General features: G+C 64.4%; 447 protein-coding genes, 7 tRNA genes and 5 pseudogenes (2 of these 459 only partly in view). 168 read left to right on the top strand and 291 right to left on the bottom strand.

The features are described from left to right. From bamA to WHZ77_RS15615, 13 genes and pseudogenes are all read right to left on the bottom strand, one after another. Window positions 1-731: pseudogene (gene bamA, locus WHZ77_RS15675) on the bottom strand (outer membrane protein assembly factor BamA) (it extends 1,809 nt beyond the left edge of the window). A 174-nt stretch (window positions 732-905) separates the two neighbouring features. Beyond that, window positions 906-2,057 carry an RIP metalloprotease RseP gene (gene rseP, locus WHZ77_RS15670; RefSeq protein WP_375314431.1) on the bottom strand — a complete coding sequence of 384 codons (1,152 nt, stop codon included), beginning with the start codon at window positions 2,055-2,057 and terminating at the stop codon, window positions 906-908. Between the two features lie 44 nt (window positions 2,058-2,101). Beyond that, on the bottom strand, window positions 2,102-3,325 hold the full coding sequence (gene dxr / locus WHZ77_RS15665) for a 1-deoxy-D-xylulose-5-phosphate reductoisomerase (protein WP_375314430.1): 1,224 nt from the start codon (window positions 3,323-3,325) through the stop codon (window positions 2,102-2,104). A gap of 4 nt (window positions 3,326-3,329) precedes the next feature. Continuing rightward, a complete protein-coding gene (locus WHZ77_RS15660; RefSeq protein ID WP_015685827.1) occupies window positions 3,330-4,172 on the bottom strand; it encodes a phosphatidate cytidylyltransferase in 843 nt (280 codons plus the stop codon). Further along, a complete protein-coding gene (locus tag WHZ77_RS15655) occupies window positions 4,169-4,927 on the bottom strand; it encodes an isoprenyl transferase (RefSeq protein ID WP_375314429.1) in 759 nt (252 codons plus the stop codon). Before WHZ77_RS15655 ends, WHZ77_RS15660 begins: the two co-directional genes overlap by 4 nt. Window positions 4,928-4,937: 10 nt before the next feature. After that, the gene (gene frr, locus WHZ77_RS15650; RefSeq protein WP_375314428.1) at window positions 4,938-5,501 is read right to left on the bottom strand and encodes a ribosome recycling factor; all 564 of its coding nucleotides are present in this window, start codon (window positions 5,499-5,501) and stop codon (window positions 4,938-4,940) included. Between the two features lie 69 nt (window positions 5,502-5,570). Next, window positions 5,571-6,287, bottom strand: coding sequence for a UMP kinase (pyrH, locus tag WHZ77_RS15645; RefSeq protein ID WP_151649973.1), 717 nt, complete (start codon window positions 6,285-6,287; stop codon window positions 5,571-5,573). A 60-nt stretch (window positions 6,288-6,347) separates the two neighbouring features. Beyond that, complete coding sequence (gene tsf, locus WHZ77_RS15640; protein WP_015685823.1) at window positions 6,348-7,271, bottom strand: translation elongation factor Ts; 924 nt, start codon at window positions 7,269-7,271, stop codon at window positions 6,348-6,350. Between the two features lie 133 nt (window positions 7,272-7,404). Further along, the gene (locus WHZ77_RS15635) at window positions 7,405-8,400 is read right to left on the bottom strand and encodes a 30S ribosomal protein S2 (RefSeq protein WP_375314427.1); all 996 of its coding nucleotides are present in this window, start codon (window positions 8,398-8,400) and stop codon (window positions 7,405-7,407) included. Window positions 8,401-8,607: 207 nt separating this feature from the next. Beyond that, window positions 8,608-11,121, bottom strand: coding sequence for a caspase family protein (locus WHZ77_RS15630; protein ID WP_375314426.1), 2,514 nt, complete (start codon window positions 11,119-11,121; stop codon window positions 8,608-8,610). A gap of 222 nt (window positions 11,122-11,343) precedes the next feature. Next, window positions 11,344-12,084, bottom strand: coding sequence for a carbonic anhydrase (locus WHZ77_RS15625; protein WP_375314425.1), 741 nt, complete (start codon window positions 12,082-12,084; stop codon window positions 11,344-11,346). Window positions 12,085-12,211: 127 nt separating this feature from the next. Beyond that, window positions 12,212-15,715 (bottom strand): DNA polymerase III subunit alpha, encoded by a 3,504-nt coding sequence (gene dnaE, locus WHZ77_RS15620; RefSeq protein WP_375314424.1) that lies wholly within the window; start codon window positions 15,713-15,715, stop codon window positions 12,212-12,214. A gap of 499 nt (window positions 15,716-16,214) precedes the next feature. Further along, window positions 16,215-16,934 (bottom strand): outer membrane protein, encoded by a 720-nt coding sequence (locus tag WHZ77_RS15615; RefSeq protein ID WP_375314423.1) that lies wholly within the window; start codon window positions 16,932-16,934, stop codon window positions 16,215-16,217. 254 nt (window positions 16,935-17,188) lie between these two features. Between WHZ77_RS15615 and WHZ77_RS15610 the strand changes: the two genes are divergently transcribed. After that, a complete protein-coding gene (locus WHZ77_RS15610) occupies window positions 17,189-17,509 on the top strand; it encodes a DUF3551 domain-containing protein (RefSeq protein ID WP_375314731.1) in 321 nt (106 codons plus the stop codon). A gap of 156 nt (window positions 17,510-17,665) precedes the next feature. Beyond that, window positions 17,666-19,006, top strand: a complete 1,341-nt coding sequence (locus WHZ77_RS15605; protein WP_375314422.1) for an MFS transporter — start codon at window positions 17,666-17,668, stop codon at window positions 19,004-19,006. 12 nt (window positions 19,007-19,018) lie between these two features. On the opposite strand, the gene WHZ77_RS15600 is transcribed toward WHZ77_RS15605, so the two are convergent. Then, entirely contained in the window at window positions 19,019-19,657 is a 639-nt protein-coding gene (locus tag WHZ77_RS15600) for an HD domain-containing protein (RefSeq protein ID WP_375314421.1), read from the bottom strand. Between the two features lie 42 nt (window positions 19,658-19,699). Then, window positions 19,700-20,161 carry a carboxymuconolactone decarboxylase family protein gene (locus WHZ77_RS15595; protein WP_375314420.1) on the bottom strand — a complete coding sequence of 154 codons (462 nt, stop codon included), beginning with the start codon at window positions 20,159-20,161 and terminating at the stop codon, window positions 19,700-19,702. Window positions 20,162-20,255: 94 nt separating this feature from the next. On the opposite strand from WHZ77_RS15595, the gene WHZ77_RS15590 reads away from it, so the two are divergent. Together WHZ77_RS15590 and WHZ77_RS15585 are read left to right on the top strand one after the other, a co-directional pair. Further along, window positions 20,256-21,662 carry a PLP-dependent aminotransferase family protein gene (locus WHZ77_RS15590; protein WP_375314419.1) on the top strand — a complete coding sequence of 469 codons (1,407 nt, stop codon included), beginning with the start codon at window positions 20,256-20,258 and terminating at the stop codon, window positions 21,660-21,662. A 151-nt stretch (window positions 21,663-21,813) separates the two neighbouring features. Continuing rightward, the gene (locus WHZ77_RS15585; RefSeq protein WP_375314418.1) at window positions 21,814-22,218 is read left to right on the top strand and encodes a DUF2177 family protein; all 405 of its coding nucleotides are present in this window, start codon (window positions 21,814-21,816) and stop codon (window positions 22,216-22,218) included. A gap of 4 nt (window positions 22,219-22,222) precedes the next feature. On the opposite strand, the gene WHZ77_RS15580 is transcribed toward WHZ77_RS15585, so the two are convergent. Together WHZ77_RS15580 and WHZ77_RS15575 are read right to left on the bottom strand one after the other, a co-directional pair. Next, window positions 22,223-23,257, bottom strand: a complete 1,035-nt coding sequence (locus tag WHZ77_RS15580; RefSeq protein WP_375314417.1) for an SAM-dependent methyltransferase — start codon at window positions 23,255-23,257, stop codon at window positions 22,223-22,225. A 1-nt stretch (window position 23,258) separates the two neighbouring features. Beyond that, a complete protein-coding gene (locus WHZ77_RS15575; RefSeq protein ID WP_375314416.1) occupies window positions 23,259-24,071 on the bottom strand; it encodes a DUF1295 domain-containing protein in 813 nt (270 codons plus the stop codon). A 194-nt stretch (window positions 24,072-24,265) separates the two neighbouring features. Here WHZ77_RS15575 and WHZ77_RS15570 point away from each other — a divergent pair, with 194 nt between their 5' ends. Genes WHZ77_RS15570 through WHZ77_RS15560 form a run of 3 tightly spaced genes read left to right on the top strand, consistent with a single transcriptional unit; the run spans window position 24,266 to window position 27,641 of the window. Continuing rightward, on the top strand, window positions 24,266-25,609 hold the full coding sequence (locus WHZ77_RS15570; protein WP_375314415.1) for an NAD(P)/FAD-dependent oxidoreductase: 1,344 nt from the start codon (window positions 24,266-24,268) through the stop codon (window positions 25,607-25,609). Further along, the gene (locus tag WHZ77_RS15565) at window positions 25,606-26,433 is read left to right on the top strand and encodes a DUF1365 domain-containing protein (protein ID WP_375314414.1); all 828 of its coding nucleotides are present in this window, start codon (window positions 25,606-25,608) and stop codon (window positions 26,431-26,433) included. The genes WHZ77_RS15570 and WHZ77_RS15565 overlap by 4 nt, the downstream gene beginning before the upstream one ends. Continuing rightward, a complete protein-coding gene (locus WHZ77_RS15560) occupies window positions 26,328-27,641 on the top strand; it encodes a class I SAM-dependent methyltransferase (protein ID WP_375314413.1) in 1,314 nt (437 codons plus the stop codon). The genes WHZ77_RS15565 and WHZ77_RS15560 overlap by 106 nt, the downstream gene beginning before the upstream one ends. Before the next feature lie 147 nt (window positions 27,642-27,788). Here the strand turns inward: WHZ77_RS15560 and WHZ77_RS15555 are convergent, their stop codons facing one another. Beyond that, window positions 27,789-28,604 (bottom strand): outer membrane protein, encoded by an 816-nt coding sequence (locus WHZ77_RS15555; protein WP_375314412.1) that lies wholly within the window; start codon window positions 28,602-28,604, stop codon window positions 27,789-27,791. A 277-nt stretch (window positions 28,605-28,881) separates the two neighbouring features. On the opposite strand from WHZ77_RS15555, the gene WHZ77_RS15550 reads away from it, so the two are divergent. Continuing rightward, complete coding sequence (locus WHZ77_RS15550) at window positions 28,882-29,397, top strand: GNAT family N-acetyltransferase (protein ID WP_375314411.1); 516 nt, start codon at window positions 28,882-28,884, stop codon at window positions 29,395-29,397. A gap of 55 nt (window positions 29,398-29,452) precedes the next feature. Here the strand turns inward: WHZ77_RS15550 and WHZ77_RS15545 are convergent, their stop codons facing one another. Next, entirely contained in the window at window positions 29,453-30,226 is a 774-nt protein-coding gene (locus tag WHZ77_RS15545; RefSeq protein ID WP_375314410.1) for a helix-turn-helix transcriptional regulator, read from the bottom strand. A 107-nt stretch (window positions 30,227-30,333) separates the two neighbouring features. On the opposite strand from WHZ77_RS15545, the gene WHZ77_RS15540 reads away from it, so the two are divergent. Next, window positions 30,334-31,413 (top strand): alcohol dehydrogenase catalytic domain-containing protein, encoded by a 1,080-nt coding sequence (locus tag WHZ77_RS15540; protein ID WP_375314409.1) that lies wholly within the window; start codon window positions 30,334-30,336, stop codon window positions 31,411-31,413. A gap of 130 nt (window positions 31,414-31,543) precedes the next feature. Here the strand turns inward: WHZ77_RS15540 and WHZ77_RS15535 are convergent, their stop codons facing one another. From WHZ77_RS15535 to WHZ77_RS15485, 11 genes are all read right to left on the bottom strand, one after another. Next, complete coding sequence (locus WHZ77_RS15535) at window positions 31,544-32,248, bottom strand: ABC transporter ATP-binding protein (protein ID WP_041748277.1); 705 nt, start codon at window positions 32,246-32,248, stop codon at window positions 31,544-31,546. 7 nt (window positions 32,249-32,255) lie between these two features. Next, window positions 32,256-33,536: a lipoprotein-releasing ABC transporter permease subunit gene (locus tag WHZ77_RS15530; RefSeq protein ID WP_015685803.1), complete on the bottom strand. Its 1,281-nt coding sequence runs from the start codon at window positions 33,534-33,536 to the stop codon at window positions 32,256-32,258. Between the two features lie 72 nt (window positions 33,537-33,608). Then, window positions 33,609-34,928, bottom strand: coding sequence for a proline--tRNA ligase (gene proS, locus WHZ77_RS15525; RefSeq protein ID WP_375314408.1), 1,320 nt, complete (start codon window positions 34,926-34,928; stop codon window positions 33,609-33,611). 151 nt (window positions 34,929-35,079) lie between these two features. Next, window positions 35,080-36,642 carry a copper resistance CopC/CopD family protein gene (locus WHZ77_RS15520; protein WP_375314407.1) on the bottom strand — a complete coding sequence of 521 codons (1,563 nt, stop codon included), beginning with the start codon at window positions 36,640-36,642 and terminating at the stop codon, window positions 35,080-35,082. After that, entirely contained in the window at window positions 36,642-37,160 is a 519-nt protein-coding gene (locus WHZ77_RS15515; RefSeq protein ID WP_375314406.1) for a YcnI family protein, read from the bottom strand. The genes WHZ77_RS15520 and WHZ77_RS15515 overlap by 1 nt, the downstream gene beginning before the upstream one ends. A gap of 20 nt (window positions 37,161-37,180) precedes the next feature. Then, window positions 37,181-37,615, bottom strand: coding sequence for a hypothetical protein (locus WHZ77_RS15510; protein ID WP_375314405.1), 435 nt, complete (start codon window positions 37,613-37,615; stop codon window positions 37,181-37,183). Beyond that, on the bottom strand, window positions 37,615-38,136 hold the full coding sequence (locus WHZ77_RS15505; protein ID WP_375314404.1) for a copper chaperone PCu(A)C: 522 nt from the start codon (window positions 38,134-38,136) through the stop codon (window positions 37,615-37,617). The genes WHZ77_RS15510 and WHZ77_RS15505 overlap by 1 nt, the downstream gene beginning before the upstream one ends. A gap of 28 nt (window positions 38,137-38,164) precedes the next feature. Next, window positions 38,165-38,662, bottom strand: coding sequence for a TlpA disulfide reductase family protein (locus WHZ77_RS15500; protein ID WP_375314403.1), 498 nt, complete (start codon window positions 38,660-38,662; stop codon window positions 38,165-38,167). Beyond that, a complete protein-coding gene (locus WHZ77_RS15495; protein ID WP_375314402.1) occupies window positions 38,659-39,870 on the bottom strand; it encodes a sialidase family protein in 1,212 nt (403 codons plus the stop codon). Before WHZ77_RS15495 ends, WHZ77_RS15500 begins: the two co-directional genes overlap by 4 nt. Window positions 39,871-39,896: 26 nt before the next feature. Beyond that, on the bottom strand, window positions 39,897-42,296 hold the full coding sequence (locus tag WHZ77_RS15490) for a TonB-dependent receptor family protein (protein WP_375314401.1): 2,400 nt from the start codon (window positions 42,294-42,296) through the stop codon (window positions 39,897-39,899). 95 nt (window positions 42,297-42,391) lie between these two features. Beyond that, window positions 42,392-42,766 carry a DUF2946 domain-containing protein gene (locus tag WHZ77_RS15485; RefSeq protein ID WP_375314400.1) on the bottom strand — a complete coding sequence of 125 codons (375 nt, stop codon included), beginning with the start codon at window positions 42,764-42,766 and terminating at the stop codon, window positions 42,392-42,394. Between the two features lie 481 nt (window positions 42,767-43,247). Between WHZ77_RS15485 and WHZ77_RS15480 the strand changes: the two genes are divergently transcribed. From WHZ77_RS15480 to WHZ77_RS15465, 4 genes are all read left to right on the top strand, one after another. After that, complete coding sequence (locus tag WHZ77_RS15480; RefSeq protein ID WP_375314399.1) at window positions 43,248-43,652, top strand: globin domain-containing protein; 405 nt, start codon at window positions 43,248-43,250, stop codon at window positions 43,650-43,652. 138 nt (window positions 43,653-43,790) lie between these two features. Continuing rightward, window positions 43,791-44,813, top strand: coding sequence for a sugar ABC transporter substrate-binding protein (locus WHZ77_RS15475; RefSeq protein ID WP_375314398.1), 1,023 nt, complete (start codon window positions 43,791-43,793; stop codon window positions 44,811-44,813). A gap of 21 nt (window positions 44,814-44,834) precedes the next feature. Continuing rightward, complete coding sequence (locus tag WHZ77_RS15470; RefSeq protein WP_375314397.1) at window positions 44,835-46,337, top strand: sugar ABC transporter ATP-binding protein; 1,503 nt, start codon at window positions 44,835-44,837, stop codon at window positions 46,335-46,337. A gap of 12 nt (window positions 46,338-46,349) precedes the next feature. Then, window positions 46,350-47,378 (top strand): ABC transporter permease, encoded by a 1,029-nt coding sequence (locus WHZ77_RS15465; protein ID WP_375314396.1) that lies wholly within the window; start codon window positions 46,350-46,352, stop codon window positions 47,376-47,378. Window positions 47,379-47,707: 329 nt separating this feature from the next. On the opposite strand, the gene WHZ77_RS15460 is transcribed toward WHZ77_RS15465, so the two are convergent. After that, the gene (locus tag WHZ77_RS15460) at window positions 47,708-48,394 is read right to left on the bottom strand and encodes an L-2-amino-thiazoline-4-carboxylic acid hydrolase (protein WP_375314395.1); all 687 of its coding nucleotides are present in this window, start codon (window positions 48,392-48,394) and stop codon (window positions 47,708-47,710) included. A 47-nt stretch (window positions 48,395-48,441) separates the two neighbouring features. Beyond that, window positions 48,442-48,834 (bottom strand): RidA family protein, encoded by a 393-nt coding sequence (locus tag WHZ77_RS15455; RefSeq protein WP_375314394.1) that lies wholly within the window; start codon window positions 48,832-48,834, stop codon window positions 48,442-48,444. 129 nt (window positions 48,835-48,963) lie between these two features. Here WHZ77_RS15455 and WHZ77_RS15450 point away from each other — a divergent pair, with 129 nt between their 5' ends. The 5 genes from WHZ77_RS15450 (at window position 48,964) to WHZ77_RS15430 (ending at window position 51,467) form a co-directional block, all read left to right on the top strand. Then, window positions 48,964-49,590, top strand: a complete 627-nt coding sequence (locus WHZ77_RS15450) for a LysR family transcriptional regulator (RefSeq protein WP_375314393.1) — start codon at window positions 48,964-48,966, stop codon at window positions 49,588-49,590. Between the two features lie 354 nt (window positions 49,591-49,944). Then, entirely contained in the window at window positions 49,945-50,148 is a 204-nt protein-coding gene (locus WHZ77_RS15445) for a hypothetical protein (protein ID WP_375314392.1), read from the top strand. A gap of 140 nt (window positions 50,149-50,288) precedes the next feature. After that, the gene (locus WHZ77_RS15440) at window positions 50,289-50,516 is read left to right on the top strand and encodes a hypothetical protein (RefSeq protein ID WP_375314391.1); all 228 of its coding nucleotides are present in this window, start codon (window positions 50,289-50,291) and stop codon (window positions 50,514-50,516) included. Continuing rightward, window positions 50,513-50,851, top strand: coding sequence for a hypothetical protein (locus WHZ77_RS15435; protein ID WP_375314390.1), 339 nt, complete (start codon window positions 50,513-50,515; stop codon window positions 50,849-50,851). Before WHZ77_RS15440 ends, WHZ77_RS15435 begins: the two co-directional genes overlap by 4 nt. A 43-nt stretch (window positions 50,852-50,894) precedes the next feature. Beyond that, window positions 50,895-51,467 carry a hypothetical protein gene (locus WHZ77_RS15430; protein WP_375314389.1) on the top strand — a complete coding sequence of 191 codons (573 nt, stop codon included), beginning with the start codon at window positions 50,895-50,897 and terminating at the stop codon, window positions 51,465-51,467. Here WHZ77_RS15430 and WHZ77_RS15425 read toward each other — a convergent pair whose 3' ends face one another. The 29 genes from WHZ77_RS15425 to WHZ77_RS15285 form a co-directional block, all read right to left on the bottom strand. Further along, on the bottom strand, window positions 51,468-52,487 hold the full coding sequence (locus tag WHZ77_RS15425) for an ABC transporter ATP-binding protein (RefSeq protein WP_375314388.1): 1,020 nt from the start codon (window positions 52,485-52,487) through the stop codon (window positions 51,468-51,470). After that, a complete protein-coding gene (locus WHZ77_RS15420; RefSeq protein ID WP_375314387.1) occupies window positions 52,480-53,460 on the bottom strand; it encodes an ABC transporter ATP-binding protein in 981 nt (326 codons plus the stop codon). Before WHZ77_RS15420 ends, WHZ77_RS15425 begins: the two co-directional genes overlap by 8 nt. After that, window positions 53,457-54,278, bottom strand: coding sequence for an ABC transporter permease (locus WHZ77_RS15415; protein ID WP_211386046.1), 822 nt, complete (start codon window positions 54,276-54,278; stop codon window positions 53,457-53,459). The genes WHZ77_RS15420 and WHZ77_RS15415 overlap by 4 nt, the downstream gene beginning before the upstream one ends. Further along, window positions 54,275-55,198: an ABC transporter permease gene (locus WHZ77_RS15410; RefSeq protein ID WP_375314730.1), complete on the bottom strand. Its 924-nt coding sequence runs from the start codon at window positions 55,196-55,198 to the stop codon at window positions 54,275-54,277. Before WHZ77_RS15410 ends, WHZ77_RS15415 begins: the two co-directional genes overlap by 4 nt. Before the next feature lie 60 nt (window positions 55,199-55,258). Further along, window positions 55,259-56,848, bottom strand: coding sequence for an ABC transporter substrate-binding protein (locus tag WHZ77_RS15405; protein WP_375314386.1), 1,590 nt, complete (start codon window positions 56,846-56,848; stop codon window positions 55,259-55,261). Between the two features lie 132 nt (window positions 56,849-56,980). Then, window positions 56,981-58,273, bottom strand: coding sequence for an S-methyl-5-thioribose kinase (mtnK, locus tag WHZ77_RS15400; protein ID WP_375314385.1), 1,293 nt, complete (start codon window positions 58,271-58,273; stop codon window positions 56,981-56,983). Between the two features lie 33 nt (window positions 58,274-58,306). Further along, complete coding sequence (locus WHZ77_RS15395; RefSeq protein ID WP_375314384.1) at window positions 58,307-58,654, bottom strand: hypothetical protein; 348 nt, start codon at window positions 58,652-58,654, stop codon at window positions 58,307-58,309. Window positions 58,655-58,691: 37 nt separating this feature from the next. Then, window positions 58,692-58,967 (bottom strand): DUF1467 family protein, encoded by a 276-nt coding sequence (locus tag WHZ77_RS15390; RefSeq protein ID WP_375314383.1) that lies wholly within the window; start codon window positions 58,965-58,967, stop codon window positions 58,692-58,694. 9 nt (window positions 58,968-58,976) lie between these two features. Next, a complete protein-coding gene (gene mce, locus WHZ77_RS15385; protein ID WP_375314382.1) occupies window positions 58,977-59,381 on the bottom strand; it encodes a methylmalonyl-CoA epimerase in 405 nt (134 codons plus the stop codon). A 70-nt stretch (window positions 59,382-59,451) separates the two neighbouring features. Next, on the bottom strand, window positions 59,452-61,122 hold the full coding sequence (locus tag WHZ77_RS15380) for a ribonuclease J (protein WP_375314381.1): 1,671 nt from the start codon (window positions 61,120-61,122) through the stop codon (window positions 59,452-59,454). Then, window positions 61,122-61,928 carry a biotin--[acetyl-CoA-carboxylase] ligase gene (locus tag WHZ77_RS15375; RefSeq protein WP_375314380.1) on the bottom strand — a complete coding sequence of 269 codons (807 nt, stop codon included), beginning with the start codon at window positions 61,926-61,928 and terminating at the stop codon, window positions 61,122-61,124. Before WHZ77_RS15375 ends, WHZ77_RS15380 begins: the two co-directional genes overlap by 1 nt. A gap of 1 nt (window position 61,929) precedes the next feature. Beyond that, window positions 61,930-63,366 carry an NADH-quinone oxidoreductase subunit NuoN gene (gene nuoN / locus WHZ77_RS15370; RefSeq protein WP_375314379.1) on the bottom strand — a complete coding sequence of 479 codons (1,437 nt, stop codon included), beginning with the start codon at window positions 63,364-63,366 and terminating at the stop codon, window positions 61,930-61,932. Between the two features lie 22 nt (window positions 63,367-63,388). Then, window positions 63,389-64,897, bottom strand: coding sequence for an NADH-quinone oxidoreductase subunit M (locus tag WHZ77_RS15365; protein WP_375314378.1), 1,509 nt, complete (start codon window positions 64,895-64,897; stop codon window positions 63,389-63,391). Beyond that, the gene (gene nuoL, locus WHZ77_RS15360; RefSeq protein WP_375314377.1) at window positions 64,898-66,988 is read right to left on the bottom strand and encodes an NADH-quinone oxidoreductase subunit L; all 2,091 of its coding nucleotides are present in this window, start codon (window positions 66,986-66,988) and stop codon (window positions 64,898-64,900) included. An 8-nt stretch (window positions 66,989-66,996) separates the two neighbouring features. Continuing rightward, entirely contained in the window at window positions 66,997-67,305 is a 309-nt protein-coding gene (gene nuoK / locus WHZ77_RS15355; protein ID WP_015685769.1) for an NADH-quinone oxidoreductase subunit NuoK, read from the bottom strand. Further along, window positions 67,302-67,940, bottom strand: coding sequence for an NADH-quinone oxidoreductase subunit J (locus tag WHZ77_RS15350; protein ID WP_015685768.1), 639 nt, complete (start codon window positions 67,938-67,940; stop codon window positions 67,302-67,304). Before WHZ77_RS15350 ends, nuoK begins: the two co-directional genes overlap by 4 nt. Window positions 67,941-67,949: 9 nt before the next feature. Continuing rightward, a complete protein-coding gene (gene nuoI / locus WHZ77_RS15345) occupies window positions 67,950-68,438 on the bottom strand; it encodes an NADH-quinone oxidoreductase subunit NuoI (protein ID WP_026232873.1) in 489 nt (162 codons plus the stop codon). Between the two features lie 14 nt (window positions 68,439-68,452). Next, a complete protein-coding gene (gene nuoH, locus WHZ77_RS15340) occupies window positions 68,453-69,520 on the bottom strand; it encodes an NADH-quinone oxidoreductase subunit NuoH (protein ID WP_211376693.1) in 1,068 nt (355 codons plus the stop codon). 6 nt (window positions 69,521-69,526) lie between these two features. Further along, window positions 69,527-71,602, bottom strand: coding sequence for an NADH-quinone oxidoreductase subunit NuoG (nuoG, locus tag WHZ77_RS15335; protein ID WP_375314376.1), 2,076 nt, complete (start codon window positions 71,600-71,602; stop codon window positions 69,527-69,529). Between the two features lie 5 nt (window positions 71,603-71,607). Beyond that, window positions 71,608-72,933, bottom strand: coding sequence for an NADH-quinone oxidoreductase subunit NuoF (nuoF, locus tag WHZ77_RS15330; protein WP_015685765.1), 1,326 nt, complete (start codon window positions 72,931-72,933; stop codon window positions 71,608-71,610). 15 nt (window positions 72,934-72,948) lie between these two features. Continuing rightward, window positions 72,949-73,149, bottom strand: a complete 201-nt coding sequence (locus WHZ77_RS15325) for a hypothetical protein (protein ID WP_375314375.1) — start codon at window positions 73,147-73,149, stop codon at window positions 72,949-72,951. Continuing rightward, complete coding sequence (nuoE, locus tag WHZ77_RS15320; RefSeq protein WP_375314374.1) at window positions 73,149-73,760, bottom strand: NADH-quinone oxidoreductase subunit NuoE; 612 nt, start codon at window positions 73,758-73,760, stop codon at window positions 73,149-73,151. The genes WHZ77_RS15325 and nuoE overlap by 1 nt, the downstream gene beginning before the upstream one ends. A gap of 11 nt (window positions 73,761-73,771) precedes the next feature. After that, the gene (locus WHZ77_RS15315; protein ID WP_375314373.1) at window positions 73,772-74,737 is read right to left on the bottom strand and encodes an FkbM family methyltransferase; all 966 of its coding nucleotides are present in this window, start codon (window positions 74,735-74,737) and stop codon (window positions 73,772-73,774) included. Further along, window positions 74,737-75,933 (bottom strand): NADH-quinone oxidoreductase subunit D, encoded by a 1,197-nt coding sequence (locus WHZ77_RS15310; RefSeq protein ID WP_375314372.1) that lies wholly within the window; start codon window positions 75,931-75,933, stop codon window positions 74,737-74,739. The genes WHZ77_RS15315 and WHZ77_RS15310 overlap by 1 nt, the downstream gene beginning before the upstream one ends. A 2-nt stretch (window positions 75,934-75,935) precedes the next feature. Then, a complete protein-coding gene (locus WHZ77_RS15305) occupies window positions 75,936-76,550 on the bottom strand; it encodes an NADH-quinone oxidoreductase subunit C (RefSeq protein ID WP_375314371.1) in 615 nt (204 codons plus the stop codon). A gap of 11 nt (window positions 76,551-76,561) precedes the next feature. Beyond that, complete coding sequence (locus tag WHZ77_RS15300) at window positions 76,562-77,143, bottom strand: NADH-quinone oxidoreductase subunit B family protein (RefSeq protein ID WP_371090238.1); 582 nt, start codon at window positions 77,141-77,143, stop codon at window positions 76,562-76,564. Beyond that, complete coding sequence (locus WHZ77_RS15295; RefSeq protein ID WP_375314370.1) at window positions 77,140-77,505, bottom strand: NADH-quinone oxidoreductase subunit A; 366 nt, start codon at window positions 77,503-77,505, stop codon at window positions 77,140-77,142. The genes WHZ77_RS15300 and WHZ77_RS15295 overlap by 4 nt, the downstream gene beginning before the upstream one ends. 706 nt (window positions 77,506-78,211) lie before the next feature. Further along, entirely contained in the window at window positions 78,212-80,464 is a 2,253-nt protein-coding gene (locus WHZ77_RS15290) for a TonB-dependent siderophore receptor (RefSeq protein ID WP_375314369.1), read from the bottom strand. A 199-nt stretch (window positions 80,465-80,663) separates the two neighbouring features. Beyond that, entirely contained in the window at window positions 80,664-81,179 is a 516-nt protein-coding gene (locus WHZ77_RS15285) for a MarR family winged helix-turn-helix transcriptional regulator (RefSeq protein WP_375314368.1), read from the bottom strand. Window positions 81,180-81,360: 181 nt separating this feature from the next. On the opposite strand from WHZ77_RS15285, the gene WHZ77_RS15280 reads away from it, so the two are divergent. The 4 genes from WHZ77_RS15280 to WHZ77_RS15265 all read left to right on the top strand — a co-directional run bounded on the left by WHZ77_RS15280 (window position 81,361) and on the right by WHZ77_RS15265 (window position 84,490). After that, the gene (locus WHZ77_RS15280; RefSeq protein WP_375314367.1) at window positions 81,361-82,551 is read left to right on the top strand and encodes a Rieske 2Fe-2S domain-containing protein; all 1,191 of its coding nucleotides are present in this window, start codon (window positions 81,361-81,363) and stop codon (window positions 82,549-82,551) included. Between the two features lie 60 nt (window positions 82,552-82,611). Then, the gene (locus tag WHZ77_RS15275; RefSeq protein ID WP_375314366.1) at window positions 82,612-83,907 is read left to right on the top strand and encodes a spinster family MFS transporter; all 1,296 of its coding nucleotides are present in this window, start codon (window positions 82,612-82,614) and stop codon (window positions 83,905-83,907) included. Between the two features lie 142 nt (window positions 83,908-84,049). Then, window positions 84,050-84,253, top strand: coding sequence for a hypothetical protein (locus tag WHZ77_RS15270; RefSeq protein WP_375314365.1), 204 nt, complete (start codon window positions 84,050-84,052; stop codon window positions 84,251-84,253). 160 nt (window positions 84,254-84,413) lie between these two features. Next, a tRNA-Asp gene (locus tag WHZ77_RS15265) sits at window positions 84,414-84,490 on the top strand. A gap of 149 nt (window positions 84,491-84,639) precedes the next feature. Here the strand turns inward: WHZ77_RS15265 and WHZ77_RS15260 are convergent. Further along, complete coding sequence (locus WHZ77_RS15260) at window positions 84,640-86,076, bottom strand: hypothetical protein (protein ID WP_375314364.1); 1,437 nt, start codon at window positions 86,074-86,076, stop codon at window positions 84,640-84,642. A gap of 365 nt (window positions 86,077-86,441) precedes the next feature. Here WHZ77_RS15260 and WHZ77_RS15255 point away from each other — a divergent pair, with 365 nt between their 5' ends. The 7 genes from WHZ77_RS15255 (at window position 86,442) to WHZ77_RS15225 (ending at window position 95,207) form a co-directional block, all read left to right on the top strand. Continuing rightward, window positions 86,442-86,771, top strand: a complete 330-nt coding sequence (locus tag WHZ77_RS15255; RefSeq protein ID WP_375314363.1) for an HU family DNA-binding protein — start codon at window positions 86,442-86,444, stop codon at window positions 86,769-86,771. A gap of 119 nt (window positions 86,772-86,890) precedes the next feature. Continuing rightward, window positions 86,891-88,141 carry a peptidase T gene (gene pepT, locus WHZ77_RS15250; RefSeq protein ID WP_375314362.1) on the top strand — a complete coding sequence of 417 codons (1,251 nt, stop codon included), beginning with the start codon at window positions 86,891-86,893 and terminating at the stop codon, window positions 88,139-88,141. A 232-nt stretch (window positions 88,142-88,373) separates the two neighbouring features. Beyond that, window positions 88,374-88,739: a hypothetical protein gene (locus WHZ77_RS15245; RefSeq protein ID WP_375314361.1), complete on the top strand. Its 366-nt coding sequence runs from the start codon at window positions 88,374-88,376 to the stop codon at window positions 88,737-88,739. 55 nt (window positions 88,740-88,794) lie between these two features. Then, on the top strand, window positions 88,795-90,069 hold the full coding sequence (gene ihpA, locus WHZ77_RS15240) for a divalent metal ion exporter subunit IhpA (protein ID WP_375314360.1): 1,275 nt from the start codon (window positions 88,795-88,797) through the stop codon (window positions 90,067-90,069). Next, complete coding sequence (gene ihpB / locus WHZ77_RS15235; protein WP_375314359.1) at window positions 90,066-91,043, top strand: divalent metal ion exporter adaptor subunit IhpB; 978 nt, start codon at window positions 90,066-90,068, stop codon at window positions 91,041-91,043. Before ihpA ends, ihpB begins: the two co-directional genes overlap by 4 nt. Further along, window positions 91,036-94,245, top strand: coding sequence for an efflux RND transporter permease subunit (locus tag WHZ77_RS15230; protein ID WP_375314358.1), 3,210 nt, complete (start codon window positions 91,036-91,038; stop codon window positions 94,243-94,245). Before ihpB ends, WHZ77_RS15230 begins: the two co-directional genes overlap by 8 nt. Window positions 94,246-94,247: 2 nt before the next feature. Continuing rightward, on the top strand, window positions 94,248-95,207 hold the full coding sequence (locus WHZ77_RS15225) for a cation diffusion facilitator family transporter (protein WP_375314357.1): 960 nt from the start codon (window positions 94,248-94,250) through the stop codon (window positions 95,205-95,207). 182 nt (window positions 95,208-95,389) lie between these two features. Here WHZ77_RS15225 and WHZ77_RS15220 read toward each other — a convergent pair whose 3' ends face one another. Beyond that, window positions 95,390-96,250, bottom strand: coding sequence for a class I SAM-dependent methyltransferase (locus WHZ77_RS15220; RefSeq protein WP_375314356.1), 861 nt, complete (start codon window positions 96,248-96,250; stop codon window positions 95,390-95,392). 128 nt (window positions 96,251-96,378) lie between these two features. On the opposite strand from WHZ77_RS15220, the gene WHZ77_RS15215 reads away from it, so the two are divergent. Then, window positions 96,379-96,455, top strand: a tRNA-Val gene (locus tag WHZ77_RS15215). Window positions 96,456-96,472: 17 nt separating this feature from the next. Here the strand turns inward: WHZ77_RS15215 and WHZ77_RS15210 are convergent. The 5 genes from WHZ77_RS15210 to tig form a co-directional block, all read right to left on the bottom strand. Continuing rightward, entirely contained in the window at window positions 96,473-96,877 is a 405-nt protein-coding gene (locus WHZ77_RS15210) for a GFA family protein (RefSeq protein ID WP_375314355.1), read from the bottom strand. 69 nt (window positions 96,878-96,946) lie between these two features. Next, on the bottom strand, window positions 96,947-99,370 hold the full coding sequence (lon, locus tag WHZ77_RS15205) for an endopeptidase La (protein ID WP_375314354.1): 2,424 nt from the start codon (window positions 99,368-99,370) through the stop codon (window positions 96,947-96,949). Between the two features lie 324 nt (window positions 99,371-99,694). Further along, entirely contained in the window at window positions 99,695-100,966 is a 1,272-nt protein-coding gene (gene clpX, locus WHZ77_RS15200; protein ID WP_015685740.1) for an ATP-dependent Clp protease ATP-binding subunit ClpX, read from the bottom strand. Between the two features lie 443 nt (window positions 100,967-101,409). Next, window positions 101,410-102,045, bottom strand: coding sequence for an ATP-dependent Clp protease proteolytic subunit (locus WHZ77_RS15195; protein ID WP_375314353.1), 636 nt, complete (start codon window positions 102,043-102,045; stop codon window positions 101,410-101,412). Window positions 102,046-102,350: 305 nt separating this feature from the next. Continuing rightward, window positions 102,351-103,712, bottom strand: coding sequence for a trigger factor (gene tig / locus WHZ77_RS15190; protein ID WP_375314352.1), 1,362 nt, complete (start codon window positions 103,710-103,712; stop codon window positions 102,351-102,353). Between the two features lie 291 nt (window positions 103,713-104,003). Between tig and WHZ77_RS15185 the strand changes: the two genes are divergently transcribed. Further along, the gene (locus tag WHZ77_RS15185; RefSeq protein WP_375314351.1) at window positions 104,004-105,377 is read left to right on the top strand and encodes a DUF6538 domain-containing protein; all 1,374 of its coding nucleotides are present in this window, start codon (window positions 104,004-104,006) and stop codon (window positions 105,375-105,377) included. Here the strand turns inward: WHZ77_RS15185 and WHZ77_RS15180 are convergent. Further along, window positions 105,355-105,726 (bottom strand): very short patch repair endonuclease, encoded by a 372-nt coding sequence (locus WHZ77_RS15180; RefSeq protein WP_375314729.1) that lies wholly within the window; start codon window positions 105,724-105,726, stop codon window positions 105,355-105,357. The two genes, WHZ77_RS15185 and WHZ77_RS15180, sit on opposite strands and share 23 nt — an antisense overlap. A 193-nt stretch (window positions 105,727-105,919) precedes the next feature. On the opposite strand from WHZ77_RS15180, the gene WHZ77_RS15175 reads away from it, so the two are divergent. Beyond that, window positions 105,920-106,519: a hypothetical protein gene (locus WHZ77_RS15175; protein WP_375314350.1), complete on the top strand. Its 600-nt coding sequence runs from the start codon at window positions 105,920-105,922 to the stop codon at window positions 106,517-106,519. On the opposite strand, the gene WHZ77_RS15170 is transcribed toward WHZ77_RS15175, so the two are convergent. Continuing rightward, window positions 106,499-108,529 carry a BsuBI/PstI family type II restriction endonuclease gene (locus tag WHZ77_RS15170; RefSeq protein WP_375314349.1) on the bottom strand — a complete coding sequence of 677 codons (2,031 nt, stop codon included), beginning with the start codon at window positions 108,527-108,529 and terminating at the stop codon, window positions 106,499-106,501. The two genes, WHZ77_RS15175 and WHZ77_RS15170, sit on opposite strands and share 21 nt — an antisense overlap. A 258-nt stretch (window positions 108,530-108,787) precedes the next feature. Between WHZ77_RS15170 and WHZ77_RS15165 the strand changes: the two genes are divergently transcribed. Further along, window positions 108,788-109,330: a recombinase family protein gene (locus WHZ77_RS15165; RefSeq protein ID WP_375314348.1), complete on the top strand. Its 543-nt coding sequence runs from the start codon at window positions 108,788-108,790 to the stop codon at window positions 109,328-109,330. Between the two features lie 743 nt (window positions 109,331-110,073). Here WHZ77_RS15165 and WHZ77_RS15160 read toward each other — a convergent pair. Together WHZ77_RS15160 and WHZ77_RS15155 are read right to left on the bottom strand one after the other, a co-directional pair. Then, window positions 110,074-111,492, bottom strand: a complete 1,419-nt coding sequence (locus WHZ77_RS15160) for a hypothetical protein (protein ID WP_375314347.1) — start codon at window positions 111,490-111,492, stop codon at window positions 110,074-110,076. A 96-nt stretch (window positions 111,493-111,588) separates the two neighbouring features. Then, window positions 111,589-111,673: transfer RNA gene (locus tag WHZ77_RS15155), tRNA-Leu, on the bottom strand. Window positions 111,674-111,825: 152 nt separating this feature from the next. Between WHZ77_RS15155 and WHZ77_RS15150 the strand changes: the two genes are divergently transcribed. After that, on the top strand, window positions 111,826-113,142 hold the full coding sequence (locus WHZ77_RS15150; RefSeq protein ID WP_375314346.1) for a multicopper oxidase family protein: 1,317 nt from the start codon (window positions 111,826-111,828) through the stop codon (window positions 113,140-113,142). Window position 113,143: 1 nt separating this feature from the next. Here the strand turns inward: WHZ77_RS15150 and WHZ77_RS15145 are convergent, their stop codons facing one another. Both WHZ77_RS15145 and WHZ77_RS15140 read right to left on the bottom strand, forming a co-directional pair. After that, window positions 113,144-113,587, bottom strand: a complete 444-nt coding sequence (locus WHZ77_RS15145) for a GNAT family N-acetyltransferase (protein ID WP_375314345.1) — start codon at window positions 113,585-113,587, stop codon at window positions 113,144-113,146. Next, window positions 113,588-115,087 (bottom strand): NAD(P)H-hydrate dehydratase, encoded by a 1,500-nt coding sequence (locus tag WHZ77_RS15140; RefSeq protein ID WP_375314344.1) that lies wholly within the window; start codon window positions 115,085-115,087, stop codon window positions 113,588-113,590. Window positions 115,088-115,467: 380 nt separating this feature from the next. Here WHZ77_RS15140 and WHZ77_RS15135 point away from each other — a divergent pair, with 380 nt between their 5' ends. Beyond that, a complete protein-coding gene (locus WHZ77_RS15135; RefSeq protein WP_007603495.1) occupies window positions 115,468-115,806 on the top strand; it encodes a P-II family nitrogen regulator in 339 nt (112 codons plus the stop codon). Window positions 115,807-115,959: 153 nt separating this feature from the next. Then, a complete protein-coding gene (glnA, locus tag WHZ77_RS15130) occupies window positions 115,960-117,369 on the top strand; it encodes a type I glutamate--ammonia ligase (RefSeq protein WP_375314343.1) in 1,410 nt (469 codons plus the stop codon). 66 nt (window positions 117,370-117,435) lie between these two features. Here the strand turns inward: glnA and WHZ77_RS15125 are convergent, their stop codons facing one another. The 4 genes from WHZ77_RS15125 to WHZ77_RS15110 form a co-directional block, all read right to left on the bottom strand. Beyond that, window positions 117,436-117,870, bottom strand: coding sequence for a hypothetical protein (locus tag WHZ77_RS15125; RefSeq protein WP_375314342.1), 435 nt, complete (start codon window positions 117,868-117,870; stop codon window positions 117,436-117,438). A gap of 79 nt (window positions 117,871-117,949) precedes the next feature. Next, the gene (locus WHZ77_RS15120; RefSeq protein ID WP_375314341.1) at window positions 117,950-118,327 is read right to left on the bottom strand and encodes a type II toxin-antitoxin system HigA family antitoxin; all 378 of its coding nucleotides are present in this window, start codon (window positions 118,325-118,327) and stop codon (window positions 117,950-117,952) included. A 9-nt stretch (window positions 118,328-118,336) separates the two neighbouring features. Beyond that, window positions 118,337-118,702, bottom strand: a complete 366-nt coding sequence (locus WHZ77_RS15115; RefSeq protein ID WP_375314340.1) for a type II toxin-antitoxin system HigB family toxin — start codon at window positions 118,700-118,702, stop codon at window positions 118,337-118,339. 59 nt (window positions 118,703-118,761) lie between these two features. Then, entirely contained in the window at window positions 118,762-119,019 is a 258-nt protein-coding gene (locus WHZ77_RS15110; RefSeq protein ID WP_375314339.1) for a 4-oxalocrotonate tautomerase family protein, read from the bottom strand. Between the two features lie 149 nt (window positions 119,020-119,168). Between WHZ77_RS15110 and WHZ77_RS15105 the strand changes: the two genes are divergently transcribed. Next, window positions 119,169-120,146 carry a GlxA family transcriptional regulator gene (locus WHZ77_RS15105; RefSeq protein WP_375314338.1) on the top strand — a complete coding sequence of 326 codons (978 nt, stop codon included), beginning with the start codon at window positions 119,169-119,171 and terminating at the stop codon, window positions 120,144-120,146. 12 nt (window positions 120,147-120,158) lie between these two features. Here WHZ77_RS15105 and WHZ77_RS15100 read toward each other — a convergent pair whose 3' ends face one another. The 3 genes from WHZ77_RS15100 to WHZ77_RS15090 all read right to left on the bottom strand — a co-directional run bounded on the left by WHZ77_RS15100 (window position 120,159) and on the right by WHZ77_RS15090 (window position 121,911). Then, window positions 120,159-120,338, bottom strand: a complete 180-nt coding sequence (locus tag WHZ77_RS15100; RefSeq protein WP_375314337.1) for a hypothetical protein — start codon at window positions 120,336-120,338, stop codon at window positions 120,159-120,161. A 5-nt stretch (window positions 120,339-120,343) separates the two neighbouring features. Then, window positions 120,344-121,117 carry a gamma-glutamyl-gamma-aminobutyrate hydrolase family protein gene (locus tag WHZ77_RS15095; protein WP_015685731.1) on the bottom strand — a complete coding sequence of 258 codons (774 nt, stop codon included), beginning with the start codon at window positions 121,115-121,117 and terminating at the stop codon, window positions 120,344-120,346. 89 nt (window positions 121,118-121,206) lie between these two features. After that, window positions 121,207-121,911 carry a hypothetical protein gene (locus WHZ77_RS15090; RefSeq protein ID WP_375314336.1) on the bottom strand — a complete coding sequence of 235 codons (705 nt, stop codon included), beginning with the start codon at window positions 121,909-121,911 and terminating at the stop codon, window positions 121,207-121,209. A 137-nt stretch (window positions 121,912-122,048) separates the two neighbouring features. On the opposite strand from WHZ77_RS15090, the gene WHZ77_RS15085 reads away from it, so the two are divergent. Then, complete coding sequence (locus WHZ77_RS15085) at window positions 122,049-123,185, top strand: AI-2E family transporter (RefSeq protein ID WP_375314335.1); 1,137 nt, start codon at window positions 122,049-122,051, stop codon at window positions 123,183-123,185. Between the two features lie 16 nt (window positions 123,186-123,201). Here the strand turns inward: WHZ77_RS15085 and WHZ77_RS15080 are convergent, their stop codons facing one another. From WHZ77_RS15080 to WHZ77_RS15055, 6 genes are all read right to left on the bottom strand, one after another. Further along, a complete protein-coding gene (locus WHZ77_RS15080; RefSeq protein ID WP_375314334.1) occupies window positions 123,202-123,498 on the bottom strand; it encodes an antibiotic biosynthesis monooxygenase family protein in 297 nt (98 codons plus the stop codon). A 102-nt stretch (window positions 123,499-123,600) separates the two neighbouring features. Further along, on the bottom strand, window positions 123,601-123,837 hold the full coding sequence (locus WHZ77_RS15075; protein ID WP_375314333.1) for a hypothetical protein: 237 nt from the start codon (window positions 123,835-123,837) through the stop codon (window positions 123,601-123,603). A gap of 58 nt (window positions 123,838-123,895) precedes the next feature. Next, window positions 123,896-125,116: a diguanylate cyclase gene (locus WHZ77_RS15070; protein ID WP_375314332.1), complete on the bottom strand. Its 1,221-nt coding sequence runs from the start codon at window positions 125,114-125,116 to the stop codon at window positions 123,896-123,898. Between the two features lie 229 nt (window positions 125,117-125,345). Continuing rightward, complete coding sequence (gene rpsI, locus WHZ77_RS15065; protein WP_375314331.1) at window positions 125,346-125,822, bottom strand: 30S ribosomal protein S9; 477 nt, start codon at window positions 125,820-125,822, stop codon at window positions 125,346-125,348. Window positions 125,823-125,824: 2 nt separating this feature from the next. Then, the gene (gene rplM, locus WHZ77_RS15060) at window positions 125,825-126,289 is read right to left on the bottom strand and encodes a 50S ribosomal protein L13 (protein WP_375314330.1); all 465 of its coding nucleotides are present in this window, start codon (window positions 126,287-126,289) and stop codon (window positions 125,825-125,827) included. 158 nt (window positions 126,290-126,447) lie between these two features. Then, a complete protein-coding gene (locus WHZ77_RS15055) occupies window positions 126,448-126,876 on the bottom strand; it encodes a PaaI family thioesterase (protein WP_375314329.1) in 429 nt (142 codons plus the stop codon). 87 nt (window positions 126,877-126,963) lie between these two features. On the opposite strand from WHZ77_RS15055, the gene WHZ77_RS15050 reads away from it, so the two are divergent. From WHZ77_RS15050 to WHZ77_RS15035, 4 genes are all read left to right on the top strand, one after another. Beyond that, window positions 126,964-127,788, top strand: coding sequence for an enoyl-CoA hydratase (locus tag WHZ77_RS15050; RefSeq protein WP_375314328.1), 825 nt, complete (start codon window positions 126,964-126,966; stop codon window positions 127,786-127,788). Between the two features lie 25 nt (window positions 127,789-127,813). Beyond that, entirely contained in the window at window positions 127,814-128,398 is a 585-nt protein-coding gene (locus WHZ77_RS15045) for a CoA-binding protein (protein WP_375314327.1), read from the top strand. A 138-nt stretch (window positions 128,399-128,536) separates the two neighbouring features. Then, window positions 128,537-129,817, top strand: coding sequence for an O-acetylhomoserine aminocarboxypropyltransferase (locus WHZ77_RS15040; RefSeq protein ID WP_375314326.1), 1,281 nt, complete (start codon window positions 128,537-128,539; stop codon window positions 129,815-129,817). 162 nt (window positions 129,818-129,979) lie between these two features. Then, window positions 129,980-130,324 (top strand): hypothetical protein, encoded by a 345-nt coding sequence (locus WHZ77_RS15035; protein ID WP_375314325.1) that lies wholly within the window; start codon window positions 129,980-129,982, stop codon window positions 130,322-130,324. Window positions 130,325-130,329: 5 nt separating this feature from the next. Here the strand turns inward: WHZ77_RS15035 and WHZ77_RS15030 are convergent, their stop codons facing one another. Then, window positions 130,330-131,412 carry a COX15/CtaA family protein gene (locus tag WHZ77_RS15030; protein WP_375314324.1) on the bottom strand — a complete coding sequence of 361 codons (1,083 nt, stop codon included), beginning with the start codon at window positions 131,410-131,412 and terminating at the stop codon, window positions 130,330-130,332. A 103-nt stretch (window positions 131,413-131,515) separates the two neighbouring features. On the opposite strand from WHZ77_RS15030, the gene WHZ77_RS15025 reads away from it, so the two are divergent. Continuing rightward, a complete protein-coding gene (locus WHZ77_RS15025; protein ID WP_015685717.1) occupies window positions 131,516-131,737 on the top strand; it encodes a DUF2842 domain-containing protein in 222 nt (73 codons plus the stop codon). On the opposite strand, the gene WHZ77_RS15020 is transcribed toward WHZ77_RS15025, so the two are convergent. After that, on the bottom strand, window positions 131,727-132,770 hold the full coding sequence (locus WHZ77_RS15020) for a polysaccharide deacetylase (RefSeq protein WP_375314728.1): 1,044 nt from the start codon (window positions 132,768-132,770) through the stop codon (window positions 131,727-131,729). The two genes, WHZ77_RS15025 and WHZ77_RS15020, sit on opposite strands and share 11 nt — an antisense overlap. Before the next feature lie 128 nt (window positions 132,771-132,898). Between WHZ77_RS15020 and WHZ77_RS15015 the strand changes: the two genes are divergently transcribed. After that, window positions 132,899-134,080 carry a GNAT family N-acetyltransferase gene (locus WHZ77_RS15015; protein WP_375314323.1) on the top strand — a complete coding sequence of 394 codons (1,182 nt, stop codon included), beginning with the start codon at window positions 132,899-132,901 and terminating at the stop codon, window positions 134,078-134,080. Between the two features lie 102 nt (window positions 134,081-134,182). Here WHZ77_RS15015 and WHZ77_RS15010 read toward each other — a convergent pair. Continuing rightward, window positions 134,183-135,125 (bottom strand): IS630 family transposase gene (locus WHZ77_RS15010; protein ID WP_375309090.1). Its coding sequence is split into 2 segments (ribosomal slippage): window positions 134,183-134,788 and window positions 134,790-135,125, totalling 942 coding nucleotides; the frame shifts between segments, so codons are not numbered across the junction. Window positions 135,126-135,309: 184 nt separating this feature from the next. After that, window positions 135,310-137,574, bottom strand: a complete 2,265-nt coding sequence (locus WHZ77_RS15005; protein WP_375314322.1) for a GumC family protein — start codon at window positions 137,572-137,574, stop codon at window positions 135,310-135,312. Window positions 137,575-137,775: 201 nt separating this feature from the next. Between WHZ77_RS15005 and WHZ77_RS15000 the strand changes: the two genes are divergently transcribed. The 3 genes from WHZ77_RS15000 to WHZ77_RS14990 all read left to right on the top strand — a co-directional run bounded on the left by WHZ77_RS15000 (window position 137,776) and on the right by WHZ77_RS14990 (window position 141,930). Beyond that, window positions 137,776-138,909: a glycosyltransferase family 4 protein gene (locus WHZ77_RS15000; RefSeq protein ID WP_375314321.1), complete on the top strand. Its 1,134-nt coding sequence runs from the start codon at window positions 137,776-137,778 to the stop codon at window positions 138,907-138,909. Between the two features lie 118 nt (window positions 138,910-139,027). Continuing rightward, window positions 139,028-140,575, top strand: coding sequence for an undecaprenyl-phosphate glucose phosphotransferase (locus WHZ77_RS14995; RefSeq protein WP_375314320.1), 1,548 nt, complete (start codon window positions 139,028-139,030; stop codon window positions 140,573-140,575). 95 nt (window positions 140,576-140,670) lie between these two features. Further along, the gene (locus WHZ77_RS14990) at window positions 140,671-141,930 is read left to right on the top strand and encodes an O-antigen ligase family protein (protein ID WP_375314319.1); all 1,260 of its coding nucleotides are present in this window, start codon (window positions 140,671-140,673) and stop codon (window positions 141,928-141,930) included. A 104-nt stretch (window positions 141,931-142,034) separates the two neighbouring features. Here WHZ77_RS14990 and WHZ77_RS14985 read toward each other — a convergent pair whose 3' ends face one another. From WHZ77_RS14985 to WHZ77_RS14975, 3 genes are read right to left on the bottom strand one after another with little or no spacing between them, the layout of a single operon-like run. Next, window positions 142,035-143,213, bottom strand: a complete 1,179-nt coding sequence (locus tag WHZ77_RS14985; protein WP_375314318.1) for a saccharopine dehydrogenase family protein — start codon at window positions 143,211-143,213, stop codon at window positions 142,035-142,037. Window positions 143,214-143,222: 9 nt separating this feature from the next. Then, window positions 143,223-144,005, bottom strand: a complete 783-nt coding sequence (locus WHZ77_RS14980; RefSeq protein ID WP_375314317.1) for a DUF169 domain-containing protein — start codon at window positions 144,003-144,005, stop codon at window positions 143,223-143,225. 60 nt (window positions 144,006-144,065) lie between these two features. Then, window positions 144,066-144,833, bottom strand: a complete 768-nt coding sequence (locus tag WHZ77_RS14975; protein ID WP_375314316.1) for a YdcF family protein — start codon at window positions 144,831-144,833, stop codon at window positions 144,066-144,068. Between the two features lie 181 nt (window positions 144,834-145,014). Here WHZ77_RS14975 and WHZ77_RS14970 point away from each other — a divergent pair, with 181 nt between their 5' ends. From WHZ77_RS14970 to WHZ77_RS14960, 3 genes are all read left to right on the top strand, one after another. Further along, complete coding sequence (locus WHZ77_RS14970; protein ID WP_375314315.1) at window positions 145,015-145,956, top strand: acetamidase/formamidase family protein; 942 nt, start codon at window positions 145,015-145,017, stop codon at window positions 145,954-145,956. Window positions 145,957-146,156: 200 nt separating this feature from the next. Then, window positions 146,157-146,354 (top strand): hypothetical protein, encoded by a 198-nt coding sequence (locus tag WHZ77_RS14965; RefSeq protein ID WP_007603456.1) that lies wholly within the window; start codon window positions 146,157-146,159, stop codon window positions 146,352-146,354. Window positions 146,355-146,426: 72 nt separating this feature from the next. Next, on the top strand, window positions 146,427-146,906 hold the full coding sequence (locus WHZ77_RS14960; RefSeq protein ID WP_375314314.1) for a GcrA family cell cycle regulator: 480 nt from the start codon (window positions 146,427-146,429) through the stop codon (window positions 146,904-146,906). Window positions 146,907-147,174: 268 nt separating this feature from the next. On the opposite strand, the gene WHZ77_RS14955 is transcribed toward WHZ77_RS14960, so the two are convergent. Beyond that, a complete protein-coding gene (locus tag WHZ77_RS14955; protein WP_375314313.1) occupies window positions 147,175-148,731 on the bottom strand; it encodes a porin in 1,557 nt (518 codons plus the stop codon). Window positions 148,732-149,137: 406 nt separating this feature from the next. Here WHZ77_RS14955 and WHZ77_RS14950 point away from each other — a divergent pair, with 406 nt between their 5' ends. Beyond that, window positions 149,138-149,644: a MarR family winged helix-turn-helix transcriptional regulator gene (locus WHZ77_RS14950; protein WP_041748263.1), complete on the top strand. Its 507-nt coding sequence runs from the start codon at window positions 149,138-149,140 to the stop codon at window positions 149,642-149,644. 14 nt (window positions 149,645-149,658) lie between these two features. On the opposite strand, the gene WHZ77_RS14945 is transcribed toward WHZ77_RS14950, so the two are convergent. From WHZ77_RS14945 to WHZ77_RS14935, 3 genes are all read right to left on the bottom strand, one after another. Beyond that, on the bottom strand, window positions 149,659-150,777 hold the full coding sequence (locus WHZ77_RS14945) for an alpha/beta hydrolase family protein (RefSeq protein ID WP_375314312.1): 1,119 nt from the start codon (window positions 150,775-150,777) through the stop codon (window positions 149,659-149,661). A gap of 274 nt (window positions 150,778-151,051) precedes the next feature. Continuing rightward, complete coding sequence (locus WHZ77_RS14940; protein ID WP_375314311.1) at window positions 151,052-152,023, bottom strand: SDR family NAD(P)-dependent oxidoreductase; 972 nt, start codon at window positions 152,021-152,023, stop codon at window positions 151,052-151,054. Window positions 152,024-152,168: 145 nt separating this feature from the next. Then, a complete protein-coding gene (locus WHZ77_RS14935) occupies window positions 152,169-153,077 on the bottom strand; it encodes a dihydrodipicolinate synthase family protein (RefSeq protein ID WP_375314310.1) in 909 nt (302 codons plus the stop codon). Between the two features lie 340 nt (window positions 153,078-153,417). On the opposite strand from WHZ77_RS14935, the gene WHZ77_RS14930 reads away from it, so the two are divergent. The 3 genes from WHZ77_RS14930 to WHZ77_RS14920 all read left to right on the top strand — a co-directional run bounded on the left by WHZ77_RS14930 (window position 153,418) and on the right by WHZ77_RS14920 (window position 155,825). After that, a complete protein-coding gene (locus WHZ77_RS14930) occupies window positions 153,418-153,657 on the top strand; it encodes a hypothetical protein (RefSeq protein WP_015685698.1) in 240 nt (79 codons plus the stop codon). 466 nt (window positions 153,658-154,123) lie between these two features. After that, the gene (locus WHZ77_RS14925) at window positions 154,124-155,191 is read left to right on the top strand and encodes a P-loop NTPase fold protein (protein ID WP_375314309.1); all 1,068 of its coding nucleotides are present in this window, start codon (window positions 154,124-154,126) and stop codon (window positions 155,189-155,191) included. Beyond that, window positions 155,169-155,825, top strand: a complete 657-nt coding sequence (locus WHZ77_RS14920) for a hypothetical protein (protein WP_375314308.1) — start codon at window positions 155,169-155,171, stop codon at window positions 155,823-155,825. The genes WHZ77_RS14925 and WHZ77_RS14920 overlap by 23 nt, the downstream gene beginning before the upstream one ends. A 415-nt stretch (window positions 155,826-156,240) precedes the next feature. On the opposite strand, the gene WHZ77_RS14915 is transcribed toward WHZ77_RS14920, so the two are convergent. The 7 genes from WHZ77_RS14915 to WHZ77_RS14885 all read right to left on the bottom strand — a co-directional run bounded on the left by WHZ77_RS14915 (window position 156,241) and on the right by WHZ77_RS14885 (window position 160,981). Continuing rightward, a tRNA-Pro gene (locus tag WHZ77_RS14915) sits at window positions 156,241-156,318 on the bottom strand. A gap of 110 nt (window positions 156,319-156,428) precedes the next feature. Beyond that, the gene (locus tag WHZ77_RS14910; protein ID WP_375314307.1) at window positions 156,429-157,007 is read right to left on the bottom strand and encodes a MerR family transcriptional regulator; all 579 of its coding nucleotides are present in this window, start codon (window positions 157,005-157,007) and stop codon (window positions 156,429-156,431) included. A gap of 26 nt (window positions 157,008-157,033) precedes the next feature. After that, the gene (locus tag WHZ77_RS14905) at window positions 157,034-157,375 is read right to left on the bottom strand and encodes an integration host factor subunit alpha (protein WP_375314306.1); all 342 of its coding nucleotides are present in this window, start codon (window positions 157,373-157,375) and stop codon (window positions 157,034-157,036) included. A 134-nt stretch (window positions 157,376-157,509) separates the two neighbouring features. After that, window positions 157,510-158,490 carry a beta-ketoacyl-ACP synthase III gene (locus tag WHZ77_RS14900; RefSeq protein WP_375314305.1) on the bottom strand — a complete coding sequence of 327 codons (981 nt, stop codon included), beginning with the start codon at window positions 158,488-158,490 and terminating at the stop codon, window positions 157,510-157,512. Continuing rightward, window positions 158,487-159,548, bottom strand: coding sequence for a phosphate acyltransferase PlsX (gene plsX / locus WHZ77_RS14895; RefSeq protein WP_375314304.1), 1,062 nt, complete (start codon window positions 159,546-159,548; stop codon window positions 158,487-158,489). Before plsX ends, WHZ77_RS14900 begins: the two co-directional genes overlap by 4 nt. A gap of 300 nt (window positions 159,549-159,848) precedes the next feature. Next, window positions 159,849-160,418: a DUF177 domain-containing protein gene (locus tag WHZ77_RS14890; RefSeq protein WP_375314303.1), complete on the bottom strand. Its 570-nt coding sequence runs from the start codon at window positions 160,416-160,418 to the stop codon at window positions 159,849-159,851. Then, window positions 160,415-160,981 carry a ubiquinol-cytochrome C chaperone family protein gene (locus tag WHZ77_RS14885; protein WP_375314302.1) on the bottom strand — a complete coding sequence of 189 codons (567 nt, stop codon included), beginning with the start codon at window positions 160,979-160,981 and terminating at the stop codon, window positions 160,415-160,417. Before WHZ77_RS14885 ends, WHZ77_RS14890 begins: the two co-directional genes overlap by 4 nt. Before the next feature lie 98 nt (window positions 160,982-161,079). Between WHZ77_RS14885 and WHZ77_RS14880 the strand changes: the two genes are divergently transcribed. Continuing rightward, complete coding sequence (locus tag WHZ77_RS14880; RefSeq protein ID WP_375314301.1) at window positions 161,080-161,565, top strand: outer membrane protein assembly factor BamE; 486 nt, start codon at window positions 161,080-161,082, stop codon at window positions 161,563-161,565. A 117-nt stretch (window positions 161,566-161,682) separates the two neighbouring features. After that, window positions 161,683-162,708: a Bug family tripartite tricarboxylate transporter substrate binding protein gene (locus WHZ77_RS14875; protein ID WP_375314300.1), complete on the top strand. Its 1,026-nt coding sequence runs from the start codon at window positions 161,683-161,685 to the stop codon at window positions 162,706-162,708. 212 nt (window positions 162,709-162,920) lie between these two features. Here WHZ77_RS14875 and WHZ77_RS14870 read toward each other — a convergent pair whose 3' ends face one another. The 12 genes from WHZ77_RS14870 to WHZ77_RS14815 form a co-directional block, all read right to left on the bottom strand. Beyond that, window positions 162,921-165,041 carry a sodium-translocating pyrophosphatase gene (locus tag WHZ77_RS14870; protein ID WP_375314299.1) on the bottom strand — a complete coding sequence of 707 codons (2,121 nt, stop codon included), beginning with the start codon at window positions 165,039-165,041 and terminating at the stop codon, window positions 162,921-162,923. 272 nt (window positions 165,042-165,313) lie between these two features. Further along, on the bottom strand, window positions 165,314-165,922 hold the full coding sequence (locus WHZ77_RS14865) for a hypothetical protein (protein WP_375314298.1): 609 nt from the start codon (window positions 165,920-165,922) through the stop codon (window positions 165,314-165,316). 126 nt (window positions 165,923-166,048) lie between these two features. Next, entirely contained in the window at window positions 166,049-167,038 is a 990-nt protein-coding gene (thiL, locus tag WHZ77_RS14860) for a thiamine-phosphate kinase (protein WP_375314297.1), read from the bottom strand. A 155-nt stretch (window positions 167,039-167,193) separates the two neighbouring features. Then, on the bottom strand, window positions 167,194-167,691 hold the full coding sequence (gene nusB, locus WHZ77_RS14855; protein ID WP_015685684.1) for a transcription antitermination factor NusB: 498 nt from the start codon (window positions 167,689-167,691) through the stop codon (window positions 167,194-167,196). Between the two features lie 2 nt (window positions 167,692-167,693). Continuing rightward, window positions 167,694-168,185: a 6,7-dimethyl-8-ribityllumazine synthase gene (gene ribH, locus WHZ77_RS14850; protein ID WP_375314296.1), complete on the bottom strand. Its 492-nt coding sequence runs from the start codon at window positions 168,183-168,185 to the stop codon at window positions 167,694-167,696. 111 nt (window positions 168,186-168,296) lie between these two features. Next, entirely contained in the window at window positions 168,297-168,905 is a 609-nt protein-coding gene (locus WHZ77_RS14845; protein WP_375314727.1) for a riboflavin synthase, read from the bottom strand. A 1-nt stretch (window position 168,906) separates the two neighbouring features. Further along, complete coding sequence (gene ribD / locus WHZ77_RS14840; protein ID WP_375314295.1) at window positions 168,907-170,055, bottom strand: bifunctional diaminohydroxyphosphoribosylaminopyrimidine deaminase/5-amino-6-(5-phosphoribosylamino)uracil reductase RibD; 1,149 nt, start codon at window positions 170,053-170,055, stop codon at window positions 168,907-168,909. Then, window positions 170,052-170,534: a transcriptional regulator NrdR gene (gene nrdR, locus WHZ77_RS14835; RefSeq protein WP_007603426.1), complete on the bottom strand. Its 483-nt coding sequence runs from the start codon at window positions 170,532-170,534 to the stop codon at window positions 170,052-170,054. The genes ribD and nrdR overlap by 4 nt, the downstream gene beginning before the upstream one ends. A gap of 29 nt (window positions 170,535-170,563) precedes the next feature. Then, window positions 170,564-171,862, bottom strand: coding sequence for a serine hydroxymethyltransferase (glyA, locus tag WHZ77_RS14830; protein ID WP_375314294.1), 1,299 nt, complete (start codon window positions 171,860-171,862; stop codon window positions 170,564-170,566). Between the two features lie 251 nt (window positions 171,863-172,113). Beyond that, window positions 172,114-172,335: a hypothetical protein gene (locus WHZ77_RS14825; protein WP_375314293.1), complete on the bottom strand. Its 222-nt coding sequence runs from the start codon at window positions 172,333-172,335 to the stop codon at window positions 172,114-172,116. Between the two features lie 37 nt (window positions 172,336-172,372). Next, window positions 172,373-172,609, bottom strand: coding sequence for a hypothetical protein (locus WHZ77_RS14820; protein WP_375314292.1), 237 nt, complete (start codon window positions 172,607-172,609; stop codon window positions 172,373-172,375). 103 nt (window positions 172,610-172,712) lie between these two features. Then, window positions 172,713-175,262 (bottom strand): autotransporter domain-containing protein, encoded by a 2,550-nt coding sequence (locus tag WHZ77_RS14815; RefSeq protein WP_375314291.1) that lies wholly within the window; start codon window positions 175,260-175,262, stop codon window positions 172,713-172,715. Between the two features lie 210 nt (window positions 175,263-175,472). Between WHZ77_RS14815 and WHZ77_RS14810 the strand changes: the two genes are divergently transcribed. Then, on the top strand, window positions 175,473-176,480 hold the full coding sequence (locus WHZ77_RS14810; RefSeq protein ID WP_375314290.1) for a helix-turn-helix domain-containing protein: 1,008 nt from the start codon (window positions 175,473-175,475) through the stop codon (window positions 176,478-176,480). Window positions 176,481-176,651: 171 nt separating this feature from the next. On the opposite strand, the gene ldtR is transcribed toward WHZ77_RS14810, so the two are convergent. Together ldtR and WHZ77_RS14800 are read right to left on the bottom strand one after the other, a co-directional pair. Continuing rightward, the gene (gene ldtR, locus WHZ77_RS14805; RefSeq protein WP_007603420.1) at window positions 176,652-177,170 is read right to left on the bottom strand and encodes a transcriptional regulator LdtR; all 519 of its coding nucleotides are present in this window, start codon (window positions 177,168-177,170) and stop codon (window positions 176,652-176,654) included. Window positions 177,171-177,637: 467 nt separating this feature from the next. Continuing rightward, window positions 177,638-178,141, bottom strand: coding sequence for a DUF6163 family protein (locus WHZ77_RS14800; RefSeq protein ID WP_375314289.1), 504 nt, complete (start codon window positions 178,139-178,141; stop codon window positions 177,638-177,640). Window positions 178,142-178,263: 122 nt separating this feature from the next. Between WHZ77_RS14800 and hemB the strand changes: the two genes are divergently transcribed. The 3 genes from hemB to WHZ77_RS14785 all read left to right on the top strand — a co-directional run bounded on the left by hemB (window position 178,264) and on the right by WHZ77_RS14785 (window position 180,910). Beyond that, window positions 178,264-179,325 carry a porphobilinogen synthase gene (hemB, locus tag WHZ77_RS14795; RefSeq protein ID WP_375314288.1) on the top strand — a complete coding sequence of 354 codons (1,062 nt, stop codon included), beginning with the start codon at window positions 178,264-178,266 and terminating at the stop codon, window positions 179,323-179,325. A 129-nt stretch (window positions 179,326-179,454) separates the two neighbouring features. Then, window positions 179,455-180,003: an RDD family protein gene (locus WHZ77_RS14790; RefSeq protein ID WP_375314287.1), complete on the top strand. Its 549-nt coding sequence runs from the start codon at window positions 179,455-179,457 to the stop codon at window positions 180,001-180,003. 130 nt (window positions 180,004-180,133) lie between these two features. Further along, window positions 180,134-180,910 (top strand): arginyltransferase, encoded by a 777-nt coding sequence (locus tag WHZ77_RS14785; protein WP_375314286.1) that lies wholly within the window; start codon window positions 180,134-180,136, stop codon window positions 180,908-180,910. 5 nt (window positions 180,911-180,915) lie between these two features. Here the strand turns inward: WHZ77_RS14785 and WHZ77_RS14780 are convergent, their stop codons facing one another. Continuing rightward, window positions 180,916-182,280 (bottom strand): Nramp family divalent metal transporter, encoded by a 1,365-nt coding sequence (locus WHZ77_RS14780; protein ID WP_375314285.1) that lies wholly within the window; start codon window positions 182,278-182,280, stop codon window positions 180,916-180,918. 165 nt (window positions 182,281-182,445) lie between these two features. Here WHZ77_RS14780 and WHZ77_RS14775 point away from each other — a divergent pair, with 165 nt between their 5' ends. Next, window positions 182,446-183,690 carry an MFS transporter gene (locus tag WHZ77_RS14775; protein WP_375314284.1) on the top strand — a complete coding sequence of 415 codons (1,245 nt, stop codon included), beginning with the start codon at window positions 182,446-182,448 and terminating at the stop codon, window positions 183,688-183,690. A gap of 26 nt (window positions 183,691-183,716) precedes the next feature. Here WHZ77_RS14775 and WHZ77_RS14770 read toward each other — a convergent pair whose 3' ends face one another. Beyond that, window positions 183,717-184,976, bottom strand: a complete 1,260-nt coding sequence (locus tag WHZ77_RS14770; protein ID WP_375314283.1) for an adenylate/guanylate cyclase domain-containing protein — start codon at window positions 184,974-184,976, stop codon at window positions 183,717-183,719. A gap of 169 nt (window positions 184,977-185,145) precedes the next feature. On the opposite strand from WHZ77_RS14770, the gene WHZ77_RS14765 reads away from it, so the two are divergent. Both WHZ77_RS14765 and WHZ77_RS14760 read left to right on the top strand, forming a co-directional pair. Beyond that, window positions 185,146-186,303, top strand: a complete 1,158-nt coding sequence (locus tag WHZ77_RS14765) for an MFS transporter (RefSeq protein ID WP_375314726.1) — start codon at window positions 185,146-185,148, stop codon at window positions 186,301-186,303. A 31-nt stretch (window positions 186,304-186,334) separates the two neighbouring features. Continuing rightward, complete coding sequence (locus WHZ77_RS14760; protein ID WP_211385917.1) at window positions 186,335-186,526, top strand: hypothetical protein; 192 nt, start codon at window positions 186,335-186,337, stop codon at window positions 186,524-186,526. 51 nt (window positions 186,527-186,577) lie between these two features. On the opposite strand, the gene dmeF is transcribed toward WHZ77_RS14760, so the two are convergent. Further along, entirely contained in the window at window positions 186,578-187,561 is a 984-nt protein-coding gene (gene dmeF, locus WHZ77_RS14755; protein WP_375314282.1) for a CDF family Co(II)/Ni(II) efflux transporter DmeF, read from the bottom strand. A 199-nt stretch (window positions 187,562-187,760) separates the two neighbouring features. Between dmeF and WHZ77_RS14750 the strand changes: the two genes are divergently transcribed. From WHZ77_RS14750 to WHZ77_RS14740, 3 genes are all read left to right on the top strand, one after another. After that, window positions 187,761-188,579 carry a chromate resistance protein ChrB domain-containing protein gene (locus WHZ77_RS14750; RefSeq protein WP_375314281.1) on the top strand — a complete coding sequence of 273 codons (819 nt, stop codon included), beginning with the start codon at window positions 187,761-187,763 and terminating at the stop codon, window positions 188,577-188,579. Beyond that, window positions 188,579-189,964 (top strand): chromate efflux transporter, encoded by a 1,386-nt coding sequence (gene chrA, locus WHZ77_RS14745; protein ID WP_375314280.1) that lies wholly within the window; start codon window positions 188,579-188,581, stop codon window positions 189,962-189,964. The genes WHZ77_RS14750 and chrA overlap by 1 nt, the downstream gene beginning before the upstream one ends. Window positions 189,965-190,417: 453 nt before the next feature. Then, window positions 190,418-194,296, top strand: a complete 3,879-nt coding sequence (locus tag WHZ77_RS14740; protein ID WP_375314279.1) for a putative Ig domain-containing protein — start codon at window positions 190,418-190,420, stop codon at window positions 194,294-194,296. 982 nt (window positions 194,297-195,278) lie between these two features. Here the strand turns inward: WHZ77_RS14740 and WHZ77_RS14735 are convergent. The 5 genes from WHZ77_RS14735 to recO all read right to left on the bottom strand — a co-directional run bounded on the left by WHZ77_RS14735 (window position 195,279) and on the right by recO (window position 202,163). Next, window positions 195,279-196,823: a GMC family oxidoreductase gene (locus tag WHZ77_RS14735; RefSeq protein WP_375314278.1), complete on the bottom strand. Its 1,545-nt coding sequence runs from the start codon at window positions 196,821-196,823 to the stop codon at window positions 195,279-195,281. Window positions 196,824-196,827: 4 nt separating this feature from the next. Beyond that, complete coding sequence (locus WHZ77_RS14730) at window positions 196,828-198,378, bottom strand: ABC transporter substrate-binding protein (protein WP_375314277.1); 1,551 nt, start codon at window positions 198,376-198,378, stop codon at window positions 196,828-196,830. A gap of 334 nt (window positions 198,379-198,712) precedes the next feature. Then, window positions 198,713-200,971 (bottom strand): DNA topoisomerase IV subunit A, encoded by a 2,259-nt coding sequence (parC, locus tag WHZ77_RS14725; RefSeq protein WP_375314276.1) that lies wholly within the window; start codon window positions 200,969-200,971, stop codon window positions 198,713-198,715. Window positions 200,972-201,031: 60 nt separating this feature from the next. Then, window positions 201,032-201,310 (bottom strand): hypothetical protein, encoded by a 279-nt coding sequence (locus WHZ77_RS14720; protein WP_375314275.1) that lies wholly within the window; start codon window positions 201,308-201,310, stop codon window positions 201,032-201,034. Window positions 201,311-201,410: 100 nt separating this feature from the next. Further along, window positions 201,411-202,163, bottom strand: coding sequence for a DNA repair protein RecO (recO, locus tag WHZ77_RS14715; RefSeq protein WP_375314274.1), 753 nt, complete (start codon window positions 202,161-202,163; stop codon window positions 201,411-201,413). A gap of 58 nt (window positions 202,164-202,221) precedes the next feature. On the opposite strand from recO, the gene WHZ77_RS14710 reads away from it, so the two are divergent. Further along, window positions 202,222-202,536, top strand: a complete 315-nt coding sequence (locus WHZ77_RS14710) for a hypothetical protein (protein ID WP_375314273.1) — start codon at window positions 202,222-202,224, stop codon at window positions 202,534-202,536. A 10-nt stretch (window positions 202,537-202,546) separates the two neighbouring features. Here WHZ77_RS14710 and WHZ77_RS14705 read toward each other — a convergent pair whose 3' ends face one another. From WHZ77_RS14705 to rpoZ, 8 genes are all read right to left on the bottom strand, one after another. Then, window positions 202,547-202,927, bottom strand: a complete 381-nt coding sequence (locus WHZ77_RS14705) for a hypothetical protein (protein WP_375314272.1) — start codon at window positions 202,925-202,927, stop codon at window positions 202,547-202,549. A gap of 21 nt (window positions 202,928-202,948) precedes the next feature. Further along, window positions 202,949-203,875 (bottom strand): GTPase Era, encoded by a 927-nt coding sequence (era, locus tag WHZ77_RS14700; protein WP_015685656.1) that lies wholly within the window; start codon window positions 203,873-203,875, stop codon window positions 202,949-202,951. Then, on the bottom strand, window positions 203,865-204,686 hold the full coding sequence (rnc, locus tag WHZ77_RS14695) for a ribonuclease III (protein ID WP_143845757.1): 822 nt from the start codon (window positions 204,684-204,686) through the stop codon (window positions 203,865-203,867). Before rnc ends, era begins: the two co-directional genes overlap by 11 nt. After that, complete coding sequence (lepB, locus tag WHZ77_RS14690; protein ID WP_015685654.1) at window positions 204,683-205,447, bottom strand: signal peptidase I; 765 nt, start codon at window positions 205,445-205,447, stop codon at window positions 204,683-204,685. The genes rnc and lepB overlap by 4 nt, the downstream gene beginning before the upstream one ends. 249 nt (window positions 205,448-205,696) lie before the next feature. After that, on the bottom strand, window positions 205,697-206,116 hold the full coding sequence (gene acpS, locus WHZ77_RS14685; RefSeq protein WP_375314271.1) for a holo-ACP synthase: 420 nt from the start codon (window positions 206,114-206,116) through the stop codon (window positions 205,697-205,699). After that, window positions 206,113-206,865 carry a pyridoxine 5'-phosphate synthase gene (locus tag WHZ77_RS14680; protein WP_375314270.1) on the bottom strand — a complete coding sequence of 251 codons (753 nt, stop codon included), beginning with the start codon at window positions 206,863-206,865 and terminating at the stop codon, window positions 206,113-206,115. The genes acpS and WHZ77_RS14680 overlap by 4 nt, the downstream gene beginning before the upstream one ends. Window positions 206,866-206,910: 45 nt before the next feature. Beyond that, window positions 206,911-209,196, bottom strand: a complete 2,286-nt coding sequence (locus tag WHZ77_RS14675; RefSeq protein WP_375314269.1) for a RelA/SpoT family protein — start codon at window positions 209,194-209,196, stop codon at window positions 206,911-206,913. A gap of 208 nt (window positions 209,197-209,404) precedes the next feature. Further along, entirely contained in the window at window positions 209,405-209,797 is a 393-nt protein-coding gene (gene rpoZ, locus WHZ77_RS14670) for a DNA-directed RNA polymerase subunit omega (protein ID WP_008133017.1), read from the bottom strand. Window positions 209,798-210,124: 327 nt separating this feature from the next. Between rpoZ and WHZ77_RS14665 the strand changes: the two genes are divergently transcribed. Together WHZ77_RS14665 and WHZ77_RS14660 are read left to right on the top strand one after the other, a co-directional pair. Beyond that, window positions 210,125-210,769 carry an NYN domain-containing protein gene (locus WHZ77_RS14665; RefSeq protein WP_151649824.1) on the top strand — a complete coding sequence of 215 codons (645 nt, stop codon included), beginning with the start codon at window positions 210,125-210,127 and terminating at the stop codon, window positions 210,767-210,769. Beyond that, on the top strand, window positions 210,750-211,427 hold the full coding sequence (locus WHZ77_RS14660; protein WP_375314268.1) for a uracil-DNA glycosylase: 678 nt from the start codon (window positions 210,750-210,752) through the stop codon (window positions 211,425-211,427). Before WHZ77_RS14665 ends, WHZ77_RS14660 begins: the two co-directional genes overlap by 20 nt. Here the strand turns inward: WHZ77_RS14660 and WHZ77_RS14655 are convergent. The 4 genes from WHZ77_RS14655 to dapA form a co-directional block, all read right to left on the bottom strand. Further along, window positions 211,424-212,017: a peroxiredoxin gene (locus WHZ77_RS14655; protein ID WP_375314267.1), complete on the bottom strand. Its 594-nt coding sequence runs from the start codon at window positions 212,015-212,017 to the stop codon at window positions 211,424-211,426. The two genes, WHZ77_RS14660 and WHZ77_RS14655, sit on opposite strands and share 4 nt — an antisense overlap. Window positions 212,018-212,021: 4 nt before the next feature. After that, entirely contained in the window at window positions 212,022-212,495 is a 474-nt protein-coding gene (gene smpB / locus WHZ77_RS14650; protein ID WP_015685647.1) for an SsrA-binding protein SmpB, read from the bottom strand. Window positions 212,496-212,569: 74 nt separating this feature from the next. After that, window positions 212,570-212,986, bottom strand: a complete 417-nt coding sequence (mscL, locus tag WHZ77_RS14645) for a large conductance mechanosensitive channel protein MscL (RefSeq protein WP_375314725.1) — start codon at window positions 212,984-212,986, stop codon at window positions 212,570-212,572. Window positions 212,987-213,041: 55 nt separating this feature from the next. Beyond that, window positions 213,042-213,932, bottom strand: a complete 891-nt coding sequence (dapA, locus tag WHZ77_RS14640) for a 4-hydroxy-tetrahydrodipicolinate synthase (RefSeq protein WP_015685645.1) — start codon at window positions 213,930-213,932, stop codon at window positions 213,042-213,044. A 295-nt stretch (window positions 213,933-214,227) separates the two neighbouring features. Between dapA and WHZ77_RS14635 the strand changes: the two genes are divergently transcribed. After that, complete coding sequence (locus tag WHZ77_RS14635; RefSeq protein WP_375314266.1) at window positions 214,228-216,630, top strand: lytic transglycosylase domain-containing protein; 2,403 nt, start codon at window positions 214,228-214,230, stop codon at window positions 216,628-216,630. 473 nt (window positions 216,631-217,103) lie between these two features. Here WHZ77_RS14635 and WHZ77_RS14630 read toward each other — a convergent pair whose 3' ends face one another. Further along, a complete protein-coding gene (locus tag WHZ77_RS14630; protein WP_375314265.1) occupies window positions 217,104-218,675 on the bottom strand; it encodes a porin in 1,572 nt (523 codons plus the stop codon). Window positions 218,676-219,360: 685 nt separating this feature from the next. On the opposite strand from WHZ77_RS14630, the gene WHZ77_RS14625 reads away from it, so the two are divergent. Then, window positions 219,361-219,453: transfer RNA gene (locus WHZ77_RS14625), tRNA-Ser, on the top strand. A 258-nt stretch (window positions 219,454-219,711) separates the two neighbouring features. Here WHZ77_RS14625 and WHZ77_RS14620 read toward each other — a convergent pair. Next, window positions 219,712-219,978 (bottom strand): hypothetical protein, encoded by a 267-nt coding sequence (locus WHZ77_RS14620; RefSeq protein WP_375314264.1) that lies wholly within the window; start codon window positions 219,976-219,978, stop codon window positions 219,712-219,714. 1,507 nt (window positions 219,979-221,485) lie between these two features. Beyond that, window positions 221,486-222,970, bottom strand: coding sequence for an Asp-tRNA(Asn)/Glu-tRNA(Gln) amidotransferase subunit GatB (gatB, locus tag WHZ77_RS14615; RefSeq protein ID WP_375314263.1), 1,485 nt, complete (start codon window positions 222,968-222,970; stop codon window positions 221,486-221,488). A gap of 210 nt (window positions 222,971-223,180) precedes the next feature. Between gatB and WHZ77_RS14610 the strand changes: the two genes are divergently transcribed. Further along, window positions 223,181-223,885, top strand: coding sequence for a hypothetical protein (locus tag WHZ77_RS14610; RefSeq protein WP_375314262.1), 705 nt, complete (start codon window positions 223,181-223,183; stop codon window positions 223,883-223,885). Here WHZ77_RS14610 and WHZ77_RS14605 read toward each other — a convergent pair. The 6 genes from WHZ77_RS14605 to WHZ77_RS14580 form a co-directional block, all read right to left on the bottom strand. Then, the gene (locus tag WHZ77_RS14605; protein WP_375314261.1) at window positions 223,874-224,170 is read right to left on the bottom strand and encodes a hypothetical protein; all 297 of its coding nucleotides are present in this window, start codon (window positions 224,168-224,170) and stop codon (window positions 223,874-223,876) included. The genes WHZ77_RS14610 and WHZ77_RS14605 overlap by 12 nt on opposite strands. Beyond that, window positions 224,161-225,636: an Asp-tRNA(Asn)/Glu-tRNA(Gln) amidotransferase subunit GatA gene (gene gatA / locus WHZ77_RS14600; RefSeq protein WP_375314260.1), complete on the bottom strand. Its 1,476-nt coding sequence runs from the start codon at window positions 225,634-225,636 to the stop codon at window positions 224,161-224,163. Before gatA ends, WHZ77_RS14605 begins: the two co-directional genes overlap by 10 nt. Continuing rightward, window positions 225,633-225,848, bottom strand: a complete 216-nt coding sequence (locus WHZ77_RS14595) for a hypothetical protein (protein ID WP_375314259.1) — start codon at window positions 225,846-225,848, stop codon at window positions 225,633-225,635. The genes gatA and WHZ77_RS14595 overlap by 4 nt, the downstream gene beginning before the upstream one ends. Window positions 225,849-225,930: 82 nt before the next feature. Then, on the bottom strand, window positions 225,931-226,218 hold the full coding sequence (gatC, locus tag WHZ77_RS14590) for an Asp-tRNA(Asn)/Glu-tRNA(Gln) amidotransferase subunit GatC (RefSeq protein ID WP_375314258.1): 288 nt from the start codon (window positions 226,216-226,218) through the stop codon (window positions 225,931-225,933). Window positions 226,219-226,294: 76 nt separating this feature from the next. Further along, window positions 226,295-227,371, bottom strand: a complete 1,077-nt coding sequence (locus WHZ77_RS14585) for an NAD(P)H-dependent flavin oxidoreductase (RefSeq protein WP_375314257.1) — start codon at window positions 227,369-227,371, stop codon at window positions 226,295-226,297. A 17-nt stretch (window positions 227,372-227,388) separates the two neighbouring features. Then, complete coding sequence (locus WHZ77_RS14580; protein ID WP_375314256.1) at window positions 227,389-228,366, bottom strand: NAD(P)H-dependent flavin oxidoreductase; 978 nt, start codon at window positions 228,364-228,366, stop codon at window positions 227,389-227,391. A 96-nt stretch (window positions 228,367-228,462) separates the two neighbouring features. Here WHZ77_RS14580 and WHZ77_RS14575 point away from each other — a divergent pair, with 96 nt between their 5' ends. Then, the gene (locus tag WHZ77_RS14575; RefSeq protein WP_375314255.1) at window positions 228,463-229,353 is read left to right on the top strand and encodes a LysR substrate-binding domain-containing protein; all 891 of its coding nucleotides are present in this window, start codon (window positions 228,463-228,465) and stop codon (window positions 229,351-229,353) included. On the opposite strand, the gene WHZ77_RS14570 is transcribed toward WHZ77_RS14575, so the two are convergent. Beyond that, the gene (locus WHZ77_RS14570; protein ID WP_143846306.1) at window positions 229,340-229,555 is read right to left on the bottom strand and encodes a hypothetical protein; all 216 of its coding nucleotides are present in this window, start codon (window positions 229,553-229,555) and stop codon (window positions 229,340-229,342) included. The genes WHZ77_RS14575 and WHZ77_RS14570 overlap by 14 nt on opposite strands. 47 nt (window positions 229,556-229,602) lie before the next feature. On the opposite strand from WHZ77_RS14570, the gene ruvX reads away from it, so the two are divergent. Together ruvX and WHZ77_RS14560 are read left to right on the top strand one after the other, a co-directional pair. Then, window positions 229,603-230,094 (top strand): Holliday junction resolvase RuvX, encoded by a 492-nt coding sequence (gene ruvX / locus WHZ77_RS14565; protein WP_375314254.1) that lies wholly within the window; start codon window positions 229,603-229,605, stop codon window positions 230,092-230,094. A gap of 3 nt (window positions 230,095-230,097) precedes the next feature. Further along, entirely contained in the window at window positions 230,098-231,027 is a 930-nt protein-coding gene (locus tag WHZ77_RS14560) for an AEC family transporter (protein WP_375314253.1), read from the top strand. A 10-nt stretch (window positions 231,028-231,037) separates the two neighbouring features. Here the strand turns inward: WHZ77_RS14560 and WHZ77_RS14555 are convergent, their stop codons facing one another. From WHZ77_RS14555 to WHZ77_RS14545, 3 genes are read right to left on the bottom strand one after another with little or no spacing between them, the layout of a single operon-like run. Continuing rightward, window positions 231,038-231,802, bottom strand: coding sequence for a lysostaphin resistance A-like protein (locus WHZ77_RS14555; RefSeq protein WP_375314724.1), 765 nt, complete (start codon window positions 231,800-231,802; stop codon window positions 231,038-231,040). Between the two features lie 23 nt (window positions 231,803-231,825). Beyond that, a complete protein-coding gene (locus WHZ77_RS14550; protein ID WP_375314252.1) occupies window positions 231,826-233,469 on the bottom strand; it encodes an acyl-CoA dehydrogenase family protein in 1,644 nt (547 codons plus the stop codon). A gap of 19 nt (window positions 233,470-233,488) precedes the next feature. Then, window positions 233,489-234,238: a M15 family metallopeptidase gene (locus WHZ77_RS14545; protein WP_375314251.1), complete on the bottom strand. Its 750-nt coding sequence runs from the start codon at window positions 234,236-234,238 to the stop codon at window positions 233,489-233,491. Window positions 234,239-234,444: 206 nt separating this feature from the next. Here WHZ77_RS14545 and WHZ77_RS14540 point away from each other — a divergent pair, with 206 nt between their 5' ends. From WHZ77_RS14540 to WHZ77_RS14525, 4 genes are all read left to right on the top strand, one after another. Continuing rightward, entirely contained in the window at window positions 234,445-235,392 is a 948-nt protein-coding gene (locus WHZ77_RS14540; RefSeq protein WP_015685626.1) for an aspartate carbamoyltransferase catalytic subunit, read from the top strand. Next, a complete protein-coding gene (locus WHZ77_RS14535; RefSeq protein ID WP_375314250.1) occupies window positions 235,392-236,699 on the top strand; it encodes a dihydroorotase in 1,308 nt (435 codons plus the stop codon). The genes WHZ77_RS14540 and WHZ77_RS14535 overlap by 1 nt, the downstream gene beginning before the upstream one ends. A gap of 32 nt (window positions 236,700-236,731) precedes the next feature. After that, complete coding sequence (gene plsY, locus WHZ77_RS14530; protein ID WP_375314249.1) at window positions 236,732-237,328, top strand: glycerol-3-phosphate 1-O-acyltransferase PlsY; 597 nt, start codon at window positions 236,732-236,734, stop codon at window positions 237,326-237,328. A 149-nt stretch (window positions 237,329-237,477) separates the two neighbouring features. Then, the gene (locus WHZ77_RS14525; protein ID WP_375314248.1) at window positions 237,478-238,677 is read left to right on the top strand and encodes a patatin-like phospholipase family protein; all 1,200 of its coding nucleotides are present in this window, start codon (window positions 237,478-237,480) and stop codon (window positions 238,675-238,677) included. Here the strand turns inward: WHZ77_RS14525 and WHZ77_RS14520 are convergent. After that, window positions 238,669-239,913, bottom strand: coding sequence for an amidase (locus tag WHZ77_RS14520; protein ID WP_375314247.1), 1,245 nt, complete (start codon window positions 239,911-239,913; stop codon window positions 238,669-238,671). The two genes, WHZ77_RS14525 and WHZ77_RS14520, sit on opposite strands and share 9 nt — an antisense overlap. Window positions 239,914-240,003: 90 nt before the next feature. Here WHZ77_RS14520 and dprA point away from each other — a divergent pair, with 90 nt between their 5' ends. Next, window positions 240,004-241,146 (top strand): DNA-processing protein DprA, encoded by a 1,143-nt coding sequence (dprA, locus tag WHZ77_RS14515; protein WP_375314723.1) that lies wholly within the window; start codon window positions 240,004-240,006, stop codon window positions 241,144-241,146. Here the strand turns inward: dprA and WHZ77_RS14510 are convergent. Further along, window positions 241,143-241,556, bottom strand: a complete 414-nt coding sequence (locus WHZ77_RS14510) for a winged helix-turn-helix transcriptional regulator (protein WP_375314246.1) — start codon at window positions 241,554-241,556, stop codon at window positions 241,143-241,145. The genes dprA and WHZ77_RS14510 overlap by 4 nt on opposite strands. 83 nt (window positions 241,557-241,639) lie before the next feature. Between WHZ77_RS14510 and WHZ77_RS14505 the strand changes: the two genes are divergently transcribed. Next, the gene (locus WHZ77_RS14505) at window positions 241,640-242,248 is read left to right on the top strand and encodes an FMN-dependent NADH-azoreductase (RefSeq protein WP_375314245.1); all 609 of its coding nucleotides are present in this window, start codon (window positions 241,640-241,642) and stop codon (window positions 242,246-242,248) included. Between the two features lie 54 nt (window positions 242,249-242,302). On the opposite strand, the gene WHZ77_RS14500 is transcribed toward WHZ77_RS14505, so the two are convergent. Together WHZ77_RS14500 and WHZ77_RS14495 are read right to left on the bottom strand one after the other, a co-directional pair. After that, window positions 242,303-242,485: a hypothetical protein gene (locus tag WHZ77_RS14500; protein WP_375314244.1), complete on the bottom strand. Its 183-nt coding sequence runs from the start codon at window positions 242,483-242,485 to the stop codon at window positions 242,303-242,305. A gap of 176 nt (window positions 242,486-242,661) precedes the next feature. Further along, window positions 242,662-243,435: an SDR family oxidoreductase gene (locus WHZ77_RS14495; RefSeq protein WP_375314243.1), complete on the bottom strand. Its 774-nt coding sequence runs from the start codon at window positions 243,433-243,435 to the stop codon at window positions 242,662-242,664. Between the two features lie 121 nt (window positions 243,436-243,556). Between WHZ77_RS14495 and WHZ77_RS14490 the strand changes: the two genes are divergently transcribed. Beyond that, window positions 243,557-244,024: a winged helix-turn-helix transcriptional regulator gene (locus tag WHZ77_RS14490; protein ID WP_375314242.1), complete on the top strand. Its 468-nt coding sequence runs from the start codon at window positions 243,557-243,559 to the stop codon at window positions 244,022-244,024. Between the two features lie 46 nt (window positions 244,025-244,070). On the opposite strand, the gene WHZ77_RS14485 is transcribed toward WHZ77_RS14490, so the two are convergent. Next, window positions 244,071-244,214 carry a hypothetical protein gene (locus tag WHZ77_RS14485; protein WP_240536176.1) on the bottom strand — a complete coding sequence of 48 codons (144 nt, stop codon included), beginning with the start codon at window positions 244,212-244,214 and terminating at the stop codon, window positions 244,071-244,073. Between the two features lie 323 nt (window positions 244,215-244,537). Here WHZ77_RS14485 and topA point away from each other — a divergent pair, with 323 nt between their 5' ends. The 12 genes from topA (at window position 244,538) to arsA (ending at window position 258,364) form a co-directional block, all read left to right on the top strand. After that, window positions 244,538-247,285: a type I DNA topoisomerase gene (gene topA, locus WHZ77_RS14480; RefSeq protein WP_375314241.1), complete on the top strand. Its 2,748-nt coding sequence runs from the start codon at window positions 244,538-244,540 to the stop codon at window positions 247,283-247,285. An 8-nt stretch (window positions 247,286-247,293) separates the two neighbouring features. Next, window positions 247,294-249,651, top strand: a complete 2,358-nt coding sequence (gene rnr / locus WHZ77_RS14475) for a ribonuclease R (protein WP_375314240.1) — start codon at window positions 247,294-247,296, stop codon at window positions 249,649-249,651. Further along, window positions 249,645-250,085 carry a DUF983 domain-containing protein gene (locus WHZ77_RS14470; RefSeq protein WP_015685611.1) on the top strand — a complete coding sequence of 147 codons (441 nt, stop codon included), beginning with the start codon at window positions 249,645-249,647 and terminating at the stop codon, window positions 250,083-250,085. The genes rnr and WHZ77_RS14470 overlap by 7 nt, the downstream gene beginning before the upstream one ends. A 33-nt stretch (window positions 250,086-250,118) precedes the next feature. After that, window positions 250,119-250,868, top strand: a complete 750-nt coding sequence (locus WHZ77_RS14465; RefSeq protein WP_375314239.1) for an NUDIX hydrolase — start codon at window positions 250,119-250,121, stop codon at window positions 250,866-250,868. A 247-nt stretch (window positions 250,869-251,115) separates the two neighbouring features. After that, entirely contained in the window at window positions 251,116-252,441 is a 1,326-nt protein-coding gene (locus tag WHZ77_RS14460; protein WP_375314238.1) for an LLM class flavin-dependent oxidoreductase, read from the top strand. A 124-nt stretch (window positions 252,442-252,565) separates the two neighbouring features. Then, window positions 252,566-252,733: a 50S ribosomal protein L33 gene (gene rpmG, locus WHZ77_RS14455; protein WP_008139339.1), complete on the top strand. Its 168-nt coding sequence runs from the start codon at window positions 252,566-252,568 to the stop codon at window positions 252,731-252,733. 1,108 nt (window positions 252,734-253,841) lie between these two features. Further along, the gene (locus WHZ77_RS14450; RefSeq protein ID WP_375314237.1) at window positions 253,842-254,735 is read left to right on the top strand and encodes an acyltransferase family protein; all 894 of its coding nucleotides are present in this window, start codon (window positions 253,842-253,844) and stop codon (window positions 254,733-254,735) included. After that, the gene (locus WHZ77_RS14445; protein WP_375314236.1) at window positions 254,683-255,063 is read left to right on the top strand and encodes a hypothetical protein; all 381 of its coding nucleotides are present in this window, start codon (window positions 254,683-254,685) and stop codon (window positions 255,061-255,063) included. Before WHZ77_RS14450 ends, WHZ77_RS14445 begins: the two co-directional genes overlap by 53 nt. Window positions 255,064-255,186: 123 nt before the next feature. Beyond that, entirely contained in the window at window positions 255,187-255,609 is a 423-nt protein-coding gene (locus tag WHZ77_RS14440) for a RidA family protein (RefSeq protein ID WP_375314235.1), read from the top strand. Between the two features lie 255 nt (window positions 255,610-255,864). Beyond that, on the top strand, window positions 255,865-256,035 hold the full coding sequence (locus WHZ77_RS14435) for a DUF6064 family protein (RefSeq protein ID WP_375314722.1): 171 nt from the start codon (window positions 255,865-255,867) through the stop codon (window positions 256,033-256,035). Window positions 256,036-256,101: 66 nt separating this feature from the next. Beyond that, window positions 256,102-256,554: a DUF6789 family protein gene (locus WHZ77_RS14430; protein WP_375314234.1), complete on the top strand. Its 453-nt coding sequence runs from the start codon at window positions 256,102-256,104 to the stop codon at window positions 256,552-256,554. Window positions 256,555-256,609: 55 nt separating this feature from the next. Next, window positions 256,610-258,364, top strand: a complete 1,755-nt coding sequence (gene arsA, locus WHZ77_RS14425; RefSeq protein ID WP_375314233.1) for an arsenical pump-driving ATPase — start codon at window positions 256,610-256,612, stop codon at window positions 258,362-258,364. A 47-nt stretch (window positions 258,365-258,411) separates the two neighbouring features. Here the strand turns inward: arsA and WHZ77_RS14420 are convergent, their stop codons facing one another. Continuing rightward, a complete protein-coding gene (locus tag WHZ77_RS14420) occupies window positions 258,412-259,644 on the bottom strand; it encodes an MFS transporter (protein WP_375314232.1) in 1,233 nt (410 codons plus the stop codon). A 129-nt stretch (window positions 259,645-259,773) separates the two neighbouring features. On the opposite strand from WHZ77_RS14420, the gene WHZ77_RS14415 reads away from it, so the two are divergent. Then, entirely contained in the window at window positions 259,774-260,373 is a 600-nt protein-coding gene (locus WHZ77_RS14415) for a TetR/AcrR family transcriptional regulator (protein WP_375314231.1), read from the top strand. 327 nt (window positions 260,374-260,700) lie between these two features. Here the strand turns inward: WHZ77_RS14415 and WHZ77_RS14410 are convergent, their stop codons facing one another. Both WHZ77_RS14410 and WHZ77_RS14405 read right to left on the bottom strand, forming a co-directional pair. Next, complete coding sequence (locus WHZ77_RS14410; RefSeq protein ID WP_375314230.1) at window positions 260,701-262,074, bottom strand: PleD family two-component system response regulator; 1,374 nt, start codon at window positions 262,072-262,074, stop codon at window positions 260,701-260,703. Between the two features lie 14 nt (window positions 262,075-262,088). Continuing rightward, the gene (locus WHZ77_RS14405) at window positions 262,089-262,454 is read right to left on the bottom strand and encodes a response regulator (RefSeq protein WP_027547216.1); all 366 of its coding nucleotides are present in this window, start codon (window positions 262,452-262,454) and stop codon (window positions 262,089-262,091) included. 229 nt (window positions 262,455-262,683) lie between these two features. Here WHZ77_RS14405 and WHZ77_RS14400 point away from each other — a divergent pair, with 229 nt between their 5' ends. Next, window positions 262,684-262,995, top strand: a complete 312-nt coding sequence (locus tag WHZ77_RS14400; RefSeq protein ID WP_375314229.1) for a DUF3572 domain-containing protein — start codon at window positions 262,684-262,686, stop codon at window positions 262,993-262,995. Beyond that, a complete protein-coding gene (locus tag WHZ77_RS14395) occupies window positions 262,992-264,281 on the top strand; it encodes a DNA polymerase IV (protein ID WP_375314228.1) in 1,290 nt (429 codons plus the stop codon). Before WHZ77_RS14400 ends, WHZ77_RS14395 begins: the two co-directional genes overlap by 4 nt. 12 nt (window positions 264,282-264,293) lie before the next feature. Here WHZ77_RS14395 and WHZ77_RS14390 read toward each other — a convergent pair whose 3' ends face one another. Together WHZ77_RS14390 and WHZ77_RS14385 are read right to left on the bottom strand one after the other, a co-directional pair. Continuing rightward, the gene (locus WHZ77_RS14390; protein WP_375314227.1) at window positions 264,294-264,695 is read right to left on the bottom strand and encodes a RidA family protein; all 402 of its coding nucleotides are present in this window, start codon (window positions 264,693-264,695) and stop codon (window positions 264,294-264,296) included. A gap of 74 nt (window positions 264,696-264,769) precedes the next feature. Beyond that, window positions 264,770-265,615 (bottom strand): cell envelope integrity EipB family protein, encoded by an 846-nt coding sequence (locus tag WHZ77_RS14385; protein WP_375314226.1) that lies wholly within the window; start codon window positions 265,613-265,615, stop codon window positions 264,770-264,772. Window positions 265,616-265,863: 248 nt separating this feature from the next. On the opposite strand from WHZ77_RS14385, the gene WHZ77_RS14380 reads away from it, so the two are divergent. The 4 genes from WHZ77_RS14380 to WHZ77_RS14365 are packed head-to-tail and all read left to right on the top strand — an operon-like array spanning window position 265,864 to window position 268,860. Beyond that, window positions 265,864-266,331 (top strand): RidA family protein, encoded by a 468-nt coding sequence (locus WHZ77_RS14380; protein ID WP_015685590.1) that lies wholly within the window; start codon window positions 265,864-265,866, stop codon window positions 266,329-266,331. Between the two features lie 5 nt (window positions 266,332-266,336). Beyond that, window positions 266,337-267,083, top strand: a complete 747-nt coding sequence (locus WHZ77_RS14375; RefSeq protein WP_375314225.1) for a glycerophosphodiester phosphodiesterase — start codon at window positions 266,337-266,339, stop codon at window positions 267,081-267,083. A 56-nt stretch (window positions 267,084-267,139) separates the two neighbouring features. Further along, window positions 267,140-268,381 (top strand): GNAT family N-acetyltransferase, encoded by a 1,242-nt coding sequence (locus tag WHZ77_RS14370; protein WP_375314224.1) that lies wholly within the window; start codon window positions 267,140-267,142, stop codon window positions 268,379-268,381. Between the two features lie 53 nt (window positions 268,382-268,434). Continuing rightward, window positions 268,435-268,860, top strand: coding sequence for an HIT domain-containing protein (locus WHZ77_RS14365; protein ID WP_375314223.1), 426 nt, complete (start codon window positions 268,435-268,437; stop codon window positions 268,858-268,860). 129 nt (window positions 268,861-268,989) lie between these two features. Here WHZ77_RS14365 and tsaA read toward each other — a convergent pair whose 3' ends face one another. The 4 genes from tsaA to WHZ77_RS14345 all read right to left on the bottom strand — a co-directional run bounded on the left by tsaA (window position 268,990) and on the right by WHZ77_RS14345 (window position 271,718). Beyond that, entirely contained in the window at window positions 268,990-269,481 is a 492-nt protein-coding gene (gene tsaA / locus WHZ77_RS14360) for a tRNA (N6-threonylcarbamoyladenosine(37)-N6)-methyltransferase TrmO (protein WP_375314222.1), read from the bottom strand. Between the two features lie 32 nt (window positions 269,482-269,513). Beyond that, on the bottom strand, window positions 269,514-269,864 hold the full coding sequence (locus tag WHZ77_RS14355) for an AzlD domain-containing protein (protein WP_375314221.1): 351 nt from the start codon (window positions 269,862-269,864) through the stop codon (window positions 269,514-269,516). Then, on the bottom strand, window positions 269,861-270,601 hold the full coding sequence (locus WHZ77_RS14350) for an AzlC family ABC transporter permease (RefSeq protein ID WP_375314220.1): 741 nt from the start codon (window positions 270,599-270,601) through the stop codon (window positions 269,861-269,863). The genes WHZ77_RS14355 and WHZ77_RS14350 overlap by 4 nt, the downstream gene beginning before the upstream one ends. Window positions 270,602-270,698: 97 nt before the next feature. After that, window positions 270,699-271,718, bottom strand: a complete 1,020-nt coding sequence (locus tag WHZ77_RS14345; RefSeq protein WP_375314219.1) for a transglycosylase SLT domain-containing protein — start codon at window positions 271,716-271,718, stop codon at window positions 270,699-270,701. 39 nt (window positions 271,719-271,757) lie between these two features. Here WHZ77_RS14345 and WHZ77_RS14340 point away from each other — a divergent pair, with 39 nt between their 5' ends. Further along, window positions 271,758-272,774 (top strand): TRAP transporter substrate-binding protein, encoded by a 1,017-nt coding sequence (locus WHZ77_RS14340; protein WP_375314218.1) that lies wholly within the window; start codon window positions 271,758-271,760, stop codon window positions 272,772-272,774. Window positions 272,775-272,833: 59 nt separating this feature from the next. On the opposite strand, the gene WHZ77_RS14335 is transcribed toward WHZ77_RS14340, so the two are convergent. From WHZ77_RS14335 to WHZ77_RS14310, 6 genes are read right to left on the bottom strand one after another with little or no spacing between them, the layout of a single operon-like run. Continuing rightward, window positions 272,834-273,028, bottom strand: a complete 195-nt coding sequence (locus WHZ77_RS14335; protein ID WP_375314217.1) for a hypothetical protein — start codon at window positions 273,026-273,028, stop codon at window positions 272,834-272,836. 42 nt (window positions 273,029-273,070) lie between these two features. Further along, window positions 273,071-273,313, bottom strand: a complete 243-nt coding sequence (locus WHZ77_RS14330) for a hypothetical protein (protein WP_375314216.1) — start codon at window positions 273,311-273,313, stop codon at window positions 273,071-273,073. A 51-nt stretch (window positions 273,314-273,364) separates the two neighbouring features. Further along, window positions 273,365-274,666, bottom strand: a complete 1,302-nt coding sequence (locus WHZ77_RS14325; protein WP_375314215.1) for a glycoside hydrolase family 130 protein — start codon at window positions 274,664-274,666, stop codon at window positions 273,365-273,367. Between the two features lie 34 nt (window positions 274,667-274,700). Further along, entirely contained in the window at window positions 274,701-276,986 is a 2,286-nt protein-coding gene (locus WHZ77_RS14320) for a glycosyltransferase family 4 protein (RefSeq protein ID WP_375314214.1), read from the bottom strand. 44 nt (window positions 276,987-277,030) lie between these two features. Then, window positions 277,031-277,279, bottom strand: coding sequence for a hypothetical protein (locus WHZ77_RS14315; protein ID WP_375314213.1), 249 nt, complete (start codon window positions 277,277-277,279; stop codon window positions 277,031-277,033). A 56-nt stretch (window positions 277,280-277,335) separates the two neighbouring features. Continuing rightward, window positions 277,336-277,530 carry a hypothetical protein gene (locus WHZ77_RS14310; protein ID WP_015685575.1) on the bottom strand — a complete coding sequence of 65 codons (195 nt, stop codon included), beginning with the start codon at window positions 277,528-277,530 and terminating at the stop codon, window positions 277,336-277,338. A gap of 326 nt (window positions 277,531-277,856) precedes the next feature. Here WHZ77_RS14310 and WHZ77_RS14305 point away from each other — a divergent pair, with 326 nt between their 5' ends. Beyond that, window positions 277,857-278,495, top strand: a complete 639-nt coding sequence (locus WHZ77_RS14305; protein WP_375314212.1) for an HAD family hydrolase — start codon at window positions 277,857-277,859, stop codon at window positions 278,493-278,495. A gap of 1 nt (window position 278,496) precedes the next feature. Here the strand turns inward: WHZ77_RS14305 and WHZ77_RS14300 are convergent, their stop codons facing one another. Continuing rightward, entirely contained in the window at window positions 278,497-279,540 is a 1,044-nt protein-coding gene (locus WHZ77_RS14300; protein WP_375314211.1) for a phenylacetaldoxime dehydratase family protein, read from the bottom strand. 28 nt (window positions 279,541-279,568) lie between these two features. Then, window positions 279,569-280,585 carry a carbon-nitrogen hydrolase family protein gene (locus WHZ77_RS14295; RefSeq protein ID WP_143845809.1) on the bottom strand — a complete coding sequence of 339 codons (1,017 nt, stop codon included), beginning with the start codon at window positions 280,583-280,585 and terminating at the stop codon, window positions 279,569-279,571. A 196-nt stretch (window positions 280,586-280,781) separates the two neighbouring features. Here WHZ77_RS14295 and WHZ77_RS14290 point away from each other — a divergent pair, with 196 nt between their 5' ends. From WHZ77_RS14290 to WHZ77_RS14265, 6 genes are all read left to right on the top strand, one after another. Beyond that, a complete protein-coding gene (locus WHZ77_RS14290) occupies window positions 280,782-281,735 on the top strand; it encodes a helix-turn-helix domain-containing protein (protein ID WP_375314210.1) in 954 nt (317 codons plus the stop codon). A gap of 149 nt (window positions 281,736-281,884) precedes the next feature. Beyond that, the gene (locus WHZ77_RS14285; RefSeq protein ID WP_375314209.1) at window positions 281,885-282,910 is read left to right on the top strand and encodes an aldo/keto reductase; all 1,026 of its coding nucleotides are present in this window, start codon (window positions 281,885-281,887) and stop codon (window positions 282,908-282,910) included. A gap of 121 nt (window positions 282,911-283,031) precedes the next feature. Beyond that, the gene (locus WHZ77_RS14280; protein WP_375314208.1) at window positions 283,032-283,193 is read left to right on the top strand and encodes a hypothetical protein; all 162 of its coding nucleotides are present in this window, start codon (window positions 283,032-283,034) and stop codon (window positions 283,191-283,193) included. A 1-nt stretch (window position 283,194) separates the two neighbouring features. Continuing rightward, window positions 283,195-283,524 (top strand): c-type cytochrome, encoded by a 330-nt coding sequence (locus WHZ77_RS14275; protein ID WP_375314207.1) that lies wholly within the window; start codon window positions 283,195-283,197, stop codon window positions 283,522-283,524. A gap of 160 nt (window positions 283,525-283,684) precedes the next feature. Beyond that, window positions 283,685-285,106, top strand: a complete 1,422-nt coding sequence (locus WHZ77_RS14270; protein ID WP_375314206.1) for an MFS transporter — start codon at window positions 283,685-283,687, stop codon at window positions 285,104-285,106. Between the two features lie 123 nt (window positions 285,107-285,229). Continuing rightward, on the top strand, window positions 285,230-285,688 hold the full coding sequence (locus WHZ77_RS14265; protein WP_375314205.1) for a PEGA domain-containing protein: 459 nt from the start codon (window positions 285,230-285,232) through the stop codon (window positions 285,686-285,688). Between the two features lie 17 nt (window positions 285,689-285,705). Here the strand turns inward: WHZ77_RS14265 and WHZ77_RS14260 are convergent. From WHZ77_RS14260 to WHZ77_RS14245, 4 genes are all read right to left on the bottom strand, one after another. Further along, window positions 285,706-286,648, bottom strand: a protein-coding gene (locus WHZ77_RS14260) for an IS630 family transposase (RefSeq protein ID WP_375309090.1) whose coding sequence is annotated in 2 segments (ribosomal slippage) — window positions 285,706-286,311 and window positions 286,313-286,648 — 942 coding nt in all. Because the reading frame shifts where the segments join, the coding sequence is not laid out codon by codon here. A 161-nt stretch (window positions 286,649-286,809) separates the two neighbouring features. Next, the gene (clpA, locus tag WHZ77_RS14255) at window positions 286,810-289,209 is read right to left on the bottom strand and encodes an ATP-dependent Clp protease ATP-binding subunit ClpA (protein WP_375314204.1); all 2,400 of its coding nucleotides are present in this window, start codon (window positions 289,207-289,209) and stop codon (window positions 286,810-286,812) included. Between the two features lie 293 nt (window positions 289,210-289,502). Further along, the gene (gene clpS / locus WHZ77_RS14250; protein WP_015685564.1) at window positions 289,503-289,835 is read right to left on the bottom strand and encodes an ATP-dependent Clp protease adapter ClpS; all 333 of its coding nucleotides are present in this window, start codon (window positions 289,833-289,835) and stop codon (window positions 289,503-289,505) included. A gap of 431 nt (window positions 289,836-290,266) precedes the next feature. Next, a complete protein-coding gene (locus tag WHZ77_RS14245) occupies window positions 290,267-290,605 on the bottom strand; it encodes a phasin family protein (RefSeq protein ID WP_015685562.1) in 339 nt (112 codons plus the stop codon). A 391-nt stretch (window positions 290,606-290,996) separates the two neighbouring features. Between WHZ77_RS14245 and WHZ77_RS14240 the strand changes: the two genes are divergently transcribed. After that, window positions 290,997-292,835, top strand: coding sequence for a serine hydrolase (locus WHZ77_RS14240; RefSeq protein ID WP_375314203.1), 1,839 nt, complete (start codon window positions 290,997-290,999; stop codon window positions 292,833-292,835). Window positions 292,836-293,052: 217 nt separating this feature from the next. On the opposite strand, the gene WHZ77_RS14235 is transcribed toward WHZ77_RS14240, so the two are convergent. Beyond that, window positions 293,053-293,778 carry a DnaJ domain-containing protein gene (locus tag WHZ77_RS14235; RefSeq protein ID WP_375314202.1) on the bottom strand — a complete coding sequence of 242 codons (726 nt, stop codon included), beginning with the start codon at window positions 293,776-293,778 and terminating at the stop codon, window positions 293,053-293,055. Between the two features lie 145 nt (window positions 293,779-293,923). Between WHZ77_RS14235 and tehA the strand changes: the two genes are divergently transcribed. Then, window positions 293,924-294,919 carry a dicarboxylate transporter/tellurite-resistance protein TehA gene (gene tehA, locus WHZ77_RS14230; RefSeq protein WP_375314201.1) on the top strand — a complete coding sequence of 332 codons (996 nt, stop codon included), beginning with the start codon at window positions 293,924-293,926 and terminating at the stop codon, window positions 294,917-294,919. A 4-nt stretch (window positions 294,920-294,923) separates the two neighbouring features. Here the strand turns inward: tehA and WHZ77_RS14225 are convergent. From WHZ77_RS14225 to WHZ77_RS14215, 3 genes and pseudogenes are all read right to left on the bottom strand, one after another. Then, window positions 294,924-295,672: pseudogene (locus WHZ77_RS14225) on the bottom strand (VWA domain-containing protein). A gap of 124 nt (window positions 295,673-295,796) precedes the next feature. After that, window positions 295,797-296,657 carry an alpha/beta fold hydrolase gene (locus WHZ77_RS14220; RefSeq protein WP_375314200.1) on the bottom strand — a complete coding sequence of 287 codons (861 nt, stop codon included), beginning with the start codon at window positions 296,655-296,657 and terminating at the stop codon, window positions 295,797-295,799. A 342-nt stretch (window positions 296,658-296,999) separates the two neighbouring features. Beyond that, window positions 297,000-297,923 (bottom strand): division plane positioning ATPase MipZ, encoded by a 924-nt coding sequence (locus WHZ77_RS14215; protein WP_375314199.1) that lies wholly within the window; start codon window positions 297,921-297,923, stop codon window positions 297,000-297,002. 284 nt (window positions 297,924-298,207) lie between these two features. On the opposite strand from WHZ77_RS14215, the gene panC reads away from it, so the two are divergent. Next, window positions 298,208-299,059 carry a pantoate--beta-alanine ligase gene (panC, locus tag WHZ77_RS14210; RefSeq protein WP_375314198.1) on the top strand — a complete coding sequence of 284 codons (852 nt, stop codon included), beginning with the start codon at window positions 298,208-298,210 and terminating at the stop codon, window positions 299,057-299,059. 57 nt (window positions 299,060-299,116) lie between these two features. Here the strand turns inward: panC and WHZ77_RS14205 are convergent, their stop codons facing one another. The 4 genes from WHZ77_RS14205 to WHZ77_RS14190 all read right to left on the bottom strand — a co-directional run bounded on the left by WHZ77_RS14205 (window position 299,117) and on the right by WHZ77_RS14190 (window position 301,872). Next, the gene (locus WHZ77_RS14205; protein ID WP_151649763.1) at window positions 299,117-299,557 is read right to left on the bottom strand and encodes a DUF1489 family protein; all 441 of its coding nucleotides are present in this window, start codon (window positions 299,555-299,557) and stop codon (window positions 299,117-299,119) included. 42 nt (window positions 299,558-299,599) lie between these two features. Next, window positions 299,600-300,577, bottom strand: coding sequence for a hypothetical protein (locus WHZ77_RS14200; RefSeq protein WP_375314197.1), 978 nt, complete (start codon window positions 300,575-300,577; stop codon window positions 299,600-299,602). A gap of 154 nt (window positions 300,578-300,731) precedes the next feature. Further along, complete coding sequence (locus tag WHZ77_RS14195) at window positions 300,732-300,923, bottom strand: hypothetical protein (protein WP_014494643.1); 192 nt, start codon at window positions 300,921-300,923, stop codon at window positions 300,732-300,734. 286 nt (window positions 300,924-301,209) lie between these two features. After that, window positions 301,210-301,872, bottom strand: coding sequence for a glutathione S-transferase family protein (locus tag WHZ77_RS14190; protein WP_375314196.1), 663 nt, complete (start codon window positions 301,870-301,872; stop codon window positions 301,210-301,212). A 122-nt stretch (window positions 301,873-301,994) separates the two neighbouring features. Here WHZ77_RS14190 and WHZ77_RS14185 point away from each other — a divergent pair, with 122 nt between their 5' ends. Next, entirely contained in the window at window positions 301,995-302,720 is a 726-nt protein-coding gene (locus WHZ77_RS14185; protein ID WP_375314195.1) for a DUF599 domain-containing protein, read from the top strand. A 600-nt stretch (window positions 302,721-303,320) separates the two neighbouring features. After that, window positions 303,321-304,269 (top strand): IS630 family transposase gene (locus WHZ77_RS14180; protein ID WP_375314194.1). Its coding sequence is split into 2 segments (ribosomal slippage): window positions 303,321-303,656 and window positions 303,658-304,269, totalling 948 coding nucleotides; the frame shifts between segments, so codons are not numbered across the junction. A gap of 209 nt (window positions 304,270-304,478) precedes the next feature. Here the strand turns inward: WHZ77_RS14180 and WHZ77_RS14175 are convergent. The 4 genes from WHZ77_RS14175 to mgtE form a co-directional block, all read right to left on the bottom strand. Then, window positions 304,479-305,495 (bottom strand): hypothetical protein, encoded by a 1,017-nt coding sequence (locus WHZ77_RS14175; RefSeq protein ID WP_375314193.1) that lies wholly within the window; start codon window positions 305,493-305,495, stop codon window positions 304,479-304,481. A gap of 49 nt (window positions 305,496-305,544) precedes the next feature. After that, a complete protein-coding gene (locus tag WHZ77_RS14170; RefSeq protein WP_375314192.1) occupies window positions 305,545-306,363 on the bottom strand; it encodes an aldo/keto reductase in 819 nt (272 codons plus the stop codon). 156 nt (window positions 306,364-306,519) lie between these two features. Beyond that, entirely contained in the window at window positions 306,520-306,822 is a 303-nt protein-coding gene (locus WHZ77_RS14165) for a helix-turn-helix domain-containing protein (RefSeq protein WP_375314191.1), read from the bottom strand. A gap of 116 nt (window positions 306,823-306,938) precedes the next feature. Further along, a complete protein-coding gene (gene mgtE / locus WHZ77_RS14160; RefSeq protein ID WP_375314190.1) occupies window positions 306,939-308,360 on the bottom strand; it encodes a magnesium transporter in 1,422 nt (473 codons plus the stop codon). A gap of 83 nt (window positions 308,361-308,443) precedes the next feature. On the opposite strand from mgtE, the gene WHZ77_RS14155 reads away from it, so the two are divergent. Beyond that, window positions 308,444-309,250 carry a polysaccharide deacetylase family protein gene (locus WHZ77_RS14155; protein ID WP_375314189.1) on the top strand — a complete coding sequence of 269 codons (807 nt, stop codon included), beginning with the start codon at window positions 308,444-308,446 and terminating at the stop codon, window positions 309,248-309,250. A 162-nt stretch (window positions 309,251-309,412) separates the two neighbouring features. Beyond that, window positions 309,413-310,660 carry a polysaccharide deacetylase family protein gene (locus WHZ77_RS14150; protein WP_375314188.1) on the top strand — a complete coding sequence of 416 codons (1,248 nt, stop codon included), beginning with the start codon at window positions 309,413-309,415 and terminating at the stop codon, window positions 310,658-310,660. Window positions 310,661-310,663: 3 nt separating this feature from the next. Here the strand turns inward: WHZ77_RS14150 and WHZ77_RS14145 are convergent, their stop codons facing one another. Beyond that, the gene (locus WHZ77_RS14145; protein ID WP_375314187.1) at window positions 310,664-311,038 is read right to left on the bottom strand and encodes a hypothetical protein; all 375 of its coding nucleotides are present in this window, start codon (window positions 311,036-311,038) and stop codon (window positions 310,664-310,666) included. 283 nt (window positions 311,039-311,321) lie between these two features. Between WHZ77_RS14145 and WHZ77_RS14140 the strand changes: the two genes are divergently transcribed. Next, entirely contained in the window at window positions 311,322-311,579 is a 258-nt protein-coding gene (locus WHZ77_RS14140; protein WP_375314186.1) for a hypothetical protein, read from the top strand. A gap of 33 nt (window positions 311,580-311,612) precedes the next feature. Here the strand turns inward: WHZ77_RS14140 and WHZ77_RS14135 are convergent. Next, window positions 311,613-312,880 (bottom strand): annotated as a pseudogene (locus tag WHZ77_RS14135) (ABC transporter substrate-binding protein). A gap of 85 nt (window positions 312,881-312,965) precedes the next feature. Continuing rightward, entirely contained in the window at window positions 312,966-313,652 is a 687-nt protein-coding gene (locus tag WHZ77_RS14130) for a DJ-1/PfpI family protein (protein WP_375314185.1), read from the bottom strand. A gap of 92 nt (window positions 313,653-313,744) precedes the next feature. Between WHZ77_RS14130 and WHZ77_RS14125 the strand changes: the two genes are divergently transcribed. Further along, window positions 313,745-314,683: a GlxA family transcriptional regulator gene (locus WHZ77_RS14125; RefSeq protein ID WP_375314184.1), complete on the top strand. Its 939-nt coding sequence runs from the start codon at window positions 313,745-313,747 to the stop codon at window positions 314,681-314,683. A 182-nt stretch (window positions 314,684-314,865) separates the two neighbouring features. On the opposite strand, the gene WHZ77_RS14120 is transcribed toward WHZ77_RS14125, so the two are convergent. Continuing rightward, a tRNA-Leu gene (locus WHZ77_RS14120) sits at window positions 314,866-314,950 on the bottom strand. A gap of 192 nt (window positions 314,951-315,142) precedes the next feature. Beyond that, the gene (locus WHZ77_RS14115) at window positions 315,143-315,385 is read right to left on the bottom strand and encodes a FliM/FliN family flagellar motor switch protein (protein WP_375314721.1); all 243 of its coding nucleotides are present in this window, start codon (window positions 315,383-315,385) and stop codon (window positions 315,143-315,145) included. A 67-nt stretch (window positions 315,386-315,452) separates the two neighbouring features. Between WHZ77_RS14115 and lipB the strand changes: the two genes are divergently transcribed. Beyond that, window positions 315,453-316,190 (top strand): lipoyl(octanoyl) transferase LipB, encoded by a 738-nt coding sequence (lipB, locus tag WHZ77_RS14110; protein ID WP_375314183.1) that lies wholly within the window; start codon window positions 315,453-315,455, stop codon window positions 316,188-316,190. 200 nt (window positions 316,191-316,390) lie between these two features. Beyond that, window positions 316,391-317,104 (top strand): DNA helicase, encoded by a 714-nt coding sequence (locus tag WHZ77_RS14105; RefSeq protein ID WP_375314182.1) that lies wholly within the window; start codon window positions 316,391-316,393, stop codon window positions 317,102-317,104. Window positions 317,105-317,148: 44 nt separating this feature from the next. On the opposite strand, the gene WHZ77_RS14100 is transcribed toward WHZ77_RS14105, so the two are convergent. Then, window positions 317,149-317,571, bottom strand: a complete 423-nt coding sequence (locus WHZ77_RS14100; RefSeq protein ID WP_375314181.1) for a 4-oxalocrotonate tautomerase family protein — start codon at window positions 317,569-317,571, stop codon at window positions 317,149-317,151. A 113-nt stretch (window positions 317,572-317,684) separates the two neighbouring features. On the opposite strand from WHZ77_RS14100, the gene WHZ77_RS14095 reads away from it, so the two are divergent. Next, window positions 317,685-318,536 (top strand): LysR family transcriptional regulator, encoded by an 852-nt coding sequence (locus WHZ77_RS14095; RefSeq protein ID WP_375314180.1) that lies wholly within the window; start codon window positions 317,685-317,687, stop codon window positions 318,534-318,536. A 141-nt stretch (window positions 318,537-318,677) separates the two neighbouring features. Further along, on the top strand, window positions 318,678-320,198 hold the full coding sequence (locus WHZ77_RS14090; RefSeq protein ID WP_375314179.1) for an ATP-binding protein: 1,521 nt from the start codon (window positions 318,678-318,680) through the stop codon (window positions 320,196-320,198). A gap of 68 nt (window positions 320,199-320,266) precedes the next feature. Here WHZ77_RS14090 and WHZ77_RS14085 read toward each other — a convergent pair whose 3' ends face one another. From WHZ77_RS14085 to WHZ77_RS14070, 4 genes are all read right to left on the bottom strand, one after another. After that, window positions 320,267-320,566 (bottom strand): acylphosphatase, encoded by a 300-nt coding sequence (locus tag WHZ77_RS14085; RefSeq protein WP_375314178.1) that lies wholly within the window; start codon window positions 320,564-320,566, stop codon window positions 320,267-320,269. Then, window positions 320,563-321,429, bottom strand: a complete 867-nt coding sequence (locus WHZ77_RS14080) for an oxaloacetate decarboxylase (protein ID WP_375314177.1) — start codon at window positions 321,427-321,429, stop codon at window positions 320,563-320,565. Before WHZ77_RS14080 ends, WHZ77_RS14085 begins: the two co-directional genes overlap by 4 nt. A 149-nt stretch (window positions 321,430-321,578) precedes the next feature. Continuing rightward, window positions 321,579-323,594: an acetyl-CoA carboxylase biotin carboxylase subunit gene (locus WHZ77_RS14075; RefSeq protein ID WP_375314176.1), complete on the bottom strand. Its 2,016-nt coding sequence runs from the start codon at window positions 323,592-323,594 to the stop codon at window positions 321,579-321,581. Between the two features lie 173 nt (window positions 323,595-323,767). Further along, on the bottom strand, window positions 323,768-324,874 hold the full coding sequence (locus tag WHZ77_RS14070) for a putative zinc-binding metallopeptidase (RefSeq protein WP_375314175.1): 1,107 nt from the start codon (window positions 324,872-324,874) through the stop codon (window positions 323,768-323,770). A gap of 221 nt (window positions 324,875-325,095) precedes the next feature. Between WHZ77_RS14070 and WHZ77_RS14065 the strand changes: the two genes are divergently transcribed. The 5 genes and pseudogenes from WHZ77_RS14065 (at window position 325,096) to WHZ77_RS14045 (ending at window position 330,179) form a co-directional block, all read left to right on the top strand. Then, window positions 325,096-327,573 (top strand): PAS domain S-box protein, encoded by a 2,478-nt coding sequence (locus tag WHZ77_RS14065; RefSeq protein ID WP_375314174.1) that lies wholly within the window; start codon window positions 325,096-325,098, stop codon window positions 327,571-327,573. A 195-nt stretch (window positions 327,574-327,768) separates the two neighbouring features. Next, window positions 327,769-328,209, top strand: coding sequence for an EamA family transporter (locus WHZ77_RS14060; RefSeq protein ID WP_375314173.1), 441 nt, complete (start codon window positions 327,769-327,771; stop codon window positions 328,207-328,209). A gap of 81 nt (window positions 328,210-328,290) precedes the next feature. Continuing rightward, window positions 328,291-328,572: pseudogene (locus tag WHZ77_RS14055) on the top strand (MFS transporter); the annotation flags it as partial. A gap of 22 nt (window positions 328,573-328,594) precedes the next feature. Continuing rightward, window positions 328,595-329,845, top strand: coding sequence for an arsenic transporter (locus WHZ77_RS14050; protein ID WP_375314172.1), 1,251 nt, complete (start codon window positions 328,595-328,597; stop codon window positions 329,843-329,845). A gap of 97 nt (window positions 329,846-329,942) precedes the next feature. Further along, window positions 329,943-330,179, top strand: a complete 237-nt coding sequence (locus WHZ77_RS14045) for a hypothetical protein (protein WP_375314171.1) — start codon at window positions 329,943-329,945, stop codon at window positions 330,177-330,179. 51 nt (window positions 330,180-330,230) lie between these two features. Here the strand turns inward: WHZ77_RS14045 and WHZ77_RS14040 are convergent, their stop codons facing one another. Both WHZ77_RS14040 and WHZ77_RS14035 read right to left on the bottom strand, forming a co-directional pair. Then, complete coding sequence (locus WHZ77_RS14040; protein WP_375314170.1) at window positions 330,231-331,595, bottom strand: MFS transporter; 1,365 nt, start codon at window positions 331,593-331,595, stop codon at window positions 330,231-330,233. Between the two features lie 27 nt (window positions 331,596-331,622). Next, complete coding sequence (locus WHZ77_RS14035) at window positions 331,623-332,390, bottom strand: GntR family transcriptional regulator (RefSeq protein WP_375314169.1); 768 nt, start codon at window positions 332,388-332,390, stop codon at window positions 331,623-331,625. A gap of 177 nt (window positions 332,391-332,567) precedes the next feature. Between WHZ77_RS14035 and WHZ77_RS14030 the strand changes: the two genes are divergently transcribed. Genes WHZ77_RS14030 through WHZ77_RS14020 form a run of 3 tightly spaced genes read left to right on the top strand, consistent with a single transcriptional unit; the run spans window position 332,568 to window position 335,605 of the window. Further along, entirely contained in the window at window positions 332,568-333,767 is a 1,200-nt protein-coding gene (locus tag WHZ77_RS14030) for a mandelate racemase/muconate lactonizing enzyme family protein (RefSeq protein ID WP_375314168.1), read from the top strand. Window positions 333,768-333,779: 12 nt separating this feature from the next. Beyond that, window positions 333,780-334,547, top strand: a complete 768-nt coding sequence (locus WHZ77_RS14025) for an SDR family oxidoreductase (RefSeq protein WP_375314167.1) — start codon at window positions 333,780-333,782, stop codon at window positions 334,545-334,547. A 26-nt stretch (window positions 334,548-334,573) separates the two neighbouring features. After that, window positions 334,574-335,605, top strand: coding sequence for an L-idonate 5-dehydrogenase (locus WHZ77_RS14020; RefSeq protein ID WP_375314166.1), 1,032 nt, complete (start codon window positions 334,574-334,576; stop codon window positions 335,603-335,605). Between the two features lie 12 nt (window positions 335,606-335,617). Here the strand turns inward: WHZ77_RS14020 and WHZ77_RS14015 are convergent, their stop codons facing one another. After that, window positions 335,618-336,493: a DUF2380 domain-containing protein gene (locus WHZ77_RS14015; protein WP_375314165.1), complete on the bottom strand. Its 876-nt coding sequence runs from the start codon at window positions 336,491-336,493 to the stop codon at window positions 335,618-335,620. 192 nt (window positions 336,494-336,685) lie between these two features. On the opposite strand from WHZ77_RS14015, the gene WHZ77_RS14010 reads away from it, so the two are divergent. Both WHZ77_RS14010 and WHZ77_RS14005 read left to right on the top strand, forming a co-directional pair. After that, window positions 336,686-338,071: a histidine kinase gene (locus tag WHZ77_RS14010; RefSeq protein WP_375314164.1), complete on the top strand. Its 1,386-nt coding sequence runs from the start codon at window positions 336,686-336,688 to the stop codon at window positions 338,069-338,071. Continuing rightward, window positions 338,068-338,730, top strand: a complete 663-nt coding sequence (locus tag WHZ77_RS14005; RefSeq protein ID WP_015685512.1) for a response regulator transcription factor — start codon at window positions 338,068-338,070, stop codon at window positions 338,728-338,730. The genes WHZ77_RS14010 and WHZ77_RS14005 overlap by 4 nt, the downstream gene beginning before the upstream one ends. Window positions 338,731-338,748: 18 nt before the next feature. Here WHZ77_RS14005 and WHZ77_RS14000 read toward each other — a convergent pair whose 3' ends face one another. Then, a complete protein-coding gene (locus WHZ77_RS14000) occupies window positions 338,749-339,732 on the bottom strand; it encodes a VOC family protein (RefSeq protein ID WP_375314163.1) in 984 nt (327 codons plus the stop codon). 158 nt (window positions 339,733-339,890) lie between these two features. Between WHZ77_RS14000 and WHZ77_RS13995 the strand changes: the two genes are divergently transcribed. From WHZ77_RS13995 to WHZ77_RS13980, 4 genes are all read left to right on the top strand, one after another. Next, complete coding sequence (locus WHZ77_RS13995) at window positions 339,891-340,682, top strand: DNA-binding transcriptional regulator (protein ID WP_375314162.1); 792 nt, start codon at window positions 339,891-339,893, stop codon at window positions 340,680-340,682. Window positions 340,683-340,756: 74 nt separating this feature from the next. Then, a complete protein-coding gene (locus WHZ77_RS13990) occupies window positions 340,757-342,268 on the top strand; it encodes a bifunctional 3-(3-hydroxy-phenyl)propionate/3-hydroxycinnamic acid hydroxylase (RefSeq protein WP_375314161.1) in 1,512 nt (503 codons plus the stop codon). Between the two features lie 19 nt (window positions 342,269-342,287). Beyond that, window positions 342,288-343,139, top strand: coding sequence for a fumarylacetoacetate hydrolase family protein (locus WHZ77_RS13985; protein WP_375314160.1), 852 nt, complete (start codon window positions 342,288-342,290; stop codon window positions 343,137-343,139). 46 nt (window positions 343,140-343,185) lie between these two features. Beyond that, entirely contained in the window at window positions 343,186-344,397 is a 1,212-nt protein-coding gene (locus tag WHZ77_RS13980; RefSeq protein WP_375314159.1) for an ABC transporter substrate-binding protein, read from the top strand. A 63-nt stretch (window positions 344,398-344,460) separates the two neighbouring features. Here the strand turns inward: WHZ77_RS13980 and WHZ77_RS13975 are convergent, their stop codons facing one another. Then, window positions 344,461-345,303 carry a hypothetical protein gene (locus WHZ77_RS13975; protein ID WP_375314158.1) on the bottom strand — a complete coding sequence of 281 codons (843 nt, stop codon included), beginning with the start codon at window positions 345,301-345,303 and terminating at the stop codon, window positions 344,461-344,463. Window positions 345,304-345,513: 210 nt separating this feature from the next. Between WHZ77_RS13975 and WHZ77_RS13970 the strand changes: the two genes are divergently transcribed. Genes WHZ77_RS13970 through WHZ77_RS13955 form a run of 4 tightly spaced genes read left to right on the top strand, consistent with a single transcriptional unit; the run spans window position 345,514 to window position 349,870 of the window. Continuing rightward, the gene (locus WHZ77_RS13970; protein WP_375314157.1) at window positions 345,514-346,386 is read left to right on the top strand and encodes an IclR family transcriptional regulator; all 873 of its coding nucleotides are present in this window, start codon (window positions 345,514-345,516) and stop codon (window positions 346,384-346,386) included. A gap of 17 nt (window positions 346,387-346,403) precedes the next feature. Further along, window positions 346,404-347,600 (top strand): CaiB/BaiF CoA transferase family protein, encoded by a 1,197-nt coding sequence (locus WHZ77_RS13965; protein ID WP_375314156.1) that lies wholly within the window; start codon window positions 346,404-346,406, stop codon window positions 347,598-347,600. Between the two features lie 40 nt (window positions 347,601-347,640). Further along, a complete protein-coding gene (locus WHZ77_RS13960; RefSeq protein WP_375314155.1) occupies window positions 347,641-348,627 on the top strand; it encodes a Bug family tripartite tricarboxylate transporter substrate binding protein in 987 nt (328 codons plus the stop codon). 22 nt (window positions 348,628-348,649) lie between these two features. Beyond that, a complete protein-coding gene (locus tag WHZ77_RS13955; protein ID WP_375314154.1) occupies window positions 348,650-349,870 on the top strand; it encodes an ABC transporter substrate-binding protein in 1,221 nt (406 codons plus the stop codon). 68 nt (window positions 349,871-349,938) lie between these two features. Here the strand turns inward: WHZ77_RS13955 and WHZ77_RS13950 are convergent, their stop codons facing one another. The 4 genes from WHZ77_RS13950 to WHZ77_RS13935 form a co-directional block, all read right to left on the bottom strand. After that, window positions 349,939-350,430 (bottom strand): SRPBCC family protein, encoded by a 492-nt coding sequence (locus tag WHZ77_RS13950; protein WP_375314153.1) that lies wholly within the window; start codon window positions 350,428-350,430, stop codon window positions 349,939-349,941. Next, the gene (locus WHZ77_RS13945) at window positions 350,430-350,813 is read right to left on the bottom strand and encodes an ArsR/SmtB family transcription factor (protein WP_375314152.1); all 384 of its coding nucleotides are present in this window, start codon (window positions 350,811-350,813) and stop codon (window positions 350,430-350,432) included. The genes WHZ77_RS13950 and WHZ77_RS13945 overlap by 1 nt, the downstream gene beginning before the upstream one ends. Window positions 350,814-350,960: 147 nt before the next feature. Then, on the bottom strand, window positions 350,961-351,788 hold the full coding sequence (locus WHZ77_RS13940) for an outer membrane protein (protein WP_375314151.1): 828 nt from the start codon (window positions 351,786-351,788) through the stop codon (window positions 350,961-350,963). A 271-nt stretch (window positions 351,789-352,059) separates the two neighbouring features. After that, window positions 352,060-352,764 carry an SDR family oxidoreductase gene (locus WHZ77_RS13935; RefSeq protein ID WP_375314150.1) on the bottom strand — a complete coding sequence of 235 codons (705 nt, stop codon included), beginning with the start codon at window positions 352,762-352,764 and terminating at the stop codon, window positions 352,060-352,062. 100 nt (window positions 352,765-352,864) lie between these two features. On the opposite strand from WHZ77_RS13935, the gene WHZ77_RS13930 reads away from it, so the two are divergent. Further along, complete coding sequence (locus WHZ77_RS13930; RefSeq protein ID WP_375314149.1) at window positions 352,865-353,704, top strand: GNAT family N-acetyltransferase; 840 nt, start codon at window positions 352,865-352,867, stop codon at window positions 353,702-353,704. Window positions 353,705-353,710: 6 nt separating this feature from the next. Here the strand turns inward: WHZ77_RS13930 and WHZ77_RS13925 are convergent, their stop codons facing one another. From WHZ77_RS13925 to WHZ77_RS13895, 7 genes are all read right to left on the bottom strand, one after another. Beyond that, window positions 353,711-354,163: a hypothetical protein gene (locus WHZ77_RS13925; protein ID WP_375314148.1), complete on the bottom strand. Its 453-nt coding sequence runs from the start codon at window positions 354,161-354,163 to the stop codon at window positions 353,711-353,713. Window positions 354,164-354,423: 260 nt separating this feature from the next. Then, on the bottom strand, window positions 354,424-354,714 hold the full coding sequence (locus WHZ77_RS13920) for a hypothetical protein (RefSeq protein ID WP_375314147.1): 291 nt from the start codon (window positions 354,712-354,714) through the stop codon (window positions 354,424-354,426). Between the two features lie 26 nt (window positions 354,715-354,740). Beyond that, window positions 354,741-355,169 carry a curlin gene (locus tag WHZ77_RS13915; protein WP_375314146.1) on the bottom strand — a complete coding sequence of 143 codons (429 nt, stop codon included), beginning with the start codon at window positions 355,167-355,169 and terminating at the stop codon, window positions 354,741-354,743. A gap of 65 nt (window positions 355,170-355,234) precedes the next feature. Then, a complete protein-coding gene (locus WHZ77_RS13910; RefSeq protein ID WP_375314145.1) occupies window positions 355,235-355,594 on the bottom strand; it encodes a curlin in 360 nt (119 codons plus the stop codon). Window positions 355,595-355,693: 99 nt separating this feature from the next. Then, complete coding sequence (locus WHZ77_RS13905) at window positions 355,694-356,092, bottom strand: curlin (protein WP_375314144.1); 399 nt, start codon at window positions 356,090-356,092, stop codon at window positions 355,694-355,696. A gap of 121 nt (window positions 356,093-356,213) precedes the next feature. Continuing rightward, a complete protein-coding gene (locus WHZ77_RS13900; RefSeq protein ID WP_015685488.1) occupies window positions 356,214-356,612 on the bottom strand; it encodes a hypothetical protein in 399 nt (132 codons plus the stop codon). 166 nt (window positions 356,613-356,778) lie between these two features. Beyond that, a complete protein-coding gene (locus WHZ77_RS13895; protein WP_375314143.1) occupies window positions 356,779-357,438 on the bottom strand; it encodes a response regulator transcription factor in 660 nt (219 codons plus the stop codon). 593 nt (window positions 357,439-358,031) lie between these two features. Here WHZ77_RS13895 and WHZ77_RS13890 point away from each other — a divergent pair. The 5 genes from WHZ77_RS13890 (at window position 358,032) to WHZ77_RS13870 (ending at window position 364,593) form a co-directional block, all read left to right on the top strand. After that, window positions 358,032-359,462 carry an efflux RND transporter periplasmic adaptor subunit gene (locus tag WHZ77_RS13890; protein ID WP_375314142.1) on the top strand — a complete coding sequence of 477 codons (1,431 nt, stop codon included), beginning with the start codon at window positions 358,032-358,034 and terminating at the stop codon, window positions 359,460-359,462. Next, entirely contained in the window at window positions 359,459-360,181 is a 723-nt protein-coding gene (locus WHZ77_RS13885; protein ID WP_375314141.1) for an ABC transporter ATP-binding protein, read from the top strand. Before WHZ77_RS13890 ends, WHZ77_RS13885 begins: the two co-directional genes overlap by 4 nt. Then, complete coding sequence (locus WHZ77_RS13880) at window positions 360,178-361,401, top strand: ABC transporter permease (protein WP_375314140.1); 1,224 nt, start codon at window positions 360,178-360,180, stop codon at window positions 361,399-361,401. Before WHZ77_RS13885 ends, WHZ77_RS13880 begins: the two co-directional genes overlap by 4 nt. A 49-nt stretch (window positions 361,402-361,450) precedes the next feature. Continuing rightward, window positions 361,451-361,768 carry a response regulator transcription factor gene (locus WHZ77_RS13875; protein WP_375314139.1) on the top strand — a complete coding sequence of 106 codons (318 nt, stop codon included), beginning with the start codon at window positions 361,451-361,453 and terminating at the stop codon, window positions 361,766-361,768. Between the two features lie 965 nt (window positions 361,769-362,733). Next, window positions 362,734-364,593: an alkaline phosphatase family protein gene (locus tag WHZ77_RS13870; protein WP_375314138.1), complete on the top strand. Its 1,860-nt coding sequence runs from the start codon at window positions 362,734-362,736 to the stop codon at window positions 364,591-364,593. Between the two features lie 42 nt (window positions 364,594-364,635). On the opposite strand, the gene WHZ77_RS13865 is transcribed toward WHZ77_RS13870, so the two are convergent. Further along, window positions 364,636-365,208, bottom strand: a complete 573-nt coding sequence (locus tag WHZ77_RS13865; protein ID WP_015685481.1) for a hypothetical protein — start codon at window positions 365,206-365,208, stop codon at window positions 364,636-364,638. 393 nt (window positions 365,209-365,601) lie between these two features. Between WHZ77_RS13865 and WHZ77_RS13860 the strand changes: the two genes are divergently transcribed. The 3 genes from WHZ77_RS13860 (at window position 365,602) to WHZ77_RS13850 (ending at window position 368,212) form a co-directional block, all read left to right on the top strand. Beyond that, window positions 365,602-366,261 carry a peroxiredoxin gene (locus tag WHZ77_RS13860; protein ID WP_375314137.1) on the top strand — a complete coding sequence of 220 codons (660 nt, stop codon included), beginning with the start codon at window positions 365,602-365,604 and terminating at the stop codon, window positions 366,259-366,261. Window positions 366,262-366,394: 133 nt separating this feature from the next. Then, window positions 366,395-367,834 (top strand): cryptochrome/photolyase family protein, encoded by a 1,440-nt coding sequence (locus WHZ77_RS13855; RefSeq protein WP_375314136.1) that lies wholly within the window; start codon window positions 366,395-366,397, stop codon window positions 367,832-367,834. 66 nt (window positions 367,835-367,900) lie between these two features. Next, complete coding sequence (locus tag WHZ77_RS13850) at window positions 367,901-368,212, top strand: histone (RefSeq protein WP_375314135.1); 312 nt, start codon at window positions 367,901-367,903, stop codon at window positions 368,210-368,212. A 58-nt stretch (window positions 368,213-368,270) separates the two neighbouring features. Here the strand turns inward: WHZ77_RS13850 and WHZ77_RS13845 are convergent, their stop codons facing one another. The 3 genes from WHZ77_RS13845 to WHZ77_RS13835 all read right to left on the bottom strand — a co-directional run bounded on the left by WHZ77_RS13845 (window position 368,271) and on the right by WHZ77_RS13835 (window position 370,539). Beyond that, window positions 368,271-369,017, bottom strand: a complete 747-nt coding sequence (locus WHZ77_RS13845) for a hypothetical protein (RefSeq protein ID WP_375314134.1) — start codon at window positions 369,015-369,017, stop codon at window positions 368,271-368,273. A 98-nt stretch (window positions 369,018-369,115) separates the two neighbouring features. Beyond that, on the bottom strand, window positions 369,116-369,988 hold the full coding sequence (locus tag WHZ77_RS13840; protein WP_375314133.1) for a DMT family transporter: 873 nt from the start codon (window positions 369,986-369,988) through the stop codon (window positions 369,116-369,118). Window positions 369,989-370,092: 104 nt separating this feature from the next. Beyond that, window positions 370,093-370,539, bottom strand: a complete 447-nt coding sequence (locus WHZ77_RS13835) for a hypothetical protein (protein ID WP_015685474.1) — start codon at window positions 370,537-370,539, stop codon at window positions 370,093-370,095. Between the two features lie 292 nt (window positions 370,540-370,831). Here WHZ77_RS13835 and WHZ77_RS13830 point away from each other — a divergent pair, with 292 nt between their 5' ends. Beyond that, entirely contained in the window at window positions 370,832-371,092 is a 261-nt protein-coding gene (locus tag WHZ77_RS13830) for a hypothetical protein (RefSeq protein WP_375314132.1), read from the top strand. A 30-nt stretch (window positions 371,093-371,122) separates the two neighbouring features. Here WHZ77_RS13830 and WHZ77_RS13825 read toward each other — a convergent pair whose 3' ends face one another. Beyond that, window positions 371,123-371,584, bottom strand: coding sequence for a host attachment protein (locus tag WHZ77_RS13825; RefSeq protein ID WP_375314131.1), 462 nt, complete (start codon window positions 371,582-371,584; stop codon window positions 371,123-371,125). A 308-nt stretch (window positions 371,585-371,892) separates the two neighbouring features. Here WHZ77_RS13825 and WHZ77_RS13820 point away from each other — a divergent pair, with 308 nt between their 5' ends. From WHZ77_RS13820 to WHZ77_RS13810, 3 genes are all read left to right on the top strand, one after another. Then, window positions 371,893-372,189, top strand: a complete 297-nt coding sequence (locus tag WHZ77_RS13820) for a hypothetical protein (protein WP_375314130.1) — start codon at window positions 371,893-371,895, stop codon at window positions 372,187-372,189. 449 nt (window positions 372,190-372,638) lie between these two features. Further along, window positions 372,639-373,604, top strand: a complete 966-nt coding sequence (locus WHZ77_RS13815) for a helix-turn-helix domain-containing protein (protein WP_375314129.1) — start codon at window positions 372,639-372,641, stop codon at window positions 373,602-373,604. A 144-nt stretch (window positions 373,605-373,748) separates the two neighbouring features. Continuing rightward, window positions 373,749-373,901 carry a hypothetical protein gene (locus WHZ77_RS13810; protein WP_015685469.1) on the top strand — a complete coding sequence of 51 codons (153 nt, stop codon included), beginning with the start codon at window positions 373,749-373,751 and terminating at the stop codon, window positions 373,899-373,901. 67 nt (window positions 373,902-373,968) lie between these two features. On the opposite strand, the gene WHZ77_RS13805 is transcribed toward WHZ77_RS13810, so the two are convergent. From WHZ77_RS13805 to WHZ77_RS13795, 3 genes are all read right to left on the bottom strand, one after another. Next, window positions 373,969-374,045 (bottom strand) — tRNA-Arg (locus WHZ77_RS13805). Between the two features lie 151 nt (window positions 374,046-374,196). Next, on the bottom strand, window positions 374,197-374,706 hold the full coding sequence (locus WHZ77_RS13800) for a hypothetical protein (RefSeq protein ID WP_375314128.1): 510 nt from the start codon (window positions 374,704-374,706) through the stop codon (window positions 374,197-374,199). Window positions 374,707-374,867: 161 nt separating this feature from the next. Continuing rightward, window positions 374,868-375,434, bottom strand: a complete 567-nt coding sequence (locus WHZ77_RS13795) for a hypothetical protein (protein ID WP_375314127.1) — start codon at window positions 375,432-375,434, stop codon at window positions 374,868-374,870. A gap of 176 nt (window positions 375,435-375,610) precedes the next feature. Between WHZ77_RS13795 and WHZ77_RS13790 the strand changes: the two genes are divergently transcribed. Further along, complete coding sequence (locus tag WHZ77_RS13790) at window positions 375,611-375,997, top strand: VOC family protein (protein ID WP_375314126.1); 387 nt, start codon at window positions 375,611-375,613, stop codon at window positions 375,995-375,997. A 49-nt stretch (window positions 375,998-376,046) separates the two neighbouring features. Here the strand turns inward: WHZ77_RS13790 and WHZ77_RS13785 are convergent, their stop codons facing one another. Next, on the bottom strand, window positions 376,047-376,544 hold the full coding sequence (locus WHZ77_RS13785) for a hypothetical protein (RefSeq protein WP_375314125.1): 498 nt from the start codon (window positions 376,542-376,544) through the stop codon (window positions 376,047-376,049). Window positions 376,545-376,806: 262 nt separating this feature from the next. On the opposite strand from WHZ77_RS13785, the gene WHZ77_RS13780 reads away from it, so the two are divergent. After that, the gene (locus tag WHZ77_RS13780) at window positions 376,807-377,157 is read left to right on the top strand and encodes a GrlR family regulatory protein (RefSeq protein ID WP_015685460.1); all 351 of its coding nucleotides are present in this window, start codon (window positions 376,807-376,809) and stop codon (window positions 377,155-377,157) included. An 8-nt stretch (window positions 377,158-377,165) separates the two neighbouring features. Here WHZ77_RS13780 and WHZ77_RS13775 read toward each other — a convergent pair whose 3' ends face one another. The 9 genes from WHZ77_RS13775 to WHZ77_RS13735 form a co-directional block, all read right to left on the bottom strand. Then, window positions 377,166-379,853 carry a PAS domain S-box protein gene (locus tag WHZ77_RS13775; RefSeq protein ID WP_375314124.1) on the bottom strand — a complete coding sequence of 896 codons (2,688 nt, stop codon included), beginning with the start codon at window positions 379,851-379,853 and terminating at the stop codon, window positions 377,166-377,168. Between the two features lie 117 nt (window positions 379,854-379,970). Continuing rightward, window positions 379,971-380,885 (bottom strand): DMT family transporter, encoded by a 915-nt coding sequence (locus WHZ77_RS13770; RefSeq protein ID WP_375314720.1) that lies wholly within the window; start codon window positions 380,883-380,885, stop codon window positions 379,971-379,973. 80 nt (window positions 380,886-380,965) lie between these two features. After that, window positions 380,966-381,760, bottom strand: a complete 795-nt coding sequence (locus tag WHZ77_RS13765) for an NUDIX hydrolase (protein WP_375314123.1) — start codon at window positions 381,758-381,760, stop codon at window positions 380,966-380,968. A gap of 4 nt (window positions 381,761-381,764) precedes the next feature. Further along, a complete protein-coding gene (locus WHZ77_RS13760) occupies window positions 381,765-382,718 on the bottom strand; it encodes a dihydrodipicolinate synthase family protein (protein ID WP_375314122.1) in 954 nt (317 codons plus the stop codon). Window positions 382,719-382,841: 123 nt separating this feature from the next. Continuing rightward, window positions 382,842-383,720, bottom strand: coding sequence for an SDR family oxidoreductase (locus WHZ77_RS13755; RefSeq protein WP_375314121.1), 879 nt, complete (start codon window positions 383,718-383,720; stop codon window positions 382,842-382,844). Between the two features lie 168 nt (window positions 383,721-383,888). Further along, entirely contained in the window at window positions 383,889-384,749 is an 861-nt protein-coding gene (locus tag WHZ77_RS13750) for a MaoC/PaaZ C-terminal domain-containing protein (RefSeq protein WP_375314120.1), read from the bottom strand. Between the two features lie 147 nt (window positions 384,750-384,896). After that, complete coding sequence (locus tag WHZ77_RS13745; protein ID WP_015685453.1) at window positions 384,897-385,286, bottom strand: Zn-ribbon domain-containing OB-fold protein; 390 nt, start codon at window positions 385,284-385,286, stop codon at window positions 384,897-384,899. After that, window positions 385,286-386,443 (bottom strand): thiolase domain-containing protein, encoded by a 1,158-nt coding sequence (locus WHZ77_RS13740; RefSeq protein WP_015685452.1) that lies wholly within the window; start codon window positions 386,441-386,443, stop codon window positions 385,286-385,288. The genes WHZ77_RS13745 and WHZ77_RS13740 overlap by 1 nt, the downstream gene beginning before the upstream one ends. A gap of 963 nt (window positions 386,444-387,406) precedes the next feature. Continuing rightward, a complete protein-coding gene (locus WHZ77_RS13735; RefSeq protein WP_375314119.1) occupies window positions 387,407-390,898 on the bottom strand; it encodes an indolepyruvate ferredoxin oxidoreductase family protein in 3,492 nt (1,163 codons plus the stop codon). A 280-nt stretch (window positions 390,899-391,178) separates the two neighbouring features. Between WHZ77_RS13735 and WHZ77_RS13730 the strand changes: the two genes are divergently transcribed. Then, on the top strand, window positions 391,179-392,387 hold the full coding sequence (locus WHZ77_RS13730) for a c-type cytochrome (protein ID WP_375314118.1): 1,209 nt from the start codon (window positions 391,179-391,181) through the stop codon (window positions 392,385-392,387). 35 nt (window positions 392,388-392,422) lie between these two features. Here the strand turns inward: WHZ77_RS13730 and WHZ77_RS13725 are convergent, their stop codons facing one another. Then, window positions 392,423-393,067, bottom strand: coding sequence for a trimeric intracellular cation channel family protein (locus tag WHZ77_RS13725; RefSeq protein WP_375314117.1), 645 nt, complete (start codon window positions 393,065-393,067; stop codon window positions 392,423-392,425). 144 nt (window positions 393,068-393,211) lie between these two features. Here WHZ77_RS13725 and WHZ77_RS13720 point away from each other — a divergent pair, with 144 nt between their 5' ends. Next, complete coding sequence (locus tag WHZ77_RS13720) at window positions 393,212-393,607, top strand: hypothetical protein (RefSeq protein WP_375314116.1); 396 nt, start codon at window positions 393,212-393,214, stop codon at window positions 393,605-393,607. Window positions 393,608-393,700: 93 nt separating this feature from the next. Here the strand turns inward: WHZ77_RS13720 and WHZ77_RS13715 are convergent, their stop codons facing one another. Genes WHZ77_RS13715 through WHZ77_RS13705 form a run of 3 tightly spaced genes read right to left on the bottom strand, consistent with a single transcriptional unit; the run spans window position 393,701 to window position 395,252 of the window. After that, the gene (locus WHZ77_RS13715) at window positions 393,701-394,510 is read right to left on the bottom strand and encodes an oxaloacetate decarboxylase (RefSeq protein WP_375314115.1); all 810 of its coding nucleotides are present in this window, start codon (window positions 394,508-394,510) and stop codon (window positions 393,701-393,703) included. Between the two features lie 54 nt (window positions 394,511-394,564). Then, entirely contained in the window at window positions 394,565-394,915 is a 351-nt protein-coding gene (locus WHZ77_RS13710) for an antibiotic biosynthesis monooxygenase family protein (RefSeq protein ID WP_375314114.1), read from the bottom strand. A gap of 28 nt (window positions 394,916-394,943) precedes the next feature. Continuing rightward, window positions 394,944-395,252 carry an NIPSNAP family protein gene (locus WHZ77_RS13705; RefSeq protein ID WP_375314113.1) on the bottom strand — a complete coding sequence of 103 codons (309 nt, stop codon included), beginning with the start codon at window positions 395,250-395,252 and terminating at the stop codon, window positions 394,944-394,946. A gap of 212 nt (window positions 395,253-395,464) precedes the next feature. Between WHZ77_RS13705 and WHZ77_RS13700 the strand changes: the two genes are divergently transcribed. From WHZ77_RS13700 to WHZ77_RS13690, 3 genes are all read left to right on the top strand, one after another. Then, window positions 395,465-396,163, top strand: a complete 699-nt coding sequence (locus WHZ77_RS13700; RefSeq protein WP_375314112.1) for a metalloregulator ArsR/SmtB family transcription factor — start codon at window positions 395,465-395,467, stop codon at window positions 396,161-396,163. Between the two features lie 160 nt (window positions 396,164-396,323). After that, window positions 396,324-397,331, top strand: a complete 1,008-nt coding sequence (locus tag WHZ77_RS13695; protein WP_375314111.1) for an alpha/beta fold hydrolase — start codon at window positions 396,324-396,326, stop codon at window positions 397,329-397,331. Between the two features lie 191 nt (window positions 397,332-397,522). Continuing rightward, on the top strand, window positions 397,523-397,765 hold the full coding sequence (locus tag WHZ77_RS13690) for a GCG_CRPN prefix-to-repeats domain-containing protein (RefSeq protein WP_015685441.1): 243 nt from the start codon (window positions 397,523-397,525) through the stop codon (window positions 397,763-397,765). A 155-nt stretch (window positions 397,766-397,920) separates the two neighbouring features. Here WHZ77_RS13690 and WHZ77_RS13685 read toward each other — a convergent pair whose 3' ends face one another. Together WHZ77_RS13685 and WHZ77_RS13680 are read right to left on the bottom strand one after the other, a co-directional pair. Further along, entirely contained in the window at window positions 397,921-398,205 is a 285-nt protein-coding gene (locus WHZ77_RS13685; RefSeq protein ID WP_375314110.1) for a twin-arginine translocation signal domain-containing protein, read from the bottom strand. A gap of 107 nt (window positions 398,206-398,312) precedes the next feature. Continuing rightward, the gene (locus WHZ77_RS13680; RefSeq protein WP_375314109.1) at window positions 398,313-398,627 is read right to left on the bottom strand and encodes a hypothetical protein; all 315 of its coding nucleotides are present in this window, start codon (window positions 398,625-398,627) and stop codon (window positions 398,313-398,315) included. 145 nt (window positions 398,628-398,772) lie between these two features. Here WHZ77_RS13680 and WHZ77_RS13675 point away from each other — a divergent pair, with 145 nt between their 5' ends. Both WHZ77_RS13675 and WHZ77_RS13670 read left to right on the top strand, forming a co-directional pair. Continuing rightward, on the top strand, window positions 398,773-399,423 hold the full coding sequence (locus tag WHZ77_RS13675) for a glutathione S-transferase family protein (protein WP_375314108.1): 651 nt from the start codon (window positions 398,773-398,775) through the stop codon (window positions 399,421-399,423). 104 nt (window positions 399,424-399,527) lie between these two features. Continuing rightward, window positions 399,528-399,680 (top strand): hypothetical protein, encoded by a 153-nt coding sequence (locus WHZ77_RS13670; protein WP_325988252.1) that lies wholly within the window; start codon window positions 399,528-399,530, stop codon window positions 399,678-399,680. A gap of 28 nt (window positions 399,681-399,708) precedes the next feature. On the opposite strand, the gene WHZ77_RS13665 is transcribed toward WHZ77_RS13670, so the two are convergent. From WHZ77_RS13665 to WHZ77_RS13655, 3 genes are all read right to left on the bottom strand, one after another. After that, window positions 399,709-400,056: a hypothetical protein gene (locus tag WHZ77_RS13665; RefSeq protein WP_375314107.1), complete on the bottom strand. Its 348-nt coding sequence runs from the start codon at window positions 400,054-400,056 to the stop codon at window positions 399,709-399,711. Further along, complete coding sequence (locus tag WHZ77_RS13660) at window positions 400,053-400,367, bottom strand: hypothetical protein (protein WP_375314106.1); 315 nt, start codon at window positions 400,365-400,367, stop codon at window positions 400,053-400,055. Before WHZ77_RS13660 ends, WHZ77_RS13665 begins: the two co-directional genes overlap by 4 nt. Before the next feature lie 133 nt (window positions 400,368-400,500). After that, window positions 400,501-402,033 (bottom strand): acyl-CoA carboxylase subunit beta, encoded by a 1,533-nt coding sequence (locus WHZ77_RS13655; RefSeq protein ID WP_375314105.1) that lies wholly within the window; start codon window positions 402,031-402,033, stop codon window positions 400,501-400,503. A gap of 150 nt (window positions 402,034-402,183) precedes the next feature. Between WHZ77_RS13655 and WHZ77_RS13650 the strand changes: the two genes are divergently transcribed. After that, window positions 402,184-402,600: a DUF4260 domain-containing protein gene (locus WHZ77_RS13650; RefSeq protein WP_375314104.1), complete on the top strand. Its 417-nt coding sequence runs from the start codon at window positions 402,184-402,186 to the stop codon at window positions 402,598-402,600. 162 nt (window positions 402,601-402,762) lie between these two features. Then, window positions 402,763-403,359: a hypothetical protein gene (locus WHZ77_RS13645; RefSeq protein WP_375314103.1), complete on the top strand. Its 597-nt coding sequence runs from the start codon at window positions 402,763-402,765 to the stop codon at window positions 403,357-403,359. A 139-nt stretch (window positions 403,360-403,498) separates the two neighbouring features. On the opposite strand, the gene WHZ77_RS13640 is transcribed toward WHZ77_RS13645, so the two are convergent. The 5 genes from WHZ77_RS13640 to WHZ77_RS13620 all read right to left on the bottom strand — a co-directional run bounded on the left by WHZ77_RS13640 (window position 403,499) and on the right by WHZ77_RS13620 (window position 407,844). Then, on the bottom strand, window positions 403,499-404,155 hold the full coding sequence (locus WHZ77_RS13640; protein WP_375314102.1) for a carboxymuconolactone decarboxylase family protein: 657 nt from the start codon (window positions 404,153-404,155) through the stop codon (window positions 403,499-403,501). A gap of 77 nt (window positions 404,156-404,232) precedes the next feature. After that, on the bottom strand, window positions 404,233-405,051 hold the full coding sequence (locus tag WHZ77_RS13635) for a penicillin-binding transpeptidase domain-containing protein (RefSeq protein ID WP_375314101.1): 819 nt from the start codon (window positions 405,049-405,051) through the stop codon (window positions 404,233-404,235). A 74-nt stretch (window positions 405,052-405,125) separates the two neighbouring features. Further along, window positions 405,126-405,389, bottom strand: coding sequence for an EscU/YscU/HrcU family type III secretion system export apparatus switch protein (locus WHZ77_RS13630; RefSeq protein ID WP_375314100.1), 264 nt, complete (start codon window positions 405,387-405,389; stop codon window positions 405,126-405,128). Further along, window positions 405,386-406,990, bottom strand: a complete 1,605-nt coding sequence (locus WHZ77_RS13625; RefSeq protein ID WP_375314099.1) for a flagellar hook-length control protein FliK — start codon at window positions 406,988-406,990, stop codon at window positions 405,386-405,388. The genes WHZ77_RS13630 and WHZ77_RS13625 overlap by 4 nt, the downstream gene beginning before the upstream one ends. A 59-nt stretch (window positions 406,991-407,049) precedes the next feature. Next, window positions 407,050-407,844 carry an ATP12 family chaperone protein gene (locus tag WHZ77_RS13620; RefSeq protein WP_375314098.1) on the bottom strand — a complete coding sequence of 265 codons (795 nt, stop codon included), beginning with the start codon at window positions 407,842-407,844 and terminating at the stop codon, window positions 407,050-407,052. Between the two features lie 108 nt (window positions 407,845-407,952). Between WHZ77_RS13620 and WHZ77_RS13615 the strand changes: the two genes are divergently transcribed. Continuing rightward, complete coding sequence (locus tag WHZ77_RS13615; protein ID WP_375314097.1) at window positions 407,953-408,399, top strand: hypothetical protein; 447 nt, start codon at window positions 407,953-407,955, stop codon at window positions 408,397-408,399. A gap of 47 nt (window positions 408,400-408,446) precedes the next feature. Here WHZ77_RS13615 and WHZ77_RS13610 read toward each other — a convergent pair whose 3' ends face one another. The 4 genes from WHZ77_RS13610 to WHZ77_RS13595 all read right to left on the bottom strand — a co-directional run bounded on the left by WHZ77_RS13610 (window position 408,447) and on the right by WHZ77_RS13595 (window position 412,797). Beyond that, complete coding sequence (locus WHZ77_RS13610) at window positions 408,447-409,667, bottom strand: RluA family pseudouridine synthase (RefSeq protein WP_375314096.1); 1,221 nt, start codon at window positions 409,665-409,667, stop codon at window positions 408,447-408,449. Next, a complete protein-coding gene (locus tag WHZ77_RS13605) occupies window positions 409,664-409,981 on the bottom strand; it encodes a HigA family addiction module antitoxin (protein WP_143845913.1) in 318 nt (105 codons plus the stop codon). The genes WHZ77_RS13610 and WHZ77_RS13605 overlap by 4 nt, the downstream gene beginning before the upstream one ends. A gap of 78 nt (window positions 409,982-410,059) precedes the next feature. Next, window positions 410,060-411,394 carry a replication-associated recombination protein A gene (locus tag WHZ77_RS13600; RefSeq protein WP_375314095.1) on the bottom strand — a complete coding sequence of 445 codons (1,335 nt, stop codon included), beginning with the start codon at window positions 411,392-411,394 and terminating at the stop codon, window positions 410,060-410,062. After that, window positions 411,391-412,797 carry a DegQ family serine endoprotease gene (locus WHZ77_RS13595; protein ID WP_375314094.1) on the bottom strand — a complete coding sequence of 469 codons (1,407 nt, stop codon included), beginning with the start codon at window positions 412,795-412,797 and terminating at the stop codon, window positions 411,391-411,393. Before WHZ77_RS13595 ends, WHZ77_RS13600 begins: the two co-directional genes overlap by 4 nt. Window positions 412,798-413,110: 313 nt before the next feature. On the opposite strand from WHZ77_RS13595, the gene WHZ77_RS13590 reads away from it, so the two are divergent. Next, the gene (locus WHZ77_RS13590) at window positions 413,111-414,724 is read left to right on the top strand and encodes an OprO/OprP family phosphate-selective porin (RefSeq protein ID WP_375314093.1); all 1,614 of its coding nucleotides are present in this window, start codon (window positions 413,111-413,113) and stop codon (window positions 414,722-414,724) included. A 65-nt stretch (window positions 414,725-414,789) separates the two neighbouring features. Here the strand turns inward: WHZ77_RS13590 and WHZ77_RS13585 are convergent, their stop codons facing one another. Further along, entirely contained in the window at window positions 414,790-415,167 is a 378-nt protein-coding gene (locus WHZ77_RS13585) for a winged helix-turn-helix transcriptional regulator (RefSeq protein ID WP_375314092.1), read from the bottom strand. A 134-nt stretch (window positions 415,168-415,301) separates the two neighbouring features. Between WHZ77_RS13585 and WHZ77_RS13580 the strand changes: the two genes are divergently transcribed. Then, the gene (locus WHZ77_RS13580) at window positions 415,302-416,315 is read left to right on the top strand and encodes a zinc-binding alcohol dehydrogenase family protein (protein ID WP_375314091.1); all 1,014 of its coding nucleotides are present in this window, start codon (window positions 415,302-415,304) and stop codon (window positions 416,313-416,315) included. A gap of 114 nt (window positions 416,316-416,429) precedes the next feature. On the opposite strand, the gene WHZ77_RS13575 is transcribed toward WHZ77_RS13580, so the two are convergent. The 34 genes from WHZ77_RS13575 to WHZ77_RS13410 all read right to left on the bottom strand — a co-directional run bounded on the left by WHZ77_RS13575 (window position 416,430) and on the right by WHZ77_RS13410 (window position 437,742). Then, window positions 416,430-417,218 carry an SDR family NAD(P)-dependent oxidoreductase gene (locus WHZ77_RS13575; RefSeq protein ID WP_375314090.1) on the bottom strand — a complete coding sequence of 263 codons (789 nt, stop codon included), beginning with the start codon at window positions 417,216-417,218 and terminating at the stop codon, window positions 416,430-416,432. Between the two features lie 172 nt (window positions 417,219-417,390). Continuing rightward, complete coding sequence (locus WHZ77_RS13570; protein WP_375314089.1) at window positions 417,391-417,627, bottom strand: hypothetical protein; 237 nt, start codon at window positions 417,625-417,627, stop codon at window positions 417,391-417,393. A gap of 74 nt (window positions 417,628-417,701) precedes the next feature. Continuing rightward, window positions 417,702-418,118: a 50S ribosomal protein L17 gene (gene rplQ, locus WHZ77_RS13565; protein ID WP_212345931.1), complete on the bottom strand. Its 417-nt coding sequence runs from the start codon at window positions 418,116-418,118 to the stop codon at window positions 417,702-417,704. A 120-nt stretch (window positions 418,119-418,238) separates the two neighbouring features. Beyond that, the gene (locus WHZ77_RS13560) at window positions 418,239-419,270 is read right to left on the bottom strand and encodes a DNA-directed RNA polymerase subunit alpha (protein WP_375314088.1); all 1,032 of its coding nucleotides are present in this window, start codon (window positions 419,268-419,270) and stop codon (window positions 418,239-418,241) included. Between the two features lie 111 nt (window positions 419,271-419,381). After that, complete coding sequence (gene rpsK, locus WHZ77_RS13555) at window positions 419,382-419,771, bottom strand: 30S ribosomal protein S11 (protein ID WP_007603045.1); 390 nt, start codon at window positions 419,769-419,771, stop codon at window positions 419,382-419,384. A gap of 123 nt (window positions 419,772-419,894) precedes the next feature. Next, window positions 419,895-420,263 (bottom strand): 30S ribosomal protein S13, encoded by a 369-nt coding sequence (gene rpsM / locus WHZ77_RS13550; RefSeq protein WP_014494511.1) that lies wholly within the window; start codon window positions 420,261-420,263, stop codon window positions 419,895-419,897. Between the two features lie 187 nt (window positions 420,264-420,450). Continuing rightward, window positions 420,451-421,332 carry an adenylate kinase gene (locus WHZ77_RS13545; protein WP_375314719.1) on the bottom strand — a complete coding sequence of 294 codons (882 nt, stop codon included), beginning with the start codon at window positions 421,330-421,332 and terminating at the stop codon, window positions 420,451-420,453. A 277-nt stretch (window positions 421,333-421,609) separates the two neighbouring features. Beyond that, window positions 421,610-422,941 (bottom strand): preprotein translocase subunit SecY, encoded by a 1,332-nt coding sequence (gene secY / locus WHZ77_RS13540; RefSeq protein WP_015685412.1) that lies wholly within the window; start codon window positions 422,939-422,941, stop codon window positions 421,610-421,612. Between the two features lie 148 nt (window positions 422,942-423,089). Further along, entirely contained in the window at window positions 423,090-423,575 is a 486-nt protein-coding gene (gene rplO, locus WHZ77_RS13535; RefSeq protein WP_151649655.1) for a 50S ribosomal protein L15, read from the bottom strand. A gap of 75 nt (window positions 423,576-423,650) precedes the next feature. Further along, entirely contained in the window at window positions 423,651-423,845 is a 195-nt protein-coding gene (gene rpmD / locus WHZ77_RS13530; RefSeq protein WP_011088137.1) for a 50S ribosomal protein L30, read from the bottom strand. Between the two features lie 24 nt (window positions 423,846-423,869). Next, window positions 423,870-424,460, bottom strand: coding sequence for a 30S ribosomal protein S5 (gene rpsE / locus WHZ77_RS13525; protein ID WP_015685409.1), 591 nt, complete (start codon window positions 424,458-424,460; stop codon window positions 423,870-423,872). 44 nt (window positions 424,461-424,504) lie between these two features. Next, window positions 424,505-424,867 carry a 50S ribosomal protein L18 gene (gene rplR / locus WHZ77_RS13520; RefSeq protein WP_007603036.1) on the bottom strand — a complete coding sequence of 121 codons (363 nt, stop codon included), beginning with the start codon at window positions 424,865-424,867 and terminating at the stop codon, window positions 424,505-424,507. A gap of 11 nt (window positions 424,868-424,878) precedes the next feature. Continuing rightward, window positions 424,879-425,412 carry a 50S ribosomal protein L6 gene (gene rplF, locus WHZ77_RS13515; protein WP_015685408.1) on the bottom strand — a complete coding sequence of 178 codons (534 nt, stop codon included), beginning with the start codon at window positions 425,410-425,412 and terminating at the stop codon, window positions 424,879-424,881. 16 nt (window positions 425,413-425,428) lie between these two features. Beyond that, the gene (gene rpsH, locus WHZ77_RS13510) at window positions 425,429-425,827 is read right to left on the bottom strand and encodes a 30S ribosomal protein S8 (RefSeq protein ID WP_015685407.1); all 399 of its coding nucleotides are present in this window, start codon (window positions 425,825-425,827) and stop codon (window positions 425,429-425,431) included. A 14-nt stretch (window positions 425,828-425,841) separates the two neighbouring features. Next, window positions 425,842-426,147: a 30S ribosomal protein S14 gene (rpsN, locus tag WHZ77_RS13505; protein WP_015685406.1), complete on the bottom strand. Its 306-nt coding sequence runs from the start codon at window positions 426,145-426,147 to the stop codon at window positions 425,842-425,844. A gap of 46 nt (window positions 426,148-426,193) precedes the next feature. Then, complete coding sequence (rplE, locus tag WHZ77_RS13500) at window positions 426,194-426,751, bottom strand: 50S ribosomal protein L5 (protein WP_375314087.1); 558 nt, start codon at window positions 426,749-426,751, stop codon at window positions 426,194-426,196. Next, window positions 426,744-427,058 (bottom strand): 50S ribosomal protein L24, encoded by a 315-nt coding sequence (gene rplX, locus WHZ77_RS13495; RefSeq protein ID WP_008549245.1) that lies wholly within the window; start codon window positions 427,056-427,058, stop codon window positions 426,744-426,746. The genes rplE and rplX overlap by 8 nt, the downstream gene beginning before the upstream one ends. Beyond that, complete coding sequence (rplN, locus tag WHZ77_RS13490; RefSeq protein WP_007603030.1) at window positions 427,058-427,426, bottom strand: 50S ribosomal protein L14; 369 nt, start codon at window positions 427,424-427,426, stop codon at window positions 427,058-427,060. Before rplN ends, rplX begins: the two co-directional genes overlap by 1 nt. 84 nt (window positions 427,427-427,510) lie before the next feature. Next, window positions 427,511-427,759: a 30S ribosomal protein S17 gene (gene rpsQ, locus WHZ77_RS13485; RefSeq protein WP_007603028.1), complete on the bottom strand. Its 249-nt coding sequence runs from the start codon at window positions 427,757-427,759 to the stop codon at window positions 427,511-427,513. 13 nt (window positions 427,760-427,772) lie between these two features. After that, window positions 427,773-427,979: a 50S ribosomal protein L29 gene (rpmC, locus tag WHZ77_RS13480; RefSeq protein WP_151649652.1), complete on the bottom strand. Its 207-nt coding sequence runs from the start codon at window positions 427,977-427,979 to the stop codon at window positions 427,773-427,775. Window positions 427,980-427,984: 5 nt separating this feature from the next. Further along, complete coding sequence (gene rplP / locus WHZ77_RS13475; RefSeq protein ID WP_008136349.1) at window positions 427,985-428,398, bottom strand: 50S ribosomal protein L16; 414 nt, start codon at window positions 428,396-428,398, stop codon at window positions 427,985-427,987. A 30-nt stretch (window positions 428,399-428,428) separates the two neighbouring features. Beyond that, the gene (rpsC, locus tag WHZ77_RS13470; protein ID WP_151649651.1) at window positions 428,429-429,154 is read right to left on the bottom strand and encodes a 30S ribosomal protein S3; all 726 of its coding nucleotides are present in this window, start codon (window positions 429,152-429,154) and stop codon (window positions 428,429-428,431) included. Window positions 429,155-429,172: 18 nt separating this feature from the next. Next, window positions 429,173-429,559, bottom strand: a complete 387-nt coding sequence (gene rplV / locus WHZ77_RS13465; RefSeq protein ID WP_008136353.1) for a 50S ribosomal protein L22 — start codon at window positions 429,557-429,559, stop codon at window positions 429,173-429,175. Window positions 429,560-429,569: 10 nt separating this feature from the next. Next, window positions 429,570-429,848, bottom strand: a complete 279-nt coding sequence (rpsS, locus tag WHZ77_RS13460) for a 30S ribosomal protein S19 (protein WP_008136357.1) — start codon at window positions 429,846-429,848, stop codon at window positions 429,570-429,572. A 12-nt stretch (window positions 429,849-429,860) separates the two neighbouring features. Beyond that, window positions 429,861-430,694 carry a 50S ribosomal protein L2 gene (gene rplB, locus WHZ77_RS13455; protein ID WP_007611609.1) on the bottom strand — a complete coding sequence of 278 codons (834 nt, stop codon included), beginning with the start codon at window positions 430,692-430,694 and terminating at the stop codon, window positions 429,861-429,863. 12 nt (window positions 430,695-430,706) lie between these two features. Beyond that, window positions 430,707-431,009, bottom strand: coding sequence for a 50S ribosomal protein L23 (locus WHZ77_RS13450; protein WP_011088149.1), 303 nt, complete (start codon window positions 431,007-431,009; stop codon window positions 430,707-430,709). Continuing rightward, window positions 431,006-431,626 carry a 50S ribosomal protein L4 gene (gene rplD / locus WHZ77_RS13445; RefSeq protein ID WP_375314086.1) on the bottom strand — a complete coding sequence of 207 codons (621 nt, stop codon included), beginning with the start codon at window positions 431,624-431,626 and terminating at the stop codon, window positions 431,006-431,008. The genes WHZ77_RS13450 and rplD overlap by 4 nt, the downstream gene beginning before the upstream one ends. 1 nt (window position 431,627) lies before the next feature. After that, window positions 431,628-432,341 (bottom strand): 50S ribosomal protein L3, encoded by a 714-nt coding sequence (rplC, locus tag WHZ77_RS13440; protein WP_015685401.1) that lies wholly within the window; start codon window positions 432,339-432,341, stop codon window positions 431,628-431,630. A gap of 53 nt (window positions 432,342-432,394) precedes the next feature. Next, window positions 432,395-432,703 carry a 30S ribosomal protein S10 gene (gene rpsJ, locus WHZ77_RS13435; protein ID WP_002712302.1) on the bottom strand — a complete coding sequence of 103 codons (309 nt, stop codon included), beginning with the start codon at window positions 432,701-432,703 and terminating at the stop codon, window positions 432,395-432,397. An 84-nt stretch (window positions 432,704-432,787) separates the two neighbouring features. Next, window positions 432,788-433,978 carry an elongation factor Tu gene (gene tuf / locus WHZ77_RS13430; protein ID WP_008136415.1) on the bottom strand — a complete coding sequence of 397 codons (1,191 nt, stop codon included), beginning with the start codon at window positions 433,976-433,978 and terminating at the stop codon, window positions 432,788-432,790. A 40-nt stretch (window positions 433,979-434,018) separates the two neighbouring features. Further along, on the bottom strand, window positions 434,019-436,091 hold the full coding sequence (fusA, locus tag WHZ77_RS13425) for an elongation factor G (protein WP_375314085.1): 2,073 nt from the start codon (window positions 436,089-436,091) through the stop codon (window positions 434,019-434,021). A 33-nt stretch (window positions 436,092-436,124) separates the two neighbouring features. Beyond that, on the bottom strand, window positions 436,125-436,595 hold the full coding sequence (gene rpsG / locus WHZ77_RS13420; protein ID WP_041748231.1) for a 30S ribosomal protein S7: 471 nt from the start codon (window positions 436,593-436,595) through the stop codon (window positions 436,125-436,127). Between the two features lie 15 nt (window positions 436,596-436,610). Next, window positions 436,611-436,982: a 30S ribosomal protein S12 gene (rpsL, locus tag WHZ77_RS13415; protein WP_007603006.1), complete on the bottom strand. Its 372-nt coding sequence runs from the start codon at window positions 436,980-436,982 to the stop codon at window positions 436,611-436,613. Window positions 436,983-437,544: 562 nt separating this feature from the next. Continuing rightward, on the bottom strand, window positions 437,545-437,742 hold the full coding sequence (locus tag WHZ77_RS13410) for a hypothetical protein (protein WP_375314893.1): 198 nt from the start codon (window positions 437,740-437,742) through the stop codon (window positions 437,545-437,547). Between WHZ77_RS13410 and WHZ77_RS13405 the strand changes: the two are divergent. After that, window positions 437,698-438,569 (top strand): annotated as a pseudogene (locus WHZ77_RS13405) (hypothetical protein). The gene WHZ77_RS13410 and the pseudogene WHZ77_RS13405 sit on opposite strands and share 45 nt — an antisense overlap. On the opposite strand, the gene WHZ77_RS13400 reads toward WHZ77_RS13405, so the two are convergent. From WHZ77_RS13400 to rpoB, 4 genes are all read right to left on the bottom strand, one after another. Then, the gene (locus tag WHZ77_RS13400; RefSeq protein WP_375314084.1) at window positions 438,488-440,506 is read right to left on the bottom strand and encodes an ABC transporter ATP-binding protein; all 2,019 of its coding nucleotides are present in this window, start codon (window positions 440,504-440,506) and stop codon (window positions 438,488-438,490) included. The pseudogene WHZ77_RS13405 and the gene WHZ77_RS13400 sit on opposite strands and share 82 nt — an antisense overlap. A 133-nt stretch (window positions 440,507-440,639) precedes the next feature. Continuing rightward, a complete protein-coding gene (locus tag WHZ77_RS13395; RefSeq protein ID WP_375314083.1) occupies window positions 440,640-442,700 on the bottom strand; it encodes an FAD-dependent oxidoreductase in 2,061 nt (686 codons plus the stop codon). 193 nt (window positions 442,701-442,893) lie between these two features. Beyond that, on the bottom strand, window positions 442,894-447,090 hold the full coding sequence (gene rpoC / locus WHZ77_RS13390) for a DNA-directed RNA polymerase subunit beta' (protein ID WP_375314082.1): 4,197 nt from the start codon (window positions 447,088-447,090) through the stop codon (window positions 442,894-442,896). A gap of 129 nt (window positions 447,091-447,219) precedes the next feature. After that, window positions 447,220-449,997: the 3' portion of a DNA-directed RNA polymerase subunit beta gene (gene rpoB, locus WHZ77_RS13385; protein WP_375314081.1), read on the bottom strand. It continues 1,347 nt past the right edge of the window; only the last 2,778 of its 4,125 coding nucleotides appear in the window; its start codon lies beyond the right edge, outside the window; it ends in the stop codon at window positions 447,220-447,222.

Below are 449,997 nucleotides of genomic sequence, written 5' to 3'. Positions count from 1 at the left end.
TTGAGATAGAAGCGGCGAATCAGGTCGCGGTCGGATTCGACGCGATCCGGATCATAGATGTCGTTGCTGGCGAGGAAGCTCAGCAGGTTCGATTCGTGGGTCCTGATGACGTCGCGCAGGCGGTAGGACGAGAACGCGTTGTTGCCGACGAACTCGATCGACTTGACGCCGGTCTTGGCGCCCTCCTCGACCGTGAAGATCAGGTCGACGCGGTTATTCGGCTGCTCGATGATTTCGGGCGTGACGCGCACGTCGTAGCGGCCGGACCGGCGATAGATCTCGGCGATTCGCAGCGTGTCGGACTGCACCATGGCGCGGGAGAAGGTGCCGCGCGCCTTGGACTGGACCTCGGTGGTGAGCTGCTCGTCCTTGATCTTCTTGTTGCCCTCGAAGGCAACGCGCCCGATCACCGGGTTTTCCACCACGGAGACGATGATCTGGCCACCAGCGCCACGGTTGATTCGCACGTCCTGGAACAGGCCGGTCTCGATCAACGCCTTCAGGCCGTCATCGATGGCGCCCTGATCCAGGCGGCCACCGGGGCCCGGCTTGAAATAGGAGCGGATCGTCTCCACCTCGACACGGCGATTTCCTTCGACGGAAATCGACTGGACGGTCTGAGCGAGCGCAGACGAAGACACAAAAACAGCCCCAACCGGGGCAACCACCGGCGCGCCGAGCATGATCAGGGTTGCGAGCAAGCCACCCCGGAGTCGCAGTCCAAACTTCATTGCGCAACGCGCCCTTATCAGTACCAGACCCAACCCCAACGCTGGTCCGGGAGATTCCCCAAGTTCGAAGCCGCTTGTAGCCAATTTCCTCGGTGCCGCAAACGGCAGCAGACACCGTAATTTCAATTTCATTCCAAGACGTTGCTGATCAGCAACGCCACAAAAAAGCCCCTATCAGGACGCCGCCATCCGCAGGATGTCATTGTAGGTGGCGAACACCATCAGCATCAGCACCAGACCGAGCCCGATCCGGAATCCCATCTCCTGGGTCCGCTCGGACAAGGGGCGGCCGCGGACCAGCTCGGCCGCATAGAACATAAGGTGACCGCCGTCGAGCAGCGGAATCGGGAACAGGTTCAGCAGGCCGATCGACACCGACAGCACCGCGCACAGATTGATCACAAACTGGAACCCGGCGCTGGCCGCCTGCCCCGACATCTTGGCGATGCCGAGCACGCCGCTGACCTCGTTGGGATTGCCCTGTCCGACGAACAGCGAGCCCAGGAACTTGAAAGTGCTGGTGATGATGAACCAGACCTGCTCGACCCCGATCTTGAGCGCCTCGCCGACGCCGACCGGCGTGGTCGAGGCCTCGCCGGCCTGAGCCTTGTGCTCGACGCCGAGCACGCCGAGACGGTGGCTGTTGCCGAAGGGATCCTTGCGTTCGAGCAGCGCCGGCGTCGCGGTCAGCGCCACGATGGCGCCGTCCCGCTTGACCTGGAAGGTAAGCGCCGAACCGGCATTCATCGCAACGATTCGCTGCATGTCGGCAAAGCTCTCGATCGGCTTGCCGTCGATCTGCACCACGACGTCGCCGATCTTGAAGCCGGCCGCAGCCGCCGCGCCGTCGGCCACGACACCATCGACGCGCGCGATCGTGCTCGGCTTGCCATAGTACAGCGCCATGCCGGCGAAGATCAGGGCGCCCAGGATGAAATTGGCGATCGGTCCAGCGGCGACGATGGCGGCACGCGGGCCGACCTTCTTGTGGTGGAAGCTGCCGGCGCGCTCCTCGGCCGTCATGGCCGCGAGCGTCTGGGACGACGGCGTCGAGGCCTCGCTCTCGTCCCCGAAGAACTTGACGTAGCCGCCGAGCGGGATCGCCGAGATCTTCCAGCGGGTGCCATGGCGGTCGTTGAAACCGACCAGCTCAGGTCCGAAACCAAGCGAAAAGGTTAAGACACGAACGCCCGCCCAGCGCGCGACCAGGAAATGGCCGAGCTCATGGAAGAACACGACGATCGTCAGGACGAACAGGAAGGGAACCGCGTAGCCGAGGAGCCCATGGCTCAACGTATTGAAACTATGGACGAAAAAGTCGATCATCGAATTCCCTCATCCAGCGCCGCAAGGCCCTGGCCCCGAACCACCTAGGATGCCTTTAAGGCAATTTGAGGCAATAGGGCGGCAGCTCTATTTCGCGCAACATGGTCAACAGAGATTGCATCGTCGGCTGACGTCAGCGGGGTCTGGTTCCCGCCCCGGATCCAGTCGTCCAGCGTCGCCTCGACCAGCCGCGCGATCGCGCCGAACCGGATCTTGCCGGCAATGAAGGCTGCGACCGCGACCTCGTTGGCGGCGTTGTAGACGGTGGTCGCCCCCTTCCCGGTCCGGAGCGAATCATAGGCGAGGCGCAGTCCGGGGAAGCGCTCGAAATCCGGCGCCTCGAAGGTCAGCTGGCCGATCTTGGCGAGATCCAGCTTAGCGGCGGGTCCCTTGATCCGGTCCGGCCAGCCCAGGCAATGCGCGATCGGTGTCCGCATGTCAGGCGCACCGAGCTGGGCCACGACCGAACAGTCCGAGAATTCGACCATGCCGTGAACGATCGACTGCGGATGAACCAGCACGTCGATCTCGTCCGGGCTCAGCGCGAACAGGTAGGACGCCTCGATCACTTCGAGGCCCTTGTTCATCATCGAGGCGGAATCGATCGTGATCTTCTGGCCCATGCTCCAGTTCGGATGCTTCAGCGCCTGGGCCAGCGTGGCCTGCTCGATGTCGGCAGGCTTCCAGGTGCGGAACGGGCCGCCCGAGGCCGTGATGATGACGCGAACGAGTTCGTCACGATTGCCCGAGGCGAGCGCCTGGAACAGCGCATTGTGCTCGGAATCGGCCGGCAGGATGCAGGCGCCCGCTTTCGCTGCGCGCTGCATGAAGAAATCGCCGGCGCAAACGAGGCATTCCTTGTTGGCCAGCGCGACATGCGCCCCGCGATCGACCGCAGCCAATGCGGGCTTCAGTCCGGCAGCGCCGCTGACGGCCGCCATCACCCAGTCGGCCGGCCGCGCGCCGGCTTCGATCACCGCGCTTTCACCGGCGCCGCATTCGGTGCTCGTGCCAGCCAATGCAGCCTTCAGCTCGGCAAGCTTGGAGGTGTCGGCGATCGCGACGAAACGCGCGGAAAATTCCCTGGCGAGCTTTGCCAGCGCCTCGACATTGCTGTTCGCCGTCAGGGCTTCGACCCGGTAGCGCTCGGGAGAGGCGCGCAGCAGATCCATCGTGCTGTCGCCGATCGAGCCGGTGGCGCCGAGAACCGTGACGCTGCGGACGGCAGACGCCGCAGCCTTGTTGTTACGCAATGGGACCGCGCTCATATCCTCACCAAACCATAAGACCGCTTCCGGCGCTATGCACACCATGGCGGAGGAAGCCGATAATCCATGCCATCAGGATGGCGGCGACAAAACCGTCCAGACGGTCCATTAGACCGCCATGGCCGGGAATCAAGTGACTGGAATCCTTGACATCGAAGCGCCGCTTCACCGCGGATTCGAACAGGTCGCCCAAGGCCGAGACCACCGACAGGATGGCGCTGACGAGCAGCAGTGGAACCGCCTTCCCGAGCCCGCAGGCCGCAAAGCCGCCCGCCACCGCAAGGCTCGCCACGAAGCCGCCGAGCGCGCCGGCCCAGGTCTTCTTCGGGCTCACGCGCGGCCATAGTTTCGGTCCGCCAATGCTGCGGCCGGCGAAATAGCCGCCGATGTCGGTCGCCCACACCACGAGCAGGACGAACATCAGCGCTGAGAAGCCGTTGACGAGGTCCTTCCGCACCAGGATCGAAGCCAGCAGCGCCGCCGCGGCATAGGCAAACCCCGTCGCGGCCCAGACAAACTTGCCGCGCGCGATCAGCGTCACGATCGCGCCGCCTACGCAGCCAACGATGATCGCGGTCTTGAGCGCGCCGAAGGCGACGCAGGCCCCCATCATGGCAATGGTGATCGTCCCTGCCCCGGTCAGCGCGGCTGAGCCGGCGCCCACCACCATCAGCCATTCCGCGAACAGCCCGATCGACACCAGGGTGACGAGCAGCGCCCAGAGCCATCCACCGACGTACGCGACCGCAATGGTCAGCGGCGCCAGCACCAGGGCTGCGAGGACCCGCATCACGAGATTGCTCGGGGCCGGCTGCGAGCCCGCCGGTGCCGCGTCGTGTTCGCTCACGAGGCGGTTTTCGCGACGAGACCGCCGAAACGGCGCTCGCGCCTGGCGAATTCAGCGATCGCGCCTTCCAGCGCCGCCTTGTCGAAATCGGGCCAGTGGATCGGCACGAAGACGAGCTCGCTATAAGCGGCCTGCCACATCAGAAAGTTGGACAGGCGCTGCTCGCCGCTGGTGCGGATGATGAGATCGGGATCTGGAATGTCGGGCGCATCGAGATGGGCCCCAAGAGTCTCTGCGTCGATCGTGGCAGGATCGCGCTTGCCCTCGGCGACTTCGCGCGCGAGCTTCTGCGCCGCTTTCGCGATCTCGTGCCGCGAGCCGTAGTTGAAAGCGACGACGAGCGTGAGACGCGTGTTGTCGCGCGTCAGTTCCTCGGCCTCGTTGAGGAGCGCGCAGATGTCGCCCTCCAGCCCATCGCGCTCGCCGATGATGCGGACCTTGACGCCGTCGCGATGCAGGCTCGCCAGATCGTTGCGGATGAACCGCCGCAGCAGGCCGAAGAGATCGCCGATCTCGCTCGCCGGGCGCGACCAGTTCTCCGACGAGAAGGAGAATATGGTGAGGTAGCGGATGCCGAGCTCATGCGAGGCCCGCACCACGCGGCGCAACGCCTCGACGCCGCGGCGATGCCCCTCCGCACGGGGCAAACCGCGCGCAGCCGCCCAACGCCCGTTGCCATCCATGATGATGGCGACATGCGCAGGCGCGTCGGACCGGTCGGGTCCTTCGGTGGCAGGCGCGGCGGCGTTGGACATGGAGGCAGCCTTAGACGGTGAGAATTTCTTTTTCCTTGGCGGCCAGCAACTGGTCGATCTCGGTGATGGTGCCGTCGGTCACCTTCTGCACCTCGTCGGCTTGACGCTTCTGGTCGTCCTCGGACATCTCGTGGTTCTTCTCGAGCTTCTTCAGAACGTCGAGGCCGTCGCGGCGGACGTGACGCGCGGCGACCTTGGCGGCTTCCGCGTATTTGTGTGCGACCTTGACGAGTTCCTTGCGACGCTCCTCGTTGAGTTCGGGAATGCGCAGGCGCAGCACCTGGCCTTCGGTCGCCGGCGACAGGCCGAGATTGGAATCGACGATCGCCTTCTCCACCGCCTTGACCATCGACTTGTCCCAGACCTGCACCGAGATCATGCGCGGCTCCGGCACGCTGACGGTGGCGAGCTGGTTGAGCGGCATGTGGCTGCCGTAAGCCTCGACCTGCACGGGGTCGAGCATCGAGCCGGACGCGCGCCCCGTGCGCAGTCCGCCGAGCTCGTGCTTGAGCGACTGAACGGCGCCCTGCATGCGGCGCTTCACTTCGTTGAGGTCGAAATTAGCCGTAGCCATCACGTTTCTCCTTCAAAATCCCGGCGACCTCTCCCGCGCCCCTCCCTTTGGGGAGCGTCAGATGAGCCGTCAGCCGGCGACGATGGTTCCGTGGCCGCCGCCACGCAGAATCGCGCCGATCGAACCCGGCTCCGCGATCGAGAACACGATGATAGGCAGCGACGTCTCGCGGGCAAGTGCGAAGGCGGTCGCATCCATCACCTTGTAGCCGCCCTCGATCGCCTGCGAATGCGTCAGCCGGTCGAACCGCGTCGCGGTCGGATCCTTCTTCGGGTCGGCCGAGTAGACGCCGTCGACATTGGTCGCCTTCAGCACCGCCTGGGCGCCGATCTCGGCGGCGCGCAGCACCGCGGTCGTATCGGTGGTGAAGAACGGATTGCCGGTTCCGCCACCGAGAAGCACGATCCGGCCCTCGGCGAGGTATTTGTGCGCCGCGGTGCGGGTGAACAGCTCGGAAATCTCGGGCATGACGAAGGCCGACAGCGTGCGCGCCGGAGTGCCCTTGCGCTCGATCGCCGATTCCAGCGCGAGGCAGTTCATCATGGTGGCGAGCATGCCCATGGTGTCGCCGGTCGGACGCGACACGCCGCGGGCCGATACCTCGACACCGCGCACGATATTGCCGCCGCCGATCACCACCGCAACCTCGGTGCCGAGATGGCGGGCGGCGATCAGGTCGTCCGCAACCCGGTCCACGGTCGGCTGATCGATGCCGAACCCCTGCTGTCCCGCGAGATATTCGCCGGACAGCTTGATCACCACGCGACGGTAAGCCGGATCAGTCATGAGCACTTTCCTCGTCCGGGCGCCGCTTCCGGCGGCACGCCGGAAGGAACGTTCCGGCGCTTACTTCTTGCCGCTGGCCGCCGCGACCTCGGCTGCGAAGTCGCTTTCCTGCTTCTCGATTCCCTCGCCGAGAGCATAGCGCACAAAGCCCGCGATCTTGATGGCGCCGCCGACCTTGCCTTCGGCTTCCTTCACCGCCTGCGCCACCGACTTGCCGGTGTCGTGGATGAAGGCCTGCTCGAGCAGGCAGACTTCCTTGTAGTAGGTCTTGAGGCCGGACTCGACGATCTTCTCGATCACGTTCTCCGGCTTGCCCTGCTGGCGATATTTGTCGGCGAGCACGTCCTTCTCGCGCTTCACGACCGCCGGATCGAGGCCGGTCGGATCGAGCGCGAGCGGGTTGGTGGCGGCGATATGCATCGCGATCTGGCGGCCGAGCGTAGCGAGCTCGTCGGCCTTGCCGGGCGATTCCAGCGCGACGATCACGCCCATCTTGCCGGCGCCCTCGACGACCGCGCCGTGGACGTAGCTCGACACCACGCCCTGGCTCACTTCGAGGGCAGCTGCGCGGCGCAGCGACATGTTCTCGCCGATGGTGGCGATCGCATCGTTGATCGCGGCTTCCACCGTGACGTCGCCGACTTTGGCGGCCTTGATCTTCTCGACATCGGCGCCGACGTCGAAGGCGACCTGGGCGATCATCTTGACGAGGCCCTGGAACTGACCGTTGCGCGCGACGAAGTCGGTCTCGGAGTTGACCTCGACCACGACGCCCTTGTTGCCCTTGGTGAGCGCGCCGATCAGGCCCTCGGCCGCGACGCGGCCCGACTTCTTGGCAGCCTTGGACAGGCCCTTCTTGCGGAGCCAGTCCTGCGCCGCTTCCATGTCGCCAGCGGTCTCGGTGAGCGCGGCCTTGCAGTCCATCATCCCCGCGCCGGTCGACTCGCGCAGGTCCTTGACCATCGCAGCTGTGATCGTTGCCATCGTTGAAAATCCTTTTTGCCTGCCGGTTTGCCGCGGCGTGGCATCAAATTGCCCCGCCGCGGTCCATCTCAGGAATTCGCGTCAACTGAAATGGTGGCCGGAGCTTATCCGGCCAACCCATCGCTCTTTTTGACTATTCCGCTTCCGCGGTCAGCGCCTTGGCTTTGGCGACCCAGGCGTCCGCGCGGCTCGGCAGACCGACTTCTTCGCCGATCTTGTGCGCGGTATCGTGGTCGAGCTCGGCGAGCTGCCAGAAGTGGAAGATACCGAGGTCGTTGAACTTCTTCTCGATCGCGCCCGAGACGCCCGGGAGCTTCTTCAGGTCGTCGGCGGTTCCGCGGGGACCCGCAAGGCCCTGGAAGCCGCTCGAGGAAGCGGCCGGCAGCTCTTCGGCGAGCGGACGGGTCGAGGCACCGATGTCGATGCCCGAATCACCCTGGGCGCGCGAGATGCCGTCGATCGCCGCACGGGCGATCAGGTCGCAATACAGCGAGATGGCGCGGCCGGCGTCGTCATTGCCCGGCACCACATAGGTGATGCCCTTCGGATCCGAATTGGTGTCGACGATCGCGGCGACCGGGATGTTGAGCCGCTGGGCTTCCTGGATCGCGATGTCTTCCTTGTTGGTGTCGATCACGAAGATCAGGTCGGGCAGACCGCCCATGTCCTTGATGCCGCCGAGCGAGCGGTCGAGCTTGTCGCGCTCGCGCTGAAGCGTCAGGCGCTCCTTCTTCGTGTAGGAATTGGCTTCGCCGCCCGCCAGCACCTCGTCGAGGTGACGCAGGCGCTTGATCGAGGCCGAGATCGTCTTCCAGTTGGTCAGCGTGCCGCCGAGCCAGCGCGAATTGACGAAATACTGCGCGCAGCGCTTGGCAGCGTCCGCGACGCCGTCCTGCGCCTGGCGCTTGGTGCCGACGAACAGGATGCGGCCGCCCTTGGCGACGGTGTCGCTCACCGCCTGCAAGGCGGTGTGCAGCAGCGGCACGGTCTGCGCGAGGTCGACGATGTGGATATTGTTGCGAGCGCCGAAAATGAACGGAGCCATTTTCGGATTCCAGCGGTGAGACTGGTGACCAAAGTGCACGCCAGCTTCGAGCAGCTGACGCATAGTGAAATCGGGTAGTGCCATCGTTCTAATTCTCCGGTTGGTTCCTCCGGAAACGTGTGAGCAAAACGGAGCGTTCTCGCCCCGGCTGCCACCGGACGGCCTTGTGAGCCATGTTTCCGTGTGAGATGGCGCGCTGTATAGCGCCATTCCGGCCAGAAGCAAGGAAATAAGGGCCTTCAGGGGCGGTTTTCGCCCGCCGAAGGCCCATTCCACGATTGCCGCCCTCCGCTAGCACCTCGGCTGGTTCGGCGGGCATTTCTTTGCAGCCGGCGGCGGCGCCGCGGGACGCGGCGGAGGTGGCGCCGGGCGCGGCGGGGGCGCAACAGCCATCCGGGGCGGCGGTGGCGGTGCCGGCCGGGCGACCGGCGGCGGCGGCGGTGCGGGCCGGGCCATTGGTGGCGGGGGCGCGGGCCGCGCCATCGGTGGCGGCGCAGGCCGTGCGACCGCCACGGGCGGAGCCGCCCGGACCGGCGGAGGCGACGCCACATGCGGCGGCGGTGCCGGCCGGGTCATCTGCGGCGGCGGAGCGGTCGGCCTCGCCACGGCCTGAGGCCGCGATGGTGGCGGTGGGGATGGCCGGGACGCCTGAGCTGGAGCTGCCGACGGCAGATTTTGTGGCCTGACTGGCTCGCGCGCTGCCGAGGGCGGCGGGGTGACCGGCCGTCCCGCGATGCCGCTGGGCGGCGCGCCCGCAGCGGGCACTGGCGGCTTCGGCAGCTGGCCCGGTGCAACGGCCGGGTTTGTCGCGGTGGGCGCAGCCGTCGCCGGAGCGGCAGCCGTTGGCACACCGGGGCGGCCGGGCGGTGTCGTGCCGGGCGCTGCAGTGGTGGGTGCACCCGGATGCGGCGGCCCGCCGGGTAAATTCGCCGTCGGCGCGGGCCGACCGCCAGGCAGAGGCCCTGCCCCCGCTGGCGGCGCCGGCGGGCCGCCATGGGTCCCGGGAACCGGCAGCGTGTTGGCCTGGGGCAGCCTGGTCTGCGGCGCAGCGGTCGGCGCCGCGCTAGGGACAGCATTCGGGACGGCACCCGGTCCCGCCCCCGGTCCTGCATTTGGTGCGACATTGGCCGGCGTCACCGGCGGTGCCCCGGGCCTTGCCGTCGGCTGCATCATCGCGCTCGGCGGCATCGGCGCCTTGCCCTGCTGGATCAGCGCCGCGCGCTGCGCGACCGCCTGCGGCACGGCTGGACCGACCGTGTTGGCGCGGCCGGCAACCGCCGGCGCGAGATTGCCAGGTCCCGCTCCGGGTCCGGGTCCTGCCGGTCCTGGCCCCACGCCCGGCGGCGGCGGCAGCGGCGGCCGGTTGATCACGGTGTTGATGACCGTGGTGTTGTGGATGTTCTGGTAGATGATGTTGTTCGGCGGCGGCGCAACATAGAGCGGCGGCCTGACGAACACGGGAATCGGCACGAACATCGGCTGGGGCAGCACGAACAGGCCGACCACCGGCAGCGGCGGCTCGAGCACGACGAAATCCGGCGGCGGCGGCGGCAGATAATAGACCGGCGGAGGCGGTGGTGGCGCGAAGCCGAACACGGGATCGCCGAACAGCAGCACCGGACGGTCGACATAGACGATCTCCTCCGGCGGCGGAGGCGGCACGTCATAGTCGATCATCGCAAAGCTCGGCGGCGGCTCGACGGGCGCGGTCAGGATCGCGAGGCGCCGGCGCGCATCGCCTGCATGGGGCCCACGCGGATAGCGGCGCAGATAGGACCAATAGGCCTCCGGCGTGTCGGTACGATAGGTCCGCCGCCAGGTGATCGCCTCGCGGCGCGCCGCGACGATCGCCATCACACGCTTCGACATCGGGTCATTCGGATAGGCCGCGAGAAACTCCTCATAGGCCGGCAGCGTGTCACGCTCGAGCACGGCCGCGTAGGCATCCTGCGCACCGAGATCGCGAATAGGCTTGTTACGGGTCGCCGCGACCTGGTCCGGCGCGGTCTGCGGCGGCGGGGCGTCGGGTCCACGCTCGAAGAACGAGAATGGCGCGGATATCTTCTGCTCGTTCCACGGCACCTGCGCGCCCTTGCTGGCCTCGTTGACGCGCAGGCGCAGGCGATCGAACACCTCGGGCAGCGGCAGGCCGCCGGTGCGGATCATCTCCGCGAGCGACTGCGCATAGATGCCGTAAGGCCCGGGCTCCTCCGGCGCCACGGTGCCCGGCGCAGCATTGAAGGCGATCAGCATGTTCGGATCAGGCTCGACCAGCGCCAGCCCGCTCGCAATCTGCTGGCCGCCCTCGATGAAGGGTTGCGCCCGCGCGGCGTCGAGCACGACGATGTTGGCCTTGAGCGGAATGGCAGCGAGCTGACGCAGATAGTCGCTGACGCGCAGGCCTTCGGTCGGAACATCGGTGTCGCGGGTGATGTTGGAATCGACCGGGATGAAATAGTTCTCGCCGGCAAGCTGTACGCCGTATCCGGCCAGATAGACCATCGCGACCGTGCCGGGTCCCGAGGCCTGCGCCTTCTGGATGAAATCGCGAAAACTCTTGCGCATCGTGTCGCCGTCGAGATCGCGTGCGCCGACGACGTCGAACCCGGCCGCCTGCAATGTCTGTGCGATCAGGCCGGCATCGTTCGCGGTCGTCGCCAGCGGCGACTTGGCATAGGCGCCGTTTCCGACCACGAGCGCGATGCGCTTTTCCTGTTGCTGCGCGCGTGCCTGATCCGGCGCGCCCGCGGCAAGGGCGACGATCGGCAGGAGAAGGCAGATGAAAACTGTGAGCGTCCCACGCATGGCTTGCTTGCCCGCTTCCGTTGTTGAGGTGCCACCGCGCATCAGACGCCCGGCCAGCTGAACGGCGCTTGAACGAAAGGCTGGGATTGAGGCGGCGGGATGGCGCGCTCGACACGAGCACGCCCCGGCAGATTCAGGACGATCGCATTTGAAAACAGCCGGATGACCGGCCTCCGTGGGAAAGAGGCCAGATCACGTGGCCCGGTGCTCCGGACGCCGGGCTCAGGCCTGGGCAAGCAGCTCGACGGTTCCTGTCCTCAATCGATAGATGCCGCCGAGCACCTTGAGCTTGCCCTGCTCGACCGCCGCATTGAGGATGGGAGCGGCTGATTTGAGCTTGGCGACGTTGTCGATGACATTCTGACGGATGGCGTTGTCCAGCGCATTTCCGCTTTGCTGGGCAGCCGCCTTCACCGCAGGCGCGATCGCGGAAACGAGCGAGGGGATGTGCCCCGGCAGCGGCTTGTCGTCCTTCAGCGACTTGATGGTCGCGTCGACGGCGCCACAACTGTCATGGCCAAGCACCATGATCAAAGGCGTGCCGAGCACCGCGACGGTGTATTCCATGCTCGCGACGGTTTCCTCCCCGGCAAAGTTTCCGGCGACTCGGCAGACGAAGAGATCGCCGCGACCGGTGTCGAAGGCATATTCCGGCGCGATGCGGGAATCGGCGCAGCTCAAAACGGCAGCATACGGATTTTGCCCGCCGACCAGAGCCTCGCGCTCATGCGTGAAGTCGTGGCGGCGCGAAACGCCCGACACGTAGCGCGCATTGCCCTCCATCAGCCGCTTGAGCGCGGCATCGGGCGACAGCACGTTCTGCGGCTTGGGCGGTGCCTTCGCCTCTTTTGCCAACGCGGTCCCGCCAAGCGCCAGCCCGAGCGCCGAGGTGGCAAAAAACATCACGGAGCGCCGCGAAGGAGCAACAGGTTGATGCAGATTTTCGGAGCATTTGTCGCACATGGTTGTTATCTCCTTGGCTTCCGCCGAACCGGATATCAGGAAGACAACTCATAGCTGCGCTCGACAGACTTCGAAACCAGCCATGAGCTTGATAGTTAAGCTTTCGTTTGCGGCGGTGCAGGCAACGTCAGAGCTGCTGCACGTCCACGACGCCCGCGACCGCCTTGATCGCACCCGCGATCTGCGGCGAGACCTTGAAGCGGCCGGGCAGCTTCATCTCCACCTCGGTCTCGAGGTCGAGCATCATCACCAGCGAGACCTCGCCATCGCCGTTGGAGCGCGGCGCGAGACCGGGACTGGCGGTCTTTGGCGCGGCGCCGTTTGAGGCCGCGATGTCGGGTCCGGCCAATCGCTCGGCGATGGAGTCCAGCGGCTTGGTATCGCGCACGAAGATGCGCAGGCCCTTCTGCGTCTTGGCGGCGGCGTCATCCAGCGGCTCGGCGTGCAGCACGCGGGCTCGGACGTCCTCACCCTGAAGCTCGGCACCGAGCTGGAGCAGCACGGCGGCGCCGGGCTCCAGCACGTCGCGATATTGCGCGAGGCCTTCGGAGAACAGCACCGCCTCGAAATGGCCGGTCGGATCGGACAGGCCCATGATGCCCATCTTGTTGCCGGTCTTGGTGCGCCGCTCCATGCGCGACACCACGGTGGCGGCGACCTTGCCGGCGGTCGCGCCGGTCTTCACCGCCCGCGAGAATTCGGCCCAGCTCTGCACCCGCAGCCGCTTCAGCACGGTGGCGTAATCGTCGAGCGGGTGGCCGGAGAGGAAGAAGCCGACAGCGTCGTATTCGCGGCGAAGTTTCTCGGCCGGCAGCCACGGCTCGACCTGCGGCAGCATGATCGTCGGCGCGTCGGCGGCGCCGCCGAACATGTCGTTCTGCCCGACGGTCGCCGCTTCATGGGAGCGCTGACAGGCGGCGAGCACGGCGTCCGCACCGGCGAACACGCGGGCGCGATTCGGCTCCAGCGTGTCGAAGGCGCCGGCGGCCGCGAGACTCTCGATGATGCGCTTGTTGATCGCACGCGGATTGACCCGCGCGGCGAAGTCGGCGAGCGAGGTGAACAGTCCCCGCCTGGTCCGCTCCTCGATGATCTGGTCGATGGCCTGGATGCCGACGCCCTTCAGTGCGGCGAGCGCATAGTAGATGGTCTTGTCGCCGACCTCGAAGGTCGCGCCCGACCGGTTGATGTTCGGCGGCTCGACCTTGATGCCGAGGCGCTGCGCCTCGGCACGAAATTCGGAGAGCTTGTCGGTATTGTTCAGATCCAGCGTCATCGACGCCGCGATGAACTCGACCGGATAATGCGCCTTCATGTAGGCGGTGTGGTAGGACACCAGCGCATAGGCCGCCGCGTGGCTCTTGTTGAAGCCGTAGTCGGCGAATTTGGCGAGCAACTCGAAGATGGTCTCGGCCTGCGCCTTTGGCACGCCGTTCTTCACCGCGCCCGCGACGAAGATGTCGCGCTGCTTGTCCATCTCGGCGCGGATCTTCTTGCCCATGGCGCGGCGCAACAGGTCGGCGTCGCCGAGCGAATAGCCCGACATTACCTGCGCGATCTGCATCACCTGTTCCTGGTAGATGATTACGCCGAAGGTCTCCTTGAGAATCTGCTCCAGCACGGGGTGGAGATATTCCGGCTCCTCGTCGCCGTGCTTGCGCGCGCAATAGGTCGGGATGTTCGCCATCGGGCCCGGGCGATACAGCGCGACCAGCGCGATGATGTCCTCGAAACGGTCGGGGCGCATGTCGATCAGCGCGCGCCGCATGCCCTGGCTTTCAACCTGGAACACGCCGACCACGTCGCCGCGCGCCAGCATCTGGTAGCTCTCGGCATCGTCGATCGGCAGCGTGGCGAGATCGACGTGGATGTCGCGCGGCTTGAGCAGCTTGATCGCGACGTCGAGCACGGTCAGCGTCTTCAGGCCGAGGAAGTCGAACTTCACGAGGCCCGCCGGCTCGACCCATTTCATGTTGAACTGGGTCACCGGCATATCCGACTTGGGATCGCGGTACATCGGCACGAGTTCGCTCAAGGGGCGATCGCCGATCACGATGCCGGCCGCGTGCGTCGAGGCATGGCGGGTCAGGCCTTCGAGGCGCTGCGCGATGTCGAAGGCACGCGCAACTACCGGATCTTCGTCGCGAAACGCCTGAAGCTTCGGCTCGCTCTCGATCGCGGCCGCCAGCGTCACCGGTGCGGCGGGATTCTGCGGCACCAGCTTGGTCAGCTTGTCGACCTGGCCGTAGGGCATTTGCAGCACGCGACCGACGTCGCGCAGCACGCCACGCGCCTGCAGCGTTCCGAAGGTGATGATCTGCGCGACCTGATCGCGGCCGTAGCGCTCCTGCACGTACTTGATCACCTCGCCGCGGCGGTCCTGGCAGAAGTCGATGTCGAAGTCCGGCATCGAGACGCGTTCCGGATTGAGGAAGCGCTCGAATAGCAGGCCGAACTTGATCGGATCGAGATCGGTGATGGTCAGCGCCCAGGCCACCAGCGAGCCTGCGCCGGAGCCGCGGCCCGGCCCGACCGGAATGCCCTGGCCCTTCGCCCATTTGATGAAGTCCGACACGATCAGGAAGTAGCCCGCGTACTTCATGCGCATGATGACGTCGAGCTCAAACGCCAGGCGCTTGCTGTAGTCCTCGTCCGTCGTCCCCTGCGACAGGCCGTGCACGCGCAGGCGGTTGGCAAGCCCCTCCTCCGCCTGCCGCTTCAATTCGGCCGCCTCGACCGATGCGGCATCCGAGCTTGCGGCGGCGCCGACAGTGAAGAACGGCAGGATCGGCTTGCGCGTCATCGGTCGGAACGAGCAGCGCTCGGCGATCTCCACCGTCGAGGCCAGCGCCTCCGGAATGTCGGCGAACAGTACCGCCATCTCGGCGCGGGTCTTGAAGCGGTGATCGGGCGTGAGCTGCACGCGATCGGTCTCGGCGATCAGCCGCCCGCCGGCGATACACAGCAGCGCGTCATGCGCCTCGTAATCGTCGGTCGCGGCGAAATACGGCTCGTTGGTGGCAACCAGCGGCAGGCCTTTGGCGTAGGCGATGTCGATCAGGCCGCTTTCGACGCGCCGCTCCCTGTCGATGTTGTGGCGCTGCAATTCGACGTAGAGGCGATCGCCGAACAGATTTGCCAGGCGCTCGCAGCGCACGGCGGCAAGCTCGGCGTGTCCCGCCGACAGCGCCAGCGAGATCGGCCCGTCAGGGCCGCCCGTCAGCACGATCAGGCCTTCGGTCTCGCCTTCCATCCAATCGAATTTGATGAACGGAGCGTGGCTGTCTGGCGATTCGAGGAACGCCCGCGAGTTCAACCGCATCAGGCTGCGATAGCCGCGCTCCTGCGCCGCCAGCAGCACCACGCGGGAGGGCGGAAGCGCGTTACGCGCGCTGGGATCCTGGTCGCCGAAATCGATCGCGAGCTCGCAGCCGACGATCGGCTGGATGCCGGAGCCCGCCATCTTGTCGGAGAACTCCAGCGCGCCGAACATGTTGTCGGTATCGGTCAGCGCCAGGGCCGGCTGATGATCCTTCTTTGCAAGCTCAGCGAGCTTGCCGATCTTGATCGAGCCCTTGAGCAGCGAATAGGCCGAGTGAACGTGAAGGTGGACAAATCCGGCGCTCGGCATGGTCGCGTGACGGCCTCTTGCAGATGAGATGGAGCGGTCGCCGGCTCCAGGGGATCCTGAGAGCATTCTGCACCCGCCCGGCCGACTCGCCTGCCAATGGTGGGGCGTCACTGCTTCAGAGTCCACGCCCGAGCGGCCGATCGGCCACGTCGTCCCGCTTTTCCCCAGGCCCGCGCCGTGAAGGGCCTGAGTCGGGGTCCAGGGCGCCGGCTTATAGGATTGCCGCCCTAGAGCTGCGGAATCACCTGCGCCCAGATTGCGATCATCCCGACGAACAACGAGATCGAGGCGAGTGCGGCGGCTTCTTCCACGAAAATCTTGAACATGGCTTACTCCATCACCAGAACGGATGCAGAACATTGTTCTCATTTCGTTCTCGGGAGTCAAGCCGTCTCCACCATCTCAAAATGAAATGGTTAACTTGCTGAATTCACATAATAAAAAAGCCCCGGCGCAAGGCCGGGGCTTTCGACAATCGCTTCTTGCGAAGCGGCGTGTCTTAGTAGCGGGCGACGAGCGGGCCACCGAACTTGTAGTTCAGGCGGACGAGGCCCATGTCGACGTCCTGACGGATGCGCTCCGTGCCGGCGAAGCCAGCAAAGGTCACGTCCTTGTCGGACAGGAAGATGTGATTGTACTCGACGCCAACCGACCAGTTCGGGGCGAAGCCGTACTCGAGGCCGGCACCGACCGTGCCACCCCAACGGGTATCGCTGGTCGAAGCGAGCAGCGCACCGGCCGTGCTGGAGATCTCGTACTTGTCGCTGACCACGGCGGCACCGCCCTTGACGTAGATCAGGACGTTGTTCCAGGCGTAGCCGACCTGGCCGGTGATCAGACCGAAAGCATCGATCTTGGTGCGGTTACGGGTGGCGAACAGCGCGCTGGTGTTGTCGCCCGAGAAGTCGGCCCAGTTGCCCTGGCCTTCGACGCCGAACACCCACTGGCCCGACTGCCAGCGATAGCCGACCTGGCCACCGACCGTGCCGCCCGTTGCGTCGTGCGAACCTTCACGGCCGACGCCAACGAAATCCCAGGTCGCGTGCGACGAACCGCCGCCGCCGTTGATGCCGATGTAGAAGCCGCTCCAGTCATAGATCGTGGCGACCATCGCCGGCGCCTTGGTGTAAGGCCGCGCAGCGAGGTCAGCCGCCAGCGCCGGCGCAGTCGCGCTGAGCGCAACGAGGCTGACAGCGGCAAGCAACAAATTCTTGTTCATTTGAATCCCGTTCCAGTTTCTTCAGTAGGCCCCCGGGCCGTGGCGTGGTCATAACAGTGATTGACGGAATTGCTGTAACCGCGACGCAACAGTCCCAGCCAAAGGCCGACGCTGCGTTAATGGATGTTTAGCAGCGCGCGCAGGAAACCCTTCGAAACAAGAGTCTTCATGAGTTCCATCGTCGACTACACGAATTAAACTGCATGCGCGCGTACACACTGACGCACGCACAATTCCGTGATTGGAGAATCGAAATGCGTGGACGAATTGCTCTCCCCATTGTCGCCACATTTTCGCTCGCAATCGCCACATTTGGATTCGCGGTGAGTGAGAGCACGCCGGCACGCGCCTTCGGAACGCATCACGCATTCTGCCTCACCGGCGATGAATGGCCGGGGCTGAGCAACTGCACATTCGACACGTATGCGCAGTGTCAGGCGAGCTCCTCGGGCCGCGCGCTCACCTGCATCGCGAATCCCTATTTCGCCGGCCAGAGCGATGATCCCTACGCCTATCAGAATCGTCCGCGCGCACAGGTGCCGGGCTTTTCACCGGGCTACTACCTGCCGCGCTGAGATGCGCTGCGCTCGGGACGCTGATATGCAGCCTGCCTCGCAAGGGTGCTCCGGTGTTGACGCCGGCTGATCCCGCTTTAAGCACGACGGAGAAAGCTTGCAGGGGTGGCGACGTTCGCTGGGCTGGTTCCAGTTGACGCCACCAATGCAGGACACATGACGACCTCGCCTCAAGCGACCTCACCTCAAGTGACCTCACCTCAAGTGAGCTGGCCCCGCGCAAGCGCGCCATCGGCTCCCCCTCACCTCGCCATCGTGCTGTTCTCGCTCGCGATGGGCGGCTTTGCGATCGGAACCACCGAATTCGCATCGATGAGCCTGCTGCCGTTTTTCGCAGCCGACCTCGGAATCGACGAGCCGACCGCGGGACACGCGATCAGTGCCTACGCGCTCGGCGTGGTGCTGGGCGCGCCGCTGATCGCCGTGCTCGGTGCGCGCTTTGCCCGCCGGACGCAATTGCTGGTCCTGATGATCGTGTTCGCGCTCGGCAACGCGCTCACCGCGCTTGCGCCCGGGTTCGGCTGGATGATCGCGGCCCGCTTCCTCTCGGGGCTGCCGCACGGCGCCTATTTCGGCATCGCGGCTTTGGTCGCAGCCTCGCTCGTTCCCTTTGACCGGCGCTCGCGGGCGATCGGCCAGGTCATGCTCGGCTTGACCGGCGCCACCATCATCGGCGTGCCCCTGGCCAATCTGATCGGTCAGGCGGTCGGCTGGCGCGCGAGCTTCGGCCTCGTCTCGGTGCTGGCGTTGCTCACGGTGATGCTTTGCGCGCTGTTCGCGCCGCGCGACCGGGCCGGCAGGTCGGATCCGCTGCGTGAGCTCGGCGCGCTCCGAAGCGGCCGCGTCTGGCTCACGCTCGGCATCGGCGCCATCGGCTTCGGCGGCATGTTCGCGGTCTACACTTATCTGGCGACGACACTGATCGAGGTCACCAGGGTCAGCGCCGCGGTGATTCCGTTCTTTCTCGCCATCTTCGGCGTCGGCGCCACGCTCGGCAATCTGTTCGTGCCGCGCTTTGCGGACCGCGCCTTGATGCCGACGGCGGGCGCCATCCTGCTGTTTGCCGCGGTCGCTCTGCTGGTGTTTCCGCTGGCGGCCCATAATCCGTGGCTGCTGGCGGCCGACATCTTTGCCATCGGCGCCAGCGTCTCGCTCGGCGCCATCCTGCAGACCCGGCTGATGGACGTCGCCGGCGATGCGCAGGCGCTCGCAGCGGCGCTGAACCATTCAGCCTTCAACACCGCCAATGCGCTCGGCCCGTTCCTGGGCGGCCTCGCCATTCGCGAGGGGCTGGGCTGGACCTCCACCGGTCCGGTCGGCGCCGGGCTGGCGCTGCTCGGCTTCCTGATCTGGATCGTCGCCTGGCGCGACAGCGGATCGGCTTCGGCCAAGGCGGCCCATGCTGCTCCACTGAAGAGCGCGCCCGCAAGACCGGCGCCGCCGCTGGCGCCAGCGGACCAAAACCGTTCGGACGCCGCCAGGCATCCGGTGGCCTGACGGCTCGACGGCTCAGCTGTGCCAGGGTGTATTGCGGATGCGCGTGCACGCGTTCGGCTTGCGGAAGCCGGGATCGCGATCTTCGATGTAATCGAAATTGACCGTCCCGAACGTCGTCTGGGGCTTCTTCAGCGCTGAGCAGGTCTGCACCTTCAAGAACTCGTTCTTGAAATCACCGCGCGGAAACGCCGTGATCACCTGGTCGCGCTGCTCCGGCGTGTAGTCGTCGTATCCGACGCCGACGACATCCACGAGAACGCCCGCATTGGTGAGCGCGATCTCCGGCCGCATATATTGCGGGATGCCAGGCGTCGTGTGGAGCGCGATCGCTTCCCACACCAGATCGGCTTGCGGATCGGCGATGCCATGTGCCCGGAGAAAGTCGCGCGCTGCGTCCGCGCCGTCGACCTCGAACCGCCTTGTCTGCGAATGGTAGTGATCGACGAGACCGAGATCGTGAAACAGCGCCGCGACATAGAGCAGCTCGGAATCGAATTTCAGCTTTTGCCGCAGCCCCTTCATCGCGCCGAACACGTAGACGCGAACCGAGTGGTTGAACAGCATCTCGTCTTCGTAACCGTGTACCAGCTCGGTTGCCTCTCCCGCCAGCTTGCTGTCGGGGATTTTGACGCCCGATATCACGCTCATCATTTTCAGGCTCCTGCTCTCTGTTGCAGCCCATGCCGGTCGCAATCAGGCCGCCTTCTCGATGGCGGCTTGCGGCGTTTTACGGAAGCTGATCGCCATGCGATTGTAGGTGTTCATCAGGCCGATCGCGATGGTGAGATCGACGAGTTCGCGCTCATCGAAGACCGCGCGGGCAGCCTCGTAGGCCTGCTCCGGCACGCCGGTATCGGCGACGCGGGTCACTGTCTCGGCCCATGCGAGCGCGGCGCGCTCGCGGGCATCGAACAGATTGCCGGCCTCCGCCCAGGCCTGCAGCAGCGCGAGCTTCTCGACCTTCACTCCACTCCTGATCAGATCGCGCATGTGCATGTCGAGGCAATAGGCGCAGTTGTTGATCTGCGAGACGCGCAGATAAACGAGGTTGAGCAGAGTCGCGGAAAGGCTGCTCTGCATGATGTAGCCGTAGACTCCGCCTAACGCTTTTACGCCTGCCGGTGCGATGTGGTCGTAGTCGAGACGCCTGGTCATTGTCCTGCTCCTTGATGGTCAGTGCCCCTTAGGTGCCCCCGCCATGGTTCACAAAAAAGGACCAAGAACGCACGAAAATCGTGTACCATGCCTTATGGCCAAGCCGCTGGGATTGAAGCTCGATCGATCTGCAAAGACGCCGCTGACCGAACAGATCCACAGGGGCATCAGGGCCGCCATCGAGAGCGGCGTGCTCACCCCGGGCGCACGGCTGCCATCCTGGCAGGATCTGGCGGCCCAGCTCGGCGTCGCGCGCGGGACCGTGCGCGCTGCCTATGAAAAGCTCTCCTCCGCCCAGCTGATCGTCGCCGCGCGCGCGGCCGGAACGCATGTCGCGGACCGGCCGTCGTTCCCTGTCCGGCGGGACAATGCCCCGCCCCCCGGCTCGTTCATGGAGATGTACCAGGAGCTCACGGCGGGGCCGGCGATCTTCCAGATGGGCGTTCCGGCACAGGAGACCTTTCCCGCCAAATTGCTCGCGCGAATCCGCGCGCAGGCGGTCCGCGTCGAAACCAGCGCGCCCGCGATTTACCCCGACCCGCGCGGCGAGTCGGCGTTGCGACGCGAGATCGCCGCCTACCTTGCGCTGGCACGCGGGATCGAATGCGCGCCGTCGCAGATCATCATCACCAGCGGATTCAGCGGCGGCCTCGGCCTGGCACTCCGTGTTCTCCGCCTCGAGCAGAAGAAGGCGTGGGTAGAGGATCCCGGCTTTCCCTTCACCCGTCACGGCCTCCAGCTTGCGGGATTGTCGATCGCGCCAATCCCAGTCGACGTGGACGGCATCGATGTCGATTACGGCTTGAAACATACGCCCGACGCGGCGCTGGTCGTCGTCACGCCAGGACAGCAGGCGCCCCTGGGATCGACGTTGTCGTTGGCAAGACGCGTACGCCTGATCGACTGGGCTGCCCAAAGCAAGACCTGGGTGATCGAAGATGATTATCTGAGCGAGCTTCAAATCAAGGGTCGGGCCACGCCGGCTCTAGCCTCGCTCGATCGCGCCGGCTGCGTCATTCACATCGGCTCCTTTAGCAAAACGGTAACGCCTGCCCTGCGGCTCGGCTTCGTCGTTGCACCCGCCGCTCTGGCGGCGCGATTTGCCGAAGCCGCCGCATGCCTCGCGCCGGCGCCCGGACCTGCGGTGCAGCTCGCGACCGCCGATTTCATGCGCGACGGCCATTACCTGCGGCATCTCCGTCGGACCAAGCGGGTCTATGCGGCGCAAGGCGATGCGCTGCTGAAACAACTTCGCGCCCGTACCGCGAATGTTGCGCTGTCCGGATTGGCGGCAGTCCTGCGCCTGGCGGGCGGAGCGCCCGATCTCGCCATCGCGCGGGAGGCTGCATCGTTCGGACTGGCGCCCACTCCTCTCTCGCTCTGGTATGCATCGAAAGCTTCGGCGCAGTCGGGACTGTTGCTGGGCGTCGCGACATCCCCGCAAAAGAAGATCGAGGCGTCCTGCGACAGACTCTTTCAGATCATCAGCCGCCATACCTGAAGGTTTTTTTCGCGAGCAACGGCCAACCCCGGCGCAAATCCGGCCTTCGCGGCCGCCATAGGTCCGGCCAGCGATACCACCGCGCCGGCAACAATGATCCACCGGCCGCCGACAGCCGTATACGCTATAGAAAGCAGTCCCGGAGCGCCTGATGCCCTATTTGATCGGTTACATCGCCGTGCTGATACCTTTTGCCGCGGTCGACGCCATCTGGCTCAGCTTGATGGGGCCTCGCCTCTACAAGCCGACGCTTGGAGACATTCTGCTGACCGATCTCCGCATTGGCCCGGCGATAGCGTTCTATCTGATCTATCCGGTGGGACTGCTCGCCTTCGCCGTCCTGCCCGGATTGAAATCCGGCTCTCCTGCCACGGTCATCGGATCTGGCGCGCTTTTCGGCGCCATCGCCTACGCCACCTACGACCTGACCAATTACGCAACTCTGCGCAATTGGACGCTCCAGCTCACCGTGCTCGACATCGTCTATGGCGCAGCGGCTTCCGCTCTTGCTGCCTTCGTCGGTCTTCTCGTGGTTCGCGCCATTTCGAACGCCTGACGCCTCAAGCGGAAGGTGATGGCGACAGCAGGTAGTGGCTGACACCCCACTCCTCGCCGCCGGCGTGACCGAACAGGCCGGCCGTGGCGAGAAAGAACAGCCGCCATCGCCGCTGCCAGAGGCGCGCGTCCTTGCCGTAGACCTGTCTCAGCACGTCGAAGATCTCCGTGCGATTTCGGTCGAAATTGGCAAGCCAGTCCCTCGCTGTCTTCTCATAGTGCCGGCCGTTCCACTGCCACTCCTCATCGACGCCGAAGATATCGCCAAACTGCCGGATCAGCCCTTGGCTCGGCATGATGCCGCCGGTGAAGAAATGCTGCGCGATCCAGTCCGCCCGGTTCTCAGGCGAGAACCGGTACGAGCCGGACTTGTGGGTGAAGATGTGCAGGAATAGCTGGCCCTCGGGGCGCAACGCGGCGCGCATGCGCGTCAGCAGCGGCCGCCAATTGACCATGTGCTCGAACATCTCCACGGAGACCACCCGATCGAAACGCCCCTCCGGCACGAATTCGTTCATGTCGGCGGTGATGACGGAGAGATTGCGCAGGTTCGCCGCATCGGCCCGGCGAAGGATGAAGTCGCGCTGCGACGCCGAATTCGAGACCGACGTGATGCGTGAGCGCGGATAGCGCCGCGCCATCCACAACGACAACGAACCCCAGCCGCATCCCAGTTCGAGAATATCCTGCCCGTCCGCCAGTCTCGCGTGCCCGGCGGTGAGCTCCAGCGCGCGCTCTTCGGCCAGCGCCAGCGTATCGCGATCGTCGGCATAGAAGCAGCAGGAGTATTTGCGCTGCGGACCGAGGATCATCTCGAAGAACCGCGCCGGGATCTCGTAATGCTGGGTGTTGGCCTCGGCGGTGTTGATCGCAATCGGCAACGCTGCGATCGCACGTGCGAAGCCGGCATCCGAACCGCTGCGGGATTGCGCCAGGCTGCGCCGGGTGCGCTCGACCAGGCGGCCGATTACCGCCGCGCTGACACGATCGGGCCAGGGGAGCGTTTCGCCCAAATGGATCGCCGTCTCGGTGAGCGTCAAGCTAGCCTCCCGCGGTTATCTTTGGCGGCCATGGAAAGAAGACGTTCGTGCTCATCTGGTATCTCCGGAACGCATCGCCGCGAGCCGCCAGCATGTGCTCCTCCAGCGGCGGAATGCCTGAGACATAGACCAGCAACCAGTACATGCAGAGCGGCGCCGCTAGCGCGACGTAGCCCCAGGGGGCGTGCCCGCCGAGGTCGATGGCGAGGACAGGATAGGCAAGCCAGCCGAGCCATTCGAAGAAGTAGTTGGGATGACGCGACCACCTCCATAGCCCGACGTCGCAAATCCTCCCCTTGCGCGCCGCGTCATGGCGAAACCGGCGGAGTTGCTCGTCGGCGATCCCTTCGCCTCCGACGGCCACGACGAAAATCAGGATCGCGATCGCGGTTTGCGCCGGAGGCACCGGCCCCGGCGCATTTGCGGCCAGCCACATCGACAGCGCGAGGGGAATGCTGACGATCGCCTGCTTCTGCAACAGCCGGAACATGTTCGATGATGCGTCCACACCCCAGTCGCGAATGAGCCTGGCATAGCGCGGATCGTCGGTGATGCCCCGGGTGCGGCGCGCGATGTGGGATCCGAGCCGAAGCGCCCAGATCGCCGCCATCGCCGCGACGAGGACGCTGTGAAAATGCATCGGCCTGGCCGTGAAGGCGCCGGCAAAGCCGACGAAGCCAAGCCCGAACGTCCAGATGGTATCGACCCACCCGGAATTTCGCGACGCGCACCAGACCAGCCAGGCAAAGGCCATGACGACGGAGAGTGCGGCCGATACGGAGGCGAGACCGAGTATAAATGTGGAAGCCGTCATTGAGGCCCCTTGGCTCGTGGTGATCGGGGCCCGGCCCTGCCCGCTACACTGGTGGTTTGCATACAACTTGATACGCATGCAGACCGGCTTTGGATCATCGCGGATCGACCTGATCCAAAGCCGCTTCTCATCCGTATCTGTCTCTGGACGTAAAGATCGGCGATCGGACGCAGGTAACCACGAGGACGGGGCAGATGCAGGGTGAAATCGGACCGCGGAAGCGGATCGCGGTCGTTGGAACCGGTATCTCCGGAATGTCCGTGGCGTGGCTCCTGAGCCAGAAGCATGACGTGACGGTCTATGAACAAGACGGCCGGCTCGGCGGTCATTCCAACACCGTCGAGGTCAGCACGCCTGATGGAACGGTCGCGGTCGATACCGGGTTCATTGTCTACAACGAGAAGACCTATCCCAATCTCACGGCGCTGTTCGCCCATCTCGATGTGCCGACGCATCCTTCCGAGATGTCGTTCGCCGTCTCCCTCGAAGAGGGCGAACTGGAATATTCGGGAAGCAGCCTGAACGGGCTGTTCGCGCAACGCAGCAATGTGTTCCGCCCGCGGTTCTGGTCGATGCTTGGCGATCTCTGGCGCTTCTATCGCGAAGCGCCGCGGGATCTGTCGTCCCTCGACGACCTGTCCTCCCTGGAGCAGTATCTCGATGCCGGCACTTACGGCGAGGTCTTCCGCAGCGACCATCTGTTGCCGATGGCGGCCGCGATCTGGTCGTCGTCGCCGAGCCTGATGCTGCAATATCCTGCCGCTTCCTTCATTCGCTTTCACGACAATCATGGCCTGCTGCGCCTGCGCAACCGGCCGCAATGGCGGACGGTCGTCGGCGGCAGCCGGACTTACGTCGATGCGTTGACGCATCGCTTCAGGGACCGCATCCGTCTTGCCCGGGGCGTCACGGCGATCCGCAGGCGCCCGGATGGCGTCGAGGTCAGGGATTGCGGCGGCCATGTGGACCATTTCGACGAGGTGGTGATCGCGGCGCATGCCGACCAGGCGCTTGCGCTGCTGGACGAGCCCACCGCAGAGGAGCGGAGCCTGCTCGGGGCATTCCGCTACAGCCAGAACCGCGCCGTCCTCCATAGCGATCCGGTGCTGATGCCGCAGCGCAAGGCGGCCTGGGCGAGCTGGAACTACATCGGGGGCCGAGGCACCGCGGACAGTCCAACCGTGACCTACTGGATGAACGCGCTGCAGCACCTGCCGACCGCGCAGAATTTGTTCGTGACGCTCAATCCCCTGGTCGAGCCCAGGCAGGTCTTGCACGAGGAATGCTACGAGCACCCGATTTTCGATGCCGAGGCAATGAGCGCACAGCGCCGCTTGTGGTCCCTGCAAGGCCGGGATCGCCTGTGGTTCTGCGGCTCCTATTTCGGCGCCGGCTTCCACGAGGACGGGCTCCAGTCCGGGCTCGCCGTTGCCGAAACACTCGGCGGCGTCAGGCGACCATGGCGTGTTGAAAACGAGTCCGGCCGCATCTACATTGACGATGCGAGCTGTCATCAGAGCGGGCGACTTGCCGCATGACGTCTTCTTCGTGCCTATATACTGGCCAGGTTGTTCACCGCCGCTTTCTGCCCCGGGCGCATCGTCTGCGCTACCGGGTGTTCTGGATTCTGCTCGATCTGAGCGAAGTCGAAAGCCTCTCGAAAAAGCTGACCTTCTTTTCCCGGAACCGGTTCAATCTCACCAGCTTCCACGATTCAGACCATGGCGATGGCAGTGACCTGCCGCTTCTGAAGCAGGCCAGGGCCCTCCTGCGGCAGGCCGGATGCCAGGCTGACCAGCTCGTCATCAAGCTGCTCTGCATGCCCCGCATCCTCGGCTATGGCTTCAACCCGCTGAGCGTCTATTTTTGCAGCAGGCAGGACGGCTCGCTCGAAGCGATCATCTACGAGGTCCACAATACCTTCGGCGAGCGGCACAGCTATGTGATGCCGGTCCAAAAAAGGACGGTCCAAGGAGCCGTTCAAGACCCGGTACAAGGCGCCGCGTCGGATATCGTCGAGCAGCATTGCGCCAAGGGGTTCTACGTCTCGCCGTTTCTCGGCATGGACATGTCCTACGGATTTCGTGTCCGGCCCCCGGCCGCGCAGGTGGAGATTTCCATCCACGGCAAGGAGAACGACAAGACCATCATCGCCGCATCGCTTTCCGGAGCCCGTCACGAATTGACCGACGGTTTCCTCCTGAAGGCTTTTGCCAGCCACCCGTTGCTGACCATGAAAGTCATCGCGGGCATTCATTGGCATGCGTTGCGGATGGTGCTGAAGGGCTTTCGCTTCCATGCACGTCAGCAGGCCGCGCACGGCGCGGCAGAAGTCGTCAACAGTCGAGGTATACAACCTTGAGGTCCGATTCCTCCTTGATGTCCTCCGAAGCCGCCTCCGGGCCCTCACGGCTCGCCACCTGGATGTTTGAACGGCTGCTCCCACGGGTTCAGTCGGGCCATTTGCGGCTTACTCTGCCGAATGGCCAGCATCTCGATTTGGGCAGGCGGGATTTGGGTACCGACGTCACCATCACGGTGCATCGCTGGCGCGCCCTGCGGCGCATCGGGCTAACCGGCGAGGCCGGCTTCTCCGATGGCTATATTGCGGGCGACTGGTCGACCAACAACCTTGTCAGCGTGCTGGACTTCCTCATTCGAAACGAGACGGCCTTTGCCGGCGTCGCGAGCTCTCGCCCGGCTCGCTTGCTTGATTGGCTTCGGCACCGCGCCAACGAAAACACCCGGACCGGCAGCAAGAAGAACATCGCGGCCCACTATGACCTTGGCAACGAGTTCTACCGCCATTGGCTCGATCAGGGCATGAACTATTCCTCCGCGATCTATGACTCGGAGCTTTCGCTGGAAGCCGCACAGCGAAACAAGCTCGAGCGGGTTTCCCGCTACCTCGGTCTCAAAGGCGGAGAGCGGGTTCTCGAGATCGGCTGCGGCTGGGGATCTCTCGCCGAGCACATCATTCGCGGCTACGATGCCGCGGTCACCGGCGTCACCCTCTCGAGGTCGCAGCTGGACTACGCGCGCAAGCGCCTGGCGGCGGAAATCGAGGCCGGCAAGGCCGCCTTTCTCTTCCAGGACTATCGCGACATCGTCGGACGTTTCGATCGAATCGTCTCGATCGAGATGTTCGAGGCTGTCGGCGAACGCTACTGGCCGCTCTATTTCGAAAAGCTGCGGTCGAGCCTCGTCAAAGGCGGGGTTGCCGTGCTCCAGATCATCACGATCGCACCGTCGCGCTTCGATGCCTATCGCGCGTGTCCGGACTTCATTCAACGCCACATCTTCCCGGGCGGCATGCTGCCGACCGCCGAGATCGTGGAGGAACATGCCGCCAACGCCATGCTCACGGTGACGGATCGAGAGTCCTTCGGTCTGAGCTACGCCCGCACACTTCGCGACTGGCGCGATCGTTTCCTGGGAGCCTGGCCTGAGATCGAGTCCCTCGGCTTCGACACGAGGTTTCGCCGAATGTGGGAATACTATCTGGCATATTGCGAAACCGGGTTTCGACACAGCGCCATCGACGTCAGCATCTTCAAGCTGACGCGGTGATCAGTCTCAGACGCTCTTCGCCTCCTCCGGCACCGGCGGGCGATTCCGCATAGGTTCACATGAGTTCGCCGCGGCCGGACTTGGCCGGGACAATCCCGGCCATGACGCTGTGGAAACCTGAGAGCGCCTTGCTGTAGCCGCGCGACCCTATCGGAATTGATAGCTCAGCCCGATGCGCGCGGTATTGAGACTGATGCGGCCGAAGGCTGCATTGAAGGACGAGGGCAAGGCGCCCGCGGTATCCCCGAGCACGGTCTCGGTCGTCGAGCCGCCGGCCAGGCTCACGTGAAGGTATTCGGCCCTCAGCGTCCAGTCGGGCAGAACAGCATATTCCAGGCCCGCGCCGGCGGTCCAACCCGTGGCGACCCTGCTCGACGATCCGGCCAAGCACGACGGATTTCCACCAAAGCAATTGACGTCATAGGCGCCTCCGCCAAAGGCGAACGGCGTATTCGTGTCCCAGCTTCCGCTTTGAACGACGCGACCGTAGGCAAGTCCTGCGGTGCCGTAGACCAGAAGATTGTTCGTCGGCAGATAGCCCAACCGCGCTCTCAGCGTGCCGAACCAGTCGAGCCGTTGCTGGACCGGCGCGTTGAATGGAGCCGTGTAGTAAGGTGCAAAGACCCCGCTGGTCGAGCCGGAGCCGCTCACGCCAGAGCCATCAAAATCCGCCTCGACTCCGATGAGCCAGGCGCTGCTCAACTGGTGATTATAACCAACCTGAACACCGCCCAGGACGCCCGAAAAGTCGAACGCGGCAGGGGGTGGCTTGCCACCTGCGCCAAATAGATTGACGGCCTGTGGATCGTTCGGCGCATAGCCGACGCTATTGCTGCCCCACCCACCACCGATGTTTGCACCGACGTAGACACCATTCCAGTTGCGGACCGGCGCCTCTCCCGCATAGGCCGGCGCCGCGGCGAGCGCAGCGGCGACGACAACACATTTCATCAGCTTCTTCACGACATCCCCTGGAAAGCCGCATGACCAATGGCGCGCGAATCTCCCTTCATTGATGCGCCGGTGACGACGGCGGTGTCTTGGACAATGGCGACCGGACCAGGACGATAGCGCACTGCGGAGCACACCGTGTTGCGTCATGACGATGCCTCGCGAGGGGACGCGCCCTGTCGGCCAAGGGTGCGTCTACGGGACAGCTCGCCAATTGCTTTCCGGCCGCGACTTCTCTATTTTTCAGATGGCTGTTTCTGAAGCGCCCACCGATCGTAGGGGCTGCCCGATGGCCATCACCGTTCGACCGATGACTCTGCAGGAAACTGCGCTGATCATTGAGTATTTCCACACAGCGACGCCGGAGCATCTGGAAACGCTCGGGGTCGACCCGACACGACTGCCACCGGCATCACAATGGCAGAGACTTTACGAGCAAATGTTCGACCGGCCTGTCGAGCAAAGAGGCGGTTTTCTGGTAAGCTGGCTCTCCGACGACAAGTTCCTGGGGTTTTCGACCGCCGACAAGATCCGCATTGGCCAACACGCAAATATGCATCTACACATCACGGATGCCTCGCTACGCAAGCAGGGGATCGGCGTGGAGTGTGTCCGAAGGACCGTCGAACTCTACTTCCAGATTCTGGAGTTGAAGCAACTCTTCTGTGAGCCCAATGCGTTCAATGTGGCTCCGAACCGCACCCTTCAAAAGGCGGGTTTCACCTACGTCAAGACTCACATGACCGTGCCGGGCCCTCTCAACTTCCACCAGGCGGTCAACCGCTGGATGATCGATCGAGGTTGACGGCAGTAACTCGCCGCCTGGCTGAATTCGCGAGTACGCGTCCTGCTCCCTCTCCTCACACCGGCGTATAGATCACCAGCTTCAGCGCGGGATCGTCATTGGCCTGAAAGCTCGTGTGCTCGAAATGCAGCACGCCGAGCGTCGGATGCGACATCGTCTTCAGGCCCGAGGCGGTCGAGCGGATCTCGTGGGCTTCCCACCATTTGACGAATTCCGGGCTGCCCTGCCGCAGCCGCGTCAGCAATTCCGCAAACGCGGGATCGCCGGCCCAGACGTCGTGGGTGGCGCGGAACATCGCGACCATGCGCTTGGCGACCTCCGCCCAGCCGGCGCCGTAGGCCTTGCGGGTCTGCTTGTTGGTCATCATCAGCAGCATCGTGTTGCGATCTCCCTCCGGCAATCGCCCAAACGCGAACACCTGCTCGGCAGCTTCGTTCCAGGCCAGCACATCCCAGCGCCGCCCGGTGATGTAGGCCGGATGCGGCAGGCTCTCGACCAGCCGCTGGATCGGCGGCGGCACGACCTCGCGCGTGAACGCGCGCTTGTCGCCGTCGCGCGCCAGCGCCTTCAGATGGGCGTGCTCGGTCTTGCTGAGGCGCAATGCACGGGCCAGCGCGTCGACGGTGGTGACGGACGGGCTGACGGTGCGGCCCTGCTCGAGCCGGATGTACCAGTCGACGCCGATGCCGGCGAGCTGCGCGACCTCCTCGCGGCGGAGCCCCGTGGTGCGGCGCCGGCTGCCCGCGGGCAGACCGACCGTCTTGGGCGTCAGCTTTTCGCGGCGGGACCGCAGGAAGTCGCCGAATTCGACGCGGCGTGGGTCGGCCATGGCGTGCTCCTGTGATGGAGGGCTTTAGGAATACTAGGATAATACCAGGCCTTCTTGTCCTGTCAAAGCCGGCGCATATGGGCTTCACCCGACTAGAGGTGAACATCATGAAAGCTGCCGTACTCAAATCCTTCGGATCCCCATTAGCGATCGAGGACGTGCCCGCCCCGGTGCTCGGCACCGGCGAGGTGATCGTCGATATCGTTGCCACCCGCGTCGTGTCGTATACCAACGAGGTGTTGAGCGGGGAGCGCAAATACGCGCTGGATCTCCCCGTCGTGCCCGGCGCGGGCGGGGTCGGCCGCGTGCGCGCGACCGGTCCGGACGCGACGAAACTTGCCGTCGGTGACTGGGTGCTGTGCGGACCGACGGTACGCGCGCGCGACGATGCGATCGCTCCAGACATTCACCTGCAGGGCGTGAGCGCCCGCGGCGAAGGCGGCATGCGGCTGCAGAAATATTTTCACGACGGCTCGTTCGCCGAGCAGATGAGGCTGCCGACGGAGAACGTGACGCGGCTCGGCCAGATCAGCGCGACGGAGGCCGGCCAATGGTGCGCGCTGGGCAACATGCTGGTGCCGTATGGCGGTTTCCTCGCCGCCAAACTCCAGCCTGGCGAGACCGTGCTGGTGAGCGGCGCGACCGGCAATTTCGGCAGCGCCGCCGTGGCGGTGGCGCTGGCGATGGGCGCAGCCTGCGTCGTGGCGCCGGGACGCAACGAGACGATGCTGGCCGAACTCGTGCGCCGTTACGGCGAGCGCGTCAGGCCGGTGAAGCTGACGGGCAACGAGGCCGAAGACTGCGCGCGCATGAAGCGCGCCGCACCTGGCCCGATCGATTGCGTGCTCGATATCATGCCGCCTTCGGTCTCGACGACGGTGGCGCGCGCCGCGATCATGACGGTGCGTCCTTACGGCCGCGTGGTGCTGATGGGCGGCGTCAACATGCAGGGCGGCGCGGGCCTCGAGCTGCCCTATAATTGGATCATGCGCGAATGCATCACCATCCACGGCGTCTGGATGTATCCACCGGATGCGGCCGTCCGCCTGATCGCGCTGGTGCGCGCAGGGCTGCTGTGCCTCGATCACTACGAGACGACAGCCTTCGATCTCGACCACGCCAACGAGGCCGTGGCCTATGCGGCCGCTAACGCCGGCCCGTTCGGCATGACGGTGATCCGGCCGTGACTGACCTGCCCGCCCCGGCGATGCGCCGTCGCGGCGGGTTTGCCTGCCATGTCAAAGGACTGGACAGCGTCACCCCGCTCAAAGCCGGTCAAGGCCGGCTACTGTGCATGGGGTTGTTTTCGCGTTTTTGTTATTCGAGCTCGACGACCTGGCCGTTCGACAGCGACACGCGGCGGTCCATACGGCCGGCGAGTTCCATGTTGTGGGTCGCGATCAGCATCGAGACCTGGGTCGCCTTGACGAGCTGCATCAGCGCCTGGAACACGTGGTCCGCGGTGTGTGGGTCGAGGTTGCCGGTCGGCTCGTCCGCGAACAGCACCCGCGGCGCGTTCGCAACCGCCCTGGCGATCGCGACGCGCTGCTGCTCACCGCCCGACAGCTCGGCCGGGCGATGGGTGATGCGGTCGCCGAGGCCGAGATAGCCAAGGATCTCCTTGGCGCGCTTGACGCTCTCGGACTTCTTCAGGCCGCGGATCATCTGTGGCATCATGACGTTCTCCAGCGCCGAGAACTCCGGCAGCAGCCGGTGCGACTGGTAGACGAAGCCGATGTCGGTGCGGCGAAGCTGGGTGCGCTCGATGTCGGGCAGTTGCGAGGTCGGCGCGCCATTGACGTAGACCTCGCCGGAATCGGGGGCTTCGAGCAGCCCCGCGATGTGCAGCAGCGTCGACTTGCCCGAGCCCGACGGCGCCACCAGCGCGACCGACTGGCCGGCCCACAGCGCGAGCTTGGCGCCGTCGAGGATCGTCAGCGGCACCTCGCCCTGCAAGTACTGCCGCTTTATCTCGTGGAGATAGATGACCGGTACATCTTCCGCCCCCTGCTGCTGCTCCATCAGCCCCTCACTCATACCGCAGCGCTTCGACGGGATCGAGGCGCGCGGCGCGCCACGACGGGTAGAGCGTCGCAAGGAACGACAGCGTCAGCGCCATGATGACGACGGCCGTGGTCTCGCCGACGTCGATCTCGGCAGGCAGTTTCGACAGAAAATAAAGCTCCGGCGAGAACAGCTCAGTGCTGGTCAGCCAGGACAGGAACTGCCGGATCGATTCGATGTTCAGGCAGATCAGGAGGCCGACGACGAAGCCGACCAGCGTACCGACCACGCCGATCGATGCGCCCGTGATCAGGAAGATGCGCATGATCGAGCCCTGCGAGGCCCCCATGGTGCGAAGGATCGCGATGTCGCTCCCCTTGTCCTTCACCAGCATGATCAGGCCGGAGACGATGTTGAGCGCCGCGACCAGCACGATCATGGTCAGGATCAGGAACATCACGTTGCGCTCGACCTGGAGCGCGTTGAAGAAGGTCGAGTTGCGCTGCCGCCAGTCGACCAGGAAAACCGGCCGGCCCGCGGCCTCCGTCACCGCCTTGCGGAAGGCGACGATCTGATCGGGATTAGTGGTGAACACCTCGATCGAGGTGACATCATTGCTGCGGTTGAAATAGGCCTGCGCCTCCGCAAGCGGCATGAACACGAAGCCGAGGTCATATTCGGACATGCCGATCTCGAACACCGCGACGATCTTGTAGGGCTTGATGCGCGGCGTCGTGCCCATCGGCGTGACTGCGCCCTTCGGCGCCACCAGCGTGATGCTGTCGCCCGCATGCAGCGACAGCTGGTCGGCGAGGCGCCGGCCGATCGCGACCCCCTGCCCGTCGTCGAAGCCTTCCAGCGAGCCCTGCTTGATGTTCTTGGCGATCGAGGTGAGGTTGTTGAGGTCGTCGGAGCGAATGCCCCGCACCAGCACGCCCGAGGCGTTCCACGGCGAGGACGCCAGCGCCTGGCCGTCCACAACGGGAGCAGCCAGCCGGATGCCCTGAACCTGGCTGAGGCGGTCGGCGACGTCCTTCCAGTCGGTCAGCGGCGATTCCAGCGGCTGCACCAGGATGTGGCCGTTCAGCCCCAGGATCTTGTCGAGCAGCTCCTTGCGGAAGCCGTTCATGACCGCCATTACGATGATCAGCGTCGCGACGCCCAGCATGATGCCGAGGAAGGAGAACCCGGCGATGACCGAGATGAATCCCTCCTTGCGGCGTGCGCGCAGATAGCGCGCCGACAGCATCCACTCGAAGGGCGCAAAAGGCGCGGTTGGCTTGGTCTCGGTCATGGTTTCATCCATCGCTTGATAATCCCATGATTCGGGGTCAATTGTGGCCGGATTGCCGGCCCATTATCGCGCGATGAACACTATTCAGGCGACCAGCCGGGCAATCACGTCCGCAGGCGACAGATTCTCGCGTGTGCCGTCGGCGCGCCGCTTCAGCTCGATCTTGCCGTCGGCAAGTCCCTTCGGCCCGATCATGATCTGCCAGGGAATGCCGATCAGGTCGGCCGCAGCGAATTTGGCGCCGGCGCGCTGGTCGGTGTCGTCGTAGAGCACATCGACGCCCTTGGCGGTGAGTTCGGCGTAGAGCTTCTCGCAGGCTGCATCGACCGCGGCATCGCCCTGCTTGAGATTCAGCACCACGGCGCGGAACGGGGCGACCGCTTCGGGCCATTTGATGCCGGCATCGTCATGGCAGGCCTCGATGATGGCACCGAGCAGGCGCGAGACGCCGACGCCATAGGAGCCGCCATGGATCGGCACGTCGACGCCGTCAGGGCCGGCCACCAGCGCCTTCATCGCGTCGGAATATTTGGTGCCGAAATAGAATATCTGGCCGACCTCGATGCCGCGGGTGTTCAGCCGCTTGGCTTCCGGCACTTCCCGCTCGAACCGCGCGGCGTCGTGGACGTCCTCGGTGGCAGCGTAGACCGAGGTCCACTGCTTGATGATCGGCGTCAGATCGGCCTCGTAATCGACGTCCTCGCCCGGCACCGGCAGGTCCAGCACGTCGCGATTGATGAAGACGCCGGATTCGCCGGTCTCGGCCAGCACGATGAATTCGTGGCTGAGATCTCCGCCGATCGGGCCGGTCTCGGCGCGCATCGGGATCGCCTTCAGTCCCATCCGCGCGAAAGTGCGCAAATAGGCGACGAACATCTTGTTGTAGGCGACGCGCGCTGCAGCCTCGTTGAGGTCGAAGGAATAGGCGTCCTTCATCAGGAACTCACGGCCGCGCATCACGCCGAAACGCGGACGCTGCTCGTCGCGGAATTTCCATTGGATATGATAGAGATTGAGCGGCAGGCTCTTGTAGGACTTGACGTAGGCGCGGAAGATCTCGGTGATCATTTCCTCGTTGGTCGGCCCGTACAGCAGCTCGCGCTTGTGGCGGTCGGCGATGCGCAGCATCTCCGGACCATAGGCGTCGTAGCGCCCGCTCTCACGCCAGAGATCCGCGAGTTGGAGCGTCGGCATCAGCAGTTCCAGCGCACCGGCGCGGTCCTGCTCTTCGCGAACGATCTGCTCGATCTTCTTCAGCACCCGAAACCCGAGCGGCAGCCAGGCATAGATGCCAGCCGCTTCCTGGCGGATCATGCCGGCGCGGAGCATCAGGCGATGCGAGACAATCTCCGCCTCTTTCGGATTTTCCTTCAGAATGGGCAGAAAGAACCGCGACAACCGCATGGCAATACTCTGGGAATCAGTGATCGCCTGCAGTGAAACCGGATTGAGAGCGAAAACACAAGACCGGGAATGAGGAAAAGCCGCTAAGGCGACGGAATTCCTGTCATTTTTCCGTTGGCTTGAGGTTCAGCTTGAGCCGCAACGATACGCCTCAAGGCGGCGCAACGTCGAGTTCGTCCTCCAGCGTGATCTTCTCGAAATCGCTCACCAGCGCGTCGATCCGCACATGCCAGCGACCGCCAAAGGGCAGCTCGACCTTGCGCACATGCCAGTAGCCGTCCGGCCCCAGCGAGGCGTCCCGCTTCATCGGCTCGACGCCTCGTTCGGGCAGGCTCAGCGTCAGGGTCACCTCCCCGGCCTTGAGCAGCGCCCCCTCGCCGGTCATGAGCTGGAGCACGAAATCGTCGACGCCTGCCTTGCCCGGCGAGACCAGCACTTGGAACATCGCCTTGTCGCCATGGATGTGGATCGCCAGCGGCGTCTCCGGAATGATGGTTCGTGGCGGCGGCGTAAAGCGCCAGCCGGCGACGACAGCAAAGATCGTCAGCGCGATGGCGCATTCCAGCAGGATCGCGCGCCTGAGGATGGACGCAGCCTTTTCCCCCCGCGCCAGGGCCGGCGTCAGCCGGAACCGATTGAGTGCGGCAAGTCCCAGCAGCAGGATGACAAGCGCGAGCTTGACCGAGAGGATCTGGCCGTAGCGGGTCTCGACCAGCGCAGACGGCTTTTCGATCTGGACGAACGCCAGCGCAAGGCCGGTCACGGCCAGCACGCCGACCGCGAGCGCGGCAAGGCGGGAAAAGCGGTTCACGACAGAAAGCGTCGCGACCGTCGGCCTCGACACCAGCGTGGCCAGCGGCGCGAGAGCACCGATCCAGATGGTGACGCCGAGGCCATGAAGAAAGATCGCCGGCCGGGTCAGCGCCTCCGGCGGCGCCGTGGCCGCGTGCCCGGTCATGGCGAGCGACAGGCCGACGCCGACGAAGGCGACGATCGCAAGCGCACGCGCGTACCATGCGCCGCGCAGCGCCAGCAGAGCGCACAGCATCGCAGCCATGGCGACCAGCAATGCGGGACCGGCGCTAGTCGCGAATGCGACTTTCCAGGGCGCGGCCGTCGCGAGTGCCGCCAGCGGCAGGCCCAGGAGATCGAGGCCCAACACACCGAGAGAGGCAACGGCGCAGGGAAGTCCGACCACAAGCGCCACGCGCGGGACGGTCATGCCGGTCATCGCCCACGCGATCCATCTCGCAAAAAACACGCCGCCGACGCCGACGAACAGCCCGAGATAGAGACCGACCCGCGCCAGCCAGATCAGCACATTCAACCCGCCGTCGGCATTGGCCGGAGCCTGCGTCCCCGTCGGCATACCGATCGAGAAGAACACCGATCCGGCGATGGGATGGCCATCCTGCGAGATCACGCGATAGCTCAAGACCGCGGTGCCCTGCGGCAGGTCCGGCGGCATCGCAACCGAGATGGTTTCACCCGATGCGCTGACGCGGGCGTCGTCCCGCGCCCTGCCCGCGCCGTCGATCAGTCGGATCGCGCCTGAAGTCACCACCTCGTTGAAGCGCAGTTCCACCGCCTTCGGCGCGCTCGCAAGCATGCTGCCGCTCGCCGGCTCGACCGAGACAAGCGCCGCATGCGCCCACACCCCGGTTGCAAAGCCAACAACGAGGAGCAGCGTCGCAAGCGCGGCGAGCAGGCGCATCAGGGCTTTGGCAACAGCTTCAGGCCGGGCGCCGGCGAATTGCCTTCGTGCGAATGCTTTGCCCCCTCCACGGGGATCTCAATCCAGCGGCTGACTCCGGTCTCGCATTCCTGCACGATTGGGAAATACAGCGTCGTGTTCGGCTTCAGGCCGCCCGTGAGGAAGCTGCTGATGACGAACTCGTCGTAATTATGGTCCGGCAGCTTGCCGCCGGACCAGGCGACTTCCTTGACGCCGGAGGAAAGCTTGTTGCCGTGATAATCGTATTCAGCGGCATATTTGCCCTCGACCACATCGACGCTCCAGCCCGCCTTCGGCATCGGCTTCACCGCGATCACGCCTTCCGGAATCTGCACACGGATCTTCACAGTGGGCGAGCCCTTGCAACCGTGCGGGACGGCGAAGACAGCCTTGTAGTACGAGCCGACCGTCGCCTGCTTGGTCTCGAGGGTGATATGCGCCGCGGCGGGCGATGCGGTGAGCGCGGCGATCAGAAACAGGCAGGATCGCTTCGACATGGTCGTCCTCCTCAACGTGGTCATTTGATCAGGATCGGAGATTCGATGCTGACATGATCTGCCTCGGAGATCGAAATTCCGAGACCCAGCATCCAGCGTCCCGGCGTCAATGGCGCGACCTTCACGTGCCAGCTGTCCTCGCCGTCCCGCGAAGCCTCGACCGGCGCGAGCTTCCTGCCGGTCTGTGACTCCACGAGCGTCACCGACACGGCTTTGGCCGTGAGCGGCGCCTCGTCCGTCGTCTCGAGCTGGATGGCGATCTCGACCGGGCCGGCGCGGCCCGGCGAGACCGTGACATTGGCCATCGCCTTATCGGTGTGCAGATGGGTGAAGAAGCTGTCGTCGTCGGTCGCCGCCGCAAGCGGTGTCGCCGCAACCGACAGCAACGCGGCCGCTCCGAGCACGAGGCCCGTGATGGTTCGACGCGAGGTCATCGGAGCCTTGATCGGTTTCATCACATCTTCATTCCCGAATGATCCGGCATCTTCTTCATCATGTGCCCGCCGTCGCCGGGCACCTGCGCGCCGACGCCCTGCACATCGAGGGAGACGGCGACCTTGCCGGCCTTCTCGAACTGAAGCGTCACCGGGACCTTGTCGCCCTGCTTGAACGCGCCCTTCAGCTCCTGGAGCATCAGATGATAACCGCCGGGGGCGAGCTTCACCGTCTTGCCGGGATCAATGACGAGGCCCTTGTCGAGCGGACGCATCTTCATCACGCCATTGTCGATCGCCATCTCATGGACTTCGGCCTTCCCCGCGATATCGGCGGACACGCCGATCAGCCTGTCGGCCGCCGCACCCTTGTTCTCGATGGTGAGATAGCCACCGGCAACCTTGGCGCCGCCCGGCGTCGCCCGGCTCCACGCCTGCGAGATGACGAGATCACCCGCCTTGACGTCGTCGGCCGCGGCTGGTGCAGCGCAGAGCGCCAGTGCGAACGCCGCGAACATCACATCTTTCAAGATCGTCTTCATATCAGTCTTCCCGTTTGCAGATTGAATGTCAGTGTGTGGAGAGTTGTTGGGCCGACCATTTTTCGAGATCGACCATTTCAGCGGACCCTTCGATCGTCGTGACGGTCCCGTCCCGGGAGACCAGCAAGGTCCTGGGGATGTCGCCCTGCCAGGCGGGATCGATCTCGAACCTCAAACGCTCGACAAAACCGTCATTGAAGATGAAATTCTCGGTGGACGACAGCCCAGCCCTGTCGAGCATCGATTGCGTCGCCGCCGGCAGGTTCGGCACGAGATCGGCGCTGATCGTGACCACATCGATTCCCGGGTGGTCCTTCGCAAACTGCCCGAGCAGCGGCAGCTCGACCTTGCAGGGACCACAGGTCACGCCCCAGAAATGCACGAGCGTCGGACGGCCCGCATGCCCCCTGAGAACGCTCTGCCAGGTACCGCGCTCGAACGGTTTCAGGGCCGGCGCCGCCCCGAGCGCGGCCACCGATGCGATCAGGATACCCAGACCCAGAATGCCTGCAAATCGACGTGTCATGGTTGGTCCTCGATCGCTGTAAGGCGATAGCCGTCCGCCTTCGTCATCCATGACAGATAGGTCTGTCGGCCATTGGAAATCAGCAAGGGATGGTCGGAGGTGTCGGTCGTGCTCGATATCGTCTTCGGCGGCGACCACGTGTCGCCATCGTCGCGCGAAATCGTCATCTGAACCGAAGTCTTCTCGCCGTCGAACTCCTTCCACACCATCACCGTCCCAGCGGGACCTGCGAGCACAAAGGGACGCGTCGGATTGCGGCCCGGCTGCCCGATTCCCACGGGCGCAGAGAATGTGCGGCCTTCGTCGCGCGAGTGCGCGTAGAACAATCCCTTCCGCGCCTTCCCATTCGTATACCAGGCGACGTGATAGGTTCCGTTCGGTGCAACGGTGAGGCTCGGCCCGTGGTGCGGGCAGGCGTTGATCTGCCAATCGTCGTTGCTGACCCGATGGATTTCCCCCGGTGTCGAGACATCGGTGAATGTCATGACGGCATGATCACGCACGCCGCCGTCAAAAATGTTCCTGAAGATCACGGCCGGCCGCCCCGGCGCCGCGAACGCCAACCCCAATCGGCAACATTCGCAGGTGTTGTCGCGCGCGAGGCTGGCCGCTGCGTAGGTAGCGCCGCCATCGCGCGACGAGGCAAAGAACAGCCCTGCCCCCTCGTACTTCCGTCCCGACTCCTTTGCGGGGACACGATTGCGCTTGTCGAGCCAGGCCGCGAAGATCGTCCCGTCCTGATCGAGCGCCAGCGCCTCAAAACGCTGGCTCTCTGCGTTTGCGGTGATGGGCTTCAGCTCGGCAAAGCTCTTCCCACCATCGCCGGAGCGCGTGTAGAGCACTTGGCCGTTGAACGCCTCGTCCCTGAAGATCGAGAATGCCAGAGCAATGCCGCCCTTGCGATCGACCACGATCTTCGGCCGCGCGTCCGGCCCCCAGTCGAGATTCAGCCGCGTGGTGGTGACCTGGACGGGGGCCGAGAAACTGCGCCCCGCATCCCGCGAACTCGCGACCGATACCTGCCCTCCCGCCATCCAGGCAAGCCACAGCGTTCCGTCTGGACCGAATGTCGGCGTCGCCTTGGTTGCGCAGCGCAACGTCTGCTCGTCACACGCCGCTTCCGACGCGTGCTGACCGTGCATCTGCGCGAACGCCGCGCCATGCAGGAATGCCAGAGCGAAGATCCCGAGCAAGCCGCTTCGGAGCATGGGCCGACTCCCTTCGAGAGCCCGGATCATTTGAACGCCACCTTCATACCCGCAACGAACGTGCGCGGCGAGCCCGCATAGATCGATCCCGTCGTGTTTGCGAGCGTGCTCGCAGGATCTTGAACTCCGGTCGTCGAAACCGTGTTGGCGATATTGTTTGCCGACGCAACGTAGGTGCGGTCGAACACATTTCTGACCTCGAGGAACAGGTTCAGGGATCTAAAAGTGTCGGACACCAGATCGGTCTTGTAGTGGACGTTCAAATTGACCAGCTCATAATCTGGCGCCTTCAGCAGATTTGCATTGTCCATGTAGAATGAGTCCTTCCACTGGACCTCGACGAAGCCTCCGAGGCCCGCCAGCGGCCCGGCGGATTCGTCGTAGCCAACCCGGGCCGTGAGCTCGTTGGGAGAGACGCCGGGGATTTTGTTGCCTGCCCGGTTGAAACTGAACACAGCACCCTTGGTGATGTTCTCGACGTAGTCGGTGTAGACCTCGTCGAGATAGGTGTATGCCGCCATGAACCGCCAGCCTGGATAAAACTTCCAGTCGGCGGCTAGCTCGATGCCGCGGTGCTCCGATCGCGGTGCGTTGAACGAATAGGTCACACCAGTGGTCTGAGTTGCCTGGGTGACGATTTCGTTGCGGAAGAACTCGTAGAAGCCGGTGGCGCTGAGCTTAAGCATGTTATTCGGCGTCCAATCAAACCCGATGTCGTAGCCGAGATTTTTCTGGGCCTGGAGCTGGGTGTTGTTGCCCGATAATCCCGTCTGAACCACGAACAGATTCGAAACCTGCGGCGTGCCGTATCCCGTGGCGACGCGTCCTCGGAACAGCCACTCGTTGTTGAGATTGTAGAGCAGCGCCAGCTCCGGTGCGGTATTTTGAAACTGCCGGTCCGCGGTTGTGGGCGTTATCGTGGTGATGCCCGTGGGTCCGGCGTACGAATAGGCCGTGTTTATTCCTTTCAGAACGGTGGTTTCCCAGCCAACGCCCGCAACCGCCGTCAACGAGGTCGTCAGCTTGAGCTCATCCCGCGCGCGCACGCCATAATTGGTCGTTTCGCTATAGAGATTGCTGGACAGCCTGCCGAGCGTGCCATTCCCTCCCGGCATCACGTTTCGAGTGTCACTCGATGCCGTCAGCGTATTGTAGAAGGCGCCGAAGAACGCGGTCGACTCCAATCCAAGGATCTCGCCGCGCTTGGTGAGATCGCTCATGTAATTGTACGACGGAAAATCGCCGATCGCGCTGGTCGCGCCGGTCGGCTGACTGATGTTCCTGTCGTCGAAGACGAACTGGTTGCGCCAGGTCGTGGTGTTGTCGAAATCATGCTCCCACCGGCCGCCGACGATTGTGCGGCGGTCGTTGCGGCCGAGCCCGGCCTGCACGGCCGTCTCCTTGTCGGTTCCGGCGGTCGGGTTGAAGCCGTTGTTGTTCAGCGTGACCGTGCCGCATCCGGCCGCGGCCGTGACGCCGGTCGCGCATCCCTGCTGGAAGGGATTGGTGTAGTACTGGTTCAGCGACTGCCGGATGGGCAGCCGCGTGCTGAGGTCGTTGTTGATGATCTTGACCGTGAAGCGGTCGTCCGGCGTCGCCTTGAGCGTTCCGAGGAAGTTGACGGTCTGTGTATTGAACCAGCTGTTGCCGATATAGCCGTCGCCGCGCGTGTCGCTTGCGAACAGCGAGCCCTCGAAATTCCCGACCTTCTTGCCGGCCGCCAGATAGTTGTTGAAGTAGCCATAGCTTCCGCCGTCGACGCCATATTCAACGCCGTCGATCGTGCCGCCCGGCCGCGTCCGGAAATTGAGTGCGCCGCCGGTTGCGTAATTGCCGTAGAGCGCTGACGAAGGCCCGCGAACGACGTCGATGGCGCCATAGGCATGCGGATCGATCAGGTCGCTGCGCGACAGGCCGTCCGGCTGGGTTACCGGGAAGCCGTCCTCGAAGATGACGAGATTGCGGATGCCGAAGCCGTTCCGGGCATTGGATCCACGAATCGAGATGCCGAAATCGCGCGGGCCGTTGCCCTGCTTGATCGAAATGCCCGGACTGTCGCGCAGGACATCGCTCACCGAGAACGCCGGTCGGTTCTCGAACTGGCTGCGATCGATGGTCGTGGCGGTCTGGCCGGCAGGAGCCTGATTGAGACCATCTCGGGCTGCGCTGGCGGTCACGGCCCTGTTCTGGGTCGGTACGCTGACACTCGCGCTCGGCGTAACGGGCCTCGCCACACGACCGGCCGAAGCAGAGCGAGGCCTCGACGACCGCGTGACGGGTTTCGGACGGGCGGCCTGCGGCGCCTCGATCGTCACCGGGGGGAGCGCCTGCGGGGTAGCCTGGGCGAGCGCGTCGGAGCCGATCGAGGACAGCACCCCGCAAAGCACGGGCAAGCTCGCGCCGCCGATCGCACGAATGCGTAACATCACTTGAATTCCTGACATCCGGCACTTCGGCCGGTCCGTTGAGCACGCCACCGGCGCAGCCAGATCGCGCGCCAATGGTTCGGTTTGTCGCTAGGTCAGGAGAAGTGCGGAGGCGCGCGCGCCTGGGCGCTTGTGCCCCTATGGGCTACGATGGCGGACGCATCCGCCACATGCCACACCACGCGCTCTGCGTGGCGGAAGGGACTGGTGAGCGCCGTGTGCGGCGGCGAATCGAGCGAGGCGTTGGCCTGCGCCAGACAGCAGAGCGCGCACGCCGCGCCATGTGCGGTCGGCGCGCCACTCTGGTCGGTCGGGCTGCTCTGCTCGCCCGCGCTGTGGCAGATGACGGCGGCAGACAGCGGATCGGCCACGGCCTGGCCGGCCGCCAGACAGGCAGCGATCGGGGCCAGCACCTGCATCGCCAAGGCGAGCAGGACCAGGGGAAGGAATTTTTGCAGCCGTGCGCGCATCCGCCGAACCATTCGTTCGTGCGCTAACTAAACACTGCGCCGGGACCTGAGTCGAGGTCAGTTCCGCCGGCTTCTTGGCCGGGCGCAAATTTCTCGAAAATTGTGGTCCGGCCGCCTCATAAGCGAAGACGTCCGGCATTTGAGGCAGATGCACAAGCCTGGCTCCTCCACAGATTTCTTATATTTGTCATACGGTTACACCGTAGACAGCCCGATCATTTCGTCAGCTGCTCTAATTTTGAACAATCGTTGCCGAAAATGATGACAAGTGAGAAAAGTTGATCTAGCATCCCTCTTGCTCAGGCTAGCCGCGAGGTCAAAGTCTGGTGGTCCAAGTCTCGGGAGGAGCCCCTGGCGCGCAAAACGCAGCGTCGCCCCGTCAATCAAGAGCAAATCTTAGAATCGGGGATAATAGGGTCGACACAATTTTCGAGCGGGGCTAGGGCCCCGCTCTTTTTTTGTCTGTAGCGCTGAAGCGCCAATGAATGTTTCCCCTAATCCGATCGAAAACAGCTTCGAACTCGCGGCCTCGCACTGCGCGGATCTCACGCCGCTCGTCTACCAACGTCTGTTCACAGAGCATCCCGAAACGCAGGCGATGTTCCGCTCGCAAGGCAGCGCGCTCGTGAAGGGCTCGATGCTTGCGCTGACGATCGAGGCGATTCTCGATTTCGCCGGCGAGCGTCGCGGGCCGTTCCGGCTGATCGCCTGCGAGGTCGTCTCGCACGACGGCTACGGCACCCCGCGCGAGCTGTTCATCGCGTTCTTCGCCGTGATCAGGGATACCCTGCGCGAGTTGCTCGGCGATCAATGGTCGCCCGCGATGGCGCAGGCTTGGGACGCATTGCTCGCCGAGATCGACGCCTTCGCTGGCATCGCGGCGTAGCGCTTTGCGCTGCACCAAGGGATCCGGCGATCTCGCGGTTGATTGCAGATTGAGTGGCAACAACTCTTGTGAGAGACTTTCCGAGATCGGTCGCGCAATCAATGACGCGCCGACGACAAGATATTATGGGAGCGAACGATGTCCGGGACGAAAGATTTCTCGACGACGAGGCGCGATCTTCTTCAGGCGGCCGCGACCGCCGGCGCCGGGGCTGCCATCCTCGGCAGCCTGGGCATAAACCCCGCATTGGCAGCCGAAGTCGGACGATCCGAAAAGCCGCTGAAGGCGGCCTTCTCCAATGCAGGCCTCCAGGCCACCTGGTGCGCGCAGGGCAAGCAGGCCGCGGAATTCTGGGGCAAGCTGTTCAATGTCGAGGTCACCTGGTTCGACGGCCAGCTCGATGCGGTGAAGCAACGCGCGGCGATCGACAACATGGCCTCGCAGAAATGGGATTTCGTCGCGATCCAGGCTTTCGGCATCGGCACCCTCACCCAGCCGGTGCAGAAGATGATCGACGCCGGCACGCCCGTCATCGACATGGACACGCTGATTGCGCCGCTCGACCAGATCAACGTTCACTCCTTCCTCGCCCCCGACAACGAGTTCATGGGCGCTTCGGTGACGCAGGCGCTGTGCAACGCCATGGGAGGCAAGGGCAAGATCATCATGACGCAGGGAGCCCTTGGCCACACCGGCGCGCAGGGCCGCGCGAAAGGCTTCAACAATGTCGTCAAGCAATTCCCCGGCATCGAGGTGCTCGACACCCAGCCCGCCGACTGGGACGTCTCGAAGACCGCGCGGCTCTGGGAAACCTATCTGACCAAGTATCCGCAGATCGACGCGGCGTTCTTCCACAATGACGACATGGCGCTGGCCGCCGCCAACATCATGAAGGCGCGGGGCCGCACCAACATCCTGATCGGCGGCGTCGATGCCATGCCGCCGGCGATCCAGGCGGTGAGCGAAGGCCGCATGTTCGCGACCGTGCGCAACCCGTCCTGCCGCATCCACGGCGGCGCCATCATCGCAGGCGTCTCCGCCGTGGTCGGCGGCGAGAAGAGCGGACAGGGCATCCCCAAGAACGTCGTCACCGACGGCCCGGTCGTGACCAAGGCCAACGCTGCGGGCATGCAGTGGATGCAGGATCATTTCCTGATCTGAGCGACCAGGATCTGAGCTTCCATGCCCGAGATGCGTTCGCCCATCCTGGAACTACAGGGCATCACGAAGAGCTTCGGCGGCGTCGAAGCGCTTCGTGGTGTTGACTTCGCGCTCTCCCCCGGCGAGATCCATGGTCTCGTCGGCGAGAACGGCGCTGGCAAAAGCACGCTGATGAAGATCATAGCCGGCGTGCATACCGAATTCTCCGGCCGCTTCCTGATCGACGGAAAGGAAACGCATTTCCGCTCGGCGCGCGATGCGCGCGCGGCCGGCATCGCCATGGTGCATCAGGAGCTCTCGGTCGCGCCCGACCTCACGGTCGCCGAGAACGTGTTCCTCGGCAACCAGCCGACCAACGCCCTCGGCCTCGTGCAGTGGCGGCGGATGGCGCGAGAGGCCGGCGAACAGCTTGCCCGGCTTGGTCTCGACGTCGATCCGATGAGCCGGCTCGGCGACCTCTCGATCGGACTGCAGCAGCTGATCGAGATCGCGCGCGTGCTGTTCTCCGGCGCCCGCATCGTCATCCTGGACGAGCCGACCTCCGCCCTCTCCCCGCCCGAGGTCGAGCGGCTGTTCGCAACGCTGCGGCGGCTGCGCGAGGAAGGCACGGCCATCGTCTTCATCTCGCATTTCATCGAGGACATTCTTCGCGTGTCCGACACGGTGACCGTGTTCCGCAATGGCCGGAAGGTCGCCGAAACCGCGGCCTCGGCCACCAGCAAGGGCGCGCTGATCGAGGCCATGATCGGCCGCGGCGGCGAGGCCCTCGAGCACAGCTACAGCGACGACCTGATGCTGCCGCAGCCTGTCGACAGCTCGGTCGTCCTGAAGGTCGACCAGCTATCGCTGGCACGCAGCCTGAAGGACATCTCCTTCGAGGCGCGCGCCGGCGAGGTGCTCGGCATTTACGGCTTCATAGGCTGCGGCCAGCAGGAGCTGTCGCGCATCCTGTTCGGCAAGCTGAAGCCGGATGGCGGCACGCTCGCGGTCGAAGGCAAGCCGAGGAGCTTTGCCAGCACGGCGGCGGCGCGGCGCGCGGGCGTGGCGCTGGTGCCGGAGAGCCGGCGCGACATGCTGTTCCACCAGGAGCCGGTCTACAAGAACATCTCGATCAGCATTCTCGATCGCATCTCGTCCCTGCTGCTCAGGCCGGCGCAGGAGCGCGAGATCGCAAAACGCCAGGTCGAGCAACTGCAGATCCGGCCGCCGGTGGTCGGCCTCGACCTCGGCATGCTCTCGGGCGGCAACCAGCAGAAGGTCGCGCTGGCAAAATGGCTGACCTATCCGCCCAAGCTTCTGGTGCTGTGCGAACCGACCCGCGGCATGGATGTCGGCGCCAAGAACGACGTCATCAACATCGTCCGCGACCTCCGCGCCAGGGGGCTCGCCGTCATCGTGCTGTCGACCGAGCCGGAAACGGTGCTGTCGCTGGCCGACCGCATCCTCGTGCTCAAGCGCGGCACGTTGGTGCGGGAGTTCAAGAACGAGCCGGTCAGCAAGGACCGCCTGCTGGAAGCGGCGTGACGGAGAAGCACCATGGCGAGCAGTGAGACGGTTCCAGCGTTGGGTCGGAAAGCGCGGGGTCTCGCGCCCTTCCTGCGCTCGCAGATGCGCAACATCGCGCCGTTCCTGACCTTGATCTTCCTGTCCGGCTTCTTCGCCCTCGCGAGCCCCTCCTTCGCGACGCTGGACAATCTCGGCAACATCCTCACGCAAGTGTCGGTGACGGGCATCATCGCCGTCGGTCTCACCTTCGTGATCCTCTGCGCGGAGATCGACCTCTCCATCGCCAGCATCGCCAACGTCACCGGCATCGCGGTCGCCTACTTCACGCTGCAGGAATCCTACGTCAACATCGCCAACATCCCGCTGCCCGGCGCAGTCGCGATCGTGATGTCGATCCTGCTCTGCGCGCTGCTCGGCCTCGTCAACGCGCTGGGGCTGACCGTGATCGGCATCCCCTCCTTCATCATGACGCTGGCGATGATGCAGATCGCGGCCGGCGTGTCGGCCCTGCTGGTACGTGGCCAGATCGCCTACAAGGTGCCGGGCCTGATCACCACGCTCGGCTCTGGCTCGATCGGCGGCATCCCGTGGATCGTCATCGTCGCGGCCATCATGCTGCTCGGCGGCCATCTGGTGCTGACCTACACGCGCTTCGGCCGCTACGTCTACATGGTCGGCGGCAACCGTGAGGCGGCCGAATATTCCGGCCTCAACGTCAAGCTCATCCTGGGCAGCGTCATGGTGATCTCGGCGGTGTGCTCGGGCATTGGCGGCATGCTCGGCGTCGCCCATTTCGGCAGCGCGCAACAGAACGAGTTCGACACCTATCTGCTCGACTCCATTGCCGCCGTCGTCGTCGGCGGCACCAGCCTGTTCGGCGGCCGCGGCGGCATCGGCAACACCATCGTCGGGCTGTTCGTGCTCGGCGTCCTCAACAACGGCCTCGACCACGTCAACATCGACAGTTTTCTGAAGATCCTGATCCGCGGCCTGATCCTGCTGGCGGCGCTGGTCATCAACGTCTATGCGCAGCGGCTGCGGGAGAAAGCGGCGGAATAGACGGCCGTCAAAACAAAAATGCGAAAACAACCCCATGCACAGTAGCCGGGACCAGCGAAATCAACGGCTTGAGGGCGACGCCGCGCAATTGCTGATTTTTCGAATTCTATTTGACGCGTCGGGCAAAACAGGAGCATGATGGCATCATGGCGGCGGCTTCGACAAGCGGTACCTGCCCCGTCATTGCGAGCGCAGCGAAGCAATCCAGAGTCTTTCCGCTGGGGGATTCTGGATTGCTTCGCTGCGCTCGCAATGACGACTGCGCAGCAGCCGGGCCGTCGTCCTTCGAGGGCCGCTGAAGAAGCGGCCACCTCATCAGGATGACGGTTCTAATCCGGCGCCAACCGCGAGAAGCGGAAATTGCAGTGGCTGGCGCCACCCGCCAGCGTTTGTGTCCGCTCCAGGCGAATGCCTCGGGCGGCATAGGCGTCGAAATCCAGCCCGCAGATATTGGGCAGGATATCCTTGTCGCCGTGGCGCGCCGCCAGCTTGCAGAAGCCGCAGGCCTTGTAGTTGATGCCGAATTCAAAACTGTCTTGCGAACGCGGCTCGATGAAATCGTAGACGAAGTCTTCAGGAAACTCCTTCTGGTGACTCTCGGTAACGCTCTCTGCCGCCTGCTGGCGCAGCAAGGCCTGGTTCTCCGGCGACATGAATTGAATCCCCGCGGCGAGACGTTCCGCTTCAGGCGCGGTCAGCAATTGCGCCTTGTAGGTGTCTCGCTCGATCTCGCCGATCACGGGCGCCGGCACGCCGTGCCTCAGCAGCACGCGGCTGATCGCCATGAACCCCGTCAGGCGCATGAAGAAATCGCTCATGCGGCTTGCCGCGCCGCCGACATAAGGCATCTGGGTGAGCACGATCTCGAATTCGTCCATCACCTCCCGCCTGATCCCGTCGATATCCGACAGATGCGCGCGCTCGCGGAGCATCGCCTCGGCGAGGTCAAGACGTTCGCGCATGGCGGCCTCCATGGCGCTCCGATGCGTTTCGTAGAAGGGATGGACTTCAGTCATTGGACACCTGACATGACGAGATTGTTGCAACATCGGCGATGCCCGCTTCATTCCGCGGCGATCGCCTCGATCTCCAGCAGCCATTTGCTGTCGACGGGCTCGACGACCACGACCGTCAGGGCGGGCTGCTGCTCCCCGAGCATCGCGCTCCGGATGGCGCGATTGGCCACGAGCTGGCTGCGATCGGTCAGGAACGTGGTGACCTTGACCAGATGTGCGACGCCAAGGCCTGCGGCCGCGAGCACCTCCCTGACGTTTCGCCAGGCCTGCTCGCACTGCGCCTCGAAACCTTCGGGCACGGAGCCGTCCGTTCGTTCAGGGACCTGGCCGCTGACGAACAGCAGGCGGCGATGCTGCGTCAGCTCAAGTCCCATGCTGTAGCCGCCGGCGGGCGGGTGGACCGTTGCGGGATTGTGGCTGACGATGTGAGCTGGGGGCATGTGGCTTCTCCGGATTGCGGGCCAAACGTACCCGGCGGCATCGCCACGGCGCAAAGCATCATTCCTGCGGTTCAGGGCAAGAAAATCTATTGCAGGGATGGGGGCCATCGGTGTCAAACTTGCGGCGCGATGACTTACGCCCTTCCCCCGCTCAACGCGCTCCGCGCCTTCGAGGCCGCTGCCCGCCATCTCAGCTTCAAGCTCGCCGCGCACGAGTTGCACGTGACGCCCGCCGCCGTGGGGCAGCAGGTGAAAGCGCTGGAGGCCCGCCTCGGCGTGCAGCTGTTCGAGCGGCTGCACAAGCAGCTGATACTGACCCCAGCCGGTCAGGCCTATCTGCCCGGGATATCCGAAGGGTTCCGCCACATTGCGGACGCGACGGCGCAATTGAAACCAGCAGGTGCGGTGCTGCTACAGCTGGGCGTTCATGGCGGCTTCGACCTGCGCCGCCTGGATCTGGCGGCGTTTCGCAGCGCGCATGCGGAGATCGGCCTGCGGGTGCTGCAGCCGGCCGGCCTGCACGAATTGGTCGAGGGCAAGGTCGACCTCTTGATCGCCCGCGGCGTCAGCCACCATCCCGGCTATCGCTGCGACCGGATCCATCAGGGATCGGGCCTCGGTGATTGGCTGATTGCGTCTGAAGGCACCGCGGATTGCCCCGAGATCGTCAGTTTCCGCGCGTGGCTGCGTACCCTCCCGGCAGACAACCCGCTCGCAAACCGCCGCCCGCGTCTGGTCGGCGGCGTCGGAAGCTGAGGCGACAGCTTTCAGCTGGCCTTACGGACGGCGAACAAGCCCACGTCGTGCGCGTTTGCCGATCGCAATGCAGTGCCGAACATAAAAATATGCAGTGAGGAAGACGATAAACAAGCCAGCTATCCAATGACCGGCGGCAAATATTGCAATGCAAAGCAGGAAGACGAAAAACGTCACGATGGTCCAAACCAACGTGAACCCCAAATAGGTCCGCCCGGTCGGAATATTGCTTACGTAGCGGACCATGGGCTTCCGTTCAACCCGATGCCCATTACCTGTACATTCCAGGCTTGCGGAGCAATAGGCGATCGCAAAACGCACGGCCTGGTGCAGACTGCGACAGGTTAAGAGCCGATGATCAAAATGGTTAAAATCGCCGTGCAGATCGTATGGGCGGTTTCGATCATTTCCCTTTGTATGACCTTTGGCTTTGTCTATGGCTGGACACACCACGCATGGTTGGGTGCCTTCGCACTTGGGACCGTCGGACTTGTCGCAGGCGCGCTGCTGGCGGCGTCACCTCTCGCATTTCTCCAGATCCTGAGCGGCGGATTGTGACCGGTCTACGGACCCCAGTCTCGCCACTAGCGATTGCTGCCATGTTCCCTAAGGCTCGCGCGGGCCGTGGCTGTTTTACTGATCGGGCTAATCGTCTTTTAGGACATCCGAAGCACTATCCCCCACAACTGGGAAACGCAATGCTCTCTGCTTTCGCGCTGGCCTTCGCGGGCGCCGCCATGATCGAGGCTGCCGGTCATTTCTTCAAACTCAACCGAAGCCTGGTCGCAGGTGTCCGCACGTTGATCATCATGACCGGACTCTGGTTTGCCGTCGCGGCAAGCCGTCAAGAAGAGCCGCGCAAACAGCCTGTGCCGACAGCGTTGACTTTCGAGACAACGACATCTCAAGCCGGGAAGCGCACATGAGCGTGCTCGAACTCGCGGGCGTGATTGCAGTCGTCTGGATGGTTAGTTTCCTTTCTCTGCTGCTACCTGGCCGGTGGATCGGAATGTGGATCGACAAGTCCAGTCCCAACACCTTTTCGGGTATCCTCTTCAGCGTTGCAATCGCGAAACTCTTTGTGGTCTGCATTGCACTTGTTCTTGTGCTCGCCAGATTTTCCGACTTGCCCCACGTCAATGCCGACAAAGACTTCGCAATCATATTCGCGGGATTGTTCCTCTTTGTACCGGCATTCGTCGCGCTCTTCGTGGGTTTTCGCCGCAGCCGGGCGCAGCGGAAACACACAATGATGGTCTAGTGGAACAGCCACGGCGTAGCGTCGGCATGATTGAGGTCAATAAATGCGCAACGCAACAGTCGGCGCGCTCGCTTACGAATTCCTTTTCGAGGTCTATCGGAAGATGGATCACGACCGGAAGAGCGGGTTTATCCAATCCCTTCCCGATCAAAATGGCACGCAGCGCGAGGCATTCTATCACGAAGCTATGGGCCACTGGGAATGGATTGGCGGGGTACTGGGTCAAGTTGGCGTCCTGAAGGCCCTCCAGCAGCCACCCCCACCTCCATGGGCTCGACCAACTTCGATGCCAAGGAATGACTTCTCTTACCCTGTGATGACCTTGGCCGAATGCGGCGTTGCCGACTTTTCGAATTTCGAGACCTTCGACAATTACTGCGTCGCCATGTTCTCGTTCGAGTATCTGCATAGTCATTTCATGTCTGCCGGGGGGCTCGTCGACCTCGCCCTTCGATCGCCCAGCTTTCTGAATTCCGTTGCGTCCAGGGACGACATTTTTCGGATCGAAGGCACTGATCGTGTCCGATTTGACCAAGCGCGCTACGAAGAGAAAGTCATGACGCGTTGGAGAGGACGCCTCGACAATCGCAACATACGTCCCAAGAGCAGTGCGTAGCTATCTGCCCACGGTCGCCAATGCCACCTGCCCTGCAATCTCGTCAGCCCGCCAGCATCGCACCGCGTGCCCGTCCGCTCGCGTTTCAAGCATCGGCCCCGGCTCGCTCCGGCACACCGCCTCGGCATAACGGCATCGCGGGCTGAACGCGCATCCATTGGGCGGATCGAGCGGATTGGGAAGATCGCCGCCTGTCGTCGCCAGCGGCGCATGGCGCAGCGGATCGGGGATCGCGGCGATCAGGGCCTGCGTGTAGGGGTGCGCGGGACGTTCGAAGATTTCGCGCCAGTCGCCGTTCTCAACGATGCGGCCGAGATACATGACGGCGACCTTGTCGCTCATGTGCTCGACGACGCCGAGGTCGTGGCTGATCATGATGTAGGAGAGACCGAGCGTCTCCTTCAATTCCAGCAGCAGGTTGATGATCTGGGCGCGGATCGAGACGTCCAGCGCCGACACGGGTTCGTCGCAGATGACGATTTTGGGATTGAGGATCAGCGCGCGGGCGATGCCGATGCGCTGGCGCTGGCCGCCGGAGAATTCGTGCGGGTAGCGGTCGGCCTGTTCGGGCCGCAGGCCGACATGCCGCAGCATGTTGGCGACGCGGTCCTCGATCTCGCTCTTTGCGGTCACGCCGTGGACGCGCAGGGGATCCTCTAACGTGCGGCGAACAGTCTGGCGCGGGTTGAGGGAGGCGTAAGGGTCCTGGAACACGATCTGCACGATCCGCGCCAGCGACTTCCGATCGCCGGATTGCCGGTTCGCCACGACCTGCCCGTCCAGCACGACGCGGCCGCGCGTCGGCGTCAGCAGGCCGAGGATCGACAATGCCACCGTCGACTTGCCGGAGCCGGACTCGCCGACGAGGCCGAGGCATTCGCCGCGCTTCAGGGTGAGATTGACACCGTCCACGGCACGGAGCACCCGCTTGTTGCGGCCGAGCAGGCCGCCTCCAAGCGGAAAATGAACCGCGAGATCCTCGACGCTGAGAATGACGTCATCCGCCCTGCCCTCATGCATGGTGGTGACACCTGACCAGGCCGCCCGCCCCCAGAAAATCCGCGGCCGGCGCGACCGTCCGGCAAATCTCGGTCGCCTGCGTGCAGCGCGGATTGAACCGGCAGCCATCGGGGAAGTTGGTGATGGCCGGGACGACGCCCGCGATCTCCTGGAGCCTGGATCGGCCAAGCGCGGCGCGGCTGCCCAGCCGCGGCAGCGAAGCCACCAGGCCTTGCGTATAGGGATGCGAGGGGGTGCGGAAAATATCGGCCGAGCCCCGCTCTTCGACGATGCGACCGGCATACATCACGGCGACGCGCCGGCAGACATTGGCGACGAGGCCGAGATCATGGCTGATCATCAGGATCGCCGTTCCCCGCTCGGCGCACAGATTGCGCATCAGCTCGATGATTTCGGCCTGCACTGTCACGTCGAGCGCGGTGGTCGGCTCGTCGGCGATCAGCAGGTCCGGACCGCAGGCGAGCGCGATGGCGATCATGACGCGCTGGCGCATGCCGCCGGACAGCTGGTGCGGGTAATCGTGCACGCGCCGCTCCGGCGCGGGAACACGAACGTTCGCCAGCGCCTCGACCGCCAGCCGGTCGGCCTCCCGCCAGCTCTTGCCCTTGTGCAGCACGAACATCTCGGCGATTTGCCGGCCCACCGGCGAAACCGGATTGAGCGCCGTCATCGGCTCCTGGAAGATCATGGCGATGCGGTTGCCGCGCAGATCCCGCTGCCTGGCTGCCGAAAGATGCTGGATCTCCTTCCCCTCGAACCGGATGACGCCGTCGCCGATCGACAGCGGCGGCCGCAACAGGCCGATCAAGGCGAGCGCCGTGATGCTCTTTCCGCAGCCGGATTCGCCGACGAGACCGAACGTCTCGCCACGATCGATCCGGAATGAAACGCCCTCGGCCGCCGCAACGCGCCGCGATCCGTCGTGAAGGTCGATACGCAAATCCTCGACTTCGATCAGCGGCGCGCCGGTCATGTCCGCCGGCTCCGCGATTGGGGATCGAGAATGTCGCGCAGGCCGTCGCCGAGCAGATTGAGACCGAGCACCGTCAGGAAGATGGCGAGGCCCGGAAAGACCGAGAGCCACGGCGCCGTCGTGATCTGGTCGCGGGCGTCCGACAGCATGCTGCCCCAGCTCGGAAACGGTGGGCGGACGCCGAGGCCGAGGAACGATAACGCGGCCTCGGACAAGACCGCGCTGCCCATGCCGAGCGTGCCGATGACGACGATCGGCCCCAGCATGTTCGGCAGCAGCTGCGTGATCATGATGCGCAGATCGCCATAGCCGAGCACGGTCGCGGCCTGCACATAGCCCTGGCTTCGCAGCGACAGCGCCGAGGCCCGCGCGATCCGGCAGGTGAAGGACCAGTTGGTCAAGCCGAGCGCGATCAGCAGGCTGGTGAGGCCGGGGCCCAGCACCGCCATGATGGCGAGCGCGAAGATCAGCGAGGGGATCGCGAGCATGACGTTGGTCAGGCCATTGACGACATCGTCCCACCAGCCGCCCCAATAGCCGGCACTGAGGCCCAGCGCCACACCGATGACGCTGTTGATGAGCTGCGAGACGATGCCGACCGTCAGCGAGACGCGGGCACCGTAGACCACACGGGAATAGATATCGCGGCCCTGGTCGTCAGTGCCGAACCACCAGGTCCAGCTTGGCGGCTCCTCCGCGTTCATGAGGTTGGCGTCGAGGACAGGGTCGGTATGCGCCAGCCAGGGCGCGAGCAGGCCGACCAGGATCGCAAGCGCGAACAACGCGCCGCCGATGATGAGATTGGCGCGGAGCTTCATGCGTATCTGATCCTGGGATCGATCACTCCGTAGAGCACGTCGACCAGCAGATTGATCGCGAGAAAGGACAGCACCACGACGAGAATGGAGCCCTGGACGGCCGGAATGTCGCGCTGCAGGACGCTGTCCACGAGCAGCGAGCCGATCCCCGGCCACGAGAACAATTTCTCGACCACGACCGCCTGCCCCATCAACGCGCCGAATTGCAGGCCGACGGTAGTGAGAATGATGACGAGCGCGTTGCGCATCACATGCCATTTCACCACCCGCGTCTCGCTCATGCCCTTGGAGCGCGCGGTGCGGACGAAATCAGCGGTCATGATCTCGAGGACCGCGGCGCGTGTCGTCCGGGCGAACAACGCCATCGGCGAGACGCCAAGCGTCACGGCCGGCAGGATCAGATATTTCAATCCCCCGTCGCCATAGCCGAAACTCGGCAGCCAGCCGAGCTTCAACGCGAAGAAGTACATCAGCACCAGCCCGAGCCAGAATTTGGCGATCGAAAGGCCGGACACCGCCACGACCATCGCGAGCGTATCGACGATGCCGCCGGGCTTCAGCGCTGCGACGAAGCCGAGCGGCACGCCGATCACGACGGCAAACGCCATGGCCGCGACGATCAATTGCAGCGTCGGCCATATCCGTTTGGCGATCATGGTCGTGACCGGCTCCCGGGTCCGGAACGAGGTCCCGAAATCACCGGTGGCGAGCTTGGCGATGTAGACCCCAAAGCGCACATAGACGGGATCGTCGAGGCCGAGCTGCTTCTTCATGCGCAGCTCGACCTGTGGGTCGCTATCGTCGCTCATGGAAGAGACGATGCTGCCGGGAACGACGCTGAACAGCACGAACACCAGAGCCACGACGGCGAGCACGGTCGGAATGGTCTGCAGCAGGCGGCGGAACAGGAAGGAGAGCATCGGCACTTTTCTTCTCTCCCCCCATCGTCGGTCGCGATGGAGGGAGCGCGAGAGCGCGTGTCACTTCGCGGGCGAGGTCTCGTCGACCCAGAGGTCTTCGACGTTCTGGTGGGTCAGTTCGGTCGCGTTGAGCTGAATGCCCTTGAGCCATGGCTGCACGGCCATCACCGCCTTGTTGTAGTTGAAGAACCACACCGGAGCCTCGTCGTAGAGCAGCGCATTGGCCTTCTGCAACAGCTCGACGCGCTTCGCAGGGTCGTCCGCCTGCCCGGCGGCATCCACGATCTTGTCGAATTCGGCATTTTTGTAGTTCATGTAGTTGCAGGCCGATTGCGGCGTCGCCGAATGGAAGCATTTCAGGGCAGCCTGCGGGTCCGGACCGGTGGCCTGGGAATAGATGAAGGCCTGGTAGTCGCCGCTGCGAACCACCTCCGCCAGCACCGCGGTCTCGACCTGCTTGACCTTGACCTTGATGCCGACCTTGTCCAGCATCGGGATCACGGCCGAGACGATCGGCAGGCCCCAGCTCTCGTTCTGGCTGGTGGTCCATTCGAATTCGAAGCCGGAGGGATAGCCGGCGTCAGCGAGCAGCTGCCTGGCCTTGGCAGGATCGAAGGCGTAAGGCTTCATGGCCTTGTCGTAGGCGGGAGAGGTCAGCGGCAGCCAACTGGTGGCGCGATAGGCCTTGCCCTTGACCAGCTTGTTGATGATCAAATCGGTGTCGATGGCGTAGTTGATCGCCTGCCGGACGCGCTTGTCGGCGAACGGCTTGAACGAGGGATTCATCCCCATGTAACGCGTGAAGACCTCGGCGACCTCGACGACGGTGCCCTTGAGGTTGGCGTCGGTCTGATAGGCGACATATTGCGCCGGTCCCAGCACCGAGGTGTCGATCTCCTTGTTGCGGAAGGCGACATCGCGTGCCGCGGCCTCGGCCATGATCGACACGATCACCTTGTCGGCGTAGGGCTTGCCGGGCTTGTAGAACCGGTCCCAGCGCTCCAGCACGATGCGCGATCCCGGCACGTGCTCGACGAACTTGAACGGCCCGAGACCGATCGGCTTTTGGATGAAGCTCTCCTTGGCGCCCTCGTCGGCAGGATAGATCGAGGTCAGCGCGGTGAAGAAATAGAAACCGGGATCGACCTTCTCGGTCAGCTTCATCTCGACGGTGAAATCGTCGATCTTCTTCAGGCCGGAGATTTCCTTGGCCTGGCCCTTCTCGACCGCGGCCGCGCCCTCGATCATGCGGACGAAACGCGCGCCGGGATAGGCCTTGGTGCCGTCCATGATGCGGTTGTAGGACCAGATGACGTCGTCGGCCGTCATCTTGCGGCCATTGTGGAAATAGGCGTCGTCGCGCAGCTTGAAGGTGTGAACGAGCCCTCCACCCGAGACGACGTCCTCTTTGGCAAGCTCCAGAACCGGCTTTCCTTCCGCGGAATTCCAGATGTAGAGCGACCGGTGCAGCGCCTTGGCGTAGATCTCGTCCTGGGCGCGCTGCGTGGTGTGAATGTCGAGGCTGGTGAAGCTCGACCCATAGGGCGCGGTCATGCGGATGGTTCCGCCCTTGCGCGGCGTCTGGGCCTCCGCCGTGGCGGCGAGCGCCAGCCCCAAACCAGCAACGATCGCCACTACCCTGAACATCATGTTCCCTCCGACACTACAGACGTGCTCCGGTCAGCAAGTTGACCATTCGCAGCACGTCGAATGCAAGAGCCTTGAATGGGAGGGCACGTGCGAGCGTAGCGCCAGGGGCCGCCAATTTGCGAGGACGTGCCTCTACCCGGCCGCGAACTCCGGCTGCCAGTTGCGCAGTTTCCGCGCTGCACCCGTGACGTCGGCGATGGCGGGAAACGCCCCCGCCTCCACCATCATCGCGCGCGCCAGCCGCACCGCACGTGCCTCGCAGATCGCCCGCTGGCGCGGATCCTCGATCAATTCAAAGTCGATGTTGTGCGCGAGGCCGAAGATGCGGCGGATGATCTTCGCGGCGGCGAAGCCGACGGTGTCGGCGAACAGGCGTTGCATGTAGGCCTGCCGCTCGGCCTCGAGGCGCGCGGCGCCCTTCTCGCTGGCAAAGAGCGAGACCGGATAGGCGTCACCCATGGCGCCGGCGCGCCAGAGGTCGAGAAATTTCCGGGCGAACTCGTTCCAGCTCTTTTCAACCGTCTCGAGCACCCAGGCCTCGAATGCCTGCCGCTCGCCGGGCGAGCGCTCGTGACCGGCGGAAGCAAAATATGCCATCAGGAGGTTCGCCAGCACGGCACCGACGTCGAATCCCATCGGGGCGTAGAATGCGAATTCCGGATCGATCACCCGCGTCTGGCTGTCCGTCACCATGATCGATCCGGTGTGGAGGTCGCCATGGAGCAGCGCCTCGGGGCTGGCCATGAATTTCAGCTTGAGGCGGGAGACCGCGACATGCAGGTCCATGTCGTCGCGCAAGCCAGCGGCCAGAGCGTCGAGATACGGCGCGGTCCAGCGGTTCTGCTCGGCGACGCGATAGGGATCGGTGAAGATCAAATCCTCCGTGATCTTGCACAGCGCGTGGTTGCCGGCGAAGGCGGCGATAGCCTGCTTCTTGTCGGCCGCTGAGACCACGAGGTCGGAGGTGAAGTACAGGGTGCGCGCCATGAAGGTGGTGATGTCGTCCACGAAGCGCGGATATTGCGTTGCCGCGACCAGCCCCTTGCGCATGATGATGTGGGGCTCGAGCAGTTCCATCACCGTCAGCGCCAGCGTCTCGTTGTGATGCAGCAGCGCCGGCACCAGACCGGGCGCGAGCTCGGCCTGCCGGGACAAGGCCAGAAATTCGTAATGGGCCCGCGACAGCGGCAGCGGCCAGCTCTCGCCGACGAGGCGGACGTAAGGCAGCGCCTGCTTCACGGCGACGCCGCCGCGGTCGCCCTTGACGATGAAGACGAGATTGAGATTGCCGTCGCCGACCTCCGTGATCGACCAGGACACCGGTTCAGCACCGAGAAGCGCCACGAGGTCCGGCACGCCCGCGAGATAGTCCCGCAAGGCGGCGTCATGCAGAATGCGGTAGTCCCCTGCCCGATCTCCGGCCATGACGATCCCATCCCATGTATATGGGCCGGATCGTTACTCCCGCTCCAGGAAGCTCGAGCCGATCTCGGCCTTTCTTTTGATCGGATCGTAATCGCAATAGACGCCGTCCGCCACCAGCGTGTAGCTGGCGCTGACGTTGTATTTGTCCAGCTTGACCGAATTCAGCCCGATCACCGAGGTGCTCTTGCCCCCGTTCCATTTGAACGGCGTCGAGCTCTTGGCCTGCTCGCAGGCCAGCACGGCCTCGTTGAAGACGTAGCCCTCGACGAACGCCTTCAGCGTCCGCACCTGCACCGCCCTCTTCCATTCGAAATAACCGATGGCGCCAAGGCCGGCGACGATCAGCGCCAGAAGCGCGATGACGATCCTCTGAAAAGTCATTCGTTCCCCCCAAAAGCAACAAAACAATTTCAAGTATCTAGAACGGCATGCCCATCAATTTCGACAGGCGTTCGATCGAGAGATAGCCTGCATGATAGGCGGCGATGCCGATCCCGTAGATGACCGCCGAGATGATCGTGGTCCAGATCAGCTTGCTTCTCATCCGCGTCAGGATCGGCGCACCGGGATCGGTGCCGGGTGCGCCGGCACCGTCCTCGTGCTGGCTGCGCACACCGAACGGCAGCGTCAGGAACAGCGCGATCCACCAGATGACGAAGTAGATCGCAAGCGCAGTCGATATCTGGATGGCCATGGGGCGGCCTTACGCCTGCTCGATTTCGACCAGGGCGCCGGAAAAGTCCTTCGGGTGCAGGAACAGCACCGGCTTGCCGTGGGCGCCGATCTTCGGCACGCCGTCGCCGAGTACCCGTGCGCCCTCCTTCACCAGCGTGTCGCGCGAGGCGATGATGTCGACCACCTCGTAGCAGATGTGGTGGATGCCACCGTCGGGATTGCGTTCGACGAATTTTGCGATCGGCGAGGCCTCGCCGAGCGGCTCGATGAACTCGATCTTGGTGTTGGGCAGCGTCGCGAACACGGTGATGACGCCGTGCTCGGGCAGCGGCACGGCCTCCGAAATCTGGGCGCCGAACGCCGCACCGTAGATCCTGGCGGCCTTGATGGCGTCCTTGGTCGCGATCGCGACATGGTTGAGGCGACCCAGCATGTTTCTTCTCCCTCAGCGCATGATCCGAACAGGCGGCATGCCGCCCTCCCGGAAGACCATGCCGATATAGTTACACTGTCAGGACGTGTACCAGACAGGGGGGCTTTTTGCCCCAATGTTCGTTGATCACGGACCGGACAGCGCGTCGCACCGACTCGGCCAAGGCATCCGGATCGCGGCGACGGGCCTTCGGCAGGCCCTCGATGGTGGAGACCACGGCGTCGAACACGATGTCGTCGAAGGGCTCGCCCGCCCGGTTCTTGTCGGGGATGCCGACGAGATCGACCTCGGGATCGTCGACCAGCTCGCCCTGCGCGTTCATGGCGAAGGCGACGAAGGCACAGCCGGAAAACGCCATGCGGCGGCGCTCGACCACGGCACGGGACTTGGAGTCCTCCAGAATCGTGCCGTCCTTGTAGAGGCGGCCCGAAGGCACCTGCCCGACGACGCCGGGATCGCCGGGGCCGAGCTTGACCAGGTCGCCGTTGCGGATGACCAGCACGCGGGGCACGCCGGCGGCGCGCGCGAGCTTGGCATGCTCGTGCAGATGCAGGGCCTCGCCATGGACGGGGATCAGGAGCTGCGGCCTGACCCAGGCGATCATGTCGCGCAGCTCGTCGCGGCGCGGATGGCCGGAGACGTGGACCAGATGATCGCGATCGGTGATGACCTCGACGCCCTGAAGGATCAAATTGTTGATGATCGCGCCGACGGCCTTCTCGTTGCCGGGAATGGTGCGCGAGGAGAAGATCACACAGTCGCCGCGGTTCAGCGTGATCTCGGGGTGGTCGTCATTGGCGATGCGCGCCAGCGCGGCGCGGGCCTCGCCCTGGCTGCCGGTGCAGAGTGCCAGCACCTTGTCTTGCGGCAGATGCCCGTAGACGTCGGTCGAGCGGAAGCTCTGGACGCCGTCGAGATAGCCGGTCTCGCGCGCGACCTGCGACACGCGCTCCATGGCGCGGCCGACCACGACGACCTCGCGGTCGGCAGCCCGCGCCGCATCGGCGACGGCCTTGAGGCGCGCGACGTTGGAGGCAAAGGTCGTGACTGCGACACGGCCTTTGGCGGCCTTCACCAATTCGGTGATGGTCCTGGCGACCTCGGCTTCGGACGGCGAGCGGCCGTCGCGGACGGCGTTGGTGGAATCGCCGATCAAAGCGAGCACGCCTTCATCCCCCAGTTCGCGCAGCCGCTTTTCGTCGGTCGGGCGGCCGATGATCGGGGTCGGGTCGATCTTCCAGTCGCCGGTGTGCAGCACGATGCCGGCTGAGGTGTGGATCGCCAGCGCATGCGACTCGGGAATCGAATGCGCGACCGGAATGAACTCGACGTTGAACGGGCCGATATCGACGCGCCCGCCCGACGGCACCACCGTCACCGGGATCTTCGGCGCGTTGCGCTCGGCCGCAAGCTTGGCCTCGAACAGCGCCGCGCTGAACTGGGTCGCATAGATCGGGCATTTCAGCTTCGGCCAGAGATCGATGATGGCGCCGAAATGGTCCTCATGGGCGTGGGTCAGCACCAGGCCCATCAGGTTCTTGCGTTCCTTCTCCAGGAAGCTGATGTCGGGCATGATCAGGTCGATGCCCGGCAGGTGCTCCTCGTCGCCGAAGGAGACGCCGAGATCGATCGCGAGCCAGGACCGCTGCTGGCGGTTGCCGAGGCCGTAGATCGACAAATTCATGCCGATCTCGCCGACGCCGCCAAGCGGCGCAAATACCAGTTCGTCAGGCTTCGCCATCACGCAGCTCCCACGGAGGCGGCCGAGCCGAAGAACACCTCGCCGGCCGCCACCGGCAGGCGTTGGCCGTCAGCGGTGCGGACGATCAGGCACCCGGTGTCGTCGATGGTGTCGAAAATGCCTTCCAGCGTCATCGCTCCCGTGTTGATCGCGACCCGCTCGCCAAGGCCGGCCGCACGTTCCAGCCAGAGCTGGCGGATCTCGGCGAAGCCGCGGCCATTGTCCCAGATACCGCGAAATTCGACCCAGGCATCGGACAACGCCGAGAACAGCTCTTCCGCACTGATCTGGACACCGAGGGCGGCGAGCGACACGGCCGGCGTCGGCGTGCCCTCCGGCGCCGCCACGACGTTGGTGCCGATGCCGACAACGATGGCGAGGCGATCACCGATGGCTTCGGCCTCAAGGCCGATGCCGACGAGCTTCCTGCCGTTCGCGAGAACGTCGTTCGGCCATTTCAGGGCGTAATTGGGCCTGTCGGGACCGAGGCGCAACGCCGCCTCGAGGCTGACCTTCTCGAGCGCGGCCTCTTCCGCCAGCCCCGCCGCAAACCCAATGGTGGCGGCAACCGCAGGCGCGACGTCCAGCACCTCGAGGACGCTGGCGGCGAGATTGCCGCGCGGCGAGATCCAGGCGCGCTGGCGACGGCCCCGGCCGGCCGTTTGCTCCGTCGTCACGAACCACATCGGGCCGCGTTCGCCGGCCCGCGCACGCTCGATCGCATCGGTGTTGGTCGAGCCGGTCCGGTCGAAAGCTGCGAGCTTGTAGCCCGCCTGGAGTGCGCGAGGACCGAGCGCGAATCCCATCCTAAAACAGCGACTTTGCCGCGGCGGAGGCCACGGTCACGACCGGGCCCGCGAACAGCGCGAACAGGATGTTGAACAGGCCAAACACCGCCAGCACCGCCTTCACCTCGATGCGCACCGGATCGACCTGGCCGGCCGGCGCGTCGAAATACATCGTCTTGACGATGGAGAGGTAATAATAGGCGCCGACCACGCTGGTCAGCACGCCGATGACGGCGAGCGTGAACAGATTGGCCTTGATGGCGGCGACGAAGACGTACCACTTGCCGAAGAAGCCGGCGAGCGGCGGCACGCCCGCAAGCGAGAACAGCAGCATCGCGAACATGAAGGCGAGCAGCGGATTGGTCCGCGACAGGCCTGCGAAGTCGCTGATCTGCTCCACGGCCTGGCCGTTGCGCTTCATGGCGAGGATGATCGAGAACGAGCCCAGCGTCATCGCGACATAGATCACGATGTACATCACCACGCCCTGCGCGCCTTCCAGCGTGCCGGAGGCGAGCCCGACCAGGGCGAAGCCCATATGGCCGATCGAGGAATAGGCCATCAGGCGCTTGATGTTGGTCTGGCCGATCGCGGCGAAGGAGCCCAGCGCCATCGAGGCGATCGCGACGAACACCAGGATCTGCTGCCACTGCGAGACGATGCCCGGGAAAGCGGTCAGCGTGACGCGGGTGAAGACGGCGAGCGCGGCGACCTTCGGCGCGGACGCGAAGAAGGCGGTGACCGGCGTCGGCGCGCCCTCGTACACGTCCGGCGTCCACATGTGGAACGGCACGGCCGAAACCTTGAAGCAGAGGCCGGCGAGCAGGAAGACGAGGCCGAACACGAGTCCGACATTGGAGACGGTCGCGGACGCGGCGATACCGGTGAAGCTGACCGTGCCGGTGAAGCCGTAGATCAGCGAGGAGCCGTAGAGCAGCATGCCCGAGGACAGCGCGCCGAGCACGAAATACTTCAGGCCGGCTTCGGTCGACTTGGCGTTGTCGCGGTGCGAGGCCGCCACGACGTAGAGCGCGAGCGACATCAGCTCGAGGCCCAGATAGAGCGAGATCAGATCGCCGGCCGAGATCAGCACCATCATGCCGAGCGTCGAGAGCAGCACCAGGATGGCGTATTCGAAGATGCGGCGCGACGGGTCGGACAGGAACTCGGTCGACAGGATCAGCGTCACCGCCGAGCCGATCAGGGCCAGGATCTTCATGAAGCGGGCGAAATCGTCGACGATGAAGCTGCCGCCGAAGGTCACCTGCTTGCCCGGGGGCACCATGTATTCGAGCACGCCGACCACGACCAGGAGCAGGACCGCGAGCGTCGTGACCGCCTTGGTGGTCTCCTGCCCGCGATAGGCGCCCAGCATCAGCAGTGCCATGGCGCCGATCGCGAGCACGAGCTCGGGCAGCACCGGCGCCAGTTGATAACCTGCAGTCTCAAAGCTCATGGCGATATCCTGACCTGCCTGCTCACGGGAGCAGCGCGGCGGCCTTCACGGCCGTCACAGCGGTGTTGTAATTGTTGACGAGTTGCTGGACCGAGGCCGCCGACAAGTCGAGCACCGGCTTCGGCCAGACGCCGAACAGGATCGTCAGCGCGAGCAGCGGGAACAGCGTCACGCACTCACGGAAGGTGAGATCCTTCATGCTCATCAGCGACGGCTTCACCAGCGCCCCGAACACGACCTTGCGGTAGAGCCAAAGCGCGTAGCACGCCGAGAAGATCACGCCGAAGGTGGCGAAGAACGCGGTCGGGATAGAGACCTTGAAGGTGCCGAGCAACGTCATGAATTCGCCGACGAAGCCGGAGGTGCCGGGCAGACCGACGTTGGCCATGGTGAAGACCATGAAGGCCAGCGCGTAGAGCGGCATCCGGTTGACGAGGCCGCCATAGGCCGCGATCTCGCGGGTGTGCATGCGGTCGTAGACGACGCCGACGCAGAGGAACAGCGCGCCGGAGACGATGCCGTGCGAGATCATCTGGAACACACCGCCGGCGACGCCCTGCATGGTGCCGGCGAAGATGCCCATGGTGACGAAGCCCATATGCGCGACCGAGGAGTATGCGATCAGCTTCTTCATATCCTCCTGCATCAGCGCCACCAGCGAGGTGTAGATGATGGCGATCGCCGAAAGGGTGAACATCAGCGGCGCGAAGTCGTGCGAGGCCAGCGGGAACATCGGCAGCGAGAAGCGCAGGAAGCCGTAGCCGCCCATCTTCAGCATGATCGCGGCCAGGACCACCGAGCCGGCCGTCGGCGCCTCGACGTGCGCGTCGGGGAGCCAGGTGTGCACCGGCCACATCGGCATCTTCACCGCGAAGGAGGCGAAGAAGGCCAGCCACGCCCAGGTCTGCAAGCTGCGCGGCACGGCGGTGTGCATCAGGGTCGGGATGTCAGTGGTGCCGCCGTTCCAGTACAGCGCCATGATGGCGAGCAGCATCAGCACCGAGCCGAGGAACGTGTAGAGGAAGAACTTGAACGAGGCGTAGACCCGGCGCGGACCGCCCCAGATGCCGATGATCAGGAACATCGGGATCAGGCCGCCCTCGAAGAACAGGTAGAACAGCACGAGATCGAGCGCCGAGAAGGTGCCGATCATCAGCGTTTCCAGGATCAGGAACGCCATCATGTATTCGCGCACCCGGCTCGTGACCGACTTCCAGCTCGCGATGATGCAGAACGGCATGATCGCGGTGGTGAGGATCACCAGCGGCAACGAGATGCCGTCCACGCCCATGTGATAGGTGATGCCGGTGGCAAGCCAGTTCGCCTTCTCGACGAACTGGAAGTCCGGGTTGGACGGATCGAAGCGCAGCACCAGGAGCACCGACACCGCGAAGGTGATCAGCGTGGTCCAGAGCGCGATCCAGCACGAATTGCGCCTGCTAGCCTCGTCATCGCCGCGGCTGAGATAGACGATCAGCGCACCGACCAACGGCAGGAACGTCGTGACCGAAAGAATGGGCCAGGTCGTCATTTACTGGCCTCCAAAGCCGAACATGAACCAGGTGATCAGGCCGGCGGCACCGATCAGCATGGCAAAGGCGTAGTGATAGAGATAGCCGGTCTGGATCTTGACGACGTTGCGGGTGACGTCCAGCACGCGGGCGGAGACGCCATCGGGGCCGAGACCGTCGATGATGAAGCCGTCGCCCTTCTTCCAGAGCTGGTAGCCGATCCACTTCGCCGGACGGACGAAGATGAGGTCGTACAGCTCGTCGAAGTACCACTTGTTGAGCAGGAACTTGTACAGCATCGGCTGCGTGTTCGCGAGCTCGACCGGCAGATAAGGCCGGCGGATGTAGAACAGGTACGACACCAGGAAGCCCAGCACCATCATCACCGTCGGCAGGAAGGCGATGTGCTCGGGGATGTGGTGCATGTCCTCGATGATGTGCGGATTCATCTTCAGGGACTCACGGAAGAATTCCTCCACACCGTGATGTCCGGCGAAGACCTCCTTGAACGGGAAGCCGGCGAGAATCGAGCCGACCGCAAGCACGCCGATCGGGATCAGCATCCAGATCGGAGCCTCATGCGCGGCTTCATAGTGGTGCTCGTCATGCGGCTCGCCGTGGAAGGTCTTGAAGATCAGGCGCCAGGAGTAGAACGAGGTCAGGCCGGCGGCGATGATCGTCATCAGGAAGCCGTAGATCGCAAACGGATTGTGCGAAGCGTAGGCGGCTTCGATGATCGCGTCCTTGGAGAAGTAGCCGGCGGTCAGCGGGAACCCGGTCAGCGCCAGGGTGCCGACCACCATCACCGCATAGGTGTAGGGGATCTTCTTCCAGAGGCCGCCCATGTTGCGGATGTCCTGCTCGTGGTGCATCGCGTAGATCACCGAGCCGGAGCCCAAGAACAGCAGAGCCTTGAAGAAGGCGTGCGTGAACAGATGGAACATGCCGACCGAATAGGCCCCCGCTCCCATCGCCACGAACATGTAGCCGAGCTGCGAACAGGTCGAGTAGGCAACGATGCGCTTGATGTCGTTCTGGACGAGGCCGATGGTCGCCGCGAAGAACGCAGTGGTGGCGCCGAAGAACATCACGACGGCCTGCGCGTTCGGAGCGAGCTCGAACAGCGGCGACAGGCGCGCCACCATGAAGACGCCGGCGGTGACCATGGTCGCGGCGTGGATCAGCGCCGACACCGGCGTCGGGCCTTCCATCGCGTCCGGCAGCCAGGTGTGCAGCAGGAACTGCGCCGACTTGCCCATCGCGCCCATGAACAGGAACAGGCAGGTAAGTGTCAGCGCGTCGGCATGCCAGCCGAACAGATTGATGGTCTTGCCGGTGAGGCTCGGCGCCTGATGGAAGATGGTCTCGAAGTCCGTCGAGCTCGTCAGGTAGAAGATGGCGAAGATGCCGAGCGCAAAACCAAAGTCGCCGACGCGGTTGACCACGAAGGCCTTGATCGCCGCGGCGTTCGCCGAGGGCTTCTGGTACCAGAAGCCGATCAGCAGGTAGCTCGCCAGACCCACGCCTTCCCAGCCGAAGAACAGCTGCACGAGGTTGTCCGCGGTCACCAGCATCAGCATGGCGAAGGTGAACAGGCTGAGATAACCGAAGAAGCGCGGCCGGTTCGGGTCCTCGTCCATGTAGCCGATGGAATAGAGATGCACGAGCGAGGACACGGTGGTCACCACCACCAGCATCACGGCGGTGAGCGTGTCGACCCGCAGCGTCCACCAGACCTGGAGGTCGCCCGAGAAGATCCAGGGCAAAAGCTGGATCCTGACATCGTGGTGCATGAAGCCGACATCGACGAGCGTCATCCAGGACAGCGCGGCCGAGACGAACAGCAGCGCGGTGGTGATCAGCTCGGCGCCGCGCGAGCCCGCCGCCGGCGGCTCGGAGACGTGATGGTCGTCATGGCCGTGATCGTCGTGCCCGTGATCGTCGTGCCCGTGATCGTCATGAGCGGCTGCCGCATGGGTGTCGCCATGACCGTGGTCGTCGTGATGCTCGACCGTGTCGCCTGAGGGGTTGCGGGCATGCGCGCCGAACAGCGCGATCAGGCCAGCCAGAACGGCGCCCAGCAGAGGCAGAAAAACGATTGCCTGGACCATGACTGAGCTCAGCCCTTCATCAGATTGACGTCCTCAACCGCGATCGAGCCGCGGTTGCGGAAATAGACCACCAGGATGGCGAGACCGATCGCGGCTTCGGCAGCGGCAACGGTCAGGACCAGCAGCGCAAAGACCTGGCCGACGATGTCGCCGAGGAAGGTCGAGAACGCGACGAGGTTGATGTTGACCGCGAGCAGGATCAGCTCGATCGACATCAGGATGACGATGATGTTCTTGCGGTTCAGGAAGATGCCGAGGATCCCGAGCGTGAACAGGATCGCGCCGACCGCCAGGTAATGTCCGAGCCCGATCGTCATTTCACCCACTCCGCCGCGTCGCTGTCCTGGAGCCCCTGCCCCGGCGCCACCTTGCGCATCGCCATCGCCATTTCCGGCGTGCGCGCGTTCTGAACGTTGATGTCCTGCCGCTTCACGCTCGCCTTGTGCCGCAGCGTCAGCACGATGGCGCCGATCATGGCGACCAGCAGCACCATGCCCGAGAGCTGGAAGTAGTGGATGTACTTCGTATACAGCACGAGGCCGAGCGCTTCGGTGTTGCTGACATTGGTTGGGATCGCCGCCGTGATCGTCTTGGCGACGCCGGGGTTGATGACCCAGAAGCCGACGGTGAGCAGCAGCTCGAACAGGAAGATGCCGCCGATCACGAGGCCGACCGGCAGGTACTCGATGAAGCCCTCGCGCAGCTCGAGGAAGTCGACGTCGAGCATCATGATCACGAACAGGAACAGCACCGCGACGGCGCCGACATAGACGACGATCAGGATCATCGCGAGGAATTCGGCGCCCATCAGCACGAACAGGCCGGAGGCGTTGACGAAGGCCAGGATCAGGTACAGCACGGAGTGAACTGGATTGCGCGAGACAATCACCATCACCGCCGAGGCAACGCAGACGCCGGCAAAGAGATAGAAGAACAGCGCGGGAAGGATCATGCTCTCATCTCACCGGTACGGCGCGTCGAGCTCGATCGCTTTTGCGATCTCGCGTTCCCAGCGGTCGCCATTGGCGAGCAGCTTGGCCTTGTCATAGAACAGTTCCTCGCGGGTCTCGGTCGCGAACTCGAAGTTCGGACCTTCGACGATGGCATCGACCGGACAGGCCTCCTGGCAGAGGCCGCAATAGATGCACTTCACCATGTCGATGTCGTAGCGCACGGTGCGGCGGGTGCCGTCGTTGCGGCGCGGGCCGGCCTCGATGGTGATGGCCTGCGCCGGGCACACGGCTTCGCACAGCTTGCAGGCGATGCAGCGTTCCTCGCCGTTCGGATAGCGGCGCAGCGCGTGCTCGCCGCGGAAGCGCGGCGAGATCGGGCCCTTCTCGAACGGATAGTTCAGCGTCGGCTTCGGCTGGAAGAAATAGCGCATGGCGAGGAAGAACGCCGAGACGAATTCCGACAACAGAAGCGAGCGCGCAGTGGCGTTGATGTTGATACCCATGACGGCCCTCACTTCGGCGCGATGTCGGCGAAATGCAGCACGCCGGCTACCACGATCACCATCGCCAGCGACAGCGGCAGGAACACCTTCCAGCCGAGGCGCATCAGTTGATCGTAGCGGTAGCGCGGCACGATCGCCTTTGCCATCGCGAACAGGAAGAACATGAAGAAGACTTTGAGCGAGAACCAGATGATCCCCGGCACCCAGTTGAAGGGCGGCAAATCCACCGGCGGCAGCCAGCCTCCTAGGAACAGGATCGTGGCCATCGCGCACATCGTGACGATCGCGACATACTCGCCGAGCATGAACAGCAGGTATGGCGTCGAGCCGTATTCGACCATGAAGCCGGCGACGAGCTCGGATTCGGCTTCGACGAGGTCGAACGGCGGACGGTTGGTTTCTGCCAGCGCCGAGACGTAGAAGATCACGAACATCGGGAACAGCGGCCAGACATACCAGTTCAGGATGGTCAGCTGCGGCAGTCCGATCAGGCTGGCGAGACCGCGCGCATGCTGGGCCTCGACCACGGCCGACAGGTTCAGCGTGCCGGCGCAGAGCAGCACCGTGATGATGACGAAGCCGATCGAGACTTCATAGGACACCATCTGCGCCGCCGAGCGCAGCGCCGCCAGGAACGGGTATTTCGAGTTCGACGACCAGCCGGCCATGATGATGCCGTAGATCGACAGCGACGAGATCGCGAAGATGAAGAGGATGCCGACATTGATGTCGGAGATCACCCAGCCGAGATTGGTCGGGATCACCGCCCAGGCCGCGAGTGCGAGCACGCACGAGACCAGCGGCGCCAGCAGGAACACGCCCTTGTTGGCGCCGGCCGGGATGATCGGCTCCTTCAGCACGAACTTGAGCAGGTCGGCGAAGGATTGCAGCAGGCCCCATGGGCCGACCACGTTCGGGCCGCGACGGATCTGCACCGCCGCCCAGATCTTTCGGTCGGCGAGCAGGATGTAGGCGATCGCGATCAGCAGGACGACGAGCACGAGAACGCTCTCCGCGATCATGATGATCAGCGGCCAGAGGAACCCGGTCCAGAATGCGCTTGCGAAGAATTCCATTCTAGCTCACTCCGCTGCGGTCAGCATCTGCCCGGAGGCAAGCCGCGAACATTCCGCCATCACGGCGGACGCACGCGCGATTGGGTTGGTCAAATAGAAGTCCTCGATCACCGGCTTGAACGGCGCCTTCTCCGGCGAGCCGCCCTTCCCCGCCAGCTTCTTGATCTGGTCGGCGGAGCCGGCCTCGATCTGGTCGAGACGGATCAGATGTGGCACGGCCTTGAAGATCGCCTGGCGCAGCGCGGCAAGCGAGTCGTAGCCGAGCTTCTTGCCGAGCGCCTCCGACAGCGCGCGGACGACCGCCCAGTCCTCGCGGGCTTCGCCCGGCGGGAATGCGGCACGTCCCGTCATCTGCACGCGGCCTTCGGTGTTGACGTAGATCGCAGACTTCTCGGTGTAGGCGGCAGCCGGCAGGATCACGTCGGCGCGATGCGCGCCGCGATCACCATGGGTGCCGATATAGACGACGAACGTGCCGTCCGGCGCCTTGATCTCGTCGGCGCCGAGCAGGAACAAGAGGTCCAGCGTGCCGAACGTCGTCATTTGCGCTGCGTTCAGGCCGCCCGCGGTGGCGGAGAAGCCGATATCGAGCGCACCGACGCGCGAGGCGGTCTCGTGCAGCACGCCAAAGCCGTTCCAGCCGTCCTTGAGCGCGCCGACATCGAGCGCGAGCTTGGCGGCGGCGGCCAGAATGGCGGCACCGTCGTGACGCGAGGCCGCGCCCGCGCCAACCAGGATGATGGGGTTCTTGGCGTTCTTGAGCACGTCCATGAAGGAGTGCTTGCCGGCCGCGAGCTCGCCGAGCGTGTCGGTGCCCGCACCAAGATGGTCATAATCGTAGGTCAGGTCGACCTTGGCGCCGATCACGCCGACCTTGAAGCCGCCGGCGCGCCAACGCTTGCGGATGCGGGCGTTGAACACGGCCGCTTCCTTGCGCGGATTGGCGCCGACGATGAGCAGCGCGTCGGCCTGCTCGACGCCAACGAGCGTCGGATTGAAGATGTAGGAGCCGCGGCCGAGCGCGGGATCGAAGGCATCGCCGCCCTGCACCGCCAGATTGCCCGAGCCGTATTTGGACAGCAGGTCCTTCAGCGCGAACATCTCCTCGACACCGGCGAGGTCACCGGCGATCGCGCCGATGCGCTTGCCGTCGGTGCGCGCCGCTTTCGCAGCGATCGCGGCAAAGGCCTCGGACCAGCTCGCCGCGCGCAGCTTGCCGGCTTCGCGGATATAGGGCCGGTCGAGCCGCTGGGTGCGCAGGCCGTCAATGATGTGGCGGGTCTTGTCCGAGATCCACTCCTCGTTCACGGCCTCGTTGATGCGCGGCAGCACCCGCATCACCTCGCGGCCGCGGGTGTCGACGCGGATCGCAGATCCCACGCCGTCCATCACGTCGATCGACTGGGTCTTGCCGAGCTCCCACGGGCGCGCGGCAAACGCGTAAGGCTTTGAGGTCAGCGCACCGACCGGGCAGATGTCGACGAGGTTGCCCTGCAGTTCCGAGGTCAGCGCGTGCTCGAGATAAGTCGTGATCTCCATGTCCTCGCCGCGGCCGGTGGCGCCCATTTCAGGGGCGCCTGCGACTTCCGCCGAGAAGCGGACGCAGCGCGTGCACTGGATGCAGCGGTTCATCGAGGTCTTGACCAGCGCGCCGAGATACTTGTCCTCGACCGCACGCTTGTTCTCGGCGAAGCGGCTGGTGTCGACACCATAGCCCATCGCCTGGTCCTGCAAGTCGCACTCGCCGCCCTGGTCGCAGATCGGGCAGTCCAAGGGATGGTTGATGAGAAGGAATTCCATCACGCCTTCGCGTGCCTTCTTCACCATCGGCGAACGCGTCGAGATTTCCGGCGGCTCGCCCTTGGGGCCCGGACGGCAGTCGCGCACGCCCCAGGCACAGCTTGCGACCGGCTTCGGGCCGCCCTTCACCTCGACGAGGCACATCCGGCAATTGCCGGCGATCGACAGCCGCTCGTGATAGCAGAAGCGCGGAATCTCGGCGCCGGCCGCCTCGCACGCCTGGAGCAGCGTGTACTCGGCGGGGACATCGATCTCTTTGCCGTCGATGATGAGCTTGGTCATGTCTCTTACTCCGCCGCGACCATGTTCACGGGATCGCGGACGCCGATATCGTCGATGTCGGCCTTATGCGAATACTGGTCGATGCGCGCTTCGATCTCGTGACGGAAATGCGCGATCAGGCCCTGGATCGGCCAGGCCGCCGCGTCGCCGAGCGCGCAGATGGTGTGGCCTTCGACCTGTTTTGTCACTTCGAGCAGCATGTCGATCTCGCGCTTGTGGGCGCGGCCGTCGGCCATGCGGGTCAGGACGCGCCACATCCAGCCGGTGCCTTCGCGGCAGGGCGTGCACTGGCCGCAGCTCTCATGCTTGTAGAAATAGGAGATGCGGGCGATGGAGCGGATCAGATCGGTCGACTTGTCCATCACGATCACGGCCGCGGTACCGAGACCCGAGCGCAGCTTGCTCAAGCTGTCGAAATCCATCGGCGTGTCGATGATCTGCTCGGCCGGCACCATGCGCACCGACGAGCCGCCGGGGATCACGGCCTTCAGATTGTCCCAGCCGCCGCGGATGCCGCCGCAATGCTTCTCGATCAGCTCACGGAACGGAATGCCCATGGCTTCTTCGACGTTGCAGGGCCGCTCGACATGGCCGGAGATGCAGAACAGCTTGGTGCCGACATTGTTCGGACGGCCGATGCCGGCGAACCAGGCCGCGCCACGCCGGAGAATGTCCGGCGCGACCGCGATGGACTCGACGTTGTTGACGGTGGTCGGGCAGCCGTACAGGCCGACGTTCGCCGGGAACGGCGGCTTCAGCCGCGGCTGGCCCTTCTTGCCCTCGAGGCTTTCGAGCAGCGCTGTTTCCTCGCCGCAGATATAGGCGCCGGCGCCGTGCGCGACGTAGATGTCGAACGGCCAGCCATTGACGTTGTCCTTGCCGACCAGCTTGGCCTCATAGGCCTGGTCGATCGCGGCCTGGAGATGCTCGCGCTCGCGGATGAACTCGCCACGGACGTAGATGTAGCAGGCATGCGCATTCATGGCGCAACTCGCGATCAGGCAGCCCTCGATCAGCAGATGCGGATCGTGCCGCATGATCTCGCGATCCTTGCAGGTGCCGGGCTCGGATTCGTCGGCGTTGACGACGAGATAGCTCGGCCGGCCGTCGGTCGATTCCTTCGGCATGAACGACCATTTCAGGCCGGTCGGGAAGCCGGCGCCGCCACGGCCGCGCAGACCCGACGCCTTCATCTCGTTGATGATCCAGTCGCGGCCCTTGTCGATGATATTTTTCGTACCATCCCAGGCGCCGCGACGCCGCGCGCCCTCGAGCCCCCAATCGTGGAGGCCGTAGAGGTTCTTGAAGATGCGGTCCTTGTCCTCGAGCATATCAGTGCTTTCCGATCAACGAATGGACTGCTTGTAGGCAAGTCCGGCGGCGCAGACGGCGAAGATCAGCGCCCAGAGCAGACTGGTCTCCTGCGTCGCGTTCATGATGAAACGCTGCAGCAGGAACATGAAGGCGGCCGCGACCGCGGCGTGCATGGCGACGAAGCCCCATTTCTTCACGGCCTCGTTCCCTCCAATGGCGAGGAGATCACCCATCAGGTGCTCTCCTTCAGCGTGGTCGGTCCGCCCATCGGCGCCGAGAACTGGCGGCCGTTCTGCGGGCCGGGCTTCGGCGGATTGCCCGAAGCGAAGCCGTCGAGCACCTTGCCAAAGCTCTCCTTGGTCAGGTCCTCATAGGTGTCCTTGCCGATCAGCACCATCGGCGCGTTCACGCAGGCACCGAGGCACTCCACCTCTTCCCAGCTGAAATTGCCGTCCTTGGACAGATGGAAGGGCTCGTGATGGATGCGGTTCTCGCAGACGTGGATCAAATCCTCGGCGCCACGCAGACGGCACGGCGTGGTGCCGCAGACCTGGACGTGGGCTTTCTTGCCGACGGGAGCGAGCTGGAACATCGTGTAGAAGGTCGCGACTTCGAGCACGCGGATATAGGGCATGTCGAGCAGGTCGGCGACGGCGCGGATCGCGGCTTCCGACACCCAGCCTTCGTGCTGTTCCTGGACGCGCCAGAGGATCGCGATCACGGCGGAGGCCTGACGGCCGGCCGGATATTTCGCGATCTGCTGCTTGGCGAATGCGAGGTTCTCGTCCGTGAACGCAAAGCTCGCGGGCTGGACTTCCTTCGGTGCTAATCGGCGGACGGACATCTCTCAATCTCTCACTGCATGCGGCGCGCGGTTTTCGCATTCAGGGCATTGATCCTGTCCTGCCAGAATGCGCTTGCGGTGCCGAAAACGTTGTAGCCGACGTGGGTCGAGACCTTGATGCGATCGAGGATCGACAGCTCGGTCACGGTCTCCATCCGGTTGGTGCGCGGATCGAACACGATCAGCTTGAGCGGGGTCTGTTCGAGGATATAGCGCGACACCGCATGAGAGCGGTCGCTGCCGTGCTCCTCGCACATGATGACGCTGTCGGCCTGGAGCAGCCGGGCGCCGCCCTTGATCGCCTCGATCTCGACGCCTTCGACGTCGAGTTTGATCAGATATTTGCCGGTGGCTGCGACCTTGCCGTCGTCGATCAGATTGTCGAGCGCGATGACCGGCACGTCCTCGCCGCCCGCCGACGCGCCGCCGGCGATGCTGAAGGCCTCGTGCTTGGTGCCGGACAGCCGCGCGGTGCCGCGGGCCGCGCCGATCGCGCATTTCATCGTCTCGAAGCGGCTACCGTTGACGCGGGCGTTGTTGGCGAGCTTCGGATAGTTCTGCCCCGACGGCTCGATCGCGATCGCCTTGTGCGAGCCGAACGGCCTGCTCGAGACCAGCACCGACCAGTAGCCGTAATTGGCGCCGCAATCGAGCAGCGTGTAGTCGACGTCGATCGAGTTCGCGAACAGCAGCTCCAGCTCGTCCTCGTAATTATAAGAGCGGTTGAGCAGCTTGCTCCAGTAGCCGTCGCCATAGGGGAATTCGAACACGGCGTCGGGATTGAGCCTGATCGCGATGTTGCGCTCCGGCAGCGTCTTGCGCAGTAAATTGGCGCAGGCGATGTAGCCCATATGCGAGAAGTGCGACGAGATCTTCGATCCCGTCACCAGCGCCAAGGCAGCCGTCCGCTCCCACAGGTTGGCCCCTTCGAGGGCCCCCGAGGCACGGTCAAACTGGATTGGCGCCTGCTGGCCCATTACCGATCGACCTCTCCGAACACGATGTCGAGCGAGCCGAGGATCGCCGAGACGTCGGCGAGCAGATGGCCGCGGCAGATGTGGTCCATCGCCTGCAGATGGGCAAAGCCCGGCGCGCGGATCTTGCACTTGTACGGCTTGTTGGTGCCGTCGGCGACGAGATAGACGCCGAACTCGCCCTTGGGCGCCTCGACCGCGGCATAGACTTCGCCGGCCGGCACGTGAACACCTTCGGTGTAGAGCTTGAAGTGGTGGATCAGCGCTTCCATCGAGCGCTTCATCTCGCCGCGGCGCGGCGGCGCGACCTTGTTGTCCTCGACGACGACGGGGCCCTTGCCGTCGGGCGCGTTCAGCTTCTGGATGCACTGCTTCATGATGCGCACGGACTGGCGCATCTCTTCCATGCGGATCAGATAGCGGTCGTAGCAGTCGCCATTCTTGCCGATCGGAATGTCGAAATCCAGCTCGGCGTAGCACTCATAGGGCTGCGACTTGCGCAGGTCCCAGGCCGCGCCCGAGCCGCGCACCATCACGCCCGAGAAACCCCACTCCCAGGCTTCCTTCAGCGGAACCACGCCGATATCGACGTTGCGCTGCTTGAAGATGCGGTTGGCGGTGAGCAGGCGATCGAGGTCCTCGACCACTTTCAGGAACGGATCACACCAGGCCTCGATGTCGTCCACCAGCTTCTGCGGCAGGTCCTGATGCACGCCGCCGACGCGGAAGAAGGCTGCATGCATCCGGCTGCCCGAGGCACGCTCGTAGAACACCATCAGCTTCTCGCGCTCTTCGAAACCCCACAGCGGCGGGGTCAGCGCGCCGACGTCCATCGCCTGCGTGGTGACGTTGAGCAGGTGCGAGAGGATGCGGCCGATCTCGCAATAGAGCACGCGGATCAGTTGGCCCCGGCGCGGCACCTCGATGCCGAGCAGCTTTTCGGCCGCCAGACAGAAGGCGTGCTCCTGGTTCATCGGCGCGACGTAGTCGAGCCGGTCGAAATACGGGATCGCCTGCAGATAGGTCTTCTGCTCGATCAGCTTCTCGGTCCCGCGGTGAAGCAGGCCGATATGGGGATCGACGCGGGCGACGACCTCGCCATCCAGTTCAAGCACAAGACGAAGAACGCCATGCGCAGCCGGATGCTGCGGTCCGAAGTTGATCGTAAAGTTGCGAAGCTGTTCGGGTTGCTCGTTCATGATCAGACCTTCGGCCCTGCTTTTTCATCGCCCGGAAGGATCGGATAGTCGGCTCCCTCCCAAGGAGACAAAAAGTCGAACTTGCGGAATTCCTGGTTGAGCCTGACAGGCTCGTACACCACGCGCTTCTCCTGGTCGTCGTAGCGGACCTCGAGGAAGCCGGTGGTCGGGAAATCCTTGCGCAGCGGATGGCCCTCGAAACCGTAATCGGTGAGCAGGCGGCGCATGTCGGGATGGCCGACGAAGATCACGCCATAGAGGTCGTAGGCCTCGCGCTCGAACCAGTCGGCGCCGGGGAACACCTCGATCAGCGACGGCACCTGGGTGTTTTCGTCGGCATGGGCCCTGAGCCGGATCCGCGCGTTCAGCGTCGGGGACAGGAAGTGATAGATCACGTCGAAGCGCTTCTCGCGGTCCGGATAATCCACCGCCGTGATGTCGGTGAAGTTGATGAAGCGGCAGTTCGGGTCATCGCGGAGGTACTTGACCACCTCGACGATCTTCGCGGCCTCGACGTCGACCGTGAGCTGGTTGAAGGCGACCGCATGACCGATGGCGGCGCCGGGAAGCGCGCTCACGATCGTCTGCCCCAGGGCGTCGAGCTTGGCGTCGTCCATGACCTTAAACCTTAGCGTTCGATGGTGCCGGTACGCCGGATCTTCTTCTGCAGCAGCAGCACGCCGTAGAGCAGCGCTTCCGCCGTGGGCGGGCAGCCCGGCACATAAATATCGATCGGCACGATGCGGTCGCAGCCGCGCACGACCGAATAGGAATAGTGATAATAGCCACCGCCATTGGCACACGAGCCCATCGATATGACGTAGCGCGGCTCCGGCATCTGGTCGTAGACCTTGCGTAGCGCAGGCGCCATCTTGTTGGTCAGCGTGCCCGCGACGATCATCACGTCGGACTGGCGCGGCGAGGCCCGCGGTGCGAAGCCAAAGCGCTCGACGTCGTAGCGCGGCATCGACACCTGCATCATCTCGACCGCGCAGCAGGCGAGACCGAAGGTCATCCACATCAGCGAGCCGGTGCGCGCCCAGGTGATGAGGTCGTCGGTCGCGGCGACGAAGAAGCCCTTGTCGGACAGCTCCGAATTGACCTCGAGAAAGAACGGATCATTGGCTCCGACCGGCTTGCCGGTCGACGGATCCAGGATGCCCTTGGGGGCCGGCGCGAGGACCGGACCGGCCGATGGTGCTGGGTTCAATCCCATTCGAGTGCGCCTTTCTTCCATTCATAGGCGAACCCGACCGTCAGTACGCCGAGGAACACCACCATGGACCAAAAGCCGGTCGCGCCAAGCTTGCCGAACGCCACGGCCCAGGGAAACAGGAACGCCACCTCGAGATCGAAGATGATGAAGAGAATGGCGACCAGATAGAACCGGACGTCGAACTTCATGCGGGCATCATCGAAGGCGTTGAAACCGCACTCATACGCCGACAACTTTTCCGGATCGGGCTGCTGGAACGCCACGATGAAGGGTGCGATCAGCAGCACGAGGCCAATGATGCCCGCGACCGCTATGAAGACGACGAGTGGAAGATAGTTCTGCAGAATGCCGCTCATTGACGAGCCCTTTTTCCCGCAGCCTCGGGACAGCCACGGATTCGTCCAATTTGGAATTGTTCTGAGCCTTAGCGCAGTGCACCAATGGGCGCAAGACACGCTCTTTTTAGGCCCTTTGCCGCCCCCAGAACGGTGGAAACCCCGGAATCACCCGGCGCTGGTATGGAGCAGATCGTCCGACCCAGCAAGGGTCGCCACGGTTTTGCAGGGCAGCACTCCCGAGATCGCGGCGCATAGGCCGAGACAGCTCCTTGCTGCGTATCGTCCGCGGAAAATACCCGGTTCCTTGCGTGCGGCAGCGCACCCAAACGCCGACGATGACCCACACCGGGGCTCCAACTGTCACCCAGGCGACATACTGGCCGCCCCTCCCCCGGAGCAGCGCTGCTGAGAGACCGGTGACGGTCGCGGCCGCCAGCAGGATAGGTGCAGCGAAGACACGTATCCACAGGCACGAGCGCTCAGACGAGCCATGCACCAGGACGGGACCGGGGCTCGCCTGGCGAATGCGTCGTCCCGCCAGATATGTTTCAGCGTCCGGGTGGATCGACCGCGAGCGCGGCGGCTGCACCTTGGCTTCGGCGTCGCGCGCCGCGCTCGCATGAGCTTCGGGCCGGGGGGCATGGCCCGGGAGCTCATCGATCACGTGGTGGAAGACGAACGGTGGCCGGTCAGGTTCTCAAGCTGGCCTCCCCTCGCCTGCTCCCTACCATCTGTAGGAGACGCTGGCGGTGACGCGCCGGCGGTCGCCGTAGAAGCAGGAGGATTCCGAGGCGCAGCTCGCGACATAGATCTTGTCGGTCAGATTGATCACGTTGACGGCCGTGCGCCAGTTCTGCCATTCGTAGTGGACCGCAAGATCGCCGAGCACCACCGCGGGGACCTCGAGTGTGTTGACGGCATCGGCCCAGGAGGAGCCGACATAGCGGACGCCGCCGCCGAAACCGAAGCCTTCGAGCGGTCCGTCCCTGAAAGTGTAGTCCGCCCAGCCCGAGACCAGCAGCTCGGGCGTGTTGGTCGGTGCCTTGCCGATCACCGACGGATCGATATCCTTGCTGTTGAAGAGATGGTAGGCCGTGAACGCGCCGATCAGCTTCAGTTCCTTCGTGGCATTGGCCACCGCTTCAAGCTCGATACCGCGCGAGGTGACCTCGCCGGTCTGGTTCTGCAACGTAACGATGGCGCCCGGCGCGGCGGACGGCACGTTCTGGCGCTTGAGGTCGAACAGCGAGGCGGTGAAGTAGCCGTCGAATCCCTTGGGCGCGACCTTCACGCCGATTTCGGCCTGCTGGCCGGTCTCCGGCAGGAACAGCTGGTTCGCGGCGTTGAGGCCGATGATCGGATTGTAGCTGGTCGCATAGGAGATATAGGGCGCAATGCCGTTGTCGAAATTGTAGATCAGCCCTGCCCGCCCGCTGAACTTTCTGTCGTCGCGCTGGCCGACGGTGGCGCCGGTGTCACGGGCAGCCTGCGTGGTCTCGACCCAGTCGTTGCGGCCGCTCAGCACCAGCGTGAAATTGCCGAGCTTCATCTGGTCCTGGAGATAGGTGCCCGCCTGCTTCTGCGTGATCTGGAAGTTGCGGAACGGAGCGGTCGGCAATGGAGTCTCGGCCGCACCGTAGGCGGGATTGAGGACATTGATCGAGGGCACACCGAACCCGAAGGCCTGATAGTCGTCGATCTGGTAGCCCTTCAGGTCGACGCCGAACAGCATGGTGTGCTTCACCGGACCGGTGTTGAAGCGATACTCCAACTGGTTATCGAGATCGGCCTGGTTGGCGGTGTCCTTCGCATACCAATTGTAGCGAGCGAGCGTGGCCGTATTGGCGTTGTCCCAACCGCTGCCGACGTAACCGCGATAGGTCAGGTCGACATGCGCGAAGCGCGCATTCTGCCGAAACGTCACATCGTCGGTGAGATTGCGCTCGAACTGGTAGCCGAGCATCTCCTGCTCGCGCGTGAACTTGTCGACACCGGGATCGCCGGCGAAGAAGCTGGTCGGGATCTTGCCGAACGGCGCGCTGGTCACCGTGCCCTGATAAGGCAGGAAGTTGATGCCGCGGGTGTCGGTCTTCGACGCCGAGGCAAGGACCGTGAAGGTCGTATCGGCGTCCGGCTTCCAGGTGAACGACGGCGCGATGAAGTAATTGTTGTCAGGCGTGAAGTTGACCTGGGTGTCACCATTCCTGACCTCGCCGACGACGCGGTAGAACAGCTTGCCGTCCTGGGGCTGCGTGGCGACCGGGCCGCCGACGTCGAAGCCGACATAGGCGTTGCCGAAATTGTTGACGCCGGTCTCGATGGTGCGGACCGGTTCGGCCGGGGGCAGCTTGCTGATGACGTTGACGATGCCGCTCGGGCTCGAGCCGCCATAGAGCACGGCGGACGGACCGCGCACCACTTCGATCCGCTCCATGTTGGACGGCGGAAGCCGCCAGCTCGCATAGGCCGTGTAGAACAGCTGCATGCCGTCGAGGAACAATCCGATGTCGTCGGATTTGAAGCCGCGGATCAGCCACCAGTCGTTGCGCGTATCGGCGCCGAAGGTGCCGGCGCGCACGCCGGCGGTGTAGCGCAGGGCTTCGTCCAGCTTGGTCGGCTTCTGGTCGCGGATCTGCTCGGCGCCGATCACCGAGACGGACTGCGGCGTCTGCATGATCGGCGTATTGGTTTTGGTACCCGACGAGCTGCGGTTGGCGACGTAGCCGTGCACCGGACCGCGCGGCGTCTCGACGAAGCCGACATTGCGCTGCGGCTGCGGCTTGCTGTTGTTGGCGCTTTGCACCGTGCGCTGCGCACGGCGCGGCGCGCTCGAGGCTGCGCGGCGGCGCGCGTCCGGCGCGGTGACGGTGACCGACGGCAGATTCTGCGCGCCGCTCTGCGTCGACGATTGGGCCAGCGATGCCTGTGGCATCAATACGAAAGCGGACGCGGTCGCCAATACGGCTGACCGCAACATAGCAAGACTGTTCAACGCGCACCCCAAGATGTCTGTCTGCGTGCGTCATGCCGTCGTTCCCCCGACGGCAAGCGCTTGCGGCGACGCTTATGGGAGGGCGCGCAGATTCCCTAATTGAAAAGGTCTTAGAAGCAGTCTTGGAAAGATTCTTAGAAGAACTCTTGGAAGCGATCCAACATGTCCGGAGATTGCCGGCAGATCAGCGCGAATGCTTTTCGGATTCGAGCAGCTTCTCGGCGGTCGCCGTGAGACGGTCGATCTGCGCCAGCAGCGTCTCGAACTCGTGCGCGCTCAACTGTTCCAGCAATTGCCGATTGCGATCCTGCGCGCCTTCGACGATCACGTCATGCGCGGCGAGCCCTGCCGGGGTCAGCGAGACCAGCACCTCGCGGCTGTCCTTCGGGTTCGCCGATTTCGCGATCAGCTTGCGCGAGACGAGCTCAGCCAGCGCGCGGCTAATCTGTCCCTTGTCCTGGCCGACGGCTTCGGCAAGCCGTGCCACGCTCATCGGCGGCCGCCGGCCGAGCGAGGCGACGAGACCGAACTCGACCGAGGACAATCCGGCGAGGCGCTTGTAGCGCAGGATCGCGCCGCGCTTGAGCAGATTGGCGAGCACCATCAGCCGTGACGACAGCATCACGGTGATCGGCGCCGGCGAATGGCTTTCGTCCGCGTCGGGCGATGCGCGCCCGTCCCCGCTCGGTGTCTTGCTCATGATCCACCTCTGCCAAGAAAGCCCGGGCGTGCCAAGCCCGGTTGACCGGCGGAGGTGCGACTATCCAAATACAACTCAAAGATGTTTTGAAATTCGTTGACATTGTCATCGAATTATTTTTCATTGACTTAACAAACAAGACGATCGGGCCCGCCTCGCGGCCCGCGGCGGGAGGAGCAGTATGACGATTACCCAGCGGGATCGCGATCTCGGCACGGCCTATGAGATGAAGCCGGCGAACACGCGCACCGAGCTCACCTCGGTCGTGCGCGGCACGCCGATGGGCGAGCTGCTGCGCCGCTACTGGCATCCGGTCGGGCTCGTCAGCGACGCCAACGACACCCCGAAAAAGGTGCGTGCGCTCGGCGAGGATCTGATCCTGTTCCGCGACAAGCATGGCCGGGTCGGCCTGTTGCACGCCCGCTGCTGCCATCGCGGCACCACGCTCTACTATGGCAAGGTCGAGGCGGACGGCATCCGCTGCTGCTATCACGGCTGGAAGTTTGACACCGAGGGCCATTGCCTGGAGCAGCCCTGCGAGCCCGACGGCGGCGCGTTCAAGGACAAGGTGCGCCAGCCCTGGTATCCGGTCGAGGAGCGCTACGGGCTGATCTTCGCCTATATGGGCCCGGCCGAGAAACGCCCGGTGCTGCCACGCTACGAGTGCCTGGAAAACATGGACGACGGCGAGTTCGTCGAGGCCGACGATTCCTCGATCGGCGGCGGCGGCCCTGCGGTCATTCCCTGCAACTGGCTGCAGCACTTCGAGAACGTGGTCGATCCCTATCACGTACCGGTGCTACACGGCTCGTTCTCGGGGCCGCAGTTCACCAACATGATGGCCTCGATGCCGGAGGTGACGTTCGACAAGACGCCGCGCGGCATCGCCGTGCGCTCGATCCGCAAGCAGGACGACGGCAAGGTGTTTTACCGCGTCACCGAAGCGGCGCTGCCCACTCTGCGCGTCGTGCCCAATCCGCGCGTGGCGCAATTTGCCCGCGTCGAGTCGATCGGCTGGACGCTGCCGATCGACGACACGTCCTTCCGCATCTATGTCGCCGGCCGCGTCAAGACATCAGGCGACATCGGCCGGATGCGGTCGAAATTCAACGGCAAGTTCTGGTGGGACATGACGGAGGCCGAGCACCAGCAATTCCCCGGCGATTACGAGGCCCAGGTCGGCCAGGGCGCCGTGACCGTGCACTCCGAGGAGCATTTCGGCCAAAGCGACCGCGGCATCCTGATGATCCGGCGTATGCTGGGCGAGCAACTGGAAGCGATGGCCGAGCACCGCGACCCCATCGGCGTCTCGTTTGACGCAAGCGCGCCGCCGGTCGAATTCGAAGCGGGGAATTACATCCGCGAGGGCTGATCTGCCAGTTCGAATGAGAACTGGACCGACAACGACAGCAAAGACAAATTGGGGGATGCGATGGTCGATGTGACGTCACAAGTGTCGGTGCCAACGGCCGCCGCGGCAAAGCCCCCGGCGCGGCGCTATTACGTGCTGGGCCTGCTCACCATCATCTACGCGCTGAATTTTCTCGACCGCACGATCTTCAACGTCCTGATCGAGCCGATCAAGAAGGAGTTTCAGCTCAGCGACACCATGATGGGCCTGCTCGCGGGCTTCGGCTTCGCGCTGTTCTATTCCCTGCTCGGCATCCCCATCGCGCGCGTCGCCGACCGGCTCAACCGGCGCAACATCGTCGCCATGGCGTTTGCGTTCTGGAGCGCGATGACGGCGCTGTGCGGCGCGGCCTGGAGCGTGACCTCGCTGGCGCTGGCGCGCATCGGCGTCGGCATCGGCGAATCCGCGGGCTCGCCCGCCTCGCAGTCGATCGTGGCCGATCTCTTCACCAAGAACGAGCGTCCGCGCGCGCTCGGCATCTACGCCATCGGCACCTATCTCGGCGTCTTCCTCGGTTATTTCATCGGCGGCTACGTCAACCAGCACTATGGCTGGCGGATGGCCTTCTACGTCGCGGGCCTGCCCGGCATCCTGATCGCGTTGGTGCTGTGGCTTACGATCTCCGAGCCGAAGCGCGGCGCGATGCAGGAGAGCTTCGTGCCCGAGCCGCTCGGGCCGACGCTGCGCTTCCTGGCCTCGCAGCGCAGCTTCATCATCGTGCTGATCGGCTTCTGCCTCACCACCTACACCAATTACGCGACCGCGGCCTGGATCCCGCCCTTCCTCGCCCGCGTGCACCATCTGTCGAGCGCCGAGATCGGCACCTATGCCGGCACCTTCAAGGGGCTCGCCGGCATGGCCGGCACGCTGTTCGGCGGCTTCGTGGTGGCGCAAATCAGCCGCCGCGACGACCGCTGGAAGCTGTGGGCGCCCGCGATCACCTCAGGGCTCGCCGGCCCGGTGTTCGCGCTGTGCATGCTGACGCAGGATTTCGCGATGATGGTCGCCATGCTGGCGCTGACCTCATTCCTGGTCGGCTTCCATCTCGGCCCGATCTTCGCGATCGCGCAGACCGTGGCCAGGCCGAGCATGCGTGCGCTCGCCTCCGCCCTCATCGCGCTCACCGCCACCTGCTTCGGACAGGGCGTCGGCCCGCTCGCCGTGGGCGTGGTCAACGACGCCCTGAAGGGCAGTTATGGCGCGGACGCCGTGCGTTATTCGCTGCTTTCGGCCGCAGTCACGACCATTCTGGGCGCCCTTCTGTTCGTCTGGGCCGCCCGTACCATCCGGGACGATATCGGCCGGGCCGCCGCCTGAGGCCCACTCCGCCCGCAAGCCTGGCGAAACCAACCGGGCGTAGAAATGAAACCATTTTGCGGAACCCGCGAAACCATCCGGAAACAGATGGTCCTTAAGACATGAGCCCATAGACGGCGGCAAAGCCCGTCGGGAGGCTCAGATGAACCACTCCATTCACTCTGCTGATCGTGCGACCCACCTCAAGATCGTGGTGGTGGCGCTGGTTGCCGGCATCGCAGTGGCCGGTTTCGGGATTGCTGCCCGTACCAACGCCGATTACAGCCAGACCGCCCAGTCGACCCACATGATCAAGGCCGGCAAGCCGGTGGTGGTGACGAGCGCGGGCACGTCCGAGATTCGCTGAAACGCTCCATTTCCGGGCTGACCAATGGCCGCCTCCGGGCGGCCTTTTCGTTTTCCAAAGCAATACTTAGCCGGGGCGCGCCGGCAAAGCGCAACGTCCTTGACTTCACCAAGCCCCGCCTTTAAGTCCCCCCTCGTTCCGCGCGCTTTCAGCGAACCACGCGGGAGTAGCTCAGTTGGTTAGAGCGCCGGCCTGTCACGCCGGAGGTCGCGGGTTCGAGCCCCGTCTCTCGCGCCATTTCATGGCGGAATATCAATCGTTTAAATTGATCCGATCCGGGCCTTTCGACACCAAGGTGTCAGGAAAGCCGGCCCCTGACACTTTTTGTCCGGTTTCGTTCGCGCCTTCTCGTTCACACGCATACCTCGACTCATGACCGGGCCCCGCTAACGGGTATCCTTTGGAACGGAGACGATGATGTCTGCCTTGCGATAGTAAAGCGCCACGCAGGCCGTGTGCACCGTGATATCCACCCCGAACACGACGGACGGCCGGAATGCGTGACCTGCAACGGTGACGATGGGGGCGGAATCCACCGTAAAATAGCGGTCACGCGCGCGGCTCTCATCGAGGAACGGCACGAACGATGCCCATTCGCGGCGGATCATGGTTGCCGTTGCGCTGAACCAAATCGACACCACGATTATCAGCGCGAGAGCGATCGGGGCGAACGACGCGTTGGAGGCCAGTTGCGGGGGCAACATCGATCGCGATATGCTCACGGTGCAGGAGACGATCAGCGCCGCCGCGAAGGCAACCAGGATCAGCAGCTGGTTCTGCGCCCGTTCCACCAAGGGTGTGCCGGTCAGGAACACGTGCAGGGCATTCTCAAGATAGCCGCACAAAAAGCAAATGACAGCAATGCCGAGCGGAAGCACGGCATTGATTCGGACCTTCTCCTTGTCTGGTAAGAACGCCGTCACAGCACCGACCAGGATGAGCCAGCCGATGATAGACGGCGCCAGCAGAAGTTTGCCAAGAAAGCGGAAATAACCGTCAAAGCCAAGGCGGAGCGCCTGGCCGAGGTGCCATGCATCCGAGACCGTGGCCGCGCGAACGCTGTTGCCGGGGGCCGCGACGACAACCAGCCAGCCCACAACGGCGGCGACGACGATGACGGCGTGACGGCCGAGTTCAGGCGGCTGGCCAAAGGCGTACCTCCCGGCGAACGAGGACGCCAGGATCGCGATGATCCAGACTGATGTGAACTCATTGCACATGGCGGCGAAAAATACGCCCGCCGTGATCCATTTCGTCGCGGCAGCAGAGAACGCCCGGTCGCGCCACAACGCGTCGAAACACTCGCCGAGCACTACGATCGTCATGGCACCCGGAGGTCCATAACAAATGACGGCCGGCAGCCAGTAGAGCAGATCATGCACGCTTGGGGTTGCCCCCGCGATTGCGGCGGGCAGTGCCAGCATGAGCGCCAACAACTGAATGCCGCTCACGGAGCGCCAGGCGCGGGCCACCGCGAGCGCGCAGCCCGCGACAAGCAGCACCCCGAATGCGACCAACGTGAGCGAATAGGCCTGCAGGATGCTGATCCCGGTCGTCTTGGCGATCGCAGCGGGGAACTGCAGCACGAGCAGCGGCACCACGCGCCCTGACAGCCTCTGATAGTAGCCCGCAACCGTCTGCACGAAGCCATCACGGACGTAGAGGAACGCAGCGCAATAATCGTCATTCTCCGGTGAGGCATAGATTGCCAAGGTTCCCAGACAAACCAGGAAGGCAGCAGGCACAAGCGCCGCCAACATCCACGCACCGGTGTTTTGCAGCAACCGGCCGCGCTGGCCGGTGGCATTCGCGATCCGCAGCAATATTTTTCCCCAAAAGGTAGAGCTCATCTTGTAACACACTACAAGAGAGCGCAACCAAAGGATGTTCAAAGGAACGAGATACAATCTTATTGATGCGACGCGGGGGCGATCAAAGTGAGGCATGCCGTGACCGCATGTCATGGAGGTCACAGGTTCGAGCCCCTCTCTCGCGCCATTTAGCAATGCGTCCATAGTCTGGGCCTTCCCGGCGCCTGTCGCATTAGCGGCAGATTCTGGCGCACGTGCGCACCTTCGAACCCGCGGCATGGTCAGCCCGCGCCCGAATCGTCTACGCCTTCAAGGACGAGAGGGATCCCCGCGCTTTCCGGCTTTTCCGGGCTTCCCCGTCATTGAGGAGGCCAGACATGGCTAAGAAGGATTCGGCCAAGAAGGATTCGGCGAAGAAGGCAGCCGCACCCGCCACCATCACGCTCAAGCACCTCGCCGCCGACATTGCGGACAGCCAGGAGCTCTCGAAGAAGCGCGCCGAGGCCGTCCTGACCGACATGGTCGAGCTGATCACCAAGCACCTCAAGAAGGGCGACCGGGTCCGCATCGTGGGCCTCGGCATCCTCCAGGTCCGCAAGCGCGCGGCCCGCACCGGCCGCAATCCGGCCACTGGCGAAGCCATCCACATCAAGGCCAGCAAGAAGGTCACCTTCCGCCCGGTCAAGGAACTGAAAGAGGCGATCTGAGCGGTTACCTTTCGTTAAGCCTGATCCGCGCCGTTCCGGCCGCAACGCGGCCCGCTTTTCTGCTATACCGCCTGCTTCCCCAAGCCCTGCTTCCCCAAGACCCGGCGGTTTGACCAGACATGTCCTCCCTCAGCTTCACGCATACCGTGACCGAGCGCTTCCTGCGCTACGTCACCATCGACACCCAGTCCGATCCGGAATCCCCCAGCTCGCCCTCCACCGAGAAGCAGAAGGATCTCGGCCGCGTGCTCGTCACCGAGCTTAGGGACATCGGCGTCGCCGACGCCCATCTCGACGACTACGGCTACGTCTATGGAACGATCCCGGCCAACACCGACAAGAAGGTGCCGGTGATCTGCTTCTGCTCGCACATGGACACCTCGCCCGACGTCACCGGCAAGGACGTCAAGCCGCAGGTCGTGAAGAACTATCGCGGCGGCGACATCACGCTGCAGGGCGATACCAGCCAGGTGATCCGCTTCGCCGAGCATCCGGCGCTGAAGAACCAGATCGGCAACGACATCATCACCACCGACGGCACCACGCTGCTGGGCGCCGACAACAAGGCCGGCGTCGCCGAGATCATGGATGCCGCGCATTTCTTCATCAACAACCCCGATGTGAAGCACGGCACCATCAAGATCCTGTTCACGCCCGACGAAGAGATCGGCCGCGGCGTCGACAATGTCGACATCAAGAAGCTTGGCGCCGATTTCGGCTACACCATGGACGGCGAGAGCGCCGGCTCCGTCGAAGACGAAACCTTCTCGGCCGACGGCGCCACCATCATCATCAACGGCGTCAGCGCCCATCCCGGCTATGCCAAGGGCAAGATGGAGCACGCGATCAAGATCGCGGCCGCCATCGTCGAGCGGCTGCCGAAGGAAGGGTGTTCGCCCGAGACGACGTCGGGCAAGCAGGGCTTCCTGCATCCGATCGGCATCGACGGCGCGCTGGAGCAGGCGACGCTTTCCTTCATCGTGCGCGACTTCACCGAGGAAGGGCTGAAGGAGAAGGAAGTCCTGCTCGAGACCATCGTCAAGGACGTGATGAAGGACTATCCGCGCTCGACCTACAGATTCGAGGTGAAGGAGCAGTACCGCAACATGAAGCAGGTGATCGACCGTCACCCGCACATCCTCGAATACGCCATCGAGGCGATCCGCCGCGCCGGCCTGCGCCCGATGCGCACCGCGATCCGCGGCGGCACCGACGGCTCGCGCCTGTCCTTCATGGGCCTGCCCTGCCCCAACATCTTCGCCGGCGAGCACGCGTTCCACTCGCGTCTGGAATGGGTCAGCCGTCAGGACATGGAGAAGGCGGTGCAGACGATTGTGCACCTTGCGATGATTTGGGAGGAAAAGGCGTAGCGACGCAAAATAGTCGCGGGCCTCCCCGAACGATCCGGTGCGAGGCACGTTGCCGCTTCAAGTCCCAACCATCAAAATTGTGAGCACAAAAGGCCTCAGCCGGTCAGCCCCGGGCTGGGGCCTTTTCGCGTCTTGCCGTGCGACATCGAGTTCCCCACACGTAACACTATTGCGGGTCGACACTATTCCGGCCGCCATGCTACCGCAGGCGGATCAGGAACCCGAGACCGCAGTGATTTCGATCGGCCGCCGCACCAGCTTTTGGAACCTGCGCAACTGGCGCGGGCTCGTGGCTATGCTCGTCGCGGTGATGTATCTGCTGTCGGGCGTGCTTCACGGCGCACACGACATCGATGTCACCAGCCCCTCGGGCGGGTCGGAGATCGCCTCGATCCTAGACGATGGCGCCACCGGCCATGGCGATCACAAGGCGCCCGGCGGCCACCACTGCCATGGCTGCTTCTCGATTGCCGTCGCACAGCCGCTGCAGTCCGGAGCGGCGGCCGATATCGTCGCTGCACCGATCGCGCAGCGCGAGCCTGCCCTGATCGGCATTGCGCCCGACACCGACTTCCCGCCTCCCAAACATCTGACCTGAACTGATCAGCCGGGCGCCCGCGCGCCCCCGATGCTATTGTTCACAGGTCACCTTCATGTCTTGCAGACGGACTGCCGCGCGCCTCGCGTGCGCGATGGCGATTCTCGTTGGCCCCTGGCTGACACAGCCCACTCACGCCCAGACGCTGACGATGCGCGCCGCGCTGTCGCGCGCGCTGGCCGCCAGTCCGCGCCTGACGGCGGCGGAACGCGATGTCGGCATCGCGACGGGCCAGCGCATCCAGGCGGGCGCGCTCCTCAATCCGGAACTGTCCTATGAACAGGACAACTCCCTCGGCTCGGGCATCTATCGCGGCACCAGATCGGCCGAGACCACGCTCCAGATCAGCCAGGCCTTCGAGCTGTTCGGCAAGCGTGACGCGCGGATCGCCGCGGGCGCGGCCGGCATCGAGGTCGCCGCGATCCAGCGCAAGGCCGTCAGGCTGGAGGTGCTGTCGGAGACCGCGATCGCCTTCCTCAGCGTGCTCGGTGCGCAGCGCCGCATCCAGATCCTCGACGAGCAGATCACCGCAATCGACCGGCTGACGCCGCTGCTGCGCCGCCGCGTCGAGGCCGGAGCCTCCTCCCCGGCCGAGACCGGCCGCGCCGAGGTCGCCTCGGCCCTGGTGAAGGCCGACCGCGAACGCTTCAAGGCGACGCTGGCGAGCGCCCGGCGCGAGCTTGCGGTGCTGATGGGCGATCCCGCCGCAAAGTTCGGTGAGGTCTCCGGCCGGCTCGACACCATGGGACGGCCGCCGACGTTCCAGTCGGTCGTCGCCGCCATCGACGCCAATCCGCAGCTCGTGCGCTGGACCGCGGTGTATGCCCAGCGCAATGCCGAGCTGTTGATGGCGCGCCTCCGGCCCTATCCCGACGTCCGCATCGCCGCCGGCTGGCGCCATTTCAACGAGACCAATGACGATGCGGTGCGGCTCTCCGTCTCGGTGCCGATCCCCGTGTTCGACCAGAACCAGGGCAACATCCTCTCGGCGCAGGAGAGCCTCGCCAAGACCAGGGCGGAACGCGAGGCTAATCGCAACACGCTGATCGTCATCGCCGGCCGTGCCTACGACTCGCTGCAGGGCTCGCTGCGCGAGCTCGCGGTGCTGCGCGAGACCGCAATCCCCAAGGCGAGCGAAGCGGCCGAAGCGATCTCGCAAGGCTACGGCCAGGGCCGCTTCACCCTGCTCGAAGTGCTCGATGCCCAGGCCAGCGTGTCGCAAGCGCGGCTGCGCGAGCAGGAGGCGCTGCAGAACTTCCACGCCGGCGTTGCCACCATCGAAGGCCTCGTCGGCAATCCCTTCGCGCTGGCCCGGGAGAGCGCACGATGAAGATCTCCTCCACCATTCTCGTCGCCATCCTCGCCGCCGCGCTCGGCGCCTACGGCTATGCCCTGCTCGCCCCGGCCAAGGTCGCGCCGACCGAGCATGCCGCGGACAAGAAGCCGGAGAAGCCGAACGACCATGTCGAGCAGGACGAGCACGGCGCCGACCGCATCCGCATCTCCGACGTCAAGCTGGCCGCCGCCGGCGTAACGCTGGCCGAAGCCGCGAGTGCCACGCTGACGGACACGCTCGCCTTCAACGGCATCCTGCGCGCCAATCAGGAAGCGGTCGTTCAGGTCACACCCCGCTTTCCCGGAATTGCAAAGTCGCTTCCGAAGCGCATCGGCGACAGGGTCGGCAAGGATGATCTGCTCGCCACCATCGAGAGCAACCAGAGCCTCACCGTGTACGAGCTGAAGGCGCCGCTGGCGGGCACCGTCATCGAACGGCAGATCTCGCTCGGCGAATATGCCTCCGAGCAGAAGCCGGCCTTCGTCGTCGCCGACCTCACCAGCATCTGGGTCGACCTGTCGGTCTACCGGCAGGACCTCCGGCGCGTGCGCCTCAACGACGAGGTGCTGATCGATCCGGACGACGGGCGCGGCGAGATCAAGGGCACGATCTCCTACATGGCGCCGATCGGCAGTAGCGAGACCCAGACTGCGCTGGCCCGCGTGGTGCTGCCAAATCCCGATGGCCGCTTGCGTCCAGGCCTGTTCGTCACGGCGCGGCTGATCCTCGCCGCCCGCAATGTCGCGGTCGCCGTGCGCCGCAGCGCGATCCAGACGCTGGAGAACAGGACCATCGTGTTCGTCCGCGAGGACGGCGACAAGATCGAGGCGCGCCCGGTCGAGCTCGGGGATGCTGATCCAAAATTCGTGGAGATCCGCGCCGGTCTTGCCGCGGGCGAGCGCTATGTCGCCGAGAACAGCTTTGTCGTGAAGGCCGAGATGGGCAAGGGAGACGGCGACCATGATTGACGCCCTCCTCACCTTCTCGGTCCGCCAGCGCTGGCTGGTGGTGCTCCTCGCGCTCGCGGCCGGCGCCTTCGGCGCCTGGAATTTCACCCGCCTGCCGATCGACGCCGTGCCCGACGTCACCAACGTACAGGTCCAGATCAACACGCGGGCACCCGGCCTGTCGCCGCTGGAAGCCGAGCAACGCATCACCTTCCCGATCGAGACCGCGATGGGCGGCCTGCCCAAGCTCGACTACACCCGCTCGATCTCGCGCTACGGGCTGAGCCAGGTCACCGTCGTGTTCCAGGACGGCACCGACATCTACTTCGCGCGGCAGCTCGTGAACGAGCGCATCCAGCAGGCCAAGGATCAGCTTCCTGTTGGCACCGAGGTCGCGATGGGGCCGCTCTCGACCGGCCTCGGCGAGATCTACGTCTATTCGGTCGAGGCCAAGGCCGGCGCGAAGTCGCCGACCGGTGCCGAGTTCACGCCGACCGAGCTGCGCACCATCCAGGACTGGATCATCAAGCCGCAGCTGCGCACCGTTCCCGGCGTGATCGAGGTCAACTCGATCGGCGGCTATGAGCGGCAATTCCACGTGCTGCCGGTACCCGGCCGGCTGATGGCCTACAAGCTCGGCTTCCGCGACATCATGACGGCGCTCGCCGCCAACAACGCCAATGTCGGCGCCGGCTATATCGAGCGCAACGGCGAGCAATATCTGGTGCGCGCGCCCGGCCAGGTCGCCGACATCGCCGACATCCGCGACATCGTGATCGGCTCGCGCGGCGGCGTGCCGGTCCGGATCCGCGACGTCGCCGAGGTCAGCGAGGGCCACGACCTGCGCACCGGTGCGGCGACGACAAACGGCAGCGAGACCGTGCTCGGCACCGCCATGCTGCTGATCGGCGAGAACAGCCGCACGGTCGCCCAACGCGTGAAGGCCAGGCTCACGGAGATCGCGAAATCGCTCCCCGACGGCGTGATCGCACGCGCGGTCTACGACCGCACGCATCTGGTGGAAGCGACCATCCAGACCGTCGAGAAGAACCTCGTCGAGGGCGCCGCGCTGGTGATCGCGGTGCTGTTCCTGATCCTCGGTAACTTCCGCGCCGCGCTGATCACCGCCTGCGTCATCCCGCTATCGATGCTGTTCACGATCACGGGCATGGTCGAGAGCAAGGTCAGCGCCAACCTGATGAGCCTCGGCGCGATCGATTTCGGCATCATCGTCGACGGCGCGGTCATTATCGTCGAGAATTGCCTGCGACTGCTCGCCGTCGAACAGGACCGCCGCGGCCGGCTGCTGTCGCTGGAGGAGCGGCTTGAAACCATCCGTGCCGGGAGCAGCGAGGTGATCAAGCCGAGCCTGTTCGGCACCCTCATCATCGCCGTCGTGTATCTGCCCGTCCTCACCCTGACGGGGACCGAGGGCAAGATGTTCACGCCGATGGCGCTGACCGTGCTGATGGCCCTCGCGGGCGCAGCGCTGCTGTCGGTGACGTTCGTTCCGGCTGCGGTCGCGATTGTCGTCACCGGAAAGGTCTCGGAGCAGGAGAACATCTTCATGCGGGCGGCCAAGCGGGTCTATGTGCCGCTGCTCGACCGTGCCATCCGATATCGCCGCAGCGTGGCGTTCGCCGCCGTCCTCATCGTCGCCGGCAGCCTGTTTGCCGCAACGCGCATGGGCGGCGAATTCATCCCGAGCCTGGACGAAGGCGACATCACCATCGAGACCATCCGGATTCCCGGCACCAGCCTGACCCAGAGCGTCGACATGCAGCTTCGGCTGGAGAAGGCGATCAAGCAGGTGCCGGAAGTGGCGACCACTTTCTCGAAGATCGGCACCGCCGAGATCGCCAACGATCCGATGCCGCCGAACGTCGCCGACACCTATGTCACGCTGAAGCCGCGCGACGAATGGCCCGATCCCGCCAAGCCGAAGGACGAGGTGGTCGCCGAACTCGAACGCGCCGCCAACACCCTGCCCGGCACCGCCTATGGCATGACCCAGCCGATCCAGATGCGCTTCAACGAGCTCATCGCCGGCATCCGCAGCGACGTTGGCGTCAAGATCTTTGGCGACGATCTGGACGTGCTCGCGGGCATCGCCCAGCAGGTCAACGGCGTGGTCCGCGGCATCGAGGGCGCAGCCGACGTCAAGACCGAGCAAATCGCCGGCCTGCCGATCCTCACCGTCAAGCTCGACCGCCCGGCGCTGTCGCGCTACGGGCTCAGCATCGGTGAGGTGCAGAACCTCGTCGAGATCGCGATCGGCGGCAAGCCGGCTGGCAAGCTGTTCGAGGGCGATCGCCGCTTCGACATCGTGGTCCGCCTGCCCGACAGCCTGCGCGCCGATCCGGACGCGATCAAGTCGCTGCCGATCCCGCTGCCTCCGGGCGAGGATGTAGCGGCCGTCACGAAAACCGTATGGCCGGGCGCGAACGCGCCGCTGCGGTACGTGCCGCTGTCCTCTGTCGCCACGATCGAGGTCGCGCCGGGCCCGAACCAGATCAGCCGCGAGAACGGCAAGCGCCGCGTCGTGGTGATGGCCAATGTCAGGGGGCGCGATCTGCGCTCGTTCGTCGCCGAGACGCAAGCCGCCGTCGCCGAGAAGGTCAAGCTGCCGCCGGGCTACTGGATCGGCTGGGGCGGACAGTTCGAGCAGCTGGTCTCCGCGACCAAGCGGCTGACGATCGTCGTCCCGGTGGCGCTGCTGCTGGTGTTCCTGCTGCTGTTCATGGGCATGGGATCGATGGCCGATGCGGCGCTGGTATTCTCCGGCGTGCCGCTGGCGCTCACCGGCGGCGTCGCGGCGCTGCTGCTGCGCGGTATCCCGCTGTCGATCAGCGCCGGCGTCGGCTTCATCGCGCTGTCGGGCGTCGCCGTGCTCAACGGTCTCGTCATCATCGCCTTCATCGAGCGGCTGCGCAGCGAGGGGCGGCCGATCGCCGAGGCCGTGCGCGAAGGCGCGCTGACGCGGCTGCGGCCGGTGCTGATGACGGCCCTCGTCGCCTCCCTCGGCTTCGTGCCGATGGCGCTCGCGACCGGTGCCGGCGCCGAGGTGCAGCGGCCGCTGGCGACCGTCGTGATCGGCGGCATCATCTCCTCGACCGTGCTGACACTGCTGGTGCTGCCGGCGCTCTATTTGCTGTTCCGCCGTGACGTCACGCGCGAAACGCCTACAATGGCGCCTGATTTGGCCGCGTCCGGGGAGCGCTAGAAGTGGGCAGCCACGACCATCACGACCATGCCGGCCACGCGCATGATCACGGGCACGGTCACGACCACGGCCACGCGCATGTCCATGCGCCCGCCAGCTTCGGCAGGGCGTTCGCGATCGGCATCACCCTCAACACCGCGCTGGTCGTGGCCGAGGCGGTCTACGGCTATATCGGCAACTCCACCGCTCTGCTCGCCGACGCCGGCCATAATCTGTCCGACGTGCTCGGCCTGGTCGTGGCCTGGGGCGCATCGATCGCGGCGCGGCGCGCGCCTAGCGGCCGCTTCACCTACGGCTTTCGCGCCTCCACCATCCTCGCCGCGCTTGCCAACGCGGTATTCCTGCTGGTCGCGACCGGGGCGATCGGCTGGGAAGCGATCTTGCGGCTGCGCGAGCCGGAGCCGGTGTCAGGTGTGATCGTGATGGTGGTCGCCGGCATCGGCATCCTCATCAACGGTTTCACCGCGCTGCTGTTCGCGCGCGGGCGCAAGGACGACATCAACATCGAAGGCGCCTATCTGCACATGGCGGCCGACGCCGCGGTCTCGCTCGGCGTGGTGGTCTCGGCGGCGCTGATCATCTGGACCGGCTGGCTCTGGCTCGATCCCGTCACCAGCCTCGTGATCTGCGTCACGATCCTCTGGAGCACCACCAGCCTGCTACGCGGCTCGATCGACATGTCGATGGCGGCGGCGCCCAAGGGTACCGACCTCGCCGCGATCAGGGCATTTCTGCTGGAGCGGCCGGGCGTCTCCGCGATTCACGATCTCCACGTCTGGCCGATCTCCACCACCGAGATGGCGCTGACCTGCCATCTCGTGATGCCCGCGGGAGCCGCCGATGCATTCCTGATGGAGACCGCGCAGCTGCTGACGGCGTCGTTCCGCATCGGCCACACCACGCTTCAGGTCGAGACGCATCCTGACAATGGCTGCGCGCTGGCGCCGGATGATGTGGTGTGAGGGGCTGGTCGCCCCAATCTCCGGTGTCATCCCGGACAAGCGAAGCGCCGATCCGGGATCCATAACCACAGGAAGTGGTTTGGTGAAGACTCGGAGTTACCGGCTTCTCGCCGCAACTTCTCCCTGTGGTTATGGGTCCCCGCCTTCGCGGGGACGACACCGAGGGTGTGGCAGGCGTTGAGCTACTTCGCCTTCGCCGTCACGATCCAGATCGCGCCCTGCAACGCCACGCTCTGCCCCTTCTGGAACGGCGCGAGCGTGTCGCGGATCGAGGCTTTTGCCGCCGCATAGGTCTCCGGCGGATGGCCCTGCAGCGCGCGGCTGGCGGGGCCGATCTGGAGCGAGCCCTCGACCGCGGCATCGAGCCCGCCGCCGATGGCGATGTCCATCGCCAGGTTATGCGGCTCCATCGCCACGTCGACGAAACCTGCGCCCTTCAGGATACGCATCACGCGCTCCTCCGAGGCAAAGGCGAACGGGCCCGGCTCCTCCGGCCCGACTGGCGGCATCTTCGGGACGTGTTTGTAGACCGCCATCAGCGGCGCCATCATCCACGGATTTTCCTTCGGCTCGCGCCAGCAGGCGAAGGCCAGCCGCCCGGACGGCCTCAGCGCACGGCGGAGATTGGTGAAGGATGCAATCGGATCGGCGAAGAACATCACGCCGAAACGCGAGGCGAGCAGATCAAAACTCGCCGGCTCGAACGGATGCACCGTCGCGTCTGCCAGCACGAAATCGAGCGGCAGCCCTTTCGGCGCGAACGCGCGCGCCTGCGACAGCATCGGTTCGGAGACGTCGAGGCCGAGCGCAAATCCGTCAGGCGCCACCGCTTTGGCGAACGCGAACGTCGTCGCGCCGGAGCCGCAGCCCACATCGAGCACGCGCTCGCCGGGCTTCGGCCTGGCGCGATTGATCAGGACGTGGGCAATGGGTCCGAGCAGCGTTTCCTGTGCCGCATGGCGGTCGGCCCAGCGCTGCCCGCTCGGGCCGTTCCAATAGGCGATCTGATCGGCGTTTTGCTCGTGTCCGCTTGGCTGTTGCATTGGGGCCCCTTGTCGTTTTGCCGGTCGTGATACCACGCCGGAAGCCCATCAAGCGGTCAAATCAGCGCGGTTTGCGACGCGGCCACCTCTTGCTCCAGCACCCGCTGGAGCGCTAAAGAGGCGCCGTGGGGCGGTTAGCTCAGCTGGTTAGAGCATCTCGTTTACACCGAGAGGGTCCGCGGTTCGAATCCGTGACCGCCCACCACTCCTGACACCCGAACCTCAATCCCCCGGCTTCCCCGGCAGCAGCGGCACGGCGTCGATCCATACCGCCGCCGACTGGCACCAGATCTGGCGGCTGGGCCGCAATTGGTCGCGCTGGCGGATGCTGCCCCAACGGACGCCCCAGTCGTCGGCCTGGTCGCCCTCGCCGCTGGTGAACAGCGGGGAACCGCAGTCGCCGCAAAAGTGCTGAAAGCGCATCCGGCCATTGTCGCCGCGCTTGCCATAGACCTTCGGGGTGCCGCCGGTCAGCTTGACGTCTGCACCGGTACAGATCGCGGTCACCCGGAACGGCGATCCCGTCAGGGTCTGGCAGTCCCGGCAATGACAGACCGAGACCGCCTCCGGATCGATCTCGGCCTCGAAGGTGATCTGCCCGCAATGGCAGTGACCGTCGATCTGCATTGCGCGTCCCCCTGCCCCCAAAACAAAAACGGCGCCCGAAGGCGCCGTTTTATCATCTCTTGCTGAACTTTAGTGAGCGGTCAGTCCACCGGCGGCTTCGTCGCCGTCCGGCTTCACCGTCACCTTGGTGTCCTCTTCCCAGACGATCGGCACCGGCTTCTTCACCAGCGCCCTGGCGACGACGTCGTCGAGGCGCGAGACCGGGATGATCTCCATGCCGCCCTTGATCGCATCGGAAATCTCCGTGAGATCCTTGGCGTTGTCCTCGGGGATCAGCACCGTCTTGATGCCGCCGCGGGCAGCGGCGAGCAGCTTCTCCTTCAGGCCGCCGATCGGCAGCACGCGGCCGCGCAGCGTGATCTCGCCGGTCATCGCGACATCGTGGCGGACCGGAATGCCGGTCATGACCGAGATGATCGCAGTGGCCATCGCCACGCCGGCCGACGGACCGTCCTTCGGCGTCGCGCCTTCCGGCACGTGCACGTGGATGTCGCGGCGGTCGAACAGCGGCGGCTCGATGCCGTAGACGATCGCGCGCGAGCGGACGTAGGACGCAGCCGCCGAGATCGACTCTTTCATCACGTCGCGCAGATTGCCCGTGACCGTCATCTTGCCCTTGCCGGGCATCATGACGCCTTCGATGGTCAAGAGCTCGCCGCCGACATCGGTCCAGGCAAGGCCGGTGACGATACCGACCTGCGGCTCGCTCTCGATCTCGCCGTAGCGGTACTTCGGCACGCCCAGAAGCTCTTCGAGAATCTTCTCGGTGACCTTGACCGACTTCTTCTTGGAGATCATCAGCTCCTTCACCGCCTTGCGGGCGAGTGTGGAGAGCTCACGCTCCAGATTACGCACGCCCGCTTCGCGGGTGTAGCGGCGGATCAGCAGCAGCAGCGCGTCGTCGTCGATCGAGAACTCCTTGGAGTCGAGGCCGTGCTTGGACACCGCGTTCGGGATCAGGTGCTTGCGCGCGATCTCGACCTTCTCGTTCTCGGTGTAGCCGGCGATCCGGATGATCTCCATGCGGTCCATCAGTGGGCCGGGAATATTGAGCGTATTCGCGGTCGTGATGAACATGACGTTCGACAGATCGTAGTCGACCTCGAGATAGTGGTCGGCAAACGTCCCGTTCTGCTCGGGGTCGAGGACCTCGAGCAAGGCCGAGGACGGATCGCCGCGGAAATCGGCGCCCATCTTGTCGATCTCGTCCAGCAGGAACAGCGGATTGGACGACTTCGCCTTGCGCATCGACTGGATGATCTTGCCGGGCATCGAGCCGATATAGGTGCGGCGGTGACCGCGGATCTCGGCCTCGTCGCGCACGCCGCCGAGCGAGACGCGCACGAATTCGCGCCCCGTCGCCTTCGCGATCGACTTGCCGAGCGAGGTCTTGCCGACGCCGGGAGGTCCGACGAGGCACAGGATCGGGCCGGTCAGCTTGTTGGCGCGCGACTGCACCGCGAGATACTCGACGATGCGTTCCTTGACCTTCTCCAGCCCGTAGTGATCGGAGTCCAGAACGGCCTGCGCCGCTCCCAGATCCTTCTTCACCTTGGACTTCTTGTTCCACGGAATCGACAGCAGCCAGTCCAGATAGTTGCGCACGACGGTCGCTTCCGCGGACATCGGCGACATCTGGCGCAGCTTCTTCAATTCATGCTGCGCCTTCTCGCGCGCTTCCTTGGAGAGCTTGGTCTTGGAGATCTTCTCTTCGAGATCGGCCAGCTCGTCACGACCGTCGTCGTCACCGAGCTCCTTCTGGATCGCCTTCATCTGCTCGTTGAGATAATACTCGCGCTGGGTCTTCTCCATCTGGCGCTTGACGCGCGAGCGGATGCGCTTCTCGACCTGCAGCACCGAGATCTCGCTCTCCATCAGGCCCAGCACCTTCTCGAGGCGCGTGGTGACGGACAGCGTCTCCAGGATGCCCTGGCGGTCCGCGATCTTGACGGCGAGATGCGAGGCAACGGTGTCTGCGAGCTTGGCGAAATCGGTGATCGCCTGCACGACACCAACGACCTCGGCCGAGATCTTCTTGTTGAGCTTCACATAGCTCTCGAAGTCGGACACGACCGAACGCGACAGCGCTTCCGCCTCGACCGACTTTGCGTCGGTGTCGGCAAGCGCAATTGCGGTCGCTTCATAGTACTCGCTGCGATCGGTGTACTTCTGCACGCGCGCACGCTCGAGCCCTTCGACCAGCACCTTCACGGTGCCGTCGGGAAGCTTCAGGAGCTGGAGCACGCTGGCAAGCGTACCGGTCTCGTAAATGGCATCGGGCGCCGGATCATCGTCCGACGCGTTCTTCTGCGTCGCGAGCATGATCAGCGCGTCGTTCTTCATCACCTCTTCGAGCGCACGGATCGACTTCTCGCGGCCGACGAAGAGCGGAACGATCATGTGCGGGAAGACGACGATGTCGCGCAGCGGCAGCACGGGATAAGCGTGTGTTTCGCCATGGACAATGGTTGGCCGGGGTTTTGGATTCGTCATGGCCTTTTCCTTTTGCTTTGCCCCCTTGCACGCAGCCCGCCATGCTCATGCGCAACCGCCACAAGGTGCCGAGGTGATCCACAAAACCAGCCTGCCATTCACGGGGCGGACCGGGCTTGCCGGATCGGAACTGAGGCGAATCTTGAACAGAAGTTTCGCTCGCCGTCGATATTAGGTGGCTATCGAGCGGGGGGGTGTCAAGTCATTGAAAGACGCGCGCCATCAGGCGCTTACGCACGCGAATAAGCGACGCAATACCGGCTGCGGAGGAACTTTCCGCAGCCCTTACTTGATAAGACGATTGGAGCGTTCCAGCGCCGCAAATCAGGCGCTGGCGTTCTCGACGGCACGATCGGACCGATCGGCGTAGATGTAGAGCGGACGGGCCGTTCCTTCCACGACTTCGCGCGAAATCACGACTTCTTCCACACCTTCGAGGCCCGGCAGGTCGAACATGGTCTCGAGCAGGATCGCCTCGAGGATCGAACGCAGACCACGCGCGCCGGTCTTGCGCTCGATCGCCCTGCGGGCGACCGCGCCAAGCGCCTCGTCGGCGAAGGTCAGCTCGATGTTCTCCATCTCGAACAGCCGCTGGTACTGTTTCACCAGCGCGTTCTTCGGCTCGGTGAGGATCTTCTTCAGCGAGGCCTCGTCGAGGTCCTCGAGCGTCGCCACGACCGGCAGACGGCCGACGAACTCGGGAATGAGGCCGTACTTCAAGAGGTCCTCAGGCTCGACGTGACGGAAGATCTCGCCGGTCCGGCGATCCTCCGGCGCGAGCACCTGGGCGGCGAAGCCGATCGACGTCGACCGGCCGCGCGCCGAGATGATCTTCTCGAGGCCGGCGAACGCACCGCCGCAGATGAACAGGATGTTGGTGGTATCCACCTGCAGGAACTCCTGCTGCGGATGCTTGCGGCCGCCCTGCGGCGGGACCGAAGCCACCGTGCCCTCCATGATCTTCAGCAGCGCCTGCTGCACGCCCTCACCCGACACGTCGCGCGTGATCGAGGGATTGTCGGACTTGCGGCTGATCTTGTCGATTTCGTCGATGTAGACGATGCCGCGCTGGGCGCGCTCGACATTGTAGTCGGCGGCCTGAAGCAGCTTCAGGATGATGTTCTCGACGTCCTCACCGACATAGCCGGCTTCGGTCAGAGTCGTCGCGTCAGCCATGGTGAAGGGCACGTCCAGGATGCGGGCGAGCGTCTGCGCGAGCAGCGTCTTGCCCGAGCCGGTCGGACCGATCAGCAGGATGTTCGACTTCGCAAGCTCGACGTCGTTGTGCTTGGTCTGGTGATTGAGGCGCTTGTAGTGATTGTGCACCGCGACCGACAGGACCTTCTTGGCATGGCTCTGGCCGATCACGTAATCGTCCAGCACCTTGCAGATTTCCTTCGGCGTCGGAATGCCGTCGCGCGACTTGACCAGCGAGGATTTGTTTTCCTCGCGGATGATGTCCATGCACAACTCGACGCACTCGTCGCAGATGAAGACCGTGGGACCCGCGATCAGTTTGCGGACTTCGTGCTGGCTCTTGCCGCAGAACGAGCAATACAGCGTGTTCTTGGAGTCGCTCGTGCCGACCTTACTCATTCATGTCTCCGTCCGCGGTTCGATCTCGTCCGCTCGATCGCCCATTCCGACACAGTCGCCGGCATGAGACTCAAATAGAGCAAATTCCGTACCAAAAAAGACCCTACGCGTTACATCCCGTGCGAATCACGGTCACTCGACTCTCCGCGATCATAGCCGATCATTCGTAGCCAACCATGCTGTCACCCGACTATCAAGAATTCGCTAATCGGGGAGCCGCCGGCTACCCGTGACAATACCGTGATTTCACGTCTTGGCACGGGAGAACTGATCGAAATCGCGGTTGCGTGGCTGGATTGCCACGCAAAACAAGCACGAAAGCGGAACCTTCTGCCTGCCGCTGGGCGCAAAATTGCTTTTCCGCCCCTGCGGACGCGTTCTTAGCATGAACGGCGTCCTGACGATCCCCGCAATGCCGGGATCGCTGCTGCATCCCGGTAGTGCTACGGGGTCTTCACGCCCGCCGGCTCCTCGGCACGCTTGTCGATGACCTTGTCCACCAGACCGAACTCCTTGGCGTCGTTCGCGGTCAGGAACTTGTCGCGTTCCAGCGCATCCTCGATCGTCTTGTAGGTCTGGCCGGTGTGCTTCACGTAGATCTCGTTGAGCCGCTTCTTCAGGTTCAGGATTTCCTGGGCGTGCAGCATGATGTCGGTGGCCTGGCCCTGGAAGCCGCCGGAGGGCTGATGCACCATGATGCGCGCGTTCGGCAGCGAGAAGCGCATGTCCTTCTCGCCGGCGCAGAGCAGCAGCGAGCCCATCGAGGCCGCCTGGCCCGTGCACAGCGTCGAGACCGGCGGGCGGATGAACTGCATGGTGTCGTAGATCGCAAGACCCGACGTCACCACGCCGCCCGGCGAGTTGATGTACATCGAGATTTCCTTCTTCGGATTTTCCGCCTCGAGGAACAAGAGCTGCGCGACGATCAGCGTCGACATGCCATCCTCGACCGGTCCGGTCAGGAAGATGATGCGCTCCTTCAAAAGGCGCGAGAAAATGTCGTAGGCGCGCTCGCCACGGTTGGTCTGCTCGACCACCATGGGCACGAGGTTCATGTAGGTTTCAACCGGATCGCGCATGAGTCACCTGGGGTTTTAGGAGGACATCGCCAGTCTTGGCTGCCAGGCTTGCTGGACTTGCCGGAAGATCGATGGACATCCCGTGATGCAGGAAGTTGGTAGAAGTAGAACGCGTAGGTAAAGGGCGTACCGACAGATATAGCCCAATTCGCGCCAGACAAGTGCGGAGCGAATTAAGGCTTAATCCACCCGGCACTTGAAGCTGATTCTCGCAAAAAGGCCCAGCCAGCCACATGGCTAGCCGGGCCTGATCCTCGATCATCCTTAATAGAAGGCTTTCTTAGGGAAAGGATTGCTCAAAGCCTTCAGGCTGCGGTCTTTTCCGCCTCGTCGTCCTTGTAGAGGTCATCGCGCGAGACCTTCTTTTCGGTCACGTTGGCGAGCTCAAGGATGAAGTCGACGACCTTGTCCTCGTAAATCGGTGCACGAAGCTGGGCCAGCGCCTGGGCGTTGCTGCGGTAATAGTCCCAGACTTCCTTCTCGCGGCCGGGCATCGAGCGCGCCCGCTCGATCACGGCGCGGCCGACCTCGTCGTCGGTCACGGTGATCTTGTTCTTCTCGCCGATCTCCGAGAGCACGAGGCCAAGCCGCACGCGGCGGTCGGCGATCTTGCGGTACTCTTCCTTGGCGGCGTCTTCAGTGGTGTTCTCGTCGGCAAAGGTCTTGGCCGCGGAGTCCATCTCGGCCCTGACCGAGTTCCACATCAGATTGAACTCCTCGTCGACGAGCGAGGGCGGCGCCTCGAAGCGATGAGCCTCGTCGAGCTGGTCGAGCAGCGCACGCTTGACGCGCTGGCGCGTCGCGGTCGAGAACTCGGCGACCAGCCGCTCGCGCGCGGCTTCCTTCAGCTTGTCCAGCGATTCGAGGCCAAGCGTCTTGGCGAACTCGTCGTCGATCGTGATGTCCTGCGGCGCCTCGATCGTCGTTGCCGTGGTCTCGAACTCGGCCGGCTGGCCGGCGAGCTTCTCGCTCATGTAGTTCTTGGGGAACGTCACCTTCAGCGTGCGTGTCTCGCCCGCGCCGATGCCGATGAGCTGCTCCTCGAAGCCAGGAATGAAGGTGTTGGAGCCGATCACGACCTGGATGCCCTCGCCGGTGCCGCCCTCGAAGGCTTCGCCGTTGATGGTGCCCTTGAAGCTGATGGTGACGCGGTCGCCCGACTCAGCCTTGGCGCCGTCCGCCTTCGCGGCATAGCCGCGGTTGGAATCGGCGATGCGCTTGATCGCCTCGTCAACGTCGGCGTCGGTCACGTCGGCGACCGGCTTCTCGACCTGGAAGGACTTGAAGTCGGCGAGCGCGATCGCCGGCACCACCTCGATCGCGACCGTGTAGGTCAGATCGGTCTTGCCGCTCAGCAGCTCATCGACCTCGGCCTGCTCGCTCGGCATGGTGATCTTCGGCTCGGTCGCAAGGCGAAAGCCGCGCTCGGAGAAGAGCTGCGTGTTGGTGTCGCGGATGGTCTGATCGATGGTCTCGGCCATCACCGAGCGGCCATACACCTTCTTCAGGTGAGAGACCGGCACCTTGCCGGGGCGGAAGCCGTTGATGCGGACCTTGTCCTTGAGATCGACGAGCTTGGCGCCGGCCTTAGCGTCGAGATCAGACGCGGGAACGCTGATCTTGAACTCGTGCTTCAAACCTTCCGAGAGGGTTTCTGTGACCTGCATGGCGTCCAATCTTCTTCTCGTTCGGCCCCGGCACGCTATCGCGTCGGGACGCTGTCATTAATCGATCCGGCGCGAGGCGAACGCCTCAACGCCGGCGGTTGATCGGACCGCTTCCGCCGGAAACACTCCGTGTGGAAGCAGCCCTTTGGTAATCCGTGCAAACGCTGAAAGCGCTTGGTGCGGGCGGAGGGAGCCGCCCCGTTAGTCACAAGAACTCCCTAAATCCTTGCAATTCTTACACTTAACTCTATTTCCGGTGGGGTTCACCAGTGGGGTCAGATACCGATGAGCATGAGCCAGTATCTTGAGAAGCGACACAACACTTACTTCGCTGTGGTCGAGGTCCCGAAGCCCCTGCGCGCCCAATTGGGCAAGCGGCGCTTCATACGCTCTCTCAAGACTGACAGCCTCTCGGAGGCCAACCGCCTGAAGCTGCCGCTCGTAGCCGAATGGAAGCGCCAAATCAATCGTGCTGAGAAGGGGCAGCCCGACCGCTTCGCTGCCATCAGGGAGCGGCTGGTGGAGCTTCGCAGGGACATAGATGATGCCTCCGATGTTTGGCGGCAAGGCCCGCACGAGCACGAACACAACGACCGCGACACGGCTATTTCGGACGCCAAGGAGGCCCTGAAGGCTCTGGCTGACGACATGGGACTTGGCGAGGATGTAATGCGCCCTGCCCGCGCCTTTGTGTTGGAGGGGCAAACTCTCATCCGCGAGCTTCTGCCACTCTGGAAGCCAGAGATGGAGGGAACCGTCCAGACCCGCGACCAGCATGAGTTCGCCGTCCAAGAGTTCCTGAAGCACGCGGGCGAGGTCACCACCATCCAAGAGGTCAACCGCAAGAAGGCTGGCGAGTGGATTGGTAAGCTGATCGCGGGGGAGGAACTGAGCCGCCGCACCATCGAGCGCTACGCCTCAAGCATGAGCACCATGTGGAAGTGGATGCATCGGCGCGGCCATTGGGAGGGCGACCCGAACGCCAACCCGTGGCTTGGGCATGGCCTTGGCGCAGGCAAGAAGAAGCGCAAGCGCAAGCCCCTGCCCGAAGCAGCGGTCATCAAGCTCCTCTCGACCGCCTACGCGCCCTCCGGCCAGCGGCGCAACAAGCGTTACGAGAAGGTCATCCCCGACGTGCTCCGCCTCGCCCTGCTCACTGGAATGCGCCTTGGCGAGATATGCGAACTGGAGCGGACGGACGTTGAGAAGCGCGCGGACGGCTATTGGTTCAACCTTGGAGAAGGCAAGACCGAAGCCGCTGAGCGTTCCGTGCCGGTGCATCCGGTCGCTGTACCCATCGTGGAGCGCTATCTGGCGCTTGGGGACCGCTACTTCATCCCCGACTTGGTGCCGGGCGGTAGGGATAAGCGGCGAGGCCATCACGTCTCCAAGGCGTTCGGGCGCTTCAGGGGCTACGCGGAGGTCACTGAGAAGGGCCAGGTATTCCACGCCTTGCGCAACACGTTCATGGGCTACATGGAGGGCCACGGAGTGCCTGAAAGCACCACCAAGCTCCTTGTGGGCCACGCTCGTGAGAGCATGACGTATGGTCATTACTCGGACGGGCAGCGTGTGGACCTACGAGAGGCGATGAGCAAGCTCGACTACGGGCCTATCATCATGAAGCTAATCAATGACGGCCCTAATCCCTCAGAAATTGCCTGATCTTTCCCGCAACCTTCATTGTGTCTTTGAGTTCGCACTCCCAAATGATCAAGATGCGCCACCCTGCTGCCCGCAGCTTTCCACCGTTGGTCCGGTCGCGCTCTCTGTTGTAAGCGATTTTATTGACCCAATACTCTCGGTTTGTCTTTGGGGGATTGGCCACTGCTCGGCACCCGTGGCCGTGCCAATAGCAGCCATGAACAAAGATCAACTTCCGCTTTCGTGAGAAGGTCAGGTCAGGCTTGCCGGGAAGGTCAGCGCGATGCAGCCTGAACCTGAAGCCCAAGCCGTGTGTAAGACTGCGGACGGCAAGCTCTGGCTTGGTGTTCTTAGACCTGATCGCGCGCATGTTCGCGCTTCGCTGTTTTGGGGTTATCCTCTCTGCCATGATGCCCTCCCCTCACCCTGCTACCCCTTTCTTGTGGGCCGCTGCTGCTGCAATCAAGCAGTTTCGATCCCCCGTGTCGCGGCGGGGAACGCCCACAATCTCGGACGCAGAATTGCTGCGAAAAGTGCGATCAAACACGTTCGACGACACAGACTTGGTCGAGTTTCTCAAGCGGGAAGAAGCCTTTTGGTCACCGTTGAACAAGTTGGAGCATCGCTCTCGTCTGTATGAGCTTGTCGCCATTTCGAGAAAGATACTTGCCCCCACCCCTCTAAAGCCCGCTGAGCAGGTCCAAACGTGGCTACGGCTCATCCAACGCACCAGCGAGCTGCCTTGGCTCAAGGGGGCACAGCTTCGCACCGTTTGTCTGCGCATTGTGTGGCTGTTCTCGCCTGAAACCGTGGTGCGCTGGGACGACCAGCAATGCAGCGGATTGATGCGGTTTGGCCTCCCCTTGAAGGGTCGGGAGCGCTCGAAGGATCAAGCGAACAGCTTCGTCAACCTTGCGGCGCAAGCCGTGAGGGAGCACCACACTGTTTTGCAGTGGTCGGCGGAGGCTGGCGCTGCGCTCAACGGTGGAGAGGTTTATCCGTTCCCTGCTTTCATTTTTGATCGCCTCTTAGTCTTTGCGAGCTTCGACAAGTGGCGCAAAGCCGATGCTCTGTCGAAGCTTCTACAAGATGACCTAAGCCGTGACTGGTTCGTCAGCTCCTGCAAGAAGGCGGACGAAGTCTTATTCAGTGTACGGGCTTAGGTACTTATCTCCGTTGAAGTGGATCATGTGGTCGGGGTTATTTGCGATCCAAACCTCTGTTTCCCATCCGATTTGCTGCGAAAAACCAGCGAAGGTCTTCCTGTCAGGAAACGCAGTGATGAAAATGATGGGATGGTTCATGCCCTTGGAGTGGGCTCGCGTCCGCAATTCTTCCCTGCGGATATCGCTGATCGGCCCGAAGCTGGAAACGGCTTCGATGTAGAAAAGACAGTTCCGATCGTTGTCGAACGCCACCACGTCCGGCAAGGTGTCTCTCGACGGCTGAGGTAGCCGAAGTTCCTCTAAACGATCCTTGTGGACAAACAGCATCTTTTGGTTGGCATCGCCTAAGTAGAGAAGCTCAGCGCCCGGCGCGTGTCGCGGGAGCAGCTGCTCAACGATGGCCTTCTGAAGTTCGTTGTGAGCACCCGACGATAGGTTCAGGACCTGCCCGTCTGGCAATTTGACCGGGACAGCTTTCAGCTGCCGAGCGCGGCTTAGGCGATCAGCTATTTCACCCACTGCCGCGCGAAAAGTGATCAGTTTGTTTTCCCAATCCTCACTGCCATAGGCTCGCAAGAGAGGAACGGCGGGTTCACTTAGTGCATACCCCCTCGTACCATCGTTCGTGTCCGCGTGCGGATCAGCGGCGCTACTGGCGACCAACCCGTAGGCCACCAGGATTTTGAGGTCCTTCCTACGTACGTCGTCGTACGAGCTGTCTGCGACGGCTTCGCCATACTCGTCATTCCAAATCCGAATGATATCCCGCGTCTTCAGAGGCTTGAAGCCTTCCTGAAGGGACTTTGCTCCCGTCCAAGGGTCGCCGGGCCTGATGCCTGCGACCGCAAGCAGTGCTTTGGCGACCCGCTCTCTCCGGCGCGGGGTCTCCTCCCGGAGGGGCACGCCAACCTGCCGCAGAATGTTCTGAGCTTGTTCGACCTTTTCCTTGTAGTCGTCCGGCACGAAGAACTCCATCTGATCGAACATTGCCGATACCCGTTTCATCGGGCGGGCTTCCGAGCGCAACGCGCGCATTGCGGCGCGCCCAATGGCTAAGCTCATGAGGGGAGCAACCGAATTGCCAATTTGCTCGAACTGCTCGGCTTCTGTGCCCTCAAACTTGAACCACGAGGGGAAAGATTGAAGACGGGCGGCCTCTTCGAGATGAAGCATGCGTCGGCGGCCATCCGGCAACTTGACGCGCACCATGTCCGAAGTTGCCCCGAACAGGTTACGACAGGTGAGCGTCCGTGCGGGCTGATTTAGGTGCAAGTCTCTCGGGCGCACACAAGCGCTCTTTGCCTCGTACGCAGCGATGTACTTGTCCATGCTGGGCGTCAAAAACCGACTTTCCTCGCTGTGCTTCGTGGCGAGGTCACCCAGAGCCACCCCCACCGTAACCGGATGATTAGTCACGTGCTCAGGCCATTCCCAGCCGCACTTGCTGGCGACAATGACAACCCTTTGTCGCTTCTGCGGCACGCCGAAGTCCACCGTATTCAGCAATCTGGTGTCCACGGCATACCCGAAGCGCTCCAGTTCTCGAACGACTTGCTTCAGGTAGTCCTTATTGCGGAAAAGAAGCCCCCTCACATTTTCTATGATTGCCAAACGAGGTTCTGAGCGCCGCACTACATCGAGGAAGATAGGAAAGCCGTCTCGGTCGTCATGTCGCCCGCGTTGATACCCAATCTGGCTAAAGGGCTGACAAGGCGGGCCGCCAATAACTACGTCGAACTTCCCCAACTCGTCCCCAATGTCGAGTTGCCGTTCGTGGCAAGAGCCGACAAGGTTTGCGTTGTAGGTCCGAACCGGCGCGCTCGCCATTTCGTAGCCAACAGTCCGAAAGCCCGCTGCCTCAAAGCCGAGCGCCAGCCCCCCACAGCCCGCGAACAGGTCCAAAACGACTGGAGCATCCGCCGCCGGCTCAGGTTTGCGAAGCTGCTCGTCCAGCCATTGCACCCAAGCAGCAGTCGAAAGGAACTTGACCGGCAGCGATCCGTGCATCTGCCTAACTTACATTTGGAGGAGCGATTTGGTGGAAGAGGTAACACCTCGTACCTGACCGCAAAAGGCGCTTGGACTGAGCCGAACGGGTTGTCACCAGTTCCGCTTGGCGCGAATCGTCACCCTTTGCATCGATAGGGTACACGTCAGCGAGACGCTGCGGTGAGACACAAATTCCGTCTCGTTAGGGTTGACTTTGGAATTGTGAGACAGCATAGTCTCATGGTCTTAGAGCCTAACGAGACATTGGAGCTTGCAGTGACCACCATCGGATACGCCCGCGTCAGCACCACCGACCAGAACCTCGCCATTCAAGAAGACGCCTTGCGCGTGGCAGGCTGTGACCTGATCCGCTCGGAGAAGCGGAGCGGCACCACAACGGCAGGGCGTGAGGAGCTTCGCACCGTCCTCGATTTCCTGCGGGCGGGTGACACGCTCATGGTGACGCGCATCGACCGCCTCGCCCGCTCCGTTGGCGACCTTCAGGATATCGTTCGCACCGTGAAGGCGCGCGGCGCTTCCCTCAAGGCAACCGAACAACCGATTGATACGGGCACCGCAGCCGGGAAGTGTTTCTTGGACATGCTGTCTGTGTTCGCTGAGTTTGAGACCAACCTGCGACGCGAACGCCAGCTTGAAGGCATTGCCGACGCCAAGGCGCGAGGCGTCTACCGTGGCCGCAAGGCGTCCATTGATCCGGCCAAGGTGAAGGCGATGAAGGCAGAAGGCATGGGCGCATCGGCCATCGCCAAGGCCCTCAAGATCGGCCGCGCTTCGGTCTATCGCGCTCTTGAGGAGTGAGGAAGCGCGCCATGCTCGTTCAAGTCTCTACGGCCGCCTTCATCCTCTCCGCACTCACAGGCTCTCGCGGTCTCATCCTGCTCACGGTGACGGCGCTGGCTGTGTCCGTCTACATCGGCCACTGACGCGGTGCCGATTGTCGGGAGGGGCACGGCAGAATAGCCCGCCGCGCCTCTCGCTCTCTCTTGCCTCGCTGTCATCATCGACGCTTGCGGTGTGCGGTAAGCTCTCGACCGAGGACGAGGGCACAAGGGACGTTAGGGTCCTGGACCGTCCGGCCGATTGCCAAACTCTGTCCAAAATCGATTTCGAGTTCCTTGGGTTCAAGGTCGAGTTGTTGTTCGATCAGGGAGCCTCGCGAGAGCCTTGAAAGTCTCCGGGTCCTCCCGCCCCCCACCGATCCCAGAAGCGCTGTACGGGGCTCTAAAGCATCCTACGGGGCATTTGAAGCAGGAGGTCTAACGGTCTCCTGCACACCGCGCTCCGTGCAGCAACATTAACGTACACCAAACGAAATTAGCCCCTAAGGCGCTGATAGCGCATCACAAATCGCCAAGGCCGCGGTCGAGAAAACCCCTACCTCCCCTGTGCTTTGGGACCATTCGGCGGCACCATGGGGGCCAAAGCCAGACCTAAGTCTCTCCGCAGCACGCCTTACGTGGTTCTATGTATAGTGACAGAGGGCGGCACTCCCAAAGCTCATGGTGTAGATAGTTCTCATCATCATAGAGCTTACCGAGCCCTCAAGCCTCATCGGCTCTGGTGTTGATCATTGGTGCCTTGGGCGGCAGGCCGCTGAACTCCCTTCCAACAGCCGCCACAGCCTCTCTGATACCCGGTAGCCCGCTCTTGGTCTTGATCACCGGGCACACGCCCACTTTGTGGTAGAAGCTCTGGTAGAGCGCTCTCGCCCCTTCAGCAGCATCAGAGGCGGGCACGATCAGCGCATCATGCATTGGGAGTGCAGGTATCTCCATCTGCATCAGGTTCTCAATCGCCCACAGGATGATTTCGCTCTCGACAAACATGAGGTTTCCCCACTCCAGCCCCCAACTGCCGATATGCTTGAGCGCGGGAAAGGCTTCCTTTGCCTTGGTTTCAATATCGGGGGCAGTGCCAACCTTGCCGGGGCGAATCCCATCGTGCTCTTCGGCATAGCGCTTAGTAAATTCCTTCGGCCACCGCCCACACGCCTTTCCTGCGCCGAACGAGAACGTCATCCACGCCTTCACAAGGTCTCGGTCGGCCTGAACGCGCGCGTAGGGGTCTTCGTCCGGTGCCAGCAACAGCGGTTGACCTGCAAGAGCATGGAAGATGCACAGATAGGAACCGGCAATGTCGAGTTCGATTACTGGCTCACCATCGATGGTGATGTTTGAGCGTAGCTCTCGGTCCTCCTTCGGCTTGCTGGACATGCTCTGGTAGCTTGGCCGCTCCGTGCCGCTATCGCTGTAAAGCCTCCCGCCCCTGTCCCATCGATAGGTCGAGAGGTCATCACATTGGTTGAACAACCGATAGAACATGCGGTGATCGGCCCCGCCGATTGTGAACCCGTCTATGAACCTGTTGATGGCGACCACAAGCTCCTCCATCTGCTTTGTCAGCGGAGTGCGCTTGATAGGGACCTTTCGACCCTTCGACGTGCGAGCCTCAAGGGGCTGATGCTCTATCGCGAAATGCCGCTGTATTTGCGTCAGCTTGATCCCGTGCCGAGACGCCAGATCAATCAGGGCTGGTGTCGCCTCGAACTTGGCCGCTTCTCCCGGTCGGTGTTCTGTCTTCGTACGGTCATCGAAGCTCGGCCCATAGGCTGCATAGCCGGGTGTGTGGTGGACGTAGTCGAGCTTCTTCAATCCTTCGAGCGCGATGTTGACGTTCTCAAGCGTCACCACGTCCCGTAGGAAGCCTTTCTTGCTCAGTGATCTGCTGAAGCGTCCTGTGCCGTTGCTGGCCTTGGCGTGCAGCAGTTCGCCCACAAAGCGCTCTACGGTGACGTAGAACGTCTTCGCGTCATTCTCCCTGCGCTTTCGCCGCCGGGTCTCTGTGTTGAGGATGGCGTCGTAAACTTCATTCACAAGTGCCTTGGCCGCCACTGACCGCGCTCGAAACTCAAAGGCTCCGTAAACGTCGGTCAGGCGGGTGTCGCGAAACGGTTGGTCCATCAAGCCTATTTTGGTGGGGTTGACTGGTGGGGTTGGACGTTTTCGGCCCATCGGTAAGGACCTGAAAACATTCGAGAACCTCGTCGCTGGTGCTATTGGTGCGGGCGGAGGGACTCGAACCCCCACAACTTTCGTCACTGGAACCTAAATCCAGCGCGTCTACCAGTTCCGCCACGCCCGCGTAATTTGCATCAAGACCGGCCGCGATGCCGCGGGCGGCGGGCTTATAGCATGTGCCCGCCTGTTCGCAGCAAAAAAATGGTCCGATCGAGGCCTGCTTCAAGTAGTCAGGATGGCTGGACTTATCCAGCGCGGCATGGTCCGGATCGAGCCATGAAACTGCGGATCTTCGAACCGACCAGGCGCGAGATTCTGGCCGGACTTGGTGCCTCGCTCGGAGCCTCTGCGGCCGGGTTGATGTCCGGCGGCGCAGGCCCGCTGGTGACCGCCCAGGTCGCGCTCCAGGCCCGACTCGCGACCCTGGCTCTGCGGCCAGGTCAGCCGGCTACACCAATCTGGGAGCTGGCCGCCGTAAGCCACACCAGGGGCGTCCGTCTCAGGCGTGGCGACCGCTGCGAGGTGGTCTTCCGCAACGACCTGCCTGTGCCGCTTGCCCCAGTCTGGTACGGCCTGAATGGCCCCGCCGCGGTCGACCCGCTGCGGGGGCGCGCGCCGACAGCGCCGGACACGACCGAAACATCAATTATTTCAATAGCAAACGCCGGGACCCTGCTGGCCGACTTCCGCCTTTTCGAGGACGGCCTCAAGCAGCCCGCACGCCCGATTCCGATTATCGCTGACGAACCAATTCGGATCGCAGTCGATCGCGACGAGATCCTGCTGATCGAGGAATGGCGCCTGCGGCCGGACGGGACCGCGCTCCCCCCGGGGCACGACCCGAAGGACACGACACCGCTGTACACAATCAACGGGCAGACTTCATTCGAACTCTCAGCCAAGGCCGGTGAGCGGTTGCGGCTGCGCTTCATCAACGGCTCGCAACGGTCTGTCCTGGCGATCAAATTGGAGAATCACGACGTCCGCGTGGTGGCGCTGGATGGACAACCGGCCGAGCCGTTCCCGGCGCGGAGCGGCGCCCTGGTGCTCGCCCCCGGGGCACGTGCCGACGCCGTGGTGGATGCAGCCGCATCGGTCCCAATCCTGCTTCATGACGGCAGGGAGGCGCGGCCCATCGGGAAGCTCACGATATCGGGCGAACCGGAGCGGCGCGCGCCGCTGTTGCCGCCCGAGCGGCTCCCGCCGAACGACTTGCCCGAGAAACTCGACCTGAGAGGCGCCCTGCGGTTCGATGTCGCGCTCGGCGCGCCCGATGCCGGTTGGACGCGGCCGACAGGCTTCTCCGTCGCCTCCGCTCCCGCCTTCCGCGCCAAGCCCGGCCGCACCGTCGTGCTGACCCTCAAGAACCCCGCGCCGGTCACCAGCGTGTTCCACCTGCACGGCCATCACTTCCGTCTGCTCGACCGGCTCGACGACGGCTGGAAGCCCTACTGGCTCGACACGCTCGCCGTCGAGCCTAGCCAGACCCAGCGCATCGCATTCGCAGCGACCTCGCCCGGCCGCTGGCTGCTCGAATCCGTCGTCACCGACTGGGCCGCGCCGCGGCTGGTGCGCTGGTACGCGGTGGAGTGAGCTATCGGCCCGCACGCGTCCAGAGGTAGCGGACGTCGGGCTCCCGCTCCTCGTTCCGCGTTCCGTCGGTCTTTTCAACCAGCGTGAACCCGCGCGCTTCATAGAAGCGCCGCGCTCGCGCGTTCCGCTGGAAGGTCCAGAGCTCCAGCCGTTCGCAGGCGCCCTTGGCAATGTCGAGGAGTTCGGTGCCGACGCCGCGGCCGTGGGCAGCGGGAAGCACGTAGAGCTGCTCGATCCAGCCGTCATGGAAGGCGATGAGCCCGCTGAGCTCATCGCCGTCGAAGCGTCCCCACACGCGGCACATCGCGAAGACATGCTCGCGGTAGAACCAGTGGTCCTCGTCGGGCGTATATAGCCCGACGAGCCAAGGCATCGCATGGTCAAACCCAATCCGATGGAGCCGCGCTGCCGCGCGCGTATCGGTGAGCGCGAGCTCTCTGATCACTTAGTACTCCACCCCGAGCGCATTATAAATCCGCCGGTGCACCGCCGGCAGCGTCTCGGTGAGGTCTTCCGCGATCAGGCCCGGCCCGGCCTCGCTCCCCGCCTCGCCATGCATCCACACACCGATGCTGGCAGCTTCGAAGGCCGGCACGCCTTGCGCCAAAAGCCCGGCGATGATCCCTGCGAGCACGTCGCCTGCGCCGGCGGTGGCGAGCCATGGCGGTGCGTTGGCGGCGATGGTGGCGCGGCCGTCCGGCGCGGCGATCGTGGTGTCAGGCCCCTTCAAGAGCACGACCGCGCCGGAGCGCTCGGCAGCGGCGCGGACGCGTTCCAGCTTCGAGCGGCCCGGATATTTGTTGCTGAGGTCGGAGAACAGGCGCGGAAACTCGCCCTCGTGCGGCGTCAGCACCACCGCATTGTCCAGCGAGGATTTGATCGACTCGAACAGGCGCTCGGGGTTCGCGGCAAAGCTCGTCAACGCATCCGCATCGAGCACCAGATGCCGCTGCGCGCTGAGCGCCGTGTGGACGAGATCGCAGGTGCGCTCGCCGATGCCGGTGCCGGGACCGATCATGCAGGTGTTGTAGCGCTTGTCGCCGAGCAGCTCGCCGAATTCGATCGCGGTGTCGACGGGGCGAACCATCACCGCGGTCAGTGCGGCCGCATTGATCGCGAGCGCATCGCGCGGGGTCGCCAGCGTCACGAGACCCGCGCCGGCCCGCAGCGCCGCGCGCGCTGCCATCCGTGCCGCGCCGGTCGCCGCCGCATCGCCGGAGACCGCGAGCACATGGCCCCGCGCATATTTGTGGCCGTCGATGCGCGGCACCGGAAAGGCGGCGCTCCAGAAATCCGGATCGTTCTCGAAAATCTGCGGCGCGATCTCGTCCAGCACCTGTGCGTCGATCCCGATGTCGGCGACGCGCACGTGGCCGCAATGCATCCGGCCGGGCATCAGCAGGTGCGCCGGCTTCTTGCGGAAGAAGGTGACGGTCTCGGTGGCATTCACCGCCACGCCCATCACGGCGGCGCTGGTCCCGTTGATGCCGCTCGGCAGGTCGACCGCGAGTAAGGGGGCGCCGTTGGCGTTGATCGCCTCGATCATCGCGTGCGCCTCGCCGTCGACCGGACGACTGAGGCCTGCGCCGAACAGCGCATCGATGATCAGCGCGGGCCGTCCGATCGCCTGGGGATTGAACGGGAGCACCGGATGCTTCCAGCCGCGCGCGGCGGAGGCCGCATCGCCCTGGAGCTGGTCGCGCTCGCACATCAGGATCACCGAGACCTCCCGGCCCTGCGCGGCGAGCTCGGCGGCCGCGACGAAACCGTCGCCGCCGTTGTTGCCGGGGCCGGCCACGATCAGGATCGGCCCCTCCTCCACCAGTGCGCTGGCGGCTGCGGCGACGGCCTGGCCCGCGCTCAGCATCAGCTTGAACCCAGGCGTGCCGGCCGCGATCGAGAGCTGGTCGGCGCGCGCCATCTCAGCGTTGGTCAGAACTTCCATGCCACTTCCCTGTACAAACGCCTCTTCAACAGGCATCTTCCGTGCCGATCCGACCGACGGAACATTGATCTGCACACAGATTGAACCGTTTGCCTATTTCGTAGTCTTCGGTATTTTGGACCGGTCGGCTCCACCTATCAGAGTTGCTCGTTAAAAGGCTGATAACGTTCCAATAATCAGGGCATTTGCAACTTGGCATAGACCCTGCTTTCGAGGAAGCCGCTTCGGTTCGTCGTGCTCACTGGCATCTTTCAGGGTGTGGCCGGCCGTTGTTGCCGGACTGGTCAGGGAGCCCGGCATATCGAAGACACGATCGTGCGTGACAAAAGCGCATCCTGACGAACACGTTGCTATTTGATCGAAAGGCCGGGAGGCGCGCAGTGAAGAAAATCGAAGCCATCATCAAGCCATTCAAGCTCGACGAGGTGAAGGAAGCGCTTCAGGAAGTCGGCCTGCAAGGCATTACCGTCACCGAAGCCAAGGGCTTTGGCCGCCAAAAGGGGCACGCCGAGCTTTATCGCGGCGCGGAATACATCGTTGACTTCCTGCCCAAGGTGAAGATCGAGATCGTGATCGGCGACGATCTGGTCGAACGCGCCATCGACGCAATCCGACGCGCCGCGCAGACCGGACGCATCGGCGACGGCAAGATTTTCGTCTCCAACATCGAAGAGGCGATCCGCATCCGAACCGGCGAATCCGGGCTGGACGCTATCTGAGCCGGGTGCTATCCCGCAGCTTGCGACACTAAGAAAAGAAATAAGGCTGCTTCGGCGGCCTGATTTCGTTTGTGCGGTCGCGCGCGAACTCGCCAAAAGCGAGAATAATCTTGCTCACCTGGAAACCGACCCGCAGAGCCAAAAGGGGTATGCATGAAGACCGCCAAAGACGTCCTGAAATCGATCAAGGACAACGACGTTAAGTACGTCGACCTGCGCTTCACCGATCCGCGCGGCAAGTGGCAGCATGTGACGTTCGACGTCAGCATGATCGACGACGATATCTTCGCCGAAGGGACGATGTTCGACGGCTCCTCGATCGCCGGCTGGAAGGCCATCAACGAGTCCGACATGTGCCTGATGCCCGATCCGGTGACCGCGACGATCGATCCGTTCTTCGCCGAGACCACCATGGTCATCACCTGCGACGTGCTCGAGCCGACCACCGGCGAGCCCTACAACCGCGACCCCCGCGGCATCGCCAAGAAGGCGGAAGCCATGGTGAAGTCGATGGGCGTGGGCGACAGCGTGTTCGTCGGCCCCGAAGCCGAGTTCTTCGTGTTCGACGACGTGCGCTTCTCCAGCGGCCCCTACAACACCGGTTTCCGTCTCGACTCCTCGGAGCTGCCGACCAACTCCGACACCGAATATGAAGGCGGCAATCTCGGCCACCGCATCCGCACCAAGGGCGGCTACTTCCCGGTCCCGCCGCAGGACTCGGTGCAGGACATGCGCTCGGAAATGCTCGGCGCCATGGCCAAGATGGGCGTCAAGGTCGAGAAGCACCATCACGAGGTCGCTTCGGCCCAGCACGAGCTCGGCATGAAGTTCGACACGCTGACGCTGATGGCCGACCACATGCAGATCTACAAGTACTGCATCCACCAGGTCGCGCACATCTACGGCAAGACCGCCACCTTCATGCCGAAGCCGATCTACGGCGACAACGGCTCGGGCATGCACGTGCACCAGTCGATCTGGAAGGACGGCAAGCCGGTCTTCGCCGGCAACAAGTACGCCGACCTGTCGGAGACCTGCCTCCACTACATCGGCGGCATCATCAAGCACGCCAAGGCGATCAACGCCTTCACCAACCCGTCGACCAACTCCTACAAGCGTCTGGTCCCGGGCTATGAGGCTCCCGTGCTGCTCGCCTATTCCGCGCGCAACCGCTCGGCCTCCTGCCGCATCCCCTACACGGCGAATCCGAAGGCCAAGCGTGTCGAGGTGCGTTTCCCCGATCCGCTCGCCAATCCCTATCTCGGCTTCGCATCGATGCTGATGGCCGGCCTCGACGGCATCAAGAACAAGATCGATCCGGGTCCGGCGATGGACAAGGACCTCTACGACCTGCCGAAGGAAGAGCTGAAGCAGATCCCGACCGTCTGCGGCTCGCTCCGCGAGGCGCTGGAAAATCTCGACAAGGACCGCGGCTTCCTCAAGAACGGCGGCGTGTTCGACGACGACTTCATCGACGCTTACATCGAGCTGAAGATGACCGAAGTCGCCCGCTTCGAAATGACCCCGCACCCGGTCGAATTCGACATGTACTATTCGGGCTAGGCAGCCCGAACAGAATGCGACAAGCAAAAGGCGCTCCGCGAGGGGCGCCTTTTCGTTTGAGGGTGGTTATCTCTCTTGGCCCCTGGCGAAGATCGCCAATTCACCACCGCCGGTCGCTATGACCGTTAGGCCCGGAATACCAATTTGCCATCCCTCGTAGCCAGACGACATATTGAGAACCTCCATGACAACATTGTCAGAAAAGATAATTGATATGTCTCCAGTGTCCGCGCGAATTGAAATGCGCTCGACAGCCTGAGAGCCGAGAAGGGTGAGCGCGACTTTCTCGCAATCGAGGGGGGCCGTTAGACCAAATTGATGACCGTCATCGCTGCTCGCAAGCGCAATTCTGTTCGCTACAACAATGCGCCACGGACATTCCGCGCTCAGACCGGAAGAGGCAGAGTCCCCGAAGCTAAAATTCCAGTCATATTCCCGGCGCGTTACCGTTACGACATGGTGGCCGGCAAGATGCGCGGCTAAAGTCTTACCGACATCCATCCCTCGTCTCTCCATAGCGCCGGGGATTGCTGCCCGCAGATGGGTAATGGGATTCGCCGCGCTTTACACATCCCAAGTGCTAAGCGGCATTCAACCGATACGGCTTCACCAACAATTCGGCAGGCACCTTCCAAGCTTCGCTGATCCGGAAGATCATCTCCACGGTCAGCGCACGTCTCCTGTTCAATATCTCGGATGCGCGCGAGCGAGAGCCGAGCAGCTCTGCCAGCTCCGCTTGGGTATGCCCGCTTTCGTCGATCAGGTAATTCAGCATATCGATAGGGTCGAGACGCGACGTATCAATCGACCAATGCGCCGTCTCGTATTTTTCGACGAGCGTCGCCAGGATATCCAACTTGTCGCCGTCGTCGGTCCCGGGCTCCGCGCCCCAGAGCCGCTCGATCTCGGCGACAGCTGCATCGTAATCTGTCTCAGTCCGAATGGGACGGATTTCCATTGTGCCTCCTCAGTACATCGCCACGGTCAGCGCATCGATCTTGTCGTACTCGGCATGCGTCCCGACGAACTTGATGAACGCGATTTGATGCTTGAATGCGAACGCGACGATCAGGCGAAAATTGCCGCCGGCAATTTCAAATCTCGCACGCTCACCGTTCAGAACAGCCGAACCGGGGACTGTCATCTGGACCTCGTTCATCGAAGCCCATTTGGCCGCTCTGACCAGCTTGATCCACCGCGTGATCGCAGGCTTTGCCCTGGGATTAGCCGCAGCGAATTTGGCCAGCGTGGATTGCTTGATAATCCTCACGAAACACCATTCCCATATTGGGAACATTACGTCAAGGCCGCTCTGCGGCTGATGGCGCAGCACAGCAAGACGAAGCCCATCATTGCAGCCTCAAGACCTGGATGGGCTTCGTTTCCCTCTCGCTACGACTTCGCGACCCGCACCCCGTCCGCCCCGATCGCACCAAACGTGCCGGCGATGACCTCGCTGGTCGGCTGCAGGCCGCCGAGCGACCAGTGCGCCGGCTCCTGTTCCTCGATCCTGACCCAGACGTTGCGACGGAACTCCGGATTGCCCTGCCCTTCGACCTCGACCATCAGGTCGGTGACGCGTTCGAGCAGCGTCTTCTTCTGCGCGGCGTCGAGGATGCCGCGGACGGTGGAAATGGTGACGTAAGGCATGTCTTTCTCCAATGATGTGGTGTGGCGGAGCAACACTGGACCCCGCAGCGCCGGGACGGCAGTGGCGGATAAGACAGAGATCGGGCAATTTCAGCCAAGCAGCGCGCGCACCGATCGGCTAGGATCGCAGCGTCCTGCCTGGAGGTCCCGTGAAGCTCGCAATTCTGGCGCTGGAAGGCTGCATGCATTCGGCGATCGCGGGGATCGCCGACATCCTGTCGCTCGCCAATCACGTGATGCAGCAGAGCGGCGCCAAACCCCGTTTCACCTGGCAGACACTCTCGCTCGACGGCAAGGACGTGCGCGCCGGCGGCGGCCAGATGGTCGCGGTCGACGGCGCAATCGGCAAGCGCGCTCGCTTCGACGCGATCATCGTCCCCGGCAACCTCGTCGATCATGTCACGGCCGAGCGTCTGCAACCGCAATATGCCCGGGCCGGCGCCTGGCTGCGGCAACAACATGCCAACGGCCAGCTGATCGGCGCGTTTTGCAGCGGCGTTTTCCTGCTTGCCGGAGCCGGCTTGCTCGACAACCGCCGCGCCACCATCACCTGGTGGCTGCAGGGCGAGCTGCGGCAGCGCCATCCCGCCATCGACCTTGCCGCCGACGCCGTCATCACCATGGCGGATCGCATCGTCTGTGCGGCCGGACCGATGTCGTGGGTCGACCTCCTGCTCAAGCTGATCGAACTGGTCGAAGGCAAGGAGATCGCCAAACTCTGTGCGGACTACGTCGTCATCGACACCGCGCAGCGCACCCAATCGATCTTCATGCCCGTCGGCTATCTGCTGTCACAGGACCCGCTGCTGACCCGGGCCGATCTTCTGGTCCGGCGTACCGGCAAGAGGCCGATGACGGTCAAGCGTCTCGCGGGCGCGCTCGGCCTCAGCGAGCGCACACTGAACCGGAAGTTTCAGGAACTCACGCGCGAGCCGCCCCAGGCCTTCATCACGCGCCGTCGCGTCGAGCACGCCCGCACACTGCTCGAGACGACGACGCAGCCGGTCAAGACGATCGCACGCGCGGCCGGCTACGAGGACGAGAGCAGCTTTCGGAAGGCGTTCCGCAAGCTGACCTTGATGTCGCCGCAGGCCTATCGCACGCGTCGCCTGGACCCGGCGGCGTAAGACCGGCCCCCGTCACTTATCCGGAAAATTCACTCCGATCTCCGTCACCACCGGTGCAAACTTCGCCAGCGCCGCATTGTCGAAGGCCGCCTTGACGCCGTCGCCCGAGAGCGACTTCGGCGCGCCGGCGTTCTTGCCGAATCGGGGGTAGCGGTGATCGCGCTGAAATAGCGCCTTCGCCCCGGCGTGCAATCCGACTACGCCGCTGCGCGCTGCTTCGCCACCAGGGCTTCGCCGAACGCTTCGAACAGCTTGCGGTTGATCGGATTGCGCTGCGGGTCGTATTCGGCGTGCCATTGCACGCCGAGCGCGAAGGTCGGGGCTTCCGCGATGCGGATCGCCTCGATGGTGCCGTCCTCGGCAACGCCTTCGATCAGTACGCGCTTGCCGGGATCGAGAATGCCCTGGCCGTGCAGCGAATTGACGCGAATTTTCTCGCAGCCGAGCAGCTGCGCGAACGCGCCGCCCGGCGTGAGATCGACGTCGTGGCGGTCGGCGAACACCACGGTCGGATCGGGATGGATCTCGCCGTTCTCGAGCCTCGGCATCCGGTGGTTCATGCGGCCCGGGATTTCGCGGATCTCCGGATGCAGCGAGCCGCCGAAGGCGACGTTCATCTCCTGCAAGCCGCGGCAGATGCCGAACAGCGGAATGCCGCGGGCGACGCAGGCGAGCGAGAGCGCCAGCGCGACCTCGTCGCGGTGGATGTCATAGGGCTCGTGCGCCTCACAGGGATCGACATTGAAACGGGTCGGATGAACGTTGGCGCGGGCGCCGGTCAGCACGATGCCGTCGACGGTGTCGAGCAGCGCACTGATGTCGGTAATGTCGGGCGCGCCCGCGAACATCAACGGCAGGCCGCCGGAAACCTCGGCCACGGCGCGCAGATTGCGCTCGCCGACCATCTGGACCTGAAATCGATTTTCGACGCGATGGGCGTTCCCGATCACGCCGACGACCGGCTTTCTCATCTTCCGTTCCGACCTCCCAGTAAGAAGATTCTCCAAACATGCCCTTGGCATGGCACAAATTCAACATTGGGGCACGCGGGACGGCAATGCTATTTTCGCGCAAACGCCTCCCGGGCCTCGATCTCGCTCCCGGCGGGCAGGCCGGCGGCCTTCAGCGCGGTTGCCGCCAGTTCGCCCGGCGCGGTCAGCCAGGGCAGTTTCGCCTCGATTCCGCGGGTCACCGGCTCCCCGAGCACGCCACCGAAATCGATCGGCCAGAGCCCGTTGGGCACCACCTCGGCGGTGAGCCCGCGGATGGCGTAGCCGTCGCCCAGAACCGCATCGGCATGGTCGCCGGCGACAAGGCGCGCGGTCCTGGGGTCTGCGGGATCGCCAAAGCTCACGAGCACGGGGACAAGGTCCCCCTGCACCGGGACCATGCCGGTCTGCCGGTTGAGCTCGTTGAACGAGACGCGGTTGCCGCGCGCGACGCCATAGGCGCGGAGCGCGACATAGTTGATATCGTCGAGGTCGAGCTTGGCGTCCTGCCGGTGCGCCAGCAATGCCACCAGGTTCTTTCCATGGCCGAGGTCGACGAACACGGCCTCCCCACGCATCGTGGTGCGGCCGCCACGGCTGTAGCCGCGGTCGGGTACGACGGCCAGAATGCCGGCCCCGGTCCTGATCCCGCCCGGCGTCGTCACCTCGACCGTGAGGCGATATTTGTGGCCGGGCCGGTTGATCCGGATCTGGTCGCCGATCACGAGCACGGCGAGAAGCCCGAGCAGACCGGCCCACTTGCTGATGAAACTCAAGCCGCCCCCACCTGTTCTCTCCTCATCGCTCTGCACCGTTCGAACCGCAGCGTCAAACCAGCGCGTTGACGCGGTCTTGATCCGAAGCGCGTTTGTCGAGAGAGTGCGGCGGCTGCAGCCGCCGAAAAGGACCCGATGTGACGATTTCAAGAGATGAACGGCCCTCGACACGCAACGACCTGGCTTGGGCGATCTCGGTCGGCGGCATCGGTGTCGTGCTTTTCACCGCGCTGCTGGTGTTCACCTGGTATTTTGCCGCCACACTGCTGCTGATCTTCGCCGGTCTTCTGTTCGGCGTCGCCCTCAATGCACTGACCAACGCGCTCGGCCGCCGCGTGCACCTGCCGCATACGGCTCGGCTCGCGATCGTCTGCGTCGTGCTGGCCTTGATGCTGGCGGGTGTCGCCTATCTTGGCGGCGCCACCATCGCCGAACAGGCTTCGCTGCTCAGCAAGACCATCAAGTCGCAGATCACGAACGTGAAGTCCTTCCTCGACAGCCACGGCGTCGACACCAGCTTCTTCGATCTCGGCAGCGCCGCTCCCGCCTCGGACGCGACACCGACGGAGCCCAGCCCCTCGCCCGGCGCCCCGCCAAAGAACGGATTGTCCGGCGCAGGCGCCCTCGCCTCCAGCGGCGGGGCGATCGTGAGCCAGACCTTCAAGCTGCTGCTCGGCACCATCAGCGCCGTCGGCAATATCTTCATCGTGCTGTTTCTCGGGCTGGCCTTCGCCGCACAGCCCAGCATCTATCACGACGGGCTGCTGTTTCTCGTGCCGGCCAGGCATCGCACGCGCGCCACGCTGATCATCGACCGCATCAGCGAGACGCTCGAGCGCTGGTTGATCGCGCAGATCATCGTGATGATTGCGGTCGGCGCGGTGACCTGGATCGGGCTTGCCCTGATCGGAATCCCCGGCTCGTTCATCCTAGGGATCCAGGCCGGATTGCTCGCCTTCATCCCGACGGTCGGTGCCATCATCGCCGGCGTCATCGTCGTGCTGGCGAGCCTCGCCTCAGGCTGGGTCGCAGCGCTGTCGGCCTTCCTGCTGTTCCTCGGCGTCCACGCCATGGAAAGCTATGTGCTGACGCCGTTGCTCCAGCGCCAGGCACTGGACATCCCGCCGGCCACGCTGTTCGCGTTCCAGATCCTGCTCGGCGTCGTGTTCGGAATCTGGGGCCTTGCGCTGGCGCTGCCGCTGGTCGCCATCGCCAAGGTCATGATCGACCATTTCAAGACGTATGAGGCGCCGCCGCTCGCGGAGGCGGCGTAACGTCTCGTGAAATCGCTCAGGTCGTCAGCACGGTCTCGGTGTGCTCGACCTCCGGGGGCGAGGCAAAATACTGGCCGACGAGGCCGCGCCATTCGGTGAAATTCTCGGAGCCGCGGAAATCGACGGTGTGGTTTTCCAGCGTCTCCCACTTCACCATCAGCCGGTAGCGCTGCGGCTTCTCGATCGACTTGTGCAGCTCGAAGCCGTGAAACCCCATGGAGCGGCCGAAGGCGGCCTTGGCCTTGGCGACGGCGGCCTCGAAATCCTTCTCGCTGCCCGGCTTGACGTCGATTTGCGCGATCTCGGTGATCATCGGTTTCCACCCTCTTCTGTTTGATTGGCGTGTCTACCGCAGCCGGCGACAAAGAAAAAGGCGCCGAAACGGCGCCCTGATCGGCCAAAAATGCGGACGCTCTCAGGCAAACAGCAGAACGATTCCCGCCACGACCAGCGCGCAACCGCCAAACAGAGCGAACGGCCAATGGCTGCGGCCTTGCGTGTATCGCCCTTGGGCGCGGCGCTCCGTGATCAGCGCGCGCTCATATTCGTCCGCCGTGGAGAACAGACAAGCGAAACCGCCGCGTGCCAAGGTCGCTGCGGCTTCGAGCGACATCAGGGCAGCCTGCGGATTCTGTCGACGGATCGATTCCATGACCACAATGGTAGGGATCGATTGGTAAACAGTGGATTACCGCAAGGCCGTTTGGTCCTCAGGCCGTGACCTGGCGCGTCTGCGGCACACCTATCCGCGCGGCGCTCTGGCGGCGCCAGTTCTCCAGCGACAGCGGCAGCTCCTCGGCCGCCTCGACACGGTTACGGCCGCCACGCTTGGCCTGGTAGAGGGCGGTGTCGGCCGAGGCCAGCAGCACCTCGAGCTCGGTGCCGGCCGGACCGCCCGCGACGCCGATGCTGACGGTGGTGTCGACCGGGCCTTCATCGACCACGACGCCCGAGGTCTCGAACGCTTCGCGCACGCGTTCGGCGACCAGCACGCCCTCCTCCAGCGAACAGGGCAAGAGGGCTGCGAACTCCTCGCCGCCGATGCGACCCGACATGTCGGTGATGCGCAGGTTGCTGACCACGACGGTCGAGAACAGCTTCAGCATCTCGTCGCCGGCGGGGTGGCCGAAACGGTCGTTGATCGACTTGAAATGGTCGATGTCGAAGATCATCACGGTCACGGGACGACCTGCCTTGGCCTCGCGCTCGATCACACGGCCGCAGGCTTCCGAGAAGCCGCGGCGGTTGAGCATGCCGGTCAGGGGATCGGTCGATGCGGCGGTCCGGTGCGCCGTCACCGTGCGCTCCGACACCAGCATGAAGATCACGAACACGGTGCCGACGGCATAGAGTATCAATTCGACCGCGAACACGGTGACCCAGATGCTGCCGGAGAAGCCGGCATCGTTGGGACGCAGGAAGCTGCCGAGCAGGATCGGCAGCATCAAGACGCAGCCGTGCATCACCGGCACCACGAAGGCCGGCCAGCGCCGTTGCAGGCTCTTGCGCCGCTCGACCCAGAGCTCGCTCGCGGTCAGCGCCGCGTAGACCGAGACGATCCCGGCGCCGACAATCATGCGCAGCATCGAGGCCGCGGGATCGAGCAGCGTGACGGCGGCGGCCCAGGCCAGCGCGCCGACGAGGAGACCCGGCCAGTTCGGCTTGCGGCCGTGGAAGACGCGCGCCGCGTTCCACACCATGCCGCAGGCAACGAAGCCGACCGCGTTCAGCGCGAGATAGAGATGCGGGCCGAGCTTGTCGCCGGCCGCGGTCCATAGCGCGACCGAAGCCGCGCCCAGCAGATATGCGGTGCCCCACCATTTCAGCGCAGGACTGTTTTCCTGCCTGCCGAAAAACACCATCATGGCGCCGAGCAGTGCGGCAACCATGGTGGCAACCAAATAGAGCGTGATGCTATCGAGCGACATCATGTCGGCCCCCTCTTAGACATAGCAGTTACGCGATCGGCCCAGCCGACTTGCGCGCCCTTCCAGATGCGACGCTATGTCCCGCGAGTTCCATTCAGGTTTTCGCGCGTGCCCAAGTTTTCAAGAAACTCGCCATCAATTTGCGTACAAACGAACAGCAAAAAGGGCGCTGAAATCAGCGCCCTTTTGCATCTCATTGAAGCCGCTTTCGCGGCGAATGTGACCGAAGCGATTAACGCTTCGAGAACTGGAAGGACCGGCGGGCCTTGGCCTTGCCGTACTTCTTGCGCTCGACCACGCGCGAGTCGCGGGTGAGGAAGCCGCCCTTCTTGAGCACGCCACGCAGCTCCGGCTCGAAATAGGTCAGCGCCTTGGAGATGCCGTGACGGACTGCGCCGGCCTGGCCGGACAGGCCGCCGCCGGCGACGGTGCAGATCACGTCGTACTGGCCGGAACGCGAGGCCACGGAGAACGGCTGCTCGATCATCATGCGCAGCACGGGACGGGCGAAATAGACCTCGACCTCGCGCGAGTTGACCGTGACCTTGCCGGCGCCGGGCTTGATCCAGACGCGGGCGACCGCGTCCTTGCGCTTGCCGGTAGCGTAGGCGCGGTTGAACTTGTCGACCTTCTTCTCGTGCTTGGGCGCATCGGGCGCCGCCGTCTTGAGCTGCGAGAGCTGGTCGAGCGACTGAATGGATTCGGCCATGGTTATGCGGCCCTCGTGTTCTTGCGGTTCAACTTGGCGATGTCGATCTTCTCGGGCGTCTGCGCTTCGTGCGGATGCTCGGCACCGCCATAGACACGAAGGTTGCCCATCTGCACGCGGCCGAGCGGACCACGCGGGATCATGCGCTCGACGGCCTTCTCCAGCACGCGCTCGGGATGCTTGCCCTCGAGGATCTGGCGCGCGGTGCGCTCCTTGATGTGGCCAACATAGCCGGTGTGCTTGTAGTAGGTCTTCTGCTCGCGCTTGCGGCCGGTGAGGACCGCATGCTGCGCGTTGATGATGATGACGTTGTCGCCGCAATCAACGTGCGGGGTGTAGGTCGGGAGGTGCTTGCCGCGCAGGCGCATGGCGACGATGGTGGCGAGGCGGCCGACGACCAGACCCTTGGCGTCGATCAGCACCCACTTCTTCGTCACCTCAGCCGGCTTTGCCGAGAAGGTTTTCATATCGGAGTTTCCGTGGACGGGAGACATCGGCGCGAACACCGCGCCGGACTGCGCGGTTTTCTAGAGAAGAGAGGCACAACGGTCAATGCCCCACGGCGGAAATTAGATGTTAAAAATCAATATCTTACAAATACGGTGCTATAATACCCTCAAAAAGCTCAAACAGTTGGAATGGAATAGGTCGAGGTGACATGGGCGATCGGATCCGGCGAGGTGCCGGACAGGAGGTTCACCTCCCCGACCGCCAGCCGCTTGCCGAGCTTGAGCAACCGGGCCTCCGCGAGCACATCCTGCCCCGGCTGGCCCTTGCGCAGGAAGTTGATGTTCAAATTGGTGGTCACAGCGAGCCCGATCGGGCCGATCGCGGACAGGAGCACCACATACATCGCGAAATCGGCCAGCGCCATCAGCGTCGGCCCGGACACGGTTCCGCCCGGACGCAGCATCCTTTCGCTGTAGCGCTGGCGCAGGAGGCAGGTCTGGCCGTCCGCGCTCTCGATCGTGATGTCGTCGCCGCTGAAGGCCTGGGGAAACTCGTCGCGGAGAAATTGCCCGACCTCCGCCACGCTCATTTTCGCTAACGCCATGCTACGCCTCACCCTCGCTTCACGTTCCCTGTTACATTAAGTTGTCTGCGTCATCCAATTGCAATCATTCAAACGGAAATCGCGTCAATGCCCGTCCAGGCCGCCCGCGCCCCCTCCCCGCAACCGCCGATCCTGCTCCGCGAAACGGTCGGCAGCATCGCGGTCCTGACGCTGAACCGCCCGGCCGCGCGCAACAGCCTGTCGGCGGCAATGATTGCGACCCTGCATGCCGAGCTCGACGAGATCCGCGACGACAGAGCGGTCCGCGGCGTGGTGATCGCCGCCAACGGCCCCGCCTTCTCCGCCGGCCACGACATGAAGGAACTCACCGCCCACCGCGCCGACCCCGATCGCGGCCGCGCCTTCTTCGCCGAGATGATGACCGCCTGCAGCGCGATGATGCAGGCGATCGTGCGCCTCCCGAAGCCCGTCGTCGCTGCCGTCCAGGGCATCGCAACCGCGGCCGGCTGCCAGCTCGTGGCGAGCTGCGATCTCGCGATTGCCTCGGAAGCGGCGAGCTTCGCCACGCCCGGCGTCGACATCGGCCTGTTCTGCTCGACGCCGATGGTGGCGTTGTCGCGCAACGTGCCGCGCAAGCAGGCGATGGAGATGCTGCTCACGGGCGAGCCGGTCCCGGCCACGCGCGCCCGCGAGATCGGCCTCGTCAATCGCGTGGTCGCGGCGGGCACCGAGCGCGACGCCGCGATTGCGCTGGCAGAAAAGGTCGCACTGAAATCAGCCTACACCGTCAAGCTCGGCAAGGAAGCGTTCTATCGCCAGGCAGAGATGAACCTTGCGGACGCCTATCGCTACGCGGCAGAGGTGATGACCGAGAACATGATGGCGCGTGACGCCGAGGAAGGCATCGGCGCCTTCATCGAGAAGCGTACGCCGACATGGCGGGATGAGTGACACCGTCAACGAGAAAAGACGAGCAATGAACCACGACGCCTATCCCGACAATTACATCCGCGGCATCCTCAACGGCGTGAAGTCGATCGCGATGGTCGGCGCCTCGCCGGTCAATGTGCGGCCGAGCTATTTCGCATTCAAATATCTGGCGCAGCGCGGCTACGACATGATCCCGGTCAATCCCGGCCATGTCGGCAAGGGTCTGCTCGACAAACCCTTCGTCGCCTCGCTGTCCGACATCGGCCGGCCCATCGACATGATCGACATTTTCCGCAACTCCAGCCACATCATGCCTGTCATCGAAGAGGCGCTCACACTTGATCCGCTGCCGAAGGTGATCTGGATGCAGCTCGGTGCACGCGACGACGCGGCGGCGGCGAAAGCGGAATCGGTCGGGATCAAGGTCGTGATGAACCGCTGCCCCAAGATCGAATATGGCCGTTTGTCGTCCGAGATCTCCTGGATGGGCGTGAATTCGCGCACGCTGAGTTCCAAGCGCGCGCCGGCGCCGACGCAGGGCATGCGCTTATCCCTCAATCGGATGAGTGTCGGCGGCGGCGTTACCGCGGCATCGGATCGCGCCGCCAAGAACAAGAGCGAGCAAAGCTGACGCAGTTGCGAAGGATTCGTTTCGCGAACGCGGCAATGCGTAGCACGATTGCGCTGCTGTGAAGCGGCGCCTTGACGGCGGGCGCGGCGCCGATCAGCATGCCGCGCCATTTCAGACCACGAGAACAGGACGCCCCCAATGAGCGATCGCCTTCCGGGATTTTCCACCCTCGCCGTGCATGCCGGTGCACAGCCCGATCCCACCACCGGTGCGCGCGCGACTCCGATTTATCAAACGACGTCTTTCGTCTTCAACGACGCCGACCACGCCGCGTCGCTGTTCGGCCTGCAGGCGTTCGGCAACATCTATACCCGCATCGGCAATCCCACCAACGCGGTGCTGGAGGAGCGCGTTGCCGCGCTCGAAGGCGGCACCGCGGCGCTCGCGGTAGCCTCGGGCCATGCCGCACAGGTCGTGGTGCTGCAGCAACTGCTCCAGCCCGGCGACGAATTCATCGCCGCGCGCAAACTCTATGGCGGCTCGATCAACCAGTTCACGCACGCGTTCAAGAGCTTTGGCTGGAACGTGGTGTGGGCCGATACCGACGACATCGCGAGCTTCGAGCGCGCGGTGACGCCGCGCACCAAAGCCATTTTCATCGAGTCGATCGCCAATCCCGGCGGCAGCATCACCGACATCGAGGCCGTCTCGACGGTGGCGCGCAAGGCGGGCGTGCCGCTGATCGTCGACAACACGCTGGCATCGCCCTATCTGATCCGCCCGATCGACCACGGCGCCGACATCGTCGTGCACTCGCTGACGAAGTTTCTCGGCGGCCACGGCAATTCGATCGGCGGCATCATCGTCGATGCCGGCACGTTCGACTGGTCCACGGGCGGCAAATATCCGATGCTGTCCGAGCCGCGGCCGGAATATCACGGCATCAAGCTGCAGGAGACGTTCGGCAATTTCGCCTTCGCGATCGCCTGCCGCGTGCTGGGCCTGCGCGACCTCGGTCCCGCGCTGTCGCCCTTCAACGCCTTCATGATCCTCACCGGCATCGAGACGCTGCCGCTGCGCATGCAGAGGCACTGCGACAACGCCAAGGCCGTCGCGGAATTCCTCGCCGGCCATCCGGCGGTGGCCTCGGTCAGTTATGCGGGCCTCGCCAGCGACAAGTACAACCAGCTCGCGCGCAAATACGCGCCGAAGGGTGCGGGCGCGGTGTTCACCTTCAGCCTGAAGGGCGGCTACGATGCCGGCGTCAGCCTGGTGTCGAAACTGCAGTTGTTCTCGCACCTGGCCAATGTCGGCGACACCCGCTCGCTGGTGATTCATCCGGCCTCGACCACGCACAGCCAGCTCGACGACGCCGCAAAGATCAAGTCCGGCGCCGGCCCCGATGTGGTCCGGCTCTCGATCGGCATCGAGGACAAGGAAGATCTGATCGCGGATCTGGAACAGGCGCTGGGGACGTAGCGTCACCGTCATTCCGGGGCGCGCGTAGCGCGAACCCGGAACCTCGAGATTCCGGGGTCGGTGCTTCGCACCGCCCCCGGAATGACGACGTCAGTTAACAGTCATTAACCATATCGGCCGCATACTTCGTCTTTGGATTGCCCTTTTGATTCGGAGCCGACGATGCTGCGCTGGATGGTGCCTGCCCTGGCGGTGATGCTGACGGTCTCGAGCGCGCTCGCCGCCGATCTGCCGGCCACGCCGAAGCGCCGGGCCGCGGCTGCGCCGCAGGAGCCGCCAAAGGTCTATGTCGAGACCGATCCGGATGCGCTGATCTCGCCGGCCTATGGCATCGGCAGCTACATCCGCAATCTGCCGGGCACACCGCTCCTGCCCGGCGCGCACACGCTGCCGGGTTATTACGGCCGCCCCTGGGACTACGACTATCAGGGACCGTATTACGGCGGGCCGCAGGTCGGCTATTTTTGGCGGCTGCCCTACTCGTGCGGCATCTACGGCTACTGCTGATCTAATCAGCCGGCCTGCCCGACCGGCACCGCACGGGGCTGCGCCTCCGTGGACTGCCGCGACGCAAGCCGTTCCACCTGCATGACCGCGAGCGTCAGCACTGCGATCGCCACCGCCTGATGCGAAAGCGCGAGGTCAATCGGCACCTGGTTGAGCAGCGTGAGGATGCCGAGCACCACCTGCAGGCTAACCGCCGCGAACAGCCAGAGCGCGCCGCTGGCAGCCAGCCCCGCGCGCGAACGCACCGCGTCGATCGCGTGCAGTGCCGCCAGCGCGAACAGCGCATAGGCCGTCATGCGGTGCTCGAACTGCACCGTCAGCACATTGTCGAACATGTTGCGCCACCACGGCGACTCGAACCACAGCCGCTCGGGGGAGGGAATGAACGCGCCGTCAATCTGCGGCCAGGTATTGTAGGCGCGCCCGGCGCGCAGACCCGCGACCAGCGCGCCGAAATAGATTTGTACGAAGGTCACGACGAGAAGCAGCGCGCTGGTGAAGCGCAGCCGCGCGGGTGCGGCGATCTGCGGCCGCTCTTTGAGCCGCCGCACCGTCCAGACGATGCCGGCGAAAATCAGCAGCGCGAGCACCAGATGCGTCGCCAGCCGATATTGCGAAACCTCGACCCGTTCCGTCAGGCCCGAGGCCACCATCCACCAGCCGACCGCGCCCTGGAGGCCGCCGAGCGCGAACAGCAACCACAGCCGCCGTTTCAAGTCACCGGACAGGCCGCCGCGCCACAGGAAGAAAAGGAACGGCAGGAGATAGGCGACGCCGATGAAGCGGCCGAGCAGCCGGTGGCTCCATTCCCACCAGAAGATCTGCTTGAACTCGGGCAGGCTCATGCCCGCGTTGAGCTCGCGATATTGCGGGATCTTCTTGTAGGCTTCGAACGCTTCCGCCCACTGCGCCTCCGAGAGCGGAGGAACGCTGCCCGTGACCGGCTTCCACTCGACGATCGAGAGCCCGGATTCCGTCAGCCGCGTCGCGCCGCCGACCAGCACCATCAGCGCGATCAGCGCGGCGACGGAGATAAGCCACCAGCGCACGGCGCGACGCGGCTTGGAGAGAGCGGAACTCGTCGTCATTTCAGGGGCAAAACCAGGACTTGAAGGCTTGAACCGGACTGCGTGCCCCTTATAGTCCCCCGCTCCCGCAGCGCAAGTTACGCGAAAGCCGCAGCATTCCATCATGACGATCCGCACCCGCAAGTTCCTCGGCGCCATCCTGCTCCTGGTGCTCGCCACCGTCTGGGCCCTGCTCGGCATGGCGCTGGCGCAGATGCCATGGATCGCCGAGTCCGGCTGGCGGCAGGCGATCTATTACGTGGTGGTCGGCATGGGCTGGGTCTTGCCGGCGATGCCGATCGTGAGCTGGATGCAGCGGCCCGACCGTATCAAATCTAGCTCGTGAGACTGCCGGTCGGTTTCACCGGCGCAAAGGCAACACCCGATACCAGCACGCGCAGCATGCGCAGCGAGCGCACACGGCCGTCCCAGGGAATCCGGGGCAGCGCGCGCAGATTGGTGCGGCCCTCCGCGTCCACGATGCCTGGGATCGCCGACACCGCGCTGGCAAAGCCGGCCTCCTCCGCCATCACGACATGGCTGCGCCGGAACGAGGCGCGATCGCCGAACGGAAACGCCAGATGCCGGATCTCGCGGTGGAAGGCTGTTTCCGCCACTGCCTTGCCCATCGTCAGTTCGCGCAGCGCGGCTGTGTCCTTCATGTTGGCGAGGACGGGATAGTTCACGGTCGCGCTGCCGACGGTGACGAGCGGATCGGCCGCCAGCCTCGCCAGATCCTCCCAATCCATCGACGCCGCGCGCGAGAGCGCGGCAAGGTCGATCCGATAGCGCGTGCACAGATCGGCGATCGCCGCCGACACTTCCGCCGGCGTCAGCGTGCGCAGCCAGCTCTCGAGATGCGAAAACAGCGCCTGCTTCTCGGCTGTGCCGGTGACGACGAAGCGCTGCTCCTTCTCGCCCATCATCAGGCTGATGCGGCTCTCGCGCGCGATCACCTGCTCGAGCCCGAACCACCAGGCCTCTCCGACGCCATCGGGAAACGCGGTCGGCACATAGATCGTGAACGGCACGGCGTGGCGCTCCAGCACCCGATAGGCGAAGCTGACGAGATCCTTGTTCGCGCCGTCGAAGGTGAGCGCGACGAAGCGCCGCTTCTCCGGCAGTGTCACCGCGCGACGGCAGACCTCGTCCATGCCGAGAAACTCGTACTGCCATCGCTTCAGCGCGCGGATGGCGCGATCGAGGAATTGCGGCGTGATCTCGTTTTCGCGCAGCGGCTGAAACGCGCCGCGCCGCCGCGGCCGCACGTGCGAAAAGCGCAGGATGGCGCCGGCCCCCCGACTGCGCAACGCCGCCTGTCCGGTGAACCAGGCCAGTTCAAGCCGCAGCCGCTCCAGCCATCTGTCGTCGGATGCCACTATCCCACCTTCGCGTTCGCCGGCGGCCTGTCCGTCACGCATAGTCATTACCCTTTGTTGACATTTCTTTGCAAAGGTCGGCCACAGGCCGAATTGCGCAAATTTTCGTTTCTCGACAGGTTTCGTGAATGACCATGGCTGCGGCGATGCAAAGCCGGACGGCAGACAAGCCAGCGCGGTCAAAAGCGAGCCGGATCGCGCATGTCGATATCGTCGGCGACCTCGGCGAGGCCGAAGCCGTCTGGCGCGCCTTCGAGGAGAGCGGCAACCTCTTCACGCCCTATCAGCGCTTCGATCTGCTCGGCCCCTGGCAGCGGCTGGTCGGCGGCTGCGACGGCGCCCGTCCCTTCATCGTGATTGCCCGCGACGCCGATCGCCAGCCGCTCGTGCTGCTGCCGCTGTCGCTGCGCCAGAGCCACGGCGTGCGCACCGCCTGCTTCATCGGCGGCAAGCACACCACCTTCAACATGGGCCTGTGGAACGCCGGGTTCGCGGCAGACGCCGGCGCAGCCGATCTCGACGCGCTGCTTGCGCCGCTGCGCGAACATGCCGACGTGCTGTCGCTGACACAGCAGCCGCTGCGATGGAACGACCAGCAGAACCCGTTTGCGGCTCTTCCGCGCCAAAGCGCGATCAACGGCTGTCCGCTGCTGGTGATGGAGCCCGGCGCTCCGCCCGCGTCTCGCATCAGCAATTCCTTTCGCCGTCGCCTCAAGAGCAAGGAGAAGAAGCTCCAGGCACTTGCGGGCTATCGCTATCACCTCGCCACCACGGACGCGGACGTCATTCGCCTGCTCGACTGGTTCTTCCGTGTCAAGCCGGTGCGAATGGCCGAGCAGAAACTGCCCAACGTCTTCGCCGAGCCCGGCGTCGAGCAATTCATCCGAAGCACCTGCCTGTCGCCTCGTGGCGAAGGCCGCGTCATCGACATCCATGCGCTCGAATGCGACGACGAGGTGATCGCGATCTTCGCCGGCGTCGACGACGGCCAGCGCTTCTCGATGATGTTCAACACCTACACGATGTCCGAGCACGCCCGCTACAGCCCCGGGCTGATCCTGATGCGCTACATCATCGATCGCTACGCCGAGCGCGGCTACCGCTCGCTCGACCTCGGCATCGGCTCGGACGAGTACAAGCGGATGTTCTGCAAGGACGACGAAGACATTTTCGACAGCTTCGTTCCGCTGACCTCCCGCGGCAAGCTCGCGGCGATGGCGATGTCGTCATTGAGCCACGGCAAACGGCTGGTGAAGCAGAACCAGACGCTGTTCGACCTCGCGCAGCGGCTGCGGCGGGCGTTTGGGTAGATCTCTCCACTTGCACGGCCCCTTCCCTTCTCCCCTTGCGGGAGAAGGTGGCGCGAAGCGCCGGATGAGGGGTATCTATCCGCAGTCTAGAGCGTGCTGTTTTTATACGGAAACATAGCCTGAATTTTTGAGATAGTTGGCGCATTCCTGCGCGGAGAAGAGGTCGAGCAGTTCACCGACCTTGCGCCAGGTTGCCTCGACGTCACGCGGCTCTGCAGCTCGCATCAGATGTTTGAGCTTGGCGAAGACCTGTTCGATCGGATTGAGGTCGGGACTGTAGGGCGGCAGGAAGAGCAGATGCGCTCCGGCGGCGCGGATGGCATTGCGGGCGGACTTGCCTTTGTGACTGCCGAGATTATCGAGGATGACGACCTCGCCTTTTGCCAGCGTTGGCACCAGAACCTTCTCGACATAGAGGGTGAAGAGTTCCCCATTGATGGGGCCGTCGATGACCCAAGGTGCGCTGATCTGGTCGTGCCGCAGCGCTGCAATGAAAGTCATGGTCTTCCAATGACCGAAAGGCGCGGATGCCTGGAGCCGCTGTCCACTCGGACCCCAGCCGCGCAGTGGTGCCATGTTGGTCTTGATCCAGGTCTCATCGATAAAGATCAGGCGTGAAGCGTCAATCTTGCCTTGATGGGCCTTCCAGCGCGTCCGTTTACGAGCGATATCGGGGCGATCTTGTTCGGCCGGCAGGATCGTTTTTTTTGAAGCTCAGCCCTTCGGCATGCACAAACGTCCACACGGCCCGCACATCTGTCTTGATCCCGCGTGCTGCCAACTCCTGTGTCAGCTTCCGTAAGGTGAATGGCCCAGAGAGAACGCGCTTGCGTAGCCAGTCGGCATGGGCACCGGATAGAACCGGCTTCTTGTGACCACCAATCTTGCCAGGCGAAACGCCTCCAGTCTCCCGCCTCAGATTCTTCCACTTCGTTACACAGGACGGGCTGATCTCAAGCGCCTCTGCAATCGAGCGAACCGTCTCCCCTGCGTCAGCCCGCGCCAGAGCCCGTTCACGAAGGTCTTCCGAATAGGGTCGCGTCATCCATGCTGGCCTCCGTCCTCCAGCATGAACTTTGAATCAGAAATCGGCTCCCCTGGGAATCCCAATTCCGGTAAAAAACAACATGCTCTAAAAAGACAATGGAACTCGCAGAGAGATACCCCTCACCCGTCTCGCCCCTATCGCGGCGAGCCACCCTCTCCCGCAGGGGGAGAGGGCAAGAAGATCACGCCGCCACCACGCGGGGCGCTTCCACTGCATTCGACGGTTGCACCGGCTTGCGCAGCATCGTCACCTCGCTGAAGCCGACGGCGCTGAGTTGCTCACACATCAGCGTGCGCGCATCCGGCGTCATCGACGCATCGGGCACCACGACGGCGCGGGCATTCGCCGTCAGCAGTTCGGCCGGAAGGTCCGAGGCGCCGCCGGCGTCGAGCAGCACGTGGTCGTAGGCACGGAGCAGCGCATCGACCGCCAGCGTCACCCGCGGCGATTGCAGCAGGCTGCGGTCGAAGCCGGGACGGCCGGCCATGACCAGATGCAGCCGCGAGAGCTTGTCCCGCGTGATCACCTGCGCGAACGAAGCCTCGCCCTGCATCAGCTCGGCAAGGCCGGGCGCGGAGGCATCGACGGACACGGCCGCGATCGTCGGTGAGGACGCCGCGAGATCGACCACGACGACGCGGGCCTCCCGCGCCAGATGCCGGGCGAGCGTCAGTGTCGAGAGCGTGATGGCCTCGCCGGATGCGGTGCCGAGCACCGTGATTTTCCTGGCCGCCGGACCAGCGGCACGCACGCGCTCGGCCAATCGCTCGATCTCGTCGAATTCAGTGACGTCGGCATCGGCTGTCATCTCCGGCTGGAGCGGAGGAGGCTCTGCCATGACCGGATCGGCAATGGGCTCGACCACCGGCAGCACAGCCGGCTCCTGACGAACCGGTGCCGGCGCCGGTGCCTGCGCCTGCACCCGGGCGGACACCGCCACCGCACGCGGCGCGGTCTGGCGCAATAGCTCGCCGGTGACGACGACGCCGGACGAAAGCAGCAGCGTCGCGATCGTCACGATCAGCACGATCGGAAGCTTCTTCGGATAGGCCGGCGTGTTCGAGACGATGGCGCGCGAGATGATGCGGCCATCCGTCGGCGCGGTGTCGATGGTCTCGCGGGTATTGGCCTCGCGATATTTGGCAAGATAGGTCTCGAGCAGGTCGCGCTGCGACTTGGCCTCACGCTCGAGCGCACGGAGCTGCACATCCTGGCCGTTGGTCGACGTCGCCTGCTTCTTCAGCTGCTCCAGGCTCAACGTCAATTCCTGCACACGTCCGTTGGCAAAACGCGCGTCGTTTTCCAGCGAACGGGCGATCTTGGCGGCCTCATCGCGGATCTGGGTGTCGAGATCGGCGAGCTGCGCCTTCAACTCCTTGATGCGCGGATGATTGCCGAGCAGCGTCGACGATTGCTCGGCCAACTGGGCGCGCAAGGCCACCCGCTGCTGGGACGGCGTGCGCATCGATTCCGAGTTCAGCACTTCCGACGATTCGATCGGCTTGCCGCTCTGAAGCATCTCGCGGATCAGCCGCGCCTTGGATTCCGCATCCGCCTTCATCGAGCGCGCGTTGTTGAGCTGGGTGTTGACCTCGCCCATCTGCTGGTTCGACAGCGTGGTGTTGTTGGTGCCGACGAACAGGCTCGACTTCGAGCGGAAATCCTCCACCCGCGCCTCGGCCTCGGAGACCTTCTTGCGCAAGCTGTCGATCTCGCCGGAGAGCCATTGACTCGCGTTCCTGGCCTGATCCTGACGGACATTCTGCTGCAGCACCAGATAGCCGTCGGCGATCGAATTGGCGACGCGTGCGGCGAGATCGGGATCGGCGGACTGGAATTCGACGACGATCACGCGCGACTTGTCGACGGCATAGGCCTGGAGCCGATCGTAATAGGCATCGAGCACGCGCTCTTCGGGCGTCATCGAGAACGGGTCGCGGCCGATGCCAATCAGAGCCGCCAGCGACTTCAGCGGAGAAATCCCCTGGAGCACCGGGTCGAACTCGGGCCGTTCCGCAAGCTTGTTCTTCTTGATGATCTCGCGCGCGAGATCGCGCGACAGCACGAGCTGCACCTGGCTGGTGACGGCCTCGGGGTCGAGCGCCTGCCGCTCCTCGGTGCGGTCGCTGTTCGGACGCAGGAACACGTTCTCGCGGCCGTCGATCAGGATGCGGGATTCAGACTTGTAGCGCGGCGTGACGAGATTGACGACCGCGACGGACGCGACGAGCGCGAGCACCGTCGGCACGATGATCCAGCCGCGCTTGCGGCCCAGCGCCGCGCCGAGCGCGTGCAGGTCGATGTCGCCGGATTCGCCTTGCGCCTGGGTTGTCGCAACAGGCGCAGGCTTCGTTTCAACCTCGGGCGCGGTTTCGGCTTTGGGCTTCGAGACAGCCCGCTCGACCACCGCCTTGTCCTTGCCGGCACGCCAGAACGCTAAACGCATCGAACACTCCCGCAGGGCAACGCTGCGACTCTACCTCAACCGCGGCGAATACACTCCATTAAGGTTGCTGCTGGGTTAATCGCATCTCGCCGCGAGCGGCGCGCACGGCGCCGACACCGTTTGTTAACCACGAGGGCTGTTAATCCAGCTCGATATTTCGATAATTGTTCGCGCATTCGCCGCCGAGCGCTGGTTCTGATCATGCCCCCCTCTCCCGACCGGCCGCTCCGCATCCTGCACGCCGTGCGCGCTCCCGTGGGCGGCATCTTCCGGCACATCCTGGACCTTGCGAACGGTCAGGTCGATCGCGGCCATCACGTCGGAATTCTCGCCGACAGCCTCACCGGCGGCGAGCGCGCGGAAAAGGCACTGGCCGAGCTCGCGCCACGGCTGAAGCTCGGCGTGCACCGGCTGGCCATTCGCCGCGAACCGTCGCCTGATGATTTTCTGGTGTGGCTGCGGATGCGACGCCTGATCGGCGAGCTCAAGCCCGATGTCATGCACGGCCACGGCGCCAAGGCCGGCGCCTTCGTCCGCATGCGGCGGCGCTCGGACGACACCATCCGCATCTACACCCCGCATGGCGGCTCGCTGCACTACCCCCTCAACACACTCAAGGGCGAATTCTACGCGCGGCTCGAGCGCACGCTGATGGACGCGACCGACCTGTTCCTGTTCGAGAGCGCCTTTGCCCGCGACACCTATCAACGCATCGTCGGCACGCCCAAGGGTGTGGTGCATTGCGTCTTCAACGGCGTGACGCCGGGGGAATTCGAGCCTGTCGTCCTCGCCGACGACGCCACCGACCTCGCCTATGTTGGCGAGTTCAGGCACATCAAGGGCGCGGATCTGCTGGTCGATGCCGTGGCCCGACTGCACGAAGGCGGCAGGAAGGTCACGCTCACGCTCGGCGGCGACGGTGAGGAAATGGCGGCGCTCAAGGCGCAGGTCGAGAAGCTCGGCCTCTCAAGCGCCATCCGTTTCATCGGCCACGTCAAGGCGCGCTACGGCTTCTCCAAGGGGCGGCTGCTGGTCGTCCCCTCGCGCGGCGATTCCATGCCCTATGTCGTGATCGAGGCCGGAGCTGCCGGCATTCCCATGATCGCCGCCCGCGTCGGCGGCATCCCCGAAATCTTCGGACCGGAAAGCCCGGCCCTGTTCGCGGCGAGCAACGCCGAGGCCATGGCGGAAGCGATCGCGGCCGCACTCGACGATCCCAAAGGGACCGCACGGCGCGCCTCCTCCCTACGCGAGCGCATCTCCGCCCATTTCTCCCAGCAGGCCATGGTCGAGGGCGTGCTCGCGGGCTATCGCGATGCATTTGCCAATCATTAACCATTCTTAAGGCCGCTTTAGAGAATCTTCCGATTTGTCCGATAATCGACGGGCCTGGGGATGCTCGCCCGGGGCGCAAAGTCGCGGCCCGCGGGTTTTTGGAATGGACGGGACGCCCGTGGAACCGCTCAACGCACGCTCGATGCTGGATGCCGCGACCACCGCCGCAGCCAGACCGGCTGACCAACCCTTCGTCGAACGCCGCCGCCGGCTCTCGCCCGCAGCGCTCGAAATCGTCAACCAGAAGGTCGCCCGAGCCTATTCGCCGATCGTGATCACCGGCTTCGTGCGGGTGGCCGACTTCGCGCTGCTCAGCCTGGTCGGCATCGCACTCTATGCCGGCTATGTCATGCCGCTCGTCGGCTTCAGCTGGACTTATCCTGCGCAGATCGTCGCCGTTGCGGTCGCCGCCGTAATCTGCTTCCAGGCCGCCGACATCTATCAGGTGCAGCTGTTCCGCGGACAGCTCCGGCAGATGACCCGGATGATCTCGTCCTGGTCATTCGTCTTCCTGCTGTTCATCGGCATTTCCTTCTTTGCCAAGTTCGGCACCGAGGTCTCGCGGCTGTGGCTCGCCGCGTTCTACGTCCTTGGGCTCGCCGCACTCATCTGCGAACGCCTGATCCTGCGCTCGCTGGTGCGCGGCTGGGCACGTCAGGGCCGGCTCGACCGCCGCACCATCATCGTCGGCTCCGACAGCAACGGCGAGCAGCTGGTCGAGGCGCTGAAGGCGCAGGAAGATTCCGACATCCACGTGCTCGGCGTGTTCGACGACCGCAACGACAGTCGCGCGCTCGACACCTGCGCCGGCGCGCGCAAGCTCGGCAAGGTCGACGACATCGTCGAATTCGCACGCCGCACCCGTGTCGATCTCGTGCTGTTCGCACTGCCGATCTCCGCGGAGACGCGCATCCTGGAGATGCTGAAGAAGCTCTGGGTGCTGCCGGTGGACATCCGCCTGTCCGCGCACACCAACAAGCTGCGCTTCCGTCCCCGCTCCTATTCCTATCTCGGCGAGGTGCCGACGCTCGACGTGTTCGAGGCGCCGATCACCGACTGGGATCTGGTGATGAAATGGCTGTTTGACCGTATCGTCGGCGGCTTCGCGCTGCTCGCGGCCCTGCCGGTGATGGCACTGGTGGCGCTGGCGGTGAAGCTCGACAGTCCCGGCCCGGTGCTGTTCCGCCAGAAGCGCTTCGGCTTCAACAACGAGCGCATCGACGTCTACAAGTTCCGCTCGATGCACCACCATCAGGCCGACCCGACGGCTTCGAAGGTCGTGACCAGGAACGATCCGCGCGTCACCCGCGTCGGCCGTTTCATCCGCAAGACCAGCCTCGACGAGCTGCCGCAGCTCTTCAACGTGGTGTTTTCCGGCAATCTCTCCCTGGTCGGCCCGCGCCCGCATGCGGTGCAGGGCAAGCTGCAAAGCCGCCTGTTCGACGAAGCCGTCGACGGCTATTTCGCCCGCCACCGCGTCAAGCCCGGTATCACCGGCTGGGCCCAGATCAACGGCTGGCGCGGCGAGATCGACAATCAGGAGAAGATCCAGAAGCGCGTCGAGTTCGATCTCTATTATATCGAGAACTGGTCGGTGCTGTTCGACCTCGTCATTCTCCTGAAGACGCCGATCTCGCTGCTGACCAAGAACGAGAACGCGTATTGAGTTGGTGGTGCCCGAACCACACTGTCATCGCCGCCTACGCGGGGCATGACGACGGAAGTTGTGAGTGCGGGTAGCGTTAGGCTTGTGAGCGTGTAATGGCGTATGCGGCAACAGCCGGGGACATGAATGCAGCGGTTCGCGCTGCGCCCGGCGTGCTGGCCCTGCAGCGGGCGCTGGTGTGGCTGGTCGGCGCTTCCGGGGCGATCGTCTTCATCGAGCCGAGCCCCTACGAGATCGTGACGCTGCTCGCCACCGTCACTTTCTTCGCCACCGGCCTGCGCCTGCGGCTCGCGCTGATGCCGCTGGTGCTGATGCTGGTCCTGCTCAATGTCGGCTACACCATCAGCGCCATCCCCCTGTACGAAAAGTCCGAGGTGGTGACCTGGATCGCGACCTCCTGGTACATGGCGGTGACCGTGGTGTTCTTCGCCATGGTCACGTCCGAAGACACGACGGCCCGGCTCGACATGCTCCGCCGCGGTCTCGTGGTCGGCGCGATAGTCGCCTCGCTGTCGGCCGTCGCCGGCTATTTCCACCTCGTCCCCGGCGGCGACGATCTCCTCACGCTCTACGGACGCGCGCGCGGCACGTTCAAGGACCCGAACGTGCTCGGCGCCTTCCTGATCCTGCCGGCGCTGTTCGCGCTCCAGAGCGTGGTCTCAGACAATCTCGGCAAGGCGCTCCGCAACGTCGTCGCGTTCGGCATCATGTCGCTGGCAATCCTGCTCGCGTTTTCCCGCGCGGCCTGGGGCGGGCTGGTGTTGACCTCCCTATGCATGCTGGCGCTGATGGTATTGACCAGCCGTACCAACGCGCAGCGCTCGCGCATCATCATCATGGCGATCGTCGCCGCGGTGCTGGGCCTCGCACTGATCGCCGTGCTGATGTCGTTCGATTCCATCGCCGAGATGTTCAAGCAGCGCGCGAGCTTCGACCAGAGCTACGACGAAGGCCGCTTCGGGCGGTTCGGCCGGCACATCCTGGGTGCGGAGATGGCGCTCGACCTGCCGTTCGGCATCGGCCCGCTGCAATTCCACCGCTTCTTCCCCGAGGATACCCACAACTCCTACCTCAACGCCTTCATGTCCGGCGGCTGGATCTCCGGCGTCTGCTATCCCGCGCTGGTCTTCACCACCGTGATCATGGGGATCAGGCACATCTTCGTCCGTGTGCCCTGGCAGCGCGCCTATCTCGCCCTCTTCTCCGCCTTCATCGGCACCGTCGGCGAAAGCTTCGTGATCGACACCGACCACTGGCGGCATTTCTGGATGATGCTCGGCGCCATGTGGGGCATGATCGCGGCCGCGCAGGCTTACAAGGTCAGGGCTCGCGGCGAAATTTCTTCGGACTCGTAGGGTGGGCAAAGGCGCAAAGCGCCGTGCCCACCATGTCTCCGCGATCGCGATAGAAGTGGTGGGCACGCTTCGCTTTGCCCACCCGACCTAGCTACCTAGCTGGGCTAGCTTTCCAACTTGAACGTCAGCCCCGCATTCTCCACTAGCCGCTTGATCAGCTTGTGTTGCATCGCCGCGCCTGGTGTCCAGAAGCCGGCCGGAACGTCTGTCGCGTCGCGCAGCATGCACATCGCGCATTCGGAGATCATCTTCGAGGTCGAGCCGTAGCCGGGATCGCGGTCGCCGGTGACACCGGCGCGGACCATGCGGCCGTCGGGGGCGATCGCGACGTAGAGCAGATCGAAGCGACCGTTCTCGCGCTCTTCCTTCGAAGGCCCCTCGCCCGGCTTCGGTGCGTCCGGGCCGGTCTTGCCCGCATTGGCGGCCATCACGCGCTTGGCGTTGTCCTCGCCCTTCTCGCCGGGACCGGTCAGGACCATCTCGTCGTAGACGAACTCCTGGCCGTAGGGAAAGCCCATCAGCATGTTGGAGCGGTGGACGTTGCGGGTGTTGATCAACGCCATCATGAACGGCGCGGCCCAGGATTGCAGGTCCTCTTCGAAGAAAGGCTTGTTGCCCTTCGGCTGCTTCGGGCCTGTGAAGCCGGGCGTCAGCGCAAAGTGATCGTTGAGAATGGCGACGAGGCTGAGATCCTTGGCCACGGCATCGAAAGTCGCCTTCGCGCTCGCGGCGGTGCCGCCCGAGAGCGTGCCGCGCATGTCGCGCACGCGCCCCTTCACGCGCGCGGCCGGCGCGCCGAAGACCCGCTTGGCCTCTTCCTGCACGAAGAACGTGCCGAGCTCAAACGGCACGGAATCGTAGCCGCAGGAGAACACGATGCGCGCGCCGCTCTCCTTGGCTTCCGCCTCGTACTTGTCGATCATCTGCCGCATCCAGATCGGCTCGCCGCACAGATCGAAATAATCCGTGCCGGTGGTGACGCAGGCAGCCAGCAGTTCCTCGCCATAGAGCTGGTACGGGCCGACGGTGGTGATCACCGACATCGTCTGTTCCGCCATCGCCTTCAGCGAGGCCGCGTCCGACGCGTCCGCAACGATCAGCGGCGTATTGCCGGGCGCGCCGATCGCATCGCGGACCGATTTGAGCTTGCCGAGGCTGCGCCCTGCCATCGCCCATTTGAGCCCGTGGTCGCCCTTGTATTGCTGAGTGAGATATTCGGCGACGAGCTGGCCGGTGAAACCGGTTGCGCCGTAGACGACGATGTCGAATTTCGCAGAGCTCATGGTCGGCCTTTATTTCTTTGCGTAACTCACGCCCATGCCGGCACGGACGTCGCTTTGAATACCATAGGGCGGAATCGGATAGCGCAGGCCGTTTCTGGCCAGCGCCTTCATGCCTTCGATCGCCTTGGCGAGATGTTCCGGCTTCAGGGCCATCAGCATCTCCTCGTCCGGCACGCCGCCATAACGCCGTTCGGCATAGCATGGCAAGGACAGGCTGGGCTCGCCGGATTTGAGGGCCCGTCCCCAGGAATCCGCGCAGGCGGTCTCGCCGACCACGCCCCATTCGAACTTCTTGTAGCCGGTATATTGAAGCCCGTTGATCAGGATGATCATCTGCCCCGGCGTCGCATAGACGAGGCAGATGTCGGGCGGATCAAGCCGGCCGCTCGCGAGCGGACTGACCGCCAGCGCCTGATACTGCCCGAACGGAACCACATCGAGCGCCTCCTGGCGCTTGCGCGCGTCTTCCGCCGTGCCGTGCCAGACGCCGACATAGTTTTCGCCGGCGAGCCATTTTTCGTCCTGGGGGCTGAGGCCGATCACCGCGCGGCATTGCGCGCCGACGAGATCGTCGCCGGTGATGCCGACGGTCCAGCCGAGCCGCGAGGCCATGCTGACGATCTGGTCGGTGGTGTGAACCGCATTGGGCCGCCGGATTTTCGGGATCGCCTCCATCTCCGAGACGCGCGCGAACAGCTTCATGCCTGTTACCGTCGTCTTCAGCCGAAGAAGATTGTTGAGATCGGCGACGAGGCTGGCGAGATCAATCTTCTCTGCACTCTGCTGCTGCATGGCGTCCTCCCGGCCGGCGAGCATGTGCCGGTGCTGTGTTCTTGTTTTACCGTGTTCGTTCTAGTCCTTGCCCGGTCCCGGAAGCAACTCACCGGTTCGACCCATGAGACGGTATGCCAAAAGGCCGATCCATTCGCGCACCGCGACCTCGGTCCTGCCGAGCCCGTCCGCGGCGTTCCGGGTGAATTCGAAAAGCTCGTCGCGCCCGCCCATCCGCCAGTCGACGGGATAGGCCTCGACATCGAACCCGGCCTTGCGGAAGATTCCCATGGAGCGCGGCATGTGGAAGGCGGACGTGACCAAAAGCCAGCGCTCGTCCGGTTTCGGCGCGACCAGCTTCTTCGTGAAGATCGCATTCTCCCAGGTGTTGCGGGAGTCGCGCTCGAGGATCAGGCGCTCCTTGGGGATGCCGAGGCTCTCCAGGATCGGCGCGGAGTAGTCGGCTTCTTTCGCCTCCGTGGCGACCAGGTTCGCCGAGCCGCCGGTGAAGACGACGCGCGCATTCGGATAGCGGCGTGCAAGCTCGGCCGGTGCAAGCAAGCGATCGGCCGCATGCGAGACCACCGGCGTGCGGTGCGCCGCCGACAGATCGGTGTCGACGGAGCCGCCGAGCACGATGATGCCGTCGGGCGCCCCCCGCGACGGATCCCACGCGGGAAAGCGCGACTCCAGCGGGTACAGCAGAAGATTGCCAAGCGGCGAAAAGGCAGTCAGTGCCAGCAGCACCAGCGTGGTCACGGCGAACTTGCGGCCGAGCGCGGCGAAGCGCGTCGCCATCAGCAGCAGCGACAGGATGCCGAGTTCGACCAGCAGGTTGATCGGCAGCAACGCGGTACCGATTGTCTTGGACAGAACGAAATACAGGGGAGCCTCGCTGGACTGGTCGTGCCGGGCTTGACCGGCCCGTCCATCTTCAGAAATCTTCTTGAAAGAGGATCGATCGCCGGGTCAAGTCCGGGCATAACAGGTTCTCATGACGAGTTCTGATGAAACCGATTGGACGCGGCAAATGACCCACCACCACCTGCATTCCAGTCCCGAGACCTGTCATTGGGGCTTCTTCGAAGCCGCGCTCAAGCCTGTCCTCACCGTCAAGAGCGGTGACGAGGTCACGGTCGACACCATCAGCGGCGGCCCGGACATGCTGCCCGACCGCAACAGGTTTCACATTCCGCCGGAGATGCACGAGGTTCACGCCAAAAACGAGCGCATGCTGCCCGGCCACATCCTCACCGGCCCGATCGCGGTCGAGGGTGCCGAGCCCGGCGACGTGCTCGCGGTCGAGGTCCTCGACGTCCAGCTCCGGCAGGATTGGGGCTGGAACATGATCAAGCCGCTCTCGGGCACGCTGCCCGACGATTTCCACGAGACGCGCGTCCTCAACATCCCGCTCGACCGGACGCGCATGGTCGGCCGCATGCCGTGGGGTTTGGACCTGCCGCTCAAGCCGTTCTTCGGCGTGATGGGCGTGTCGCCGCCCCCTAGCTGGGGCCGCATCTCCTCGCTCGTTCCGCGCGCGATGGGCGGCAATCTCGACAACAAGGAGCTCGGCGCCGGTGCGACCCTGTACCTGCCGGTGTTCGTCCCGGGCGCGCTGTTCTCCTGCGGCGACGGCCACGGCGTGCAGGGCGACGGCGAGGTCTGCGTCACCGCGATCGAGACCGCGCTCCAGGGCCGCTTCCGCCTGACGCTGCGCAAGGACCTGCGCTTCGACTATCCCCGCGCCGAGACGGCGACGCACTACATGACCATGGCCATGGACCCCGACCTCGACCAATGCGCGGTGCGCGCGCTGCGCGACATGATCGTGCTGCTCGGCGAGAGGCGAAACCTGTCGCGCGAAGACGCCTACACGCTGTGCAGCCTCGCGGCCGATCTGCGGGTGACCCAGACCGTCAACGGCTCCAAGGGCATCCATTGCATGATCGAAAAGACGATCGTGCACGGCTGAACCAGCCCGCCTTCCCTGACCTGTAGACGCCACGTCGCCGCCCGGACTCCCGCGCGGCGCGCTACGCCATGTCTAATTTCATGCATGATTTCAACGGGATGAGCGACAAGCCCGGCTGGTATTTGACTTCCGCCCTCAAAACTAAATAGAGTCTTAATCGTTACTTTTATGTGTCCGAGTATGAGGCTAGCGTTCGGACCATGGCCACCGAAAAAGCCGAGACTGACCGCATTCCCGTAACCCTGGCGCTCTCGACCATCACCTACCTGGAGAAGCTGGTGAGACAGGGCACCCACGGCACCAGCGTTCCCGGCGTCGCACGTACCTTGATCGAAGAAGGCATCCGTCTCGCCATCAAGGACGGGCTTTTGTCGATTCGCGACAACGGCAGGACGTGAGCGCGCGCCGGACGTGAGGCGGACGGATCTCGCAAAGCGGATGGCCGACATCTGCAACCTGGGACCGCTACAATGCCTGTTCTCTCACCGACCTGGACCAACGAACGAATCGAGCTTCTCAAGCAGCACTTCGAGGCCGGCCTCTCCTGCCGCGAGATCGCCGCCGACATCGGCGTCAGCCGCAACGCCGTGATCGGCAAACTGTCGCGGCTGAACCTCACGCGCGGCCGGACCGTCGACGACCGGAAGGTCCAGGACAAGAGCTCTGCGCCGGCGCGCGCGATGCGCGCCGTGCCGCGGCTGCAATATCAGATGCTCGCCACCATCTACGGCGAGACCGATGCGACCGTGATCGCAGCTCCCATCGAGGAGGCCAATCGCTGCTCGCTGCTGGAGCTTGCTGAGAACCGCTGCCGCTGGCCGATCTCGACACCTGGCGCGGAGGATTTCTGCTTCTGCGGCAATAGCGCGCCCGACAGCCAGCCCTATTGCGCCGGCCACAGCCGCCTCGCCTACCGGCCGAACTCGCGCGCCCGCGTGATGCGCGGCTGAAGCGGTTCTCTCAACAGAAAAACCTCCGGCAGGGCACTACCGGAGGTTTCTGGAGGTCATAGCATCAAGCTAAGAGCCGCAACTTTCGTAATCGGCCGACAAATATATAGCTGATTAACTCAGCTAAGTAAATAAGTTTGCCGGCGATCGAATCGCATGGCTCGTCTTCGCCGCCTGCAACGCCTGCCGGATTTTCCGAACGCCGCATCTGAAAAAGGCCCCGGCGGTGTCCCGCCGGGGCCTGGTCAGATCCGAAAGAACCTTGGGCTTACCAGTTGCGCTGGGCGCGCAGCAGCAGGCTGTAGGTGTCCTGGTCCTTCAGCTCGTAGGTCGCCGCAGGCTTGGCGACGCCCGTCAGTGCACCGGTCGTGATCACGCCGGAATACTTCTGGTCGAGGTGGCTGTAGGTGAAGTCAGCCGAGAAGGTCAGGTTCTTCACCGGGGTCCAGCGGGTGATGACGCCCACCTGGCCGATGTTGAAGTCCGGGTTGCAGGTGCCGGTCAGGGTCGCGAACGCGGCGCTGCCGCAGATCATCGTCTTGGCCGTACCGCTGTAGTTGACCGCAGCCCATGCGCCATAGAGCGCCGTGTTCCAGTACGGGCTCCAGTTGTGGGTGTAGGCGCCACGGAAGCCGTAGGTCTTGGTCAGCTCGAGGCTGCCGCCGGGACCGAACACCGCGTCAGACACGCCGGCAAAGCCGATGCTCTGATACGCGCCGCTCGAGCTGCCGAACATCGAGTAGCTGGTCGCAGCCAGCTCCTGGAAGTTGTAGCGGCTCGCGCCCTCGGTGTAGACGCCCGAGAGGTTGATCACGTCGCCGGCACCGGTCGGGATGTTCTTGATCTGCAGAGCGAGCTGAACGGCCCAGCCCCACTTGTCTTCCGGATGCCCCGTGACTTCGGTCGCGCCGTAATAGGCGACATGGTTGTCATGCGCGGCAACCGACGCCTGGAACAGGCCCCAGGCCTGGTCGACGCGAACCGCACCGACGATGTCGGGCGCGCGCGTGCCGCCGAGATCGTTGGAGCCGTAGGCACCGCCGAGAACGCCGGTGGTGGACATGCCCGCGGTGTTCCAGATGTTGGTCTGGAACACCTGCGTCTGGTCCTGCGCCGAGATCGTCGCCGTCACGCCCTGACCGAAGTCAGCGGTGTAGGTGGCCTGGACGACGCCGTTGGTGGTGCCGCTGCCGCCGACCAGCTGGTCGAAGTTGTTGCCGGGATAGTTGATCCAGGGCGCGTCGAACTGCGACACGGCCTTACCCAGGGTGAAGCCGGCGAACTGGATGAAGGCGTAGTAGACGCCGAGCGAGCCGCCCGAGAGATTGCCGTCGGTGCCGTTGACGTTGCCGCCGCTGGACCCGGTGAGGCCGGTGCCGGCCGCGTTGAGGCCGATCGTGCCGCTGTACTGGGTCGCGCCGGTGCCCGAGCCGGTGCCGCCGTAGCTGCCGGTCGTCCAGGTGAAGACCGCATCGAAGTAGGTGCGGACGACGCCGTACTCGGTCGCGGTGCGCGTGTCGATGTTGAGATCTTCACGAGCGCGCATCGAGTAGTAATTCGTCAGGCGGTTGTTGGCCGCGAACACGCCGTTGTACTGGGCGCTGTAATTGCCGCCGGCATTGAGCGCGACTTCAGCGCGCAGATAGCCGCCCAGCTTGATGCAGGTGTCGCTGCCCGGGATGTAGTAGAAGCCCGCGCCATACAGCGTGCAGATCTTGACGTACTCGACCGCCTTGGCCTTGACCGGAAGATCGGCCGCCTGGGCTCCACCGACGGCGATCAGACCCGCCGCAGTGCCGAGCAAAAGGCTCTTCACCACTTTCATATAAAACCTCCAAGTTGCTCATTTTGCGGAGACTGGACCGTGAGGCCCCCCAGATCCCCGTCTCTTCAAATCCGCCCGGCCGCTTTGCGCTTTCGGACACACCCGCTTGAACGCGAGGGACGTGAGCGAACCACCTGCAACGGGACGATCGAGAACCCCCCACCGTCGCGAGCAATATGCCTGCGCCGTTCCGCTAATCAAAATAGTTTATTAGATCACCTTTGTGGTTTCACTAAACCTGTGCCCCGCGCGCAACACTGCGGGTCGGGGCAATATGCTGAGCTGATCATCTTTGTAGTTTTAGTGACAAAATTACCCTGCTCTGCACTTGCGTCAGGGCAGACTTGCGTGGACTATGACCTTGCACGACGCCGGCCGGAATGAATCTGTTGACGGGAGTGACGCTGTGTCAGCGACGAGGAAAGAAGGGGCGCGCCTCCGCTCCATCGGCAATCTGGATATCATCAGGCGTTTCACCTGGGAGATATCGTCGATCAACATGCATCTGGAGGAGCTGCGTCAGTTCTGGGCGAGGACGCTGGGCATCAGCGGTCCGCAATGGCTGATCCTGATGGCGATTTCCGACCTCGACAAGGACGACGGCGTGCCCGTCAACGTGGTCTCCAAATTGCTCCACGTCGACCCGTCCTTCGTCACCACCCAGTCCAAGCTGCTGGAGAAGAAGGCCCTGCTGCGCCGGCGGCCCTCGCCGACTGACGCCCGCGTGGTGCGCCTGTCGCTGGCCGACAAGACCCAGAAGCACATCGCGAGCCTCAACGAGCAGTACAAGTCGATTCGCGAATTCGTCTTCCAGGAGTTCGACGAGGAAGAGCTCGCGGAATTCACCACCAAGCTCGCGACGCTGAAGACGCGGCTCGAAAAAGCCTGCGTCAGGATATCCCTGGACTACTAAGCGGCAGGCGGCGCTCAGCTCCGCCGCCCCATGCCGCCCAGCTGCGATTCCAGCCAGTCGAAGATGTATTCATTGGCAAGGCTCGGATTGTCGGCGTGAGCTTGCGCCGCGCCGGTCTCTGCCGCGGTGAACACCTTCAGCACGATATCCGAGCTCCCGAGCCGCGACTTCTGGACGATCTGGCGCGCCCGGTCGGCCTTGAGCCAGCCGTCCTCGCCGAGCGTGATCAGCACGGGAAAGTCGACACTGGAAGCCATCAGCGGCGCCGAGGGCACCGGGACGATGCTGAGGTCGCTCATGGCAAAGCGGCTGGCGAAGAAGGATCGCTCATGCAGGTCCCAGAGGCCGCCGTCGCAGACGGCTGCAGCGAGCCGCGGCTCCTGCAACACCGCACGTGCGACGAACGATGAGCCCCACCCGTCCGCGACGATCGCGATGCGATTGAAATCGACGTCGTCGCGCGTTTCCAGGTAATCCATGACGCTGCCGATCGAGCTCTCGAGATCGCGGCGCTGCAAGAGCGTGTCGGTATAATCGTCGCGCTCGCTGCCGAGCAGGTCCAGCGCCAGCATCGACAAACCGCGCTCGCGCGCATGCGGCGCCAGCTTGAACAGGAATTCTTCCTTGCGATGCCCGGGCTCGCCGATGCAGATCACGGTCGGAGCCCGCTTGCTCGCCGCAGGCGCGGGCAGGAAATAGCCTTGCAGGGCGTGTCCGTCGTCGGACCAGGGAATCGTGACGATGTCGCCGGCCGGACCGCGCGCGGACAGGAAGCGGCGGGCGCATTCCTGCATCGCCAGAACCGCGACCCAGCGGCGCTCGTCGGCCTGGTCGAGCGGCATCGCGGCCGCGCCGTAGTAGTTCATCGCCCGCAGCCAGTTGCGCTGCGCGGTCGCCATATGGCCTTCCGCGAACGCCGCCTCGGCGCGCTGCCGGTTGGCGCGCGCCAGCTTCTTCCACTCGCGGTGCCAGGAATGCTCGTCGCCCCGCTTGAGCTGCCGCGCGATCATCAGGCATTCTGCGATCGTGGCGCCGCCCTCCTGGGCCGCGGTGAGGAGCCGCGTGAACTCAGCGGAGATATCCTCTCTCTCCGGGCAAAGGGTCCAGTCGTCGGAGAGGCATGCGGGTATCATCGGGACTACGCTCTATGATGGCGTTACCCGTGATTGACTAAACTATTTTAGTTCGCCAACCAAGCGACCGTGCGCCGAATGAGACCCGTTTGACATCACCATCGCTTGAACAATGCTGGAGCGCTGGTGATGTCGCATGCGTGACATTCCAATTCGTCATAAGGCCTTGAAGACTGGCAAGAGGTGGCACGTAAAAATGCCGCTCCGCCTCTTGCCATGATGATCGTCATACCTATGTCAGCGCACTGTCATTGACAGTCTCAGCCAAACCCGTTCAACCGAGTCGCCAGCCGACCTCCTGCGTAAAGCTTTCGTAGAAGGAACGTTCATAGGCCTGCTCCGGCGTAGCACGAACGCGCTCGTCGAGGCGCTTGGCGTCCTCGCCGACGAGAATGCGCCAACGCTCGGCCTTCACGCCGTCGAGGATGATCTTCGCGGCCTGCGCCGCGGTGGTCGGCGCATCCTCGAGGAAGCTGCGGGCGCGCTCGGCGAACACCGCCTGGATGTCCTCGTCCGACATCTTGTCGGCATCCGGCACGCCGGCCGCGACCATGCGCTTGCGGGTCAGCGCGACCTCGTCGGCGTTGAGGCGCTCCGATCCGTCGGCACTCTGCACCTTGCGCGAATTCGAGACGATCGAGGTGCCGATGTGCCCTGGCATCACCACCGAACATTTGACGTGCGGTGCGTGCAGGCGGAGGTCGTTGATCAGCGCCTCGGTAAATCCCTTCACCGCGAACTTGGCCGAGCTGTAGGCGGTGTGCGCCTGCCCCATGCCGATCGAGGCCCAGAAGCCGTTGACGCTGGCCGTGTTGACGATGTGAGCCTCGTCGGCCGCCACCAGCATCGGCAGGAAGGTGCGCACGCCGAGATAGACGCCGCCCCAGCAGATGTTGAAGGTGCGCTCCCACTGCTCGCGCGTGTTCGTGAACAGGCTGCCGCCGCCGCCGATGCCGGCATTGTTGAACAACAGATGGATCCTGTCGGTCTTCTGCTGCTCGGCAAGCTCGTCGCGGAAACGCTTGAGGTGATCCTCGATCGAGACGTCGGCGACATGGGTCGTGACGCGCAAGCCCTGCGGCAGCTTCTCGACCTCGCAGAGCCGCTTGGTCTCGGCCATCGCGGCCTCGGAGACGTCGCACATCGCGACGTTGCAGCCCTCGGCAACGAGCTGCCGTGCGAGCTCGCGCCCCATTCCCGTGCCGCCGCCGGTGATGACGGCGATCTTTCCTGCAAAATCCTTCATGGGACTTTCGGCCCCTCCCCTTGTCGGTATGTTTCTTCAGAGCTGGCGCGGCTGGCGCGAGCGCGCGCAAAATGTAGCAGCGCCGCATCCGCAGGTAAAAGCGGATCGGCGCTGCTGTTCGACATCGGTTATTTCGGCGGACGGACTATTCCGCCGCTTCGACGCGCTGTCCGCTCAAGGCGCCGAGCGCTTCAAGCGCCTTGCGGGTGGCGGCCTGCTGCGCGGGTGAAGCCTCCGGCATCGGCGCGCGCGGCCAGGTCTTCGGCAAGCCCTGGAGCGTCTGGGCGTAGCGCGTGCAGGCCGGCAGATTGTCGGCAATGATCGCGTTCCACAGCGTCAGCAGCTTCTTGTGCAGCTCGAGCGCGCGCGGATGATCGCCCGCCTTCACCGCATCCCACAGCGCGACGGACGCATGCGGCGCCGCGGTCAGGATCGCGGCGATCGAGCCATGGGCCCCGAGCGTATAGGACGGATACATCAGCGCATCGACGGCGCTGTAGATCAGCTTGTCCGGCGCCATCATCATCAGGTCGGCGAACAGCTTGAGATCGCCCGCGCTCTGCTTGACGCCGACCACCAGCGGCACCTCGGTCATGATCCGCGTCAACAGCGCCGGCGAAAGATACGACCACGGCACCACGTTGTAGATGATGATGGGCATGCCGGTCTCATCGGCCATGGCGCGGAAATGCGCCACCATCGCCTCGTCGTCCGGCTTGAACAGATAGTGCACCGGCGTGACCTGCAGCGCCGCCACGTTCATGTCGCGCACGAGCTTGCCGCGGCGGATCGCATCGCGCGTGGAGTCCACGATGATGCCGGCGATGACGGGGATGCGCCCGTTCACCGCCTCCACTGTCGCCGCCATCAGGTCGCGATATTCCGCGTGATCGAGCGTGTGGCCCTCGCCGGTCGAGCCGCCGGCGGCGACGCCATGGGCGCCCGCGCCGATCATCCAGTCGACCTGGGGCGCCACGAGCTTGTAATCAATCTCGCCGTCTTTCCGGAACGGCGTCGTCATCGGCGGGATCACGCCGGTCGGTCGTGCCTTCATGGTCTGCCCTCGCGTTTCCTTTGGTCCTGCGGCGATCCCGCTCTTTTGACGAGTATCCGCACGCCAGCGAGCGTATCGGCTGCGCAGGCGTTGTGAAGGGGCGGTTCGCGCGGCGCAGCCCCCACAATTGCTCATCTCTGCGCTCATTGCCCGTGATTTCCTGGGGGTTCCCCGTAGTTGCCCGGCTTCGGTTTAGGGGCAATTTTTTTACAATCCGAATCGTCAAATGGGGTTGGACGCCGGGTCGAGTCGGAGAGGACGGCGTGTTGTTCGCGTCACAGACTCTGGCACTCCGCTTGCATCTTCTTCGTGGTCAGAAACTACCGATGAGGTGACTGGAATGTTCGTGACCGTCGTTGCCGTGCTCTGCCGGCTAAGCGCAGCCAGCTCAGGCAGTTGCGTCGAGGAAATCGTGACCGACAGCAACATGACGCCCGAGATTTCGATGATGCAGTGTGCGGTCGGCGCACAGGCACCGCTTGCGAAATGGATGGGCGAGCACCCAATCTATCACGCCAACTGGCGCCTCGAGCGCTACAAATGCGTGCCGGGTCACTACGAGATCAAGGGCCACGCGTAAGCGGCCCGCAAAACTACTGACGAAGAGGAAACGCCCGGGGGCTGCCTTGTCCCTCCGGCTTGCAGCGCCAGCCCGTTTGAGGCAGGGCGCCCACAGTCACACCCTCCCTCAAGCAATCGCGCGCAGAATGATCGCACGCCCTCGCCGCCCCCCCGGCGTCGGCATCAGCGCATAATTGTGCGGCTGGTCACGGAGCAAATGCAGCGCCCGCGCGCTCCGCAAGGTCGATGATGTCGGGACAGAGCACAGCTGAAATCAAACAGAGATTCGGTCAGAAAAGACAGAGAAACACTGACGGACGAAACGACGACGATACGGCGGTGTGATGTTCGAGCTAGGTCCCAACCAAGGTTGGTTGCGCTGATCTATGGGCCATTGCCTCACGATTTTTTCGGCGCGGTGCTGACAAAAGAAGGTACTATTGAACTCAGCAAAAACTCTCCCGACTTGAACTCGCGGTTAGGCAATGACATCCACCGAAGCAGTAAAACGCGAGATCGAACGCTTCTTACGCTCTCCTGCGCCAGAAGTGCTGTGCATTACCGGATCGTGGGGCGTTGGAAAGACCTATACGTGGCAAACAATTTTAGATCGCGTTCGGAGCAAACGTGAAACGGGATTGTCGCGATACTCTTATGTTTCACTCTTTGGAATTGACTCCCTAGAGGGAATGAAGACGGCAATATTCGAGAACTTGGAATTTTTGCTACCGGAAGGCAGCACAAGCCTTGAACGATTTCTCTCAGGAGGGAATGCGGCTCTTAAAGGCGGAAAGAAGCTGGCGGGCGCACTCTCTGCCCTGCCCGTTCCTTATCTAGGTGGCGCATTGTCGAAGGCGCAGCCTTTTCTATTCTCCGCGATCCGCAATCAAATCGTTTGCATCGATGATCTGGAGAGGCGCGGCTCGATTTCGGTGAAAGATGTCTTTGGTCTAATTTCTTACCTGCGCGAGCAGCGAGCGTGCAAAGCTGTGTTTCTGCTCAATCGGGGGCAACTTGACGACGCCGGACAGAAGCAGTTCGATGATTACTTTGAGAAGGTCATTGATACGCAACTTTTGCTTGCCCCCACTAGTGAAGAGGCACTTGCTATCGCGATCACCGATAGTGACGATCTATCCAGCCTCATTCGGCAACACTGCGAGAGGCTAAAGATTTCGAATATTCGCGTTATAAAAAAAATTGAGCGTCTAATACGCATGCTAGACGAACAGATTCTCAGCCACTGCTCCCCGGACATTGCGCGTCAGATTGTTCACTCGATGGTCATGTTTGGGTGGCGCAAGCTTGATGCCGGAGCCGCACCGCCGCCCAGTTCTTACCTCAGGCGTGGGGAGTTCGAGCGGTACACGATAGGGCGCGCTGAATTCCAAGACGAAGAGCACGCTAGTGACGACCCAGAACGTGAGCGTTGGGACGTAATTCTCAACGATTACGGTTGGGGAATGATGGACGATCTTGATGATGCGCTCCTGAGTTTCGTTGAAACGAACCTCTTGGATGCGGACGATATTGTCGAAGGCGAAAGAAGTTGAAAATGGCTTAGGTCAGCGAAAACAGATGGAAGCATTTGAACGGTGCTGGCGTCCATTCCATGACAGCTTCAAGGATAACGAAGACGAAGTATGCGCGAGTATCGTTCAAGGGATCCGAGACAATTTCGCAGTAGTATCGCGCCCAAACCTCGATGCAGCTGTTTCAATACTTGAGGAAATTGGGCGCCATAACGACGCCGCCGACTTGATCGACTACGCATGGGCAAACGGAAACGCGGAGTTTTGGACATCCGACGACCCTTTCCATCGCGAGGTGAAGAACGAGCGCATCCTACAAATTATCCAAGAGCGGCGACGGGCAGCGCAGCCGACCCTCGATTTCGAGAATGACTTGCGCGCGGTGGAAAGCTTGAAGCGCGAGAAGCTGGCCTTGCTGGCGGCTGTACCCGTGGAACGATTTGAACAACTATTCAAAGACAGCTCTGGCGAAGAGCTGAGGAGCTACATTTATGCGCCTCTGGAATTGGGCAAGGTCGGAGGCATAAGTGACGATGCAAAGCGGATCGCAGTAAAGGTAGAAGAAGCTCTAAGGCGAATAGCGAATACGTCCAAGCTAAATGCAATCAGAGCGAGCAAATATGGCGTGCCAATAAACACCGACGAGCCAGACTAGTGCTGGGCGATCAATCGAATACCCGATGAAGCCTCGCCGCCTACCGCGCCGCGCCACTACTGACCAAGGATCATTTCGCGGTGGCGACCCAGTGGCGATTCGAGGATTCGATATACGAGTTCCGGCTAATCCTTCGATTTGATTCGTCGGAGCGAGGATCTGAAATCCTCCGACCCTTAGTCTCCCAGATTAATGCCTTATACGGCTGCGCCAAACTCCGGGACGTTTCGCTCAGCCCCCTGCGAAGCCCTCTAAATCGCTTCGAAGAACGTTATCCTAAAATGGCTTCGCTACTGTGCATGGGGTTGTTTTCGGTTTTGATCTGCCGCCCCAAAGCAGCCACCCGGGACGGGCCATCGCGAGCGGCAGGCTCCACGCCAACCGCCAATCGACCCGACAGATCATTTGAAAAAAATGGTCGGAGCGAGAGGATTTGAACCTCCGACCCCTAGTCTCCCAGACTAGTGCGCTAACCGGGCTGCGCCACGCTCCGAACGTCGTTCCATTAGCTAGGATCGCCGCTTAGCGCAAGGCGAGGTCACAGCATTTTGGCAATCACCTGAAAGGCTCCGGAACGGACCCCAAAGCAGAGGGAATGCGGCCCTAGCCGTCGTTCAGCGCCTGGTCCAGCATGGCCCGGCAGGCGACGAGGTCCGCGAGCGCCCGCGCCAGCCGCTCGCGGTCCAGCGCACTGGGGCCGGCCGGGGCGGCGGGGGCGCCGCCCTTGCGGAAGGTGGTGAGGATCTCCTCGTCGTCGGTCTCCGAGAAGCGGAAGTCGATGCCTTCCTCCTCCCCACCCTGGTAGTCGTCATCGTCGGTGTCGCGGGCACCGCGGAGGCCGGTCTCTTCCTCGGGCTCCATCAGGCTTGCCCCGATGGCATCCTCGATGGCGCCGAACGAGACCGCGGCCGAGCTGTCGGCGAGGCCCTGCACCGATTTGACGCCGTGCTCCTTGAGGATCCGCTGCACACCGCGGATGGTGTAGCCCTCCCCGTAGAGCAGACGGCGGATGCCCTTGAGCAGGTCGACGTCGTCGGGGCGGTAATAGCGGCGGCCGCCGCTGCGCTTCATCGGCTTGATCTGGGAGAATCGGGTCTCCCAGAACCGCAGCACGTGCTGCGGAATGTCGAGTTCCTGCGCTACTTCGCTGATGGTTCGGAACGCATCCGGCGCCTTGTCCAAATGCCTAATCCTTCGCGCGAGGCGGCTTACGCCTCGGGTTGCGCCTTGTTGGCGTCGCCATTGGCCCGATGCTGGCCATTGATCCGTTGCTTCAGGATCGCCGACGGCTTGAACACCATCACTCGCCGCGGCGAGATCGGCACTTCGGTGCCGGTCTTCGGGTTACGGCCGATGCGCTGACCCTTCTTGCGCACCATAAAGGAGCCGAACGAGGACAATTTCACCGTCTCGCCCTTCTCGAGGCAGTCGGTGATCTCCTTCAGCACGAGTTCCACGAACGCAGACGATTCCGTCCGCGACAGCCCCACCTTCTGGTAGACGGCCTCGCAGAGATCAACACGCGTTACGGTTTTACTTTGATCAGTCATCGCCCTGCCCCACATCACGGCGAACAATTGTTGTCTGAAATTATGAGGTTACGATACGGCGGTCAACAGCGCTCATCAATGCAGACGCATCGATAATGGGCACTGATTCCGGCAAAATTCTATCGATTGTGGCTCTACCAGCGCACCAGAGCCGAACCCCAGGTGAAGCCGCCGCCCATGGCCTCCATCAGGACCGCGTCGCCACGCTTGATGCGGCCGTCCCTGCGCGCCACCGACAGGGCCAGCGGGATCGAGGCGGCCGAGGTGTTGCCGTGACGGTCTACCGTCAGCACCACCTTCTCGGGCGCGATGTGCAGCTTGTGGGCGGAGGCGTCGATGATTCGCTTGTTGGCCTGGTGCGGCACGAACCAGTCGATGCTGTCGGCATTGAGCCCGGTCGCCTCGAAGGCGTCGACGATCACGTCGGTGATCATGCCGACCGCATGCTTGAAAACCTCGCGGCCCTCCATGCGCAGATGGCCGACGGTCTGGGTCGAGGACGGCCCGCCGTCGACGAACAGCTTTGCCTTGTGGCGGCCGTCGGAGCGCAAATGCGTGGTGACGACGCCGCGGTCGGTCGCCGCATTGCCGGGCTGCTCCTGCGCCTCCAGCACGACCGCGCCGGCGCCGTCGCCGAACAGCACGCAGGTGCCGCGATCGTTCCAGTCGAGGATGCGCGAGAAGGTTTCCGCGCCGATCACCAGCGCGCGCTTGAAGGCGCCGGTGCGCAGGAAATTGTCGGCCGTGGCGAGCGCGAACACGAAGCCCGAGCACACCGCCTGAAGGTCGAACGCCGCGCCATGGTTGATGCCGAGCGCGTGCTGCACGGCGACCGCGGTCGCGGGGAACGTGTTGTCGGGCGTCGAGGTCGCCAGCACGATCAGGTCGATCGACTGCGCGTCGAGGCCGGCATCGGTGAGCGCGGCCTGCGCCGCCTTGATCGCTAAGTGCGAGGTGAACTCGCCCTCGGCCGCGATATGCCGCTCGCGGATGCCGGTGCGCTGCACGATCCACTCGTCGGACGTGTCGATGCGCGCCGCCAATTGGGCGTTGGTCACCACCTGCTCCGGCAAATAAGAGCCGCAGCCCAGCACGACCGAACGAATTTGAGTCACGAAACATCCTCCGGCGCGGGCTGCACGGAATTGAGTGCACCACCCTCGCGGTTGAGCATCTGATTGATCTTGTTCAGGAGATCGTAGTGGGCCATCTCATAGCCAACATCGATCGCATAGGCAAAGCCTTCGGCGCTGGTTCCGCCATGGCTCTTCACCACCAGTCCGTTCAGCCCCAGGAACACGCCGCCGTTGGACTTGTTCGGGTCCATCTTGTTGCGCAGGGCCTGGAAGGCGCTGCGGGCAAAGAGATAGCCGAGCTTCGACAGCCAGCTCCGCTGCATCTCGCTGCGGAGCAGTTCCGCCATCTGCCGCGCGGTGCCCTCGGCCGCCTTCAGGGCAATATTGCCGCTGAAGCCTTCGGTGACGATGACGTCGGCGAGCCCCTTGCCGATGCCGTCGCCCTCCACGAAGCCGATATAGTCGAGCTCCGGCAGATTTCTGGCCCGCAGGATCTCTCCGGCCTCGCGGATCTCCTCGTGGCCCTTGATCTCCTCGGTCCCGATATTGAGCAGGCCGACCGTGGGCCGCTTCTTGTCGAACAGCACGCTGGCTGTCGCGGCGCCCATCAGTGCGAGCGACACCAGATGGTGCGCGTCGCCGCCGATGGTCGCGCCGAGGTCGAGCACGACGGATTCGCCGCGCCTGGTCGGCCATATCCCCGTAATTGCCGGACGGTCGATGCCTTTCAGCGTGCGCAGATGAAATCGCGACATCGCCATCAGCGCGCCGGTATTGCCGGCGGACACCGCGACATCCGCCTCGCCCTGCTTCACCGCGTCGATGGCGAGCCACATCGAGGAGGTCCTGCGGCCGCGCCGCAGCGCCTGGCTCGGCTTGTCCGAGCCGCTGACGGCAACATCGGTATGGATGATCTTCGAAGCGGCCTTGAGCTGGGGATAGCGAGCAAGTTCGGGCTCGATTTTGGCGCGGTCCCCGACCAGCAGGAACTCGGTGTCGCGATGCCTGCCAAGCGAGATGGCAGCGCCTGGAATAACCACGGCGGCGCCGGCGTCGCCCCCCATGGCGTCAAGCGCAATGCGAACCTTGCTTGGCATAAAAGTCCTGGAAAACCTGATCTGGTGCGGTCTTGAACGAGCGAGGCCGCAGGATGGGTGCGCCATGGACATGGCGACCGGTCAGGCGCCACGCCGCGCCCCGACCGGGGCGCGACAATAGCGTTTTGCTATCCCGAAACAACCTCTTGCCCCCAGCCTTTTGCATGCGGGGCGATCTGCGGGCGCGGGCGCGATTTCAAGAGAAACATATCGAAATCAGATAGATAAGCCGCCCTTTCAAACCAGCGCCGCAAACGCCTCAATCCCCGTAGCAAAGCGGGCTTGGCGGGGAATGCCCAGCTATTTGCCCTTCTTCCTGTCCTGAAGCGCCTTCAGCGCCGCGAACGGATGGTCCTCCGGATCGAGGGCCGTCACTTCGGCCTCGAACACGACCCCCTCCTTGCGCGGATAGGGATCGACCGCCAGGAACAGCGCATCGGTGGCGATCCGGCCAAGGTCGATGATTCCATTGCGGATCGCTTCCGGCGGATCGATCACCTCCGGAGGCTCCGCGTCGTCCTCGCCTTCCTCGATAAGGTCGGCCATCCTCCGAACCTCGGCTTCGGGAGCGAACACCAGGTCCACCTTCTCGTCGATCTCGCTCTCGATCGGATCGAGGGTGACCACGCAGGTCTGGCCGATCCGGGCGCGGACGTGGCCCGTGACCTCGAATCGGCCGCCGCTCCTGGGCACGATGTCGAAGGCGGCCTCGGCGGAGAGGACCTCCCGCAGGCCGCCTGCCTCGGCTATGGCCTGGAGCTCGGCCGCCGATGCCTTGAGCTTGCGATGCAGGCCGGTGTCGGGGATCTGCACGACGCTGACGGGAGACCGCCAGGGATCGGGTACGGATTCGGCGTTCGGTCGGCTCATCGCGTGATGTCCTCAGTCAGCGCTGGGGGAAACCTGAAGGATGCGCCCAGTAGGGCGGCTTCGTCGGTCCGGCCAAGATCGGCCTCGGTGGCCCGGGCGTAGGCCGCAAGCTGCCGCGCCTGGTCCAGGCCATCCCCGTTCAAGATATTCCTGCAAATGGCCGACGCCAGCGCCTCGCTGCCGCTTTGCGCCGCCTGGTCGTAGGCCTGCATGCGGCCGTAAAAGGCCTCGCCGAAGGCCCTCATCCTTTTCGGCACAGTCTGGTCGCCCACCCCCATCTCGCGCAGATTGTCGTCCATATCCTCGCAGAAGCGGTCGAACAGCGCCTGCGACAGCTCGGTGGCGCCGCCATGGGTGCCACCTTGGGCCGTGCGCAGGCGGCGCAGCAGCAGCCAGAGATGGAGCAGCAACAGGTCGAAACGCCCGTTAACCGTATCCGGCACCCCCAAGTCACGGTAAAATATGGGTTCTCGCGCCTGCGTCACGATCATGCCATAGATGGCTTCAATGGTGCCGCGCGGGGCTTGCCGGGGTTTCCTGAAGTGATTGAACGGCCAAACCATTGTGGGTTCCGCAAGCGGGCGTGCGCGTGTTGCAATTGCAGCCTCCGCCCGGTACTTCAGCGCCTCGCGCGACGCAAGGGGACGGAATCAGTTCCGCTATGACGATAACGAACCAGACCAGCCGGCGCGCGGACAAGCTGCGCGGCTTTCAAGCACGCTGGCGCGGCCTGCGCCTGTTCGCGGCCATGGTGGTCGTCGGCGTTGCGCTCGCGGGCTGCACCGGCGAGCAGTTCCAGAAGGGTTACATCCTGCCGCCCGGCGCGCTGGAGCAGATTCCGATCGGCGCGAGCCAGGATCAGGTGCTGATCGTGATGGGCACGCCCTCCACGGTCGCAACCCTCGACGGTGAGGTGTTCTACTATATCTCGCAGCGCTCGGAGCGCATGGTCGCCTTCATGAACCAGAAGGTGGTCGACCAGCGCGTCATCGCCGTCTATTTCGACAAGAACCGTCGCGTGCGCCGGCTTGCCAATTACGGCCTCCAGGATGGCAAGATCTTCGACTTCATCAGCCGGACCACCGCGACGTCGGGCCAGGAGATGAGCTACCTCGCGCCGCTGTTCAAGCTGCTCAGCTTTAACTGAGCATTCAGCCTGCGGCGTCGTGCCGCCTCCAGCGCGGCACTTGTCGTCGTGTACGACTTGCCGTTGACCGTCGGGTTCCATACGCTCCCTGCAAAGCAAGAAGCAGGGAGTGGATTCGTGCCCAACAAACTACCCAAGAAACTCGAGAAGAAATTTCTGTCCCGCCGCCAGGTGCTCACCGGCGCCGCGGGCCTCTCGGTCGCTGCGATTCTGCCGCGATCGAGCCTGGCGGACTGGAAGCCGACCGAAACGGTCCGCATCATCGTGCCGGCTGCGGCCGGCGGCTCCACCGACGTCATGGGCCGGCTTCTCGCCGCGCATCTGCAAACCGCCTGGGGCCAGTCGGCTGTCGTGGAAAACCGCTCCGGCGGCGGCGGCACGATCGGCACCGCCGAAGTGGTCCGCGCCAAGCCGGATGGCCAGACCATCCTGGTCGGCAATCCCGGTCCGAACGCGATCGCCTACAGCATCTTCAAGAACCTCACCTACAAGCCGGACCAGCTCCAGCCGGTCTCCAACATGATCCGGATCCCGAACATCGTCTCGGCGCATCCGAAGACCGGCATCAAATCCATCGCCGAGCTGATCGCGTATCTGAAGGCCAATCCGGACAAGCTCAGCTACGCCTCCTCCGGCGTCGGCCAGAGCCCTCACCTCACCGGCGCCTGGTTCCTCCAGCTCACCGGGTTGAAGATGACGCACATCCCGTTCCGCGGCGCCGGTCCCGCGCTCCAGGCCGCGCTCGCGGGCGACATCCAGATCCTGTTCGACAATCTCTATCCGAGCCTGCCGCAGGTGCAGAACGGCACCCTCACCGGCCTCTGCGTCACGACGCCCGAGCGCAGCGACCTCGCGAAGGATTTGCCGACCATGCGCGAGAGCGCGCCGGAGTTGGCCAATTTCGACGTGTCGTCCTGGTTCTCGGTGTTCCTGCCGAAGGGTGTGCAGCCAGCCGTGCTCGAGGCGCTCAACCTTCAGGTCAAGGCGATGCTGGAGCGCGACGACATCAAGAAGAATATCGCCGCCATGGGGGCCCGCGCCGACTACAGCACACCGGAGCAGTTCTCCGCCTTCGTGGACGCCGAGACGAAGAAGTTCGCCGGCATCATCCAGAAGGAAGGGCTGCAGATGGATGTGCAGTAGCCACCACTTCCGTCATTACGAGCGACTTGTCCGCCATAGCTCGAAGCGCGACGGCGGAAGCGAAGCAATCCAGAATCTCTCCACGGAAACACCCTGGATTGCTTCGTCACAAGAGCTTTTCGCAATGACGCGGTGAGAGACTTCCGCACCAAAACAAATCAAAAACCCCGCGGCTCACGCCGCGGGGTTTTGTCTTTGGTCGTCGGCGCCGCTCAATGCGCCAGGATCGCCAGCAGCAGCAGGGCCACGATGTTGGTGATCTTGATCATCGGGTTCACCGCAGGTCCCGCCGTGTCCTTGTAGGGATCGCCGACGGTGTCGCCGGTGACGGCGGATTTGTGGGCGTCACTGCCCTTGCCGCCGTAATGGCCGTCCTCGATGTACTTCTTGGCGTTGTCCCAGGCGCCGCCGCCCGACGTCATCGAGATCGCGACGAACAGGCCCGTCACGATCACGCCGAGCAGCATCGCGCCGACAGCGGAGAACGCCGCCGACTTGCCGGCCGCGCCGCCGCCCGCGATGACATAGATCAGGAAGTAGACGACGATCGGCGACAGCACCGGCAGCAGCGAGGGGATGATCATCTCCTTGATCGCTGCCTTGGTCAGCAGGTCGACCGCCCGGCCGTAGTCGGGCTTGTCGGTACCCTGCATGATGCCCGGCTTCTCGCGGAACTGCCGGCGCACCTCCTCGACGATCGCGCTCGCGGCGCGACCAACCGCTGTCATGCCCATCGCGCCGAACAGGTACGGCAGCAAGCCACCGAACAGCAGGCCCACGACCACGTAGGGATTGTTCAGCGAGAAGTCCGGATTCACGCCCTTGAAGTAGACGTGGTTTGCGGAGTCCGCGATGAAGAACTTCAGGTCCTGATTATAGGCGGCAAACAGCACGAGGGCACCGAGACCGGCCGAGCCGATCGCGTAACCCTTTGTCACCGCCTTGGTGGTGTTGCCGACCGCGTCGAGCGCGTCGGTCGATTTGCGCACCTCCTTCGGCAGGCCCGCCATCTCGGCAATGCCGCCGGCATTGTCGGTGACAGGGCCGAAGGCATCGAGCGCGACGATCATGCCGGCCAGCGCGAGCATGGTGGCGGTCGCGATCGCGATGCCGAACAGGCCGGCAAGGCTGTAGGTGACCAGGATGCCGGCGATGATGACGAGCGCGGGCAACGCGGTCGCCTCCATCGAGATGGCCAGACCCTGGATCACGTTGGTGCCGTGGCCGGTCACCGACGCCGCCGCGATCGACTTCACCGGCCGATAGTCGGTGCCGGTGTAGTACTCGGTGATCCAGATGATCAGCGCGGTGACGACGAGACCGACGATGCCGCACTCGAGCAGCGCCATGCCGGTATAGTCGACACCGTCGAGCTTGCCGAAACCGATCAGGGCGTAGATCACGCCGGCGATGCCGACCAGTGAGAGAACGCCGGTGGCAATCAGGCCCTTGTAGAGCGCACCCATGATCGACTGGCTCGGCCCCAGCTTGACGAAGAAGGTGCCGATGATCGAGGTGATGATGCAGATGCCGCCGATCGCAAGCGGCAGCGTCATCATGCTCATGAGGATCGGCGTCTTGGCGAAGAAGATCGCCGCGAGCACCATGGTGGCGACCGCGGTCACCGCATAGGTCTCGAACAGATCGGCGGCCATGCCAGCGCAGTCGCCGACATTGTCACCGACGTTGTCGGCGATGGTGGCCGGGTTGCGCGGATCGTCCTCCGGGATGCCGGCCTCGACCTTGCCGACGAGGTCGCCGCCGACATCCGCACCCTTGGTGAAGATGCCGCCGCCGAGACGGGCGAAGATCGAGATCAGCGAGGCGCCGAAGCCGAGCGCCACAAGGGCGTCGACCACGACACGGCTATCGGGCGCAAGCTTCAGCGAGTGCACCAGGAAGCCGAAATAGAGCGTCACGCCGAGCAGAGCGAGACCCGCCACCAGCATGCCGGTGATGGCGCCTGCCTTGAAGGCAAGCTCGAGGCCGCCGGCGAGCGAGGTGATCGCCGCCTGGGCGGTCCGCACATTGGCGCGGACCGAGACGTTCATGCCGATGAAGCCAGCCGCCCCCGACAGGATGGCGCCGATGGCAAAACCGATCGCGACATAAAGACCGAGGAAATAGGCGAGCAGCACGAAGATGACGATGCCGACGATACCGATCGTTGTGTACTGGCGCCGGAGATACGCCTGTGCGCCTTCGCGCACCGCTGCCGCGATCTCCTGCATGCGCGGCGACCCCGCGTCCGCACTCAACACCGAAGACGTCGCCCAGATCGCGTAGACGACGGAAAGCACTCCGCAGAGCACTATCAACCATAATGCTGTCATGTGATTTTCTGCCTCAGATCCTTGATGTGTCCCCGGCGCCTTTTGTTGTCCGTCTTGCGGTGCGGCGCCTTGATTTTGAACAACCCCGCCTCTTGCCCTAAAGAGGTGGCGTTAGTCGGCCACAAGCTTGCCAAAATCGCATTGAGGGTGCAACGCCGGAAGCGGCCGAAAAGGCGATCTCGGCAGGTATTTAGGTCGTAGACGCCCGCTCAGCGGAAATGTCTCCAGACGCCTCTCCGACGCACCGATGAGCGCCAGTCCCTGCCTCGGCCTCAGGCCGCGGACCTGACGGGATGACGGGAGGTCGATGCCATTTCCAGGGTCTGCCCCTCGGCTGTCGAGCGCCGGTTGAATATCTTGACGTCGTAGACGCCGCCACTGGGGCCGGTCTCCAGCGTTACCGAAATGACCTGCTCGGGTTTGAGGATCCCGATCGTCACATCCTGGTCGGGCAGAATGAGCGTCGCCTGCTCATTGACCAGCACCACCACAAGATGGCCCTTCATCATGTTGGTCTTGGCCAACCCGCGCAGCTGGCCGTGATAAGGCTCCCGGGTCCAGGCCGACGGCAGGCCGGGATCAACCACGACATGGATGTTATTGGTATCGGGGTGCAAGGTGAGCACCATCTTCGACTGCTCGGGCTTCCATTGCATCGACATCGACGGACTGGTCTTCCAGAGACAATTGAACGCCGCGCACTCGTTCGGCAGCTTGTCGTGGATCGTGCAGCCCCGGCCGGGCTTGCAATGCGAGCACCACTTGCCGGCGGCCTTGCCGAGCTCGACCACATTGTAGACCTTGCAACAGAGCGTGCAGCTTCCGCACTCCCTCCCGGGGGCAGCCTGTGCCTCGCTCGCACTCGAAATGGCCGCCGTCATCGAATCAAACCCATTGGCTGCTTGTGCATCGATGGCGCTGGTACATCGGCTTGCTTACGCCGGGGTTGCGACAACCGGCGATCGGGCAAGGCTGAAGGACGGATGGGATTCGAGGCGGACTTGAATTCAGAAGTGGCTGTAGGACAGGCGCGTCAGGGCCAGTTCATGGCCGTGCCCGTCGAGAAAGCGCGGCCGCTCATCGCCCGCGACGATCGTGCCGATCGCCGTGACGGCCACGCCTGCCGCCCGCCCTGCGGCAATCAGCGCATCGCTTTGCACCGGCGGCACCGCGCACAGCATCTCGTAATCGTCGCCCCCGGCAAGCAGCGTCTCAACGCAAACGACGTCGCGCGCGATCAGCCCGGCGGCCGCGGCTGACAGGGGCACGCTCGCCACGTCGACCGTGGCCGAGACACCGGACGCCGCACAGAGCTTGGTCAGATCGCCGGCGAGCCCGTCGGAGACATCCATCGCGGCCGAGGCATGCTCGCGTACGGCCTGCGTCAGAACGTTGCGGGGCTGCGGAACACGATAGCGCGAGACCAGTACCTCTCTTGCGGCGGGATCGGACGCGAGCGCCGCCGCCGCCGCGCCGCCGGTGAGCACGTCAAGACCAAGCGCCGCATCACCGATCGTTCCCGTAACCAGGATGCGGTCGCCGGGCCTCGCACCGGTGCGGCCGACCATCCGCCCCTTCGGGACGCGGCCGAAAGCCGTGATCGAGATCATTTGCGGTCCCGGCGTCGACACCGTGTCGCCGCCAAGCAGCGGACAGGCGAAGGTTCTGGTATCCTCGCCGAGGGCATCCGCGAACGGCCTGAGCCAGGCGTCTTCCTTGCTGCGCAGCGCCAGTGTCAGGACGAAGCCGGCGGGGACCGCGCCCTTGGCGGCGAGATCGGACAGGTTCACCCGCAGCGCCTTGCGCGCGATGGTGTCGGGCGGGTCGGTGGCAAGATAGTGCACGCCCTCGACGATGGCGTCGGTGGTGACCACGATGTCGTCGCCGGACGAAGACAGGACCGCGGCATCATCGACAAGCCCGAACGCGCCGGGATCGGTCGCCAGCGGCTTGAAATAGCGCGCGATGAGGGAGTCTTCGGCGGAGACCTGTGTCACGATAGTGGACCCGTCATCCTGAGGTGCGAGCTCTTGCGAGCCTCGAAGGATGCACGGCCGAGGTCCAACCTCGGCGGCACGCCGCCGCCCTTCGAGGCCTCCGCTTCGCTCCGGCACCTCAGGGTGACGGCTACGGCGGACGTTATCGTCTCAACTTACCCCCGCCCGAACTCGTCGCCGCGAAACTGGCGGCCGATCTGGTCGAGCACCGCATTGACCATGCCGGTCTCCTCGCGGTCGACGAAGGCGTTGGCGACATCGACATATTCGGAGACGACGACACGGCCCGGCACGTCCTTGCGGTGCTGCAGTTCATAGGCCCCTGCCCGCAGTACCGCGCGCAGGATCGCCTCGATCCGCTTCAGCGGCCAGCCCTGCGACAGCGCCTCGTCGATCAGGGGATCGAGCTTCTTCTGGTCGCGCACGACGCCAGAGACGACATCACGGAAGAAGGCGGCCTCCGCCGGCAGATAGGTGTCGCCCTCGACCTCATTGCCGAGCCAGTGGCTCTCGAACTCTGCGAAGATGTCGTTGATGCCGGCGCCGGCGATGTCCATCTGGTACAGCGCCTGGACGGCCGCGAGCCGCGCCGCACCGCGCCGGTTCGCTTTCTTCTCGGTGCCAGCCGGCGGCTTTTTGCTGTTATCGGCCATGATTAAGCCCGCGCCAGCCGGCGCTTGATGCGTAGCATCGCGATCGCCGCGCGCGCGGCATCGCCGCCCTTGTTGAGCTCGCTGGCGCGCGCCCGCGCCCAGGCCTGGTCTTCATTGTTGACGGTGAGGATGCCGTTGCCGAGCGGCAGCTTGCGCGAAACTGCAAGATCCATCAGCGCACGGGAGGACTCCTGCGAGACGATCTCGAAATGAATGGTGTCGCCGCGGATGACGCAGCCGAGTGCGATCGCCGCGTCATAGGGCTTGCCGTTGGCGGCAGCCGCATCGACGGCGATGGCGATCGCCGCCGGAATCTCCAGCGCACCGGGAACCGTGATGACGTCATGGGTCAGCCCGGCCGCCTTCAGCTCCGCCACCGCGCCGTCGAGCAGCGCGTCCTGGAGATCGTCGTAGAACCGCGCCTCGACAATCAGCGCGCGCGCGCCGGAAATGTCGGTCTGGTCCTTCAGGGGTGCGCGCCGCGCGTCTGCCATGGTCAACCTATTCTGTCATTGCCGGGCTTGACCCGGCAATCCATCGGGCAAGTACCTCTTAAGAGGATGGATGCGCGGGTCAAGCCCGCGCATGACGAACTTTAGCCGCCGTCACTTCATTTCCGTCAGGCGCGCCGCGTAGCGGGCCATCAAATCGACCTCGATATTGACCTCGGCTCCGGCCTTCCAGCCGCCGATCGTCGTGACCATCAGCGTGTGCGGGATGATCAGCACCGAAAACGTCGCGTCTTTCACCGTATTCACCGTGAGCGAGACGCCGTCGAGCGTGATCGAGCCCTTGATGGCGATGAACCGTGCCAGATCCCGCGTGGTCGAGAGCTCGAACCGCGCCATGTCAGGCAGGTCCTCGCGGCTGACGAGTGTGGCGATACCGTCGGCATGGCCGGCGACGATGTGGCCGCCGAGTTCATCACCGATCTTCAGCGCGCGCTCGAGATTGAGCTTCGTGCCGAGCTTCCAGTGCTTTGCCGTCGTCAGCGCCAGCGTCTCGGCCGCGGCATCGACGTCGAACCAGGTTCTGCCGCCCTCGACGCCGGAGGCAACCACCGTGAGGCAGACGCCGTTGCATGCGATCGAGGCGCCGTCGGCAATGGTGGTCTGATCATAGCGGCAGGCGATGCGCAGCCGGTGCAGCTGGCCTTGCGCCGTTGGCGTGAAGCCGATGATCTCGCCGATGTCGGTGACAATGCCGGTGAACATGTTAGGCGCGCTCATAGATGCTGAGAGTATCCTTGTCGAATGTCTCGCTAGCATGAACCTTGTAGGCCTGCGACTGCGTGATTTTCGACAGGGGCAATGCATCGAGCGCATCTATTCCGCCGGGCCCAACCGCTTCCGCTCCGCGGAACAGCCAGATTTCGTCGACGAGGTCGGCCGCTATGAACGATGCGGCAACCCGGCTGCCGCCCTCGACCATCAGCCGCGTGATTCCCTTCCCGGCGAGGGCATGCAGCACAGATGGAAGATCGAGCCCGGAATCGCTCCCGTGCGGTATGCGGATGATCTGCGCGCCGGCAGCGCCAAGGCGGGTCGCGGCGGCGGCTTCGGCGAGTTCGGAGCTGACGACCCAGAGCGGCGTCTCGCGCGCAGAACGGACCAGCTGGCTCGTGGCCGGGATGCGCAGATTCTGGTCGAGCACGATACGCACCGGAGAACGCGCTTCCATGCCCGGCAGGCGGCAGTTGAGCTGCGGATCATCCGCCAGCACCGTCCCGATGCCGACCAGGATGGCATCGCTCTGCGCACGGAGCAGATGCACGCGATCGCGCACCGCCTCGCCGGTGATCGCGAGCGGCTTGCCGCCGGCCGCGCCGATCTTGCCGTCGGGCGAGACCGCGAGCTTCAGGATCACATGCGGGCGGTGGTCGCGGATGCGACGAAAATGCCCGGAATGGTCGAAGGCCGCCTCCGCCGCGCACAGACCGACGTCCACATTGATGCCGGCGGCGCGCAAGCGCGCGTGGCCCTGGCCCGCCACTTCCGGATTGGGATCCTCGATCGCCGCGACCACGCGCTTGATGCCGGCTGCGATCACCGCATCGGCGCAGGGCGGCGACTTGCCGAAATGCGAACACGGCTCGAGCGTGACGTAGAGCGTGGCGCCGCGCGCCGCTTCGCCGGCCCGCTGCAAGGCTTCAGGCTCGCCATGCGGCCGCCCGCCCGGCTGGGTCCAGCCGCGGCCGACGATGATTCCGTCTTTCACGACGACCGCGCCGACGGCCGGATTGGGCCAGGTCCGCCCCTGCCCGCGCCGGCCGAGCGCAAGGGCCAGCTCCATGAAACGGCGATCGGCGTCCTTGGCCTCACGGGCCTTCTGCGCGAACTGATCCTCCAGGATGCGGAAGATCATTTGCGGATCGCAGCGAGCCGCGCTTCCTCCTCACCGGAGAGCTCGCCGAGCACGTCGGCGAAATCCTTGGCCTCGCGGAAATTGCGATAGACGGAGGCGAAGCGCACATAGGCGACGTCGTCCAGCGTGCGCAGATGCTCCATCACGGTCTCGCCGATCACCTCGGAGGAGATTTCGGCCTCGCCACCGGTCTCGAGCTCGCGCACGATGGTGGAGACCATTTTCTCCACCCGCTCCGGCTCGACCTGCCGCTTGCGCAGGGAGATCGACACCGAGCGCATCAGCTTGTCGCGGTCGAACGGCACGCGGCGGCCGTTACGCTTGATCACCGTGAGCTCGCGCAATTGCACGCGCTCGAAGGTGGTGAAGCGGAAATTGCAGGCGACGCACACGCGCCGCCTGCGGATGACGGAAGAGTCCTCGGTCGGACGCGAGTCCTTCACCTGCGTATCGAGACTGTTGCAGTTCGGGCAGCGCATCCCTTGTACCTTAACCGGTTTTCTTGGCCTTACTGATAGATCGGGAACCGGTCGGTGAGCGCCTTGACCCGTTCCTTGATCGCGGCCTCGACCAGCGGCGCCTTACCGTCGTCGGACTGTGCGATCGCGTTGAGGACCTCGGCGATCATGCCGCCGACCTGCTGGAATTCGGCGACGCCGAAACCGCGGGTTGTCGCCGCCGGCGTGCCGAGCCGAATACCGGAGGTGACGAACGGCGACTGGGGATCGAACGGAATGCCGTTCTTGTTGCAGGTGATGGCGGCGCGAACGAGCGCCTTCTCCGAGACGTTGCCCTTTAGCGCCTTCGGCCTGAGGTCAACCAGCATCAAATGGTTGTCGGTGCCGCCCGAGACAATATCGAAGCCGTGGCTCTTCAGCGTCTCGGCCAGCGCCTTGGCGTTCTCGACGACGTTCTTGGCATAGACCTTGAAGTCCGGACGCAGCGCCTCGCCGAAGGCGACCGCCTTCGCCGCGATCACATGCATCAGCGGGCCGCCCTGCAGGCCCGGGAAGATCGCCGAGTTGAACTTCTTGGTCAGCGCCTCGTCATTCCACAGCATCAGGCCGCCGCGCGGGCCGCGCAGCGATTTGTGCGTCGTCGTGGTGGTGATGTGGGCATGCGGCACCGGCGAAGCATGCACGCCGCCGGCGACGAGGCCCGCGAAATGCGCCATGTCGACCAGCAGGTAAGCGCCGACGCTGTCGGCGATCTCGCGAAAACGCTTGAAATCCCAGGGACGCGAATAGGCTGAGCCGCCGGCGACGATCAGCTTCGGCTTGACCTCTTCGGCCTGCTTGGCGACCGCGTCCATGTCGATGATCTGGTCCTCGCGGCGCACGGTGTAGTGCGCGGCCTTGAACCACTTGCCGCTCATATTGACGGGCGAGCCGTGGGTGAGATGGCCGCCGGCCGCAAGATCGAGGCCCATGAAGGTATCGCCGGGCTGGAGCAGCGCCAGGAATACCGCCTGGTTCATCTGGCTGCCGGAGTTCGGCTGCACGTTGGCGAAGCCGGCGCCGAACAGCTTCTTGGCGCGATCGATCGCGAGGTTCTCGGCGACGTCGACCCACTCACAACCGCCGTAATAGCGCGCGCCCGGATAACCCTCTGCGTATTTGTTGGTCATCACCGAACCCTGCGCTTCCAGCACGGCACGGCTGACGATGTTCTCGGAGGCGATCAGCTCGACCTCATGGCGCTGCCGGCCGAGTTCGCCCTTGATCGCGGCGGCGATTTCCGGGTCGGCCTGGTCGAGTGGGGCGGTGAAAAACGAGTCGGGCGCGGAGGCGGTTTTGGCGAGGGTCATCTTGCGAATATCTCCACCGCCGCAGCCTCTTGGCGGGCTACGACGGGTCTGGTGTGGCGATCGGAAGCGGCGAGCGCGATCTACCACATTGCCCGCAACAGGCCAAGTAGTTGCGGGTCGGGTCTGATATTTATGCAAGATATGGTGGGATGGAAGAACGGTTCTCTGAAACCGCCCCATTCCGAAGAGCCCAAAGGGTCCGGTTTAGACCCTAAGGGCCGTGCGCGCCGGGCCAGTAATGGCCGGGTGCCCTACAGCCCAGTGTACCCCGCCTTCACAGGATCGACGCTGCCGTCGAGCTGACGCAGATAGGTCAGGCCGCAGACCGTCAACCTGTGGGTGTCTTTTTCGCCCGCTTCAATCAAGGTATTGAGATAATTCGTCACCTTGGTTCGCGCCTCTGCGTTCGCCGCTGAGGTGCGGTTGGCGAGCAGGTCATAGGTCTGCATGATGCGGTCGATGGCAGCTTCCATGGCACCCTCTATTTCGCTGGAATTCTGGGAGTTTCGATCAGGCAACCGCGCGGGCCCCGGACTGGGCCTCGAACCGGGCAATCGCCTTGTTCGCGAGCCTGATCTTGTTGAGTTCGCCATGCTGGAGCAGCTTGACGATGATCTCGAGCAGCCGCTCATTGGTGACGAGCGTGTCGGGGATCGCGCCGGAGCGGCGGAGGTAATTCGCGGCAATGGCGTAGGAATCGCTCACGAGCTCGACGTTCATAGCCTGCAACCCGCGTTCGACCAGCATCGCATCCTCCGATCCGGAGAGATAACCGCGAGGCAGGGAACTGGTTCCGCCGTCGATCGACTTTTTCGCAGGCGCGAACCGCTGACGCGAACGCCGGTCGGCGCTACCAGCTCACGCGGGCGCCACCCTTGCCCGCATAGGTGCGCGACACATCGTTGGTGTAGGTCGCCTCGCCTTGCGCAAACAGCGTGACCGGACCCATTTGCCAGTCGACGCCCGCACTGCTGTAGACGCCGGCGACACTGCTGCGCTCGGACGTCGCCGCCACGAAGGTCTGGCCCAGCAGCACGACATTCGCCAGGCCCCCGGCGCTGCGCTGCTGCGCGAGGGCCCCGGCCGAGACGCGCGCGGTCACGCGGTCTCCCTTGGCAAGCAGCCTGGTGTTGGCGAGCGTCAGTTCGGCTCGCTCCTCCCAGGCCTGGAAGTCGCGGCCGGCAACGCTCACATTGGCGTCGCCCGCGCCGGTTTCCGTGTAGCCGCCGAAATGCGCAGCCACGTAGCGCAGCTTCACCGCCGGCGTGATGGTGAGGCCGCGCCCGTCGACGTCGAGCCGGCGCCCGAACATCAGCGCCGGATTGACGAACCAGCCGCCATAGGAGGCCGTGGCGGTCGCAGGGGCGAGACCCCCTCCGATATTGCGTACGCTGGTGTTGTCGAGATTGCCGCCGATCACGGAGAGATCGAGGAACGTGCCGCCCCAGCTCTTGCGGCCATAGGCGCCGCCGAACACGGTGTCGGTGCCGGTCGCGCCAGCGTTGAAATGAAGATTGGTCGTGTTGGTGCTGCCGCCCGCCAGCACGCCGAGCCTGAGGTCGGTCCCGACCAGCCGTTCGTAGCCGACCGCGCCGCCATAGCCGGTCGTGATTCCGCCGATCAGAGCCCCGCTATCGTCCTGCTGGCGCTGGCCGCCGAACGCCTTGGCCCAGACCGCATGTCCCTCGCCATAGGCTGCGCTCGCCGCCTTGAAGACAGGTGCCTGGGCATATCCTAATGCCTGGGACGGAAAACTGGCGAAGGCATCGAACGGAGACGAGGCCGCTTGGGTTGCGGCAAACGCATTGGCGGCGCCCGTGACAGGCGCGAAAACCGGCGCATCGGGCAGGACCGAGCCGATCCAGCCTGTGATGTCCATGATGGCGCGGTTCTGGGCGCCGAAGCTGGAGAGATCGGCGACGATGATCTGGTTCGGCGTCACCACGTAAGGGTTGCCGGCGGTGGTCACGGTCGAGAGGGTCTTGTCGAAATTGGCGGTGTTCAGGATCCAGTTGCCGGGGCCGAAAGTGACCTTGTCCGCGCCCCCCGTGAAGTCGACCACCCCGCCAAAGCGCGCGCCGGGCAGCACGGTGAGGCTGTCGGACTGCGCGGGGGTCGTCGCGCCGAACCGGATGGCGGTACCGCCTTCGCCGATGATCGTGCCGGAATTGACGACGGTGCCGTTCGCGCCCACGAAAATGCCGATGCCGGAAACCCCTGTCCCGACGATCGCGCCGGAATTGGTCACGCTGGCGCTGGCGTTGAAAGCGCGGATGCCCGCGCCGCTACCGGTGATGAATCCGGAGTTGGCCACGACGGCATCGCCGAATGCGGAGATTCCCGCGCCGTGATCGCCGACCATCGTCCCCGAATTCACCACCGTGGCGCTTTGGGATGCGATAACCGCCTCCCAATAGCCCCGCATCAATCCGGAATTGGTGACGGTGACCTTCGTGGCGCTGACCACCGCGCCATCAACGGCGATGATGGTCCCGGAATTCGTCACCTTCGCAACCGTGCCGGAAATGGCCGGGCCGAACCCATTGTCGAGGATGGCCCCTGAATTTGTCACGTCGATCGTGCCGCTGGAAGAAGGCCCCACCGACGTCGACGTGATGATCCCCGAATTGATCAGCGTCAGGGTCGTTTGCGCATAAATGACGCTGCCGAAAGTATCGGTCATCGCGATCGTGCCCGAATTGACCACCGTTGCGCTGCCGTTCGCCGCATAGATGGCGTCGTTCGCCGAACTGATCGAGCCGGAATTGATGACGCTGATGTCGGCAAGGGCATAGACGCCGTGCAGATTGCCGATGATGCTGCCCGAATTGATGACCGTGCTCGAGCCGGTGGCAAAGACGCCGTCGAAGCCCGCGCCCGTGATCGTCCCGGAATTCACGACGCTGATGTTGCGGCCGCTGACGCCATCGCTAAAGGTGCCGGAGATGGTCCCAAAATTCGTCACGACCCCGTCAAGGCCCACGTCGACTCCGACATAGCCGCTGATCGTGCCGAAATTGGTCACGTTCGCGCTGGTCGCGCCGAAGACACCGCGGTCGTTGATCCCCGTGATCGTGCCCGAGTTCACGACCGTCCCGGTGTTGAACCTGATGCCGTAGCTCGTCCCGGTCACGGACGCCCCCTGGACGACGGTGACCGCGAGATTATCGTTCGCGGCAGAGCCGTAACCGTTCGTGCCGTTCTGATCCGTCGTCACCCCGGTGCAGCTCGCCGAGACATTGCTGCCGGCAGCGGGAGTGCACGCCGCCTGAGCCGGCGTCGAGAGCAACGGCATGGCGCCAAAAGCCGCGGCAGCCATGACGAAGAAGCGGACCGGATACGGCGCGAAAGCGCGCAAGGGGAGACCGAAAACCGTTCGCGACAAATCGGACGTGGGCATTGCAAAGGCCTGAAGAGTCAAATCACTTGCGACCAATAGGTTGTCAGCACGTCATCTTACAATGGATTCGGCGTCTGCGAAGCGCGGCAGATTGAATTTGAATTCAGCGGTCAAGTGTCGCGGTCCCGGAAGTCAAAATTGTCTTCGGCAGGCCCACGGCGCCGTTCTACAATCGGCTTCGCAAGACGTTTGGGAATTTTCAGGCAGAGCATGTTCACCCCCATTCCGGTGCTGCATTTCGACACCGGCAATTTTCCCGAGGCCGACCGATTCGACATTTGGCGCTCCGGCATCGCCACGCATGAAGTGACCCGCCTAGAGGCCGGCGCACCGTTCGGAGCCGCCGTGGATGCCTGGACCCTCGGCGACATGGTCGTGACCCATTCCCGGATCGGTCCGGTCAGGATGGCGCGGACCGCCGAGATGGCCAGGGCCGACCGCCTCGACATGATCCAGGTGGTCTTCATCAAGGACGGCACGGTGACGTTCACCACCGACGACGAGCCCTCCCCGCGCACGATGCGGCAAGGCGAGCTGGCCGCCTTCGACACGCGCCGTGCGCTGTTGACCGACGGGACGGCGCTGGATTGCATCACCTGCACCATCGCGCGGCGCGCCTTCCAGCGTGCCGGATATGATCCATCCACCCATGGTCAGATCATCGACGGCGCATGGGCCCGCCTCGTCGCGGACTTTCTGTTGTCGTTTGTGCAGCAGCTCGAGGAAATGAGCGTCCGTGACGCGGCTAGCCTGTCGGCGGCCTTGGTCGGCCTGCTCACGACGACGCTGAGCGCCAGGCCGGCCAGCGGCGATACCGCGCCCGGCAGGTCGGTAACCACCCTCCGCGAGAGGGCAGAAATCTATATCGATCAACAACTCGGTTCGGACAAGCTCGACATCGTGTCCATGAGCCGGGATCTTGCGACCTCAAAGTCAAATCTCTACCGGGCCTTTGCCGGCGGGGGAGGCGTGACGACCTACATCCGGAGACGACGGTTGGAGACGATTCACGCCCGCTTGAACGCCGGCAAGTCGCTCTCGATCGGCGACGTTGCTCGCCAATACGGATTCACCAGCGCCGCGCATTTCAGTCGTGCATTCCGTAAGCAGTTCGGCTTCAGCCCGCGCCACACGCGTCTTGCCGGGATCGCTCGGCCCCCTGTCGAGGTCACCGACGAAGTCTCGATGTTCCGCCATTGGGAGGAGAAACTGCGCTGAAGGCGTAGGGCTGATGGAAGCAAGGACGCATCGCCGCAGGCCGTTTGTCCGAACGCAGGCAACGCACCGGTCCGGGCTATGCCGGGCCGGCGCGCTGGGGGAAGGTAGGCACGCTCGGGAGGGCTGCCGGTCTTGTTATGGGCCGGCTTGGCCTTGATCCCTTCGAAAAGCTCAGAGGCGATACAGGATCTGGTCGGTCCAGAACCGCTCGAGGCGGTGCAGCGACTTGTTGAGGGTCGAGAACTCCTCGCCGGAGATGCCGCCGACCTGTTCAACGGTCTTGACGTGCTTCTGGTAGAGCGAGTCGACGATACGGCGGACTTCCTGGCCCTGCGGTGTCAGGCGGATGCGCACCGAGCGGCGATCGACGCGCGAGCGCTGATGATCGAGGAAGCCGAGCTCGACGAGCTTCTTCAGATTGTAGGAGACGTTGGAGCCGAGATAGTAACCGCGCGTGCGCAGTTCACCCGCGGTCAGCTCCTTGTCGCCGATGTTATAGAGCAGGAGCGCCTGCACTGAATTGATGTCGGCGCGACCACGACGATCGAACTCGTCCTTGATGACGTCGAGGAGCCGGCGATGCAGCCGCTCCACCAGAGTCAAAGCTTCCAGATAGAGCGTCTGCACCGAGCCCTGCTGGCCGGAGACGCGTTCTGCGGTATCTGCCGCAGTTGCGACGGCTTTCATCATGACACTTCCCCTGTTGTCGTTTTTATCGACACTTATTCGACGAAACTTGTGTCCCGTCTGATAGGTGCAACTTAAGGGGGCCGTTTGAAGATCGGCTTAAATAAGAGAATAAAGAGATCATGAATTTAAGACAGTGAATTGCGGATTAAGCCTGTGCCACAAGGGCTTTTCGCAACCGTCTGTTGACCCTCGCAAGGTCCTGTTCACCCTCCGTCCGCCCCGGTTGTCGCATTCCAGAACAGCCCCGCCCCGTTTCGAAACGCGCGCGTAACAGCTGTGGCGGAACGGGCTGGTTAGCGAAAAGTTACGGCAAATTTTACGCAACCAACGGTCAACCAAGTCGCCACAACTCCACTCTCGTGTCCCGGACGAGCGCAGCGAAGAACCGGGACCCAGGGCCCAAAAACGAGATCACGCCGCAAACGCGGCGCGCTGCATTGCGTCCGGGGCACGAGAGAGTTTGCTTGCTATGGCGGCCGTTCGCGCGCGGCCATCCAGGCGAGCGCGAGATAGGCGGCGAGCATGAACGCTTCGACGCCGACCACGATCAGGCTGCCACCGTAGATGCCCGGGAACATCAGCTCGATCACCGCCATCGATACCACGGTCGTCAGCCACACCACCGCGCCCCAGGGCGTCGCCAGCCACAGGCCGACCGCGGCGACGAGCTCGATCACGGCGAAGTAGATGGTCGAGGCCTGCCAGGCCATCGACTGGTTCTCGAACGCCTCGTCCTCGCCGCCGACGAAGCCGGTCACCTGGGCCCAATGATAGAGGCCCTTCAGGATCGAGAGCAGCGCCATCACCCGCAGGAACAGCACCAGCCGGCGCGTCCAGACATTGTCGTCGGACTCCTGGCGCTCCGACGAGATCGCCGCCACCGACATGGCGTTTTCCCGGGCATTGTCTCTGGCGGCGTCCCTGGCATTGGCGCCGTCACGGGCCGCGTCGCGGGTGGAGATCTCGGACATGGCCCCTTCTGGCTGGTTCGCCCCGCAAAATCAATCGGCTGCCATCCCTTGCGGCAGGTCAAGCCGCGGTGACGGGAACCATGCGAGCTGGTATAAGAATAATTCCAGCCGGAGGAAGAGTGATGGCGATCAAATACGGACGTCCGATCGAATTGCGCGAGGTTTCGCGCGGGACCGGCGTGGGAGCCTCCCCTGCCCTCAATCTGACCGTCCGGCCGCGCCGCAACCGCAAGGCCGAATGGGCGCGGCGCATGGTGCGTGAGAACGTGCTCACCACCGACGATCTGATCTGGCCGCTGTTCCTGATCGACGGCAACAACAAGCGCGAGCAGATCGCCTCGATGCCGGGCGTCGACCGCCTCAGCGTCGACCAGGCCGTGCGCGAGGCCGAGCGCGCCATGAAGCTCACCATTCCCTGCATCGCGCTGTTTCCCTACACCGACCCGTCCCTGCGCGACGAGGAAGGCTCGGAAGCGACCAATCCGAACAATTTGGTTTGCCAGGCCGTGCGCGCGATCAAGAAGGAGTTTCCGGAGATCGGCGTCCTCTGCGACGTCGCGCTCGATCCCTTTACCAGCCATGGCCATGATGGCCTGATCACCGACGGCAAGATTTTGAACGACGAGACGGTCGCGGTGCTGGTGCGTCAGGCGCTGGTGCAGGCCGAGGCCGGTTGCGACATCATCGCGCCCTCCGACATGATGGACGGCCGCGTCGCCGCGATCCGCGAAGGCCTCGACAGCACCGGTCAGCTCGACGTGCAGATCATGGCCTATGCGGCCAAATACGCCTCCGCCTTCTACGGCCCGTTCCGCGACGCCATCGGCTCGGCCAAGACGCTCACCGGCGACAAGCGCACCTACCAGATGGACAGCGCCAATACCGACGAAGCCCTGCGCGAGGTCGAGCTCGACATTGCCGAGGGCGCCGACATGGTGATGGTGAAGCCGGGCATGCCCTATCTCGACGTGGTCCGCCGCGTGAAGGACACGTTTGCCATGCCGACCTTCGCCTACCAGGTGTCCGGCGAATACGCAATGATCGCGGCTGCCGCGGGCAACGGCTGGCTCGACGGCGAGCGCGCGATGATGGAAAGCCTGCTCGCCTTCAAGCGCGCCGGCGCCGACGGCGTGCTCAGCTATTTCGCGCCGAAGGCGGCGGAGAAGCTGCGGGCGCAGGGGTAAGGCCTGCGCGGTCTGCCACCGCCGCGGAATCGCCGGAATATTTCGGCTAGCTAACCCCGGCGCGCCCTTGGCACGGGGATGGCTTGTTCCCATGTCCTGCCACGGGAGTTTTCCCTGGGAGGACGGACCATGTCGTATTCGGACTCGGGCAATTCAGGCAATGCCTGGCGCAATGACGGCGGGGTGCAGCCGCACGCTTATGATCCCTATCTGCATCCGGAGCTGTTCCGCGGCGTCGCGACGCGGCGGGTGTTCGCCTTCCTGGTCGACATGGTCGTGATCTCCGTGCCGGTGATCCTCGGATACCTCTTCATCGCCCTGTTCGGGGTGGTCACACTCGGCATCGGCTGGGCGCTGTTCTGGCTGGCCTGGCCGGCGTCCGTGATCTGGGCCATCGTCTATTACGGCGCCTGCATCGGCGGTCCGTCGTCGGCGACGATCGGCATGCGCCTGATGGACCTCGAATTACGCACCTGGTACGGCGCTCCGGGCTATTTCGTGCTCGGCGCCACCCACGCCGTGCTGTTCTGGGTGACGGTCTCGTTCCTGTCGCCCTTCGTGGTGCTGGTCGGCCTGTTCAATGGTCGCCGGCGCCTGCTGCACGATTTCGTGCTGGGAACGGTCATCGTCAACAATTCGGTCCGGGCGCCCGTGTCTCAGGCGGCAAGGACCTATTGAGAAGCTGGTGATCAAGGACCTATCAACCAGGACCCGCTAAGCTGACTGATCTGATCTGCCGAGCGGACCAATTGACCAGGGGCTTTCGTAGCGCGATGCTGACACCCACTTCGGAGGCCCACGACGTCCCTTGACCCAGCACTCGCGCGATACCCCACAATTTTACCTTACGGCGCCATCGCCCTGCCCGTATTTGCCGGGCCGGCATGAGCGCAAGGTGTTTACGCACCTGGTGGGCGAGCGCGCGGGCGACCTCAACGACCTCCTGACCCATGGCGGCTTCCGCCGCAGCCAGTCGATCGCCTACCGGCCCGCTTGCGACCAGTGTCGCGCCTGCGTCTCGGTCCGGGTAGTCGCCAACGAATTCCGCGCGTCCCGCAGCTTCCGCAAGGTAATGGCGCGCAACGCCGACATCATCGGCGAGCAGCGCAGCGCTGTGCCGACCTCCGAGCAATATTCGGTGTTCCGCGCCTATCTCGACTCCCGTCACCGCCACGGCGGCATGGCCGACATGACCGTGCTCGACTACGCCATGATGGTCGAGGACAGCCATGTCGAGACCCGCATCATCGAGTATCGCAAGCGCGGCCCCGACAGCGGCGTCACCGGCCGCGGCGAGCAGCTGATCGCGGTGGCGCTGACCGACGTGCTCAGCGACGGCCTGTCGATGGTGTATTCTTTCTTCGAGCCGGGCCAGGTCAGCCGCTCGATGGGCACCTTCATGATCCTCGACCACATCGCCCGGGCGCGGCGTCAGGGCCTTCCTTACGTCTATCTCGGCTACTGGATCGAGGGCTCCAAGAAGATGGACTACAAGGCCCGCTTCCTGCCGCAACAGCGCCTCGCGCCCTCAGGCTGGCTGCGCATCGACGCGCAGGGCGATGCGTCGTCCGAGCCGCAGGATTAGATCGTTCACCCGAACAACGTATCCACCAGCAGCTTCAAATTCAGGACCACGATGATGCCCGCGACGATCCACGCGATCGCGGCGACCCACGTGGGAATCGCGAACTGGCCCATCTTGCGGCGGTCGGAGACGAAGCGCACCAGCGGGATGACGGCGAAGGGCAGCTGCATCGATAGCACGACCTGGCTGAACACGAGCAAATCGGCCGTGCCGCGCTCGCCATAGATCGCGGTGACGACGATCACCGGAATGATGGCGATGCCGCGCGTCAGCAGGCGGCGCGCCCAGCTCGGCAGGCGCAAATCGAGAAAGCCCTCCATCACGATCTGGCCGGCGAGCGTCGCCGTTACCGTCGAGTTGAGGCCGGAGGCGAGCAGCGCAATCGCAAAGAGCGTCGAGGCGATGCCGAGCCCGAGTAGCGGCGAGAGCAGCTCGAACGCCTGGCCGATCTCGGCGACGTCGGAATGCCCGCTCTTGTGGAAGGTGGCGGCGGCGACCACGAGGATCGCGGCGTTGATGAACAGCGCCAGCATCAAGGCGATGGTCGAGTCCGTCGTCGCCCATTTGATCGCCTCGCGCCGGCCGGTGTCGTTGCGCTCATAGGCACGCGTCTGCACGATCGAGGAGTGAAGATAGAGATTATGCGGCATCACGGTCGCGCCGATGATGCCAATCGCGATGTAGAGCATCTCCGGATTGGTGAAGATCTCGGTCTTCGGCATGAAGCCGCGCAGGACCTCAGCGACCGGCGGCGCCGCGGCCACGATCTGGACCGCGAAGCAGACCGCGATCACGGCGAGCAGCGCCATCACGAAGGCTTCGAGGAAACGAAAGCCACGGTTCATCAGGAGCAGCAGCAGGAAGGCATCCAGCGCGGCGATCAGCGCGCCCCCGATCAGGGGAATGCCGAATAGCAGTTTCAGCGCGATCGCGGTGCCGATGACTTCGGCGAGATCGCAGGCGATGATCGCCGCCTCGCAGGCGAGCCAGAGCAGGAAGTTCGTGGCCGGCGAATACGTCGCGCGGCAGGCCTGCGCGAGATCGCGGTCGGTGACGATGCCGAGCCGCGCCGCCAGCGACTGCAGCAGGATCGCCATCAAATTCGAGAGCAGGATGACCGAGAGCAGCGTGTAGCCGAACTTCGAGCCGCCGGCGAGGTCGGTCGCCCAGTTGCCGGGGTCCATGTAGCCGACCGACACCAGATAGCCCGGCCCAACGAAGGCGAGCAACCGGCGCCACCACACGCCCGCAATCGGAATTGCGACCGAGCCGTTCACCTCGGCAAGGCTCTTGGTGGTCGGCGCATCCGTGCGCCAGCCGGCCGCATCTCGGGGGAGGTTTTGGGTCAAATCGGGCGATCTAGCATCCATGAGGGAAGAATACCGAAGTCAAACTTTATTGCAACTCATTTGCAACTGCATCTAGCCGCGCAGGTTCCCCTCGCGATCGTTATTCGCCGCCTTGTCGGGAAGCGGGTGGGTTGCTGCGGTCCGTGGCGGATAATGGCGCCCATCCGACTTTGCAGGAAATGAGCCATGTCAAATCCCCCGCGCCTTCCCGACACATTCAGCCGCCTGGCCTGGTCCAATCTGGCGGCACAGTCGGCCGAGCAGATCGCGCTGGCTGCGGCTCCCATCGTCGCGGTGCTGACGCTTGGGGTCGCCGAAGGCCAGACCGGGCTACTCCAGACCGCGCTCACCCTGCCCTTCGTCCTGTTCGCGATCCCGGCCGGCCTGCTGGCCGACCGGATCTCGCGTCGCTCGCTGATGGCCGGCGCCGAGGCGCTCCGCGCGATGGCGCTGGCGGCCATCGTGTTGCTGCTCGCGCTCGGCGCGCTCAATCTGCCGCTGCTGGCGTTGCTCGGCTTTGCAGCCGTGTGCGGCACTGTCGTCTACAGCGTGGCTGCACCGGCGCTGGTGCCGTCGCTGGTGAGCGCGGACCTTCTGCCGGCCGCCAATGCGCGGATCGAGCTTGCACGCACCATCGCCTTCGCCAGTGGTCCTGCGCTCGGCGGTGCGCTGGTCGGCTGGTGGGGTGCGAGCCCGGCCTTCGGCTTTGCCGCCGCGCTCTCGGCCATCGCCGTGGTACTGCTCTCCGGCATCTACGAGCCCGCGCGGACGCCCTCGCCGAGGCGTCATCCATTCCAGGATATTCGCGAGGGCGCGGCCTTCGTGTTTCACCATCCGTTGCTGCGGCCGGTGTTCATCACCCAGTTCATCTTCAATACCGGTTGGTTCCTGCAGGTCGCGGTGTTCGTGCCCTACGCCGTGCGTCATCTCGGCCTGACCGCCGCCGGCGTCGGCACCGTGCTGACGATGTACGGCGTCGGCATGGTGATCGGCGCACTGTTCGCCACGCGCGTGATGACGCGCATCGCCTTCGGAACGGTGGTCGGCCTCGGCCCCGTCACGGGATTCGTCGCCGCATTGGTGATGGCGCTGACGGTGCAGGTCCCCTCGCCCTGGCTCGCGGCCTTAAGCTTCTTCCTGCTCGGGGTCGGACCGATCCTGTGGGTGATCTCGACCACCACGCTTCGCCAGTCCGTGACACCGCCGCGCCTGCTTGGGCGCGTCTCCGCCATCAACATCATGAGCTATGGCGCCCGCCCGCTCGGCTCGGCCCTCGGTGCCATCGTAGGCGGCGTCTGGAGCGCGGAAGCGTGCCTCTATCTCGCGGCGGCCGTATTCGGCGTGCAGGCGCTGGTGATCTGGCTGTCACCAGCGGTTGCGCTGGATCGGCAACCGGCCATGGTGGGCGATGAGGCCGTGGCGCGGTGTTAGCCAAGTCGTCATTGCGACAGTCGGGTCTAACTCGCCAGATAGCGCTCGTAGCTCCCCGTCACCGGCTCGCTTGCGTCGACCTCGGGATCGAGCGTGTAGAGATCCTGGGCGCGGCCGATGCCGCGCAGCGCGAAACGACCTGTGGAGACGAGATAGCGGCGGCCGGCGGCGTCGAGCCCCTTGTAGAACTCGGCCGAGGCCAGCAACTCGCGATCGACCGAGCGGCTCATCGAGGCGATGCGGCTCACTTCGTTGACGGTCGGCCCCACCACCGTGAAGTCGAGCCGGTCCTCGCTGCCGATATTGCCGTAGAAGACCTCGCCGACATGCAGGCCGATATAGGCCGACGTGGTGGGGCGGCCGTCGGCCTCCCGCCGCACGTTCAGCGTCGCAACGTTCTTGCGGAATAGATGCTCGGCCCGCAGCGCGGCGCGTCGGGCATCCGCCATGTCCGCAGCCGTGAACATCGCCAGCACGCCGTCGCCGATCAGCTTCAGCACGTCGCCGCCGGCATCGTGGATCGCGTCGATCACGGCCTGCGCATAGTCGTTGAGGAACGGGATGATCTCGTCCGGGCCGATGCTCTCGCTGATCCCGGTCGAGCCGCGCAAATCCGAATACCAGAGCACGGCGTTGATGCGCTCGGTGACGCCGCGCGAGATGCGCCCGCGCAAGACCTGTTCGGATGCATCGCGACCGAGATAGACGCGCCCGAGCGTGCGCGCGATGTCCATCTGCTGCGCCGACTTGATCGCGAGCCCCAACACCGGCACGAGATCGCGCAACGCGGCAAGCTCGCCCTCGCCGAAGCCTTCGGGGCGGCGCGTGGTCCAGCAGGAGTAGAGGCAGTCCATCAGGCCAAGCGCGCCGTTCTCGCCGAAGCGATGCACGAAGGCGAGATAGTGCGTGTGGCCTTTCTCGGCGAGTTCGCCGATCTGCGAAAAATCCATCGACGGCGCGTCGGCGAGATCGATCACCATCTCGTCGTGGCCGTGCTCGAGCATGTGGAAGAACACCGAACGGCGCCAGCTCTGCGCGGCGTCGCCTTCGGCGGTCGAGCCGTATTCGAACGCGTCGCTCTCGTTGCTGGGACGGTCGCTCCAGCGGAAACCGCGGCCCTCGTAGATCGGATGCAGCGTGTCGATGACGACGAGCCCGCGCGAGAGCTCCAGGCCTTCGGCGCAGCATCGCTCGCAAAAGCCGCGCAGCAGCTCGATTTCGGGCAGGCCCGTAAGGCCCTGGCCGGTCAGCCAGTTCATCAGCGCAAGGCGCGAGGTCAATTGCATGCGCGCTATTATGGCGTGCATTCGTGACGAACGAAAGGCCGCGCGCGAACCACGCGCAACCAAGGCTCCCGCCCGCAGCAGGTCGAATATGCCGCAGGTGCTGTTGACGCGCCGGCGCCGTAGGCTGCAAATGCTGGCCGATGACACCGCCGACCAGAAACACTGGCAAATGAGCCAGCGCCAGCTTCCGATCATCCTCGCGCTCGGCACCACGCAGACCCTGGCCTGGGCCTCCAGTTACTATCTGCCGGCTTTGCTCGCCGATCCCATGGCGCGTGACCTCGGCGTCTCCTCCAACTGGATCTTCGGCGCGTTCTCGGCCTCCCTCGTGATCTCCGCGATGCTCGGCCCGCGCATCGGGCGGCAGATCGATCTCGTCGGCGGACGGCAAGTGCTGTCGGCCTCGAACCTGATCATCGCAGCCGGCCTCGCGCTGCTCGGCCTCTCGCAGTCCGTGGTGGTGATGGCGATCGCCTGGCTCGTGCTCGGCATCGGCATGGCGATGGGGCTCTACGATGCCGCCTTCGCCGCGCTCGGGCGCATCTATGGCACCGAGGCACGCAGGTCCATCACCGGCATCACACTGATGGCGGGCTTTGCCTCCACGGTCGGCTGGCCGCTCACCGCATGGGGCCTGTCCCATATCGGCTGGCGCGACACCTGTTTCGCCTGGGCCGCCGCCAATATCCTGATCGGCCTGCCCCTGAACTTCTTCATGCTGCCGGCGATCAAGGGCGCGAAGCAGGCGGCAGCACTGGCCGACAAGCCGCATGTGCCGCTCGACCGCACCATGATCCTGCTCGCCTTCATCTTCGCCGCGGTCTGGACCGTTACCGGCGCGATGGCCGCGCATTTCCCGCGCATCCTGGAGACGACGGGCGCGACGCCGGTCGAGGCGATCGCCGCCGGCGCGCTGATCGGCCCGGCGCAGGTCGGCGCGCGCCTCCTCGAAGCCGGCTTCCTCAGCCGCTTCCATCCGCTGTGGTCGACGCGGCTCGCCTGCCTCACCCATCCGCTCGGCGCCGTGGTCGTGGCGATCTTCGGCGGCGCCGCGGCGAGCGCGTTTGCACTGTTCCATGGCTCCGGCAACGGCATCCTGACCATCGCGCGCGGCACGCTGCCGCTCTCGATCTTCGGCCCGAAGGATTTCGGCTATCGTCTCGGCGTCATCGGCGCACCGGCGCGAATGGCGCAGGCGGTGGCGCCGCTGGCCTTCGGCCTGCTGATCGACGTCATGGGCGCCAGGGTGCTGATGGTCTCGTCCGCGCTCAGCCTCTCAGCACTGGCCGCCCTGTTCCTGATCCGCACCGGGCCGCGGCCGGATTGACCGGCCTGCGGCTTTCGCGCACAAGCGAGCCATGACCGAAGACAACCGCCCGCCCCGCGACTTGAAAGGCCTCCTGCGCTGGGCGACCACGCCGCCGCAGGCCTGGGGCGTCTATCTCCTCGCCATCATCCTGGTCTGGCTGGTCTCGTTCTATGCCGGCTCGCTGAGGCCGAAGAAGGCTCCGGATGCGAGCCCGCCCGCGGTGACCGCGCCGAAAAGCTGACACCGGTTGGGCTTGCGGCCACGCCGCGGAATTCCGCTTCCGCCGATCACGTCAATGCGGACACGTCTCGACCTCGACCGTAACGTGGCTCAGCCCTTTCATGCCGGCGAGCCGCCGCTTGTAGACGGAGGGCTGCTTCGGCTTGTCCGACACCACCGAGACCAGCACGGCACAATGGCCGGGACCGACCTGCCACAGATGCAAGTCGGTGACGCGGTCGTCGCCGGCTTCCATCCGCGCCCGGATGGCGCGTTCCAGCTTCTCGTCGGCACGCACATCGAGCAGCACCGCGCCTGACGTCTTGACCAGGCCGAACGCCCAGCTCGCGATGACGGCGCTGCCGATCAGGCCGACGGCAGGGTCGGCCCAGACCCATCCCGAATACATCGCGACGGCGAGCGCTCCGATCGCCAGCACCGATGTCGCGGCATCCGCCATGACATGGACATAGGCCGCGCGAAGATTGTTGTCGTGATGGTGGTGGTGGTGGTGGTGGTGGTGGTGGTGGTGACCGTGATCATCGGGGCCATGATCGTCGTGGTCGTCATGGCCATGATCATGACCGTGGTGATGGTCTTGGCTGTCCCGCAGCAGCCACGCGCTGGCGAGGTTGACGCAGAGCCCGAGCACGGCCACCGCGATCGCCTCGCGATAGTCGATCGGCACCGGCGTGAACAGCCGCAGCACGCTCTCATAGGCGATCTCGACCGCGATCAGGCCGAGAATGATCGCGCTGGAGAAGGCCGCGAGATCGCCGAACTTGCCGGTGCCGAAGGTGAAATGCGAATTGCCGAGGTGCCGCCGCGCGAAGCGGTAGGCGAAGGCGGCGATGCCGAGCGCCGCCGCATGCGTGCCCATGTGCCAGCCGTCGGCCAGCAGCGCCATCGAGCCGAACAGCGAGCCGGCGACGATCTCGCCGACCATCATGACCAGCGTCAGGACGACCACGAGCCAAGTGCGCCGCTCGTTCTCGTCGTGCCTGTCGCCGAGGAAAGCGTGGTCATGGGTCCATCGCTCGATGGAATGGGAATGCATCAGGTCAGGCTCCGGGAACAGATTCCTCCACCCAATATAGGCCGCGGCAGCCGATCTTTCTAACGCTCATCGCCTTCGGAACCAGCAATTGACAGGCCCGCACGATTTCGCTGTAATGCTGCTCATGGGGATTTGAGCGATCTCCCCACGAGGCGACATGCCCAAGCATCGCGTCCCCCGGTTTATGTGAGGACGCATCATGTCAACATTCACGACCATATCATCCGACAAACTGACACGGCTGATCGGCACGGCGAACGCCCCTGTCCTGATCGACGTGCGCACGGACGAGGATTTTGCCGCCGACCCCAGGCTGATCCCCGGCTCCATCAAGCTGAGCCACGACAATGTCTCCGACTGGGGCGGCGAGCTTTCCGGCCGCTCCGCCATCGTCGCCTGCCTGCGCGGCGCAAAGCTCGCGCAGGGCACCGCGGCCTGGCTACGGCAACTCGGCATCCAGGCCGAGACGCTGGAGGGCGGCTTCGAAGGCTGGAAGGACGCCAGGCTGCCGCTGATCGACGCGTCAAAACTGCCGCCGCGCGATGCCAGGGGACGCACCGTCTGGGTGACGCGCGCAAGGCCGAAGGTCGACCGTATCGCCTGCCCATGGCTGATCCGCCGCTTCGTCGACCCCAACGCGGTGTTCCTGTATGTGGCGCCGTCCGAGGTGATCGCCGTCGGCGAGCGGTTCGGCGCGGCCCCCTTCGACATCGAGAACGTGTTCTGGAGCCACCGCGGCGAGCTCTGCACCTTCGACGTCATGATCGAGGAGTTCGGGATCGCCACTCCGGCCTTGCTCCGGCTGGCAACGCTGGTGCGCGGCGCCGACACCGCGCGGCCCGACCTTGCGCCGGAGGCGCCCGGCCTGCTCGCGGCCTCGCTCGGGCTGTCGCGGATGTACGATGACGACATCGAACAGCTCGAGGCCGGCATGCTGCTCTACGACGCCTTCTACCGCTGGTGCCGCGACGCCACTGGCGAGACCCACAACTGGCCGACCAACAAAGTGAAAGCGTGATGGATACCCGCGTCGATCAAACGGAAGCTGATGCCGGTCACGGCATCAGCTTCGGAGAGGCCTTTCGCGTCTGGCTCCGCGTCGCCTGCCTGAGCTTCGGCGGGCCCGCGGGCCAGATCGCGGTGATGCACCGCATCCTGGTCGAGGAGAAGAACTGGATCTCCGAAGCCCGTTTCCTGCATGCGCTGAACTATTGCATGCTGCTGCCCGGACCGGAGGCGCAGCAGCTCGCGACCTATATCGGCTGGCTAATGCACCGCACCGCCGGCGGGCTGGTGGCGGGCGGGCTGTTCATTTTGCCCGGCATCATCGCCATCATGGGGCTGAGCTACGTCTACGCCGCCTACGGCAACGTCAGCTTCGTCGAAGCCTTGTTCTTCGGCCTGAAGGCCGCCGTGCTCACCATCGTCGTCGAGGCCGTGGTGCGCGTCGGCAAGCGCGCGCTGAAGAACCGCATCATGATCGCGCTGGCCGCGATCGCCTTCGTCGCGATCTTCTTCTTCGCCGTCCCCTTCCCGGTCATCATCATCGCCGCCGGCCTGATCGGCTATGTCGGCGCAAGAAGCGGCCAGCCTGAATTTGCCGCCGCCGGTCACGACCCCGGCGGCAGCAGCGCCGTGATCGACAGCATGCTCGGCGATGCCGTGCCCGATCATGTCCGTCCCGACACCGGACGCACGATCCGGGTCGGCGCGCTGTGGCTGGCGCTCTGGCTGGTGCCGGTGATCGCGCTGATCCTGGCCCTCGGGCAGGCCAGCGTGTTCAGCCAGATCGCGCTGTTCTTCTCGAAGATGGCGCTGGTCACCTTCGGCGGCGCCTATGCGGTGCTGGCCTACGTCGCCCAGCAGGCGGTCGAGCATTATCATTGGCTGAAACCGCACGAGATGCTCGACGGTCTCGGCATGGCCGAGACCACGCCGGGCCCGCTCATCATGGTGCTCCAGTTCGTGGGCTTCATGGCGGCCTATCGCGATCCCGGCGGCCTCTCGCCGATGTTAGCCGCGACGCTCGGCGGCTTGCTCGCGACCTGGGTCACCTTCACGCCCTGCTTCCTCTGGATCTTCGTCGGCGCGCCCTATATCGAGCGCCTGCGCGGCAACAAGGGCCTCGCCGGCGCGCTCAGTGCGATCACCGCCGCCGTCGTCGGCGTGATCCTCAACCTCTCGATCTGGTTCGCGCTGCACACGCTGTTCCGCGTGACCGTGCCGGTGCACGCGTTCCCGCTGAACTTCGACAGGCCGGTGCTGACCAGCGTCGATGTGCCGGCGCTGCTGCTGTCGATCGCGGCCGCAACGGCGATCTTCCGGTTCAAGCTGGGGATGCTGACGGTGCTGGCGGGGAGCTGCGCCGCGGGCGTGGCGCTCAGGTTGGCGGGGGTGATCTAGGGCGTATCCTCGTCGGCTCCCCGCGTCCGGATTGTCATCGGGGCCAGCTCTTCGTCATCGATGATCCGAAAGACGTTCGCCTCCGTCTCTCGGATTCGTTGCGAACAAATTGAAGTACAATTTGTCGCACTTGATGGACCTCGCATCGTTGCACGGATGCAACTCGGAGAACGAATCCGGCAGCCTTGCGGTTTTTTCCCGCTTGAACGCATTGCGACAGCTTGCCATCCAGCAAACTGTCAGCTCATTACTCGTGCGAGTAACAATTTCTTGATTCTGATCAGCGGCGACACCGGCAAGTGGCGCACGGATTGCAATAACGAGCCAGCGCCCTTGTTTTTTGCATTGCTCCAACTTGGAATTGACGTCTTTCGCAAGATCGCAACCGCCGGCGGCCGTCGGCCGCTCAGGGCCGGGTCGTGTCACGATGCCATGGCCGTATGGACCGGCCGCATGCGCCAGTGGAGAGGCCTCGCCGCAACCGCTCTCCTCGCGCTTGCGGCAATGGTGGCTTCGGTCTCGTCCGCCCAGGCGGTCTGCGATCAGACCATCAATTCGACCAGCGGAGCCAATATCACCTTTACGTCGGTGAGCCAGGTCTACCGTTTATGTCTCACCGTCGTTGCCACGGCCAACACGGGAGACGACGCGGCCGTCTACGGCCTGTACTCCGTGTCCGGCACGAATGCGGCGGTCAACTTCCCGATTGCGGGCACCAGCGCGTCCTCCTTTACCAACTATAGTCCGACGACTGCCAAGGCCAGCTACACGATGGTTCCGAGCAGCGCAAACGACAACGGTCAGAATGCCAACACGGGCAATGCGCAGATCAACATCACGCTCAACAGCGTGAGCGGCAGCGGCCAGGAAACGATCACGCTGTATTATGCGTCTGATTGTAGCGACCGTCTCGCGGCCTGCTCCGGCGCCGGGTCTGCCACCACCCCCTGGGTCCTGACGATCAATCTGCCCGGCCCGACCGCGACGCAGTCAATCGCGTCAAAGGCGCTGACCGTCAACACCGCGGCCGCCTCGTTCACACCGGTCACCGGCTCCGGCGGCACTGCGCCGCTGACCTATGGCATTGCACCGACGCTTCCGGCCGGTCTGTCGTTCAATACGGCCACGGGCGCAATTACCGGCACGCCCACGGTCACCAGCGGCGCGACCACCTATACCGTCACCGTCACCGATGCCAACAGCGCCACCGCCAGCAATACATTCAGCCTTACGGTCAATTCGTCCGTCACGGCCACCCAGTCCGTCGCCTCGAAGACACTGACGCAAAATCAACCATCGGCCAATTTCACGCCGGTCACCGGCGGCGGCGGCACCCCGGCCTACACATACAGCGTGTCGCCGTCCCTCCCCTCCGGACTGACGCTCAATACATCGAGCGGCGCGATCACCGGCGCACCGACGGCCACGAGCGGATCAGCCACCTACACTGTGACCGTAACGGATGCGAACGGCGCGACCGCCTCGAACACGTTCACCCTGGCCGTCAACTCGGCCGTGACCGCGACCCAATCGGTCGCCTCGAAAACGCTCACGCGAAATGCGGCGGCGACCTCCTTCACGCCCGTTACTGGCGGCAACGGCACCCCGTCGCTGACCTACAGCGTCGCGCCGTCGCTGCCCGCCGGCCTCTCGCTCAACACCGTCACCGGCGCGATCACGGGCACACCGACCGTCAGCAGCGTCGCGACCACCTACACGGTCACCGTCACCGATTCCAATAGCGCCACCGCCAGCAATACATTCAGCCTGACGGTCAACACCGCCGTCACCGCAACCCAATCGGTGAGCTCGGCCACCGTCACCGTGAACACGGCCATCACCACATTCACTCCGGTCACGGGTGGCGGCGGTACGCCGTCTCTATCCTATGCGATCTCGCCGACATTGCCGACCGGCCTCAGCTTCAACACCGGCAATGGCCAGGTCAGCGGCACCCCGACCGTGACCAGCAGCACGACCACCTACACGGTCACGGTGACCGATTCCAACAACGGCACTGCGAGCAACACCTTCCAGCTGACAGTCAACGGTCCATTGAGCGCGACGCAGGCGATCGCCTCAAAGGTGCTGACCGTGAACACGCCGGTGACCTCCTTCACGCCCGTTACCGGCGCCGGCGGAACATCGCCGCTGAGCTACGGTGTCGCGCCGGCACTGCCCGCAGGTCTCGCCTTCAATACGTCGTCAGGCGCGATCACGGGCACGCCGACCGCGACCAGTGGCGCCACGACCTACACGGTCACCGTGACCGACGCCAACAATGCCACGGCGTCCAATACGTTCAGCCTGGCGGTCAACGGTGCCGTCACCGCGACGCAGGCGATTGCGTCGACGACGCTCACCGCGAACCACACAGTCACGCCATTCACGCCCGTCACGGGCGGCGGCGGCACGGCGCCGCTCAACTATTCCGTCTCGCCGACGCTCCCAGCCGGACTGTCCCTCAATGCAGCGAACGGCAGCATCTCGGGAACGCCGACGACGACCGCTGCGGCAACGACATTCACCGTGACCGTGACGGACGCCGCCAATGCAACGGCCACCAATACGTTCAGCCTGGCCGTCAATGCTGCGGTGACGGCGACCACGGCGGTCCCGTCCAGTGCATTGCCGATCAATCAGGCGGTGACGCCATTCACGCCGGTCACGGGCTCGGGCGGTACGGGCACCATGGTCTTTGCAGTCTCACCGACCCTGCCGACCGGCTTGAGCTTTAATACGAGCAATGGCCAGATCAGCGGTACGCCAACGGTAGCTTCGGCAATGACCACCTACGCGGTGACGGTGACCGACACCAACAATGCCTCCGCGAATGCCAACTTCAATCTGTCGGTAGGCCAGCTCGCCACGACGGTGGCGCTGACATCGTCGCAGAACCCCAGCCAGTTCGGCCAGCCCGTGACCTTCACCGCTACGGTGGGAGCCGGCAGCGGTACGCCGACGGGAACCGTGACATTCAATGACAATGGCGGCCCGATCGGGACCGGAACCGTCGCCGCAGGCGTCGCAACGCTCACGACGACGACGCTCACGGCCGGCAGCCACACCATCACGGCAAGCTACGGCGGCAGTGCGTTCTATGCGCCGAGCACCTCGGCCGGCCTCGCCCAGACCATCAACGTGCCGGTTGACAGCGTTCGGCTTCGCTCGCTTCAGCAAACGGTTAGCAAGCTGGTGGCTCAGAACTCCGGCCAGGCGATTTCAGGCGCCATCGACGATGCCATCGCCGACGGCTTCAGCGACGGCGGCACGTTCCTGACCCCAGGCAATGCGCGCATGCGCTTCAACTTCTCAGCCGATCCGCGCGACCAGGACGAGGGCTCGCCCGGCACCGACCGTGCCAGCGCTGGTGAGAGCAATGTCCATTCCTCGCTGCTGCCCGGCGCGACACAGCCGCGTGGAAGAGGCCGCGGGCGGGTCGACGATGCCTTCGCGGCAATCGACCGTGGCGAGAAGAAGAAGCAGACCCCGCCGAGATGGCACGAGCAAAAGGAGTGGCTGCTGTGGGCCGATGTGCGCGGCACCGGCGTCGACCGCTGGGGCGCGACCAATAGCGGCGGCGCCACCCCGGCCAACCAGGCCCCGCTGTATGGCCAGCAGCTGAACGCCACGATGGGCTTGACCTATCGGGCCACGCCGAGCTTCCTGGTCGGTGTGCTCGGCGGCTACGAGACGTTCAGCTATACCCAGCAGGAGATCAACGGAAAGCTGAAGGGCGAGGGTTGGACCACCGGCGCCTATCTCGGCTGGAAGATCGTGCCGACGCTGCGCTTCGATGCGGCCGTGGCCTATTCCGGCATCGGCTATGACGGCAGCGCAGGCACTGCGCAGGGCAACTTCACTGGCCAGCGCTTGATGGCCTCGACCGGTCTGACGGGCAACTACAAATGGGCCGGCATGGTGCTGGAGCCGTCCGCCAAGGTCTACGCGTTGTGGGAACACCAGAACGCTTACACCGACTCGCTCGGCACCGAGCAGGGGAGCTATGACTTCGCCAGCGGTCGCGCCTCGGGCGGTCTGCGCGCCGCCTACCCCGTCGCATGGCTCGACAGCGGCATCCTGCTGACGCCATTCCTCGGCATGTACGGCGACTACTACTTCACCAAGGAAGACGCCAACGCGCTCGCTGCCGGCGCGCTGGCCTCAACGCCGCTACTCCAGGGCTGGTCTGCGCGCGCCACCGGCGGCTTCGGCATGCAGACACAGGGCGGTGCCGCAGTCGGTCTCGGCGCCGAGCTTGGCGGCATCGGCAGCAACACCCGTGTCTGGACCTTCTCGGCCAAAGCGCGGGTACCATTCACGGCTCAGTAGAACATATTCTCGGCAGTATATCGCCTTCCGGTCAAAGCGGGCCATGGCGCCGCTATCCGACCTCGGCCAAGTCACCGCCCGAAAGGCGACATTCAGGCGCTTCAGATGAAGGGCAACTCCGGGGCCGATCAGCTTCAGGAAGGCCGCCGCCCGTCGGGCAAAACAGTCCGGTCAGTTTCACCTCGCCGCCTGTCAAGCCTCTCGTATAAAATATTCTGCTTTACCGAAATTCGGATTTGTCGTACACACTGACCACCCTGGCCCGAGACGAGGGGCGGATCGCGATCGTCACGAACCGCGGGCTGGGGTGCGATGGACGCGACGGCGTCGAGCGCGAATGGTCTTTGCAGGGCGGCTTTGGCCGTGAGCAATGGCCTTCGCGTGTACGACACGACGCTGACAGCGTCCTCGCATGGCCCTGGAGGCGAGCACACGCCACCTTCCGGGGCCCCAGCGAGGACGTGCGCGGACGGAGAAGTCGTGTGGTCCTGACGCCCGCAGGCTGGCGTCAAGTCTCGCGGTGATGCGGCGGCCGACCGGCTCGCGCATCGACCATACGCGAGGCGACGGGGGCAATAGTGCAACGCTCCCCGAGGAGAGCGCGAAGGATACCGTTAAAACCATTCGCGCAGGGAAGGCCGGGCGATCCGGCGAACCTGTGGTCCACTCCGTGTGCGTTTTTTCGGCGCACGGACTTGCGGGTGCCAGCCGGCGCCCGGCCTTCCCTGCGCCCTTGTCACGATGAGGGCGAGACGAGAGAGCAAAGCTCGGGCGGAAGATGCCGCGAGAATGCGAACGCTTGCTCGCTGTTTGAGACGTAACTGAGGGACGGCTAGTCTTGCCGCACTATCAGACCCTCATGGTGAGGAGCGCGAAGCGCGTCTCGAACCATGAAGGCCCGGATCTCGCCCGGGGCCATCCTTCGAGACGCGCGTTCCGCGCTCCTCAGGATGAGGAGACGAACGCGTCTGGCGCAGTAGAGCTACCGCATCATCATCTGCGCAATGGCCTCGCCAATCACCACCGTCGTGAAATGCGTGTTCGCCCGGCAGTCCGACGGCATGATCGAGGCGTCGGCGACGCGCAGGCCGGAGATTCCCTTCACGGTGCCGTCCGGATTGACCACGCCATCAGCGTCGCCAGCGCCGGTCATGCGGCAGCTGCCGGCCGCGTGCTGGATATCGCCTGTCTCGCGGCGCAGCAGCGCATCGAGCTCGTGATCCGGCAGCGCCGCGGCCTGCGGCAGCGTCAGATCGGTGTCGGTGAGCCGGATCCAGTCGGAGATTCCGGCCAGAGCCGGCTGCGAGGTGATCACGGCGAGCCGCTTCACCGCGTCCATCATGCGCAGCATGTCGCGGGGATCGGCCAGCATGTTCTCATCGACGATGGGATCGATCGAGGGGTCGGTCGATGACAATTTGAGCGTGCCGCGCGAATAGGCGTTGAACAGCCCTGCCCCGATCGCCCCGGATACGCCGATGCCGCGGTGGTTGAAGGCGATCAGGATCATGTCGCGCTTGCCGCCATTGGCGAGGCCCGAGGAATAGGTCACGCAGCAATTGGTGTGGCGGGTGTCGGGATCGGTCGGCCGCAAATTTTCGTGGAGCTGAATGGTCGCGCGAAACAGCGGGTGGTCGAAGAAGTGCTTGCCGACCGGCAAGTCACGCTCCACCGCAATCCCCATCGCTTTCAGCTCGTCGGCCGGGCCGACGCCGGAGCGCAGCAGGATCGCCGGACTGTGGATGGCACCGGCGCACAGCACGATCTGGCGCGCGCTGATGTCCTGGGTGCCCTGCCCCTCGATGTGGACGCGCAGGCCGGTCGCCCGTCCATCGCTGATCAGCACGCGATCGACCAGCGCATGCCCGCGAATTTCCAGATTGGATCGGCCGCGCGCCGGCTCGAGATAGCCCTCATTGGTGGTGATGCGGCGCAGATTGCGGCTGTTGATGGGATAGCAGGCGACGCCCTCGCCATCAGGACCGTTGACGTCGTCGCACCAGGGATAGCCGCTCGCCAGCGCCGCATCGCGCAGGCCACGATCGATCGGGCCCCATGTCTCGGGCGGAGCGCGATAGACCGGCAGCGGCCCGCCGCGTCCATGTCCCTCGGTGTCGCCGAGCTCCAGATCGTCCTCGATCACCGAGAACAGCGGCATCACCTCCCTGGCCGACCAGCCGGTGCAGCCATTGGCGGCCCATTCGTCGAACGCATCGGCGACGCCGCGGATGGCGATCTGGCCGTTCATCATCGACGAGCCGCCGAGGCCCTTGCCGCGCCAGTAAAAGCGCGGCTCCTGCTCCGCCACCCGGCGCGTCAGCAGATCAGGCCATTGCCATTTCTCCTGATACTCGCGCTTGTGGATGATCGGAATGGGGTTCGGCGTCCTGACTTCCCAGGGCGCCTCGTCGGCGCGCCAGTCCAGCCCCGCTTCGAGCAACAGGACACGCCGTGCGGGATCCTCGGAGAGCCGTGCCGCAACGGCGGCACCGGCGGAGCCGCCGCCGACAACAATGACATCGTACATCGCGTTACTTCTCAACGTTCCAGAACACCGGGATGGCGGACGGTATCAGACCGCGCAGAGTGGCGCGATAGGCCGCGGGCTGCGCGAACTGGCCCCACGGGATCGCGGGCGCCTGATCGTACATGATGGACTGGATTTCGCCGGCGATCTTCTTGCGATCCTCCTCGGCGGGCGCCTTCGCAAAAGCTTCCATCAGCGGTGTGATGCGCGCATCGCATTGCCACCCGGTGAAGTCGGCGCAGTTGAAGGCGACCACGACGTTGGTCAGCGGCGAGCCGAGGTCAAAACCGCCGGCGTGAACGCCATAGACGCTCCAGCCCTCCTTCTTGGCGCGGCGCGCCAGCACGCTCGCCCAGTCCATCACCTGAAGATCGACGTTGAAACCGGCCTGCTTCAGCCGCTCTGCCAGCACCTGCGCGGAGACGCGCGGGGCTTCGAGATCGTTGGCCTCCATCACGACGACGGGCTCGCCGGCATATTTCGTCGCCTTCAGCGCGGCCTTTGCCGCCTCGATCGACGGCTTGGCGGCCGCTTCCGTGCCGGCCTTGCTGTCATAGGTTGTGCCGCACGTAAAGAACGTCGCGCAGGGCGTGGCGTATTTGGCATCGAGCCCGAGCGCATCCAGCACCTCGCGCTGATCGACAAGCTTCCACAACACGCGCCGGATCGCAGGATCGTCGAACGGCTTCGATGCGGCGTTGAGACGATAGGCGCCCGCGAACATGTTGCCGCCGGTGAAGTTGACCAGCTTCACGCGGGCGTTCTTCTCCAATTGCGGCAACAGGTCGAACGGCGCGTATTGCATGAAGTCGACCTCGCCGGCCTGGAGCGCTGAGGCGGCGGTCGAACCGTCAGGAATGACGCGGATCTCGAGCGTGTCGACGTTGACGCGCTTGCCCCCGGCGAGGAAGTCGGCGGGCTCGGAGCGCGGCACATAGTCGGCGAACTTCTTCAGGATCATGCGATCGCCGGTACGGTGATCGGCCTTGCTGTAGACGAACGGGCCGGAGCCGATGATTTCGGTGATGCGCTGGTCGCCGGGCGTTTTCGCAATACGCTCCGGCATCATGAAGGCGACCGGGCTGACGGGATTGCCGAGCGCGTCGATGACGAGGCCCGAGGGCTCCTTCAACGTCAGCACGAACGTCTTCGCGTCGGTCGGCTCCAGCGACGCCGTGATCGCGAAGATGCGACGGCCGAGCGCGCTGCGGGTGCCCCAGCGGCGCAGCGAGGCCACGCAATCGGCCGCCGTGACCGGCTGGCCGTCATGCCACTTCAGGCCGTCGCGCAGCGTGAAGCTGTAGGTCAATCCGTCCGCCGAGACCTTCCAGTCCTGCACCATCTGCGGCTTGACGTCGCCCTTGGAATCCTTGGCGAACAGCGTGTCGAACACCATGTAGCCAAACGTGCGCGAAATATAGGCCGTGGAGAAATGCGGATCGAGCGTGACGATCTCCGCCTCCAGCACCGCAACGAGATTGCCCCCCGCATGCGCCGGCGCCGCGACAATCGCGAGCCCGAGCAGCGCCGGAATGAAAGTCTTCAATTTGAACATTGGTGCCTTTTTGGGGTTTGACGAGTCGTTTGCAGTCGCCAGGAAAAAGCAATGTTCGTGCCCATACGGCATAAGCACGTATGCGCTCACGACTATCTGCCACGCGTTTGCGCGCCATGAGATACGAGTTGGGGAGCGAGCCTGCTACCTCTCGTCATTACGAGCGCAGCGAAGCAATCCAGAGTCTTTCCGGAGAGGCAGTCTGGATTGCTTCGCTGCGCTCGCAATGACGATGTGGAGGCGCATGTGCGCTACACACTGCGCGCATCGTGGATCCCGGCTCTGCGCCGCAACGCCAAGAGCGTTGCAGCGCGTCCGGGGCACGAGAGCCACCCTACCCGATCACCTTGCCGAACTTGTTCGACTTCGGGAATCCCTTCGGCGGCAGGCGGCCGGCGTCGGCGCGGCTGCCTTTCCACTCGGCGAGTTCCTTCATGGTCGCGGAGAATTCGCGCCCCGCGGAGTCCTTCCAGGTCAAGCCCGCCTTGGCGTCGAACACCGCGATGTCGGACAGGCCGCCGTCCTTGTACTTCTGCAGGCGGACGCCGCGGCCGCGTGCCATCTCCGGCACCTGATCGAGCGGGAAGATCAGCATCTTGCGGTTCTCGCCGATGACCGCGACGGTGTCGCCGATCACCTCGGTGACCGTGCGCGCCTCGTTCGGCATGTCGACGTTGAGGACCTGCTTGCCCTTCTTGGTGGTGCCGACGCAGTCGTCCTCGTTGACGACGAAGCCCTGGCCCTCGTGGCTCGCGACCAGGAATTTGCGCCCGCCCTTGTTGACGAACAGCGCGACGGGCGCGGCCTCCTGCTCGAGGTCGATGAACAGCCGGATGGGCTCGCCGTGACCGCGGCCGCCCGGTAGCTTTGCGACATCGAGCGAGTAGAATTTTCCATTGGTGGCGAACAGCAGCAGCTTCGAGGTCGTTTCCGCGAAGAACGCGAAGCCGAGCTTGTCGTCCTGCTTGAAGGTCAGGCCGGAGAGATCCTCGACATGGCCCTTCATGGTGCGGATCCAGCCCTTGTCGGACACGACGACGGTGACCGGCTCGCGCTCGACGAGGGCTTCCTCCATCGCCGCGAGATCGTGCTCGGGCGCATCCGCAAAGGTGGAGCGGCGCTTGCCGAGCGGCGTCTTCGGCCCGAACATGTCGCGGACCTTGCCGACCTGCTCGCTGACTTTCTTCCACTGCTCCGGCTCGGACGCGAGCACCGCGTTGATGCCCTTGAGTTCGTTGCGGAGATTCTTGTCCTCGGTGCGGATCTCCATCTCCTCGAGCTTGCGCAACGAACGGAGCCGCATGTTGAGGATGGATTCAGCCTGCACTTCGGTGAGCTTGAACGCCTTGATCAGCGCCGGCTTCGGCTCATCCTCGGTGCGGATGATCCTGATCACCTCGTCGATGTTGAGATAGGCAATCAGAAGCCCGCCGAGGACTTCCAGCCGGTTCTCGATCTGCGTCTTGCGATAATTGGTCCGGCGGATGAGCACGTCGCGCAGATGGTCGAGCCATTCGCGCAGGCACTCTGCGAGGCCCACCACCTTGGGGACGCGGCCCTTCAGCAGCACGTTGAGGTTCAGCGGAATCTTGTTTTCGAGCTCGGTCAGCCGGAACAACGATTCCATCATCAGGGCAGGATCGACGTTCTTCGACTTCGGCTCGATGACGAGGCGGACGTCTTCGGCCGACTCGTCCCTGACATCGCCGACCAGAGGCAGCTTCTTCTGGTCCAGCAGCTCGGCAATCTTCTCGACGAGGCGGGACTTCTGCACCAGGAAGGGGATCTCGGTGACGACGACGACCCAGGTGCCGCGCGTGCCCTCTTCCTGCTCCCACCGGGCGCGAACGCGGAACGAGCCGCGGCCAGTCGTGTAGGCTTCCGCAATGGCCTGTTTGGAATCGACGATGATGCCGCCGGTCGGGAAGTCCGGGCCCTTCACCCACTTCAACAGTGCCTTCGACTTCGCGTCGGGCTTCTCGATCAGATGCAGCGCGGCGTCGCAAAGCTCGGCGGCGTTGTGCGGCGGGATCGAGGTCGCCATGCCGACCGCGATGCCCTGCGCGCCGTTTGCGAGCAGGTTCGGGAAGCCGCCCGGCAGAACCACCGGCTCCTTGGACTGGCCGTCGTAGTTGGGCCGGAATTCAACGCCGTCCTCGTCGATGCCGTCGAGCAGAAGCCGCGCGACATCGGTCATGCGCGCTTCGGTGTAGCGGTAGGCGGCAGGATTATCGCCGTCGATATTGCCGAAATTGCCCTGGCCGTCGACCAGCGGGTAGCGCGAGGAGAAGTCCTGCGCGAGGCGTACCATGGCGTCGTAGATCGCCTGGTCGCCATGCGGATGGAACGAGCCCATCACGTCGCCGACGATCTTGGCGGATTTCTTGAAGGCCGTGCCGGGGTCGAGCCTCAGCAGGCGCATGCCGTAGAGAATGCGCCGGTGCACCGGCTTCAGGCCGTCGCGCGCGTCCGGCAGCGCACGGTGCATGATGGTCGAGAGCGCGTACGCAAGATAGCGCTCTTCCAGCGCTTCACGCAGCGGCACGTCGTGAATTTCGGCCGGTTCTTCCGGCGGAACGATTCGTTTTCCCATGCCGCCCGGTTAAACCGTGGAAGCGAATCGGGCAAGGATCGATTGGTTCCCTGTGGGCTTCTATTGACCCGCCCAACCGGCTGTGAAGGTCTGCTGGGTCTTGGCCTGCGCGGTAACGGGCGCATTGGTCAGGCAACGCCGGGCCACCTCGATCTCGGCCTCCGTCGCACCCTTGGACCGCGCCCATGTCTCTGCGGCCGCGGCGGAATATTTCGCCACATAGTACCGCACGACGGTGCAGGATGCCCGGCGAAACACGCCGGATTGCGGTTCCGCGGCCATGGCATCCGGCGCGAACGCAAGCAGCGCCGCGGACAAGGCAAATCCCTTGATCAACATTTAGGCCGTCCCCGTGATGGAACCTGCCGGGCCAACTCGACCTGCCGGCTTTCGTTCCCGGTGGCGCCATGTTCCATGACAGGGCAGAGCCGCCGAGACGTCATGGCGCGGGAAGCGCCGCCTTGGCCTGCTGACGTGTCAGGGCGTTGATGAAGCCAGCCCGCGCGTCGGAATGGCCCTGCCCCCGCGGCTCCAGCACGTGGCGCAGCAGGAACAGGCCGGTGAGCCGGAAGCCGTCCTGCAGATCCTCATCGGTAAGTTCGCCCTGCACTTCGCCCTGGCGCAGGAACGGCGGCAGACGCAAGAGGCGGTCGCGCCACGGCTCGCCCGCACCGCGCGACACCGCGCCGCCGGATTTGGGCGAGACATAGATCAGGTCCGTGGTCTCCCCGGTCACGGCGCAATTGTCGAGCGCCAGCCCGAAGCCGAGTTCGGCGAGCATCGCCAGCTCGAAATGGATCACGTGAACGGCGGCGCTGCCGATATCGTCGAAATCATCGAGCGAATGTTCGAGCATCGCAAACATCTCTTCGTGCGGATCGCGTTCCGGCAGCAGCCGCGCAATCGAGGCCAGATGGGTGACGCCGTAAACGCCGTGGGAGGCCCCCAGCAGCGTCGCCGCGCGCAGCTTCAGGCCTTCAACGGCATAGGTGCCGAGATGCTCGTCGAGCCGCGCCCGCCACACCACGCTGACGCTGTTGCCGGGTTGCAGCAGCGGCCGCATCCGCGAGCCGGCGCCGCCGCGGACAAGGCCGAGATGCCGGCCATGCGCGCGAGTCAGTAGCTCGACGATGGCGCTGCTCTCGCCATGCCGCCGCACCCCCAGCACGATGCCTTCATCGGTCCATTCCATGTGCTAAGTATAGCGCTATATGCCCAGACGCAGAAGTTAAGACACGCCTTGGATCACAATGGACTTCATTTCCGGTTTGATCGGCCCCATTGTCGAGTTGGTGCTCTGGGTAGTCTGGTGGACGATCTTCGAAGCCTTGCCGGCCGTTTTCTATTTCACTGCGCTCGCTTTGTTATTCGCAGCCACGTTCGGCAAGATCAGGGTCGAGTTTCCGGAACGTCTGACCCGCATCGGCTGGACGGGCGCCTTGCAGATCAAGCGCCCCACCGAGGGCCAGGTGATCCTTTCCCCAGCACTCGGCGTCATCGCGGGATTCGTCATCTGGGCCGTGGTCGTAAGCGCGGCCATCATTGTCCGCGCCTACCAATCCTAACGGCATTACCTCACGCGTTGAACCAGCCCTTGGCATCCCCGCTGAAGGAGAAATACAGGCCCGCCGCCGTCAGCACACAGGAGACGATCTCGATGGCGCTGTCGAGTTCCAACCCCTTCTCCCCGATGATCTGGCCGAGCGAGATCACGGACAGCGCCAGGGCTGCCGCCAGCACCCAGCGCGGCCAGTTCTTGCGCCAATGCGCCGCCAGCCAGACGAAGTAGACCAGCAACAGGATCATGCAGCCGGCGAGCAAGGTGGCCGTCATGATCATCTGCTCGGTCATTTCGGTATTGGGCGTGCGGTCCTGCACCGCGACCGAAAGGGCATCCAGCATCAACGATGCGTAGAGCAGCGCTTCGAAGCGCCGGACGTTGCTGGGTACGCTCATCGGGGACCGATCTTTTCTTGGTTATTCCCTGGGAAATTCCAGGCCCATCTCGCGATAGCGATCGGGATCGTCGCCCCAGTTCTCGCGCACCTTCACGAACAGGAACAGATGCACCGGCACGCCCAGGATTTCGCCGATCTCCTTGCGCGAGTCCGCGCCGATCGACTTGATGGTCGCGCCGCCCGCGCCGAGCACGATCTTGCGCTGGCTCTCGCGCTCGACGAAGATCGTCTGCTCGATGCGCACCGACTTGTCCTTGCGCTCCTCCCACTTGTCGGTCTCGACCGTGGACTGGTAGGGCAGTTCCTGGTGCAGCTTGCGATAGATCTTCTCGCGGGTGATCTCGGCCGCCAGCTGCCGCATCGGCGCGTCCGACATCTGGTCCTCGGGATAGAGGAACGGGCCCGGCGGCACCATCTCGGCAAGCGTCTGCCTGAGATCGTCGACGCCGTCGCCCGAGATCGCCGCGATCATGAAGGTCTTGGCGAAGGCCATACGCTCGTTGGCGGCCTGCGCCAGCGCCAGCAGCTTCTCACGCTGGACCAGGTCGACCTTGTTAATCACCAGAATCTTCTCGTGATTGACACTCGCGACCTTGGTGAGGATCGCCTCGGCCTCCTCGTCGATGCCGGCCTTGGCGTCGATCAGCACACAGACGAGATCGGCGTCATGCGCCCCGCTCCAGGCGGTCGAGACCATGGCGCGGTCGAGCCTTCGCTTTGGCAGGAAGATGCCGGGCGTGTCGACCAGGATGATCTGCGCGTTGTTCTCGATCACGATGCCGCGGATCAGCGCGCGCGTGGTCTGCACCTTGCGCGAGACGATCGTGACCTTGGCCCCGACCAGCGCATTGACCAGCGTGGATTTGCCGACATTCGGCGCGCCAATGAGCGCGACGAAGCCGCAGCGCGTCGCGGCAGGCGCCTCGCCGCTTGCTTCAGCCGTCATTGCCGCCGCCAACACCTTCACGTTCGATCATCACCGAGGCCGCCACCTTCTCTGCCGCACGCTTGCTGCCGCCAATCCCTTCGGCCGGCGCCAATCCCGGCAAGTCCACCGCGACGCGGAACTGCGGATCGTGATGCGGGCCGGTGCGCTCGACCTCGCGATAGACCGGCGTCGGCAATCCCTTGCCCTGCGCCCATTCCTGCAGCACGGTCTTGGGATCGCGCAACGGACGCCGCGGCTTGTGCATGCGCTCGGTCCAGTTGCGCTTGACGAAGTCGGACGCCGCCGCGTGGCCGCCGTCGAGGAAGATGGCGCCGATCACGGCCTCGCAGATGTCGCCGAGGATGGACTTGCGCAGACGTCCGTCGGCGGCGGGGCCGACCGAACCGAGCTTGATGTCGTCGAGCAGACCGAGCGACTTGGCGACGTCGGCGCAGCTTTCCTTGCGCACGAGCTCGGCAAGTCGCTTGGACAGCTCGCCTTCGTCGGCGTTCGGGAAGGCGTGATAGAGCATGTCGGAGACGACGAGCCCGAGCACGTGGTCGCCGAGGAATTCGAGACGCTGGTAGCTGTCGCCGCGCTTGCGCCCGGACTTCAGCGCCGAGACATGCGTGATCGCCTGGATCAACTGGTTCGGATCCGCAAAGCTGTAACCAATGCGCGCCTCGAGCGCTGCATTCGCGTCAGTCGCCTTGACCTTGGCCTTGCGTACCCGCTTCTTCTTGGCAGGCGTCTTCGATGCAGCTTCGCCCTCAGGGACGGCTTGCGCCTCGATCGGTTGGCTCGCGATGTCCTTGGCTTCGTCTTTCATCGGACGATTTTGAAGAAGCGATTCCAGCGCACGGCCCACGGCCAGCGCCAGAACATCCAGGCGTGCTCGCCTTCGGCGATGGAGAAGAAGATCATCTGGGCACGGCCGATCAGGTTTTCCTGCGGCACGTAGCCGACCTGGCCGAGGAAGCGGCTGTCGGTGGAGTTGTCGCGGTTGTCACCCATCATGAAAAAATGGCCGGGCGGCACGTTGTAGACGTTGGTGTTGTCCATGTAGCCGTTGTCGGCGCAGTCCAGCGTCTCATAGGACACGCCGTTGGGCAGCGTCTCCTTCCAGCGTTTCACGCGGGAGATTCCGCCGCCTTCGGAGCCGCAGGGATCCTCGCCGACGAACTCGCTCATGCGCTGCCGCTCGACCGGGGTGTCGTTGATGTAGAGCAGCCCGTCCTTCATCTGGACGCGATCGCCGGGAAGGCCGATGACGCGCTTGATGTAGTCGGTGGAATCGTCCTTCGGCAGCCGGAACACCACGATGTCACCGCGGTTCGGATCGGAGCCCCAGATCCGCCCCGAAAACAGCGGCGGCGAGAACGGGATCGAGTAGTGGCTGTAGCCGTAGGAATATTTCGAGACGAACAGATAGTCGCCGACCAGCAGCGTCGCCTTCATCGAACCGGACGGAATGTTGAACGGCTGGAACAGGAACGTGCGGATCACCAGCGCGATCAGGAGAGCGTGGATCACGACCCGGATTGTCTCGCCGACGCCGCTCTCAGTTTTTGTTCCCGAAGTCACGCTCATTGCTCTCTCAATTCCGGCCGGCGGTCACAGAGCGCCCTCCTCCCCGCGAACAGCCCATCGCTCGCGGCCCAAGGAGATTGTCCTGATTCTGATAGTGAGGGCCAATTCCGGCGTAAAGCCGAATTCGCCCAGCCTGATTTGCGTCGGCGGACTTTTAGACGGTTGTCGGGGGCCACGCAATCAAGGATCGCGTCAAAACTTCGTAAGATATTGATCTCTAATACGAATTATAAAATGGACTATTGATTGTCAGGGCCTGGCCCGCGGCACGGCGGAAATGACGACGAACGCCTGTGCCAGCGGCCAGTCATCGGTGATCGACAGGTCGATCCTCGCCTCGAACCCCTCCGGCGTCAGGGCCTGGAGCCGGGCGAGCGCCCCGCCCGTCAATTGCATGGTCGGACGGCCCCCCGGCAGGTTGACCACGCCCATGTCGCGCCACCAGACACCGCGCCGGATGCCGGTGCCGAGCGCCTTGGAGCAGGCCTCCTTGGCCGCAAAGCGCTTGGCGTAGGTCGCCACCACCATCTTCTCGTTCTTGGCCCGGCGCTCCGCCTTGGCGCGCTCGGCCGCAGTGAAGATGCGGTCGAGGAAACGCTCGCCATGGCGCTCGATCACCTTGCCGACGCGGGTGATGTCGATCAGGTCGGAGCCGATGCCGATGATCATGCCCGGCTCCGGCCGCGCTCCATCGCCGCGCGCATGCTGCGGACGGTCTCGGCGAGGCCGACGAACAAGGCTTCGCCGATCATGTAGTAGCCGATGTTGAGCTCCATGATCTCAGGCAGCGCCGCGATGCTCTCCGCCGTCACGTAGTCGAGCCCGTGGCCGGCGTGCACTTCCAGCCCGGCGGCCTTCGCCAGTTTCACGCCCGCCACGATCCGCTTCCATTCCGCATCGGCCTTGCCGGTGTGGCCGTCGACCACGGCGTCGCACCAGGCGCCGGTGTGGATCTCGATCACGGGCGCGCGCAGCCGCGCCGCCATCTCGATCTGCGCAGGATCGGCGGCGATGAACAGCGAAACGCGGATGCCGGCATCGTTCAGCCGCGCGATATAGGGCGCGAGCGCATTGTGCTGGCCGACCACGTCGAGCCCGCCTTCCGTCGTCACCTCCTGCCGGCGCTCCGGCACCAGGCACACCGCATGCGGCCTGGTGGCGAGCGAGATTCGCATCATGTCGTCGGTCGCCGCCATCTCGAAATTGAGCGGCTTGGAGATCTCGGCCTTGAGCCGCGCCATATCCTCGTCGCGGATGTGCCGGCGATCCTCGCGCAAATGGGCGGTGATGCCGTCGGCGCCGGCCTCGATCGCAAGCAGCGCCGCGCGCACCGGATCGGGATTGCGGCCGCCGCGCGCATTACGCAGGGTCGCGACATGGTCGACATTGACGCCGAGGCGGAGCGGAGAAGCGGTCATTTCAGGACTCACGGAATCAGGGCAGCAGGCGCATGCGAGATGCGTCTATCCATTAACACGTTCGACGCGGGCGACGACCGCCTTCGCGCGCAGCTGGTTCAGGATCGCGCTCAAATGCTTGAGATCGTAGACTTCGAGATCGATCGTCGTCTCCGTGAAATCAGGCGAGCGGCGCTGCATGCTGATGTTGTCGATGTTGCCGTCATGCTCGGCGATCACGGTCGCGATCTGCGCCAGCGCGCCGGGCTCGTTGACGTTCTCGACCCTGATCCGGGCCGGGAAACGCTGCGGCACGGAGTCCTCGATGTCCCAGCGCACGTCGAGCCAGCGCTCCGGCTCTTCCTCGAAATCCTTCAGGGCCGGCGCCTGGATCGGATAGATCGTGATGCCCTCGCCCGGCGTGACGATGCCGACGATGCGGTCGCCGGGCACGGCGCCGCCGTTCGGCGCGAACTTCACCGGCAGGTCGGAATTGATGCCGCCGATCGGGATCGCGACCGGGCTGCGCGGAGGCTCCGAGGATTTTTCCTTGAGCTTGGCGGTCAGCCCCTTCTTGACGCCGTAGCGCGCGACCCGCTCCTCCTTGTAGTCGGGATACATCGCCCGAGCGACGTGGGAGGCCTTGATCTCGCCACGTCCGACCGCCGCCATGACGTCCTCGATCGAGGTGCGCGCGAGCCGCGGCAGCGCCCCCTTGAGCTTGTCGTCGGCGTATTCGATCTTGGCGCGCTCGAACAGGCGCTCCACGATGCGCCGGCCGAGGCCGACATATTGGTCGCGCACGGCGGTGCGCGTGGCGCGGCGGATCGCGGCCCGCGCCTTGCCGGTGACCGCGAGCGTCTCCCAGGCCGATGGCGGCGCCGCTTGCGCTTCAGAGGTCAGTACCTCGACCTCGTCGCCGTTCTGCAGCTCCGAGGACAGCGGCGCGAACTTGCCGTTGATCTTGCAGCCGACCGCGCTGTTGCCGACGTCGGTATGCACGGCATAGGCGAAGTCGATCACGTTGGCATGGCGCGGCAGCGCGATCAGCTTGCCCTTCGGCGTGAAGCAGAACACTTGGTCGTGGAACAGCTCGAGCTTGGTATGTTCGAGGAATTCCTCGGGGTTGGCGCTCTCGGAGAGGATGCCGATCGTATGGCGCAGCCAGGCAAACGCGTTGGACTCGCGCTTGAGGAATTCGGTCGGTGAGCCCGCGCCTTCCTTGTAGAACGCGTGCGCGGCAATGCCGCGCTCGGCAATCTGGTCCATCGCCTCGGTGCGGATCTGGAGCTCGACGCGCTGGTTGCCGGGACCGATCACGGTGGTGTGGATCGAGCGATAGTCGTTCTGCTTCGGCGTCGAGATGTAGTCCTTGAAGCGGCCCGGCACGACCGGCCAGGTGGTGTGGACGATGCCGAGCGCGCGATAGCAGGACTCGATGTCGTTGACGACGACGCGAAAGCCGAAGATGTCGGACAATTGCTCGAAGCCGATCGACTTGCGCTCCATCTTGGTCCAGATCGAGAATGGCTTCTTGCGCCGGCCGTAGACCCGCGCGCCGAGGCCGCGGTGGCGCAGATTGTTGGAGAGCTGGTCCTCGATCTCGCCGATCAGATTGCGGTTGCGCTCGGCAAGCGCGTCGAGGCGCTGCATCACCACCGCATAGGCTTCGGGATCGAGCGTGCGGAAGGACAGATCCTCCAGCTCCTCGCGCATTTCCTGCATGCCCATGCGCCCCGCCAGCGGCGCATAGATATCGAGCGTCTCCTCGGCGATGCGGCGGCGCGATTCCGTCGGCACGAAATCCAGCGTGCGCATGTTGTGCAGGCGGTCGGCAAGCTTGACCAGAAGCACGCGAACATCGTCGGCAATGGCCAGCAACAATTTGCGCAGGTTCTCAGCCTGCTTGGCCTCGCGCGACACCAGTTCCAGCCGCTTCAGCTTGGTCAGGCCCTCGACCAGCGCGCCGATCTCGGGGCCGAAGATCTGGTCGATCTCGGCCCTCGTCGCCTCGGTGTCCTCGATCGTGTCGTGCAACAGCGCAGCCACGATGGTGGCATCGTCGAGCTTCAGGTCGGTGAGAATCGCCGCCACTTCGAGCGGGTGCGAGAAATACGGATCGCCCGAGGCGCGGGTCTGCGAACCATGCGCCTTCATGGCGTAGACATAGGCCCGGTTCAGCAGGTCTTCGTTGGTATTCGGATTGTAGGACCTGACGCGCTCGACGAGGTCATATTGACGCATCATGCGCGCACGCGGCTTGGCCGGGCGGGCCACCGGCGCAGTCGGGGCCACGGCAACCGATTCGGTTGCGGCCATCATCTGCGTAAGTCCCCGGCGCCGATACACCATTCTGTCCTGCCTTCAAACGGACCATGAGACGGCCCGTTGCATACATCTTAGCTCCGATCGCGCGCGCGTCCGATCAATTCGGTGAAAGGTGCACGGCGCGAACCGGCAGCGCTATGGTAACCACGAAAACGCCAACAAAAGCAAAGGCCCGAACACGGGTTCGGGCCTTTGATAAGATCACAAGAAGTCGACGACTGCGATGGACGATTTACTCGTCCTCCTCGGGCTGCTCTTCCGGCGGCGCGAGGCCCTCGAGGCCCTTCAGGAGCTCCTCTTCGGTCATGCGCTCAACGGCAACTTCCGTATCGTCCGCATCGACGCTGGCGCCGGCGGAACCGATCAACGGCACCGTGTCGGGCTCGGGCTCGTCAACCTCGACGAACTTCTGGAGCGAGTGCACCAGCTCCTCGCGGAGGTCCTCCGGCGAAATGGTCGTGTCAGCAATTTCGCGCAAAGACACAACAGGGTTCTTGTCGTTATCGCGGTCAACCGTTAGTTGTGAACCGGAGGAGATCATGCGGGCACGGTGGGCGGCCAGCAGGACCAGGTCAAACCGGTTGTCGACCTTGTCGATACAATCTTCTACGGTGACGCGAGCCATGGACAGTCGCTCCGTTGTGGGTGGGACGAAATATGTGGATGATCGGGGCTAATTATAGGGGCCGGGGCGGTTTCGCAAGGCCAATTTGTAATTTGGCCTCGCCAAACGGCTCTGCTACCCCCACATTGGGGCTGGGATGGGTGGTTTCCCGGGCTGCCATTGAAGGCGGCGCGGGGTGTATGAAAGTCCGTCATAACTATACCTTGATTGCACCGGCTTCTCCGGATTTGCGATTTCGACGGGTTTCGGCGGCACTCTGAAGTGCGCGGCTTGCTGCCGCGCGCCAACAATAAACGATTAATCACGAACTCTACGCGAGCAAACTGAATGTCACCTTCCTCTACCGACAAGATCGCGCTCTTCATTGACGGAGCCAATCTCTACGCAACGGCGAAAACTCTGGGCTTCGACATCGACTACAAGCGCCTGCTGAAGGAATTTCAGAGCCGCGGGACGCTGTTGCGGGCGTTCTACTACACCGCGATCATCGAGGATCAGGAATACTCCTCGATCCGTCCGCTGATCGACTGGCTGGACTACAACGGCTACACCGTCGTCACCAAGGCGACCAAGGAGTTCATCGACGCCTCCGGCCGCCGCAAGGTCAAGGGCAACATGGACATCGAGCTCGCCGTGGACGCCATGGAGCTCGCCGAGCACATCGACCAGATGGTGCTGTTCTCGGGTGACGGCGACTTCCGCTCCCTGGTCGAGGCCGTCCAGCGCCGCGGCGTGCGGGTCACCGTGATCTCCACCATCGCGAGCCAGCCGCCGATGATCGCCGACGAGCTGCGCCGCCAGGCCGACGTCTTCACCGACCTCGTCGAGCTGCAATCCAAGCTCGGCCGCGACCCGTCTGAACGCCCCGCCCCGCGCGACCGCAGCGAGCGCGAAGCACGCCACCACGCCCCGCAATTCCTCCAGCGCGCGACCACGATGGCGCCGAGGGGCGATGACGACTTCGAGGAGTGAGGCGGCCCGGTTAAGCCACCAGGCCTCCCCCACCCTCGTCCCCGACCGTGACTGTCCGCTCTGTCCGCGCCTGGTCGCCTTTCGCGAGGCGAACCGCGCGCGGGAGCCGTTATGGCACAATGCGCCCGTCCCGCCCTTCGGCGACATCAAGGCGCGCCTTCTGATCGTCGGCCTTGCGCCGGGTATGCAGGGTGCCAACCGCACCGGCCGCCCTTTCACCGGCGACTATGCCGGCGACCTGCTCTACGCCACGCTGCTCGAATACGGCTTTGCCAAAGGCACGTATCAGGCGCGCCCGGACGACGGCCTGAAGCTGGTCGACTGCCGCATCGCCAATGCCGTGCATTGCGTGCCGCCGCAGAACAAGCCGCTGCCGGTCGAGATCAACACCTGCCGCCAGTTTCTCGTCGCGAATCTCGATACGATGCCGAAGCTGCGCGCGATCGTCGCGCTCGGGCGGATTGCGCACGACAGCGTGCTCAAGCCGCTGAAGTTGAAGGCCTCGCAGGCCCCCTTCGGCCATGGCGCGGTGCATCAGGCCGGCGCGTTCAAGCTCTACGACAGCTATCACTGCTCGCGCTACAACACGAACACGCGCGTGCTGACGACGGACATGTTCCGCAGCGTATTCGCCAGGATCAAGGCCGACCTCGACTAGGCCTTGGCGGAATCTTTGGCGGGATTGGCCTTCAGCCAGTCCAGCACATCGCCGGCATTCCGGTCGGGCGGAAACACCGGGTAGAACACATGCGTGATCCTGGCGTCGTCGATGATCAGCGCGAGGCGCTTGATCAAAGTCAGGCCCGCGACCTCCATCGTCGGCAGATTGAGCACGCGCGTCAGCGCCAGCTTCTCGTCCGACAGCACGGGGAACGGCAGATGCAGCCGCGAGGCCATCTCGGTCTGGTACGCATTGCTCTGGGTCGACAGACCGAACACGTGTGAGGCGCCGGCGGCCTTCAGCTCGGCGAACAGATCGCGAAACGCGCAAGTCTGCGGCGTACAACCGCGTGCGCCCGGGATCATGTCCCAATCGTCGACAAGCGCGATCTTGCCGGGCTCGCCGGTGCGCGGATAGGCGAACACCACGGTTCGGCCGCGCAGCGCCGACAGCGTCAGGGAGGTGTCGTCCGTGGCAAGCAGGCTGATCGCCGGCAGCGCCATGCCTTTGAGATGCGCCGCACCGCCGTCATCGGCGGGCGCGGGAATCTGGCTCCAATCGACCTCGAGCAGGTTCCGCTGATTCATCTCGTTATCCCCTCGCCCGCATCAGCCGGCCCTTCTCCCGGCTCCAGTCGCGCTTCTTCTCAGTCTCGCGCTTGTCGTGCAGCTTCTTGCCTTTTGCAACCGCAAGCTGCAATTTGGCACGACCTCTCTCGTTGAAATAGAGCTTGAGCGGAATCAGCGTCATGCCCTCGCGATCGACCGCCCCCATCAGCTTGTTGATCTGCCGGCGATGGAGCAGCAGCTTCCGCGGCCGCTTGGGCTCGTGATTGAAGCGGTTTCCTTGGAGATATTCGGGGATGGTGGCGTTGATCAGCCAGATCTCGCCGTTCTTGGAATCGGCATAGGATTCCGCGATCGTGCTCTTGCCGTTTCGGATCGACTTGACCTCTGTGCCGGTCAGCGCAATGCCCGCCTCGATCGTATCCTCGATGGCGTAGTTGAAGCGGGCCTTGCGGTTTTCCGCCATGACCTTGATCGGACGCTCGTTCTTCTCGGCCATAACTCGTCAAAACCTGGCAAACAAACCTGAGCAGGATGCGCGTGGACGCAAACAGCTCGGATGAAGCGAGCGCCTCAGGGCTTCCTGAGGAGATCGCGGATCTCGGTCAGCAACTCGACTTCGGCCGACGGCTTCGGCGGAGAGGAGGGCGCGGCCTCCTCCTTGCGCTTCAGCGTATTGATGCCGCGGATCACCAGGAACAGCACGAAGGCAATGATGACGAAGTTGATCGTCAGCGTGAGGAAGCTGCCCCAGGCAAGTACAGCGCCCTGCTTTTTCGCATCAGCTAAGTTGGTGGCGGTGACCGCCTTGGACAAGGGGGTGAAGTAGTTCGAGAAGTCGAGACCGCCGGTGATCGCACCAATCAACGGCATGATGACGTCGCCGACCAGCGACGTGACGATGGCGCCGAAGGCCGCGCCGATGATGACGCCGACCGCGAGGTCGACGACGTTGCCCTTCACGGCGAATTCGCGGAATTCCTTGAGCATCCGCGTGCCCTTTTCCTCGATTGCGCTCATGACAAACTCCCCGGCAGTTGGCGTATCAGTTGATCAGGCCAGCATGGACCATGGCGCTGCGCACGGCAACGCGCGTCGGCTCGGTGACCGGCACCATCGGCAGCCGCAGCGTCTCGTCCAGCTTGCCGAGCAACGACATCGCGTACTTGATCGGCGCCGGATTGCTCTCGATGAAGAGGTTGTTGTGCAGCGGCATCAGCTTGTCGTGAATCTTCAGCGCGGTGGCGTGATCGCCCTTCGCCCAGGCGGCCTGGAACTCCGAGCACAGCCGCGGCGCGACGTTCGAGGTCACCGAGATGCAGCCGTGGCCGCCATGCGCCATGTAGCCGATGATGGTGGCGTCCTCGCCGGACAGCTGGTTGAAATCCTCGCCCATGGCCGCGCGCTGCTGCGACACGCGGACCATGCTGGCGGTCGCGTCCTTGACGCCGGCGATGTTCTTCAGCTCCCACAGCCGCTTCATGGTGTCGACCGACATGTCGATCACCGAGCGCGGCGGGATGTTGTAGATGATGATCGGAATCCCGATCGCATCGTTGATCGCCTTGAAGTGCTGGTACATGCCTTCCTGGGTGGGCTTGTTGTAGTAGGGTGTCACGACCAGCACGGCGTCCGCCCCCGCCTTCTCGGCGTGCTGGGCGAGTTCGATCGCCTCCTTGGTGGAATTGGAGCCTGCCCCCGCAATCACGGGCACGCGGCCCTTGGCTTCAGCGATGCACCATTCGACGACCTTCTTGTGCTCGTCGTGGCTGAGCGTCGGGCTCTCGCCGGTGGTGCCGACCGGGACGAGGCCGTTGGTGCCCTCCGATATCTGCCAGTTGACCAGGGAACGGAAAGCCGCCTCGTCCAGCGAGCCGTTCTTGAACGGCGTGACCAAGGCGGTGAACGACCCCCGGAATTTCGTCTTGGCTGCCATGGACTTCCTCCGTACGCGGCAATCTTGTGAGCAAGCCCCATTCATACCGGGTCTAATCAGGCGGTAAAAGGGCCGCAGCCGTGTGACTCACCGTTTAGGCCGCGATTTTGCCGCGGTGCTGGTGCAAACCGACCCCAGGTAAGCGGCTGTTGGTATTTTGTCCGCATATTCAATCAAATACAGCCAGATCTTGTACAGATAGGCCTTGAGCCAATTGACTGATTCGGGGCGACGAAACGCCGTGACCTCTTTTCCTCGTGCCACGTGGCGATCCGCGGGTCTGGTTGTGAGCCTGATGGCAGGGCTGTCAGTCGGCTGCGCCGCCTGGGCCAAGTCCAACGAGACGACCGCGGAAGCAGCCAAGGAGACCGCAAAGCCAGCCGCCAAGGATGCGGCAAAGGGCTCCACCAAGGGAACCGGCAAGGAAACGGCGAAGGACGCAGCCAAGGGCGCGACCAAGGGTGCAAGCGCCCCAGCCAAGGACTCCGCGAAGAAACCCGCCAAGGATGCAAGCAAGAACGCTGGCAAAGAGCCCGCGAAGGACAAGCCCAAACCTGCTGCACCCAAGGCTGCCGCACCCAAGGCTGCCGCAGCGGCCCCTGCGCCAAAATCAACACCGGCCGCCAACAGTTCGTCGCCCAAAGCCGCGCCTGCGCCCGCCGCGACGGCCACCGTCAGACCGACCGCCCCTGCCCCCGCCAAACCGCTCGCCGCGCCCGTGCTTGCGCCTGCGACCCGCCAGCACGCCGCGCCGCGCAAACCGGTGACGCCGGCTGCTGTCGCTGCGACCTCGTCGACGTCGCAAGCCGACAAGGACACGCTGGAGAGCGTCATCGAGCTCGTGCGCAAGCGCAAGGCGGGTGACGCCACCAACGCCGCAGCCTCGATCTCGGATCCCGTCGCGCGAAAGCTCGCGGAATGGATCATCCTGCGCAGCGAGGACAATGGCGCGACCGTGGAGCGTTACCGCGCCTTCCTCTCCGCCAATCCGAGCTGGCCGTCGCAGACCTTCCTGCGCCGCCGCCTCGAAGCTGCGATGTGGGACGACAGGCGCGACGATCAGGTGGCGTGGTCGTGGTTCGAGAACGAATCCCCCGTGTCCGCCAAGGGCCGCTTCACGCTCGCCAAGGCGATGCTGGCGCGCGGCGACCGCGCCAATGCCGAGCGGCTGGTGCGCGAGGCCTGGCGCAGCGATCCGATGTCGGAGGATACCGAGAACAACGCGCTCGAGCAGTTCGGCGCGTTGCTGACGCCGGGCGACCAGAAGGCGCGGATGGACACGCTGCTCTACGGCAGCGAGCACGAGGCCGCGCTGCGCGCCGCAAAACGTCTCGGCGCCGGCTATGTCGCGCTCGCCAAGGCCCGCATCGCGTCCCTCAAGAAAGCGCCGAACGCGCGTGCGCTGCTGGAGGCCGTGCCGCGCGAGCTGCACAGCGATCCCGGCTTCATGTTCAGCAAGATCCAGCTCCTGCGCCGCGAGGAGAAGTTTGCCGAAGCCGCCCAGCTCATGCTGTCGGCGCCGAAGGATCCGAACCGGCTCTACAATCTCGACGAATGGTGGATCGAGCGGCGCCTGCTGGCGCGCAAGATGATCGACACCGAGGAATTCCGCAGCGCCTATCTGATCGCGCGCGATGCGGCCCTGCCCTCGCGCGACATCTACAAGACCGAGCAGGAATTCACCGCGGGCTGGATCGCGCTGCGCTTCCTCAACGATCCCGCTGCAGCCGCGCAGCATTTCGCCCGCATCGGCGTCGGCAGCGTCAACCCGACCGCGCTGGCGCGCGCCGGCTATTGGCAGGGCCGCGCGGCGGAAGCGGCGGGCCGCCAGCAGGAGGCCCGCAACGCCTATGCAAGGGCGGCGGAGCAATCCACCAGCTATTACGGCCAGCTCGCGCGCGCCAAACTCGGCCTGCCGCAGATCGAGCTCAACAGCCAGCCGCGCGGCCGCGGCGCCGAAAGGCTCGAAATCGTGCGCGCCGCGCAGCTGCTCTACGAGCTCGACGAGCGCGAGATGGCGGTGCCGATGCTTGCCGACATGGGCGAGAACGGCGATCCCGAAGCCCTCACCGGCCTTGGCGAGCTCACCCAGCGCTACAACGATGCGCGCGGCATGCTGCTGGTCGGCAAGGCCGCGCTCAACCGCGGCCTGCCGTTCGACTTCTACGCCTATCCCGTCAACGGCATTCCGCAGTTCACGCCGATCGGCCCCGAGGTCGAGCGCAGCATCGTCTACGCGATCGCCCGGCAGGAGAGCGCGTTCAACCCTTCGGTGGTCTCGCCGGCGCAGGCTTACGGCCTGATGCAGGTGACGCCGGATGCCGCGCGCTATGTCTGCAAGCGGCACGGCGCGACCTACGATCTGGGGCGGCTGAAGAACGATTCGGTCTACAACGCCACGCTCGGCTCGGCCGAGCTCGGCGGACTGCTCGAGGATTATCGCGGCTCCTACATCATGACGTTTGCCGCCTACAATGCCGGCCGCGGCAGCGTGAGGAAGTGGGTCGATCGCTACGGCGATCCGCGCGACCCCAAGGTCGATGCGGTCGACTGGGTCGAGCTCATTCCATTCTCCGAGACGCGCAACTACGTGCAGCGGATCATGGAGAACCTTCAAGTCTACCGCGCCCGCTTCGGCGGCGGCACGCGGCTTCAGATCGAGGCTGACCTGCGCCGCGGCGGGGGCAGCGTGGAATAGCGCGTCTCTTCACCGCTTCGGTTGCGAAGAGATCGGCGGCGCGCGCCGTACGGGCTGCCGTTTGTTCGGCGGCCCCCGGACTGATTTCAATCCGCTCTCAAGGCACGTTGAGAGCTGTCGGCGTCGCAGTCATGCCGACTGTTCACCACCAATCAGCCCTCGAAGACAACTGCCGATCACCCGACCACGCCCCCCGCTTCGTCGTATCGATCACGTCCCTTGCCCGCCGACGCGGGCCTGGTCGGTGATGCGGGGCACAGCTGATCGCTTCCGAGGTCAAGCCGCTCGCGGCAGCTGTCAGAGAGGCTCGCTTACGGGCTGCCGCTCCGGCAGACCGCACTGCTCTCTTGCCGAAGACGGGGAGCTGCCCGCCGGACCGGTGCAGCACGCCGGCATCGCCAGGAGCACGACCGGCAAAAAGAAAGCCCCGGCGGTTTCCCGCCGGGGCTCACTGTCAGGTCGTTAGACCGAGCTTACCAGTTGCGCTGAGCGCGGAGGAGCAGGGTGATGCTGTCCTGATCCTTCAGCTCGTACACGGCAGCCGGCTTGGCGGTCGCGCCGGATCCGGCGTAGCCGACAGTGCCGGCGTACTTCTGGTCGAGGTGCGTCCAGTTCAGGTCGGCCGAGAACGTCAGGTTCTTGACCGGGGTCCAGCGGGTGATCAGGCCGATCTGGCCGATGGCGAAGTCCGGGTTACACGAGGTAACGCCAGCCTGAGCCACACCCGTGACGAACACGCCGCCGACGCCGCAAAGTGCGTTCTTGGCGAGCGAGCCGTACTGAGCCTGAGCGTAGGCACCGTACAGCGCGGTGTTCCAGTAGGGATCCCAGTTGTGGGTGTAAGCACCGCGGAAGCCCCAGGTCTTGATGGTCTCCTGCGAGCTGCCCGTGATGTACACGGTGTCCGGAGCATTGGCGAAGCCGACGCTCTGGTAGGCAACGCCCGAGCTGCCGAACATCGAGTAGGAGCTGCCCGCCAGGTTCTGGAAGTTGTAGCGGGTCGCACCGTCGGTGTAGACGGCCGACATGTTGATCACGTCACCCGCACCGGTCGGGATGTTCTTGATCGACAGGGCCAGCTGAACCGCCCAACCCCACTTGTCGTCGGGGTGGCCAGTGGCTTCGTTCGCACCGTAGTAGGCAACGTGGTTGTCATGAGCGGCAACCGACGCCTGGAAGAGACCCCAAGCCTGGTCGACACGGACCATACCGACGAGGTTCGGCGAACGCGAACCGCCGATGGCGTTGGAACCGTATGCACCACCGATCATACCGGTCGCGGACGCGCCGGTGAGGTTCTGGTTGCCGGCCTGCATGTAAGCAGTCGGGTCTTCAGCCGAGAAGGCCGCCGTCACGCCCTGACCGAAGTCAGCGGTGTAGCTGAACTGGGTGATACCAGTGACCGTGCCGCTACCACCGACGAGACCGTCGAAGTTGTTGCCGGGATAGTTGGTCCAGGGCGCGTCGAACTGCGACACGGCCTTACCCATGGTGAAGCCAGCGAACTGGATGAAGGCGTAGTACACGCCGAGCGAACCGGCCGAGGTGTTGCCGTCGGTGCCGTTGATCGAAGAACCAACCAGCGCCGGGGTCGCACCCGAGGTGTTGAGGGCCAGCGTACCAGTGTAGGCGGTCGTGCCGGTAGCAGAGCCCGTGCCCTGATAGCCGCCGGTGGTCCAGGAGAACACGCCGTCGAAGAAGGTACGAACGACGCCGTATTCGGTCGCGGTGCGCGTGTCGATGTTGAGGTCTTCACGAGCGCGGATCGTATAATAGTTGCTCAGACGGTTGTGCGCACCGGCGGGAGAACCGTTGGCCGGACCGTAGGAGCTGTTGGTGCCCAGCGCGACTTCGGCGCGCAGGTAACCACCCAGCTTGATGCAGGTGTCAGTGCCCGGGATGTAGTAGAATCCAGCACCGTACAGCGAGCAGATCTTCACGTATTCGACCGCTTTGGCCTTCACGGGGAGATCGGCTGCCTGAGCTCCGCCAACGGCGATCAAACCCGCCGCTGAACCGAGCAAAAGGCTCTTAACCAACTTCATGTCAAACCTCCAAGTTTGCTCTATAGGGAAGGTTCCGGATCCGCTGGGTGAAGACACCCTAAGGTTGGTTCCCTTGTCCCTTAACTTCACCGCTTAGCCGCTTCGCGCTTTCGGACACACCCGCTAACGCGAGGGACTTAAGCGAACCACCTAAACCGGGACGACCTCGGGATGCCCCCCTCCGTCGCTCAGTGACAATTACCGAACGTCCTTGCACACACAACAAAAGAACGCTCCGAAACGGGCCAACCAAGCTCGTTTTCCAAAGGGTGTTGCACAAATAACACGCAGATGTGATCGGAGCGCCCTCATAACAAATTGTTTTTGTTGATGTTTTTCAGCGGTTCCATCTGCCGCTAAAGTTCCCGCCGGGAGACGCCCGGGGCGAGGCCTTGGCTTGAACGGGCTTTGGCGTGCTCGAATCGTGGAATCAGAAGAAGACTCAAGGAGAAGGCATCCGGCCGCTTCCGGGGCTCCCAATCTGACGCAAGCCCGGTCACGGGGATGGCCACCGCGCGCGGCGGGCACTCATTATGAAAGGCGCGAATTATCGGGATCGGGGCGGCTTTACGCTCTCGCCCGGAGAGCAAACTGCATGTTTTGGAAAATCGCTGGGAATATTCGAGCAAAAACACACGCTTCCAAATTGACCGGCCCAAGCAATTAGATGCATAAGGCTCGCACCGGAGAGGTGGCCGAGTGGCTGAAGGCAACGCTTTGCTAAAGCGTCATACGGTCTCAAGCTGTATCGAGGGTTCGAATCCCTCCCTCTCCGCCACCCAGCAGCAGAAGCAAGTCTGAGCGTTCTCTGAAAGGCGATGGGCGCGAAAGCCTGACGCAAGGATCTGCGCGGCTGAGTTCAGTCCGATTCGTCTATATATATGTGTGCGCTGAGATGGGGGTCGCCGTATCCGCCAATGCGAAGGCGATATCGACACCGCCTCCCCGGCCCAGGCCTTGACTCAAGATGCCGGAACTCCGCCGGCACGGAAACCGGCTTACCCGTGGAACCGCGGGTTCCGAAGCGCTTCTCCGTTCAGTGGGCGGAGATCCAGGCCCTCGCATCACGCTGCGCGGACGAGATCTCGGCGTCCGACATCTGCCCGGCGACTTCCTGGCGCAGCGTCACGGCGTCCTTGCGGCCCTTCAGGGCGGCGAGGTTGAACCATTTATGCGCGGCCACGAGATCGACGAGGCCGGAGCGGCCGCTCGCCCAATAGATCCCGCGCTCGAACAGCACGTCCGACAGCGCGCTGGCGTCGATCGGCGTCGCCGTCTCCAGATCGAAAGTACCCTGAAACATAACGCATCCCCTTTTTCTTATGCCGCCTCGTCCCCCGAGCGCGGCTCCCGTCCAGATAATCGTTCAACTCATCCCATGCCGTTTGCCGGCTTGTTGGAGGCGATCATGGCGGGCAAATTTGAATGGCAGTTTAAGTATCGCGATGAAGCAGACGTAAACGCAGCGACGCGCATCCTGCGCGGGAAATTCAAAAAGCCCCCGTTTTGCAGACACTTCTGCGATTCGTCAGATTCGGTTTACCCTGGGATTTTTGCAGAACGATAACCATCGCGCGTTGTGGCGCGGGCTTCTAGGATTTGGCGCCGCTCGTTGTCGTCACCCGCGCCCGGCCACGCCAGGGCTGCACCGGGCTTGCGATCCTGGAACGCCGAAGTTCAGCGAAGGCGGCAGTCGGGTGCCCCGCTCATCCAGAGACGACAATCATCTCACGGGACGCGGCGGCGTACTGGATCGCGCGGTCGGCGCGGGACGATGACATCGTGAACCGGGAAGCACCGCGCGAACGCCGAACGCGCCCGCCCGAGGCAGCGCGGCCACGTCGCGAGCAGATCAGCAATGTCGGGAAAGGAATGCCGGCAATACCCCGGCCTCAAGGAACGAGGGCGTCGGCGAACACGTCAGGACCAGATTCCACTTTGACCGCAAGGCTACTCGTGAAATTGCAGAACCGGCGAACCGACCCCGCACCGAACGAAGAAAACTTGTTTCTTCTGCCGGACCGCGAAGAAAGCGATCCGACCGTTGACCTGATGTCTCGCCGACACCCTCTATCGTCGACCAGAACCTGTTAGGCGGCGCTGATGACGTGCCGGCTCACGAGGAGCCGGCAACTTCAGAAGTCGAAGTTACTTCTTCTTCGCGACCTTGCGGGTCTTCTTCGCAGTCTTCTTCACTGCGCTCTTCGCCTTCTTCGCCTTCTTCGCCTTCTTAGCTTTCTTGGCCATGTTGCCCTCCGATGTGTGAGATGGCTTATTCGCTGCGTACACTCGCGGATCGAATGCACTCATCCGGAATACACCAACACGACGAAAAAAACAGCTTCCCGCTTAAAGAAGTGTTGACGCAGCAAGGCGCGTGCGCTTGGCGAGCGCGATGCAAGCGCACTGCATGACGTGTTCGCGCGATCGCGTAAGGCGGGCGCATCGTCGCTGTTCGCGAGAGTGGTGATTGCAGGAAAACACTATGCAGAAAGTATTTTCCTGCACTCACGCATCGCGCATGGTCAACACGATGACGCATCTCGCGACGCGCGCGATCACCTCGCAAAGGCGTTTCGCGGACTCTGAGTCGCGAGTTTTGGCAACGAAAATATTTTCATGATTAACGGCGCGAGCGCTCGTCGGAGCGTGTGCAAGTCGTCGTTTTGCGCGAATCGCGTCACGGCGATTCGGTCGTCGCATCGCCGTCGATCGGGATGAAGCGTGCCGCCGAGGGCGCGCGCGAGCATCGCATCGCAAACTGAAAACGAGGTGACGGAGCATCCGTCACCTCGTTCGAACGCGTGAGATCAGATGCCGAGCTTGGACTTGAGCAGGTCGTTGACGCTCTGCGGGTTGGCCTTGCCGCCGGACGCCTTCATCACCTGGCCGACGAACCAGCCTAGCGACTGCGGCTTGTCCTTGACCTGCGCGGCCTTGTCGGGATTGGCCGCGATGATGTCGTCGACCACCTTTTCGATCGCCGAAAGATCCGTCACCTGCTTCATGCCGCGGCTTTCCACCAGCGCGCGCGGATCGCCGCCCTCCTGCCAGACGATCTCGAACAGGTCCTTGGCGATCTTGCCCGAGATCGTCCCCTCGCCGATCAGGTCGATGATCGCGGCCAGTTGCTCGGCGTTGACGGGCGAGCCCGTAATATCCCGGCCTTCCTTGTTGAGACGGCCGAACAGCTCGTTGATCACCCAGTTCGCCGCCATCTTGCCGTCGCGGGCGCGGTTGCCGAGCTTGTCCAGCACGGTTTCGTAGAACACCGCGCTCTCGCGCTCGGCAACCAGGACGCTCGCGTCATAGGCCGACAGGCCGAAATCGGCGACGAAGCGCGACTTCTTCTGGTCCGGCAGCTCAGGCAGCTTCGCTTTCAGCTCGTCGACGAACCCTTGCGAAAATTCCAGCGGCAGCAGATCCGGATCGGGAAAGTAGCGATAGTCGTGCGCCTCTTCCTTCGAGCGCATCGAGCGCGTCTCGCCCTTGTTGGGGTCGTAGAGCCGCGTTTCCTGGTCGATGGCGCCGCCATCCTCCAGAATCTCGATCTGGCGACGTGCTTCGTACTCGATCGCCTGGCCGATGAAGGTGATCGAGTTCATGTTCTTGATCTCGCAGCGGGTGCCGAGCGGCGCGCCGGGCTTGCGCACGGAGACGTTGACGTCGGCGCGCAGGGATCCCTTCTCCATGTCGCCGTCGCAGGTGCCGAGATAGCGCAGGATCGAGCGCAGCTTGGTCACATAGGCCTTGGCCTGCTCGGCATCGCGGATGTCGGGCTTGGAGACGATCTCCATCAGCGCCACGCCGCAGCGGTTGAGATCGACATGGGACATGGCCGGCGACTGGTCGTGCAGCAACTTGCCGGCGTCCTGCTCCAGATGCAGCCGCTCGATGCCGATGGTCGCGGTCTTGCCGCCGTCCAGTTCGACAACGACCTCGCCCTCGCCGACGATCGGCGACTTGTACTGGCTGATCTGGTAGCCCTGCGGCGAGTCCGGATAGAAATAGTTCTTGCGGTCGAACACCGAGCGCAGATTGATCTGCGCGTTGAGGCCGAGCCCGGTGATGACAGCCTGCCTGACGCATTCCTCGTTGATGACGGGCAGCATGCCCGGCATCGCCGCGTCCACAAGCGACACGTGGCTGTTCGGCTCACCGCCGAACTCCGTGGATGCGCCCGAGAACAGCTTCGAGTTCGACGTCACCTGGGCGTGGATTTCCATGCCGATGACCATCTCCCAATCACCGGTGGCGCCTTTGAGAAGCTTGTGGGGTGCGGCGGGGGCGTTCATGAGTCTTGGTTTCCGGACGAATTGATATCTGGGATGGTTTGGGCTTCGCGCAATGGACCGCGCCAGTCAAGCCGGAGAACGCGACACTGGCGCGATCGGATTGCAACGCCCGCCCCAAGTCACGAGCGGCCCGCCCTCGGCGCTCGCCGCGCAATTCGGCACCGTCCTCCCCGGCATTGACGTCGGCGCCGCATGTACCGTAGAAGTTGCATGGAGGGGGCATGGATGTTTTTTCGTGTTTTGATGACGTTGGCTTTGGCCATCATTCTCGCCTCCTGTGCGACACCATATCAGCAATCAGGTTTGACCGGCGGCGCGGACGTCACGGAGCTGCGGCCTGACGTCTATCGGGTCACGTTCCAGGGCAACGGGTACACGACGCGCGAAACGGTCCAGGTTTATTGGCTCAACCGCTGCGCCGAACTCGCCGTCGAAAAGGGCTTTGCCGGATTTGAAATCCTATCGGACGTGCGTTTCGTGCGGCGCCAGCCACCGGAGGATCACATGGGTCCGCGGCTCGCAAGCACGATCCCATCGCTCAAGACGCGCATTCCTGTGTCGTGGGACGAAGCAGCTGCATTCTCGCTACGGCCAGACAACGCAGATCTTGCGAGCCAGCCGCTCGCACCGGTCAGATTGGCTCGCGGTGGCACGCTTTTCGTCTACACCAGCCCCGTCGCTGCAGGGCCGAAGCCCGGGATCGAAGCCGACGTCCACTTTCTGTCTGCCCCTATCGACGCGGCGCCGCCCAGGATCTTCAACGCCAGGACCCTGCTCGCGCAGCTCGAGCCAATCATCAAGGCCGAGAAGTGCGGTGTCGGCAATGTCTGTCCGCACGTGCACGATTATCTGCTGCCGAAGGACATGTTGAAGCCGCAACAGGGATTGCGTGGCGCTCCGCCCTCAGCTCGCTAGCAGCGCGGCGGCAATCCGCCCCCACTCCGCCTCCAATGAATCCTTTGCCACCGGCTGGCCGGCCTGGCGGTACCAATAGCCTGCATTGCCGAGATCGCCTTCGACGCGGTGCAGATAGGCGTGCACCCAGGCCGCGTCGCGGCCGTTGTCGTCCTGAACAATCCTGTGCGCCTGATCCCAGTCGCCCTTGCCGGCCCACCAGAGACCCGCGAGCGGCGCGTTCAGGTCCGGCGCCGGCGCCGCGCCGTCGAGACTCGCGATGAATGCTGCGACATTCACCACCACCTCGCGGGCGTGAAGCGGCCGGCGGCCTGCTCGATCACGTCACCGAGCGAGAACAACGCCTCCTCTTCGAACGGGCGGCCGATGAGTTGCAGGCCGAGCGGCAGGCCCTGCGCGTCCTTGCCGGCGGGCACCGCGATGCCTGGCAATCCCGCCATGTTCACGGTCACCGTGAAAATGTCGTTGAGATACATCTCGACGGGGTCAGCGCCCCCCTTCTCGCCAATGCCAAAGGCCGCCGAAGGCGTCGCCGGCGTCAGGATCGCGTTGACGCCCTTGGCGAAGCAATCCTCAAAGTCTTTCTTGATCAGCGTGCGCACCTTTTGGGCGCGCAAATAGTAAGCGTCATAATAGCCGGCCGAGAGCACATAGGTGCCGATCATGATGCGGCGGCGCACCTCCGCGCCAAAACCTTCGGCGCGGGTGTTCTCGTAGAGCTCATTGATGTTCCTGCCCTGCTCGCGCAGGCCGTAGCGGACGCCATCATAGCGCGCGAGGTTGGACGAGGCTTCTGCCGGCGCCACGATGTAATAGGCCGGCAGCGCGTACTTCGTGTGCGGCAGCGAAACCTCGACGAGCTCGGCGCCGGCGGCCTTCAGCCATGCCGCACCCTCGCTCCAGAGCTTCTCGATCTCAGCCGGCATGCCCTCGAGACGATATTCCTTGGGGATGCCGATCTTCATACCCTTCACGGACTTGCCGATTGCCGCCTCGTAATCCGGCACGGGGATATCGACCGAAGTCGTGTCCTTCGGGTCGTGCCCGGCCATCGAGCGCAGCAGCATCGCGCTATCGCGCACGCTGCGCGCGATAGGGCCGGCCTGGTCGAGCGAGGAGGCAAAGGCGACGATGCCCCAGCGCGAGCAGCGGCCGTAAGTCGGCTTGATGCCGACCGTCGCGGTGAACGCCGCCGGCTGGCGGATCGAGCCGCCGGTGTCGGTCGCGGTCGCACCCATGCACAGCAGAGCGGCGACGGCCGAGGCCGAGCCGCCGGACGAGCCGCCCGGCACCAGCGTCGTGTTGGAGCCATCGCGCCGCCAGGGATTGCCCACAGGGCCGAAGCACGAGGTCTCGTTCGCCGAGCCCATCGCGAACTCGTCATTGTTGAGCTTGCCGAGCATCACCGCACCGTCGCGCCAAAGCTGCGAAGTGACCGTCGACTCATAAGTCGGCACGAAATTGCCGAGGATCTTCGAGCACGCCGTGGTGCGCACGCCCTTGGTCGCGAACAAATCCTTGATGCCGAGCGGGATACCGGCGAGCGGGCCGCCCTCGCCCCTGGCGATCTTCTCGTCGACGGCCTTCGCCATGTCGCGCGCCCGGTCCGGCGTCTCCATCACGAAGGCATTGAGCACGCGCGCTTTCTCGATCGCGCTCAGATGCGCGTCGGTCAGCTCGAGTGACGTGAAAGTCTTGGCCGCGAGACCCTTGCGGGCCTCGGCGAGCGTCAGCGATGTCAAATCGGTCATTTATTGATCGGGCTGCAGAAGAATGGGGACAGGGTCTTGTCGTTGGCCGGGCCGTCTTTTTTCCTGGCGGCGGCGTTCGCGGCAGCCTCGATCTCGTCGAGCACGGCATTGACGGCGACATTGGGGTCGGCAGCCTTGCCCTGCCGCTCCATCTTGTCGAGATAGTTCATGTAGGCCTGATAGGCCTTCTCATCGTCGCATAGCATGCACATCGACGGCGTCCTGAGACTCTTAAGTTTGACGCGTTTTCTTCACGCGAACCGGCTTCCACTTCGCTCGAAAACGCTATGCAAGTTACTCAACGACCTTCGGCACCAGGAAGAAGTGACCTTCGGTGGCGGGCGCGTTGGCAACGATATCGTCGGCGATCTCGCCGTCATTGACCACGTCCTGCCGCTTCTTCATCTGCATCGGGGTGACCGAGGTCATCGGCTCCACGCCCTCGACATTGACCTCCGAGAGCTGCTCGACAAAGGCGAGCATGGCATTCAGCTCGGCCTGCAGATGCGGAACCTCACCCTCGGAAACCGCAATGCGCGCCAGATGCGCGATGCGGCGGACGGTAGCGGCGTCGACGGACATTATATAAGGCCTCTCACGGCAAAACCCATGTGCCGTATAGCAGAGGCCGGTTTTGCGCCGCAACCGGCGCCGGAGACTAGCTCGCCAGTCCCTTCATGCGGGCCAGCGCCGATTTGGCCAGATCCCGGGTTAATTCGGCCGCCGGGACCTCGCGGCCCAAGGCCACGGCCTGACCGGCCCAGAGATTGGTGAAATCCACCCTGCCCTGCTTTTCGGCAGCCGCCTTCAGCGGCGCCAACGCGGTCGCCGCATGGGGAAACGGCGGCGCGTCCGGCGAGATCGGACCGGCCTCGCGCATCAACCGGTTCTGCACCCCGCGCGCCGGGCGGCCGGTCATGACATTGGTGATGACGGTGGAATCGTCCCGCGCCTCGGCCAGCGCCTTGCGGCCGCCCGCGCTGACTTTTGATTCCGGACAGCGCAGATAGGCGCTGCCGATCTGCACACCGGAGGCACCGAGTGCGAAGGCGGCTGCGATGCCGCGCCCGTCCGCGATGCCGCCGGCTGCGATCACCGGCACCTTCACGGCATCGGCGACCTGCGGCACCAGCGCAAACGTGCCGGGCTGCTCGGCGATCTTGTCGGTCAGGAACATGCCGCGGTGACCACCCGCCTCGGCGCCTTGCGCAATGATGGCATCGACGCCGTGCTGCTCGAGCCAGACCGCTTCCTTCACCGTGGTCGCCGAGGCGATCACAAGACAGCCCGCCGCCCTGATGCGGTCGAGCAGGACCTGTTCCGGCAGGCCGAAATGGAAGCTCACGACCTCAGGCTTTACCTCCTCCACCACCGCGCAGGTCGCGGCATCGAACGGCGCCCGGTTGGCGGCGTTGACCGGCGCCGCCGGATCCAGACCATGCTCCTTATAGTAGCCCGCGAGACGCTGCTTCCAGCGTCCTTCCGCCGCGGCGGTGAGTTCGACCGGCGTGTGGCAGAAGAAATTCAAGTTCACCGGCGCCGTCACGCGCTGGCGGATGATCTTGACCTGCTCGCGGATCTTCTCCCCCGACAGCATGGCACAGGGCAGCGAACCGAGCGCCCCGCCTTGGGCGGCGGCGATGACCAGTTCCGCATCCATCACGCCGGCCATCGGCGCCAGCACGATCGGGAATTCGGTCTTGAAGAGATCGATCAGTCTTCTGTCAGGCCACATGGTATGTCTCTCTTGGTTCAGGCGAGCGAAGCAGTGGAGTTGCGCCGACCAGCCAGAAGCTGCTCGGCCTCGGATGCAATCCGTTCGACGATCTCGGCCGCCGGTGGAATATCATGGATCAAGCCGACCGCTTCTCCCGCGAAGACGGCTGCGATTTCGAAGTCGCCCGCCGATCTCGCCGCGGCATAGTCCCTGGCAATCTCGCCCGCGCGCTGCATCAGTTCGACCTCGCGGCCAGTCCAGCTCTTGATGTGGTTATTGACCAGCGTGCGTGCCGTGAAAGGCGCCGGCCAGAATAATTGTCGCGACCAATCGGGAACAACGCCGCGCACCGTGTCATTTGCATCGGCCGCGCGAATCCGCAGCTTCGCTCCCTCCGCGCCATTGGCCTCGACGCTTGCGTAAAAGCGCGTGCCGACCAGGACGCCGGATGCGCCGAGCATCATCATGGCGGCGAGGCCCCGGCCATCTGCGATCCCGCCGGCCGCAACCACGGGCACACGCCCGGCCGCGAGATCGACGATCGCAGGCACGATATCGACCGTGGTGCGCGATGCGCCGTGGCCGCCTGCCTCCGTCCCCTGGGCGATCAGAATCTCCGCGCCGGCATCGAGCGCCTGCTTCGCCATGTCCTCGCTCTGGACCTGGCAGATCAATCGCGCCCCGCTCGCCTTGATGCGCGGCGCGAACGGCGCGGGATCGCCGAACGACAGCATGATGGCTTGCGGACGAGCGTCGAGCGCGATGTCGAGAAGCTCGGGTTGTTTCGCCAGGCTCCAGGTGATGAAGCCGATCCCGAACGGCGCAAAGCCTTTCAGCTCCGCGGCTTCAGCCTGAAGTCGGGCGCGGTCGCCATAGCCGCCGCCCAGGATACCGAATCCGCCCGCCTCGCTCACAGCACGGGTCAGCCGGCTGCCCGCGATCGTGTCCATCGGCGCTAGCAGGATCGGATGCGTGATCTCCAGCAGCGCGGTCAGCGGCGTTGCGATCGGCATGGCTCCTCCCCGTCTGGACAGCGAGACTACGCGAGACTAGCATTCACGAAAAATGAATTGTTGCGAACGCTGCCATCACGAAAACGAAACGACACCATGGAACTCAGCGATATCCAGACCTTCGCCGCGGTCGCTCGCACCGGCGGCATCACGCGCGCCGCCGAAGAGCTCAACACGGTGCAATCCAACGTCACCCAGCGCGTGAAGGCGCTGGAGGCCGAGATCGGCACGCCGCTGTTCGAACGCCACAGCCGCGGCATGACGCTGACCGGCGCCGGCAAGCGGCTTTTGCCTTACGCGCAGCGGATGGCGGCGCTGTCACGCGAGGCCGTGCTCGCCGCGCGCGACGATGGCGAGCCGAAGGGGCCGCTGGCGATCGGTTCGATGGAGACGACCGCAGCGGTGCGGCTGCCGCCCCTGCTGGCCGATTTCCACCGCCGCTTCCCGGCCGTGCGGCTGAGCCTGCGCACGGCAACCACCGCGGATCTCGTCGCCGGCGTGCTTGAAGGTACATTCGACGGTGCCTTCGTCGCAGGTCCCATCGCGCATGCCGACCTGACCGCGACCAGCGCCTTCCGCGAAGAGCTGGTGCTGGTCAGCGCGCGGCGCTGGAGCTCGCTCGCCGAGCTGCGCGCCGGAACGCCGGAGTCCGGTCCGACCGCCCTGGTGTTCCGCACCGGCTGCACCTACCGCCAGCGTCTCGAACAGATCTTCGTCGAGTTCGGCTGGCCCTCGGCGGCGCGCTTCGAGTTCGGCACGCTCGACGGCATGATCGGCTGCGTGGCCGCCGACATGGGCGTCACGCTGTTGACGCGCGCTGTCGTTGAGCGCAGCGCGATGAACGGCAGCGTGTCGATCCACGCGTTGAGCCCCCCGCACGCGCGCGTCGAGACGCTCTTCATTCAGCGCAGTGCCGGACATCAATACAGCGCGCTGAATGGCTTCATCTCCTGCCTGAAGAGGGACGATCAGGTCATCGCGGCCTGAGATGCCATCGCCGCAGTGCGACGACGGCCCAGATCGCCTCGACCACGCCGAACGGCCAGGCTCCCTGCAGGAAGCCGTAGGCTGAGCCGAGCGCACAGGACACCGCGAACACCAGCACGAACCAGTGGCTGCGATCCTCCAGGGCGTAGGTGACCAGCATCGCGGTCACGGCAAACAGGCCGAATAAAGTCAGCGCATCCATCATTCCGGGTTCACTCCGCGGCGCGACGCGTGATAAGCGCTAGTCCCATGCCGGCTCTTATCCTGCCCCTGGTCGATGCTGCAACCCACTGGCCCGAGCGCGGCGGGTTGGTCGGCCTTGATCTCGGCACAAAAACCATTGGCGTCGCCGTATCCAACCCCGACCGGCGGTTAGCGACCGGCGTCGAGACGATCCAGCGCAAGGCGTTCAAGCAGGATGCCGCCCGGCTGATCGCGATCGCGGCCGAGCGCAAGGCGGTCGGCTTCGTGCTCGGCCTGCCCATCAACATGGACGGCAGCGAAGGCCCGCGTGCGCAGTCCACCCGCGCGTTTGCCCGCAATCTCGCCGGGCTGACCGCACTCCCGATCGGCCTGTGGGACGAGCGTCTTTCGACCGCGGCGGTCGAGCGCGAGCTGATCGGGATGGATGTCAGCCGCGCCAAGCGCGCCGAGGTGATCGACGAGCACGCCGCGATCTTCATCCTGCAAGGCGCGCTCGACCGCCTCGCCAATCTTCGCGCCAGCCCGGGGGCCGTCTGATCCATGGCCGTCGTGATCGCGGCGCTGCTCCCGGTCTTCATCCTCATCGTGCTCGGCGTGGTGCTGAGGCACAGCCTGATGCGGCTGGACACGCAATGGCACGGGCTGGAACGGCTGACCTATTACGTGCTGTTTCCGATGCTTCTGGTGCAGACGCTGGTGAAGGCCGACCTCACGAAAGTGCCGGTCGCCGGCGTCGGCGGCGCGCTGCTGCTGTCGGTGCTGGTGATGTCCCTGCTCTGCCTCGCGCTCCGCCCGGCTCTCGCCCGGCTCGACATCGACGGTCCCGCCTTCACCTCGATCTTCCAGGGAGCGACGCGCTGGCAGACCTACGTGGCGCTGTCGGTGTCCGCCAACATGTTCGGCGACGTCGGGCTGGCGCTGGCGTCAGTGGCGATGGTCGCAATCATTCCGCTGGTCAACGTGTTCAGCGTCGCCGTGCTCGCGCATTATGCCTCGCCCGAGAAGCAATCCGCGCGCGCCATCGTCATGACGGTGATCCGCAATCCCCTGATCTGGGCCTGCGTCATCGGCCTCGTCATCAATGTCGTCCATCTGCCGTTACCGAAGATCTGGCATGAGGTCGCCGATGCGCTCGGCCGTTCCTCGCTCGCGATAGGCCTGCTCGTCACCGGCGCGGGCCTGCAGCTCAAGGGCCTGTTCCATCCCAGCGTCAGCGCGACGCTCGGCGTGACGTTCAAGCTCGTGCTGATGCCCGTGCTCGCGCTGGCGCTCGCCGTGTGGTTTGGTCTGTCCGGCAACAGCCTCGCCATCGTCGCGATCTGCGCGGCGGTGCCGACCTCGCCCAGCGCCTATGTGCTGGCCCGCCAGATGGGCGGCGACGCCCCGCTGCTGGCACGGATCATCACGCTGCAGACGATTCTGGCGGCGATCACGATGCCGATCGCGATCGCGATCGCGCTGGTGGCGTGAGGCAGCCGCCTCAACTCCCCAGCCCCATCGTCAGAACCACCGCGGTCAAATTATTCAGCGCGTGCAGCACGATGGTAAGCCAGAGCGAACCAGAGCGATAGCGCATGTAGCCGAACCACAGGCCGATGGAGAAGACTTCGGCGAGGAAGTACATGTCGTATTGCAGATGCACGACCGTCCACAGCAGCGACGACAGGATGATCGCGCCGGGCACGCGCAGGAAGCTCGCCGACCAGCCGCGATAGAGGAAGCCGCGCGCCAGAACTTCTTCCGACATCGGCGCCGCCACGCTGAAGGCGAACAGCAGCAGCGCGGCGGCACCTTTGTCCCGCCCGGTTTTCAACAGTTCGGTCATGAATCCGGGTGTCGCCTCGCGTCCGAGGCTTCGCGATATTGTCTCCCACGCCACCACGATCAGGATGAGCCCGACGGCCCCGAGCAGCAGCTGCTTCCAGGACGGCCAATGCAGCGCGAGGTAGTCGACGAAGGACGCCTTCTTGATGCGGATGGCGAGCCACACCGCGACAAGCGTCGCCGGCAGGCCCATGGTCACCGACAGCGCGAGCGCCTGGGGCTCGCGGCCGACGAGCTGGATCGAGGCAAGGTCCATCGGCAGGCCGCGCAGCGCGACCAGCAGGGCGACGCCGCCGATCTGCCCGACGAACATCGCGGCAAAAATGAAGAGGCCCCAAAGCGCCGTGCCCCAGAATTTCCAGACGCGCGGTGGCGCCGGCGTCACGGTCAGCGGCGGCAGATCGGGATTGAGGGAGTCCATCGAAAGGCTTTCGTTGGGGACGCTCACGGCAGCGCCCGCTCCAGCAGCGCACGCCCGTCGCCGCCGTCCAGCTCGACCGCGCCATACATGCTGGCATGGTTGGCGGCGAGCCGCGTGGCGGCGAACAGCTCGGCATGACGTGGTGTTACGCCGTTGAGCGCGGCGGCGGCCGCAAGCAGCGCCAGCTTCTCGACCGCGAGGCGCGCGACGCGCTCGCCGTCGGCGCGGCGGAACGTCTTGCCGATAAACGCGGCGGCCTCGCCTGCCCCGGGCAGCCCTTTGGTTTCTGTCGCCAGCGATTGCAGCACAGCCATCGCTGCCTCCGGCTCGCGCGCGAGCGCGCGCTGCACGTCGAGGCACATCACGTTGCCGGAGCCTTCCCAGATCGCGTTGACCGGCGATTCCCGGTAGTGGCGCGCCAGAATGCCGTCCTCGACATAGCCATTGCCGCCGAGGCACTCCATCGCCTCATAGAGAAACGCCGGCGCGCTCTTGCAGGTCCAGTATTTGATCGCGGGCGTCAGCAGACGCATATAGGCGGCCTCGGCCGGATCGTGCGGCGTGCGGTCGAAGGCACGGCAGAGCCGCATCACCAGCGCAGTGCTCGCCTCCACATGCAGCGCCATGTCCGACAGCACGGCCTGCATCAAGGGCTGATCGGCAAGATGCTTCTGGAACACGCTGCGGTGACGGGCGTGATGCAGCGCATGCGCGAGCCCCGAGCGCATCAGGCCGGTGGAGGCAATCGCGCAATCCTGCCGCGTCAGTTGCACCATCTGGATGATGGTGCGAATGCCCTTGCCCTCCTCGCCGACACGTTCGGCATACGCACCTGTGAACTCGACCTCCGAGGAGGCGTTCGAACGATTGCCGAGCTTGTCCTTCAGCCGCTGGAACTGGATCGCGTTGACCGATCCATCCGGCGCAAAGCGCGGCATGAAGAAGCAGGTCAGTCCCTCTTCAACCTGCGCCAGCACCAGGAATGCGTCGCACATCGGCGCCGACATGAACCATTTGTGGCCAGTGATACGGTAGGCGTTCCCGTCCCGCACCGCGCGCGTCATGTTGGCGCGCACGTCGGTGCCGCCCTGCTTCTCGGTCATGCCCATGCCGAGCGTCACGCCGCGCTTCTCCCACCACGGCGCGAAAGTGGAATCGTAGCTCTTGGTCGACAGCACGGGCATCACGCGCGCGAGCAGATCCGGCTGCATCGCCAGCGCGCCGACAGAGGCGCGCGTCATCGTAATCGGACAGAGATGGCCGGTCTCGACCTGCGAAGCGATGTAGAATTTTGCCGCGCGAATGACCTCGGCGGCATCGCCGGCCGGCTTGCCATCCATGGTCCAGGTCGAATTGTGCACGCCGCCCTGCGCGCTGTGCGCCATCAGCTCGTGATAGGCAGGATGAAACTCGACCTGGTCGCGGCGATTGCCCTTGGCGTCGAAGGTCCGCAGCTTCGGTGTATTCTCGTTCGCCAAACGCCCGCGATCGGCCATCGCGGCCGAGCCCCAGTTCTTGCCGAACTGCGACAGCTCGCGTTCCGCCGCCGCGCCGCCATTGGCCTTCACCGCGTCCACCAGCGGACGGTCCACGGCGAACAGATCGACGTCCTCGAACGGCGGCGACTGGTTGAAGACCTCATGGGTCGCAAAGCTTGGCTGGGTCATCTGCTTCCTCGGCGCGGACTCAGTTCCGCCGCGGCGGAATCGGAAAATCATAGGCCGCCCCGCCCGTCCCCGGCAGGGAAAAATGCCACCACTCCTTCGAATAGTTCACAAAGCCTTGCTTCGCCATTGCAGCCACCAGCCGCCTGCGCCAGGCGCGCTGATCCGGCGTGATCGACGGTGCCGCAGTATGGCCTTTCGGGTCGGTGCAGTCGTAGCCGGTGCCCATATCGACGCTGCCCTCAGGCAGCCGCGCCTCAACCGGCGCCGTGCAGTCGGCATAGGTTTTCGACGGGTCGTATTTGCCGGAATTGTCGGCCCTGAGATCGACCAGCGTAAGGTCCAGCGCCGCGCCCGTGGAATGCTGCGACCGGCTCGCGATGTAGCCAAGCCGGAACAGCTCGGTCTTGGGAATTTTGGGATTGTAGCGCCGCTCGGCGGCGGTCTCGCGGCCGTTCTGCGACCACTTCACCATGTCGATCGAGGCCCGCGCCGGCCGGTAGCAGTCGAACATTTTCAGCGACAGGTTTTGCACGGCCAGTTCCTGCTGAACCGCCTTCAGCCGCAGCCCGACCTCGCGCTTCACCACGCATTCGCCGGCGCCGTAGCCCGCGAGCGGACGGCCGACGAAATTGTTCGACGTGGCATAGCGGATGTCCTGGACGATGGTGGGATCAACGTCGCGCAGATAGACGAAGCCGCCGGGGAGTGATTGGGCGTGGGCGGATGTGGCAATCGCTATCGCAACAATCGCAGTCAGAAATGGTCTCATGACGTATCTCCGCTACGTCATGGCCGGGCTTGTCCCGGCCATCCACGTCCTTTTTTGCATCAAATGCGATAGAAGATCGTGGATGCCCGGGACAAGCCCGGGCATGACGGAGAGGATGAGCCCACACCGACAGATCAGGGGATAACTCCCCGCCCCGGCATTGGCGCTTGCCCCCCCAGCCATCCCCGCCTATAGCTCTCGTTTTAATGACATCGAAATCGACCTTCGTCCTCGGCCACCGGCATTTGCTGGGCATCGAGGGCCTTTCCGCGGCCGACATCACCGGCCTGCTCGACCTGTCCGAAGAATATGTCGAGCTCAACCGCCAGGTTGACAAGAAGCGCACCGTCCTGCGTGGACGGACGCAAGTGAACCTCTTCTTCGAGGCCTCGACCCGGACTCAGTCCTCGTTCGAACTCGCCGGCAAGCGGCTCGGCGCCGACGTCATGAACATGTCGGTGTCCTCCTCGTCCATCAAGAAGGGCGAGACGCTGGTCGACACCGCGATGACGCTGAACGCCATGCACCCGGATATCCTGGTAGTCCGGCATCACGCCTCGGGCGCGGTGGAACTGCTGGCCCGCAAGGTCGACGGTTCCGTGATCAATGCCGGCGACGGCGCGCACGAGCATCCGACCCAGGCGCTGCTCGATGCGCTCACCATCCGCCGCAACAAGGGCCGGCTCGAGGGCCTCGTGGTCGCGATCTGCGGCGACGTGCTGCATTCGCGCGTCGCCCGCTCCAACATCATCCTGCTCAACACGATGGGCGCCCGCGTCCGCGTCGTCGGCCCCTCCACCCTGCTGCCGCCCGGCATCGAGCGGATGGGCGTCGAGGTGGCGCGCGACATGCGCGAGGGCCTCAACGGCGCCGACATCGTCATGATGCTGCGGCTCCAGCGCGAGCGCATGAACGGCTCCTTCGTGCCGTCGACCTCGGAATATTTCCACTATTTCGGGCTCGACCAGAAGAAGCTCGCCTACGCCAAGCCGGACGCGCTCGTGATGCATCCCGGCCCCATGAACCGGGGCGTCGAGATCGACACCGCGGTCGCCGACGGCGCGCAATCGCTGATCCGCGAACAGGTCGAGATGGGCGTGGCCGTGCGCATGGCCGTGCTCGAAGCGCTCGCCCGCAATTTGCCGAACGCGTGATGCTCATGCTGACTGACCGCCGCCCCATCCTGCTAGCCAATGCCCGCGTCGTCGACCCCTCCAGGGATTTCGACGGACCCGGCGACGTCCTGATCGCCGACGGCATCATCCGCGAGACCCGCCGCGGCATTGGAGCTGCCGGCGTCCCCGAGGGCACCGACGTCGTCAACTGCGCCGGCATGATCGTGGCCCCCGGCCTGATCGACATGCGCGCCTTCGTCGGCGAGCCCGGCTTCAGCCATCGCGAGACATTTGCGTCCGCGAGCCAGGCGGCCGCGACCGGCGGCATCACCACCATCATCTGCCAGCCCGATACGTCTCCGGTGATCGACAATTCGGCGACCGTCGACTTCGTGATGCGCCGCGCCCGCGACACCGCGATCGTCAACATCCAGCCGATGGCGGCGCTGACGAAGGGCATGCACGGCGAGGAGATGACCGAGTTCGGCCTGCTCAAGGCCGCCGGCGCGATCGCCTTCAGCGACAGCGACAAGAGCGTGACCAATGCGCAGGTGATGCGCCGCGCCCTCACCTACGCGCGCGATTTCGACGCGCTGATCGTGCATTACACCGAGGATCCCGATCTCGTCGGCGAAGGCGTGATGAACGAGGGCGAGTTTGCCTCGCGGCTCGGCCTGATGGGCATCCCCAATGCCGCCGAGGCCGTGATGCTCGAGCGCGACATGCGCCTCGTCGCGCTCACCGGCGGGCGCTATCACGCGGCCTCGCTGACCTGCATCGACTCGCTCGACGTGCTGAAGCGCGCCCGCGATGCCGGCCTCGCCGTCACCGCCTCGGCCTCGATCAACCATCTTGCGCTGAACGAGAACGACATCGGCCCCTACCGCTCGTTCCTGAAGCTGTCGCCGCCGCTCCGCACCGAGGACGACCGCCGCGCGCTGGTAGCGGCCGTGGCCTCCGGCCTCATCGACGTCATCATGTCCGACCACAATCCGCAGGACGTCGAGGTCAAGCGCCTGCCGTTCGCGGAAGCGGCATCCGGCGCCATCGGGCTCGAGACCATGCTGCCGGCAGGCTTGCGGCTGGTCCACAATGACGAGCTCGACCTGAAGACGCTGATCCGGGCGATGTCGACGCGGCCGGCCGAGATCCTGGGTCTGCCGGGCGGAACTCTCCGCGCAGGCAGCCCGGCAGACGTCATCGTGATCGATCCCGACGTGCCCTGGGTGGTCGATCCCGCCGATCTCAAATCGCCCTGCAAGAACACCCCGTTCGACGAAGCGCGCTTTACAGGCCGCGTCGTGCGCACCATTGTCGGCGGACGGACGGTGTACGAGCATGTCTGACGTGCGGAGCTGCAGCCAGGGAATTTGCAGACATGGCGCTTGAATTGTTTCTGCCGGTGGCCTTCGTCATCGGCTACCTGCTCGGCTCGATTCCGTTCGGGCTGGTCCTCACCAGGCTCGCCGGCACGGAGGATATTCGCTCGATCGGCTCCGGCAGCATCGGCGCCACCAATGTGCTGCGCACGGGACGCAAGAGCCTGGCCGCGGGCACCCTGCTGCTCGACGCACTCAAGGGCACCGTGGCCGTGGTGATCGCCGGCTACATCGCCGGCCCCAATGCCGCGATGGTGGCCGGGCTCGGCGCCTTCCTCGGCCATCTCTTCCCGGTCTGGCTCAAGTTCAAGGGCGGCAAGGGCGTCGCCGTCTATATCGGCATCCTGCTCGGATTGTTCTGGCCGGCCGCACTGGTGTTCTGCCTGCTGTGGCTGGCGACCGCCTTCACCACCCGCTATTCCTCGCTGTCGGCGCTGGTGGCGTCGTTCATCACGCCGCTGTTCCTGTGGTGGTTCGGCCACCTCGCGCTTGCAGCGCTGGCCGCGGTGCTGACGCTGCTGCTGTTCTACGCGCATCGCGAGAACATCAAGCGGCTGCAATCGGGCAAGGAAAGCCGGATCGGCGAGAAGGCGTAAGCCGGAAAAAGTACGGATACCGCCGCACCACCTCCGCATTATAAGCCAAATCCTGTTCGCAACTCGGAAGCCAATCGCGGCAGGGAGTGGCGAACAGGTTCCATGCCTGTCATCCTGACGGCGGAAATGGCGTCACGCGGTTGCTCAGAATGAGCGAGAAGATTTTCGGCGGGCATATCGACGGTGGTTCGCAGGGTGCCGCGCGCACCGCGGCGAGCCAGCTGCTCTCAGCGACCAACATCTGGTCCGATGCGCCCTTGTCGCCTCCCGCATCACAACCAATCCCCGTTGTGCCACCGGCGTCGCCACCTGATCCCGTCGCGCAAGTGCCTGTCACGGTCGAGGTCGCCATCACGGCCGCGCCGGTCGCCGCCGCGCGCACCCGTTCCGACCAATGGCCACCGCGAAAACTGTCGCTGGCGCTTCAGGGCGGCGGCACCTTCGCGGCCTTCACCTGGGGCGTGCTGGAGCGGCTGCTGGAGGAGCCGTCGATCGAATTCGACACGATCAGCGGCGCCAGCGCCGGCGCCATCAACGCGCTTCTGCTCGCGTGCGGCCTCGCCGAGGGTGGCCGCGAAGCGGCGCGCAGCCGGCTAAACCGGTTCTGGGTCCGCCTGATGCACGAGGCCTCGTTCCGCTCGCTGATGCTGGTCGGTGGCTTCTCGGCGGCGGGAAGCTCGGTCGCATTCGGACCGACGCTGCGCTCCGGCCAGTTCGATCCGTTCGACCTCGATCCGCTGCGGCAGGCGCTGTCGCGGGACATCAATTTTGCGGCGCTGCGCGACGCGGCCTGTCCAAAGGTGCTGATCGCAGCGACGCGAATCCGCGACGGGCAGCAGCAGATCTTCGGCAACGACGACGTCACCGCCGACGTCGCGTTGGCCTCGACCTGTCCGCCGCTGGTCCACTGCGCCGTCGAGATCGAGGGCGAGGCCTATTGGGATGGCGGCCTTGGCGGCAATCCGCCGCTGCTGCGTCTGGCGCAGGAAACCACGGCGACCGACCTGCTGCTCGTCCAGGTCACGCCGGCGCGCGACAGCTTCGTGCCGATCACGCTCGCCGCGATCGACCGCAGGCTCGACCAGATTGCGGCCAATGCCGCCCTGAAGGCCGAGATCGCCGCGATCGAATGGGCGCAGTCGCACGCGGCCCCGTCGCTGCGCCTGTTCAGGATCGCGGCCGAAGACTCCGTCGACGGGCTGGCGCAACGCTCGTCCACCGATCTCGGCCGCGGCTTCATCCGCCTTCTGCACCGGAGCGGCCGCGAGGCCGCCGAACGCTGGCTCGGGCAAGGCGCGACCGCGACGCAAAGCGCCACGGCTGCGTCGGCCGAGCCGGCGCTAGCCTGACTTCGCCAGCGCATCCTCCAAAAACCACGCCGCCGCCAATGCGGCGGGATCGTTGCCGAAGCGCGCGATCACCTGCACGCCGATCGGCAGTCCGCCGACCTTCATCACCGGCACGGCGACGCAAGGGTTACCCATCAACGTCCAAAGCCGGTTGTAACGCGGCGAGCCGGTCGAGGCGAGTTCCTTGGCCGGCGCGGTGCCCGGCGCCGAATAGGTCAGCAGCACGTCGAACCCTTCGAACAGCTCGCCGAGCTCGCGGCGGCCACGACGCGCGACCCGGCGCGCGTCGTCATATTCCTTCGGCGTCAGTCCAACGGTTTCATCGAGGCTGGCTCGCAGCATCGGCGCGATCTCGTCGTGATGCTCCGAAAACTCCCAGGCGAGCGCGCGATGCGCTTCGAAATCCTGGATGATGGGATGGATGCGCCAGGCTTCCTGAACCGCTTCAGGCAGGTCGATGGTCTTCACACTGGCGCCGGCCTTCTCGGCCGCCTTGATCGCCGCCTGCAAGCCCTCTTCCGCCGCCGGCTCGACGGCTTCGGCGAACTCCTGCTTGACCACGCCGATGCGCGGCGCCTTGGCCGGCACGATGCCGGAGAACTCGGTGCGCCCGGTCATCGCCAGCAATCCGCGCGCGAGATCTTCCGCGCGAGCGCCGAACAGGCCGACGGTGTCGAGCGCCCACGAATAGCACTTCACGCCGATGGTCGGCAGCATCCGGAACGACGGCTTGATCGCGGCAGCACCGCAATAGGCGGCGGGGCGGATCACCGAGCCGCCGGTCTGGGTGCCCAGCGCCAGCGGGATCATGCCGGCGCCGACGGCTGCCGCCGAGCCCGAGGACGAGCCGCCCGGGGTATGGCCGGGATTGTGAGGATTGAGCGTCGGGGTCGGATCGCGCGAGGCGAACGCCGTGGTCGTGGTCTTGCCGATGATGGTGGCGCCTGCCCGCTTCAGCATCATCACGACCGGCGCGTCCGAGCGCGGCTGCCAGCCGCGGTAGATCTGCGACCCCATCTCGGTCGGCATGTTGGCGGTATCGATGATGTCCTTGATGCCGACCGCGATGCCGCGCAGCGGCCCGGAGGCTTGCGCCTTCGCGGACTTGTCGTGACGGACGAAGGCACGAACGTCCTTCTCCCTGGCCTCGATCGCCGCATGCGACTGGGCGATGGCGTCATCGGGCGAAAGCTCGCCGGCTTCAATGCGGCGCTGGAGGTCGGCGAGTGAGATCATGACAAAACCCTTCTTATTGGGATCGCTTTTAGCATCGCGATGGGGTCGCGCAAGCGCACGAAGCCGTTGCCCACGCCCTCAGGTTGTTCCATTCTGTCCCTGCAAGGAGACGCCGTGGACGCCATCAATCCCAGCATGGAGCTGACCGAGGCTGACAGGATCGACCGCCTGCGACTGATCCGCAGCGACAATGTCGGCCCGCGCACCTTCCGTTCGCTGGTCGATCATTTCGGCACCGCGCGCGCCGCGCTGGAGCGCTTGCCTGATCTGGCGCGCCGCGGCGGTGCGCAGCGCTCGGGGCGTATCTGCAGCGCCGATGAGGCCAAGGCCGAGCTCGCCGCAAGCCGCAAGTTCGGCATCGCCTGGCTCGCACCCGGAGAGGATGGCTACCCGTCGCGGCTGGCAATGATCGACGATGCGCCGCCGCTGCTCGCGGTGCGCGGGGACAACGCGACCTTGATGCGGCCGATGATCGCCATCGTCGGCTCGCGCAACGCCTCCGGCGCTGGCTTGAAATTCGCCGGCCAGCTTGCCCGCGAGCTTGGCGAAGCCGGCTTCATCGTCATCTCGGGGCTCGCCCGCGGCGTCGACCAGGCCGCGCACCGCGCCAGCGTCGAGAGGGGCACGATCGCAGTGCTGGCCGGCGGCCACGATTGCATCTATCCGCCCGAGCACGGCGATCTGCTGGCCTCGATCCTCGATCAGACGGGCGCGGCGATCTCCGAGATGCCGCTCGGCCACGAGCCGCGCGCCCGCGACTTTCCCCGCCGCAACCGGCTGATCTCGGGCGCCTCGCTCGGCGTGGTCGTGGTCGAGGCCGCGCACCGCTCGGGCTCGCTCATCACCGCGCGCATGGCGGCCGAACAGGGCCGCGAGGTGTTCGCGGTGCCGGGCTCGCCGCTTGATCCACGCGCCGCCGGCACCAACGATCTGATCAAGCAGGGCGCGACCCTCGTCACTGAAGCGTCCGACATCATCAACGCCGTCGCACCGATCATGGAGCGGCCGCTGATGCATTCCGCCGATGAGCCCGACAGCGACCCGTTCGAGAGCGATCCGCAAGGGCACGACCGCGACCAGATCACCGGCCTGCTCGGCCCCACCCCCATATCGATCGACGACCTCGTGCGGATGTCCGGCGCCTCGCCCGCGATCGTGCGCACAGTCCTGCTGGAGCTGGAGCTTGCCGGCCGGCTCGAACGTCACGGCGGCGGATTGGTCTCGCTGCTTTAGGTGTCGTTTCTCTTGTCGAAGCGCGTCCGCGCGCCCTCGATCTCCGGCAGATGCGCAAACGCCCATTTGCCAAGCGCCTGCACGGGGTCGGCAAGGCCGCGACCGAGTTCGGTCAATTCATAATCGACCCGCGGCGGAATGGTCGGAAACACCGTCCGCGTCACCAGCCCGTCGCGCTCAAGCCCGCGCAAGGTCAGGGTCAGCATCCGCTGCGAGATGCCGTCGATAATGCGCTTGAGCTCGTTGAAGCGCTTCGGCCCGTCGCCGAGCGTCATGATGACGAACACGCTCCATTTGTCCCCGACGCGCGAGAGCACCGAGGCGACGCCGCGACACCCTGCGTGGTTGGGGTCCGGCCGCGTCGGAGGGTCAGGCAAACCGGTGTGCGCAGGTTTCAGTGATGTGCCCATGGCTCAAAAATGTGCGTTCTTGCGGGGAATTTGACAGTCACTCATGTAGTGCCAGTTACAAACATATACCATGGGTGACCCCAATGAAACTCCTCCACATCGATTCCAGCGTACTCGGCCCCCACTCCGTCAGCCGTCAGGTGTCCGCCGCCATCGTCGATCGCCTCAGGCAGGCAACGCCGTCCCTCGAAATCGTCTATCGCGACCTGACCCAGACCCCGCTCGCCCATCTCTCCGGCTCGCACCTTGCGGCCGCGCAAGGCGCACCTGCGCCGGCGGAACTCGGACCCGACCTTGCGGCGAGCGCCGCGGTGCTGAACGAGTTTCTCGATGCCGACATCGTCGTGATCGGCGCGCCGATGTACAATTTCACCATCCCCAGCCAGCTCAAGGCCTGGATCGACCGAATCCTCGTGGCGGGGAAGACGTTCAAATACGACGCGAATGGCCCGCAGGGCCTTGCCGGCGGCAAGCGCGTGATCGTGGCGATCTCGCGCGGCGGCTATTATGGCGCCGGCACGCCTGCGGCGGTCGGAGAGCATCTCGAGACTTATCTGCGCTGGGTGTTCGGCTTCATCGGCGTCACCAACCCCGAGTTCATCTTCGCCGACGGCATTCAGGTTGGCCCTGAGCATCGCGAGAAGGCGCTGGCCGGTGCGCTGCAAGCCGCCACCAACCTGCAGGCGGCGTAAGACTCGCACCGACACCAGCCGCTGCCGGACGCCGGCGGCGGCTGACAGATCGATCTAAAACCAGGCGCCCTGAACGCCGAGGATGACGGCGACGAGCGAGATGAACAGGCCGATGCCGGAGAAAAGCGCCACTCCGATCAGCTCTGAAATGTTGGAGCGCTCGGCGGGAATGGCGGAACGCTCGGTGTAAATACGCGGTGCTGAAATCGACGAAAAAATGCGAGCTGCCTTTGGCATCACGGGCTCCCTGAAATGAGTCGTAAGACCCCCTGCCCGTAAGAGGGTCTTGCCAGCGCCAGCGAAGGTTCAACACCTCACGCAAGGTTCAGAGAAATTACATCTCGCAAGACGCAGGAACCGGCCGGCGCAACCGGAGCAGTCGCACCGGCCGATTCAATTTTCACTTCACTTGATCAGCCGCGATAGATCGGCGCGCCGCTCGGAGATGCCACCGCGCCGCCGTCGACGAAAATCTCCTGGCCTTGCACATGAGCTGAATCATCGGAGGCGAGGAACAGCACCGTTTTCGAAACGTGATCTGTTTCACCAATGCGGCCGAGCGGCGTCGACAACGCGATGCGCTTCTCGAACGCCTTCTCGGCCTCGGGCGTCGCGACGGCCGCGCCCCAGATCGGCGTGCGGATCGCGCCGGGCGCCACGACGTTGACGCGGATGCCGCGCGGCGACAGTTCCGACGCCATCGTCCGCGCCATCGAACGCACGCCTGCCTTGGCGGCGCCATAGGCCGAATAGCCGGGAATGCCCAGCACCGAGATCACCGAGCCGTTGAGGATGATCGAGGCGTTGTCGTTGAGATATGGCAGCGCGGATTGAACGGTGAAGAACACGCCGGTGAGGTTGGTGCTGATGACCTTCGCGAACGCCTCCAGCGTGGTCGAGCCCAGCGGCGTGCCGCCGGCGATGCCGGCATTGGCGAACACGATGTCGAACTTGCCGAAGGTTTCGGCGCCCTTCTTGATCGCAGCTTCCGTCTCAGCGATGTCGGTGGCGTCGGCAGCGACCGCGAGCGCGTTCGGGCCGAGCTCCCTGGCCGCGGCGTCCAGCGTCTCCTTGTTGCGCCCGGTGATCACCACCTTGGCACCTTCGGCCACGAACAGTTTCGCCGTCGCAAGGCCAATGCCGCTATTGCCGCCGGTAATCAGGGCCGTCTTGTTCTTCAGTCTCACGTTAGCCTCCAGTGGTTGCATCATAAAACCAAGTTGCGATCTAGGGCATATGGTTTTATGATGCAACCACACAAGCGCGTGATCGGCCCTGGAATCGGGCGAATGCGATAGGACGAGGACGATGGTGAAACGAACGAGCTTCGAGGGTGATGCCTGCCCGATCGCGCGGTCGCTGGAAGCGATCGGCGACTGGTGGTCACTCCTCATCATCCGCGAGGCGCTGTTCGGCCTGCGCCGCTTCGGCGAGTTTCAGAGCAAGCTCGGCATGGCCAAGAACATCTTGTCCGCGCGCCTGCGATCACTGGTCGACCACGGCATCCTGGCGACGGCGCCTGCCTCCGACGGCAGCGCCTATCAGGAATATGTGCTGACGCCGAAGGGCCGCGGCACCTTCCCGATCCTGGTGGCGCTGCGGCAATGGAGCGAGGCGTTCGACGACCATCCTGAGGAGATCGCGACCATCCTGGTCGATCGCGAGAAAGGCCGTCCGGTGAAGAAGCTGGAGATGCGCGCGGAGGACGGGCGGCTGCTCACGCCGGCGGATACGATGCTGAAGCTACGGCCGGCGACGCGAAGGCGCTCGGCCTGAGAGCCCCAGCGACTGCCGCCCCCCGCGCCCAACCGCCGCGACCTCCTCACGACAGCTTACGCTTGCTCCGCAGCCGCAGATGCTCGTCAGCCTCGAGCTTGGTCATGCCCAGCAGATAATGCAGCACATCGAGCTTGTGGCGCTCGGCGAGCTTGCGCAACGCCGTCACCTGCTCGGCGATGAAGGCCACGGCTTCATCGACCCCGCCCTCCCCCGGTTCCTCATTGCGCAAGCCTCCCCGCGCGCCAGACGCGGCGCGCGCTCGTTTCTTTCCTGGCTTTGTCACCAGACCCCACCCGAATCCATGCCCCGGAAGAACTTTAAGCTCACATTGATCGCAACTCCAAGGTGGTATTTTACAACTTTCTCGATATGAAACTTTTCCCATCAGCGCCGCCGTCAACACCCCCCGATTTGACAGCGGAGGCCTCACCACCCATGTTCGGGACGAAAGGGCCGACCCGAATCTCATCGAATTCGGCCCAGAATCCCCCCGTAAGTTACTGGAACTACATGAATATCGTCATTGTGGAGTCGCCGGCGAAAGCCAAGACGATCAACAAGTATCTGGGCTCGTCCTACGAGGTTCTGGCCTCGTTCGGCCATGTCCGGGACTTGCCGGCGAAGAACGGCTCCGTCGATCCCGACGCCAATTTCAAGATGATCTGGGAGATCGACCCCAAGGCTGCCGGCCGGCTGAACGATATCGCCAAGTCCCTGAAAAACGCTGACCGCCTGATTCTCGCGACCGACCCTGATCGCGAGGGCGAGGCCATCTCCTGGCACGTGCTGGAGGTGTTGAAGGAAAAGCGCGCGCTGAAGGATCAGAAGATCGAGCGCGTGGTGTTCAACGCCATCACCAAGCAGGCCGTCACCGACGCGATGAAGCATCCGCGCCAGATCGACGGCGCGCTGGTCGACGCCTATATGGCGCGCCGCGCGCTGGACTATCTGGTCGGCTTCACCCTCTCCCCCGTGCTGTGGCGCAAGCTGCCGGGCGCCCGCTCGGCGGGCCGCGTGCAGTCGGTGGCTTTGCGGCTGGTCTGCGATCGCGAGCTCGAGATCGAGAAGTTCGTCGCCCGCGAATACTGGTCGCTGATCGCAACCCTGCTGACGCCGCGCGGGGATGCTTTCGAGGCCCGCCTGGTCGGCGCCGACGGCAAGAAGATCCAGCGCCTCGACATCGGCACCGGCGCGGAAGCCGAAGACTTCAAGAAGGCGCTGGAAGCAGCCAGCTACGCCGTGACTGCGGTCGACGCCAAGCCGGCCCGGCGCAATCCGCAGGCGCCCTTCACCACCTCCACGCTGCAGCAGGAGGCCAGCCGCAAATACGGCTTTGCGCCGGCGCATACAATGCGCATCGCGCAGCGCCTCTACGAAGGCATCGACATCGGCGGCGAGACCACCGGACTCATTACTTATATGCGTACCGACGGCGTGCAGATCGATCCGTCCGCGATCACCCAGGCTCGCCAGGTGATCGGCGAGGATTACGGCAAAGCCTACGTGCCGGATGCTCCCCGCCAGTACCAGGCCAAGGCCAAGAACGCCCAGGAAGCGCACGAAGCGATCCGCCCGACCGACATGTCGCGCCGCCCCGACAGCATGAACCGCAAGCTCGACGCCGATCAGGCAAGGCTCTACGAGCTGATCTGGAAGCGCACCATCGCCAGTCAGATGGAATCGGCCGAACTCGAGCGCACCACCGTCGACATCGCGGCAAAGGTCGGCGGCCGCACGCTGGACCTGCGCGCCACCGGTCAGGTCGTCAAGTTCGACGGCTTCCTGGCGCTCTATCAGGAAGGCCGCGACGACGAGGAGGACGAGGATTCGCGCCGTCTGCCGGCGATGAGCCCGAACGACGCGCTCAAGCGGCAATCGCTCGCCGTCACCCAGCATTTCACCGAGCCGCCGCCGCGCTTCTCCGAGGCATCGCTAGTCAAGCGCATGGAAGAGCTCGGCATCGGCCGGCCCTCGACCTACGCCTCGATCCTCCAGGTCCTGAAGGACCGCGGCTACGTCAAGCTGGAGAAGAAGCGCCTGCATGGCGAGGACAAGGGCCGCGTCGTGGTCGCGTTCCTGGAGAGCTTCTTTGCGCGCTACGTCGAATACGATTTCACCGCCAATCTCGAAGAGCAGCTCGACCGAATCTCCAACAACGAGATTTCCTGGCAGCAGGTTCTGAAGGATTTCTGGACCGGCTTCATCGGCGCCGTCGACGAGATCAAGGACTTACGCGTCGCGCAGGTGCTCGACGTGCTCGACGACATGCTCGGACAGCACATCTATCCGCCGCGCGCCGATGGTGGCGACATCAGGCAATGCCCGAGCTGCGGCAACGGCCGGCTCAATCTGAAGGCCGGCAAGTTCGGCGCCTTCGTCGGCTGCTCGAACTATCCGGAATGCCGCTACACCCGTCAGCTCGCCGCCGACAGCGAGACCACCGCCGACCGTTCGCTCGGCCAAGACCCTGAGACGGGCCGCGACGTCTGGGTCAAGGCCGGCCGCTTCGGCCCCTATATCCAGCTCGGCGAAGCCAAGGACTATGCAGAAGGCGAGAAGCCGAAGCGCGCAGGCATCCCGAAGGGCACCTCGCCCGGCGACGTCGAGCTCGAGCTTGCACTGAAGCTGTTGTCGCTGCCGCGCGAGATCGGCAAGCATCCGGAGACAGGTGAGCCGATCACCGCCGGCCTCGGCCGCTTCGGGCCGTTCGTCAAGCACGAGAAGACCTATGCCAGCCTGGAGGCCGGCGACGAGGTGTTCGATATCGGCCTCAACCGCGCGGTGACGCTGATCGCGGAGAAGATCGCCAAGGGCCCGAGCCGCCGTTTCGGCGCCGATCCCGGCAAGGCGATCGGCGATCATCCGACACTCGGCACGGTCACCGTGAAGAGCGGCCGTTACGGCGCCTATGTCACGGCCGGCGGCGTCAACGCGACGATCCCCGCCGAGTTCGAAAAGGACACCGTCACCCTGCCGCAGGCGATCGCATTGATCGACGAGCGCGCAGCCAAGGGCGGCGGCAAGCCCAAGAAGGCTGCCAAGCCGGCGAAGAAGGCGAAGGCAACCAAGTCCGGCGATGACGCCGCGCCAAAGACCAAAAAACCGGCCGCGAAGAAGGCGGCCAAGACCAAATCCGACTCCACCAGCAAGGCGCGCGCAGCCGTGTCGTCGACCGCCAAGACTTCAGCAGTCAAGACGTCGCCGACCAAGGCGGCGGCCGCCAAAGCTCCGGCCAAGAAGAGTGCCGGCACGACTTAAGAGGTTAAGTGAAACGCAAGAATGACCGTGGCTTTCCCGACCGGGCAGCCATCGTCGCCTTCATCAAGGCAAATCCCGGAAAGGTCGGGACCCGCGAAATTGCGCGCGAGTTCGGCCTGAAGAACGCCGATCGCATCGAGCTCAAGCGCATGCTGCGCGAGCTCGCCGACGACGGCCTCGTCAAGAAGAAGCGCCGGACGATTTCAGAGCCGGACAGCCTGCCGTCGACGCTGGTCGCCGACATCACCGGCCGCGACGCTGACGGCGAGCTGATCGCCGCCCCCACCGAATGGGACGAGGTCGAGAGCGGCGAGCCGCCAAAAATCCTGATCGTATTGCCGCGCCGGCCGAAGCCCGGCACCGCAGCCGGAAGCGGCGACCGCGTGCTGCTGCGCGTCGAGCGCTTGGACGAGAGCGAAGGCCCGGCCTATCGCGGCCACATCATCAAGGTGTTTGACAAGACCAGAAGCCGCATCCTCGGCGTGTTCCGCGAGCTTCCCGAAGGCGGCGGACGGCTGATCCCGGTCGACAAGAAGGGGGCCGACCGCGAGCTGAACATCGCCGCCGCCGACACGCACGGCGCGAAGGACGGCGACCTCGTCAGCGTCGACATCATCCGCTCGCGCGGCTTTGGCCTCGCCTCAGGCCGCGTCAAGGAGAAGCTCGGCTCGGTCAAGTCCGAGAAGGCGATCAGCCTGATCGCGATCTACGCGCACGACATCCCGCTGCAATTTCGTCCCGCGGCCGAGCGCGAAGCCGAAGCCGCGGAGCCCGCCAATCTGAAGGGACGCGAGGACTGGCGCGACGTCCCGCTCGTCACCATCGATCCACCGGATGCCAAGGATCACGACGACGCGGTGCATGCGCAGCCCGATCCAGACCCGAACAACAAGGGCGGCTTCATCGTCGACGTCGCCATTGCGGATGTGAGCTTCTACGTCCGGCCGGGCACCGCGCTCGACCGCGACGCGCTCGATCGCGGCAACTCGGTCTATTTCCCCGACCGCGTCGTGCCGATGCTGCCCGAGCGCATCTCCAACAATCTGTGCTCGCTGGTGCCGGGCGAGCCGCGCGGCGCGCTCGCGGTGCGGATGATCATTGCGCCTGACGGGCGCAAGCGCTCGCACAGCTTCCACCGCATCCTGATGCGCTCGGCCGCCAAGCTGAGCTACGCGCAGGCGCAGGCCGCGATCGACGGCCGGCCGGACGACACCACCGGCCCCCTGCTCGATCCGATCCTGAAGCCGCTGTATGCCGCCTACGCCTGCGTCAAGCGCGCTCGCGACGAGCGCGATCCGCTCAATCTCGATCTGCCCGAGCGCAAGATCCTCTTGAAGAGCGACGGCACGGTCGATCGCGTCATCGTCCCGGACAGGCTCGATGCGCACAGGCTGATCGAGGAGTTCATGATCCTCGCCAACGTCGCGGCGGCGGAGATGCTCGAGAAGAAGTCGCTGCCGCTGATCTACCGCGTGCACGACGAGCCGACGCTGGAAAAGGTCCACGCGCTCCAGGAGTTTTTGAAGACGCTGGACGTTCCCTTCGCCAAATCAGGCGCGCTGCGCCCGGCTCTGTTCAACCGCGTGCTGGCCCAGCTCGAAGGCCACGACCACTTCCCGCTGGTCAGCGAGGTGGTGCTGCGCGCGCAGGCGCAGGCCGAATATTCGTCGGAAAATTACGGTCATTTCGGCCTGAATTTGCGCCGCTATGCGCATTTCACCTCCCCGATCCGCCGCTATGCCGACCTCGTCGTGCACCGCGCGCTGGTCCGTGCGCTCGGGCTTGGCGAGGGCGCCCTGCCCGACACCGAGACGCCGGAAACCTTGAGCGAGGTCGCCGCCCACATCTCGGTGACCGAACGCCGCGCGATGAAGGCGGAGCGCGAGACCGTCGACCGCCTGATCGCCCATCATCTCGCCGACCGCATCGGCGCGACCTTCCAGGGCCGCGTCTCCGGCGTCACGCGCGCCGGCCTGTTCGTCAAGCTCGCGGAGACCGGCGCCGACGGCCTGATCCCGATAAGGTCCCTCGGCACGGAATATTTCAACTATGACGAGGGCCGCCACGCTCTCGTCGGCACGCGCAGCCGCACCATGTATCAGCTGGGCGACGTGGTGGACGTCCGCCTGATCGAAGCCGCTCCCATCGCCGGAGCGCTGCGCTTCGAGCTGCTGTCGTCCTCCAGCGAGACCTCGCCGCGCGATGGCAGGCAACCCGGTCCGCAACGCCGCCCCTCGTTCAAGGCACAGCCCGGACGCAGCCCGGACAGAAAACGCAAGCCGGCGAAGCCGAAATCCGGCAAGCCGAAGAAGAACAAGAGCAAGAACAAAGGAAAAGGCGGGGGGCAGAAAGGCAAGGCATGGTAGCGACGAGCACAGCGTCAAAGATATGGACGCGCGAGACTGGCCTCATCGAGAAGCGCGACCTCTGGACGGCGATGAAGCGCGGCTTCCGCGGCCGCTGCCCGCGCTGCGGCGAGGGAAAGCTGTTCCGCGCCTTCCTGAAGACCGCGGACAATTGCTCAGTGTGCGGCCTCGACTTCACGCCGCATCGTGCCGACGATTTGCCGGCCTATCTCGTGATCGTCATCGTCGGCCACATCGTGGTGCCGACCATCCTCTGGATCGAGACCAATTACACGACGCCGGTCTGGATCAGCTTCGCGGCCTATCTGCCATTTACGTTCGTTGCCTCGCTGGCGCTGCTGCAGCCGGTGAAGGGAGCCGTGGTCGGATTGCAATGGGCTCTGCGCATGCACGGCTTTGACGACAACCCTCCGGATGGTATTCCGCCGGTCTAGGCAAGATAAGCAAGAAGCGGTTTGGGTGAGGACATGACGGATATCGCGCAGGCGGAAAAGGCAAAGATTCACGAGGGCAAGGAAGCCGACCACCATCCCTATTTCCGCCCGAAGGATGCGGCGACACTGATCCTGGTCGATCGCAGCGGCGCGACTCCAAAAGTCCTGGTCGGCAAGCGCCACGACAAGGTGGTGTTCATGCCCGGCAAGTTCGTCTTCCCCGGCGGCCGCGTCGACAAGGCCGATTATCGCGTGCCGGTCGCCGCCCCCATCACGTCCGAGCTGGAAGCCAATCTCGCCAAGGGCAGTCCGAAAACGCCGCCCTCGCGCGCAAAGTCGCTGGCGATTGCCGCGATCCGCGAGGCCTGTGAAGAGACCGGCCTCTGCCTCGGGCGCAAGGCGGAGGGCCTGGTGCCCAAGCTCGACGGCAACTGGAAGCCGTTTGCGGATGCCGGCCTGCTGCCCGATCCGTCCAGCCTGTTCCTGATCGCGCGCGCCATCACCCCGCCCGGCCGCGTCAAGCGATTCGACACGCGTTTCTTCACCGCGGATGCCTCCGCGATCACCCACCGCGTCGACGGCGTGATCCATGCGGATGCGGAGCTGGTCGAGCTGGTCTGGGTCGAGCTCGGCTCGAAACCGCTCGCCGATCTGCATCCGATGACGCGCAACGTGCTCAACGAGCTCGACACGCGTCTGGCCACCGGCCCGCTCCGCCACGATGCGCCGGTGCCGTTCTTCCATTTCTACGGCGGCAAGATGCAGAAGGATATTTTGGGCTGAGCGGTCGCTCCCTGGCCCCTCTCTCCCCCGTCATTCCGGGGCGCCGCGAAGCGGCGAGCCCGGAATCCATCGGGCCACAGAGACTGCCGAGGGATGGATTCCAGGCTCGCGCTGCGCGCGCCCCGGAATGACAGGAATGTGCTGAGCGCCCGCCGAAAAACGAAATAATCCTCCCGTCCAGCCGGCTGGCGGAGTTCCCCGGCGCGCCTATGTGTCCTTGAACGACACCCACAACGGACACCGGGCGATGGCACAACGGCAACTCAAGCTTGGCGCGTTCATGCGCCCGATCAGCATCCACACCGGCGCTTGGCGCTATCCCGGGGCCTGGCCCGACGCCAATTTCAATTTCAGTCACATCAAGACGCTGATCCGGAAGCTCGAGGCCGGCAAGTTCGACGCCTTCTTCATGGCCGATCACCTCGCCGTGCTGAACATGCCGATCAACGCGCTCAAGCGCAGCCACACCGTGACCTCGTTCGAGCCGTTCACGCTGCTGTCGGCGCTCTCCGCCGTCACCGAACGGATCGGCCTGATCGCGACGGGCTCGACCACTTTCGACGAGCCCTATCACGTGGCGCGGCGCTTCGCCTCGCTTGACCATCTCAGCGGCGGCCGCGCAGGCTGGAACATCGTCACCACCTCGAACCCTGACGCGGCGCTGAATTTCGGCCTCGACGACCACATGGAGCACGCCGAGCGCTACAAGCGCGCCCGCGAATTCTACGACGTCGTCACCGGCCTCTGGGATTCCTTCGCCGACGATGCCTTCGTGCGCGACGTCGAGAGCGGGCTGTTCGTCGATCCCGCGAAAATGCACACGCTCGACCACCACGGCAAATATCTGAAGGTGCGCGGCCCTCTCAACATCGCCCGCCCCGTGCAGGGCTGGCCGGTGATCGTGCAGGCCGGCGCGTCCGAGGACGGCAAGCAGCTTGCGGCGGAGACCGCGGAAGCCGTGTTCACCGGCGGCGGCAGCCTCGCCGACGGGCAAAAGCTCTACGCCGACATCAAGGGCCGCATGGAGAAGGTCGGCCGCGATCCTGAACACCTCAAGATCCTGCCCGGCGCTTTCGTCGTGGTCGGCGACAGCGTCGACGAGGCCAGGGAGAAGCGCGCGCTGCTCGACAGCCGCGTGCATTACGACAGCGCCATCGCGTCGCTCTCCGTCATCCTCGGCACTGATGCCTCCGGCTTCGATCCGGACGGCCCGCTCCCCGAAATCCCCGAGACCAACGCCAGCAAGAGCGGCCGCCAGCGCATGGTCGACCTCGCCGCGCGCGAAAAACTCACCGTGCGCCAGCTCGCCCAGCGCGTCGGCGGCTATGGCGGGCTCGCCTTCGTCGGCACGGCGAAAACCATCGCCGACCAGATGGAGGAATGGCTGGTCGGGCGCGGCTCCGATGGCTTCAACATCATGTTCCCGTTCCTGCCCGCGGGGCTCGATGATTTCGTCGACAAGGTCGTCCCGGAGCTGCAAAAGCGCGGGATCTTCCGCAAGGAGTATGAAGGGGCCACGTTGAGGGAGAATCTGGGCCTGCCGCGGCCCAAAAATCGGTTCTTCGAGGCCTGATCGGGCCGATTTGGGTGGTTTTTGGCCCCTAAAACCTTGACATCAGGCGGTTTCTGGCTAGGTTGCCGGCCAACGCGGGCCGTTTGGCCGGCTCCAGATTCCCTTCATTCCTGAGGTTCTGAACATGGCCAAAGCGGTCACCATCAAGGTCAAGCTCGTGTCCTCGGCCGACACCGGCTTCTACTACACTGCCAAGAAGAATTCGCGCACCATGACCGACAAGCTGGTCAAGAAGAAGTACGATCCCGTGGCGCGCAAGCACGTCGAATTCCGCGAAGCCAAGATCAAGTAAGATCGCGGGACATTACGGACTTTGACGGGGCCCTCGCGGGCCCCGTTTTTATTTTGGCCGTATCCCCGCGCGCGGCAACGCCACAGCGCGTTCACGCGCGTGTTGCTGAACACAACCCACGATTGCCTTGCTCGCAATGCATGATATCGTGCATTGATCGGGACGGCTGTTCCGTCCCGACATCGGGAAGGACACAGTCATGAGATTGCCATCGAGCCTCGTCGTGCCTTCGACCCTCGCCTTTCTGTCAACGACCGTTCTGTGCGGCCCGGCCGCGTCACAAATCCCAACCGGCTCCGCCGCCACGCTACCTCCCGTCACCGTCGCTGCGCCGGCGGCAAAGCCACATCGGGTGGAGCAGACGACAAACACCGGAGTCTCATCGCGCCGGACGGCGTCACCCGCTCGAGTGTCGTCGTCGGCTACACGGACGCCGTCGTATGCCCCAGGTTCTGTGATGGGAAGGATTGCCAGCCTGGAGAAAGTTGCCAGCAGCTGCAATGGGGGCTGTGCATCAAGCTTCCCACATGGAAAGGAGCCGTGGATTGGATGCAGCGAGTCGGGCGGCAACATAGAGTATGGGCCTTTCTCGCCAACGTGCCGAGACACCATCACCCATAAATCCTACATGGATTGCGTCGAGACCAAGACGTTCCTGGGCGAAAACCGGAACAAGGCCCACTGGATTTGCAGCAGCCTGGCTGCCGGCAACAGGTTTAAGGTCGCCGATCTCAAGCGGTCAGGACGCACGCGTTAGTTCGTCCTCTCCGCAAGCCTTCTGGTGCGGTTGAGCTTCAGCTCTCTCGTGTCCCGGACGCGCTGCAGCGCTACCAGCGCGTTCACGCGCGTCTTCGACACGCTATGGCGCTGCTGCGCAGAGCCGGGACCCAGAAAGCCACACGGCACACTCTGGACACATGGGCCTCTGCTCTGCAGCGCATCGTCGAAGTGACGCTGCGTTGCGTCCGGGGCACGAGAGCTCGGCCAGCTGCGTCCCCAGCGAGTGAACCAAGTGTGACCCATCTCGCAGAGCGCCGCGACCGGCTTCGCTATCTCCGACGGGATCGTTGCATGAATCTGGTCCATTCCCGTGAAGAGCCATTTGCCGTTGCTGGATCCGCTGCGCTTCGGGGCCGCCCTCGGAGTCGCCATTTTTCACCAGATGTTCTGGTCATGGGCCCGGGTTTCGATTGGCGTCCCGGGTTTCGAGCGCACCGTCGCCGCCGATGTTATCTACCCGTCCGCCGCGCCCTTCACGTGGTTCGGCTGGGTCGGCGTCGAGATCTTCTTTGTGATTTCCGGCTTCGTCATCGCGAATTCCGCGAGCCAGGCTTCGCCGGGCGAGTTTCTTCTTGGCCGCGCACTCCGGCTTTATCCGGCCGTCTGGGTTTGCGCCACCGCGACCTTCCTGGTCCTGCTCCTGTTCGGAAGCGGACCGACATCCGAATTCATCCTGCCCTATCTCCACGCCATGTTGATGGTTCCCAAGGGGGTCACGGGCCAATGGCTCGACGAGGTCTATTGGACGCTGGCCGCCGAGACCGCGTTCTACGGTCTCGTGTTCTGCGCGATGCTCACGAAGAGGGTCACCCTGCGCCACCTCGCATTCGGCCTCACCATCTACAGCGCGATCTTCAATGCCGTCGCGCTGCTGGTGATGTCCTGCACGACGCCATCCGACCTGCCCTATCTAGTCATCCTGATGTTTCGGGTGCCGTGCGCCGCATTCCTGCTGACGCATGGCTGCTTCTTCGCGCTGGGAATCTGGCTGTTCATTTCCGCGAACAGAGAATTGACGGCGCTCGAACAAATCGCCATTGCGATCACGTGTCTTTCAGGCGCCGCGGAAATTTACTTCTTCGCCGATTTCTTCCTGACGTCCATCCCTGCCATCTCTGATCAATCAGCCTTCGTGCCGATCATGGTCTGGGCGGCCGCGGTGCTCCTCATTGCCCCTTGCCGCGAAGCGAAACAGGCGCCCGGCAGGCACCGCTTCTCCTGAAGCACCGGCCTATCTGAGAACGCTCGGGCTGATCACCTATCCGCTCTATCTCACCCACAACGTCATTGGCACCGCCATCATCCGCGCTCTGGTCGATGCGGGCCTTGATGCCACCTCGGCCCTATGGATCGCGCTGGGCATGCTTGTCCTGATCTGCTGGCTCATCTGCGCGAAGATCGAGCCAGCCGTCAGATACGCGCTGATGCAGACCGTCTCGCATTTCGGAAAGCTGCCGGAGAGACAGCCGAAATCGCGACGTCCGGCGTTGGCCCGGGGGCTGCGCCTACCGCTGCCCGTTGCGGTCAAGGTGAAGGTCGCGACATCCTAACTTTGACGCAAGTCTGCTGCATATCGATGCCATTAATGGGCTACGAGCCGATTTTCCCTTTGCTGGCTTTCTGCTCTACTTATGGCGGCGCCGCTGGCTGGCGCTCTGGCTAGGGGAGCCATCATGAGCCGAATGGTACATGTTCCTGTCGGAATCTTCGATAGCTCGCGTTACGGTTTCGCGCAGGTTGCTACCGTCCCCACACCATTCGGCGATGTCGTGTATGTGTCCGGCCAGGTCGCTTGGGACGCAGATCAGAACGTCGTTGGAGCTGGCGATATCGGTCGTCAACTCAGCAAAAGTCTCGAAAATCTTGGCGTTGCGCTGGCGACGGTTGGTGCGGAGCTCGATCAGGTCGGTGCGTTGCGGCTCTACATCAAGCAAAGCCACATGCACGAGGGTACGGCCATTAGCGTCGCCCTCAAAGCGGCGTTCGGCGATAACCCACCGTGCACAACCTGGATTGGAGTGCCAAGCCTCGCCAAGGAGGAGTTCCTCATCGAGGTGGAGCCTTCTGTGGTTTTCTTGGCGCGAAGTGGCCGATAGCTGCTCCGGGTCACAGGCGGCCCGTCACGGCCAAACAGCGCGGCATCCGCTGTAAGCTCTCAAGCCGTCGAAAGCGACCACCCATCCCCGCTAAGCCGTCCGCAATACCGGTGTTGGCGGCTGCGACGGGCAGCCTCCGTGGCACGCCTCGGCCACGCGTTGCCCCCCAGGGCACGTTGATCCTCATCAAGCAGCGAAGCAACGCAGTCCTCTACGCTCAAACCATCGGGCAGGAGCGCACCATGCTTCCCCTTCATCTGGTCAATCATCGGCGGGAGCGCAGCTATCTTACTGGACGTTCGGCAGGATTGGCTGCTTCTGGTCAGCGGGTTCATTGCCATTCCGATCGTCGTCGTCGGGAACCGACATGCACTTGCCGTACTTGCCGAGACGAGATTGACGCCCTCGACCGAATTGAGCCCATGATCGCGACGTGTAGCAGCGACCGCGCGTCCACGTGGGAAAGCCACTCCCGAAAATGGGCGACCTCGCATGCCTTCAGGCAACAGGATTTGGAAGGCAGTTGTTGCGGGGTTGTGCGGAAGCATCGCGCATTCGCTGCTGATGTACTTCAAGTCCTGGGCTGGACTGCTTCCATCATTCCAGCCCTACGAAAGTTTCCAGACGACGCTGAGCCATGTGACCGGAACAGCAATCCATCCCGTGGTGCCGTGGCTACTTTCATTCCTGAATGGCTCAACCTTCGTCAGCCTCGCCTTTGGACATCTCTATCGATGGTTGCCAGGCAATATCGGAGCGATCAAGGGAATGGCATACGGCGTGCTCGGATGGGCGATGATGGGGCTGGTGTTCTTTCCCATGATCGGGCTTGGATTTTTCGCACAGCAGGCTGGACTTGGCATTTCGCCAGCACTGTTCTCGCTGGCGATGCTCCTGACTTACAGCGTAATCCTGGGCATCGTTTACGACGCACTCAACTCCTGACCTGTTCGAATATGAGACCAGGCATATGACCGCTCCGGCCGTAGGACAGCCTATGATGCCCCACTTTCGCGCGTTGACCGCCACGACCCCATACCTGTTTTTCACTGGAAAGGGTGGAGTCGGCAAAACCTCTCTTGCGTGCGCCACGGCTGTTGGCCTCGCGGACCGTGGACTGCGCGTTCTCATCGTCAGCACGGACCCTGCGTCGAACCTCGACGAGATGCTCGAAGTCACCTTGACCGATCGCCCTACGCCGGTGCCCAACGTGACCGGACTTTCGGCGATGAATATTGACCCCGAGGCCGCTGCCGAGAGTTATCGCAAGAGAGTGCTCGAACAGCTCGCACCGGAGGTTACAGCTGGCGAGCGATCGACTGTGCGCGAGCAGCTCTCCGGCGCCTGCACCACCGAAATAGCAGCCTTTGACGAGTTCGTGGGACTGTTGGACGGCGATATAGCGGGGTTCGATCACATCATATTCGATACCGCTCCGACCGGCCACACGCTTCGGCTCCTGAGCCTGCCAAAGGCATGGACCGGCTTTCTCAAGGACAACGATCGGGGCGCGTCCTGCCTCGGCCCGCATTCAGGTCTGAAGATCCAGGAGGACCGATTTCGTAAGGCGCTTCAGGCCCTGGGTGATTCCAGACAGACCACCATCATTTTGGTCACCCGCGCCGATCGGGGCGCGATTCGTGAGGCGGCGAGAACATCGGGCGAACTTGATGCGCTCAATCTCTCGAACCAGATTCTCGTGGTGAACGGGCGCTTCCACGCCACGGACCGAACCGATGTCGTCGCAGTTGCGCTCGAGCGGGATCAGGACGAGGCGCTTGCCGCCATGCCCGCGTCGCTCAAGAAGCTGCCGCGAGACGAAATTCCCCTGCTTGGCTTCGATATCGTGGGCGTAACGGCTCTGAGGGCGCTGCTGTCGCCCTCCAATCAGCCCCCGGTTTTATCCAGCGAGTCAAATACAGAACCGGTCAACCTGCCGGGCCTGGACCGGTTGGTCGATGACATGGCCCAGGGCGAGCGCGGCCTCATCATGATCATGGGCAAGGGCGGCGTCGGAAAGACGACGATCGCTGCCGCCATCGCGGTGGGGTTGGCGAAGCGGGGTCATGCCGTCCATCTCAGCACGACCGATCCCGCGGCCCACGTCAGTTTCGTCGTCGATGGCGTCATGCCAGGTCTGACGGTCGACCGGATCGACCCTAGGGTCGAGACGGAGCGGTATATCGCGAAAATACTGGCGAGCCGTGGCCGTGACCTCGACGAGCAGGGTAAGGCCCTGCTGCTCGAGGATCTTGCTTCGCCGTGTACCGAGGAGGTCGCTGTTTTCCATGCCTTCTCGCACGTCGTTGCGGAAGCCCGGAGCGCCTTCGTGGTGCTCGATACGGCGCCGACGGGCCACACCCTCCTTCTGCTGGACGCGACCGGCGCCTATCACCGCCAGATGACGAGCCAACTTGCACCGACCGGTGCGGGACGTATCGTTACCCCGCTGATGCGGCTCCAGGATCCGACCCACACCAAGGTGATCCTGGTGACGCTGCCGGAGACGACGCCGGTTTCCGAGGCCGCCTCCCTTCAGGATGATTTGCGGCGTGCCGGCGTCGAACCGTATGGCTGGGTCATCAACAAGAGCCTCTCCGTCTCGGGAACCCGCGATCCTCTGTTGCGGCTGCGGCTCGACAAAGAGCAGACCCAGATAGCTCGCGTTCAGAAGGGGCTCGCCAAGCGCGCTTTCATCATCGGGTGGCGAACAAAGCCGCCAACCGGTGTGGATGAGCTTCGAAATCTGTCATGAACGTTGCTTCGGCTCTGAAAGCCGGCACCTATGAGCACCCTCCCCGCCTACGCCGTCCTCAACACCGGCGGATGCGACGGCCGGATCAGCGCGAACGCGACCTGCACGATGCCGCCGGCCAGCCCCAGCGCGACGCCGATGCGCCAGGCCATCGTGTACGAGCCGAGCGCGTCGTAGAGCACCCCGCCTCCATAGGCGCCGAGGAAGCTGCCGATCTGGTGGCTCATGAAGGCGAGGCCCTGGATCATCGCCTGCCAGCGCAGGCCGAACATCTCGGCGACTGCGCCTGCGACCAGCGGGCCGACGCCCATCCACAGGAAGCCCATGATCGCGCCGAACAGCAGCGTCGAGAACGGCGTCGCCGGCAACATGAAATACCAGGCCAGTGCCAGCGAGCGCAGCACGTAGATTCCGCCGAGCAGCGCAAGCTTGTTCCAGCGCTGGCCGGCCCAGCCGAAGAACAGCGAGCCCAGCACGTTGAAGCCGCCGATCATGCCGAGCGTCTGCGCGCTCAGCATCGGATCGAGGCCGCAGATGGCGAGATACGACGGCAGATGCGTGGTGAGGAACACCAACTGCATGCCACAGACGAGATAGGCGCAGGTCATCACCACGAAGGAGGCATTGCCGAACGCGGTGCGCGCCGCCGTCGCCGCTGTGGCATCGCCGATGTCGTCGGCGGACGGCTTCGGCAGCGGAATCCGGTCGATGCGCCCCGCATACCACGCAGCGGGAATCATCAGCACCGACATGACGACGAAGCCGGCGAGCCCGACGCGCCAGCCAAATCCTTCGTTGAGCATCTGCCCGATCGGCGCCGACAGCAGCGCGCCGAGCGAGCCCGCGCCGGAGACGATGCCGAGCACGGTCGAGCGCACGGTTTCCGGCACCGCGCGTGCCGCCACCGACATCGCAATCGCGGCCGCGGTGCAGGCCAACGACGTCCCGATCAGCACGCCGGCACCGATCATGATGCTGACGAGCCCGTTCGCGGTCGTCATCAGAACGAGGCCCGCGATGTACATCAGCGACCCCACGATCATGATGGGACGGAAGCCGTAGCGCACCGTCATCGCGCCGGCGAGCGGCTGGAGAAAGCCCCAGGCGAGGTTCTGCACGGCCAGCGCCAGCGTGAAATCCGAGATCGAAAGATGGATGTCGTGCGTCAGCGGCTGCATGAAAATGCCGAGACTCTGCCGCAGCCCCATGCTCAGCGTCAGCATGATCGAGGCGCCGATCAGGATGGGCAAGGTCGGACGCAGGACCTGCAACAGAGGCATTTCATTCTCCCTCGTGGGCGCGGCGCGCGCGCCGGCGTCTGCAAATGCCGTTGATTTTGGTTACACAGACCTGTGTACTTAGGCTATGAATGGCAGGCGCTGTCAAGCCAACAGGATGCTCGTTGCCGCATGGCTCCCCCGCCGACCCCACAGACCATGAAGGAGCGGATCCTCGAGACCGCCGACAGGCTGTTCTATCTGCAGGGCATTCGTGCCATCGGCGTCGACACCATCGCGGCCGAGATCGGCATCTCCAAGCGCACGCTCTACAACCACTTCCCCTCCAAGGACACGTTGATCGCGGCGTATCTGGAGCGTCGCTTTGCCCACGCCCGCCCCTCGGACAAGCCCCCGGCCGAGCAGATCCTTGCCAGCTTCGATTCGCTGGAGCGGCGCTTTGCGGCCAAGGATTTTCGCGGCTGCCCGTTCGTGAATGCAGTGGCCGAGCTCGGCCCCAAGGACCGCGCGGTGAAGAAGATCGCGATCGCCTTCAAGGAAAGCCGCCGCGTCTGGTTTCGCGAGCGGCTGACCGAGCTCGGCGTGACCGACGCGGACGCGCTCGCCACCCAGCTCGTGCTGCTGGTCGACGGCGCGATCGCGCAGGACCTCGTGCGCGACGATCCCGCGATGGCGCGTGCGGCGAAGGACGCGGCGAAGGTGCTGCTACGGAATGCGGGGGTGGATGTGGGTGGTGATCCGGTGAAGCGAGGCAAGCCCGCGCCTCAATAACCGTTGTCGTCCCGGACAAGCGAAGCGCAGATCCGGGATCCATAGCCACAGGAAGGTGTTTGACGAAGACTCGTCGTGACCAGCTCGCACCATAACCCCTCCCTGGGGTTATGGGTCCCCGCGTTCGCGGGGACGACGACCTAGGATGTGGCGACGGCGTTCATTCACGCCCTAGCCAATCCTACTAGATTGCTCCTGTATTGCCCGACGTGTCAAACCGGCTCGCGACCCGCGCAAGCGATTTTTGCCCCCCGCGCAACCCATTGATCCGGCTAGCGCCGGCTACTGTGCATGGGGTTGTTTTCGCACTTTTTGTTTTTGGCAGCCTCACGCCGCCTGCGACACCACGCGATTGCGGCCGTCGTGCTTGGCGCGGTAGAGCGCGGTGTCGGCACGCTTGAGGACATCGGCAACCTGCTCGCCCTTCTGCTCCAGCGTGGTCAGGCCGATCGAGATCGTGACCTCGATGCGCTTGGTGCCCTTGTGGACCGCGAACGGCTCGCCCGCGATCGAGCGGCGCAGGCGCTCGGCGACCATGCCGGCGACGTGCAGGTCGGTCTCCGGCATCACGATGACGAACTCCTCGCCGCCGTAGCGGCAGGCAAGGTCAATGCCGCGGATCGATTTTCGCACGCGCACGGCAAATTCGCGCAAGACGTCGTCGCCGGCGTCGTGGCCGTAATTGTCGTTGATCGACTTGAAATAGTCGATGTCGAGGATCATCAGCGCCAGCGGCTTGCCCCTTGTCGAGGCCTGCTCGGCGAGCGTTGCCAGATGGCTTTCCATGTAGCGGCGATTGTGCAGGCCGGTCAGAGCGTCCGTGATCGCCATCTCGATCGAGTTCTGCACGTTGTCGCGCAGATGATCGGTGTAGCGGCGGCGGCGGATCTGCGTGCGGGCGCGCGCCAGCAGCTCGGTCTTGTCGATGGGACGCAGCAGATAGTCGTTGACGCCGATCTCGAGGCCGCGGAGCAGCCGCGTCGAGTTCTCGGGGTCCGCGATCGCCAGGATCGGCACATGGCGCGTACGCTCCAGCGAGCGCGCCTGGCTGCAGAGCCGCAGGCCGTCGAAATTGTTGAGGTCGAGCGAGACGATCAGCAAATCGTAATTGCCCTCGGCGGCGTGGAACAGCGCCTCGGTCGGGTTCGGCTCGACGTCGACGGTGTGCTCGGCTGCGAGCAGACCCGCCAGCCGCTCGTAGGAAGACTGGCGGTCGTCGACCAGCAGGATGCGGCCCCCCTTGCCGGTGTCGGCGACCGCGCTGCGCTCGGGCGCCTGCATGCCGATCTCGAGCGAGGTGATGGCGCGCATGCGCAATTCGTCCGTCATCATCTTCAGCCGGGTCAGCGAGCGCACGCGCGCGATCAGCACGACATCGGAGACGGGTTTGGTCAGGAAATCGTCGGCGCCGGCCTCCAGCCCGCGATTGCGGTCGGCGGGGCTGTCGAGCGCTGTGACCATCACGACGGGGATGTGATGCGTCGCCGGATCCGTCTTCAGGCGGCGGCAGACCTCGAAGCCGTCGATGTCGGGCATCATGACGTCGAGCAGGATGATGTCGCATTCGGCGCGGGCGCAGATGGCAAGCGCCTCGGTGCCGTTCGAGGCGGTCATGACGTCGAAATATTCGGCGGACAGGCGAGCTTCGAGCAGCTTGACGTTGGCAGGGACGTCATCGACAACGAGGATACGCGCGGACACTTTGAACTCACTTCCTATCCGATGAAACGTCGGACCGTCTCAATGAATTTGCCGACCGAGATCGGCTTGGACAAATAGGCTTCGCAGCCGCCCTCGCGGATGCGTTCTTCGTCGCCCTTCATCGCGAACGCCGTAACTGCGACGACGGGAATGGCACGAAGCTCCGGATCGTCCTTGATCCAGCGCGTCACCTCGAGCCCCGAGACCTGCGGCAATTGGATATCCATCAGCACGAGGTCGGGCCGCATCTTGCGAACGAGGTCCAGCGCCTCGTAGCCGTTGCTGGTGCCGGTGGTCTGGTAGCCGTGCGCCTCCAACAGGTCGCGGAAGAGCTTCATGTTGAGCTCGTTGTCTTCCACGATCAGGACGGTCTTAGCCATCCCGCCCTCCTGTTTGGTCCTGAAGACCGATGCATGTGACGCCTCAGGCGCCGCTCGCGGGCGCTTCGAAAACTGGATTCAAACTAGCCTCAGATTCGCTCTAGTTTCGTTAAACCCGAGGGCCCACTTTCTGCGATGTGGTTTCCAGTTGCTTGTCGAGGGTCCAGAGACTCGGGCATGATGGTTTCAAAGTAGACACCGAAAGTTAACGGAAAGGCAAACCGGCCCCTTGAAAAAGCCTGTTCACAACCCCCGCGAAGTCGCTGAAATCGTTGCGATTCAGGCTCTGTCCTTTGTCGCGGGCGATTCCGAGCGGCTGGGCCTGTTCCTGGCTGAGACAGGTGTCGGGCCTGAGTCCTTGCGGAACGCCGCCTCGGATCCCGGTTTCCTGCTCAGCGTGCTCGATTTCGTGATGCGCGATGACGCCACCGTGAAGGCCTTTGCCAGCTCTGTGGAACTGCACCCCACCAACGTGGCTGCGGCCCGGCAGGTCCTCGGCGACGCGCTGGGCGACCGGACCTGGGAGCGCGACGTGCCGTGAGCGCCCCCGAGGCGGCCGGGCCCCGCTGCTTCTGCCGGGATTGTTCGGTCGATCTGGATGTGGGCGTGCGGCGCTGTTCCGCCTGCGGCTCCCCTCGCCTCGTCCACCACCGCGCGCTCGCGAGCCTGACCATCGCCCATATCGACTGCGACGCCTTCTATGCGACGGTCGAGAAGCGCGACAATCCCGATATCGCCGACAAGCCCGTCATCATCGGCGGCGGCAAACGCGGCGTGGTGTCGGCCGCCTGCTATATCGCCCGCACCTATGGCGTGCGTTCGGCGATGCCGATGTACAAGGCGCTCGAAGCCTGTCCGCATGCGACCGTGATCCCGCCGGACATCGCAAAATACGTCCGCGTCGGCCGCGAGGTGCGGCAGGCGATGCAGGCGCTGACGCCACTGGTCGAGCCGCTCTCGATCGACGAGGCCTTTCTCGACCTCTCTGGCACCGAGCGGGTCCACGGCATGATGCCGGCCAAGGTGCTGGCGCGCTTCGCCCGCGAGGTCGAGCGCGACATCGGCATCAGCGTCTCCGTCGGCCTGTCCTGCAACAAGTTTCTCGCCAAGATCGCCTCCGACCTCGACAAGCCGCGCGGCTTTGTCGTGCTCGACCAGGAGGAAGCCCGTGTGATGCTGGCGGAAAAGCCGGTTGGCTTCATCTTCGGGGTCGGCCCCGCAACGCAGGAGCGCCTGGTGCGGCGCGGCTTCCGCATCATCGCCGACCTGCAAAAGGCCGACGAGATCGAGATGATGCGGCAGTTTCCGAGCGACGGCCGTAGGCTGTGGCGGCTCGCGCGCGGCATCGACGACCGCCGCGTCGAGCCTGATCGCGGCGCCAAGACGATTTCCAGCGAAACCACTTTTGAAACCGACATCCGCGATTTCGCGACGCTGGAAAAGATCCTGTGGCGGCTGTGCGAGAAGACATCGTCTCGCCTCAAGAGCAGCGAGCTCGCCGGCGCGACCGTCACGCTGAAGCTGAAGACCTCCGATTTCCGCCAGCGCACGCGCTCGCAGTCGATCGCCGCGCCGACGCAGCTCGCCGCAAAGATCTTCTCGATCTGCCGCGAGATGCTGGCCAAGGAGATCGACGGCACCCCCTTCCGCCTGATGGGCGCCGGCGTTAGCGCGCTGCGCGAAGGCTCGCCCGCCGACGACACCGACATGCTCGACCGCCGCGCCGCGCACGCCGAGCGCGCGGTGGACAGTCTGCGGAAGAAGTTCGGCAGCGCCGCGGTGATCCGCGGCATCGCCTATGAGGGGCCGGAGAAGGCGCAGGAGTAAGCGGCTACTGGATCAATCCGCGACCGCGATCGCCTCGATCTCGATCAGCCATTCCGGCGCGGCGAGCGCAGAGACGCCGACCAGCGTCGAGGCCGGCGGCTCCAGACCTTCGAAGAAGACCGAGCGGGCCTTGCCGATGATCGGGCGCAGCTCCGGCTTGTAGCCGACGACGAAGGTCGTGATCTTCACGATGTTGGCGTAGCTTGCACCGGCCGCCTTCAGCGCGTGGCCGAGATTCTGCATCACCTGCGTAGTCTGCGCGGCGAGATCGCCCTCGCCGACAATCCGCCCTTCCTCGTCCACGGCCACCTGGCCGGAGATGTAGATGGTGCGTGCGCCGGTGGCGGTGACGACGTGGGAATAAGCGGGATTGTTGTGAAGGCCGCTGGGACGGAGATGGTCGAGCTTGGGCATTGGCTTGCTCCCGGAGGTTTAACGTTGAGAGCAAGCGTAGCCGCAGAGTGCGACAAGGGCTAGACGTCTCGTCCTCAATTACAGGGCTTGCTGTCCTTCACGTCGAACTTGCCCATCGCGCCTGAAATCACGAAATCGTTGTAATCGAGCACGAGCTGGCGGGAGACGCCGTTTTCGTAGAGCTCGAACGCCATCGCGTAGACCGGCGTCTGCTCGCCTTCCTTCTGCTGGGCCTCGCGATCGAAATAGCTGACGGTGACGGGCCAGCGCTTGAGCGACTTCATGTGCTCGTCCGACGTCGATGCATCGGGCGAGGCGGTGCGGTCGGCAGGGATCGGCTGGCCGATCACGGTCAGGGTATTGTAGACCTTCTGGCCGTCGTCTGAGCCGTCATAGACGGAGAGCTCGAGCAGAGACTTGCCGTCCTTGGCGGCGGCGATGATGCGCTGGATCTGCTCGGTCGGGAACACGATCTTGCCGTCAAGGGTGAAGCTCTTCGGCGACGGCAGCTTCAGCTTGACGTTGATATGGTCGCCGTCGCGCTCGGCCGAACCGTCGACACGGCCGGCGTCGGCCTCGTTCATTCGCGTCTCGATCTTGAAGCGGTAGCTTTTGCCCGCGGCGTCCTCCCAGGAATTGGAGCGGAGGTCGCTCAGCGTGATCTTGCCCTCGCCGCTGTCGAGCTCGGACACCTGCCGGAATTCGGAGGTGTAGCCCTCGCACGAGCTTCCGGTGAAGTTGTAGAGGATGCGCCCGCGCGCGCTGTTGACCGAATTGGAGCGCGATTTGACGAGGCTGAGGTCATAGAGCGCCTGATGCGCGAGGAACGGACCGCTGGCCGCCTGCGCTCCGCCGCTGGAGCCGAAGGCGGCCGCCGCGAGCGCCATCACACCGAGCGAAGTCCGGAAAAGGTGCACCATGTCTGTTCCTTGAAGATGCGTCCTTGGGGAAAGCGCAGATTCGACAGTTTAGTGACCGTTCCATTGCGTCGCAACTGAGGCGGTCTCACGTAAAGTTGCGGCCCGCCCGCTGAACCTCCTGCCCCGCCTCAACAAAATGCATCCCCCTCCGGTTGCTTGCATGTGGCGGCACGATGGGCGAAACAGGGCCCGCCCGGCCGCCAATGCACGCGCCCGGGCGGATGATTTTCTGGACAACGAGGTCGAACATGGCGGGCACGGTCGAGCAGAAACTGGCGGAACAGGGCATCAAGCTGCACGAGGCTCCGACTCCCGTGGCCAACTATGTCCCGTTCGTGCGCACCGGCAATTTGCTGTTCGTTTCCGGCCAGGTCTGCTTCGCCCCTGACGGCAAGCTGATCGCCAAGGGCAAGCTGGGCGCCGGCGTCTCCATCGAAGAGGGTGCCGCGGCGGCGCGCGGCTGCGCGGTCAATTTGCTGGCCCAGGTCAAGGCGGCCCTTGGCGATCTCGACAAGGTCGTGCGCGTGGTGCGCCTCGGTGGCTTCATCAACTCGGCGCCGGACTTCCTGGACGGGCCGAAGGTGCTCAACGGCGCCTCCGACCTGATGGTCGCCGCGTTCGGTGACAAGGGCCGCCACGCCCGAACCACGGTCGGCGTCGCCTCGCTGCCCGCGGATGCGGCGGTCGAGGTCGAAGGCGTGTTCGAGGTCGCCTGACGCGCATGCGCGCTCCGGATTGGCTGACAGCCCGGCCGGTCGCCCATCGCGGCCTGCACGACATTTCCCGCGGCATCGTCGAGAACATGCCCGGCGCGGTGCAGGCTGCCGTCGCCGGCAATTTCTCGATCGAGGTCGACATCCAGCTCTCCGCTGACGGCGAGGCGATGGTGCACCACGACCATGCCCTGGGCCGCCTCACCGAGGCCACCGGGGAGGTGGTGTCGAAGACAGCCGCGGAACTGAGGGCCGTCAAATTCAGGGATACGAGCGAGCGGATGATGTCGCTCTCCGACCTCTGCGCCATGGTCGCCGGCCGGGTGCCGCTGGCGATCGAGGTCAAGAGCCATTTTGACGGCGACCGCAAGCTGGTGACGCGAATGGCCGAGGTGCTGGCGTCCTATCAGGGCCCCGCCGTCGGCATGTCGTTCGACCCCGACCAGGTGCTGGCGCTGCGCCAGTTGCTGCCGTCCCGCCCGCGCGGCATCGTCGCCCAGCGGAGCTATGAGGACGAGTACTGGGCCACCCTGACCCAGGCGCAGCGCGACAGCATGCTGTACCTGCGCCACGGCTTCCAGACCCAGCCCCACTTCGTCGCCTTCAAGGTCGACCACCTCCCGGCGCCAGCCCCCTGGATCGCCCGCAACGTCTTCGGCTGCGCCCTGCTTGGCTGGACCGTCCGCACCCCGGAGCAGCGGACGCGGGTCGGGCAGTACGCGGACCAGATGATTTTTGAGGGGTTCGTGCCGTAGGGCCTGACGTTACCGCCCTCTTGAAGTCGCTGCTGCAATGCACGATCTTGGGCGCGATGGGATCATCTGAAATCACGCTCGAGGCCGTACCTTCCATTGCCGAGGTGTCTCCTGAGGATTGGGACGCCTGCGCCAATCCAGGCGGCCGGTGCAATGGGGATAGCAACGGAACCTCACCCGCCCCTTCAGGCGATTCGGCCGCCCTCTTAGGACCCTCCTATAACCCATTCGTCTCGCACGCGTTTCTTTCGGCTGTTGAGAAATCGGGTTCAGCCACGATCCGCACCGGCTGGGGACCGCGGCACCTCGTGGCCAAGATCGATGGCCGCGTCGCGGGCGTCGTGCCCTGCTATCTGAAATCGCACTCGCAAGGCGAATACGTTTTCGACCGCGGTTGGGCGGATGCCTATGAGCGCGCCGGCGGGCGCTACTATCCGAAGCTTCAGGTCTCGGTTCCCTTCACCCCGGCCACGGGGCCGCGGCTGCTGGTGCGCGGCGGCGTCGACCGCGAGCGCATCACCGAGGCGCTGGCGAGCGGGCTCGTGGCGCTGTGCGGTGTCAGCAAGGCTTCCTCGGTGCACGTCACCTTCGCACTTGAGGCGGAGTGGAAGCTGCTCGCCGAGCACGGCTTCCTCCAGCGGACCGACCAGCAGTTCCACTGGCACAATGAGGGCTTTGCGAGCTTCGACGACTTCCTCGCCACGCTGAATTCGCGCCACCGCAAGTCGATCAAGCGCGAGCGCCGCGATGCGCTCGCGTCCGGCATCACCATCCACTGGCTCACCGGCAAGGACATCACCGAGGATGCCTGGGACGCCTTCTTCGAGTTCTACATGGAGACCGGCTCGCGCAAATGGGGCCGCCCGTATCTTACGCGCGAATTCTTCTCGCTGATCGGCGAGACCATGAGCGACGACGTGCTGCTGGTTATGGCGCGCCGCAACGATCGCTGGATCGCGGGCGCGATCAACTTCATCGGCTCGGACACGCTGTTCGGCCGCAACTGGGGCGCGGTCGAGCATCATCCCTTCCTGCACTTCGAGGTCTGCTACTATCAGGCGATCGACTTCGCCATCAAACGCGGCTTGAGGTATGTCGAGGCCGGCGCGCAGGGCGAGCACAAGATCGCGCGCGGCTACCTGCCGCGAACCACCTACTCCGCCCACTTCATCGCCGATCCGGGCCTGCGCCGCGCCATCGACGACTACCTCAAGCGGGAGCGTGCCTATGTCGCCGAGGCCGGACGTGAGCTCGCCGAGCTCGGCCCGTTCCGCAAAGGCATCGACGAGGCGCCTTGACGGCTCACCATGGCTGGTGACAGTAAGCGCGAAATTTTGAGGGAGCCGCCGCCATGACCGCCTACGACACCAATAACATCTTCGCAAAAATTCTGCGCGGCGAATTTCCCTGCCACAAGGTCTATGAGGACGAGCATGTGCTGGCCTTCCTCGACATCATGCCGCGGGTGCCTGGCCATACGCTGGTGATCCCGAAGGCCCCTGCCCGCAACATCCTCGACATCAAGCCGGACGACTACGCCCATGTCGCCCGCGGCGCGCACAAGATCGCCGCAGCCGCAATGAAGGCATTCAAAGCCGACGGCATCACCGTGCAGCAGTTCAACGAGCCGGCCGGCGGACAGGTGGTATTTCACCTCCACATGCACGTGATGCCGCGCCATGACGGCGTCGCGATGCTGCCGCCGGCCAGCCGAAAGGAAGACGTCAAGGTTCTGGAAGAGAATGCGACCAAGCTGATCGCGGCGCTGAAGAGCTGATCGTCATTCCGGGCGCGCAGAGCGCGAGCCCGGAATCCATCTCACCACCGTCTCTGCCGCCCGATAGATTCTCAGATGCGCAATTGCGCATCATAGCTCGCGCCAAGAGGCGCGCCCCAGAATGACGGACTACTCCGACTGAAAATCCCCGGCCTGCGGCGCCGCCAGTGGCGTGAACTCGCAGCGGTCGGGCTTGATGTCGATCAGCGGCGTGTTGTCGATGCAATCGAGCCCGCGCACGAGGATGGCGTTTCCCTCGATGCCGACCAGCTTCACGATCGAGGTGCCGATCGGATTGGGCCGAACCGGGGAGCGCAGCGAAAAGGTGCCGCGGGTCTTCTCGTTGTTCTTCGGACTCTGCAGCACGATGTCGCGGCGCGAGCGGTCGAGCCAGTACAGCACCTCGAGATTGCCGTAGAAGTCGACGCCCTTGATGGCCGGCAAGAACGGCTCGAAGATCTCGAGGCGGCAGATCGGTCCGTCGGCGCGGCCCTGCCGCGGCGTCTCCAGGCGCGAGGTCCAGGGCGTGCGGATACGACCGATGAAGACCAGGCCGGCATCCTGCGTCGGCGGCAGCTCGATGGCGACCTCGCCCTCGCGGAGCTCGTTTTCGCGAACCATATTTCCAGTTCCTCAGCTATTCGGAAGCGGTTTTAGCCCAACCACCACGTGCCGGCCAGCATGAACACTTCGCCCGTCATCACGCCCGCGAAGATCGAGCGGCGGGTCAACAGGAAGACGACGAGGCCGGCGGCGACCGCGCCATAGCGCAGGACGTCCGGCACGCTGGCGAGCGCCCCTGGCGGCTCGACCACGATCTGGGCGATGACGCCGGCCAGGATGGCGGTGGCGACCGCCCTCACCCAGACCAGCAGCTCGGAGCCTTCGTCGATGCCGCCGCCGAACCACAGGCCCAGCATGCGCCAGATCTGGTTGGGAACGACGCCGGCGACGAACAGCACAGCCAGCGCGTGCCAGTCACCGATGAGCTGGGCAAAACTCATGCGCGCACCACCCGCCACCAATGGACGCCATAGGCGATCGTCCCCGCGACGAGGCCGCTGACGAGGATGTCGAGGCCGGAGTTCATCTTCGCCGCCAGCGGATAAAGCAGGACTCCGAGCGCGAGGGCCACGACATCGGCAACCTCGCGGCTATTGCGCGCGGTCGAGAACAGGAAGGACAGCGGCGTCAGCAACAGGATCGCGGCGCCCAGCGTCTGCGTGAGATTGGCGGCAAGGAAATAGCCGACCGTGTTGGCGGTAAGGCACACCGAGACCAGGCCGCAACCGAGCCCATGGACGAAAGCGATGCGCCGCTCGCGCGGCACCTGCGGCAGGAAGCGGTGGCACTCGACCCACAACGTCACCGCCGTGAGATGCGCGGCGAACACGAGCTCGCGCCGTCTCGTCGTCGGCGTGCGCATCAGGGGCAGCACCGAGACCACCATCGGAAACAGGCGGATGGCGCTGACGGTGACCGCAATTGCCGACTGGATGACGGTCGCGCCCGAGCCGAGCGTGGTGATCAGGATGATCTGCGCCGGACCTGCCCAGACGAACAGCGTCGAGCAGAGCGCCCAAAGCAGGCTGAAATGCGTGTCGTGGGCGAGCGCGCCGATGCCGAGATACGTCACGAACAGCACGACGGTGAGGATCGTCTGCGTGATCGAGCGCAACCCCCACGCAAAGGCGCGCCAGGGACTATGCCATTGAGGAGAATCGAGCGGAGGAAGCGCCACGAGACGGCCAGCTTGGTTGCAGAATCGTCCCTGCATAACGGGCAATGCGGTGGCCAGCGTCAAGAAAGCGCGCGGCGGGGCTGGCATGCACGACGACTTACCCGCTCACACCCCTGTTCTTCAGCACGAAGCAGGCGCCGCCGGCCTTGCGGATGCGGTTGCAGAGATCATCCGCCTCGCTGCGCGTGTCGGCGCCGATGCGCACCTGGTAGAAGGCGCGCGTGCCGCGGCTGCGCACCACCGAACTCAGCAGGCTCGGATCACGCTCGCCGATCACCGAGCTCAACCGTGTTACGGCGCGGGAATACATCGCCAGTGCCCGGTTGCGGTCGAACCCGGCGGCGAGCTGAACGCCCCAGACCTTTGCGGCAGCCAGCTCCACATGCTGCTCGAGCTCGGCAACGAAGGCATTCGGTGCACGCTTCAACAGCGCCATCAGATCGCGGCAGCTCGTTGGCGGCGAACTCGGCGGCCCCTTGCCGGTGCTGCCTGCCTTCGCCCACGCGTCGACGCTCGTGCCCGTGATGGCGAAGACATAGTTGCGGGTCTGCTCCGGCATCGGACCGGTGCCCGCAAGCCATTCCTGCACCCGCCGCGGCCCGGCATTGTAGGCGGCGGCGGCAAGGCCGAGATTGCCGAACTGGTTGCGCAGCTCGCTCAGGAATTCGGCCGACTTCGGCAGCGCCTGCACCGGGTTGAACGGATTGAGCAGCCCGCGCTCGCTCGCTGTGCCCGGCATGAACTGCGCGATCCCCTGCGCATGCTCGCCGCTGCGCGTCATGGGGCCCACCGCATCGGCCTGGAAACGGCTTTCCTGCCAGATCACGCGGGCGAAGAATTCCAGCGGCAAATTGGCATCGCGCGCGGCCGCCTCGACGATCAGGCAGATCGACTCCCGCGTGTCGCTCTCGCGCGCATCAGGCCTCGCGGGAGGCACCGCGAGTTCTTCGACGCTTGGGATGGCGACACCCGTCTTGGCAGGCGAGCTGTCCCACGCCGCGGCCCGCAACGTCGAGACCAGCAGCGCGGCAACGACAAGTGATGCAAATCGCGCCAGCACTGCCCAAGCATCGCTGTGGCGCGCGCCGGCGCGCCATGCGACAAGATGATCTGCCATGCTGTGGCACCGTGCCATGTTTCGACGAGCTGCCAATCTATGCTGCCTGACCTGCTTCTCCCAATGCGATTCCCCGCCAAACGGATCCACGCGATCCTTGCCCTCACCGCGCTCCTGCTGTCCGCCGTCCCGGCCGCCGCCCAAGTCAGCTGGCGGATGACCACGGAATACCCGCAAAACAACATTTCCGGGATCGGGCTCACCACTTTCGCCGAACGGGTCGCCACGCGCACAAACGGTTTCGTGACCGTGGCCAACGCTTTCGACAACGAGCTCAAGATCAACTCGGGCGCGATGCCCCGCGCGGCGACGGACGGCCGCATCGCCGGTGGCGATGCTTTCGCGGGCGCGCTCTCGGGCCTTGATCCTGTGCTCGCACTTTCCACCCTGCCCTTCCTGGTGCAATCGGTCGACGTCGCACGCGCCACCAATCTGCGGGCGCGCCCGCTCTACGAGAAGGCGCTCGCAGCGCGCGGCCTCAAGCTGCTTTATGTGACGATCTGGCCGGCAACGGGTCTCTGGTCCGAGCACGCGCTCGCAAACGCCGACGACCTGCCGAAACTCAACTTGCGGGCTTACGACGCCAACTCCAGCGAGGTCATGCGCGCGGCCGGCGCGAATGCGCAATTCCTGCCCATGGACGCGGCGCTCGCCGGCCTCAGGGAGCATCGGTTGAATGCGTTCCTCACCTCCGGCGACGGCGGCGCAGGACGCAAGCTCTGGGATTTCCTGCCCTATTTCACGGCCATCAATTACGCGATGCCGGTCTCGATCGCCTTTGTCCGCAGCGACGCCTTTGCCGAGCTGTCCGAACCGATGCAGCGCGAGGTGCTGGCCGCGGCCGCCGAGACCGAGCAGAGCCAGTTCGCGCTGCTCGCCCATCGCACCGCCGAGAACTACGCGCGCATGCGAGACAATGGCGTCCGCATCGCCGAACCAGCGCCCGCCTCGCTCATCGCCGCACTTCAGTCAGCTGCAACCAGCGCCCTCTCCACCTGGGAAGCGCAGGCGGGCGCGGACGCCACGGCGATCGTCGAGTGGGCGAGACAGCAATAGCGCGGGCCGGCGGCACGCTGCGGAAATGCTCGGCCACCCCGCCTTCGCCCGCTTCGCTCCTATGCCGAGGCGGGATTCTCCGCGCTGATCGCACGGTCGAGGGCATCGATCAGCGTTTGGAGCTCGACGAATTTGTTCCGTGCCCGCTCGGCCTTTTCACGATCAAAGGGAGCGGCCAGCACCTTCGCATGCACGTCCCTGTCCTCGATCATGCGATCGCGGGCCTGCTTCAATGTGTCAAGTCGCTGGTTCATCTGTGCTCCTCTGCCAATATCTGCCCAACCGCAAGCGATGACTCAGTCGAATCCAGACGGAAGCTCGCCCTTTCGGAAGAACACCGTCGGCTCATCGTCATAGTCACCCATTTCGGCATCACCGCTGGACGAGAACGCGACCACACCGAGCTTGCTCAAGGCCAGTCGCTCCGCCGTCCGCAGCGCTCCGCTTTCCGACTTGCAGACGATGGGAGAGTCCGGCTTTAGATTGCCGCCCTTGCCCGCATTGAACGCCTGCACGACGTAGGTTGTTTCGCGAACCATGACGGCTTCCCTGACATGCCAGTAGACGGAGCAAAAGTGCGTACGCGGCACTCAGCGTTGCATCGACTCGATGAGGGCGGAGATCCTGATCGTTGCGAAACTGGAGAAAGTGTCCGACACCGCATAGGGCAGGATGATCTGGTCCTTATGCCGCATCGCTCCGCAGGTATAGACGACGTTGGGGACGTACCCTTCGCGCTCGGACGGTTCAGGTCGGAGCAGCGGTTCCGCCGAACGAGCCAGCACCTTCGATGGGTCGCGCTTGTCGAGCAGCGCCGCTCCGATGGAATATTTGCGGACCGGGCCGACACCGTGCGTCAGCAGCAGCCAGCCTTCGTCTAGTTCTATGGGCGATCCACAATTCCCGATCTGGACGAACTCCCAGGGAAATTGCGGTTTCAGAAGCGGGACCCCGCCGCCTTCCCACGTGTAGAGGTCGTCCGAATAGAGCAGGTACAGGTTCTCATTGTCTTGTCGCGCGATCATGGCATACCGGCCGTCGATCTTGCGCGGGAAGAGCGCCATGCCCTTGTTGTGTGACGCAGCCCCGCGCAAGGGCATCAGTCGAAACGACATGAAGTCGCTGGTCTCGATCAATTCGGACCGGATCGCGCGTCCACTGTAAGCCGTATAGGTGGCGTAGTAGGTCTGCCGATCCCCGTCGCTGAATTTGACAAAGCGCACATCCTCGATGCCGTTCGATTGGGATTCCGTCACGGGAAAGATGACGCGCTCGCTGAGATCTTCCTCGGGCCTGAACACCAATTCCACACGGTCGCCGTCCGGCCCGGATACGCGACGGGTAATCCGGGGAACCGAGGCAAGGCGCGCCGTCGGATCGACGGCCAGGCTTCCATCAGCCGCAATCGTTCCGGTTCGAAACGTCAGCGACGACACATGCCCCTCCCCGATAGCGCGAAGACTGAGGATGAAGCGCAAGCCTCCCGTTGGTGCCCCGGATTGATCGGGATGCGGGACGATGCTGGGGTTGAACAAGGCAGAGGCTTCGAACGAATATTCACTGAGGAAATAGGCGCCGACCAGCTGACGCTGGGCCTTCGAGAAGAGGCCATGCGTTGCGAAAGCATCCTCCATTTCATCCGCGCGAGCCTCAAACCTCTCCAGGAGGTTACGATGTCGCCCCTCGAAATTGTCGAGGACATCCGCAAGCTGGACCGCGACGGCTTCCGAACTGAGCGCGAGAACCCGGTCGACAATATGATTTGCCCGCATCTTGTCGGTCGGATTCAGATCGCGGGGTTCGGTTGCCGGCTTGAAGGGCCGCACGATAACGCGCGCGGGATCTGGGCGCAGATGAAGCCCGTGCCGATTCAGGAAAGAAGCTTGTGACACGGTATCCTCGGCTTGCTCATTGAGAAGATCAGGTTCAGGCGCCCACGGCGCGCAAGGCCGTGGGCCTGGTCAGGCTCGGGTTGACGCGCGCAAGCTGGCGCATCTCCGCGAGCCCGAGCAGATAGCAAACAACCGACTCGCCCCCGCGGTTTTCGTTGGCGCGGTCAGGATGCAGACCATCCCGGCAACTGCCAGTGAGCGGATCGACCAGCGCCACGGAGAGCTCGTTGCTGCCGAGGAACCAGGCGAAGGCCCGCGTTGCCATGGCTTTCCATTCGGCATCGCCGTCGGCGCGCCACGCGGTGAGGCAGGCGGCGATCGTTGCCGTTGCCTCCACGGGCTGTTGATCAAACGCACGCGGACGTTGCCGTAGCTCGCCGAAGCCGGCGGTGCCGACCGGCCGGAAATGGCCTGCCGCGGTGGTCTGCTGCGTCATGAGCCAGCGCAGGGACCTCAATCCGGCATCGAGATATCGAGGCGTTTTCATCGCCACACCCGTGAGGATCAAGGCCTGCGGCAATCGCGCGTTGTCGTAGGCCAGCCCTTCCTCGAACCACACCCAGTCCGGCGTCTCGACCGACGCCAGGCAAGCCATCAACCTGTCGGCAAGCGCATGCCGGATCTCCCTGGCGTTGAGATCGTCCGGAGCTACGGCACAATAGGCGTCCAAACCGAGCAGCATGAACGCCCACGCGCGAGGTGAACGAAAGCTCGCCGCGATCGACAATGCCTGGACGAACAAGGCAGCGGCCCACAGCCGCCGGGCCGGGCTCGCGTCTCTGCGTGCAACCTCGCCCAAAGCCCATAGCGTTCGTCCGTGACTGTCTTCGGAGCCCCTGTCTTCAAGCCAGGTTCGATTGAACCCCATGAAGTTGCGAAATTGCCTGGTGTCCGGATTCCACGCGTGCTGTACGAAGGCCGCAAACCGGCTCGTCAAGACTTCTGACAGCGGCTGCTCGCCCGGACCGTTGAGGGCGCAGGCCAGCAGCAGCGCTCTCGCGTTGTCGTCGACGCAATAGCCGTGTGCGCGATCCGGAACCGAAAAAACCGCGTGCTGGAGCAGGCCGACATCATCGCACATCGACAGGAAATGGCCGATCTGCATGTCGGGCGGCGCCGGACTACGTGGCTCCGGCGCATTCATGTCGGAGCGCGCGAAGATCTTCAACCGATGGCCTTGCCGCGCATTTTCGAAGACGGACACGTAGCGCTCGGCCACCCGCTCCCATGTCATCATCCGGCTCGCCGCATAGGCGCGCCGGGACATCGCCTTCCGCCGGTCGCCGTCGGTCAGCAGGTTCGCGATTTCGTTGCCGATCGCCGCGGAATCGCCGAACGGCACCAGGATGCCGCACCCGTCGGCAAGCAGCTCGCGTGCGTGCCAGTACGGGGTCGATACGACCGGTTTGCCCAGTCCGAAACTGTAGGCCAGTGTTCCCGAGGTCATCTGGGCCTCGTTGAGATAGGGTGTGACGTAGACGTCGCACATCGAGATGAATTCAAGCAGCGTGGCCAGATCGGCGAACCGATCGAAGAACACCACGTGGTCGTCAATGCCGAGCTCGCGCACCCGCGCGATCAGGCTCTCACGATAGGCCTCGCCCTGGTCTCGGACCAGATTGGGGTGCGTTGCTCCGAGCACGACGTATACCGCATTCTTGCAGCGCTCCAGAATCGACGGCATGGCGTCGATCATGACTTCGATGCCCTTGTTCGGTGACAACAGGCCGAACGTCAGGATGACCGGCTTCTGCTCAAATCCAAGCTTGGCTTTCGCTGCATCCGGCTCGGCGAAGGCAACATCGGGAATGCCGTGGGCGATCACCTCGATCTTGTCGTCACGCACCAGATAGACGTCACGCAGCAGTTCGCGGCCCTTATGGGCCATCACCACGACCTTCGACGATGCCTCGACGATGCGCTCCATGACCGTTCGTTGCGCAGGTGTCGGATCGGCCAGCACCGTATGAAACGTCGTAACCACCGGCATCGTCAGGCGGGACAACAGCACCAGGATATGGGCTCCGGCTTCACCACCAAAGATCCCGAACTCGTGCTGCAAGCACACGGTATCGAACCGGCCGGCATTGAGGAAATCCGCGGCCCGCATGTAATCTTCGATATTGCCATCCTTGATCTGGAACGCGACAGCCGGAGGATAGTCATAGGCTTGACCACGATCGGTCATTGCAACGATGCAAGTCTCGAGATCATGGCGCGAAATCGATATCGCGTTCTTCAGGTCGGTCGTATAGGTCGCAATTCCGCACCGGCGAGGCAGCGAGTTGCCAATGACGGCGATACGGCGGAGCGGCGTCATGTCGGCACCTCGATGATTTGGCTTGATGTCGCAGAGTGCACGGCTCAGCAACCGCGGCAGATATTCTTCAGCTTCGCGGCGGTTCTGACCTCTTCCGCAACGAACGGGTCCTTGTAGGCAGCCCGCGCTGCGTCGCTTTCGACAGCAGTGGGTTGCTTCGCCTTTGGTGGAAACGCAGCATCGTAACAGGCGAGCCGTCCACTCGTGCTTTCGATGATGCGGCAGTCCGGCTCTTTCGCGACAGCACTTTGCGCAAATGTGCCAAGCGCCAATACGACAATGAGCATCTTCATGGAGTTATCTTTCCTCGCGGAGGGCCGGAGCGCGGTCGTTGACGCCCGCGCGCGCCTCATGCCTCGAACTGGTCGAACTCGTCAGACAGCAGAATCCGCCCCTGCGGGGTGCAAATCCGCACGTCGATATAGCCTTCCTGCAGCAGCTCTCTCGCCTTCTTCAGGGCAGCGGCCGTCGTGGTGCGGCCCAAGCTGACGTAACCGCTTTGATCGCGTCCGCTCACAAGGTATTGCAACTGCGTCTTATCCACGCAGGAGCGCCGCAGCGGCCACCAGGAGCAATAGAAACAGCGGAACGATCACCGGCGGCACGATCCAGTCGGCCAGGCGAAATCGAGGCATGCGCGCTCCTCCTCAGTCGGCGGGAGCGTGAGTGACCCTCAGTCACCGATGGATGCCATTGGAAGGGCGGTGATCGCTGGACCCTACGCCCAAGCGCAGCCAATAGCGAGCTTTTAAAGCGGAGCACCGCATCAGCGAGGCAGATTTCGCCCTGCCAACCGTTGCACGTTGCCTTGGCCTGCGGCCTCGTTTAGGTCAAGCAACCAACGGTAATATCAACACGGGCACGACCGGCATGGTGACAATCTATTTCGATCTCGACGGCACGCTGACCAACCCGAAATCCGGGATCACCCGCTCGATCCAGTACGCACTGGAACGACTCAGCCTCGCAGTGCCGAGCGAGGACGATCTGACCTGGTGCATCGGCCCGCCGCTCCACGCCAGCCTGCAGAAGCTAACCGGCAGCGCGGAACTCGCCGATCGAGCGCTGCTGCTCTATCGCGAGCGTTTCGGTGATATCGGCCTGTTCGAGAACGAGACCTATGCCGGCATCATGGACACACTGACGACGCTTGCCGCGACCACGCCGCGCATGTTCGTGGCGACCAGCAAGCCCGCGGTCTACGCCACCCGCATCGTCGAGCATTTCGGCCTGAAATCGTATTTCGAGCGGGTGTTCGGCTCAGAGCTCGACGGCACACGCGTCGACAAGCGCGACCTGCTGCGTTACGCGCTCGACGAGGCCAAGGTCGATCCGAGTTGCGCGATCATGATCGGCGACCGCAGCCATGACGTTGTCGGCGCCCGCGCCAACGGCATGACCGCGATCGGCGTGCTCTACGGCTATGGCAGCGAGGCCGAGCTGCGCGAGGCGGGCGCGCATCACATCTGCACGGCGCATCCCGAGCTGCTTGGCCACTGCCGGGCCTGATTCATCCGGCGCCGGCGCTTTCCACCGCGGCCAGCATCCCCGTTTTCGGATGACAGTTCAGATATTCGAAGGATTGCTCGTCCGCGGCCGCCACGGTGACCTCGTGATAGAGCCGCAGCTTGGCTGAAGGCCCGAGCGTCGACAGATATTTCATCGCCGCGCCGAAGATCTTGACATGGGTCGGATGCGACTCCGCCCAGCGTTCGAGCGCCGCGAGACTCTTCCACCAGCTCTGGCCGTAGGATTTTTCACTCGCGCGGCCGTCGGCCGAGAGGACCTGCATGTAACGGTTGGCGTAGCAGCCGATGACAAGACCGTCGTCGCGCAGAAAGTCCATACCCTCGCGCAGCACCGGTTCGACGTCGTGAAGATAGAGCTTTCGTTCCGAGGCCTCGGTGTCGCTCCAATCCTGCCCGGAGCGGATCAGACAGAGATTGTCATGCGCCTTCACGCGCAGGCGGACGCCGTCGCGGATCAGCTCCGGTGCGCCGCCGGGCGCCATGGGATCGGTCTGCGACAACGGGATGCGATCACGCATGCCACCCCAATAGGCGTGCTCCTGCACTTCGCCGCTCATGCCGTCGGCAATGACGGCGACGCCCTCGGGCCTTCCGAGCGAGGAGAACAGCGTCTCGTGTCGCGCCACGGCAGGACGCAACACTTCGATGAAGGTGCCAATCCCCTCGCGGCCCTTACCTGTCCACGCTTCACGCAACGGCTCGAACCAGGCGTCGAAACGCGTGATGTCGTCCCAATAAGCAGCCGAGACGACATTCGTGTATCCGGCCTGATCGACGTAGTGGGCGCGGTCCCAATGCGTGGGGCCTCCCTCGCCTGCAAACCGTTCGCCAATTTCCGCCAGCGCCTCCATCGCAGCCGCCGGAGCCACGTTGCGATACTGGACGCCGAAATAGGCCATGACGACCCGGACAACCCCCGGCTTGTAACGCGCCACGAAGGACGGATATGGCGGCTGGTAATCGTCCGGCACGCGCTTGTGGCGCGTGCGCTGGGTCTCGAGATGCAGAGGAATTGCGGATTCCATGATCGTTCCCTCCCCTCGATCTCGACGATCAATTCGCCGCCGCGGCGATGTCCGCAGGCTCGACGCTGTCGACGGGCAGCGCAAACTGCTCGACGCGTTGGTATCGCTTCTTGTTGAGCAGCAGCCGCGTCACATCGGGCCGCGAATAGTGCCCGGCGGGATCGGCGGCGTTCTTGGCGACGCCGATGGCGCCAAGATCAATCTCGGCCATCAGAAGCCCCTCCTGGTCCGGCGCCAGCTTGTCGCCGATCTGGCTGCCGTCGGGACCGTAGATCGCGGCGAACCCGCCGCCCACATGCAGCAGCGCGTTCTTGTCGGGCCGGTCGCAGAGCTCGTCGATCATGGCCTGTGATACCGTCGCGCAAGGCGCGAGCACGAAGCAGGAGCCCTCGACCGCGTAGACGCGCGAGGCGGCGTTGTTCACCTCGGCGCCGAGCGCCGGCGCAAACGGATCGTAGAGCGAAAAGCTCGGCCAGGCCGCGACGTGCACCTGCTCGTTCTGGGCGTACATCGCATATTTTGAAAGCGGCTGAAGATGCTCCCAGCAGCACAGCGCGCCGATGCGGCCGATGTCGGCCCTGGCGTGGACGGCGAGATCGCTGCCGTCGCCTTCGCCATAAACCGTGCGCTCGGCGTGGGTCGGCCGCAGCTTGCGGCGCTTTGCGATGCTTTCGCCGTCCGGGCCGATCAGCCATTGTGCGAGATAGAGGCTGCCACCGTCCCGCTCGGAGAGGCCGAGCACGGCCGTCAGTTTCGCCTTCCGAACGGCGTCGCGCAGCCGCTCGGCCTGCGGGCTGTCATAGGACAGCGAATTGTCAAAATAGCGCTGCACAAAGCCGCGGCCGATCGCCCAGGCCGGCGAGTCCATCCAGATGTGCCAGGGATAACCGGGGATGAAGGCTTCGGGAAAGGCGATCAGCTTGGCGCCCTTTTCGGCCGCTTCCCGGATCAGCGCGATCGACTTGTCGATCGAGGCGTCGAGGTCGAGCCAGGCCGGCGCCGCTTGCACCACCGCCACCTTGTATTTCGGATGTTCGACGCCCATTGCCGCCTCCTTTGCCGGTTGATCCGAGATCACGTCCGATGCAATCTATTTGGCGAACCGCGTGGCCGGGCGCTCGACCGCAGCGGAACAAAAATTCGACTGGAAGGGATCGCCGCCCCGGTACGAAACTTGCCACCGGGATGCCGGATCCGCGCTCATATGCCGTTTTGCAGGATGTGAAAGGGAGGCTGTCCAGATGCCAATCCAGTTCACCACGGACGACAGTCCCGGCCACCGCCGGCTTGCGCTCTGGCAGGATATCGTCTGCGACGTCTTCGTCGGACTCGACTGCAAGTCCGACCTCGGCAGCGCCTTCCGCGGCTCGGTCACGCAGGCAGCCCTCGGCAAGGCAGTGTGCTCCGACGTCTGCTCCGATCGCCAGCACGTCTTCCGCACGCCCTCGCGCATCGCACGCTCGGACCAGGACTATGTCCTGATCGCGCTCGGCAATCGCGGTGACGGCGGCGTCGTGCAGGACGGCCGCGAGACCGTGATCCATCCCGGCCAGTTCGCGCTTTACGACACGACGCGTCCCTATGAGCTGAAGTTCAACGACAGCTTCACGCAGACGATCTTCAAGGTACCCCGCGAGATGCTGCAGCGCCGGCTCGGCGGCACCGAGATGCTGACCGCGATCTCGTTCGGCGCCGACGCCCCGCTCGAACGGCTCGCCTGTGATTTCATCTTCAGGCTCTGCCAGAGCGCGGACCGGCTCGCGCCGGACCATGCCGATGCGCTGTCGGAACAGGCCGTTGACCTGCTGGCGATGGCGCTCAGCGAGCGGCTCGGCAAGACGCCGCTGCCATCATCGACCCACCGCTCCGCCCTGCTCTACCGGCTCAAGGCCCATATCCGGGCTCACCTCGCCGATCCCGACCTCGCGCTGGCGCAGGCCGCGGCAGCGCTCGGCATCTCGCCGCGCTATGTGAACGATCTCCTCGCCGACGAGGACATCTCGTTCCAGCGCTACGTTCTCGGCGAACGTCTCGCCCAATGCCGGCGCGACCTCGCTTCGCCCGTGCTCGCCCACCGCCATGTCAGCGAGATCGCCTTTGCCTGGGGCTTCAACGACCTCTCGCATTTCGGCCGCGTCTTCCGCGAGCATTTCGGGATGTCGCCGCGCGACTTCCGGCAGAGCCTGCGGCACTGACGCGGCCGACGCCGCAATTCCGGCGCGGGCGCGTCCTGCTCCGAGCAGAGCCGCCATGTGTGCGCGCAATGGTACGAAGCGCATGCTTGCACTACCATCCGCTGCCAGGGCCGCACCGATCAATCAGCAGCCAGTCGAGGAGCATATCGATGGAATACCGACGCTTGGGCCGGTCAGGCCTCATGGTGCCCGCCTTGAGCCTTGGCACTGGCACGTTCGGCGGCGTCGGCCGCCTCGCGGCGTGGGGCACCACCGACGCGACCGAGGCGCGGCGCCTTCTGGATATCTGCCTCGATGCCGGCGTGTCGATGTTCGACACCGCTGACGTCTATTCGCTCGGCGAGTCCGAGCGCGTGCTGGGCGAGGCCATCAAGGGCCGCCGCGACAACGTCTTGGTCTCGACCAAGGCCACCTTTCGCTTCGGTGACGGGCCCAACGACATTGGCTCGTCGCGGCAGCATCTGCTCGCGGCCATCGACGGTTCGCTGAGCCGGCTCGGCACCGATTACATCGATCTGTTTCAGCTCCACGGCTTCGACGCCTTCACCCCGCCCGAAGAGGTACTCGCAACCCTCGATGTGCTCGTGCGAGCCGGCAAGATCCGCTATGTCGGCGTTTCCAATTTTTCGGGCTGGCACCTGATGAAGTCGCTCGGCGTCGCCGACAAGCACGGCTTCCCGCGCTACGTCGCCAACCAGACCTACTATTCATTGATCGGGCGCGACTATGAATGGGAGTTGATGCCGCTCGGCCTCGACCAGGGGATCGGCGCGGTGGTCTGGTCGCCGCTCGGCTGGGGGCGCCTCACCGGCAAGATCCGCCGCGACCAGCCGAAGCCGGACATCAGCCGCCTGCCCAAGACCGCCGAGTTCGGCCCGCCCGTGCCCGACGAGCACGTCTATCGCGTCGTCGATGCAATCGACGAGGTCGCGAAGGAAACCGGCAAGAGCGTCTCGCAGATTGCGCTCAACTGGCTGCTCCAGCGTCCGACCGTCTCGACGTTGATCATCGGCGCGCGCAACGAGACGCAGCTTCGCGAAAATCTCGGCGCGGTCGGCTGGTCGCTGACCAAAGACCAGATCGCAAGGCTCGATGCCGCCAGCAAGGTCACGCTGCCCTATCCTTACTGGCACCAGCGCACGACCTTCACCGACCGCAATCCTCCGGCGGTGTAGCAACGCGGCGCGGCGCGGCCCGGCGCGCGATGCCGGCCTCGTCCAGAGGTGTCTTGACCTTGAGCTGCATCAAACGGTCGCCCGCCGGCCGTGTCACGTTGCGTGCTTCGCGAGGCTCCCGATGCGCCGATTTGCAATGAAGGCCCTGTTCACGGCCCTCAACCTCAGCCAGGCCGAGAGAGATCGGATCAATTGGGATCGCCTCATCCTGGTTTTTTCCACCTTGGTGACCATCGGGCTGCTCGTGCTTTACGCCTATGGCAAGGCAACTTTGCGCTGGTGAGATGAAGCCGTTCGCGTTCGCGCCTCTGATCGTCTTGTTGTGGGGTTCGTTTGCCCACGCCCTGGATGCCGAGCAGCGGCACAGCCAAAGTCTCCTGGAGCAGATGTGCTCGCGGTGTCATGCCGTCGGCCCCACCGGCGGGAGCCCCAACAAGCTTGCACCGCCGTTCCGCCATCTGGGCGAGAACAAGCTCTACGATCCCGACTTCGTGCAACGTCTTCAGGACGGCTACAGCAGCATTCATCGCTCCATGCCGACGTTCCGCTTCGACCGGGAGAGCGCCGAGGCCGTCGCCAGCTACCTCAAGGCAATCCAAACAAAAAAGCACTAGCCTCCTCCGCGGGCGGGCCTGCAAAGGCACCACACAGGCTCCTGCCGCCGGGAGCACTGCGTCGGGCACTGGAACCGTCCGGATCCTGCCGGGTTGCGATCCATCCTGCAATTTCCTAATTCGGGGATGCATCACGGCTCGAATCAAGCGCGCCTCCATCATGTCGTCCGCCCCTATCGAGCATGCCGACGGCCTGCCGCAACCCCAGCGTAACCAGGCGGTCCTGACCATTGCGCTCGGCATCATCATGGCGGTGGTCGACAGCGCCATCGCCAACGTGGCGCTGCCGACGATCGCGGCCGACCTCGACGCGAGCCCGGCCTTCTCGATTTGGATCGTCAACGGCTATCAGCTCGCGATCACCATCTCGCTGCTGCCGCTGGCCTCACTCGGCGAGATCGTCGGCTACCGCCGCGTCTATCTGGTCGGGCTGGTGCTGTTCACGATTGCATCCGCCTTCTGCGCACTGGCGGATACGCTGCCGTTGCTGACGATCGCGCGCATTGTCCAGGGCTTTGGCGCGGCCGGCATCATGAGCGTCAACGCTGCGCTGGTGCGCTTCACCTATCCGCGCAGCCAGCTTGGCCGCGGCATCGGGCTCAACGCGCTCGTCGTCGCCTTCTCGGCCGCGGTGGGCCCGACGCTCGCCGCTGGCATCCTCGCGTTCGGAAGCTGGCCCTGGCTATTCGCCATCAACGTCCCGCTCGGCGTGGTGACGCTGGTGCTGGGCCTGCGCAGCCTGCCTCACACGACACCCGCCGGGCGTTCCTTCGACTGGCAGAGCGCGGGGCTGTCGGCGATCACCTTTGGCGTCGGGATCGCGGCCGTGGACAGCGTCGGCCATGGCGAGGCCGTGATCACCTGCCTCGTTCAATTCGCAATCGCCATCGTCGCAGGCGCGCTGCTGATTTACCGCGAAACCCACATGACCTCGCCCCTGCTGCCGGTCGATCTGCTGCGCATCCCGGTCTTTGCGCTGTCGATCGCGACCTCGATCGCCTCGTTCTGCGGGCAGATGCTGGCCTTCGTCTCGATCCCCTTCTATCTCCAGAGCCGCTTCGGCTATTCGGCGGTGCATATGGGCCTGTTGATCACGCCGTGGCCGATCGCGGTGGCGTTCGCGGCACCGCTGGCCGGCCGCCTGGTCGAGCATTATCCGGCCGGCCTGCTCGGCGGCATCGGGCTCACGCTGTTCGCCTGCGGTCTCGGCGCGCTCGCCTTGCTGCCGGCCGCCCCGACGCCGTTCGACATCATCTGGCGCATGGCGCTCGCCGGCGCCGGCTTCGGCCTGTTCCAGACCCCCAACAACCGCACCATGATCGCGGCCGCCCCGCGCGAGCGCGCCGGTGGCGCCAGCGGCATGCTGGGCACGGCGCGGCTGCTCGGCCAGACCATGGGCGCGGCGCTGGTCGCGCTGCTGCTGGGCCGCTATCCGATCGAAGGAACGCGGTTGGCGCTTCTCGCCGGCGTTGGATTTGCGCTCTGCGGCGCAGTGCTGAGCATGCTGCGGCTATCTCCCGCAGGCGCCCGCGGCGCCGGGCACGTCCGCGTGCAGGACGACCAGCGGCTGCGGGGCGAATAGCCCCGCGCTCCGGCTACCGTTATTGCATCATACAACCTGTGCGTGGCTTAACCATCCGGACCAATGACGCATTGCCCTCCCGCTCAGGTTGCGCTTCACTGCGGCCGGGACAAGGGGCATTTCATGCGTTCATTTGGAATTGTGGCGCTCAGCGTCATGCTGGGCGGCTGCGCGTCTGTCACGCGCGGCACGACCGAAAACATCAGCATCTCATCGACGCCGTCAGGCGTGGAGGCCGTGGTCAGCGGATTGGAGGTTCCGACGACCTGCACGACGCCCTGCTCCGTGGTCGTCAAGCGGAACGCCGACATCTCGATCACCTTCCAGAAGGAAGGCTATGAGCCGCAGATCGTGCCACTCAGCCGGGATATACCGACCTCCGGCGCCGCCGGTTTTGCCGGCAATCTCTTGCTGGGCGGTGTCGTCGGCATGGGTGTCGATGCCGCGACCGGGGCGGCAACCGATCACAAGCCGAATCCGGTCATCGTGACGATGCAGCCCTCAACCCCTGCCCGCGCGCGGCCGCCCGCGCCGAGGAAACCGAGGCCGCCAGCAGCGCCCGCGCCTGACACGGGCACTTAGTCTAGAGCGTGCTGTTTTTATACGGAAACATAGCCTGAATTTTTGAGATAGTTGGCGCATTCCTGCGCGGAGAAGAGGTCGAGCAGTTCACCGACCTTGCGCCAGGTTGCCTCGACGTCACGCGGCTCTGCAGCTCGCATCAGATGTTTGAGCTTGGCGAAGACCTGTTCGATCGGATTGAGGTCGGGACTGTAGGGCGGCAGGAAGAGCAGATGCGCTCCGGCGGCGCGGATGGCATTGCGGGCGGACTTGCCTTTGTGACTGCCGAGATTATCGAGGATGACGACCTCGCCTTTTGCCAGCGTTGGCACCAGAACCTTCTCGACATAGAGGGTGAAGAGTTCCCCATTGATGGGGCCGTCGATGACCCAAGGTGCGCTGATCTGGTCGTGCCGCAGCGCTGCAATGAAAGTCATGGTCTTCCAATGACCGAAAGGCGCGGATGCCTGGAGCCGCTGTCCACTCGGACCCCAGCCGCGCAGTGGTGCCATGTTGGTCTTGATCCAGGTCTCATCGATAAAGATCAGGCGTGAAGCGTCAATCTTGCCTTGATGGGCCTTCCAGCGCGTCCGTTTACGAGCGATATCGGGGCGATCTTGTTCGGCCGGCAGGATCGTTTTTTTTGAAGCTCAGCCCTTCGGCATGCACAAACGTCCACACGGCCCGCACATCTGTCTTGATCCCGCGTGCTGCCAACTCCTGTGTCAGCTTCCGTAAGGTGAATGGCCCAGAGAGAACGCGCTTGCGTAGCCAGTCGGCATGGGCACCGGATAGAACCGGCTTCTTGTGACCACCAATCTTGCCAGGCGAAACGCCTCCAGTCTCCCGCCTCAGATTCTTCCACTTCGTTACACAGGACGGGCTGATCTCAAGCGCCTCTGCAATCGAGCGAACCGTCTCCCCTGCGTCAGCCCGCGCCAGAGCCCGTTCACGAAGGTCTTCCGAATAGGGTCGCGTCATCCATGCTGGCCTCCGTCCTCCAGCATGAACTTTGAATCAGAAATCGGCTCCCCTGGGAATCCCGATTCCGGTAAAAAACAACATGCTCTAGAACCCCGCACCACGACGCAAACAAAAAGGCCGGCTTTTCAGCCGGCCTTTTCAATTAATTACGCTCGCGATCAAGCCTTGACCAGCGGGCTCTTGGTCGGCCCCTTGGAGCCGCCGCCTGGCTTGGACTTGCCCGGCGGACGCTTGCGGGCACCGGGCAGCTTCTCCTGCTTCGGTGTGACCGGCCCTTCGACAAATTCGAAGCCGATCTTGTCCTTGGTCTCATCGGCCTCGTCCTTGAGCAGGACGACGCGGACGTGGCCGCCACCCTTCAGCTTGCCGAACAGCACCTCGTCGGCCAGCGGCTTCTTGATGTGCTCCTGGATCACGCGGGCCATGGGCCGCGCGCCCATCTGCTCGTCGTAACCATGCTGGACCAGCCAAGCCTTGGCAGGCTCGGACAGTTCGATGGTGACGTCGCGATCGCCAAGTTGCGCCTCGAGCTGAAGCACGAACTTCTCGACCACGGTGCCGATCACCTCGACGCTGAGATGGCCGAACGAAACGATGGCATCGAGGCGGTTGCGGAATTCCGGCGCGAACTGCCGGTTGATCGCCTCGTGGTCGTCGCCTTCCCGCTTGGAGCGCGTGAAGCCGAACGCCTGCTTGGCGAGATCCGAAGCACCCGCATTCGTGGTCATGATCAGGATCACGTTACGGAAGTTGACCTGCTTGCCGTTGTGGTCGGTGAGCCGGCCGTGATCCATGATCTGCAGCAGGACATTGTAGAGGTCGGGATGCGCCTTCTCGATTTCGTCGAGCAGCACCACGCAATGCGGATGCTGGTCGACGCCGTCGGTAAGCAGGCCGCCCTGGTCGAAGCCGACATAGCCGGGAGGCGCGCCGATCAGGCGCGACACGGTATGCCGCTCCATGTATTCGGACATATCGAAGCGCAACAGCTCGACGCCGAGCGATGCCGCGAGCTGCTTTGCGACTTCGGTCTTGCCGACGCCGGTCGGCCCCGAGAACAGGTAGCAGCCGATCGGCTTCTCCGGCTCGCGCAAGCCGGCACGCGCCAGCTTGATCGACGCCGCAAGCGACTCGATCGCCTTGTCCTGGCCGAACACCGTGCGCTTCAGCGTCTGCTCGAGATGCTTGAGCACCTCGGCGTCGTCCTTGGACACGCTCTTCGGCGGAATCCGCGCCATCGAAGCGATCGTGGTCTCGATCTCCTTGATGCCGATGGTCTTCTTGCGCTTGTTCTCCGCCACCAGCATCTGGGCCGCGCCGGACTCGTCGATCACGTCGATCGCCTTGTCGGGCAGCTTGCGGTCATGGATGTAGCGCGAGGAGAGCTGAACCGCGGCCTCGATCGCCTCGTTGGTGTACTTCAGCCGGTGGTAGTCCTCGAAATACGGTTTGAGGCCCTTGAGAATCGCGATAGCGTCCTCGACGGTCGGCTCGTTGACGTCAATCTTCTGGAAACGCCGCACCAGCGCGCGGTCCTTCTCGAAGTGCTGGCGGTATTCCTTGTAGGTGGTCGAGCCCATGCAGCGGATCGTGCCCGAGGCAAGCGCCGGCTTGAGCAAATTCGAGGCATCCATTGCCCCGCCCGACGTCGCGCCCGCGCCGATCACGGTGTGGATCTCGTCGATGAACAGGATGGCGTTCGGGTGCGCCTCGAGCTCCTTCAGCACTTGCTTCAGGCGCTCTTCGAAGTCGCCGCGATAGCGCGTGCCGGCGAGCAGCGTGCCCATGTCGAGCGAGAACACGGTCGCAGCAGCCAGAACCTCCGGCACCTCGCTGTCTACGATGCGCTTGGCGAGGCCCTCGGCGATCGCGGTCTTGCCGACACCGGCTTCGCCCACGAACAGCGGATTGTTCTTCTGCCGGCGGCACAGCACCTGGATCGCGCGGTTGATCTCGGAATTGCGTCCGATCACCGGATCGATCTTGCCGTCACGCGCCTTCTTGTTGAGGTTGACGCAATAGGTCTCGAGCGCCTCGCCCTTCTTCTTGGTGTCTTCGTTGCCCTTGGCCTCGGTCTCCTCGTCAACGCCGCGCACGGGCCGCGCCTCGGAAACGCCCGGCCGCTTGGCGATGCCATGGCTGATGTAGTTGACGGCGTCATAGCGCGTCATGTCCTGCTCCTGCAGGAAATATGCAGCATGACTTTCCCGCTCGGCGAAAATCGCGATCAGCACGTTGGCGCCGGTCACCTCTTCGCGACCGGATGACTGCACGTGAATCACGGCGCGCTGGATCACGCGCTGAAAACCAGCGGTCGGCTTGGCATCGTCGGCGCCATCCGTCACCAGGTTTTCGAATTCGGTCTCAAGATAGTTGACGAGGCTCGTACGGAGCTTGTCGAGATCGACGCTGCAGGCGCGCATGACGGCGGCCGCATCGGAATCGTCGATCAGGGAGAGCAGGAGATGCTCGAGCGTCGCGTATTGGTGATGACGCTCGTTTGCGATCGCCAGTGCACGATGCAGGGATTGTTCAAGGCTTTGAGAAAAAGTCGGCATTCGCGTCCTCTATGGCCCCCATCATCATGATCGCCATCGCCCGGTCAGGCAACAACAACCTTTGTCACATATAGTTATCCAAGACCGCGGCGAAAGACCGGTTCCGCGACTCGAGCGGGTACACACTTGCGGTATTTTGATGCAAAACCCGTTCCGATTTGGGCGGGATCAGCGCCGAGACAGATTTTCCGTACGCTGGTCGGCCGGAACGGACATCGCGCAGGCATCACGCGACGATCACACAAAACGTTTGGAAGATGCAAAGATCGCCCACGAGAGCATCGTGGGACTTCTTATTTCTTCTCCATCACGCATTGCAGCGGATGCTGGTGCTTGCGGGCGAAGTCCATCACCTGCGTCACCTTGGTTTCGGCGATCTCGTAGGTGAACACGCCACACTCGCCGATGCCGTGATGATGGACGTGCAGCATGATCTTGGTCGCAGCCTCCACGTCCTTCTGGAAAAACTTCTCCAGCACATGGACGACGAATTCCATCGGCGTGTAGTCGTCGTTCAGGATCAGCACACGGTACAGGTTCGGCCGCTTGGTCTTCGGTTTGACCTTGGTGATGACAGATGTATTCGGACCCGTCGGGCCGCCCGAACGGTTCTCGTCATTGCTCATAAGGGGAGCGTAGACAGCGGCTGGCGCGGACAGGTCGAGTCTGGAAGTCAGGTGCGGCATGGCTCAGGCGTTCAAATTCCCCACAGAAGCGAATAACGGTCCGCCGCGCGACCCTGCCTTTCGGAGCCTCGCACAGGCGCACCGCCTTGTTGGATCGCCGCTTCCAACCGATCCGGTCAAATCCGGATCGGTTGCAAGCAATATGGGCCTGCCCCCGTCCTGCCGCAAGCGCTGCAAAGGTCCAGCCTTTGCAGCCTCGGCGCTGCCGATTCCCGGTCCGGGCGATCCTCTCCGAGGTTAGTCAATCCAGACCGATTTGACAAAAATTTCCGGCCTGCCTGCCTAGAACATGTTGACCAGGAACCGGGCGCAAACAGAAAAAGCCCGGCTGCATCAGCCGGGCTTCTTGATTCCAGGACTTCCAGAAAGCGTTAGTTGGCGGCCGGGGTGAACTTCGACACGATGGTCTCGACCGGCTTGAAAGCCTGCTTGGCGAGGTCGCTGTAGAGGCCGGCGATCTTCTGCGATTCCGCAACGAAGGTCTCGTAGGCGGAGCGGGCGAAATCGGTCTGTGCTTCCATCGCCTTGTCCAGCGACTTCACGCCGGAAAGCTTCTCGACGAAGGACTTGGTGTCTTCAAACGACTTCTTGGTGTAGTCGCCATAAGCGCTGGCGATCGCCTGGAGGCCGTGCTGAACCGTGGTCGCGGAGGCGACGCACTGCTCGAAGTGCTCTTTGCCGTAGCTCTGAATGTCTTCAACCTTGAACATCTCGGAATCCCTTTTCCCTGGCTTTCGTCCGGAAGCCCCGGCTCCCTGACTTCGCCCAAAAATAGTGCAACGCACAAAATATGTCAAGAATATTTGTGCGACGCACAAAAATAGATGCAAGTCGCGGAGATTCCCGGGCTTTCCCGCAATGGTTCCTTAAGCTTTTGGAAACCCCGGGCCCCTACCCTGATTCCCTGGACGTGTTCATCCTCAGAGAGCGGCCGAAAGCCGTTTGAGAACATCACCTTAGCCAGAACAGCGGCTCAGGCCCAACGTCTCCCGCGGTGAACACCAGCGGAGGGACAGCCTGAGCAGGTAATGATCCCGGGTCCAATGGGCACAATTTCGCCTCACGAGCCGGTGATCAAGTCAGAAACGGGGACGGGGTTCCATGCTTCGTAAAAACTTGTCTTCCTCGCACTTGGCGCGGGTTGGCGTTTTCGGGCTTCTCACGGTCACTGCCGCAGTCATCTTCACCACCGATGCTGCCGAGGCGCGGCGCCATCGGCATCGTTCTTACGCGCACCACCGGGTGCAGCGCGACGTGTCCGAGAGTTCCAGCCCCAAATTCGCGTCGATCATCGTCGACGGCAATTCCGGCTCCGTGCTTCAGGCAACCAGCCCCGACGGGATCCGGCATCCCGCCTCGCTCACCAAGATCATGACGCTGTATCTGCTGTTCGAGCGTCTCGACTCCGGCAAGATGAAGCTCGACACCGAGATGCCGGTGTCACAGCACGCCGCTGATCAGGATCCGACCAAGCTGAACCTGCGCGCCGGCCAGACCATTCGCGTCGAGGACGCGATCAAGGGTCTCGTCACCCGCTCCGCCAACGACGCAGCCGTGGTGATCGCGGAAGCAATCGCCGGCGACGAAGACGACTTCGCCCAGATGATGACGCGCAAGGCGCGCTCGCTCGGCATGTCCAAGACGGTCTACCGCAACGCCAACGGCCTTCCCAACGACGAGCAGGTCACGACCGCACGCGACCAGGCGACGCTCGGCCGCGCCATCCAGGAGCGCTTCCCGCGCTACTATCGCTATTTCGCGACCTCGACGTTCAACTGGCGCGGACAGTCAATCCGCAACCACAATCACCTGCTCGGCAGCGTCGAGGGCGTGGACGGCATCAAGACCGGCTACACCCGCGCCTCCGGCTTCAATCTCGTGACCTCGATGCGCCGCGGCAACCGTCATCTGATCGGCGTGGTGCTGGGCGGCCGCAGCGGCGGCTCGCGCGATGCCATCATGCGCAACCTGCTCGCCGAGAATCTCGAGAAGGGCGCCACCACCCATACCGTTGCCGCGGTGACCGAGCGCAGCGGTGCTGACGCCAACACCGAGGTCGCCGATGCATCGGATACCCCGGCCCGCGCCGCTCCGCAGGTTCAGGCGGCGGCTGCCCCTGCTCCTGAGTCAGCCCCGTCGCGTCTCGCCTCGCGCCTGTCGGCGCTTGCCGCTGCGACCGCCGCGATGCCGCCGGCTCAAGCCAAGCCTGAAGTTCGGCCGACTGAGTCCAAGATCGAACCCGCGCCCCTCACCAATGGCGTGATCTCGAGCCAGCCGCTCTCGATCATTCCCGGTTCGTCGGAGCCGATGAAGCCGGTCCGGGTCAAGACCGTTCAGGTCAAGGCCGGCGCCGTGAGGGTCGCCTCGGCCGCGTCGGCTCAGGTTGCCCCGCAGGTTACCAACACGATTGCGTCCCGCTCCGACGTCGCGGAGACCTCCGGCGCCCTCGTCGCCCGCGCCGATCTCATCAACAAGCCCGAGCTCGCAAGCCAGCCGGAAACGCCCAGGGCCGAGATGGCCCGCAGCGAAATGCCCCGTCAGCCGGCGGGCTTTGGCACCGGCAACGGCATCCTCGGCGTGCTGCCGGCCGCGACCGCCGCCGCGCCCGCCCCTGCCACGGCGAAGCTTGCCTCCGCCGATCCGGCGCCGCAGCCGATCCAGATGAGCGCCACCACCAAGCCGGTCGTCATGCACAGCGGCTGGATCGTTCAGGTCGGCGCGCTCGAGAGCGAGAACGAAGCCCAGCAGCGCATCGACGCCGCGCGCAGCTCGGCCCGCGGCCTGCTCAGCAAGGCCGATCCGTTCACCGAGCCTGTCGTCGCCAAGGACAACCGCAAGCTCTACCGCGCCCGCTTCGCCGGGCTCGAGCGAGACCAGGCCGAAGCCGTCTGCCGCGCCCTGAAGCGCGCCGACATCTCCTGCATCACCGTCCGCAACTGATCTTTCGCACTGACCCAATCAAAATGCCCGCGCCTTGCGCGGGCATTTTTGTTTTGGGCCGGCACCGATGCCAGTTCCGCGACAACCTCTCGTCAACAATTTACGGTTAAATTTTTACCCAAGGGATCGACCACGCCGACAATGGCGGGCATCGGGGCGACGGCAGACAGAGCAAGCGGAGGTTACACGGACGGGCGTTTGTAGCGTGGTGCCGGAGTTAGCCGTTATGCGTACGAAGCAGAGTATCCTTGGCCTCGTTCACACGGGCAGCGAGATACGTCGAGCCCCCCTGGTCGGGATGGAGTTTCTTCATCAGGGATTTGTGCGCCCGGCTGATGTCGTCGCGCCCCGCGCCCGGCTGCAGGCCAAGGATCTGATAGGCTTCCTCCGCCGTCATTTTGCCGCTCGCCGCCGTGCGGCGCTGCCGCCCTGCCGCATCGCCTTGCGCGTTCTGACGCCAAGCGGGAAACCGGCGGTCCAGATAGCTTTCAAGTAAGGCCACGCTCTCGGCATCGAACGCCGGAGCCATCGCCAGCAGGCCGGCGAGATCGAACTCGTCGAGCTCGCGCCCGGCGTATGGCCCGGCCACGATCTGGCCGGCCAGCTGGCCGGAATCGTGGTCGAGCCGCATGTCGAGGAATTGCGAACGCACACGCGAGGTCTGGCCGGTCGGGCGCGTCGCGCCGCCGCCGAACAGGCCGCCGATATTGCCGAAGCCGGCGTTCGCCAATGGCGTCCAGCCCAGCAGCCCGGCACCGAAAATCCCGAGCGGGATTGCCACCACCAGCTCGCCCCGCAGGCCCGTGAAGGCTGCGACAGCCAGCGCCAGCACGCCGCCGCCGAACTTGATGGTGCGCGCCAGCACCGCCGGATTGGCGGACCGGAACATCTGGAGCAGCAGATAAAGCGTGATAACAGCGACAGCGCCGACGATCAGGGTCATGGCCGGAATATAGTCGCCCTCTTGTCAAAAAGCATGGCATCCTTCGGAGGCGTCCACCATTGGGTGATGACACCACAAGTTCGTTTGCCCGATAGTCCGGCGCATCGGCAATCACGCGCTGGTCCAGCGGATATCAGGGGAGACGATGAGCCAGAGATTCAAGCCGCCAATCGTGCCGGCCGCCTTCTTCGGCATCGTGCTTGGGCTCGCGGGCCTCGGCAATGCCTGGCGCGCCGCGCATCAGGTCTGGCACTTGCCGGCGATCGTCGGCGAGATCCTGCTCGCCCTTGCCTTCGTCGTCTGGGCGCTCCTGCTCGTTCTCTTCATCCTGCGCTGGACCTTCGCGCGCGCCGAGTCGATCGGCGAAGCCCATCACCCCATCCAGTGCTGCTTCATTGGCCTTGCCGGCGTCTCCACCATGCTGATCGCGATCGCCGCGGACCCCTATTCGCGGCCTGCTGCAGTCCTCCTGTTCGGCCTTGGCGCAACGTTCACGCTCGGCTTCGCGCTGTGGCGAACGGGCGTGTTGTGGCGCGGCAACCGTGACCACACCGCGACGACGCCGGTCCTGTACCTGCCGACCGTTGCCGGCGGCTTCGTCACCGCCGCGGCATCTTCAGTGCTCGGCTATCCCGATTGGGGACAACTCGCCTTCGGTGTCGCGCTGTTCTCCTGGCTCGCGATCGAATCCGTGCTGCTGCACCGGCTCTACACGGCCGCGACGCTTCCGGCGGCGCTGCGACCGACGCTCGGTATCCAGCTCGCACCGCCCACGGTCGGCGCGGTCGCCTATCTCGCCATCAATGGCGGCGTGCCCGACATGGTCGCGCATATTCTGGTCGGCTACGGACTGATGATGGCGCTCCTGCTGCTTCGGCTGCTGCCATGGATCATGGAGCAGCCGTTCGCGGTGTCGTATTGGGGCTTCACCTTCGGCGCCACCGCGCTCGCGATCGCGCCGATCCGCATGGCTGGACACGGCGACGCCGGTGCGATCGCGCTGCTTGCGCCGTACCTGTTCGGAGCCGCCAACATCGTTGTCGGATTGATCGCGCTCGGCACGCTGCGCCTGATCCTGCAAGGACGGCTGTTGCCACTGCCGGTCGCCGCACCGCCCCCGACGCAGGCGACGCCAGCCTGACCTGTCACTTCATCTGGCTGATCAGTTTCGCCGCGCCGCTCGCGCTCTTCGACAATTTCAACAGCGCCTCGCGGCCGCCGGCGGCATAGGCTGCTGCGGCGCGGAGCAGCTCGCGCAACTGCGCCGCGGCACCGGGATCGAACCGGCACCAGGCCCCGCCGGTCAGCCGCGCGATCTCGCGAAACGCCTGCTCGGCCACCGCGTCGTGGCCCTCCTGAAACAGGAATACGGGCACCTTGAGCATGCCGAGCTCGCCGGCCTTGGCGCAGAGCTCGTCGACCTTCTCCTCCATGGCGTCGCCGACGAACACCACGGCCCGCACGCCGGAGGCGACCGCCTCGCGCCGCGCCTCGCTCAGCACCTTGCCGATCTGGGTGTCACCGCCGCGGCAATCGATCTTGCTCATCAGCGTCGCGAGCCTGGCGCTGTCGGATATCCAGCCCGAGGCACGGCACTCGTTGAGACCGCGATAATAGACCAGGCGGACGTCGAGACTGCCGAGCGCGGCCGTCTCGCGGAACATGTCGGCCTGGAGTGCGCGGCCATGTCTCAGGTCGGCTGCCGGCTCATCGTCGCATCGAGCGCGAAGATCAGCCGCCCCCTGGCGCCGGGTGCATGCGGCGACAGCGCCTGCGCCTTGGCGACGAAGGCGGCGATATCCTCCGCGGTCGAGGTCCTGGCCTGCGGCAGCGCGCCCTCGTGCTGCGCCGGGACGGCACCGCGGCCGCGCGGTTTGATGGGGTCCCCCGACATTCCTGCTTTGACCTTCCGTGAGCGACTAATGTGGTCAGCGCGCCCGGCCCGGTCAATGTGCAGAGCCTCCGCAGGCGGTGGCCGGCGGAGGCTCTGAAGGCAGGGAGATCGCTGCGTTTTGTCGCTAGCTCTTGGCTGGCGCCATCAGGGCGACCGGGCCCGGCTCCAGGATTTTGGGAGGCGACGAGCGCGTGTCGACCGGCGCCACCTCACTGTCGGTGTCGCTCAGGAATTTGTCGAGCATGCCCTGGATCGAGTTCTTGGCGCCATCCGGACCGGTGTCGCGCATGTCGTTGTGCTGGAACTCTGTCTTCACGACCTGGATGCCGGCCTTCTCGCACTCCTCGTCGGTCGGAATCACACCAGGATCTGTCTTGAACTGCGGGTCCTTGGAGCGGAATGACAGGATCTTGAACTTGCCCGCGGTGACGAAGGGCACGCGCAGATTGTCCAGCGTGACGACCTTCTTGACCTCATCCGGATACTGCTTGGCAAAGTACATCGTGATGTCGCCGCCCATGGAATGGCCGACCATCGTCACCTTCTCGTAGTCGGCGTTGGGCTGAACCTTCTTCATCTCCTGCATGGCGAGATGGATGTTGGCGACGCCGCGAAGGATCTGCGGCAGGCGGCCGACATAGAGCTCGCCTGGCTTCGTCACCATCGGAGGATCCGTCGGCAGATCATGCTGCGGGCTGACGACCAGATATCCGCGCGCCGCAAAGGCGTTGGCGAGAAAGCCGTACTCTGTGTTCTTCACCGTGTTGCCGTGATTGATCACGGCGACCGGCATCGTGATCATGCCGGCATTGGCCTGCATTTCCTTGTCGCGGCGGATCGCGATGTCGACAGGCACGGGACGGTTGTCGCGCGAGGCGTCGTAGAAGGTGATCGTCTCGTGCTTGATCGCCCACTTGCTCGCCGTGAAATAGGCGATGCCGCAGAGGGCACTGACCGAAACCAGAACGGCAATTCCACGCTTCATTTTCGTCCTCAGCCTCAGGCGCTTCGGCCTGAATCCCTGTTGAAAATCGTGTTCTCTAGGGCTCTTCGGCCCCTGGTCGCCTATTCGCTAATATATGTCACAGCCGCGTGACAGGAAGACCAAATATTGTGAACTGGCAGCCCTTTCATTGTGCGTCGCACACGTTTCTTGGGCATCCCATTGTCATACGGCTACGTCAGGGTGCAGGTCACCATCGGGCGCAACCAATCTCGATCGGGTTCAATTTCGCGGTAAACGTCGGATGAAAACGGCCGAGCGCAGCCGCAGTTCCGGGGGGAACCGGCTGCCTCGATCGACCTGAAGTAGCGGCATACCGCCACGTCAGGCGCCGAGGATGTCGTGGACCTCGAGCGGCTTGTCGACCTGGCTGAACCATTCGGCGCGATTTGCCGCACGGCGGCGGCCGCGCTCGTCGAGCGGCAGCTTGAGCTGGCGGAGCAGGCTCGTCACCTCCTCCCGCGCGGTGAGATGGCCGAGATTGGGCCGCATGCCCAGCGTGGCCTCGTCGATATCGTCCAGCGCGGTGAGCCCACGCGGGAAGAACTCGCGATAGACGACGCGCTCGGCGAAGCCGTCGATGTAGCGGAAGCCGAGCCGCAGCGACAAATCCTTCAGGCCCTCGGCGACCAGCTGCTTGTTGCGGGAGCCGAGCATCGACAGGCGGTTGCGCACCACGATCCAGTCGGTCGAGGAGCCGTCGACCTGGCGGCGCTTGCGCCTGACATCCCGCACCATCTCGGCATAGTGGCTCTCCCCCGTCACCGCGTAGTTGGCGGGATCGACGGTGCCGAGCACGTCGAAATCGAGGAAGCTGTCGTTGATCGGCGTGACCAGCGTGTCCGCCATCGAATGCGCCAGGCGCATCAGATAGCTGTCGGTGCCAGGTGTATCGATGACGATGAAATCGAAACTGGCCTCGACCGCCGAGACCGCGTCCATGAACTGGAGGAACTCGGAATTCTCGTTCTCGGCGACCTGCATGGTCTCGCCAAGCTTGATGCAGCGATGCGTGGGCAGCTCGAGGCCGAGGCCCGTGCGGCGCGCCCAGGCGGAACGATTGTTGATGTAGTGGGTGAAACTCTGTTGACGGCAGTCGAGATCGATGGTGGCGACGCGCTGGCCGGCTTTCAGAAGCGCGACCGCGATGTGCAGGGCGGTCGTCGACTTGCCGGAGCCGCCTTTCTCGTTGCCGAGCACGACCACATGCGCCGAGCCGGATTGGCCTTGGCTAGCCTGCACAAGCATGGCGATCCTCAACACCCCTATGGAATATCTTCGAGATGACCGCGTCGGCGGTCAAGTGAAATGCGTGACAGGACAAGCAATTCGCAGTGCGCCGTGTCCCATCATGAATCGCGGCGCGGTCTTTCGTCTGTGATCCAACCCACAATGTCGCGACATCCCGCGCGGCTTCACAGGGAATGCTGTGCCGCATCCGGATGCATGGCGTCCACGACCGCCGCTTGTTAAGGTTAGCCGCCGGGGCGCCGGGATGCGCCCGCTCCGATTCCCAACCAAGTCGAGTCCTGATGTCACCGAGCCCCTTGATCGCCCGCACGGTCCCCACCCTGCGACGCGCCGTCGACAATCTTCGCAAGCGAAAGGCCACGATCGCGCTGGTCCCGACCATGGGGGCGCTCCATGACGGGCATGTGTCGCTGGTGCGCCTCGCCAGGCGGCGCGCCAGCCGCGTCGTGGTGTCGATCTTCGTCAACCCGACCCAGTTCGCTCCGACCGAGGATTTCGGCGCCTATCCGCGCACCTGGAAATCCGATATCGCCAAGCTCGCGGCCGAGGATGTCGACATCGTCTGGCACCCCGGCGTCGAAGCGATGTATCCGGAAGGCTTTGCGACCCGCATCGTGCCGGAGGGGCCGGCGCTGGCCGGCCTCGAGGACCGCTTCCGCCCGCGCTTCTTCGGCGGCGTCGCCACCGTCGTCGGTAAGCTGTTCACGCAGTGCCGGCCGGATTTCGCGATCTTCGGCGAGAAGGATTTTCAGCAGCTGCGCGTGGTGACGCAAATGGCGCGGGATCTCGACCTCGGCGTCAAGGTGATCGGCTCCCGCACGGTGCGCGAGCGCGATGGCCTCGCGATGTCCTCGCGCAACGTCTACCTCTCGCCGCAGGAGCGGCAGACCGCGACCGTGCTCTACCGCGCCATGAAGGACAGTGCCGGGCGGATCAAGTCGGGCGAAGCGATCGCGCCGGCGATAGCGCGCGGCGCCAGGACGATCGAGGCGGCCGGCTTTGCGCTCGATTATTTCGAGGCCCGCCACGCCGAGACGCTGGCGCCCGTCACCACACGCAAGGACGGACCACTGCGCATCCTGGTCGCGGCCAAGCTCGGCAGCACCCGGTTGATCGACAATATCGCGGTGTGAGTTATGTCTTGAGCATGATCTTTTCGGAAAACCGCTTCACACTTTTCCGGATCACGCTCATAGCAATCCGAGATCGCGCAACTCGCGCCGCATCGGCTCCGGCATCGCCGCGATCGAGCCTGCGGCGGACTTGCCGAGATCGGGCGGCACGGAATCGTCGGCGAGATAGCGCCAGCCCTGGAACGGCCGCATCGGCCGCGGGGATACCGAGATCACCTTCGGCTGCATCACGATCCGGCAGCGTCCGATGCCGTCCTTGTCGCGGAACGGCTCGATGCCGATGATCTTTTCGCGCGCGGCGACCTCGCCCTTGATGACCCAGTAGAGCGACCCGCCCGCGAGGATCTCGGCGTCGCGCTTGGGCACCATGCGGGTGATATGGATGTGATGTTGCGGCAGACCTTTCTTTTTGGCGGTCTGCATCCGTTCGGCGATCCACCCCTTCAATTCCTTGACGGAGTCGCAGCCGACGGCAAGCTTGATCAGATGTAGCGGCATGCCCCAGCATTAGCGGGCCGGCCGCCTGTTTTCAAAGCCGATCTACTCGTTATCCGCAGCCGCGGGAGCCGAGGCCGGCGGCGGCGCGAGCGGAACCGGTGCGGCCGCAGGCGCACGCTTGGCAGCCGACTGCTTCTTCGCAGCCGCAGGTGCAGCCGCCTGAGCCGAGGCCGCAGCGGGTGCGCGCGGAGCCGGCGCAGCGTTTGCGGCGGGCGCCGCCTGGCGCGTCGTCGCCGTGGGCGGCTCCGGAGTCATGATAATGACCGGCGGCGTCGACGACGCGCTCGGGAAATCCGCATTGGTCGGCTTGCCCGTCGGCATCGTCGGCGGCAGCCCGGCGAGCGGTCCTGTGGCCGGCATCGCGGGCGCCGTTGCGGGCGCGTTCCAGACCGGCGCATAGCGCGCGACCAGCGCGTCGTAGAGATGGGAATCCATGTTGGCGGCGACCTGCTGCTGATCGGTCAGCGAGCGGAAGGCCGCGCAATCGAACTGGGTGCAGCCATCGCGCGCGACCAGCACCTGCGCAACGAGGCCATAGCGATCGTGCTCCAGCGACTTGCGCAGCACCTTCATTTCCAGCGTCAGGCTCTTCTCGGCGGTGGCGGCATCGCCGAGCGCGGTCAGCCGGTCGATGCGGGAAGCGGTGTAGGCAACGGCCGCAGCCGCAGTGTCGGGCGCACCGAACAGCGCCTTCTCGCAGCCGACGGCCACGGCATCGCCCGCGAGATCGTCGAGGCAGGACAGCGCCGGCAGGCTCGCCGTCACCGTCGCTTGCGCACGTGCCTCAGTCGGGGCTGCCTGCCCGGCCGGTCCGTTGGGGTGGATGGTAGCGGCCACCGCGACGGCAATGGCGAGCAGCGTGATGACGGTCAGCGCGCCGTTGGCGACCGACTTGTCGGCGCGCAGCAGCGTGATCAGCAGGATCAATCCGAAGAAGCCGGCAGCCGCCAGCGTCATCCACATCGGAAAGGCCGGCGAGCGCCAGATTTGGTCGAGCGACGTGGTCCATGCCCAGTTCATGCGCGATGTCCCCTCACGCGAGCAAAGAGCGAATGGTCAAAGCGAGTACCGCGAGTCAGTAGCTGCCCCCGAATGACTCTGTCGAGGCGAAGCGGGCCTTTTGACGGCGAACACGTCAATTCGTTCGCAACGTCAATGCGCGGCTGCGTGCCTCTCAGGACTGCGCGAGCTGGCTTTCCTTGGCGACGCGTTCGAAGGCTTCGGTCGAGCTCTTGATGCGGTACTGGCAGTCGTCGCCGTCCGTCGGCAGCAGGCGGATGATCTCGTAAGAGCCACTCGCAGCCGGGCGCGCGACATTGCTGGCGGTGAACAATACGCGCGTTCCCACGGGAAATTTATGCTTCAACGCCCATCTCCATCACTCAAACAGCGCCGGCCGTGCCCAGGGTCCCACTGCGACGGACCGGCTGAAAACCCGGCCTGTCCTATAGCATGCGGCCGGCCGATTTGGCCAGCAGTATACAGGCATGGAAAACGTCCCGATCCCGCAGTGATTTCAGGACGATAGTCGGGGAACCGTCGTCCGATGATACCGCTGGAACCCGGGCACCTCAGGTGGTATGAAGGCACCAGCCACCGGGACCCGCATGCTCCCGGGTGCCGGCCACCTTCCGGTCGACCGGGATGCTGGCCTAGACGGTCTCGAACCTGTCGATGAGAATCGTCTCGGCCAGCCCGTCACGGGTCCATTCCTGGAACGCCGGCAGCGCCATCATCGTCTCCATGTAGACCCTGGCCTCCGGCCCGACATTAACCGCGTAAGTGCGGAAGCGGTGCACGACCGGCGCGTACATCGCATCCGCCGCGCCGAAGCCGCCGAACAGGAACGGTCCCTTCGCGCCATAGCGTTCCCGGCACTCGCGCCAGATCTCCTGCACCCGTGCGATGTTGGCGAGCGCATCCGCCGACAGCGTCACGGGGCGCTCCGGCCGATGCAGGTTCATGCCGCATTCGTTGCGCAGGGCCATGAAGCCGGAATGCATCTCGGCGCACACCGAACGGGCATGCGCGCGCGCGGCGACATCGTCGGGCCACAGCTTCTTGTCCGGATAACGCTCGGCGACGTATTCGATGATAGCAAGCGAATCCCACACCGTGATGTCGCCATCGACCAGCACCGGCACCTTGCCTGCGCGGCTGAAGGAGAGGATCCGCTGCTTGTCCGCGGGGTTGTCGGTGTAGAGCGGGATGACGGTCTCCTCGAACGGAATGTCGCTCGCGCGCAGCGCGAGCCAGGGCCGCAACGACCACGACGAGTAGTTCTTGTTGCCGATCGCAAGCTTGAGCGTTGCCATGTCACCGGTCCTTCCCGAGTCCGTTTATGCGGCTGCTTTTAGCGCCAACGCCTGCCGCCAATCAATCGTTGCCGCGACCAGCCATGCGTGGCAATCGTTGCGATCCTTGCGAGGAGAGCGACATGAGCAGGCATTGGATCGACATCACCGCCGTCGGCTTCTTCATCGTCGAATGGCTGGTCTATGCCCTGACGCTGGAGCATTCGGCGTATGGCCGCGACAGCCTGTCGGCGCGGATGAACCGCTATCGCGAGGTCTGGGTCCGCCGTCTGCTCGACCGCGACACCCGCATGGTCGACATGCAGATCATGGCCTCGCTTCAGAACGGCACCGCCTTCTTCGCCTCCACCAGCCTGTTCGCGCTCGGCGGCGCGCTGGCGCTGCTGCACGCCACCAACGACGCCATCACCATCCTGAGCAAGCTGCCGATCGACCTCAGCACCTCGCCGGCGATGTGGGAGCTGAAATGCGTCGGCCTCGTGCTGATCTGCGTCTACGCCTTCTTCAAATTCGCCTGGGCCTATCGCCTGTTCAACTATGTTGCGATCCTGTTCGGCGGCATGCCGCCGGCCGCGCAGCGGGACACGCCGGAGGCCGAAGCCCACGTCATCCGGACCACGCGCGTGTTCGAATCCGCCGGCCGCCACTTCAACCGCGGCCAGCGCGCCTTCTTCTTCGCGCTCGGCTATCTCGGCTGGTTCGTCAGCCCCTGGGTGCTGTTCGTGACCACGGCCGCGGTGGTGATCGTGACCTGGCGACGGCAGTTCGCGTCCAGCGCCTGGCAGGCGATGGCGCCGGCGGCGACAGCGGATGGCGAGGGGATGCGGAAGCGCGGTGCTGCTCAATGACGGCAGCTCTCGTGTCCCGGGCGCGCTGCAGCGCTCTTGCGCTGCGTCCGGGGCATTAGAGAGCAATTCGTTTCGCATCCATCTTCAATTTGCAGACACGCCTTCTCATTCTCGCGGCGCATTTCGCCCGAGCTTTGCTTCTTCTCTATACCCTCCAATCCAAGAGGGCGCAGGGAAGACCGGGTGCCGGCGGGCACCCGCGGTCCGCTGCGCGAAAAGCACACGCAGAAGAGACCGCACAGCAGCATACAGGTGTCGCCGATCACTCGGCCTTCCCTGCGCGATGGTTGGACGGCTTATGCCGTGCTCTCCCGGGAGCCGAACTTTCCTTCTGGCCTCCCTCGCCCCGCGAATTGACGATGCCGTCCGCCCGGTTGGGCTCGCGCACATCTCCGCTGAAGGCTTGACCGTAGCAACGACGGCCAGGACCACACGGTTTTGCCGTACGCATCAGCGCCGCTCGTCCGCACATGGCCGCGGGCTCACAGGGACTACCCGCCCTGCCCTTAGAGCGGTTCATCGATTTATTGAATCGGGAGGGATTCCGTCGGGCGGCGGTTTGTGATTCAAGATGCTGGCTGGATCGGAGGCCAGCATCAGATGGTCCGACCTCTTTCGAATGATCTTCGTGAACGAGCCGTGAAGGCGGTGGAATCCGGCGAGAGTTGCCATGCTGTGGCGGCCCGGTTCGATGTTGCAGTGTCGTCCGTCGTGAAGTGGAGGCAGCGCTATCGCGCGACGGGTTCGGTGGCGCCGGGCAAGATGGGCGGTCACCGTAAGCCGGTTCTGGGGCCGCATCGAGCGTTCATCGTGGAGCGGATCAGGCAGACGCCACATCTAACGCTGCACGGGCTGAAGGACGAACTTGCCGCGCGAGGCGTGAAAGTCTCACACCATGCGGTATGGACCTTCCTGCGACGCGAAGGTCTCAGCTTCAAAAAAAACACTGTTCGCCCTTGAGCAGGGTCGCGCCGACGTCGCGCGGCGGCGGCAGCGCTGGCGCAGCTTGCAGGATCGCCTCGATCCAAGCCGCCTGGTGTTCATCGACGAGACCTGGATCAAGACCAACATGGCCCCGTTGCGCGGCTGGGGATCCAAGGGCGAGCGGTTGCGCGGCTTTGCGCCGCACGGTCACTGGCGAACCCTGACCTTCCTCGGTGCCCTACGCTCTGACCAGCTCACTGCGCCTTGCGTGTTCGACGGACCGATCAACGGCGAAAGCTTCCGCGCCTATGTCGAACAGCAACTCGTCAAAGTGCTCAAACCGGGCGACATCGTCGTCATGGATAATCTCGGTAGCCACAAGTCCCCGACCGTTCGGCAGATGATCCGGAAAGCCGGCGCAAGACTGTGGTACCTGCCGCCGTACTCACCCGACCTCAACCCGAACGAGCAAGTCTTCGCCAAGATCAAGCACTGGATGCGCATCGCACAGAAGCGCACGATCGACGACGCCTGCGACCACATCGGCAACCTCGTCAGAAGCGTTCTGCCCAGCGAATGCAGCAACTACTTCGTTAATGCCGGATACGCTTCTATCAAAAAATGAAACGCTCTAGCCTCTCGCGCACGACGCTGCCGCGTCCACCGCAGGCCCGGCTCGCATATCGCGACGACGTACGACCGCCCCTCAAGGAAGAGCCGGGATGAGCGGCATATACGACAATTCCGAATTTCGGTAAAGTGGAATATTTTCGCGCGAACGGATTGACCGAGAGTGTGGGTGTTTTGCCCGTCGGGCAGCGCAAGCTCCTGTAGCTACCCGCCGAAATCCCGCGGGCTGAATGGCAGGTCCATCACCTTCCATTCCCCGTATTTGTCGGCCGGCAGCATCTTGTAGGGCTGGCAGGACTCGAGCGCGCTGATCGCGGACTTCACGATCGCGACGCCCTTCGCGGACGGCGGGGCCTGGATCAGGATAGGCGGGCGCGCCAGCGTGCCGTCGATGGCGAACACCGCACGCAGCTTGATGTTGACGTTGTCGGTCGGTGAAACGCCCGCCGGGAGCTTTGCACAGCTTCTCAGGCGGCGACGAAGCTCGGCGATGATTTCGGACGGAAGCTTGGCGGCGATCGAATCCTTGGCGTCGCCGCCGTCGTCCTTGGGAGCGTCTTTCGGCTCGGGCGGCAGTTCCGGCGGCAGACCCAGCATGACGCCGTACTTGACGGTGACATCAGGCTCCGGCGCCTGATAGGCCGGCGGCGGCGCGGCCTGTGGCTGCGACATGGCGGCGGGCGACGGCTGCGCCGGTGGCTGTGACATCGACTGGGGCGGACGTTGCGGCATCGGCTGTTGCGGCGGCAATTGCGATGGCTGCGGCTGTGGCGGCGAAGGCTGCGGTTGTTGAGGCTGCGGCTGCGCGGTGGCTTCACGCTGCTGCGGTGACGGCAGTGGCTGCGGCTGTTTCTGCTGCGACGGTTCAGGCGATGCCTGCTGCTTCGAAGACGACGCCGCGGCCTGCTGCTTGGCCGCAGGTTTCGGCGCCGTGGCCGCCTTGTCCTTGTCGGTGACATCCAGTTTCGGCAGCCTCAGGTCGAGGGGCGGCTCCGGGGGCTTTTCCTTCACGTCTTCTTTGGCCTTCTCCTCGGCCTTTTCTTCCGCCTTGGCCTCCTCCTGCTTCACCTGCTCCGGTGTGACGATGTCGACCGACACGGTTTCGGGCGGTGCGGCGTGAAACGGATGCACCTCGCTGATCACGATGATCAGCCCGACGAGCGTCAAATGCGCGATCGCCGACGCTGCAATGTCCGTTCGTATGATCTTCCGCAGTTCCATCGCCCGATCTTGGGTTGCCGCCGCGGTCCTACCATACCCCGGCCGCCCCTCAATCCCATTTTGGCGCGAAACCATAGTCGGTGAGACGGCCCTTCGGACTGGCCAGCGCGGCGATCCGGGTCATCTCGTCGTCCGAGAGCTCGAAATCGAAGATCTCGATGTTTTCCGACAGGCGTTCGACGCGCGAGGTGCGCGGGATCGCGGCGACATTCTGTTGCACCAGCCAGCGCAGGCAGATCTGTGCCGGTGTCTTGTGGTGGGCACGGCCGATCTCGCCAAGCGTCTGGTCGGACTTGATGCGGCCCCGGGCAATCGGGCTGTAGGCGACCAGCGCGAGACCATGCTGGTCGCAGGCCGCCTTCACCTTCGCCTGGTCGAGATAGGGATGGTATTCGACCTGGTTGCAGACCAGCGGCTCCGGGCACAACGCCACCGCCTCTTCGATGAGCGCCACCGTGAAGTTGGAGACGCCGATGTGGTGCGTCAGGCCCATGCGTTTGGCGTGCGCCAGCGCGCCAAGCGTCTCCGCCAGCGGCACGTGCGAATTGGGCCAGTGCAGCAGCAACAGGTCGACCGACGGAAGCCGCAGCCGGACGAGGCTCTCCTTGACCGAGCGCTCGAGATCGTGCGGCGTGAAATGGCTGGTCCAGACTTTGGTCGTGAGGAAGATGTCGTCGCGGCGCACACCGGAGGCGCGCAGGCCGTCGCCGACCTCACGCTCATTCTCGTAGACCTGCGCCGTGTCGATGTGGCGGTAGCCGAGCCGCAGCGCCTGCTCGACCACGCGTCCGCAGGGGCGACCGCTCAGCTCCCACGTCCCGAGCCCGATCGCCGGTATTCTTGCGCCATTGGCCTCGACGAACAGCATGAGGAAACCTCTCTGTTGTGGTCGTCCCAAGCATCATCCGGGGTCATTATGGACCCGGTCCGTGACACTGCCAACGGAAGCCGCAGCGATCGGCCCGGATATTCAGCGCAATGCTAACGGGAGGTGTGCGTCAGGCCTTGACGTCAGGCCTTGCTGTCAGGCCTTGGCAAGCGCCTGGAACACGGTCTCCGGCGCATGCGCGATCACGGCGAGAAGCGCGCGGGCCGGTCCCCGCGGAGCGCGCTTGCCCTGCTCCCAGTTGCGGATGGTCTCGACGGGAACGCCGAGTTTTGCCGCAAACTCCATCTGGGTGAGGCAGGCGCGGCGGCGCAGATCGCGCACCGCGAGCGGGCTGGTATCGGCCGGCGCTGCGCTGGCCGCAGGCTGGATTGGAAACTCCTGCCCATCCCGCAGCTCGACAACCCGTCCGTCAGCCTTCAGCCGCACACGCATGCTCATTCCCCCAAGCGGGCGCGATCATGCGGCAGGTCGCTTAAGTTCGGATTAAAGATAGGGACCGTCATTCCGGGGCGCGCCACTTGGCGCGAGCCCGGAATGACGAAACGGAGTCAGACCTACCTCAACCCGAACCACAACGTGGCAATGCCGAGGAAGGAGAAGAAGCCGACCACGTCGGTCACCGTGGTGACGAAGGTGCCGGAGGCCACCGCCGGGTCGGCCCTGACGCGTTCGAGCGCCATCGGAATCAAAATGCCGCCGAGCGCGCCGGCGACGAGGTTGACGATGATCGCAAGCCCGATGACGATGCCGAGGCCCGGGATCTTGAACCAAGCCACCGCCGCGATGCCGGTGATCACGGCGAAGGCAAGTCCGTTGACGAGGCCGACCATGCCTTCGCGCATCACCACGCGCCAGGCGTTCGAGGAGCCGAGCTCGCGGGTCGCCAGCGCCCGCACCGCGACCGTCATGGTCTGGGTCGCGGCATTGCCGCCCTGGCTCGCCACGATCGGCGCCAGCACGGCGAGAGCGACCATCTTCTCGAGCTGGCCCTCGAACAGGCCGAGCACGGAGGATGCGAGGAACGCGGTGGCCAGATTGACCAACAACCAGTTGAACCGCGCGCGCGCGATGGTGAACACGGTGTCGGAGAGCTCTTCGTCGCTGTTGACGCCGCCGAGCGCCTTGAGGTCCTCGTCCGCCTCTTCCTCGATCACGTCGACGACGTCGTCGACGGTGATGACGCCGACGAGGCGATCCTGGGTGTCGAGCACCGGGGCTGCGACGAGATTGTACTTGCCGAACATGCGCGCCACCTCCTCCTGGTCCTCCAGGACGGAGACGCGGCGGCGGTCCTCGTCGGTGAGTTCAGTGAGCGGCACCGGACGGCGGGCGCGGAGCAGGACGTCGAGCGAGACCGCGCCCTGCCAATGCCGATCCTTGTCGACGACATAGATCTCGTAGAAGCGATCGGGCAGATCGGGCGTATCGCGCATGTAGTCGATCGCCTGCCCCACGGTGAAATCCTGGGGCACCGCGATGAACTCGGTCTGCATCCGGCGGCCGGCCGAGTTCTCCGGATAAAGCAGGCTGCGCTCGAGCGCGACCCGCTCCTGCAGGGGCAGCTTCTCGAGGATCTCCTCCTGCTCGTCCTCGTCGAGGGTTTCCAGCAGTTCGACGGCGTCGTCGGATTCGAGCTCGCGGACGCCCTCGGCCACCGTCTCCGGCGGCAGCTCGTCGAGGATCTCCTCGCGGACGGCCTCGTCGACCTCGTTCAGTGCCGAGAAGTCGAAGTCCGTGCCCGTGAGCTCGACCAGGCGGACGCGGTCGTCGGGCGCAAGAGCGCCGATGAGATCGCCGAGATCGGCCTCGTGCAGCTCGGCGACACAGGCGCGCAGCGAGGCGCTGTCGCCAGCCTCGATCGCATGGGCAATTTCCGCGACGAATTCGTGACGAATTTCACCGTCTTCATTGCGCATCGGCACGTGGTCGAGTACCGAGGCCTCGGCGGATGAGGCACCGTCCATATGTTCATCCATGGCGCGCCTCGCCGTTTGACAGGTTGGAACGGGTCGTCTGAGCTGATGGTTCAGGCAATACCCACAAGGCAACAGCCAGCGCAATGACAAAGATGCTTCGACTGAGGTGGACCTCGATCGCGGCGGGCGCGGTCCTCGCGGCCGTCGCCGGCATTGCCTCGGCCGGGGCCGCGGACTGTCCGCGCAAGGACGCACTGGGAACCTCGCGGGTTCTCAGCGTCGATGCGAAGGTCACGCCGCGCGTGGGCTTGAAGAGCTTTCCGCAGACGCTGGCGCTCGCCGATCACGAGGTCGTGCTGACCTTCGACGACGGCCCGCATCCGCCAACGACGTCGAAGGTGCTGGCGGCGCTGGCGCAGGAATGCGTGCGCGCGACCTTCTTCCTGATCGGCCTGCACGCCTCCGAGCACCCCGACATGGTCAAGCGCATCGCGCGCGAGGGCCACACCATCGGCCACCACACCTGGTCGCATCCGTTCATGGCGCGGATCCCGTTCGACAAGGCGAAGAGCGAGATCGACCGCGGCATCGCGGCCGACGAGATGGCGCTGAAGGGCGTCTCGACGACGACGCCCTCGACGCCGTTCTTCCGCTTCCCCTATTTCGAGTCGACGCCGGCGCAGCTCGACCTGCTGCAGTCGCGCGGCATCGTCGTGTTCGGCGCCGACCTCTGGGCCAGCGACTGGAACGAGATGACGCCGGAGCAGGAACTGAAGCTCGTCACCGAGCGCCTCGCCGCCGCCGGCAAGGGCATCATCCTCTTCCACGACCCCAAGGCACGCACGGCGGCAATCATGCCCGCCTTCCTGCGATACCTCAGGGACAACGGCTTTCGCGTGGTTCACGTGGTCCCGGCCGGCGCATCACAGAAGAACGCCGACGCACGTTGATGCCGGAATGTCACGCCGTCGCAAAATGGGGTGATTTGGGCCCTATTAACGATCTGTTCATGCTACGCCATGCAAACATGGACGGAATATTGCGCCTGAACCTTTTCTAGGCGTCTCCGACCACCTAATGGCGGCCATCGCGTATGAGGGCAGACGGGGTTCATGATCGGAAGTAGCGTTGTTGTCCGGACGCGATCGTGGATCGTCCTCTGTCTCGGATTGCTGACCGTCGGCACACCGGCGGCGTTTGCAGGCGATTGCCCCGGCCATCCGGACGCGCTCGGGACGTCCCGCACGCTCGTAGTCGATCCGCGCGAGCATCCGCGCATCGGCACGATGCAGTATCGCGAGACGCTGCCGCTGAAGGACCACGAGGTCGTGCTGACCTTCGACGACGGTCCGCTGCCGAAATATTCCAACCAGATCCTCAAGATGCTCGACGACGAGTGCATCAAGGCGACCTTCTTCATCATCGGCGGCCAGGCCAAGGCGAACCCGGAAGGCGTGCGCAAGCTGGTGGCGGCGGGCCACACGGTCGGCACCCACAGCATGAACCATCCGCTGACGTTCGACAGGATGCCGATCGAGAAGGCCGAAGCCGAGATCAATGGCGGCATCGAGTGGACCTCGGCTGCAATGACCGATCCGTCCAGGCAGCTCGCGCCGTTCTTCCGCATTCCCGGCCTGATGCGCGCCGATGCCGTCGAGAATCTCCTGATCTCGCGCGGCATCCAGGTCTGGAGCGCCGACTTCCCCGCCGACGACTGGCGGCATGTGTCGTCCGACCGCGTCTACCAGCTCGCGATCCAGCGGCTGGAAGCCAAGGGCAAGGGAATCCTGCTGCTGCACGACATCCAGGCCCGCACGGTGGCGGCGCTGCCGAAGATCATCCGCGACCTCAAGGCGCGCGGCTATCGCATCGTGCATGTGGTGCCTGCGACCACCGAACTGCCGGCGACGCCAACCACGCCGGTGGAATGGCTGCTGCATCCGCCGACCGAGACCGTGCCGATCGCGCGCTGGCCGGCGGTGCCGAATTTCGTGTTCACGCAGACCCCGACGCTTCCGGCGCCCAGCCTCGCCGATCTCAACGCACAGGCCGGGCACCAGCCGCTGCTGCCGCGCAAGACGATTGCGCAGGCGAATGTCGCGGCCACCCTGCCCGTGCCGGGCCGCGATCTGTTTGCGATCCCGGAAGGCTCGATCGAAGTGTTGCTGTCGACGACCTTGTCGCGGCGCGCCGCGACGCGGATGGCGATGGCTGCCGAGGCGCCGCGTACGGCCAGGGGCAAGGCCGGCAAGCCTCACACCGCCCACGCTGCCCACGCCGCGCCAAAGCATACGGCCCAGGCCAAGGGTACGACGCCCCGCCCGACCCGCGTCGCGAACAGCGTTAAGAAGCGCGCTTGACTGTTACTGCCGCATGATGTTGGCGACGCAGAGCAGCACGATCAGCGCCAGGAAGAACAGATCCATATAGGACTTCAGCTCGCCGTCCCGCCGCAGCCGGGCGACGTCGGCCACCACCTGCTTGCGCGCGTTCGTTCCGCCCGCACCGTCGTTGATCGGCCCCTGCAGGCGCTTCGTCTCGGCCTCCAGCTTCTCGATCTTCTGGAAGAAGTAGAACGCACGCAGCGTCGAGGCCGCGCGCATGCCGCTATAGACCAGCACCAGGATCGCGATGATCGCCCGATTCTGGTACTTCTCCATGAAATTGAGGCTGAAATAGACCATCGCCATGAACGCGAAGTTGGTCACGAAGCGGTAGACGAAGCTTAGAAAGACCATGCTGGCTCCGGCCTTGAGCGGTATGACTGACCGTCTGGCTTTGTGGAATTCAGGATCGAGGATTGCAGGCCGGGACAGCCGGCCTACAGGTTGCGCGAGGCCCGTCTACGCCAACTTTGTTTCAACAAAGATACGATCGCCCGCGCAATTGGCGCCTTTTAGCCACGCGCCGCGGTAATGCAAGCGAGCACGCAACGATCATCGTGTTCCGTCGCCGCGGCCCGATGGAGATTCGGTGGGAGCTACGGTACACTGGCACAGCCACCGCAGATGGGGTCTGCCGATGCCGAAGAAGGGAATCACGGGCCACGACGACTGGGTTCTGACCGAGGCCCTGGCGACCGCGCTGGTCGCGCTGGAGCAGCTCGAACCAAAGCACCAGCCGAGCGCGCATATGGACGACATCCGCAAGATGCTGGCGAACGGCAAGGAGCCGGCGGCGGTGAGCCTGCACCTCGCCCAGGCCAAATGCCGCCTGTTCCCGGAGTCGGATCCGCTGGAGATCTACCGGGAATACGGGATCGGCGAGGAATATGGCTGAACGGGCCCGCCTATGTCACCGGCGCGGCCGAGGCTAGTTTGCCGATGCCTTGAGCAACGGGCATTCACTCTGGCTCAGAGGAAGAAAGGCGTCGTCGGCGGAAATCTTCTCGACGACATTGTAGTAATCCCAGGGGGTCTTGACGTCCTCGGGCTTCTTGACCTCGACCAGATAGAAATCGTGAACCAGCTTGTTGTCGGCGCGCAGCCGTGCGCCCCGCGCGTAGAAATCGTCAACCGGCATCGCGCGCATCTTCTCGAGCACCGCGTTGGTCTCGTCCGTTCCAGCCGCAGCGGCCGCTCTCAGATACTGCAGCACGGCGGAGTAGACGGCGGCCTGCGGCGCGGTCGGCATGGCCTTGTGGAGCTTGTAGAACCTCTGGCCGAAAGCGCGCGTCTCCTCGTTGAGGGCCCAATACCAGGCCGTGACGGTCGTCAGCCCCTTCGCCGTTTCGACGCCCATGGCGTGCACGTCGGTCAGGAACATCAGCTCGGCGACCGCCTTCTGCGGCCCCGCCCCCATGCCGAACTCATTCCATTGCTTCATCGAGGTCACGAGCTGTTCGCCGGCATTGGCAAACGCGACCACCTTGGCCTTCGAGGCCTGGGCTGCAGCAGGAACGAGCCGTAATCGGCGTTTCCGAGCGGATGAAACACCGCACCGAGCGACTTGGCTCCGGTTGCGGACAGCACGCGCTGCGACACCTCCACCATGTTGCGTCCAAACGCATAGTCGGCCGCGATGAAGAACCAGCTGTCGTATCCCTGCGACACCAGCCGTCGAACGGATCCGGCGACCAGATTGTAATTGTCGTGCAACCACATCAGGCCGGTGCGCGAACATTGCTTGCCGCCGATCTCGGTGGTGCCGACGGCCGCGTAGATGACGATCTTGTTCTTGTCGCGTGCGAGCGACTGGATGGCGAGGGCCACCGCGGAGTTTCCGACATCGGCCACCATGTCGACACCGTCGACGTCGAACCATTTGCGAACGATCTGGGCGCCGATATCCGGCTTGTTCTGATGGTCGGCGACCACGATCTCGACCTTCAGCCCCGGGGTGGTCTGCTTGAAATCGTCGATCGCCATTTTCGCGGCGACGACGGAGCCTGGTCCGGCGAGGTCCGACAAGGGTCCCGCCTGATCGTTGACGATGCCGATCCTGACCACCCCGCCGGAGAAGTCGGCAGCCGCGCTCCGCTCGGCGAGCGCGACCGGACCCAGCGTCAGGACAAGTCCTAGGGTGAACCGGGCAAGCGGGACGCGCCATGACTGCAACTTCCCAACACGACAAGGCGCCATTGCCCCCTCCATTCCAGCATCGCGACATCTGTCAGCGATGACCTGCCCAATGATCCCGATTCCGATTGCCGACTTTCGCAGCGTGCTATCCCTGCTGACCGACGGCCTTCCTGACGAACTCCAGCCGTCTCGCCTGCGCAGGCGCGACCCGCTCCTTCATCGCGGCGAGGATCGCGGCCGGCGCCGTATCCGGCGAGCCGGCCGCGAACGGCGGGGCGGGATTGTATTCCATGCGCAGTTGAATCATCTCCGCGGCGCCGCGGCCTCGCAACATCGAGACCAGCGTGAGCGCGAAGTCGATGCCGGCGGTGATGCCGCCGCCGGTGATCCGATTGCGATCGATGCAAACCCTCTCCCGCGACACCGACGCGCCGAACAACGGCAATGCGTCCGTAGCCGTCCAGTGCGTCGCCGCGCGAAATCCCTGCAACAGGCCGGCTGCACCAAGCACCAGCGAGCCGGTGCAGACCGAGGTGACGTATTGGGCGCCCCTCTCCTGCCTGCGCAGAAAGGCGAGGACGTCCTCGTCGAGCATCAGCTCATCGGTCCCGTAGCCGCCCGGAACGCAGATCACGTCGAGCTGCGGGCAATCGGCGAACGTGATCGTCGGCGTCAGCGTAATCACGGAATCGCTCGGCACGGGTTCGATACGTTTCCAGATCAGATGCACGTTCACGTCCGGCAGGCTGGAGAAGACCTGAGCCGGCCCCGTGAGATCGAGTTGGGTGACGCGCGGAAAAACCAGAAGGCCGATCTGCAACGGACCCGACATATCCAACCTCGACATCGCGCTTGACGGTTGCAGCCTGCCATGTTGGCCTAGGCTGCGGAAACGGCGTAATTCCCTCATTTTTGGACGCGTCCATGATCGGCTTCCTGATCTTTCCCGAATTCCAGTTGCTGGACGCGGCCGGCCCGATCTCGGTGTTCGAAATCGCCAGACGTCACGCACCGGACGCGCCGCAAATCATCACGATCGCGGCCAAGGCAGGCGCGGTGCGCAGCTCGTCGGGCACCGAGATGCTGGCGCGCAACCTGCGCGCGGCCAGCGCCGTCACGACGCTCTTCGTCGCGGGCGGAGAAGGCGTCGAGGCCGCGGCACGCTGCAAGACGACGATCGCGTTCATTCGGAGACTCGCCAAGCGTGGCGTGCGTATCGCCAGCGTTTGCAACGGGGCCTATCTGCTTGCCGAGGCGGGACTGCTGGATGGCCGCTGCGCGACGACGCACTGGTGCTGCGCGCGCGACTTCACTGGGCGCTACCCGAACGTCAGGCTCGAGCCGGACCAGATCTTCATCCGGGATGATCGGGTGTGGACGTCGGCCGGCATCACCGCCGGGATTGATCTTGCGCTCGCCATGATCGCCGAGGACCACGGCGAGGAGATCTCGCAGGCGACCGCCCGACAATTGGTCCTCTATCATCGCCGCGGCGGCGGGCAATCGCAGTTCTCGACCTTGCTCGAGCTCAAGACGCCGAACGGCCGCTTCGGCGGCCTGTTGTCCTGGATGCGCGAGAATCTGGATGCGCAGCTCACGGTCGACGCACTTGCCGAGCGGGCGGGCTTGAGCTCACGGCATTTCGTCCGCTCCTTCATCGCCGAAACCGGCTCCACGCCGTCCAAAGCCCTGGAGCGATTACGGGTCGAGGTCGCGCGCGAGCGGGTGCAGTCGTCGGGCGAGGCGATCGAGCGCGTCGCGCAATCTACCGGCTTTCGCGATCCCGAGCGGATGCGCCGGGCCTTCATCCGCGCCTTCGGTCATCCGCCGCAGTCGCTGCGACGGTCGGCGCGGAGTGCGTGAAGGACGAATCGAGAGATGCATCCGTGAAACGATCGAGATGGCGGCCTCAATCGCGCCTATCACTCGCCGACCTCGGGGCAGCGCAGAGGCCACCGGCGCGCAGCGCCAAATCCGGGGCGACGCAACGCCGGTCCCGGGCAAAAGTTAGAAAACTCAGGGATATCAATGCCAATATTGGCTTTTGGTGCGCTCGGAGGGACTCGAACCCCCACGATTTTACTCACTGCCACCTCAAGGCAGCGCGTCTACCAATTCCGCCACGAGCGCTTTGGGGATGCCGGCTTAAGGCTTGAGGCCTGCCGGATCAACGGCGCCGATCTAACAAATCCATCAGAGGGGTACAAGCCTGCAAAGGCCCCGAATTCCACAAGCTTGGCAGGAAAGTTCGGCCCTCCTGCCCGGATCGGCCCGATCGGGGGCGAGCCCTGCCCGTCCTGCCGCTACCGCGTGCCCTGGCCGCTACCGCGCGCCGGTCGTGCGCGGCAGCATCTGCTTGACCTCGACCGCGATGCGGTTGCGGTCGACCAGCACGACGCCGGAGGCTACGGGAAGATTGTTGGCCAAAACCTTGACCTCGTCGGCCTCGGTTGCGTCCAGCTCGATGATGGCGCCGCGGGAAAGACGTAATACTTGATGGATCGGCATGGTGGTCGTCCCGAGGACGACCATGAGATCCACGGTGACTTTATCGAGTGTCGGCACTGTCATGACCACCGCAACTGGAGACTGGCATTTGCACCTGCGATCATCACCACGTTATGGTTAGCCAATGGTTAATTCGCCTCAAAACCCCCGCCAGGACCTCGACCTGACGTCGTTTTCCGCCACAGGCGGCGCCCCCGTCGAATGGCGGATCTCGGACGCGCCGGTGCCCTATCCGGAAGCCGTGGCCGCCATGGAGGCCCGAGTCGCGGCGATCGCGGCGGGCGCGGCGCCGGAACTGGTCTGGCTGCTCGAACACCCTCCGCTCTACACCTCCGGCACCTCGGGCAAGGCCTCCGACCTGCTCGATCCCCGCTTCCCGACCTTTGCGACGGGACGCGGCGGCCAGCTCACCTATCACGGGCCCGGCCAGCGGGTGGCCTACATCATGCTCGACCTCAAGCGGCGCCGGCCGGACGTGCGGGCCTATGTCGCGAGCCTGGAGGAGTTGATCCTGCGCACGCTCGCGGCCTTCAACGTCCGCGGCGAGCGGCGCGAGGACCGGGTCGGCGTCTGGGTCAAGCGGCCCGACAAGGGCGCGGAGCACGAGGACAAGATCGCGGCGATCGGCGTGCGGCTGAAGCGCTGGGTCTCGTTCCACGGCATCGCCATCAATGTCGAGCCGGAGCTTGCGCATTTCGCCGGCATCGTGCCCTGCGGCGTCGCCGATCCCCGCTACGGCGTCACCTCACTGATCGATCTCGGCCAGCTCGTGACCATGGCCGATGTCGATATCGCGCTCCGGCAGGCATTCGAAGAGCTGTTCGGGCCGACGCGTGCGCTGCTGCCGGAGGCGGCGGTCTAGAACTTTTTCTGTACGAGACTGACCGCGCGTTCTCCGCTCGCCGCGGAATCGGCTACACTCGTTGCAGGTGCCGCCCACGCCTCCCCCCTCCGCCGGGAAAGTACAGATCATGCCGGGCGATGCGATCATCGGACCGACTGTTCGAGCGCCAAGGCATAAGGAGGGATTGCGCTTTCTGCTCGCAATGGGAGGTTCTGACGATGAGACTGTCTGCACCGATCTATCATCTGAAGCGCAAGGCCAAGCGCCTGTCGCGCGAGGAAAGCATCCCGCTCCATGACGCGCTCGACCGCGTCGCTACGGCGGAAGGGTTTTCCGCCTGGAGCATGCTCGCGGCCAAGGCTGCCGCAGTGACGCCGGCCAACAGGCTGTTTCCGCAATTCCGGTCGGGTGATCTGGTTCTGGTCGGGGCGCGCCCCGGTCAAGGCAAGACGCTGATGAGCCTCGAACTTGCGGTGGAGGCCATGAAGTCCGGCCATCGCGCCGCGTTCTTCTCGCTCGAATACACCGAGAGGGACGTGCTGGATCGCTTCCGGGCGATCGGCGCGAACCCGGCGGAGTTCGCTCCGCTGTTCGAGGTCGATTGCTCCGACGCGATCAGCGCCGATTACGTCGTCAAGCAGATGGCCGCAGCTCCCCGCGGTACAATCGTGGTGATCGACTATCTGCAGCTGCTCGACCAGAGGCGGGAAAATCCGGACCTGACCGTTCAGGTGCGCGCCCTGAAATCGTTCGCACGCGACAAGGGGTTGATCGTGGTCTTCATCTCGCAAATCGACAGGTCCTATGACGCCTCGATCAAGCCCTGCCCCGGCCTCGACGATGTCAGGCTGCCCAACCCGCTTGATCTGAAGCTGTTCGACAAGACGTGCTTCCTCAACAACGCCGAAGTTCAGTTCCGGGTGGCGAGCTGACGATCGGGCCGCGGGCGGGATGGCTCGCCCGCGGCCTTCCTGCCTCACGCCGCCTGCAGCGCAACCTCGAGCTTGCCGGCGATGTAGCGGCGCTCCTGGGTCAGGCCGCCAAAGCCATAGGCATCGCCCTTGACCTCGTCGACATGGAGGTAGGTCTCGGGATGCAGCGGGCCGAGGATGTCGACCATCCGCTTGAACATCGCGGCGAGATAGGCCGCCTTCTCGTCCTTGGTGTTGGTGCCTTCGGTGACGTGAATGTCGATCCAGTAACTGGCGAGCTTTTGCTCGGCGAGCGATTGGCCTCCCGCGAACCAGTCGCTCGCATCCACGGCCTTCACGATGATGGCCGTCACCCTGGGATCCTTGTGCAGGATTTTTGCGGTGAGCTCGGACACGGCATTGGCGATGTCGGCCTTCAGCGACGGCGACTGGCGGGACGAAGCATAGGACACGGTGATCAGCGGCATGGTCGTTCTCCTCAAGATGCGGCGCGGTGTTCGCGCGGCGTTGGAGAGAAGCTAGACCTTCCGCCATCATTTTGGTATCTTATCTCTACTGATACCAGTGATAATGAACTGTTATGGCAGCCACCCTCGACATCGCCACCATCAAGGCCTTCCTCCTGGTCGCCGACCTCCAGAGCTTTACCCGCGCCGCGGAAGCGCTCGGCACCACGCAGGCGGCGGTCAGTCTCAAGCTGCAGCGGCTTGAGACCTTGCTCGGCAAGCGGCTCGTCGAGCGTTCCCCCCGCGCGGTCCGGCTCACCGCCGACGGCGCAGCGTTCGTCGATCGCGCCCGGGCGCTGATCGATGCGCATGACCGCGCGCTGTCGGGCGAAGCAGCGACCGCGCAATCGCTCTCGCTCGGCATCTCCGACCACGCCGCGGGCCCCGAGCTGGTGCCGCTGCTCGAACGCCTGCACGCGATGTCGGCGAACCTCACCCTCGCCGTCACCATCGGCTTCTCGCGCGAGATGCAGGACGCCTATGACGCAGGCCAGCACGATGCGGTGATCGTCCGGCAGGAAGGCAGCCGGCGCGGCGGCGAGAAGCTGACTGAAGACGAGTTCGGCTGGTTCGCGTCACGACGCTTCTCCCTGCCGAAGGGCGAGGCGCTGCCACTCGCGACACTCGCCCCGCCCTGCGGCGTGCGCGCCATCGCCGTGCGCGCGCTCGACAAGGCCGGCATCGCCTGGCGCGAGCGTTTTGTCGGCGGCGGCGTCACGGCGGTGGCGGCGGCGGCTCTTGCCGGACTCGCGATAGCGCCGCTGGCGCGGCGGATAGCACCGGCGGGTCTGATCGACATCGGGCCCGCGCACAAGCTACCCAAACTCGGCAGCTCCAAGGTGATGCTGCATTCGAAGGTCAGCGATCCCGCAAAACTGGCGGCGCTGCGAGCCATCGCGGCGACCTTCAGGAGCGCAGCGTCTTGACGCCGCGATCAGCCGGATCAGGGCCGGCTGCCATGCGCCCTTGCCTGCTGCATACCGTTGCGCAAAGTTGCCCAAGAATCCTTCAACCGGGGAACCAAACGGACCTTGAAACGTTTGCACCGGTCGAGGCGGGGTCCCGGAATGGTTAAAAAACTTAGTCAACAGAGAGACTTGTTCGAAAGCGAACGAAGTTTCCGATTGTTGGTTGAAGGCGTTGCCGACTACGCGCTCTATATGCTCGATCCCTCCGGGATCATCACGAGCTGGAACATCGGCGGCGAACGCATCAAGGGCTATTCGTCCGAGGAGATCGTCGGCCAGCATTTTTCCCGCTTCTACACCGAGACCGACCGCGCCAATGGCAAGCCCGCCCGCGCCCTTGGCATTGCACGGGACCAGGGCCGTTACGAGGAGGAAGGCTGGCGCGTCCGCAAGGACGGCACCTTCTTCTGGGCCAGCGTCGTGATCGACCCGATCTACGAGGGCGGCACCATCGTCGGCTTTGCCAAGATCACCCGCGACATCACCGAGCGCCGCAACACGCAACTCAAGCTCGAGGCGATGCAGACGCAGCTCGCGGAGTCGCAGAAGTTCGATGCGCTGGGCCAGCTCACCGGAGGGGTCGCCCACGACTTCAACAACCTCCTGATGATCATCAGCGGCAGTCTTCACATCGTGAAAAAGGGTGCGGCTGACGACGCCAAGCTTCAGCGCGCGATTTCGGCGATCGAGACCGCGACCAAGCGCGGCGCCGCGCTGACCGGCCAGCTCCTGAGCTTCGCGCGGCGGCAAAGCGTCAATCCGCAGGCGATTGATTTCGCCGAGCGCATCGGTTCGATCCGCGAGGTGCTCGATGCCGGCGTCGGCAGCTCCATTCGCCTTGCCTTCGACATCGACCACGATCTCTGGCCGATCAGGACCGACGCTTCCGAGTTCGAGACGGCGCTGCTCAACCTCGTCATCAATGCCCGCGATGCGATGCCTGACGGCGGCACCGTGACAGTCAGCGCGCGCAACGTCGTGCTGGACGAGACGCTGCTGACCGGCGAGTTCGTCGCCATCGACATCGCCGACACCGGGCTCGGCATTCCCTCCGACGTCGTCGACAAGATCTTCGAGCCGTTCTTCACGACCAAGCCGATCGGCAAGGGCACGGGCCTCGGCCTGTCGCAGGTGCACGGCTTCGCACATCAGGCCGGTGGCACGGTGAAGGTCGCAAGCGAGCTCGGCAAGGGCACGACCTTCACCGTCCTGTTGCCGCGTGGCACGGATGCGCCGACAAGGGAAACGGCGAAGGCTACCCCGTTCCGCGGCAGCGGCACGGTGCTGCTGGTGGAAGATAATCCGGACGTCGCGCTCGTCAGCATCGGGCTGCTCGAGCAACTCGGCTATCGTGTCTGCCGCGTCCCCGACGCCGAGTCGGCATTGCGCGAGCTCGAGCACAACGGCGTCGACTTCGTGTTCTCCGACATCGTCATGCCCGGCAAGATGGACGGTCTCAGCCTCGCCCATCATCTGCGCCAGATCCACCCCGGCCTGCCGATCCTGCTCGCCACCGGCTACAGCGAGGCCGCCGCCGACGTGCGCGGCGATTTCCCGATCCTGCGCAAGCCGTATGAGATCCACGAGCTGAGCGAAGCGATCGCGAAGCTGCCGCGGTGAGGCTTTTCTTCGCCCCTCCCCGTAAGAACGGGGCGAGGGAGCGCACCGTCTGGGCTTTGAGAGCGCAGCTACACCGTCGGCAACACCGAGAACGTTTCCCCTGCCCGGCGCAGGTTCAACTCGTCCACGCTCGCCGTCTCGCTGGTGACGCTGTCCACGCGCGAGGACGGCGGCCCGTGGCGGCACAGGGCGACCATGTCGGCGACATGGTTCGGCGGCCCCGCGAACAGCGCTTCGACTCCGCCGTCACGGCGGTTGCGGACCCAGCCTTCCAGCCCGCACGTCGTGGCCTGATACTCGACCCAGGCCCGGTAGCCTACGCCCTGGACGCGGCCGCGGATCATGACCTGGAGAATCGCATGGCTCATTTTTTCAGCCCGAGCACATCGGCGCTGCGTGCCTTGACGTCGGCCTCGCGCGTGACGCGGTTGGTCAGTTCCGCCGAGGGCAATCCCTTCAGCGCCTTCGGCGGCGTACCTTCGCGCAACGCCTTCTGCGTCTCGTAGACGGCCTGCATGGCCGCCGCGATCGGCGCGTGGCCCTGGAGCGCGATGCGCACGCGCTGGCCGGCGAGATAGTCGAGCACGTTCACGTCCTCCGGCGCGCCGCCGAGCACGATCGGCAGGCGCGTCGCCGCCGCGATCGCCTCGAGCTCGGCGCGCGACTTGACGCCGGTGAAGAACAGCGCATCGACACCGGTCGCCTCATAAGCCCTGGCGCGGCGGATCGCGTCCTCGATCGAGGTGATGGAGGCAGCTCCAGTGCGACCTATGACGACCAGCGAAGGATCGCCACGACCGTCGAGCGCGGCTTTCATCTTGCCGACGCCCTCTTCCAGCGAGATCAGTTGCGCCTTTGCTTCGCCAAAGGCGGCCGGCAGCAGCGTGTCCTCGATGGTGAGGCCGGCAGCACCCGCGGTCTCCAGTTCCTGCACGGTACGTCGCACATTGAGCGCGTTGCCGTAGCCGTGATCGGCATCGACCAGCACCGGCAAGCTTGCGGCGCGCGACATCCGCCGCATCTGTTCGGCAAGCTCGGTGAGTGTGATCAGCGTGATATCGGGGTCGCCAAGCACCGCGAGCGAGGCCACCGAGCCGCCGAACATGCCGAGGGGAAAGCCGAGATCCTCGGCGATACGGATCGAGATGGCGTCGTAGACCGAGCCGGGATGGACGCAAGCCGAGCCCGACAGGATGATGCGCAGCTTGTCGCGGCGGGAACGAAAGGCCATGGTTGCCTCACTCCAAATTCCTCATCCTGAGGAGCGCGCTCTTGCGCGCGTCTCGAAGGATGAAGGCCCAGCTGGTGGCCTCGCCCTTCGAGACGCCGCGCAGGCGCGGCTCCTCAGGGTGAGGGTCTCCTGTTGTGCTCTGGAGCGACTTACGCAAACTCCAGGATCAGCGCGTCCACCGCGAGCGTCGCGCCCGCGCTGGCGTGGATTTTCTTCACGGTGCCGTCCTGCTCGGCGCGGAGCACGTTCTGCATCTTCATGGCCTCGACCACCGCGAGCGTCTCGCCGGCCTTGATCTCCTGCCCCTCGGTCACCGCGATCGAGACGATGAGCCCGGGCATCGGGCACAGCAGCTTCTTGCCGGTGTCGGAGGCCGTCGTCACCGGCATCAGCCGGGCGGACGCGGCTTCCGCTTCGGTCCAGACATAGACCGGGACCTCGACGCCCTGATGGGCGAGGCGAATGCCGTTGGCGATCGGACGTGTCTGCACCGCGACGACATGACCGTCGATGGTGCCCTGCCAGACCGGATCGCCCGGCTTCCATGCGGACTGCAACAGATGTGCATCGCCGGTCTTGCCATCATGGTCAACGAAGCGGATCGCGATCGCCTCGCCCTCGCGGGCGACCTCGAGCAATATCTCCTGGCGGTCGAGCCAGACCGCGCGGCGCCGCTCGCGCTGCACGACACGGCCGCCCATTTGGCCGGAGATCTGCCGCTTGCGCTCGCCGAGCACGTGATCGATGGCAGCGCCGACCGCCGCGATGCGCCGCGCGACCTCGCCTTCCGGCACGCGCACGGCAAAGCCCTTGGGAAACTCCTCGGCGATGAAGCCGGTCGACAGATTGCCCTCGCGCCAGCGCGGATGATGCATCAGCGCGGACAGGAACGGGATGTTGTGCCTGATGCCGTCGACATAGAACGAGTCCAGCGCGGTCGCCTGCGCCTCGATCGCAGCGGCGCGCGACGGCGCATGGGTGACGAGCTTGGCGATCATCGGATCGTAGTGGATCGAGATCTCGCCGCCCTCCTGCACGCCGGTGTCGTTGCGGACGGTGATGCCGTCCTTGCTGACTTCCGCCGGCGGACGGTATTTCACCAGGCGCCCGATCGAGGGCAGGAAGTTGCGGAAAGGATCCTCGGCGTAGAGGCGCGATTCCACGGCCCATCCCTTGAGCGTGACATCCTTCTGCGTTAGCGCGAGCTTCTCGCCGGCGGCCACGCGGATCATCTGCTCGACGAGATCGACGCCGGTGACGAGCTCGGTGACGGGATGCTCGACCTGGAGGCGCGTGTTCATCTCCAGGAAGTAGAAGCTCTTGTCCTGCCCCGCGACGAACTCGACGGTGCCGGCGGAGTCGTAATTCACGGCCTTGGCCAGTGCGACGGACTGCTCACCCATCTTGCGGCGGGTGGCCTCATCGAGCAGCGGCGACGGCGCTTCCTCGATGACCTTCTGGTTGCGGCGCTGGATCGAGCATTCGCGCTCGCCGAGATAGATGACGTTGCCGTGCTTGTCGCCCAGCACCTGGATCTCGATGTGGCGGGGATCTACGATGAACTTTTCGATGAAGACGCGGTCGTCGCCGAACGAAGCTTTCGCTTCCGCCTTGGCGAGATTGAACCCCTCGGCGACCTCGGCTGTCGAATGCGCGATGCGCATGCCCTTGCCGCCACCGCCGGCGGAGGCCTTGATCATCACGGGATAGCCGATCTCGTCGGCGATCTTGACCGCGTGCTTGTCGTCCTCGATGACGCCGAGATAACCCGGCACGGTCGAGACCTTGGCCTTGGCGGCGGCCTTCTTGGATTCGATCTTGTCGCCCATCGCGGCGATCGCGCCCGGGTTGGGACCGATGAAGACGATGCCGGCCGCTTCAAGGGCGCGCGGAAATGCCTCGCGCTCGGACAAGAAGCCGTAGCCGGGATGCACGGCCTCGGCGCCCGTCTTGCGGCAGGCCTCGACGATCTTCTCGATCACCAGATAGCTCTCGGCCGCGGCGGGCGGCCCGATCAGCACGGCCTCATCGGCCATCTCGACATGGAGCGCATCGCGGTCGGCCTCGGAATAGACCGCAACCGTCTGAATTCCCATGCGGCGCGCGGTCTTGATGACCCGGCAGGCGATTTCGCCGCGATTGGCGATCAGGATCTTCTTGAACATGCTTTTCTTGAATCTCGACCTTGGGCGGGACCCTTCCCTGGCCGCTGGGGCCGTTCGGACGGGCCGTGTGCCCCCCGTGGTACATCAAAATAGGCCGGAGGCAACGGTCTAAATCCGGCTCCTCTGGCGTACCAGCGCAAGACCGAAGCCTGCCCGGCAAGCCCTTGGGCGACTTACGGCTTCCCGGGCTTGGGCATCTCCGTCGACGTGGCTTTGGGCGTTCCCTGGGCCACGTCCCGGACCAGGCCATGGATGAAGCCGAGTTTGGCGACCACGGCCGGCGACAGGATGAAGGGATAGAGGTCGCGCATACCCATGGCGCGGTTGACGCTGTTCATGGCGAAGGTGAAGGGCAGCCATGCGTTGACGATCGCCTCGACGTCCCGGGCCTCGTAGGGATTGAAACGAATGCGCGCCGTCAACTCCCCGTCGCGGTCGACCTTGGGCCGAACCTCCATGCCGAACTCCGAGGCCATTTCCAGGGTATCGACGATGTGGAGGTAGTGCGCCCAGGTTTCGGCGAAGTCTTCCCAGGGGTGGGTCGTGGCATAAGCCGAGACGTAGTTCTGCTGCCAGTCCGCCGGCGCGCCTTCGGCATAATGGCGCTGCAAGGCCAGGCCGTAATCGACCGAATCGTCGCCGAACACGGCACGGCAGTCGTCCAGCTTGCCGCCGTCACGCACCAGCACGTCCCAGAAATAATGTCCGACCTCGTGGCGGAAATGCCCGAGCAGCGTCCGATAGGGCTCCCCCATCTCCAGCCTGCGCCGCTCGCGCTCAATGGCGTCCGTCTCGGTGAGCGCGATCGTGATCAGGCCGTTGTCATGCCCGGTCAGGATTTTTTGACCGCTGCTCGGATCGTCGGCGAGGAAGTTGAAGATGAGGCCGTGCTCGGGGTTTGCCTGACGGGTCTGGAGCGGCAGCTTCCAGCGGATCAGGGAATAGAACAGGCGGTGCTTGGCCACCTCCAGCTCGCGCCAGCCGACGAGCTGCGCGGGGTCGGAGAGGTCAGGCACGATGCCGTTGTGGCGGCAGGCGCGGCAATAGCCGGTGCTGTCGTCCGCGTCGGTGAGCCAGTTGCAGGAATCATACTCCGCGTTCCGGCACAGCATCCGCCCCCGCCCCTTGTCGGCAAGCGTGGCCCAGCCCTCCCCGTCGGGCTCGAGCGCCGACATCGTCTCCCGTTCCGGCAGGAAGGCGACACGGTGGCCGCAGCGTTCGCAGGCGCGGTTCTCGAAATAGAGGACGTTGCCGCAGGACTGGCAGACAAAGAGCTTCAAGATTTAGCCTCTTCGGAAACAGAGTTTTATCAATGAGAGTTTTGGCGCCTCGCAAAGACGCGTCCGCGGACGCATCGTTCCAATATCAGGAACAAATAGCCAGACCCGGCGTTGGCCAAGCGGACTTTACCGCGTTCAGGCTGGCCGCGGTCCTTTCCGACAATTGATCCCCTTTGAGCAATGGCTATCACGCTTTGTCTGTGTGAATATCGATCCGGCACGTGCGCTCTCGCATCACAACGGCCGACGCCTTGAACGATTCTTCGCCCGACACCACCGCCGCCGAAGGGCTGCGCCAGCACCTCGAGGAAATCGCGCGTGAGCGCGACAACGCCTATCGTGCGCTCCAGGAGCGCGAGGCCGAGCTGGCACGCATTCAGCGCATCGCCAAGGTCGGCGGCCTCGAGGTCGACTTCCGCGAGGGCTTCAAGAACCGCCGCTCGCCGGAATATCTGATGATCCACGGGCTGCCGGCGGATGCCGCCGACGAGTCGCACGAGGACTGGGTCAGCCGCATTCACCCTTATGACCGCGACGTGACCGTCAAGCATTTCCTTGAGGCGCTCGCCGGGACCAGCGAGGACTACACAGCCGAATACCGCATCATCCGCCCCAGCGACGGCGAGACCCGCTGGATCCGCGTTGTCGCCAAGATCGAGCGCGACAGCAACCGGCGCGCAATCCGCCTCGTCGGCGCCCATATCGACATCACCGACCAGATGCTGGTGCGCGAGACGCTGCGCGAAAGCGAGGAGCGTTTTCGGCTGATCGCCGACAGCGCGCCGGTGCCGATCTGGGTCACCAAACTCGACCGCACGCGCTCCTTCGCCAACCAGGCCTATGTCGACTTCGTCGGGCTGCCCTATGACGAAGCCATCGTCTTCGACTGGCGCAAGGTGCTGCATCCCGACGATCTGCCGCATGTGCTGCAGCAATCGGTCCAGGGCGAAGCCTCGCTCAAACCGTTCGTGCTGGAGGCGCGCTACAAGGACGCCAGAGGGGAGTGGCGCTGGCTGCGCTCGGAATCGCAGCCGCGCTGGGATCCGACCGGCAAGCATATCGGCTTCATCGGCGTCGCCCACGACATCACCGCCGCCAAGCAGGCCGAGATCGAGCTGCGCCAGCTCAACGAGACGCTGGAGGAACGCATCGCCGAGCGCACCGCCGAGCTCGAATCCAACGAGGCGCGGCTGCGCGCGATCCTGGGAACCAGCAACCAGTACCAGGGCCTGGTCAATCTCAAGGGCGAAGTGCTCTATGCCAACAAGACCGCGCTCGACGGCATCAAGGCGAGCTCCGCTGATGTGATCGGCAAGCCGTTCTGGGACACGCCCTGGTTCAGGACCACCGAGGGCATGAGCGCCGTCGTGCGCAAGGCCTTCGACACCGTGCTGAAAGGCGAAGCGGTGCGGATGGAGATGCGATTGCGGCTTCCGGTCGGCGAGCGCGATTTCGAGTTCGGCATGCGCCCGGTGCTCGATCGCCACGGCAACATCACCGGCGCGGTCCCGGAACTGGTCGACATCACCGAACGCAGACGCGGCGAGGAAGCGCTGCGCCAGTCTCAGAAGATGGAGGCGATCGGCCAGCTCACCGGCGGCGTCGCACACGATTTCAACAACCTCCTCACCATCATCCGTTCGGCAACCGACTTCCTGCGCCGGCGCGAGCTGCCGGAGGAGCGCCGCCGCCGCTATGTCGATGCCATCTCCGACACCGTCGAGCGTGCCTCCAAGCTGACCGCGCAGCTTCTGGCTTTCGCGCGCCGGCAGCCCCTGAAGCCGCAGATCTTCAACGTCGGCACCCAGGTCGAAGGTGTGGCGCAGCTGGTCCGCCCCCTGGTCGGCGGCCGCATCGAGATCGTCGTCGAGATCGACGATGCCGATTGCTTCACCGTCGCCGATATCGCGCAATTCGAGACCGCACTGATCAACCTCGCCATCAACGCCCGCGACGCCATGGACGGCGAAGGCTGCCTCACCATCGCCGTGCGCAAGGTCGATGGCATACCGGGGCTTCGCGCACAGTCGGCGCGCGGCGGCGACTATGTCGCCATCTCCGTCGCGGATACCGGCAGCGGCATCGCGCCTGAAAATATCGAAGCCATCTTCGAGCCGTTCTTCACCACCAAGGAAGTCGGCAAAGGCACCGGCCTCGGCCTCAGCCAGGCGTTCGGTTTCGCAAAGCAGTCCGAGGGCGACATCGCGGTGACGAGCACGCAGGGCAAGGGCGCGACCTTCACGATCTACCTGCCGCAGGCGCAGAGCCCTGCCGCCGAGAAGGAAGCCGCGGCACTGACCAGCGAGGCCGCCACGACGGGGCGCGGCTATCGCGTGCTGGTGGTCGAGGACAATGACGATGTCGGCCAGTTCTCGACCGAGCTGCTGGAAGATCTCGGCTATGTCGTCCGCCGCGTTGCCAATGCCAACGCCGCGCTTGCCATCCTCGGCGAGAATGAATTCGCCGTCGACCTCGTCTTCTCCGACGTCATCATGCCCGGCATGAACGGCGTCGAGCTCGCTGGCATCATCCGCGAGCGCTATCCGGGTCTCCCGGTCGTGCTCACCTCCGGCTACAGCAACGTGCTCGCCGAAAACGCCCATCGCGGCTTCGAGCTGATCCAGAAGCCGTATTCGGTGGAGTCGCTATCGCGGATCCTGCGCAAGGCAATCAGCGAAAAGCTGTCGGTGGCAAGGTAAATGTGAGCCACGCACTCCGCTATCGTCCCGGACAAGCGGCGCGCCGATCCGGGATCCATAGCCACAGGATCGTCTTGGCAAAGAACGACGACGTATGTACCCCAAGATAGCTTCCGCGTTATGGGTCCCGGATCTGCGCTTCGCTTGTCCGGGACGACGGCGGAGTGCGAACGACCAGACGAAAGCAACACACCTATGAAACCCGCCCTCTTCTCCGCCTGGCAGAGCTGGGCGCTGCTCTCGGCCTGCTTTGCGGCGCTCACCGCGATCTTCGCCAAGGTCGGTGTCGAGAACATCAATCCGGATCTGGCCACCTTCATCCGCACCATCGTGGTGCTGCTCGGCTTCTCCGTGCTGCTGTTCTTCACCGGCCAGTTCGCGGCGCCCTCGGCGGTCTCGTCAAGGACCTGGCTGTTCCTGGTGCTGTCGGGACTAGCGACCGGCGCGTCCTGGCTGTGCTATTTTCGAGCCCTGAAGCTCGGTCCCGCCACGCTGGTGGCGCCGATCGACAAGCTCAGCGTCGTGCTGGTCGCACTGTTCGCTTTCGCCTTTCTCGGCGAGCGTCCGACCGCGCAGGGCTGGGTCGGGATCGCCATGATCGGTGCCGGGGCGGTGCTGCTGGCGGTGAAGTTCTGAGGTGGAACAAAGCGGGCGTGAGATCGATTTCTGCCGGGGCTTCCAGCCTCGATCGAGAGACCGATGTCGCGTGAAAACCCCGATCAGGCAAGGCGGGCCGGCCGTGCGCTGGATGCGGCCAATTTCTTCCTCGGGGCGGTCATCACCGCCCAGAGCATCGGGGCCGCACTGTCGACCACGCTCGCCGGCTTCGTCGTGGTCGGCGCCGGTTACAGCGCGGCGTTCATCACGCTCGGCGCGGTGGCCGCCTTCGGCGCCGTCGTCTGCCTGCTTGCCCTGCCCGAAACGCGGCCAATCGCAGATGGCGGTCCGCGACCGCGGGGGAAGACAGCGGCGTCCGCATCCGCTATCGCTGCCGAATGAATCCGTTCCACGAGGACTGAACGTGCCGTCTGACGCCATCTGGGCCTGGAGCATCATCGTCGCCGCGACCGCAGGCGTGATCATCCGCCCCCTATCCCTGCCCGAGGCGATCTGGGCCGTGCTCGGCGCAGCAGTGCTCGTGCTGCTCGGATTCCTGTCGTGGCAGGATGCGCTCGTCGGCATCGAGAAAGGCGTCGACGTCTATCTCTTCCTGATCGGCATGATGCTGATCGCCGAGCTGGCGCGGCTCGAAGGCCTGTTCGACTATCTCGCCGCGCTCGCGGTCGAATATGCGGCCGGCTCGCCGCAGCGGCTGTTCCTGCTGATCTATATCGTCGGCACGGTCGTGACCGTGCTGCTCTCGAACGATGCCACCGCGATCGTGCTGACGCCCGCCGTCTACGCCGCGACGCGCGCCGCCGGCGCCAAGCCGCTGCCTTATCTGTTCGTCTGCGCCTTCATCGCCAACGCCGCGAGCTTCGTGCTGCCGATCTCCAATCCGGCCAATCTCGTCGTGTTCGGCGCCCGTATGCCGCAGCTGACAGAATGGCTGCGCCTGTTCGCACTACCGTCGGCGGCCTCAATTTTGCTGACCTACATCATGCTGCGCCTGACCCAGCACCGCGCGCTGAAGGAAGAGACGATCGCGCGCAGCGTGCCGCACTCGAAACTCGGCCGCGGCGGCAAGTTGACCGCGCTTGGCATCGTCGCCATCGGCGTCGTGCTGGTCACAGCCTCCGCGCTCGACAAGCAGCTCGGCCTGCCGACCTTCATTTGCGGCGTGGTCACGGCTGCGATCGTGCTGCTCGTCAGCCGGCAATCGCCCCTGCCCGTGCTGCGCGGCGTGTCCTGGAGCGTGCTGCCGCTGGTCGGTGGGCTCTTCGTCATGGTGGAGACGCTGGTGAAGACCGGCGTGATCGGGCAGCTCAGCGCGCTGCTCAACGAGGCCGTCGCCCAATCGATCCCGAAGGCGGCCTGGAGCGTGGGCATCGCGACGGGTGTCGCCACCAACATCGCCAACAATCTTCCCGTCGGCCTCGTCGCCGGCTCCGTCGCCGCCAGCGATCATCTGCCCGCGCCCGTCGTCAGCGCCATCCTGATGGGCGTCGATCTCGGACCCAATCTCTCGGTGACGGGCTCGCTCGCCACCATCCTGTGGCTGGTCGCGCTGCGGCGGGAGAAGATCGAGGTCGGCGCCTGGCCGTTCCTCAAGCTCGGCCTGCTGGTGACGCCGCCTGCTTTGATCGCCGCGCTGGCCGCCGCCATCCGGTAATCGCGCGCAATTTGCGGCGCATCAATGTCGCCGGCAGCCGCGGACCTATACTTCAAATTGTCGCGCAGACCGATATCGCGCGGCAAGGAGGTCCATCGTGCAGATCCAGTCGAAGGCATTGCCGCAGAGCTTCTCCCTGCGCCGCTCGTTGCAGAGCTTCACCGCGCCCGACCAGGGCCGCGCGGAGATGTCCCATCCCCTGCTGATCGTCTCGGTCGTGGTGCTGCTGACCCTGTTCGCGATCGTGCAAATCGACCTGCACAGCGCCCAGCTTCAGGCGATCGGCTTGCTCAGCCATGGCACCGGGATCGATCCCGTCTTCCTGAGCCCGTAGCAGGAAGACCGATCGCGGCCGTGACGGCCGCGATCGGGGTATCTTGCATCGTCAGTCGTTCTCGTAGCCGTAGACTTCCGGCAGGATGAAGATTGCGGCGAGCAATCCGATCAGCGGGAAGATCGCGACCATCAGCGTTGCATTGGCCTGCCCGATTGCGGCGAACACCGTCGGGAACAGGAAGATCGCCAGGAACGACGGCAGTTTCACGAACATGTAGGCGAAGCCGCTGGCGGTGCCGCGGTACTTCGGCTTGGCGACCATGGTCGGGATCGTCATGCAGTTCGACGCGTCCCAGTAATGGCCCCACAACATGGCCGCGGCTGCGAACGGCAGCAGGATCTTGTTGTCGGTGTAGAGCGCGAACGCCGCGACCAGCAGCGAGACCAGCACGATCGAGAAGCCTGCGATCGAGATGCCGCGGTGGCCGATCTTCGGCGTCAGCAGCGGACCGACCCAGCCCGACAATGCGGCGAAGGAGAATAGCGCCATCGTCACCAGATTGATGCCCAGAATGCTCGACACGCCGACCATGACAAAGAGCACCGGCAGATAGAACGCGAAGGTCGAGAACTCGCTGGCTTGCACGAAGCAGGCGATCCAGCCGTAGATCGTGGCGCGCCAGCGGATCGGATCCTTCCTGAGATCGGCGATGAAGGCGCTGGTAGAGACCTTCGGCATCACCACGTCCTGATCCGGCAGCATGGCGAGATCGTCGTTGAACATCTCGCGCGCGACCTTCTTGGCCTCGCGGTACCGGCCCTTCTGCACCAGCCACACCGCCGTCTCCGGCACGTCGTGCCGCATGATCAGGATGATCAGCGCCGGCACCGCGCCGAGGCCGAGCGTCACGCGCCACAGCGTCTCGTGGTGGATGTCGAGGAGCAGGAAGATCACGATGACGCCGATCGTAAGCACCTCGCCGACCGCGAACATGAACTGCCAGCGGTTGCCCATGACCTCGCGCTCACCCTTGGCCATGGATTCCATGATGTAGGTGTAGCCGGTCGAAATATCCGAGCCGAGCGGGATGCCGAGCAGGAAGCGGATCACGATCAGCCATGTCACGTTCGGCACGAAGGCCTGCGCCAGCGCCAGCACGATGAACATCACCATCGTGACCAGGAACATCACGCGGCGGCCGATCTTGTCGGAGAGCCAGCCGCCGAGCAGCGCGCCGATCAGGGCGCCGCCCTGCGTACCGGCGGCGGCAAGGCCCAACATCAAGGGATCAGGATTGTACTGCTCCTTGATGAAGATCAGCACGAAAGCGATCGAATAGAGGTCCCACGCCTCGACCAGGATCGAGGCCATCATCAGCCAGCCGACCTTGTTACCCTTGGGACTGTAGTTCGTGATGAGGTAGCGGACCGCGGCTTCGCTCGCGGTCGGTTGTGGCATCGCCATCGTTGACATTTTCTTGGGTCCTTTCTTCCAAACTTTCTACGCGCCCAGCAGCGGCTCGATGCTGCAATCGAGCAGGCGCGGATCGATCCCCGCCTCCATGCCCGTGAACATCTGGTCCATGTAGTCGATCAGCGCATCGCTCGCCTTCACGGCGTCCTCGACATGGCGGCCGGCAACCGCGCTGAGGATGGCGAGGTGGCGATCGATCGTGCCCGACAGCTCGGCCTGTCCCGGCATGAAGCGGTGGTGGATGTAGCCGATGCGGCGGTACAGCGTGTGCAGCGGCCGCAGCGTATGCACCAGGAATGGCTCGCCCGCGGCTTCCAGCACCAATGCGTCGATGCGGCGGTCGATGCTGTTGAATTCGTCGAGGGTCAGGCCGGCATGGCGCTCGCGCAGGACGCGCTCGATGTGCAGCGCCTGATTGCGATGCGACAGGCTGGCGCGATCGGCCGCAAGCCGGACGACGAAGCGCTCCATGTCGCGGCGCAAGGCCAGCAGCATGCGCTCGCGGGCGAGATCGATCGGCGCGATGTGCAGGCCGTGACGCGGACGGATGATGATGAGCGTGTCGGCGGAGAGACGATTCACCGCGTGATGCACAGGCGTGCGCCCGAAGCCGGTGATGTGCTGCAATTCCAGCATCGTCATGAATTGTCCGGGCTTGAGCTCACAGTGGACGAGGAGCTCTTCGATCTTCAGGTAGGCCAGCTCGAAGAAGTTGAGTCGGTTGCGCCGCGAGGGCTTGCCCTCGCCGTCTTCGTCGTTTCTCACCACCTCGAGCGCGCGCTTGCGCTTTGCCATGTCGTTCTCTCCCGTCAGCCCGCGCTCTCGTTGCTGGATGGCGCCCTCTTTGTCGCAGCCTTAAAACATGTTGTGATATATTACAAGCAGGGGTAAGACTTCGGCGCCATCTGCAACATGCTGCAATGCAAAATGAGACGACGGGCGCGAGGCGCCTGTGACGGGAGGACAATTGCCGTGAAGATCACGTCGATCGAGACGCTGCGTACCGAGGAATTCTCCAACGTCATCTGGGTGCGCGTTCACACCGACACGGGGATGATCGGTCTCGGCGAGACCTTCTACGGCGCGGGCGCGGTCGAAGCGCAGATCCACGACACCTTTGCCGGCCGCCTGCTCGGCCGCAATCCCCTGCACATCGAAGCCATCCATCGCGACATGCTGAACCTGCCGATGGCGCAGTCCTCGACCGGCGTCGAATATCGCGCGGCCTCCGCAATCGACATCGCGCTGTGGGACCTGTTCGGCAAGGTCTGCAATCAGCCGGTGCACCAAATGCTCGGCGGCCTCTGCCGCGACAAGCAGCGCATCTACAACACCTGCGCCGGCACGCAATACGTCCGCTCGACCAATATCAGCCCGGTGTCGAACTGGAATCTCGGTGCGTCCAAGGGACCGTACGAAGATCTCGACGGCTTCATGAACCACGCCGATGCACTGGCCGAAAGCCTGCTGGAAAGCGGCATCTCGGCGATGAAGATCTGGCCGTTCGATCCGGCCGCGCAGGAGAACAAGGGCCTCTATATCACCGCAGCCCAGATGAAGCAGGCGATCGAGCCGTTCGAAAAAATCCGCAAGGCCGTCGGCGACAAGATGGAGATCATGGTCGAGCTCCACTCGCTCTGGAACCTGCCGACCGCCAAGCAGATCGCGCGCGCGCTCGAGCCCTACAAGCCGACCTGGTACGAAGACCCGATCCGCATGAACTCGCCGCAGGCGCTGGCCGAATATGCGCGCTCGACCGACGTTTGGGTCTGCGCCAGCGAGACGCTGGGCTCGCGCTTCCCCTACAAGGACATGCTCGACCGCGACGCCATGCATGTGGTGATGGCCGATCTGTGCTGGACCGGCGGCCTCACCGAGGGCCGCAAGATCGCGGCGATGGCCGAGACCTATCACCGGCCCTTCGCGCCGCACGATTGCATCGGCCCGATCGGCTTCATCGCCGCCATCCACATGTCGTTCAGCCAGCCCAACACGCTGATCCAGGAATCGGTGCGCGCCTTCTACAAGGGCTGGTACAATGAGCTCGTGACCACGATGCCAACGATCAAGGACGGTTTTGTCTATCCGATGGAAGGACCCGGCCTCGGCGTCGACCTCCTGCCCGCGGTGTTCGATCGCAGCGATCTCACCGTGCGCCGCTCCAACGTCTGAGGATCATTTGAGATGAGCACCGCTTTGTTCGACCTCTCCGGCCGCACCGCACTCGTCACCGGCTCCTCCCGCGGCCTTGGCCGCGCCATTGCCGAGGGCATGGCAAAGGCCGGAGCGAGGATCATCATCAACGGCGTCGATCCCAAGCGCGTCGAACAGGCCGTTGCCGAGTTTTGTGCCGCCGGTCATCAGGCCGAAGGCGCCGCGTTCAACGTCACCGACGAACCCGCGATCGTCGCCGCGTTCGAGAATTTCGACAGACAAGGCATTGCCGTTGACATTCTCGTCAACAATGCCGGCATCCAGCACCGCAAGCCGCTGGTGGAGTTCACCACCGACGAATGGCGCAAGGTGATCGAGACCAACCTCACCAGCGCCTTCGTGATCGGCCGCGAGGCGGCCAAGCGCATGATCCCGCGCAAGCACGGCAAGATCATCAATATCGGCTCGCTCGGCAGCGAGCTGGCGCGCCCGACCATCGCGCCCTACACAGCCGCCAAGGGCGGCATCAAGAACCTGACCCGCTCGATGGCGGTTGAATGGGCCCAGCACGGCATCACGGCCAACGCGATCGGCCCCGGCTACATGCTGACCGACATGAACGAGGCGCTGGTCAACAACACCGATTTCAACAATTGGCTGATGGGCCGCATCCCCAGCAAGCGCTGGGGCAAGCCGGATGAGCTGGTCGGCGCGGCGATCTTCCTCGCGTCGGACGCCTCGACCTATGTCAACGGCCAGATCATCTATGTCGATGGCGGCATGATCGCCGCGATGTAATCGCGAAGACTTTCAGGGAGCACGCCATGCGCGCCGTCGTCATTCACGCCCCCAGGGATCTGCGGATCGACAGCTACCCCGATCCGGCACCCGGCCCGGGCGAGGTCCGCGTCAAGATCGCCAACGGCGGCATCTGCGGCTCCGACCTGCACTACTACCATCACGGCGGCTTCGGCGTCGTCCGCATCCAGCAGCCGATGGCGCTGGGGCACGAGATCGCCGGCGTGGTTGCGGCCGTCGGTGACGGCGTCACCAGCGTAAAACCAGGCACGCGGGTCGCGGTCAATCCGAGCAAACCGTGCGGCCAATGCCTGCATTGCCAGGAGGGCATGCGCAACCAGTGCCTCGACATGCGCTTCCTCGGCAGCGCGATGCGCTTTCCCCATGTGCAAGGCGGCTTTCGCGAATACCTCACCGTCGATGCGACGCAGGCCGTGCCGATCGCGGACAAGCTCTCGCTGGCCGAAGCCGCGGTCGCCGAGCCGCTCGCGGTGTGCCTGCATGCCGGCAAGCAGGCCGGCCCCCTGCTCGGCAAGCGCGTGCTGATCACCGGCTGCGGCCCGATCGGTGCACTGATGATTCTGGTGGCGCGCTTCGGCGGCGCGTTCGAGATCGTGGTGACCGATGTCGCCGACGCGCCGCTGGCGGTCGCCAGGAAGCTCGGCGCCACGCACGCCATCAATGTCGCGACCGACGCCGCCGCGCTCGATCCCTGGCGCGCCGGCAAGGGCGTGTTCGACACGCTGTTCGAAGCCTCCGGCAACCAGACCGCGCTCCGCGCCGCGCTCGACGTGCTCCGGCCCGGCGCCATACTGGTGCAGCTCGGCCTCGGCGGCGAGATGACGCTGCCGATCAATTCCATCGTCGCCAAGGAATTGCAACTGCGCGGCACCTTCCGGTTCGATCCCGAATTCGAGCTCGCGGTGCGGCTGATGGGCGAAGGCCTGATCGACGTGAAGCCGCTGATCACGGCGACGATGCCGTTCGAGAACGCGGTCGCGGCGTTCGAGCTGGCCAGCGACCGCTCGCAGTCGATGAAGGTGCAACTCACGTTCTGAGCCAAGTCGGCGCTACCTCGTCTCGACCAGCCGTTCGCTGACCAGCCGCACGGCGCCGCGCTTCCACGAATAGTCCGCGCCGAGGCGCAGGCCGCTGTCGCCGCGCGCCAGCACCGCGCCGGTCTTGGCATCGCGCACCTGGAAGCCGAGCGTGTATTCGGTACGGCTGACCCGCCGCACCACGCCGATCAGCGACTGATCCGCGCCGAGCTTCTGCGCGATCGCGGTCTCGCAGCCGTCGCAGTCGCGCAAGGCGCGCGCCTTCACGGCCTGCTCGTTCGCGCCAGCGACATCGACCAGCCGATAGCGGCCGGACCGGCCCAGCGCTTCGCGAACGCTTGCGGTGACTTCGGCCAGGTACGACGCATCCGACGTCGCTGAAGCGCCCACTGAAGCGGCGGTGGTGTCCTCGAGCTCGAATTCAAACACCGCCAGCACGACCGGTGCGGGTGTGGCGAGCGCAGCCATGATTTCGCGCGACACGAACATCTCGGCGCGCTCCCATGATTCATCATTGTCGCCGCGGAAGGTGTAGAGCTTGTCCATCACCAGCTTCTTGGCGCCGACGTCGATCACGGCGACCTTGGCCCATTGCACCAGGGTGCTCGTCTTCTGGATGCCGCCGATGACCTTGAACGCCGCGCCGTCCTGGGCCGACGCCACGGGCCTGTAGCGGCCGTCCGCGCCGATATCCCGCCTGAGCGCGGCCATGAACGCGGACAGCCGCCGCTCGTGGGCGACGGTCTGGTTGGCCGGCTCGGCCGACGTATCGGTATAGCTGAAGTCGTCCATGGCAACGCCGATGGCGGCCTCGGCCCCCGCCGGGGAATAAGCCGCCGGGAAGACGATGAGGAGAAGCGCAGAGAGGATCGACCGGGAAAGATGCATGATCAGGCCTCGCATGATGGAGCGGCCCCGCATATCTGGACCATGGATTGGCGTCATGCAGCCGTGCCCGTCCCGGCGAGCGCCGGGAAAATTTCACGACGCTGCACCGCGGTATGGCGTCGCGCTTTCCGCCGCTTCCGTTCTGCCGTTTAATGCGGGGGCGACAAACCCGCTCGCACCAGGTGCCCGCCGATGTGGAACCGCCCGAGATTCGATCTCAAGGTCCGTCTGACGTTGCGCGTGGCCGCCATATCGGCTGCCTGCTTCGCCGCGATCTCCGCCTACTTCCTTGTCACGGCTGACCGCGCGGCGCATGCGCGGATCGACGGGATCGCCGCCATCGTGGCCAAGACGCTGGAGCTGCAACAGGGCAAGATCCAGTGGGTGGCGAGCCCGCGCTCGGACTTTCCGAACCTCGACCCGGTTTCAGCCTACGTGATGACGCCCGGCCTGTGTCTGGCATTTCGCGGCACGAGCGGCGCCATGCTCCAGCGGTTCTGCAGTGGCGCGCCCAGTCCTGCGGACCTGCCACCGCAGGCTTTCGCGGCCTTCTATGCCGGCATGTTCGACCCCGGCCGCGAGGCGGCACGGCCGGTGATAGTGCGCGGTACGAAGCTCGGCGAGGTCGTGGTCTCGGTCGATCCGGCCGTGCAGACGGCGGAGGCCTGGCACGAGGCCGGCCGCCTGATGATCGCGCTGGCAATCGCGTTGCCGCTGTTGTGCGCGCTGGTCTATGCCGTGCTCGCCCGCGCGCTGCGCCCGACCCGCATGATCCGCAACGGGCTCGAACGGATCGCCGCCAACGATCTCAGCGCGCGGCTGCCGCCGTTCGATCTCGCCGAGCTGTCCGCCATCCGCGACGTCTTCAACCATCTCGCCGAAAGCCTCGACACCGCACTGGCCGAGCGCGCAGAACTGACGCGGAAGCTGATCGCGCTTCAGGACGAGGAGCGCCGCCATCTGGCCCGCGAGTTGCACGACGAGTTCGGCCAGTCGCTGGCCGCCATCCGCGCGCTCGCCTCATCCGCCCGTACGACTGCGGCGCAGGAGTGCCCTTCCCTGCTCTCTGAATGCGACGCCATCGCGCGGACCGCCACCGGGATGATGGAGACGCTGCGTGGCACGCTGTTCCGGCTGCGCCCGCCTGACGTCGAAGAACTCGGACTTGTCGCCAGCCTCGAAGGCCTCGTTGCGGGCTGGAACGGGCGCAGCCGCGGCGAGACGCGTTTTTCGATCCGGTTCGACGGCGCGTTCGAGACCCTGCCGGCCGCGATCAGCGACAACCTGTACCGCATCGTGCAGGAAGCACTCACCAACGCCGCCAAGCATGCCGGCGCCACGCGGGTCAGCCTCGAACTGGCGGTGCGGGCCGGCGAGATCGCGCTTTCGATCGACGACGACGGACGTTCAAACGACCCCGCCGCGAAATCCGGAATGGGCCTGCTCGGCATGCGCGAGCGCGTCGCAGCCTTGCGCGGCCAGTTGAGCTTTGAGACCGGCCCCAACGGAGGCTCCGCGCTGCGCGTCGTCATTCCGATCTCGACCGCCGATCAGCCGGTGCTGGAGCGCGCGGCATGAGCGCGGCCGACGCGACGATTCTGCTGGTCGACGACCATTCCGTCGTCCGCGAGGGTTATCGCTCGGTGCTCCAGAAGCAGCCGGGACTTCGCGTCATCGCCGAAGCCGCCGACGGCGCCGAGGCCTATCGCCTGTTCAAGTCCGAGGCACCCGACCTCGTCATCATGGATCTGAGCATGCCCGGGATCGGCGGCATCGAGGCCGTCAGACGCATCCGGCAATGGGACAAGGCGGCAAGGATCCTGGTCTTCACCATGCACCAGAATGCCGGATTCGCCGTGCAGGCGATCCGCGCCGGCGCGAGGGGTTATGTCACCAAGATGAGCCCGCCGGAGACGCTGGTGCGCGCGGTGATGGACGTGCTCGCCGGCAGGATCGCCATCAGCCCCGACATCGACCACGAGCTTGCGCTCAGCCGCCTTGCCGGCGAAAGCTCGGCCGCCGACGTGCTCACGCCGCGCGAATTCGAGGTACTGCGGCTGCTGCTGGCCGAAAAGACGACCGACGAGATCGCCGAGACCCTCCACGTCAGCCCGAAGACGGTGGCGAATCTGCATTCGCTGATCAAGGACAAGCTCGGCGTCGGCTCCGACATCGAGCTGGTCCGGCTGGCGCTGCGTCAGGGACTGTTGACGCAGGTCGATCTCGGCGAGGCCTGATCGCTTCGCAGCGGCAGATCATTCGCGCGCAACCACCTGATCGAGCCACGCACAGTTCAGCGGCGGCACGCGCGGATCAGCGACGCGCACGCCGCGCGCGGCCGCATCCAGCCGCATGTCGCGCAGGCGTTTGCGTTGCTCTTCGGGCATGTGAAGCCGCTCGTGGCCCCACAGCGACGGCCCGTCAAAAGTCTCGTGCGGCTGCCAGGTCTCGGGATCGATCACGCGCGCACCCCAGCCATACTCGATGAAGAAACCCGACGGCGTGTTCACGTAGAACGACGTCATGTGATCGTTGGTGTGCCGGCCCAGCGTATAGGCAACGCGGCCATCGTCCATCTGCGCGAGGTCGTAGCCCTGCCCGACATCGTCGAGGCTGCCGAGCTCGACCATGAAATGGTGCAGCGCCTTTCGTCCCGAGCCGACCATCGCAAAGCTGTGGTGCCGGCCGTTGACGTGGAAGAAATAAAGCCCATAGGGCTTCAGGCCAAAGTCGGAGACGTGGAAGCCGAGCACATCGCGGTAGAACGGCAGCAGCGGCTCGACGTCCTCGACGTTGAGTACGACATGGCCCATGCCGAGCGCGCCGGTGCGGAAACCCGAGATCGGGCGTCCCGGCTTGAAGGGTTCGCTCGCGAGCTCCGGCTTGCAGAAGGCCTCGAGCCGGTTGCCGGCGGGGTCCGCGAACATGATCAGTTCGGCGACATGGCGCTCGTCGGCGAGCGCACACGAGCCGCGCGTCACCTTCACGCCGTGGCTTTCCAGGCGGCCGGCGAGACGGTCGAGCTCGGCGGTCGAGGGCACTTCCCATCCCATCACCGCGAGCCCGGCATCGCTGCGGCCGTCGACGATCAACCGCTGCTTGCGATCGTCCATGCGGAACGCACGCATCTTGCCGCCGCGATCGACCTGCTGCATGCCGAGCAGTCCGGTCGCCATCCGGCCCCACTGATCGAGCTGGGTCGAGTTGATCCCGACATAGCCGAGCGCGGTGATCTCCATCGAATTCCTCCCAAGGAATCGCATTGAGGCATCGCATCCGCTGCAGTGCGGCGAACTTGATACCGGCCGCGCACGCTCCTACGGTGGCCTCCGCAATCGCTTCGCGTTTGCAACGACGATAGTCGCGAGGCGACGCGGCACAAGGGAGGAAATGCGAAGTGTCCAAGGAGCGGACGCGTGCCGATCGGCCGCGGCAGTCGGAGGGCGTCCGCGCCTTCAAGCGCGGGCTGGACGTGCTGCAGGAGATCAACCGCTCCGGTGGCATTCGCGCCGGCGACGTCGCGCGCGCGCTCGACCTGCCGCGCCCGACCGTCTACCGCCTGCTCGAGACGCTGGAGGAACTCGGTTATGTCGCGCGCAGCGCCAGCGACGATCGCTTTCGCGTCACGCGGCTCGCGCTCAGTCTCGGCGACGGTTACGACCCCGGCGTGGTGATCTGCCAGGCGGCCGCGCCTTTTCTCGCCGAACTCAGCAAGACCCTGGTCTGGCCGGTCGATCTGTCGACTTACGAGAACGCCGCGATGGTGGTGCAGGAGACCACCCATTCGCGCAGCCCGCTTTCGATCGACCGCGGCATGATCGGCAAGCGCCTGCCGATGCTGCGGACGTCCGCGGGCCGCGCCTATCTCGCCGCCTGCCCGGCGCGCGAGCGCGACCTGATCGTCGGTCATCTGCGCCGGATCGACGAGGCCGACGACCGCCCCTTTCTCGACAAAGCCCGCCTCGACCGCATGATCGCGGAGGCGCAAGCGCGGGGTTACGCGATCCGCAGCGAGGGCGAATACAATCCGAAGACCGCCTCGATCGCCGTTCCGATCGTGCGCAGCGGTGTGGTGTTCGGTTGCATCTCCATCATCTGGATCCGCTCGGCCCTCGGGCTCGAAGAGGCGGTGGCGCAGTTTGCCAACCAGCTTCAGGAGACGGCCGCCGCCATTCCGGTCGAGGTTTAGGGGTCCGTCCGCTGGGCGGACACTTGGCGCGGCGGCGTTGATGCTGCGGCGCGGCTTGGGGAAGAGATAGCCCCATGCAAGATAAATCCGCCCCCGAAGAGTTTGATGTCGTCATCGTCGGCCGCGGCCCGGTCGGCGCCACGTTGGCCAACCTGCTCGGCCTCTGCGGCGTGCGCACCCTGGTGCTGGAGCGCGAGGCGCGAACCTGGCATTTGCCGCGCGCGGTGCATTTCGACGACGAATGCATGCGCGTGTTCCAGACCATTGGTCTCGCCGACGCCGTCCTGCCGCATGTCATCCTCAGCCCCGGCATGCTGTTCCTCGACGCGGACGGCCGGATGCTGCTGGACTGGTCGCGGCCGCAGACGCTGACGCCGATGGGGTGGAATCTCAGCTATCGCTTCCACCAGCCCGATCTGGAGGACGTGCTGATCGCCGGCCTTTCGCGCTGGCCGCATGTTACCTTGCGCAATCGCTGCGACGTGTTCGCGCTGGACCAGGACGAGACCGGCGTGCGCGTCCGCTACGAGGACCTCTCGAGCGGAAAGCTCAGCGAGGTCCGCGCGGCCTATGTCGTCGGCTGCGACGGCGCCCGCTCGCTGGTCCGCCGCTTCATCGGCTCCGGCATGGACGATCTCGGCTTTCACGAGCGCTGGCTGGTGATCGACGTGCTGCTGAAGCGCGCGCGCGACGATCTCGGCGACTACAGTCTCCAGCATTGCGATCCCAGGCGGCCGGCGACCTATGTCCGCGGCACCGGCACGCGGCGGCGCTGGGAGATCACGGTCCTCCCCAATGAGGACTCCCAGGAGGTGGCGCAGCCGGCACAGGTCTGGGAGCTGCTGTCGCGCTGGATCACCCCCGACGATGCCGAGATCGAGCGCGCCGCGGTCTACACGTTTCATTCCGTCATCGCGCAGCAGTGGCGAAATGAACGGCTGTTGCTGGCGGGCGATTCCGCGCACCAGACCCCGCCTTTCCTCGGCCAGGGCATGTGCGCCGGCATCCGCGATGCCGCCAACCTTGCCTGGAAGCTGGCCGCGATCATCCGCGACGGCGCCTCGCCTGAGCTGCTCGATACCTATCAGAGCGAGCGCCAGCCGCATGTGCGCGAGTTCATCGAACTCGCCATCCGCCTCGGCGGCGTCATCAACACCAAGGCGATCGAGGCCGGCCTTGCCGCCGGGCAAGCCCGCGAGAATGCGCCGGTCAAGCTCGAGGTGAAGAAGCCCCTGCTCGGCTCCGGGCTCGCGCTCGGCGACCTGCGACTGGCCGGCCATCTCGCGCCGCAATTCGACATGAAGGACGGTCGCCGCGGCGACGACGCGATCGGCTACGACCACGTGCTGCTCATCGACAGCGCCGCGCGTCACGCTGTTCCGCGGGCAGGAATCAAGATCCTGGCCGCCAACGATGCCGACGGCGTCGGACCCTGGCTCCGCGCGCACGGCATCATCGCCGCGCTGGTTCGCCCCGACCGTTATGTCCGCGGCACTGCGCGCGACGACACCGATCTCGACCGGCTCATCGCCGCCATCACGCCTCCAACCCAAATTTCTTCAAACCAAGCGCCGTCCGCGGCCTGACCGAACACCAGGACATCTCATGAAGCTGCTCTCTTTCATTGCCGGCGAACGCGCCTCCTTCGGAGCCGTCAAGGACGACGGAATCGTCGATCTCGGCACGCGCATGGCGCCCTGCACTACGCTGCGGCAGTTGCTCGAATCTGGCCGCATTGCCGAGGCGGCCAAGCTTGTCGCATCCACGGCCCCGGATCATCCGCTCGACAAGATCGCCTTCGCACCTGTCATCCCCGATCCCGGCAAGATCATCTGCGTCGGCCTCAACTATCGCGACCACGTCGCCGAAACCGGACGCACGGTCACCGAGAAGCCGGCGCTGTTCGTGCGCTTTCCCTGCAGCCAAGTGGGCCATCTCCAGCCGATCGTGAAGCCGAAGGTGAGCGACGATTTCGATTATGAAGGCGAGCTGGCGCTCGTCATCGGCAAGGAAGGCCGCCACATCCCCGCAGGCCGCGCGCTCGACCACATCGCCGGCTATTCCTGCTACAATGAAGGCAGCATCCGCGACTGGCAGCGCCACACCAGCCAGTTCCTCTCCGGCAAGACTTTTGCGGAGAGCGGCAGCTTCGGTCCATGGCTGGTGACGGCGGACGAGATCCCCGATCCGTCAAAGCTCACCTTGCAGACGCGGCTGAACGGCACCGTGGTGCAGGACACCACCACGGACCTCTTGATCACCGCCATCCCCGAGCTGATCGCCTACATCTCGACGATCTGCCCGCTCGTCCCCGGCGACGTCATCGTGACAGGGACGCCCGGCGGGGTCGGCGCCAAGCGCACACCGCCGCTGTGGATGCACCCCGGCGACACCGTCGAGGTCGAAATCTCCGGCATCGGAATCCTGCGCAACAAGGTCGTCGCCGAACCGGCCTGACCTTCGACGCCGATCAATCGCAACCACAACAAAATCGGGAAACGCCATGGCCACACTCCGCACCACATCGACCGCCGTCCTGCTGGTCACGCTGGCGCTCGCAGGCACCACCGCGCGCGCCGAGATCAAGGGCGATGCCATCCGCGTCGGCGTCCTCACCGACATGAACGGCATTTTCGCGACCGCCATGGGCCCGGGCTCGTTCGAGGCGGCGCGGATGGCGGCAGAGGAGTTCGGCGGCAAGATCAACGGCAAGCCGATCGAGATCCTGCAGGCCGATCACCAAAACAAGCCGGACCTCGCCGCCTCGCTGGCGCGAAAGTGGTTCAGCGACGGCGTGCAGGCGATCGCGGACGGCGGTAGCTCCGGCGCGGCGCTCGCGGTGCAGGAGCTGGTGCGCGGCAACGGCAAAATCTTCCTCGTCTCCGGTGCCGGCGCCAACCAGCTCACCGACGAAGCCTGCGCGCCGACCAGCGTGCAATGGACCCAGGACGCCTATTCCACCGCGACCGCGGTCGTCTCCGGCATCATGCAGACCAGCAAGGAACCGTGGTTCTTCATCACCGGCGACTATGCCTTCGGCCATTCGATCGAGGCAACCGCGCGCGCCCGTATCATTGAGCTCGGCGGCAAGGTCGCGGGCGGCGTCAAGGCGCAGCTCGGCACGCCTGACTACAGCTCGTTCCTGCTCCAGGCGCAGTCCTCCGGCGCCAAGATCCTCGCGATCAATGTCGCCGGTGACAACGCCACCGCGATCAAGCAGGCTGAGGAATTCGGTCTTGCCGCGCAGGGCATGAAGATCGTGCCGATGTCGTTCCAGAATGTCGATATCGAGGCGGTCGGGCTGAAAGCCACGCGCGGCGATCTCATCGTCACCTCGTTCTTCGAGGACGTCTCGCCGGCGGCGCGGAAATTCTCCGACGCATTCTATGCCCGACGCAAGGCGATGCCGTCGCAGATCCAGGCCGGCGTCTATTCCGCGGTGCGCCACTATCTGCAGTCCGTCAAGGACACCGACTCGGACGACAGCGCGGCCGTGATGGCGAAGATGAAGGCGACGCCGGTCTCGGACGCCTACACCACCAACGGCCGCATCCGCGAGGACCAGCGCATGGTGCACGATCTCTATCTGGTGCAGGTCAAGACGCCGGAAGAGTCCAGAGGTCCCTGGGATTTCGTCAAACTGGTCGCGACCATCCCGCCCGACCAGGCGTTCCGGCCGCTCGACCGCAGCAAGTGCAACCTGGTCGGCAAATAGCAAAGCGTTTTCGAGCGAAGTGGATACCGGTTCGCGTCAAGAAAACGCGTCAAAAGTAGACGCTCAGGCCAGATAGCGCGTGAGATAGCCTTCCATGGCGTAGAGCGCGCAAAGCGCAAGGCTCGACCACACGGCGGCGCTGAAATACAGGAACATCCAGGTCAACTCGCCCTTCCAGTGCGCGATGTCGTGGGTCACCACCCAGCGCGTCGAGACGTCATGCAGGCCTTCGAGGAAGCCCAGGAATCTACCGCCCTCGGCATGCCCTGCCCGCCAGCGGCTGAGATACATCGGCACGTCGACAGTGACGAGGAAGGCGAGGAAGCAGGCGATGCCAAAGATGCCTGACATCAGCGCCCAGCGCACCACGCCCTGGAATTCCGGCATCAGGCGGCACAGCGCGATCCCGACGAGGAAGAAGGTCACCGCCCACAGCGAATTCTCGATCGCGTTGTAGAGATAGTTGGTGGTCACGACCGCGTACCAGGAAAAGCACTCCGCGATGATGATCACGGGCACGATCACGAGCGCGATGTTCACCGTGGTCTCGGCACCGGCCATGCCGCCGAGCTGATACAGGATGATGGCCCATTGCGCGGCGAAGCACACTTCGGCGACGGTCGCCACGGTGCGGCCGACGAACACGCTGGAGAGCCAGGTGTCGAACAGGCAGATGCGCTGCACGTCAGCGCGCGGCAGGAACGAACGGAAGGCGCAGCCGAAGACATAACCTGCGCAGAGCACCAGCATCACGCCCATCCCCGACGGCACGGCGAAGTTGCCGCCGATCGGCTGGTAGAACTCCCGGTACAGCATGAACCAGACCAGGATGTTGACGTTGCTCACAAGCGTCAGGGACCCCCACCACCATGCGAGAGGATTGGACCGCGCCTGCCACTGCAACATGAATCGCTCCGCTGTAATCGACGTGACACGTCTTCGCAATAATCCTGTCACAACAGGCCATGCAATCACGACAAAATTCTGTGTGCGGGGCGCTTTCCGCGCATCTTTTGTCTGCGCCGGAGACACGCAGCTCTGTCCACATATTGGACGATGCAAGCACATTACTGGAATTTATTGGACAGATGGAGGCTCCCGGTCCATTAATCGTGGATGGCTCAGACCGCGTCCAAACCGCCCCACGTCTCCTCCTCCGCCGCCACGGTACTGGCGTCGAGCGCCGACGACGCCGCTTTCGCATCGACACTCGCAAAAGGCCTCGTGGTGCTCGAAGCCTTCAAGGCCGGGACGACGCTGCTCGGCAACATGGAGCTGTCGACGCTCACGGGGATTCCGCGACCAACGGTGGCGCGGCTGACGCATACGCTGGCCGAGCTCGGCTACCTCACTTACGAATCCGAGCGCGCGAAATATCGCGTCGGCGCCCATGCGCTACGCATGGCCCATCCGCTGCTCGCCGACATGCCCTTCCGGCAGGTCGCACGCCCGATGATGCAGGAACTGGCGCAGAGCGTGCGCGGCACGGTCTCGATCGGCCTGCTCGACGGCACATCGATGATCTATGTCGAGACCGCCCGCTCCGGCGACGTCGGCCCGCACGTCCCCGATATCGGCATGCCCATCCCCGTGGTGATGACCGCGATGGGCCGCGCCGCGGCGGCAACCCTGCCGCCGGCTGATGCCGCCTTGCTCGAAAGGCGCATCGAGGCCGACGACACCGAGCTATGGTCGGCGTTCTGCGACAGATTCCGCGCGGGGATCGCGCAATGCACGAGCCGCGGCTTCTGCACCTGCTGGGGCGAGTACATGGCCTCGATCCACGCAGTCGCCGCGCCGCTGTTTCACACCAGCGAGACGAAGCGGTCGTTCTCCATCAATTGCGGCATCCCCGCGTTCCGGCTCCAGCCGGGCCAGCTGGAGAGCGAGATCGGCCCGCGCATCGTAGCGCTGGCCGACAGCATCCGCGCCGTCGTCAAGCAAGCCGCACCCGCGATGCCGCTGCGTAAACAACAAAGAAAATCATAGGGATCCAAGGAAATGTCATGGCTGGTCCGCTCGACGGATTGAAGGTTCTCGACATCGCGACGATCATCGCCGCGCCGTTTGCCGCAACATTGTTGGCCGACTACGGCGCCGAAGTGCTCAAGATCGAGATGCCCGGGCACGGCGACGGCGTGCGATCGTTTCCGCCGTTCAAGGACGGCAAGCCGCTGTGGTGGAAAGCCGCCAACCGCAACAAGAAGTTTGCCACCCTCGATCTCCGCACGCCGGACGGACTTGCACTGTTCAAGCAGTTGCTTCCGCGCTTCGACGTGCTGATCGAGAATTTCCGTCCGGGAACGCTCGATCGCTGGGGGCTGTCCAGGGACGTGCTGTGGTCGATCCAGCCGCGCCTCGTGATTCTGCGCGCCACCGCCTTCGGGCAGGATGGGCCTTACCGCGACCGACCCGGCTTCGCCCGCATTTTCGAGGCCATGGGCGGGCTCACCTACATCACGGGTGAGAGCGACGGCGAACCGACCCACCCCGGATACCCGATCGGGGATTCGATCGGCGGCCTGTTCGGCGCCGTCGGTGTGCTCGCGGCGCTGTGGAAACGGGCGCGCAACCCGAATGCGCCCGGCGAGGAGATCGACCTCGCGCTCACCGAAGCCGTCTTCCGGCTGCTCGACGTCCTCGCCATCGAGCACGACCAGCTCGGCTCCGTTCGCGGCCGCATCGGCAACGCCAACGGCTATTCGGCCCCGGCCGCCGTGTTTCGGACCAGCGACAATCACTGGGTGACGCTCGCAGGCTCGACCAACGCGCTCTACGCGGCGAACTGCCGGGCGATCGGGCGGCCGGATCTCATCGACGATGCCCGCTTCGCCACCAACGACCAGCGCGTCGCGCACGCCCCGGAGCTCAACGACATCTTTGCCGCCTGGTGCGCCGCGCATCCCCTCGACGAGGTCCTCGCCAAATTCAATGCCGCGCAGGGCACGCTCGCGCCGATCTACGCGATCGACCAGATCGCGACCGATCCGCAAGTGGTGGCGCGCGAGGTCATCACGCGCGTCGCGGACAAGGATTTTGGCACCGTCGCCATGACCAACGTCGTTCCGCGCTTCACCGTCGACCCCGCGCGACTACGTCACGCCGCCGGCGACATCGGCCAAGACAATCGCGAGGTCTACCGGGATTGGCTGGGCCTTTCGGACCCGGAGATCGAACAGCTCACCGAGCGAAAGGTGATCTGACGTCGAAACAAGACCAACAATAAAAGGGAGGAAGAGAACAGTGGCATCATTCAAGGTCACACGCCGAATCCTGCTGGGCACACTCGCAGGCGGGCTTGCCGCCGGCTCGGGCCTGACGGCGCGCGCCGAGGACGCCTGGCCGTCGCGCATGGTGCGGCTGATCTCGCCCTACGGGCCCGGCGGCTCCAATGACATCTCGCTCCGCCTGCTGGCTGAAGAGTTCGGCCGCAGCCTGCACCAGCAGTTCATCGTCGAAAACAAGCCGGGCGCGGGCACGCGCATTGCGAATGATCTCGTCGCGCATGCGACTGGCGATGGTTATACGATCCTCTACGTCGCGGCGCCCTATGCCACTGCGGAAGCTCTGTTTGGCAAGCTGACCTACGACCGCAGGGATCTCCAGCCGGTCGCGATGGCCGTGATCGCGCCGCTGTTCCTGATCATCAGCGCCGATGCGCCGTTCAAGACGTTGCCGGAGCTGATCGCCTACGGCAAATCGAAACCGGACGGCCTCACCTTCGCCTCGCCCGGCGCCGGCTCGCAGCCGCACCTTGCCGGCGAGCTCCTGTTCCGGGATGCCGGCGTCAAGGGCCTCAACATCCCCTTCCGCGGCGACGCGGCCTCCTACACCGAGCTCCTCGCCGGCCGCGTCGACGCCACGCTGACGGCGCTGCCGACCGCGCTGCCCTATATCCAGAGCGGCAAGTTCATCGTGCTTGGCGTCGCCTCACCCGAGCGCAGCGCGCTCTACCCGCAGGCGCCAACCCTGCGCGAGCAGGGCTTCCCCAACGTGGCTGCCGCCGGCTGGTATGGCTTCATGGTGCCATCGACGACGCCGCGCGCGATCGTCGACAAGCTGCAGGCCGAGATTCTGCGCGCGCTCGCCGTGCCCGCGATCAAGGACAGGCTGACCGCGCAGGGCCTCGAGGTACGCGCCGGCAGTGCCGCCGAATTCGGCCGGTTCATCGACAGCGAGACGCAGAAATGGGCCGGGCTGATCCGCGAGGCCGGCCTCAAGGGTGAATGACTGAAACGAGCAGGAAATGGACATGAAAAAAGCACTTCTCAAATGCGCTGCGGCCTCGGCGCTTGTTCTCGCGCTGTCGATTCCGGCCGCTCAAGCCCAGAAGAAATACGATCCGGGCGCCTCCGACACCCAGATCAAGGTCGGCCAAACCGTGCCGCTCAGCGGTCCGGCCTCCGCCTATGCCGTGATCGGCAAGACCCAGGCCGCCTACATGAAGATGATCAACGATGAGGGCGGCGTGAACGGCCGCAAGGTCGAGCTGATCCAGTATGACGACGCCTATTCGCCGCCGAAGACCGTCGAGCAGACCCGCAGGCTGGTCGAGAGCGACGAGGTGCTGCTGACCTTCCAGATCATCGGCACAGCGCCAAACGTCGCCGTGCAGAAATATCTCAACGCCAAGAAGGTCCCGCAACTCTTCGCGGCGACGGGCGCAGCGCGCTTCACCGATCCGAAGAACTTTCCCTGGACCATGGGTTTCAACCCGTCCTACCTCGTCGAAGGCCGGATCTACGCGCAATATCTCCTGAAGAACCATCCGAACGCGAAGATCGGCGTGCTCTATCAGAACGACGATCTCGGCAAGGACTACCTCGCTGGCCTCAAGGCCGGTCTCGGCGACAAGGCGAAGATGGTCGTGGCCGAGACCTCGTACGAGATCACCGAGCCGACGATCGACTCCCAGATCCTGCGCCTGAAGGACGCCGGTGCGGACGTTCTGTTCAGCGCCACGACGCCGAAACAGGCGGCGCAGGCGATCAAGAAGGTCGCAGAGATCGGCTGGAAGCCGCTGCACATCATCGACATCAACGCCTCCTCGGTGAGTGCGGTACTGAAGCCAGCCGGGCTCGACAACGCCAAGGGGGTCGTGAGCGTCGGCTATGTCAAGGATTCCGCCGATCCCGAGTGGAAGGATGATCCGGGCATGAAGCGCTATCTCGCCTTCATGTCGAAATACTATCCGGATGGCGACAAGGATTCGAACCTGAACGTCTACGGCTACATCACCGCACAGCTTCTGGTGCAGGTGCTGAAGCAATGCGGCGACGATCTTACCCGCGAGAACGTGATGCGTCAGGCCGCCAACCTCAGGAACATCCAGCTCGACCTGACGCTCCCGGGCATCTCGGTGACGACGACGCCGACCGACTACCGCGTCAACAAGCAGTTCCAGATGGTGCAGTTCGACGGACAACGCTGGCAGAAGCTCGGCGGCATCGTCGCGGACGAAGCGAAGGAGTGAAGGCTGCGGATGATGCGCACGCCCCCGTCTCCTTCGTCATGGCCTGTCTTGACGACTGAGACGGTGGGCTACCTCTTCATCCCACCCACATACGCCGCCAGCTTGTCCAGCGTCTGGTAGCCGTATTCGACGGCGCCAAATCCGATCATGCCGTCGCGCTGCTCGGTGCTCGAAGCCAGCTGCCGCATCATCAGCACCGTCTTGCCGTTGCTCTGCTCGGCGAACGTGACGGTGAAGCGGAACATGCCGGGATCCTCGTCCTGGTCGACGCCATGGTCCATCTCCATCAAGGACGGCCGCTCGATGCGGCGAAAGCGCATCCGGTTCGGATAGACCGTGCCGTCGGGGCCGATCATGTTGAAGCGCCAGACGCCGCCGACACGCACGTCGATCTCGAAGGTCTCGACCTTGAAGCCCTTCGGGCCGAACCATTGCGGCAGATGCTTCGGGTCGGACCACGCCTCGAACACCAGATCGCGCGGCGCGTCGATCACGCGCGACATCACGATCTCGCGGTCGAGCGACCATTGCGACAAGGCGGGATTGGCAGAACTCGTCATCACTTGGCACCTTTCCGTTTGCGTGTTCGGGACAGCTTTCCAGCCGGCTCCCTCTCCTTCTTGAGCTTCATCACGTAGGCCTCGAACCGGTCGAGCCGCGCCTCCCAGATCGCGCGCTGCTGCTGGAACCAGTCTTCCGCACCGAGCAGCGCGTCCGGACTGAGGCGGCAGGTGCGCACGCGGCCGGACTTCTCCGACCGCACGAGCCCGCTCGTCTCCAGCACATGGATGTGTTTCATCAGGCTCGGCAGCGCCATGTCGAAAGGATCGGCGAGCTCGCCGACCGACGCCTCGCCGGCGCAGAGCCGCATCACGATCGCCCGCCGTGTGGGATCGGCAAGGGCTGCGAAAACCTGATCGAGCCGGGATAATTGGTTAGCCATGAAGCTAACTATAGGGCGATCCCTGCCCGGCGTCAATGATTGTTATCTCAATGGCTAAGTAATTACCCTGCGGCGCGCGAGCGTAACCAAACAGAAAAGCCCCGGCTGAGCCGGGGCTTTTCACGCCAGATTCGGAACGGGACGAGCTCAGTATCTGGCGACGACCGGCCCACCGAACTTGTAGTTCACGCCGACGCGCACGATGTTCGACTTGATGTCGACTGAGTGGGTGTAGACGTTAGTCGGATATTGCGCGGCGCCACTGACGAGGTTGGTGCTTGTCGCGCTGGCGCGGCCGAGATCGACATAGAGATATTCGACCTTGAGCGACCAACCGCCGCCGAACGCATATTCGGTGCCGACGCCCGCGGTCCAGCCGAGGCGCGTATCGCGGATCGCGGCCGATTCCGTTGCCGCCGAGAACGTATCGGTGAAGTTGAAGTTACCCTTCACCTCGGCGATTGCCGCGCCGCCCGTGGCGTAGAGCAGCCAGGTCGGAGCCGCGAGGAAGCCGATCCGGCCCCGGATGGTGGCGAGCCAGTCGGCCGAGACCGACGACGACACCGTAAAGCCGGTCGGGGCGCAGCAGGGATAGAGCGCCGAACCGCTCGCGCTGCCCTTGAGGCCGAAATAGTTGATGTCGCCTTCGAGGCCGAGCACGGCGTGGTTGACCTGCCAGTTATAGCCCGCGGTGAAGCCGCCGGTGACGCTGGAGCTGTTGACACCCTGGGCACCGACGGCGCCAATGGCGGGGACGCTGCTGGCAGCGAAATACCCGGTCGGTGTAAAGATGGTCGAGGTGTTCAGATCGGCATTGCCCCACTGCCCGCCGACATTGGCGCCGACATAGAAGCCCGTCCAGTTGGTGGCGGGCGCCATCACCGGCGCCTTGGCATATTGCGCGGCGAGGTCGGCGGCCTGTGCGGTTGCGGCACCCAACACGATCGAAGCGACCGCCAGCAAAAACTTCTTCATTCCAGTCTCCTTGCCCCACGCGATCGGCTCGCGTTTCGAATGCGCGCGGCCGGAAGGCGTCCGGCGCAGATCGGGCATAGGTCCTCGGCCGCATGTCGTCTTGGGCTGCGACGAAGTTCATAGGGACTGTGACGTAGTGTGCGCCCCGCATCGTGCGAACGAATGACGGGTGTGACCCCGGAGCCACGCATTGCCCTTTCGCGGCGGCGCGCAACGCACGCCGGTGTCGCGTCACGACAAGGCGCGCGAATGCGACTCGAATCCGCTTGTCTCAGACCGAGCGCGTCAGTCCACCGTCGACGCGGATGTTCTGGCCGGTGATGTAGGCCGCGCCGTCGGACGCCAGGAACGAGATCGTCGCCGCGATCTCCTCGACCTTGCCGTAGCGCCTCATCGGCACGCTGTCGCGGCGCGCATCCGTTTGCGGCAGGCTGTCGATCCAGCCGGGCAGCACGTTGTTCATGCGGATGTTGTCGGCCGCATGGGTGTCGGTGAAGATCTTCGTGAAGGCGGCAAGGCCGGCACGAAACACCGCCGAAGTCGGAAACATCGCGCTCGGCTCGAACGCCCAGGCGGTCGAGATGTTGATGATGGCGCCGTTCTTCTGCGCCTGCATCACCGGCGTCACCAGCCGGGTCGGACGGATCACGTTGAGCAGATAGGTGTCGAGGCCGATGTGCCACTGCTCGTCGGTGATCTCGGTGATCGCCGCGCGCGGACCGTGACCGGCGCTGTTGACGAGCACGTCGATGCGTCCCCACTTCGCCATCGCGCCGTCGACGAGACGCTTCAGATCGTCGTTCGACTCGTTGGAGCCGGTGACGCCGAGACCGCCGAGTTCGGCCGCCAGCGCCTCGCCCTTGCCGGAGGACGACAGGATCGCGACGCGAAAGCCGTCGGCCGCGAGCCGCCGCGCGGCCCCTGCTCCCATGCCGCTGCCGCCGGCGGTGACGAGTGCGACCTTCTCTGCTGCCATGACCGATCATCCCAGTGTTGAGGCGAGCCGTGAGCCCGGCCTATCATCAGGCCTTCTACCGCCGGACCTGCCGGCAGGTCCACCGCCGAAGGCATGAGTCATGAGCGATTTGCAGATCCGCAATTTACGTTCCGAGGAGATCGCCCTCGCCGTCGACTGGGCCGCGGCCGAGGGCTGGAATCCGGGCCGCTTCGACGCCGCCTGCTTCGCGATTCCCGACCCGGCAGGCTTCTTCGTCGGCGAGATCGACGGCGAGCCTGTCGCGACCGTCTCCTGCGTCAACTACGATGATCGCTTCGCCTTCCTCGGCTTCTACATCGTGCGCTCAGGCTTGCGCGGCGCGGGCCACGGCCTGCGCATCTGGAACGCAGCGATCGCGCATGCGGGCGCGCGGGTGATCGGGCTCGACGGTGTCGTGGCACAGCAGGACAATTACAGAAAATCCGGTTTCCGGCTCGCTTATGCCAACATCCGCTATGGCGGCATCGTCACCGCCTCGGCGAAGCCGCCCGCCGACCTCGTCGCGCTGGATACGATCCCGTTCGCGCTTGTGGAAGCCGATGATGCCACGGTTTTCCCGGCTCCGCGCAGTGCATTCCTGCGCGCCTGGATCACGACATCGGGTCATGTCGGCCGCGCGCTGATGCGCGATGGCAGGCTCGTCGCATGGGGTGTGATCCGGCCGTGCCGGAGCGGCTACAAGATCGGCCCGCTCGTCGCCGACGATCGCGCGTCGGCGGAGACAATCATGCAGGCATTGCTGGCCACTGCGAACGGCGAAGTCTTCCTCGACGTCCCCGCCGTCAATCGCGAGGCCATCGCGCTCGCCGAAACGCTCGGCCTCAAACCGGTGTTCGAGACGGCGCGGATGTACACAGGGCCGATCGCACCGCTGCAGATCGACCGCGTCTTCGGCGTGACGAGCTTTGAGCTCGGCTAGCGCCGCTCAGTAACAGCGCATGATGTTGACGGTGTGCTCGCCGCCGCCGCGGCCCGGCACCGTCACCTGCTCCGTGGGGCAGCTCGGCACATAGGGCCGGTCGGACGGCACCACGTTCGGCGGGAAGCGATGGGTCCAGTCCCAGGGAACGTCATAAGTGTAAGTGTAGCGGATATCAGTCGAGGCCGGCTGCCCGGCGTCGACGAAGGGCTGATTGTAGCCGGCATTGTCGTAGAAGAATCCGCCACCGCCCGGCCAGTAGACCCAGGGATTGTTGCGGCCGCGGAACCGGGCGCCCGGCGAAATCGGCGGACGTGCGGCCGGGCCGGACGGAACGGCAGCTGTCGCGATGCCATGCGGCGCTGCGCCGCCGGGTCGTGCAAAGCTGTCATTGGCTGCAAGGAGCAACGCGGCTGCGCTGAGCGAGGCGAACAGCGCCCCATATGATCTGGACATCATGATACGCACCAACTCGTTTGGCTTCGGCGGCTCCCCACCGCACGCTAGGCCGGGCCGTCGCCCCCCCGCAAACGTATAATTAATTGTTGGTTAAGGCACGGGAATAACAGGGAACAAGGTGCGGCAGAACGCCCGGAATTCTGTGCTGATTTTAGACACTTCGTTCCACGGAAGGCCGCTTCATCACGAGTTGATCGTGTCAGCCGAATGCGTCCGGGGCGACGGCCCATCGTCCCCCGCCGACGGTGGGCCCGCGTTCGTCAGCGGCCCTGCTGCTTGTGCAGCCAATCGAGCATGTCCTGCGCATTTCCCGTGCCCTGCGACACGATCGCGGTGTTTCCACCGCTACGACGATAGATCGTCGTGCGGCCCGGCTCCTTGTCGACCCTGACCTCGGCTTGCGCAGGATCGCCGCTTTGCGTGATCACCGCTGTCCCGTTCTCGTCCTGGACCACGGTGGTGCGGCCATCGCCGGATTCGCCGGCACCGGCCGAAGCCATCGCGATCATGGTCATGAGGCTCATTCCGGATGCGAGCAGGAGGAACTTCATGTCACACCTCATCGTTTCGGTTTCCGTCATCGGCCAAACTGAAATATGGCGAGCCAGTTGAAGCGCCCGAACTGCCTCACCGCGCCCGTGTTCATGTCTCCGATCTGCAGCAGGAGAGCATTCGTCGAATTGCCGATCTGGGTGATGTCGGCGGTGTTGCTCACGCCCGACTGACCGATCGCCGCGTTGGTGGTGCCGCCCACCTGGATCACGTTAGCATAGTTGCGGGTGCCGTTCTGGATGATCGTCGCATCCACGGTGCCAGTTCCGCCGATCTGGATCACCCGCGCGATATTGATGCGGCTGCTCTCCTCGATCGTGACCGGCTGAACATTGTCGCCGAATTGCACGATCGTTTCGATGCTCACGTTCCGGTTCGTCACGCTGCGCTGGACGGATCCCGCGGATGCTTCGGTCACCGCGCACATGACTGCGAACGCTGCGGTCGTCGCCAAGATCTGCCTGCCGCATCTCATTGCGCTTCCCCCATTCACCCTCACGTCGCCACGATGCGCGCTTCTTATGGGCTTTTCTGGATCACCGTCGACGAGTTGATCGTTCCGAACTGCGCGATCGACCCCGCGTTCATGGTGCCGAGCTGAGACAGCAGGCTAGTCGCCGACTGGCCGGTCTGGCCAACCGATGCGGAATTGAAAATCCCGGTCTGACTGATCGATGCCGACGTCGTTCCGCCGAACTGCAGGATTCCGACGGCGTTCGTGGTCCCGGTTTGCACGACGGTCCCGCTTGTGTTGCCGCCGACCATGAACAGGCCGGTCATGTTGAACTGGCTGCTCTGGTTCACAACGACGGGAGGACCGTTGACCGACACGACGTTCTTGAGGTCGAAGGTTTGCGCCTGCGCCAGGCTACCTTGCATGCAACAGACAATCAGAACTGCGATACTGGCGGTGGTGGGAAGGCGGTATTTCATGGCAGGCCTCTGCACATTTGCGAAAATCAGGGACGAACCACCCGGTCACGGGGTCTGCTGGAGAATCGTCGATCCGTTCAAAAGCCCGAACTGAGACAGCAAGGCTGCATTGTTGGTGCCGATCTGGCCGATCAGGCTCGTGTTCGAGCCGCCGCCCTGACCGGCCAGGGTCGTATTGTTGATCGCAGGGCCGGTCGACGAGCCGCCTTGCCCGATCGTCAGCGAGTTGACCGAGAACGGTGATCCCGTTTGTAGGGTCGTCGCCCAGTTCGTGGTGCCGAATTGCAGGGTAGTGGCCGTGTTGCTGGTGCCCCCGCTCTGGGAGATGAAGGAGCTGTTCGTTCCACCGAACTGCAGCACGCTCGCCGAATTTCCGGCATGAGCCTCGACAGCGGTCAACGCGCCGAGGGCGCCGACCATCGCAATGATGAATTTGATGCGCATGTGATTCCTCCGCGAATATCAGCCGTCGATCCGTCATCGGTCGGGCCGCTCGGGTGCGGTACTTTCAGAGACGGCCCGGACGCACCGCGCTGGGAGGCGCCCGGGACCGTTCGGGGCTGGACTAGTGCTGGTTGATGACGCTGGTGTTCCCGAAGAGCAGGATCGAGTTCTGCCCGACGGTTGCGCTGTTGCTCGGCGGCAGCAATGGGAACGAGCTCTGAGAGATCGAGCTGCTGTTGCCGCCGAAGGCGTTCTGCATGGTGGTGGCCGTATTGACGATACCGCCGACCTGGGTCACCGTGCTGGCATTGTTGAGTGACGGAGTGGCGAGACCCTGCGAAGTGGTCGCGGAATTGAAGAAGCCGAGCTGGGTCGTGTTGGAGGTGTCATTCGTCACACCGTTCTGCGTCACGGAGGAGCTGTTGGCGCCACCGATCTGAACTGTATTGGCGGTGTTGGCCGCTTGAGCGGCGGAAGACAGAGCGAACACGGCAACGGAGGCAAAAAACAATTTGCGCATGGAATATCCCTTTCTAGCCAAGTTGTCTGACTGGGTTCGGATGCCGTCTTGGAGGATGCCGACATCGTAGGGACGACTGTGAACCGATGGTGCTCGGTGCGATAGACTGCAGTTCATGCTAATCAGTAAGGACTAAACGTTGTGCTGCATCTCGCCGCCGGCAGCTCTAGGTCAGCGAATGGCTCGCGCCGATCCGCATCGTAGCGGCTTCTCGTCCCATGCAATCGATCAATCTCACCACTTCGATCGGCGAACGCAGCGCCAGCTTCCGCATCATCCTGGCGCGATGAACCTTGGCGGTCACCTCGCTGACGCCGAGTCTTGCCGCAATCTGCTTGGCCACGAGCCCCTCAGCCATCAGCAGCATGATCTCCCGCTCGCGGGCCGTCAGCGTTTCAACGCGGCGGCGCGCCTCGCGCACCGCGTTCTCGCGCTCGATGCGCCTGCGATCGCGCTCGATGCCGTGCCGGATCGCATCGAGAATCTCCTGTTCGCGGAAGGGTTTTGGCAAAAATTCGATCGCGCCGTACTTCATGGCCTCGACCGAGACCCGGACGTCCAAATGGCCGCTGATGAAAACGATCGGTATGAGCACGCCCGTTTCGGCGAGCCTGTGCTGAAGCTCGAGCCCGGTCGGCGACGTTCCGGGAAAGCGAACGTCGAGCACGAGACATGACGGGCCTTCAGACAGGTTCTCGCTCAGGAATTCATCCGTCGAGGCAAACAGCCTCACCTGATGTCCCGTCTCCTCGCAAAGGCGCCCGATCGCGTTTCGTATCTGGATTTCGTCGTCAACGACATAAACTGTAGCTTGATTTGAATTCATTGCGACAGACTCCCGGACTTTGCGCTCGATGATCCAGCACGAGCCCTCCGCTGTTCTTGCAAACGATAACAAGGTGCTTGAATGCATCGGCGCGAAGCGGTCGAGTTGTGTCGGCTCGCCGGCTTGACGTCTTTAGGGCCAACACCCTGTCGGCAAGAGTGAAGGCGTTCACAAATCAGGCTTCGTGATTGGGGAGTTTCGACGCCGACGTGTACGGCGTCACGGCTAGTCGCCGTAACCAGAATGCTGAAATCAGACGTACCGGGCCGTGATCTCGCCAGTTGAATCATGGCGTCGCCACTATTCATCAGCCTTAACGCCGTCAGCTCGCCGCATGGGTCAGCCGGGACGTACAGTCGGATATCGAGTTAGATACCACGCGCTTGATTTGGAATACGCCCGGTATCCGATCCGCGCAAGTTGCGAAAGCTCGCGGCTGCGCATTTTACCTCTGTATCATGGCGCGCACCCGTCCGTCGTACTAAGAACGGCGACATACGACCGAGGCCCCACTATTACGTCGGGCAACATACAACCATAGCGCGATATTCGACTTTCCGCTCTCAGCGTCATTTCAAGAGGCGGGTTTTGATATGCGATTTGTGCCAGTCATTGTGTTGCTCGGAACTGCATGCGGCCTGACCCTGGTCTACGCCGCGCCGCCGGCCGTCGTCTCGGGCGCGGCCGGGAATGCGGCGGGAGGTTTGGCTCGCGCCTACGAAGCGACGAAGCAGTTCCTTGCGCCCGGCGGCCACAAAGCCCCCGCGTTCGGGGCGGATCTGCCGGTGTTCCGCTACGCCGCGATCGAGCGCGGCAGCATCGAGCAGACCGTGACGGTCACGGGAGCGCTCCAGCCGGTCAAGACGATCGAGGTGGGTTCCCAACTATCGGGGCAACTCGCCCGGGTCTATGTCGACTTCAACGATACCGTCAGCAAGGACCAGCCGCTCGCCCTGATCGATCCACGCAGCTTCGCAGCCAAGGTCGACGAAGCCAGGGCCTCCGTGGCAGTGGCCAATTCGCTGGTCGATATCGCGCGGGCCAAGCTCGATCGCGCCAGGATCGACCTCCAGAATGCCAGAGGCAGCCGCGACGTGCTCGCCGCCAAGCTCGAGAGCGCTCAGGCGGTCAAGACGTCGGCGCAGAAAACCCTGCAGCGCAAACTCGCCCTGCAGTCGCAGAACGTGGTGGCGACCACGATGGTCGACGACGCCCAGACGGAATTCACCGCACGGCTCGCCCAGGAGCGCGAGGCCGAGGTCCTCATGTCCCTCAATGCCTATTCCGTGGACGGCGCGCAGGCCGACGTCCGCCGGATCGAGGCCGAGTTGCAGCAGGCGCGAATGGCGGTGCCGGAGAAGGCCGCCGTTCTCGCCGCGGCCCAGGCCGATCTCGACCGCACCGTGATCCGGTCGCCGATCGACGGCGTCGTTGTCGGCAGGTTCGTCAACGAGGGCCAGACGCTCGCGGTCGGTCTGGAGTCGCGCACGACCTTCGTGGTTGCCCACCGCCTGGAAGACATGGAGATTCACGCCCAGGTCGACGAAGCCGATATCGGGCGCATCGCCTCCGGCCAGCGCGCTCATTTCACCGTAGATGCCTATCCCGACCGCCGCTTCGAGGCCGTCGTCCGGCAGGTGCGCAAGGCGCCGCAGAATCAGCAGCATGTCGTCACCTATACCGTCGTGCTGTCGACCTCCAACGTCGACGGCGCGCTGCTGCCCGGCATGACCGCCCTGGTGAAGATCGTGATCGAGCGGCAGGACGACGTGCTGAAAGTGCCGCTCGCAGCGCTGCGTTTCCAGCCATCCGGCACGCGGCCGGACGCAACCACTGCGAACAGCGGCGTGTGGGTCCGAACTGCCAGCGGCTCGCTCGAGCGCATTGCTGTCACGGTCGGCGCGGCCGGCACCGAACAGGTCGCTCTCAAGAGCGGGGACCTCGTCGAGGGCAATCAGGTCGCGGTCGGCCAGGCCATCCGGCCAGCGGGCATGGAGTTCCTCGGAATCAGGTTCGGATCATGAGCACTCCCCTGCCCCTCATCAGTCTCCGGTCAGTATCCAGGACCTATCGCACCGACGGAGTCTCGGTGCCTGCGGTGCGAAACGTCACCCTCGACATCGCGCAGGGCGAGATCGTCGCCGTGATGGGACCGTCGGGCTCCGGCAAGTCCACGCTGATGAACATGATCGGGCTGCTCGACCTGCCGAGCGAGGGCGCCGTCCATCTCGAGGGGGCCAATGTCGCCGAACTCTCGGAAGATCGCCGGTCGTCCCTGCGCGCCCGCAGCATCGGGTTCGTGTTCCAGTCCTACAATTTGCTGGCGCGTCACGATGCGATCGAGAACGTCGCGCTGCCACTGGTCTATTGCGGCATCGGCCGCAAGGCGCGCCTGGCGCGTGCCGAACAGAGCCTTCAGGCAGTCGGCATGCTGCACCGGGCTCATCACTTTCCGCGACAGCTCTCGGGCGGCGAGCAGCAGCGCGTCGCGATCGCGCGTGCCCTGATCGCCTCTCCGCTGATCGTGCTCGCCGACGAGCCGACCGGGGCGCTCGACAGCCGCACCGGCGCAGAAATCCTCGGGTTGTTCGCCGCGCTCAACCGGACCGGCCAGACCATCGTGATGATCACACACGATCCCGGCATCGCGACGCAGTGCCGGCGCACGATCCGCCTGCACGACGGCGAGCTCGTCAGCGACGAGACGTCGGCGCAACTCCTCCCGAAGCGGAGCGCGTCATGACGATGCTCCAGGGCTTCCAGATTGCTCTGCACGCCTTGCGCCTCAACCCGCTACGCAGCTTCCTCACCATGCTCGGCATCGTGATCGGCGTCGCCTCCATCGTGACCGTGTTTGCGATTGGGGCCGGCGCGCAGCTTCGCCTGCAGGAACAGATCCGCTCGATCGGCGCCAATGTCCTGATGATCACGCCCGGCGCGGTCTATCAGGGCGGCGTGCGCCTCAAGGACGGCAGCAAGCTGACGATGACCGAGAGCGACGTGCAGGCCATCCTCGAGCAGATTCCGGAAATTCAGGCCGCGGCGGGCTCGATCGCCGGAACGGCCCAGGTCATCCACGAGAGCAAGAACTGGAACACGACCATCAACGGAACGACGACCGGCCACTTCATGGTGCGCGACTGGCAGCTCGCTGCCGGGCGTTATTTCTCCGGCACCGAGGAGGCTGGCGCCGGCAAGGTGGTGATCCTCGGAAGCACCGTCGCGCGCGAGCTGTTCGCGCCGGGTGACGATCCCGTTGGCGCGCAGATCAGGATCATGAAGGTGCCGCTCGAAGTGGTCGGCGTTCTCGATCGCAAGGGCCCGGCGCAGGACGACGTCGCCTTCGTGCCGCTCAGCACGGCCAAGCTGCGCTTCCTCGGCAGCGCAAGCAACATCAACCGGGATTCGGTCGCCTACATCGTCGCCAAAGTGGCCGCCGACGGTCAGATGGCAGGCGCGCGATCGGAGATCGAAAGCCTGCTGCGGCAGCGCCACCGCATCCCCGCTGGCCAGGAGGACGACTTCAAGGTCCAGGATCCGGCCGCCGCCATGGAAGCGCAGCAGGGCGCGATCCGTACCGTGGCGCTCCTGCTCGTCGCCATCGCCTCGGTCTCGCTGCTCGTCGGCGGCATAAGCATCATGAACGTGATGATCGTGTCGGTTACCGAGCGCACGCGGGAGATTGGCATCCGCCGCGCCCTCGGCGGGCGGATGCGGGACATCCGCCTGCAGTTTCTCTGCGAAGCGCTCGTGCTCTGCCTTCTCGGCGGCGCCATAGGCGTCGTCGGCGGCATCACGCTGTCGATGACCGTCGCCCGCATGGCGGGCTGGATCACCTCGATCGATAGCGAAGCAATTGCTCTGGCCCTGGTCTTCTCGATCGCGACCGGCCTCATCTTCGGTTTTTATCCTGCGCATAAGGCGTCCAAGCTCAGTCCAATAGAAGCGCTCAAGACGGAGTGAGAAAATGCTGGGATGGCGACACAACTCAACGGCCAGGGAGGAGCCTGTCATGAGCCCGGATCCGAAAGATTCGATTACGCCGACGCCGCGTGAACGCGAACTGATGATGCTGATCGCACGCGGAATGCAGAACAAGAACATCGCCTACGAGCTGAAAATCTCGGAGAACACGGTGCGGGCGCATATCGGCAACATCATGCGCAAATACCGCATCCAGAACAGGACTCAGATCGCGATCATCTATGCGCTCAAAGCGGCCCCGCTTGCGCTGCGGCGCGACCTGACTAGAAGCGGAGCCACCCCGGCGACAGTCAAGCCAGCCCAGGCGCTCGCGCAGAATCCGCGGGTGCCGATTGCGCCGGAATGACCGTTCCCGCAACAACCCCTTCTGCAACTCGTCGGGCAAAACACCCAAGCACGGGGTCAAGAGACCGGCTGCAAAATATTTCTCTTTATTAGAATTCGGATTTTTGTTAGACATTACGCACTCCGGCCCAAGGAAGAGGGGCGTATCGCGATCGTCACGAACGCGGGCCGGGCTGCGGTGGACGCAGGTCACATCGGCGCGAATGGTTTCGCAGGGCGGGCAACCGTGAGCGAAGGCATCGCGCAAACGACCGGTGTGATCGGCGTACGGCAAAATCGTGTGGTCCTGGCGCCCGCAGGCTGGCGTCAAGCGTTGCGGTGATGCGGCGGCCCGACCGGGCGCGCACATCAGCCATCCGCAAGGCGACGGGGGCAATAGTGCATCGCTCCCCGGGGAGAGCGCGACATAAGCCGTAAGACCACTGCGCAGGGAAGGCCGGATGTTTGGCTTCACCTGTATGCCGCTGTGCAAGTTCTTGTTGCCACCTTTCGCACAGTGGACCGCGGGTGCCCGGCCGGCACCCGGTCTTCCCTGCGCCCTCTTTCATTTTGGGGGTGACGCGACCAGCCAAAGCTCGGGCGAAATGCGCCGCGAGAAGGCGAAGCCGTGTCTGCGATCGAAAACCAAATGGCGAACGTGTCGCGCGCACCAATCCGTCACCGTCATCCAGGTGCTCGACCTGCGATGCATTCGCATCGCACGCCTCAACGCCTCAGGATGACGGAATCGATACTGTCGTCGCGGACACACCCTGATCTGCTTCGCGGAGTTCGCAGCGGCAACGCAAAAAAGCGTTGCAGCGCGTCTGGGACACGGAAAGAAAAATGACGAGTCCGTGAGAACGAGCACCCTCCCCAGCCCTCTTGCATTGGTCGCCGGCCTTGTAACAAAACTGTCATACAGCGAAACTAAACGATGCCGGGGGCCGCGACCGCGGCCGTTCGCCTCATCGCAGGAGAGACTTGATGCGCCGCCGTTCACTGGTGTTGCTGTCCGTCGGACTGGCAGCGCTGTCCACCGGATTTGCCTCCGCCCAGAACAACACGCCCCGCAACCTGATCCTGTTCATTCCCGACGGACTGCGCGCGCTGAAGGTCACACCCGAGACGGCGCCGGCGATGGCCGAGGTTCGCGACAAGGGCGTCAACTTCAAGAACCCGCACTCGCTGTTCCCGACCTTCACCATGGCCAACGGCTCGGCGATGTCGACCGGCCATTATCTCGGCGACACCGGCGTGTTCTCCAACACGATCTGGACCAACTACACCTCAGGTCCGGCCGGCGACACCGTGGTCCCCTTCATCGAGAACGACGCCGTGCTCGGCGACATCGACGAGCATTTCAAGGGCGACTATCTCAACGAAGAGACCGTCCTGAAGATGGCCCGCGACAAGGGCCTCAGCACGGCGGCGATCGGCAAGGTCGGCCCGACCTATCAGTTCGACCACACCGACAAGCCCGAGAAGCCCGGCCTGCATTCGCTCGTGTTCGACGACTCCACCGGCGGCAAGAACGGCGTAGCACTGTCGGACGAGGTCAAGGCGGCGCTGACCAAGGCCGGCCTGCCCCTCGCCACGCCGCCGCGCGGCGACAACAGCAAGGCGGGCGATGCCAAGACGCCCGGCACGATTGTCGCCAACGTCGCGCAGCAGGCCTATTTCGCCGACGTCGCCGCCAAGGTGGTGCTGCCGATGTTCAAGGCGCGCAACAAGCCGTTCGTGCTGGTGTTCTGGTCGCGCGACCCCGACGGTAGCCAGCACAACACCGGCGACAGCCTCAACCAGATCCTGCCCGGCATCAACGGGCCGACCTCGATGGCCGGCATCAGGAACGCCGACAACAACCTCGCCCAGCTCCGCAAGGCGCTTGACGAACTCGGTCTCGCGGCCACCACCAACATCATGGTGCAGGCCGACCACGGCTTCTCGACCATCTCCAAGGAGAGCAAGACCAGCCCCTCGGCCAAGGTCAGCTACGACGACACGCCGAAGGACTTCCTGCCGATGGGCTTTCTGGCGATCGACCTTGCCAAGGCGCTCGACCTGCCGCTGTTTGATCCCAACGACAAGAATGCGAAGGTCGAAGGCAATAAGCATCCGAAGGCCGGCAATGGCGTACTTGGCAAGGATCCGGAGAAGCCCGATCTCGTCGTCGCCACCAATGGCGGCTCGGACCTGATCTACCTGCCGAACAAGGACAAGAAGCTGGCAGCGAAAACGATCAAGGCGCTGCTCGATCAGGACTACGTCTCAGGCTTGTTCGTCGAGGACTCGCTCGGCCGCTTCCCGGGCACGCTGCCGCTGTCGAGCATCAATCTGCGCGGCAAGTCGGCGACGCCGACGCCGTCGATCGTCGTCAACTTCCGTTCCTATGCCAGCGAATGCGGCGAAGCGCCGACCAACTGCTCGGTGCAGGTCGCCGACACCGTGCTGCGCCAGGGCCAGGGCATGCATGGCAGCTTCAGCCGCGGCGACACCATGAACTTCATGGCCGCCATCGGTCCGGACTTCAAAGCCGGCTATGTCAGCGAGATTCCGGTCAGCAATGCCGACGTCGGCATGACCGCTGCCCAGCTCCTCGGCCTGCGCGGCTCGCAGAATGGCGGCCTCGTCGGCCGTGTGATGTCGGAGGCGCTGCCCAACGGCATCGTGCCGAAGGCGTACAAGAGCGTGGAGAGGTCGAAGAAGAAGTCCGAGAACGGTCTGGAGACCGTGCTCAACGTGCAGCGCGTCGGCAGCCAGCGTTATTTCGACGCCGCCGGCTTCCCGGGCCGCACGCTCGGCCTCGAGCCGGACACCGCCAAACAAAAAACGGCGGGGAAATAACCCCGCCGCTTCTTTCGCATCCTCAAGAGAGGCGCGGAATTCTTACATGCCGATGTCGAACACGTTCGGCAACTGGCCCGCCAGAGGCAGCGCGGTGGCGCCCAGGAAGGTCGCCACCATCGCCATCAGACGACGGTTGTTCTGGCGCTTGCCGCGCATCTGGCCGGCGATCCACTCCAGCATCTCGCTGTTGACCTTGGACGCATAGGACGGCGCCCAGCTCTCGATGTCGGACTCGGCCGACAGCGCGACGCTGCGCGGCGGCACCTTCAGGCCCGAGGCGCTGGCAGCATAATGGGCCACGGCCTTGGCAAGCAAATCGTCGAACCGGCCACCGTCGGTGCGCTCGGTCGCGGCCTCGTTGATCTCGAACAGCGCTTCGGCTTCGGCGCGACTGACCGGCTGGTCGTTGACGGCCGTAGCGGTGAGGATGCGGGTGCACCAGGCGGTGTCATCGGCATCGAGCGAGCGGGAAAAGTGGACCCGGCCCTTGGTGGTCGGGCCTTCGCCCGTGATCACGCCGTCGCGCACGATGGAGAGTGCATGAGCCGCGGTATCGCGGCAGGACGGTTCGAGGGACGGCGACTCAACAGACATATGCGCAGCGGCGGACATTAGTTCACTTCCAGATTTCTTCTGACCGACCAGCATTTTCATGCGGGCGTAAAGAGGTGGTTAACGATTCGATACGGGGATCGCGACTTTTCTCGATGGTTGCCAATTGGTCGCTACCAGGATCGTTTTGGTTCCATCAAACGTCGGGCGAGCGTGATGCGAGTCATAAAAGGCTTTATCGGGGCAATCGACACCGTGCGGCTCCGGTGGAGATGTTTCGTCGCAGGCGCGGCTGTAACAGAAAGGTGCTAGGAAATCGGCCCTTCAAAGAAGGAATTCACATTTTACTTGAAGCGGTTCACTTGACGTTCACTTGTCCTCGCCAAGCCCCTATACTGACGGCGACGGCAAAAAATGAATTCCCAAGTAAATTCAATGCGATGAGGTAAAACCATGACACTTCCGATCGGCGCCACCGCCCCTGACTTCGAAGCCGAGACCACCGAAGGCAAGATCAAGTTTCACGACTGGATCGGCAACAGCTGGGCGCTGTTGTTCTCGCACCCGAAGGACTTCACGCCGGTGTGTACGACGGAGCTCGGCGCTCTCGCCAAGTTGAAGCCGGAATTCGACAAGCGCGGCGTCAAGCTGATGGGTCTCTCGGTCGATCCGGTCGATCGCCATGCCAAATGGTCGGAAGACATCAAGGAGACCCAGGGTGCGGCGCCGAACTTCCCGATGATTGCCGATACCGACTACAACGTCTCAAAGCTCTACGGCATGCTGCCGGCCGCCATCTCGGGCGATCCCCTTGTCCGCACCGCCGCCGACAACCAGACCGTCCGCAACGTCTTCGTCATCGGTCCCGACAAGAAGATCAAGCTGGTGCTCGTCTATCCGATGACCACGGGCCGGAACTTCCAGGAGATCCTGCGCGTCATCGACTCGCTCCAGCTCACCGCCAAGCATCGCGTCGCGACGCCGGCCGACTGGTCGCAGGGCGACGACGTGATCATCGCGGGCTCGGTTTCCAACGACGAGGCCAAGACGATCTATCCGCAGGGCTGGAAAGAGCCGAAGCCCTACATCCGCATCGTGCCGCAGCCGAAATAAGCTCTGGCCGTTGCGCCGGGCAGCAGCCAAGCATCATCCCGGGAGCATATCCCCGGGGTGATGCTTGGAAGATGAAACTCCGCTCCTGTGTCCCGTATATTGAGAACACACTCAACGCGACACATCCTCGATCATGCCAAGCCCGCCGCCCGTCATCGTCTGGTTCCGCGATGACCTCCGCTTGTCCGATCATCCCGCCCTTCACGCTGCCGCGAACACCGGTGCGCCGGTTATCTGCCTCTATGTGCTCGACGACGCGGCCGGGCGTGCGCCGGGCGGCGCGGCGCGCTGGTGGCTGGCGCAATCGCTGCGGGCGCTCGGAGCCGACATCGCCAAGCGTGGCGGATCGCTGATCCTGCGCAAGGGGCCGGCAGCCAGGGTGATCCCCGAGGTGGCGCGCGCAATCGGAGCCACTGCGGTCTACTGGAATGGGGTCGCGCAGGCGCCGCATCAGTCGGTCGAGAAAGCGCTCGAAGCGGCGCTGGCAAAGCTGGGCATCGACTCGCATATCTTCCCCGGCGACCTCCTGGTCGCGCCCTCGGCGATCCGCAACAAGGAAGGTCGGGGCCTGCGCGTATTCACGCCGTTCTGGCGCCGCGTGCTGGCGCTCGGCGATCCGCCAAAGCCGCTGCCCGCACCGAAGGAGCTGCGTGCGGGTCCGAAGATCACCAGCGATGCGCTGGAGAGCTGGAAGCTCGAGCCGAGCAAGCCCGATTGGGCCGGCGGCCTGCGCGAGAGCTGGGAGCCCGGCGAGGCGTCCGCGCGTACTCGCCTGCGCGACTTCCTCAAGCACACCGCGCACAGCTATGCCGGCGATCGCGACCGCCCGGACAGGGAGGGCACCTCAAGCCTCTCCCCGCATTTGAGGTTCGGCGAGCTCAGCCCGCGCCAGGTCTGGCACGCCGCGCGGTTCGCTGCGGCCGAGAACCCAGCGATCGGCCGCGGCGTCGAGAAGTTCCTGAGCGAGCTCGGCTGGCGCGAGTTCTGCCGCCACCTGCTGCACGATCACCCCGACCTCGCCACAGAGAACCTGCAGGCGAATTTCGACGGCTTCCCCTGGAAGCCCGACAAGACAGCGCTCGCCGCCTGGCAACGCGGGCGCACCGGCTACCCCATCGTCGATGCGGGCCTGCGCGAGCTCTGGCACACCGGCGTGATGCACAACCGGGTCCGGATGGTGGTCGCCTCGTTCCTGGTCAAGCATCTGCTGATCGACTGGCGCGATGGCGAGAGCTGGTTCTGGGACACGCTGGTCGATGCGGATGCCGGCAGCAATCCCGCCAACTGGCAATGGGTCGCCGGCTGCGGCGCTGACGCCGCGCCCTATTTCCGCGTGTTCAATCCGCAGCTCCAGGGCGAGAAGTTCGATCCTGAAGGAACCTATGTCCGGCGCTGGGTGCCGGAGCTGAAGGACATGCCGCCCAGGCTGATCCACCAGCCCTGGCAAGCCACGCCGATCGAGCTTACGAGCGCCGGCGTCACGCTTGGCAAGACCTATCCGCAACCGATCGTCGATCATGCCGAGGGGCGCGAACGCGCGCTCGCCGCCTATGCGAAGATCCGCAAAGGTTGAGCGTTGCTTTGACACAATTTTGAAACCCGCTATCGTCATCGCTCCATACAAACCGTGGGGGACGATATGGACGACGACAAGCCGATCACCGAACAGGCGCTGGACACCATCAGCACCGCCGTGGAAGCGACCAAGGAAGCCGCTGTCACCGCCGTCAAGAAGGTGAAGAAAGCCGCCAAGAAGGTCGCGAAGAAAGTAACGCCGAAGAAGGCAAAGAAGGCTTCCAAGAAGAAGGCCAAAAAAACCTCAAAGAAAACTTCGAAGAAAGCTTCGAAGAAGGCCGCCAAGAAGTCGTCGAAGAAGGCAGCCAAGAAATCCGTGAAGAAAGCTTCCAAGAAAGCTGCCAAGAAGAAAAAGGCCAAGAAGGCCAAGCGCTGATCGCAGCGCTCAAGCGTGTCTCCGGGTGCGGGCGGCGCCCGGAGACGGCTCCCGCGCCCTACCCGCGCTTCCTGGCCGCGCGCCGGCCCGGGTGATGCTCGCCTTGCGGATCGCGGAATTCGCTGCGATGGCCGCGCCGGTCCTCCTTGGCGAAGCGCCGCCGCTTCTCGGGCGATCCGAACTGCTTGATCACCTTCCTGCCGTTGATCTTCTTGATGACATAGCCTCCCTCGGTCATCGAGAACGGCTCCTTCAGGGTTCCGTTGTGGTCGAACCTGGTGCCGCGGGGATGCTTGAACGGTTCGAACCAGGACGGATAGACGAAGTTCGACATCGGAAAGCCGTTGACGAGGAAGGAGTCCTCCTCCACGGCGTCGCAGACCTCATAGGCGTATTGAGTGTTCCTGTTCTTGTCGGCCCAGAGATTGGCCATGGGATCGAGCACCATCTCGAACAGCTCATGCGACGCTGCCAGGCTGACCGGATCGTCCGCGCCGAGCGCCTTGAGGAAGATCTTCGAGATCGGCTGACCGCGATGCGTCAGCTCGTGCCGCCCGAGGAAGTTCTTGTGGGTGGCGTCGTCGAAATAGACGAGTTGCCAGTCCGTTGGTTTCGGCTTCCTCGTGACATCGAGATCGACGGGATAGCCCCAAACGGGCAGGAAATGCTCGTCGTAGCATTTCTGGAGCGCGGCGGTGAGCCTCGCCATCATCCGGTCGCTCATCATCTCTTCCGCGTAGTTGATGCAGGCAATCCGGACCGGCTTCAGGGACCTGCCGAGCAGTGCGCGCCGCGCCTTCTTCATGGAAATCACCGTTCCGAAAGGGAAACTGAAATGCGTCCAGCCTAACACGAACGCGCCGCGCACGTCAGGGATGTATTCCGGCCATTTGGTCTACCATTCTAGAAGCGCCGGTTGACCACGAACACCGCCGCCGCGCACATCACCATGCCGGCAATCGCCAGCGCGTCGAGCCTCTCCCCGAACAACAGATACGCCATCAGCGCCGTCACCGCCGGCACCAGATAGAACAGGCTCGCGACCGAGGTCGCCGCGGCATGACGGATCAGCCAGTACAACAGCCCGATCGATCCGATCGAAAGCGCCACGGCGAGCCAGCCCAGCGCGAGCACGAACTCCTGCGTCCAGTGCACGACGCGATCCTCGAACAGGAAAGCACCGATCGTGAAGAAGATCGTGACGGAGACGTATTGCACCAGATTGCCGGCGCGCCAGTCGATGTGGTTGCAGTAGCGGCGCTGATAGAGTGTGCCGAGCGTGATGGAGATCAGCGAGACCACCGAGGCGAGCCAGCCGAGCCCGGCTTCGCCGGTCATGGGGCGGCCGTGCAGGATCAGCACGACGCCGCCGAGGCCGAGCACGAGGCCGGCCCATTGCACCGGCGTCACCTTCTCGCCGAGCCAGCGGTTGGCGATGGTGGAGGTCAGGATCGGCTGCAGGCCCGGGATCAGCGCCGACAGGCCGGCCGGAATCGAATGCGCGATCGCGATCGCGGTGCCGCCGAGATAGAAGCCGTGGACGAGGATGCCGGCCACGGCGCTGTGCGCGATGCCTATACGATCGGGCCATTTCGGACGCGCGATCGCCGCGATGATCGCCATCAGGCCGACCACCACCGCCATGCGGATGGCGAGATAGGTCAAGGGATCGGCGTTGTTGATGACGTATTTGGTGCCGATGAATCCGGTGCTCCAGAGCACGACGAACAGGATCGGCGCGGCGCGCGCGGTCAGGGCTTCTTGATTATGGTTCATTGCCGCCCTCATTGCCCCACCGGGGCCTATGCGGCAATACGAATTTCCACGTGAGAGATGCTGCGCCGCGACAGAGAGCGGAAGCGCCGGATCAGTTCAGCCGCTCACCATTCTTCCGGACAGGGATCGATGATCCTCCAGAGATCGACACCGTTCTTGATCTTCTTCATGTCGGTGGTGAGCCCGCCATTGCGGCGGATCCAGTCCTTCACCGTATCAGGGTAATAGGACATCAAATCGGAGGTCCCCTCCGCGCTGGTGACCTTGATGCCGAAGGTGAAGGCCTTGTCGTAATAGGCCTGATGGAAGCCGAGGCTCGCGCGCGGCGTCACGCAGATCTTGTTCATCGGCACGATGCCGAGCACCAGGGTGCAGGCCGAGTTACAGATGCCGTCGATGATGACGCGCTCGCCCTTCTCGCGGACGCGCTTGTACTTGGCCTTGTACTCCTCGACGTAGCCGCCGTGGTCGCGTGTGATGTGCAACTCGGCGCGCGCCGGCGTGGCGGCGGCGATGCAGAGCAACAGCAGGCTCAGAAGCGTGATGCGCATGGCGGCGTGACGACGAAAGCCTTCAGGAATGGACCGGCCTCGAAGGACCCCCAAAGGGCCGGCAACAGGATTCTCAACCGAATTCTGTTTGGTCATACTTGTGTGGGGAATTCGTTAAGCATCCCGAAAAGGCCAAAAATGGGCAGCCACGGACGGCTATTCCGGCAATTCTGTCACACCCACCCGGGAATCTGCGGGATTGGCCTCGATTTACGGCCCCTGGACGGGTGTCCCGGCGGCTCGAACTGGCTATAAACGGCTCACCTATTCGAGCGGGTTCCGGAGAATCGAGATGAGCAAATTGAAGCTTGTAGCCGCGGTTGCTGCCTTGTCGGCCGCAATCCTAGCCCCTGGTCTCGCGGAGGCACGGGGACATCACCGGTACCATCGCTACGCCAACCCGCTGCCCTACCAGATCAGCTATGTGCATAATTACGGCCCCGGCATCGCGCCCGGCACCTTCGCCTTCTACGACGGCCCCTCGACCAATCACTGCTACCGGAGCGCCGCCGCCTATGTCGGCCAGGACCGCCGCCGGCATCCCTGCTACTGAGGGACGCCAGCGCGTCCCCGACGGGCGTCCCTATCTGGCGGCGCCCGTCAGCAGCAACTGCTTCTCGATTTCGTAAACCGGCAGCTTGACGAGGTCCTTGCCGATCTCGCCCTGAAGCGCCTTGCGCACCGCATCCGAATAGTCGGCGCGGATCATGCCGAGCGCGCGCGGTGAGGCCACCATGGTCAGGGCCGTGGTCTCGCCCGCGCTGACGGCAGCATCGAGCCGGCCGGCCAGGCTGCGCAGGAAGGCGCGCTCCGCCTCATCATGCCAATCGGTCTGCTCGACCGAACTGCGCGCGCCGCCGGCCGCGGGATGCAGCCGGCCCGGCGCATCGGTCCCTTGCGCGCTGGTCGAGGGATTGGGCTGCTCGTGCACCTCTTTGGTGTGGAGGTTCGGAAACATCCCATCGCCGAGGTTTTCCAGAATGAGTGCCTTGCGCCCATCGCACACGACCAGCCAGTCACCTTTGTTTAATCTCATCTTGTCCATTGCACAGCTCCAGGCAATCCGTGAGCCCGCCCTTCGATGTCCTCGAAAGCTAGGCCACGGCGACAAGACTAGGGACGAAGCCGCGCCGGTGAATTGCGCAGGATCAAGGATGCCGGAGACGTCCTGCGGAGGGCAGCGCCCGCGCAGCATTGGTCACGCGCCCGAACGTGAGATAGTCTCTCGAGGCCGAAGGTCAGGCCTGCGGCGGACTGGCTGAGGATTTGTTCATCAGCATTACATTTCGGTTCCGCCACAATTTGATCAGAACAACTTCGATATCCTGTACTGCGTAAGCGGAGAAAGACATCATGAAGATTAAGATTGGCCTCGTCGCCGCATCCCTGTTCGGTGCCATCGCGGCATCGCCGGCGGCGTCCGCCATGCCCATTGCACCCGCGCCTGCGACACCGCCGGCCTCCGGCGTCGAGCAGGTCCGCATGGTCTGCGATGCCTGGGGGCGCTGTTTCTGGCGTCCGAACGTTTATGGATATTACGGCCCGCGGCCGTACTACGGCCCCCGATATTATGGCCCGCGCTATTATGGCGCCCGCCCTTACGGACCCCGCCCCTACGGGCCCCGCTATTACGGCTACCGCGGCTGGTGACATCAAGAGGGGCCCTCCGGGGCCCCTTCGCTTTTGCGAGATCGTGAATGGCGACGTGATCCAATCTAGACCGGTTCCAAAACTGATCTAGATCAAGGACGCCGCGCGCCGTCCAGTCATGCTGTGCCGATGGTGGATTTTATTGTTTTCCGGTGCCCCCAGACGGGCATGAATGTGCAAACGCATTTGGAAAAGCAGCAGAGACCTGAAGGTCGTAGCTTCGAGTCCATCACCTGTCCCGCCTGCACGAGGCTCCACTTTATCGACCTCGCCACCGGCCAGCCGATGAACCGGGACCGTTGACGGTGACATCAATCCGTCCGGCCACGTGGCATGATGTCCGCAATACTACGGCCCGGAATCCGGTTTACTGAATCGTCACGTTTCGCCAATGATGGCGATGTACAGACGTTCATTTTATTGTCACATTTCAGCACCCTGCCGGACGCATGTTCTTCGACGCGCTTGCCCCCTCTTCCACCCTTCAGTTGGTCCGCTTTGCCGATGTCGACGCGTTTCGACCGGCCGAGTCGCTCGAAGATGCCCGGAGCATTCCGCTAGACGTCACCAATTTCGCGGCGGCGCGCGCGGTCGTGAACCTGCCGGCGTGCCGGATCATCGTCGCGAAGTCGTTTGCGCGCATCCTCGATACCTCCTACCGCGCACCGGGCGGCATGGTAATCCTGCCGATGACCGACGATCTGCGCGCGACGTCGAGCGGGCTGAATCTCGATGCACGCTTCTTCGCGGCCCTGCGCGGCAACCATGACTGCCATTTCGTCGAGCCCCAGATCAATTATCACGCGCTGATCATCTTCTCGCCCTTGCTCAGGGATCGCGGCTGGTTCGATCGTGCCGACAAATTGTGGGTCCGCGTCGCGGACCGCGCCGCTCAACTCCACGCCAGGCAGCTCGTGCTCGACATCCTGCGCACCGCCTCGGTCGAGCCGCACATGTTCGAGACGACGGAGGTCGCCGGACATCTCCAGGAGGGCCTGTTGCTCGCCCTCGATGATCTGTTTCGCATTGACCCGCTGGCGGACGGCGGCGCTCCGATTCCGGGCGCCCGATCCGCGAAGCTCGTGCAGCAGATCGACGATTATGTCGCAGCCTATCCGACCGCGCCGATCTATACGGCCGATCTCGCCGGTGCATTCGGAGTCTCGGTGCGGACTCTCAGCGGCGCGGTGACCAAGGTGCGCGGCATGAGCCTGCACCAGTACATCCGCCTGAAGCGGCTGTGGGCGACCCGCACACAGCTCCTCAGGAGCAGTGGTGCGTCGGTCGCCACATGCGCACGCGCCCAGGGCTTTCATCACCTCGGCGAGTTTGCCGCCGCCTACCGTGCGACCTTCCACGAAGCTCCTTCCGCCACGCTGGCGCGCGGCCGACAAACCGGTCTTTCGGCACACTGACCTCCCGGCGCCAGATGCCGGCCTCGGACTCGCGTTTTGAGCCCTGGAACCCGTTCCCTTGAGCCGCGTTAGTTTGCCAGGCACCCCGCGAATCCCAAACGCGGGGTTTTTCCGGCCGTCATCAAACCCGGTTCAAGGAAGCGAATGTCCATCAGCCGCAATCTGTTGTTCCTGATCATCGGCGCTCTGGTCGTCACCGCAGGCGTGCTTGGCTACAATCTCTACCAGGAGAAAAAGCAGCCCGACGGCGTCCAGATTAATGTCGGCCCCAATGGGCTGAAGATCCAAGGCAAGTAGACAGTCTATGCGGATTACGGCGGCCTGGTCCCAAAGCCCCGATGTGACAAAGCCCTGATCTGACACATGGCGCGCTCGGAGAGATTCGAACTCCCGACCCTCGGAATCGAAATCCGATGCTCTATCCAGCTGAGCTACGAGCGCCTCGGCCCTGGGATTGGGCCGAAACCAGAACCGCGGGACCGTGGCTGGCAGGCCAGCACGCCGGGCGGGGTTCGGGTGGGTTCGAATTAGCAGAGAGACTGACCAATAAAAAGCCCCACCCATCTCGTTTCGAGGCGGGTCGAAGGCGACGTCACCAGGTCGTGTTGAAGAGCCCGAAATGCGGCTGTTGGGCCACCAGCATCATCGGACGGCCCTGCTGCTGCGGCGCCGGATGAATCCGGGCGACCTTGCGCTTGGGCGGAACGTGAGGAGCCTGGACCTGAGCGACCTCCGCCTGCGGCTTGGCGTCGGTCCTCCTCGCCGCGGCGGTCTCAGCCTTGGGAGCCGGCGTGAACTGGGCAAAGGTTTCGCGCACCCTTGCCTTGGCCGACATCTCGGCCAGCACGTCCGCCTGCACGGGTTGCTGCGGCGCGGCCACGGCGGCCGTCTTCAGCGCAGGCGGGACAATCGTCGGCTGGCTGGTGTCAAGCACGACGCGATCCGGCAACTGACGATCCGACCGGATCCGGATCAGTGGCTGATCATTGCTTGCGATCGCGATCGCTTTGGCGACGGGCGCGGTCGGCCAAACGAAGTCCGCCCCGAACAACAGTGCGAGCAAGGCTCCACCGACAAACATGAAATACCGAAAGATGGGCATTGGCCGCACTCCACCCACCGCATCCCCGCGTGGGCACTTCGCCTTAACAGGCGATACTCTAATTAGTTCCTGCACCCAGCCTTGCGGTTCAAATGGCAACGCCGAGTTTTTTACCAAGGGGCACTGACCGTCACTTTTCCGCTACCGGCAAACGCCGCGCTTTACTCACGCCGTGCGGCAATCAGCGAACACTTCGCCTGATCGGCATTAACGTTGATGAAACCGACAGCCACGCGCACAAACGTTTTGCGGCTCTTCATGTGAACGGTATCAGCCAGCACACGGCTGCGGTTGGTGAGATGACTGCCATCGCGCCGTGCGAACGCGCAAACGATCTCCAGATCCTTTACGGCATAGTCATTGTCGTTTCGCAACGTGAAGGTCACCAGTGCCTTCGAGCCAAGCCCGCCGCGACGCCAGGTCTGCGATGAAATTCTGAGACGATCGATCTCTGCCGCAGTTGAAGCCTGAGCAATCGGCGAGACCACAGTTGCCACATCGCTGGCGGCAGCAGGCTCGACGGTAGCCGCGTCGGACTTCACCGGCTCGGTACTGCTTACTTTGGAGAGAGGCAGCAGCATCCAGACACCGCAGCCGACAATGAGGGCCGCCAGCCCCCATAGCAGGCCTCGGCCGAACGTGACGCTCGCGATCGTCACAGTCCGCGCAAGTCGCTGGCCGTTCCCGACAAAGCGTCCCAACCCGATCCGGTCAAACCTCGCACTCATGGGTATGTCACCGATGGCGGCCGAAGCATGTTCAACGACTGGGCCACTGCTTACCTTAATCGAGCAGACGAACTAGGGTTCCCGCGCAGATGCGAATCGATGAGGACTGTGGCGATCGTCAGCCGCCGTCGCTAATATGCGCTGCAACATCGAAGCCCCCGTTGGGAGAACATGAAATGCCTGTCGTCGTCACCTGGGATCACGTCCATCTGCGCAGCCCCGATCCGGAGGCCACGGCGACCTGGCTGCGGGACATTCTCGGTGGCGAGGTCGTGCGCGCACCGGGACGGATCGACGTGAACCTCGGCGGCGCAAAAATCTTCATCGCGCCGCTCGAGGGCGACAACGCCGTCAACCCGCCGCCCCCGCACCCGCATCAGGGCCTCGACCATTTCGGTCTCACGGTGAAGGACATCGACGCCGTCGCGGCCGAGATCAAGGCCAAGGGCGTCACCTTCACGCGCGAGCCGACCACGATCCGGCCTGGCGTCCGCATCTGCTTCATCCGCGGCCCCGAAGGCATCTCCATCGAGCTGCTCGAGCGCGACAAGAAATACACCTGACGCAACACGCATCAGGTATCGACGAGAAGCCGGGCGCGCTGCCGCCCGGCTAAGTCATGCTACCGGGCATAAAGCAGCGGATGGTCACGCCCATGTAGCCGTAGACCGGCCAGACCATGGTTCGGCCGACCCGGTTCGGCTCCGAGATCACGGCCTCCTCGGGCACGTCGACCCAGACGAGCTCCTGCTGCTGGCCGTCGAGCACATAGCCCAGGCGCGGGACGCGGACACGAAAATGTCCGTCCTTGCTTTCCCAGTCGGCGTCCGAGAGCGCCGAGCCGTCGGCATCGGAGCAGCACGGCCCCTTGCCGCTTCGCAATCCGTCGAACCAGGCCTTCAAATCGGCATTGGTGTTGACGAACTGCCCGCGATCGCGCGCGTACCCGAGCGGGGCAACGAGGGCGATCAGGGCCAAGGCACAAGGCAGGCTCGCCACGCTTGGCCAGCGTGTCGCGCGACTTGCCCTCCGGTGTTGGCTTTTGCAATTCGTGGAACGCGCACTGTACAGACGCGGCTCATGGCCGCCGGAATCGATCCAGTTGGTCACGTTGCTCTTGCTCCAGCACCCCGCGGCCAGTGCAACAATGGTTATGCATTTCGCGGGCCAGTTTTGATTCGCTCCAACTGGTCTCGCCCCGCAATGAGACGGTCATAGCCCTGTCGCAGACAAGCCGGGACAAGTACGGCTCGTCGGTCGGCGGCGCGCGTGGCCGGCCGGCAAACTGCCGCGTTGCGCGAGCGGATGCGCTTTGGCATAAAAGCACTACCGGTTACGCCATTGGGCGATGGCGGCCGGCCTACGGGACGTTATGAAGAACGGCCTCTATTCGATTCACGTGAACCTGCTCGATGGTCGGGTCGGCAAGGGCAGCGGCGTGATTCTTTTCCGCGACGGCAAGATCCTTGGCGGCGATGCCTACCTCTATTACACCGGCAGCTACGTGGTGAAGGACAACACCTTCAAGGGTGAGGTGCTGGTGCAGAGGCACACGTCCCCGCGAGGCGATGACAATCCCCTGTTTGGCGGTCCGGCAGCGGTCGGCATCGGCGTGACCGGCACTTTCACCGATACGCGTGGGGATATGACGGGCACCGCGCTGGTCGGCAAGGCCAGCCAGATCTTCGGCGCCACGCTTCACAAACTTGCAGACGCAGACTAGGCGCGAAGCTATTCGGCAGCTTGCTCCAGCGGAGCCACCCGCGGCAGGATGATCTGGATCCGCGTCCCCTCACCCTGCTCGGAATCCAGATCGAGCCGGCCGCCGAGCCTGTTGGTGACGATGCTGTAGACGATGTGCAGGCCGAGACCGGTGCCGCCCTGGTCGCGCCGCGTCGTGAAGAACGGGTCGAAGGCGCGGCGGCGGACGTCGAGCGACATGCCGCAGCCATTGTCGGCGAAGATGATCTCGACGTTGTCCTTGCCGGACTCGCGCACCTGGATGTCGATGATCCCCGGACGTCCATCCGGAAAGGCGTGCGCCACCGAGTTGAGAAACAAATTGGTCAGCACCTGGCCATAGGGGCCGGGATAGCTGTTCATGGTCAGGCTGGGCTGGCACTCGACGTTGAGCGTCAGATTGTGTTTGCGCAGGCCTGGCCGCAGGCTCATCACCACCTGCTCGGTGAGATCGCCGAGGTCGAAGCTGCGCTGGTCCGAATAGTTTCGGTCGGCAGCGACCTGCTTGAACGACTGGATCAGCTCGGCGGCGCGGTTGAGATTGGAGACGAGCTGCGAGGACGCATCGCGGCTGGTGTTGAGGAAATCGTTGAGCGTGGAGCGGCGGAGCTCGCCGCGCTCGACCTCGGCGGTGAACATCGCGGTCTTGCGCTCCAGCGCGGAGGCCACCGTGAGGCTGATGCCGACGGGATTGTTGACCTCATGCGCGACGCCGGCAACGAGCCGTCCGAGGGCGGCGAGCTTCTCCGCCTCGATCAGCGAAGCCTGGGTCTCGCGCAGATTGCGCAGCGCGGTCTCGGCGGATTCCTTGGCTTTGCGCATCTCCTGCTCGCCGCGCTTGCGCTCGCCGATGTCGAGCGCCACGGTGACGATCCGCTCGATCTCGCCCTCGGCATCGAGCAGCGGCAGCTTGTTGACCAGCCATTGCCGCATGTTGCCGGAGGAATCCTTGTACTCCTCCTCGTAGAAGCCGAGTCCCCTGCGGAGATTGAGCACACGCTTGTCGTTCTCGTCGGTCTTGGCCGCGCCATAGCGCGACATCAGGTCGGCGGTGGTGCGGCCGAGCGCATCGCCGGGCTCGATGCCGAAGATGCCGGCCATGTAGCGGTTCATCAGCACGTAGCGCAGATCGCGGTCCTTGACGTTGATGACCGCGGGCACGGTGTCGATGACCTGCTGGAGCAGGCGCCGGCCTTCGGCGATGGCGTCCTCCGCCCGCTTCTGGTCGGTGATGTCGCGCAGCGTGCCCTCGTAGCGAACGATGTTGCCCGCCTCGTCACGCACGCCCGTGGCACTGTCGGAGAGCCACAGGATGTCGCCGCTGCGCTGGCGCACCTGGTATTCGAATTCACGGACCATACCGTCTCGCGTCATCAGCCGCTGATATTCGACGCGCGCCTCGGGATGGACGTAGATGGTGTGGGCAATGTCGTTGATGCTGTCGATCAACTGCTTCGGGCTGTCATAGCCCATCATCCGTGCCAGTGCCGGATTGGCGTTGAGAAGGTCGCCGGCCGGCGTCGTGACGTAGATGCCGTCGACCGAGCCCTCGAACAGTTTTCGATAACTCTCCTCGGCCAGACGCTGCTCGGTAAGCGCGCGCACCGCCGCCTCGCGCGCCGTGTCGGCCTCTTCCAGCGCCCGGCGGAACACTTCGGCCGCGCGCGCGATGTCCCCGATCTCGTTGTCGAGGTCGGCCGACGGGATCGAGGTGTTCTTCTCGCCGGCAGCCAGCGCGCGGATCGATCTGGCGATCTTCGCCAGCGGCCGCACGGTCCGCCGCACCACGAAGCCGGCCGCGAGAATGCCGATCAGAACGCCGATGGTGCCGAACACGATGCTCTGCCACCGCGCCTCCGTCAGCGTGCGGGCAAAATCGCGCGACAGCACGTGGCCGCGCCTTGCGCTGACCTCGCGGAGCAATTCGGTGACGCGGCCGATCAGCCGGCCCTCGGTGCCCAGCACCTCGCGGTCGATGTCGGCAATCTGCCGCTCCCGGACAGCCACCGCGATGATGGCTTCGGCGTAGTCGCTCACGGCTGCCTTCAACCTGGCATCCGCGATCTCCATCGTCCGCATGCTCTGTGCGGCCTGCTCGGCTGCGGACGGGTTCCGCGCCAGCAGGCCGAGCGCGATCCGGCTCTGCGCCTCCGACAGGTGCGAGGCCAGCTCACGGTCCACCGTGCCTCCGACGGCCGTATCGAACCGGTCGCGCAGCGGCGGCAGGCCGGCCAGCAGCTGGGCGCGGCGGTCGATCAGGGTCGAGATCCGCTCGAGGCCGTTGCGATAGGTCGCAAGGCGCTCGGTGACCCCGTCGATCATGTCCTGCTGCTCGGGAGCGAGCTCGATGCGGGTCTTCTTCAGGATATCGCTCAGCGTCGAGGCCGCCTCGCCCACCTGCTTGAACTGGATGCCGGCGCCGGGATCGGTGACGAAGTCGCGCGCGGCAAGGCGCAACTCGTTCATGCGGCGGTCGATGTCCTCGGCGAGGTCGCCGACGCTCTGGAGTCGCTGCAGCTCGGCGAAGGTCGTGTCGATGTGCCGGATCGCGATCACGCTCGCGGTCGAGGTGACGATGATCACCGCCAGCACCAACAGGAAGCTGCCGAACGTGAGCTGGCCGATGGAGAGCGAGAAGGTTCGCTTTTTCTCAGGGGTCGGCGTCAATTCGGCGGACATGGGTGTGGTTGAGGGACCGGGCTACTGGGGGCCCAATATACGACGTAATGCCCCCCCGGGGGAACATGCCTCAGGTGGGCCAATATCCTTAATATCGCAGTTGTCTTGCCCTCCCGATTATGACGTTTTGACGCTGGCGGCCTTTCGCGCCGGGATCGTCATGGCGGCGACCCCGAGGACGACGCAGGCAAGCCCGATCCAGGCGGTCCGGCTCAGAGTTTCCCCAAGGAAGCTCACGCTGATGGCGACCCCGATGGGCACGCGCAGATAGGCCTGCGCGGTGGTGCCGACCGAACCCAGGGTCTGGATCAGGCGGAAATAGATCGCAAACGCCGCCGCGGTCGAGAACACTGCCAGGGCCAGCAGCGCCAGCACCGAGCTCAGCGAAGGCGACAGCGTCCAGGGCTGCTCGACGATCAGCGAGGCCGGGACCAGGGCCGCCGCCCCTGCCAGCAGCGAGCCGGCCGCAGGCGCCATGGGATCGAGGCCCTTGAAGCTGCGGCCGAAGATCGCCGCGCAGGCGTAGCAGATGGTGGCGGCGACGATCGCGGCTTCCGCGACGAGGCCGCTGCCGATGTCCTGGACGGCGTCGACACCGACGATCAGCAGAATGCCGGCCATGCCGGCGACCACGCCGAACAGTTTTCGCGGCGACGTCGCCTCGTGGCGGGTGACGATCGCCGTCAGCAGGAAAGTGAAGATCGGTGCTGCGGAATTGAGGATGGTCGCGAGCGCGGCATCGACGTGGCGCTCGCCCCAGGCGATCAGCGTCCAGGGGATGACGCTGTTGAGCACGGCCTGGAACGCGAACCGCCGCCAGGTCGCCGCATCCGTCGGCATCCTGATGCCGCGCGCCCACATGACGACGAGCAGCAGGAAGCCCGCGATCGCGGTGCGCGCCGCGATCAGCGTGATTGGCGGGATGGTGGCGACGCCGAGCTTGATGAAGGTGTAGGAGCCACCCCAGAGCGTTGCGAGCGCGACCAGCAGCGCCAGTTCGACGGCGATGTTGGTATCCTGCCTGATGTCCATCGTGCTCATTCCGCCTCGCTGTCAGAGGACGGAACATACGGCGGCGACAGGCGGGATAGTTCGCCGCCTGTCGAAGTGTGTCAGCCGACGGCGCCGACCTCGAACACCTCGCCGTCATAGCCGGCCTCGCGGGGAATGCGGAGCTGGCGGCCGGTTTCGGTCTTGGTCATGACCGGCATCACCGTGACGATGGAAAGGCCACGGGCATGGTCGAGCGCAGCATCGACGCTGCCCTGCTTGGCGAGCCGGATCAAATTGCGCGTGGTCGGGAACGGCAGCTTGAAGCGTCCGCTCTCGCCACCCTCCACCGCCTCACGCGGCGACACCCAGATCGAATCCGTCGACTCCCGACCGTCATGCGCTCCGAGCTGGTCGGGCGGCGCTGCGGCGAGGAAGAACCAGGTGTCAAAGCGCTTCGGCAGGCCCTCCGGCGTGATCCAGTGCGCGTAAGGCACCAGCGTGTCGAGTGCGAGCTGAAGGCCGTTGTCGGCGAGAATGCTGAGGAAGCTGATCTTGTGCTCGTTGAGCGCCACGCGATGCGCATCCGCGATCTCGCCGGCGCGCCTGGCATCAACAGGCGTGCCCGAGTCCTTCGCGCGCGCCAGCAGGATGCCGCTCTCCTCAAAGGTCTCTCGGATCGCGGCGATACGAAAACCGCGGTCCGCCTCGCTGAGGCCCTCGCCGCCCGAATACAGGTCGGCGCGGGCGACAATCTCCTGATCGCCGGCATCGACACTGCCGCCCGGAAACACCAGCGCGCCCGAGTTGAACTCGATCTGATGATGGCGGACCATCATGAAGACCTCGATCTCCTTCGCGCCATCGCGCAGCAGGAGGATCGTCGAGGCCGGGCGTGACGCTGATGTCTCGGGCATTCGGCTAACCTGCAGCGCTGGATTGCGGGCCGAGATTGGCGCGCTTGTCGACACGGGCGACGCGCGACAGCAGGTACTCGACCTCCGCCTTCGCCGCCGGGGTGATGGTCGCGCCCGGCTTGCGCTGCGCGCTCGAGGCGATGATCCCGCGCTTCTGGAGCACGTATTTGCGCACGGCAAGGCCCGCGCCCGGCTGCTGCTCGTAGCGGATCAGCGGCAGATGCGCGTCGAACAGATCGTGCGCGGCGTCGCGCTTGCCGGCCTTCGAGAGGTTCACGACGTCGATCAGCAACTCGGGGAAGGCGTAGCCGGTCATGGCACCGTCAGCACCGCGCTCCATCTCGAAATCAAGGAACATGCCGCCATTGCCGCAGAGGATCGAGAGCGGACGGAGCGAGCCGTCCTTCTGGAAACCGCGGAGCGTCGAGATCTTTTCCAGCCCCGGCCAGTCCTCGTGCTTGAGCATCACACAGTTCGCATTGTCCATGACGATCTTGCGGATCACGGCGGGGGTGAAGATTACCGACAGCGTCAGCGGATAATCCTGGAGCACCCAGGGCACATCGGGGCCGATGGCCTCGGCGGCCTGCTTGAAATACCCGACAATCTGGTCGTCGGTACGCAAGCTTGGCGGCGGCGCGATCATCACGCCGGCCGCGCCGGCGTCCATCGAAGCCCTGGCCAGCGAGCGCATGGTGGCAAAGCCCGGCGCGGAGACGCCGACGATCACCTGCATTTTCTTGGCGCGCTTGACGAAGCGCACCGCCACCTGCTCGGCCTCGGCCGCGTCGAGCTTCGGCGCCTCGCCGAGAATGCCGAGCACCGTAACGCCGTCGCAGCCGACCTCCTCGTAGAAATCGGTCAGGCGGTCGATCGAGCGTTCGTCGATCCGGCCGTCGTCGTGGAACGGCGTCGGCGCGATTGCAAAGGTGCCCTTGGCGTCGGCGGTCAGTTTCATAAGTCTCTCTTTCTAGGTCATTCCGGGGCGTGCGATGCACGAGCCCGGAATCCATTTATCTGCTGCGCGTGCTGTACCATGGATCCCGGGTTCACGCTTCGCGTGCCCCGGGATGACGGCAGGCTAAAACCTCCGCGCGCCCATCTTGATCTGCTCCTCGGAGAAGAAGATCTCCTTGGCATGCTCAACGACGTCCTGGGCCTTCCAGCCCGAGTGCGGCGGTTTCCAGCCTTCCATTTCCATCATCCGCATTTCGCGCACGCCGCGGGGCCCGGACACGCCCAGCACCTTGCCGGTCTGATCGCCCGACAAATCGCTGACCATGTATAGCACGGCCGGCGCGATGCCGTCCGGCCCCAGCGCCGCCCCCGGGTTCTCCTTATAGCGGGGCAGGTCTGCGGTCATGCGGGTCAGGGCGCCCGGGGCCAGCGTCCAGATCCGGATGTTGTACTTCCGGCCCTCGATCGCCAACACGTTGGACAGCCCCCAGATCCCGCCCTTGGCCGCGCCGTAATTGGACTGGCCGAAATTGCCGATCAGCCCCGAGGTCGAGGAGGTGTTGACGATGACGCCGCCGCCGTTTTCGCGCATCCAGCGAAACACCGGCATGGTGCAACAAAAGGTACCCTTCAGGTGGACCTTGATGACCTTGTCCCAGTCGGCCTCGGAGGCCTTGGCAAAGGTCTGGTCGCGCAAAATGCCGGCATTGTTGACCAGGATGTCGGCGCGGCCAAAATGCTTGATGGCGTCGTCGAACACCGACTGGCCGCCCTCCATGGTGGAGATGTCGGCGCCGTTGGCGACCGCCTTGCCGCCCTCGGCCTCGATCGCGTCCACGACCTGCTGCGCCATCGACTTGTCGGCGCCGGAGCCATCGCGGGGACCGCCGAGATCGTTGACGACGACCGAGGCCCCCTCCCGCGCAAACAGCTTTGCATAGGCCTCGCCGAGCCCGCCGCCCGCCCCGGTGATCAGCGCAACCTTGCCGTCGAGCAGTCCCATGGTGGCTTCTCCCTGTTTGTTTTTGTTCTCCTGTGTCCCGGACGCGATGCAGCGTGAAACGCTGCGTCGCAGAGCCGGGACCCAATTCTTTCTTTGCCTGGGCTCTCGGGGCCCCGGCTCTGCGGCGCATCACTGGGTGCTGCGCCGCGTCCGGGGCACGAGACTGCCCTAACCCAGCACCGTCTTTCCATTCTTGATCACGGTGACGCCGCGCGATTTCACCTTGGCTTCGAACGAGACCGTATTGCCGTCCTTCCAGAGGTCCATGGTCACGGTCTCGCCGGGATAGACCGGCGAGGAGAACCGCGCGACGTGTTGGCGGAAGGCGCTCGCATCGTAGTCGGCATAGGTCTGGAGCACGCCGCGGCAGGTGATGCCGTAGGTGCACATGCCGTGCAGGATCGGACGCGGGAAGCCGGCCTTCTTGGCGAACTCGGGATCGGAGTGAAGCGGGTTGCGGTCGCCGCAGAGGCGATAGACCAGTGCTTGGTCTGGACGCGTGACGATGTCGATGGTCTTGTCAGGGCTGCGCGACGGGATCTTGTGCGGATCGGGCTGGGTCAGGTTCGGCCCGCCGAAGCCGCCGTCGCCGCGGGCGAAGCGCGAGGCAACCAGCGTTGCCAGCTTCTCGCCCTTCTCGTTCTTCAACACGGTCTGGTGAGCGATAACGACGCCCTTGTCCTTGCCCTTGTCGTAGACCTCGACGACAGAGGAGTCCGCAGTGATGTTGGCTGCGACCGGCAGCGGCTGATGGAAGGTGATGTCGCGCTCGCCATCCACCACCATCACGCGGTTGAGATTCATCTCGCCGGGCCCCGAGCCCCACGCCGCCACGGACGCAAAGGTCGGCACCACCTTCAGCGGCCGCGGCGTCAGCGTGCCCTCGTTGACGAAGGCGAGCTCGTTCTCGTCCATGGGATCAGCGCCGAGGCCGATGCCATAAGCGTAGAGCATCACGTCGCGATCGGTGTAGGCGTATTTCTGGCCGATGTTTTTGAGGCCTTTGAGTTCTTCATATCTGGCGGACATTTTTTGTTTCCTCCCGGTGGTTCTCATCCTCATGGTGAGGAGGCGCTCTTGCGCCGTCTCGAACCATGAGGATGCCCGATACGCTTTCTTTGTTGTGGCCATCCTTCGAGACGCTTGCTTCGCAAGCTCCTCAGGATGAGGACCGCCCTATGCCACCGTAAAGAACGGCAGCGGTGCGCCGTCGGTCGGCTTGAACACCACTTTCACCTTCTGGCCGATCTTCAGCTTCTCGAGATCGCAATCGACGAAGTTGGTCTGGACTGACGGACCTTCCTTCAGCGTGACGTAGCCGATCGCGTAAGGCCCCGTCGGCGACTTCCGCATCAGGCTCCAAGTGTAGATCGTGCCCTCGCCCGAAGCCTCCTCCCACACCGTCTTGTCGGAGTAGCAGAACGGGCAGATCGAGCGCGGGAAGTAATGCGCCTCGCCGCAGGCGGTGCAGCGCTTGATCATGAACTTGCCCTGCTTCGCGGCATCCCAGAACGCTGCAGTCTCCGGATTGGTTACAGGGGCCGGGTACTTCTTAGCTTCGCTCATCACACGCGCTCCAGAATGGCGGTCGAGGCGGCGTGGCGAACGCCCAGAAGGCCGCCGGTGCCATGCGCGATGGCGAGATCGCAATTCGGAACCTGCACCTTCGGATGCGCCTCGCCGCGCAACTGCCTGACGGCCTCGAGGATCTTGGTCATGCCGCCGCGATTGACGGGATGGTTGCTGCAGAGGCCGCCACCATCGGTGTTGAACGGCAGCTTGCCGACGCCCGAGATCAGATTGCCGTCGGCGACGAACTTGCCGCCCTCGCCCTTCTTGCAGAAGCCAAGGTCCTCGAGCTGCATCAACACCGTGATGGTGAAGCTGTCGTAGATCGAGGCGTATTTGATGTCCTTCGGCGTGATGCCGGCTTCCTCGAAGGCGCGCGGGCCGGACCAGATGCCGGCGGAGTATGTGAGATCGAGATCCTTGCCGCCGCGCGGGCCCTTCATGGCTTCGCCATGGCCGATCAGCCGCACCAGCGGCTTCTTCAGGCTCTTCGCGATCTCAGGCGTGGTCACGATCAGCGCGCCGCCGCCGTCGGAGACGACGCAGCAGTCCATGCGATGCAGCGGATCGGAGATCATCGGCGAGTTCAGCACGTCCTCGACGGTGACGACGTCCTTGAGCATCGCATGCGGATTGTATTGCGCGTGATGCGAGGCCGCGACCTTGATCCAGGCGAGCTGTTCGCTGGTGGTGCCATAGTCGTGCATATGGCGCATGGCACACATGCCATAGGCATTGTGGGTGGTCGCGCCGTACGCGGTCTCGAAATCGGCTTCGGCGCCCTGCGCCCGCGGCGGCATCGCGCCCGTGCGCGGCTTGCCGGCGAGCGTGATCAGCGCGATCGAGCACTTGCCCGCCGCGATCGCCTCGGCGGCATGGCCGAGATGGATGATGTAGGAACAGCCGCCGGTCTCGGTGGAATCGACGTGGCGCAGCTTCTTGGTGTTCAGGCCGAGATAGTCGACCATCGGCCAGGCGCCGCCGGGCGCATCGCCTGCGCAGAAATAGGCGTCGATGTCGTCCTTGCTGATCCCCGCATCCTCGATCGCGCCCTTGGCGACCTCGGCGTGGAGCTGGGCGGTGGATTTGTCCGGCGCATGCCGGGTCGGGTGTTCGTAGATCCCGGCAATGTAGGCCTTGCCCTTGATGGTCAAAACAGAGGTCTCCGCTCGCGTTTCTTCTTCGCCTTTTTTCTGAACCCCGGTGGCCCGGTTGGCAAGCGCGGAAATATTCCGTCGGGCGAGAGGGCAGCGGGTTGGCGCAAGTGGGACCAATCTGCTGATCCGTCATCCTGAGGCGCGAATGCGCGATGCAATGCATCGCGCCGGGAGCCTCGAAGGATGCACGGCCCGACTATCTCAATACCCGTGCAGCAACAGCCGGGCCGTCGCCCTTCGAGGCTCGCCGAAGAGGCGAGCACCTCAGGATGACGGTCTTGCATTTCTCAGCGTGGTTATTGCGAGGCGCAGAGAAGCATCCTCGCGGCGCTTCTCGCCCGAGCTTTGCTTCCATCTTGCTCCTCTGTCGAAAACAGAGGGCGCAGGGAAGACCGGGTGCCGGCTGGGCACCCACGGTCCGCTGTGCGCGAATGCGCGAAGAATAGTTGCACAGCGGCATACAGGTGTAGCCCAACATCCGGCCTTCCCTGCGCAGTGGCTTTACGGCTTATGTCGTGCTCTCCCCGGGGAGCGTTGCACTATTGCCCCCGTCGCCTTGCGAGTGATCGCAAGACTTGACGCACAGACCCCGGGCGTCAGGACCACACGATTTTGCCGTACGCGAGACCGCGCCCGTCGTGCACGCCAGACAATGTCCCGTGCGACGCAGCCCACGTCCACCGCCACTCACCCCGCGTTTCGTGACGATCGCGATACGCCCCTCTGACTGGGATGAGGTGCCGGCTTGATACGACAATTCCGAATTTCGGTAAAGCGGAATGTTTTTGCGCCGGCCGATTGACCCGTCTCTTGGGTGTTTCGCCTGACGGGCAGCACAACAGATGGTGCCGTAGGGTGGATTAGCCGAAGGCATAATCCACCACGCTTCCGCCCAAGCGGATGGAAGTTGGTGGGTTACGCCTTGCGTAGGCGCAAGGCTAACCCACCCCGGGACCTTCCCTACTCCGCCGCGATCTGCCTCGGAGCCGGCGGCGGGCTCGCCAGATCCGCCGCAAGCTGGGCGTAGCGGGCCTTGGCGTCCGCGACGGCCTTCTCCTTCACCGGGCCGTAACCGCGGATGCGGTCGGGCAGCGAGAGGAGTTCGACAGCGGTGTCGATCGTGACCGGCGACAACAGGCCGAGCACGGTGGCGACGTCTTTCTCGTAGCCGACGATGAGATCGCGCTCGAGCTTGCGGTCGGCGCTGCGGCCGAAGAGGTCGAACGGGGTGCCGCGCAGGAACTTGAACTTCGCCAGCACACGGAAGACGCCGAGCATCCACGGGCCGAAGGCGCGTTTCTTCGGGCGACCGAGCGCGTCGACACCGCTCGCCAAAATCGGTGGAGCGAGATTGAAGTTGAACTTGAAGTCGCCCTCGAACTGGTCGCGGAGCTGCTTTTCGAAAGCGCCATCGGTGTAGAGGCGCGCGACTTCGTATTCGTCCTTGTAGGCCAAAAGCTTGGCGTAGTTGATCGCGACCGCGCGCGTCAGCGCCTCATCATAGCCGCCCTGTTTGGCGGCGTCGCTGACCTGATCGACCAGCTTGCGGTAGCGCTTTGCCAGCCGGGAATTCTGGTAGGCGGTGAGATGTTTGGAGCGATGCGCGATGACCTCATCGAGCGTCATTGCGTCCAAGGTCTTGGGCGCGACCACCTCGTCCGTTCCCTTCAGCATGCCGGCGAGGCGCGCGGGATCGGCGACCGCGAGGCGGCCGAGGCGGAAGGCTTCCTCGTTCATCTTGATCGAGACGCCGTTGACCTCGATCGCCTGCTCGATCGACTCCGCCGACAAGGGCAGCAGGCCCTTCTGATAGGCATAGCCCATCATCATCATGTTGGTCGCGATGCTGTCGCCGAGCAGTTGCTCGGCCGGCTTGGTGAAGTCGAAGAAGACCGAGTCCTTGTGCAGCGCCGTCTCCAGCAATCCGTTCAGCTTCCGGGTCTGGAAGTTGAAGTCGCGGTTGAGGACGAAGTCGGCGGTGGGAATGACGTGGCTGTTGATGATGCCGCGGGTGCGGGTGGTGTCGCAGAGCGAGATGGTGTCCTTGGCGACCGCGACCACTTCGTCGGCCGCGAGCACGACGTCGGCCGTGCCGGTGACGATGCGGGAGCAGGTCACCTCGGCCGGGTGATCCGAGAGACGGACATGGCTGAGCACCGCGCCACCTTTCTGCGCGAGGCCCGACATGTCGAGGATCATCGAGGCCTTGCCCTCGATATGCGCGGCCATGCCGAGCAGCGCGCCGATGGTGAGCACGCCGGTGCCGCCGACGCCGCCGACCGCGATGTTGTAGGGCCGCTCAAGCGTCGGCCGCGACGCCGGCTCGGGCAGATCGCCGATATCGCCAACGCCCGCCGGCGCGCGCTTGCGCATCTTGCCGCCATCGACGGTGACGAAGGACGGGCAAAAGCCTTTGACGCAGGAATAGTCCTTGTTGCAAGTCGACTGGTTGATGGCACGCTTGCGCCCCATCTCCGTCTCCAGCGGCTCGACCGAGATGCAGTTCGATTGCACCGAGCAGTCGCCGCAGCCTTCGCACACCGCGGGATTGATCAGCACACGGCGCGCCGGATCCTCCAGCGTGCCGCGCTTGCGGCGGCGGCGTTTTTCGGCAGCACAGGTCTGCACGAACACGATCGCGGACGCGCCCTTGACCTTGCGCAGCGTTTTCTGGACCGTATCGAGGTCGTCGCGATGCGCGGTCTTGACGCCGGGCGCGATCTCGCTCGCCGGATAGGCCTCTGGATTTTCCGAGACCAGATAGATCTCGCGGATGCCTTCGCTGTGGAGCTGGAAGGTGATCTGCTGCGGCGACAATTCGCCGTCGACATGCTGGCCGCCGGTCATCGCGGTCGCGTCGTTATAAAGGATCTTGTAGGTGATGTTGGCACCGGAGGCGATCGCCTGCCGGATCGCAAGGCTGCCGGAGTGGAAATACGTGCCGTCGCCGAGATTGGCGAACACGTGTTCTTCCTTGGTGAAGGGAGCAACGCCGACCCACGGTACGCCCTCGCCGCCCATGTGCGTGAACGTCTCGGTGGAGCGATCCATCCACAGCGCCATGAAGTGGCAGCCGATGCCGGCAAAGGCGCGGCTGCCTTCGGGCACCTTGGTCGAGGTGTTGTGGGGGCAGCCGGAGCAGAAATACGGGGTACGGGCGACGGGCGCGGTCGCCTGCATTTGCGAAGCCTGGCGGCCGTTGAACCAATCGGCCTTGACGCGGAGCATCTCCGCAATCTCGGGGTTCAGATTAAGCCGAAGCAGACGTTCGGTGAGCGAACTGGCCAGTGAGGCGACGCTGAGTTCTTCGGCAAAGGGGAGGAAGCGCTTGTCGTGATCGTCCATCTTGCCGATGATGCGGGGACGGACATCGTCGCGCCAGTTGAACAGCTCCTGCTTCACTTGATTCTCGACGATCTCGCGGCGCTCTTCGATGATGAAGATTTCCTCGAGGCCTACGGCGAATTGCCTGACGCCTTCCGGCTCCAGCGGCCAGGGCATGCCGATCTTGTAGAGGCGAAGTCCGATCTTGGCGGCAACCTCTTCGGTGATACCGAGCTCGCGCAGCGCCTGCCGGATATCCTCATAGCTCTTGCCTGATGCCATGATGCCGTAGCGGGCGTTCGGCGAATCCATCGTGATACGATTGACCTTGTTGGCGCGCGCGAAGGCGATCGCGGCAAAGCCCTTGTAGTCCTGGAGGCGGCGGTCCTGGGCAAAGCGGTCGTCGGGCCAACGCAGATTGAGCCCCCCCTCGGGCATTTCGAAATCAGCGGGGATCACGAACGGCGTCATCTCGTCGGTGAGGTCGATCTCGGCGGTGGTCTCCACCGTCTCCGTGATCACCTTCATGCCGACCCAGCAGCCCGAGTAGCGCGACATCGCGATACCCAGAAGGCCCATCTCGATCATCTCGTGGACGCTCGACGGGTAGAGATAGGGCATCAGCGCCGATATGAAGGCGTGGTCGGACTGATGCGGGACGGTGGAGGATTTGGCGCCGTGGTCGTCGCCGGCGAGACACAGCACGCCGCCGTTCTTGGCCGAGCCGGCGGCATTGCCGTGGCGGAACACGTCGCCGCAGCGGTCGACGCCAGGGCCCTTGCCGTACCAGATGCCGACCACGCCGTCATATTTGGCGCCGGGCGAGAGGTTGAGCTGTTGCGAGCCCCAGACGGCGGTGGCCGCAAGGTCCTCGTTCACGCCGGGCTGGAACTTGATGTTGTACTGCTCGAGGTGCTTGCGGGCGGCGAACAGCTGCTGGTCGTAGCCGCCGAGCGGCGAGCCGCGGTAGCCCGAGATGAAGCCTGCGGTGTTCAGCCCCGCGGCGCGGTCGCGGCGGATCTGGGCCATGGGCAGGCGGACCAGCGCCTGAATGCCGGTCGTGAAGATATGGCCGGTGTCCTGGGTGTATTTTTGATCGAGACTGATCGGACCCTGGTTGATGCCCATTCTCGTCCTCTTCCGCCCTTTTGAGCGCTTGGCTGCTTAAGCCGTTGCCTGCCCGTTGTTTTTAGCTAGGGCGCGCCGACCGTCCGCGCCACTCTATGTCGGATATTTAACGCTCCGCATCACAAATCTGGACCAAAGAGAGCGCGGGGAAAAAATCGCAACTTCGTGGCTGCAAGGCATCGGCGATTTTCAATTTGTGTCACGATACCCCCGCCGTCGCGAAACGACGTGACGCACGTATAATGTGGGACGCGGGCGATTGGTCGCGGGAGAGCTCGGGATGCGGACGATTCTGGCTGTTTTGCTCTTGTGCAGTGCGGCTGCGAGCATGGCCCTCGCCGCCGAGCCGTCGCCGGAGTTGATCGCCTATGGCAAGTCGCTGGTCGAGGCCGGCGACTGCGCGGGCTGCCACACCGCAGATCCCGCAAGACCGTTCGCGGGCGGAAAGCGCATCGACACGACCTTTGGCGCGATCTATGCGCCGAACCTGACGCCGGATCGCGAGACCGGGATCGGCGCCTGGCTGGATGCCGATTTCACACGCGCGTTGCGCACCGGCATCGCGCCTGACGGTTCGAACTATTACCCCGCGTTCCCCTACCCCTACTTCACGAAGATGACCAAGGACGACACGCTGGCGATCCGGGCCTATCTGGGCACGTTGCCGCCCGTCGTGAGCCGGAACAAACCGCCAGAGCTGCGCTGGCCGTTCGGCTATCGCCGCTTGATGCGGGTCTGGAACGCCATGTTCTTCAAGCCCGGCCTGTTCGAGCCGGATCAGAGCCAGAGCGCGGCGTGGAACAGAGGCGGCTATCTCGTCACCGGGCTCGGCCATTGCGGCGCCTGCCACACGCCGAAGAACTATTTTGGCGCGGACAAGACCGCGCAGGCGCTCGCCGGCAGCGAAATCGGCGGCTGGTTTGCGCCAAGGCTCGATGGTGCCGCGCGCACCGGGCTGAAATCGTGGAGCGCGCAGGACATCGTCGAGTATCTGCAGAGCGGGCGCAACGCCAGGAGCCATGCCGGCGGGCTGATGGCGGAGGTGGTCGTCAACTCCACGTCAAAGATGAGCGATGCCGATGTGCGCGCGATCGCGCTCTATTTGAAGAGCCTGCCGCCGGCGCGGCGCGAGACGATCGTGACGCCGCCCGGCGAGGCCGAGATGAAGGCCGGCCAGGCCGTCTACGCAAAACTCTGCATCGCCTGTCATGAGGCCGACGGCACGGGCGCGCCGCGGATCTATCCGCCGCTGCCGGGCAATGCGCTGCTGCAATCGATCAATCCATCCTCCACCCTGCGCATCATCCTCGACGGCGCCCACACCGTGACGACGCCGCGCGCGCCCAACACCGGCGAGATGCCGGGCTATGCCAAACAATTGTCCGACGAAGACATCGCGGCGGTGACCAATTACATCCGCAACTCCTGGGGCAATGCGGGCCTGATCGTGACGCCGGCGCAGGTGGCGAAGGCGCGGAAGGGGCCGTAGCTTACCGCGGCCTCCTCTCCGCGATGACGGCGGAACTACTTCTCCTCATCCCCCGTGAAGACGAATTTCGGCATCTCCCATTTGTAGCGTACCGCCAGCAGGCGGAAGCTGATGCCGAGCACGAACGTCAAGATGGTCCAGAGCTCGGCGTTGAGATTGACACCGAAGGCGGTGGCATAGAACAGGCCGGTGGCCGCCGAAACGGTGGCGTAGAGCTCCGAACGAAACAGCAGCGGCACGTCGTTGCAGAGCACGTCGCGCAGCACGCCGCCGGCGCAGCCCGTCACCATGCCGGAGACGATGACGATCGGCAGCGTGGCATCCATCTGCCAGGCGATATCGCAGCCGGTCATGGTGAAGACGACGAGGCCGATCGCATCGAGCACGATGAAGGCAAGCTTGAGCCGGTGCACGAGGCGCGCGGTCAGAATGGTGAGAAAGGCCGCGCCGCCGGCGAGCGCCAGATAGATCGGGCTCTGCACCCAGGCCAGTGGGTAGTGCCCGAGGAACAGATCGCGCAGCGTGCCGCCGCCGAGCGCAGTGATGCAGCCGAGGAAGCAGACCCCCAACCAGTCCATGCTGCGCCTGCCCGCCGCGAGCGCTGCAGTCATGCCTTGCGCGGCGACGGCGACCAGGGACAGGAAATGCAGCACGCTATCGCTCGGCGGCAGGCTCCACATCGCCTTGTTCCCTTCGTTACCGGTGGAACCTAACAGGTTCCCGATTCCCTGCGAGGGGGCAACATGCGACGAAAGCATAAGGAGGGCGGAACGGAATCTCGCATCTAGGGGTTGTCCCCGCGCAATAAACGAGGAGATCCAACGATGGCTGACGAGCGTTTTCCCAACGATCCGTATCGCCCCAACCTCGCCGACGCTGAGTATGTTCGCGCGGCGCGCGGGGATGCCGAACTCCGAGCCGATCCCGAACTGGGCGAAGGCCCCGCCTCCAGCGGCAAGGTCGCTGTGTTCGCGGTGGCGGTCGCCCTGGTATTGGGCGCCGTGTTCTATGGCTTGAACAACTCCAGCACCGGCAACCAGGCGAGCAACGCGCCGATGACGCAGACGGCCCAGCAGGCGCCGTCCGCCAATCCGGCCGCGCCTCCCGGCATGCGTGACGTGACGCCGCGCAGCAACACCGAGCCCGGCATGACCACGGGTGCCGCGCCGAGCAAGCCGGCGGCACCGGATCCGGCAGCTCCATCTGACGGCGTGAAGTAACCGCAACTACAATTGTCATCGCCTGCGAAGGCGGGGCATGACACCGAGAGGACGTGAGAGCGGCGGGACCCGAAAGGTCCCGCCGCTGTTCTTTCAGCTGAACATCTTATTGAGCTCGCCGCCGGGATAGCCTCCGGCAAGCTCGGTGAACGTCCCCTTCTCCGCCATCTCTTTGGCGGCGCGCATGAAGCCGCCCCAGGCGGCACGGGCGAGCGAGCCGCCGACGCTGATGCGGCGCACGCCGAGATCTTCGGCCTCCCGCAACGACAGGCCGGATGCGCCGATCAGCAGGTTGAACGGCTTCGGGTGCACCGCCTTCACCACCGCGGCGATATCCTCGCGGCTCTTCAGGCCCGGCGCGTAGAGGCAGTCAGCGCCGGCATCGGCGTAAGCGGCGAGCCGGTCGATGACGAACTTGAGGTCAGTGACGCCCCACAGATAAGCCTCGCAGCGGCCGACCAGCATCGTGTTGCTGTCGCCGATCGCCTTGCGCGAAGCCGCGATGCGCTCGACCGCGAGCGCGCGCTCGTAGATCGGCTTGTCCTTGTCGCCGGTGGAATCCTCGATCGAGAGGCCCGCAACGCCGGTGCGCACGCAGCGCTCGACATGATCAGCGACCTTATCCGGCTCGACCGCGAAGCCGCCCTCGAAATCCGCATTCACGGGGATGTCGACGGCCGAGCACAATGCTGCCAGATGCTGACAGACATCCTCGACGGTGACATGGTTGTCGGCCTTGCCGATGGTCCAGGCAAAGCCCGCGCTGGATGAGGCCAGCGCCTTGAAGCCGAGATGCTGCAACGCCTTGGCGCTGCCGACATCGACCGGATTGGGCAGGATGAAGCAGCCGCTCTCGTGCATCTTCTTGAACGTCGCGCGCTTGTCAGCGGTTGTCACGTGCATGTTTCTCTCCCTGAATGATCGCCGCGCAGCCATAAGCCCGCGTGAATGCAAGCGCTAGTGCGCGTCGTGCACCGCGCGGCTGTCCTTCGGCGCCTGCTCGCGATCGGTCATGCTGTAGTCCCTGACGACGCTGGCGATGCGCAGATGATAATCGGCAAAGATCTGCGCCCTGCCCTTGGCCTGGGTGCGCCGGTGCTCCATCGTGTTGCGCCAGGCTTGCACCGCGACCTCGTCCCGCCAGAACGACACCGACAGGATCTTGCCCTTGTCGGTGAGGCTCTCGAAGCGTTCGACCGAGATGAAGCCGTCGATGGTCTGCAGGATCGGCTTCAGATCAGCTGCGAGATCGAAATAGTCCTGGCGATGTTCCGGCTTGGGCCAGACTTCGAAAATCACGGCGATCATGGGCGTCTCCTTGCGTTGCGTTGGTGGCCTACAATACCACCTTGCGCAGGAAGGTGCGCTCCTCCGCGAGGATGAATTTGTGCTCCTCGGCGAAATGGAAGTTGGCCATGCCCTCGGTATCCTGCCGCAGCCGCGCGCGATAGGATTCGTAGGCGGCCAGACTCTCGAAGGTGATCAGTCCGAAGGCGATGTTGTTGGTGCCCTCATGCGGCATGAAATAGCCGATCAGGTCGCCGCCGCATTTCGGAATGATGGTGAGCCAGCGCTTCGAATATTCCTCGAACTGCGCGCGCTTGAAGGGGTCGAGCTGGTAGCGGATGAAGACGGTGACGGACATGTGGGCTCCTGATTTTGTCTCCGTCATTGCGAGCGCAGGGAGGTCTCGTAGGGTGGGCAAAGCGAAGCGTGCCCACCTCGCTTCTTCGCAATGAAGATTGGTGGGCACGTCGCTATGCGCCTTTGCCCACCCTACGGCTGTTCGGTCGCAACGGCGATGTGGCAACACGCTACGCCCTTGCCCGACTACAATGCTTCGGCTACCATCGAAGCATGAAATCGGGTCCTGACATCGCCATGGTCGCCGCGCTGGTTGGCGATCCCGCCCGCGCCAACATGCTCACGGCGCTGATGAACGGCCGCGCGCTCACCGCGAGCGAGCTGGCGCAGGAGGCCGGCATCACGCCGCAGACCGCGAGCTCGCACCTTTCAAAACTCGAGGCCGGCGGACTGGTCGAACCGGAGAAGCAGGGCCGGCACCGCTACTACCGCCTCACCGACGACGATGTCGCCGGCGTGCTCGAGGGACTTGCGGGGCTTGCGGCGCGCACGGGCCACATGCGCGTGCGCACCGGGCCGAAGGATCCAGCGCTGCGCCGCGCGCGGATCTGCTACGACCATCTGGCCGGTGATCTCGGCGTGCAGATGCTCGACTCCTTGCGCGCGCGAAACCTGATCAGGCAGAAGAAGCAGGACATCGAGCTGACGCCCGAAGGCGAGCGCTTCCTGGCCAAACATCTGCAGATCTCGCCCGACATGCTGGCCCATCCGCGCCGCCCGGTGTGCAAGGCCTGCCTCGACTGGAGCGAGCGCCGCCACCATCTCGCCGGCACGCTCGGCGCCGCCATGATGCATCGCTTCGCCGAGCTGAAATGGGCCGCGCGTGATGCCACGCCCGGCAGCCGCGTGGTGAATTTCACCCGTACCGGCGAGAGGCAGTTTGCGGCGCTGTTCGGGAATGAGAAGGACTGATCACGCAAGATGCGTGGCGACACACAATCGCGTGTGAGCTCTCACTCACGTCATGGCCGGGCTTGACCAGGCCATTGATCGCTTTATGCGCACTGTCGTTCCGGGATGGTCCGAAGGACCGGACCCGGAATGACGTTCCCTAACGCGCAAAGGCCACCCCATGAACCGCATCCTTACGGCCGCCCTCGCCGCCACCCTTCTCGCCGTTCCTTTCGCATCCAGCGCTGCCGACGGCCCACAGTGCGAACCCTACGGCATCGCGCTCGAAGGCTTTGCCTATCCCTATCCCGTGCACCTGCTGCCTGTTGTCAACGACGGCGAGCAGCTCAGCATGGCGTATATGGACGTCGCGCCCGCGCAGCCGAACGGCCGCACCGTGGTGCTGCTGCACGGGCGTAATTTCCCGTCGAGCTACTGGGCGCCCGTCATCAAGATGCTGAGCGAGGCCGGCTTCCGCGTCGTCGTGCCCGACCAGATCGGCTTCGGCAAATCCTCCAAACCGTCTGGCGAATTGCATTTCGACACGCTGGCGCGCAACACCATCGCGCTGCTCGACCACCTCAAGATCGACAAAGCGGAAGTCGTGGCGCATTCGCTCGGCGGTATGCTGGGGGTGCGCATCGCCCGCGCCTATCCTGACCGCGTCGCCCATCTCGTGCTGACCGCGCCGATCGGGCTGGAAGACTACCGCCTCTATGTGCCGCCGACCCCGACTGACAAGATCATCGAGAGCGAGGACAAGCTCACCGCCGACGGCTACCGCAAGCAGCTCCAGACCAATTACGCGATCAAGCTGCCGCCGGAGGCGATCACGCCGTTCGTCGATGCCCGCTTCAACATCAAGGGCAGCCCGGACTATCCGCGCTGGCTACGCGCTTTCGTCAGCTCCGGCCAGATGATCTATCGCGAGCCGGTGGCGCACGACGTCCCGCTCATCACGCTGCCGACGCTGTTCATCATGGGCGCCGACGATCACAACGCGCCGGGACGGCCACTCGCACCTGAGGCGCTGCGCGCCAAGATGGGACAGAATGCCGAGCTGGCGAAGGCGCTGGCCGCGAAGATGCCGAATGCACGGGCCGAGGTGATCCCGGACACCGGCCACCTCGTCTTCCTGGAGGCGCCGGAGAAGTACAAAGAGCTGGTGCTGGGTTTTCTCGGCCGCTAACGCCGTTTGCATGTCGCCTGAAGCAGCATGCGGGGGATGTTCATGCCGCATTCAGGTCATGATTGGCAGGTTTGGATCGCGACGTGTCGGCATGTTGCAAATTTAACATGTCGAATCGTGTCTTTTGATTCATTGTGCGCCGCAAGCGCCGCTCCTCGAGAATCTGCCCCAAGGACGAGAAGGAAGATCAGATGAAATATATGTTCGCCGCCGTGATGCTCGCCAGCGCGGTCGTCGGTTTCAGCGAGGCGGCCAGCGCCGCCGGCGGCTGCGGCCCCGGCTGGTATCGCGGCCCGTATGGCGGCTGTCAGCCGATGGCCCGGCGCGCGCCGGTCGTCGTCGTGGCGCCCCGCCCCGCCCCGGTCGTCGTGGTGCGTCCGCGCGTGTGCCCCTATGGCTTCCGCTGGTACGCTGGCCGCTGCCGTCCGTTCTGATCTGACCTTCTTGCATTGCAGGATGGCCGCGCGGGATCAGCCTGCGCGGCCATTTCTTTTTTGAACACCAAGACGTCGCGTGGGGTCGTAACAATTCCGAATCATAACGGGGACCGCAATTGCGATCCCCGCTCAGAGCATGGCTTGTGTGGAGCTTACCAGTGGCGGCGATGCCAACGGCGGCGGCGCCAGCCCCAGTGACGGTGACGCCAGTGGCGGTGATGGCCGCGCCAATGCACCTGCTCGGGCTTAAGCTGCGCGGCCTCATCGCTGGTGGTGACGGCCGGATGGGCGTCCGGATTGCCTTCTGGATTTCTTTGCGGCATGCGGGGATCTCCGAGCGGCTGTGGCACCAGCGGCGCGGCCTGTGCGGCGGTGGTGAGCGCGGCGGCTCCCGCCGCGACACCGAATGCGAGTTTCAGAAAATTGCGGCGTTCCATGACATGTCCCTCTCGGCTTTCTCTCAAGTGATGCAAAGCGAATTGTCGTGGTGGTGACATGAACTGCCGCTGAATCCCGCGTTCAGGTTCATTGCAAAGCTGACCGGCTACGTTCCAAACGCCTGCGCCAGCACCAGCGTCTCGCGCGTGCGCGTCACATCGGGCCAGTCGCGGTTGAAATCGGCAACCAGCTTGTTCAACGCATCGCCCTTCAGCATCGCGGCCAGCCTGGCCTCGTCCTCGAACTGATACATGGCCAGGTGCTGCGAGGGATCGTCGAGGCTCCAGAACCGCCAGGCCTTGGCTACGCCGAACGCCTTCACCGCGTCGGGCACGTGTTCGGTCTCGTACCATTTGTCGAAGGCGGCGCGCTTTGCCGGATCCCTGACGGTGGCGCGGACGACGAAGTAGGCGGCGGGCATTTTGGTTTCCTCCTGCTGTTTGGCGCCAGCATAGACCGTCCCCGTACCGACGACAAAAAGACTTGGCAGCGTTGTCGGAATGCGCGCCGCTCGCCCGTCCTAGGCTTTGAACAGCGCAGCTTCAAACAGCACATGGAGACACCGCATGGCCGACCTCACGCTGACCACCTTCGATTGGGTTCCCCCGGCCCCGCGCGGCTTCGTGCGCGACCTTCGCGTGCGCTGGGCGCTGGAAGAAGCCGCCCTGCCCTATCGCGTCGCGAGAGTGTCGGGCGACAAGGGCCCCGAGCATCTCGCCCACCAGCCGTTCGGCCAGGTGCCGTGGCTGACCGACGGCGACTTCTCGATCTTCGAGACCGGCGCGATCCTGCTGCATCTGGGAAGACTCAGCGCAAAGCTGATGCCGTCAGATCCGCGCGGCCAGAGCGAGGCGACGGAATGGGTGTTCGCGGCGCTCAATTCGGTCGAGATGGCGAGCCTGCCCTGGGGCATGTCGCAGTTCATGGGCCATCCGACCGACACCGCAGCGTGGAAATTCGTCGACGACTTTCTCAAGCTTCGCCTCAAGCATCTCGAGCCGGTGCTGGCGGGGCGCGAATGGCTGGCGGGATCTTTCTCGGTCGCGGACATCCTGATGTCGGACGTGCTGCGCGTCGTCGATGGCTTCGGCGGGCTGGCGGATCATCCCGCCTGCCGCGCCTACGTCGCGCGCGCCACGGGCCGCCCGGCCTTCGCCAAGGCCCACGCGGACCAGATGGCGCATTTCGCCGCAGCGGATGCGGCGCGCGGAGTGTGACGGACCGCACATCATTAGCGCGGTGTTAGCCCTAGATTCACCGCCATCGGAACCAAGCAATTTGCTTCAAATTATCCTTCAAATTCCCCTGCGGAAGGTGAGACATGGCCCGCATCGAATATCTGAAAGAGCAGCTGGCCCGCGCCGAGCGGCTGGCGAAAGCGATCCTCGACCAGCAAACGGCTCAGCGGCTTCAAACCTTCGCAGCCGAATGCCGCGGGGAGTTGCAGGTCCTGACCCGCAGGGCCGCGGCGTAAGACGTCTCGGCACCCGCCGAGCGCCGCGTCACACCAGCTTCATCGGTGTATCGGCCACCACGCGCAGATCAATCCTGCCGATCAGCCGCGCGCGAAGCGCCTCCGCACCCTGGATGGACTCCTCCGTCTGCCGCAACGTACTGACGTTCGAACCGAGCGAGACGATTCCGCCGAGCACCAGAGCGATCGAGCCGAGCGCTGCGGTCTGCCCCATCCCGAACAGGCCGAGGATCGTAACCAGCAGCAGCGCGCCACCGCTGCCGACGGCGATCTTGGACGCCACAATGTATTTGCGGCAGCGCTCAGCGATCTCGGCGAGCGCCTCGATCCGATCTTCGATGTCGGAGATTTCGTCAGTCGGATCGTCTTCGATCATCGTTGAGCAAGCTCGAGTGCGAGTTCAAGTTTACGACGGCCCAGCTTCCCAAGGCGCGCACGGTATTCGTCAACTCCGCTTTTCTGGAAGACAATCTCGCCGCTGCTCGCATCTCGCGGAAGCTCTATATAAACGACAGTGATCCCATCAACGAGAATATCGTACAGTTCCTCTGTCTGTTCTGGAATGTAGCGTAGGATGTAGACGTTCCGCGAGATCGACTGCAGACGCTGTCGAAGCAATGACAGCAACCTCCGTGACTCCGGCGCCGATAGCAGGTGCTCGCGGCCCGCTTCCAGCTCCCCAATCATTGGGCTTTTCGACCGACGGCTTGGCGTCAATACGCTCCCCTGCCTTCGACCTGTAGCCCGCATGAGCGAAGCGACATGCGGGACCCTTGGCGAAGAACCCGGATGTCGCTGCACTCATCCGGGCTGCGCGTCGTTACAACGGCAAATTGTCGTGCTTCTTCGCCGGCGTTTCCACCTTCTTGTCTTTCAGCATCGACAGCGCGCGCGCAATCCGCTTCCGCGTCGAGTGCGGCATGATGACGTCGTCGATGTAGCCGCGCTCGGCGGCGATGAAGGGGGACAGGAAGCGGTCTTCGTATTCCTTGGTTCTTGCCGCGATCTTGTCGGGGTCGCCGATGTCGCTGCGGAAGATGATCTCGACCGCGCCCTTGGCGCCCATCACCGCAATCTGAGCGGTCGGCCAGGCGTAGTTCATGTCGGCGCCGATCTCCTTGGAGGCCATGACGTCGAAGGCGCCGCCATAGGCCTTGCGGGTGATGATGGTGACGAGCGGCACGGTGCACTGCGAGTAGGCGAACAAGAGCTTGGCGCCGTGCTTGATCAGGCCGCCATATTCCTGCGCGGTGCCCGGCAGGAAGCCCGGTACGTCGACGAAGGTGACGATCGGAATGTTGAAGGCGTCGCAGAAGCGGACGAAGCGCGCCGCCTTGCGCGAGGCGTCGCTGTCGAGCACGCCGGCGAGCACCATCGGCTGGTTGGCGACGAAGCCGACGGTGCGGCCTGCGATGCGGCCGAAGCCGGTGACGATGTTCTTGGCAAACAGATCCGCGATCTCGAAGAAGTCACCCTCGTCCACGACCTTCAGGATCAGCTCCTTCATGTCGTAGGGCTTGTTCGGATTGTCGGGGATTAGCGTGTCCAGGGACATGTCGACGCGGCCGATGTCGTCGAAGCTCGGCCATTCCGGCACGCCGTCGCTGTTGTTGGACGGCAGGAAGTCGATCAGGCGACGCATCTGCAAGAGCGTCTCGACGTCGTTCTCGAAGGCGCCGTCGGCGATCGAGGAGCGCGTGGCGTGCACCGAGGCGCCGCCGAGCTCTTCGGCGGTGACAACCTCGTTGGTGACGGTCTTCACCACGTCGGGGCCGGTGACGAACATGTAGCTGGTGTTCTTCACCATGAAGATGAAGTCGGTCATGGCAGGCGAGTAGACGTCGCCGCCGGCGCAGGGGCCCATGATGACGGAGATCTGCGGGATCACGCCGGAGGCGAGCACGTTGCGGCGGAACACGTAGGAATAGCCGGCCAGCGCGGCGACGCCTTCCTGGATGCGGGCGCCGCCCGCGTCGTAGAGGCCGATGATGGGCGCCCGCGCCTTCATCGCCATGTCCTGAAGTTTTGTAATTTTCAGCGCGTGCGTTTCGGAGAGTGAACCGCCGAACACCGTGAAGTCCTTGGCAAAGACGAACGTCTTGCGGCCGTTGACGGTGCCCCAGCCGGTGACGACGCCGTCGCCGGGAACCTTGTTCTTCTCCATGCCGAACTCGGTGGAGCGATGCTCGACGAACATATCGAACTCCTCGAACGATCCCTTGTCGAGCAAGAGCTCGATACGCTCGCGGGCGGTCAGCTTGCCGCGGGCGTGCTGCGCCTCGATGCGCTTCTCCCCGCCGCCGAGCTTTGCGCCGGCACGACGATCTTCAAGGGCGTCCAGGATATTCTTCATTTGCTCCCGCCAGTTCTTAGCCTAAATGCGATTGCCGGGGGTTCTAACACGGCATTTTGCGGGCCGGGAAGCGGCTTTCGGCGCCGCAGGGCTGCCTTGCCGCAGCGGGAAAGCGCAAGGAATTACAGAGTTTTGCCCGGGGAGACGACGATGGACCAAGGAACGGCCAGGACCGGCGCTGAGACCGGCGCTGTGACGGGCGGCGTCAACATCATGCTCCGGCTGGAGGGCCTGACCCTGTTCTTGGGCATGGTGATGCTCTATGCGTCCTGGGACGGCTCCTGGGTGGTGTTCGCCCTGCTCTTCTTCGTGCCCGATCTGAGCTTCCTGGCATACCTCTCCGACGCCAAATTCGGCGCGATGGTCTACAACGCCGCCCACAGCTACATGGCTCCGGTGACTCTGCTGACGCTGGGCTTCGGCCTCGCCTCGCCCCTCACCCTGTCCATCGCCTTGATCTGGCTCGCCCATATCGGCCTCGACCGGGCGCTGGGCTATGGCCTGAAATATTCGGCCGGATTCGGCTTTACCCATCTGGGGCGGATCGGGCGGCAGAAGGACGCCTGACCCCGCGGGCTCTCGCGGCGGAGGCCGTCAGATTTGGCGGCAGGACCCGTTGACCGAGCCTGCCGATTCAGGCTTGCTTTGGGTTTACGATCAGGCGCCGAATGTTGCGTGAGCCCAGTCGGTACGGCGGCGGTCTCCACGTCTGGCTGCAAGCAACATCTCATGTCCGCGACGGTCGTCCCCCTGCCGCCAAGCTCATCGTCCGAAACCGTCGACTTCCTGCGGCGCATGGCCAGCATGGTGTCGGGGCAGAACGGCCAGATGCTGCTGCGTGCGGCACGGCAGATCGAGTCGCTGACGCAGCGGGCGATGACGGCCGAGCGGCTCTATCACCAGCAGTTGGAAGAGAGCACCCGCAGCGTCGAGCTGCGCGAGGCCTCCGAGCGCGCCTCCGAGACGATGGCCAGCCAGATCGAAGCGCTGCGGTCGCAACTTGCCGACGCCAATGCGGCGGCCGCCGCCGAGCGCGTCGGGTTCGACGCCGAACGCGGCAAGCTGATCGGCCTGATGCAGGATGCCGAGAGCCATATCGGTTCACTCACCGCCGAGCTCGACAGCTTGCGCGCCTCCGTCGACAGCTTCAACGACACCGTGGTCTCGGTGCCGATCGAGATGCTGCGGCTGGCGCGCACGCAGTTCGACTTCCTCTCCGCCAGCTTTGCCCGCAAAGGCGACGTGATCTCGCAGGCCATGAGCGAGATCGGCGGCTTTGCGATCGACGAGGCGCTGACGGTGAAGAAGACTGCCGACAAGTCCTGAGGCATTCAGGCGCCACATCCCCCGTCGCTGCGAGCGTAGCGAAGCAATCCAGAATCTTCCACAGCGGCAGTCTGGATTGCTTCGTCGCTTCGCTCCTCGCAATGACGTGCGGAGAGAAGCGCGCTCTCGACCATGAGTGCTACGGCTCACCCCGCTTGAATGGCTCCTGCTTGTCCGGCGGCACCGTCTCTTCGGCCATCGCCAGCAGCATCGCGACCATCACGTAATTGCCGGCCACCGCGGTGAGGTCGACGATCTGCTGGTCGTTGAAGACCTTTTTCGCTCGAGCATAGGTCTCATCGCTGACCTTCCTGGTCGTGGTGAGCTCAGTGACGAAATCGTAGACCACCGCCTCGTCCTCGGCCATTTTCAACGGACGCTTGTTGGTCTTGAGCTCCGCAATGATATCCGCCGATAGCCCCGCTTTCGCAGCCAGCGGCGCGTGCGCGAACCACTCCACCTGCGAGCGCCACTGCCGGCCGATGATGAGGATCGCGAACTCGTTGAGCTTGGTCGGGACCGAGGTTTCCCAGCGCAGATAGTAGAACAGGTCGAACAGGCGCTGGCCGAGCACGGGGCTGCGGATCATCGGATTATAGGGCCCGCCGATGCCGACGCTCGACACCTTCATGATCTGCTCGCCGAGCGGTTTCTGCTTGGCGTCGAGCTGATCCATGGTGAGCTGCGGAAAGCGCGGCTCCTTGCTGGTCGCGGGCGCGGCAAACGTCGTGGCCGCAAGCCAGCCGCCAGCCGCGGCGAGCGTGAGCGACGACAGCCAGAGTGGCGTTGAGTTCATTGGTTTCCTCCCGACCTTTTCTTGCTTGGTCTGAAGGATGCTAGTCGAGCGGCATCGTGTCCGCCAGCGCGGCGACGTTAGACCGCGCCTATCGCGGCAAGGCAGGCTTGCGTCAGCGGCATGCGCTCGCCGACAAGGCGCGGCTCGGTGCAATCCATGTTGAGCGCGAACACCGTGTGCGCCTCGCCCTTCTCGGCCCAGCCAACCATCCAGCCGAGCGACGGCTCGCCGCGCTCGGCGCCGAGCAGGCCTGACTTGGCGCGGATAACACTCTCGCCGACCTTGGTCACCGGCAGGATATCGGCGACCAGATCCTGGCTGTGCTTGGAAATCGGCAGCGCGCGGCGACGCAGCCGGTCGACGAAATCGATCTGCTCGATCGGATCGATGCGCAAATTCCCGGTGAGCCAGAACTGGTCGATGCCGCCGCCGATGTCGCGGTTGCCGTAGTCGAACAGGTCGACAAATTTCTGCATGCGCTCCTGGCCGATGCGGCGCGCGATCTCCTGATAGACCGGCACCGCGCTCACCGCGATGGCGCTGCGCAGCGTGTGATCCTTGTTCCAGGCCTCGATCGGACGCTTCACGCCATCCCACGGAAACACGTCCTTGTCAGGATCGGCGACGACTCCGGTCTCCAGCGCGATCAGCGAGTTCGGGATCTTGAAGGTCGAGGCCGGCAGCTTGCCCTCGCCCGAGCGCTCCTTGTCGCTGGCGACGATCAGATAGTCCTCGACCTTGTAGCCGACGAAGGTGCCAGATGTGCCGAGATCGGTGAAGCGCTTTGCTAGGCTCTCGCTGATCTCGTTGCGCGGCGGCGCGACATGCGCGAGCGCGCGCTGCGGTAGGATCGAAGCTGCGGCGAGAAAGCCGAGGGTGGAACGGCGGGTCAGCAAGGGCGAAGTCCGTTAAGCGTTGGATTTGGCCGGGACCATGCAGCCGATATCGTGGTGAAACGATGACAGTGCGCTCAGCGCCCGCGGCCCGACAGCCGCAGCACGAACACCAGCACCTCGGCCACGGCCTTGTAGAGATCCGGCGGGATCTCCTCCCCGAGCTCGACCTTGGACAGCGCGCCGGCCAAAATCTCGTTCTCTTCGATCGGGATGTCGTTGGCCCTGGCGATCTCGACGATCTTTTCGCCGATCGTGCCCTTGCCCTTTGCGACGACTACGGGTGCGTTACTGCCCTTCTCGTAATGCAGCGCAATGGCAAGCTTGGACGGATCGCTCATGTGGCGCGATCCAGGAAGTGACCGGCGCGGGCCGGTGCCGGCTGCGGCGGCGTGCCGTCGCGGACCAGGATGTCGCCGGGCTTGAGTTCGGCCCGCGTCAGGGCCTGATTGAGCTCACCAATGCCGGCGCGAAGCTGCTGCGCGGTTGCCGGACGCTCCGCCCACATCCGCACGAAGGTCTTGTCGCCATTGAGCGTGATCAGCGCATGCACAGGGCCGGCCGGTTCGACATTGAGCGTGAAGCGCGCGCGCCAGGCGCGCTTGGCGGGATCGGCGGATTCGCCAGCGCCATCGCGCGAAATCTCGAACTGCGCCATCGCGGTGCCCTGCGGCGTCGAGAACGGAATCTCGAAATTCCACTGCGGCACTGCTGGGTCGATGCGGTGGCCGCCGGCGTCGGTGCGATCGGGCAGCGAGGCGACCTGCAACAGCGTCTGCCGCGCGATCGCGGCATCGGTGTCGTCGAGCAGGCGGTGCACCGTTGCGGAGAGCGGTGTATCGGGCGCGAGCGATGGCGAAGCGACCGCCTGCGGCGCCGGCAATGCGCCGCGAAACGGCGGAGGCGTCGTGCGCGCGGCGGCCTCGAAGATATGACCATCCGGCACGGCCTTGTTCGAGCCGGGGACGTTGCCAATCAGGCGCGGCAGGTTTTGCGTGACCTCCTGCAAGAGGCTTGCGGCAAGCCCTGCGGACATGGTTCGCGGCATCGCGGACTGGGGATTGCTGCTTGCGATGTCGGCCAGCACGGCGGCCGCGAGACTGGCGTCGCGCGGCAGTTGCGGTTGTTGGGCGATCCCGGCGCCGGAAGACGACGCGGCCTCACCTGCTCCCTGTGCTGGCGCGGCAACGGCCTGCGGCGTCCCGGTGGTACCAGTCGAAAGCATGGCACCCTGCGCCTGTGGCGCGGTCTCGAGGCTCGCCAGCGTCTGCCGCAGCACCAGCAACGCGGCCTTCAAATCCGGCACGCCCCCGGAAGACAGCGTCGCGCCCGCGGCCAGCGAGGCCTCGAGCAACAAGCCGGATTTCTGGAAGGCGGATTCGATATCGCCGCCATCGAGCCCGGCATTGAGCGGCGTCTGCTGCGCCAGCACGTCCAGCGCCGCCTGCTTCAGCCCCGCCGGCAGATCGCTGCCGGTGACGACGGAGGCCAGATTGGCGAACAGCGGCGCCTGGCTGCCCTGTTTTGTGACCGCCTCGGCCGAAGCGGCGGTGACGGCGGCCTGCTCCAACGGCGTCAGCGTATTGCGTGCGGCAATCGCAGACGGCGCCAGCGACGGGCTCTCCACCAGCAAGGCCGCCCGCGGCGTCAACGTGATCTGATCCCCCGTCGCCTCGCCTGCCCCACTCATCACCGCAAGCCGGATGGTGCCGTCGTTTTGCGAGACCGCGAGCTGGAGATTTTGCCCTGGTGTCAGCGACACCTCCGACATCACGTCCATCGACAGATTGGCGATCGCGATCCGCACCAGATTGTCAGCCATCACACTGACGACCCTGGCGTCGACGACACTGCCTGCCTGAAGCATGAGATCGGGCGTTGCCGCATCAGCCACGGGGCTGGCAGCACTGACGGGAAGAATCGAGCTTATCGGCGTCGGCATCTGAAGGCGGCCCGGGGAACGCTAGGCCCCACCCTAAGGCCGCCGTCGTAAACCTCTCGTTAAGGACCTTTCGCCGCAGCGGGTTTTACGGCGGCCAATACCGCCACGGCGGCCTCGAAATCCCGCAGGCGGGCGGCCCGGCGGCTGGCTGCCTCCTCGTCCGCGCCCCATTTCTCGGCGTTCCAGTCCTCGTCGACATGGGCGGCGGCCCAGACCTGGCCGGCATCGTGCACGCCATGGGCCAGTGCCAGTGCCAGGAGCGCCGAACCGGTCAGGGTCGTCACCACATGGAGCGCGGCGACCGACCAGGCATCCCCGGGCAGCGCGCCGCGAGCGGCTTCAATGGCCTCGTCCGGCTGCTTCACATGCATGATGCCCTCGGACAGGATGAAATGCGCGCCGAGCGTTTCCGCCGCCCAGAACAGCAGGGGGTCCCAGTGCGCGGCCTCGCGGGCCACCAGCCCCTCGGGGTGGCCTGCCCGATAGAACAGCAGGTCGGACTCGAAGTATTTGGCGAGGTCGTCGGTGACGAGCTCGACGCGGTCGACGACGCCCTCCACCACGCTGTTGGCGATCCGCGTCAGCGGCATGGTCACGGGATCGATCGTCTCGCCCTGCGCCGCCCATTCGGCAGCGACCGCGTCGGCCAGCGCCCGCGCGGGGATCACCACCTGGCGGCCGGACGGCGTCCGGATCGGCTTGCCGTCGAGCGTGATGGCGAAGCCGCCCTCGGCTTCAGTGGCGCCGGCCTCCTTGTAGAAGCGTTTGCGCTGTGGCGTACGCCCAGACTGGCGGACCGATTCCCGGGGATCGCGAGCGGATTGCACCGCGGCTTCATCGAACAATTCGCGCATCTTGAGTTTTTGCTCCCCGCCGTTGGATGCTAGGCATTTAGGCCAAGACGATTTTAAGCCAAGACGGTTCTTTGCCAAGACTTGCGGCCGATAAAGCGAGCGGTGGGCATGAGGGAACTTGCGGGCATTGTGGCCCTGTTCGCCGGGTTTTGGCTGGCCGCGGCGGAGGCCGGCTTTCGCACCCCGGAATCGCTGGTCCGCAACGTCTATGCCTGTTACGGCCAGGGCGCGCCAGAGCTGTCCAAGGGCCTGCCGCGGGATGCGGCGACCGCCCGGCAGTTCTTCGACCCCTCCTTGCGCAAGGCGTGGTCCGCGCCGCGGACCGAGCCCTATGATTTCCTGGTGCAGAGCTCGAACTGGAAGCTCGGGCCGGTCACGATCACGGTCGTCCGCAGGCAATACGACAAGACCTATGTCGCCGCGAATTTCGACAATCGCGGGCGGCGGGTGACGCTCAACTTCATCCTGGTGAACGGGCCGGACGGCTGGCTGATCACCGACATCGAGAGCCCGCACGACTCCTTGCGGATGTTTCTGGAGCAGTTCCGGAATTGAGGGGATTGCCCCCGCCATCGGCGGAGCTGTTACCCGTCTGGCAGCCCCTACTCTTCCGGCGCGTTCTCGATCGGATCGAACCGGCTCGCGTCGAGCCCGAGCAGATTCCATGACTGCTGCATGTGCGGCGGCAGCGGTGCGGTGGCGTCGATCACGCCGCCGCGCGGATGCGGAATGACGATGCGGCGGGCCAGCAGATGCAGCCGGTTCTGCAGGCCGCCCGGCAGCTGCCAGTTCTCGATGTTGAAATATTTGGGATCGCCGACGATGGGGTGGCCGATATGCGCCATGTGTGCGCGAAGCTGATGGGTGCGGCCCGTCACCGGCTTCAGCGACACCCAGGTCAGCTTGTTGCCGGCGGTCTCGACCACCGCGTAATAGGTCACCGCGTGGCTTGCGCCCTCGTCGCCATGCTGGGCGATGCGCATGATGGTGTCGTCCTCGCTCTCTTCCTTCGCGAGGAAGGTCGAGATGCGGCCCTGCTTCGGCTTCGGCAGGCCCGGCACTAGCGCCCAATAGGTTTTCCGCGCCGAGCGCGAGCGGAACTCGCCGGTCAGATACGAGGCGGCGAAGCGCGTCTTGGCGATCAGCAAGCAGCCCGACGTCTCCCTGTCGATGCGGTGCACGAGGCGCGGCTTCTGGCCCTTGGAATCGCGCATCACCTCCAGCATCTGGTCGATGTGCCGCGTCATGCCCGAGCCGCCCTGCACAGCGAGGCCGGCCGGCTTGTTCAGCACGAGGACGTCGTCGTCCTCGTAGATCGTCATCTCCTTCAGCGCGGCCAGCGTCTTCTGGGCGGCTTCTGACAGGGAGCCGGCGGCAGCCTTGGGCGCGTCGAGCTTCAGCGGTGGAATGCGGACGCTCTGCCCTTCCTCCAGCCGATCCTTGCTGTCGACGCGCTTGCCGTCGACGCGCAGTTCGCCCTTACGGACGACGCGCTGGATGTGAGAGAACGACAGGCCGGGAAAGCGCGCTTCGAGGAAGCGATCGACGCGCATGTTGTTCTCGTCGGCGGTCACCTTGACCGTCTGCACCTTGGTCGGCAGCAGGGCCTCGACGGGCTTTGCCGGCACCGGCGTTTCCGGTGCGGCCACTTTGGGCGGACGCCGCTCGGCACGCTCACCCGTAAAGCGCGGCGGCTTCGTCCCCGGCTTGCCGCCCGGACGCGGCCCCGCTGTCTTCGCAGTGCGCGCCTTGAACGGACGTGCCTCCTTGCGCTCGTCGCGCTCGCGAGGTTTCGGATTCATTCTCTTGATGCGGCGGCTCATGCGGTTTTCCCAAGCTTTCGTGTCGACTGCGCGTTGGCGCGACGGGGCAGCGTCGCAACCTGCGCACCGACCTCTTTCTCCGCCAGCCGCAGTTCATATTGCTGTTGCAGGTTCATCCAGAACTGCGGACTGGTGCCAAACCAATGACCAAGGCGCAGCGCTGTGTCAGCGGTGATGCCGCGCTGCCCGTTGATGATGCCAGTCACGCGATTTACGGGGACGTCGATCTGACGCGCGAGCTCCGCGGCGGATATGCCGAGTTCTCGCAGCTCTTCAGCGAGATGTTCGCCGGGATGGGTAGGTATGCGGGGCATGGTATTTTCTTGGTCGGACTAGCGCGAATTACGCGTTACGTAAACCGTAAATCCGACCTTACGGCAAGCTCCAAAGGCCTACGTCCCGCCCCGCTCCTTGCGCAGCTTGGCCCAATAATCCAGCCGCTTGCGGATTTCCCGCTCGAAGCCGCGCTCGGGCGGGTCGTAGAAGGTCTGGCGGCCCAGCGCATCCGGAAAATAGTCCTGCCCCGAGAAGGCGTCGGGAGTGTCGTGATCGTATTCGTAGGCTGCGCCGTAGCCTTCCGATTTCATCAGCTTGGTCGGAGAATTGAGGATGTGCTTTGGCGGCAGCAGCGAGCCGGCCTGCTTGGCAACCTGCATCGCGGCCTTGAAGGCGGTGTAGACCGCGTTCGATTTCGGCGCGGTGGCGAGATAGACGACGGCCTGCGCGATGGCGAGTTCGCCTTCGGGGTGGCCGAGGAAGTCGAAGGCGTCTTTCGCCGCGTTGGCGATGACGAGTCCTTGCGGATCGGCAAGGCCGACGTCCTCCACCGCCATGCGCACGACGCGGCGGGCCAGGAACAGCGGGTCCTCGCCGGCATCGAGCATGCGGCAGAGATAATAAAGCGCAGCGTCGGGATCGGAGCCGCGCACCGATTTATGCAGCGCCGAGATCAGATTGTAGTGGCCGTCGGCCGACTTGTCGTAGATCGGCGCGCGGCGCTGCAGGATGTCCTGCAATTGCGCGGCGTTGAAAATCTCGTCCTTGCGCGCGGCGCGCCAGACCTCTTCGGCAAGGGTCAGCGACGCCCGTCCATCGCCGTCGGCCATGCGCACCAGCACGGCGCGCGCCTCGTCATCCAGCGGCAGCTTGCGGCCCTCGACCTCCTCGGCATGCGCGAACAGCTTTTCGATCGCCGCCGCATCGAGCGAACGGAACACCAGCACGCGCGCGCGCGACAGAAGCGCCGCGTTGAGCTCGAACGACGGGTTTTCGGTGGTGGCGCCAACCATGACCACCGTGCCGTCTTCCATCACCGGCAGAAACGAATCCTGCTGGGCGCGGTTGAAGCGATGCACCTCGTCGACGAACAACAGAGTGCCCTTGCCCATCTCGCGGCGGGCGCGCGCGGCGTCGAATGCCTTCTTGAGGTCGGCGACGCCGGAGAACACCGCGGAGATCTGCTCGAAATGCAGATCGGTGGCATCCGCCAGCAGCCGCGCCACCGTGGTCTTGCCGGTGCCGGGCGGGCCCCAGAACACCAGCGATCCCAGCGTGCGCGTCTCCAGCATGCGCGTCAGCGCGCCGTCGGGACCGAGGATGTGGTCCTGGCCGACGACCTCCGACAGCGCGCGCGGACGCAGCCGGTCCGGCAGCGGATGCGGCGCCTCGTGGTCGAGCCCCGCCGCGGCAAAGAGAGTTGGCGTCTCCTGTGGTCGCTTCGGACTCATCCGCCCAGCGTGACGTTGATCTGCTGGCCGCCACGCACCAGCGTGATGCGCCAGATCCGTGGGCGCTCGCCCGCGGCCTTCTCGAGGTCACCGGTCTTGCTGATCTTCTGGTTGTTGATCGCCAGGATGATGTCGCCCTTTTGGAAGCCGACATTTGCGGCCGCGCTGTCGCCGCCGAGATCGGTGATCACGACGCCTTCGGTGTCGGCGTCCAGATGCAGTTCGTCGGCAACCGCCGGCGTGATGCTCGAAACCTTCGCGCCCTGGAACGGTGAGCGCGCGGTGACGACGAGTTCGTTGCGGCCGGTATCGGGCGCGGTCTCCAGCGCAATCGCGAGCTTGAGCGGCTTGCCGCCGCGCTGCACGTCGATCTGCGCGGTGCCGCCGAGCGGCCGCGTCGCGAAGCGATAGTCGAAGGCATTGGGATCATCCACCGCCTGGCCATCGATCCCGGTGATGAGATCGGAGGATTTCAGGCCGGCCTTTGCCGCGGGACCGTTTTGCACCACGCTCGCGACCAGCGCGCCGGTCGGCGAGCGCAGGCCGAGGCTTTCGGCGATCTCGGGCGTCACCGTCTGCAATTTCGCGCCGAGCCAGGGGCGCTTCACCGCCTTGCCGCCGCCCTTGGCGGAGGCGACGACGACGCGCACCATGTTGGCGGGGATTGCAAAGCCGATGCCTTGCGAGCCACCGGAGCGAGAATAGATCGCGGTATTGATGCCGGCGAGCTTGCCGCTCATGTCAACCAGCGCGCCGCCGGAATTGCCGGGATTGATCGCCGCATCGGTCTGGATGAAGAACTGGTAGTCGGTGATGCCGACCTGCGTGCGCGCCAGCGCCGAGATAATGCCATGGGTCACGGTCTGGCCGACGCCGAAGGGATTGCCGATCGCCAGCACGACGTCGCCGACCAGCAGTTCGTCGGAATTGGTGAATTCAAGAGCCGGAAACTTCTCTTTGGTATCCTTCAGACGCAACACCGCAAGATCGCTGCGGGCGTCCTTCAGCACGATCTCGGCCTCGAACTCGCGCTTGTCCGCCAGCGACACCTTCACCTGGTCGGCGCCCTCGATGACATGGACGTTGGTGACGACGAGCCCGGAAGCATCGACGATCACGCCCGAACCGAGCGACCGCTGCACCTGCTCCTGCTGCTGGCCGGGCACCCCGAAGAAGCGGCGGAAGATCGGGTCATCGAGCAGCGGGTTGCGGTTCTGCACCACCTTGGCGGCATAGACGTTGACGACCGCAGGCTGCACCCGCTGCACGATCGGGGCATAGGACAGCCGCAGCTCGGCCGGCGACGACGGGACCCGACGGTCCTGGGCCGCGGCCGGATTGAAGTGGGTCGAAAAGGCCATGCACAATGCAGTGATGACGGCGGCACGGATCGAGCGAAACATTCCTACCTCTCGGAAAAGACGTCGGAATATAGGCGCGTTCGCCGGCCAATAGAAGGGCGCGGGGCGGCAATATTCACCCCTTCGGGGTGTCTCCGAAATGCAAGCCCTCCGTGCGAAATCGCAATCCTCCTGACGCGACAGATTGGCATGACGCGCATCATCCAGCATTCTACCTCATGGTGGATTCGGTTGCGGCGAATTTACACCAGTGGGAACCACGCAACCGGAGCGCAGCGTCGCGGGGCAGTCATCGATCACTCCTAGGCTCTCCCGTTACGACTTGGGGAAGTTCGTCAAACGATGGAGGCGTGACGTGATCAGGACAAGAATTGCAGCCACGGCGATTGGTCTCGCCGGCGCGCTGGCGGCCGCGCAGGCCCAGGCCCAAACGGCAAGCAGCAGCGATCAGGAGATCGCGCTCTTGAAGCAGCAGTTGAAGATGCTGGAGCAGAAGCTCGACAAGCTCCAGAGCCAGACCGCGGCGAACACGGCCGCCACTGCGAAAGCCAAGTCCGAGGCAAAGGCCGAGGCCAAGGCGGAAGCGCGCTCGGAGGCAAAGGCCGTCGCCGCCAACGCCAACGCGGCAATCCCGCTCAAGGGACCGGCGCCGGCGTCCGGCGTGGTGGTGACGATGCCGAACAACCGGCCGACCATCTGCACCGCCGATCAGGCCAACTGCGTCGCCATCACCGGCCGCTTGCACTACGACGTCGGCGGCTACGACTATCGCCCAAACACCGCGGCGACCGTGCCGCAGAAGCTCGACAGCGGCGAGAACGTCCGCCGCGCCCGCATCGGCGTCGCCGGCAAATTCTTCAACGACTGGAATTTCGCGCTGGTCTACGATTTCGGCGGTTCATCCGACGGATTTGGCGGTGCGGCTCCGGGTTCGCTGCCGGGCGGCGGCACCTCGGGCGTCGAGAATGCCTATCTCAGCTACACCGGCCTGAAGCCGTTCGGCGGCAGGATGGCGGTCGAAATCGGCGTCATGGACCTGCCCTACACCCTGGACGAGGCCACGAGCTCCAACGACATCATGTTCATGGAGCGCGCCTCTGCCGGCATCATCGCGACCAACATCGCCGCCGGCGACTTCCGTTCCGCAGTCGGCACGCGCTGGTTCAACGACCAGCTCTGGATCGGCGGCTATGTCACCGGGCCGTCGACCGGCGCGATCCATTCCGCCTCGAGCGCGGCTCCGGCGGGCACGAGCGAGCAATACGGCGCCGTGGCGCGTATTGCCGGCAACCCGATCAGCGGCAAGGACTACTCGGTGCATATCGGCGCCGACGCGCAATGGCTGATCCAGCCGCCGCGCAATCTGATCGCCAACACGCAGACGGTCACGCTCAGCGACCGGCCGGAATTGCGCCTCGACCCGACCACGCTGGCCTCGACCGGTGCGATCGCCAACGCCTCGGGCGCACAGGTCTACAGCGTCGAAGCCGCAGCGACCTACGGACCGTTGATCCTCCAGGGCGAATACTTCTGGTACAACATCGATCGCACCGCCAACACCGGACTCGCGCCGATCGGCGCACCCAGCCTGAAATTCCAGGGCGGCTATGCACAGGCCGGCTACGTGCTGACGGGCGAAGGCCGGAGCTACAATGCGGCGAACGCGGCCTACAACGGCGTCAAGCCGGCGCATCCGTTCTCGCTCGACGGCGGCGGCTGGGGCGCGTGGGAGATCGCGGGACGCTTCTCGACGATCGACCTCAACAACCAGTTGGGAACGGCGACAGGCATCGCCGGCGGCCGGCAGACCGTCTACACGGCGGCGCTGAACTGGTACGTCAACGGCAACGTCCGCTTCATGCTCGACTATCTGCACGGCACGGTGTCGAGGCAGGCCTCACCGGTCTCGACCGCCGATGTCGGCTCGAAGTTTGACGCGGTGGCGATGCGCACGCAGTTCGCGTTCTGAGGATCACTCGTCGTCCCGGGGCGCGCGCAAGCGCGAACCCGGGACCGAGCGAAGCCGCCTCTGCATCACGCAGCACGCTTCGGCTTCTTCACAACCACCGGCGGCGGCGTGCAGGACAGCCGCTGCTGGTGGCTCTCGCCCCAGGCCTTGAGGATGTCGATCACCGGCCGCAGGCTCTCGCCGAGTTCGGAGAGGCAATACTCCACCCGCGGCGGCACCTCGGCGTAGACTTTGCGGATGACGAGCTTGTCCTCCTCCAGCGCGCGAAGCTGCTTTGTCAGCATGCGCTGGGTGATGCCGGGCATCCGGCGGCGCAATTCGCCGAAGCGCTGGGTGCCGTCCTGGAGGTGGTAGAGGATCACGCCCTTCCACTTGCCGTCGATCAGATCCAGCGTCGCCTCGACCGAGCAGCCGGGGCGCCGGGCAAAATCCCGCCGTTTCATACGTGTTTTCCCAATAGTATCCAAACAGGGACTATATCCCCGAATTTACAGTACTTGCCAAATGGGGCCCAGCGGGACAGTTACAACGGCAGGCGCACGTCACAAGCTATCGCGCCATCTGATGGAGACAAGCCATGAAGGCCGTCGGTTACAAGAAGTCGCTTCCGATCGAGGATCAGGATGCGCTGATCGATTTCGAAACCGCAAAACCCGAGCCCAAGGGGCGCGACATCCGCGTCGCCGTGAAGGCGATCTCGGCCAATCCGGTCGATTACAAGGTGCGCAAGCGCGCCGCCCCGCCCGAGGGCGAAACCAAGATCCTGGGCTATGACGCGGCCGGCGTGGTCGACGCCGTCGGGCCCGACGTGACGCTGTTCAAGCCGGGCGACGAGGTGTTCTACGCCGGCTCGATCCTGCGCCAGGGCACCAATGCCGAATTCCATCTCGTTGACGAGCGCATCGTCGGCAACAAGCCGAAGTCGCTCTCGTTCGCGCAGGCCGCCGCCCTTCCCCTCACCTCCATCACCGCCTGGGAATTGCTGTTCGACCGTCTCGGCGCGGTGCCCGGCAAGAGCGTCGATCCGCGCACACTGCTGATCACCGGCGGCGCCGGCGGCGTCGGCTCGATCCTGATCCAGCTCACCCGCCGCCTCACCGGGCTGACGGTGCTCGCGACCGCGACGCGGCCGGAGTCGCAGAAATGGTGCCTCGATCTCGGCGCGCACGCGGTGATCGATCATGGCAAGCCGATGAAGGAGCAGATCGAAAAGCTCAAGCTGCCGCCGATCGCGCTGGTGGCGAGCCTCACCTTCACCGACCAGCACTACAAGGCGATCGCCGAGTTCATGGCACCGCAGGGCCGGTTCGGACTGATCGACGATCCCCCGGAGTTCACCATGAGCACCTTCAAGGGCAAGGCGATCTCGGTGCACTGGGAGTCGATGTTCACGCGGTCCTCATTCCAGACGGCCGACATGATCGCGCAGCATCATCTGCTCAACGACGTCGCCGACCTCATCGACAAGGGCGTGCTGCGCACCACGCTCGACCAAACCTTTGGCACGATCAACGCCACCAACCTCAAGCGCGCGCATGCGCTGCTGGAGAGTGGCAAGTCGCGTGGCAAGATCGTGCTGGAGGGATGGTAGGCAAAGATGCCGTAGGCTGGGCACGGGCGCATCTGCGTCGTGCCCAGCTTCTTCTCAACGAGCGTCGTAAGAATGGTGGGCACGCTTCGCTTTGCCCACCCTACAATCCCCAGCCTACGCAATCGTATTGACGATACCGCCCTCGGCCCGCAGCGCTGCGCCGTTGGTCGCGGACGCCTCCTTCGACGCGACATAGACCACCATGTTGGCGATCTCCTCGACGCTGGCAAATCGCTGAATCAGCGAACTCGGGCGATGCTGCTTGACGAAATTGGCCGCGGCCTCGTCCACCGACTGGCCGTTCTGCCTGGCAATTTCCTTCACGAAGGTCTCGACGCCCTCCGACATGGTCGGTCCCGGCAGCACGGAATTGACGGTGACGCCGGTGCCACGGGTAAGCTGCGCGAGGCCGCGCGCGACCGAGAGCTGGGCTGTCTTGCTCATGCCGTAGTGGATCATCTCGACGGGAATGTTGAGCCCGGACTCCGAGGAGATGAAGACGATGCGGCCCCAATTGCGCTTGAGCATGCCCTGCATGTACGCGCGCGACAGCCGCACGCCGCTCATCACGTTGACCTCGAAGAAGCGAGTCCAGTCCTCGTCCGGAATGTCGAAAAAGTCCTTCGGCTCGAAGATGCCGGCATTGTTGACGAGGATGTCGACCTCCGGCAGCGCCGCGACCAGCGCCTTGCAGCCCGAAGCGGTCGAGACGTCGGCGGCGATGCCGCGGACCTTCGCGCCGGCCCCTTCCAGCTTGCGCACAGCCGCATCGACCTTGTCCTGGCTACGCCCGTTGATCACCACGCTGGCGCCTGAGCCGGCGAGGCCCTTGGCGATGGCGTGGCCAATGCCGGCGGTCGAGCCGGTCACGAGAGCGGTCCTTCCGGAAAGGTCGATCTTCATACGTCGTCTCCATTGATGTTGAAGCGGATATCGTGCGCCGTGCGACGGCTTCAATCACCCATCACCCAGGCGTGAGCCTGTGGGCGGGCAAAGCGCAGCGTGCCCACCACTCCAACGCGACACGCGGACCGAATGATGGGCACGATGCGCGAAGAGCGCGTCTTTGCCCACCCTACGATTCCGTCAGCGCGCCGACAGCGTCCAGAGAAAGGCGACGATCATCGAGATCCTGCGCCGTCATGGTGGCGTAGGCAGCATAGGCCATCGGCGGCTTGAGCTTGTGCCCATCGCACGCGATGCCTTGCGTAATCGCACGTTTGATTTCCGCCCCGCCCCAGCCGCAGGGCCGGCCACTGGATCGCCGGTGATATCCAGACGCTGGTTGGAAGAGATGCGCAATGCGCCGCATGAGATATCGCCGCGCCATACAAAAAAGCGACGCCCAAAGGGCGCCGCTTTCTGAAATCTCAGAGACCGGCCGGCTTACGCCGCCTCGGCTTCCTTCTCCTGCACTGGACCCGAGTCCTGCCCCTTGGCATCGACGTCGCGATCGACGAACTCGATCACGGCCATCGCGGCGTTGTCGCCGTAGCGGAAGCCGGCCTTGATGATGCGGGTGTAGCCGCCCTGACGGTCCTTGTAGCGGGGCGCGAGCGTGTCGAACAGCTTCTTGACCTGGTCCTTGTCGCGCATCTCGGAGATGGCCTGGCGGCGCATCGACAGGCCGCCCTTCTTGCCGAGGGTGATCAGCTTCTCCACGATCGGGCGCAATTCCTTCGCCTTGGGGAGCGTGGTGACGATCTGCTCATGCTTGATCAGCGCGGCGCACATGTTGGCGAACATCGCGCGGCGATGCTCGGCGGTGCGGTTGAGCTTACGATGAACCTTGCCGTGACGCATTTTGGTATTCCCTAAATTCGATTCGTCGCGACGGTTCGTCGGACTTTTCCTCAGGTGGGCTGCCTGCGTTCGCCCGCGAAAGCGCGATGAAGTCGCGCTTTCGCTTGTTGTGGGATCAGATCAGTAGTGATCCTCGAAGCGCTTGGCGAGCTCGTCGATGTTTTCCGGCGGCCAGCCCGGCACTTCCATGCCGAGATGCAGACCCATCTGGGCCAGCACTTCCTTGATTTCGTTCAGCGACTTGCGGCCGAAGTTCGGGGTGCGGAGCATTTCGGCTTCCGACTTCTGCACGAGGTCGCCGATGTAGACGATGTTGTCGTTCTTCAAGCAGTTGGCCGAACGCACCGACAGCTCGAGCTCGTCCACCTTCTTGAGGAAGGCCGGGTTGAAGGCGAGGTCCGGGATGATCTCCTGGGCGACTTCCTTGCGCGGCTCTTCGAAGTTGACGAACACGTTGAGCTGGTCCTGCAGGATGCGGGCGGCGTAAGCCACCGAATCATCCGGCGTCAGCGCGCCGTTGGTTTCGATCGTCATGGTCAGCTTGTCGTAGTCGAGGATCTGGCCCTCACGGGTGTTCTCGACCTTGTACGAGACCTTGCGAACCGGCGAGTACAGGCTGTCGACCGGAATCAGGCCGATCGGCGCGTCCTCGGGACGGTTGCGCTCGGCGGGCACGTAGCCCTTGCCGGTGGCGACCGTGAACTCCATGCGGATCTCGGCGCCCTCGTCGAGCGTGCAGATCTGCAGGTCCGGGTTGAGCACCACGACGTCGCCCACGGTCTGGATGTCGCCGGCGGTGACGACGCCCGGGCCGGACTTCTTCACGACCATGCGCTTGGGGCCTTCCCCCTGCATCTTGATCGAGATGTCCTTGATGTTGAGCACGATGTCGGTGACGTCCTCACGGACGCCCGCGATTGAGGAGAACTCGTGCAGCACGCCGTCGATGTGCACCGACTGCACCGCCGCGCCCTGGAGCGAGGAGAGCAGGATGCGGCGCAGCGCGTTGCCGAGGGTCTGGCCGAAACCGCGCTCGAGCGGCTCGGCGACGATGGTCGCGAAACGCTGAGAGTCGCTGCCAGGCTGAATCTGGAGCTTGTTCGGCCGAATCAGTTCTTGCCAATTTTTCTGGATCGTCACTGTTTCACCCATACAGGCCAGTCAAACTGCGCGTGCAGACACTGGCGTTGGAGAAAGGCCGCGGATCATTCGCGCGGCTTTACAAAAAGTCATTGGGGGCGCCGATGCGCCCGCAACTCGGTATCAAACGCGCCGACGCTTGCGGGGACGGCAACCGTTGTGCGGGATCGTGGTCACGTCGCGGATCGAGGTGACGGTGAAGCCCGCGGCCTGCAACGCGCGGAGCGCCGACTCGCGGCCTGAACCGGGACCGGCGACTTCGACTTCCAGCGTACGCATGCCATGCTCCTGCGCCTTCTTCGACACGTCCTCGGCGGCAACCTGCGCGGCGTACGGGGTCGACTTGCGCGAGCCCTTGAAGCCCATCGTGCCGGCGGAAGACCAGGCAATCGTGTTGCCCTGCGCATCGGTGATGGTGATGGTCGTGTTGTTGAACGAGGAGTTCACGTGAGCAACGCCGGAGGCGATGTTCTTGCGTTCACGACGGCGAACGCGGGTGGCTTCCTTACCCATTGAGTACCTTTCCTGGAGATCTCGAACGCCGCCGTAATGCCAGCGGCTACACCTGTGGAACGAAAGGCGTGTGGCGACGGGTCATCCCCGGTTCGCCACACACCGTGATCATGATTCGAAAACTTACTTCTTCTTGCCGGCGATGGCCTTGGCCGGACCCTTGCGCGTGCGCGCATTGGTGTGGGTCCGCTGACCGCGCACCGGCAGGCCGCGACGATGGCGCAGGCCGCGATAGCAGCCGAGGTCCATCAGACGCTTGATGTTGATGCCGACCTCACGACGCAGATCGCCCTCGACGAGATAGTCGCGGTCGATCACTTCGCGGATCTGGAGCACTTCGGCGTCGCTGAGCTGATTGACGCGACGATCCTCGGGGATTTTTACCTTCTCGAGGATCTCACCGGCAATCTTCTGGCCGATGCCATGGATGTACTGGAGCGCGATGAGCACGCGCTTGTTGGTCGGAATGTTCACGCCGGCAATACGGGCCACGGCTCTCTCTCCTGTTGCCGATCCCTCGTCAGGAACCGGTCTTTAAGTGCTTGGTTTCTCGGGCAGGTGTTCACAAACGCGAACACGACGCCCACCCCTGGTCTTCCTGGGGCCCGGCATCGTTTGAAACTATCCGACTTGGATGCGGGGCTTATTAGGGGATTCAGGGGGCTTTCGTCAACCGCTGCTAGCGCTTAGCTCGCTTTTTCGTGACCTTTTTTGCGGCCTTTTTGGCACCCTTTTTGACGGACTTCTTCGGGGCCTTCTTGCCAGCCTTTTTCGCCACCTTCTTGGCGGTCTTCCTGGCCGCCTTCTTCGTGCCCTTCACAGCCTTCTTGGCCGCTTCTTTAGCGGATTTGGCAGGTTTTTTGGCTGTTTTCGCCGATTTCTTGGTTGTCTTGGCCTTCGCCGCCCCCTTCTTGGCGGGTGCCGCCCTGGCAGCACTCTTGGACGTGCTCTTGGCGCGCGCCTTGGGCTCGGTCGCCCCGAGCGCCACGAGCTGGCGGTGGATGGCGCCGGTGACCTCGTCGATCGCCATCATGCCGTCGATGGTCGAGAGCTTCCGCCGCTCCGAGTAGTAGTGAATCAGCGGTTCAGTCTGGTTGCGGTAGCTGGCCAAACGCTTGGTCAGGACCTCCGGAGTGTCGTCGGCCCGGATCTCCTCCCCGCGCTCCCGCATCTGGGCCACGCGAGTTTCGACGCGGCTCAGCAGCGCACTCTCGTTGACGCGAAGCTCGATCACGGCGTCGAGCTTGAGATGCTTCTGCTTGAGCAGCTCATCCAGCGCTTCGGCCTGCGGCACGGTGCGCGGAAAGCCGTCGAGAATGAAACCGTTTCTGGCATCCGGCTGGTCGATGCGGTCGGAGATGATTCCGACTACGACGTCGTCGGGCACGAGGCCACCGCTGGCCATGATTTCCTTGGCCTTGAGACCGACCGGCGTTCCCGCCGCGACGGCCGCGCGCAACATCTCGCCGGTCGAGAGCTGGACGATACCATAGCGCTGCACCATCAGCTGCGCCTGGGTCCCCTTGCCCGACCCCGGCGGTCCCAGAAGTATAATTCTCATCGGCGTACGCCCCCCCGGATTGGTGAGCGATACGTCGCGCACCTGTGTTTGAAGTTCGACAACAGTGCAAATCACAATCGGCTCCGCACTGCTACCGATATCATAGGGGAGCAAATGCCCTGTCGCCAAGAACCCCTATGAAATCAGTGATTGCGTCGCAGTCAGAGCAGTTCTGCCGATGCGACCGAACGGTAGGTCCACGCACCTCGCGGAAGCCGCGCAGCCATGTGCGCGGCGAATCGGCGATGTGAGTCGGAAGCCGGACCGGACGCCGCGCTTAGCGGCGGCGGCCGCGCAGCTTCGACTTCCGGATCAGGCCTTCATACTGATGGGCCAGCAGATAGCCCTGCACCTGTGCCACCGTGTCCATGGTGACGCTGACGACGATCAGCAGCGAGGTGCCGCCGAAGTAGAACGGCACCGAGGCGTAGGAGATCAGGATCTCGGGGATCAAGCAGACGATGGCGAGATAGATCGCGCCGAGCACGGTGATGCGCGACAGCACGTAGTCGATATATTCCGCGGTGCGCTCACCCGGGCGGATGCCCGGAATGAAGCCGCCGTGCTTCTTCAGATTGTCCGCGGTCTCGGTCGGATTGAACACGATCGCGGTGTAGAAGAACGCGAAGAACACGATCAGCGCGAGATACATGATCAGGAACAGCGGACGGCCGTGGCCGAGCTGCGTCGTGATCCACTGGAACCATTCCGGTCCGCTGCCCGCGTTGAAGTTGGCCACCGTGGTCGGCAGCAGCAACAGCGAGGACGCGAAGATCGGCGGAATCACGCCCGAGGTGTTGAGCTTGAGCGGCAGATGCGAGGACTGACCCTCGAACATCTTGTTGCCGACCTGGCGCTTCGGATACTGGATCAGCAGCCGGCGCTGGGCGCGCTCCACGAACACGATGAAGGCGATCACGGCGACCGCCATGATGATGACGACCAGGATCAGGCCGGTTGACATCGCGCCCTGACGGCCGAGCTCGAGCATGTTGGCGAGCGCCGCGGGCAGCTCGGCGACGATGCCGGAGAGAATGATCAGCGAAATGCCGTTGCCGATGCCGCGCGAGGTGATCTGCTCGCCCAGCCACATCAGGAACATGGTGCCGCCGGTCAGCGTGATCGCGGTCGAGAGGCGGAAGAACATGCCGGGGTCGCTGACGACGTTACCGGCGCCCTCCAGACCCACCGCGATGCCGTAGGACTGGAACGCGGCCAGGATGACCGTGAGATAGCGGGTGTACTGGTTCAGCAGCTTGCGGCCGGCCTCGCCTTCCTTCTTCAGCGCCTCGAGCTGCGGCGAGACGGTGGTCAAAAGCTGGATGATAATCGAAGCCGAGATGTACGGCATGATGTTCAGCGCGAAGATCGCCATGCGGTGGATGCCGCCGCCGGCGAACATGTTGAACATGCCGAGGATGCCGCCCGCCTGGGAACGGAACACCTGCTCCCAGATGTTGGGATCGATGCCGGGCAGTGGAATATAGGTCCCGAGCCGATAAACCAGCAGCGCACCCAGGGTGAACCAGATGCGCTTCTTCAGTTCGTCAGCCTTGGCAAACGCACCGAAATTGAGATTTGCTGCAAGTTGTTCCGCTGCAGAGGCCATCTTGGACTTTCTCCCGCCGCCTATTGCGCCGTCATGCCCGCGGCCGGGCTACTGTAGCGGACGCCGGACATTATCTGGGGCTCGGCTTCGATAAGTCCACGTCCCGCATGCGTAAAGGCCCGCGAGCCGCGGGCCAATGACGCAGTTGTTACGCCGCCTCGCCTTCTTCCTTGGCAGGGGCGAGGATCTTCACCGAGCCGCCAGCCTTCTCGACCGCTTCGATCGCGGCCTTGGTGGCACCGTGGACTTCGATGTTGAGCTTGGACTTGAGCTCGCCGCGGCCGAGCAGCCGCAGGCCGCCCTTGGCACGACGAAGCACGCCGCCCTTCACCAGGGCCTCGACGTTCACGACGCTGCCGGTGTCGATCTTCTTCGCATCGACCGCATCCTGGAGCCGGTCGAGGTTGATCTCGGCGAACTCGACGCGGAAGATGTTGGTGAAGCCGCGCTTGGGCAGACGGCGATGCAACGGCATCTGGCCGCCTTCGAAACCCTTGATGCGCACGCCCGAACGCGCGGTCTGGCCCTTGCCGCCGCGGCCGGACTGCTTGCCCTTGCCCGAACCGATGCCGCGGCCGACACGCATACGCTTCTTGCGCGAGCCGGCATTGTCGGCGATATCGCTGAGCTTCATCGCCCTGCTCCTTGTTTCTTGCGCATGATCTCTGCCGAGAACCGATCACCGGTTTTCGGGATCACGCGCTCTGTCTTACTTCTCGTCGACGATGCGAACGAGATGGTGAACCTTCTCGATCATGCCGCGGACAGCCGGGGTGTCCGGCAGTTCGCTGGTGCGACCGATCTTGTTGAGCTTGAGCCCGATCAGCGTCGAACGCTGCGAGTGATGGCGGCGGATCGCGCTGCCGGTCTGCTCGAGCTTGATCGTCTTTGCGGCCTTGGCCATCATGGTCTACTCCGAAAGCTTCCGTTAGTCGGCAGCCGCCTCGGCGTCACCGCCGATGCGACGGGACTGGAGGGTGGACACCTTGATGTTGCGGCGGGCTGCGACCGAACGCGGCGAATCCTGATGCTTCAGCGCGTCGAAGGTGGCGCGAACCATGTTGTACGGGTTCGACGAGCCGATCGACTTCGCCACCACGTCCTGGACGCCGAGCGTCTCGAACACGGCGCGCATCGGGCCGCCCGCGATGATGCCGGTACCGGCCGGAGCTGCACGCAGGTAGACACGACCCGCGCCATGACGGCCGGCGATATCGTGATGGAGCGTACGGCCCTCGCGCAGCGACACGCGCGTCAGGTTACGCTTGGCGGACTCGGTGGCCTTGCGGATCGCTTCAGGCACTTCGCGCGCCTTGCCGTGACCAAACCCGGCGCGGCCCTTCTGATCGCCGATCACGACCAGCGCGGCGAAGCCGAAGCGCTTGCCGCCCTTGACGACCTTGGCCACGCGGTTGATGTGGACCAGCTTGTCGACGAACTCGCTGTCGCGCTCCTCGCGCTGCTGGCGGTCACGTCCGCCGCGTTGATCGCGTCCACCACGTTGTTCGCGTTCTGCCATTTTTCCAATCCTTCAGAGGCTTACGCCTCAATCCTCAAATTCTGTTAGAAGCTCAGCCCGCTCTCACGCGCCGCGTCGGCAAGAGCCTTGACGCGCCCGTGATAGAGGTAGCTGCCGCGATCGAACACGACTTCCTTGACGCCCTTCTCGGCGGCGCGCTCGGCCAGCAGCTTGCCGACCGCCTTCGCCGCATCGATGTCGGCGCCGGTCTTGCCGCCGTCGCGCATCGACTTCTCGAGCGAAGAGGCAGAGGCCAGCGTCTCGCCCTTCAGGTCGTCGATGACCTGGGCGTAGATGTGCTTGGACGAGCGGAACACAGACAGACGCGGACGGCCGCCACCGGAGCGGCGCAGCTTCAACCGCACACTCCGCTTGCGCCGGGCATTCGTAACCTTGGCTTTCGACATGACCGGCTCCGTTACTTCTTCTTGCCTTCCTTGCGGAAGATGAATTCGCCAACATACTTCACGCCCTTGCCCTTGTAGGGCTCCGGCGGACGATAGGAGCGAATCTCGGCGGCGACCTGGCCGACGCGCTGGATGTCGCTGCCGGTCACCGTGATCTCGGTCGGCTTCGGCACGGTGATCGTGATCCCTTCCGGGATCGCATAGACCACGTCGTGGCTGTAACCGAGCGCGAGCTGCAGGTTCTTGCCCTGCAACGCGGCGCGATAGCCGACGCCGGTGATTTCGAGCTTCTTCTCGAAGCCCTTGGTGACACCTTCGACCAGATTCGCGACCTGGGCGCGAGCGGTACCGTACAGCGCTTGCGCGCGATTGGTCTCGACCCGCGGGTTCACCTTGACCTGGCCGTTCTCGAGCTTCACCTCGACGTCGTCATGGACGACGAACTGAAGCTGGCCCTTCGGCCCCTTCATCTTGACGGTCTGCCCATCGACGGTCGCGGTCACACCCGACGGAACCGGAACGGGCCTTTTGCCAACTCGTGACATGGATCAAAAATCCTTCTCAGAACACCGTGAAGAGAACTTCACCGCCCACGTTCGCTTCACGCGCACTGTGGTCGGCCATGATTCCCTTCGGCGTCGACAACACCGAAATGCCGAGTCCGTTGTTGACCCGCGGCAGGTTCTTCACCGAGGCGTAGACGCGACGCCCTGGCTTGGAAACACGTTCGATCTCGCGGATGACGGGCTCGCCGTCGAAATACTTCAGCTCGATCTCGATCTCGCTGCGGCCCGAGGAATGCTCGAGCGTGGCGTAACCGCGGATGTAGCCCTCGGACTTCAGCACTTCGAGGACGTTCTCGCGCATCTTCGAACCAGGCGTCGAGACCTTGCTCTTGGAGCGCATCTGCGCGTTGCGGATACGGGTGATCAGATCGCTGATTGGATCGTGCGTAGACATCTAAACGACCCTCCTTACCAGCTGGACTTCACGAGGCCCGGGACCATGCCCTTGGAGCCCAGGTCGCGCATCGCGATGCGGGACAGTTTGGTCTTGCGGTAGTTCGAGCGCGAACGGCCGGACAGCTCGCAACGGAGACGGATGCGGGTCGCCGACGAGTTGCGCGGCATTTCCGCAAGCTTCAGGGTGGCGGCGAACCGCTCCTCCATCGGCAGCGTCTTGTCGGCGATGATCGCCTTCAACCGCGCGCGCTTCGGAGCGGCGTTCTTCGTCATCCGCTTGCGCCGGTTGTTCTTCTCGATTGAACTCTTCTTTGCCATGCTTGGCTCCTGGGTATCCGCGTTTGAGAGGCTTTGGGTCAGCGTCTCACTGCCGGAACGGGAAATTGAAAGCGGTCAACAAGGCCCTCGCCTCTTCGTCGGTCTTGGCCGTGGTGCAGACGGTGATGTCCATACCGCGGGCTTCCGTGACCTTGTCGAAGTCGATCTCGGGGAAAATGATGTGTTCCTTGATGCCGAGCGAGTAGTTGCCGCGGCCGTCGAAGCTCTTCGGGTTCAGGCCGCGGAAGTCGCGGACGCGCGGCAGCGCGACTGTCACCAGGCGATCGATGAACTCGTACATGCGGGCCTTGCGCAGCGTGACCTTGCAGCCGATCGGCTGATTTTCACGCAGCTTGAAGGTCGCGATCGCGATACGCGAATAGGTCACGATCGCCTTCTGGCCGGCGATCTGGGTCAGCTCGGTGGCGGCGGTCTCGGCCTTCTTGCGGTCGTTGACGGAATCGCCAACGCCCATGTTCAGCACGACCTTGTCCAGGCGCGGAACCTGCATCACGTTCTCATAACCGAACTTCTCGGTCATCTCCGTGCGGATCTTCGCGTCGTATTCCGCGCGCAGGCGCGGCGTGTAAGCGGCCTCAGCCATCGATCTCAGCTCCCGAGCTCTTGGCGATGCGGACCTTCTTGCCGTCCGCCAGAATCTTGAATCCGACGCGGGTCGGCTTTCCATCCTTGCCGACATACGCGATGTTGGACAGTTGGATCGGCGCCTCTTTCGAGATGATGCCGCCCTCCTGGGCCTGCGTCTGCTTCTGGTGACGCTTGACCACGTTGATGCCGCGCACCAGCGCCGTGCCGGCGTCGGGACGCACTTCGAACACTTCGCCGGTGCGACCCTTGTCGCGACCGGTCAGCACGACGACCTTGTCGCCCTTGCGGATCTTCGCGGCCATCACAGCACCTCCGGCGCGAGCGAAATGATCTTCATGTGGTTCTTGGCGCGCAGCTCGCGCGGCACGGGCCCGAAGATACGGGTGCCGACCGGCTCGGACTGATTGTTGATCAGGACGGCGGCGTTGCGGTCGAAGCGGATGACCGAACCGTCGGCGCGGCGGATGTCCTTGCGGACGCGCACCACGACGGCCTTCATCACGTCGCCCTTCTTCACCTTGCCACGCGGAATCGCTTCCTTGATCGAGACGACGATGATGTCGCCGATCGTGGCGTAGCGGCGCTTGGAGCCTCCGAGCACCTTGATACACATGACACGGCGTGCGCCAGAATTGTCGGCCACGTCGAGGTTGGTCTGCATCTGAATCATTGATGCACCTCGTCCTCTTCTCTCTTGCGCCAGCCCAGCCGGCGCTCAACATTTCCCTGAAGTCAGTCGGCTAAAGCCAACAGATCAGGCGCTTTTCTTGTGTTCGCCCCGGATCACGACCCAGCGCTTCAACTTCGAAATCGGCTTCGATTCCTCGATCCACACCATGTCGCCCGGCTTGAACTCGTTGCTCTCGTCGTGCGCGTGATAATTCTTCGAACGGCGGATCGTCTTCTTGTAGATCGGATGCGTGAAGCGGCGATCGACGCGCACCACGATGGTCTTGGCCTGCTTGTCGCTGACGACCACGCCTTGCAAAGTACGTTTCGGCATATTCGTGAGCCCCTTACTTCTCTTTCGCGCGCTTCTGCGCGGCGATGGTCTTGATGCGGGCGATGTCGCGGCGAGCCTCGCGCAGGCGCGAGGTGTTCTCGAGCTGCCCGGTGGCGCGCTGGAAGCGCAGGTTGAAGCGCTCCTTCTTCAGGTTCAGGATGGCGTCATCCTGCTGGTCGGGGCTCATCGCGCGGATGTCTTCGATCTTCATCTGGGCCATGGCCATTACTCCGCAATGCGCTCGACGAAGCGCGTCTTGATCGGCAGCTTGGCGGCCGCCAGGGTCAGAGCTTCACGCGCCGTCTGGGTGTTGACGCCGTCGATCTCGAACAGCACCCGGCCCGGCTTGACGCGCGCGACCCACAGTTCCGGCGAACCCTTGCCGGAGCCCATGCGGACTTCGGCCGGCTTCTTCGACACCGGAACGTCGGGGAACACGCGGATCCAGACGCGGCCGGCGCGCTTCATGTGGCGGGTCAGTGCGCGGCGAGCGGCTTCGATCTGGCGCGCGGTGACGCGCTCAGGCTCGGTCGCCTTCAGGCCGAACTGGCCGAACGCCAACGTCGCGCCCGAGGACGCAACGCCGTGGATACGGCCCTTATGCGCCTTCCGGAACTTCGTTTTCTTAGGTTGCATCATGGCTTTAAGCCCTCAAATTCTTGGTGCAGCTCAGGCCGCAGCGTTGTCGCGGCGCCCACGGCCACCACGATCACCACCGCCGCTGCTCTCGCCTTCAGCCATTCTCTTGTCCTGGGCCATCGGATCGTGCTCGAGGATCTCGCCCTTGAAGATCCAGACCTTGACGCCGCAGGTGCCGAAGGTGGTGAACGCGGTCGCAACGCCGTAGTCGATGTCGGCGCGCAGCGTGTGCAGCGGCACGCGACCTTCGCGGTACCACTCCATGCGCGCGATTTCCGCACCGCCCAGACGACCCGAGCAGTTGATGCGGATGCCTTCCGCGCCGAGACGCATCGCCGACTGAACGGCGCGCTTCATGGCGCGGCGGAACGCCACGCGGCGCTCCAACTGCTGCGCGATCGATTCCGCCACCAGCGTCGCATCGAGCTCCGGCTTGCGGATCTCGACGATGTTGATGACGACGTCGGACGAGGTAATGTCCGCGACCTTCTTGCGCAGCTTGTCGATGTCGGCGCCCTTCTTGCCGATCACCACGCCCGGACGAGCCGAGTGGATGGTGACGCGACACTTCTTGTGCGGACGCTCGATCACGATGCGGGCGACGGCCGCCTGCTTGAGCTCCTTGTGCAGGATCTCGCGGATCTTGACGTCCTCATGCAGCAGCTTGCCGTATTCCTGCTTGCCGGCGAACCAGCGGGAATCCCAGGTCCGGTTGATGCCGAGACGCAGACCGATCGGATTGATCTTTTGACCCATCGTGTGCTCCTGCGTCCCTTAGGCCGCTGCTTCGGCTTCGACCTGACGAACGATGATCGTCAGCTGCGAAAATGGTTTGTAGACGCGACCCGAACGGCCACGGCCACGGGCGGCAAAGCGCTTCATCACGAGACCGTTGCCGACGAAGGCTTGCGCCACGACGAGATCGTCGACGTCGAGGTCGTGGTTGTTCTCGGCGTTGGCGATAGCCGATTCCAGGCACTTCTTCACGTCGACCGCGATCCGCTTGCGCGAAAACTGCAGATCGGCGAGCGCAGCAGCCGCCTTCCGGCCGCGAATGAGCTGGGCGACCAGGTTGAGCTTCTGCGGGCTCACCCGCAGCATCCGGGCGACCGCCTTGGCCTCGTTCTCGGCGAGGCTCCGTTCGCGCTTAGGTTTGCTCATCGTTTAATCCTCAAGCCTTCTTGGCTTTCTTGTCCCCGGAGTGGCCATGGAAGGTCCGGGTCGGCGAAAACTCGCCGAACTTGTGACCGACCATTTCCTCGTTGACGGCCACCGGGACGTGCTTCTGACCATTGTAGACACCGAAGGTCAGACCAACGAACTGCGGCAGGATCGTCGAACGACGGCTCCAGATCTTGATGACGTCGTGACGGCCGGACGCGCGCGCGGCATCTGCCTTCTTGAGCAGAGAACCCTCGACGAACGGGCCTTTCCAGACTGAACGAACCATGTCCGTCGTTCCTTACTTCTTCCGCTTGTGGCGGCTTAGGAGAATGAATTTGTTGGTCGACTTGTTGCTGCGGGTCTTCTTGCCCTTGGTTGGCTTGCCCCACGGAGTAACCGGGTGGCGACCGCCTGAGGTGCGACCTTCACCACCGCCGTGCGGATGGTCGATCGGGTTCATCGAAACGCCGCGGTTATGCGGCTTGCGGCCCAGCCAACGGTTGCGGCCGGCCTTGCCGATCGAGGTGTTCATGTGATCCGGGTTCGACACCGCGCCGATCGTGCCGCGGCAACGGCCGTGCACCAGGCGCTGCTCGCCCGAGTTCAGGCGGATGATCACGTAATCCTGGTCGCGGCCGACGAGCTGGGCGTAGGTACCAGCCGAACGGGCGAGCTGGCCGCCCTTCCCGATCTTGACCTCGATGTTGTGGATGATCGTGCCGACCGGCATGTTGCCGAGCGGCATCACGTTGCCCGGCTTCACGTCGACATAGTTGCCGGCAACCACGGAATCGCCGACGGCCAGGCGCTGCGGCGCCAGGATGTAGGCCTGGGTGCCGTCCTCGTACTTCACCAGCGCGATGAACGCGGTCCGGTTCGGATCGTACTCCAGCCGCTCGACCGTGGCGGGCGCATCGACCTTGTCGCGCTTGAAGTCGACGGTACGAAGCGTCCGCTTGTGACCGCCGCCGCGGAAGCGCACGGTGATGCGACCGGTGTTGTTGCGACCGCCCGAGGAGTGCTTGCCTTCGGTGAGCGCCTTGACCGGCTTGCCCTTGTACAGGGCCGAACGATCGACCATGACCAGCTGGCGCTGGCCCGGCGTCGTGGGATTGAATGTCTTCAGTGCCATCGTCGTACGACCTTACAGACCGGTGGTGACGTCGATCCTGTGGCCCTCTTCGAGGGTCACGATCGCGCGCTTGGTGTTCGACTGCGAACCGAGATTGCCGCGGAAGACCTTGGTCTTGCCCTTGCGGACCAGCGTGTTCACGCTCTTGACCTTGACGTCGAACAGCTTCTCGATCGCTTCCTTGATCTGCGGCTTGGTCGCCTTCGCGGCCACCTTGAACAGGACCTTGTTGTGCTCGGACGCCAACGTCGCCTTTTCGGTGACGACCGGAGCGACGATCACGTCGTAATGGCGAGGCTCGATGTTCTTCGTCATTTGAAGCGCGCCTCCAGCGCATCGATGGCGGCCTTGGTCAGAACAAGCTTCCGACGGCGCAGGATGTCATAGACGTTGATGCCCTGGACCGGCAGCACATCCATGTTCGGGATGTTGCGGGCCGCAGCGGCAAAGCCGTTGTTGAGCTCGGCACCATCGATGATCAGCGCGTTGGTCAAGCCGAGGCCCGAGAAGTGACCGAGCAGCGCCTTGGTCTTGGCGGCTTCCAGCGCAGCCTTGTCGATCACCAGGAGATCGCCGTCCTTGGCCTTGGCCGACAGCGCATGCTTGAGAGCAAGCGCGCGGACCTTCTTCGGCAGGTCGGTGGCGTGCGAACGCACCACCGGACCGAAGGCACGACCGCCGCCGCGGAACTGCGGCACGCGGGCCGAGCCGTGACGAGCACCGCCGGTGCCCTTTTGCTTGTACATCTTCTTGCCGGTACGCCAGATCTCGGCGCGGCCCTTGGCCTTGTGGGTGCCGGCCTGACGCTTGTTGAGCTGCCACTGCACGCAACGCGCAATGATGTCCTGGCGCGGCTCAAGGCCGAAAATGGCGTCGGAAAGCTGGACCGAGCCGGCTTCCTTACCTTCGAGGGTCGTGACCTTCAATTCCATCTCACGCCTCCTGCGCAGCCGGGGCGGCTTCCGCATCGCCAGCAACCTTGAACTTGCCGGGCTTCGGAGCTTCCTTCGGCAGCGGCTTTTTGACGGCGTCGCGCACGCGGATCCAGCCGCCCTTGGAGCCGGGAACGGCGCCTTCGACGAGGATCAGGCCGCGCTCGACATCGAGCTGAACGACTCGAAGGTTGAGCGTGGTGATGCGATCGACACCCATGTGGCCGGGCATCTTCTTGTTCTTCCAGGTCTTGCCGGGGTCCTGACGACCACCGGTCGAACCGATCGAACGGTGCGAGACCGACACACCGTGCGTGGCGCGAAGACCGCCGAAGTTCCAGCGCTTCATGCCGCCGGCAAAGCCCTTACCAACCGAGGTGCCGGTGACGTCGACGAACTGGCCGACGACGAAATGATCGGCGAGGATCTCGGCGCCAACGGGGATCATGGCATCCGCGGAGACGCGGAATTCCTCGACCTGCCGCTTCGGCTCGACCTTGGCGACCGCGAACTGGCCGCGCTCGGCCTTGGGCAAGTACACGGTCTTCCGGCTGCCAGAACCAAGCTGGAGCGCGACGTAACCGTTCTTCTCTTCAGTGCGGTGGCCTACGACCTGGCAATTGCCGAGCTTCAGCACGGTCACGGGGATATGTTCGCCGGCCTCCGTAAAGACCCGCGTCATCCCGACCTTTTGTGCGATCACTCCGGAGCGCATCGGCGTGCTTCCTGTTCTTTCTGTCCGCTAGTCGCGAACGTGATCCAAAAATCTTAGAGCTTGATCTCGACGTCGACACCGGCGGCCAGGTCGAGCTTCATCAAAGCATCGACAGTCTGCGGGGTCGGATCGACGATATCGAGCAGGCGCTTGTGGGTGCGCATCTCGAACTGCTCACGGCTCTTCTTGTCGACGTGAGGCGAACGGTTGACGGTGAACTTCTCGATGCGGGTGGGCAGCGGAATGGGTCCGCGGACCTGCGCGCCGGTGCGCTTCGCCGTGTTCACGATCTCGCGGGTCGACGTATCGAGGATACGATGGTCGAACGCCTTGAGACGGATACGAATGTTTTGGCCGTTCATTGCCGTGTCTTTCTTAGTGAGTGGCGAGTAGCGAACAGCGAATGGATTTCATCCACTCGCCACTCGCCATTCCCTATCGCGTGATTACTCGATGATCGAGGCGACGACGCCGGCGCCGACGGTGCGACCGCCTTCGCGGATCGCGAAGCGGAGCTTTTCTTCCATCGCGATCGGCACGATCAGGTGCACTTCCATCGCGATGTTGTCGCCCGGCATCACCATCTCGGTGCCTTCCGGCAGATGCACGACACCGGTCACGTCGGTGGTGCGGAAGTAGAACTGCGGACGGTAGTTGGTGAAGAACGGAGTGTGGCGACCGCCCTCTTCCTTGGTGAGGATGTACGCCTCAGCCTTGAACTTGGTGTGCGGCTTGACCGAACCCGGCTTGCACAGCACCTGGCCGCGCTCGACGTCCTCGCGCTTGGTACCGCGGAGCAGCGCACCGATGTTGTCGCCGGCCTGGCCCTGATCGAGCAGCTTGCGGAACATTTCGACGCCGGTGACGGTGGTCTTCTGGGTCGCGCGGAGACCGACGATCTCGATTTCCTCGCCGACCTTGACGATGCCGCGCTCGACACGGCCGGTCACGACGGTGCCGCGGCCCGAGATCGAGAACACGTCTTCAACCGGCATCAGGAACGGCTGGTCGATCGGACGCTCCGGCTGCGGGATGTATTCGTCGACGTTCTTCATCAGCTCGAGGATGGCATCGTGGCCGAGCTTCTTGTCGGAATCTTCGAGAGCGGCGAGCGCCGAGCCCTTGATGATCGGGATCTTGTCGCCCGGGAAGTCGTACTTCGAGAGCAGCTCGCGAACTTCGAGCTCGACGAGCTCGAGCAGTTCCGGATCGTCGACCATGTCGCACTTGTTGAGGAACACGACGAGCGCGGGCACGCCGACCTGGCGGGCGAGCAGGATGTGCTCGCGGGTCTGCGGCATCGGACCGTCAGCGGCCGACACGACCAGGATCGCACCGTCCATCTGGGCGGCACCGGTGATCATGTTCTTCACGTAGTCGGCGTGGCCGGGGCAGTCGACGTGGGCGTAGTGCCGGTTCGGCGTCTCGTACTCGACGTGCGCGGTCGAGATGGTGATGCCGCGCGCCTTCTCTTCCGGCGCCTTGTCGATCTGGTCGTACGCGGTGAACGTCGCGCCGCCGGCTTCGGCGAGGACCTTGGTGATCGCCGCGGTCAGCGACGTCTTGCCATGGTCGACGTGACCAATGGTGCCGATGTTGCAGTGCGGCTTGTTACGTTCAAACTTTGCTTTGGCCATTTGACTCTCCGTTCAATCGTCAGCTCTAGACCGACGACAATCAGGCAAACTTCTTCTGGACTTCTGCCGACACGTTGGCCGGCGCTTCTGCGTAGTGGTCGAATTGCATGGTGAAGGTTGCGCGACCCTGGCTCATCGAGCGCAGGTTATTCACGTAACCGAACATGTTCATGAGCGGCACCATCGCGTTGATGACGTTGGCGTTGCCGCGCATGTCTTGACCCTGGATCTGACCGCGCCGCGAATTCAGGTCGCCAATGACCGAGCCGGTATAGTCTTCCGGGGTCACCACTTCGACCTTCATGATCGGCTCAAGCAGGACGGACTTGCCCTTCTGCAGCGCTTCGCGGAACGCCGCGCGCGATGCGATTTCGAAGGCGAGCGCCGACGAGTCGACGTCGTGGTACTTGCCGTCGACGAGCTGAACCTTGACGTCGACCACGGGGAAGCCCGCGACCACGCCAGAGCTCATCACGCTGTTGAGGCCCTTTTCGACGCCGGGGATGTATTCCTTCGGAACCGCACCGCCGACAATCTTGGACTCGAACTCGTAGCCCTTGCCGGGCTCGTTCGGCTCGACCACGATCGACACTTCCGCGAACTGACCGGTACCGCCGGTCTGCTTCTTGTGGGTGTACTTGACCTCGGCCTTCTTGGTGACGCGCTCACGGAACGCCACCTGCGGCGCGCCGATGTTTGCGTCGACCTTGTAGGTACGACGGAGGATGTCGACCTTGATGTCGAGGTGGAGTTCGCCCATGCCCTTGAGGATGGTCTGGCCGGACTCCTGGTCGGTCGACACGCGGAAGGACGGATCCTCCGCGGCGAGCTTGGCCAGAGCCACGCCCAGCTTTTCCTGGTCGGCCTTGGACTTCGGCTCGATCGCGATCTCGATGACCGGCTCGGGGAATTCCATCTTCTCGAGGATCACCTGCTTGTCGGGATCGCACAGCGTGTCACCGGTGCGCGCTTCCTTCAGGCCGGCCAGCGCGACGATGTCGCCGGCATAGGCCTCCTTGATGTCTTCGCGGTTGTTCGCATGCATCAGCAGCATGCGCCCGATGCGCTCCTTCTTCTCACGCGTCGAATTCACGACGCCGGTGCCGCTCTGCAGGACGCCGGAGTAGATGCGGCAGAAGGTGATGGTGCCGACGAACGGGTCGTCCATGATCTTGAACGCGAGCAGCGCGAGCGGCTCCTTGTCGTCGGCCTTGCGCACGACCTCGTTGCCACGGTCGTCGGTGCCCTTGATCGCGGGCACGTCGATCGGCGACGGCAGGTAGTCGACGACGGCGTCGAGCAGCGGCTGCACGCCCTTGTTCTTGAAGGCCGAGCCGCACAGCACGGGATAGAACGCACCGGTCAGCACCGCCTTGCGGATCAGCCGCTTCAGCGTCGCTTCGTCCGGCTCGTTGCCGTCGAGGAAGGCAGCCAAAGCCTCGTCGTCGAGCTCGACGGCGGCTTCCACCATCTTCTCGCGGTATTCTTTGGCCTGGTCGACGAGGTCTTCCGGAATGTCGACATAATCGAACTTTGCGCCGAGCGACTCGTCGTTCCAGACGATGCCCTTCATCTTCACAAGGTCGACGAGACCCTTGAAGTTGTTCTCGGCACCGATCGGAAGCTGGATCGCGATCGGCTTGGCGCCGAGACGGTCGACGATGTCGGCCAGACACTTGAAGAAGTCAGCGCCAGTCTTGTCCATCTTGTTGGCGAAGACGATCCGCGGAACCCTGTACTTGTCACCCTGGCGCCAGACGGTCTCGGTCTGGGGTTCGACGCCCTGGTTCGAGTCGAGCACGCAGACGGCGCCGTCGAGCACGCGCAGCGAACGCTCGACTTCGATGGTGAAGTCGACGTGGCCGGGGGTGTCGATAATGTTCAGACGCTTGCCGGCCCAGAACGCGGTGGTCGCAGCCGACGTGATCGTGATGCCACGCTCCTGCTCCTGCTCCATCCAGTCCATCGTCGCGGCACCTTCGTGCACTTCGCCGATCTTATGGCTCTTGCCCGTGTAATACAGGATGCGCTCGGTCGTCGTGGTCTTGCCGGCGTCGATATGCGCCATAATACCGAAGTTACGGTAGTCTTCGATGGCATGTTGGCGGGGCATAGGTCGTTCCTTGCGAGTCCGAGTGTGTCGCCGTTACCAGCGATAGTGCGAGAAGGCACGATTGGCTTCCGCCATCCGGTGCACGTCTTCACGCTTCTTGACGGCGTTGCCACGATTGTTCGACGCATCCAGGAGCTCGGCAGAGAGCCGCTCGGTCATCGTCTTCTCGTTGCGCTCGCGCGCAGCCGAGATCAGCCAGCGAATGCCCAGCGCCTGACGGCGCACCGAGCGAACCTCGACCGGAACCTGGTAGGTCGCGCCGCCGACGCGGCGGGAGCGAACCTCGATCGTCGGCATGACGTTCTCGAGCGCCTGCTCGAACACGCCGAGCGGGCTCTGCTTGGTCTTGGCTTCGATGAGACCGAACGCACCGTAAACGATGCCTTCCGCGACCGACTTCTTGCCGGCGTACATCACCGAGTTCATGAACTTCGTGACGATGATGTTCCCGAACTTCGGATCCGGGAGAACTTCGCGCTTTTCCGCTGAGTGGCGACGAGACATGGAGCTGGTTCCCGCTTACTTCGGACGCTTGGCGCCGTACTTCGAACGACGCTGCTTACGGTTCTTGACGCCCTGGGTATCCAGAACGCCGCGGAGGATGTGGTAGCGAACGCCGGGCAAATCCTTGACGCGGCCGCCGCGGATCATGACCACCGAGTGCTCCTGGAGGTTATGGCCCTCGCCGGGGATGTAGCCGATCACCTCGAAGCCGTTGGTCAGGCGCACCTTGGCAACCTTACGAAGCGCCGAGTTCGGCTTCTTCGGGGTCGTGGTGTAGACACGCGTGCAAACACCACGCTTCTGCGGCGACTGCTGCAGCGCCGGCACCTTCTTGCGCGACTTCTGCACTTCCCGCGGTTGAGCGATCAGCTGGTTGATCGTCGGCATTCTGGCCTTCACCCTTTTTCTGCCGCGGCCCCTTTCGGGTCCGCAAATTCTTTCGAGCTCCCTGCCCGACGAGGCCACTTCGTGCAGAACAAACCGCACAAAGCGAAATTGCGCCAACCACTCCATCACTGAGCGGAAAGCGTTACGACGCCACAGAGGACCGCAGTTTTCAGGCCAATCGGCATAAAGCCGTGGCCTGCGCACCGAGGTCATGCATCCGAATTCGATCTCAAGAGAGCGAGCTCAAGAGAACTAAAATCGCACTGGCATTGCCTAGCTATGATCGACAGCGTTTGAGCGGCATTCGTCGAGGTTGGTGCCTGTCTTCAGCGATCCTTTGGGATCCGATCCCGAGGGATCAACAGGTGGCCCGTTCCGACGTTGGCGATGCTCACCGCCTGTCGTTAAGTGAGGCGCTTTCTATAAGTGGGAATCGATCAAGTCAAGGCGAAACGACAGTCACAAAGCGCTTCTCGCACCTATGGAATTTACCCGTTCGCCGCACTGATCACGCCTCGCGTGATATAGGAACGGTACGCCGGTTCCGCCACCTCAATCTATATTATACCCGGGCGAAATGTACTTTTATAACCTTCACTAAGGCTTTCTTGTCCGTTGATGCGGCAATCTGCCGCCTTCGGCAGAGATTCACGCCATGCGCTACACCGACATTGCCATCATCGGCGGAGGATTGTCCGGCTCTACCGCCGCCGCAATGTTCGGCCGCGCCGGCATTTGGGCAGTGCTGGTCGATCCGCATGAGCGCTATCCGGCGGACTTTCGAGTCGAAAAACTCGGCGATCACGCCCAGGTCGAGCGATTCCTGAGGACCGGAATCGGAGAATCGGTGCTGCGCCGGGCGACGTTCGCCGGCGAGAACTGGATCGCGCGATTCGGTCGCCTGCTCGACAAGGCGCCGAGCGCCCCAGCGACCGCATCCCCTACATCACGCTGTTTCCGATCGGCACGCGGATGCGGGCAAATCTGTTCGTCTATCGCGGCTTCGACGATCCCTGGCTGCGCGAGCTTCGCCGTGCACCCGCCGAGACGCTGGACGCCGCCCTGCCCCGGCTCAAGCGCATCACGGGCGCATTCGATATCCAAGGCGAGCAGAAGATTCGCCCGGTTGATCTCTACGTGAACGATGCAAGCGGCCAGCCTGGCCTCGTGCTGGTCGGGGATGCGTTCTCGACCTCATGCCCTGTCGCCGGCACCGGCTGCGACAAGGTCTTCACCGACGTCGAGCGGCTCTGCAACGTCTACATCCCGCGATGGCTCGCGTCCGACGGGATGGACGCGGACAAGATCGCGGTCTTCTACGCCGATCCGGTCAAACGGGATTGCGACGACTGGGCGGCCGCGAAGGCATTCGACTTCCGCTCGGTTTCGATCGGCACCAGCCCCTACAGGACGGCGCAGCGCTGAGCGCGCTTCATCGCATGGTCGGTTCAGGGGCTCGTACGGCCACTTGGAGGCGCCTTCCATCTGGAGCCGAACTTCCTCGGTCACTCCTCCCCGTCGTCCTCGTCCTCATCATCATCATCATCGAGGTCGTCGTCATCATCGTCGGTGTCGTCATCGGCCTGAGCCGCCGCTTCGTGCGGCTGGTGGGTCTGGTCGTTCCACAATTTGCGGTAGGTTCCGTTCCTGGCGAGCAGCTCGGCATGGGAGCCGCGTTCGATCGCCCTGCCCCCTGAAATCACGATGATCTCGTCCATCTCGACCACCGAACTCAGGCGATGGGTCGACCAGATCATGGTGCGGCCCTTGGCGACCTTGAGCAGTGTGCGGTTGATCGCGGCCTCCGTGGTCTGGTCGAGCGCCGAAGTCGCCTCGTCGAGCAGCAGCACGGACGGATTGCGGATGACCGCGCGTGCGATCGCAATGCGCTGGCGCTGGCCGCCCGACAAGGTATCGCCGCGCTCGCCGACGGGCGTGTCGTATCGCTGCGGCAGACTCATGATGTAGCGGTGGATCTCGGCCTTCCTGGCGGCCTCCTCCACCTCCTCGTCGGTCGCGCCTTCCTTGCCGAGCCGGATGTTCTCGCGGATCGACATGTTGAACAGCATGTTCTCCTGGAACACCACCGCCATGCTCCGGCGCAGCGAATCCAGCGTCACCTTGCGGACGTCGACGCCGTCGATGGTGACGCGGCCCTCATCAGGCACGTAGAGCCGCAGGATCAGATTGAGCAGCGTGCTCTTGCCGGAGCCCGAGGGGCCGACGATGGCGATACGCTTGCCGACATCGAGCTTGAGGCTGAGATTGTCCAGCACCGGCGTCTGGCTGCCCTCGTACTGGAACGTTACTCGGTCGAAGGTGATGTCGTGGGTCACGCGCGGCAGATCGGGTGCGCCGGGCCGATCGGCACTGCGCGTCGGTTCGTCGAGCAGTTCCTGCATGTGGCGGATCGCGGCGGCCGAGGAGATCGACACCGGAACGAAGTGCATGACGTGGGCGATGTTGTAGGACACTTCCCAGAACGCGCTCTCGAAGGTCACGAAGGTGCCGATGGTGATCTGCCCCTTGGTTGCCAGATAGGCGCCGATCGCGAGCACCACGATGTGCAACAGCAATACCGAGATGGTGACCGTCCTCTCCACCATAGTGGAGAGGAACGCGGCCGAGGCCATCTTGTTGCGGGTCTCGTCGTTGCGGAAGGTGAAGAAGCCGAACATCCGGCGTTGCAGGCTGAACGCCTTGATCACCGCCTGCGCGGCGACGTTTTCCTGCACCATGCCAAGCAGCGCGCTCTCGTTGAGCTTCTGCTCGTAATTGGCCTGCACCGCCTTCGGCGTGAGCATGCGCGGACCGATCAGCGTGATCGGAAACACCAGCAGCGCGACCACCGCGAGCTGCCAGTTCAGAAACACCATCAGGATGATGCCCGCAATCAACTCCAGGAACGGCAGAGCCGCACTGTTGGCGAAGGTCTTGACCGAACCCTCGAAGGCCGCAAGGTCGACGGAAAAGCGCGACAGTATCTCGCCGCGCTTGGTCCGCCCGAAATACGCCGCCGGCAGGTCCTGAACATGCTCGAACAGGCGCTTGCGGACGTCGGAGATGATGCAGGCGGCCAGCCGCGCGTCCCAGCGCTCGTACCAGACCGCGACGATGGAGGTGAAGATGCCGGCGACCGCGAGCACGCCGAGGATCTTGTAAAGCGCATGGAAATCCTCCTCGCCGAGAGCGTCGTCGATCAGGTACTTTAGGCTGAGCGGCATGATGACATTGAACAGCGTCTCGACGAAGACGCCGAACGCCACGAATGACAGCATCCGCTTGTAGTTGGACAGAAAGGGTTTGACGAAACCGAGGATGGTGGCGAGCGCGCCGGCGGCCTCGCGCGCGGTAAAGACGACGAGGTCCTCGTCCTCATCGTCGTCATCGAGCTCAAGCTCGTCATCCTCCTCGTCTTCATCGTCTTCGAGGTCGGGCTTGGCGGCGGCGAGCTTCTTGTCGAGCTCAGCCGCCTCTTCCGCAGCGAGCTTCTTTTCGTCGGGAGAGGGAGGCCTGGACGTCATGAAACCAACCGATGCTGACGGCCGGCATGACCGCAGAGAAAGCAGGAAATAGCGGCAACCGCTATTGCACCGATTCTATGCGATCAGGATGAATTCGGCAAAGCAATTGGCGAATCCGGTGCGCCCCGAAAGGCTAGTCGTCGTCCCCGTCCTCGACTTTGTCGAAGAACGAATAACGCAAGCTGTCGGCGTCGGCGTACCACTGGCCCGGGCCCTTGTTGGCCGCGAGCGTCGCTTCCCACAGTGCATCGGCGCAGTCCTTGCGGTGCATCGACAAGTCGAAGCCGTTGCCGAAGAACAGTTCGGACCATTCCCACCAGGTGCCGAGCTTCTTGACCCCGCGCAGCAGGTCGTAGCGGTCGATCACGGCCGAGGCCATGTCCGAGGTGATCGAGCCGAACACGAGACCGGTCCTGACCACGCGGTTGAGCTCGCGGATCGCGCGGACCACCTGCTTCGGGGAAACATGGCAGAGGCTGGTCTCGAACACGAAGTCGAACGTGCCGTCCTTGAACGGCATGTCGGTGATCGAGCCAAGCTTGTTGTACTTCTTCAGAGCCTTCGGCGTCTTGGCGTGGATAGCGCGGTTGTTCTCGATGCCCCAGGCATCGATGCCGCGCTCGCGCAGTGCGCCGACCAGTTCGCCGCTGGCCGAGCCCGCGATCAACAGCCTGGCGCCCTTGGCCTTGCCCCAGACGATGCCGATCAGCTTTGTGAGATAGTCGGGATCCGTGAAATGCCGCCACGCCTCGCTATAGGGGCCGAGGCCGCGATAATTCTCGAAATACTCGCGATCAATCTTGTCCGACAGCGGCTTGCCGTCCTGCGCACGCTCCCGGCGCAGCCGCATCATCTCCGTCAGGATGATGTCGGTTGCCGCGTCCGACGAATCGAGCAGCCCGTTCAGGGTCGAGTCGAACAGATAGTCGCCGACCACCACGATGCCGGGATGCTCCTTCGGCTCGGGCCGGTGATTGGTCATGACATCGCGCACGGGCATACCGCCTGGAATCGCGTTCACCGACGACAGCCAGCGATGGATCTTGCCTTCCATGAAATGCGCTCGCGCATCTCCGAACGAGGCCGGCAGCGATTTCAGCGCAGCGTCGATCAGCTCCTGGTCCGAGAGATTCGCGAAGGCCAGCGCATCCGAGCCGGGAATGAGCCAGTTCAGGACGCCATGCTTGCCGACATCGTGGCGCGCGCCTTCATTGTAGACGCAGCAGCCGCCGAAGGCCTCCGACATGAACCAGGCGCCGGGAATCTTCTCGCCCCAGAACGGCGTGTCGAACAGGATCGAGACGCGCAGGTAGTGTGCGGGACGATCGAAGTACGAGACGTGCTTGACCATCGACTTGCGAAGCTGCTCGCCTTCCCAGCCGACGGTGGCGAGCCAGGAATGCGGCAGGCAGACCAGCACGAGGTCGAAATCGCGCGTATCCGGCCCCTTGCCGTTCATCATCTTGAGCTGGTAGCGGCCGGTCGGCGCCTTGCCGACGGCGAGCACGCGATGATTGAGCTGGATGTCGGCATTGACCTCCGACTGCAGGCACTCGATCAGCTGCTCGTTGCCGTTCTGGATGGAGTAGAGGCCGATATAGCCGTCGACATCCATCAGGTAGTTCTTCAGCGCGTTGAGGCCGTTGGTGTTGTGGCTTTCGGTCGCGATGTCCGAGCGCGCCATCACCTTGAAGAAGCGCTTTGCGGTTTCGTCCTCGACCTCCTCGTCGAGCACCTGTTCGGCGGTCTTGTAGGCCCAGGGGTTCTCGTTGTCGTGCGCGCCGACGCCCTCGTAATACTCGATCGGCGACAGCGCCTCGGCGCAGCGCTTGCGGAACGCCTCGATCGCGGCCGCGGTCTTGGCGCCGTATTTGCGGCGCATGCCTGCGACGTCGTTGAGGAGTTCACCGCCGAACTGGACCTGCTCGGCGTCCATCGGAATGGTCTGAAGTCCGAAATGCTGGATCAGCTCGCGCAGCGGATCGGGACCGGTCATCGAGTAGTCGTAGATCTCGGCAACGCCGGCTTCGTACATCGCGGGTGCGGAATCGAATTTGCGCGTGACGATCTTGCCGCCGAGTCGATCCGAGGCCTCATAGATGGTGACGCGACAGAGGTCGCCGAGCTTACGCTTCAGGTACCAGGCGCTCATCAGCCCGCCGGGGCCGCCGCCTACGATTGCGAGATCAAGCATGTGCGTTCCGTGGTCTCCGGCCCTGCCCCCACGTCACGGGACCGCCGTCTAAGCTCCCCTAGCAGAAGCGCTTTTGCGCCTGAAGGAAAGATGAACAAAGGTTGATCCTGCACCGCAACAGGGAAACAAAGCAGCAAAAAGGCCGGCTTGCGCCGGCCTTTTCATTGTCCTCGGTATTCCTACGGATGAACGATTATTCCGCAGGCGGGAGCGCAGGAAGTTCAGCCTCCGGAGCCGGCGACACGACGGCCGCCTGCTTCTCGCGCTCGTCCAGGATCATCTTGTCGCGCTTCATCGCGACTTCGCGGATCTTGGCCATGGAGGCGCCGGTGCCCGCCGGGATCAGCCGGCCGACGATGACGTTCTCCTTGAGGCCTTCGAGCGGATCGACCTTGCCGTTGACCGCCGCTTCCGTGAGGACGCGCGTGGTCTCCTGGAACGAGGCCGCCGAGAAGAAGGAACGGGTCTGGAGGCTCGCCTTGGTGATGCCGAGCAGAACCGGCGTACCCGTGGCGATCTTCTTGCCCTCTTCCTTGGCCTTCTCGTTCAGCACGTCGAACTCGATCTTGTCGACCTGCTCGCCGGAGATCATGTCCGTGTCGCCCTGGTCGGTGACTTCCACCTTCTGGAGCATCTGACGGACAATCACCTCGATGTGCTTGTCGTTGATGAGCACGCCCTGGAGCCGGTAGACCTCCTGGATCTCGTTGACCAGATAGGCCGCGAGCTCCTCGATGCCCTTGACCGCGAGAATGTCGTGCGGCGCCGGGTTGCCTTCCACGATGAAGTCGCCCTTTTCGACGACGTCGCCGTCCTGAAGGTGGATGTGCTTGCCCTTCGGGATCAGGTACTCGCGTGCCTCGTCGGTCTTGTCCATCGGCTCGATCGAGATGCGACGCTTGTTCTTGTAGTCGCGCCCGAACCGGATGGTGCCCGCGATTTCGGCGATGATCGCCGCATCCTTCGGACGCCGAGCCTCGAACAGTTCCGCCACCCGCGGCAGACCGCCGGTGATGTCACGCGTCTTGGCGCTTTCGGTCGAGACACGGGCGAGGATGTCACCCGTATTGACCTTGGCTCCGACGTCGACCGAGAGAATGGCGTCGACCGACAGCATGTAGCGGGCATCGCCGCCACGGGCGAGCTTGAGCACCTTGCCGTCCTTGCCCTTGACCACGATGGCCGGACGCAAGTCCGCACCGCCGCGGGTCGAGCGCCAGTCGATGACCACGCGCTTGGCGATACCGGTGGCTTCGTCCAGCGTTTCCGAGATCGACTGCCCTTCGACCAGATCTTCGAAGCCGATCGTACCTTCGACTTCGGTGAGCAGCGGACGGGTGTAGGGATCCCACTCGACGATGCGCTGGCCGCGCTTGACCATGTCGCCCTCATCGATGTGCAGGCGCGAGCCGTACTGAATACGGTGCGTCGCACGCTCGGTGCCGTCGGCATCGACGATCGCCACCACCATGTTGCGCACCATCGCCACCAGATGACCTTCGCTGTTGCGGGCGATGGCCTTGTTCCTGATCACGATCTTGCCGTCGAAGTTGGATTCGACGAACGACTGCTCGTTGAGCTGCGCCGCACCGCCGATGTGGAAGGTGCGCATGGTGAGCTGGGTGCCCGGCTCGCCGATCGACTGCGCCGCGATGACGCCGACCGCTTCGCCGTGGTTGACCGGCGTGCCGCGGGCCAGATCGCGGCCGTAGCACTTGCCACAGATGCCGTTGACGAGTTCGCAGGTCAGCGCCGAGCGGATCTTCACCTCCTGCACACCACCCTGGTGGATGGCGTCCAGATGGCTCTCTTCCATCAGCGTATCGCGCTTGATGATCACCTTGCCGGAGCTGTCACGGATGTCTTCGCAGGCCGTGCGTCCGAGGATGCGCGAGCCGAGCGAAGCGACCACGGTGCCGGCATCGACGATGGCGCGCATCTTGATGCCGAGCTTGGTGCCGCAGTCGTCCTGCGTGATGATGCAGTCCTGCGCGACGTCGACCAGACGACGGGTCAGGTAGCCGGAGTTCGCGGTCTTCAACGCGGTGTCCGCGAGGCCCTTGCGGGCGCCGTGGGTCGAGTTGAAGTACTCTAGCACCGAGAGGCCTTCCTTGAAGTTCGAGATGATCGGCGTCTCGATGATCTCACCCGACGGCTTGGCCATCAGGCCGCGCATGCCGGCGAGCTGGCGCATTTGGGCCGGCGAACCGCGCGCACCGGAGTGCGCCATCATGTAGATCGAGTTGATGTCGGCATCCGCCCCGCTCGCCGTCTTCTTGGTCGAGGAGATCTCCTTCATCATCGCCTTGGCGATTTCCTCGGTCGCCTTCGACCAGGCGTCGACGACCTTGTTGTACTTCTCGCCGTGGGTGATCAGACCGTCGTTGTACTGCTGCTCGAAATCCTTCGCCAGCGTACGGGTGGTGTCGACGATCTTCCACTTGGAGTTCGGCACGACCATGTCGTCCTTGCCGAACGAGATGCCGGCCTTGAACGCGTTGTAGAAGCCGAGCGCCATGATGCGGTCGCAGAAGATCACCGTCTCCTTCTGACCGCAGTGGCGATAGACCTGGTCGATCACGCCCGAGATCTCGCGCTTGGTCATCAGCTTGTTGATGATCTCGTACGAAATCCGCGGGTTCTTCGGCAGCAGATTGCCGAGCATGACGCGGCCGGCCGTGGTCTCGATCCAGCGCGTCGAGACCTTGCCGGTCTCGTCCATGCCCTGCCACCGATACTTGATCTTGGTGTGGAGGTGGATGACCTTCGCATGCAGGGCATGCTCGAGCTCAGCCATCTCGCCGAAGATCTTGCCCTCGCCGGGCAGGCCTTCGCGCATGATCGAGACGTAGTAGAGACCGAGCACGATGTCCTGCGACGGCACGATGATCGGCTGGCCGTTCGCCGGATGCAGGATGTTGTTGGTCGACATCATCAGGACGCGCGCTTCCAGCTGCGCTTCGAGCGACAGCGGAACGTGCACGGCCATCTGGTCGCCGTCGAAGTCGGCGTTGAACGCGGCGCAGACCAGCGGGTGAAGCTGGATCGCCTTGCCCTCGATCAGCACGGGCTCGAACGCCTGGATGCCGAGGCGATGCAGCGTCGGCGCGCGGTTGAGCAGCACCGGATGCTCGCGGATCACCTCGTCCAGGATGTCCCAGACCTCGGGCCGTTCCTTCTCGACCAGCTTCTTGGCCTGCTTCACGGTGGTGGACAGGCCCTTGGCGTCGAGCCGCGAATAGATGAACGGCTTGAACAGCTCGAGCGCCATCTTCTTCGGCAGGCCGCACTGATGCAGGCGCAGCTCGGGACCGACCACGATCACCGAACGGCCCGAATAGTCGACGCGCTTGCCGAGCAGGTTCTGGCGGAAACGGCCCTGCTTGCCCTTGAGCATGTCGGCGAGCGACTTCAGCGGACGCTTGTTGGCACCGGTGATGACGCGGCCGCGGCGGCCGTTGTCGAACAGAGCATCGACCGCTTCCTGAAGCATGCGCTTCTCGTTGCGGATGATGATGTCCGGCGCGCGCAGCTCCATCAGCCGCTTCAAGCGGTTGTTGCGGTTGATGACGCGGCGATAGAGGTCGTTGAGGTCCGAAGTCGCGAAGCGGCCGCCGTCCAGCGGCACCAGCGGACGCAGGTCCGGCGGGATCACCGGGACCACGGTCATGATCATCCATTCCGGCTTGTTGCCGGAGTGGCGGAACGCTTCCACGATCTTCAGGCGCTTGGCGAGCTTCTTGTGCTTGATGTCGGAGTCGGTCTCCTGCATCTCGAGGCGCAAGGTGGCTTCGAGCTTCTCGAGGTCCATGCCCTTGAGCAGTTCGCGGATCGCTTCCGCGCCGATCATGGCGGTGAAGGAATCCTGGCCATACTCGTCCTGCGCCTTCAGATACTCGTCTTCCGACAGCAACTGACGGTCCTTGAGCGCGGTGAGACCCGGCTCGAGAACGACGTAATATTCGAAGTACAGGATCCGCTCGAGATCCTTCAGCGTCATGTCCAGCAGAAGGCCGATGCGCGAGGGCAGCGACTTCAGGAACCAGATGTGGGCGACGGGGGCCGCGAGTTCGATATGGCCCATGCGCTCGCGCCGGACGCGCGACAGCGTGACCTCGACCGAGCACTTCTCGCAGATGATGCCCTTGTACTTCATGCGCTTGTACTTGCCGCACAAGCACTCGTAGTCCTTGATCGGCCCGAAGATGCGGGCGCAGAACAGGCCGTCGCGCTCGGGCTTGAAGGTACGGTAGTTGATGGTCTCCGGCTTCTTGATCTCGCCGTAGGACCAGGACAGAATCTTCTCGGGAGACGCGATCGAAATCCGGATCTGGTCAAAGACCTGAGCCGGAGTCGTCGGGTTGAAGAGATTCATAATTTCTTGGTTCATCGTCTTCTCCTCGCGTGCCGGTCGCCTACGGCCGCAAATTCGAAAATCACTCAATCGGGGCGCCCTGCCCTCAAGGCCTCGGGAGGGGCGCCAATGCCCGGCCGTGAAGGCCGGGCATGAAAGGTCGTGTTACTCGGCCGCTTCCGACGTCGGCGCCGGTCCCACCTTGGAATTGTGCAGGTCGACGTTGAGGCCGAGCGAGCGCATTTCCTTGACCAGCACGTTGAACGATTCCGGAATACCGGCCTCGAACGTGTCGTCGCCGCGCACAATCGCCTCGTACACCTTGGTACGGCCGGCGACGTCGTCCGACTTCACCGTCAGCATCTCCTGGAGCGTGTACGCCGCGCCGTAAGCCTCGAGCGCCCACACCTCCATTTCGCCGAAGCGCTGGCCACCGAACTGCGCCTTGCCGCCCAGCGGCTGCTGGGTAACGAGCGAGTACGGACCGATCGAACGCGCGTGGATCTTGTCGTCGACCAGATGGTGCAGCTTGAGCATGTAGATGTAGCCCACCGTCACCTTGCGATCGAACGCATCGCCGGTGCGGCCGTCATAGACGGTCGACTGACCCGAAGCGTCGAGACCGGCAAGCTTGAGCATCTCCTCGATGTCGGCTTCCTTGGCGCCGTCGAACACCGGCGTCGCGATCGGCACGCCGCGGCTCAGATTGTGGCCGAGCTCGATCAGTTCGTTGTCGTTGAGCGACTTGATCGTCTCGTCCTCGCCGTAGACCTTCTTCAAGGTTTCCTTCAGCGGCTTGATGTCCTGCTTCGACAGGTAAGCATCGACCGTCTGGCCGATACGCTTGCCGAGACCGGCGCAGGCCCAGCCGAGATGGGTCTCGAGGATCTGTCCGACGTTCATGCGCGAGGGCACGCCGAGCGGATTGAGCACGATGTCGGCATGCGTGCCGTCTTCGAGGAACGGCATGTCCTCGATCGGCACGATCTTCGACACCACGCCCTTGTTGCCGTGGCGGCCGGCCATCTTGTCGCCGGGCTGGATCTTGCGCTTCACCGCGACGAAGACCTTGACCATCTTCATCACGCCGGGCGGCAATTCGTCACCGCGCTGAAGCTTCTCGACCTTGTCGAGGAAGCGCTGCTCGAGCCCCTTCTTCGACTCGTCGTACTGCTTCCGCATGGCCTCGATCTCGGCCATCAGCTTGTCGTTCGGCGAAGCGAACAGCCACCACTGCGACTTCGGGTACTCCTCGAGCACCGCACGGGTGATCTTGGTGTCCTTCTTGAAGCCCTTCGGACCGGCAATGCCCTGCCGCCCTTCGAGCAGCTCGGCAAGACGGTTGTAGACGTTGCGGTCCAGGATCGCCTGCTCGTCGTCGCGGTCCTTGGCCAGACGCTCGATCTCTTCCCGTTCGATCGCCAACGCACGCTCGTCCTTGTCGACGCCGTGCCGGTTGAACACGCGCACTTCCACGATCGTGCCCTGCACGCCCGGAGGAACGCGCAGCGAGGTGTCGCGAACGTCGGAAGCCTTTTCGCCGAAGATGGCGCGCAGGAGCTTCTCTTCCGGCGTCATCGGGCTTTCGCCCTTCGGCGTGATCTTGCCGACCAGGATGTCGCCGGCGCGCACTTCCGCGCCGATGTAGACGATACCGGCTTCGTCGAGGTTCTTCAGCGCTTCTTCCGAGACGTTCGGAATGTCGCGGGTGATTTCCTCAGGTCCGAGCTTGGTGTCGCGGGCCATCACCTCGAATTCTTCAATATGAATTGAGGTGAACACGTCTTCCTTCACGATCCGCTCGGAGAGCAGGATCGAGTCTTCGAAGTTGTAGCCATTCCACGGCATGAACGCGACGAGCACGTTGCGGCCGAGCGCGAGCTCACCGAGGTCGGTCGACGGACCGTCCGCGATGATGTCGCCCTTCTTGACGATGTCGCCGACCTTCACCAGCGGACGCTGGTTGATGCAGGTCGACTGGTTGGAACGCTGGTACTTCATCAGCCGGTAGATATCGACGCCCGACTTGGTCGGGTCGAGATCTTCCGTGGCGCGGATGACGACGCGGGTCGCGTCGATCTGGTCGATCACGCCCGAACGGCGTGCCGCGATCGCGGCCCCCGAGTCGCGCGCAACGACGCCTTCCATGCCGGTGCCGACGAACGGAGCCTCGGCGCGAACCAGCGGCACCGCCTGGCGCTGCATGTTCGAGCCCATCAGCGCGCGGTTGGCGTCGTCGTTCTCGAGGAACGGGATCAGCGCCGCGGCGACCGAAACGAGCTGCTTCGGCGACACGTCCATGTAGTCGACCTTGTCGGGCGTCATCGGCACGACGTCGCGGGTCCCGCTCGAGCGGCAGACGACCAGATCCTCGGTGAAACGGCCCTTGGCGTCGATCGGCACGTTGGCCTGCGCGACCGAGTAGCGGCCCTCCTCCATCGCCGAGAGGTAAACGACCTCGTCGGTGACGCGGCCGTCCTTCACCTTGCGATAAGGCGTCTCGACGAAGCCGTACTTGTTCACGCGCGCGAAGGTGGCGAGCGAGTTGATCAGGCCGATGTTCGGGCCTTCCGGCGTCTCGATCGGGCAGATGCGGCCGTAATGCGTCGGATGCACGTCGCGCACCTCGAAGCCGGCACGCTCACGGGTCAGACCGCCCGGTCCAAGCGCCGAAAGACGGCGCTTGTGGGTGATCTCCGACAGCGGGTTGGTCTGGTCCATGAACTGCGAGAGCTGCGAGGAGCCGAAGAACTCGCGCACGGCGGCAGCCGCCGGCTTGGCGTTGATCAGGTCCTGCGGCATGACCGTGTCGATGTCGACCGAGGACATGCGCTCCTTGATGGCGCGCTCCATGCGGAGCAAGCCGATGCGGTACTGGTTCTCCATGAGCTCGCCGACCGAGCGCACACGGCGGTTGCCGAGATGGTCGATGTCGTCGATCTC

It is taken from the genome of Bradyrhizobium sp. A5 (assembly GCF_042076515.1).
Taxonomy (GTDB): Bacteria; Pseudomonadota; Alphaproteobacteria; order Rhizobiales; family Xanthobacteraceae; genus Bradyrhizobium; species Bradyrhizobium cosmicum.
The sequence above is the reverse complement of the archived record's forward strand: the minus strand, read 5'-3'. Positions and strand labels throughout refer to the sequence as shown.

Coding starts and splice junctions, on each gene's coding strand:
- rseP (WP_375314431.1), bottom strand. CDS start 2,057: ATGATCGACTTTTTCGTCCATAGTTTCAATACGTTGAGCCATGGGCTC.
- dxr (WP_375314430.1), bottom strand. CDS start 3,325: ATGAGCGCGGTCCCATTGCGTAACAACAAGGCTGCGGCGTCTGCCGTC.
- WHZ77_RS15655 (WP_375314429.1), bottom strand. CDS start 4,927: ATGTCCAACGCCGCCGCGCCTGCCACCGAAGGACCCGACCGGTCCGAC.
- frr (WP_375314428.1), bottom strand. CDS start 5,501: ATGGCTACGGCTAATTTCGACCTCAACGAAGTGAAGCGCCGCATGCAG.
- pyrH (WP_151649973.1), bottom strand. CDS start 6,287: ATGACTGATCCGGCTTACCGTCGCGTGGTGATCAAGCTGTCCGGCGAA.
- tsf (WP_015685823.1), bottom strand. CDS start 7,271: ATGGCAACGATCACAGCTGCGATGGTCAAGGACCTGCGCGAGTCGACC.
- WHZ77_RS15635 (WP_375314427.1), bottom strand. CDS start 8,400: ATGGCACTACCCGATTTCACTATGCGTCAGCTGCTCGAAGCTGGCGTG.
- WHZ77_RS15630 (WP_375314426.1), bottom strand. CDS start 11,121: ATGCGTGGGACGCTCACAGTTTTCATCTGCCTTCTCCTGCCGATCGTC.
- WHZ77_RS15625 (WP_375314425.1), bottom strand. CDS start 12,084: ATGTGCGACAAATGCTCCGAAAATCTGCATCAACCTGTTGCTCCTTCG.
- dnaE (WP_375314424.1), bottom strand. CDS start 15,715: ATGCCGAGCGCCGGATTTGTCCACCTTCACGTTCACTCGGCCTATTCG.
- WHZ77_RS15615 (WP_375314423.1), bottom strand. CDS start 16,934: ATGAACAAGAATTTGTTGCTTGCCGCTGTCAGCCTCGTTGCGCTCAGC.
- WHZ77_RS15610 (WP_375314731.1), top strand. CDS start 17,189: ATGCGTGGACGAATTGCTCTCCCCATTGTCGCCACATTTTCGCTCGCA.
- WHZ77_RS15605 (WP_375314422.1), top strand. CDS start 17,666: ATGACGACCTCGCCTCAAGCGACCTCACCTCAAGTGACCTCACCTCAA.
- WHZ77_RS15600 (WP_375314421.1), bottom strand. CDS start 19,657: ATGATGAGCGTGATATCGGGCGTCAAAATCCCCGACAGCAAGCTGGCG.
- WHZ77_RS15595 (WP_375314420.1), bottom strand. CDS start 20,161: ATGACCAGGCGTCTCGACTACGACCACATCGCACCGGCAGGCGTAAAA.
- WHZ77_RS15590 (WP_375314419.1), top strand. CDS start 20,256: ATGGCCAAGCCGCTGGGATTGAAGCTCGATCGATCTGCAAAGACGCCG.
- WHZ77_RS15585 (WP_375314418.1), top strand. CDS start 21,814: ATGCCCTATTTGATCGGTTACATCGCCGTGCTGATACCTTTTGCCGCG.
- WHZ77_RS15575 (WP_375314416.1), bottom strand. CDS start 24,071: ATGACGGCTTCCACATTTATACTCGGTCTCGCCTCCGTATCGGCCGCA.
- WHZ77_RS15570 (WP_375314415.1), top strand. CDS start 24,266: ATGCAGGGTGAAATCGGACCGCGGAAGCGGATCGCGGTCGTTGGAACC.
- WHZ77_RS15565 (WP_375314414.1), top strand. CDS start 25,606: ATGACGTCTTCTTCGTGCCTATATACTGGCCAGGTTGTTCACCGCCGC.
- WHZ77_RS15550 (WP_375314411.1), top strand. CDS start 28,882: ATGGCCATCACCGTTCGACCGATGACTCTGCAGGAAACTGCGCTGATC.
- WHZ77_RS15545 (WP_375314410.1), bottom strand. CDS start 30,226: ATGGCCGACCCACGCCGCGTCGAATTCGGCGACTTCCTGCGGTCCCGC.
- WHZ77_RS15540 (WP_375314409.1), top strand. CDS start 30,334: ATGAAAGCTGCCGTACTCAAATCCTTCGGATCCCCATTAGCGATCGAG.
- WHZ77_RS15535 (WP_041748277.1), bottom strand. CDS start 32,248: ATGGAGCAGCAGCAGGGGGCGGAAGATGTACCGGTCATCTATCTCCAC.
- WHZ77_RS15530 (WP_015685803.1), bottom strand. CDS start 33,536: ATGGATGAAACCATGACCGAGACCAAGCCAACCGCGCCTTTTGCGCCC.
- proS (WP_375314408.1), bottom strand. CDS start 34,928: ATGCGGTTGTCGCGGTTCTTTCTGCCCATTCTGAAGGAAAATCCGAAA.
- WHZ77_RS15520 (WP_375314407.1), bottom strand. CDS start 36,642: ATGCGCCTGCTCGCCGCGCTTGCGACGCTGCTCCTCGTTGTTGGCTTT.
- WHZ77_RS15515 (WP_375314406.1), bottom strand. CDS start 37,160: ATGTCGAAGCGATCCTGCCTGTTTCTGATCGCCGCGCTCACCGCATCG.
- WHZ77_RS15510 (WP_375314405.1), bottom strand. CDS start 37,615: ATGAAACCGATCAAGGCTCCGATGACCTCGCGTCGAACCATCACGGGC.
- WHZ77_RS15505 (WP_375314404.1), bottom strand. CDS start 38,136: ATGAAGACGATCTTGAAAGATGTGATGTTCGCGGCGTTCGCACTGGCG.
- WHZ77_RS15500 (WP_375314403.1), bottom strand. CDS start 38,662: ATGACACGTCGATTTGCAGGCATTCTGGGTCTGGGTATCCTGATCGCA.
- WHZ77_RS15495 (WP_375314402.1), bottom strand. CDS start 39,870: ATGCTCCGAAGCGGCTTGCTCGGGATCTTCGCTCTGGCATTCCTGCAT.
- WHZ77_RS15490 (WP_375314401.1), bottom strand. CDS start 42,296: ATGTTACGCATTCGTGCGATCGGCGGCGCGAGCTTGCCCGTGCTTTGC.
- WHZ77_RS15485 (WP_375314400.1), bottom strand. CDS start 42,766: ATGCGCGCACGGCTGCAAAAATTCCTTCCCCTGGTCCTGCTCGCCTTG.
- WHZ77_RS15480 (WP_375314399.1), top strand. CDS start 43,248: ATGAATGTTTCCCCTAATCCGATCGAAAACAGCTTCGAACTCGCGGCC.
- WHZ77_RS15475 (WP_375314398.1), top strand. CDS start 43,791: ATGTCCGGGACGAAAGATTTCTCGACGACGAGGCGCGATCTTCTTCAG.
- WHZ77_RS15470 (WP_375314397.1), top strand. CDS start 44,835: ATGCCCGAGATGCGTTCGCCCATCCTGGAACTACAGGGCATCACGAAG.
- WHZ77_RS15465 (WP_375314396.1), top strand. CDS start 46,350: ATGGCGAGCAGTGAGACGGTTCCAGCGTTGGGTCGGAAAGCGCGGGGT.
- WHZ77_RS15460 (WP_375314395.1), bottom strand. CDS start 48,394: ATGACTGAAGTCCATCCCTTCTACGAAACGCATCGGAGCGCCATGGAG.
- WHZ77_RS15455 (WP_375314394.1), bottom strand. CDS start 48,834: ATGCCCCCAGCTCACATCGTCAGCCACAATCCCGCAACGGTCCACCCG.
- WHZ77_RS15450 (WP_375314393.1), top strand. CDS start 48,964: ATGACTTACGCCCTTCCCCCGCTCAACGCGCTCCGCGCCTTCGAGGCC.
- WHZ77_RS15445 (WP_375314392.1), top strand. CDS start 49,945: ATGATCAAAATGGTTAAAATCGCCGTGCAGATCGTATGGGCGGTTTCG.
- WHZ77_RS15440 (WP_375314391.1), top strand. CDS start 50,289: ATGCTCTCTGCTTTCGCGCTGGCCTTCGCGGGCGCCGCCATGATCGAG.
- WHZ77_RS15435 (WP_375314390.1), top strand. CDS start 50,513: ATGAGCGTGCTCGAACTCGCGGGCGTGATTGCAGTCGTCTGGATGGTT.
- WHZ77_RS15430 (WP_375314389.1), top strand. CDS start 50,895: ATGCGCAACGCAACAGTCGGCGCGCTCGCTTACGAATTCCTTTTCGAG.
- WHZ77_RS15425 (WP_375314388.1), bottom strand. CDS start 52,487: ATGCATGAGGGCAGGGCGGATGACGTCATTCTCAGCGTCGAGGATCTC.
- WHZ77_RS15420 (WP_375314387.1), bottom strand. CDS start 53,460: ATGACCGGCGCGCCGCTGATCGAAGTCGAGGATTTGCGTATCGACCTT.
- WHZ77_RS15415 (WP_211386046.1), bottom strand. CDS start 54,278: ATGAAGCTCCGCGCCAATCTCATCATCGGCGGCGCGTTGTTCGCGCTT.
- WHZ77_RS15410 (WP_375314730.1), bottom strand. CDS start 55,198: ATGCTCTCCTTCCTGTTCCGCCGCCTGCTGCAGACCATTCCGACCGTG.
- WHZ77_RS15405 (WP_375314386.1), bottom strand. CDS start 56,848: ATGATGTTCAGGGTAGTGGCGATCGTTGCTGGTTTGGGGCTGGCGCTC.
- mtnK (WP_375314385.1), bottom strand. CDS start 58,273: ATGGCCGGAGATCGGGCAGGGGACTACCGCATTCTGCATGACGCCGCC.
- WHZ77_RS15395 (WP_375314384.1), bottom strand. CDS start 58,654: ATGACTTTTCAGAGGATCGTCATCGCGCTTCTGGCGCTGATCGTCGCC.
- WHZ77_RS15390 (WP_375314383.1), bottom strand. CDS start 58,967: ATGGCCATCCAGATATCGACTGCGCTTGCGATCTACTTCGTCATCTGG.
- mce (WP_375314382.1), bottom strand. CDS start 59,381: ATGCTGGGTCGCCTCAACCATGTCGCGATCGCGACCAAGGACGCCATC.
- WHZ77_RS15380 (WP_375314381.1), bottom strand. CDS start 61,122: ATGGCGAAGCCTGACGAACTGGTATTTGCGCCGCTTGGCGGCGTCGGC.
- WHZ77_RS15375 (WP_375314380.1), bottom strand. CDS start 61,928: ATGGGATTCGCGCTCGGTCCTCGCGCACTCCAGGCGGGCTACAAGCTC.
- nuoN (WP_375314379.1), bottom strand. CDS start 63,366: ATGAGCTTTGAGACTGCAGGTTATCAACTGGCGCCGGTGCTGCCCGAG.
- WHZ77_RS15365 (WP_375314378.1), bottom strand. CDS start 64,897: ATGACGACCTGGCCCATTCTTTCGGTCACGACGTTCCTGCCGTTGGTC.
- nuoL (WP_375314377.1), bottom strand. CDS start 66,988: ATGGTCCAGGCAATCGTTTTTCTGCCTCTGCTGGGCGCCGTTCTGGCT.
- nuoK (WP_015685769.1), bottom strand. CDS start 67,305: ATGACGATCGGGCTCGGACATTACCTGGCGGTCGGCGCGATCCTGTTC.
- WHZ77_RS15350 (WP_015685768.1), bottom strand. CDS start 67,940: ATGATCCTTCCCGCGCTGTTCTTCTATCTCTTTGCCGGCGTCTGCGTT.
- nuoH (WP_211376693.1), bottom strand. CDS start 69,520: ATGGAATTCTTCGCAAGCGCATTCTGGACCGGGTTCCTCTGGCCGCTG.
- nuoG (WP_375314376.1), bottom strand. CDS start 71,602: ATGACCAAGCTCATCATCGACGGCAAAGAGATCGATGTCCCCGCCGAG.
- nuoF (WP_015685765.1), bottom strand. CDS start 72,933: ATGCTCGAGGACAAGGACCGCATCTTCAAGAACCTCTACGGCCTCCAC.
- WHZ77_RS15325 (WP_375314375.1), bottom strand. CDS start 73,149: ATGGGTGATCTCCTCGCCATTGGAGGGAACGAGGCCGTGAAGAAATGG.
- nuoE (WP_375314374.1), bottom strand. CDS start 73,760: ATGTCCGTCCGCCGATTAGCACCGAAGGAAGTCCAGCCCGCGAGCTTT.
- WHZ77_RS15315 (WP_375314373.1), bottom strand. CDS start 74,737: ATGGGCCAGCAGGCGCCAATCCAGTTTGACCGTGCCTCGGGGGCCCTC.
- WHZ77_RS15310 (WP_375314372.1), bottom strand. CDS start 75,933: ATGAACGAGCAACCCGAACAGCTTCGCAACTTTACGATCAACTTCGGA.
- WHZ77_RS15305 (WP_375314371.1), bottom strand. CDS start 76,550: ATGGACGACGCCAAGCTCGACGCCCTGGGGCAGACGATCGTGAGCGCG.
- WHZ77_RS15295 (WP_375314370.1), bottom strand. CDS start 77,505: ATGAGCGGCATTCTGCAGAACTATCTTCCACTCGTCGTCTTCATAGCG.
- WHZ77_RS15290 (WP_375314369.1), bottom strand. CDS start 80,464: ATGTTGCGGTCAGCCGTATTGGCGACCGCGTCCGCTTTCGTATTGATG.
- WHZ77_RS15285 (WP_375314368.1), bottom strand. CDS start 81,179: ATGAGCAAGACACCGAGCGGGGACGGGCGCGCATCGCCCGACGCGGAC.
- WHZ77_RS15280 (WP_375314367.1), top strand. CDS start 81,361: ATGACGATTACCCAGCGGGATCGCGATCTCGGCACGGCCTATGAGATG.
- WHZ77_RS15275 (WP_375314366.1), top strand. CDS start 82,612: ATGGTCGATGTGACGTCACAAGTGTCGGTGCCAACGGCCGCCGCGGCA.
- WHZ77_RS15270 (WP_375314365.1), top strand. CDS start 84,050: ATGAACCACTCCATTCACTCTGCTGATCGTGCGACCCACCTCAAGATC.
- WHZ77_RS15255 (WP_375314363.1), top strand. CDS start 86,442: ATGGCTAAGAAGGATTCGGCCAAGAAGGATTCGGCGAAGAAGGCAGCC.
- pepT (WP_375314362.1), top strand. CDS start 86,891: ATGTCCTCCCTCAGCTTCACGCATACCGTGACCGAGCGCTTCCTGCGC.
- ihpA (WP_375314360.1), top strand. CDS start 88,795: ATGTCTTGCAGACGGACTGCCGCGCGCCTCGCGTGCGCGATGGCGATT.
- ihpB (WP_375314359.1), top strand. CDS start 90,066: ATGAAGATCTCCTCCACCATTCTCGTCGCCATCCTCGCCGCCGCGCTC.
- WHZ77_RS15230 (WP_375314358.1), top strand. CDS start 91,036: ATGATTGACGCCCTCCTCACCTTCTCGGTCCGCCAGCGCTGGCTGGTG.
- WHZ77_RS15220 (WP_375314356.1), bottom strand. CDS start 96,250: ATGCAACAGCCAAGCGGACACGAGCAAAACGCCGATCAGATCGCCTAT.
- WHZ77_RS15210 (WP_375314355.1), bottom strand. CDS start 96,877: ATGCAGATCGACGGTCACTGCCATTGCGGGCAGATCACCTTCGAGGCC.
- lon (WP_375314354.1), bottom strand. CDS start 99,370: ATGACGAATCCAAAACCCCGGCCAACCATTGTCCATGGCGAAACACAC.
- clpX (WP_015685740.1), bottom strand. CDS start 100,966: ATGAGTAAGGTCGGCACGAGCGACTCCAAGAACACGCTGTATTGCTCG.
- WHZ77_RS15195 (WP_375314353.1), bottom strand. CDS start 102,045: ATGCGCGATCCGGTTGAAACCTACATGAACCTCGTGCCCATGGTGGTC.
- tig (WP_375314352.1), bottom strand. CDS start 103,712: ATGCAGGTCACAGAAACCCTCTCGGAAGGTTTGAAGCACGAGTTCAAG.
- WHZ77_RS15185 (WP_375314351.1), top strand. CDS start 104,004: ATGAGCCAGTATCTTGAGAAGCGACACAACACTTACTTCGCTGTGGTC.
- WHZ77_RS15180 (WP_375314729.1), bottom strand. CDS start 105,726: ATGCGCGCGATCAGGTCTAAGAACACCAAGCCAGAGCTTGCCGTCCGC.
- WHZ77_RS15170 (WP_375314349.1), bottom strand. CDS start 108,529: ATGCACGGATCGCTGCCGGTCAAGTTCCTTTCGACTGCTGCTTGGGTG.
- WHZ77_RS15160 (WP_375314347.1), bottom strand. CDS start 111,492: ATGGACCAACCGTTTCGCGACACCCGCCTGACCGACGTTTACGGAGCC.
- WHZ77_RS15150 (WP_375314346.1), top strand. CDS start 111,826: ATGAAACTGCGGATCTTCGAACCGACCAGGCGCGAGATTCTGGCCGGA.
- WHZ77_RS15140 (WP_375314344.1), bottom strand. CDS start 115,087: ATGGAAGTTCTGACCAACGCTGAGATGGCGCGCGCCGACCAGCTCTCG.
- glnA (WP_375314343.1), top strand. CDS start 115,960: ATGAAGACCGCCAAAGACGTCCTGAAATCGATCAAGGACAACGACGTT.
- WHZ77_RS15125 (WP_375314342.1), bottom strand. CDS start 117,870: ATGGATGTCGGTAAGACTTTAGCCGCGCATCTTGCCGGCCACCATGTC.
- WHZ77_RS15120 (WP_375314341.1), bottom strand. CDS start 118,327: ATGGAAATCCGTCCCATTCGGACTGAGACAGATTACGATGCAGCTGTC.
- WHZ77_RS15110 (WP_375314339.1), bottom strand. CDS start 119,019: ATGCCTTACGTCACCATTTCCACCGTCCGCGGCATCCTCGACGCCGCG.
- WHZ77_RS15095 (WP_015685731.1), bottom strand. CDS start 121,117: ATGAGAAAGCCGGTCGTCGGCGTGATCGGGAACGCCCATCGCGTCGAA.
- WHZ77_RS15080 (WP_375314334.1), bottom strand. CDS start 123,498: ATGATCACCGAGATCGCGCAAATCGACGTCAAGCCGGGCAGCGAGAAG.
- WHZ77_RS15075 (WP_375314333.1), bottom strand. CDS start 123,837: ATGGAATCGATCCGTCGACAGAATCCGCAGGCTGCCCTGATGTCGCTC.
- WHZ77_RS15070 (WP_375314332.1), bottom strand. CDS start 125,116: ATGATGTCGCTCGATAGCATCACGCTCTATTTGGTTGCCACCATGGTT.
- rpsI (WP_375314331.1), bottom strand. CDS start 125,822: ATGGCCGAATCCATTCAGTCGCTCGACCAGCTCTCGCAGCTCAAGACG.
- rplM (WP_375314330.1), bottom strand. CDS start 126,289: ATGAAAACCTTCTCGGCAAAGCCGGCTGAGGTGACGAAGAAGTGGGTG.
- WHZ77_RS15055 (WP_375314329.1), bottom strand. CDS start 126,876: ATGGCGTTAGCGAAAATGAGCGTGGCGGAGGTCGGGCAATTTCTCCGC.
- WHZ77_RS15050 (WP_375314328.1), top strand. CDS start 126,964: ATGCCCGTCCAGGCCGCCCGCGCCCCCTCCCCGCAACCGCCGATCCTG.
- WHZ77_RS15045 (WP_375314327.1), top strand. CDS start 127,814: ATGAACCACGACGCCTATCCCGACAATTACATCCGCGGCATCCTCAAC.
- WHZ77_RS15040 (WP_375314326.1), top strand. CDS start 128,537: ATGAGCGATCGCCTTCCGGGATTTTCCACCCTCGCCGTGCATGCCGGT.
- WHZ77_RS15035 (WP_375314325.1), top strand. CDS start 129,980: ATGCTGCGCTGGATGGTGCCTGCCCTGGCGGTGATGCTGACGGTCTCG.
- WHZ77_RS15030 (WP_375314324.1), bottom strand. CDS start 131,412: ATGACGACGAGTTCCGCTCTCTCCAAGCCGCGTCGCGCCGTGCGCTGG.
- WHZ77_RS15025 (WP_015685717.1), top strand. CDS start 131,516: ATGACGATCCGCACCCGCAAGTTCCTCGGCGCCATCCTGCTCCTGGTG.
- WHZ77_RS15015 (WP_375314323.1), top strand. CDS start 132,899: ATGACCATGGCTGCGGCGATGCAAAGCCGGACGGCAGACAAGCCAGCG.
- WHZ77_RS15005 (WP_375314322.1), bottom strand. CDS start 137,574: ATGCGTTTAGCGTTCTGGCGTGCCGGCAAGGACAAGGCGGTGGTCGAG.
- WHZ77_RS15000 (WP_375314321.1), top strand. CDS start 137,776: ATGCCCCCCTCTCCCGACCGGCCGCTCCGCATCCTGCACGCCGTGCGC.
- WHZ77_RS14990 (WP_375314319.1), top strand. CDS start 140,671: ATGGCGTATGCGGCAACAGCCGGGGACATGAATGCAGCGGTTCGCGCT.
- WHZ77_RS14985 (WP_375314318.1), bottom strand. CDS start 143,213: ATGAGCTCTGCGAAATTCGACATCGTCGTCTACGGCGCAACCGGTTTC.
- WHZ77_RS14980 (WP_375314317.1), bottom strand. CDS start 144,005: ATGCAGCAGCAGAGTGCAGAGAAGATTGATCTCGCCAGCCTCGTCGCC.
- WHZ77_RS14970 (WP_375314315.1), top strand. CDS start 145,015: ATGACCCACCACCACCTGCATTCCAGTCCCGAGACCTGTCATTGGGGC.
- WHZ77_RS14965 (WP_007603456.1), top strand. CDS start 146,157: ATGGCCACCGAAAAAGCCGAGACTGACCGCATTCCCGTAACCCTGGCG.
- WHZ77_RS14960 (WP_375314314.1), top strand. CDS start 146,427: ATGCCTGTTCTCTCACCGACCTGGACCAACGAACGAATCGAGCTTCTC.
- WHZ77_RS14955 (WP_375314313.1), bottom strand. CDS start 148,731: ATGAAAGTGGTGAAGAGCCTTTTGCTCGGCACTGCGGCGGGTCTGATC.
- WHZ77_RS14945 (WP_375314312.1), bottom strand. CDS start 150,777: ATGATACCCGCATGCCTCTCCGACGACTGGACCCTTTGCCCGGAGAGA.
- WHZ77_RS14940 (WP_375314311.1), bottom strand. CDS start 152,023: ATGAAGGATTTTGCAGGAAAGATCGCCGTCATCACCGGCGGCGGCACG.
- WHZ77_RS14935 (WP_375314310.1), bottom strand. CDS start 153,077: ATGAAGGCACGACCGACCGGCGTGATCCCGCCGATGACGACGCCGTTC.
- WHZ77_RS14930 (WP_015685698.1), top strand. CDS start 153,418: ATGTTCGTGACCGTCGTTGCCGTGCTCTGCCGGCTAAGCGCAGCCAGC.
- WHZ77_RS14925 (WP_375314309.1), top strand. CDS start 154,124: ATGACATCCACCGAAGCAGTAAAACGCGAGATCGAACGCTTCTTACGC.
- WHZ77_RS14905 (WP_375314306.1), bottom strand. CDS start 157,375: ATGACTGATCAAAGTAAAACCGTAACGCGTGTTGATCTCTGCGAGGCC.
- plsX (WP_375314304.1), bottom strand. CDS start 159,548: ATGCCAAGCAAGGTTCGCATTGCGCTTGACGCCATGGGGGGCGACGCC.
- WHZ77_RS14890 (WP_375314303.1), bottom strand. CDS start 160,418: ATGAGCCGACCGAACGCCGAATCCGTACCCGATCCCTGGCGGTCTCCC.
- WHZ77_RS14885 (WP_375314302.1), bottom strand. CDS start 160,981: ATGGTTTGGCCGTTCAATCACTTCAGGAAACCCCGGCAAGCCCCGCGC.
- WHZ77_RS14880 (WP_375314301.1), top strand. CDS start 161,080: ATGACGATAACGAACCAGACCAGCCGGCGCGCGGACAAGCTGCGCGGC.
- WHZ77_RS14870 (WP_375314299.1), bottom strand. CDS start 165,041: ATGACAGCATTATGGTTGATAGTGCTCTGCGGAGTGCTTTCCGTCGTC.
- WHZ77_RS14865 (WP_375314298.1), bottom strand. CDS start 165,922: ATGACGGCGGCCATTTCGAGTGCGAGCGAGGCACAGGCTGCCCCCGGG.
- nusB (WP_015685684.1), bottom strand. CDS start 167,691: ATGGCCGATAACAGCAAAAAGCCGCCGGCTGGCACCGAGAAGAAAGCG.
- ribH (WP_375314296.1), bottom strand. CDS start 168,185: ATGGCAGACGCGCGGCGCGCACCCCTGAAGGACCAGACCGACATTTCC.
- WHZ77_RS14845 (WP_375314727.1), bottom strand. CDS start 168,905: ATGTTCACCGGCATTGTCACCGACATCGGCGAGATCATCGGCTTCACG.
- ribD (WP_375314295.1), bottom strand. CDS start 170,055: ATGATCTTCCGCATCCTGGAGGATCAGTTCGCGCAGAAGGCCCGTGAG.
- nrdR (WP_007603426.1), bottom strand. CDS start 170,534: ATGCGCTGCCCGAACTGCAACAGTCTCGATACGCAGGTGAAGGACTCG.
- glyA (WP_375314294.1), bottom strand. CDS start 171,862: ATGACCCTCGCCAAAACCGCCTCCGCGCCCGACTCGTTTTTCACCGCC.
- WHZ77_RS14825 (WP_375314293.1), bottom strand. CDS start 172,335: ATGGAAGCTGCCATCGACCGCATCATGCAGACCTATGACCTGCTCGCC.
- WHZ77_RS14820 (WP_375314292.1), bottom strand. CDS start 172,609: ATGCTGGTCGAACGCGGGTTGCAGGCTATGAACGTCGAGCTCGTGAGC.
- WHZ77_RS14815 (WP_375314291.1), bottom strand. CDS start 175,262: ATGCCCACGTCCGATTTGTCGCGAACGGTTTTCGGTCTCCCCTTGCGC.
- WHZ77_RS14810 (WP_375314290.1), top strand. CDS start 175,473: ATGTTCACCCCCATTCCGGTGCTGCATTTCGACACCGGCAATTTTCCC.
- ldtR (WP_007603420.1), bottom strand. CDS start 177,170: ATGATGAAAGCCGTCGCAACTGCGGCAGATACCGCAGAACGCGTCTCC.
- WHZ77_RS14800 (WP_375314289.1), bottom strand. CDS start 178,141: ATGTCCGAGATCTCCACCCGCGACGCGGCCCGTGACGGCGCCAATGCC.
- hemB (WP_375314288.1), top strand. CDS start 178,264: ATGGCGATCAAATACGGACGTCCGATCGAATTGCGCGAGGTTTCGCGC.
- WHZ77_RS14790 (WP_375314287.1), top strand. CDS start 179,455: ATGTCGTATTCGGACTCGGGCAATTCAGGCAATGCCTGGCGCAATGAC.
- WHZ77_RS14780 (WP_375314285.1), bottom strand. CDS start 182,280: ATGGATGCTAGATCGCCCGATTTGACCCAAAACCTCCCCCGAGATGCG.
- WHZ77_RS14775 (WP_375314284.1), top strand. CDS start 182,446: ATGTCAAATCCCCCGCGCCTTCCCGACACATTCAGCCGCCTGGCCTGG.
- WHZ77_RS14770 (WP_375314283.1), bottom strand. CDS start 184,976: ATGCAATTGACCTCGCGCCTTGCGCTGATGAACTGGCTGACCGGCCAG.
- WHZ77_RS14765 (WP_375314726.1), top strand. CDS start 185,146: ATGAGCCAGCGCCAGCTTCCGATCATCCTCGCGCTCGGCACCACGCAG.
- WHZ77_RS14760 (WP_211385917.1), top strand. CDS start 186,335: ATGACCGAAGACAACCGCCCGCCCCGCGACTTGAAAGGCCTCCTGCGC.
- dmeF (WP_375314282.1), bottom strand. CDS start 187,561: ATGCATTCCCATTCCATCGAGCGATGGACCCATGACCACGCTTTCCTC.
- WHZ77_RS14750 (WP_375314281.1), top strand. CDS start 187,761: ATGTCAACATTCACGACCATATCATCCGACAAACTGACACGGCTGATC.
- chrA (WP_375314280.1), top strand. CDS start 188,579: ATGGATACCCGCGTCGATCAAACGGAAGCTGATGCCGGTCACGGCATC.
- WHZ77_RS14740 (WP_375314279.1), top strand. CDS start 190,418: ATGCGCCAGTGGAGAGGCCTCGCCGCAACCGCTCTCCTCGCGCTTGCG.
- WHZ77_RS14735 (WP_375314278.1), bottom strand. CDS start 196,823: ATGTACGATGTCATTGTTGTCGGCGGCGGCTCCGCCGGTGCCGCCGTT.
- WHZ77_RS14730 (WP_375314277.1), bottom strand. CDS start 198,378: ATGTTCAAATTGAAGACTTTCATTCCGGCGCTGCTCGGGCTCGCGATT.
- parC (WP_375314276.1), bottom strand. CDS start 200,971: ATGGGAAAACGAATCGTTCCGCCGGAAGAACCGGCCGAAATTCACGAC.
- WHZ77_RS14720 (WP_375314275.1), bottom strand. CDS start 201,310: ATGTTGATCAAGGGATTTGCCTTGTCCGCGGCGCTGCTTGCGTTCGCG.
- recO (WP_375314274.1), bottom strand. CDS start 202,163: ATGGAATGGACCGATGAAGGCATCGTGCTGGGGGTGCGGCGGCATGGC.
- WHZ77_RS14710 (WP_375314273.1), top strand. CDS start 202,222: ATGGACTTCATTTCCGGTTTGATCGGCCCCATTGTCGAGTTGGTGCTC.
- WHZ77_RS14705 (WP_375314272.1), bottom strand. CDS start 202,927: ATGAGCGTACCCAGCAACGTCCGGCGCTTCGAAGCGCTGCTCTACGCA.
- era (WP_015685656.1), bottom strand. CDS start 203,875: ATGACGGCTGAAGCAAGCGGCGAGGCGCCTGCCGCGACGCGCTGCGGC.
- rnc (WP_143845757.1), bottom strand. CDS start 204,686: ATGAAAGACGAAGCCAAGGACATCGCGAGCCAACCGATCGAGGCGCAA.
- lepB (WP_015685654.1), bottom strand. CDS start 205,447: ATGAGCGTGACTTCGGGAACAAAAACTGAGAGCGGCGTCGGCGAGACA.
- acpS (WP_375314271.1), bottom strand. CDS start 206,116: ATGATCATCGGCATCGGCTCCGACCTGATCGACATCACCCGCGTCGGC.
- WHZ77_RS14680 (WP_375314270.1), bottom strand. CDS start 206,865: ATGACCGCTTCTCCGCTCCGCCTCGGCGTCAATGTCGACCATGTCGCG.
- WHZ77_RS14675 (WP_375314269.1), bottom strand. CDS start 209,196: ATGGTGTATCGGCGCCGGGGACTTACGCAGATGATGGCCGCAACCGAA.
- rpoZ (WP_008133017.1), bottom strand. CDS start 209,797: ATGGCTCGCGTCACCGTAGAAGATTGTATCGACAAGGTCGACAACCGG.
- WHZ77_RS14665 (WP_151649824.1), top strand. CDS start 210,125: ATGTCACCTTCCTCTACCGACAAGATCGCGCTCTTCATTGACGGAGCC.
- WHZ77_RS14660 (WP_375314268.1), top strand. CDS start 210,750: ATGACGACTTCGAGGAGTGAGGCGGCCCGGTTAAGCCACCAGGCCTCC.
- WHZ77_RS14655 (WP_375314267.1), bottom strand. CDS start 212,017: ATGAATCAGCGGAACCTGCTCGAGGTCGATTGGAGCCAGATTCCCGCG.
- smpB (WP_015685647.1), bottom strand. CDS start 212,495: ATGGCCGAGAAGAACGAGCGTCCGATCAAGGTCATGGCGGAAAACCGC.
- mscL (WP_375314725.1), bottom strand. CDS start 212,986: ATGCTCAAGGAATTCCGCGAATTCGCCGTGAAGGGCAACGTCGTCGAC.
- dapA (WP_015685645.1), bottom strand. CDS start 213,932: ATGGCAGCCAAGACGAAATTCCGGGGGTCGTTCACCGCCTTGGTCACG.
- WHZ77_RS14635 (WP_375314266.1), top strand. CDS start 214,228: ATGGCAGGGCTGTCAGTCGGCTGCGCCGCCTGGGCCAAGTCCAACGAG.
- WHZ77_RS14630 (WP_375314265.1), bottom strand. CDS start 218,675: ATGAAGTTGGTTAAGAGCCTTTTGCTCGGTTCAGCGGCGGGTTTGATC.
- WHZ77_RS14620 (WP_375314264.1), bottom strand. CDS start 219,978: ATGTTTCAGGGTACTTTCGATCTGGAGACGGCGACGCCGATCGACGCC.
- gatB (WP_375314263.1), bottom strand. CDS start 222,970: ATGAACGCCCCCGCCGCACCCCACAAGCTTCTCAAAGGCGCCACCGGT.
- WHZ77_RS14610 (WP_375314262.1), top strand. CDS start 223,181: ATGGAGGGGGCATGGATGTTTTTTCGTGTTTTGATGACGTTGGCTTTG.
- gatA (WP_375314260.1), bottom strand. CDS start 225,636: ATGACCGATTTGACATCGCTGACGCTCGCCGAGGCCCGCAAGGGTCTC.
- WHZ77_RS14595 (WP_375314259.1), bottom strand. CDS start 225,848: ATGTGCATGCTATGCGACGATGAGAAGGCCTATCAGGCCTACATGAAC.
- gatC (WP_375314258.1), bottom strand. CDS start 226,218: ATGTCCGTCGACGCCGCTACCGTCCGCCGCATCGCGCATCTGGCGCGC.
- WHZ77_RS14585 (WP_375314257.1), bottom strand. CDS start 227,371: ATGTGGCCTGACAGAAGACTGATCGATCTCTTCAAGACCGAATTCCCG.
- WHZ77_RS14580 (WP_375314256.1), bottom strand. CDS start 228,366: ATGCCGATCGCAACGCCGCTGACCGCGCTGCTGGAGATCACGCATCCG.
- WHZ77_RS14575 (WP_375314255.1), top strand. CDS start 228,463: ATGGAACTCAGCGATATCCAGACCTTCGCCGCGGTCGCTCGCACCGGC.
- WHZ77_RS14570 (WP_143846306.1), bottom strand. CDS start 229,555: ATGGATGCGCTGACTTTATTCGGCCTGTTTGCCGTGACCGCGATGCTG.
- ruvX (WP_375314254.1), top strand. CDS start 229,603: ATGCCGGCTCTTATCCTGCCCCTGGTCGATGCTGCAACCCACTGGCCC.
- WHZ77_RS14560 (WP_375314253.1), top strand. CDS start 230,098: ATGGCCGTCGTGATCGCGGCGCTGCTCCCGGTCTTCATCCTCATCGTG.
- WHZ77_RS14555 (WP_375314724.1), bottom strand. CDS start 231,802: ATGGACTCCCTCAATCCCGATCTGCCGCCGCTGACCGTGACGCCGGCG.
- WHZ77_RS14550 (WP_375314252.1), bottom strand. CDS start 233,469: ATGACCCAGCCAAGCTTTGCGACCCATGAGGTCTTCAACCAGTCGCCG.
- WHZ77_RS14545 (WP_375314251.1), bottom strand. CDS start 234,238: ATGAGACCATTTCTGACTGCGATTGTTGCGATAGCGATTGCCACATCC.
- WHZ77_RS14540 (WP_015685626.1), top strand. CDS start 234,445: ATGACATCGAAATCGACCTTCGTCCTCGGCCACCGGCATTTGCTGGGC.
- WHZ77_RS14535 (WP_375314250.1), top strand. CDS start 235,392: ATGCTCATGCTGACTGACCGCCGCCCCATCCTGCTAGCCAATGCCCGC.
- plsY (WP_375314249.1), top strand. CDS start 236,732: ATGGCGCTTGAATTGTTTCTGCCGGTGGCCTTCGTCATCGGCTACCTG.
- WHZ77_RS14525 (WP_375314248.1), top strand. CDS start 237,478: ATGAGCGAGAAGATTTTCGGCGGGCATATCGACGGTGGTTCGCAGGGT.
- WHZ77_RS14520 (WP_375314247.1), bottom strand. CDS start 239,913: ATGATCTCACTCGCCGACCTCCAGCGCCGCATTGAAGCCGGCGAGCTT.
- WHZ77_RS14510 (WP_375314246.1), bottom strand. CDS start 241,556: ATGGGCACATCACTGAAACCTGCGCACACCGGTTTGCCTGACCCTCCG.
- WHZ77_RS14505 (WP_375314245.1), top strand. CDS start 241,640: ATGAAACTCCTCCACATCGATTCCAGCGTACTCGGCCCCCACTCCGTC.
- WHZ77_RS14500 (WP_375314244.1), bottom strand. CDS start 242,485: ATGCCAAAGGCAGCTCGCATTTTTTCGTCGATTTCAGCACCGCGTATT.
- WHZ77_RS14490 (WP_375314242.1), top strand. CDS start 243,557: ATGGTGAAACGAACGAGCTTCGAGGGTGATGCCTGCCCGATCGCGCGG.
- topA (WP_375314241.1), top strand. CDS start 244,538: ATGAATATCGTCATTGTGGAGTCGCCGGCGAAAGCCAAGACGATCAAC.
- WHZ77_RS14470 (WP_015685611.1), top strand. CDS start 249,645: ATGGTAGCGACGAGCACAGCGTCAAAGATATGGACGCGCGAGACTGGC.
- WHZ77_RS14465 (WP_375314239.1), top strand. CDS start 250,119: ATGACGGATATCGCGCAGGCGGAAAAGGCAAAGATTCACGAGGGCAAG.
- WHZ77_RS14460 (WP_375314238.1), top strand. CDS start 251,116: ATGGCACAACGGCAACTCAAGCTTGGCGCGTTCATGCGCCCGATCAGC.
- rpmG (WP_008139339.1), top strand. CDS start 252,566: ATGGCCAAAGCGGTCACCATCAAGGTCAAGCTCGTGTCCTCGGCCGAC.
- WHZ77_RS14440 (WP_375314235.1), top strand. CDS start 255,187: ATGAGCCGAATGGTACATGTTCCTGTCGGAATCTTCGATAGCTCGCGT.
- WHZ77_RS14430 (WP_375314234.1), top strand. CDS start 256,102: ATGCCTTCAGGCAACAGGATTTGGAAGGCAGTTGTTGCGGGGTTGTGC.
- arsA (WP_375314233.1), top strand. CDS start 256,610: ATGCCCCACTTTCGCGCGTTGACCGCCACGACCCCATACCTGTTTTTC.
- WHZ77_RS14420 (WP_375314232.1), bottom strand. CDS start 259,644: ATGCCTCTGTTGCAGGTCCTGCGTCCGACCTTGCCCATCCTGATCGGC.
- WHZ77_RS14415 (WP_375314231.1), top strand. CDS start 259,774: ATGGCTCCCCCGCCGACCCCACAGACCATGAAGGAGCGGATCCTCGAG.
- WHZ77_RS14405 (WP_027547216.1), bottom strand. CDS start 262,454: ATGGCTAAGACCGTCCTGATCGTGGAAGACAACGAGCTCAACATGAAG.
- WHZ77_RS14390 (WP_375314227.1), bottom strand. CDS start 264,695: ATGCCCAAGCTCGACCATCTCCGTCCCAGCGGCCTTCACAACAATCCC.
- WHZ77_RS14385 (WP_375314226.1), bottom strand. CDS start 265,615: ATGGTGCACCTTTTCCGGACTTCGCTCGGTGTGATGGCGCTCGCGGCG.
- WHZ77_RS14380 (WP_015685590.1), top strand. CDS start 265,864: ATGGCGGGCACGGTCGAGCAGAAACTGGCGGAACAGGGCATCAAGCTG.
- WHZ77_RS14375 (WP_375314225.1), top strand. CDS start 266,337: ATGCGCGCTCCGGATTGGCTGACAGCCCGGCCGGTCGCCCATCGCGGC.
- WHZ77_RS14370 (WP_375314224.1), top strand. CDS start 267,140: ATGGGATCATCTGAAATCACGCTCGAGGCCGTACCTTCCATTGCCGAG.
- WHZ77_RS14365 (WP_375314223.1), top strand. CDS start 268,435: ATGACCGCCTACGACACCAATAACATCTTCGCAAAAATTCTGCGCGGC.
- tsaA (WP_375314222.1), bottom strand. CDS start 269,481: ATGGTTCGCGAAAACGAGCTCCGCGAGGGCGAGGTCGCCATCGAGCTG.
- WHZ77_RS14355 (WP_375314221.1), bottom strand. CDS start 269,864: ATGAGTTTTGCCCAGCTCATCGGTGACTGGCACGCGCTGGCTGTGCTG.
- WHZ77_RS14345 (WP_375314219.1), bottom strand. CDS start 271,718: ATGGCAGATCATCTTGTCGCATGGCGCGCCGGCGCGCGCCACAGCGAT.
- WHZ77_RS14340 (WP_375314218.1), top strand. CDS start 271,758: ATGCTGCCTGACCTGCTTCTCCCAATGCGATTCCCCGCCAAACGGATC.
- WHZ77_RS14335 (WP_375314217.1), bottom strand. CDS start 273,028: ATGAACCAGCGACTTGACACATTGAAGCAGGCCCGCGATCGCATGATC.
- WHZ77_RS14330 (WP_375314216.1), bottom strand. CDS start 273,313: ATGGTTCGCGAAACAACCTACGTCGTGCAGGCGTTCAATGCGGGCAAG.
- WHZ77_RS14320 (WP_375314214.1), bottom strand. CDS start 276,986: ATGACGCCGCTCCGCCGTATCGCCGTCATTGGCAACTCGCTGCCTCGC.
- WHZ77_RS14315 (WP_375314213.1), bottom strand. CDS start 277,279: ATGAAGATGCTCATTGTCGTATTGGCGCTTGGCACATTTGCGCAAAGT.
- WHZ77_RS14305 (WP_375314212.1), top strand. CDS start 277,857: ATGGTGACAATCTATTTCGATCTCGACGGCACGCTGACCAACCCGAAA.
- WHZ77_RS14300 (WP_375314211.1), bottom strand. CDS start 279,540: ATGGAATCCGCAATTCCTCTGCATCTCGAGACCCAGCGCACGCGCCAC.
- WHZ77_RS14295 (WP_143845809.1), bottom strand. CDS start 280,585: ATGGGCGTCGAACATCCGAAATACAAGGTGGCGGTGGTGCAAGCGGCG.
- WHZ77_RS14290 (WP_375314210.1), top strand. CDS start 280,782: ATGCCAATCCAGTTCACCACGGACGACAGTCCCGGCCACCGCCGGCTT.
- WHZ77_RS14285 (WP_375314209.1), top strand. CDS start 281,885: ATGGAATACCGACGCTTGGGCCGGTCAGGCCTCATGGTGCCCGCCTTG.
- WHZ77_RS14280 (WP_375314208.1), top strand. CDS start 283,032: ATGCGCCGATTTGCAATGAAGGCCCTGTTCACGGCCCTCAACCTCAGC.
- WHZ77_RS14275 (WP_375314207.1), top strand. CDS start 283,195: ATGAAGCCGTTCGCGTTCGCGCCTCTGATCGTCTTGTTGTGGGGTTCG.
- WHZ77_RS14270 (WP_375314206.1), top strand. CDS start 283,685: ATGTCGTCCGCCCCTATCGAGCATGCCGACGGCCTGCCGCAACCCCAG.
- WHZ77_RS14265 (WP_375314205.1), top strand. CDS start 285,230: ATGCGTTCATTTGGAATTGTGGCGCTCAGCGTCATGCTGGGCGGCTGC.
- clpA (WP_375314204.1), bottom strand. CDS start 289,209: ATGCCGACTTTTTCTCAAAGCCTTGAACAATCCCTGCATCGTGCACTG.
- clpS (WP_015685564.1), bottom strand. CDS start 289,835: ATGAGCAATGACGAGAACCGTTCGGGCGGCCCGACGGGTCCGAATACA.
- WHZ77_RS14245 (WP_015685562.1), bottom strand. CDS start 290,605: ATGTTCAAGGTTGAAGACATTCAGAGCTACGGCAAAGAGCACTTCGAG.
- WHZ77_RS14240 (WP_375314203.1), top strand. CDS start 290,997: ATGCTTCGTAAAAACTTGTCTTCCTCGCACTTGGCGCGGGTTGGCGTT.
- WHZ77_RS14235 (WP_375314202.1), bottom strand. CDS start 293,778: ATGACCCTGATCGTCGGCGCTGTCGCTGTTATCACGCTTTATCTGCTG.
- tehA (WP_375314201.1), top strand. CDS start 293,924: ATGAGCCAGAGATTCAAGCCGCCAATCGTGCCGGCCGCCTTCTTCGGC.
- WHZ77_RS14220 (WP_375314200.1), bottom strand. CDS start 296,657: ATGAAGCGTGGAATTGCCGTTCTGGTTTCGGTCAGTGCCCTCTGCGGC.
- WHZ77_RS14215 (WP_375314199.1), bottom strand. CDS start 297,923: ATGCTTGTGCAGGCTAGCCAAGGCCAATCCGGCTCGGCGCATGTGGTC.
- panC (WP_375314198.1), top strand. CDS start 298,208: ATGTCACCGAGCCCCTTGATCGCCCGCACGGTCCCCACCCTGCGACGC.
- WHZ77_RS14205 (WP_151649763.1), bottom strand. CDS start 299,557: ATGCCGCTACATCTGATCAAGCTTGCCGTCGGCTGCGACTCCGTCAAG.
- WHZ77_RS14200 (WP_375314197.1), bottom strand. CDS start 300,577: ATGAACTGGGCATGGACCACGTCGCTCGACCAAATCTGGCGCTCGCCG.
- WHZ77_RS14190 (WP_375314196.1), bottom strand. CDS start 301,872: ATGGCAACGCTCAAGCTTGCGATCGGCAACAAGAACTACTCGTCGTGG.
- WHZ77_RS14185 (WP_375314195.1), top strand. CDS start 301,995: ATGAGCAGGCATTGGATCGACATCACCGCCGTCGGCTTCTTCATCGTC.
- WHZ77_RS14175 (WP_375314193.1), bottom strand. CDS start 305,495: ATGGAACTGCGGAAGATCATACGAACGGACATTGCAGCGTCGGCGATC.
- WHZ77_RS14170 (WP_375314192.1), bottom strand. CDS start 306,363: ATGCTGTTCGTCGAGGCCAATGGCGCAAGAATACCGGCGATCGGGCTC.
- WHZ77_RS14165 (WP_375314191.1), bottom strand. CDS start 306,822: ATGAGCATGCGTGTGCGGCTGAAGGCTGACGGACGGGTTGTCGAGCTG.
- mgtE (WP_375314190.1), bottom strand. CDS start 308,360: ATGGATGAACATATGGACGGTGCCTCATCCGCCGAGGCCTCGGTACTC.
- WHZ77_RS14155 (WP_375314189.1), top strand. CDS start 308,444: ATGACAAAGATGCTTCGACTGAGGTGGACCTCGATCGCGGCGGGCGCG.
- WHZ77_RS14150 (WP_375314188.1), top strand. CDS start 309,413: ATGATCGGAAGTAGCGTTGTTGTCCGGACGCGATCGTGGATCGTCCTC.
- WHZ77_RS14145 (WP_375314187.1), bottom strand. CDS start 311,038: ATGGTCTTTCTAAGCTTCGTCTACCGCTTCGTGACCAACTTCGCGTTC.
- WHZ77_RS14140 (WP_375314186.1), top strand. CDS start 311,322: ATGCCGAAGAAGGGAATCACGGGCCACGACGACTGGGTTCTGACCGAG.
- WHZ77_RS14130 (WP_375314185.1), bottom strand. CDS start 313,652: ATGTCGGGTCCGTTGCAGATCGGCCTTCTGGTTTTTCCGCGCGTCACC.
- WHZ77_RS14125 (WP_375314184.1), top strand. CDS start 313,745: ATGATCGGCTTCCTGATCTTTCCCGAATTCCAGTTGCTGGACGCGGCC.
- lipB (WP_375314183.1), top strand. CDS start 315,453: ATGGTTAATTCGCCTCAAAACCCCCGCCAGGACCTCGACCTGACGTCG.
- WHZ77_RS14105 (WP_375314182.1), top strand. CDS start 316,391: ATGAGACTGTCTGCACCGATCTATCATCTGAAGCGCAAGGCCAAGCGC.
- WHZ77_RS14100 (WP_375314181.1), bottom strand. CDS start 317,571: ATGCCGCTGATCACCGTGTCCTATGCTTCGTCCCGCCAGTCGCCGTCG.
- WHZ77_RS14095 (WP_375314180.1), top strand. CDS start 317,685: ATGGCAGCCACCCTCGACATCGCCACCATCAAGGCCTTCCTCCTGGTC.
- WHZ77_RS14090 (WP_375314179.1), top strand. CDS start 318,678: ATGGTTAAAAAACTTAGTCAACAGAGAGACTTGTTCGAAAGCGAACGA.
- WHZ77_RS14085 (WP_375314178.1), bottom strand. CDS start 320,566: ATGAGCCATGCGATTCTCCAGGTCATGATCCGCGGCCGCGTCCAGGGC.
- WHZ77_RS14080 (WP_375314177.1), bottom strand. CDS start 321,429: ATGGCCTTTCGTTCCCGCCGCGACAAGCTGCGCATCATCCTGTCGGGC.
- WHZ77_RS14075 (WP_375314176.1), bottom strand. CDS start 323,594: ATGTTCAAGAAGATCCTGATCGCCAATCGCGGCGAAATCGCCTGCCGG.
- WHZ77_RS14060 (WP_375314173.1), top strand. CDS start 327,769: ATGAAACCCGCCCTCTTCTCCGCCTGGCAGAGCTGGGCGCTGCTCTCG.
- WHZ77_RS14040 (WP_375314170.1), bottom strand. CDS start 331,595: ATGTCAACGATGGCGATGCCACAACCGACCGCGAGCGAAGCCGCGGTC.
- WHZ77_RS14035 (WP_375314169.1), bottom strand. CDS start 332,390: ATGGCAAAGCGCAAGCGCGCGCTCGAGGTGGTGAGAAACGACGAAGAC.
- WHZ77_RS14025 (WP_375314167.1), top strand. CDS start 333,780: ATGAGCACCGCTTTGTTCGACCTCTCCGGCCGCACCGCACTCGTCACC.
- WHZ77_RS14020 (WP_375314166.1), top strand. CDS start 334,574: ATGCGCGCCGTCGTCATTCACGCCCCCAGGGATCTGCGGATCGACAGC.
- WHZ77_RS14015 (WP_375314165.1), bottom strand. CDS start 336,493: ATGCATCTTTCCCGGTCGATCCTCTCTGCGCTTCTCCTCATCGTCTTC.
- WHZ77_RS14010 (WP_375314164.1), top strand. CDS start 336,686: ATGTGGAACCGCCCGAGATTCGATCTCAAGGTCCGTCTGACGTTGCGC.
- WHZ77_RS14005 (WP_015685512.1), top strand. CDS start 338,068: ATGAGCGCGGCCGACGCGACGATTCTGCTGGTCGACGACCATTCCGTC.
- WHZ77_RS14000 (WP_375314163.1), bottom strand. CDS start 339,732: ATGGAGATCACCGCGCTCGGCTATGTCGGGATCAACTCGACCCAGCTC.
- WHZ77_RS13990 (WP_375314161.1), top strand. CDS start 340,757: ATGCAAGATAAATCCGCCCCCGAAGAGTTTGATGTCGTCATCGTCGGC.
- WHZ77_RS13985 (WP_375314160.1), top strand. CDS start 342,288: ATGAAGCTGCTCTCTTTCATTGCCGGCGAACGCGCCTCCTTCGGAGCC.
- WHZ77_RS13980 (WP_375314159.1), top strand. CDS start 343,186: ATGGCCACACTCCGCACCACATCGACCGCCGTCCTGCTGGTCACGCTG.
- WHZ77_RS13975 (WP_375314158.1), bottom strand. CDS start 345,303: ATGTTGCAGTGGCAGGCGCGGTCCAATCCTCTCGCATGGTGGTGGGGG.
- WHZ77_RS13970 (WP_375314157.1), top strand. CDS start 345,514: ATGGCTCAGACCGCGTCCAAACCGCCCCACGTCTCCTCCTCCGCCGCC.
- WHZ77_RS13965 (WP_375314156.1), top strand. CDS start 346,404: ATGGCTGGTCCGCTCGACGGATTGAAGGTTCTCGACATCGCGACGATC.
- WHZ77_RS13955 (WP_375314154.1), top strand. CDS start 348,650: ATGAAAAAAGCACTTCTCAAATGCGCTGCGGCCTCGGCGCTTGTTCTC.
- WHZ77_RS13950 (WP_375314153.1), bottom strand. CDS start 350,430: ATGACGAGTTCTGCCAATCCCGCCTTGTCGCAATGGTCGCTCGACCGC.
- WHZ77_RS13945 (WP_375314152.1), bottom strand. CDS start 350,813: ATGGCTAACCAATTATCCCGGCTCGATCAGGTTTTCGCAGCCCTTGCC.
- WHZ77_RS13940 (WP_375314151.1), bottom strand. CDS start 351,788: ATGAAGAAGTTTTTGCTGGCGGTCGCTTCGATCGTGTTGGGTGCCGCA.
- WHZ77_RS13935 (WP_375314150.1), bottom strand. CDS start 352,764: ATGGCAGCAGAGAAGGTCGCACTCGTCACCGCCGGCGGCAGCGGCATG.
- WHZ77_RS13930 (WP_375314149.1), top strand. CDS start 352,865: ATGAGCGATTTGCAGATCCGCAATTTACGTTCCGAGGAGATCGCCCTC.
- WHZ77_RS13925 (WP_375314148.1), bottom strand. CDS start 354,163: ATGATGTCCAGATCATATGGGGCGCTGTTCGCCTCGCTCAGCGCAGCC.
- WHZ77_RS13920 (WP_375314147.1), bottom strand. CDS start 354,714: ATGAAGTTCCTCCTGCTCGCATCCGGAATGAGCCTCATGACCATGATC.
- WHZ77_RS13910 (WP_375314145.1), bottom strand. CDS start 355,594: ATGCAAGGTAGCCTGGCGCAGGCGCAAACCTTCGACCTCAAGAACGTC.
- WHZ77_RS13905 (WP_375314144.1), bottom strand. CDS start 356,092: ATGCGCATCAAATTCATCATTGCGATGGTCGGCGCCCTCGGCGCGTTG.
- WHZ77_RS13900 (WP_015685488.1), bottom strand. CDS start 356,612: ATGCGCAAATTGTTTTTTGCCTCCGTTGCCGTGTTCGCTCTGTCTTCC.
- WHZ77_RS13895 (WP_375314143.1), bottom strand. CDS start 357,438: ATGAATTCAAATCAAGCTACAGTTTATGTCGTTGACGACGAAATCCAG.
- WHZ77_RS13890 (WP_375314142.1), top strand. CDS start 358,032: ATGCGATTTGTGCCAGTCATTGTGTTGCTCGGAACTGCATGCGGCCTG.
- WHZ77_RS13885 (WP_375314141.1), top strand. CDS start 359,459: ATGAGCACTCCCCTGCCCCTCATCAGTCTCCGGTCAGTATCCAGGACC.
- WHZ77_RS13880 (WP_375314140.1), top strand. CDS start 360,178: ATGACGATGCTCCAGGGCTTCCAGATTGCTCTGCACGCCTTGCGCCTC.
- WHZ77_RS13875 (WP_375314139.1), top strand. CDS start 361,451: ATGAGCCCGGATCCGAAAGATTCGATTACGCCGACGCCGCGTGAACGC.
- WHZ77_RS13870 (WP_375314138.1), top strand. CDS start 362,734: ATGCGCCGCCGTTCACTGGTGTTGCTGTCCGTCGGACTGGCAGCGCTG.
- WHZ77_RS13865 (WP_015685481.1), bottom strand. CDS start 365,208: ATGTCCGCCGCTGCGCATATGTCTGTTGAGTCGCCGTCCCTCGAACCG.
- WHZ77_RS13860 (WP_375314137.1), top strand. CDS start 365,602: ATGACACTTCCGATCGGCGCCACCGCCCCTGACTTCGAAGCCGAGACC.
- WHZ77_RS13855 (WP_375314136.1), top strand. CDS start 366,395: ATGCCAAGCCCGCCGCCCGTCATCGTCTGGTTCCGCGATGACCTCCGC.
- WHZ77_RS13850 (WP_375314135.1), top strand. CDS start 367,901: ATGGACGACGACAAGCCGATCACCGAACAGGCGCTGGACACCATCAGC.
- WHZ77_RS13845 (WP_375314134.1), bottom strand. CDS start 369,017: ATGAAGAAGGCGCGGCGCGCACTGCTCGGCAGGTCCCTGAAGCCGGTC.
- WHZ77_RS13840 (WP_375314133.1), bottom strand. CDS start 369,988: ATGAACCATAATCAAGAAGCCCTGACCGCGCGCGCCGCGCCGATCCTG.
- WHZ77_RS13835 (WP_015685474.1), bottom strand. CDS start 370,539: ATGCGCATCACGCTTCTGAGCCTGCTGTTGCTCTGCATCGCCGCCGCC.
- WHZ77_RS13830 (WP_375314132.1), top strand. CDS start 370,832: ATGAGCAAATTGAAGCTTGTAGCCGCGGTTGCTGCCTTGTCGGCCGCA.
- WHZ77_RS13825 (WP_375314131.1), bottom strand. CDS start 371,584: ATGGACAAGATGAGATTAAACAAAGGTGACTGGCTGGTCGTGTGCGAT.
- WHZ77_RS13820 (WP_375314130.1), top strand. CDS start 371,893: ATGAAGATTAAGATTGGCCTCGTCGCCGCATCCCTGTTCGGTGCCATC.
- WHZ77_RS13815 (WP_375314129.1), top strand. CDS start 372,639: ATGTTCTTCGACGCGCTTGCCCCCTCTTCCACCCTTCAGTTGGTCCGC.
- WHZ77_RS13810 (WP_015685469.1), top strand. CDS start 373,749: ATGTCCATCAGCCGCAATCTGTTGTTCCTGATCATCGGCGCTCTGGTC.
- WHZ77_RS13800 (WP_375314128.1), bottom strand. CDS start 374,706: ATGCCCATCTTTCGGTATTTCATGTTTGTCGGTGGAGCCTTGCTCGCA.
- WHZ77_RS13795 (WP_375314127.1), bottom strand. CDS start 375,434: ATGAGTGCGAGGTTTGACCGGATCGGGTTGGGACGCTTTGTCGGGAAC.
- WHZ77_RS13790 (WP_375314126.1), top strand. CDS start 375,611: ATGCCTGTCGTCGTCACCTGGGATCACGTCCATCTGCGCAGCCCCGAT.
- WHZ77_RS13780 (WP_015685460.1), top strand. CDS start 376,807: ATGAAGAACGGCCTCTATTCGATTCACGTGAACCTGCTCGATGGTCGG.
- WHZ77_RS13775 (WP_375314124.1), bottom strand. CDS start 379,853: ATGTCCGCCGAATTGACGCCGACCCCTGAGAAAAAGCGAACCTTCTCG.
- WHZ77_RS13770 (WP_375314720.1), bottom strand. CDS start 380,885: ATGGACATCAGGCAGGATACCAACATCGCCGTCGAACTGGCGCTGCTG.
- WHZ77_RS13765 (WP_375314123.1), bottom strand. CDS start 381,760: ATGCCCGAGACATCAGCGTCACGCCCGGCCTCGACGATCCTCCTGCTG.
- WHZ77_RS13760 (WP_375314122.1), bottom strand. CDS start 382,718: ATGAAACTGACCGCCGACGCCAAGGGCACCTTTGCAATCGCGCCGACG.
- WHZ77_RS13755 (WP_375314121.1), bottom strand. CDS start 383,720: ATGGGACTGCTCGACGGCAAGGTTGCGCTGATCACCGGGGCGGGCGGC.
- WHZ77_RS13750 (WP_375314120.1), bottom strand. CDS start 384,749: ATGTCCGCCAGATATGAAGAACTCAAAGGCCTCAAAAACATCGGCCAG.
- WHZ77_RS13745 (WP_015685453.1), bottom strand. CDS start 385,286: ATGAGCGAAGCTAAGAAGTACCCGGCCCCTGTAACCAATCCGGAGACT.
- WHZ77_RS13735 (WP_375314119.1), bottom strand. CDS start 390,898: ATGGGCATCAACCAGGGTCCGATCAGTCTCGATCAAAAATACACCCAG.
- WHZ77_RS13730 (WP_375314118.1), top strand. CDS start 391,179: ATGCGGACGATTCTGGCTGTTTTGCTCTTGTGCAGTGCGGCTGCGAGC.
- WHZ77_RS13725 (WP_375314117.1), bottom strand. CDS start 393,067: ATGTGGAGCCTGCCGCCGAGCGATAGCGTGCTGCATTTCCTGTCCCTG.
- WHZ77_RS13720 (WP_375314116.1), top strand. CDS start 393,212: ATGGCTGACGAGCGTTTTCCCAACGATCCGTATCGCCCCAACCTCGCC.
- WHZ77_RS13715 (WP_375314115.1), bottom strand. CDS start 394,510: ATGCACGTGACAACCGCTGACAAGCGCGCGACGTTCAAGAAGATGCAC.
- WHZ77_RS13710 (WP_375314114.1), bottom strand. CDS start 394,915: ATGATCGCCGTGATTTTCGAAGTCTGGCCCAAGCCGGAACATCGCCAG.
- WHZ77_RS13705 (WP_375314113.1), bottom strand. CDS start 395,252: ATGTCCGTCACCGTCTTCATCCGCTACCAGCTCGACCCCTTCAAGCGC.
- WHZ77_RS13700 (WP_375314112.1), top strand. CDS start 395,465: ATGAAATCGGGTCCTGACATCGCCATGGTCGCCGCGCTGGTTGGCGAT.
- WHZ77_RS13695 (WP_375314111.1), top strand. CDS start 396,324: ATGAACCGCATCCTTACGGCCGCCCTCGCCGCCACCCTTCTCGCCGTT.
- WHZ77_RS13690 (WP_015685441.1), top strand. CDS start 397,523: ATGAAATATATGTTCGCCGCCGTGATGCTCGCCAGCGCGGTCGTCGGT.
- WHZ77_RS13685 (WP_375314110.1), bottom strand. CDS start 398,205: ATGGAACGCCGCAATTTTCTGAAACTCGCATTCGGTGTCGCGGCGGGA.
- WHZ77_RS13680 (WP_375314109.1), bottom strand. CDS start 398,627: ATGCCCGCCGCCTACTTCGTCGTCCGCGCCACCGTCAGGGATCCGGCA.
- WHZ77_RS13675 (WP_375314108.1), top strand. CDS start 398,773: ATGGCCGACCTCACGCTGACCACCTTCGATTGGGTTCCCCCGGCCCCG.
- WHZ77_RS13670 (WP_325988252.1), top strand. CDS start 399,528: ATGGCCCGCATCGAATATCTGAAAGAGCAGCTGGCCCGCGCCGAGCGG.
- WHZ77_RS13665 (WP_375314107.1), bottom strand. CDS start 400,056: ATGATCGAAGACGATCCGACTGACGAAATCTCCGACATCGAAGATCGG.
- WHZ77_RS13660 (WP_375314106.1), bottom strand. CDS start 400,367: ATGATTGGGGAGCTGGAAGCGGGCCGCGAGCACCTGCTATCGGCGCCG.
- WHZ77_RS13655 (WP_375314105.1), bottom strand. CDS start 402,033: ATGAAGAATATCCTGGACGCCCTTGAAGATCGTCGTGCCGGCGCAAAG.
- WHZ77_RS13650 (WP_375314104.1), top strand. CDS start 402,184: ATGGACCAAGGAACGGCCAGGACCGGCGCTGAGACCGGCGCTGTGACG.
- WHZ77_RS13645 (WP_375314103.1), top strand. CDS start 402,763: ATGTCCGCGACGGTCGTCCCCCTGCCGCCAAGCTCATCGTCCGAAACC.
- WHZ77_RS13640 (WP_375314102.1), bottom strand. CDS start 404,155: ATGAACTCAACGCCACTCTGGCTGTCGTCGCTCACGCTCGCCGCGGCT.
- WHZ77_RS13630 (WP_375314100.1), bottom strand. CDS start 405,389: ATGAGCGATCCGTCCAAGCTTGCCATTGCGCTGCATTACGAGAAGGGC.
- WHZ77_RS13625 (WP_375314099.1), bottom strand. CDS start 406,990: ATGCCGACGCCGATAAGCTCGATTCTTCCCGTCAGTGCTGCCAGCCCC.
- WHZ77_RS13620 (WP_375314098.1), bottom strand. CDS start 407,844: ATGCGCGAATTGTTCGATGAAGCCGCGGTGCAATCCGCTCGCGATCCC.
- WHZ77_RS13615 (WP_375314097.1), top strand. CDS start 407,953: ATGAGGGAACTTGCGGGCATTGTGGCCCTGTTCGCCGGGTTTTGGCTG.
- WHZ77_RS13610 (WP_375314096.1), bottom strand. CDS start 409,667: ATGAGCCGCCGCATCAAGAGAATGAATCCGAAACCTCGCGAGCGCGAC.
- WHZ77_RS13605 (WP_143845913.1), bottom strand. CDS start 409,981: ATGCCCCGCATACCTACCCATCCCGGCGAACATCTCGCTGAAGAGCTG.
- WHZ77_RS13600 (WP_375314095.1), bottom strand. CDS start 411,394: ATGAGTCCGAAGCGACCACAGGAGACGCCAACTCTCTTTGCCGCGGCG.
- WHZ77_RS13595 (WP_375314094.1), bottom strand. CDS start 412,797: ATGTTTCGCTCGATCCGTGCCGCCGTCATCACTGCATTGTGCATGGCC.
- WHZ77_RS13585 (WP_375314092.1), bottom strand. CDS start 415,167: ATGAAACGGCGGGATTTTGCCCGGCGCCCCGGCTGCTCGGTCGAGGCG.
- WHZ77_RS13580 (WP_375314091.1), top strand. CDS start 415,302: ATGAAGGCCGTCGGTTACAAGAAGTCGCTTCCGATCGAGGATCAGGAT.
- WHZ77_RS13575 (WP_375314090.1), bottom strand. CDS start 417,218: ATGAAGATCGACCTTTCCGGAAGGACCGCTCTCGTGACCGGCTCGACC.
- WHZ77_RS13570 (WP_375314089.1), bottom strand. CDS start 417,627: ATGCGGCGCATTGCGCATCTCTTCCAACCAGCGTCTGGATATCACCGG.
- rplQ (WP_212345931.1), bottom strand. CDS start 418,118: ATGCGTCACGGCAAGGTTCATCGTAAGCTCAACCGCACCGCCGAGCAT.
- WHZ77_RS13560 (WP_375314088.1), bottom strand. CDS start 419,270: ATGGGTGAAACAGTGACGATCCAGAAAAATTGGCAAGAACTGATTCGG.
- rpsK (WP_007603045.1), bottom strand. CDS start 419,771: ATGGGTAAGGAAGCCACCCGCGTTCGCCGTCGTGAACGCAAGAACATC.
- WHZ77_RS13545 (WP_375314719.1), bottom strand. CDS start 421,332: ATGAGAATTATACTTCTGGGACCGCCGGGGTCGGGCAAGGGGACCCAG.
- secY (WP_015685412.1), bottom strand. CDS start 422,941: ATGGCCTCTGCAGCGGAACAACTTGCAGCAAATCTCAATTTCGGTGCG.
- rplO (WP_151649655.1), bottom strand. CDS start 423,575: ATGAAGCTCAGCGATATCGCCGACAATGCCGGCTCGCGCAAGAAGCGT.
- rpmD (WP_011088137.1), bottom strand. CDS start 423,845: ATGGCCAAGGCCGCAAAGACGATCAAGCTCGAGCAGACCGGCAGCGCG.
- rpsE (WP_015685409.1), bottom strand. CDS start 424,460: ATGGCAGAACGCGAACAACGTGGTGGACGCGATCAACGCGGCGGACGT.
- rplR (WP_007603036.1), bottom strand. CDS start 424,867: ATGTCGAAAGCCAAGGTTACGAATGCCCGGCGCAAGCGGAGTGTGCGG.
- rplF (WP_015685408.1), bottom strand. CDS start 425,412: ATGTCACGAGTTGGCAAAAGGCCCGTTCCGGTTCCGTCGGGTGTGACC.
- rpsH (WP_015685407.1), bottom strand. CDS start 425,827: ATGTCTACGCACGATCCAATCAGCGATCTGATCACCCGTATCCGCAAC.
- rpsN (WP_015685406.1), bottom strand. CDS start 426,147: ATGGCAAAGAAGAGTTCAATCGAGAAGAACAACCGGCGCAAGCGGATG.
- rplE (WP_375314087.1), bottom strand. CDS start 426,751: ATGGCTGAGGCCGCTTACACGCCGCGCCTGCGCGCGGAATACGACGCG.
- rplX (WP_008549245.1), bottom strand. CDS start 427,058: ATGGCCGCGAAGATCCGCAAGGGCGACAAGGTCGTCGTGCTGACCGGT.
- rplN (WP_007603030.1), bottom strand. CDS start 427,426: ATGATTCAGATGCAGACCAACCTCGACGTGGCCGACAATTCTGGCGCA.
- rpsQ (WP_007603028.1), bottom strand. CDS start 427,759: ATGCCGAAACGTACTTTGCAAGGCGTGGTCGTCAGCGACAAGCAGGCC.
- rpmC (WP_151649652.1), bottom strand. CDS start 427,979: ATGGCCCAGATGAAGATCGAAGACATCCGCGCGATGAGCCCCGACCAG.
- rplP (WP_008136349.1), bottom strand. CDS start 428,398: ATGATGCAACCTAAGAAAACGAAGTTCCGGAAGGCGCATAAGGGCCGT.
- rpsC (WP_151649651.1), bottom strand. CDS start 429,154: ATGGGTCAAAAGATCAATCCGATCGGTCTGCGTCTCGGCATCAACCGG.
- rplV (WP_008136353.1), bottom strand. CDS start 429,559: ATGAGCAAACCTAAGCGCGAACGGAGCCTCGCCGAGAACGAGGCCAAG.
- rpsS (WP_008136357.1), bottom strand. CDS start 429,848: ATGGTTCGTTCAGTCTGGAAAGGCCCGTTCGTCGAGGGTTCTCTGCTC.
- rplB (WP_007611609.1), bottom strand. CDS start 430,694: ATGGCACTGAAGACATTCAATCCCACGACGCCGGGCCAGCGCCAGCTG.
- WHZ77_RS13450 (WP_011088149.1), bottom strand. CDS start 431,009: ATGACGAAGAACATCGAGCCTCGCCATTACGACGTGATCGTCGCTCCG.
- rplD (WP_375314086.1), bottom strand. CDS start 431,626: ATGGAATTGAAGGTCACGACCCTCGAAGGTAAGGAAGCCGGCTCGGTC.
- rplC (WP_015685401.1), bottom strand. CDS start 432,341: ATGCGCTCCGGAGTGATCGCACAAAAGGTCGGGATGACGCGGGTCTTT.
- rpsJ (WP_002712302.1), bottom strand. CDS start 432,703: ATGAACGGCCAAAACATTCGTATCCGTCTCAAGGCGTTCGACCATCGT.
- tuf (WP_008136415.1), bottom strand. CDS start 433,978: ATGGCCAAAGCAAAGTTTGAACGTAACAAGCCGCACTGCAACATCGGC.
- fusA (WP_375314085.1), bottom strand. CDS start 436,091: ATGCCCCGCCAACATGCCATCGAAGACTACCGTAACTTCGGTATTATG.
- rpsG (WP_041748231.1), bottom strand. CDS start 436,595: ATGTCTCGTCGCCACTCAGCGGAAAAGCGCGAAGTTCTCCCGGATCCG.
- rpsL (WP_007603006.1), bottom strand. CDS start 436,982: ATGCCGACGATCAACCAGCTGATCGCTCAACCGCGGGAAGTGCAGAAG.
- WHZ77_RS13410 (WP_375314893.1), bottom strand. CDS start 437,742: ATGCGGATCGACCAGCACTGCCCAAATGCCGGCGCGGCCGAACATTGC.
- WHZ77_RS13400 (WP_375314084.1), bottom strand. CDS start 440,506: ATGACGTCCAGGCCTCCCTCTCCCGACGAAAAGAAGCTCGCTGCGGAA.
- WHZ77_RS13395 (WP_375314083.1), bottom strand. CDS start 442,700: ATGCTTGATCTCGCAATCGTAGGCGGCGGCCCCGGCGGGCTGATGAGC.
- rpoC (WP_375314082.1), bottom strand. CDS start 447,090: ATGAACCAAGAAATTATGAATCTCTTCAACCCGACGACTCCGGCTCAG.